A 461,373-nucleotide genomic window follows, 5' to 3' on the forward strand; every position below is an offset into this window, starting at 1 on the left:
GTCAAAGCTTGATGACCATAGCAAGTTGGTCCCACCCCTTCCCATCCCGAACAGGACCGTGAAACAACTCTGCGCCGATGATAGTGCTGCAACCAGTGTGAAAGTAGGTTATCGTCAAGCTAGTTATACTAAAAAGCCCCATTTGTCTGAGTACCACAGCGTATTCTGCACAGATGGGGCTTTTTTCCGTCTGTAGTCAGGCTTTGTGCTTTAGAATAACTTGCATAGTGTAGGAGCAATTCCATGGCAGGTTATGTAGCACGCCTTCTTTTACTATTTAGCCTGTTCTGGACGTGTGCCTCGCTCGCATATGCTGCACCTCTGAGTCTGCGTTTCGAACATCTGGGCGTGGAGCAGGGCTTAACGCAGGAAACTGTCACTGCCATACTGCAGGATAAACAGGGCTATCTCTGGCTCGGTACACAGGCCGGTCTGAACCGCTACGACGGCTACCGCATTACTGCATTCAAAAATAATCCCAGCGATAACACCAGCCTGCAGGATAACTATATCCAGGCCGTCTATGAGGACACACAGGGCGCTATCTGGGTGGGCAGCCGCGGCGGACTGGATCGCTATGATCCTGCCACTCAGACTTTTACCCATTTGCTGGGCCGCGAACGCAGCGTTTCCGTGAATGCCATCATTAGCGATGGCAGGCAGGGACTATGGCTGGCGACGGCGAATGGTCTGCTGCATTTCGATATGGACAGCAGCAAGGTGCAGAGCTATCGTCATGTTGAACATGATGCCGCCAGCATTATCGATGACCGCGTGAATGTACTGGCCTTGGACCGGCAGGGGCACCTGTGGGTGGGCACCGATGCCGGTCTGGATTTGCTGCGGGCCGGTAGCAAGCAGTTCGAGCACATCAGCAGTGGTGACGGTAGGGCGCTGGCGACAGTGATACAGGCTCTGACGCTGGCAGCTGATGGTGTGCTGTGGGTGGGCAGCCGTGATGGTCTGCAGGCCTGGCGGCTGCAAGGTAGCCGCGCCGAGCGTATTGCTCTCGGCGCGCAGGACGATCTGCATGGCGAGCGGGTGGAAGCGCTGCTGTTTGATCGCGATGGCGTGCTGTGGGCAGGTACTTATACCAATGGGCTGAAGCGATACAACAAGCTTAGCGGCGGATTCTATACTTATCGCCATGTAGGGCAGGATCGTCATAGCCTGGGCGATAATCAGGTGAATTCCTTGTATCAGGACCGCACTGGCACGCTATGGATAGGCAACTGGTATAACGGACTGGATAGGGTGGATTTGCGCAGTGGCGGATTCGAACACTATTCCGAACAGTCGGGCGTACTGCCTGCTATCAGTAACAACAAGGTGCGAGCGATTGCGGGGGCGGGGCCAAATCAGGTCTGGATGGCGACGGCCAAGGGGCTGACGCTGGTGGATCAGGCTCATGGCACCAGCAAGACCTACCGGCACGACGAGCATGATCCGGCCAGCCTGCCCAGTGACGAAGTTCTGACGCTCGATACCGACGCGCGCGGACGGCTGTGGGTAGGGACGGTCAACGGTCTGGCCTGGCGTGATCCGAAAACCGGACGTTTCACCCGGGTGGAACTTGATACGCTACCCGACGCACGCATACTGCAGCGCGTACTGGCCGGAAGGGATGGCACTGTGTGGGTGGCTACGCGCGCCGGCCTGCACCGCATCGCTGCCGGCAATGGTGCGGTGACCAGCTGGCACCATCAGGCCAGCGATCCGGATGTACTCGATGGCCGCATCTATACGCTACTGGAAGACCGCAACGGCAAGCTGTGGATAGGCACGCAGAATGGCCTCGACTGTTTTGATCCGGTGACGGGCAGCTTCCGCAATTATCGCCACGTGGCCGGTGCCAGTGATAGCCTGATACATTCGCGCGTCCATTATCTGTACGAGGATGAACAGGCGCGCCTGTGGATAGGTACGGCGGCTGGCCTGTCGGTGGCGGAGCGCCGCGCTGACGGTACGCTGCATTTTCGTACGGTGCCCATGACGGCGGCGCGTGCTGCCGATCCGATAGGCGGAATTGCGGGCGATGAACAGGGCCGTTTATGGATCAGCACAACGGCCGGACTGACCATGCTCGATCCCGGCACTGGCGCGTTCCGCGAGTACACGGCGCGCGACGGACTGATTAACGGATCCTACTTTATCGGCTCGGTGTATAAAGGGCCGAACAATATGCTGTACTTCGGTGGCTTGAGCGGGGTGACGGCATTTAATCCCACTGACATCCATGGCAATCCCGATGCGCCGGTGGTGGTGGTGACTGACTTTCTGCTGTTTAACCGTTCCGTGCTCAGTGCCGGTACTGACCGGGCCAGGCTGATGCCCGGTGCGCTCGCGCATGGCAAATCGCTGACGCTAGACTACCTCGACACGGTATTCTCCATCGAATTCGCGGCTCTGCATTTTGCCGATCCGGGGCGTAACCAGTATGCCTACAAGCTGGAAGGCTTCGATCCTGAATGGCTGACGGTGGATGCGGCAAAACGCTATGTTACTTATACCAATCTCGACCCGGGGCGCTATGTATTCCGCGTCAAGGCGGCCAACAAGGATGGCGTCTGGAGCAAGGAGGCGACTACGCTGGAAGTGATCATCGCGCCGCCCTACTGGAAGACCTGGTGGTTCCGGCTAGGTCTGCTGGGTATTTTGCTGGGCGCCGTGTATCTGCTATTCCGCTTCCGCATGCGCATGCTGATCCAGCAGAAGCATGTGCTGGAAGAGACGGTAGGTAGCCGCACGCGCGAGCTGGTGCAGCAGAAGGAATCGGTCGAGCGGCAGAAGCGCGAAGTGGAGCACCAGAAGGAAAGCGTGGAGGTCGCGCACAGGAATATCTCGCTGCTGTCCGAAATTGGCCGCGCCATTACTGCCAACCTCGATAGCGAAGCCATCATGCAGATGCTGTACAAGCATGTGCATGCGCTGATGGATGCCAGTGTATTCGGTATCGGCATCTATCGCCCCGAGCAGGAGCTGATCGAATATCCGTTTGCGATGGAAAAAGGGAAGCGCTATGCACCTTATGTGCGCAGCATGCGTGAGCCTAACCAGCTGGCAGTATGGTGCATCCAGCATGGCAAGGAAGTGTTCATCAACGATCTGGAGCTTGAGTATGGCCTGTATATTGCCCACCTCGAGCATGTTACCAGCGCCGAGGATATGGGCACGCTGGAGGATGGCTCGCTGCCGACCGCGCCCCGTTCGCTGATCTATGTACCGATCAGCGTCAGCGGGCAGGTAAGGGGAACCATCACCGTGCATAGCTATCGTCCGCATGCCTATCAGCGCATCGATGTGGACATGCTGACTACCTTGGCTTCATACGTGGGCGTGGCGTTCGCCAATGCGGACTCCTACCGCAAGCTGCTGGATACCCAGCAGCAGCTGGTGGAACAGGAGAAGCTGGCAGCGCTGGGCGCGCTGGTGGCCGGGGTGGCACACGAGCTGAATACGCCGATCGGCAATAGCCTGGTGGTGGCCAGTACGCTGGAAGACAAGACGGAAGAAATCCACCAGCGGCAGCAGAGCAATACCCTGCGCCGTTCCGACCTGACCAGCTTTATCGATGCGGCGCGCGAAGCATCGACGCTGCTGATGCGCAGCCTGCAGGGCGCGGCGGAATTGGTGAACAGTTTCAAGCAGGTAGCGGTGGATCAGGCCAGTGCCAAGCGGCGCCCCTTCAATCTGCTACAGGCCAGTCAGGAAATCGTCACGACGATGCGCAACCAGATCCGCAAGGCCGGCCATTCCATCGTGCTGGAAATGCCGGAAGATATACAGATGGATAGCTTCCCCGGCCCGTATGGACAGGTGATTATCAACCTGATTAACAACACCCTGCTGCACGCTTTTGAAGGGCGCAGCGGCGGCGAAATCCGGCTGTGGGCCGTGCGGCTCGGAACGGAGCGGGTACGCATCGTGTTTCAGGATGATGGCAAGGGCATCGCGCCCGAGCACCAGCTGCGCATCTTCGATCCCTTCTTCACTACCAAGCTGGGGCAGGGCGGCAATGGTCTGGGCCTGAGCATCACCTACAACATCGTCACCTCGCTGCTCGATGGCAGCATACGGGTTGATAGCGCGCTCGATATCGGTACCCGCTTCACCATGGACCTGCCGCTCAAGGCTAGCAAGTCCGGCGAGTAGTCCCGGGCACGACGGGGCGCGCTGCGCACCCGCGCAGCGTCAGTTCAGTTTGAACGAGGACAGGTAGGTGTCGATCTGTTCGGCGGCCAGGTTCTGTGCCCGGCCCAGTATGATGACCTGATAGATGCGCTGGTCGCGCGCGACCAGCTTGCCGATCAGGCGCGCGGGCTGGCCCTGCTGGCTGCCGTCCGCTTCGAACTCCAGCATGGCTTGCAGGCCGGTGCTGCTGTCCTTGTTGCTGCGCAGGGTGGCGCCGATGTTCTTCAGCAGTGCCGACTGCATGGCCTGTAGCGCATGCATGGCGTCGGCACCGTCGGGCAGGCGCGCACTGCCTACGGCAAATACCACGCCATCGATTTCCACCGCCGTCATGGTCATCTCCAGCGGCAGCGTCGCCAGTGTGACACTGCGCGTCTGGCTGGCCGGCTTACCGGGGAACAGGATGCTGTAAGGCGCATCTTTGCTGCGGTAATCGCGCCAATCGTATTTTGGGCTGCATCCTGTCAGCGCAGCTACCAGCATTAGCGCCAGTGCGGAACGGTAGATCATCGCTTAACCTTTTTTCTTGGACTGATTCTGTTCGGCTTTCCACGCGTCGATGTGGGGTGCATGGCGCAGCACGCGCGAGGCCGGGTCGATGGTTACGCGCGCATGGGGCGGTAGTTGCAGCGTGCCCTGACCATTACTCATGGACAGGCGCTCGATACGGTCGTTGACGCGCACTTCGATGGGCATGGGGAAGCTGCCGCCATCCTTGAGCTTCCACGTCAGGGTCAGCTGGTCGCCATGGCGCTGCTCTACCAGTTCCGGCAGCGCTGCATGGTATAGATAGGCGTCGAAGAACCAGCCTAGATCCTGGCCGCTGATCTCGTTGCACAGCGCGATGAATTCTTTGGTGCTGCCATAACGCGGCACGAACTTGCCCGGCAGGGGCTGATCGGTGCCGTACACCATGCGGCGCGTAGCGGCAAAGAAGGCATCGTCGCCGATCAGGTTGCGCAGCGTGTGCAGGATTAGCGAGCCTTTGGTATAGATGTCATTGCCCGGGCCACCACGGCTATCGTTGTACACGTCTTCGATGCGCTGGGTCTTGCCGCTGACGATAGGCGCCTTGTTGAGCAGCGATTTGCGGTGGTTGAACAGTTCGGACTGGAACTCGCGTTCGCCGCGCAGCTGCTGTAGATACAGCGGCTGCATATAACTGCCGAAGCCTTCGTGTAGCCACATATCGTCCCAGTCGGCATTGGTCATCTGGTTGCCGAACCATTCGTGCGACAGTTCGTGATGCAGCAGCCAGTCATAGCCCAGCGGCGATTTGACGTAGCCATTGCCGTAGGCGTTGATGGTCTGGTGTTCCATGCCCAGATGGGGCGTCTCTACCACGCCCATTTTCTCGTCGCCGAATGGATAGGGGCCGATGGTGCTTTCGAAGAAGTCCAGCATGGGGGCAAATTCCGCAAACAGGCCCTTGGCCTTTTCCTCATGGCCCTTCAGATACCACATGCGCAGCGGAATACGATTGCCGTAGCGGCTGGCGTATTCGCCGGACAGCATTTCGTACGGACCGATATTCAGTGCCACGCCGTAGGTGCTGGGGTGTCTGGCGCGCCAGTGGTAGGTACGCCAGCCGTCCGCTTCATCCATGCCCATGGCCACACCATTGCCGGCTACGACCAGCGGCGCCGGTACGCTGATGTGCAGATCTATCCGTTCCGGTTTGCCCTGCGGATGATCGATGCAGGGCCAGAACAGATCGCAGCCTTCGCCTTCGACGGTGGTGCTGATCCATGGCTGGCCATCGGCCGTTTTACTCCACATGAAACCGCCGTCCCACGGGGCACGCTTGGCCACGTGCGGCACGCCATGGTAGCGCAGGCGCACGGTGGCGCGGGCACCGGCGGCCAGCGGCGCGGGCAGGGTCAGCGTCAGTCTGCCTTTGGGATTGCTGATGGCCGAAGGTGGCAGCGCTACGCCGTCGGCCAGTGCGGCGTCGATCGTCAGGTTGCGGTCCAGTTCCAGCACGATGCGGCTGAGCGCTGCGCTTGCCGTGAAGGTCAGCGTGGCATCGCCCTGTATGCTGCGGCTGGCGGGATCGACGCGCAGCGCCAGATCCGCATGCTCGAAACGCATGGCGAGCTGCTCGGCACTACGGGGGCTGCCGGAATTGGCGGTGAAGTCGGTCAGCGGGGCGGGCGCTGTGGCGCAGCCGGCCAGCAGGGCGCCGGCGGCCAGAATCAGGGGAAGACGGTTCATTGTGGAGTAGCAGGTTGATATGGGCTGCGCACAATATAGCAGCAAGGCCGGCGTAGGAGTGACGCTTAGGCAGCCCTTAGGCAGAATTTAGCATGGCAGATCGCGTTCGCGCAGCGCACGCTGGTACTGGATGGCTTCGCGGACATGGCTTTCCTGTATGCGCGCGCTGGCGGCCAGATCGGCGATGGTACGGGCGATGCGCAGGATGCGGTGGTAGGCGCGGCCGCTCCACTGGAAGCGCGCCATGCTGCGTTGTAGCACGGTGTGGCCGTAGCCATCGAGCTTGCAGTGCTGTTCCAGTTCGCATGGCGCGAGTGCCTGATTGCGCTTGCCCTGGCGCTGCTGCTGGCGGTCTGCTGCCTGCTGGACGCGGGCGGCGATGCTGCAGCTGGTTTCGCCGCCTGTGCTATCGGCCAGCGTCAGCGGATCGACCGCTGCCACTTCCAGCTGGATGTCGATGCGGTCCAGCAGGGGGCCGGAGATGCGGCGCTGATAGCGCGCTATCTGTTCGGCGCTGCAGTGGCAGCGCGCACTGCTATGGCCCGCATAGCCGCATGGGCAGGGGTTCATGGCAGCGATCAGCTGGAAGCGGGCTGGAAAGTCGGCCTGATGGGCGGCGCGCGAAATGGTGATATGGCCGGATTCGAGCGGCTCGCGCAGCACATCGAGTACGCGCTGTTCGAATTCGGGCAGCTCGTCGATAGTTATAGCTGGCGCAACCATAGATGAGTCTCCCAATTCAAATTAAATCAATAGCTTATAGCTCATCTAAGTGTTTCAAGGTTAGATGAGGATGCAAAGAGTGGCAGCCTCATCTAAGGATGGTCGTCGCAGCGGTGGACAAATAGTCAGCCAAGACTGTTGACTAATGTTAACGAAAATGCCAATATTGCAACCTATACGTATGCACGCAGTTTTACCTTAGCTATTGATTTGAACCAATGACGCCCGACGAATTCAAGAAAGCTTGTGATGACCACTTATTCTGGTGCTATGGCACAAGTGCGATTTTTCAGCGTCGAGAGCAAAAGTTAAAAAAACGCCGGGAATGGATTACATATTTAGGCATCATCGGCCCACTTGTAATCGGCAGTGTGGTCGGGGCCTTTGGCAAGGACTGGAAGGTTGGTGGAATTGAAGTGCTTCCGATACTTGTGCTTGTAGCCAGTTTAGTTGGTATAGCTCAGATTGTACTTTCCTGCTGGGCATTGGTCGCTCGTTGGGATGAGGCTTATGCTTCCGCCCAAGATTCCGTCAGAGCAAATACCACACTCTACAACCGCTTTAAGTCAGTGCGTGACTTTACCACTAGCAATTATCAAGATGCGTTGAAAGAACCTCGTGAAGAGAATGCTCGGCAGGAGGTCCTTGACCGTGCTCAGTCCATCACCCCGGCTGAAGAAAGATATGCTTATAACGCTTCGATGAAGTACCTAGGGCTGCCATGTCGCACATGTCAGATTGTGCCAACAGGGAAAAGTAGCAAATGCACTAGCTGTGGTAACTGGTAAATCTTTTAAAGGAATTAATAAATGTCCCCCAAAATTGCTCAATTCGTGAAGGCACTCGATACGCTCACACCTCAAGAGCGCTCTGAACTTTTTACGTTTATCAACAATCGAGAGAAGGCGACACCTAACGGTCGCATCATTCTTAATGAAGAACTGCGGAAAGCACAAACCATCAATTTTGCTCCCGGCCCCGGCGCTTGCCCAACGTGCGGCCGATGACCCCAAAAAGCACGCTCGCCGCTGGGCAAGGGGGGCAGCAATAAGACCCTGCTGCCCCCCTTACCCCTAGCTTAATTTGCTACGAACAGTGTAAAGGGTCCGCTTCGCCAGGTGCTCCCCCGTTCGGTGCTCGCCTTGCTCCGCTCCGCATGCGGCGTCCGCGCCTGCCCTTGACACCGTTCTTCGCTAAGAGGAGGGGAGAGCGGGTAGAGTAAAGCCCGTCAACCTGGCATTAAGACGGGATACAGCGCTTTTCAAGCTTGCTTGGTCGCCGACAAGGAGAACGAGTTCTCTAGCGCGTGTAATCGCTGTGTAAAGCCATTCTCTAGTAACAAGTACCGAAGTCTCTAAGAGAACCACTACGATTTCAGAAGAGCTACCTTGTGCCTTATGACAAGTAATGGCATAGGCGAGTTCGATATCGCCTTCTGCTTCTGCGGGCAGTTCCCTGGGGACCTTTTCACCATCCCACAACACTTCAATGTGGTCACCTTCAATCGACGTTACAACACCTAGCAGCCCGTTAAAGAGACCGTGCTGATACCTGTTCGCCGTCATAACGACAGGGTCATTCACAGCTACAGTAGCAAGTGGGCCGAGGCGGCGAGTGGCCGTGGTGGAGTCTCTCCGAACATTTGATTCCGTCTCATTGATATCCGCGACAGAGGCTTTTTTGGCGGCAATCACCATCAACTCTGCTTTATTTCTCCACCAGCGCTGGACCTTAGCTAAATCCACCGTAGGAACCAGATATACACCGCTGGTTTCGCCCTCCCAATCATCGAGCGCAGGGGTTTCGCCTGCCCGGATACCTTGTGAGAGAACGGGAATATTGCTTCCCTCCGCTTGGCGAAGAACTTTGGTCAGCTTTGCGACCCGGGACCCTTCATGCACCAAATCATGGAACACTTTTCCGATACCAACTGGCGGAAGTTGGCCTTCGTCACCGGCAATCAATATCCGAGCCCCGGCAGGAAGCAAACTAAGAAGCTTGTGCAGGCTCGGGGTATCCATCATTCCCGCTTCGTCAATGATGAGTAATGTGCGGTTGGTAAACTGAATGTTATCGGCATTGGCAATCGCACTGTCAGTTTTATCCGCAGCTTTTCTCTCCAAGAAACCAATCAGTCTTGCAATTGTGTAGGCTATCCTTGGCTTGCCAGGGGAAGACGCGCCGCGTGAAAGAGTTAATGCTGCTTTACCCGCAAGCGCCCCCATCACCACGTTCCCGCCAAGTGATTCCCATGCTGTCGCCAAGACCTTCATCACAGTCGTCTTTCCTACGCCAGCACCTCCCTGCAAAACACCAACGCCGAGACGCAAAAGCTTGGCCACAGCTACGCGTTGCTCTACCGTCAAAGTCAAACCAACTTCAGCTTCGGCAAGAAGTATCAAGCCTTCGAGGGCATCAGCCTCAAGCAGTGTTTCCTTTGCGCTGGTTTCTTCAATTGCCAAGAGCATTCTAGATACCTCGTCCTCAAGCCAAGCCGCGCCAGGAGCACGAAGTAATGTTCCTGTTGTTCTGAGCAGCCCCGCTTGTCTCGCGACGTTGAGGGCCAAGTCGGGAGGAACGGCCTTACCGGCTAGCATAGCCATAAAGCTATCCTCGGTAGCCGCTGTGTCGCCATTTGCAAGGACATCTCGCCAAACACTATTAACGGCACCTATTAGGCGATGTGGGTGGTTAATCAGGTCAATACCTGGGTCAGCATGTCTTAACAGGCGTTGTCCGATGCGGTCAGCGATTTTCCAATCCATCAAACTCGCAGCTAAATACGGATTACGCGCTAATCGTTCCATTGCATCAGGGCCGCCCAAGAACTGCCACAGCTTGTTTGCAGTCCTGAGTTCTCGGACTCCGAGTTTTTCCAAGAAAGTCAAAAATTCGACTTCCTGAGCTTTTGTACGTAGAGAAGCGGAATTGCTTGCCATCCCGGCGTAAACTTGCGCAGCAATCCTCATTGCCAAAGCTGGCTTATCTGGCTGAATTACCTGTGCCACGTCATTGATACGTAAGATATTTGTCAGTACTCCGGGAAGCTCTTGACCAAACGCGCCGATTAACCGGCCAGCACGCGTCGGCCCAATGTTGGGAAGTCTCGACAACCACGGGCCGAGCAGGGCCCCCTGGTGCACAGTTCGTTGAATTACTTTGCTATTGACTTGCGCGACATGTCTTCCAAATCTATCCCGATATGTAGACAGTTGTCCTTCAACCAAAAATGCATCATCGGGTAGAGGCTGGAGCTCTCGGCCATGGTATTTCACACGAATCGATGTGCCATCAGGGCGAAGACCAGAAAAAATGCAGCCGCCCTCCAGTTGCGAGATTACGCGTTCAACGACAACGATGTCTTTAAAATTCTCGCTCAAGGCTCGACCCTCAGCAGCACACCGTTGAAAACAGCGTCAAGCTGCGCACGCAAGCGTAGATTTTCCGCATTTAAAACTTCGATTGCATGGGACGCTTCCTGCAATTTTTGCAGCAATTCCGCTTGCACAGCTAAGGCCTCTGTAGCGGACTGCGAAGCCTCTCGAGCGTCTTGGGCCTGTCGCACCATTCGCTCTTTAATGGCGCTATCTCCGGCAGATTGCAGTAAGCGTGCGCCGATAGGTAGCAGGCCCTGACCCTCGGCTACAAGATTGACCAGTTGACTCAGCTCAACCCGCTCGTACAGGTACTTCTCCTGCGTCGTCTTCAAGTCAATCGCTTGGGCAACAGCACGTACATTAATCTTGCCATCGGGCGTAGATGGCAGAGTTGGCTGTCGCATACCTTCGGGCTGTTGAAGATACGCGGCCTCGCACTCATTGAGGTAGGTTTCAAGGCGCTCTTTTACTTGAGGGATGACGCTAGGTCTTGGCATGTTTAGGTTTTCTTTGGACGAAGTACGGCAATTTTTTCGGCACCAGATTTTTCGAGAAGAGCCCGCAGATTCGCGTTCTCTTCTCTCAGCAACTGAATGGTCTTCAGACTCTCGGCTAGGTCTGCCTGTGTCTGCTGAAGGTCAAGCTCGGTATCACGATACGACTGTTTGAGATTCTCAAACAGCTGCTTCCAATCAGCGATACGAGTGACCAATTTCTTTTTTGCTGCTCCGCGACCTATTGGCTCTGTTGCCTTTAAACGTTTCAACCAATTTCCAACCTCTATGCCAAGCTCTCGCTGTTTTTTACTGTAGAGTGTCGTTGGGTGAATGTCCGCTCTGCGGGCAACTTCCGCCCCTGAAACCGCGCCTTCATTATGCGGATAAACGCCTTCGTTCTCGGCTATTTCTGCCTCGATGGATTTCATCACCGCCCTGACGCGTGCTTGCACCTCATCAGAACGCTGACTACCTTGCGCAAGCGCCTTTTGTTGGATGAGCGCACGAGTGGCATCCGAACGTTTTGCTTTGGTTTTCATGTCATTGGTCATGCCGCGCTCTCCAGAATTCCGCTTAACCGGCGTACAGTCGGGTCCATGGACCATTTTTCGCGTATGTCGGCGAATCGGTTGAGATGACTTCGAATCTGTCCGGCCCAGAATTCCAGAACCAACTCTTCATTGTTCGCCTCTGCAATTAAGTACTCCCGAATGCAATCTCGAATTGCGCCGTCCACGTCCTCCCTCAAAAAAGGCTCTTCCAGTCTATGGTTGCAATGAGATTGGCATCTCGCAGGTTCTGGATGGCCTTTACTCTTATTGCAGGGGCCGGATTCCGTGCCCGGGAATTTAGTGCAAATGATTCCAGGCCGGACGTACTGCCACGCTTTGCCTTGCAAAGTCAGGATTTCGGCCAATTCGGCCACACTGGAGGCCCCCCAGTCTTCGCCTAACTGGTGGGTCCGTTGCTTGTGCGAGGTGATTGCGGTCTTAAGAACCTGTGCGGCAGGGCCGCCGTATCCGTTTACCGCATCTTCTTCCTCAACCATTTCGCCAATGGTCTTGGTCGCTCGTAAAATTCTTAACTCGCGGCTGACTTTTTCAATTTCTGCACGCAAGTCTTTGTCCGCCAAAATGTAATACAGCGTCATTTCGATAGACTTGTGCCCAAAGACATCCATCAGGACTTTAGGCGCTTGTGTGATAGCTAAAGCGACCAAACGTGCCACAGTTTTACGGAAGCGGTGAGACCGGAAGTTCTGTCCACCCGGCGCTGTGTCCATGCAAAGCGATTTTGCATAAGCAGTTAAAGCTTGGCCAAGCCCAATGAGGGGTTTTTTACGGTCGCTTTTTCCGACCCCGTACTGAGCCCACAAATGTTGAGGCTCTTCGCTTGGCAGAGCGCGGTTTCTGTCGGGCGTCATCGTTCCGATACGTTCCATACAGCGAACTAATCGAACTTGTTGTTCAATCGCTAGGGCTGCCATATCAGGGAGAACCCAATCACGAAATTCACCATCATGGCGCTCAACGAGTTTAAAAGTCCGACCACGGGCGTACGGCATCTCGTTGCGCTCATATCGAACACAGTTCCGCGTCAAGTCAATGGACTCCGACTTTCGACCTGCTGTTGACATATTGACGACAAATAAATGGGCCAGTTGAAGATTGCCCATTAAAGACATGAGCTCACCAAATGAACGAGGCGGCCAGTTCAAGTCTTGAACTTTGATGTCATCTGAATTCTCATCGCCAGCATCCGCCAACTTAGCGCGTCGTTTCGCCAAATTTCTATCGTGATGTGAGCGTTTTCCGTGCTGGGTAAGTCTGATTTTGAAGGGGGGCTCACGGAAAGCGACTCCGGAGGCATCGCGCCACACGTGGTTTTCCAACAGAGCATTGACGAGCGCCTTCCGACGTCCGCTCACCGCACTTTCGCTGAGATGTGGGTCTTCTGTGTTCTCCCAAATCTCAATAATTTGCCCGCCCAAATCTAGCAAATTCGGACCTAAGTGATTGATGAGCCACAGGCTCTTCACACCCATCTCGGAGACATAGTCATCAGGGAGTGGAAGATGGACATCAATTTTGCGTTCGGGAGGCTTTTTTACGGCATCTCCACGAACTCGGGTAATGACGTCCACTTTGCTGCCAAAAGAAGGGACATCGTCCCAGTAGCCATATTGAGAAAGCCGATGGATGCGCGCAACTTCCCCAAACGTGGAAGCCTTCGCCGCATTGGACATGCTTTCGAAGTCTGACTGCTCAAGAAGCGAAAGCAGCTTTTGTGATTTGCTATCTTCCTCCGTTAAGAGGAAATGCTCCGCCTTAAGGGCCTTCGCCACGCCAATGGCGAGGATATGTGGCATGTAACTGTAAGCGATGAGTTTAACGGTGGTCGGGTCGAGTGATTTAGCTCGCCCCTTTTTTCCTAGCGCGGCAGGCCCCATACGCAACAGAACAAGATATCGAGTTTCCACGAGCACGGCTAAGTCAACTAAACGGCTTAGTCGGCTATTGCCATCTTGAGGCAGCTGTGTCTGGAGCTCTGCGGGCAAGAAATTGGTGATGCGCTTTCGGATATCGATATTTAGTGTCGCTTCGCCACCCTGAGTTCTATTCCATTTCTGCGGAGTGAGCCAATACCCAAAAGTCTCACCATGTTGCAGAATTTCCTTCAGCGCTGAGACTTCAGCTGCCCCCATTTTATGAACGAGTTCAATCGGCGCGCACAAGAGTGCGCGATTTCGCGACGCCTCAATTTCATCATCTCTCGTGATTTCCAACGCATTGGCGAGGATGAGAGGGTTATTTGCACTAGCTGTAATTTGAGAATTCAATTATGCGCCCTCTAAGTTTATAACCCGATGCCTCCCATCGGAAATTGCCTTTCTCCACGCTTGCAACGCCGTATCCATCGCGATAGGGTCAAAACAGGCTAGGGCTTTGCGAGTGTTGTCTAGCTCCTCCCCGAAGGAGGACTCTAGGAATGCTGCTACCGAGATGGTACTTTGAATATGTTCCAACTCTGCCTGGCGCTTGCACAAGCCATCAAGGCTGTCGGGGAAAATAACTGCATTCTCTTCGCACAAAGTGCAGCGATGCACGTTGCACTGCGAGGCACCGGAAGCCCGGAAATTGGGCGCAATCCGAGAGGGAGGGTTGGCAGGGTCCTTGCACCCCACGCCGATTCTGCTTCGTCTTAAAGCACGGTAGTCCTCTAGCCGTTGACGGTCGCTGGCTGTGGGCTCTCCGTCACGAGACCAGCGCGCCAGAATAGTCGGGTCAACGCGGCCATGAAATTTAACTTCATGCCAGAGCGCATTGCTGAATGTGCGGTAAAGCCCTTGGCTACTCTCGTTCAGCAAAGTATTTTTTAGATAGCGCTGGGTTGTCGAAACACGCCGATGGCCGAGTGCTTTCATCACAAATAGAACCATACCGCCGCTGACTTGGTAGGCATAGGCAGCATAAGCATCTCGAAAATCGGATGCCGTGATAGCAGTTATCTGCCGGTCGGGGGCCTGCGTCTGGTTGATAACTTGGACTACTTGTTGCACGAAAGAGCCCTTATTCTCTCGGTCCAATCGTCGATGATAGGACGCAGCATCTAACGCTGCAATTCCAGTTTGAGCCGTCACGTAGAGCCACGGCGAACGAGCGACGTACTCTAATTTGACGAGCTCTTTTCTGGCGTTATCAAGCACCTCGGAATTGGCGTTTGATTTTTGAAGTAGCCTGAAGGCTTTTGCTTTCTCGGCCAAATTCCGCTTCACTTCGATGCGTAGGACCTCGGTCTGCTTCATCAAGCGTTTCAAAATCATTCCAGCTGAACCCTGGGAGCTCAAGAGTCCCTCAGTAAGCTGCTCTGATTTTCCTCGCGCTTTAAAGCCTCGCAGCAAATATCGGCGTGGGTCTTTGGGGTGCGTTTCGATAAACGGCTTGGTGACATCCAAATCCAGAAGGACTGAAGGGTTCCAGCCTGTGGTAGCCAAACAAAGATGAAAGGCTATACGAATGTCGTAGGCATCCGGGAATCTACCCCGTAGCATGTCCGGGATGCTGAGGCCACGGCCACTGAACTCCCATGGCGCAAGGTCACCCCTTAACTCATCTGAGTTGGGGAGCACTGGTTCCAATTCTGAATACAGCGAGCCAAACCTTTGATAGTTGGCGAGCAGTCTTTGCTCTTCAGTGTTAGCAGGAGCCGAGCCCGACATCAACTCGGTGGCGCGGTCCCACCGGAATAAGGCGGAAAACCACTCGTGCTTTATCTTTAGACGTATGGCCTTGGTCTGCCATTCTGGCGGAAGGTAGCGCTTTTGTTCCTCGCGCTCTGGCGCAAACCAGTGTAGTTGCGGCAGTCCTTCCGAGAGACGAGCGAGATTCACTACGCGGACGAAATTGCTAAACGCGAGCCGGTGCATGCCCTGGTCAACGGCATACTGTCGATGAACCTCAGTCAGGTCAGCTACAGTTTCGACAGGCTTCGTTTTTCCATCTAGGGCGTCAAAGATTCGCCACCATGTCCTAAATGAATGGTAGTACTTATCGACCGTTCTGCGGCTGGCGAACTCAACTAACTCCTTCAGTACAGGAGCAAGCTGCGCAATTAACTTGGGGCGGCCAGACATTGCCCCTGACCATGAGCCGCCAGGGTTTGCTCGCTTATCCTCCCCATCCCTGAAAATAGTCAGGCTGACTTTGACTGGATATTTTGTATGTTGCGTCCAGAAGTTAAGGTCATCGATAGGACTGCTTGAGGTCCAAGCGGCCGATGCTTCCACTGCAACTAAGGGAGGTGCCAGTTCCTTGAGATGGTCCTTCTTATAAGCCCGAATGCTCATTACTGATTCACCTCGATAGTAGGATGAACGGGCAGTTCATTTTCATCTCCACGGTCCAGGTCAATCGACAAATTGACTCCGAACATATTGCAAATCCATTCAAGGTAAATCATGGATGTTGAGGCGTTAGCGTGCCCTAACTGTGGTTGGATTTGCAGCCGAATAATGCTCATGGCTGTGGACTCTAATAAGGCCTGCGCAATCTCGGAACCAGTTTCAAACAGTTTTTTAATTTCTTCATGTCGGGTGACTTCTTTCCAAAGAATGGAGCAGGCCCAGTAGTCGCGCCCTAAATGAGGTGACCACCCGGCATAAGGCAACTCAACAGCCGTCCAGGCGTTATAAAGCGCTTTTCCGGTGATGCGCTCACCGGTATCCTCATCTAAAAATAGATGAACAGCGTCGTCGATGCGGCGGCGCTGTTCAGTTAAAGTTGGTGCGCTTTTTACCCATTTTTTCAGCGCAACGTTACGTGTCTTCTGCCTGTAGGCGTGGATTCGTTCTGCAAGTTCAAGTGGAATCCAGATTTGACGTTTAGGCCCAATCTTGTCGCCGTGGTCATAGCCGTAGTCAGGTCCTTTTGTGCCAAACTTAATTTCGAGACGGACTCGCTGGTTCGCCCGAGGAGCGCTAGGGTCATTCAAATGCCAAGCTGCCCGTTCTTCGGGTAGCGTATCGACGCGGAATCCCGCAGCTTCTGAGCGACGCAGTGCTGAAAGGAGTACTAGTTCACACATCAAACCTTTAGCATAGCCTGCAAGGTGGTAGACCTTTTCGAGCCATTCCTTGACTTCGGCATCTGAGGGTAATCGCAGAGCCCTTTTGTTTTTTCGAGCCTTGCCATCTCTCACCTCCACGGTGATGGCACGATGCCCAATGGAACTGGTCGCCGTTCCAGCGTAAATCGTCGCGGTATGGGTCGGGATGTGAAATGAGGGGCGATGCCCCTTGTCGGACATCCACATCAAGTAATCACAGGCCTGCTGAACGCGAGGATTCACTGTGCCATCCTTTAACGCTCGACCATCTCTCGACCAAGTTCCTTTTTCCATTTCCTTTTGGTAGCGGCCGTGAACGTGGTCTACGTACGTGCAAGTTTTGAGGTCGATGTTTCGCACCTCTGCCCATTCCAAAAAATTGGCAAGCCACTGCGCGTAATTCTTAATGGTTTGGTCTGAAGGGGCTAGGGCAGGAGCTTGACCTCGAGTGCTCGGATTCCAGTAGCCGAGTCCACGGTCAATTAGGTAGGCGCTTGCCAAGCGATGATAGCCAGGACGGCTATCGAAAATGCATGGCAGATTTGCAACTTTTGCAAACCCCGCCTTAGAGGTCACTTCCGGGTCACTGTAGTAAACCGTAAAGCTCATATAATGTTTTTGGTTGTGGCAATAATGTGAGATTGCCACATTGCTACGAGAATTACAACTAAAACTAATGAATTTGTTGTGCGTCTATAACGAGGAAGAGCACACCGTGATGGGCTAGCGAGATTTCGCCGGGGCGCGGCAGGCTGCCGCCACCGACCAGGGCCACGCCGGATGCCGTGTGGTGCGGAGCACGGAAGGGCCGCTGCTTCCACAGGTCGAGGCGGAACTGGCCGGTGAGCGACAGCACGGCTGCCGCTTCCAGCGCTTCGGTATCGCTCATGGCTGGCAGCAGGCCGGGAAAGCGCATGGCCAGCATGGTTTTGCCGGCGCCGGGCGGGCCAACTAATAATACGCTGTGATTTCCGGCGGCCGCCACTTCCAGCCCCCGTTTGACGGTTTGCTGGCCTTTGACATCGGCGAAGTCCGGATAGCGGCGCAACTGGCGCAGCGGCGGCGCGCGATGGCGCGCCAGTTGGAGATCACTGTCATGGGCGGTGAAATGGCGGCACACCTGCAGCAGCGAGCTGGCCGGATAGATGGCGGCATCGCTGACCAGCGCCGCTTCGTCGGCATTATCGATGGGCAGGATCAGCCCGCACAGGCCGCCGTAACGGCGGCTGGCCACGGCCATGGCCAGCGTGCCGCGGATGGGGCGCAAGGCGCCGGACAGTGACAGTTCGCCGGCAAATTCGTATCCGGCCAGCGCGCGTGCGGGGATCTGTTCCGAGGCAGCCAGTATGCCCAGCGCAATCGGCAGATCGAAGCGGCCGGACTCCTTGGGCAGGTCGGCCGGTGCCAGGTTGACGGTGATGCGCTGGGCGGGAAAGCTAAAGCCGCTATTGAGGATGGCGGCGCGCACGCGGTCGCGCGCTTCCTTGACTTCCGTATCGGCCAGACCAACGATGGCAAACGCGGGCAGGCCGTTGGCCAGATGGACTTCGACGCTGACTTCCTGCGCGTCCATCCCATTCAGGGCACGGCTTTGGAGGACGGCTAGGCTCATGGCTGGGCTGGGCGGTGTGAGGGCATGCCGCCAGCGTAGGCTGATAGAGCCTGGCGATGTTGCGCCAGCCCAAAAGGGCGGCGCGGGGAGGACTTGGTTACAGGCTTAGTTGCCGGCCTTGGCTTCCAGTTCGGCCAGACGGGCTTCCAGTGCTTCGAGTTTGGCGCGGGTCTTGGCCAGTACCTGGGCCTGGATCTCGAACTCTTCGCGGGTGACCAGATCGAGCTTGGCGAAGCCCTGGGTCATCATCGATTTGACATTCTTCTCGATGTCCTTGGCCGGCGAATTTTCGATCGCCTGGCTGACCTTGCTTTGTAAATCATTAAAAAAAGTATTCATATCCATCATGGTCCTCGGTGGGTTCTGCCTGTTGCGCACCATTGCGGTGCGAGTACGGCGTTAATCTGGTGCGAATGTTGCATTACGGACATGCGCAAAGCTGAAAATTCTCACGTTTTGCGCAGGCTTCCCAAGTTTGGCGCGTTGCCAGCCACATTTTGAGGCATCTCAAAAGCTGGCACGCAATCTGCTAAAGAAGGGATGAACGCTGTTCATCGCTTCGAACAAACAGGATTTTAAACCGCAACTGCAATCTAAGTTCAATTCAAGAGGAAAACTATTATGAAAAACCCGGGCAAGAACTTCACCCTGATCGCTGCGTTGACCTTAGCATTCGCCTCCATGAGCGCCTCGCTGGCGCATGCCGAGGAAGCGACACCCGCTGCCGAAGCCAAACCGGACAATGAAGTTACGTTTAATGCGGCCATTGTCAGCGACTACCGCTATCGCGGCGTATCGCAAACCCGTCTGAAACCTGCTGTGCAGGGCGGCGCGGACTATACCAATAATCCGACCGGCTTCTACGCCGGTACCTGGCTTTCCACCATCAAGTGGACCAAGGACGCAGGCGGTTCTGGCGATGTTGAATGGGATCTGTACGCTGGTAAGCGCGGCGAGATCGTCAAGGATGTAAGTTATGACGTCGGCGGCCTGTACTACTTCTACCCATCGAATGGTCTGCACCCTAGCGCGAATACCTTCGAACTGTATGGCCAGATCGGCTACGGTCCGTTCACGGTCAAATATTCGCAATCGACGACTAATCTGTTCGGCACTGCCAACAGTAAAAACAGTGGCTATCTGGATGGCAGCGCCAATTTCGAACTGAGCGAAGGCCTGCTGCTGAACCTGCACATCGGCCATCAGAATGTGAAAAACGTTGGCGCAGCCAGCTACACCGACTACAAAGTCGGCGTGACCAAAGATTTCGGTGTGGCTTCGGTGGCTCTGGCGGCGGTCTATGCCGATTCCGATTTCTACACCGCAATGGGTAAGAATCTGTCGAAAAAAGCGCTGGTTCTGACCGTCTCTAAAACCTTCTAAGCGAGGCCCGTATGAAACTGATTACCGCCATCATCAAGCCGTTTAAGCTCGACGAAGTCCGCGAGGCTTTGTCGGCCATTAACGTGCAAGGCATTACCGTGACCGAAGTAAAAGGCTTCGGTCGCCAGAAAGGTCACACCGAGCTGTATCGCGGTGCGGAATATGTGGTCGATTTCCTGCCCAAGACCAAAATCGAAGCTGCCGTCGACGACGCGGTGGTGGAGCAGGCCATCGAAGCGATCGAAGGTGCTGCCCGTACCGGTAAAATTGGCGACGGCAAGATCTTCGTGTACAACCTGGAACAAGTCATCCGTATCCGTACCGGCGAAACCGGTAACGACGCTCTTTAAGGGGAAGCTAGATGAAGAAATTAGTTACGTCCTGGCTGGCTGGCGCCGCCGTTCTTTGCGCGCTATCGGCGCCCGTGCTGGCCGAGGAGGCTAAACCGGCCGCTGCGGCTCCTGTAGCGGCAGCGGCCGCGCCGGCCGATGCTCCGGCGGCTGCCGCACCCGCAGTCGCTGCACCTGCCGCCGCTCCGGCAGCTGCGCCGGCTGCGGCCGCGCCGGCCGAAGCAGCTGCTGCACCGGCACCGGTACCGAACAAGGGCGACACGGCCTGGATGATGGTCTCCACCATCCTCGTCATCATGATGTCGATTCCCGGTCTGGCCCTGTTCTACGGCGGTCTGGTGCGTTCGAAAAACATGCTGTCGATACTGCTGCAGGTGTTCACCATCTTCGCGCTGATCATCGTGCTGTGGTGCGTCTACGGCTATTCGCTGGCCTTTACCGAAGGAAATGCCTTCATCGGTAAATTCGACCGCCTGTTCCTGAACGGTATCTTCGACCCTACCAAGGCAGCGTTCTCGACGGCCGCCACCTTCAGCAAAGGCGTGGTGATTCCTGAGTACGTGTACGTGGTATTCCAGGCTACCTTCGCCGCGATTACCTGCGGCCTGATCGTCGGTTCCTTCGCCGAGCGCGCCAAGTTCAGCGCCGTGCTGGCCTTCGTCGTGCTGTGGTTCACTTTCGCCTACCTGCCAGTGGCCCACATGGTCTGGTTCTGGACCGGCCCTGACGCCATCAAGGATGCCGCCACTGCCGCCACCGAAGGCGCCAAAGCTGGCTTCCTGTTCCAGAAAGGTGCGCTGGACTTCGCCGGCGGTACCGTGGTACACATCAACGCCGCCGTGGCCGGTCTGGTCGGTGCTTACTTGATGGGCAAACGCGTAGGCTACGGCCGTGAATCGATGGCACCGCACTCGCTGACCATGACCATGATAGGCGCTTCGCTGCTGTGGGTGGGCTGGTTCGGTTTCAATGCCGGTTCGGCACTGGAAGCAGGCGATGTGGCGGCTCTGGCCTTCGTCAATACCCTGCTGGCTACTGCTGCCGCTACCATGTCGTGGCTGTTCGGCGAGTGGATCATGAAAGGCAAACCATCCATGCTGGGTGCCGCTTCGGGTGCCGTCGCTGGTCTGGTAGCGATTACTCCGGCTTGCGGCTTCGTCGGTCCTATGGGATCGCTGATCATGGGTCTGCTGGCTGGCGTGGTCTGCCTGTGGGGTGTGAACGGTCTGAAACGTCTGCTGGGCGCGGATGACTCGCTGGACGTGTTCGGTGTGCACGGCGTGGGCGGTATCCTCGGCGCGCTGCTGACCGGTGTGTTCGCTGCTCCATCGCTGGGCGGTCAGGGCATCTTCGATTACGTCACCAACAAAATGTCGGCTGATCCTTACTCCATCATCGGTCAGGTGACCACCCAGGCGACGGCCGTGGGTACCACCATCCTGTGGTCGGGCATCGTTTCGCTGATCGCCTACAAACTGGTGGATATCGTGATCGGTCTGCGCGTACCGGAAGAAGAGGAACGCGAAGGTCTGGACATCACCAGCCATGGCGAGTCGGCCTACCACGCTTAAATAGCGTATCGTCAGTATCTCGTTGTGCCCGCCCGCGTGGCGGGTCTCCCCTAGGCGCCCCTCAGTTCATGATGGGGCGCCTTTTTTTATTTCCCGTCTTTAAATTAAGGTTTTTGCCCCGATATGGGCCATCTGCAAGGTAATATCGATGTTCCCGCATCCTCCTGCATCACTTAAGGACGTAAGTATGGTTCCCCATCTCGTTACGGCGCTCACCGGCCCGCTACTTGACCTCGAAGAAAAAATCCTGGCGGCCACGCCCGCCATTGAACGCTGGTTCCGTCTGGAGTGGCAGGAACATACGCCACCGTTTTATTGCTCTGTGGATATGCGTAATGCCGGCTACAAGCTGGCGCCGGTAGATACCAATCTATTCCCCGGCGGTTTCAACCATCTGGCCACGGAAATGCTGCCCCTGTCCGTGCAGGCGGCCATGGCGGCCATCGATAAATACTGCCCCGATGCACGCAATCTGCTGCTGATTCCTGAAATTAAGCAGCGTCACCCTTCTTATCTGCAAAATGTTGCGCGTCTGATGCAGATTTTCCGCCAGACGGGGCTGCATGTGCGGCTGGGCTCTTTGTCACCAGAAATTACCGAACCGACCCCGCTGGCGTTGCCTGATGGGAATATGCTGGTGATCGAACCGCTGGTGCGCTCGCCCAACGGACGCCGGCTCGGGCTGAAGGATTTCGATCCCTGCACGATCTTGCTCAACAACGATCTGTCCGACGGCATCCCCGAGATTTTGCAGAACATCCACGAGCAGAGCCTGCTGCCGCCGCTGCACGCGGGCTGGGCCCTGCGCCGCAAGAGCAACCACATGAACGCCTATGACGAGGTGGTGAAGAAGTTCGGCAAGCTGATTGGCGTCGATCCGTGGATGCTCAATCCCTTCCACGCCAAATGCGATGCCGTGAACTTCCGCACGGGCGAAGGCTACGACTGTCTGGCCGCCAATGTGGATGCGCTGCTGTCCAAGATCAAGAAGAAGTACAAGGAATACGGCATCAAGGACCAGAAGCCTTTCGTGATTGTAAAACCCGATGCGGGCACCTATGGCACCAGCGTGCTGACCATCAAGGACTCCAGTGAAATCAAGGACTTGAGCCAGGAACAGCGCGACCGCATGATCGTCGTCAAGGATGGCAAGGAAGTTACCGATTTCATCATTCAGGAAGGTGTGCCGACTTTCGAGAGCATCAAGGATGATGTGGCCGAACCCGTGGTCTACATGATAGACCGCTATGTGGTGGGCGGCTTCTATCGCGTGCACGCGGAAAAGGGCAAGGACCAGAATCTGAAAGCGCCGGGTTCGCACTATGTGCCGCTGGCGTTTGCCCAGCAGCATGCGGTGCCCGATCTGAAAGCCAAGCCCGGCACGGCAGCGCCTAACCGCTTCTATGTGTACGGCGTGGTGGCGCGGCTGGCGCTGCTGGCCGCTTCGCTGGAAATGGAACGCACCGACCCGAATCCGGAAGTGTATTAAGCGCACTGCCGAGCGCGCCGCCCCGCGCAGTGCGGGGCGATAAACCGACCACCCAAGAATGGAATTCCCATGAAGATTGCTTTCCTCGCCGACCCGCTGGCCAGCTTCAAGACCTACAAGGATTCGACCTACGCCATGATGGTGGAAGCGGCCCGGCGCGGCCATGCCGTGTATGCCTTCGAGCAGCGCGATATGGCGCTGGAAAACGGCCGCGTGACGGCGCGTGTCAGCGCCATCACGCTGACGGGCGACGCCAGCGACTGGTACCGCGCGGCGCCAGCCGAAGAATGCGATCTGGGCCAGTTCGACGCCATCATCCAGCGCAAGGACCCGCCGTTCGACATGGAATACGTGTACGGCACCTATCTGCTGGAACTGGCCGAGAAGCAGGGCGCGCGCGTGTTCAACAAACCGTCCGCCATCCGTGATCACAACGAAAAGCTGTCGATTGCCCAGTTCAGCGAATTCACTGCGCCCACGCTGGTGAGCAGCGACGAAACGCGCATCCGCGCCTTCCAGCAGCAGCATGGCGACATCATTCTCAAGCCGCTGGACGGTATGGGCGGCTCCGGCATCTTCCGCGTCACGGCCGACGGCATGAATCTGGGCTCCATCATCGAAACCCTGACCCAGCAGGGCAGCCGGACCATCATGGCGCAGCGCTATATCCCCGCCATCGTCAAAGGCGACAAGCGCATCCTCGTGATCGGCGGCAAACCGGTGCCGTTTGCACTGGCTCGCATCCCGCAGAATGGCGAAGTACGCGGTAATCTGGCAGCTGGTGGCGTTGGCGTAGCGCAACCTTTGAGCGAGCGGGATTATGAAATTGCCAATACGCTGGGGCCGAAACTGGCCGCACGGGGGCTGTTGCTGGTAGGATTAGACGTAATCGGCGAGAACCTGACCGAAGTCAATGTCACCAGCCCGACCTGCTTCCAGGAGATCACGGCGCAGACCGGCTTCCATGTGGCCGCCATGTTCGTGGATGCGGTGGAAGCGGCCGTGGCGCAGGAGCTGGCGACGGATACTGGCGACTGAATTTCGCAACCAGTTTTCGCAACCAATAATTAACAATTTTGCCGGATAGTATTAAAAAACTCCGGTACTGACTGGCGGTTTAAGAATATGGTTGGCATACTGCTTATGACACATGCGCCGCTGGGGCAGGCTTTTATGGCTGCCTGTGCGCACGTGTTCCGTAGCCCCACCGAGCAACTGGAAGCGATCGACGTGATTGCCGACCAGGATCTGGGCGAAGTGCAGGCGCTGGCCGCAGCCGCCATCAAGCGGCTCGATACGGGCAGCGGCGTGCTGGTGATGACGGACGTGAAAGGCGGCACCCCCGCCAATTGCTGCAACTGTCTGGCCGATGCCGGACGGGTGGAAGTGATCGCCGGCATCAGCCTGCCCATGCTGCTGCGCGCCATCACCTACCGGCGCGAAGCGCTCGATGTGGTGGTGGAAATGGCGCTGGCGGGCGCCCAGAGCGGGGCGGTGCGGGTGGATAACCGTATCCGCGTCGGCGCCGTCTAGGTGCCTGGGGGCCGGCCGGGGCAGGTTTTTCGTGGCCGTCGCAAGGCGCGCGCAGCGCTGGCGGTGGCTTTTGCAGTGCGCATTTCTGATTGAGATAAAAGAAAAATGATTCAGCAAGAACTCGAGATTATCAACAAGCTTGGTTTACATGCGCGTGCTTCCGCTAAATTCACCCAACTGGCAGCAAAATATCAGAGCGATGTCTGGCTCACCCGTAATGCGCGCCGGGTCAATGCCAAATCCATCATGGGCGTGATGATGCTGGCCGCCGGCAAAGGCGCCAAAGTGCTGCTGGAAGCCGATGGCGCCGACGAAGGCGATTGCATCACGGCGCTGACGGCGCTGGTCAACGATAAATTCGGCGAAGGCGAGTAATGCCGGGGGACCGCAGCCGCCTACGTAGCCCGAGCGGAGCGCCGGTCGCTTCGTTCACTCTGCACGGCATTCCCGTCTCGCGCGGGATCGCCATCGGGCGCGCCCACAAGCTGGCGCCTGCCGCACTCGATGTGCAGCACTATCTGGTGGCCGAGGAGCTGCTGGAAGCGGAAGTGCGGCGCCTGCAGGAAGCGCTGGCGCAGGTGCACGTGGAGCTGCAGACCCTGTGGAACGAATTGCCCAAGGATGCTCCGACCGAGCTGGGCGCCTTCATCGACGTGCATGCGCTGATCCTGTCCGATCCCATGATCTCGGAAGAGCCGCTGGACATCATCCGCACCCGCCACTACAACGCCGAATGGGCGCTGCTGACCCAGATCGATGAGCTGTCGGCCCAGTTCGACGAAATCGAAGACCCCTATCTGCGCGAGCGCAAGGCCGATATCCAGCAGGTGGCCGAGCGCGTGCTGAAAGTTTTGCTGGGCACGGCCCAGACCCTGCCCGCCAGCAGCGGCGAGGATGAGTTCCAGGCCCAGATGATCATCGTGGCGCACGATATCTCGCCGGCCGACATGCTGCAGTTCCGCGATCGCTCCTTCATCGGCTTCGTTACCGACGTGGGCGGGCAGAACTCGCACACGGCCATTGTGGCGCGTAGCCTCGATATTCCGGCCGCAGTGGGCATGGCGGGTGCCTCGACCCTGATCGAGCAGGATGACTGGCTGATCATCGACGGCGATGCCGGCGTGGTGATTGCCAACCCCAGTTCGCTGGTGCTGGAGCAGTACCGCGAGCGTCAGGCGGTGGCGGCGCGTGCGCGCAAAAAGCTCAACAAGCTGAAAAAGACTCCGGCCATCACCAAGGATGGTACCGAGATCACCCTGCTGGCGAATATCGAACTGCCGGACGATTGTGCGGCGGCGATGGAAGCGGGCGCCAACGGCGTGGGCCTGTTCCGTTCCGAATTCCTGTTCATGGGGCGCGATAGCCGGATCCCTTCCGAGGACGAGCAGTTCGAGCAGTACAAGCGCGCCGTGGTGGCCATGAAAGGCCGTCCCGTCACCATCCGCACGCTCGATATCGGCGCCGACAAGCCGCTCGACCAGAGCGAACAGACGGCGCTGAATCCCGCACTGGGCCTGCGCGCGATCCGCTACTGCCTGGCCGAACCGCAGATTTTCCTGACCCAGTTGCGCGCCATTCTGCGCGCCTCGGCCTTCGGCAAGGTGCGCATCCTGATCCCCATGCTGGCCCATGCTTTCGAGATCGACCAGTCGCTGGCCATGGTGGAGCAGGCCAAGGCGGCGCTGCGCGAACGGGGCGAGAAATTCGATGAAGATGTCGATGTGGGCGCCATGATAGAGATACCGGCAGCGGCGCTGGCCCTGCCCATGTTCGTCAAGCGCATGGACTTCCTGTCGATCGGTACCAATGACCTGATCCAGTACACGCTGGCCATCGACCGGGTTGATTATGAGGTCGCACACCTTTACAATCCCCTCCATCCGGCCGTGCTGCAGTTAATCTCGATGACGATCGCAGCAGGGCATAAGGCCGGAATCGACGTGGCGGTGTGCGGCGAAATGGCGGGCGATATCAAGCTTACCCGTCTGCTGCTCGGCATGGGGTTGCGCGAATTCTCGATGCACCCGGCACAGCTGCTGTCGGTCAAGCAGGAAATCCTGAACAGCGACCTTGCGCGCATCATGCCGCAAACCCGCAAGATCATGCGTTCGATGGAACCCAACGTAATTGCAGACGCGGTCGAACAATTGCAGTTGATGTAGCCGAGGGGCTACCCAGACGGCGGAACCCATCCTCGCGGTTCCGCCTTGTTAGATGGCCCGTGGGGCCGCCCCCTAGAAAACACTGAAACAATGTCATCCTTAGGATACGTATCTCCGCAAACCATGCATTTTGCGCAGCCGCTGCAGTTGCAGAGCGGTGCTTCGCTGCGCGACTACATGCTGATGTATGAGACCTACGGCACGCTGAATGCCGACAAATCGAACGCGGTGCTGGTATGCCATGCGCTCAACGCTTCGCACCATGTGGCCGGCGTGTATGAAGGTCAGCCGAAAAGTCAGGGCTGGTGGGACAATATGGTCGGTCCCGGCAAACCGCTCGATACCGATAAATTCTTCGTCATCGGGATTAACAATCTGGGCTCCTGCTTCGGCTCGACGGGCCCTATGCACACCAATCCCGCCACCGGCAAGCCGTATGGCGCGGCCTTCCCCGTGGTCACGGTGGAAGACTGGGTGGCGGCGCAGGCGCGTCTGGCCGATGTGCTGGGCATTACCCAGTTCGCCGCCGTGATGGGCGGCTCGCTGGGTGGCATGCAGGCGCTGGCCTGGTCCATCATGTATCCGGAGCGGTTGCGCCACTGCATCGTAATCGCGTCCACTGCCAAGCTGTCGGCACAGAATATCGCCTTCAACGATGTGGCGCGGCAGGCCATCCTGTCCGATCCAGACTACCATGGCGGCGATTTCTACGAGCACGGCGTGGTGCCCAAGAATGGTCTGCGCGTGGCGCGCATGGTGGGGCATATCACCTATCTGTCGGACGACGACATGGCGGAGAAATTCGGCCGCCGGCTGCGCGATGCCGGCACTGGCGCGGCGGCAGGCAGTTGCGCCGAGGGCGAAGGCGAATATAAATTCGGCTTCGGCGTGGACTTCGAGATCGAATCGTATCTGCGCTACCAGGGCGACAAGTTCAGCGAATACTTCGATGCCAACACCTATCTGCTGATTACCAAGGCGCTTGATTACTTCGATCCGGCGCGTGCCCATGGTGGTGATCTGGCCAAAACGCTGGCCGCGACGCGCGCCAAATTCTTCCTGGCTTCCTTCACTACGGACTGGCGTTTCTCGCCCGAGCGTAGTCAGGAAATCGTGCAGGCCCTGATCAGCAACCGCCGTCAGGTCACCTATGCGGAAATCGATGCGCCGCACGGCCACGATGCTTTCCTGCTCGACGACTCGCGTTACATGAATATGGTGCGGGCCTATTACGGTCAGGTGTGGGACGAGATCGGAGGTGCGCAGTGAATTTCAATGACTTGAGCAAGGCGCGGCCGGATCTGGCCTTTATCGCCCACTGGGTAGCGCCCGGCGCACATGTGCTGGACGTCGGTTGCGGCGATGGTGTGATGATGGAATATCTGCAGAGCGACAAGCAGTGCAGCGGCTACGGCATCGAGATCGCCGATGACAAGGTACTGGAGAGCACCCAGCGCGGCGTGCGCGTGATCCAGCAGGATATGGAGAAGGGGCTGGCGCTGTTCGGCGATAACAGCTTCGATACGGTGCTGTGCCTGTCGTCGCTGCAGATGATGAAGCAGGTGGAAGCACTGCTGCGCGACATCGTCCGTGTCGGCAAGGAAGCCATCGTGTCCTTCCCCAACTTCGCCTACTGGCCGCACCGCGTGGCGCTGCTCAAAGGCCGCATGCCGGTATCGGAATCGCTGCCTTATGAATGGTACGACACGCCCAACGTGCGCTGTGCGACGATTAACGATTTCCGCGATCTGGCCGAGGACTGCGGGCTGGAAGTGATGGAATGCGTGGCACTGGCCGAGGGCGAGCGGGTCAACTTCCTGCCCAATTTGCGCGGCGATCTGGCCGTGTTCCGCTTACGTAGAAAGGCATAGTACTGATGACCACAAGGGACGCCAATCCGGACGCCGCAGCGCAAGCTACACCGGAAGCCGCCGCGGCTGCACGCCACTGGCGTACCTATTTCAACAGCCGCACGGTGGCCATCCTGTTCTTCGGCTTCAGCTCCGGCCTGCCGCTGTACACGCTGATCTATCTGATGCAGGCCTGGCTGGCCAAGTCCGGCCTCGATGTAAAAGCACTGGGCCTGTTCGCGCTGGTGACTTTTCCCTATACCTTCAAGTTTCTGTGGGCGCCGTTCATGGACCGCTACGCCATCGGCCCGCTGGGCCGGCGCCGTGGCTGGATGGCGCTGACCCAGCTGGCGCTGTTCCTGGTGATCGGGGCGCTGGGCATGCTGGACCCGCAGCAGCAATTGCCGCTGATCGCGGGCGGGGTGTTTCTGATCGCCTTCCTGTCTGCCAGCCAGGACGTGGTGATCGATGCCTACCGGCGCGAAATTCTGGCCGAGAACGAGCAGGGGCTGGGGGCCGCCATCATCGTCAATGCCTACAAGGCGGCCAGCCTGATTCCCAGCGCACTGGGGCTGGTGCTGGCCGACAGCATGCCCTGGCAGGCCGTGTTCTGGATCGTTGCGGCCTTCATGCTGCCCGGTCTGGTCTGCACGCTGCTGGCGCACGAGCCGGCCGTGTATGGCGCACCACCGAAAAATCTGCAGGAAGCCGTGGTGCTGCCGTTCCGCGAATTCATCCAGCGCGATGGCTGGCGGCAGGCCATGCTGATCATCGCCTTCGTGCTGCTGTATAAAATCGGTGACAGCATGTCGACTGCACTGTCGACCAAGTTCTTCCTCGATATAGGCTTTACCACCAAGCAGATCGGTCTGGCTGCCAACGCCACGGGCTGGTGGGCCGCACTGGCCGGCGGTGCCGTGGGCGGCATCTGGATGATTAAACTGGGCATTAACCGCGCCCTGTGGGTGTTCGGCGTGCTGCAGGCGCTGGCCATTCTCGGCTTTGCCTGGCTGGCCAAAGTGGGGCCGGACATGTGGCTGCTCAGTGCCGCCTTCGGCTTCGAAGCGTTTGCCAGCCTGGGGCTGGGCGCGGCCGCGCTGGTGGCCTTCATGTCGCGTGCCACCGATCCGCGTTACACTGCCACCCAGTACGCATTATTTTCCAGTCTGGCTGCTGTGCCGCGCACGTTTATCAACTCCTCGGTGGGCTATATCGTGGCGCAGACGGGCTGGTTCTGGTTCTTTATTGTGTGCTTTATCATGGCGTTTCCTGCCATGATGATGCTGCCCAAAATCGCTCCATGGAACACTCGTGATGAAAAAGTCTAAAACCCTGATGGCCGCGCTGGCGCTGGCGCTGGCCAGCCTGTGCGCCAGCCTGCCCGTTGTGGCGCAGGACGATGGTATCCCCGTTACCCGCATGTCGCGCCTGCGCGGGCTGGGTGGCGATGCGCGCCAGTTCGATCAGCAGTCCAAGCTGCAGTATGACCAGATGCTGGCCCAGGCGCACCAGAAGGATGCCGTGGCCACTGACCGCAATCCGCAACTGATCCGTCTGCGCGCCATCGCCCAGCGTCTGATCCCGTTCACGACGCGCTGGAATCCCGATTCCGCCAACTGGAAGTGGGAAGTCAATCTGCTCAATTCGCCCACCGTGAATGCGTTCTGTATGCCCGGTGGCCGCATCGCTTTCTACAACGGCATTCTGGTCAAGCTGAATCTGACGGATGACGAAGTGGCGATGGTGATGGGACATGAAATTGCCCACGCCTTGCGCGAGCATGCGCGCGAACAGGCCGGCAAGAATGCGATTACTTCGGTCGGTGCGCGCATCTTCGGCGCTATCGGCTCGGCCTATTTCGGGGTAGATCCGCGCCTCGGCGATGCCGCTGCCGGCGCGGTGGCGCAAGGTGCGGCGCTGAGCTTCTCGCGCGATGATGAAAGCGAAGCGGATCTGGTCGGCCTCGATCTGGCCGCCCGCGCCGGTTTCGATCCGCGTGCCGGCATCGCCCTGTGGCAGAAGATGGGCGCTGTGAACAAGAGCCAGCCTTTGCCCTTCCTGTCCACTCACCCCAGCGGCAGCAAGCGTATCGAGGACATGGACAAGAATATGTATCTGGTGTTGCCCGTGTACGCCCGTGCGCGTGGCCTTGATCCGGACAACCTGCCGCCTTACCGTTCGCTGGCCCTGCCTAAATCCTGATGGCTGCAGCCCCACTGCCCATGCGCGACGGCGTCGCGCCCAGCTACCTATGGCTGCCGGAGGGGCAGTGGCCGGACCTGCTGAGTTTTCTGCTGGCGCGTTTTCCCGATGTGGCCGAAGCCAGCTGGCGTGACCGCATGGCGCGTGGCGAAGTGCGCGATGGCGAGGGCAGGGTGCTGGCACCGGATAGCGCATTCCGGCGTGGCATGCGCATCTTCTATTACCGCGAGCTGCCCGCAGAAACACCGATACCGTTCAAGGAAGAAGTGCTGTTCATGGACCAGCATCTGCTGGTGGTGGACAAGCCGCATTTCCTGCCCATGATACCGTCCGGCCGATTCCTGCATGAGACCTTGCTGGTACGGCTGAAGAAGCAGTTCAACGAGGAAGAACTGACGCCCATTCACCGGCTCGACCGCGAGACGGCCGGTGTGGTGATCTTCTCGCGCCGGCAGGATAGCCGCGGCGCCTATCAGTCGCTATTCCAGCAGCGCGTGATCGAGAAGGAATACGAAGCGCTGGCACCCCGTCTGCACGGGCGCGATTTTCCGTTCACTTACCGCAGCCGTATGGTGGAAGGCGATAAATTCTTCACCATGAAGGAAGTCGAGGGCGAGCCCAATTCGGAGACGCTGATCGATGTGATCGAGCAGCGTGCCGATTGCACGCTGTATCGGCTGCTGCCGCACACGGGCCGCCAGCATCAGCTGCGCGTGCATCTGGCGGCGCTGGGCATCCCGATTATCAACGATGCGTTCTATCCCGTTGCGCTGCCGTGCAAGCAGGATGATGTGTCGGCGCCCTTGAAACTGCTGGCGCGCCGCATCGCTTTCGATGATCCGCTGACGGGCGAGCGGCGCGAGTTTTTCAGCCGCCGTAACTTGTGAGGCGGCAGGACGGTGATGCCATCAGGCCGGACGATCAGGCGTAGGTAATGGTCAGCGGCGCGTGGTCGGAGAAGCGCTGCTCCTTGTAGATGGCTACCGTGGTGGCGGTAGCGGCGATGCCGGGCGTGGCCACCTGATAGTCGATACGCCAGCCCACGTTCTTGGCCCATGCCTGACCGCGGTTGCTCCACCAGGTGTACTGTTCTTCGCGCGGGTCCAGACCGCGGTGTACGTCGACGAAGCCTACTTCGTCGAAGATGCGCGTCATCCACGCACGCTCTTCCGGCAGGAAGCCGGAATTCTTCTTGTTGCCTTTCCAGTTCTTCAGGTCTATCTCTTTGTGGGCGATGTTCCAGTCACCGCAGATCACCACTTCGCGGCCCTCTGCGTGCAGCGTCTGCAGGTGCGGCAGGAACAGTTCCATGAAGCGGAATTTGGCTTCCTGTCGTTCCGGGCCCGAGGAGCCGGAAGGGCAGTAGACGGAGATCACCGTCAGATTACCGAAATCGCAACGCACATAGCGGCCTTCGGCATCGAATTCCGGTGCGCCGAAGCCTATCACCACGCGGTCCGGTGCCACTTTGCTGTACACGCCCGTGCCGGAATAGCCTTTTTTCTCGGCATAGTGGAAATGGCCGTGGTAGCCCTGTGGGTTGAGGAACTCTGGCTGCATATCAGGCGCTTGCGCCTTGAGTTCCTGCACGCAGACGAAATCGGCGTCCTGTTCGGCCATCCAGGTGAAAAAGCCCTTGGTAGCAGCGGAGCGGATGCCATTCAGGTTGGCAGAGATAATTTTCGGCATAGTCAGTTCAGTGCAGTGAGACGCAAAAAGTGCGTGATTTCTTCGGAATGCGATAGTGTAGCGTTAAAATACGGGCATCATCACAATTAGGCAGAAATGAGGCAGCATGAATAACTTACGTCAGGACTTTATCGCGTTCTCCGTCAAAACCGGCGTTCTGCGCTTCGGCGAATTCACCACCAAGGCCGGCCGCCAGTCGCCTTACTTCTTCAATGCGGGCCTGTTCCATGACGGCGCCACGCTGGCCCAGCTGGCCCAGTTCTATGCCCAGACCCTGCTCGATTCGGGCGTGGAATTCGATATGCTGTTTGGCCCGGCCTACAAAGGCATTACGCTGGCTTCCGCTACCGCCGTGGCGCTGGCTGGTAAAGGCCGCAATACTTCCTTCGCTTTCAACCGCAAGGAAGCCAAGGACCACGGCGAAGGCGGCACCATCGTGGGCGCCAAGCTGCAGGGTAAAGTCGTGATCATCGATGACGTGATTTCGGCCGGTACTTCGGTGCGCGAATCGGTCGACATGATCCGTGCCGCTGGCGCCGAACCATGCGCCGTACTGATCGCGCTGGACCGCATGGAACGCTCGGGCAAGGATGGCGAGCTGTCGCCAAATTCGGCCGTGCAGGAAGTGGCCAATACCTACAATATTCCGGTGATCTCGATCGGTAATCTGGATGACCTGTTCAGCTACCTGAATGGCGCTGGCGCTGATCCGCAACTGTTGCAGTACAAGGATGCTGTTGCGGCCTACCGTACCCGCTACGGCATCGCCTGAGCCGCGCCACATGATGCGTTATTCCGAAGACCGGCTAGCCAGTTTCCGTTGCGCGCAGGGCGAGCGCCGTATCCATATCTGGGAGCCAGAAGGTTCGGCTCCGCGCGCAGTCATCCTCGCCATCCACGGCGGCATGGCGCACGGCGGCGACTATGTCACGCCGGCGCTGTACTTCCGCCAGCACGGTATCGCGACCGTCGCCTATGATCTGTGCGGCCATCAGGATGCGCGCCGCGTGGATATTCCCGGTTTTCATGTCTTCCTCGACGATAGCGTACAGTTCCTGCAATGGGTGAAGCGCAGCTATCCCGATGTGCCTATCTACGTGATGGGCCATTCCATGGGCGCGCTGATCGCTACCCATCTGGGACTGGGTCACTTTGCCGGTGATGCCGCCATCAAGGGCTTTATTCTGTCGTCGCCGTACTACGTCAACGCCATCAAGGTGTCGCCGGTGCTGCTGGCGCTATCCGGTGTGCTGGGCGCGCTGGTGCCACGCATGAAGGTGCCGCTCGCGTCGCTGACCGATATGCTGACGCACGACAGCACCATCACGGCACGCCACCATGCCGATGAACGCGATGGCATCCGTGCGACGGAAATCACGGTGCGCTTTGGGAATGCGCTGACCCATGCCCAGCAAGGGCTGGCGGCACGTATGCCGGCATGGTCGCATCGCCTGTTTGTCGTGGTGGCCGGCGCTGACCAGCTGGCCGATGCCGATGCCGGCGAAGCCATGCTGAAGCTGGTGCCGCCAGCGCTGCTGACTTATCAGCGTCACGCGCAAAACTACCACGAGAATTTCAATGAGCTCAATCGCGAGCAGATCTTCGCCGACATCCTGCAGTGGATGGCGCTGCCTGCCTGATGCCCTACGCCGGGAAAAGCCGGCTCGCCCTCGGGCGGCCGACAGGCAGGGCGGGTATTCTCTTTTTTTAATTTTGTCTAGAATGGTCTAGAACAGTCTAGAACAGTCTAGAACGGTCTAGAAATGCGCGCAGCCTTCGATTTCTAGACTTTTCTAGACTACTCTGGAGCAAGTTCTAGACTTTTTCAGATAGTTTTTATACCTTGTTGCGGCTCACCTTCGAGCCGTGATCGGTATTGATCGGCCCGAATCCAGTATTCCGCAGCGGGCAGGCGTAGCCATACGAAGCGCCACGCATTACGTACGCCAGTGTGCCGATTGGCGAACTGCGATGGAGTCAGCATTGTCCCATCATCAGAGACAATTTGCTCGCCCGTCACGGTGGCAAATTCCACCTTATGCTGATAGCTGGTACGCAGGCGTGTACCATCTGGCAGAAAGACATTCTTCCACTGAAATCCTCGCTGGGTTTGCCCCTGCTTACGAATTGCATGGCGCTGCTTATCCAGAGTCAGCCAGTGCTGTACCAGTTCCTGAATAAATGCATCCGGCCTGATGTCAGGACGCGATTCCAGCAGATGCAATTCGAGATCGAGATAAATCTCATAGGGCAGATGGATAGCCTGCAGCGCTGTATAAGTCATGTCCTTGTGCCTCGGTAAAAGTCTAGAAGTTGGACAGACTCATCAAAAAATAGTTCGTTCTAGACTTTTTGGAGCAACTTCTAGACCGTTCTAGACTCAAATAGACCGTTCTAGACCGTTCTAGACTTTATTTATGTTTGGCACACCCGATACTGGGGCTGGCCTTGTGTTGCATGCGTATCAGGTGCTGATGGCGCTGGTGAACGTGAGGCGGTTGCCGAACGGGTCATGTACCGTCATATCGCGCGTACCCCATGGCGTATCGTGCAGGGCGGGACGGGCGTATTTGTACTGCCTGGCGCTCAGCTCTGCGTGCAGTTCTTCGATATTTTCAACCTGTATGCGCATGGCGGCACCGGGCGAACAATCGCCATGGTGTTCCGATAGATGCAGTGTGCAGCCATCACGCGTCACCTGCAAATAGATAGGCAGGCCGGGCTCGAAGCGGTGCTCCCAGTCCACCGCGAAACCGAGGAAGCCGACATAGAATTCGCGCGCTTTCGCCTCATCGAAAATGCGCAGTATCGGTGTAGTGCTATGGAGTTTCATCGTGTAAGTGGACCGAGTCGCCATTGATAAATTATATGTCCTGGATGAGGATGGTGAAGCGGGCGCCGCCCAGCGGCGAATCGCTGATGGTGATGCTGGCGCCATGCAGCTGCAAGGCTTTGGTGCAGATGGCCAGCCCCAGACCGAAACCGCTGCTGGCGTGGTCCTGCTCGCGGTCCAGCCGGTAGAAGGGTTCGAAGACGCGCTCGCGCGCGCCGGCAGGAATGCCCGGGCCGTCGTCATCGACATGAATAAAAATCTTTTCGCCTGCACGCATAGCGCTCAGCGAAAACTGGGTGTTAGCGTATTTGGCGGCATTCCCCAGCAGATTGTTGATAGCCCTCGTCAGCAGCCGTGCATGGCCCTGGATCTGCCCCAGTTGCGGCGCCAGATGCAGGCTGTAGCTGGCCTTGCCGGGCGGCGCGACGCAGGCTTCCAATAGCGGCGCTAAAGCAAGCGGCTGCGCCGGCAGCGCAGACGGATGATCGAGCTGGGTCAGCGTGAGCAGTTCGTTAACCAGCGTTTTCAGCTCTTCCACATCGCTGCCCATGGCGTTCAGCCGGCGCGGGATGGCAGGATGGTCAGCACCATGCTGCTCGCGCAGCAGTTCCAGACTGAATTCCAGCCGTGCGATGGGCGTACGCAGTTCATGTGACACAGAGCGCAGCAAGTCGCGGCGTGCCTCCAGCAGCTGGCTGATGCGGTCCGCCATCTGGTTGAAGCGTGCTGCCAGCGGCGCAATGCTGGACGGTTGGCGCGGTCCGGCGCGTGCGCTCAGATCACCCTGTCCGAAGGCGTCCGTCATACGCGATAGCGACAGCAGGCCGCGCCAGTGGCGCTGCGTCCACCAGCCTATCGGCAGCAGCAGGAATATGGCGATCAGCGCAAAGCGGATGGCTTCCATGCCCAGCGCCTGCGCGATATTGATGGGCAGATGGCTGGCGTGTATCAGATCTGCCTCGCTGCCGATGTAGCGGTTACCGTCGCGGTCCACGCGCCGGTAGAAACCTTTGCCGCCCACGTCGATGATGATGTCGCCGTCCAGCAGCTGCTGGCGCTGCCGGGCGGACAAGCGGGGCAGCAGTGCAGCAAGCGGCTCCAGTTCGAACGAGGCGGCCGAGACTTCTCGCACCTTGTTCAGACGTGGCAGCCATTCGTCGGCGCCGGCCTGATCGATGTACTGCTCGAGCAGAAAAATCTGGCCGGCTGCCTGACGCCGCGCCATTTCTTCCAGCGGGTCGCCGAACAGCAGGCTGAAGGTGATATAGATGGCGCCCGTGGCCAGCGTAATGGCCAGCAGCACCAGCGCCGCAAAGCGCCAGAACAGGCGGTTCATTCCCATGCGGAAGGGCTGAACAGATAGCCTTCGCCCCAGACGGTCTTGATGCGCTCTGCCGTGCCGTCATCGAACTTGCGGCGCAGGCGCGAGACGCAGTTATCGATGCTGCGATCGAGTCCGTCGAACTCGATGCCGCGCATGCGCACCAGGATGTCGTTACGCGACATCACCTTGCCCGCTGCCTTGGCGAGGATGGCGAACAGTTTGAATTCGGCGCTATTCATGGCCACTTCCTGACCGCGCCAGAAGACCGTGCGGTTCTCGCTCGAGATGCGTAACTGGCCGAACACCAGATCGGTGCCGCTTACCGCATGGCCGCGCCGCTGCAGTGCACGCAGGCGGGCCAGCAGCACGCGCGGCTGCACCGGCTTGTTGACGTAGTCGTCGGCGCCCTGTTCCAGTCCCGAGACTTCGTCGAAACTGTCTTCGCGCGCCGTCAGGATCAGGATGGGGATGGCACTGAGCTGGCGTAGTTCGCGGCAGATCACCAGCCCGTCGACGCCGGGCAAAGTCAGATCGAGGATGACGAGGTCGGGCTGGTTCTGGCGAAAACGTGCCAGCGCCTGATCACCGCGCGTGACCACATCGACCTGATAGTCGTATTCCTCCAGATATTCCTTGATCAGCGCGGCGAGCCGCGCATCGTCTTCCACCAGCATCAGACGCTGCATCGTACCTCCAGTTTGCGGCTATTGTAGTGGAGAGCGGACCGGTGGTGGCGTTTTTGACAATCACGTACACTTCGCTACACTTTTTATACAAATGCAGCCTACAAATTCAGGACAATTTCACGACAGTCCGGAGCGGATCTGGCGCGGCCATTTGCCTACCATGGCAGCTCCTACACCAAACCGGAAACTGAACATGAAAAAATTTGTATGCCTCGCTTTGCCTATGCTTGCCGCCAGCGCGCTGGCCCACGCAGAAGATTTCTATCTGGGCGCGAATCTGAGCAGCGCTACGCGCGGCAACATCCAGATCGTGGATGGCGCCACCAAGGTGGAACAGGGTCAGTCCAAAAAAGGGCTGCCTTACGGACTGTATGCCGGCTACGCACTGTCGAAAGACTGGGCAGTGGAAGCCGGCTATCGTGGCGAAGCAGGTGCTGCCACCTTTAACCTGCCGCAGAATTACCAGATGAAGATGCATACCAGTGCTGCTTATCTGGCGGCGCGCGGCAACTGGGCCTTGAATGAGGACTGGACGCTGTTTGGCAAAATAGGGATAGCGCGCGGTGAAGCGAAGGCCGAGATCAGCGGCAAGAATCCGCCGCCGGCAGAGAAATTCAGCCGCACCGGCGCCTACCTCAGTGTGGGGGCAGCCTATCAGGTCGCAAAAGGCGTGGCGCTGGATGTGCAGCTCGAGCATACGGATAAACTGAAACGCGATGGCCTGGTCGCCAATATGGATCGTATTGCGCTGGGCGTGAAGCTGGACTTTTAAGGAAATTATGAACAAGCTGTCCCTACTAAGTGTTTTGCTACTGGCCTGTGTTACGGCGCAGGCGACGGAGCCGATGATGCCCGACGGGAGCAAGGACATGTATGTGGGGATGGCGCTAGCGACGCGCACTGCGGCAGCCGGCGAGGAGCGCCGTGTGGAACCGCGCCCGCTGTTGCAGGTGCAGTGGAGTAATGGCGTGTTTTTGTCGGCCAGCGGTGTGGCGGGTCTGCACCTGTCTGATGCACCGGGGCTGGAATATGGTCCGCTGCTGGCGGCCAGTAATTCACGCCAGCCCACGGACAGCTGGCGTTTGCGTGGCTCGCGGCCGGTGGACGGTAAAGCCGATGGCGGCGTTTTCTTCAACTACTACCTGAGTGAGCAGACCCGCGTGCTATCGAGCGTGTTTTACGACACCAGTGCACACGGTCTGCGCGGCTATGCGGGCCTGCAGAAGGCCTTGGCCCTGCCGGACCCGCACCACAGCCTGGCCCTGACGGCAGGCGCATACTGGGCCACGGCACCCGTAATGCGCGAACTGTATTCGGTCAGCGCAGCGGCCGGCGGTGCGCGCGACTACCGGCCCGACGCAGGCCTGAGCGCCGTCAGCGTGGGGCTGGACTGGAACTGGGCCCTGAGCCGCCAGTGGCTGCTGCACAGCGGCGTCAGTGGCACCCGGCTGGGCAGGGCTGCGGCCGATAGCCCGGTAGTGGAACGGCGCAGTTTTATCAGCTGGTCTACCGGTCTGGCTTACCGGTTCTGAGCCCATGCGCCGCTACCTGATCTTTATTCTGCTGTGCTGGCCGCTGTGGGCTTCTGCGCAGAAAACGCAGGAAGCCCAGGAAGCGCAGGACTGGATCGCCTATCGTGATGCCTATCGCCAGATGATCTGGTTTGAAAAATACGGCAAGCCCAAGCAGTTCCTGCAGAATCACTTCCGTATCCGTGCGCGTGAAAAGGGCGCCAGCACGGATGGCCTGCGCCTTAGCCTCAACAGCAAGAACATCCATCAAAGCCTGACGCTCGATGTGCTGGGCCGGGCCGTATTCCCGTTCTCCAAAGCGGCGTATGACGACAATGCCGAACTCACCCTGAACCGCAACGCCAGCCAGTTCCGCAGCGGTGCCTGGGTGTCGATCGTGACCCGTGCCGATGGCGTGTATGCGGCGGCGGATCTGCGCACGGCCTGCGAGCAGATGCTGGCCTATCTGCAGTATGCCGGTGCTGCGGCAGGCAAGGCCTGCGTAGGCGTGCAGTTCAGCTATCCGCGCAGCGACGCGGCAGAAGTGGTATTCCAGACGGCGGGCGGGGCCAGTACGGCGCTGGTGGTGCGCGAAGGCCCGGCGTTTCCCGATGATGTGCAGAGCGGCTTTCGCGTGGTGGCTTACCGCTTTGCCGCCTATCCCGAAAACGGCCGCATCGTCAGCAGCAGCGTGCCGCTGGCGATTGCAGCCCTGCTGGAGTAGCGCAGCTGGCCGGACGAAAAAAAGGGACGCCGCAGCGTCCCTTTTTACTTGCCGCCGGCACGGCTGGCCGGCTTAGCCGGCCAGCTTGGCTTTCAGCAGTTCCGTCAGCTGGGCCGGATTGGCCTTGCCGCGCGAAGCTTTCATGGCCTGACCGATCAGCGCATTGATGGCCGCTTCCTTACCGGCGCGGTACTGCTCGACCGATTTGGCGTTGTTGGAAATCACCTCGTTGACGATGGCTTCCAGCGCGCCCGTATCGGAAATCTGTTTCAGGCCTTTCGATTCGATCAGCTCATCGACCAGATTGTCGTTGGCCGACTTGGCCGCCCACATATCGCCGAACAGTTCCTTGGCAGTCTTGTTGTTGATGGTGCCGTCAGCGATACGCTTGATCATCAGGGCCAGCTGGGCTGGCGACACTGGCGCGTCGGCGATGTCCACGCCTTCGCGGTTCAGGGTGGACGACACATCGCCCATCAGCCAGTTGGCAGCAGCCTTGGCGTTGTCCTTGCCGGCGCTTTCCACCACGGCGACGAAGTAGGTCGCCATGGCCTTGGAGGCGGTCAGGATCAGTGCATCGTATTCCGGCAGTGCGTATTCGCTGATGAAGCGCGCACGCATGGCGGCCGGCAGTTCCGGCATCGAGGCTTTAACCTGTGCTATCCACGCATCGGAGATGATCAGTGGTGGCAGATCAGGGTCAGGGAAGTAGCGGTAATCCTGCGCGTCTTCCTTGCTGCGCATTTCGCGGGTTTCCTTGCGGTCCGGATCGTACAGACGGGTAGCCTGCACCACCTTGCCGCCATCTTCGATCAGTTCGATCTGGCGGCGTACTTCCACGTGCACGGCTTCTTCGATGAAGCGGAACGAGTTCAGGTTCTTGATCTCGCAGCGGGTGCCGAATTCCTTCTGGCCTTTAGGGCGTACCGAAACGTTGACGTCGCAGCGGAACGAGCCTTCCTGCATATTGCCGTCGCAAACGCCCAGCCACATCACCAGCGAGTGCAGTGCCTTGGCGTAGGCCACAGCTTCGGCCGCGCTGCGGATTTCCGGTTCCGACACGATTTCCAGCAGCGGCGTACCGGCGCGATTCAGATCGATGCCGCTCATGCCGGCGTAGTCTTCGTGCAGCGATTTGCCAGCGTCTTCTTCGAGGTGGGCGCGCGTCAGGTTGACGGTCTTGGTGACGAATTCGCCATCCTTTTCGTAGCCGAAAGTCAGCGCGCCGCCGATCACCACAGGGTCTTCGAACTGGCTGATCTGATAGCCTTTGGGCAGATCGGGGTAGAAGTAGTTCTTACGGGCGAATACCGATTGCGGCGCCACCTTGGCGCCCACGGCCAGACCGAAGCGGATCGCGCGATCCACCGCCTGCTTGTTCATCACCGGCAGCACGCCGGGCAGAGCCAGATCCACCGGGCTAGCCTGGGTGTTGGCTTCGGCGCCGAACTTGATCGGCGAACCGCTGAAAATTTTAGATTCGGTCGTGAGCTGCACGTGGTTCTCAAGACCGATGACGACTTCCCATTCCATATTCTTCTCGCTGTATTGTGTGTCGCTGTAGTGTATGTCGCAGTATCAGCCGGATCAGATGCCGGCCGGCGCGCGCATGTGCCAGTCGGTCGCCAGCTGGTACTGGTGGGCGACGTTGAGCAGCCTGGCTTCGCCGAAGTGTTTGCCGATGATCTGCAGACCCACGGGACGGCTGGCGTTCTTCTCGCCCTGACCGAAACCGCAAGGGATGGACATGCCGGGCAGGCCGGCCAGGCTGGTCGACAGGGTGAAGATGTCGGCCAGATAGGCGGCCACCGGATCATCCGATTTATCGCCCAGATCCCAGGCCACGGTCGGTGCTACTGGTCCCATGATGACGTCGCACACGGCGTCCGGGCCATTCAGCACGGCTTCGAAATCCTGCGCGATCAGGCGGCGGATTTTCTGCGCCTTCAGGTAGTAGGCATCGTAGTAGCCGTGGCACAGCACATAGGTGCCGACCATGATGCGGCGCTTGACTTCGGCACCGAAACCTTCGGCGCGGGTCTTGCGGTACATATCGGCCAGATCCTTGTAGTCGGCTGCGCGGTGGCCGTAGCGCACACCGTCGAAACGCGACAGATTGGACGAGGCTTCGGCCGGTGCAATCATGTAGTAGGCCGGAATCGACAGCGCCGTATTCGGCAGCGAAATATCGACCAGCGTGGCGCCGAGTTTTTCGTACTGTGCCAGTGCAGCGCGCACGGCCTGCTCGACGTCGGCGGCCAGACCTTCGCCGAAGTATTCTTTCGGTACGCCGATGCGCAGGCCCGTCAGCGGCTGGCCCAGTTCACGGGTAAAGTCTTCATCCACGCCGCCCAGTTCCGGTGCCAGCGAGGTCGAATCGTGCTCGTCGAAGCCGGCCATGGCGTTCAGCAGCAGGGCGCAGTCTTCCGCCGTCTGGGCCATAGGGCCGCCCTGATCGAGCGAGGAAGCAAACGCGATCATGCCGAAGCGCGACACGCGGCCGTAGGTCGGCTTGATGCCGGTGATGCCGCAGAAAGCGGCCGGCTGGCGGATCGAACCACCGGTATCGGTGCCGGTGACGGCCGGTGCCAGACGGGCTGCCACGGCAGCGGCCGAGCCACCCGACGAACCGCCCGGAACGGCGCGCTTGTCCCACGGGTTTTTCACGGCGCCGAAGGCCGAGTTTTCATTGGCCGAGCCCATGGCGAATTCGTCGCAATTGAGCTTGCCCAGCGTGACCATGCCGGCCGCGCGGAATTTCTCTACCACGGTGGCGTCGAACGGGCTCACATAGTTGGCCAGCATTTTCGAGCCGGCCGTGGAGCGCCAGTCGCGCGTGACAAAAATATCCTTGTGGGCGATAGGCACGCCCGTCAGCGGGGTGGCTGTGCCATTGGCGATGCGGGCATCGGCTTCGGCGGCCTGGGCCAGCGTCAGCGCGCGGTCCACGTGCAGGAAGGCGTTCAGATCGCTCTGTTCGATACGGTCCAGGAACTGGGTCGCCAGTTCGGTAGCGGTGATGGCTTTGCTTTGCAGCAGAGCGGATAACTCTTTAACGGTTTTGGTATGCATGACGATTTCTATCTTTGATCGGTGTACGGAACGTAGCGTAGCGGGCAGCCGGCGTGGCCGCAGCGCTTTACTCGATCACTTTCGGTACCAGATACAGGCCATCCTGGGTCTTCGGCGCCACGGCCTGATAGTCGTCGCGGCGATTCGGCTCGCTGGCGATGTCTTCGCGCAGGCGCAGGGCGATGTTATTCATGTGCGCGGCCAGCGGGTGGCTGAGCGGAGCGACGCCTTCGGTGTCGACCGCCTGCATCTGCTCGGCCAGCGCGAAGATGCCATTCAGCTGTTCCAGCGCGGTGGCGGACTGCGCCTCGTTCATCTCAAGCTGGGCCAGTTTGGCAATGCGGGTTACGTCGGATAAGGTCAGAGACATGGCAAATGGCGCGGTCTAGCCGCGCAGGTTGTGTTATTTTAATGATAAAAACCCGGACTGATAGTCCGAAAGTGGATAAATTACGGACAAAAGCACGGAACAGCCGCCCAAACAGCGGCTTTCACCGATACACTTTAGGGTGGATATTCGGCAAATCGCAGTCAAATTATAAGGTAGAATGGCGGGTTGATGCGTTGTCGGCGCTGAATCATTGCTGCCGCCGCTACATGACAGGATTTCTTTCTAACGGATTACGCGCACATTAGGGGCGCCACAGGACACACATGTTTGGTTTTTTACGCAGGTATATTTCTTCCGATCTGGCCATTGACTTGGGCACGGCCAACACCTTGATTTACGTACGTGGCCAGGGCATCGTCCTGGATGAACCTTCGGTCGTCGCGATCCGTCAGGAAGGCGGCCCCAACGGCAAGAAGACGATACAGGCCGTTGGTAAAGAAGCAAAACAGATGCTGGGTAAAGTGCCCGGCAACATCGAGGCCATCCGCCCGATGAAAGACGGCGTGATCGCCGACTTCACCGTCACCGAACAGATGCTCAAGCAGTTCATCCGCATGGTGCACGACTCCAAATTCTTCCGCCCATCGCCACGCATCATCATCTGCGTGCCTTGCGGCTCGACCCAGGTGGAACGCCGTGCGATCCGCGAATCGGCACTCGGTGCCGGTGCCTCGCAGGTTTACCTGATCGAAGAACCGATGGCAGCGGCCATCGGCGCCGGCCTGCCGGTGTCGGATGCGACCGGTTCGATGGTGGTCGACATCGGTGGTGGTACCACCGAAGTGGGCATCATCTCGCTGGGCGGCATGGTCTACAAAGGCTCGGTGCGCGTGGGTGGTGACAAGTTCGACGAAGCCATCGTCAACTACATCCGCCGTAACTACGGCATGCTGATCGGCGAACAGACTGCAGAAGCGATCAAGAAAGCCATCGGTTCCGCCTTCCCTGGCTCCGAAGTCAAGGAAATGGAAGTCAAAGGCCGCAATCTGTCGGAAGGTATTCCCCGTTCGTTCACGATTTCGTCCAACGAAATTCTGGAAGCACTGACCGACCCGCTGAACAACATCGTCTCGGCCGTGAAGAATGCGCTGGAACAGACCCCGCCGGAACTGGGCGCGGACATTGCCGAAAAAGGCATGATGCTGACCGGCGGTGGTGCACTGCTGCGTGATCTGGATCGCTTGCTGATGGAAGAAACGGGCTTGCCGGTGCTGGTGGCGGAAGATCCGCTGACCTGCGTGGTACGCGGCTCCGGCATGGCGCTGGAGCGGATGGACCAACTGGGCTCGATCTTCTCCTACGAATGATCCGATAAGACGGGGCCGCACAGAGCGGCCCCGGTTTTTGGTGCTGAGTTGTTAGTCTCGTAGGCGCGCGAGCGCCGGATTACTGGAAGTCATGGAATACAGTCCTCCGCCACTTTTCAAGCAAGGTGCTCCGGCCCGGGTGAAGATGATGGTGTTTGCGTGCATTTCGATTGCACTGCTGCTGGCCGATTCACGTGTGCGCACCCTGCAAACCGTGCGCAAGGTCGCCGGCACCATTCTGTATCCCCTGCAGATGGCGGCCCTGATGCCGCGCGACGCCTTGTATGGCGTCGGCGATTATTTCTCGTCCCTGTCGGCACTGGAAAAACAGGTGCGCGAGCTGAAACGCCAGCAGATAGCCAGCGCCTTGCTGCTGCAGCAGGCGCAGCAGCGCGTGGCTGAAAACAACCAGCTGCGCCGCCTGATCGATGCGCGCGAACATCTGCCCATCAAATCCATGCTGGCAGAAATCCTGTACGACGCGCGCGACGTCAACAGCCGCAAAATCATCCTCGACCGCGGTAGCCAGCAAGGCCTGGTTCTGGGCCTGCCCGTGATCGACAATCAGGGCGTGGTGGGGCAGGTGACGCGGGTGTTCCCGTTTACTTCCGAAGTGACCCTGCTGACCGACAAGGAGCAGGCGATTCCCGTGCAGTTGCTGCGCAATGGCTTGCGCAGCGTGGCCTATGGCCGGGGCAAGGCCGGCACGCTGGAGCTGCGCTTTACGGCACCGAATGCCGATATCCAGGTAGGCGACATCGTCGTCACCTCCGGCCTGGACGGCGTGTATCCGGCCGGTCTGGCCGTGGCGCGCGTGTCGCAGGTAGAAAACAGCGCGGCCGGTTCCTTCGGCGGCGTGATCTGCCAGCCGCTAGGCGGCATCTCCAACAATGCCCAGCTGCTGGTGCTGCTGTCCGTGCCGGACATGCCACCCCGTCCGCCGGACGAGGAACTGCGCCAGCCGCGCAAGCACAATAACAAGATGGCGCCGATCAAAGACCCGGCCAAGGAAGCCGATGCCGCTGCTACGGCGGCCGCCACAGCTGCGGGCGCAGCCCCTGCGGCCACCGGTACGGCGCCTGCCGCCAACGGCAATGGCGCACCGGGCCTGATGCCGGTAATGCCGGCCACCCGTCCGGCGCCGGCACCTACCGGTGTAACGGAAACGGCCACGCCGGCCACCTCCACCGCCACCCTGACCGGCGCGCCGCCGGGTGCCCGCCCGGCAGCGGCCACGGCGCCTGCCGCCAGGCCGGCCGAAGGGCCTGAGCGCGCCAAAGCCAAGGAGATAGCGCGATGAACCGTCCTTACTACATCCTGCTGCCGGTGAGCCCCATGTTCATCGCCTTCAGCCTGTTCTGCGCATTTTTACTCAACCTGCTCCCGTGGGGTAACTTCATCGGCGTGCCGGACTTCGTCGCGCTGGTGCTGGTGTTCTGGGGCATACACCAGCCGCGCCGGGTCGGCATCGGTACGGCGTTCTGCCTCGGCCTGCTGATGGACGTGCATGATTCCACCCTGCTGGGCGAGAATGCGCTGGCCTACACGCTGTTGTCCTATTTCGCCATCATGCTGCACCGGCGCGTGCTGTGGTTCCCGCTGGTGACTCAGGCCATGCATGTGTTCCCGCTGCTGCTGATGGCCCAGTCCATCCAGCTGCTGGTGCGCTTCATCGTGTCCGGCAAATTCCCCGGCTGGTTCTATTTTGTCGAAAGCGCCGTATCGGTGGTGCTGTGGCCACTGGCGACCTGGATATTGCTGGCGCCTCAGCGGCGGGCAGTGGACCGCGACCACACCCGTCCGATCTGACCCCGCGCTGGCAGTATGACTGAGCTTAAGGATAATCAGCGTGAACTCTACCAGTTCCGCCTGCGCCTGACGGTGCTGGGCGGGCTGGTGTTCATCTGTTTCGGCCTGCTGCTGGCGCGCTTCATCTGGCTGCAGGTCTACAAGCACAGCGACTACGTGGCGCAGGCGGAAGAGAACCGCATCGCCATCGTGCCGATCGAACCTAACCGCGGCCTGATCCTCGACCGCAACGGCGTGGTGCTGGCGCGGAACTACTCCGCCTTCACGCTGGAGATCACGCCATCCAAGCTGAATGCCACGCTGGACGAAACCATCGATGAGCTGTCCAAGCTGATCACCATCGAAACCAAGGATCGCAAGCACTTCAAGAAGCTGCTGGAAGAATCGCGCGGCTTCGAGAGCGTGCCGCTGCGTAACCGCCTGACGGATGAAGAGGTGGCGCGCTTTTCGGCGCAGCGCTTCCGCTTTCCCGGGGTGGAAGTACAGGCGCGCCTGTTCCGCCAGTATCCGCTCGGTGATATCGCTTCCCACGTGATCGGCTTCATCGGCCGCATCAACCAGTCCGAGGCCAAGCTGATCGCGCAGATGGACGATGCGGCCAACTACAACGGCACCGACCATATCGGCAAGGAAGGGCTGGAAAAGAGCTACGAGAAGCAGCTGCACGGGATTACCGGCTACGAAGAAGTGGAAAAATCGGCCGGCGGCCGTGCCATCCGTACCCTGTCGCGCACGCCCGCCACGCCGGGCAGCAATCTGATTCTGTCGATCGACATCGAACTGCAGAAAGTGATCGAGGAAGCTTTCGGCGAATGGCGCGGTGCGCTGGTGGCGATCGAACCGGCCACGGGCGACATTCTGGCCTACGTCTCGCGCCCCGGCTACGACCCCAATCTGTTCGTCGATGGCATCGATAGCCAGAGCTGGAACGAGCTGAATAACTCGCTAGACCGGCCCATGGTCAACCGGCCCCTGTCCGGCGCCTATCCGCCCGGTTCCACCTTCAAGCCCTTCATGGCACTGGCCGCGCTCGAACTGCACAAGCGCACGCCGGGCCAGACCATCTACGATCCCGGTTCGTTCACGCTGGGCGGGCATAAATTCCGCGACGATAAGCCGGGCGGCCACGGCACGGTGGATATGTACAAGGCCATCGTGGAATCCTGCGATACCTATTTCTACATCCTCGGCAACGAGATGGGCATAGACGCCATCCACGATTTCATGAAGCCTTTCGGTTTCGGCCAGATTACCGGCATCGACCTCGAACACGAAAAGCAGGGCGTGCTGCCATCGAAGGAATGGAAGGCCAGCCGCTTCAAGAAGAATCCCGCAGCGCAGAAGTGGCAGGGCGGCGACACGATATCCATCGCCATCGGCAACGGCTATAACAACTACACGCCGCTGCAGCTGGCGCACGCGGTGGCCAATCTGGCCAACAACGGCGTGGTGATGAAGCCCCACCTGGTGAAGATCATCGAAGACAGCGCCACCCGCACGCGCAAGCTGACCGTGCCCAAGGAAAGCTACCGCATACCGCTCAAGCAGGAAAACATCGACATCATCAAGAACGCCATGGTGGGTGTGACCCTGAGCGGCACGGCGGCGCGCGCCTTTGCCGGCGCCGGCTATACCTCGGGCGGCAAGACGGGTACGGCGCAGCTGATCGCAATTAAGAAAAACGAGAAGTACAACGCCAGTCTGATCGCCGAACGGCTGCGCGACAATGCGCTCTATACGGCTTTCGCACCGGCCGATAATCCCCGCATCGCCATCGCCGTGGTGGTGGAGAACGGCGGCTTCGGTGCCGGCGTGGCAGCACCCATCGTGCGCAAGGCGCTCGACTACTACCTGCTGGGCAAACGCCCGCATGAAAAAGAAACCACTGTCGTACCGCGCGAGGACGCCGAACTGCGGTCCGTGCAGGACGTGCAGGCCGAGCAAGGCCTGAGCGACGAAAAACGTCCCGGCGCCGAAACTCCCGGCAACAAGGAATAAGGGAAACCATGCATATCAACGAAAGGCGCTCGCTGTGGCGCCGCCTGCGACCATATTTCACGGTATTCGATGTACCGCTGGCGCTGATCATTACGGCCCTGCTTTCGGTGGGACTGGTCACGCTGTACTCGGCCGGCATCGGCATACCCGGCAAGGTGGAAGACCAGCTGCGGAACATCTTCCTCGCCTTCATGGTGATGTGGGTGGTGGCGAACATTTCGCCGCAGATGATGATGCGCATCGCCGTTCCGGCCTATCTGGTGGCGGTGGCGTTGCTGGTAGGCGTGGCGCTGTTCGGCACCATCAAGCTCGGCGCGCGGCGCTGGCTGCACGTAGGGGTGGATATCCAGCCATCCGAATTCATGAAGATCGCCATGCCGCTGATGCTGGCGTGGTTCTTCCAGCAGCGTGCCGGCCAGCTGCAGTGGGTGCATTACGCGATTGCCGCCGTGCTGCTGGCGATCCCCGTGGGCCTGATCGTGAAACAGCCCGATCTCGGTACTGCGCTGCTGGTGGTAGCCAGCGGTTTCGCCGTGATCTTCCTGGCCGGTCTGGCGTGGAAGGCGCTGATCGCGCTGCTGGTGGCCGGTGCCGCCAGCCTGCCCGTGATCTGGTCGGTGCTGCATGATTACCAGCGCGAGCGCGTGATGACGCTGATCGATCCTACGTCCGACCCGCTGGGCAAGGGCTTCCACATCATCCAGTCCACCATCGCGGTAGGCTCGGGCGGCATCACCGGCAAGGGCTGGACCCACGGCACCCAGGCCCACCTCGAGTTCATCCCCGAGCGCACCACCGACTTCATTTTTGCCGTGTTCTCGGAAGAATTCGGCCTGACCGGCAATCTGGTGCTGATGGTGCTCTACCTGCTGCTGATAGGCCGCGGGCTGGTCATTGCCGGCAATGCGCCCACCTTCTTCACCCGTTTGCTGGCCGGTGCGGTCACCATGATTTACTTCACCTATGCCTTCGTCAACATGGGCATGGTGAGCGGCATCCTGCCGGTAGTGGGCGTGCCGCTGCCGTTCATGAGTTATGGCGGCACCGCGTTGCTGACGCTGGGACTGGGCGCCGGCATCCTGATGAGCATCCAGCGCCACCGCAAGCTGGTGCAGACTTGACGCGCGGCGGGAGCGCACAGCCATGATAGAGATGAAGGACACCGAGCGCGAGCTTGCGCAGTTCCGTGCACGTATCACGGTGCTGGTGGGACTGGTGCTGCTGTGTTTCGGCCTGCTGCTGCTGCGCTTCATCTGGCTGCAGGTGATCAAGCACGACGAATTTGCCACCAAGGCGGATGAAAACCGCATCGCGCTGGTGCCCATCGTGCCTAGCCGCGGCCTGATACTGGACCGTAACGGTGTGGTACTGGCACGGAATTATTCCGCCTTCACGCTGGAGATCACTCCGTCCAAACTGGCCGCACCGCTCGATGAAGTCATCGACCAGCTGTCCAAGCTGGTGCTGGTGGAGCTGAAAGACCGCAAGCGCTTCCGCAAGCTGCTGGAAGAATCCAAGAATTTCGAAAGCGTCCCGCTGCGCAACCGCCTGTCCGACGAAGAAGTGGCGCGCTTTACTGCGCAGCGCTTCCGCTTCCCCGGGGTGGAAGTGCAGGCGCGGCTGTTCCGCCAGTATCCGCTCGGCGAAACGGCATCCCACGTAATCGGCTATATCGGCCGCATTAACCGCGCCGAAGCCAGAGCGCTGGAAGAGGGCGACGACGGCGCCAACTATAACGGCTCCGATTACATCGGCAAGGAAGGGCTGGAAAAGAGCTACGAAAAGCAGCTGCATGGCGTTACCGGCTACGAGGAAGTGGAAGTTACTTCGCGTGGCCGCGCCATCCGCACGCTGTCGCGCAAGGCTGCCGTAGCGGGCAATAACCTGATCCTGTCGATCGACATCGAGCTGCAGAAAGTGGTGGAAGAAGCGTTTGGTGAACGGCGCGGTGCGCTGGTGGCGATCGAACCTTCGACCGGCGATATTCTGGCCTATGTGTCGCGGCCCGGCTATGACCCCAATCTGTTCGTCGATGGCATCGACACGGCCAGCTGGAATGAGCTGAATAATTCGCTGGACCGGCCTATGGTCAACCGTCCCCTGTCCGGCACCTATGCGCCCGGGTCCACCTTCAAGCCCTTCATGGCGCTGGCCGCGCTGGAGCTGGGCAAACGCACGCCAAGCCAGATCACGCCCGATCCCGGCTTCTACTACCTGGGCGGCCACAAGTTCAACGACGACCTGGTGGGTGGCCATGGCGGGGTGGATATGCGCAAGTCCATCATCGTATCGTGCAATACCTACTACTACGCGCTGGGACATGACATGGGCATAGACATGATCCATGATTTCATGAAACCGTTCGGCTTCGGCCAGCTGACCGGCATCGATCTGGAAAACGAAAAGACCGGCGTGCTGCCCTCGCAGGATTGGAAGCGCAAGCGCTTCAAGGGCGCGGCCGGCAAGTGGGTGGGAGGCGATACCATCTCGGTCAGCAATGGTTCTGGCTACAACGCTTACACACCGCTGCAGATTGCCCACGCTGTCGCCAATCTGTCCAACAATGGCGTGGTGATGAAGCCTCATCTGGTGAAAATTCTCGAAGATGGCGGCAGCCGCGCGCGCAAGCTGACGGTGCCCAGGGAGAGCTACCGGATCCCTCTGAAACAGGAGAATATCGATTTCATCAAGAACGCCATGGTGGGCGTGACCAGCGAAGCTGGCGGCACCGGCTTCCGTGCCTTCAGTGGCGCTGCCTACACGGTGGGCGGCAAGACCGGCACTGCGCAGGTGATCACGATTAAATCGGGCGACAAATACAATGCGGCCAAGCTGGCCGAACGTTTGCGCGATAATGCCCTGTTCACCGCCTTCGCACCGGCCGACAAGCCGCGCATTGCGCTGGCGCTGGTGGTGGAAAATGCCGGCAAAGGCGGGGTGGAGGCGGCACCGATTGCGCGCAAGGCCATCGATTACTATTTGCTGGGCAAGCGTCCGGCTGAAAAAGACAGCACCAGGGTTGCGCGCGAAGATGCCGTGGCCGTGGTGCCGGTGGAAGGCGAGCTGCTGGAACAGCAGGCCGCAGCGGCCGAACAGGAACGCCAGAACGCGCAGGCAGTTGCAACGGGTGTTGCACCGGCTGCCGCACCCGCAGCTGCACCTGCAGCCGTACCTGCGCCGGCAACGGCTAGAAAAAAACAGTAAGGAGACAGGCATGCGTTATTACCGGAGTCGTATCCTCACATGGCTAGCCGCACTGGCAATGCTGGCGCTGGCCGGATGTACTACGGCGCCGGTAGTCAGCGACACCGCGCGTACGCCGCGCCCGACGGCGCCAGCGGCGACCGTGCTGCGCGCACCGGCTGCCGGCAAGCCCGCTACCGGCCTGCCGGATCTGCCGCCTGCCAACTCCGGCCGCGGCGGCTATTATCAGGATGATGGCCCCGGCGATGCACCGCCGCCAGATCTGGAAAACGTGCCCGATGCCGAAGTGCGCAACGATCCGCTGCTGCCATTCTCCAACCGGCCCTACACGGTGTTCGGCAAAACCTATACGCCGATTACGGATAACCGGCCCTACACCCAGATCGGCGTGGGCAGCTGGTATGGCAAAAAATTCCACGGCCAGCGTACTTCGTCCGGCGAGCTATACGATATGTACAAGATGACGGCGGCCCACCCTGTCCTGCCGATTCCGTCCTACGCCCGCCTGACCAATATGGTGAGTGGTGCAGTGGTCATCGTGCGGATCAATGACCGTGGCCCGTTCCACGCCAACCGTGCCATCGACGTATCCTACACGGCAGCCTTGAAACTGGGCCTGCTCGGCAAAGGCAGCCATGAACTGCAGATCGAACGCATACTGCCGGACGAAGTGGACCGCATGCTGGCTACCCGCAGCGGCGTATCGGGCACGGTGGCGCCGCGTCTGGCCACGCAATCGGCGCGTAATAGCGCCGGTGCCGGCCTGCTGGGACGCGGCGATGCCGGTCCGCCGCTGCTGCTGACGGCCGCCACGGCGCTGGGCGAATCAGCCCCCGCCAGTGCCAGCGAAATCGAAGCGCTGATGCGCGATGACCGTGCGCCGGGCGAGGCCGAGGCGGCACCTGCCAGGGCGAATTTCTACCTGCAGCTGGGCGCTTACGCCCGCGCGGAAAATGCCGAAGCGGTACGCAGCAAACTCAATGGCAGTGGCCTGAGCGGGCTGGAAGTGGTGAAGAATGGCGCGGTGCACCGCCTGTACACGGGGCCGTTCGCCAGCCGTCAGGACGCATTGCAGGCCGCGCGCGGCCTGCCTGCTACGCTGAATCTGAAACCTATCGTCATCCAGCGCTAGGCCGAGGCCCGGGCATGAGGCCCGGCCCGCATGCGGCCGCTCGTGCGCGCCGGCGGCGCGGCACGCGGCTTATTTGCAGCTGTGGGCTTCGGTGCCGGGGAAGCTGCTACGCAGCTGTTCCAGGCGGATTTTCAGATCGGGATCGACATCGCGGAACTGGAACGACAGCAGTTTGCTGCCGCTCATGCGCGGCGCGATCTTGGCTGTGCGTACGCCCTGTTTCATCAGCGCGGCCAGCTGGTTCTGTGCCGCTGTTTCCGTCTTGAAGACGCCCAGCGAAATGGCCCAGCGCATAGGCGTGTTATCGCTCATGATGAAGTAGTTGTGCACGCCCAGCCCGCGCAATTCGGCAGCCTTTTTCTCTGCGCCTTCCTTGCTGCCCTGCGGCGGCATATACACCACATAGCTGGATATTTCGCTGCCGGGCAGGTTGTGGCGCGACTGGCGATCGCCCAGCTTGAGGGGCGCAAGCACGGTTTCAAAGCGGCGCGCATCGGCCAGCACAAAGCTGGAAATCTCCACACAGGCCAGAACTTCCGGCGCCGGTTTGGCAGCAGCACCAGCACTGGTGGTGCCGGTCGCAGCGGCACTGGCGCCATTCGCGCTGCTGGCGCTACTGGTGTTGCTGGCACTATTGGCTTTTTCTTCCGAGATGATGAGCAGCTTGTCGGCATTGAGCTGGTTGCTAAGCCGCTGCGGCTCGCGTTCGTTGCCGCTGAAGTGGCCCAGATAGCCTTTGCCATAGGCGTACAGCCCAGCATTTACTGCTAACAGCGACCAGAAAATAAATTTCAGCACGACGCTTTCCTTGAGTGTTACCGCCTAGGTGGCGCTGCCGCTGGCAGCGTGCAGGCCGATCAGGACGATGTTGTCTACCATGCGATACGGCACGGTGAGCATGGGCGCGATGAACTGGGCTGCGCCGCCCGACAGCAGGCATACGCTGGCCTGATGGCGCTGGAAGGCATGCTCGATGGCGCCGCTCTGCGCTGCCAGACAGCCGCTCAGAATCGCATCGTCCGTGTTGTCGGCAAATCCATCCGGCAGCTTACCGTCTTGCGCGATCTGCGGCAACTGCGCCGTGTTGCGCGCCAGCGAACTGGCCATCAGGCCCAGACCGGGCATGATCATCCCGCCGAGGAAACGGCCGTCGGCCGTGACGGCATCAATGGTGGTGGCCGTACCGCAGTTGGCCACGATGACATCGTGGCCGCGCGCCAGCACATGGCCGGCAATGGCGGCAGCAAAGCGGTCGCAGCCCAGCTGGGCGGGGTTGCGGTAGCCGTTCTGCAGGCCCGCCAGTTCGGCCACCGAGGCAAACCAGCTGATGGTCTGCTCGGGCAGCAGCATGGCGGGGAAGGTACGCTGCAGCACGTATTCCAGCTGCACGCGCAGCGCGTTGCCGGCCACGTTGGCGATGATGATGCGGTCGACACCGTGTTCGGCCACGGCATCGTGCAGATGCAGTTCCAGTTGCGGCAGGTCGGCATGGCTGACGGCACCATGGGCATACCATGCGCCCAGTGTGGCGCCGTTTTCCACCAGCGCCCATTTGACCCGCGTGTTACCTGCGTCTATCAGTAGAATCATATTAGTCCGGAAGGGTTGGATTGGGCGCTGCCGCGCCGGCTGATGCGGGGTTCAGGCGCAGCGAGACGTCGCCCGATAGCACTTCGACCCGGCCCGCCGGCGTATCGAGCAGCAGCCTGCCGATGGCGTCCACGCCGGCTGCGCGGCCCTGCTGCAGCACCTGATCATGGTCGAGGATGACGACTTCACGCCCGTGCCATGCATGCAGGGCGTTCCAGCGTTCGCTGAACGGAGCGAAGCCGGTGTCGTCGAATTCGGCCAGCACGGCGGCCAGCCGGCTAAGCAGGGCGGCCACCAGCTGCTGGCGCGGCATCTGCGCCAGCCACGGCGCTGCGGCCACGCTGCGGCCTATCTGTGCTTCCAGCTGGTCCGGCATCAGCAGATTCAGGCCCACGCCGATCACGGCCCAGATGGCGCCGTCCGTATCGCGTTTGGCAGTCTGGCTTTCCACCAGTATGCCGGCCAGCTTGGCGCCGTCGCGCAGCAGGTCGTTGGGCCATTTGATCTGGACTGGTACGCCCAGACTGCCCAGGGTTTCGGCCAGCGCCACGCCAACGGCCATGGGCAGGCCGGACATGCGGTGCAGCGGCCCCTTGAAGCGCCAGGCCAGCGAGAACATCAGCGCCGCACCCGGTGCGGACAGCCAGCTACGGCCGGCACGGCCCCGTCCTGCAGTCTGCTGGTGGGCGATCAGCAGGGTAGGGCCGGCCAGCGTGTCGATGCGGGCCAGCAGATCGGCATTGGTGGAGCCGGTCTGCCCGACGATTTCGATGGCGACGTGGCTGGCACTGCTGGCGCAGGCGGCGCTGATGGCTGTGGCGTCCTGCTGTCCGAGTGCGGCGGCCGTCGTTGTTAGCTGCGCTGCCGGTGGAGTATGTGGCTGCGTCATGCCTCACCTTTGCGCGGTTTGTGCGGTGCGTTGCCGAAGGCCAGATCGTACAGCCAGTTGGGCAGCAGGCGCAGCAGCTTGGCGACGATGCCCATCTGCCACGGGATCACCCGGTAGCTGCTGCCGCGCGCGATGGTCTGCACAGCCTTGCGGGCAAACTGCTGCACCGGCATCAGGAAGGGCATGGGGTAGGGATTAATCTGCGTCATCGGCGTATCGATGTAGCCGGGGCAGATGGTGACCACGCGGATGTCGTGCCGCTTGAGTTCCAGCCGCAACGATTCGCAGTAGCTGATCACGGCCGCTTTGGAAGCGCTATACGCTTCTGCACCGGGCAGGCCACGGATGCCGGCCACACTGCCGATACCGACCAGCCGTGCCGCTGTGCCCTGTGCTTTCATGGCCGGAATGAAGGGCGCGAAGGTGGCGGCCGTGGCCACCACATTGGTGGCAATCACGGCTTCGAATACGGGAATGTCTTCGGAAAATTCAGTCAGCGTGCCGACCGAGATGCCGGCATTCGCTACCACCACGTCGATGCCGCCTGCATGGGCCAGGAAGTCCTGCGCAGCCGCTGCAATGGCCGCATGGTCGCGCACATCGACCGCATAGGCGCGGTGCCGTTCGGGGTGGGGCAGGCTGGCGATCAGCTGGTCCAGCACAGCGCTGCGGCGCGCCAGCAGGCCCAAAGTAGCGCCCTGTGCGGCATATTCGGCAGCCAGTGCCGCGCCTATGCCGCTGGAAGCGCCGGTGATGAAAACCCGGTCAGGCGCGGCGCCCCGTATCGACATGCTTATTTCTTTTCCGCTTTGGCCTTGGCGACCAGGATATCCATCACCTGCAGCGCCTGTGCGTGCAGCTGGGCTTCCGAGCTAGCGCTCTTGCTGCCTTCGTTCGCCATGGTGGGGGAGGTGATGTACTTGCCGTCGATGGCGATCAGCGGCCACGAGTCCACCGTGTAGGCATCCATCATGGAGCCGGCACGGCGCACGCTGCCGGCCACGCCGAAGCCGCGATAGGTATCGATGAACTTCTGCTTGTCGATGCCCTGCTTGGCGATGAAGTCGAACACCATCTCGTCGCGGTTCATGCGGTTATGGTTGACGTGCATCTCCTGGAAGATCTTGCTGTGCATGGCGTCGTTCATCAGGCCCATGGCGATCAGGGTGAAGTACATTTTCTGCTGTGGCAGATCGTTGCCCTGACGGGAAATGTGCATGCGCTTGAAGACGATGTTGTCGCCCTGTTTTTTCGCCCATGCCGTCAGGTCTGGATCGAAAGCATGGCAATGCGGGCAGGCGTAATCGAAGAATTCCAGCACTTCGATTTTCTTACCCGCTTCGACTGGCTGCTGCTGCGCCAGTGTGCGGTATTCCACGCCGTTCTTCGGATCGGCCGGCGAGGCACTCGCCATGGCCACCACTCCCAGCATCAAAGCCCCTGCCAGCCATTTCATGAAACGCATAGAACTACTCCTGATACACGATAGGTTGAATTCCGACTGATGGATACGGTCTTATTTCTGGTTGCGCACCACGGCCACATCGATGCCATTTTCCGACAGCTTGCTGCGCACCTTGTTCATGGCTTCCACCTGATTGAAGGGGCCCATGCGTACGCGGTGCAGCACGCCGTTGTCGGTCGCACGGTCCGACACATTGGCTTCGAAGCCCAGCAGGGCCAGCTTGGCGCGCGCGCTCTCGGCATCGCTGACTTCGCGGAAGGCGCCGATCTGCAGATAGTAGATGTATTTTTCATCGCCGCTGTCGGCTGCCACTTTGGCCGCTGGCACGGGGGCGACATTGGTGGCAGCTGGCGTGGTAGCCGGCTTGCTCTTGTCGACCACAGGTGCCTGTGCGGGTGCCGGGGCAGCCGGTGTCACCGCGCCCTGGATCTTGTCGACGACTGACTGCAGCGGATCGGCAGCCGGTGCTTTCGGCGCGTCTTTGGAGAAGTCGCGCGCTGCTTCACGGGCCGCATCCTTGTTGCCATACATAGGCTTGTTCGGATCGGCCGTCTGTCCCGCCGTCGGTTCCGCCGTCTTGCTGCTGCGGCCCTTGTCGGTGAACGGGGTAGCACCCTTGTTGATAACGAGTGCCACCACCACGGCGATCGACAGGCCGATCACCAGCCCGATGACGATGCCGATAATGGTATTGCCGCGCTGACGCGAGAGGGCAGGAAGACGGGAGCGGAAAGTCATGGTGCGGGACATCCTCGGTAATTACATCTTGTTCGGTGCCGAAACACCGATCAGTGCCAGACCATTGCGCAGCACCTGACGGGTGGCCACCATCAGCGCGATACGGGCCGCTTTCAGCGCTTCGTCTTCCACCAGCACGCGCTCGGCGAAGTAGAAGCTGTGCAGATTGGCGGCCAGATCGCGCAGGTAGAAGGCGATCTGGTGCGGACCCAGTTCGGCCTGGGCACGCGCCAGCGTTTCCGGATAGGCGGCCAGAGTCGCCAGCAGGGCGGCTTCGGTCGGTGCCGTCAGCGGCGACAGGTCGACATTGGCCAGCTCCGCTTCGTTGCCGGTCCACTGTTCCAGCATGCGGCAGATACGGGCGTGGGCGTACTGCACGTAATAGACCGGATTTTCGTCCGAAGTTTTCAGCGCCACATCGACGTCGAACACGAACTCGGTATCGGCTTTACGCGAGATCAGGAAGAAGCGCACCGCATCGCGGCCTTTTTCGATATCGCCGCCACCCGACCATTCGATCAGGTCGCGCACGGTGACGTAGGAACCGGCACGTTTGGAAATCTTGACTTCCTCGCCGCCCTTCATCACGGTGACCATCTTGTGCAGCACGTAGTCAGGGAAGCCTTGCGGTATGCCCACGTTGACAGCCTGCAGGCCGGCGCGTACACGGGCGATGGTGCCGTGGTGGTCGGAGCCCTGCACGTTGATGGCCTGGGTAAAGCCGCGCTGGAATTTGACGATGTGGTAGGCCACGTCCGGCACGAAGTAGGTGTAGGTGCCATCCTTCTTGCGCATCACGCGGTTCTTGTCGTCGCCGTAGTCTTCGGTTTTCAGCCACAGCGCGCCTTCTTCTTCGTAGGTCTTGCCGGACTTGTTGAGCATGTCCACGGCGGCATCGACCTTGCCGTCCGAGTACAGCGAGGATTCGAGGTAGTAGTTATCGAACTTCACGCCGAAGGCCTGCAGGTCGATATCCTGCTCGTTACGCAGATAGGTGACGGCGAACTGGCGGATCGATTCGATATCTTCTACGTCACCACTGGCAGTCGCAGGTGCACCATCGGAAGCGGAGACGGTTTTTTTGAGTTTGAAATCTTCGGCGATATCGGCGATGTAGTCGCCGTTGTAGGCCGATTCCGGCCATGCCGCGTCGCCCGGTTTGTAGCCGCGCAGACGTGCCTGTACCGAATTGGCCAGCGTCTGGATCTGTACACCGGCGTCGTTGTAGTAGAACTCGCGGGTGACATCGTAGCCCTGCGACTGGAACAGCGAGGACAGCGCATCGCCCAGCGCGGCCTGACGGCCATGGCCTACGTGCAGCGGGCCGGTCGGGTTGGCCGAAACGAATTCGATGATGACTTTCTTACCGGCGCCGGCGCTGGCGCTGCCGAAAGCGGCGCCCTGTGCCAGCACGGCTTTGACCACGGCCTGCTTGGCTGCCGCGCTGACGCGCAGGTTGATGAAGCCGGGGCCGGCGATATCGGCCGATTCCACCAGACCCCGGGCAGCCGGATTGGCCAGCAGGGCATCCACCACCTTGGTGGCCAGCTCGCGCGGGTTCATTTTCAGCTGTTTGGCCAGCTGCATGGCGATATTGCAGGCGACGTCGCCGTGCGAAGGATCGCGCGGGCGTTCCAGTACGACATTGGCAACCACTTCGGTGCCGGCCAGCAGAGGGGCCAGAGCGGACTGGAACAGGGCGGAGATATCTTGTTTTTGTTGGGCGAGCATGGTCAATGGGGCGGTCTAGCCGCGCAATAGGTCGGGTTGGTCTATCCAGAAGCGAAAACGGCCGGTACGCTGGCACCGGCCAAACAGCGGTAATTATACTGGTTTGCTGTCGGCCGGTCATTGCAGCGGACGCGGCCTGGCGGCACGGCGTCGTGCCCTTCATGCCGTAACAGCATCGCCACGGCAGAGTCACTACTGTATACTGCGCGATTACTTGGCGTTTAGTGTGTGATAGCTGCCCCAGACCCGCAGCCACGCTGGCGCCACCCCACTCTGGAATTAGCATATGAACAAGCGTCCGACGCTCTCTCTGAAGACCTCCGCCAAGGCGCCAGCCAAGGCACCCGCCAAGGCCGTAGCCAAGGCGCCAGCCCGCGGGCCGGCCAGGGAGTCAGCCCGAGGACCTGCCCAAACGCTAGCCCAGGCACCAGCCCAGGCACCAGCCCGGGCCGCCGTACCGGTCCGGGCCCCGGCTCAGGAGCGCGCGCCGCGTCCAGCTCAGGAACGACCTGCTGCGCTGCGTGCCAGCCATGCGCGCGAGTTCAAACCGGCCTTGCAGACCAGCTTCCAGACCTCGTTGAAAGGGGATTCGCTGGCATACAGCCTGCTGGGCGCAGCACAGGCCGTGGCGCTGGTACGCACCGGCACCAATCTGCCGCAGGCGCTGGCCCAGCTGTGGGCCCGTAGCGAGACCAGCCCGCAGGCGCGCGGCGCCATGCAGGATATCGCCTATCGCTGTATGCGCCAGCTCGGCCAGAGCGAAGCCCTGATCGCCCAGCTGGCGCCGAAAGCGCCCGATCCGCTGGTGGCAGCCCTGCTGGCCTGCGCCCTGGCCCTGATGACGGCGCCCGATGCAGTGGCGCCTTACGAAGAATTCACCGTAGTCAACCAGACCGTGACGGCGGCCGAAGCCCATCCCGACACGGCGCGTGCCAAAGCCATGGTCAACGCCGTGCTGCGCCGCTTCCAGCGCGAACGCGCGGCCCTGCTGGAGACTGCGCTGCTGCAGCCGGTAGCGCAGTGGAATTACCCGCAATGGTGGATAGATGCGGCCCGCACGGCCTGGCCGCGCGACTGGCAGGCCATCCTCCAGGCCGGCAATGGCGCGCCGCCGCTGACGCTGCGCATCAATGCCCGTAAAACCAGCATGGAGCAGTATCTACAGCGCCTGCAGCAAGCCGGCATGGCGGCCAGTGCTATCGGCCCGTATGCCGTGCGGCTGGAAAAACCCGTGGGCGTGCACCTGATCCCCGGTTTTGCCGAGGGCGTGGTGTCGGTGCAGGATGCCGGCGCCCAGCTGGCCGCGCCCCTGCTCGATGTGCAGGACGGCATGCGCGTGCTCGACGCCTGCGCGGCGCCGGGCGGCAAAACCTGCCACATACTGGAACTGGCAGATGCCCAAGTGACCGCGCTCGATGCCGATCCCAAGCGGCTGGCGCGGGTGGGCGAGAACCTCGAACGGCTGCAGCTGCAAGCCACTTTGCGCACGGCCGATGCCCAGAGCGCAGCCTGGTGGGATGGCCAGCAGTTCGACCGCATTCTGGCCGACGTGCCGTGCACCGCCTCCGGCATCGTGCGGCGCCACCCCGATATCCGCTGGCTGCGGCGCAAGGGCGACACGCTCCAACTAGCAACACTTTCCGCCAAAATCCTCGACAACCTTTGGCAGATGCTGGCACCGGGTGGTAAATTGCTATTCGTGACCTGTTCGCTCTGGCCACAGGAATCCGAGGCGCAGGCCGCGGCATTCGCAGTACGGCATCAGGCTGTGCGGCTAGCTGCCCCCGGCCAGCTGCTGCCGGGTGGCGTAGCGGGACAGGATCAAGATGGCTTGTTCTACGCCCTGTTCCAGAAAAATGCGTAGTTTTAGCTCCCTTTGCCCGCACCAACCAAGTACCGGCCCTGACGTGACACGACGAGTTTTTCGCCTGCTGATCGCCCAACTCCTGCTGATACTGGCGTGCCTATTGCCGCAGGTGGCGCGCGCCGATGGCGTGGAAATCCGCCGTGCCAGCATCGAGGCGAGCGAAGAAGGCTATCGTCTGAATGCCCGCTATGGTTTCGAACTGAGCAGCGACATGGAAGACACGCTGCAACATGGCGTGTCGCTGTACTTCACCACGGAAGTGGAATTCACCCGTCCGCGCTGGTACTGGTTCGACGAAAAGGCGATTGTTGCGCGCCAGACCATTGTGCTCGGCTATAACGTGCTGACCCGCAAATACAGCGTCAACGTGAATGGCAGCCTGAAGCAGAATTATTCGTCCTCGCTGGAAGATGCGCTGCTGTCGATCCGCAATCCCAACCGCTGGGTGGTGGCGCCCCGTTCGGCCCTCAAAGTGGGCGAGAACTATAACGTCAAGCTGAGCATGGGACTGGACACCAACTACATCTCCAAGCCTCTTAAGGTCAGCGCGCTGAATAACAGCGAATGGCGTTTGACCTCGGACAAGAAAATCTTCCAGTACAAGGCGGAGTAAGTGAATACAGCATTACGGTATGCATCCGTCGTTGGCGGCGTGGTTGTCAGCATACTGCTATTCCTGCTGGCTTCCGCATCCGATAATTCCGGCTTTTTCGACCGCTACTATGGCTGGCTGCTGGGCCTGAACGCGGCCGTAGCCTGCGCCTTGCTGCTGCTGGTGGCGGTCTCGCTGTTCCGTCTGTACGTACGCTTTCGCACGGGGGCTTTCGGCTCGCGCCTGATGACGCGGCTGGTGCTGCTGTTCGCGGCCGTAGGCGTGCTGCCGGGGCTGGTCATCTTCTTCGTTTCCATCCAGTTCGTTTCGCATTCCATCGATTCCTGGTTCAACGTGCCGGTGGAAGAAGCCCTGCAGTCCGGCATCAACCTGGGGCGTGCGGGGCTGGATACCGCCCTCAACGAGCTGCAGGGCACGGCGCGCCGTACCGCCGACCAGTTGTCGGAACAGCCATTCGGCACGGAGCGGGCCACGCTGGCCTATCTGGTCAAGCAGCAGTACGGCATGCAGAACGCCATCATCGTCGATGCGGAAGGGGGGCTGATCATCAGCGCCCGCGCCAACCGGGGCGGCAACCTGAGCGCCGACCTGCCGACCAGCGAAATGATGGCCAAGGCCAAAAGCGACGGCCTGTATGGTGCGCCCGAAGGCGGCAACGAGCTGCGCAGCAATCTGATCAACGCGCCCGGTGCTTCGCGCGATGTGGTGCACCAGCTGCGTCTGCGCGTGGTGCTGCCCATCCCCGAGCGGCCGCAGCCGAACGGCGTGCATCTGGCACCGCGCTATCTGCAGCTGATCCAGCTGGCACCCGAGCAGCTGGCGGCCGACGGCGAAACCATACGCAGTGCCTATTCCGACTACAAGGAACGTTTCGTGGCGCGCGTGGGGCTGCGCAAGATGTACATCGTCACCCTGACGCTGACCCTGCTGCTGGCCGTGTTCGGCGCCATTGCCAGCGCCTTCCTGATCGCCAGCGATCTGGCCCAGCCCCTGCTGCTGCTGGCCGAAGGTACGCGCGCCGTGGCCGAAGGCGACCTGTCGCCGCGCCCCATCATGACCACCTCCGACGAACTCGGCACGCTGACCCAGTCGTTCAACATCATGACGCGCCAGCTGTTCGATGCCCGCACGGCGGTGGAACTGAACCGCACCGCGCTGCAGAACGCCAAGGCCCACCTGGAATCCGTGCTCGCCAATATGTCGGCCGGGGTGATGGTGCTCGATCCCGAATTCCATCTGGTTAGCTGCAATGACTCGGTGGAGCGCATCCTGCAGCAGTCCGGCTCGGCCATGCTGGGCCAGAAGCTGGACCAGATCGACGGCCTGCAGGAATTCGGCGGCGCCATCGTGGCCGCATTTGCTGCCCAGAGCGCCCAGTCGGCCTCGGACCGCACGCTGCAGCGCCTGCACTGGCAGCGCCAGATCGAAGTGCCGCGCCGCACGGCCAGCCTGGATGATAACGACCAGACCCTGCTGGCACGGGGCTCGCGTCTGCCCATCGAAGGAGGCGAGAGCGGCTATCTGGTAGTGTTCGACGATATTTCCGATGTGATTTCGGCGCAGCGCTCGATCGCCTGGGGCGAAGTGGCGCGCCGTCTTGCGCACGAGATCAAGAATCCGCTGACGCCTATCCAGCTGTCGGCCGAGCGCATGCAGATGAAGCTCGATGGCAAGCTGGCGCCGGCCGATAATGAACTGCTCAACAAGGGCACGGCCACCATCGTCAATCAGGTGGCGGCCATGAAGCGTATGGTGGATGATTTCCGCGATTACGCCAAAACCCCGCCCGCCCAGCTGGAACCGCTGGACCTGAATGCCCTGATCGAAGAGATATTGCACCTGTATCTGGCGGGCGAGGATGACGACATCATCTACCCGCAGCTGGCGCCGGGCCTGCCGCGGGTGATGGGCGATGCTACGCAACTACGTCAAGTGATCCACAACCTGCTGCAGAATTCTCAGGACGCCATGGCCGAACGCCCCGAGGGCGCGCCGCCGGCCCACATTGACGTGATCAGCGAAGCGATTCATTATCAGGGCGCGGATGGCAGCACCCGTACGGCCGTACGGCTGGCAATCAGCGATAATGGGCCCGGTTTTGCGCCGAAGATCCTGGCCCGGGCCTTCGAGCCCTATGTCACCTCCAAGGCCAAAGGCACGGGCCTGGGGCTGGCGATGGTGAAAAAGATCATCGAAGAACATGGTGGACGGATCGATATTCAGAACCATGTCGATAGAAGTGGTGCGTCGGTAGTGATTTTGCTGTTAAAGTTAGCGCCGACGACGCACAATACCTAAGTTAGTAGCGCAGTAAGTATCTAAGGTAGTACCTGAGTTGCACGGATTAGAAAAATCATTGCCGGCTACAAGCTGGCGAAATGAGGAAGGCAAGGGAAGATGGCAAATATTCTGGTAGTGGACGATGAAATGGGTATCCGCGAGTTGCTCTCGGAGATACTGAGCGACGAAGGACATGCAATTACACTGGCGGAGAACGCCCAGCAGGCGCGCGAAGCCCGTGCCGCCGGGGCACCGGATCTGGTGCTGCTCGATATCTGGATGCCGGATACGGACGGCGTCACGCTGCTCAAGGAATGGCAGCGCGATGGTCTGCTGACCATGCCGGTGATCATGATGTCGGGCCATGCCACCATCGATACGGCCGTGGAAGCGACGCGCATCGGCGCACTCAACTTCCTCGAGAAACCAATTGCTTTGCAGAAACTTCTGAAGGCTGTGCAGCAGGGCCTGACCCGTGCACAGGAAACCGTGCGCGCGCCAGCGCTGGCCACCCGCCCGGTAGTGGCCAGTCCGGTGGAAGAGAGCAGCGGTAGCGGCTTCGGCCAGGCCAGTCCGGCGGCGGCGATTGCCGTGCGCGGCGGTGCTACCATCGCCGGTGCCGACAACCACATGTTCAATCTGTCGTTCGATCTGCCGCTGCGCGAAGCCCGCGACGCTTTCGAGCGCATGTATTTCGAGCACCATCTGGGCCGCGAAGGGGGCAGCATGACCCGGGTGGCGGAAAAGACGGGGCTGGAACGTACCCACTTGTACCGCAAGCTCAAGCAGCTGGGCGTGGAGCCCGGCAAGCTGGCCAAGAAAGGCGTGTAAGCCGGTGTCCGGCGCTGCAGCACGCGCGCCGGTACCCACCTGGCTCGCTACCGGCGCGGGGCGCGAAACGGCCATCGCCGCCCGCCTCGCCGCTGCATCCCCCGCTGGCGCGGCAGTTTCCAGTGTCATTATTCTCGAAGGCATGCCCAGCGGGCTATCGCCGCTGGCCGATCTGGCCGATACCTCTCCTAGTGTGCAAGTGTTGCGTATTGCCCCCGGTTGCCTGCATTGCAGCGGCAATCTGGTTTTGCGGGTAACATTGAACCGTGTTCTGCGCCATCCGCCCGAACAGCTGTATATCGGGCTGGCCAGTGCCGAGCACCTCGAGCTGTTCCGTGACTTTTTACAGGCGGCCCCATATGCCGCCTTGCTGGACCTGCAAGCTGATCTGGCTGCCTGAACCCTGCTGCCGATCGGCCAGCCGCCGGAGCGCCGGCCGCCGGATCGCCGGATCGCCGGCCGCCGGACCGCCGGACCGCCGGACCGCCGGACTTGTAATTGGGCGTCTCCAGCCCCATTTCGGTGGGGAAGACGCAACCGACCAGTGTTACGTCCCTAGTGAAAGGAAGCAGCATGAACCTCATCTACAACAGCGAACAGTTCAGCGTCCTCGAGTTTGGCGTCGACCGCAGCCATGAAGCTTTGCGCTTCGGCGGCTATGAAATTGTCGACAAGGGGGGCAAGCGCGAAATTTTCATCAACGGCATACTGGCGCAGAATTTCCGCCGCGAGGTCAGCGAACTGATCGCGAGCGAACCGACGATGGCCGAGATCGACGAATTCCTCGGCAGCTATAACGAAGTCATGAGCTATCCCGCTACGTTGCACTGAAAGCCGCGGCATGGCCAGGCACCGGTGCCGGCGCGCTCTGCGCCCGCACCGGTTTTTTATTGCGTCCGTAAATTCGCTGTTTTGCCCGTACTGCCAGTGGGTATAATCGGGTGATGTGCCAATTACTCGCGATGAACTGCAATGTGCCGACCGACATTGTGTTCAGCTTTACCGGCTTTGCCATGCGTGGCGGCCAGACCGATACCCACCACGATGGCTGGGGCATCGCCTTTTTCGAAGGCGCCGGCGTGCGTCATTTCGTCGATCACCAGGCGGCCGTGAATTCGCCTATCGCCGAGCTGATCAAGCGTTATCCCATCAAGTCCAAAAATGTGATTGCCCACATCCGCAAGGCCACGCAAGGCCAGGTGGCGCTGGAGAACTGCCATCCCTTTGTGCGCGAACTGTGGGGTCAGTACTGGGTGTTTGCCCACAATGGCGACCTGAAAGCTTTTGCGCCCGTGCTGGACGGGCCTTACCGTCCCGTCGGCAGTACCGATAGCGAGCTGGCGTTCTGCTACATCATGCAGCAACTGCGCAACCGCTTTGGCACGGAGCGTCCGGCCCGGGCGGCACTGCGCGCGGCGCTGGCCGAGCTGACGCAGGAAATCGCGGCGTACGGCACCTTCAATATGCTGCTGTCCTCGGGCGCCGAGCTGTTTGCCCACTGTTCCACCCATCTGGTGTATCTGGTCCGTCAGTTTCCGTTTGACACGGCGCACTTGTCGGATGAAGATGTGCAGGTGGATTTCTCGCAGGTGACCACCCCCGATGACAGGGTGGCCATCATCGTGACGCAACCTCTGACGAGCAATGAACAATGGACGGCGTTTCAGCCCGGTGAGTTGAAAGTGTTCGTGGACGGCATGCCGGAAGCGCAACTGTGATGCAAATATTTCAAGACATGGTTGCGGTTTGATGTCAAAATAATAGCATGGCGCATTGTCGCCGCTTTTTGTACTGGCAAACGCAATGATCGAACTATCTCCCCGTGGCCCCGAAGCCGACCATCTACGCGTGCGCGAGTTCTATCTGGGACGGCAGCCTATACTGGACCGTAACCAGTCGCTGTTTGCCTACGAATTGTTATTCCGTAATGCGCCGGTCGGTCCGGCCCGCATCAGCAACGAGCTGACGGCTACGGCCGCCGTCATCGCCCACGCTTCCCAGCTGGGCATGGAGCGCACGGTGGGCGATGCGCTGGGCTTCGTCAATGTCGATGCCGACGTCCTCATGACGGATATTTTCTCCTTCCTGCCGCGCGAACGGCTGGTACTGGAAGTGAGCGAACAGACGCCTGTCACGCCGGCGCTGATCAGCCGCATGGCCGAACTGCATGCCCAGGGGTTCCGCTTTGCGCTTGACGACGTGCAGGGTACGGCCCCCGGCCTGCACCGTCTGCTGCCGCTGGTGGACTACGTCAAGCTCGATGTGCAGAAGGTGGATCTGTCCAGCCTGATGAAGCTGGCGCCGCGTTTCCGCGAAAGCCGCAAGACCCTGATCGCGGAGAAAGTGGAAAGCCGCGAAGAATTCAAGAACTGCCTGGATCTGGGCTTCGATTATTTCCAGGGCTATTACTTTGCCAAGCCCGTCATCATGAGCGGCAAGAAGCTGTCGCCGTCGCAGCTGGCCGTGATGGAGCTGATGACGCTGGTCACTTCCGAAGCCGACAATATGGAAGTCGAGCGCGCCATCAAGCGTGATGTGTCGCTGGCGCTGAATCTGCTGCGGCTGGTGAATACGCCGGCCGTGGGCTTGCGCCACCGCGTCGATTCGCTCAGTCAGGCCGTGATGATCCTGGGCCGGCGCCAGCTGCAGCGCTGGCTGCAGATCATGCTGTATGCCGAACCCAGCAAACGGGGCCATAGCATGACCCCGCTGCTAATGCTGGCCACTACCCGTGGCCGCTTGCTGGAACTGCTGGCCGGCAAGCTGCGGCCCGCCCATCGCCAGTCCTCGGAAATTGCTTTCACCGTCGGCATCATGTCGCTGATGGATACGCTGTTCGGCCTGCCCATGGCTGACATCCTGGCGCAGATACCCGTCAGCGCCGAAGTCACCCGCGCGCTACTGGAGCGCGAAGGCTTCTTCGGCGACCTGCTCAAACTGGCCGAATGCATAGAACGCATCGAAGACCTGGACCACCTGATTCTGCCCACGCTGCGCGAACTGGCCGTCTCGACGGACGATCTGCTGGAGCTGGAAATGGCCGCCTTCGAGTGGAGCGACAACGTGGTGCGCTACGCCCTCTGATGCGGCGCTGAACCCTTCAGGTTGCGTGCCCTGCGCCGGGCCAGTGCTTGTGCAGTTCCGGATCGGTGCGCATTTCCCACAGGGCCAGTACCACCACGGCTATGCCGACCAGCAGCGAATTCCACATCAGCTCGCGGTTGTCGGCAATTTTCATCAGCCACGGCGACAGTGCTACCCACAATCCCACTAGCAGGTTGAGCAACACTGCCCAGAAATAGGTTTTGTACAGGTCAAACGCGGCCAGGATCGCCATCACGGCGCCCGATATCATGGCAGTCCCCGCCTGTATCGACGGGATGGGATAGGAAAATACCCACGGTGACACAAAGAACCACAAGCCCAGCAGCAGGATCAGCTGATCCTGCCAGCGCTTGAGGGATGGATGGTTTTCCGGATGAGTTGCCATATACACCTCCTTGTTTGCGCCGCCGGTTGGCGACATTCCCGTTTAGGCTCCTTGTTGCGCAAAAAGTTCATATTTTTGTATTTCCTCTCGGCCATCTTGCCTAATAAGCATGCTGTCGCTATGCTGGCCGCTTATCGAAAATACAAGCGACGGGATGGCTTATGGCAGCGGTTCTACTCAGCGTCAATCAGCTCAGCAAATCCTACGGTGCCCGCAAGGCCGTGGATGGTGTGAGCTTTCAGGTACAGCAGGGCCAGACAGTGGGCCTGATCGGCCCCAACGGTGCCGGCAAGTCGACCACGGTCAGCATGATCTGCGGCCTGCTGCGCAGCGATAGCGGTAGCGTCCTGCTCAACGGCGCGCCCGTGACGCAGGGCGCCAGCGCGGCCAAACGGCTGATCGGCTATGTGCCGCAGGATCTGGCCCTGTACGACGATCTGTCCTCGCTGGAAAACCTCAAGCTGTTCGGCGCCCTGTACGGCCTCAAGGGCGCGCAGCTGAAGCAGCGCTGCGAACAGGTACTGGCGCTGGTCAACCTGAGCGACCGTGCCGGCGATAATCCTTCGACTTTTTCGGGCGGCATGAAACGGCGCCTGAATATTGCGGCCGCCCTGCTGCATGAGCCACAGTTGCTGATCCTCGACGAACCCACCGTGGGGGTCGATCCGCAAAGCCGCAATGCCATCTTCGATACGCTGGAAGCCCTGCAGGCGCAAGGCTGCGCGCTGATCTATACCAGCCACTACATGGAAGAAGTGGAACGGCTGGCCGACCATCTGGTCATCATCGACCACGGCAAGGTGCTGGCCGATGAAACGCCGGCCGCCCTGTACCAGCGCTTGCCGGCACAGGCGGCGCTACAGGTGGAACTGGCCACTGCGGCCGGTGCCGAACTGGTGGCAGCGCTGTCCGCCCTGGACGGCGTGCGCAGCGTGCAGGCCAGCGGCCAGCAACTGAGCATCGCGCTGGCCGATGCGGCGCAGGCGGCCCCTGTGCTGGTCTGGCTGGCCGGGCAGGGCCTGACTTTGCTGCATTTCGCCACGGCGAAAACTTCGCTGGAAAACATCTTCCTCAACCTCACTGGCCGTTCGCTGCGCGACTGATCACCATGACTGCTCTGATAGCTTTGATCCGCAAGGACTTGCAACTGTATCTGCGCGATAAGCGCGCCCTGATGATGCATCTGCTGATGCCGGTGGTACTGGCCGCCTTCTTCGGCTCGCTGTTTGGCGGCGGGCCGGAAGCCAGTACCAGCAAGGTGGAAGTGGGGCTGGTAGTGCTCGACCAGTCGGAAGTGGGCAAGCAGATCGCGGCCGGCCTGCAGGCCGATAGCGCGCTCAAGGTCAGCCTGCTCGATGAAGCGGCGGCGCAGGCGCAGGTGCGCAAAGGCAAGCTGCCGGTGGCGGTGGTGATCCCGGCCGGCTTTGGCCAGAGTGCAGCCGATGCCCTGTTCAGCGGCATCGACAAGCCCAGCCTGACGGTGTATTACGACCCTTCGCAATCGACCATGCTGGCCATGGTGAAAGGTTTGCTGACCCAGCAGGTGATGCAGGCCAGCAGCGCCGCAGCGTTCAGCTTCAAGGATAGCAGCGTCACCAGCAAACAGCTGGCGCAGGTGGCCAGCAGCGATCTGGCGGCCGACGACAAGGCCCAGCTGAGCGACTTCCTCGGCAGCCTGAAAAAATATCAGGACCAGCGTGCCGCCACTGCGCAGAAGCAGCAGGCGGAAGGCAAGGCGGACGCGCAGGCCGACAAAAAACCGGCCGGCATGAGCGTGCCGTTCAGCACCAGGGATGAAGCGCTGAGCAGCGGCCCACGCTACAACGGCTATGCCCACTCGTTTGCCGGCATGGGTGTGCAGTTCATCCTGTTCATGGGCATCGATATGGGCATCAGCATCCTGCTGGCACGCCGCTCCGGCATCTGGAACCGCCTGATGGCGGCGCCCGTGACGCTGACCACCGTGCTGCTGGGACGTGGCCTGTCCGGCGCGCTGATAGCGCTGGGCCTGATGTGCGCACTGTTCGCCTGCGCCATGCTGATCTTCAAGGTCACTATCAGTACGCTGGCCGGTTTCCTGATCCTGGCCATCAGTTTCGCGCTGATGACGGCTGCCTTCGGCCTGCTGATTGCGGCCTTCGGCAAAACCCCGGAAGCGGCGCGCGGCATGGCCGTGTTCGCCACCATGATCATGGTGATGCTGGGCGGCGCCTGGGTGCCATCTTTCATCTTCCCCGAGTGGATGCAGCAGGTCACGCTGGCCATCCCGACCCGCTGGGCAGTGGATGGCTTCGATGCCGTCACCTGGCGCGGCCTGGGGCTGGATGCCGTGCTGCCGCCGGTGGCCGTGCTGCTGGGCTTTGCGCTGGTGTTTGCCGTGCTGGCAATCGGGAAGTTCCGCCGCGAAGCGCAGCAATAGAGCTGCCGTCTGGCCACCCGTAACAGGAGGGAAGTTGAGCTGTCGGGCTAAAGTTTCTCTGAATCAACCCGATACTTAATGAAACATTCTGTTACGTGAGTTAACGATGGCTTTACCCATCCGGACCCTGATCGCCCATTGTGTCAATCAGGTCATACGCCAGTACTACCCCAGACAATACAGCTCGCTGTGTCATGTCTATGCCATTGTCGGCTCCAACCTGATCAGCATCGTGCTCGACCGCGTGTACCGCCCCGTGGCGGGGCTGGCAGCGGTCGATTGCGGCGGCGGCCAGCTGATGACCATGCTCGACAACGCTGCCTTTGCCAATCCGGCCGGCGGGTCCTATCACTGCTGGATAGAATCGGCCGATGATCTGGTGAGCGAGCGCGAAGTGGTCGATCTGACTTTCCGCCATAACCACACCTACGCCGAGCAGAATGGCTTCCGCTGGCAGCGGGCCTTGCCGCCGGATTTCTTGTGGGGTCAGCAGAGCAGCATCGTGGTGCGCGCACCGCTGCATGCGATACCGCGCGCTTTCCCCGATGGCATGGTGTGGCTGCAGGAGACGGACGAGGGCTGGCAGTGGATGATGCGCCAGCTGCAGGAACACCAGAGCGCCTTCGTTACGCTGACGTCGGAAGCGCTCAAACTGTTTCAGGCCCATCTGGCGCCTGATTCTTCGCTGCTGGCCCACCCGCCGGCCACCCAGACGCCCGCTAGCTTGCTGATGGCGGCCGTCTAAGTGGCTGTTTAGGTGGCTGCTTGGGTGGCTGCTTAGGTGGCTGTTTAAGCGGCCGCCGCCCCGCCCTCAGGACAGGTTCGGGGCCAGCCAGCTTTCCAGCTGTGCCTTGTCGACCTGACGGCGCGCTGCCATATCGTCCAGCTGGTCCTGGCCGATTTTGCCGACCACGAAATACTTCGACTCGGGATGGGCGAAGTAGAAGCCGGATACGGCCGCGCCGGGGTGCATGGCGAACGATTCCGTCAGCGTGATGCCGAGCGATTCCGGCTGCATGGTCTTGAACATATCGCGCTTGACGGTGTGCTCGGGGCAGGCCGGATAGCCGGGCGCCGGACGGATGCCGCGGTACTGTTCGGCGATCAGGGCGTTGTTGTCCAGCGCTTCGTCGGCGGCATAGCCCCACAGGTCGGTACGCACGCGCTGGTGCAGATATTCGGCAAACGCTTCGGCCAGACGGTCGGCCAGCGATTTCAGCATGATGGACGAGTAATCGTCATGCGCTGCTTCGAAACGCTGCTCGTGCTTCTCTATGCCCAGACCGGCCGTGACGGCGAACATGCCAATGTAATCCTTCACGCCCGACTCCTTGCTGGCGATGAAGTCGGCCAGACACTGGTTAGGCCGCTGCACGCCATCCACCACCGGCTTGACGCCCTGCTGGCGCAGGCCGTAGTAGGTGAAGTCCACCGTGCTGCGGCTGTCGTCCGTATAGATTTCGATATCGTCATGGTTGACGCTATTGGCCGGCAGCAGGGCGATCACACCGTTGGCGGTGAGCCAGCGGCCATCGATCAGTTTCTTCAGCAGGGCCTGGCCTTCGGCATACACCTTGGTGGCCGCTTCGCCTACCACTTCATCCGTGAGGATGGCAGGGAAGGGGCCGGCCAGATCCCAGGTCTGGAAGAACGGACCCCAGTCGATGTACTGGGCGATGGTGGCCAGATCGACATTCTTGAATTCGCGCCGGCCGATGAACTTCGGCTTGACGGGCGCCTGCGCACCGTCGAACGACAGCACCATCTTGTTGGCGCGTGCCTGTTCCAGCGTCAGCATAGGCAGGGCTTTCTTGCCGGCGTGCTGGACGCGGATACGCTCGTAGTCTTCGGCGATGTCGTCGATGTACTGCTGGCGGCTTTCCGGCGTCAGCAGCGACTGTGCTACCGAGACGGAACGCGACGCATCCGGCACATACACCACCGGGCCTTCGTAGTTATGGGCGATCTTCACGGCCGTGTGAGCGCGGCTGGTGGTGGCGCCGCCGATCAGCAGCGGAATTTTCAGCATGCGGAAGTGTTCGTCGCGCTGCATTTCCTTGGCCACGTGGGCCATCTCTTCCAGCGACGGCGTGATCAGACCGGACAGGCCGATGATGTCGGCGTTCTCCAGTTTGGCACGGGCCAGAATTTCCGAGCACGGCACCATCACGCCCATGTTGACCACTTCGAAGTTATTACATTGCAGGACCACCGAGACGATGTTCTTGCCGATGTCGTGCACGTCGCCCTTGACGGTGGCGATGACGATCTTGCCCTTGGGTTTGGCGACGATGCCGGTGCGTTTTTCTTCCGCCAGTTTTTCTTCTTCGATGAACGGCACCAGATGGGCCACGGCCTGCTTCATCACACGGGCCGATTTGACCACCTGCGGCAGGAACATCTTGCCCTGACCGAACAGGTCGCCGACGATGTTCATACCATCCATCAGCGGGCCTTCGATCACGTGGATAGGCCGGCCATTGGCCGCCATCACCTGCTGGCGCATGGCTTCCGTGTCGTCGTTGATGTACTGGGTAATGCCGTGCACCAGCGCGTGCGCCAGACGTTTTTCTACCGGCAGATTACGCCATTCCAGATTCTGTGCATCCTGCTTGCCGGCGCCGGCTTTGAGCGTGCCGGCGAATTCGATCATGCGTTCGGTGGCGTCTTCGCGCCGGTTCAGCACCACGTCTTCCACCCGTTCGCGCAGTTCGGCCGGCAGTTCGTCGTATACGCCCACCATGCCGGCGTTGACAATGCCCATGGTCATACCGGCCTTGATGGCGTGGTACAGGAATACGGTGTGGATGGCTTCGCGCGCCGGATCATTGCCGCGGAACGAGAACGACACGTTGGACACGCCGCCCGAGACTTTGGCGTGCGGCAGATTCTCGCGTATCCAGCGGGTGGCGTTGATGAAGTCCACCGCGTAGTTGTTGTGCTCTTCGATGCCGGTGGCGATCGCGAAAATGTTCGGGTCGAAGATGATGTCTTCCGGCGGGAAGCCCACGGTTTCCGTCAGCAGCTTGTAGGCACGGGCGCAGATCTCGATCTTGCGTTCGAAAGTGTCAGCCTGGCCTTTTTCATCGAAGGCCATGACGATCACGGCGGCGCCGTAGCTCAGGCACAGCTTGGCCTGACGGATGAATTCTTCCTCGCCTTCCTTCATCGAAATCGAGTTGACTACCGATTTACCCTGCACGCATTTCAGGCCTGCTTCGATCACTGACCATTTGGACGAATCGATCATGATAGGCACGCGCGAGATGTCCGGTTCCGACGCGATCAGATTCAGGAAGCGCGTCATGGCGGCCTGCGAATCGAGCATCGCCTCGTCCATGTTGATGTCGATGATCTGGGCGCCGTTTTCCACCTGCTGGCGTGCCACGCTGAGCGCCTCGTCGTACTGCTCGTTGAGGATCATGCGGGCAAAGGCTTTCGAGCCCGTGACGTTGGTACGCTCGCCCACGTTGACGAACAGCGAGGACTCGTCGATGGTGAACGGCTCCAGTCCGGACAGGCGCTGGGCCACCGGCACCTGCGGCACCTGGCGCGGCGTCGTGGTTGCGAGGATCTCGCCGATGGCGCGGATGTGGTCCGGCGTGGTGCCGCAGCAGCCGCCGGCGATATTGATGAAGCCTGCTTCGGCAAATTCGCGCAGCAGGGCCGAAGTATCGGCCGGCAGTTCGTCGAAGCCGGTATCGCTCATGGGGTTGGGCAGGCCGGCGTTCGGGTAGATGCAGACGAAGGTGTCGGCGATCTGCGACAGTTCTTCCGCATACGGGCGCATCAGGGCGGCACCGAGCGCGCAGTTCAGGCCTATGGTCAGCGGCTTGGCGTGGCGTACCGAGTTCCAGAAAGCGGGCACGGTCTGGCCGGACAGGATGCGGCCCGAGGCATCGGTGACGGTGCCGGAGATCATCAGCGGCAGGCGCGGCTGCTCAGGGTGCTGCTCGTAGTACTGGTCGATGGCGAACAGCGCGGCCTTGCAGTTGAGCGTATCGAAGATGGTTTCCACCAGCAGCAGATCGACGCCACCCGCTACCAGACCTTCTACCTGCTGGTGGTAGGCCGCGACCAGCTGGTCGAAGGTGATGTTGCGCGCGGCCGGATCGTTGACGTCAGGCGAAATCGAAGCTGTCTTCGGGGTCGGGCCCAGTGCGCCGGCGACGAAGCGCGGTTTGTCGGCGCTGCTGTACTTGTCGCAGGCGGCGCGCGCCAGCTTGGCCGCTTGCACGTTCATTTCATAGGCCAGATGGCCCATGTGGTAGTCGTCCTGGGCGATGGTGGTGGCGCCGAAGGTATTGGTTTCGATGATGTCGGCACCGGCGGCCAGATAGCGCTCGTGGATTTCCTGTATCACCTGCGGCTGGGTCAGCGTCAGCAGTTCGTTATTGCCTTTGACGAACAGTTCGCGTGCGCCGGAATCGGCCGGGGCGGCGAAGTCGATAAACGCGCCCTGCGGGCCGCCACGGTAAGCCACTTCATCGAGCTTGTACTGCTGGATGATCGTGCCCATCGCACCGTCGAGGATCATGATGCGGCGCGCCAGAATTGCGCGCAGCTGGGCATCGGTCTTGGACATGACGGGGCGGGACACGTTGTTATTCATTTGTTACTTTCTGAGATCGTGGACGGGCAGGGTCCAGAAGTTGACGGCGGTCTAAGATTATACGGCATCGCAAAATTTGCTTCAGAAAATACCGGCATAACAGCAACAATATGCTTTGCCTTGGCTGGGTTTAACAGATATGTTTCCTTCCTTTGCAGCGACTGGTGGAGCTAGCCGATATACTTTGTGTAATTTCTTCCTCAGGGTCAAAGTATGTATCTCTTTAATAATGGTCGTGGTCTGGTTCTGTCGGTAGCAATTATGTGCTGTTCTTTTCAAGTCAGTGCCGATAGTCTGGCTTCGTCGGCTTCCAGTGCCAGCTCCGCGTCCAGCGGCAGCGTGTCCGATTCCCTCAGCAGTTCCAGCAATAGTTCGGGCGGCAACCAGCGCAAGGTGGCCGATGGCCATTACCGCATCATCGATATCGCCGCCACGCCCGGTCAGGCGGGTCGCACCCGTCTGACGCTGCAGGGCGAACAGGCGCAGCAGCAGGTGGTGCTGGATCTGCCGCAGCCTACCTTTGCTGCCCAGCAGCTGGGGCAGGGCGATAGCATGTATGCGCAGAACCGCGTGTACGGCATCGAGTTCGGCCGCGCCGATACGCACCAGCCCTTCTATCTGGTGCTGGCCGATGCGTGGTATGGCGAACTGGCTAGCCGCCCAGTGACGCTCTGATGTACTGGCGTGCAGCGGCGCTGCTGCTGGCGCTGGCAGTAGCGCCGCCCGCGCACAGCATGGCCCCAGCGCCGCAAGCCGCAGCGGCGGCAATGCCGGAACAGGCCGCTGTAGCAGGGCTGCCCCCTGCGGCCGCTGCCCGCACCGGCTCCGGCTCCGGTTCCAGCTCCAGCTCAGGCCCCAGCTCAGGCCCCAGCTCAGGCCCCAGCTCAGGCCCCAGCTCAGGCCCCAGCTTAGGCGCCGGCTCTGGTTCAGGTTCCGGCTCGGGCCGCTTTTGCGACCGCACGCTAGCCCTGACGGCGGCCCAGCAGGACCGCCTGCTGCGCTTTGCCGCCGTGTTGCGCGAAGAGCTGGCGCTCGAGGATGGCATCGTATTGCTCAGCCGCTCGGGGCTGGACCTGTCGCGCTTCGCGATCCGCTATTCCCATGCGGCGCTGGGCTGGCGCTCGGAGCAGGGCGTGTGGTCGGCACGCCAGCTGTATTACGCCTGCGATGAAGGCCGTCCGCGCATCTTCGATCAGGGACTGGCCGGCTTCGTGCTGGGCACGGACGATGCTGCGCTTGGTTATGTGTCGCTGGTGCGGCTGCCGGCCGAGGCCAGCGCCACGCTGCGCACGGCGCTGCTGGATGGCACGCGCGTGCAGCAATTGCTGGCCGCACGCTATAGCGCCAATGCCTATATCTACAGCCTGCGCTATCAGAACTGCAATCAGTGGGTGATGGAAATGCTGGCCGCAGGCTGGGGCGGGCTGGCTGAAGGCGAGGACTTGCGGGCGCGCGCGCAGGCATGGCTGGCGCAGGCGGCCTATGCGCCGCAGCCGGTAGAAGTGGGCTCGCGCTGGCTGATGCTGGCTTCCTGGTTCGTGCCACTTGTGCATCTGGATGATCATCCGGATGCGGCGCGCGATGCCATGCGTTTGCAGGTCAGCCTGCCGGCGACGGTAGAACAGTTTGTGCAGCAGCGTTTTCCGGGCAGTAGCCGGGTGGAGCTGTGCCACGATGAACACCAGATCGTGGTGCATCGTGGCTGGTCGCCCGTCGCCGCCGGTTGTGTGGCGGGACCGGACGACCGCGTGATACCGCTGGCCGACTAGGGCCGAATGCGGCGGGAGGGGCGCACCGGCAGCCTGGCCGGCATGCCCCTGCCATCAGGCGATTTCGGATACCAGATGTTCGCGCGAGCGGCGGACTTTTTTCAGATTGACCAGCCAGTCGCCGTCGTCGGCGCGGTAGCCCAGCGGCAGGATCACTACCGAGCGCAGGCCGCGCTCTTTCAGGCCCAGAATTTCGTCGACGGCAGCCGGGTCGAAACCTTCCATCGGCGTGGCATCGACCTGCTCTTCGGCAGCCGCTACCAGCGCGACGCCCAGCGCGATGTAGGCCTGACGGGCGGCGGCGTCGAAGTTGGCCTTGTCGCCACGGGCGGCAACGATGCCTTTCAGCTGTTTGCGATAGGCTTCCCAGCCTTCGTTGATGAAGCCGCGCTGCTCGTTGGTCAGATCGAACATCATGTCGATGCGCGCTTCGGTGATGTTATCCCATGCGGCAAAGACCAGCAGGTGGGAAGCTTCCGTCACCTGGGCCTGATTCCAGGCCACGGTCTGGATCTGGGCGCGTTTTTCCGGATTGGTCACGAGCAGTACTTCAAAGGGCTGCAGGCCGCTCGAAGTGGGGGCCAGACGGATGGCTTCGAGGATGCGCTCGACCTTGTCGGCGGCGACCTTTTTGGAAGCGTCGTATTTTTTGGTGGCGTAGCGCCAGTTCAGTTTGTCAATCAGCGTCATGGGTGGTGTTCCTGTGTATATGTTATCAGTCAGAGCAGAACCCGCTCATTAGCGGGCTCTAGCATAAGACGTTAACATAAATTCTCAGGACGCGCTGAGTGCTCCCCGGTTTTGCGCCGGGTCGTGGTTCAGCCCAGCTTCAGGCCTTCCAGCGGGAAGCCCTTGATGAACTCGGCGGCTGGCAAGCGTTTGCCGCCCGGCTTCTGCAGCGAAGTCAGGCGCAGCGTACCCGTGCCGCAGGCCACCACGATGCCGTGCTGGGCATCGGCCGCGAGGATCTGGCCCGGCTCGGCCTTGCTGCTGGCGGGCAGCGCTTCCGCACCCCACAGCTTGATGTGCACGCCATTGACGCTGGCATGGGCGCCGGGGAAGGGATTGAAGGCGCGGATCTTGCGGTCGAGTTCGGTGGCGGACAGGCTGAAGTCCAGCGCCGCTTCTTCCTTGCTGATCTTGGCGGCGTAGTTGACGCCCGCTTCCGGCTGCGGCACGGCTTCCAGCTGGCCATGCTGGAGCTGGCGCAAGGCTTGCACTATCAGCTGGCCGCCCATGGCTGCCAGCTTGTCATGCAGCGTGCCGGTGCTGTCCTGCGCCGTGATGGGCAGGCTTTCGACCAGCAGCATGGGGCCCGTATCGAGGCCTTCTTCCATCTGCATGATGGTGATGCCGGTTTCCTTGTCTCCCGCTTCGATGGCGCGGTGGATAGGTGCAGCGCCGCGCCAGCGCGGCAGCAGCGAACCGTGGATGTTCAGGCAGGGCTTGATGTCCAGCGTGCTGCACGGCAGGATCAGGCCATAGGCCGCTACCACCATCACATCGTAGGGCGTGGACAGCAGGCGCTGGTGCGCTGCTTTGGCCTGTTCGGCGCGCACCGGATCAGGGCTGTCCATGCGCAGCGACAGCGGCTGCAGCACTTCCATGCCGTGTGCCACGGCGTACTGCTTGACGGCAGACGGCTGCAGATGCATGCCGCGCCCGGCCGGGCGGTCGGGCTGGGTCAGCACCAGCGGAATTTCAAAACCGGCCTCGTGCAGAGCTTGCAGGGCCACGGCGGCAAATTCCGGCGTGCCGGCGAAAATCACTTTCATGCGGGATTCCTGATCGGTAGCGTAAGACGGGCAGCCGCTTAGAAGCGGCGGCCTTGCGCGCGCAGCTGGGCCGCACGTTCCATGCCGCGTTCTTCTTTCAGCAGCTTGGTCTTGATGCGGTTGCGCTTGAGTGGCGACAGGTATTCGACAAATACCTTACCTTTCAGGTGATCCATTTCGTGCTGGATGCAGACGGCCAGCAGCCCATCGGCTTCCAGTTCGAAGGCCTGGCCTTTGGCGTCCAGCGCGCGCACCTTGACACGGGCCGGGCGCTCCACGCCGTCGTAAATGCCGGGCACGGACAGACAGCCCTCGTCATACACTTCGCGTTCTTCGCTGGCCCAGAGGATTTCCGGATTGATGAATACTTGCAGTGCATCCTTGGTTTCGGTCGTGTCGATCACCACTACCTGTTCATGCACGTCCACCTGCGACGCAGCCAGACCCACGCCCGGTGCGTCGTACATGGTTTCGGCCATGTCGGCCACGAGTTTTTCCAGCCGCTCGTCGAACACGGTCACAGGCTGGGCCACCTTGTGCAGGCGGGGATCGGGATAACGCAGAATATTCAGGATAGCCATAAGGGGTACGGAACTCTCGATGTAATACGACGGCTGTCGTAGTTGATAACTATGTGGTTGCCTTGATAACGCGGGCTGCAGTGGCTGCACATCGCACTATGTTTATTGACCCGAAATGCAACACAGAGACACAGTGGTTTCGCTTGCTAGTTCAGGGTTTTGTGGGCAGAATTTGATTCAATTTGGCAACTTCAGCGACCTGCATGGTGTAACGGCAGGGTACTGTTTGCGGTGTGTGCCTGAGGCATGATCTGCATGGCTAGCGGGCACACTTACTGGATCCAACTATGAAAAATTTTAGCACAGTCGGCCCCCGCTTAGCACGGACACGCGCGTGGACAGGTCTGGCGGCCGCGCTGGCGCTGGGCAGCATCACCCTGCTGGCGGCCAGCGCTCACGCGGCGCCAGCTGCTTGCAGCTTCCGTGCCGATGCGCCGGACCAGCATAAAGTCGTCAAGGGCGATACCCTGTGGGATATCGCCGGCCGCTTCCTCGACCAGCCGTGGTGCTGGCCTACCGTGTGGGGCATGAACCGCGAGGAAATCGCCAACCCGCACTGGATCTATCCGGGCCAGATCATCTGGTTCGACCGTGCGGCCGGGCGCTTGCGGCTGGGCCAGCCGCTGGCCGTCAGCACGGACGATGGTAGCGGCGTGGTCAGCCAGCGTCTGCAGCCGCAGGCGCGCGTGCTGGGTGTGGGGCAGGATGCCATCAGCAGCATTCCCGCCCATGTGATCGAACCCTTCCTGACCCAGCCGCTGATTATCGAAAACGACGAATTGACGGGCGCACCGCGCATCGTCGCCACGCCGGATAACCATGTGTTCATTGGCAAGGACGACAAGGCCTATGTGCGCGGCACGCTGAACGGTGGCCCGACCTTCCAGGCTTTCCGTCCCGGCAAGCCGCTGAAAGATCCGCAGACGGGGCAGGTGATCGCCTACGAAGCCTTCTATCTGGGCACGCTGAGCCTGCAGGCGGAGGCGCCGCCCGGCAGCGATGTGCATACCTTCATCGTGCAGAACGCCAAGGAAGAAATGGGCAAGGGCGACCAGCTGCGGCCGCTGCCACCCATGCCCATGCAGAACTTCGTGCCCCATGCACCGGCCCAGCCCGTTGCTGCGCGGGTGCTGGCCATTTACGGCGGCGTTTCCCATGCCGGACAGAATCAGGTGGTCAGCATTAATCGCGGCCAGCTTGACGGACTCGATATCGGCGCCGTGCTGCAGCTTTACCATACAGGCAGGACTGTGAACGACGAGACGGCGCCGAAAAGCTGGCTGGGCTTGCGTACGCAGCAGGTCAAGTTGCCGGACGAGAAAGTGGGCAACCTGTTTATTTTCCGCGTGTTCAAGCATGTGTCGTATGGCCTGATCATGCAGGTGTCGGCGCCGGTGGAGGTGGGCGACTACGCCAAATCACCCGAGTGAGGTGTGCCGTGCCAGCCACGGATATCCAGTTTGAAGCTTTACAGCCGGTCAGTGCACAAGCGCTGGCCGGCTGTCTGCGTTTACAGCAGGTGGCCGGCGTGGGCCTGCTGACGGCGCACCGCCTGCTGCAGCGCTACGGCAGTTTTCAAGCGCTGTTCGAAACTGATTACGCTGCGTTGCTGGGCTGTCTGCGGCCGGCCCAGGCCAGCGCCGTGCTGGCACCGCCGGCACCCGCACTGGCCGCGCTGGTCGAGGCGACCTTACGCTGGCAGGAGCAGGGCGGCCACGCGCTGCTGGCGTACGGGGCGCCCGGCTATCCGCCGCTGCTGGCCCGCCTGCCCGCGCCGCCGCTGCTGTTATATGTGCAGGGCCGGCGCGAACTGCTGGCGTGCACGGCGCTGGCCATCGTCGGCTCACGCAATGCCAGTCAGCAGGGCAAGCTGACGGCCCAGCGCATGGCGCACGCGCTGTCCGACGCGGGCCTGACCATCGTTTCCGGGCTGGCGCAGGGCATCGACGGCGCCGCCCATGCCGGCGGGCTGGCGGGGCAGGGCAGCACGGTGGCATTCATCGGCACGGGGCCGGACCGCATCTATCCGGCCGCAAATGCAGCGCTGGCACGCCGTATTGCGGTCGAAGGCTGTGTGGTCAGCGAGTTCGCGCTGGGTACGCCGCCCTTGCGTGACAACTTCCCTTGCCGTAACCGCCTGATCAGCGGGCTGGCGGCCGGCGTGCTGGTGGTGGAAGCGGCGGCCAAGTCCGGCTCGCTGATCACGGCACGGCTGGCCGTGCATCAGGGCAAGGAGCTGTATGCCATGCCCGGCTCCATCCACGCCACGCTGGCCAAGGGGTGTCATCAGCTGATCCGGCGCGATGGCGCCAAGCTGGTCGAGAGTGCTGACGATATTCTGGTCGATCTGGGGTTGCTGGAAAGGGCCGGTGCCGGCTATACCCAGCCCGATGATGCTTTCGTCGATACGCTGCTGCAGGCGCTGGGCCAGCAGTGCGCCACGGCTGACGGGCTGTCCCAGCAGCTGAATCAGCCGGTGGCCGAGCTGCAGGGGCAGCTGCTGGCGCTGGAGCTGGCCGGGCTGGTCGAGCGCCTGCCGGGCGGGCAGTTCCAGCGCGTGTGGCAGTAGCTCCGGCGCGTGCGGGCAGGCAAGCAGGCGAGCAGGCGAGCAGGCAGACAGGCAACGCTGCCTTCGCGCTGCTGTGCAGGACAAAGCCGGGGCGAGACTTGTCGGCGCGCAGCCTTAGCTGATAGAGTAGAGCCATGTTCGATATCCTTGTCTACCTCTACGAAACCTACTACCGTCCGGACGCCTGCCCGGAGCCGGTGGCGCTGGCCAAGAAACTTTCGGCCATAGGCTTTGATGACGTGGAAATTTCCGAAGCACTGGTGTGGCTGGGCGACCTCACGGCCATGGCCGGGGTGGAACAGTCGCTGACGGCGGCCTCGACCGGCACCCGCTTCTACGTGGACGAGGAGCACGATGCGCTGGGCAGCCAGGCCATAGGCTTCATCCAGTTCCTCGAATCGGCCAAAGTACTGTCGCCGCTGCAGCGTGAAATCGTGATCGAACGGGCGTTGTCGCTGGGTGAGACGCCGATTGCGCTGGTCAAACTCAAGGTGATCGTGCTGATGTTGCTCTGGAGTCAAGGTAAAGAGCCAGATGCCCTGATGTTCGACGATCTGTTCGCTTCAGACGAAGATCAAGCCCCGCGCTTGCTGCACTAAACTTGCAGTTTTGAAAATGTTGCGCGCCACACCGGTACGCAAGCCGCTTGCAGTGCTGCCTGCAAGGCGCTTATTATTGGCGCTTTGACTAGTCACTTTGACAATTTTCGTCGTGTCGTTCTTGCCTTCAGGCGCGCAAACGTGCAGACTGCGCGGCGAGCCATGTATGATGCGCATGCTGCACCGACCCCAAAAGTGTTAAAAACGAGATACAGAATATGACAAAAACCCTCATCATCGCCGAGAAGCCATCTGTCGCGAACGACATCGCGAAGACGCTGGGCGGCTTTACCAAGCACGATGAGTACTTTGAATCCGACGAGTTCGTGCTGTCCTCCGCCGTCGGTCACCTGCTGGAAATTGCCGTTCCGGAAGAACATGATGTGAAGCGTGGCAAATGGAGTTTTGCCCACCTGCCCATGATTCCGCCGTATTTCGCGCTCAACCCTATCGCCAAGACGGAAGCACGGCTCAAGGTACTGAACAAGCTGATCAAGCGTAAAGATGTCACCACCCTCATCAACGCATGTGACGCGGGCCGCGAAGGGGAGCTGATTTTCCGCCTGATCGCGCAGAACGCCAAGGCCAAGCAGCCGGTCAAGCGGCTGTGGCTGCAGTCGATGACGCCGGGCGCCATCCGCGAAGGCTTTGCCCATCTGCGCAGCGATGAAGACATGATGCCGCTGGCCGATGCCGCACGCTGCCGCTCGGAAGCGGACTGGCTGATCGGCATTAACGGCACGCGAGCCATGACGGCGTTTAACTCGAAAGAGGGCGGTTTCTACCTGACCACGGTAGGCCGGGTGCAGACCCCGACGCTGTCCATCGTGGTCGAGCGGGAAGAGAAGATCAAGAAATTCGTGCCGCGCGACTTCTGGGAAGTGCGCGCCGAGTTCGTCTGCGCTGCCGGCGTGTACGAAGGCCGCTGGCTGGACACCAAATTCAAGAAGGACGAGAACGATCCGGAAAAACGCGCCGAGCGTCTGTGGAGCAAGACGGCCGCCGATACCATTGCGCTGGCCGTACGCGGCAAGCAGGGCAAGGTCACGGAAGAAGCCAAGCCGACCACCTCGATGGCGCCGGCCCTGTTCGATCTGACCAGCTTGCAGCGCGAAGCCAACTCGCGCTTCGGCTTCTCGGCCAAGAACACGCTGGGTCTGGCACAGGCCCTGTATGAAAAGCACAAAGTGCTGACCTACCCGCGTACTGATTCGCGCCATTTGCCGGAAGACTATATGCCGACGGTGAATCAGGCGCTGGAAGTGGTCAAGGAAAATCCTAACTACCACCAGTTCGCCAAGCAGATACTGGACAAGGGCTGGGTCAAGCCGAACAAGCGGATCTTCGATAACACCAAGATTTCCGATCACTTTGCGATCATCCCGACCACCATCGCGCCGAAGAATCTGTCCGAACCGGAACAGAAGCTGTACGACCTCGTGGTGCGCCGCTTCATGGCCGTGTTCTTCCCTGCGGCCGAGTTTCAGGTCACCACGCGCTACACGGAGGTGGCGGGCCATCAGTTCAAGACTGAAGGCAAGGTGATGACCAATCCGGGCTGGCTGGCCATCTACGGCAAGGAAGCCGATAGCAAGGACGGCGCTGCCGACGGCGAAGCCAAAGGCAATCTGGTGCCGGTCGCCAAAGGCGAATCGGTACTGACGGATCAGGTTCATGCCAACGGTCTGGTGACCAAACCGCCAGCACGCTACACGGAAGCGACGCTGCTGTCGGCCATGGAAGGCGCGGGCAAGCTGGTGGAAGACGACGAACTGCGCGACGCCATGGCCGGTAAAGGTCTGGGCACGCCAGCCACGCGTGCGGCCACCATCGAAGGCCTGCTGACGGAACGCTATCTGCTGCGCGAAGGGCGCGAGCTGATGCCAACCGCCAAAGCGTTCCAGCTGATGACCCTGCTGCGCGGTCTGGGAGTGAACGAACTGACGGCGCCGGAGCTGACGGGCGAGTGGGAATACAAGCTGTCGCAGATGGAGAAGGGCAAAATTTCGCGTGACGAATTCATGCGCGAAATCGCCCAGATGGCGCAAGTCATCGTCAAGCGTGCCAAGGAGTACGACAACGACACCATCCCCGGCGACTACCATACGCTGCACACGCCATGCCCGAATTGCGGCAGCGTGGTGAAGGAAAACTATCGCCGCTTCGCCTGCACCAAGTGCGATTTCTCGATGAGCAAAACGCCGGGCAGCCGCCAGTTCGAAATCGCGGAAGTGGAACAGCTGCTGAAAGACCGTACCATCGGTCCGCTGCAGGGCTTCCGCTCCAAGATGGGCCGTCCGTTTGCGGCCATCCTGCGCATCGTGCGCGACGAAGACATCAGCAACTTCAAGCTGGAGTTCGACTTCGGCCAGAACGATGATGCCGAGGATAGCGAGCCGGTCGACTTCACGGGCCAGACGCCGCTGGGTAGCTGCCCGAAATGCCAGGGCGGCGTGTATGAAATGGGGCTGGCCTATGTGTGCGAAAACACCATGGCCAAACCCAAGACTTGCGACTTCCGTAGTGGCCGCATCATTCTGCAGCAGGAAATCCTGCCCGAGCAGATGGCCAAGCTGCTCAACGATGGCAAGACGGATCTGCTGCCGGGCTTTGTCTCGCAGCGCACCCGCCGTCCGTTCAAGGCTTTCCTGACCCGTGGCAAAGACGGCAAGATCAGCTTCGAGTTCGAAGAGCGCAAAGCCAAGGCGCCGGCCAAAGGCAAGGCTGCTGCTGCGGCGGCCGATCAGGCGGTAGAGGGCACAGACGAGGGCGCAGCGGCACCGGCCAAAAAGCCGGCTGCCAAGAAAGCCGCGCCCGCCAAGACAGCTGCAGCGAAGAAGCCTGCTGCCAAGAAAGCGCCGGCCAAGAAAGCCACAAGCAAGAAAGCCGCTGCCGAGTAAGCCGGCGCGCTAGTGCTGGCAGACGGCAGGCACAAAAAAACGGAACCCGCGGGTTCCGTTTTTTTATGGGCACTGACCGGTGCTAGCCGCGTCAGAGCGGCAGCAGTTCGACGTTGATCATATTGTCGCGCGGCTTGCGGTCGATCAGCTTGTTGTCGGGATCGATGCCGGCCTTGGCCGGACGGCCGTTGACGATCACCGTGTACAGATTATCCTTGTGGGTAATCAGCTTGCGTTCGCGGTACAGGCTGTTGCCGTCCTTGTCGTCTATGCCCACTTCTATCCAGTCGCGCAGCAGCATGTCCATTTCGGCACCCTGTTCGCTGGCGCGCACCTTGGCCGCACTGACGCTGAAGGCCACTTCGTAGCGTCCGTCCGGCAGGCGGCGTGCGCTGGCCGAGATGGCATGGTTCTCGTACAGCACGATATGGTTGAACACATCGTCGATCAGGTAGGCATAGTCGGGCGGGGTGATCTTGCGCAGTGCTTCCACCAGCACCGTCACCGAAGGATAGGGGCCGGCGCGGTGGTGGTATTCGGCCAGCATCTCTTTCAGCGCCGCGTTGATGCGCGTCTCGCCTATGGCCTCCTGCAGCTGGTACATGGCCAGACTGCCTTTGCGGTACTGGATGTAGTTCTGGTTTTCATTATCGGCCAGCGGCAATTCCTTTTTGCGCTCGATGGCACGGCCCATCAGATACTGCTCGAGGTCGTAGCGCAGGAAGCGCCGCATGCGCTCGGGCCCGACGTTTTTCTTCATCACCATCAGGGCCGAATACTCGGCCAGCGTTTCGCTCAGCACGGTAGCGCCACGGGTGTTGCCGCCCACTAGCTGATGGCCCCACCACTGGTGCGCCACTTCGTGCGCGGTGACGTAGAACGGGTAGTCGACGTCTTTGGGGTTGCGGTCATTCACCTTGGCGATGAAGCCTAGCGCTTCCGAATAGGCGATGGTGGTGGGCAGCGATTGCGCATAGCTGGCGTAGCGGGGGAACTCGACGATGCGTACCAGCTTGTTCTGGTAGGGGCCGAAGTTGCGCGTGTAGTAGTCCAGCGCTTCCTTGATGCCCTTGTTCATGCGCTCAAGGTTGTAGCTGTGGCCGGGGTGGTAGTAGAGCTCGATGCTGACATCCTGCCACCAGTCGCGCTTGACCTGATAGCGCGCCGACTGGAAGGCGTACAGATTGAGGATGGGTTGCTCCATCCTGTAGTGGTAGTAGTGGCGCTGCTTGCTGCTCCATTGCTTGAGCAGCGTGCCCGGTGCGATGGCGATCTGGTCGGCGCTGGTGCTGACGGTGGCATCGAAGCTGATCCAGTCGGCATCATTGCTGACGTTGTTGTTGGCGAGGCCGGCGGCATCGTCGCGCGGCGGCAGCTGGTCGCGCGCCGGCAGGCCGTGTTTCTTGCGATCGCCTGCGTCCTGCAATTCCAGCGCGCTCTGGTAGCCGATGTGCGGCAGCACCTGATTGCTGAAGAAGGTGCCGTTGGCGATCACGGGGGTTTCCTCGCCCAGCCCCAGTATGCCTTGCGGCCGGTAGGCCAGATCGAAATCCATGGCCAGCTTGTCGCCCGGTGCCAGCGGCGTGACCAGTTTGTAGCTGTAGAAGCCCAGCACGGTGTCGCGCAGGCCGGGGCGGGTGGCCTGACTGAAGCGCACGGTATAGCTGGTGGCCTTGTGGTCCTGATACACGATCACGTCGGTGACGGGCTGGCTGCCCTTATTCTGCAGCAGGTAGCGGCCTTTGACGGTCAGTGCGCGCTGGGCCGGCTCGATCGCCACGTCCAGTTTGACGTCGGTGATGCGGGCCTGCGGCAGCGCCAGATACTGGCGGTACTGGCGTTCGTAGCTGGCACGGTCGGCATCCTTCTGGTAGGCCGATTCGTAGCGGTTGGCCACGTGGGTGTTGTAGTACAGCAGGCCGCCCGTGCCGCCGAATACCAGCAGGCCCAGTGCGAAGCCGGCCAGTACCGGCGGCGTCAGGCCGTGGCGCGCCAGTTGCAAACGCTGCGCCCAGCTATGCGGTGTGCCGCGCGACCAGAACAGCAGGGACAGCAGCACCAGCACGATTGCGGCGCCGCTCCAGTACAGCAGGAACCAGTTTTCGCGCGCCAGGTAGTGGCCGTAGCCATTCATGGCCGAGTAGATGAAGCTGGGCATATTGCCGAAGATGAGCATGGGATCATCGATGCCCAGCGAGCTGCTGGCAATGCTGATGATGTAGTACACGATCATGGCGAAGTAGGCCACGTAGCGCTGGTTGATCAGCACCTGCAGGGCGATGGCCAGCACGGCATGCAGGGCATAGCCGGGCAGCAGCACGAGGAACAGGTGGTGCGCATACAGGCCCGGTTCGAGCAGGAAATAGCCCTGCGCGATCTGGATGCTCATGCCGCATAACATCACCACCAGCATCAGCAGGGCCTGCAGGCCGATCAGGGCCAGCAGCTTGGAGAACAGGGGTAGCCAGTTGGGGATGGGGAGCGCATCGAACATCTGGCTGACGTGTGCCTCGCGCTCGCGCCAGACCAGCTCACCGGCATAGAACGTGGTGATGATGAACATGAACAGGGCGAAAGTCTCGCTGATCGCTTCCAGCACCAGATAGGTGACGGGGTAGGTGGCGGTGCCGTACAGCGAGCCCAGTTCCAGCGAGTTGGCATACATCATCAGCACGCCGGCCAGCACGATGACGAGGAAGTAGATGTTCTTGGTGCTTTCGCGCAAATTCATCCAGCTCATCTTGGCCAGCAGCAGGGTCAGGCTGCGGCTGGCGAAGTCGGGTGCCTGGCGGGTTTGCTCGGCCGTGCTGCTGAGCGGGCGGGCTTCTTCGCCTTCGCTGCGGGCGCGGCCCGTATCGAGGCTGGCGATGAAGTGGAAGCGCCAGTAGCCGGCCAGCAGGCCGACGATGGCGAAGGATGCCCACATCAGGCGGTTCACCAGATACACGCCTTCCGGCCAGAACATGCGGGTATTGCGTTCGATGATGGGCCAGTATTCCGTCACGCGGCCCACGGCCATAGTGCCGAACGGGTCGATCAGGGCGGCCAGGGTCTTGTAGTCGAGGTCGCGCGCCAGACCGGGCGCCACCAGATAGGCTACCAGCATCACCACGCTGGAAATATACACCGGCAGCATGCGCCGGCTCAGCGCGGCCAGCATGAAAAAGACGGCGCCGAAGATCAGGATATTCGGCAGCACGACCAGCAGATAGGGTATCAGATAGGCCAGCAGGCTGGGCTCGGCCAGCTTGTCGGGATCGATGCCGGGCAGATAGCGGCCCAGCCAGGCACCGAGCATGATGCTGGTGAAAATGATGGCCAGCGTCAGATAGGCGCCGAGGAAGCGGCCGAACATATACTGGGCTTTGCTGATGGGCGCACTGAAGAAGAAGTGCTGCATGTCGTATTCGAAATCCTGCTGCACCGAGCGGCCCATCATGGCGGCAATCACCACCACGCCGAACGAGCCCAGATAGCTGGCTGTCAGCATCAGCGAGCGGGGCGAATCGATCATCACGCCGCCGAAGCTGACATTGGCCTGTTTCAGCGCGCCGCCGGCCGCCGCCATCCACAGCAGGGCAAGGGCGAAGAACCCGGCGAAATACACCCAGGTGGAGAGCAGCTTGAGGCGCTGGCGCGCTTCAAAAGAGGCGATGGCGAACATGATCTATCCTCAGCTGCACTGGCTGTCGGCCTGATGGCGGCCGGAAATGGTGGCGAAATACACGTCTTCCAGATCGCCCAGAGTTTCTTCGAAGCCGTCGCCCGGATCGTTCTCGCTGTACACGTGGATCAGCGTGCGGCCCGACAGCAGGCGCGAGGAAATCACCGGGTGGCGCAGCTGGAAGGAAGGCAGGTCGCGCTTGTCGATGAAGCGGGCCCAGATCTTGTCGCTGACTTCATGGATCAGCTGCTGGGTGGGGCCGCACAGCAGCAGATGGCCTTTGTTGATGATGGCCATGTTGGCGCACAGGTCGGCCACATCGCTGACGATGTGGGTGGACAGGATCACCGTCTTGTCTTCGCCGATATCGGACAGCAGGTTGTGGAAGCGCACCCGTTCCTGCGGGTCGAGGCCGGCCGTCGGTTCATCGACGATGATCAGCTTGGGATCGCCGAGCAGGGCCTGGGCGATGCCGAAGCGCTGGCGCATGCCGCCCGAGAAGCCGCCCAGACGCTGGTGCCGCACTTCGAACAGATTGGTCTGCTGCAGCAGGCCGTCCACCACTTCGCGCCGGCGCGCACGGCCGGACAGGCCTTTCAGCTCGGCCAGATGGTCGAGCAGTTCGTAGGCCGTGACTTTCGGGTACAGGCCGAAGTCCTGCGGCAGATAGCCGAGCAGGCGGCGCACGGCATCTTTTTCATCAAGTACATCAATATCGTCGAGGAAGACGGAGCCGGAATCGCATTCCTGCAGGGTGGCGAGGGTGCGCATCAGCGTCGACTTGCCGGCGCCGTTGGGGCCGAGCAAGCCGAACATCCCGGTCGGGATGGTCAGCGAAATATTGTCCAGAGCCACAACGCCATTGGCATAGGTCTTGGACAGGTTGCTGATACGTAATTCCATACTAACTCCTGTGGCGGGCATGGCCCTATTTCTACGTAGCTATACACTTTACATAGATGGCATTGTATTGAACTTGTGCAGGACATGGGCGCGGATTGCGATAGTCGGCATAAAGATTGCGCCAAGATGCAAAAAAGCCCTACTGGACGGCAAGCGAATATGTGCACTGGGGAAATACCCACACTGTGCTGCAGTTTCGTACGGTTTCATATCCGCACAGCATCGATTATGGGAAAATGGGCAGATGAATCCGGAACTCCAAGAAAAGATACTGGCCGTTACCCGCTGTGGCGTGGACCGGCACGAAGCCACCGGCTTTTTCCGCGTGGCGCTGGGGCTGTATTACCTGTCCGGCCTGATGACCAAGGAAACCCTGGATTTCAAGCGGCTGGACCGTCAGTTCAACCGTTTCATCTACCACACCATAGGCAAGGGCCATAGCATCACCAGCATCCTGCAGTACATGAGCGGGGAGAAAGTGGTGCCTGTGCTGGAGTCCAAGCGCTTTCTGCGCGCATTCGGCGAATACTGCACGGAAGTGCCAGTGGAGAATATACCCTTCCTGCTGGGGCTGAATCTGAGTGTGGCAAAAGATATCTCCAAGATCGATGTGCGCGGCCCCGTGGCCGATTACATCGAACGCCAGCGCCAGTTGCGCGAGGCGGCCGAGCAGGCCGAACAGGCTGCTCAGGCGGCGCCTGATGTAGCGCCGGATGCAGGGGCTGAGCGCGGCTAAGAGTGAAAATCAGCGGCAGCGCCGTATAATATGCGCTCCCATATTCTCGAGTTTGCCATGGCTTACAAGCACACCCCACTGGACCGTTTCATCTCTGGCGCCGACAAGGCTTTGCGTGTGATCACGGGTGTGGCCTCGGCTTCGCGCCCGACGCCGGCCCTGCACATTCCCGACGCGCAAATGAGCGACGCCGAGCGCCGCCATAGTGCCGGGCTGATGCGGGTCAACCATGTGGGCGAAGTGTGCGCGCAGGCGCTATACAACTCGCAGGGCCGCTTTGCCAAGACGGAGGAAATCCGCGCCCAGTTCGAGCAGGCCGGCCGCGAGGAAGAAGATCATCTGGCGTGGACGGCGCAGCGGCTGGAAGAGCTGGGCTCGCATATCAGCGTGCTCAACCCGCTGTTCTATGCCGGTGCCTATGCGCTGGGCACGGTGGCGGCCGTGATCGGCGACGGCGCCAGTCTGGGCTTTGTGGTGGAAACGGAACGTCAGGTGGAAGCCCATCTGGAGAGCCATCTGCAGAAACTGCCCGAGCAGGATGGCCGCTCGCGCGCGATCGTCGACCAGATGCGCATCGATGAAATCGAGCACGGCGCAGCCGCACAGGCGCTGGGCGCGATCAACACGCCAGCACCGGTGCAGGCAGTGATGGCGGTGATGGGCAAGGTGATGACCAGCACCGCTTATTACATCTAAGATTACATCCAGGCGCAGCCGCCTAAAACGGCATCCAGATCAAGCTTCGATAATCTCGAAGGAGTGGGTGATGTTGGCGGTTTTCGCCAGCATGATGGAAGCCGAGCAATATTTTTCGTGCGACAGTTTGACGGCGCGTTCCACTGCTTCCGGTTTCAGGTCTTTGCCCGTCACGGTGAAGTGGAAATGGATGCTGGTGAAGACTTTCGGTTCCGTTTCGGCGCGTTCGGCTTTCAGCGTGCACTCGCAGCCGCGGACATCGGCGCGGCCTTTTTTCAGGATCAGCACGACATCATAGGCCGAGCAGCCGCCCGTGCCGAGCAGCACCATTTCCATGGGGCGAGGGGCCAGATTGTGGCCGCCGCCTTCCGGTGCGCCATCCATGTTGACCAGATGGCCGGAACCCGTCTGTGCCAAAAAACTCATGCCCGTAGGGCCATTCCAGCTAACTTTGCATTCCATCGTGCTCTCCGCGTGTAAAGGTTGGCCGTATTGTAATGGACTGGCGCTAGGCTGGCAGGCGCACGCCCCGTAATCGGGGCGAAACTGCGGGCCAGCGCAGAAAAATGCCGGCCAGCGGGCCGGAAAAGCGCATCCAGCCTTGACTTGCGGTGGATTTGGCGTTTATACTTGTCGGCTTTCCATTCGCTCAGGAAAGTAAATAAGAAGGCCGAGTCCGCTGAAGCTGTGGCGGAACCACCATTTGAGCGTGTTTCAATTAATTAGGAAGTCAACATGAAAACTTTTTCCGCCAAGGGCCATGAAGTCCAGCGCGATTGGTTCGTGATTGACGCGACGGACAAAGTCCTCGGACGTGTTGCCAGCGAAGTGGCACTCCGACTGCGCGGCAAACACAAGCCAGAATTTACTCCTCACGTCGACACCGGTGACTACATCGTCATCGTTAACGCAGGCAAACTGCGCGTGACCGGCACCAAAGCAACCGAGAAGACCTACTACCGTCACTCGGGCTACCCAGGTGGCATCTACGAGACCAACTTCCTGAAAATGCAACAGCGTTTCCCAGGTCGTGCTCTGGAGAAGGCCGTTAAGGGCATGCTGCCAAAAGGCCCACTGGGCTACGCAATGATCAAGAAGCTGAAAGTGTACGCTGAGGGTACTCACCCACACGCTGCTCAGCAACCTAAAGCACTCGAAATCTAAGGAACTGACATGATCGGTAACTACAATTACGGCACCGGCCGTCGCAAGAGTGCAGTAGCTCGTGTGTTCATCAAAGTTGGCACTGGCCAAATCATCGTCAACGGCAAACCAGCTGCTGAATACTTCTCCCGTGAAACCGGCCTGATGGTAATCCGTCAACCGCTGGAACTGACCGGCAACGTTGAACGTTTCGACATCAAAGTCAACGTACACGGCGGCGGTGAGTCGGGTCAAGCAGGTGCAGTTCGTCACGGTATCACCCGCGCTCTGATCGACTACGATTCGGGCCTGAAAGGTGACCTGGCACGCGCTGGCTTCGTAACCCGCGATGCACGTGAAGTTGAACGTAAAAAAGTTGGTCTGCGCAAAGCACGTCGCGCAAAACAATTCTCGAAGCGTTAATCGCTTTTGGTCGACACGGTCTCTGCACCGTGTCTTCCCTGCGGCAGCCGCCACACCCTTGGGTCTGGCGGCTGTTGTGTTTTCTGGGCTTGTTAAAGCTTCAATTAGCTGTCATAATTGAAAGTTTCCACATTCGAAAATACGCATGAAACGCTTCTTGTCTGCTGTTCTGCTGGTCGCCGCCGTTGTGGCCGCGCCCGCCCAGGCCCAATCGTCGGCCTCTGCCGGGATCGACGGCTATACCCAATGGTCGCAAATTCCCTTCAATTCGACCGACCACAACAACTACCCGACCTTCAGTTTCACTTCGCTCCAGAGCGACACGACGGTGCGTTACTTCGCCAATCTGAACGCGGTGCCGGTAGAGTTGAAGGGCAGCAGCGCGGATTCCCTGAGCACTTACTTGCCGGTTGGTAATAGCAATGCGCTGGCAGTTTCGTCCAATGTAACGAACTCGGCCGAATCGTGGGCGGACCAGGGGCTGGTCTACAGCAGCGCCAGCACCAGGATCACTTTTATTGCCAGCAATGGTTACACCGAATTCTCCATGCCACTGTTTGCCAGTGTCATGACGATGAATGGCGGCTGGGGGCACGCCAATGTCTCGGTAACGGGTGCGGTGTTTGTGGGCAGCCAGTTCATTCCGCTGTCCTACAACCTGGAAACCAGCACGGGTAGCCTGCACGAGACCATGCGCGGCTCGTTTGGTACGGCGCCGGGTGCGACGGCCTACGGCTATCTGAATATCGTTTCGCAATCCTGGGCCAACGCCCCGACGCCGGTGCCGGAGCCTGCTACCTACGGCATGCTGCTGGCGGGTCTGGGCCTGCTGGGCCTGGTGCGCCGCGCACGTCGCTAAACTGATGTGAGGCGCGGCGCGTGGCGCCGCTACCTGATAAAATGGCGGGTCATGCGCGCATGACGCGCCATTTTTCTTTTGTAAGGGACAAACAACATGATCAAAGTGGGCATTGTTGGCGGCACCGGTTATACCGGCGTGGAATTGCTGCGACTGCTGGCCGTTCATCCTGATGTAGAGCTGACAGCGATTACGTCGCGCAAGGAAGACGGTTTGCCCGTGGCCGACATGTTCCCGTCGCTGCGCGGCCGCGTGCATCTGGCGTTTTCCTCGCCGGACAAGGCTGATCTGCGCCAGTGCGACGTGGTGTTCTTTGCTACCCCGCATGGCGTGGCCATGGCGCAGGCGCCGGAACTGCTGGCAGCCGGCGTGAAAGTGATCGATCTGGCGGCCGACTTCCGTATCAAGGACCGCGCCGTGTTCGAGCAGTGGTACAAGATCGAGCATACTTGCCCGGAACTGCTGGAAGAGGCGGCCTATGGCCTGGCTGAACTGAACCGCGACGCGATCAGCAAAGCCCGTCTGGTGGCCAATCCGGGCTGCTACCCGACCACCATGCAGCTGGGTTACTACCCGCTGCTCAAAGCCGGCGTGATCGATGCTGCCGGCCTGATTGCCGACTGCAAATCGGGCGTGTCCGGTGCTGGCCGCAAAGCGGAAATCGGCACCCTGTTCTCGGAATCCAGCGACAACTTCAAAGCCTACGGCGTGGCCGGTCACCGCCACACGCCGGAAACCGTGGCGCAGCTGCAGAAATTCACCAGCGCGCCGGTGGAACTGGTGTTCACCCCGCATCTGGTGCCTATGATACGCGGCATGCACTCGACCCTGTACGGCCGCCTGACGCGCGACATCAGCAATGAAGAGCTGCAAGCCCTGTTCGAAGAGCAGTACAAGGATTCGGCGTTTGTCGATGTGATGCCGTTCGGCTCGCATCCGGAAACCCGTTCCACCCGTGGCTCGAATATGCTGCGTCTGGCCCTGCACCGTCCGGGCAATGGCCGCACCGTGATCGTGCTGGTGGTGCAGGACAATCTGGTCAAGGGCGCTTCCGGTCAGGCCGTGCAGTGTATGAATCTGATGTTCGGTCTGGCAGAAAATACCGGCCTGACCCAGATCGCGCTGCTGCCATAAATCAAACGCAGGCTGGCTGCGGCGGGTAGATTAGGTTCTACCTGCCTGCTAGCGGAAAGCCTGCCATGATCGAGATCGACAGCCTGATCGGCGAACAGATGCGCGTAGTCGGGCATCTGATGTTCCGCGGCGGGCTGCGCATCGACGGCGTGGTGATCGGCAATGTGGTGGCTGAAGCAGGCCAGTACGGCTATCTGGTGATAGCCGCAAATGGCCGGGTGGAAGGCGAAGTGTGTTGCGAACACGTCATTCTCGACGGCGAAATAAAAGGTTGCGTGATTTGCGCTAATTTGCTTGAAATGCAGCCACATGCCCGCATCATCGGCGATGTCTGGTATAAGGTGCTGGAAATGCATGGTGGCGCTAGGGTGCTGGGGCATCTGCATCCACTGGAAAGCCGGGGCCGGACTGCGGCAATTATGCGCCCAAGAGCATGATTTTCGCCAAAGGTCTATAATGGATCAAATTGTTCTACCTAGGAGTCTGAAATGAACGCTGTCGCCGACGCACAAGATGTAATGCCTGCACCAATTATCTTCACCGATAGCGCGGCTGAAAAAGTCGCTCAACTGATCGAGGAAGAGGGCAATCCGGATTTGAAACTGCGCGTATTCGTACAGGGTGGCGGCTGTTCCGGCTTCCAGTACGGTTTCACCTTTGATGAAATCGTCAACGAAGACGACACCACCATGGTGAAAAACGGTGTCCAGCTGCTGATCGACTCGATGAGCTACCAGTATCTGGTTGGCGCCGAGATCGATTACAAGGACGATCTGGAAGGTGCGCAATTCGTTATCAAGAACCCAACTGCAAGCTCGACTTGCGGCTGCGGTTCCTCGTTCTCGGTCTAAGGACCGCGCGCCGGTTATCACCGGCAGCTACAGAACGGCGGGCAACTCCGGTTGCGCCGCCGTTTTTTATGCATGGAATTCAGAGTTAAGCATATCATTTCTCAATACTGTTCATGGATGCCTGTTTAGACGAGTTTGATTGGAATTATTGTGTGGATAATGATAGGCGATAGCTATCTAATTTATCAGCGGTGATTGAGTAGTTCGATACTCTGCCGTTTAAGTTTCAAGAGGCTCCAGTCTTGTGACTTTGAAAATTTATTAGTTGGCTTTGGCGCGTAGTTGTATTATCGTTACCATATTAGATTTAATTATTTACTAGGCCAAGTGGTGGATTTGGTTAAAACGCTATTGGGGGAATGAATGAGGCGACTTGTATTATTTACATTTTTTAGTGCTCTAGGAGCCGCGATACATTTTTTGTCATTCCAATTTACAGGACCTATCGCTTATAAATTGGCACCTCCGGAGCCCCCGCCAAGAGTGGTCAGTGATGAGGAAGCAATTAAAAAATTGCAAAGTGGAAGGTATGGATTTGTATATGCATCACCTTCTGAGCAGGATGTCGAAAATAAAAAATCAAATATACAGTCGGAAGAAAGTTATGATTTTTATGTTCTGCATGTCGAACCAATACGCAATAAAATTGAACTGATAATCAATGTTGTTTTTATAGCACTTTATCTTATTGTCAGCTATTTGTTTTTCGTTCACATCTATCGATGGATAAAAAATTCAGATATTGGATCGAGTCTGAGGTTTTTAGGACGTTTTGCAACACGCATAATCGCATTGATTGGTAGGCCATTTTCAGGTGTGATGGGGCTAGTTCAAGCTCGAAGTGTTGAGGCAGAGTTTTCAAGTATTAAGAATCTTTATGAAAATGGTCTAATAAATGAGAATGACTTCAATGAAAAGAAGCGAAAATTGCAAGCTAGAATTAAAAAAAATATTTGATATCTGGTTGGATTTAGATAACTAATCCTTCAAGCTCATCGGGTTTATTTATGTTTATTGCTAAATGATCTGTCCCACTCCACATCGGTCTTTTGATGTTCTTTTTTAATTCTATTGAAATTGGCTTTTCAATTCCTGAAATAGATAATTTTAGTATGGATAGAGGGCGCCGAGGATGCGCTCGCCGCGAGCGCCTGTGACGGCGGGCAGGTTGCCGGCCAGCCGTGCCGTGTAGCGCTGGCCCAGCCAGGCAAACGCCAGCGCCTCCACGTGGTTGGGCGCTACGCCCAGCGCCGCCGTCGATTGCACGCTGGTCTGCGGACCCAGTTCGGCCGCCAGCTGCTGCATCAGCAGGGCGTTGTAGGCACCGCCGCCGCAGACGTACACGGCGCTGGCTCTGGCGCCGTCAGCATCGCTGCGGATGGCTTGCGCCAGCGTGTGCGCTGTCAGTGCCGCCAGCGTGTGCTGGATGTCGGCCGGACTGGCGCTGGCCGCTGCAGGGCAGGCCGACAGTTGCTGCTCTAACCAGGCCATGTGGAACAGGTCGCGCCCCGTGCTCTTCGGTGCGGGCAGGGCGAAGTATGGCTCGCGCAGCAGGCTGGCCAGCAGTGCCGGCACTAGCTGGCCAGTGGCGCCCCAGGCGCCGTCCTGATCATATTCGCGGCCCAGATGGCGCTGTATCCAGCCATCGAGCAGGGCGTTGCCGGGGCCCGTGTCGAAGCCGCGCACGGCGCTGTCTGCGCCCGCACCCGCACCCGCACCCGCACCTGCGTTCTCACCGGACAGGATGCTGATGTTGGCAATGCCGCCGATATTGGCCACCACGCGGGTCTGCCCCGGATGGCTGAACAGGGCGTGGTGGAAGGCTGGCACCAGCGGCGCACCCTGACCACCAGCGGCGACGTCGCGGCTGCGGAAGTCGGCGATTACGTTGATGCCGCACAGTTCGGCCAGCAGGGCCGGGTTGTTGGTCTGGCGTGTAAAGCCCAGCTCGGGACGGTGGCGGATAGTCTGGCCGTGCACGGCGACGGCGCCGATCTCGTCGCGGCGATGCCCGCTCTGTTCCAGCAGCAGGGTCACGCAGTCGGCGTACACGCGGGCCAGTCCGTTGGCGGCCAGCGCTTCCCGTTCGATTTCATTGCTGCCAGCAGCCTGCAAGGCCATCAGCTCTGCGCGCAGCGCGGGCGGGAAAGCCAGGAAGGCGGCGCCCAGCGTGGCGATGCCATCCGCATCGATGCGGGCCAGTGCGGCGTCCACGCCATCCATGCTGGTGCCTGACATCAGGCCGATAAATAAACTCATGTGGCGTCTGCTTTCTGTTGCGAGTGTAGGGGATAGGCGCTGCCGGACCATGCGGCTTTGCATGAGTATAAAAAAAACAGGCCGCCGTGGCGACCTGTGTTTTGCTGTTGCTGCGAATTTGCCTGCGCGGCGGGCTGATTTGGCTGGCTTATTTGGCTGCCACGCGGGTGCCGCGCGAGCCGCCCGGCTGCAGCAGCGCGAAGCGGTGCGCCATGTCGGAGGCGTAGGTCTTGAAGCGGCTCATTTCGGCTGCCGTCAGCGGTGCCTGCTGCTGCACGTTCATGGTGTTCGGGTCGCGTGCATCGCCGCCGACGCGGAATTCGTAGTGCAGGTGGGCGCCGGTGGACCAGCCGGTGGTGCCGACATAACCGATCACGTCGCCCTGGCTGACTTTGCTGCCCTTCTTGATGCCATTGGCGAAGCGGCTCATGTGGGCGTAGGCCGTGGTGTAGTTGGCCCAGTGCTTGACGATGATGAAATTGCCGTAGCCGTTCTGGGTGCCGGCGAAATCGATCACGCCATCACCGGCGGCACGGATAGGGGTGCCCGTTGCGGCCGGGAAGTCTATGCCTTTGTGGGCTTTCCACTGGCCCGAAATCGGGTGCACGCGCATGGCGAAGCCGGAGGAAATCCGCGAGAACTCGACGGGCGATTTGAGGAATGCTTTCTTCAGCGATTTACCGTCGAAGCTGTAATAGCCGCCGCCCTGTTTGCTTTGCGGATCTTCGAACCAGACCGACTGGTAGGTAGTGCCCTTGTTGGTGAATTCGCCGGCCAGTACGCGGCCGGCGCGGACGAATTCGCCGTCCTGCCAGAAGGTTTCATAGACCACGTTGAAATGGTCGCCCTTTTTCAGGTCGCCACGGAAGTCTATGCTGGTGGAGAACATCTCGACGATCTGTTTGACGATGCTGTCGGGCAGCTTGGCGCCGTCTTCGCTGGAGTCGGTCGCTGCGTACAGGGTGGAACTGATGGTACGGGCATGCATTTCCACGCGGCGCTCCAGCTTGGCGGCTTCTTCCTGCGCCACGAAAGCACTGCCTTTGCGGGTGATGCGGATGTTCTTGACGGGGATGTCCTTGCCATCCACCACGACGGCGCGCAGCCATTGCAGGTTGCCGTCTTCGTCGGTCTGCGCCTGCACGCGTTTGCCAGCCTTGAGCTGCATCACGCCTTTGGCGACGCTGTCTTTCTTGATGAAGGTTTCGGCCGCTTCGTCATCCACGCCCAGACGGGTGAGCAGGGTGGCCAGCGTGTCGCCGGCGCGGATTTTTTCTTCGTGGACGAATTGTTCGGTAGCGGACTTCTGTTCGATGGCAGCGATCTGGGCGCCCAGATCAGGTGCGACGACGTCTTCCTGAACCGACTTCACGGGCAGATCCGATGCATCAGGCGCCAGTGGTGCAACGCCGGCAGCACCAAAAGCACATACTGCAAGAAACAATGCAGACGCGCTGACAATGCGCGCTTTGCGCGTCGAACCTAGCAGACTGAACAAGCGTGAGCTTGTGATTTTATGTATTTGGTTCATGCAATCAGTTAAAATTTGCCGCTTGAACTATTCGATAGGGTTTTATTTCTTCTTCTTGTGGTCTAAGTTCGTTTTCGTACGGCAATATTGATCGATCGAGGATTATATCAAATTCTATCCGCTACTCACCCATTTCTGAAAAATACCGCCCTAAAATTATGACTACTACTGCATCGACAGCGCCGTCCTCGAATGAGAACCTGCCCCTGACAGACCGTGTACTGGAGGCGCTCGCCATCACGAAACGGGGCGTTGACGAGTTGCTCATTGAAAGTGAGTTCGCCCAGAAGCTGGCTCGCTCGGAAAAATCCGGTGTGCCGCTGCGCATCAAGCTCGGACTTGATCCAACCGCTCCTGACCTGCATCTGGGCCATACGGTAGTGCTGAACAAGATGCGTCAATTGCAAGATCTGGGGCATCAGGTGATTTTCCTTATCGGCGACTTCACGTCCATGATCGGTGACCCTTCGGGCCGCAACATGACCCGTCCGCCGCTGACGCGCGAGCAGGTCGAGCAGAACGCCATGACTTATTTCAAGCAGGCGTCGCTGGTGCTGGATCCGGCTAAAACAGAAATCCGCTACAACTCCGAGTGGTGCGACCCGCTCGGCGCACGCGGCCTGATCAAGCTGGCCTCGCACTACACGGTGGCACGCATGATGGAGCGTGATGATTTTAGCAAGCGTTTCAAGAATGGGACTCCGATTGCCGTCCACGAGTTCCTGTATCCGCTGATGCAGGGCTACGATTCGGTGGCTTTGAAGGCCGACCTTGAGCTAGGTGGAACGGACCAGAAATTTAACTTGCTGGTTGGCCGCGAGCTGCAGAAGGACTATGGCCAGGAGCCGCAGTGCATCCTGACCATGCCGCTGCTGGAAGGTCTGGACGGCGTCGAGAAGATGTCCAAGTCCAAGAACAACTACATCGGCATTACCGAAGTGCCCAACACCATGTTCGCCAAGATCATGAGTATTTCCGACACCATGATGTGGAAATACTATGAACTGCTGTCGTTCCGCTCGCTGGCCGATCTGGCTGCGCTGAAGGCAGCGGTGGAAGGCGGCGCCAACCCGCGCGATGCCAAAGTGGCACTGGCGCAGGAAATCGTCGCGCGCTTCCACTCGCAGGATGCGGCCGAGCAGGCGCTGAACGATTTCGTCAACCGCTCCAAAGGCGGGATTCCTGACGATATCGCCGAAATCACCGTGCCGGGCGCGCCGTCCGGCATCCAGCAGCTGCTGAAGGCGGCCGGTCTGTGCGCCTCCGTTTCGGAAGCGGGCCGCATGATAGAGCAGGGCGGCGTGCGCATCGATGGCACCGTCATCAGCGACAAGACGCTGAAAGTCGAGGCCGGCACCATGGTGCTGCAGGTCGGCAAGCGCAAGTTCGCCCGCGTCACGCTGACGGCATGATAGGCCTGCTGCAAAGAGTCAGCAGCGCCAGTGTGGTGGTCGATGGCGCCACCATAGGTGCCATCGAAGCCGGTCTGATGGTGCTGGTGTGCGCCGAACGGCACGACAGCGAGCAGGAGGCCGATGCCTTGCTGAACAAGCTGCTGGGCTACCGCGTGTTTGCCGACGAGGCGGGCAAGATGAACCGCAGCGTGACGGATACGGGCGGCGCGCTGCTGCTGGTGCCGCAGTTCACGCTGGCAGCCGACACCAATTCGGGCACCCGCCCTTCGTTCACGCCCGCTGCGGCACCAGCCGATGGCAAGCGTTTGTTCGAGTATTTTCTGGCGCAGGCGCGGCAGCGCCATCCCAAGGTTGCGTGCGGCCAGTTCGGTGCCGACATGAAGGTGTCGCTGACCAATGACGGCCCTGTGACCTTCTGGCTGCAGACCCGTCCCAAAGCGGCGCCCGCGGCGTAAGTAGCACACATAAGAAACGCTGCCAGCACGCGTGCCGTCCGCGGTGACCTGTGCTGGCAGAGCATGCCCGTAGTCCCAGCCACGCCGTAGTGCGTGGCTTTTTTGTGAAGTCACATGAATAACAGCACCATACTTCTGATTCGTCATGGCGAAACGCCGTGGAACGCCGTACGCCGTCTGCAGGGCCATACCGATATTCCTCTCAACGAGGAGGGCGAACGGCAGGCGGCGGCGCTGGCGCGCGCGCTGCTGGAGCAGGGCGTGGATGTGCTGGTGGCCAGCGATCTGCAGCGCGCCATGCAGACGGCGCAGGCGCTGAGCGAGTTGCAACCAGGGCTGGCGCTGCAGACTGATGCGCGGTTGCGCGAGCGCTGCTACGGCGTGTTCGAAGGCATGCTGTATAGCGAGATCGCCGCGCAATATCCCGACGATTACGCCCGCTGGCAGGCGCGCGAAGTGGATGCCGTGATGCCGGACGGTGAGCGGCCGGCCGAGAGTTTCCGCCAGTTCTATCAGCGCTGTCTGGGCGGCATCGCCGACTGGGCCCGGCGCCATCCGGGCCAGACCATCGCCATCGTGGCCCACGGCGGCGTGCTGGAATGCGCCTACCGGGCGGCGCGCGGCATGAGCCTGGACAGCCCGCGTGATTTCCAGGTCAAGAACGCCAGTATCAACCGCTTCGTGTGGGACGGTGCGCAGTTGCAGCTGGAACACTGGGGCGATGTCGACCATCTGGCGCCGACGGCACTGGACGACATCATCTGAGTGCTGCCGGATCTGAGTGGAGCCGGCGCGCGCCGCTACGTGCCGCAACATGCCGCTACATGCCGCAACATTCAATTGCGCTGGTCTGGCGAGCGCAAGTATGAAAAATAGTGCTTATTATTTGAGCAGTCGATAGGTTAAAATAGAGGGTTCCTTCCCTCGCTACAGTTATTTCCAGTGCAAATCGGTCCTTATATCCTGCGCAACAACGTTTTCGTCGCTCCCATGGCGGGTGTGACGGATCGTCCGTTCCGTCAGCTGTGCAAACAGCTGGGCGCCGGCTATGCCGTATCGGAAATGGCAGCTTCGAATCCGCGCCTGTGGGCCACGGAAAAGAGCTCGCGCCGCACCGACCACACGGGCGAGATGGAGCCGAAAGCCGTGCAGATCGCCGGTGCCGATCCGCAGGATCTGGCCGATTGCGCCCGCTTCAACGTCGAGCGCGGCGCCCAGATCATCGATATCAACATGGGCTGCCCGGTGAAGAAAGTCTGCAATGCATGGTGCGGTTCGGCCCTGCTGCAGCACGAAGAACTGGTGCAGACCATCTTGAAAACCGTGGTGGCGGCCGTCGACGTGCCCGTCACGCTGAAATTCCGCACGGGCTGGGACCGTGCCAACAAGAATGCGCTGACCATCGCCAGGATGGCCGAAGACGCTGGTATCGCCATGCTGACGCTGCATGGTCGTACCCGCGCCGACGGTTACAAGGGCGAGGCCGAATATGACACCATTGCGGCAGTCAAGCGCTCGGTTTCTATCCCCGTGGTGGCCAATGGCGATATCACCACGCCGGAGAAAGCCCGCTACGTGCTCGATGTGACGGGCGCCGATGCGGTCATGGTGGGGCGCGCCGCGCAGGGCCGCCCGTGGATCTTCCGCGAGATCGACCACTATCTGCGCACGGGCAGTCATTTGCCGCCGCCGCTGGTGACCGAAGTGAGCCACCTGATGGACGAGCACCTGCGCGCCCACTATGCCTTCTACGGTGAATACCTGGGGGTGCGCACGGCACGCAAGCACATCGGCTGGTATGTGCGCGAACTGCCCGGCGGCGAACCGTTCCGACAGCGTATGAACCTGCTGGAATCGACCGAAGAACAGTTGCAGGCCGTGGCCCAGTTCTTCGAATCGCAGGCGCAGTACGGCGAGCGGTTACAATACTGCCCTTCGCCCCAGCCCGAAGCTGAGCGAGAGGCGGCCTGAACAGGCAGCCGGCACTATAAAAGACGTCAAAAAAGTCGGATAAGAACGGTGAACACCGCGGCCATAAGCCCCTTGTGATTCATCCGCTTTACAGTTAAATAAATACAGCGAACGAAACAAAATGAGCAAAGAAAGTATCCAGGAAGTAGTCCAGAAGAGCCTTGAAGAGTACTTCAACGATCTGGGCGAGCAGCAGGCCTCGAATATCTACGACATGGTAGTGCTGACGGTAGAAAAGCCGATCCTGGAAGTGGTGATGCACCGCGCCGATGGTAACCAGTCGCATGCTGCGCAGATGCTGGGCATTAACCGCAATACCCTGCGCAAGAAATTACAGGAACACGGTCTGCTGTAAACCGCGCTCTTTCCGGCATCAGTGGCTGGGGACGGCCGCTGTGGCCGGCCGCCAGAATATCGAACCGAAGTTCGCATCGAATACCGCTCGAATATTTAACCAACCACCAGTCCAGTTCACGCTGGACGCCACTAGCCCGAAAAGCCATGATTAAACAAGCTCTCATCTCCGTATCCGACAAAACCGGCGTGCTCGACTTCGCGCGCGCCCTGTCCGCCATGGGTGTCAACATCCTGTCGACCGGCGGCACGGCCAAACTGCTGGCCGACAACGGCGTAGCCGTGACCGAAGTAGCCGACTACACGGGCTTCCCGGAGATGCTCGATGGCCGCGTGAAAACCCTGCACCCTATGGTGCACGGCGGTATTTTGGCCCGTCGCGATTTCCCTGAGCACATGGCCAAACTGGCTGAGCACAACATTCCGACCATCGATATGGTGGTGGTCAATCTGTACCCGTTCCAGGCCACTGTGGCCAAGGATGACTGCACGCTGGAAGACGCCATCGAGAACATCGATATCGGCGGCCCGGCCATGCTGCGTTCGTCGGCGAAAAACCACAAGGATGTGGTGGTGATCTGCGACCCGACCGACTACAGCAAGGTGCTGGACGAAATCAAGGCCAACGACGGCGTGGTCAGCTACGACACCCGTTTCGGTCTGGCCACCAAGGTGTACTCGCACACGGCGCAATATGACGGTGCGATCGCCAACTACCTGACCAGTCTGGATGCGAGCCGCAGCCACGCAGCACGCGGCACCTATCCGCAATCGCTGAATGTGGCGTTCGAAAAAGTGCAGGACATGCGCTACGGCGAAAATCCGCACCAGTCGGCCGCGTTCTACCGCGACGTAACGGCGACTGCCGGTGCGCTGGCCAACTACCGCCAGCTGCAGGGCAAGGAACTGTCGTTCAACAACATCGCTGATGCTGATGCAGCGTGGGAATGCGTGAAGAGCATGGGCGGCTTCGATCAGAGCGCAGCCTGCGTGATCGTCAAGCACGCCAATCCATGCGGCGTGGCGCTCGGTGCCAACGCGGTGGAAGCTTACAAGCGTGCGCTGCAGACTGACCCGACTTCGGCCTTCGGCGGCATTATTGCCTTCAACGTGGAAGTGGACGGCGCAGCCGCTACCGAACTGGCCAAGCTGTTCGTCGAAGTGCTGATTGCGCCATCGTTCACGGCCGAAGCCAAACAGATCCTGTCGGCCAAGCAGAACGTGCGTCTGCTGGAAATCCCGCTGGGCACGGGCGTCAACGCCATGGACTTCAAGCGCGTGGGTGGCGGTCTGCTGGTGCAGTCGGCTGACGCGAAAAACGTGCTGATCTCCGACCTGAAAGTGGTGACCAAGCTGCAGCCTACCCAGCAGCAGCTGCAGGATCTGATGTTCGCATGGCGCGTGGCCAAGTACGTCAAATCCAACGCCATCGTGTTCTGCGCTAATAACATGACGCTGGGCGTGGGCGCCGGCCAGATGAGCCGTATCGATTCGGCCCGCATCGCTTCCATCAAGGCCCAGAACGCTGGTCTGAGCCTGGAGAATTCGGTGGTGGCGTCGGATGCCTTCTTCCCGTTCCGCGACGGTCTGGATGTGGTGGTGGATGCGGGCGCACGCTGCGTGATCCAGCCGGGCGGTTCGATGCGCGATCAGGAAGTGATCGATGCGGCCGACGAGCGCGGCGTGGTGATGCTGTACACGGGCACCCGTCACTTCCGTCATTAATCTTTCGGTACGATTAGCACTGCCAGCACTGGCAGTGCCCGGCTAATTTCTACAGTGTGGCGATCTGGTTCAGGTCGCCACACTGTTTTTATATACAGCATTCAAGTTTCGCGGTTACAATCGCGGAATGATAATTCTCGGCATAGACCCCGGCTTGCGCACTACCGGCTTTGGCGTGATCCAGCAGCGCGGTAGCAAGCTGCGCTACATCGCCTCCGGCACCATCAAGAGCGGCGAGGGCGATCTGCCGACCCGTTTGAAAGTCATCCTCGACGGTGTGGCCGAAGTGGCGCGCACCTATCAGCCCGACTACGCGGCTATCGAGCAGGTGTTTGTCAACGTTAATCCCCAATCCACGCTGCTGCTGGGGCAGGCACGCGGCGCGGCCATTTGCGCGCTGGTGTCGGCCGAGCTGACGGTGGCCGAATATTCGCCTACCCAGGTCAAGCAGGCCGTGGTGGGCACGGGCCGGGCCGTCAAGGCGCAGGTGCAGGACATGGTGGCGCGCCTGCTGGCGCTGCCCGGCTTGCCCGGCACCGACGCTGCCGATGCGCTCGGCGTGGCCATCTGCCATGCGCATAACCGCGAAACGCTGACGCTGATCCAGAGTCAGAGTCAGAGCCGGAGCCAGAGCCGGAGCCAGAGCCAGTCCCTCGGCTCGGCCGCTGGTTCAGCGGCCGCCAGGCTGGCCGGCACGGCGGCTGGCACAGCATCTCAAGGCCCGCTGGCCGGCTTGCGCATGCGGCGCGGCCGGCTGGTGGGCTGAACTACTTCTAAAGGCATCACATCATGATCGGTCGTCTCTCCGGTATTCTGCTCGAAAAAAATCCGCCCCAGCTACTGGTTGATTGCGGCGGCGTCGGCTATGAAGTCGATGTGTCCATGACCACCTTCTACAACCTGCCCGGGGTGGGCGAGAAAGTCGTGCTGTTCACCCATCAGGCTATCCGCGAAGATGCCCATCTGCTGTTCGGCTTCGGCAATGCCGAGGAACGCGCCGTGTTCCGCCAGCTGATCAAGATCACGGGTGTGGGCGCGCGCACGGCGCTGTCGATTTTGTCCGGCATGTCGATCGCCGATCTGGCGCAGGCGGTGACGCTGCAGGAATCGGGCCGGCTGGTGAAAGTGCCCGGCATAGGCAAGAAGACGGCCGAGCGCCTGCTGCTGGAACTGAAAGGCAAGCTGGGCGCCGATATCGGTGCGGGCGGCGCCCATGCTGTGCCGGATTCCCAGTCGGACATTCTCAACGCGCTGCTGGCGCTGGGCTACTCGGACAAGGAAGCCATGCTGGCACTGAAGACGGTGCCGGCCGGCGCTTCCGTGTCGGACGGCATCAAGCAGGCACTCAAGGCACTGTCCAAGGGCTGAGCTCTGCGCTGCACTAAGGTCTGAGCTAAAGTCTGAGCTAAGGGACGCAGCGCTGGGCGCGGCACTGCGCTAGGGCTGAAGCGTGGCGCGTAGCGCTTTAACTGCCTGCACCACTACCTCGGGCGCATCTTTTTGCAGATAGTGGCCCGACTCGGCCACCACCTGCAACTGGGGCGCGCCGCTCAGGCGCAGCCAGTCCTTGCGCAACTGGTCCAGCATGGTGCGGAAGGCAGGCGTGGCGCCCGTTTCGCTGATGCCGCTGACCAGCAGGCGTACGGGCATGCCCAGCGGCTGGCGCTGGTCGAGCTGGTCGAGACAGACAGCCTGATCGCGGAACTCGCGCCGGGTGGCACCGTTCAGGCTGATGGCGTTCATGCTGCGCACGACGGCGGCCAGCGCGGGCACCTGTTGCTGCATGCTGGCCCAGTGTTCGGGGTGGGTGGGATCAAGCAGGACCATGCCGGCCACTTCCTGCGGATATAGCCGCGCATAGACGTACTGGTACAGGCCGCCTATCGAGTGGCCCACCAGCAGATAGGGCGGGGCGATGTGCTGTTCTTGTAGCAGGGCGTGCAGTTCGCGTGCGATGGTGCAGGGATCGCGTGCACCTTCGACGCTGGCGGCACTGCCGTAGCCGGGGCGGTCGTAGGCGAACACGGGGCCGTGCTGCTGCAGGGCCGGCAGGACAGGGCGCCAGGCGCTCTGGCCGTCGCCGAGGCCGGCTTGCAGGACCACGGTGGGTGCGGCCTGCGCGGTGCTGGCGCAGAGTAGCAGGGCGGCCAACAAGGCGGCAAACAAAGCGGACAGACGGCGCGGCATAGGGCGGTATCCTTTCATGGCGAAGTGACGTGACGTGAAGTGGCGCGGCCCGCACAGTCTAAACCAGATGAAAAGGCCCGCGCGCAGGCCACCCTTGATAAAATCATTACCTGAACTTTAGACTGGCCCGGCATGACTATCCAAACCGACAATTTCACTGAACAGCGCATCATCGATGCGGCACCGGCCTCGCCCAACGAGGAGGCGATCGAGCGTGCGCTGCGGCCCAAGCTGCTCGATGAGTACGTCGGTCAGAGCAAGATCCGCGATCAGCTGGAAATCTTTATTTCGGCGGCGTGCAAGCGCAATGAAGCGCTCGATCATACGCTGCTGTTCGGGCCACCCGGTCTGGGCAAGACCACGCTGGCCAACATCATTGCACGCGAAATGGGCGTCAACCTGCGTCAGACTTCCGGCCCTGTGCTCGAACGTCCCGGCGATCTGGCGGCGTTGCTGACCAATCTGGAAGCCAACGATGTGCTGTTCATCGATGAGATTCACCGTCTGTCGCCCGTGGTCGAAGAAATCCTGTATCCGGCGCTGGAAGACTACCAGATCGACATCATGATAGGCGAGGGGCCGGCGGCCCGCTCCGTCAAGCTCGATCTGCAGCCGTTCACGCTGGTGGGCGCTACCACCCGTGCCGGCATGCTGACCAATCCGCTGCGCGACCGCTTCGGCATCGTGGCGCGGCTGGAGTTCTACAACACCCAGGAGCTGACGCTGATCGTCAAGCGCAGCGCCATGCTGCTCAAGGCGAATATCGACGAGGAGGGGGCGCATGAAATTGCCCGCCGCGCCCGTGGCACGCCGCGTATCGCCAACCGTCTGCTGCGCCGCGTGCGCGACTATGCGGAAGTCAAAGGCAATGGCGATATCACCAAGGCGATCGCCGATGCGGCGCTGGTGATGCTGGACGTGGATACGGTGGGTTTCGACGTGATGGACCGCAAGCTGCTCGAAGCCGTGCTGTATAAATTCGGTGGCGGGCCGGTGGGCATCGGCAATCTGGCTGCGGCCATAGGCGAAGCGGCCGACACCATCGAGGATGTGCTGGAACCGTATCTGATCCAGCAAGGCTATCTGCAGCGCACGCCGCGCGGCCGCGTGGCCACGGCGGCGGCCTATAAACACTTTGGCGTGAACCCGCCCCGTACCAGTCCCAACGGCGAGCTGTGGGAGCTGTGATGCAGATCTGGGTGGATGCCGACGCCTGCCCCGCCGTCATCAAGGAAATTCTGTACCGCGTGGCCGAGCGCGTGGCCGTGCCGCTCACGCTGGTGGCCAATCAGCTGCTGCGCGTGCCGCCGTCGCGCTACATACGTGCGGTGCAGGTGCCGGCCGGTGCCGACGTGGCCGACAGGGAAATCGTGCGTCTGCTGGCGCCCGGCGATCTGGTGGTGACGGGTGATATCCCGCTGGCAGCGGATGTGCTGAAGCAGGGCGGCTATGCGCTCAATCCGCGCGGCGAGTTTTACACCGAGCACAATATCGAACAGATGCTGACCATGCGGGCTTTTATGGATGAGCTGCGTGGCAGCGGCGTGGATACGGGCGGACCGGCCGCGTTCAGCCAGAGCGACCGGCAGAATTTTGCCAACAGTCTGGATCGCCACATCAGCAAAGTATTGCGCGAGCAGGCGCGCCAGCAGTCTGCCGGATCAGCCTGCGAGCAGACCGACAAGTAAGCCGGCAAGCTGGCCAACAAGCAGGCCGACAAGCAAGCGGACAAGCAAGCTGACAACTAAGGCGCTTATGGCGCCGGTGGCGCGCCGTCCTGCTCTGGCGCTGGCAGGCACATGGTGGGAACGTAGCGGCACAGATACAGCGTGACGCCGCAGCCTATGCAAAACAGCATGATCTGCAAGCCCGTTCGGTGTACCACATAGGCGGAATAGCCCAGCGATAACCACATCAGCAGCAGGATCCAGACTTTGGCGCGCAAGGGGATGCCGTAGCCCAGTTCATAGTTGCGCAGATAGCGCCCGAACATGGGGTTGGTGATGAGCCAGTTGTGCAGCCGCGTCGAGCCGCGCGCGAAGCAGGCCGAGGCCAGCAGCAGGAAGGGTGTGGTGGGCAGCAGGGGCAGGAAGATGCCCAGCACGCCCAGCACCACGGCGATGGCGCCGATCAGATTCAGCAGGATTTTCATGTCCTGCATGGTAACACTGGCCCGCTGGCGGGGCAGCGGGTCCATGGGCTAGTCCTGCTTATTCCTGACGCAGCCAGACTTGCGAACGGCCCAGCATCGGCACGCCGATGTAGCCGCGCACATTGAGTTTCTTGCCGTTGTCGCTCAGGTGCATTTTGCTCTTGTAGACTTTGCCGTTATCCGGATCAAGAATTTCGCCGCCCGTGTAGGCATCGCCATCTTTTTTCAGGCCGGACATGAATACCATGCCGATGATGGGCTGGTTCTTGCGTGCGTCTTCGCACTTTTCGCATTTCGGGTTCTGGTCTTCGGTCGGCGCACGGAACAGCTGCTCGATCTTACCTTGCAGAACGCCATTGTTTTCCGAGATGCGGATCAGGGCTTTAGGTTTGCCCGTCACGTCATCGATATTTTTCCACAGGCCTACTGGCGTGCTGTCATCGGCAAAAGCTGGGGCGATGCTGACGGCGGCGGCGAGGGCGTAAGCAATCCATTTCATTGTGCGTCTCCAGAGTGAATTTTAGTGTCCGGCGAGTGTAGCAAATAAAATGACCGATCGTGCTATTTTTGTGTAACTGTCGTGAAAATGCCAAAAACCGCTATCATTTGCGGCTGCAAACACTGAATGACGGAACACTTTCTACAGGAACAACATGAGCTCGCTCCCACTGCCGACTTACGCCGATGTGCAGGCCGCTGCCGCCCGCATCGATGGTTATGCCCACCGCACGCCCGTGCTGACTTCGCGTACGGCCAATGCCGAACTGGGCGCCGAAGTATTTTTCAAATGCGAAAACCTGCAGCGCATGGGCGCTTTCAAATTCCGTGGCGCCTACAATGCGCTGGCCCGTTTCGATGAGGCCCAGCGCCGCGCCGGGGTGGTGGCTTTTTCTTCCGGCAATCACGCGCAGGCAATCGCCCTGTCGGCCCGTCTGATGGGCATCCCGGCCACCATCGTCATGCCGCTCGATGCGCCGGCTGCCAAGGTCGCTGCCACCCGCGGCTACGGGGCGGAAGTGGTGTTGTATGACCGTTACAAGGAAGACCGCGAAGAAATCGGCCGCAATCTGGCTCAGCAGAAAGGCATGATGCTGATTCCGCCCTATGACCATGCCGACGTGATTGCGGGGCAGGGTACGGCGGCCAAGGAACTGTTGGAAGAAGTGGGCCCGCTCGACAGCCTGTTCGTCTGCCTCGGTGGTGGCGGCTTGCTCAGCGGTTCGGCTTTATCGACGCGCGCGCTGTCGCCGCACACCCGTCTGTACGGGGTGGAGCCGGAAGCGGGCAATGATGGCCAGCAGTCTTTCCGCAGTGGCAGCATCGTGCATATCGATACGCCGCAGACGATAGCCGATGGTGCCCAGACCCAGCATCTGGGCAATCTGACTTTCCCCATCATCCGGCGCGATGTGGACGATATTCTGACCGTCAGCGATGCGGAACTGCGCGCCGCCATGCGCTTCTTTGCCGAGCGCATGAAGATCGTGGTGGAGCCTACCGGCTGCCTCGGTTTTGCCGCAGCCCGTGCGATGAAGGAGCAATTGCAAGGCCAGCGCGTAGGCATCATCCTCAGCGGCGGCAATGTCGATATCGCCCGCTACGCGGCCCTGCTGGCCGAATAAAAAAGAGGGCGGGAAGGGCAAGCATTGCTTACCCTTCCCGCCCCCGTCGCGCTAGCCGCCTAGGCTGAGCTGCTTAGGCTGGCAGCTTGGCGAACTGTTCGCGGATCTTGGCCAGCGTGGCGCTGAAGTTGGCCACACGTTCCTTTTCCTGCGCCACCACTTCGGCTGGCGCACGCGCCACGAAGCTTTCGTTGGACAGCTTGCCGTTGGCCTTGTTGATCTCGCCTTCCAGACGGGTGATCTCCTTGCTCAGGCGCTCACGCTCGGCTTTCACGTCGATTTCCACTTTCAGCATCAGCTTGGTCGTGCCGACGATGGACACGGCTGCCGGCGATTCCGGCAGCACGTCCACGATCTGCACTTCGGCCAGCTTGCCCAGCGACTGGATGTACGGCGCGAACACGCTCATCGCCGCTTTGTCGTCGGCATTGCCCGGTTCCACGATCAGCGGTACGCGCAGCGATGGGGCCAGCTGCATTTCGCCACGCAGGTTACGGGTAGCGTCGGTCAGCGCCTTGAGCTGCTGCATCCACGCTTCGGCCGCTTCGTCGATCTTGGCCGTGTTGGCGATCGGGTAAGGCTGCAGCATGATGGTGTCGCCCGTTTTGCCGGCCAGCGGCGCAACGGCCTGCCACAGTGCTTCCGTGACGAACGGGATGATAGGGTGAGCCAGACGCAACACCACTTCCAGCACGCGCAGCAGTGTGTGGCGGGTAGCGCGCTGCTGGCCTTCCGTGCCGCTCTGTACCTGCACTTTGGCCACTTCCAGATACCAGTCGCAGTACTCGTCCCAGACGAATTTGTAGATGGTGGAAGCGATGTTGTCGAAGCGGTAGTCTTCGAAGCCTTTGGCCACATCGAGTTCGGCTTTCTGCAGCAGCGAGATGATCCACTTGTCAGCCATCGACAGGTCGGCTTCGTTGGCGCTGCAATCCTTGCCTTCCGTATTCATCAGCACGAAGCGGGTGGCGTTCCACATCTTGTTGCAGAAGTTGCGGTAGCCTTCGGCGCGGCCCAGATCGAAGTTGATGTTGCGGCCCAGCGAAGCGTAGGACGCCATGGTGAAGCGCACGGCATCCGTGCCGTAGGCAGCGATACCTTCAGGGAATTCCTTGCGCGTGGCCTTGGCGATCTTCTCGGCTGCTTTCGGGTTCATCAGGCCGGTGGTACGTTTTTCCACCAGCGCTTCCACGCCGATACCGTCGATCAGGTCGATAGGGTCCAGCGTGTTGCCCTTGGACTTGGACATTTTCTGGCCTTGCGAATCGCGTACCAGACCGTGCACGTACACCGTGTTGAACGGTACTTTACCGGTGAAGTGCGCCGTCATCATGACCATGCGCGCCACCCAGAAGAAGATGATGTCGAAGCCCGTCACCAGTACCGACGAAGGCAGGAAGGCCTTCAGGTCCGGCGTTTCATTCGGCCAGCCCAGCGTGGAGAACGGTACCAGCGCGGACGAGAACCAGGTGTCGAGCACGTCGTTGTCACGGTGCAGCGGACCGCTGCTGCCTTTGGCGGCAGCCTGTGCCTGTGCTTCTTCTTCCGTCTTGGCGACGAACACATTGCCGGCATCGTCATACCATGCCGGAATCTGGTGGCCCCACCACAGCTGACGCGAGATGCACCAGTCCTGGATGTTGTTAAGCCACTGGTTGTAGGTGGTGGTCCAGTTTTCCGGCACGAATTTGATTTCGCCCGACGAGACTTTTTCCAGCGCCACTTCGGCGATCGATTTGCCCGGATTGTAAGTGCCTTCCGGTGCCGGCTTGCTCATGGCGACAAACCACTGGTCGGTCAGCATAGGTTCGATCACCACGCCGGTACGGTCGCCACGCGGCACCATCAGCTTGTGCGGCTTGACCTGTTCCAGCAGGCCTTGTGCTTCCAGATCGGCGACGATTTTCTTACGCGCTTCGAAGCGGTCCAGACCGCGATACGCCGCTGGCGCGTCGTCGGTGATCTTGGCTTCCAGTGTCAGGATGGACGGCATGCCCAGATTGTGGCGCTGGCCTACGGCGTAGTCGTTGAAGTCGTGGGCTGGCGTGATCTTCACGCAGCCGGTGCCGAATTCCTTGTCCACATAGCTGTCGGCGATGATAGGAATTTCACGGTCGCACAGGGGCAGCTTGAGCATCTTGCCGACCAGCGGCTGGTAGCGCTCGTCGGTCGGATCGACTGCCACGGCCACGTCGCCCAGCATGGTTTCCGGACGGGTGGTCGCGACCGTCAGCGTGCCGCTGCCATCGGCCAGCGGGTACTTGATGTACCACATCGAGCCATCTTCTTCTTCCGATACCACTTCCAGATCGGACACGGCGGTGCCCAGTACGGGGTCCCAGTTGACCAGACGCTTGCCGCGGTAGATCAGGCCCTGTTCGTGCAGGCGCACAAACACTTCCGTCACCACTTTGGAACGGGCGTCATCCATGGTGAAATATTCGCGTTCCCAGTCCGGCGAGGCGCCCAGACGGCGCATCTGGCCCGTGATGGTGGAACCGGATTTCTCTTTCCACTCCCAGACTTTCTTGATGAAGGCGTCGCGGCCCAGATCATGGCGCGACACTTTCTGCGCGTCCAGCTGGCGTTCCACCACGATCTGGGTGGCGATGCCGGCGTGGTCGGTGCCCGGGATCCAGGCCGTGTTGTGGCCCAGCATACGGTGGTAGCGGGTCAGACCGTCCATGATGGTCTGGTTGAAAGCATGGCCCATGTGCAGGGTGCCGGTCACATTCGGCGGCGGCAGCTGGATGCTGAAAGAAGGTTTACCGGCGTCCAGCGAGGCGCGGTAGTAACCGCGTTGTTCCCACTCGCTGCGCCAGAACTGTTCAATGTCGGCAGGCTCGAAAGACTTGGCTAATTCCATGATTTGACAAATTAAATTGGCGAAAACAGCCATTATAGATGACTGTGCAGGCCAAACGGCAGGCGCGGCAGGCTTTTTGATTGACGTAGCCGGTTTTTTACCGACAAGATAGAAACATAACTGTACTTTGGAGTCTTGCATGTCTGATCAAATCCCTGCTTTTGAAACCCTGTCCGTCACTCTGGAAGACGCTGTCGCCATCGTGCGCCTGAACCGGCCGGACAAGCTGAATGCGATGAATCTTTCCATGTGGAATGATTTGCGCAGTGCCTTCCAGTTCCTCGACGGCCTGCCGGCTGCCCGCGCCATCGTGCTGGAAGGCGAGGGGCGCGGCTTCACGGCCGGCATCGATCTGCAGATGATGATGGGGCTGGGCAGCCAGATCCAGAACGATTGCGATGGCCGTATGCGCGAATCGCTGCGCCGTATCATTCTCGATCTGCAGGACTGCCTGACCAGTCTGGAGCGCTGCCGCAAGCCGGTGCTGGCTGCCGTGCATGGCGCTTGCGTGGGCGGCGGCATCGATCTGATCTGCTGCGCCGATATGCGCTACTGCTCGGCCGATGCATGGTTTAGCATCAAGGAAATCGATATCGGCATGACGGCTGATGTGGGTACGCTGCAACGCCTGCCCAAGCTGATCGGCGATGGCATGGCGCGCGAGCTGGCCTACACGGCGCGCAAGGTCGATGCGGCCGAAGCCAAGGATATCCGGCTGGTGAACCGCGTGTTCGAAACGCCGGAAGCGCTGCGCGAAGGTGTGCGCGCGATTGCTGCCGAGATCGCTACCAAGGCACCGCTGGCGGTGCGTGGCGTGAAGGAGATGATTACCTATGCGCGCGACCACAGCGTAGCGGACGGCCTCAACTACGTCGCCACGTGGAATGCCGCCATGCTGATGTCAGCTGACCTGCAGGCCGCCATGATGGCCGGCATGAGCAAGACCACGCCTAGCTTCAAGGATTAATTCCGCAAGGCAGCGCCATGTACCGGCTGGCGCGGGGTGCTGCCCTCTCCGCGCTTGCGTTATCTGAAACGCTCTATTTTTCTTCCTGCTTCCTCCTATTTTTCCTATTTTTGAACTCTGCGGGCAAACGCGGGTCTAAAAATAGGAAAGCAGGAGGAAATAGAAGAAAAAATAGGAGGGAATAGATAATGGACGGGATGGAAGCCTCGGTCAGTGTCCCGGTCGAGCGCCAGCAGTTGGAGCGCCTGATCGAGCAACTGGCGCGGCGCGGTGGCGCGCCGGATTTACAGCAAGCACTGTCCGCGGCCATAGAGATGTGGCTGGGCGAGCAAGTCAAATTGCAGATGGGCGGTGATCCTGCCTGCGTGCGCGGTTATCAATGGAAAACCGTGTTTCTGCCGGAAGGTACTTTGCTATGCACCTATAGCTATGGCGACGAACAGCACGCCCGCGTCATCGGTAGACAGATTATTTTCTGCGGCAGGGTGGTTTCGCCCAACCAGTTTGCACACTGGGCAGGCCGCAGCACGCGCAATGCGTGGAACGATCTCTACCTACGCCGCCCGCAGGACAAGTTCTATATTCTGGCCAGCCGATTGCGCGCGCAGGTCGCACAAGAGCTAGAACGTGCCACTGCTACCGTCACAGCATCCGCAGCGCCCGAGGACGTACCGGCGCGCACTGCGCTACCGTCGGCCCCCACTAATCTGCTGGCAGAAATTCTGCATGCCGTGGTTGCGGCACTGCAGACTAGCGAGCAGACCAAATCCGCAATTGCCTCGCTATTTCCCCAGCCAGTCCTTGCCCCGCCACGCGACTGCAGCAAAGGCGAAGGCTGGGATTTACCTGAACGACGCAAGTTCCGTTTCCGTCTGGAAGATGTTGCGTTTAGCTAGAGTCCCTGTGTCTAGGCGCGACGCGCGGCATTCACTGCGGCAATCGAATCAGCTATTGTCGCCGTGCTAAGACGCGGCGTATAATCGGCACGCTGCCGCAAGGTGGCAAACGCTAGGGGTCCTGTGCATCACTGTGATGCGCGGGTGAGAAATACCCTCCGAACCTGATCTGGATAATGCCAGCGAAGGGAAGCTAAGGACAGCGCCGTCACACCGCCTTTTACGATCCGGATAGCTCCGGCCACTCCCGTAATCTGGCACGATAGCCGTCCCACCTCCTTTGCTGGCTCCTGTAGCCAACCGAGGAGCCAAATGAACGCCAACGCCAAATTCCTGTCTGCCACCGCCACGGTGGATAGTGCAGCCATCCAGCCTTTACCCAATTCGCGCAAAGTCTATGTACAGGGCAGCCGTCCTGACATTCGCGTGCCCATGCGCGAAATTACGCAGGCCGATACGCCTGCCTCTTTCGGCTTCGAAGCCAATCCGCCCGTGTATGTCTACGACACTTCCGGCCCCTACACCGACCCCGATGCCGTGATCGATATCCGTTCCGGTCTGGCCGCCACGCCGCGCCTGCCGTGGATACTCGAGCGCGACGATACGGAAGAACTGGATGGCCCCACTTCCGATTACGGCAAGGCGCGGCTGGCTGATCCTGCACTGGCCGAACTGCGTTTCAACCTGCACCGCCAGCCGCGCCGCGCCCGCGCCGGCAAGAACGTCAGCCAGATGCACTACGCCCGTCAGGGCATCATTACGCCGGAAATGGAGTTCGTGGCCATCCGCGAAAACCTGCGCCGTAAGGAGTATCTGCAACAGCTCCAGCAATCCGGCCCTAATGGCCAGCGGCTGGCCGATCTGATGGGGCGCCAGCATCGTGGGCAGTCCTTCGGTGCCAGCATCCCGGCCGAGATCACGCCGGAATTCGTGCGTGAAGAAATCGCCCGTGGCCGTGCCATCATCCCCGCCAATATCAACCACCCCGAAGTGGAGCCGATGATTATCGGCCGTAACTTCCTCGTCAAGATCAACGCCAACATCGGCAACTCTGCCGTGACTTCCTCGATAGGCGAAGAAGTGGAGAAAATGACGTGGGCCATACGCTGGGGCGGCGACAACGTGATGGACCTGTCCACCGGCAAGCACATCCACGAAACCCGGGAGTGGATCATCCGTAACAGCCCCGTACCTATCGGCACCGTGCCTATCTATCAGGCGCTGGAAAAGGTCAACGGCAAGGCCGAAGACCTGACCTGGGAAATCTTCCGCGACACCCTGATCGAACAGGCCGAGCAGGGCGTCGACTACTTCACCATCCACGCCGGCGTGCTGCTGCGCTATGTGCCGATGACGGCCAAGCGCCTGACGGGCATCGTCTCGCGCGGTGGCTCCATCATGGCCAAATGGTGTCTGGCCCACCACAAGGAATCCTTCCTGTACGAGCATTTCGAAGAGATCTGCGAAATCATGAAAGCCTACGACGTGGCCTTCTCGCTCGGTGATGGCCTGCGTCCGGGCTCCATCTACGACGCCAATGACGAAGCCCAGCTGGGCGAACTGAAAACGCTGGGCGAACTGACCCAGATCGCCTGGAAGCACGATGTGCAGGTGATGATAGAAGGGCCGGGCCACGTGCCGATGCAGCTGATCAAGGAGAATATGGATCTGCAGCTGGAGCAGTGCCACGAAGCGCCGTTCTACACGCTGGGCCCATTGACCACCGATATCGCCCCGGGCTATGACCACATCACGTCCGGCATAGGCGCCGCGCAGATCGGCTGGTACGGTACGGCCATGCTGTGCTACGTCACGCCGAAAGAGCATCTGGGCCTGCCCGACAAGAACGACGTCAAGGACGGCATCATCACCTACAAGATCGCTGCCCACGCCGCCGATCTGGCCAAGGGCCACCCGGGTGCCCAGATCCGCGACAATGCGCTGTCCAAAGCGCGCTTCGAATTCCGCTGGGACGACCAGTTCAATCTGGGCCTAGATCCCGACAAGGCGCGCGAATTCCACGACGAGACCCTGCCCAAGGATTCGGCCAAGGTGGCGCACTTCTGCTCCATGTGCGGTCCGCATTTCTGCTCGATGAAGATCACGCAGGAAGTGCGCGACTTCGCTGCCGCGAATGGCGTGACGGATGGCGCCGCGCTGCAGCAGGGCATGCAGGTGAAGGCCGTCGAGTTTATGCGTGATGGCGCCCAGCTGTATCACAAGCTGTGAGGCCGGCATGATCGATATCGAACTGAATGGCGAACCATATTGCGTGCCGGCGCAGCACTCGCTGGCCGAACTGATCGAAGCGCTGGCGCTGACGGGACAGGCGCTGGCGCTGGCCGTCAACCGCAGTGTGGTGCCGCGCCAGCAGTGGCCGCAGCGCCAGCTGCAGGCGCAGGACAAGGTCGAGATTGTGCGCGCCATCGGTGGCGGCTAAATACCCATTTAACGGATCAAGGAATTCACATGAACAGCATTAACCGTAACGAAGGCGCGGCCGCCGCAACGGCCGCACAGGACCTGCTGACCATCGCCGGCAAGACCTATCAATCGCGCCTGCTGGTCGGCAGCGGCAAATACCGCGACCTGCAGCAGACGCGCGAAGCGACTGATGCAGCGGAAGCGGAAATCATCACCGTGGCCATCCGCCGCGTCAACATCGGACAGGACCCGAAAGCACCGAGTTTGCTCGACGTGCTGCCACCATCGCAGTACACCATCCTGCCGAATACGGCCGGTTGCTACAACGCCAAGGACGCCATCTACACGCTGCAGATGGCGCGCGAGCTGCTGAATGGCCACAAGCTGGTCAAGCTGGAAGTGCTGGGCGACGAAAAGACCCTGTTCCCGAATATGCCGGAAACCCTGATCGCCGCCGAAGCGCTGGTGAAAGACGGCTTTGATGTGATGGTGTATTGCAGCGACGATCCGATACAGGCGCGCATGCTGGAAGATATAGGCTGCGTTGCCGTGATGCCGCTGGCATCGCTGATCGGTTCCGGCATGGGCATCCTCAATCCGTGGAATCTGTCGCTGATCATCGAACAGGCCAAGGTGCCGGTGCTGGTCGATGCCGGTGTCGGCACGGCTTCCGACGCTGCCATCGCCATGGAACTGGGCTGCGACGGTGTGCTGATGAATACCGCCATCGCCGGTGCGCAGGATCCGGTGCGCATGGCGCGTGCGATGAAGCTGGGCGTACAGGCTGGCCGCGAGGCATATCTGGCGGGCCGCATCGCGCGCAAGTTTGCCGCGTCGCCATCGTCGCCCATGGCGGGCCGGCTGGCATGACAGCGCAGCCGCAGCCGAGGCCCCAGCTCCAGCCGCAGTCGCAGTCGCAGCAGCAGTCCCAGTCGCAGCCGCAGCCGCAGCAGGCGGCAGCAGTCGCCGCCCCGCACAGCACGGAGAGCGTGCCCGAACGTGCCTGCGTGCTGGTGTTTGCCGGACTCGATCCGTCCGGCGGCGCCGGCCTGAGTGCCGACCTGCAAGCCATAGCGGGGCAGGGCGCCCATGCGCTGACGGTGGTGACGGCACTGACGGTGCAGGACAACGACCGCGTGTGGGGCGTGCATCCTGTGGCTGCAGGCCTGATGCGGCAGCAGGCGCTGGCGCTGATCGACAAGTTTGCGATCCGTGCTGTCAAGATCGGCATCACCGGCAGCGCCGAGAACGCGCGCGCCATTGCCGAACTGATTGTCCAGCTGCGGCGCGATCAGCCACAGCTGCCGGTCGTGCTGGACCCCGTGCTGGCCAGCGGCCATGGCGATCTGCTGTCGCGCGATGATGCCGTGCAGGCGCTGGCGCCCTTGCTGCCACTGGCCACCGTGCTCACACCCAACGAACCGGAAGCGCAGGCGCTCACTGGTCTGGCTGCGCCAGCGGCACAGCTGCAGCGGCTGCGTGAACAGGGCTGCCAGCACGTGCTGCTGACGGGCGGGCACGGTATGGGCGAGACCGTGCGCAATCGGTGGTACGGCCCGGAAGCCATTCCGGCGGCCCGGCGCGAGTGGCACTGGCAGCGGCTGGCCGGCGCTTTCCATGGCAGCGGCTGTACTCTGGCCGCCGCCATAGCCGGCCAGCTGGCCATGGCGGTGCCGCTGGCGCTGGCGCTCGATGCTGCGCAAGCGTATTGCCACAGTGCGCTGGAGTTTTCCTATGCCATCGGCAGCGGCCAGCGCATTCCTGCACGCAGCACTTACTACTAGGAAGCTAGCCAAAAAGTCGCCTGTACCCATCGCCCGAACCGATAGCCCGAAGAGGTCGCCCGAAGAGATGGCCGATAAGGCTGTTCAGCGCGCAATTTTTACATCGAAACTTTTACACTGAAAGTCGAGTGCCCACCATGCAAGGACTGTATCTGGTCACCCCTAACTGGGATCATACTGAACGTCTGCTCACCGTCACCGAGCAGGCGCTGCAGGCAGCGCAGGGCTGCCAGCCCGGCATCGCCCTGCTGCAATACCGCCACAAGCACGCCAGCCCCGCGCTGCGGCTGGAACAGGCCACCGCCTTGCGCCGCCTGTGCCGCCTGTACGGCGTGCCCTTCATCGTCAACGATTTTGTCGAACTGGCCCAGCAGGTGGATGCGGATGGCGTGCATCTGGGCGCCAGCGATGCCGCGCTGGCCGCCGTGCGCGCCGAGCTGGGGGCCACTGCCATCATCGGTGCTTCCTGCTATGGCGACATGGCGCTGGCACTGGCCGCGCAGGCCGCCGGTGCCAGCTATGTCGCCTTCGGCGGCTTCTATCCCTCGCGTGTCAAACAGTATGCCGTCACCACGGCGCCGGCCATACTGGATCAAGCGCAGCAGCAGATCCGTCTGCCGCAAGTGGTGATAGGCGGCATGACGCCGGCACTGGCCGCGCCGCTGGTCGCACGCGGCGCCCACATGGTGGCCGCTATCAGCAGCGTGTATCTGGCAGCGGCCAGTGGTGCCGCAGCGGCCGACGATGCCGCGCCTGCTGCGGCTGAGCTGGCTGCTGGCGCGGCTGCCGTGCACGGTGCCGTGGACGGATTCCTGCAGCTGTTCAGGTCTGCGGCTGTTGTTTAAACGCTTAAGAAAGCGGCATAAAAACCTTGGGTGTGGCCTGAAGGCACACGAAAGCCTTACAGTAGGTGAAGTTTTCGGCCTTATAATAGGTCGTTAGTTTTAGCCCAAGGTTGTTGCACATGAATGGTTCCTCCAGCGCCAAACGTCTGATCCTGATCGTCGATGACGACCAGTTATTGCTTGATTTTCTAGGTGAAGTCCTCGGCCATGCCGGTTACGACGTCCTGAAAGCACTATCGGCGGAGCAGGCGTTACAGTTGATCAGCCAGCGCGAGCCCGATCTCGCGCTACTGGATATCCACATGCCCGGCATGACCGGGCTGGAACTGGCCAAGCAGCTGCACGCCAGTTCTTCCGTACCCTTCATGTTCCTGTCCGGCCGCGGCGATGCCGATGCCGGCAAGCAGGCTGCCGCCTACGGCGCCGTGGGTTTCCTCGTCAAACCCGTGGACGAAAAGCATTTGATGCCGGCGTTTGCGGCGGGTCTGGCCCGTGCCGACGAAATCCGCCAGCTGCGCCGTACCGAACTCAATCTGAATGCCGCACTGGCCTCCGGCCGCGAAACCAGTCTGGCCGTGGGCCTGCTGATGTGCAAATTCCAGACTGACCGCAACACGGCTTTCGAAGTGCTGCGCGACCATGCGCGTTCGAATCGCCGCAAAGTCAATGAAGTGGCCGATCAGTTGCTGAGCGCGGAAGAAACCTTGAATGCTTTGCACGCTGCTTTCAATCAGCGTCTGAAAAAGTAAACGTCGGCAGCATTTTTTTCGACGTTTACTTAATTTACAACTAATTTGTCCCGTCCTCTGTTGTAGACTGTTGGTTAGCAGAACGAAATACCTGCAAGCAACATTGTGCGACGGGCTAGTTTAGCCATTCCCAGCTAGTCTCCCCGAACGTGCCGTCACCGCCTCTGCCCTGCGGTGACACGTCCAGCGTCCGGCCCAACTCCGCCGACTTATGCATGGCCGCGTTTGCGCAGTGCTATGCAGTGCCACCCGTATTCTTTGCGGAGACACAGAGATGAGTCGATTCATGACCGATCAACAGGCGGCCGAAATTGAATGGTCGTTACTGGAACAGCCGGAACTCGGTATCGCTGCCGAAGTGCCGCGCGTGCTGCTGATCGATGCCGATGCCGATGCCGTGCTGGTGCTGACCGCCTTGCTGGTGCCGGAAAATCAGGTGTGCGTGGCGGGCACCCGTGCCGCCGCACTGAGCCTGCTGCAACAGGATAGTTTTGCGCTGGTGGTGCTCGATCCCGCCGTGCCGGACCCGGACGCGGACGCCGAGGCCGAAGCGGTGGCCGAAGCGGTGGCAGATGTGCCGCCGCCCGATCTGCTGGCGCTGGTGCGCCAGCATCACGGCGCCGCGCCGCTGCTGCTGTACTCGGCCCGCGCGCCGCACACCATCGCCGGCGCACGCGGCCTGTCCTATCTGGCCAAACCATGGAGCACGCCGCGCCAGTTATGGCATGCCATCAGCGAACTGCTGGGCAGCGGTGCCGTGCTGCGCAGCGCAGCCACGGCCGGCACGGAAAACTCTGCGCTGGTATGATGTCGTACCTGTGCGGCGCCTAGTCGCCGTGCGTACAGCAATCACCAGCCAGAGGACATTCCATGAAAACCAAAGCAGCCGTAGCATGGCAGGCGGGCAAGCCGCTAACGATAGAGGAAGTTGAACTGGGCGGCCCGCGCGAGGGCGAAGTTCTGGTCGAAATCAAAGCCACCGGCATCTGCCACACGGATTACTACACCCTGTCCGGCGCCGATCCGGAAGGTATCTTCCCCGCCATTCTGGGCCACGAAGGGGCCGGTGTGGTGGTCGATGTCGGCCCCGGCGTGAAGTCGCTGAAAAAAGATGACCACGTCATTCCTCTGTACACGCCGGAATGCCGCCAGTGCAAATTCTGCCTGTCGCAGAAGACCAATCTGTGCCAGTCCATCCGCTCCACCCAGGGGCGCGGCCTGATGCCGGATGCCACCAGCCGCTTCTCGCTCGATGGCAAGCCGATCTACCACTACATGGGCACCTCGACTTTCTCCAACTACATCGTGGTGCCGGAAATCGCGCTAGCCAAAATCCGCAGCGATGCCCCATTCGACAAGGTCTGCTACATCGGCTGCGGCGTGACCACGGGCGTGGGCGCCGTGCTGTTCACGGCCAAGGTAGAAGCGGGTGCGAATGTGGTGGTGTTCGGTCTGGGCGGCATAGGCCTGAACGTGATCCAGGCGGCGCGCATGGTCGGTGCCGACAAGATCATCGGGGTGGATATCAATCCGGCCCGTCAGGACATGGCGCGCAAGTTCGGCATGACCCATTTCATCAATCCGAACCAAGTGGAGAACGTGGTTGATGCCATCATCCAGCTGACCGACGGCGGTGCCGACTACAGCTTCGAGTGCATAGGCAATACCACCACCATGCGCCAGTCGCTCGAGTGCTGCCACAAGGGCTGGGGCCAGTCCATCATCATCGGCGTGGCCGCTGCCGGTCAGGAAATCTCCACCCGTCCGTTCCAGCTGGTGACGGGACGCGTGTGGAAAGGCTCCGCGTTTGGCGGCGCCCGCGGCCGTACCGATGTGCCGAAGATCGTCGACTGGTATATGGAAGGCAAGCTCAACATCGACGACCTGATCACCCACCGCCTGCCACTCGAGCGCATCAACGAAGGCTTCGACCTGATGAAGAGCGGCGAATCGATACGCTCCGTCGTACTCTACTAAGCCGCTGCGCGAGCGTGCCTGCTGGCGCGCCCTGTGTACGATGTAGATAAAAAGTTCTAGACATCGCAATCTAGATAATTTATTCTACATCTACATATCGGGAGCGCAGCATGTCTTTACTACGCCAACACAACTTCAAGCCGCAGGCAGGCCGCCATGCATAATCTGCTGGAGGCTCTGGTTACGGCGCTCGGCTGGGCGCTGCTCAACTTTATCTGGCAGGGCGTGCTGATAGGCTGCAGCGTGGCGCTGGCCATGCAGCTGCTGCGCCGTGCCCGCCCGCAGATCCGCTACGCCGTCGCCTGCGGCGCTATGCTGCTATGCCTGATATTGCCGCTGACCAGTGTGATCAGCAGCCTGCAGAACGGCGGCCTCAAGCGCGACCAGAGCAGCAGTGCCAGCGCACAGCTACTGGGCAGCCTGGCTTCCAACTTCTACGCCAGTATTAGCGGCCAGGCAGGCGACGCTGCAGCCAACACGAGCACCGGCACGAGCACTAACAAGAACGCTAATACGCGCAGCAGCGCTGATCCCAGTCCAGCGGTATGGGACACGCTGCAGCGTCTGGTCAGCGCGGTGCAGGACGATAGCGAACGCGTGCTGCGCCAGCAGCTGCCATGGATAGTCGGCCTGTGGCTGGCGGGCGGCGTGCTGATGTCGCTGCGCCTGATGCTGGGCCTGCAGTGGGTGGCAGCGCACACGCGCCGCAGCGCCTACACCATCAACCATTACTGGCAGCGCCGCATGGCCATGCTGGCCAGCCGCTGCGACATGCGGCGCGATGTCCGCCTCGGTGTAGCCGAAGGCATCGACAGCCCCATCACGGCAGGTTGCTGGCGGCCCATCATTCTGGTGCCGGCCAGCCTGATCAGCGGCATGCCGCCCGACCTGCTGGAAGCGCTGCTGGCACACGAACTGGCGCACATCCGCCGTCACGATTATCTGGTGAATCTGCTGCAAAGCGCGATCGAGATACTGCTGTTCTATCACCCTAGTGTTTGGGCCTTGTCACGCAGGATACGTATAGAGCGAGAACAAATCGCCGACGACCTTGCCGTGGACATGCTCGGCCAGCCGCAATAGCTGGCACAAGCTCTGGCGCAACTGGACCAGTTCCAGTTCGACAGTACCCAACTAGCCCACGCGGCTCACGGAGGAAATCTCATGTCTCGTATCCAGCGCCTGGTGCGCCCCCATTCTGAACCTGCCAGCCGCAAACTGGCCTTGCCCCTGCTCGGCCTGTTTGCTGCCGGTGTCATGCTGTATGCCCAGGCCACCGCCGAAACTGGCGCTGCCAGCACGCCTGCCGCGCTGGCCGCCGCGCCGCTCAGCGCGCCCGATGCCGTAGCGCCGCAAGATGCAGCGCCCGCCAAAGAAGCGGCACCCGCCAAGGACGCAGCAGCAGCCAAGGACGCAGCAATAGCCAAGGCCGCAGCCCCCGCCAAAGCCGCAGCAGCCGTCAGGGAAGCGTCGCCCGCAGCGCGCGCGCTGCCGCCATTGCCAGCACTAGCCGAATTGCCCGCACCACCTGCACCACCGGCGCCACCCGCACGGGCTGCACGTGCCGCTCCGCCTGCAGTCCCTGCGCCGCCAGCCAGCGTACCAGCCGTTTCAGCTTTGCCCGCAGCTCCCGCCTTGCCCGCAGTTGCGGCCATGCCGGCATTGCCGGCTCTGCCAGCCGCGCCAGCAGCACAGGCAGCACAGGCAGCTCAGGCAGAAGCAGGCGATAGCAAAGGTGCAGCCTATGTGATGTTCCACGAGCAGAAGCGCACGATGACGGGCCGCGTCAGCAGCCGTGACCGCGCCGAAAGCGACGCTGTCCGTGCCCGCGTGAAAGGCGATTTCATCTGGTTCCGCGATGGCAAGCAGGCCTATGTGATACAGGACGCCGCCACGCTGGCGCAGGCGCAAGCCGCATGGGCGCCAGTGGAAAGCCTGGGTGCCCGTATGGAAGAGCAGGGCAAGAAGATGGAGCAGCATGGGCTGGTGATGGACAATATCGGCAGGCAGATGGACGCCATAGGGCGCGATATGGAGCGCCAGTTTGCTGGCCCATCGGCCGATCATCAGCGCAAGATCGATGCGCTGGCCCGTCAGCAGGAAGCCATAGGCCGCCGTATCGAACAGGCAGCGCGCAAGCTGGGCGATCAGCCCACGGCGGAGCAGTTGCAGCAGTTCCACCAGCGTCAGGCGGAACTGCAACGTGCCATGGAGCCGCTGCGCCAGCAGATCGAGCAACTGGCCCAGCAGCAGGCACGCCAGCACGTGCAGGCGCAGGAACAGGCCTTGCAGCAGTCCATGCAGAGCCTGCACGCGCGCATGGCCGAAGCCAGCAAACCGATGGCAGCGCTGGGCCAGCAGATGGGCGAACTGGGCCGCGAACAGGCCCGCGCCAGCCGAGCTGCCGAGCGCACTGTGCGCGAGCTGATCCGCGAGGCTAAAAAGAACGGTAAAGCGCAGCAGATCGCCACGCCCGATCCAGCCTGAGGTGCCAGTGCCGGTATAATCACGGCATGCAAAATCTTTTACACAACCTCAATGAAGAGCAGCTGGCAGCGGTCACGCTGCCACCGCAAAGTGCCCTGATTCTGGCGGGGGCCGGCTCCGGTAAAACCCGTGTGCTGACCACCCGCATCGCCTGGCTGATCCAGACCGGACAGGTATCGCCGTCCGGCATACTGGCCGTGACCTTTACCAACAAGGCCGCCAAGGAAATGCTCACGCGGCTGTCTGCCATGTTGCCGATCAATACGCGCGGCATGTGGATAGGCACTTTCCACGGCTTGTGTAACCGCTTGCTGCGCACCCATCACCGCGACGCCGCGCTGCCGCAGACCTTCCAGATACTCGATACGCAGGATCAGCTGTCAGCCATCAAGCGCCTGATCAAGGCGCATAACGTGGACGACGAAAAATTCCCGCCGAAAGAAGTCATGTACTTCATTAACGGCGCCAAGGATCAGGGTCTGCGCGCCGACAAGATCGAAGCCTATAACGCGGACGAGCGCAAGAAGGTCGAGCTGTACCAGCTGTACGACGAACAGTGCCAGCGCGAAGGCGTGGTGGATTTTGCCGAACTGCTGCTGCGCAGCTACGAGCTACTGAGCCGTAACCAGCCCCTGCGCGAGCACTACCAGCAGCGCTTCCGTCACATCCTGGTCGACGAGTTCCAGGATACCAATGACCTGCAGTACAAGTGGCTCAAGCTGCTGGCCGGTGTGCCGGGCCAGTACGGCAGCGCGCTGTTTGCCGTGGGCGATGACGACCAGAGCATCTACGCCTTCCGTGGCGCCAATGTGGGCAATATGAGCGCTTTCGAGCGCGAGTTCCAGGTGAAGAACCTGATCAAGCTGGAGCAGAACTACCGCTCGCACGGTCACATCCTCGATGCGGCCAACCAGCTCATCTCGAACAACAGCAAACGGCTGGGCAAGAATCTGCGTACCGATGCGGGGCAGGGCGAGCCGGTGCGCGTGTACGAAGCCAGCTCCGATCTGGCCGAAGCCCAGTGGATCGTGGAAGAGACCAAGAACCTGATCGCTGACGGTGCCGAGCGGCGCGAAATCGCCGTGCTATACCGCTCGAATGCGCAGTCGCGCGTGATCGAACATGCGCTGTTCTCGGCCGGTATCCCGTATCACGTCTACGGCGGCCTGCGCTACTTCCAGCGCGCCGAGGTCAAGCACGCCATCGCCTATCTGCAGCTGATGGACAACCCGCATAACGATTCGGCCTTCCTGCGCGTGGTGAACTTCCCCACCCGCGGCATCGGCCTGCGCAGCATCGAAGCGCTGCAGGCCGCGGCCGACCAGTACGGCATCTCGCTGTATGCGGCCGTACCCCACGTGGCGGGCAAAGCCGGCTCTTCGCTGGCCGGATTCGTGCGCCTGATCGAAGGCGCACGCTTCGAAACCCAGCAGATGGCCTTGCCGGAACTGGTGCGCGTGGTGCTTGAACACAGCGGCCTGCTGACCCACTACCAGACGGAAAAAGAAGGCGCCGACCGCATCGAAAATCTGGAGCAGATGGTCAGCGCTGCTACCCAGTTCGTTTCCGAAGAGGGCTACGGACAGGGCGCACCGGCCCATCTGGGACCGGCCGCGCAGGCGCAGGCCGGTGCCGCCGTGATCAATCAGGATGGCATTGAAATCCTCGACGCCGACGCGCCGCTGCCGGCCGTGATGTCGCCGCTGTCGGCCTTCCTGTCGCATGCTTCGCTGGAAGCGGGCGACAATCAGGCCACCGTGGGGCAGGATGCCGTGCAGATGATGACGGTGCACTCGGCCAAAGGGCTGGAGTTCAACAACGTCTTCATCACGGGGCTGGAAGAAGGGCTGTTCCCGCACGAGAGCAGCTCGCGCGAACACGACGGCGTGGAAGAAGAACGCCGCCTGATGTATGTGGCGATTACGCGTGCCCGTCAGCGCCTGTACATGTGCTTCGCCCAGACCCGCATGCTGCACGGCCAGACGCGCTACAACATGAAGTCGCGCTTCTTCGACGAACTGCCGGAAGAATCGCTGAAGTGGCTGTCGGCCAAAGTGCAGTCGCACTGGTTTGCGTCGCCCAAGTCGGCGTGGGACGCGGCGCCGGTGCTCGGTTCCGATAACGCCATCGCGCAGAAGATCGCGCACAAATCCGCCGGTAGTGGCTGGCGCATAGGCGAATCGGTCCAGCACGCCAAGTTCGGTGAAGGCGTGATCGTGAATATCGAAGGCAGCGGCCCCAGTGCGCGCGCCCAGATCAACTTCGGCAACGTCGGCATGAAGGTGCTCGACCTGAGCATCGCCAAGCTGGAACGGATCTAGCCGCTCGCTGCTTCAGGCGGCGCTGCTGGCACTGGCAGCGCGGCGGCCTGCCAGTTTGGCGCGTACATAGGCCAGCGCTGGCGCTTCCACGCAGTGCCAGCTGAAGACCGACAGCGGCAGCACGATGGCCAGCGTAGCCGCCAGCATGGCCCAGATGCCGACGGGCGGCAGCACGGCTTTCAGCATCAGCATCACGGGCCAGTGATAGATGTAGATGGCGTAGGAATAGTCGTGGCGCTGCAGATGGCGCCAGGGCAGCCAGCGCGAACCGAGCAGGCGCGAACTGCCCACCCACAGTGCCAGCGTCACCGCCACCAGATTTACCCCGAACACGGTCAGCGCCTGATGTTCAAGGTCCAGCCAGCGGGTCGAATTCAGCGCCAGCAGCGCGCAGGCGACGAGGAAAGGACGCACACCGATGCGCACCTGTTCGGCCAGCGTCTGCAGCAGCATCCCGCACAGGAACAGACTCCATAAACGCGCTTCCCAGATATAGCCTGCCAGTACGGTGGGGAACTGGAACGCGGCCAGTGCCAGCAGCAGCGACATCACCATCATCCAGCGCCGCATGGGCAGGATGGCGGCCGCACCGATCAGCGCCACCATCACATACATGCGGCCTTCCCAGTACACCGTCCACAGCGAACCATTGAGCGCGGCGCCACCCAGCACATCCGGTATGGCCAGTTCAGCCGGCGGAATGATGTAGACCAGCCAGTGCAGCATGGCGCCGTTGAAAATGTAGCGCCACGGTGCAGGATCGGCCAGCCCTGCCATGCCCCTGGGCGAGAACGAGATCACGGCAACGCAGGTGGTCAGCGCCAGACAGACCAGCAGGCCCGGTACCAGCCGCGCCACGCGCCGCACGGTGAAGCGCAGCAGATCGGGATCGCGCATCCAGCTTTGCGTAATGAACAGGCCACTCAGGACGAAGAACACATCCACCGCCAGCGCGCCGCTATCGGCCACCGGCAGCATCAAGGCACTGAGCGGGTCCGGCCCCGGCGCTACGGTATTGTGTTCGCCCGCATGGAACAGTACCACCAGCAGCGCCGCAATCAGGCGCACCAGATTGAAGCTGTTATCGTTGGAAGCGATGGCGCTGGCCAGCGTGCGGGTTGCTTGCATGGGCGGGGTCTCGGGCAGGCGATGTGGGCTAGGCGCGGTTCAGCGCAGCGGTACGGACGGCGTGGTGGCGGCCGGCGTGCCGAAATAATGGCGGTAGCAGGCATACAGCGTGCAGTGCAGCAGCACTACCAGCACCAGAAAAATCGCGAACACGGTGGTCAGCTTCAGTTGCGGTGAGCTCAGCAGCAGGACCGGCAGCGCCGTACCCACCTGGAACAGCATGAACAGCAGCAGCGCTGCACCGAAGAAGGCGCGGAAGTCGCGCGCCACGGTCATCACGCTGAAGAACAGCGCTTTGCCCAGCGTCATTTTCTGCCAGTAGATCAGCGGCGCCGTCAGACAGGTCAGCAGCCAGCCCAGCATGTAGATCAGCGAACCGAGAAACAGCGGGCCGCGCGACTGTTCCAGCATGGCCTCGTCCATAGGCACCTCGCCGGCGGCCATGCGGATCAGATTGCCATCGTCGAGCAGCGACAGGATGGCTAGCGCCACCATCATCAGCAGCAGGTAGACCAGCCCCATGCCCAGCAGCGGATGGCGGGCCGGCTGGCGGAAGCCATTGAACAGCACACGCGGCTGGGAACGCTGGCCCTGATCGACATCGGTGCAGGCCTGCAGCAGGGCCACCGTGAACATGGGCGCCAGCAAGGTTGGTGCAATCGAGCCGAGCAGGGGCACGAACAGCGTGAACATGGACAGGAACATGCAGCAGAAGAATAGCGCCATCAGGCCGCCCGGCTGCTTGCGGAACAGCTGCCAGCCCTGTTTCACCCAGCCGAAGCCGGCACGCATGGGCAGCCGGTTCATCCGCGCAACTCCGGTGCCGGCGTGGCGATGCGTTCGCGCAGGATGCGCTCGAAGTGGGTCGGATCGTGCGGCGTCAGCATCTCGGCTTCGCGTGGCTGGTAGTAGTCGTACAGGCGCGACAGCCAGAAGCGCAGTGCGGCGGCGCGCAGCATGGGTTGCCACGCGGTCTGCTCGGCGTCCGTGAATGGCCGCACCGCATGGTAGGCGTCCAGCATGGCACGCACGCGCGCCGTATCGAGCACGCCTGTCGCCAGATCGATACACCAGTCGTTGATGGTGACGGCCACATCGAACAGCCAGGTATCGCAGCCGGCGAAATAGAAATCGAAGAAGCCGGTCAGGCGCTCGCCCACAAACATTACATTGTTGCGGAACAGGTCGGCGTGGACGGGGCCGCGCTGCAGCTGGCGGTAAGTGTCGCAGCCGGCAAAAGCTTCCTGGAAATGCATTTCCGCGCGCAGCAGATGGGCATTCTCGGCCGACAGATAAGGCAGTACTTTCGGCGTGGTCAGGTTCCACCAGTCGAGGCCGCGCAGATTGGGCTGCTCCAGCGGGTAGTCCTGCGCTGCCAGATGCATGCGTGCCAGCATGGTGCCCACGGCCGCACAGTGCGCCGGTTGCGGAGCCATCTGCGAGCTGCCTTCCAGCTTGGAGACGATGGCGGCCGGCTTGCCATGCAGTGGCACGATCAGCTCGCCATCATGGGTGGCCACGGGGGCCGGTACCAGCACGCCCCGCTCGGCCAGATGGTGCATCAGCTCGAGATAGAACGGTAACTGCTCGAAGGAAAGGTTTTCGAAAATGGTGAGGACGTATTCGCCGCTTTCGGTGGTCAGGAAGAAATTACTGTTTTCGATGCCGGACGCGATGCCTTTCAAGGCAACTGCCTGTCCGAGAGGGAATTGTTTGATCCACTGGGTCAGATCGCCCAGCGTGACCGAGGTAAACACTGCCATGGGTATAAATCAGGTTCGGTGAGCGGTGCCGCCGGACGGCGGCAACCGCAGGCGCCCGCAGTTGCGGACGTGCGCGTGGCTAGTCTGGCAAACTACTTCGCGGCAGGTGGTGGCGTGGTCGTTTCGGCTGCGCCTTCATCCTCTGCCGTTTTTTTCTTCTTCTTGCCGAGATCAAATTCCATCACCGTCCACTGCGGGCCGCGGTTGGCGCCGCCCATCGCGTCGCCGGGCAAAGCTGTGCCGGCAGGGTGATTTGGCCGCACCGTGTAAGTGCTGGGGCCGCTCTTGACGGTGGCTTCCACGACTTTACCCGTGTTGTCGCGGCGCTCCGTGATCTTGGTTTCCGGACCCTGCTTGGAGGTCACGGTGATCGGGTCTTCCGTCACTTCCTCGAGCTTTTCCAGTTTTGGTGGCGCCTGGCTAGGAGTGGACTGGGCGAACGCCGAGTGGGCGCTCAGGGTCAGAAGCAGGGCAGGCCAGAGGGTGGAAGTGCGCAGCATGGTGGATCGCCTTAATCGGGTACTAGGGTATCGAGTGGGTAAAAACCGGGGGATAAAAATCCGTCAAAATTTTCTGTATGATCCATTGTAACAAACTGACACGCAAGACTGGCTTAAAAGCGCGGCTTGGCGCGGGATTTTCCCCTGAGGACAGTCTCTACTTGTTTTTTTGAAAAGTTGTCATATGGGTCAGTCGGCCCGTAAAACCTGCGATAATGCACGTTTATGGCGGCGCAAAGCCGCCTCATCCCAGATTTCACGCTATGCAAAATACCCTGCTGTTAGTTGACGGTTCCAGCTACCTCTATCGTGCCTATCACGGCCTGCCCGACCTGCGCAGCGCGGACGGCTACCCGACCGGCGCCATGCACGGCATGGTCAACATGCTGCGCCGCCTGCGCGCCGACTATCCTGCAGCCTATATCGCCTGCGTGTTCGACGCCAAAGGCAAGACCTTCCGCGACGATATGTACCCCGAATACAAGGCTACCCGTGCTTCCATGCCGGACGACCTGCGCCGGCAGATCGAGCCTATCCACGAAGTGGTCAAAGCCATGGGCTGGCCCATCCTGATGGTGGAAGGGGTGGAAGCGGACGACGTGATCGGCACCCTGTCGGTACAGGCCGCGCAGGCCGGCATGAATGTGGTGATCTCGACTGGCGACAAGGATCTGGCCCAGCTGGTCAATCCGCAAGTCATGCTGATCAACACCATGACCAATGAAAAAATGGATGAAGCGGGCGTGCTGGCCAAATTCGGCGTGCCGCCGAATCGCATCATCGATTACCTGACCCTGATCGGCGATACCGTCGACAACGTGCCGGGCGTGCACAAGTGCGGCCCGAAAACGGCGCTCAAGTGGCTGACTGCGTACGACAGTCTGGATGGCGTGATGGCGCATGCGGCCGAAGTGGGCGGCGCCGTAGGCGAGAACCTGCGTACGGCGCTGCCATGGCTGCCCAAGGGGCGTGAACTGATCACCGTGAAGCTGGACTGCGACCTGTCGGCGCACATGGACAGCATCGGCGCCTCGCTGGTGGCACAGCCGGAAGACAAGGACGGGCTGCTGGCCTTCTTCAGCAAATACGGTTTCAAGACCCTGCTGCGCGAATTGAGCAGCGGCGCAGCGGGTACTGGTGCCGGTGCCGGTGCCGGTGCAGCGGCGTACGGTGCAGGCGCAGGTTCAGGCACGGGCACGGGCACGGGCACGGGCGCTGCCGCTGCCGGTCGGCCCGCTGGCACCGCCGGTGCCGCCGGTGCACCCCCCATTGCCGCCGGTGGCGCCGTCTCGGCCAACCTCGACATGTTCGGTACAGCGCCGGAGATCAAGGCCGAATACGAAACCGTGCTGACGCAGGAACAGCTGGCGCGCTGGATCGCCCTGATCGACGCGGCCGCGCTGACGGCGGTGGACACGGAAACCACCTCGCTGGAACCGATGACGGCGCAGCTGGTCGGCATCTCGCTGTCGGTGGAAGCGGGCAAAGCCTGCTACATCCCGCTGGCACACGCCTATCCGGGCGTGCCGCAGCAGCTCGACCGTGCTGCCACGCTGGAGCAGCTGCGTCCATGGCTGGAAGACGCCGGCAAGGCCAAGGTAGGCCAGAACCTCAAATACGACGCGCACATCTTTGCCAATCAGGGCATCACCCTGCGCGGCATCGCGCACGACACGCTGCTCGAATCGTATGTATTCGAATCGCACCGCAGCCACGACATGGACAGTCTGGCGCTGCGCCACCTGAACTACACCACCATCCCGTTTGTGGACGTGTGCGGCAAGGGCGCTAGCCAGATCACCTTCGATCAGGTCGAGATCGAGCGCGCCACAGCCTATGCGGCAGAAGATGCCGACATTACCCTGCGCCTGCATCAGGCCATGATCGGTGAAGTGGAGCCGCATGACAAACTCAATTTCATCTACCGCCAGATCGAACTGCCGACTGCCGTGGTGCTGCAGAAAATAGAACGTAACGGCGTGCAGATCGATGCCGCCCTGCTGCAGCAGCAATCGGCCGAACTGGGCGCGCGCATCGTCGAGCTGGAAGCCAGGGCGCACGAACTGGCCGAGCAGCCTTTCAATCTGGGTTCGCCCAAGCAGATCGGCGAAATCTTCTTCGAGAAGCTGAAACTGCCGGTGGTGAAAAAGACCCCGAGCGGTGCGCCGTCAACCGACGAAGAAGTGCTGCAGAAGCTGGCGGAAGACTATCCGCTGCCGAAAGTGCTGCTGGAATACCGCAGCCTGTCCAAGCTCAAATCGACCTATACCGACAAGCTGCCCAAGGGGATCAACCCGGCCACAGGCCGTGTGCACACCAACTATGCGCAGGCCGTGGCAGTCACGGGCCGGCTGGCTTCGAATGATCCGAATCTGCAGAACATCCCCGTGCGCACCAAGGAAGGTCGCCGCATCCGCGAAGCCTTCGTCGCGCCGGCCGGCAGCCATATCGTCTCGGCCGACTATTCGCAGATCGAACTGCGCATCATGGCGCACATTTCGGAAGATGAAGCCATGCTGCGCGCCTTTGCCGACGGGGTGGACATTCACCGCGCTACGGCAGGCGAAATCTTCGGCGTGGCACCGCAGGACGTGGACAGCGAACAGCGCCGCTACGCCAAGGTGATCAACTTCGGTCTGATCTACGGCATGAGCGCCTTCGGTCTGGCCGCCAATCTGGGCATAGAACGGGGCGCCGCGCAAAACTACATCGAGCGCTATTTCGCCCGCTTCGCCGGCGTCAAACAGTATATGGACGACACCCGCCAGCAGGCCAAGGCACGCGGCTATGTGGAAACCGTGTTCGGGCGCCGCCTGTGGCTGCCCGAGATTAATTCGCCCAACGGCCCGCGCCGTCAGGCCGCCGAACGCGCAGCGATCAACGCGCCGATGCAGGGTACCGCGGCCGATCTGATCAAGCTGGCCATGGTGGCCGTGCAGGACTGGCTCGAAGCACAGCAGCTGCAAACCCGCATGATCATGCAGGTGCACGATGAACTGGTGCTGGAAGTGCCGGACGCCGAACTGTCGCTGGTCAAGGACATGCTGCCCAAGCTGATGGCCGGCGTGGCCGAGCTGAAAGTACCGCTGATCGCCGAAGTCGGCGTCGGCAACAACTGGGAAGAAGCACACTAATTACATACCAAGCGCGCGCCGGGCGCCCGCAGCGGCGCAGCCGGCGCCCATCAATCTGGGAGAGCAATGCATGGATGATCTTCAACAGGACGCCGCAAGCCTGCTGGCAAAAACCAGTCTGTCGGACGGCATAGCAAGGCGCGATTTCATCAAGGTGGCACTGGGCACGGGTTTCGCTGCGGCGGCCATGCCGGTGGTGGCGCAGAACGTCATCAGCACCGATACCAGGGGGCTGGTCGCCGGCACCATCGAGCTCGACGTGGCAGGCCAGCGCGTGCCCGTGTATCGCGCCCAGCCGGAAGGCAAGGCTAACCTGCCCGTGGTGCTGGTCGTGTCGGAAATCTTCGGCGTGCACGAACACATCGCCGACGTGGCGCGCCGCTTCGCCAAACTCGGTTATATGGCGCTGGCGCCCGACCTGTTCGTGCGGCAGGGCGATCCGCAGAAGGTGGCCTCGATCGCCGAACTGCAGCGCGACATCATCGCGCGCACGCCGGACGAGCAGGTGATGGCCGATCTCGACGCCACTGTGGCCTGGGCGGCCGCGCATGGCGGTAATACGGACAAGCTGGGGATTACCGGCTTCTGCTGGGGTGGTCGCATCACCTGGCTGTATGCAGCCCATAATCCCAAAATCAAAGCAGGTGTAGCGTGGTATGGCCGTCTGGTGGGAACCAGCAGTGCCATGACTCCCAGGCAAGCTATCGATATCGCTGGATCTCTGAAAACTCCCGTGCTGGGCCTGTACGGCCTGAAAGATGCGGGCATCCCGCAGGACAGTATCGCCGCCATGCAGAAGGAACTGGCCAAGGGCAGTAGTGGCTCGCAGTTCGTGATCTATCCCGATTCGGGCCACGCCTTCCATGCCGACTACCGCCCCAGCTATGTGGCGGCCGATGCACGCGATGGCTGGCAGCGCCTGCAGAACTGGTTCCAGCAGTATGGCGTGGCGCCCTGAACGTCCCGCCAGGCAGTCGTGCAAGTGCGGAGCGTCGCGGCGGCTGTTAGCGGTTCCGGCGCTGTTTTAGGCAGAAAACCGGGCTGGGCGTTAAAATAATGCCCCCGCTGTCCAGTTTGGCAGCGGTAGTCCCGTAAGAAGAGGCGATAAGATCGATCCCGTACTGATTTCCATCCTGTTAGCCACCACTGTGGCCGGCGTCGTCAGCATTTCTGCTGCCGCGCTGTTTTCGTTCGCGCTGCTATCGAAAATGGTGGAACGGATGGTCAGCCTGTCGGTCGGCATCATGCTCTCGACTTCGCTGCTGCATGCGCTGCCGGAAGCGTTCGAATCGCAGGCCAGCGCGCGCAGCCTGTTCGCCACCCTGCTGGCTGGCCTGCTGGCCTTCTTCCTGCTGGAGAAGCTGGCCATCCTGCGCCACTCGCACCATCACGAAGGTGACGGCCACCATCACCACCACGGCCACGACAAGCATGAAGCGGGTAAAGCAGGCTGGATGATTCTGGTCGGCGACGGCATGCACAATTTCACAGACGGCATCCTGATCGCGGCCGCGTTCCTGGCCAATCCGGAGCTGGGGCTGGTGACGGGCCTTGCCATCGTGGCGCATGAAATTCCGCAGGAAATCGGCGACTTCATCGTGCTGCTCAATGCCGGCTTCTCGCGCACCCGCGCCTACGTCTACAACCTGCTGTGCAGCCTGCTGTCCATCGCCGGCGGCCTGCTCGGCTACTACACGCTGGATCGCGCCAGCGGCCTGATTCCCTATGTGCTGGTGTTTGCCTCATCGGGCTTCATCTACATTGCCGTCAGCGATCTGATGCCACAGATGCAGCGCCGCGCCACCCTGCGCGAAAGCGTGCCGCAAGTGCTGCTGATCGCGGCCGGCGTGTCTATCGTACTGTGGCTGACCCACAGCCACCACTAGCCGGTCCGGACGGACTGCTGCGCCGCTGGCTGGCAGGGCGTTCGCTGGCGCGCGGTCTGCCGCCGCCGCAGCCTGATGGCGGCGCCTATCGGGTCGATACCTTTTCCGCCATCGAACAGCAGCGCTGGGTGTATGCCGGACTGACGCCTGAACTGACCGCACTGGCACAGTCTATCCATGCTCCTGCCTACCTGATCAAAGCCTGCGTCACGCCGCAGCAGCTGCTGGCGGTGCTGCCGGACGGCTGGCAGGTGGAAGCACCCGCCTATTTCATGCTGGGGCCAGCGCATGCTGCCCCTGCCGTGGTGGCGTGTCCGGCACCATATCAGGTGCAGACGATCACCAGCGGTGCGGTGACGCAGGTCAGAGTATTAACTGGCGCGGGCGAGCTGGCTGCCAGCGGCTATGCGGCAGAAACTGCCGACGCTTACGTCTACGACCGTATCCGCACCGAAGCGGCACATCAGCGGCGCGGGTTGGGGCGAGTGGTCATGGCCAGTCTGGGGCGGGTACGGCGCGTCAGCACGGTACCGCAATTACTGGTGGCGACGGAACAGGGCAGGGCGCTGTATCAGGCACTGGGCTGGTCCGTGCTGTCGGTGTACGCCACGGCGGCGCGGCCCGCCTAGCTGGCCGGCATCCGCCGCCTGGCAGTCTAGTTGCCGGTGGCGACAGGGCGGGCCGGATCGGCGCACCATTCGCTCCACGAGCCGGGGTAGAGCACGGCGCCCGGCATGCCGGCCACTTCCAGAGCCAGCAGATTGTGGCAGGCCGTTACACCAGAACCGCACTGCATGATGGCTTGTGCGGCCGTGGCAAACAGCGGCGCGAACTCGCTGCGCAGCTGGGCCGCATCCTTGAACGTGCCGTCGGCCGTCAGGTTGTCCTTGAAGCAGCGGTTGCGCGCATGGGGAATGTGGCCGCCAACGGGATCGATGGTTTCGTTCTCGCCCCGATAGCGGTCCGCTGCGCGCGCATCGACCACGATGCGGTCCTGCGTGGACAGGTTGAACAGCACGTCTTCCACCGTCACCGTCTGCACCAGCGCCGCACGTTCGCTCAGCGTTCCCGCGCTGGCCGGTGCTGGCTCCGCCGTTTCCAGCGGCTGGCCCTGGGCCTGCCACGCGGGCAGACCGCCATCGAGCACGGCCACACTGTCGTGGCCCATCCAGCGCAGCAACCACCACAGGCGGGCCGCAAACATGCCGCCGTGGGCGTCGTACGCCACCACCTGGGAGCCGTCGCTGATGCCCCAGCTACGCAAGGTGGCCAGCAGGGTAGCCCGCTCGGGCAGCGGGTGGCGGCCACGGAACACGCCGTCCGCGCCTGTCTTGGCGCCCGACAGATCGGTATCGATATGGGCAAAACGGGCACCCGGGATATGCCCGCCGGCGTAGGCAGCGCGGCCGGCAGCAGGGTTCATCAGGTCATGGCGGCAATCGAGCACGACCCACTGGCTATCGTGGGCATTGCGCGCCAGTTCGGCGGCGCTGATCAGGGTAGTGTGCATAACAGGGCTCCTCGTTGAGTGACTGGCACCAGTGTCCAGCCCTGATCCTGGCCTGCGGCCCCGGACCGGGCCGCAGGCCAGAACTCAGACTTCGCTGGCAATCGGATCGGTACTGGCGATAGCCTTACCGCGCTCCGTGTTACGGGTATTGTAGAACGTTGCGGCCACGCCCGACAGCAGGATCACGCTGATGCCTGCCCAGCTATGCCAGCTGAAGGCATCATCGAACACCAGCACGCCCCACACGCTGGAGAACACAATGCCGGTGTACTGCAGATTGGCCACCACCAGCGTCTGGCCCAGCCGGTAGGCACGCGTCATGGCGATCTGCGCGCTGGTGGCACAGATGCCTATGCCCAGCAGCAGCAAGCCGCCGTGCCAGCTGGTGATGGGGTGCCAGACGGCCGCGCCATCGGGCGCCAGCGCATAGTTACCGGCAATGCCGGCCACCAGATTCATGGCGGAGAAATACAGCACCACGCGGTTTTCCGGCTCGCCGGCCAGCCCCAGTTTGCGCACCTGCATATACGCCATGGCGGACAGCACGCTGGAGCCCAGCGCGATCAGCGCCGTGCCCAGCTGGTTGGCGTGGAAAGCCGGTTGCAGCAGCAGGGTGACGCCGCCGAAGCTGGCAGCAATGGCGGCCAGCAGCGGCCATTTGACCTGATTCCTGGCATGCCACCAGCCCATGATGAACAGCCACAGGGCGATCCAGATGGGCGCCATGTAGTTGAGCGTGACGGCGGTGGCCAGCGGCAGGTTGGCGATGGCATAGAACCACATCCATAGCGACACCACGCCGACCACGCCGCGCCACAGGTGGGCGCCCGGCATGGTAGTGCGGAAGCTGCCGCCCTGCAGGCGGATGATGAGGGAAAGGACCACGACACCGACGATGCCGCGGTACATCACGATTTCGGACGTGGAGAACTGCTGCGACGCCAGCTTCACGCACACGCCCATGGCGGCGAACATGAAACTGGCAAACAGCATCCACAGAGATTGCATCGTGAGGTGCCTACCGAGTTACTTCGGCATTTCGATACTGGCGCGGTACCATTCGTGGAAGTGCTGCATGCCGTCTTCCATCGGCGACTGGTAAGGGCCGGCATCCGTCATGCCGCGCTTCATCAGCGCCTTGCGGCCCGCGTCCATGCGCTGGCCGATTTCATCGTCCTCGATGCAGGTTTCCATATAGGCGGCCCGCTCGGCTTCGACGAACTCGCGCTCGAACAGCACGATCTCTTCCGGATAGTAGAACTCCACCACGTTCTTGGTGCGCTGCGGACCGTCCGGCCACAGGGTGGAGACGATCAGCACGTGCGGATACCACTCCACCATGATGTTGGGGTAGAGCGTCAGCCAGATGGCGCCATATGGCGGCGCTTCGCCGCCACGGAACTTGAGCACCTGCTCCTGCCAGCGCTTATAGATTTCCGAGCCGGACTTCTGCAGGCCTTTGTGCACGCCCACCGTCTGCACGCTGTAGTCGGCACCGAATTCCCAGCGCAGATCGTCGCAGCTGACAAAGCTGCCCAGACCCGGGTGGAACGGTTCGACGTGGTAATCCTCCAGATAGACTTCGATGAAAGTCTTCCAGTTGTAATCGCAGTGGTGCAATTCCACGTGGTCCAGCATATAGCCGGTGAAATCCAGATCCTTGGTGACGGACAGCTGCGACAGCTTTTCCATCACGTTGTAGCCATTCTGCTCGAACAGCAGACCATTCCAGCTTTGCAGCTTGGTCTGTGGCAGGTGCAGGCAAGGCGTGGCCGGGAAGTGCGGCGCACCGATCAGCTCACCCTTGAGGTCATAGGTCCAGCGGTGCAGCGGGCAGACGATGTTGTCCGCATTGCCACGGCCATTGACCATTACCGCCTGCCGGTGACGGCATACGTTGGACAGTAATTCCAGACCATCGGCGTTGCGCACCAGTACGCGGCCCTCGTTTTCGGATTCGAGCGTGGCAAAGTCGCCCACGTTCGGCACCATCAGCTCGTGGCCGATATAGCGCGGACCGTTCTGGAAAAGTTGCTGCATTTCACGCTGCAGTAGCGCTTCGTCAAAATAGACGTCAACCGGTAGTTGCGCGTTCGAACGCGCCAGCTTAGCGTGGGTACCCAGATCGGACATCCCAACCCCCCTTAATATGTACTTCAAACCAAGAAGAGACAGAATCCGTAAAGACCTGAATTCAAGTTTGTTGAAAATGGTATTTCGGACAGAACCGGCGATTATACCGTGTTTCCGCCCCCTGAGGCGCGCCAGCCAGTGTTTTAGGGCCTGTCAGGCCTCGCTAGGGACGATAAACGGCAGGTTTGCGCTGCCTGCATGCCTAATTGCGATAAAATCCACTGTTTCCACTGCCGCGCGGGCCGCTAGAGTACCACCGGATCAGGTGGTTTGTTCTAAAATAACGGGCTACACTGCGCGGGCATGTGTATTGCCATACAACTTGAGTAACTATGTCTAAGAAATCAACTGCCGCTGGCGCAGGCCCGGATCCGGTCCCGGCCTCGTTCGAAGACGCCATGGCCGAACTGGCGCAACTGGTAGCCCAGATGGAAGGCGGCCAGCTGCCGCTGGAAGGCTCGGTGGCCGCCTACGCACGCGGCTCGACGCTGGTGCAGTTCTGCGCTGCGCAGCTGGAAAAAGTGGAAGCTCAGGTCAAAATTCTGGAAGGCGACATGCTCAAACCATTCGCACCGGGCGGGGAGGCGGAACAATGACGGCCGCTTTCGACGACTGGATGAAAACCGTACAAGCCGGATCGGAACTTGATCTAGCCGGCTTTTTACCTGCCGCCACGGTGGTGCCGACCAAGCTGCACGAAGCCATGCGCTATGCGCTGCTCGGTGGCGGCAAGCGCGTGCGCCCGCTGCTGGTGTACGCGGCCGGCGCCCTGTTCGATGCGGAAGCGCAGGCCCTGAGCCGCGCCGCGGCCGCAGTGGAAATGATCCATGCCTACTCGCTGGTGCATGACGACATGCCCTGCATGGACGACGATGAACTGCGCCGTGGCAAACCGACCGTGCACGTGGCCTATGACGACGCCACCGCGCTGCTGGTGGGCGATGCACTGCAATCGCAGGCCTTCATGGTGCTGGCCGAAGCAACCACGCTGCCGCCGGCACGCCAGATGGCCATGCTGCGCGTGCTGGCCCATGCTTCCGGCTCGGCCGGCATGTGCGGCGGTCAGGCCATCGACCTCGATAGCGTGGGCCTGAGCCTGACCCTGGCCCAGCTGGAACAGATGCACCAGCTGAAAACCGGCGCGCTGCTGCGCGCTTCGGTGGTACTGGGTGCGCTGGCCGGCAAGGAACTGGATGCAGCCGAACTGCAGGCGCTGAACGACTATGCGCGTGCCATCGGTCTGGCCTTCCAGGTGGTAGATGATGTGCTCGACGCGACGGCCGATTCGGCCACGCTGGGCAAAACGGCTGGCAAGGATGCCGCCGACAACAAGCCGACCTATGTCTCGATACTGGGTCTGGAACCGTCACGGGCACTGGCGGAAAAATTGCGGCTCGATGCGCATGCAGCGCTCGCGCCGTTCGGAGATAAAGCTTTGCGGTTACGCGAACTCGCGGATCTGATCGTGCAGCGGAAGGCATAAATGGACTTGCTAGCAACTATAAATTCGCCGGCGGATGTGCGCAAACTGGCGCGCACCCAGCTGACGCCACTGGCGCACGAACTGCGCGCCTACCTGCTCGATTCGGTCTCGAAAACGGGCGGCCACCTGTCGTCCAATCTGGGCACAGTGGAACTGACGGTGGCACTGCATTACGTGTTTAACACGCCCTACGACCGTATCGTGTGGGACGTGGGCCACCAGACCTATTCGCACAAAATCCTCACGGGACGGCGCGAGCGCATGCACACGCTGCGCCAGCTGGGCGGCATTTCCGGCTTCCCCAAGCGCGACGAAAGCGAATACGACACCTTCGGCACGGCCCACTCGTCGACCTCGATTTCGGCCGCACTGGGCATGGCGCAGGCAGCCAAGATCAAGGGCGAAAACCGCCACGCCATCGCCGTGATCGGTGACGGCTCGATGACGGCCGGTATGGCCTTCGAAGCGCTGAATAACGCTGGCGTACAGGAAGACCTGAACCTGCTGGTGATTTTGAACGACAACGATATGTCGATCTCGCCGCCCGTGGGCGCGCTGAACCGCTATCTGGCCCGCCTGATGTCGGGGCAGTTCTACGCGGCCGCCAAGAACGTAGGCAAGTCAGTATTGCCAGCCCCTGTGCTGGAACTGGCCAAGCGGCTGGAAGAACATGCCAAAGGCATGGTGGTACCAGCCACCATGTTCGAAGAATTCGGCTTTAACTACATCGGCCCTATCGACGGCCATGATCTGGAATCGCTGATTCCTACGCTGCAGAATATCCGCCACCTGAAAGGCCCGCAGTTCCTGCACGTGGTGACCAAAAAAGGTCAGGGCTACAAGCTGGCCGAAGCGGAGCCGATTCTGTACCACGGCACGGGCAAGTTCAATCCGGCCGAAGGCATCAAGCCGCCCACCGCGCCTAGCAAACTGACCTACACGGAAGTATTCGGCAACTGGCTGTGCGACATGGCCGCCGCTGACAAGAAGCTGGTCGGCATCACGCCGGCCATGCGCGAAGGCTCGGGCATGGTGCGCTTCGATCAGGAATATCCGGACCGCTATTTCGACGTCGGCATCGCCGAGCAGCACGCGGTAACCTTTGGCGCCGGTCTGGCCTGCGAAGGCCTGAAGCCGGTCGTAGCGATCTACTCCACCTTCCTGCAGCGCGGCTACGACCAGCTGATCCACGACGTGGCTCTGCAGAATCTGGATGTGACCTTTGCGCTGGACCGCGCCGGTCTGGTGGGCGCCGACGGTGCCACCCACGCCGGCAACTACGATCTGGCCTATCTGCGCTGTATCCCTAACATGGTGGTGATGGCGCCATCGGACGAAAACGAATGCCGCCAGATGCTGACCACGGGCTACCACTATGCTGGGCCGGCAGCGATCCGCTATCCGCGCGGTGCCGGCATCGGTGCAGCGGTAGAAAAAGAACTGACGTCACTGGAAATCGGCAAAGGCGAAATCAAGCGCCGTGGCCAGAAGATCGCGATTCTGGCTTTCGGCTCCATGGTGGCGCCAGCGCTGGCTGCGGGCGAAGCACTCGATGCCACGGTCGCGAATATGCGCTTCGTCAAGCCGCTGGATGTGGAACTGGTACGCCAGCTGGCGGCCGAACACGACTATCTGGTAACGGTGGAAGAGGGCTGCATCATGGGTGGTGCCGGTGCGGCCGTGGCCGAAGCGCTGGCTGCCGAAGGCATCGTCAAGCCGCTGCAGATGCTGGGCCTGCCGGACCAGTTCATCGACCACGGCGATCCGGCCAAGCTGCTGGCCAGCGTGGGCCTCGATGGCGCCGGTATCACGGCCTCCATCCGCCAGCGCAGTGCTGCCGTCGAACCACGTCTGGTGGTCAATAACGGCTAAGGTGGAGTTGCTGCACGCTGCTCAGCGTGCAGCGATCAGTACAGCAGCACAATCAACAGGGCAGGAGAACGCGAGTTCTTCCTGCCCTGGTTATTTTCAGGCCTTGCGGCGCCGTTCGTGCTGCCACAGCACATCGCTGCCGCCCGCGTGGCGGTTCAGCACGCGAGCCAGTACGAACAGCAGGTCGGACAGGCGGTTGACGTACTGGCGCGGGTGTTCATGGATGGTTTCGGCCTTGCCCAGCGTGACGATGGCGCGTTCGGCGCGGCGGCATACGGTGCGGCAGACGTGGGCCTGCGAGGCGGCACGCGAACCGGCCGGCAGGATGAATTCCGTCAGTGCGGGCAGGGTGGCGTTGTACTTGGCCAGATGTGCGTCCAGCCGCAGCACATGGTCTTCGGTAATCATCTGGTAGCCGGGGATGCACAGCTCGCCACCGAGATCAAACAGATCATGCTGGATGGTGATCAGCTCTTCGCGCAGCTCGGCCGGCATGTCTTCGCACAGCAGCAGGCCCAGATGGGAATTGAGTTCATCGACTTCGCCTATGGCCTGTATGCGCACGCTGTCCTTGTCGGTGCGGCTGCCGTCGCCCAGACCGGTGGTGCCGCCGTCGCCCGTGCGGGTGGCGATTTTAGAAAGTCGGTTACCCATGTCATTTCCTTGTGTGAGAGGTTAGCGCCCGAAGAATACAACAGTTTGCCCTTGTATTTCACTGGCAGGCCGGATGGACTCCACATTTGTGCTTACAATTCTGTTCTGATCCCGTGCTTTCAGGTGCCCGCTCCATGAACACAGCCACCCCAGTCACCACAGTTACAGCGGCCGCAGCCTCGCCCGCTGCGCTTTCCGCCCGCCGCGTCCAGCTGGCCGCCGCCTTGCTACAGGTGCTGCCGCCCGGTGCCATCCTGTCCGATCCTGAAGATACCCGTCCCTACGAATGCGACGGTCTGGCCGCTTACCGCCAGATGCCGCTGATCGTGGTGCTGCCCGATAGCGAGGCGCAGATCGTGGCCGTGCTCAAGCTGTGCCACGAGCTGCAGGTGCCCATCGTACCGCGTGGCGCCGGCACGGGCCTGTCCGGTGGCGCCATGCCGATCGCGGACGGGGTAGTACTGTCCACGGCGCGCCTCAACCGCATCCTGCGCATGGATGCCTATTCGCGTACGGCCGTAGTGCAGCCCGGCGTGCGCAATCTGGCAATTTCCGATGCAGCGGCCCAGCATGGGCTGTACTACGCGCCCGATCCTTCCTCGCAGATCGCCTGCACCATAGGCGGCAACGTAGCGGAAAACTCGGGCGGGGTGCACTGCCTGAAATACGGCCTGACCGTGCACAACGTGCTGCGCGTACGCATGGTGACGATAGAAGGCGAGGTGGTGGAACTGGGCAGCGAAGCGCTCGATGCGGCAGGGCTGGATCTGCTGTCCGTATTCATAGGCTCGGAAGGCATGCTCGGTATTGTTACCGAAGTGACGGTGAAGCTGGTGCCCAAGCCGGCCTGCGCACGCGTCATCATGGCCTCGTTCAACGAGGTGGTAGCCGGCTGCAATGCGGTCGCCGCGCTGATCGCGGCAGGCATCATTCCGGCCGGTCTGGAAATGATGGATCAGACTTCCTCGCGCATGGTGGAACCCTTCGTCCACGCCGGTTACGACACCGAGGCGGCCGCCATCCTGCTGTGCGAAGCCGATGGCACGGCCGAGGAAGTGGAAGAAGAAATCGCGCGCATGTCGGCCGTGCTGCAGCAGGCAGGTGCCAGTGCGATCGCCGTGTCGCAGTCGGAAGCGGAACGGATGAAGTTCTGGTCCGGCCGCAAGAACGCCTTCCCTGCGGCGGGGCGCATATCGCCCGATTACTACTGCATGGATGGCACCATCCCGCGCAAGCGACTGGGGCAGGTACTGGAGGGCATCGCGCAGATGGAAGCAAAGTATGGCCTGCGCTGCGCCAATGTGTTCCATGCGGGCGATGGCAATCTGCACCCGCTCATCCTGTTCAACGCGAATATCCCTGACGAATTCGAACGGGCCGAAGCGTTTGGTGCCGAGATACTGGCGCTGTGCGTGGAAGTGGGCGGCACCATCACGGGCGAGCACGGGGTGGGCATAGAGAAGATCAATTCCATGTGCGCGCAGTTCGCGCCGGCCGAGCTGGAAGCCTTCTTCGGCGTCAAGCGCGCCTTCGATCCGGCGCGGCTGCTCAATCCTGACAAGGCGATACCGACGCTGAACCGCTGTGCGGAATTCGGCAAGATGCGCGTCAGCGGCGGCAAGCTGCCGTTTGCCTATCTGCCCCGATTCTGAGAAGGCGTAAACAAAATGACGACTGCAAACATGGCTGCCGCAATGGCCTCGGCTACGGCCACGGACACCGGGGCGAGTGGCGCCACGCCGGCGCGCGACTATGCCGCCATCGCTGCCGAATTCGCCGAACGCATACGCTTGGCCAGCGCCACCGCTACCCCGCTTTGCCTGCGCGGCAGCGGTAGCAAGGACTGGTATGGCCAGCTGCCGCAAGGCGAAGTGCTCGATACCCGCGCTTATGCGGGCGTGGTGTCCTACGAACCGACGGAACTGGTGATTACTGTACGTTGCGGTACGCCGCTGGCCGAGATCGAAGCGCTGCTGGCCGAACACCAGCAGATGCTGGCGTTCGAGCCGCCCCGCTTCGGCGCAGGTTCGACCATAGGCGGGGTAGTGGCGAGTGCGCTGTCCGGCCCGCGCCGTGCCAGTGCGGGTGCCGTGCGTGATTTCGTGCTGGGTGCTGTGCTGATGGACGGGCAGGGCACCATGCTGCGCTTCGGCGGACAGGTGATGAAAAACGTGGCCGGTTACGATGTGTCGCGCCTGCTGGCCGGCTCGCTCGGTACGCTGGGCCTGATTCTCGAAGTTTCGCTCAAGGTGCTGCCGCTGCCTCTGTGCGAAACCAGCTTGCGTTTCGAACTGAGCGAGATCGACGCGCTGCGCCGCCTGAATGAATGGGCTGGCCAGCCTTTGCCGATTTCGGCCAGTTGCTGGTATCAGGGCGTGCTGGCAGTGCGCCTGTCCGGTGCGCAGGCCGCCGTGGCGGCAGCGCAGCAGCGCATGGGCGGCGTGCCGCTCGAACACGCCGACGCTTTCTGGACCGCATTGCGTGACCAGACCCACCCGCACTTCAGCGCTGGCTGTTTGTGGCGGCTGTCGCTGCCCTCTGCGGCCAGCGCCGTGATCCTCGGCGGTGAACAGCTGATCGAATGGGGCGGGGCACAGCGCTGGCTGAAAACGGCGGCATGCGATGAAGCGCAGGAGGAAGCGATACGCCGCACGGTGGCCGCTGCCGGCGGCCATGCCACGCTGTACCGTAGCGAGCATAAGCCAGTCAGCGTATTCCATCCGCTCAGCGCGCCGCTGATGCGCATCCATGAACGGCTGAAAGCATCGTTTGATCCGGCCGGTATCTTCAACCCCGGCCGCATGTACTGAGAGCGCCATGCAGACTAATCTCGCTGACTTCATCCGCAACACCCGCGAAGGCGAAGAGGCCGATGCCATCCTGCGCGCCTGCGTGCACTGCGGCTTCTGCACGGCCACCTGTCCGACCTATCAGCTACTCGGTGATGAACTCGATGGCCCGCGTGGCCGCATCTACCTGATCAAGCAGGTGCTGGAAGGCGCGCCGGTCACGGCCAAGACCCAGCAGCATCTGGACCGCTGCCTGACTTGCCGCAATTGCGAAACCACCTGCCCGTCCGGCGTGAAGTACAGCCGTCTGGTCGATATCGGCCGCAAGGTGGTGGAGCAGCGCGTGCAGCGGCCTTTCATGGAGCGCATGCAGCGCTTGCTGGTACGCGAAGGCGTGTCGCGCAAGGCCGTGTTTGGTGCAGCGCTGGCGGCAGGCCGGCTGGTCAAGCCGCTGCTGTCGCCGGCCATGCAGGACAAGCTGCCGGTGCGGCAGCCTGCCGGAGTCTGGCCCGCGCGCAGCCATGCGCGCAAGATGCTGGTGCTGGATGGCTGCGCCCAGCCGGCCATGGCACCGAATATCAACGCTGCCACGGCGCGCGTGCTCGATGCGCTGGGCGTGCAGCTGCTGGTGGCGCCCCGTGCCGGCTGTTGCGGTGCTTTGCGCCATCACCTCAACGAGCATGAGGCAGCGCTCGATGATATGCGGCGCAACGTCGATGCATGGTGGCCCATGCTGCAGGATGGCACGGTAGAAGCCATCGTGATGACGGCGTCCGGCTGCGGTGCCACCGTCAAGGATTACGGCCATCTGCTGGCGCACGATGCAGCCTATGCCGCCAGGGCGCAGCAGGTCGCCGCTGCCACGCGCGACCTGAGCGAGGTGCTGGCGGAATTCGAAGCGGAACTGGCGCTGCGTACGCGTCTGAACGAACGGGTGGCCTACCACCCGCCATGCACGCTGCAGCACGGCCAGCAGATACGCGGCAAGGTGGAAGCGATACTGCGTGCGGTCGGGGTGGATGTGGTGCTGTGTGCCGATAGCCATCTGTGCTGCGGCTCGGCCGGCAGTTATTCGCTGCTGCAGCCGGAACTCTCGCGCCAGCTACGTGACCGCAAGCTGGCCAGTCTGGCCGATACGGGCGCCAGCACCATCGTTTCGGCCAATGTGGGCTGTAGCGCCCACCTGCAGACTGGCACACAGACGCCCGTCATGCACTGGATAGAATTGCTGGACCGGGCGCTGAACTAGCTTTGCTGGAAGGCTGGAATCTGGCTCGTGCCCAGTGCATGTTCGTGGTGCAGATTGACGATGGGCGGTAGTTGCGCAGCGGCCTGCCATACATCGGCGCTGCCGAAGTTGTCCACCCATGGCTGCACTTCGCTGGGCGGCATGGGGCGCGCAATGCCGTAGCCCTGTACCAGATCGCAGCCGAGGCGCATCAGCATGGCGCCGTGTTCTATCGTCTCCACGCCTTCGGCGATCACGCCCAGTCCGAAGGAACGGGCCAGCCCGATCACGGCGCTGACCAGATGCAGGTCGTCGCGGTCCACCAGCATATTGCGCACAAAGCTCTGGTCTATCTTCAGCACATCGGCTGGCAGCCGTTTGAGGTAGGACATGGACGAATAGCCGGTGCCGAAATCATCGAGTGCAAAGCTGATACCCAGCGCCTGACAGTCCAGCATGATGTTGCGTACATGGGCCATATCGCTGAGGGCAGACGACTCCAGTATCTCCAGTTCCAGCATATGGGCCGGCACGTCGGGGTATTCGGCCAGTATGGTTTTCAGCTTGGGCACGAAGTCGGGACGCTGGAAGTGGCGCGCCGCGATGTTCACGCTGACCACCCACTCGGCGTCGTAGCTGCGCCACTGCTGCAGCTGGCGCAGCGCTTCGCGCAGCACCCATTCGCCAATATCGACGATCACATCGCTATGCTCGACGATGGGCAGGAATTCCATCGGTCCGACGATGCCGCGCTCCGGATGGGCCCAGCGCACCAGCGCTTCCATGCCGATGATGCGGCCTTTGCGCATATCGAGCTTGGGCTGGTAGTACAGCCGCAGTTCGCCGGCGCGCACGGCGGCGCGTACTTCGGTGCGGCGGTTGTGGTGGGTACGTACCTGCTCGTCCAGATCGGCATCGAAGAAGTGGGCGCGGTTGCGGCCCGTGATCTTGGCCTGATACAGCGCCTGGTCGGCCTGGCGCAGCAGGCTGTCGGCACTGACTTCGCTGCCGCCATAGATGGTCACGCCGGCACTGGCCGACATGCTGACCTGCTGGCCGTTGCACAGATAGGGGCGCGACAGTTCGGCCAGCAGGCGCTCCAGTGCCTTTTCGGTGGCCAGCCTATCATCGAGCCGGGGCAGCAGCATGACGAATTCGTCGCCGCCCAGACGGGCCACATAATGGCGCGGGCCGGCAAAGTCATGCAGCCGGCTGGCTGCCTGTTTCAGCACTTCGTCGCCAATGTGCTGGCCCAGCGTATCGTTGACCTGCTGGAAGCGGTCCAGATCGAACAAGCAGACGGCCAGCGGATAGTGTTCTTCGCGGGCGTGGAATACTTCCTGCTCGAAGCGGGTAGTCAGGGCCGTGCGGTTGGGCAGGCCGGTCAGCACGTCATGGCTGCTCTGCCACGAAATCTGCTGCATCAGCTGGCGCCGTTCCGTCACATCGCGGAACACCAGTATGGCACCCTGTATTTCGTCCGCGCCCGAGCGGATGGCATTGGCCGTGTATTCCACCGTGTAGAGCTGGCCATTGCGGTTGCGCATGCTCTGGTTGCCCACCTTGATGACGGAGCTGCCAGCGTAGATGGCGGCCATGGATTTGAGCAGGGAATGCTGGCCGAAGTTATTCGCCAGCACAAACACCTGATGCAGCTCCATGCCGCGTGCGTGTTCCTGCTGCCAGCCCGTGAGCTGCTGCGCCATTACGTTGATGCTGGCGATGCGGCCCGACAGATCGGTGGTAATCACCGCATCGCCGATCGAGGCCAGCGTGACTTCGATGCGTTCCTTTTCCGTCTGCAGCGTGGCCTGTACCTGCAGGGTCTGGGTTAGCTGGGCACTGAGCTGGCTCTGGCTTTGCTGCAGCTTGTGCACCAATGACTGCATGCGCTGGGCCATGTTGTTAAAGCTGATGGCCAGGGTGCGGGCTTCCAGCGTGCCGGAGACGGGCAGGCGCACACCGTAGTCGCCATCCTGAAAACGTGCCGTGCCATCGGTTACGCGGCGCAGCATGCGGGTGTTGGCGTAGATGAGCAGGCCAAGCAGGGTGTAGATGATGATGATGTTTCCGGTCGTGATGATGGCCTGCTGGCGCAGCGTGCGCCACACCTGCGTCAGCGGCAGGGTAGGGACAAAGCTCAGTACCAGCCTGGCATTGCCCAGATCGAGCGTGCGCTGCTGCGGGGTGATGCCGCCCAGACGGGCAAACCAGGCCGGATATTCGGCCTGCGTGGGCTGGCTGCGCAGCGCTTCCAGATGGCCGCCCGGATAATCGAGGTGGGCGGCGGCCAGATCGGCCTCCAGCAGCATGGCGCTGGCCAGCGTGTTATCGAGGGCGGTGCGGTCGCGTACTTTTAGCGACGGCTGCAGCGCCTTGTGCATATAGGTGACCAGATCGCTCGCATCGCGCTGGTAGCGCTGGTTGGCATACTCGGTCTCGTTGCCGTACAACATAGAGTAGCGCACGCTGAGCGCAATCACGATGATGATGAAGACGGGGATGAACATGCGCGCGTACATTCCCGTGCGCATCCAGCGCGACTGTATTTTTTCGAACAGCGTCATGGGCGCCGGTTTTCCTCGTGTGGTGGCATGGCGGCTTATTCTGCGAGCAGGGTTTCGATATCGGCGATCAGCTGTTCCGGTGTGGTGCTGGGCGCATAGCGCTTGTAGACACGGCCATCCTTACGCACGAGGAATTTGGTGAAGTTCCATTTGATGGTCTGCGTGCCGAGGATGCCGGGGGCATCCTTCTTGAGCCGCTGGAACAGCGGGTGGGCCTGATCGCCGTTGACGTCGATCTTGGCAAACAGGGGAAAGCTGACGCCGTAATTTTTTTCGCAGAAGGCGCCGATCTCGTCGGCCTGTCCCGGCTCCTGCTGGCCGAACTGGTTGCAGGGGAAACCGAGCACCGTCACGCCGCGCTCCTTGAATTGCTGGTAGACCGCTTCCAGCCCTTTGTACTGGGGCGTAAAGCCGCACTGGCTGGCGGTGTTGACGATCAGCAGAACCTGACCGCGGTATTGCTCCAGACTGGCCGGGGTGCCGGCCAGCGTATCGGCACTGTAGTCGAAAATAGTATTCATCAGATGATGCCCAGATGTTCGGTACCTGCGCTCAGGTCACGGTTACGTGCGGTTTTACTTTCCAGTTTGATGGCGAGGCGCAGATCGTTGACGGAATCGGCATTGCGCAGCGCATCTTCGTAGCTGATCAGTTCCGCTTCGTGCAGATCGAATAGCGACTGGTCGAAAGTCTGCATGCCCAGCTCGCGCGATTTTTTCATCAGCTCCTTGATGTCGTGGATCTGGCCTTTGAAGATCAGGTCCGAAATCAGCGGAGAATTGAGCAGGATTTCGATGGCTACTACGCGGCCCGCGCCTTCCTTGCGCGGAATCAGGCGCTGCGACACCATGCCTTTCAGGTTCAGTGACAGGTCCATCAGCAGCTGCTGGCGGCGTTCTTCGGGGAAGAAGTTGATGATGCGGTCCAGCGCCTGATTGGCACTGTTGGCGTGCAGCGTGGCCAGACACAGGTGGCCCGTTTCGGCAAAGGCGATGGCGTGGTCCATGGTTTCGCGGTCGCGGATTTCGCCGATCTGGATCACGTCCGGCGCCTGCCGCAGCGAATTTTTCAGCGCCACTTCCCAGTCTTCCGTATCGACGCCCACCTCGCGCTGGGTGACGATGCAGTTGCGGTGCGGGTGCACGTATTCGACCGGATCTTCGATGGTGATGATGTGGCCGTAGCTGTTTTCATTGCGGTGGCCCACCATGGCCGCCAGCGTGGTCGATTTGCCGGAACCGGTGGCGCCCACCATGATGACCAGACCGCGCTTGGCCATCACGATATCTTTCAGCACAGGCGGCAGGCCCAGGCTTTCCAGCTGCGGGATTTCCGTGTTAATCGTACGCAGCACCATGGCCACGGAACCCATCTGCACCAGAGCGGAAACGCGGAAGCGCCCCAGATCGCCGGGGCTGATGGCGAAGTTGGCTTCCTTGGTCAGCTCGAACGTCGCGGCCTGCTTGTCGTTCATGATGGAGCGGGCCAGATCAGTGGTGTGGGCGGCCGTCAGCGCCTGCGCCGAGACGGGCGTGAGCTTGCCGTCGATCTTGATGGCAGGCGGGAAGCCGGCCGTGATGAACAGGTCCGAACCCTTTTTGCTGGTCATCAGGCGCAACAGGTCGAACATGAATTTGGAGGCCTGATCGCGTTCCATGGTGCGTCCTGTCCTTGAGTATGGGATTAACCGGGGAAGTTATCGGGCGACTTGGCTGCGCTACGTGCCGCCGCTGCGCTGATCACATTACGCCGCACCAGATCGCTGAGGTTCTGGTCCAGCGTCTGCATGCCCACATTGCTGCCGGTCTGGATGGCCGAATACATCTGCGCTACCTTGGCTTCGCGGATCAGGTTACGGATGGCCGGCGTGGCCACCATGATCTCGTGTGCGGCCACGCGGCCACTGCCATCCTTGGTTTTCAGCAGGGTCTGGGAAATCACTGCCTGCAGCGATTCCGACAGCATGGCACGGACCATTTCTTTTTCGTCGGCCGGGAACACGTCGACGATACGGTCGATAGTCTTGGCGGCCGATGAGGTGTGCAGGGTGCCGAATACGAGGTGGCCCGTCTCGGCAGCCGACAGGGCCAGACGGATGGTTTCCAGATCGCGCATCTCGCCGATCAGAATGGCATCGGGGTCTTCGCGCAGCGCCGAGCGTAGCGCGTTATTGAACGACAGCGTGTGCGGTCCCACTTCGCGCTGATTGATCAGGCATTTTTTCGATTCGTGCACGAATTCGATAGGGTCTTCGATGGTCAGAATATGGCCATACTCGTTTTCGTTGAGATGGTTGACCATGGCGGCCAGCGTGGTGGATTTACCGGAACCGGTCGGTCCCGTTACCAGCACCAGACCGCGCGGCTTGAGCGAGAAGTCGGCGAAGATCTTGGGCGCGTTGAGTTCTTCCAGCGTCAGGATCTTGGACGGGATGGTACGCAGCACGGCAGAAGCGCCGCGCTCCTGATTGTAGGCATTCACCCGGAAACGGGCCAGACCGGGAATCGAGAAGGAGAAATCGCACTCCAGCATTTCCTCGTAAGCCTTGCGCTGGGCATCGTTCATGATGTCATAGATCATGCTGTGCACGTCTTTGTGCTCGAGCGGCGGCAGATTGATGCGGCGCACGTCGCCGTGCACCCGTATCATGGGCGGCAAACCGGCGGAAAGGTGCAGGTCCGAGGCCTTGTTCTTGACGGAGAATGCGAGTAGCTCGGTGATGTCCATTTATAATTCCTGTGCCTGACATGGTGGAGCGTCTTCATGACGCTTGCCGGTTTACAACCTTTATCTACTGATTATGTCTCTGATTCCCCAGAACTTGCAAGCGATCGCCACCACAATTGTTGCCGCAGCACAAGAATCCGGTCGACCTGCCGAATCCGTGCAACTACTGGCCGTGTCCAAGACCTTTGGTGCCGATGCCGTGCTGGAAGCGGTGGCAGCCGGGCAGCGCGCGTTTGGCGAGAATTATCTGCAGGAAGGGGTGGACAAGATCAAGGCTGTGCAGGATGCCGGCGCGCCCAAACTGGAATGGCATTTCATCGGCCCCATCCAGAGCAACAAGACGCGGCCTATCGCCGAGCATTTCGACTGGGTGCACACGGTGGAGCGCGAAAAAATCGCCCAGCGCCTGTCCGAGCAGCGCCCGGCCGGGCTGGCACCGCTGCAGATCTGTTTGCAGGTAAATATCAGCGGGGAGGCCAGCAAAAGCGGCGTGACCCCGCAAGAACTTTCAGCGCTGGCCCACAAGGTTGCCGCGCTACCCAATCTGACCTTGCGTGGCCTGATGGCGATCCCTGAGCCGGTCGAGGACTATGCCCAGCAGCGTGCGGCGTTTGCCGCGCTGCGGGCGCTGTACCAGCAGTTGCGCGCCGAAGGACTGGCGCTCGATACCCTGTCGATGGGCATGTCGGCCGATCTGCGCGCCGCCATCGTGGAGGGTGCCACCATCGTGCGGGTAGGCAGCGCCATTTTCGGATCACGAAATTATCACAAGGCCTGAGTATGTCGAATATGACAAGTATGAAAATAGCATTTATCGGCGGCGGCAATATGGCTTCCGCCCTGATCGCGGGGCTGGCCAACAAGCTGACGGCCGGTGCGCATATCCATGTGGCCGACCCGAGCGCAGAAGCGCTGGCGCGGCTGCAGCAGCAGTTCGGTGTGACGACGGCGGAGCAGGCCGATGCCGTCGCTGCTGCCGCCGACGTCATAGTGCTGGCGGTGAAGCCGCAAGCCATGCGCGCCGTCGCGGCCCAGTTGCTGCCTTTGCTGCAGGCTGTGCCTGGCCGTCAGCCGCTGATCGTATCGATTGCGGCCGGCATCCGTGGCGCCGATCTGTCGCGCTGGCTGGGGGGCTATGGCGCCATCGTGCGCTGCATGCCGAACACGCCCGCGCTGATCGGCATGGGCATCACTGGCATGGTGGCTACGGCCGGTGTGAGCGCTGCGCAGAAGCAGGCGGCCGACCATATTCTGCGTGCCGTCGGCCCTACCGTGTGGCTCGACGATGAAGCCCAGATCGATGCGGTGACGGCGGTTTCCGGCAGTGGCCCGGCCTATGTGTTCTACTTCATCGAAGCCATGCAGCAGGCGGCGCAGGAAATGGGTCTGAGTGCCGAACAGGGCAAGCAGCTGGCCATGGCCACCTTTACGGGCGCAGCGCAACTGGCGCAACAGTCGGACGAGCCGGTAACGCTGCTGCGCGAACGCGTCACGTCCAAAGGCGGCACCACCTATGCCGCGCTGACCAGCATGGAAGCGTCCGGCGTGAAGCCGGCGATTATTCAGGCGATGAAGGCGGCCGCAGCACGCGGCAAGGAAATGGGCGACGAACTGGGCGCCGCCAGCTAGGAAAAATCCCGTGTGCCGCCGCGCGGCAGCGCAGCCGGGCGGCGCGGCACACGGCCTTAGGCTCAGGGCCGGTCGCAGCCCTGTTTCATGGCAGCGATCCACTCCTTGATCAGCGCCACGCCTTCGCGGTGCACCGAGCCGCGCCCCAGTTCCGGCATCATCACGCCCGTCTCGGCGCTGTTCAGGCGATACACCATGATCGAATCATCCGGTTTGCCCGGATAGATGCCGAACGTATGCCCGCCCGTACCGGCGCCTGCTGCCACAGGTGGCTTGCACAGTCCCAGATGCAGATTGGCCGGCGCGCCCATATTCAGATGCAGTGCCGTGGTATTCGCTGCGCCCTTGTCGTTATGGCAGTGGGCGCAGTTGATGTCGAGGTAGGCGCGCGCACGCGCATCGAGCGGCTGGCCGCTGTCGCGCCAGTTGGCGTTGCGCGGCACAGTCTTGGCGGGATCTTGCGGCAAGCCTGTCAGGTAGCCCATCCTGGCCAGATAGCTGAGCTGGTTACTGCTCACACCATCGTAGCTATAGTCGCGGTTCATATGGCGCGCTTTCGGGCCTATGGGCTGGAACTGGCGCGATTTGATGTCGGCCACGTGGCAGGCCGCGCACTGGTTCACATTCGGCACCACATAGGTCAGCGGCTTGCGGGTCTGATCTTCGTGCAGCACTTCGACGGGGATCTGCTCGCCCGTGCGCGCCAGCACGGCATCAGTCTGATCGGCATTCCACACATAGGGCAGGGCAATCCAGCCATCGGCGCGGCGTACCAGCAAGCGGGTTTCCACCAGCCGCACATTGGCCAGGTCTAAGCGGTCGCCGCCATTGCGGCTGCTATCGTAAGTGGCCAGTACGGCTTTGCCGCCGCCCGCTTCTTTCGGATAGTAGAAGGTCTTGCTGATGATGGTGCCGACCGGGAAGTTGAACGTGTTCTCGGCGTCATAGGTCGCGCTCACGCCTTTCGGCATCCAGATGGTGCGCAGCTTCTGGGCGTAGTCGGTGAACAGCGGAGTGTTCAGATCGTAAGGCACTACGCCAGCGTTCAGATTCAGCCGGCCGCTATTGACGGCCATCAGGTGCCAGTCACTGAGCTTGGCCGGATTGCCCTCGGTGATGAAGCTCACTTCAGGCTGGCTGCGCGTGCAGCCGCTCAACACCAGCGCAGCAGCAGCAGCGGCCATGCCCAACAGCGCCGTGGCAACGGCGCCCTGTTTCCACCGCCACCGCATCACGATTGTGCCGCCAGCTGGGTAATCGAGACGGCCGGCAGTTTGGCCAGTTCGCAGCGGAACGGTGCACTATCCTTGCTCGGGTTTTTGTATTTGTTGGGGCCATCGGCGTTGAGCACTTCCGCATCGTTCTGTATGCAGATGCGCTGCTCGGCCGGTAGCTGGCCTTTGACCAGCAGCTTGGTATCCACATAGCCATCCCACAGCACATCTGGCATATGGCCGCTCAGGCCATACATGGCGATCTTCAGGGCCTTCAGGTCCAGCCCGTCAGGCGAATCGCCGCCGCCTTTGAAGCGGTTGCCGTAGACGTAGATGGCTTTCGGATACGGGTCGTAATTGCTGGCCACGCCCTTTTCCGTGAAGTAGCCGGTCGAGTGGTAGCTGGAAATGATCACGTTGGCCGTCTGGTTGTCCGTCACGTCGTTATCGAAAATCTCCACTTTGGAATTGGAGTTGATGACGATGCCGGAACCGGCCGGCACGCTGGCCACAGCCGTACCGCGGGCCGCGAAGTTGCCCAGATTATTCTTGTCCACCTTGTTCTTGAACACGCGCGTGCTATGGCCGGGCTGCGACAGGTTGGGCATGTTGAACACCAGGATGCCACCCGTGTTATTGGTGGCCACGTTGTCGTACACGTCAGCATTTACGGTGTTTTCGATTTCGATGCCGGCCACATTTTGCTCGGCGCGCGAACGGCGTACCACTACGCCGTTCGACTGGCCCACATAGATGCCGGCGTCCGATGCGGCGATGGCCACGCAGTCTTCGATCAGCACATTGCGCGTCTTGACGGGGTAGATGCCGTACGCGCCGTTGGTGACTTTGGAGCCGCCCGTCCACTGCACTTTGACTTTGCGGATGGTGATGTTGTCGCCGTCATTGATTTTCAGGCCATCGCCTTTGGAGTCTTCGATGGTCAGGCCTTCGATGGTGAAGTTGCTGGCGTACACCAGCATGCCTTCGGGACCGGCTACCTGATCCTTGAACGAGAGTATGGTCTTGTCCATGCCTGCGCCCCGTATGGTGACGCCGTTGGCGCGCAAGGTCAGGCCGCTGGTCAGGTGGTAACTGCCGGCCGGAATGTCGATCACGCTGCCGGGCTTGGCATCGAGCAGCTGTTCCTGCAATTTCTTCTGGAACGCCGCATCGGCGCTGACCTTGTCGGCGCTCGGTGGCGCTTCGGATTTGCTGCAAGCGACCAGCGCTGCACTGACGGCGCCACAGATGGCGAGTGCGCGTAAAGCCTTAACCATATCATCCCCTCGTTGTTGGTTTTGTTTGATATTTAAAGCAATGCCAGCCGAGTATAGAGCATGTCTAAGGGTCAACGTTGTATCATTTCACATCACGCTGTGGCGTGGCTACGACAGAATGAAACTAGTGTAAGACCGGGAGGGGAGACATGACGAGCCGACGGATATTCATGCTGGGCAGTTGCGCTGCGGCGCTGGCGGCCCTGGCCACGCGTCGCGCGCTGGCCGAGGATCGCCAGCCTCTGCAGGAGGACGAGCCGCAGGCGCGCGAGTTCAGCTATGTGAACAATGCGAGCAAAGTCGATCCGAAAAAATTCCCCGATTTCAAACCGGGAGACCGCTGCAGCAAATGCCAGATCTATGAAGACGGCCCGGACGAGATGGGTGGTTGCCCGCTGTTCCCCAAGCGTCTGGTAGCGGCGGCGGGCTGGTGCACGTCCTTCGGCTAAGGAATACAGGCGGGCTCTGCCCCCATCCCCGACCTGATCCCGTGCTTTATTTGCGGGCGATCAGCAGGCCGACGATGACGCCCAGTGCAGCACCGAGGCTGACCGACTTCCACGGATTTTCGTGCACATAGGCACCGGCCGAGTGTGCGGCGCTGCGGCCGCGCTCCTGCAGGCTGTGCTGCAACTGCTGCAAGTCCTTGCGTGCCGTGCTCAGAGTTTCGTGAAACTGGGTCTGGGCGGCCGTGGGCGCCTTGCTGGGTTCTTTGTCCTTGTCGTCCTGCAGCCAGCCTTCGGCGGCGCCTATGGCGGTTTTCAGTTCGCTCATCAGGCGATCGCGTGCATCGCTGCTGGCGGCTTTGCTTTCGGCTATGTCTTTACCATTCTGCTGGGTATGTTCCATGCTGTCCTCACTGTAGATGGGCCTGTACCGGGCCGCGAGTTACGAATGTAGCCTGAGCACGCGGGTGCCGGCGCGCGTTTGCCTGTGTGCAAAGAGTCGTGCCAGCGCTGCTGCAGGCTGCCAGCACGGCGGGGTGTGCGGCTAGCGCAGCGCGTAGTCGAGCAGTACGCCGGCAAACACGGCAGCGCCTAGCCAGTTGTTGTGACGGAAGGCGTAGAAGCAGGCGTCGCGCTCGCGCGTGCGGATCAGCGTGTAGTGGTAGGCGGCGATACCGGCCGCCACTACGATGCCGCCCAGATAGAACAGGCCCATGTTCAGCATGCTGCCGCACACTAGCAGCAGGCCCAGATGGGCCGCGTAGCACAGCATGATGGCGGCTACGTCGTACTGGCCGAAGGTGATGGCGGAAGTCTTGATGCCTATCTTCAGATCGTCGTCGCGGTCCACCATGGCATAGGCCGTGTCATAGGCCACGGCCCAGAACACATTGCCCAGCAATAGCAGCCAGGCCACGGGCGGCACACTGTTCTGGATGGCGGCAAACGCCATCGGCATGCCGAAGCCGAAGGCGATGCCCAGATAGGCTTGCGGGATGGCGAAGAAGCGTTTGAAGTAGGGGTAGCTGGCAGCGATGATCACGGCGGCCACGGACAGCTGCTTGGTCAGGGTATTCAGCGGCAGGATCAGGCAGAACGACAGGATGGCCAGCAGGCCGGCGACGGCCAGCGCTTCCTTGCCGCTGATGCGGCCACTGGTGATGGGCCGTTCGGCCGTGCGCTTGACGTATTTGTCGAAATCCTGATCGGCGTAGTCGTTGATGGCGCAGCCGGCCGAGCGCATCAGCAGGGTACCGAGCGAAAAGATCAGCACCAGTACGGGATCGGGGTGGCCGTTCGAAGCCATCCACAGTGCGCACAGGGTAGGCCAGAGCAGCAGCAGTGTGCCTATGGGTTTATCGAGTCGGACCAGACGGTAATAGAGTGCCAGCTTGTTCATCGTGTGCGCTACAGGATGGGAAAGTAGCGATTATCGCAAATCCTGAGCGCTTGCGCTGCCTCAGTCGCTGCCGCTGACAGGGGTAATGCCGGGCAGGTTGCAGCCGGCGACTACTTCGCAGATGGCGTCGATGGCGGCTTTGCGGGTAAAGCTCTTGCGCCAGACGATGACCACGCGACGCGAAGGTACGGGCTGGTCGAACGGGCGGAACTGCAGCATGCCGTCCCTGCTTTCCATGTCAGGCACGGAGGCGCGCGGCAGCACGGTCAGGCCTATGCCGCTGGCCACCATATGGCGTATGGTTTCCAGCGAAGAGCCTTCAAACGTGCGCTGCATGCCATTGCCCGGCGTGGCATAGCGCGCCATCTCCGGGCAGACTTCCAGTACCTGGTCGCGGAAGCAGTGGCCATTCCCCAGCAGCAGCATGTTTTCCGTCTTCAGATCGTCGGCAGGGATGGTGCGGCGTTTGCACCATGCGTGCTGGGCCGGCATGGCCACCACGAAGGGTTCGTCATACAGGGCTTGCACGGCCATGCCGTGTTCGGGCAGGGGCAGCGCCATGATGGCGGCGTCCAGCTCGCCCTGACGCAGCATTTCCAGCAGGCGTACCGTGAAGTTCTCCTGCAGGATCAGCGGCATCTGCGGCACTTTGTCTATCATGCCTTTGACCAGCGGCGGCAGCAGGTAGGGGCCTATGGTGTAGATCACACCCAGACGTAGCGGGCCGGCCAGCGGATCTTTATTCTGTTTGGCCAGCTCTTTGATGGCGGCGGTCTGTTCCAGCACGCGTTCGGCCTGGGCCACGATCTGCGCGCCCAGCGGGGTGACGGAAATTTCCGCGCCGCCCCGTTCGAACAGTACTACGCCCAGTTCATCTTCGAGTTTCTTGATGGCGACCGATAACGTCGGCTGCGCAACGTAACACGCTTCGGCGGCGTGGCCGAAGTGCTTGGCTCGGGCAACTGCTACGATGTATTTCAGTTCGGTCAGAGTCATGCAGGTATTTGAACACAGCCTATGTTGGTATGCAATAAATCTCGACCGATTGTCGCGCCGCCACCGATATAATGTGGGTTGCTCTGAAGCATCGAAAGGCTGATATGACTACCCCGTTTGGTCCGGAAGAGGCGCAAGCCTATCTGCACAAGCTGCTCAAGGTGATGCATCACATGGGCGCTTCCGATCTGTTTATTGCGGCTGATTTTCCGCCCAGCGTGAAAGCGCAGGGGGCGATGAAGCCGCTGAGCCAGCAGAAGCTGACGGGCCATGTGACCCGTGCGCTGGCGCTGTCCATCATGAACGAGAAGCAGCAGCGCGAGTTCGAAACCGAGCTCGAATGTAACTTCGCCATCTCGCTGCCCGAGGTGTGCCGCTTCCGCGTCAACGTCTTCGTGCAGCAGCAGAGCGTGGGCATGGTGATCCGTACCATCGCTTCGGAAATCCCCAACTTCGACAAGCTGGCCCTGCCGGAAGTGCTCAAGGATGTCATCATGAGCAAGCGCGGGCTGGTACTGGTGGTGGGTGGCACGGGCTCGGGCAAGTCCACCACGCTGGCCGCCATGATCGATTACCGCAATGCCCACTCGGCCGGCCACATCATCACGGTGGAAGACCCGGTCGAATACGTGCACAAGAACAAAGGCTGTCTGATTACGCACCGCGAAGTGGGCGTCGATACGCTGTCGTGGCATAACGCGCTGAAGAACACTTTGCGCCAGGCGCCCGATGTGATCCTGATCGGCGAAATCCGCGATACGGAAACCATGGAGCATGCCATCGCGTTTGCCGAGACGGGCCACCTGTGTCTGGGTACCCTGCATGCCAACAATGCCAACCAGACCATGGACCGCATCATCAACTTCTTCCCGGAAGAGCGGCGCAACCAGTTGCTGATGGATCTGTCGTCGAATCTGCGCGCCATCGTGTCGCAGCGCCTGATCCGCACGGAAGACGGTACGGGCCGCAAAGCAGCCATCGAAATCCTGCTCAACACGCCGACCATAGCCGAGATGATCTTCAAAGGTAACTTCCACGGCATCAAGGAGATCATGCACAAGTCGCGCGAACTCGGTATGTGCACGTTCGACCAGGCGCTGTACGAACTTTATAATAACGGTTACATCGCTTACGAAGAAGCGCTGCGCAATGCCGACTCGGTGAACGGTTTACGCCTGCAGATCAAGCTGCACGGCGGCCGCAAGGAGCCGGCAGAAGGCGCCGCGACGCCGGCCGATACGCTCAGCATGCAGCTCGATGACGAGGCGGCAGAAGGCGATCAGCAAGCAGATAGCAAGTAAGTAGCAAACAAGTAGCAAACAAGTAGCAAGTAAGGCAGCACCCGATTCAGTATCACTATAGGAAGTAACCCATGCCACAATTCGAAGAAAAAATCTGCAGCCGCGACCAGCTGGCAGCGCGTGTGGCAGCGCTGCCCAAGCCCGTGGTCATGACCAACGGTGTGTTTGACATACTGCATCGCGGCCATGTCACCTATCTGGCCCAGGCCCGCGCTCTGGGCGCTTCGCTGGTGGTGGCGGCCAATACCGATGCCTCCGTCAAGCGCCTGGGCAAGGGCGATGACCGCCCGCTCAACAACTGCGCCGACCGCATGGCCGTACTGGCTGCGCTGGAATCGGTCGATCTGGTGGTGGAGTTTGATGAAGATACGGCCTTGCAGGCCGTGCTGACGGCGCGTCCGGAAATCTATGCCAAAGGCGGCGATTACCAGATGGACGAAATTCCCGAAGGGCTGGCTGTGCTGGCCTATGGCGGTGAAGCCGTGGCGATCGAATTCGAACACGACCGCTCCACCACCAAATTACTCACCAAAGTGCGCTCGCACAAGCTGCAAGGCTGACACCCTTGCGGTATCAGGCGCCGCCGGCATAGCCGTTCTGGCGCCACGCTTCAAACACCACCACGGCCACCGTGTTCGACAGATTCATGCTGCGGTTATCGGGCCGCATGGGCAGGCGGATGCGCTGGGCCGGAGCGAAACTTTCGCGCAGGGCCGGATCGAGGCCGCGCGTTTCCGAACCGAATACAAAGACATCGCCGGGCTGGAAGTTCGCTTGCGCAAACGGCGAGGAGCCGTGCGTGGTCATGGCGAACATGCGTTCCGGCGCCGGCTGCACGGCGGCCAGAAACGCCTCCCAGTCCGGATGCACTTTCATGCGCGCGTACTCGTGGTAATCGAGCCCCGCGCGCTTGAGTTTCGAGTCTTCCAGCGGAAAGCCCAGCGGTTCTATCAGATGCAACTGCGCGCCCGTGTTGGCGCACAGGCGGATCACATTGCCCGTATTCGGTGGAATTTCCGGTTGAACTAAAACGACATGAAACACGTGCTTCTCCTTAATGCAATTCAATGGGGCGGTGTGCGGGCGAACACCAGATTACTGATACGGCTGGCGCCATAGCGCTGCAGCGTGGCCGCAATTTCCTGCAAGGTACTGCCGCTGGTCATCACATCATCGACGATGCCGATGTGCCGGCCGCGCACCTGCACCGCAGTGCTGACAGCAAACGCAGCGGCCAGATTGTGCTGGCGCGCGCTGGCCGTGACCAGGCTTTGCGGCGCCGTATCGCGCACCCGCAGCAGCAAGCGTGGCGCCAGTGCGATGCCGAGCTGGCGCGCCAGCGGACGGGCGATTTCCAGCGCCTGATTGTAGCCCCGTTCTGCCAGCCGGCGCGGCCCCAGCGGCACGGGGCAGAGCAGTTCGGGCAGGCGGTAGTCCGGCTGGCGCAGCACGGCATCGCGCAACTGCTGCGCCATCAGCCCTGCGTAGGCCAGCCGCTGGTCAAATTTCAGCTGCAGCACCAGCTGGTCTAGCGGCAGCGCATAGCTGCATGCCACCACGGTCTGCGCATAGGCTGGCCGTTGCTGCTGACACTGGCCGCATAGCTGCGGCAGCACCGCTTCTGTCGTGGCCAGCCCGGCAGGCTGGGCCGGCACTGCGTCTGCTACGTGCAGCGCGCTGGCGTCCAGCGTGGCCGGTGGCAGTTGCGGCAGCGGATTGGCACAGCAGGCGCAGCGCAAGCCGTTGGCGGCGGCGCTGAAAAACTGCGCGCAGCAAGCGGGGCAGAGCAGAGCCCCCGCCTCGGCGTCGCCGCACAGGGCGCAGGCAGGCGGCAGCAGGGTATCGAGCAGGCGCTGCGCAGTGCGGCGCCCAAAGTTAGCCAGATTGCGCGGCAGGCGCGCGGATGCAGGCGGTGCAGCGGCAGACATAGCAGCCTCCGGACGCGAGAGTCTCCAACCATGTACACTGCCGACATTATCGCATTACATCGCCCTCATCACCATGCAAGCCCCTGCCCAACCTCCCAAACTTAGTGCTCCTATTGATCTGCAGCGTGTACGCAGCCTGTTCCAGCGCCCGCAGCGCGTGGCCGCAGCGGATTTCCTGCGCCGTGAAATTGCGTCGCGCATGTTCGACCGGCTGGAACTGGTCAAAATTGCCCCCCAGCGCCTGATCGATGCCGGCTGCGGCATGGGCGCCGATCTGCCCCAGTTGCAGAAAACTTATCCCGCGGCCCAGATACTGGGCGTGGACGCGGCCCTGCCGATGTTGCAGGCGGCGCAGAAGCCGGGCAGCCGTGGTTCTTCGCTGAACCAGCTGCTGAGCAAGCTGCTGCCGGCCAAGGCTGGGGTGGACCTGCTATGCGCCGATTTTGCCGAGCTGCCGCTGGGCCATCTGAGTGTCGATCTGCTGTGGTCGAATCTGGCGCTGCACTGGCACCCCCAGCCGGACCGCGTGTTTGCCGAATGGCGCCGCGTGCTGCGGGTGAACGGCTTGCTGATGTTTTCCTGCTTTGGTCCGGACAGCCTGCGCGAGCTGCGCGCTGCCTTTGGCGAGGCGGATCTGGCCGAACATACCTTGCCCTTCGTCGACATGCACGATTTCGGCGACCAGCTGGTGGAAGCCGGCTTTGCCACGCCCGTGCTCGATATGGAAACCATCACTGTCACTTACGACACGGCGCAAGCCCTGCTGGCCGATGTACGTGCGCTCGGTGGCAACCCGCTGGCCACCGTGCCGCGTGGCCTGATGGGCCGCCAGCGCTGGCAGCGCATGCTGGCTGCGCTGGAGCGCGGACGCCGTGCAGATGGCAAGTTAGCGCTCACTTTTGAGGTCATTTATGGACACGCCTTCCGTCCCCAGGCGCGCATGACGTCAAGTGGTGAGGCCATAATCCGCTTTGATTTACCACGAAAAGGGCCAAAATAGGGTTTTTCTATCGGAAGTGTGGTAAGCCTAGCAAGTCGAAATCTTGATATAGATTATTTCTTGAGCGTGGTAGTCTACTTATATATAATCGGCCAACAAATTTTGCCTTCGGACCAAGCTGCCAGCCATAAAAAGGCAGCCTGAACCGGAGGCGGATAGCAGCGAGCACGAACGAGCAGTGGAATTAAGCAGAATCGGGCTTTTTTATTGTCCTTAGGCAGCATCGAGGACGCTAGCTAGGCCCTAAGGCCCCGCCGGGCGCTTGTCGGAGCAGTGTTACCGACGAGTCTGGCATGGGGCCTGAGGTTGTTTAAGGAGCGACGCCGGTTCAGTTCACCGAAATCCGGAGTCGTTAAAAAATATACTAATTTTTAATTTCTTGGGTGGTTGGGGACAACATGAAACATGCGAAACGACTTCCATCGTTGATGCTCGGACTGTCAGTGATGGCAGCCAATATCCCAGCGTGGGCGGCTGAAGCGGCAGGCAGTTATACGTCGGCTACGGGCGGTACCGGCGGACCTGTCGCCGGCGAACTGAATTTGCAACCGCCGGCAACCCAGATTGCATCGGAAATCTACAGTCTGCACACGTGGATGATGATGGTCTGTCTGGTCATCTTCGTCGGCGTGTTCGGCGTGATGTTCTACTCTATCTTCAAACACCGTAAGTCGCTTGGTCACAAACCGGCGACCTTCCATGAATCCACCGCCGTCGAGATCGCCTGGACCGTGGTGCCTTTCCTGATCGTGATCGGAATGGCACTGCCAGCCACGCGCACCGTGGTAGGCATGAAAGACACCTCGAATGCCGACATCACCATCAAGGTCACCGGCATGCAGTGGAAATGGGGCTATGACTACCTGAAAGGCGAGGGCGAAGGCATTTCCTTCCTGTCCAACCTGTCCACCCCGCGTTCGCAAGTGGGCGCACCCGGCTTCGAGCCGACCGAAAAACGTGGCGACAACTACCTGATGGAAGTCGATCAGGAAGTGGTTGTGCCGGTCAACAAGAAAATCCGTCTGGTCACTACGGCCAACGACGTGATCCACTCCTGGTCGATTCCCGCCTTCGGCGTGAAACAGGATGCGATTCCCGGTTTCGTGCGCGATACCTGGTTCAAATCGGAACACACGGGCACCTTCCGCGGTTACTGCTCGGAACTGTGTGGCAAGGAACACGCTTTCATGCCTATCGTGGTGCGCGTGGTCAGCGATGCTGATTACAGCGCCTGGGTCGCTGCCAAGAAAAAAGAAATGGCCGCACTGGCCGATGATCCGAGCAAGACCTGGACTATCGACGAACTGAAAACCAAGGGCGAAAAAGTATATGCCGCCAATTGCGTAGCCTGCCACCAGGCCAACGGCAAGGGCATGCCCGGCACCTTCGCACCACTGGACGGCTCGCCTGTTGTAACGGGCCCGAAAGCGGAACAGATTAACGTGCTGTTGCACGGTAAGAAGAGCGGTAAATATGGCACGGAGATGCCAGCGTGGAAGCAACTGTCGGATACGGATATTGCTGCGGTGATCACCTACACCCGCAATAGCTGGTCGAACAAGGCCGCCGAAAACATCGTCCAACCAGCCGAAGTTGTGGCTGCACGTAAGTAATCAGGAGCGTTACAAATGAGCACTAGCACTTTAGATCACGCGCACGATCACCATGGCGACCACGCGCACGACCATCCACATGGCCTGTCGCGCTGGCTGTTTGCCACCAACCACAAGGACATCGGTACGCTGTACCTGTGGTTCTCGCTGATTATGCTGATGTCGGGCGGCGTACTGGCCCTGATGATCCGCACCGAGCTGTTCAAGCCGGGCCTGCAGTTCTTCCAGCCCGAGTTCTTCAACCAGCTGACCACCATGCACGGTCTGGTGATGGTGTTTGGCGCCATCATGCCAGCCTTCGTAGGCTTCGCTAACTGGATGATCCCGCTGCAGATAGGCGCATCCGATATGGCGTTTGCCCGTATGAACAACTTCTCGTTCTGGCTGCTGCCACCGGCAGCGCTGCTGCTGGCCGGTTCCTTCTTCGTGCCGGGCGGTGCCACGGCGGCCGGCTGGACCCTGTACGCGCCGCTGTCTAGCCAGATGGGCATAGGCATGGACATGGGTATTTTCGCCATGCACCTGATGGGCGCCTCCTCCATCATGGGTTCGATCAACATCATCGTCACCATCCTCAACATGCGCGCGCCCGGCATGACGCTGATGAAGATGCCGATGTTCTGCTGGACCTGGCTGATCACTGCCTACCTGCTGATCGCCGTGATGCCTGTGCTGGCCGGCGCTATCACCATGACCCTGACCGACCGTCACTTCGGTACCTCCTTCTTCAACGCCGCTGGCGGTGGTGATCCGGTGATGTATCAGCACATCTTCTGGTTCTTCGGTCACCCTGAGGTGTACATCATGATTCTGCCGGCCTTCGGCATCGTTTCGCAGATCCTGCCAGCGTTCGCCCGCAAGCAGCTGTTCGGTTACGCTTCCATGGTGTACGCCACCGCGTCGATCGCGATTCTGTCCTTCATCGTGTGGGCCCACCACATGTTCACCACCGGTATGCCCGTGACGTCGCAGCTGTTCTTCATGTACGCCACCATGCTGATCGCCGTACCGACTGGCGTGAAAGTGTTTAACTGGGTCGCTACCATGTGGAAGGGTTCGATGACTTTTGAGACCCCGATGCTGTTCACCGTGGGCTTCATCTTCGTGTTCACCATCGGCGGCTTCACCGGCCTGATACTGGCAGTAACCCCGATCGACATCCAGCTGCAGGACACCTACTATGTGGTGGCGCACTTCCACTACGTGCTGGTGGCCGGCTCGCTGTTTGCCCTGTTCGCCGGCTTCTACTACTGGTCGCCGAAATGGACTGGCCATATGTACAACGAAGGCATGGGCAAGTTCCACTTCTGGGCTTCGCTGATCACCTTCAACATCACCTTCTTCCCTATGCACTTCCTGGGTCTGGCCGGTATGCCACGCCGCTATGCCGACTACTCGGCCCAGTTCACCGACTTCAACTCGATCGCTACCATCGGTGCTTTCGGTTTCGGCCTGTCGCAAGCCTTCTTCCTGTTCTTCGTCGTGCTGCCGACCATCCGTGGCGGCAAAAAAGCCGAAGCCAAGCCATGGGAAGGCGCGGAAGGTCTGGAGTGGACCGTGCCTTCGCCAGCACCGTTCCATACTTTCGAAACCCCGCCACAGGTGAAGTAATCGTGAGCCAGCCTAGCAAAAAGACGAACAACGCTCGTACCGGCTGGCTGCTGGCCGGTCTGGCACTGTTCTTCTTCGTGTCGGTATTCGTTAAACGCATGTGGCTGAGCTAACGTGAGCGACGAACCAGCCAGCCGTGGTCTGAACCGCACTTTACTGGGCAAGCTGATCGTCGTCGCGATTCTGATGTTCGGCTTTGCCTACGCGCTCAATCCGTTCTACCGCCAGATCTGCGAAGCACTGGGCATCAATGTGCTGACACAGAAAGACGGCACGGTGAGCGCGCCGGTAAATACGCAGATCGATACCACGCGTCAGGTGGTGGTGGAGTTCGACGGCAATGCGCAAGGCCCGTGGCGTTTCCGCCCCGTGACGCACAGCATGACCGTGCATCCGGGCGAACTGGTAACGGCCATGTATGAAGTGGTCAATACGCTCAACCGTCCCGTGAGTGCGCAAGCCATACCGAGCTACGCACCACAGAACGCCATGCCGCATTTTAAGAAGGTCGAGTGTTTCTGCTTCAAGCAGCAGACCTTGCAGGCCAACGAAGCAAAGCAGATGCCGGTGGTGTTTTTCATCGATCCGGCCCTGCCCAGGGATGTGAAAACGATTACCCTGTCCTACACTTTCTTTGAAGTGGGTGGACTGGAAAAAACAGCAGCACGCTAAGGCTTAAGGGGTGGCATGGAATCGAACAAGCAGGCCTCGTTCCTGTATTCGCTGAAAGCGGTGATCTGGTCGTTCTTCGGCCTGCGCCGCAAAAGCGATTTCGACAGCGACGAAGCGAAACTCAATCCGCTGCACATCATCATTGCAGCGCTGATCGCCGTGGCCTGCTTTATCGGCACCCTGATCACCATCGTCAAATATGTAGTTTTAAAATAAAACGAAGCACACTCGAAAAAGTGAGGAGATGAAGATGAGTTCACATAACGCTGCGGCACCGTACTATTTTGTGCCAGGTCCATCCAAGTGGCCGCTGATGGCCGGTATGTCCCTGCTGACCACCATGATAGGCGCGTCGGCATGGGTCAATGATGTGTCGTGGGGTCCGGCCGTGAATTACATCGGTCTGGCAGCCACGCTGGCCGTGCTGTTCTGCTGGTTCGGCGATGCGATCCGCGAATCGGAAGGCGGCCAGTACAGCCAGCGTATCGATCATTCCTACCGCTGGTCCATGGGCTGGTTCATTTTCTCCGAAGTGATGTTCTTCGGTGCCTTCTTCGGTGCGCTGTTCTATGCCCGTTCCATCTCCATGCCATGGCTGGGCGATCTCGATCACAAAGCCATCTGGCCTGATTTCGTGCCGCACTGGGGTAACACGGGGCCGGCCGGTACGGTGCAGGAATTCAAGACCATGGGGCCATATCCTATCCCGACCATCAACACGGCGCTGCTGCTGACCTCGGGCCTGACGCTGACTATTTCGCACCACGCTCTGCGTGCGGGCGAGCGCGGTAAAACCGCCTTCTGGCTGTTCGCTACCGTGCTGCTGGGTGCCGTGTTCATGGGCTTCCAGGCATATGAGTACCACCATGCCTACACCGAACTGAATCTGAAGCTGACTTCGGGCATCTACGGTTCCACCTTCTTCATGCTGACCGGCTTCCACGGCTTCCACGTGACCATGGGCGCGATCATGCTGTCGGTGGTGCTGCTGCGTGTACTGAAAGGCCACTTCACGCCGGAAAACCACTTCGCGTTCGAAGGTGCTGCATGGTACTGGCACTTCGTGGACGTGGTCTGGCTCGGTCTGTACGTTGTGGTGTACTGGCTGTAAGCCGAAAGTGTGCTGACCGCAGCGCCTGCGCTGCGGTCGCTGTAGCGACGAAAAAAAGCCGCATGCGGGGAAGCCCGGATGCGGCTGTTTTTTTAGCGCCAGGGGCGCGCTACATGCGGATGCCGGTGGGGTGGATGTAACCGAGTTTGTTGGCCAGCAGCAGGGCGGCAAACAGCGCTATGGACAGTCCGACGCGCACAGCGAGCGCGCGCACGGTATTATTCGTCTTGCCCTTGTCACGCATGAGGAAGAAAAATGCCGAGGCGAGGCTGCCGATGATCAGGATGAAGGCGATGGCGACAACGATTTTCATGTGGGCGGCAGTCGTTAAATGTCTGGAAAGGGAGAACTCATTGTAATGCGTATTCGCTTCCGCTTTAAGCTAATTCCGTTTATCGCGACGGTGCTGGTGGTCACGCTGGGCATACAGCTGGGCAACTGGCAGCAGCGCCGCGCGGCGCAGAAGCTGGTGATGCAGAGCCAGCTGGAGCAGGGCCAGCATGCGGCGCCGCTGCGGCTGGATGGCGCAGCGCTGGCAGCCGAAGCGGTGGAATTCCGCCGCGTGCAACTGGAGGGTGAATTTGTCCGTAACTGGCCGCTGTATCTGGATAACCGGCCGTATCAGGGCCGTGCCGGCTTCTATGTGCTGATGCCGTTCCGCCTGACGGGCAGCGGCATGCACGTGCTGGTGATGCGTGGCTGGGTGCCGCGCGACGCCCGGCAGCGCGACCGTCTGCCGGCGCTGCTCACTCCGGCCGGTCCCGTGACGCTGAGCGGGCTGGCCAGAGTCGGCACCGGTCATGTGATGGAGCTGGGTAGTGCCGCGCCGCTGACGCCAGGTGCCATCGTCTCGAATGTCGATCCGCTGCAGCTGGCCAAGGATAGCGGCCTGACCATGCAGCCTTTCGTGGTCGAGCAGCACGTAGCGGCCCAGCCGGCGGGCGATGATGCCAGTCTGGTGCGCGACTGGCCGGCGCCGGCGCTGGGGGTGGAAAAAAATCAGGGCTATGCACTGCAGTGGTATGCGCTGTCGGCAATGGCCGTTGTCTTCTTTGTTGTGAATGGATTTAGACGTGGAAAAAAAGCAGATTAACCGTTTGAAGCTGCTGGCCGTGCTGGCCGTATGTGCTGCACCTTTGCTGGCTTCCTACTTTACCTATTACGTGATCAAGCCGCAGGGCGGTGCCACCAATTCCGGCAGCCTGATCGATCCGCGCCAGCATCCGATACCGGCCATGGCCAGCACCACGCTGGATGGCCAGCCGCAGACGCTGGAACAGTACAAGGGCAAGTGGATCATGCTGAAAGTAGGACCATCCGATTGCCAGCAAGCCTGTCAGGACCAGCTGTTCGCCATGCGCCAGCTGCGCACCATGCAGGGCAAGGAAATGGAACGCATCGAACGGGTCTGGCTGATTACCGACCAGCAGCCGCTAGCTACCATGCTGCTGCGGGTGAACGATGGCACGCGCATGCTGCGCGCACCGGCCGACGTGGTGGCGCGCTGGCTGCCCACCGAAGCGCAGGGTGATCAGGCGGCCGATCATGTCTACCTGATCGACCCGCTGGGCAATCTGATGATGCGCTTCCCCAAAGGCGCCGTATCGAGCGATATCGAGCAGGTGAAACGCGTACATAAAGATATCGCCAAACTGCTCAAGGCTTCCGCCATAGGTTAAATAGGCTCATCATGCATCTGACTCTGGCCCAGATGGCCGTAACGGCCCTGCTGGTGGCGCTGCTGCCACTGACACTGGTGTGGACTTCGTCCGACGTCAGCAAATACCGCAAGCTGGTGTGGGTGACGGTATTCCTCACCTTCGACCTGATCGTGTTCGGCGCGTTTACCCGCCTGACCGATTCCGGCCTCGGTTGCCCGGACTGGCCCGGCTGCTATGGCGCGGCCAATCCCTTCCTCGCTCATGAGGAAATCGTCGCGGCCGAAGCGCTGATGCCGACCGGCCCCGTCACCGTCTTCAAGGCATGGATAGAAATGATTCACCGCTATCTGGCCATGGCCATCGGCGTGCTGATCGTGGCAATGCTGGCGCAGGCGTGGTATCAATGGCGCCGCCGGGCCGCCACGCCGGCCGGACGCCGGGCCGATTATGCGCCGCTGATCCCTACGCTGCTGTTCTTTGCCGTCTGCCTGCAGGGCGCGTTCGGCGCGTGGACTGTCACGCTCAAGCTGCAGCCCGTAATCGTCAGCACCCATCTGCTGCTGGGTATGGGGCTGCTGGCCTTGCTGGTGTGGTATGGCTGCCGTCAGGACCAGCTGATTACGCCGGCGCGCACGCTGACAGCCTCGCCGCCGGCCATGCGTCGCATCCGCTGGCTGGCCGGCCTGTCGGCGGCGCTGCTGCTGGTGCAGCTGGCGCTGGGCGGCTGGACCAGTACCAATTATGCCACGCTGGCCTGTACCGAATTCCCTCTGTGCGGTGGCGAGCTGGTGCCGCCCATGGACTTCGAACACGGTTTCACCCTGTGGCGCGCGCTGGGCAAAACGGCGGCCGGCCACTACCTGCCGTTTTCTGCGCTGACGGCGATCCACTGGGTACATCGCAATTTTGGCCTGCTGCTGGCCATCGTGGCAGGCTACACGGCCTGGCGCGCGTGGCAGCATACGGCGCTGCAGCGCACGGCGCGCTGGCTGGCCCTGACGCTGCTGCTGCAACTGGCCACGGGCATCGCCACTATTTATCTCAACTTCCCGCTGGCCATCGCCGTGCTGCACAACGCCGGTGCGGCGCTGCTGGTGCTGTGGCTGACCATGTTAAACTATCAGGCAAAATGCCAGTTTGAGCTGGCCCTTGCTACTAATGCCACTGCGGCCGCGCATGCGCAACATGGCCGCAAAGATAACACCCCCTCATGACCACACAGACTGTCTCTTCCAAGCTTCCTAGCCGTGCCGCCCAGTACTGGGCGCTGACCAAGCCGCGCGTGACCCAGCTCGCGGTGTTCTGCGCCGTGATCGGCATGTTTCTGGCGACCGATGGCATGCCCGACTGGCGCTTGCTGATCGCCGCCACGGCCGGCATCTGGCTGCTGTCCGGCGCGGCGTTTGCCGTCAACTGTCTGGCTGAGCGCGAAATCGATGCGCGCATGGCGCGTACCGCGCGCCGCCCTATGGCGCTGGGTGAAATCACTGTGATGCAGACGGTGGTGTTCGCCGCCGTGATCGGTGGCGCCGGCATGTGGATACTTTACACGCTGGTCAATCCGCTCACCATGTGGCTGACCTTTGTTACCTTCGTCGGCTACGCCATCATCTACACCATGATCCTCAAGCCGGCCACGCCGCAGAACATCGTTATTGGCGGCCTGTCCGGTGCCATGCCGCCCGCACTGGGCTGGGCTGCCGTGGCCAACGATGTGCCCATGCAGGCCTGGCTGCTGGTGCTGATCATCTTCGTCTGGACCCCACCGCACTTCTGGGCGCTGGCCATGTACCGCCGCGATGACTATGCGCGTTCCGGCCTGCCCATGCTGCCCGTCACGCACGGCATGCAGTTCACCCGCTTCCACGTCTGGCTGTATTCGATCGCGCTGGCGGCCACCACGCTGATGCCGTATGCAGTGCGCATGTCCGGCCTGATCTATCTGGTCAGCGCCATCGTGCTGAATGCCGTATTCCTGCACCATGCCTGGAAAATCTACCGTCATTACACCGACCTGATTGCACGCAAGGCGTTCACCTGGTCCATTATTTACCTGTCGCTGCTGTTCGCCGCTCTGCTGGTGGACCACTACTTCAAAATATGAAAAAACTGTTTGCTGTGGGTTCTACCGCCCTTGCCCTGGCCCTGACTGTGCTGACTGGCTGCGGTGAAAACAAATCGTCCGCGCCTAAGGTAGCATTCCAGAACACCGACCTGACGGGGCTGGCCTACGCCAAGGACTTCGCCCTGACCGACCACACGGGCAAGCCGCGCACGCTGGGCGACTTCAAAGGCAAGGTGGTGGTGATGTTCTTCGGCTATACCCAGTGCCCCGACGTCTGCCCCACCACGCTGACGGAAATGGCGCAGGTGATGCAGGAGCTGGGGCCGCAGGCCGATCAGGTGCAGGTGCTGTTCGTCACCGTCGATCCCGAGCGTGATACCCAGCCGCTGCTGGCGCAATATGTGCCGACCTTCGACAAGCGCTTCATCGGTCTGTACGGCACGGCCGAGCAGACTGCCGCCGTGGCCAAGGAATTCAAGGTGTTCTACGCCAAAGTGCCGGGCAAGAATCCGGGCAGCTATTCCATGGACCACACGGCCGCCAGCTATGTGTTCGACCGTCAGGGCAAGATCCGCCTGATGGTGCGCAATGGCCAGGGCCCGGCGTCGGTGGTGCATGACGTGAAGCTGTTGCTGGCCCAGTCCTGATCCATGCACGACCGCTATCAGCCCTACACCCGTCTGGCCGCTATCGTCCTGCTGCTGGTGGGCTGTGTGGCGGTGCTGCGGCCGTTTCTGGCAGCGATACTGTTTGCTGCGGCGATCACCATCGCCAGCTGGCCCGTCTATCTGTATGTGCTGGCGCGCTGCCGCCAGCGCCGTTCATTGGCCGCCGCCATCATGAGCGTGGCGCTGACGCTGCTGATCATCGCGCCGCTGACGGCCGTGACGTGGAATGTGGCCGACAACATCAGCGTGTTCTACGACCATATAAAAGCCAGTCTGGATGGCGGCACGCTGGCGCCACCGGCGTGGCTGAAAGACATCCCGCTGCTGGGCGAAGCGGCCGATAACTATCTGCGCAAGCTGCTGGGCAGCCGTGAAGAATTACTCAATCTGGCCAAGAATCTGCTGGAACCGGCGCGCCGTCTGCTGCTCGGTGCCAGCGTGGTGCTGGGCAGCGGTGTGGCCCAGGTCAGTCTGGCCGTGTTTGTCAGCTTCTTCCTGTACCGTGATGGCGCGGCTCTGCACGAAACGTTGCAGCTGGCCATGCAGCGCCTGATCGGTCCGCAGGGCCAGCTGGTAACGGAGACAGTCAGCCGCACCGTGCGCGGCGTGGTGTATGGTTTGCTGGGTACGGCGCTGGCGCAGGCTGGCGTGGCCGCGATCGGCTTCCTGATCGCCGGCGTGCCGGCCGTGGCGCTGCTGTCGGCCGCCACCTTCCTGCTGTCGCTGGTGCCGGTGGGGCCGCCGCTGGTATGGGGTGGTGCTGCCATCTATCTGTTCGATGCGGGCCAGACCGGCTGGGGCATCTTCATGCTGGTGTGGGGCTTCTTCCTGATCAGCAGTGTCGATAACGTGGTCAAGCCCATGCTGATCAGCCGTGGCAGCAGCCTGCCATTCATCCTCGTGCTGCTGGGCGTGACGGGCGGCGTGCTGGCCTTCGGCTTTGTCGGCCTGTTTATCGGCCCGGCACTGCTGGCCGTGGCACTGGGCCTGCTGAATAACTGGAGCGCGCCGGCGTCGCAATAGACGCCGTTTGGGACTTCAAGCGCGCCGCCTGGTTTGCAAGGACTGGCGCAGTAACTGGCCAGGCTTTAATCGTGTTCGGCGTGATCGTCGGTGTCGTCGCGCGGGATGACTTTCACCAGCAGGATGCGCGGGCCGTTCATCTTGCGCGCCACGATATCGAATTCCTTGAAGCTGATGCGCTGGCCCTGTTTGGGGATATCGCCCAGCTTGAGCATCAGCAGGCCGCCCACCGATTCCACGTCTTCGATACCCAGTTCCTCGTTTTCGATATCGATGCCGAGTGCCCGTTCCAGCGAGACGATGGGCAGGCTGGCCTTGCCGACCAGGGTGCCGTCGGGCTGCTTGAGCCAGTCGTTTTCATTCAGGCGGAATTCGTCGTGGATTTCCCCCACCATGGCGCCAAGCAGATTATCCAGCGTGACGAAGCCCAGCGGGCGCTTGCCTTTTTCGCCTATCAGGGCGAAGTGGGGCGCGCCGTCACGGAAGCGGCGGAACTGTTCCAGCGCAGGCGTGCGGGCAGCTATGGTTTCGACCGGACGCAGGAAGGGCACGAGGTCGGTCACCGGCTTGCCGGACTGCTGGGCAAAGAACAGATCCTTCAGGTGGATCACGCCCAGCACCGTCTCGCCATCCTCATCGTAATAGGGATAGCGGCTGAAGCGGTTGCGCAGCATGGTGTCCAGATTTTCCTGCAAGGTGCGGCTGGCATGCAGGGCGATCACTTCGTTAATCGGCCGCATCAGGTCGGACACCGACATATCGCTCAGGTCCAGCGTGTGCGCCAGTATCTTGCGTTCTTCCTGATTGAAGTTTTCGCCGGGCTGGCTGGTGCGCAGTATCAGTTTCAGTTCGTCGATCGAGTAGTGGCTGTCATGGCCACCCTTGCCGGACAGGCCGGCCAGACCCAGTACCATGGCGGCGCTGGCATTGAGCACCCAGATAAACGGATACATGGCCCAGTAGAAGCCGTACAGGGGCAGGGCGCTCCACAGGCTGACGGCTTCCGGCAGGCGGATCGCCAGCGATTTGGGTGCCAGTTCGCCCACCACGATGTGCAGGAAGGAGATCACGCCGAAGGCGAACACGAAGGCGATGCCGTGTACCAGCTCCGGCGAGCTGATGCCGATGAACGACAGCAGCGGCTCCAGCAGGCCGGCGAAAGCCGGTTCGCCGACCCAGCCCAGACCCAGCGAAGCGAGCGTGATGCCCAGCTGGCAGGCGGACAGATAGGCATCCAGTTCGCCGTGTACGGTGGCGAGTATGCGGCCACGCAGGCCCTGGGTTTTGGCGATGGCGCGCACACGGGTTTTGCGCAGGGTGACGATGCCGAATTCGGCGGCCACGAAGAATCCGTTGAGAGCAACCAGGATCAGGGCCAGCACGACAAGCAGTAGGTTTTGCATAGAGAGACGGTAACCGTCAGCAGTGTAAAAACACGTATCTTAGCCGACTGTTGCCGTTCCCGCTAAAAAGGGCGGACTGCAACAATGTGTGTAAATTGGCGCAAGTGCTTGCGGTATAGTGGGGCGATTATAAAAATGCTATCAACTACCGTACATGGAAACCGCCGATTACCAGAGCATAGGGCAGATCATTTATGGCTACGCCCGGGCGCGTAACGAGTTTGCCATGCTGCTGTCATCGCTATGCGAGATTGCACTGCATGCGCCGCTCACGCTCGATGCCGAACTGGCACTGATCGATACGGCGCGCCTGCGCGTACGCGCGGCCGGTCTGGGACGGCAGGTGGTGACGGACTTCGACGCTCTGCTGGACTGCTTCCGCGCGCTGCAGCAGATCGACGCGCTGCTGCGTCCCGTGCCGCCCGGCGGCGAGGGCAGTGCCATGCTGCCTTATCAGCGTCAGTTGCAGACTGCGCGCAAGCTGCTGGAAACCTGCCGCCACGGCCTCACGCCGCTGCTATAAACCCCCTAGCTAGACACTGACGCTGAACGGACCGTCATGCACGGTGTTGAGGATGGCCTCGATGGCGGGGTGGGTGATCTTGCGCGCGTTGGAGATGGCATAGAACTGTTCGCGCAGTTCCGGCGCATGGCCCACCAGTACCACTCCGAACTGGGCCTTGATATCGGCTTCCAGCGCCGCTGGCGCAAAGAACAGCCCCATGCCGTTACGGCCGAAGGTGTTGAGCATGGCGTTGTCCTCGAACTCGCCGGCGATTTCCGGCCTGACTCCGTGCTCGATAAACCAGGCATCGATGCGCCCGCGCAGGGCGTTGTTACGGGTCGGTAGCAGCAGCGGTGCACCATGCAGGCTGGCCGGGAAATTGCGCCGGTAGCGCCGCGCCAGATGCTGTGTGCCATAGAGCTGCATATCGCTTTCGCCCAGCAGATGGCTGAAGACTTTCAGGCTGCCGCCGGCACGCACGGTGCGGTCGGTCAGCACCACGTCGAGCTTGCCGAGTGCCAGATCGGCCAGCAGCGATTCGAATTCATCTTCCATGCACACCAGCCTTACCTGCTGGTCCAGCTGCTGGGTGGCCTGCAGCAGACGGTAGGCCACCAGCTTGGGCAGCGAATCGGAAATGCCCACTGTCAGGCGCATGGTACCGGCGTCGGACGCTTCCAGCGCATCCTGCAACTGGTCGCCCAGCAGAAAAATCTGCTCGCAATAATTGAGCGCCAGCTTGCCTGCTTCGGTCGGCACCAGCCGGCGCCCCTGCGGCTCCAGCAACTGCTTGCCTATGCTCTGTTCCAGCAGGGCCAGCTGCATGCTGATGGTCTGCACGGCCAGCCCCAGCCGCTCGGCAGCGCGCGTGACGCCGCCTTCTTTGGCCACCATGTAGAAGAAATACAGGTGGCGGAAATTCAGTCCCGAAGTTTTCATATCTTCTGTTTTTTCGAAGTAATGCTTCAATTATCTTCTATTTTTTAAATTGCTGTTTTTCTCTACACTGCCTCCCATCGTTAAAACAATATGTGAGTAAAACATGAAGCACTTCAAAGTGTCTTTTCTCGTTACTGCGCTCTGTCTGGCAGCAGCGGGCTGGTGGGGATTCGAATTAAGCGGCTGGGGCGGTGCCCTGTCGGCGGTCGGTATTGCGGCGATTCTGGCAGCGATGGAAGTGTCGCTGTCGTTCGATAACGCGGTGGTGAATGCGTCCGTACTCAAAACCTGGGACGACTACTGGCAGAAGCTGTTCCTCGGCGTGGGCATCATCATCGCCGTGTTCGGTATGCGCTTGCTGTTCCCGCTGGTGATCGTGGCGGTGGCGGCAGATATCGGTATCACGGATGTGTGGCATCTGGCGCTGAATGATCCGAAAACCTATTCCATGCACCTGACTAATCACCACGCGGAAGTGGCAGCCTTCGGCGGCATGTTCCTGCTGCTGGTGTTCCTCAACTTCCTGTTCGACCACGAGAAGGAAGTGCACTGGCTGGGCCACGTCGAGCAGAAGCTGGGTGCGCTGGGCAAGGTGTCGTCGATTGCGGTGATGATCGCCATGGGCGTGCTGCTGGGCTCCATGAGTCTGGTGGCGGAAGCACAGAAGCTGGTGGTGCTGATCTCGGGTCTGTGGGGCATTCTGATCTACGTCGGCGTGGATGCGATCAGCAACCTGCTGGAGAAGGAAGAAGAGGGCAGCAATGTCGGCGAGATGGTCAAGAAGGGTGGTATCGGTGGCTTCCTGTATCTGGAAGTGCTGGATGCTTCGTTCAGCTTCGACGGTGTGATCGGCGCGTTTGCGATTACCACCGACGTGGTGATCATCATGCTGGGCCTGGCCATCGGCGCGATGTTTGTGCGTTCGCTGACGGTGTATCTGGTGAAGAAGGGCACGCTCGACGAATTCGTCTTCCTCGAACACGGCGCCCACTATGCCATCGGTATCCTCGCCGCGATCATGCTGGCCAGTATGAAGTACCACATACCGGAACTGTTCACGGGTCTGATCGGCGTGGCCTTTATTGCTGCCTCGCTGTGGTCCTCGGTACGCCACCGTCGCCAGCAGGAAGCTGCGGCGCTCACGGCTTGAACCGGTGCATGTAAAGAATACGTAAAGAATACGGCGCGCCGTTAAAAACGGACACGGCACGCCGCCGGTAGTAAAAATTAGTCCGCTGTTTCTTTTAGGAGTAACACATCATGGCAATCAGTCTGCAAAAAGGTGGCAACGTCAATCTGAGCAAGGAAGCTCCCGGCCTGAGCAAGGTCGTCATCGGTCTGGGCTGGGACGTGCGCAGCACCGACGGCAAGGACTTTGACCTCGACGGTTCGGCCTTCCTGCTCAAAGTCGATGGCAAGGTGCGCGCCGATAACGACTTCATCTTCTACAACAATCTGAAATCGGCCGACCAGTCGGTGGCGCACTCGGGCGACAACCGCACCGGCGCCGGTGACGGCGACGACGAAACCGTCACCATCGACCTGAGCCGTGTACCGGCCGATGTGGAGCGCATCGCCATCTGCGCCACCATTCACGAAGGCGATGAGCGCCGCCAGAACTTCGGCATGGTGCAGCGTGCTTTCATCCGCTGCGTGAATGCGGCCAATAGCGGCGAGATCGCCCGCTTCGACCTGTCGGAAGACGGTTCGACCGAATCGGCCATGATCTTCGGTGAGGTCTACCGCTATGGCGGCGACTGGAAATTCAAGGCCGTCGGTCAGGGTTACAAGGGCGGTCTGGGCCCACTGGCTGCTTCGTTCGGCGTACGCGTTTAAGCGGAAGGGGACTTTATCATGCCTGTATTTTCGATTACCGGTGACATCGATCCCTTCCTGCATGTGTCGCTGGCGCATGGCGAAAAGATCTATTGCGAATCCGACGCGATGGTGATGATGGAAGCGGGCCTCGATCTGAAAGGCAAGATAACCGGCGGCCTCGGTGCGGCACTGATGCGCCGCTTTGCCAACGGCGAGTCCTTCTTCCAGCAGCATATCGAAGCAGTGCGTGGCGGCGGCGACTGTCTGCTGGCGCCACGCCTGCCCGGTGCCATGCAGGTGCTCGATGTGGGCGCGCGCCAGTATCTGCTGAGCGACGGTGCCTTCGTGGCCGCCAGCGACAAGGTGGAACTGAAGGTGCGCACCCAGAGTCTGGGCAATGCACTGTTTGCCCAGAGCGGCGGCTTCTTCATCACCGAGACGGCTGGTGTGGGGCAGGTGGCAGTGTCGGGCTTCGGCGCGATCTCGCAGCTGGAAGTCACGCCGGGCAACGACATGATCATCGATAACGCCCACGTGGTGGCCTGGGATAGCTCGCTGCGCTACGAGATCTCGGTCACTACCGGCAGCAGTGGCGGCTTCCTCGGCAATCTGGTGAATAGCCAGACCAGCGGCGAAGGCATGGTGCTGCGCTTCTCGGGGCAGGGCAAGATTCTGATCTGTTCGCGCAATCGTGCCGCCTTCCAGTTGTGGGCGCAGCGCGGCGCACAGCAATAAACGTATTCAAGGAGTCAGCAATGACGGTTAATTTAAGCAAGGGCCAGAAGATTTCGCTGGCCAAGGAAAGCGGTGGCGCGGCACTCGGCCGGGTTACCATGGGGCTGGGCTGGGATGCCATCAAGAGCAAGGGTTTCTTCGGCTTTGGCGCCAAGACGGAAGCGGTCGATCTGGATGCTTCCTGCGTGATGTTCGATGAAGGCGGCCGTCCGGTCGATGTGATCTGGTTCCGCCAGCTGCGCAGCCGCGATGGCAGCGTGCAGCATACGGGCGATAACCGCACCGGTGCCGGCGATGGTGATGATGAGCAGATCAATGTCGATCTGAATGCCGTGCCAGCCTCTGTCAAGAGTCTGGTGTTCACGGTCAACAGCTTTACAGGCCAGAGTTTCGCGCAGGTGGAAAATGCCTACTGCCGCCTGCTCGACGCCAGCCAGCACAAGGAAGTGGCACGTTTCAACCTGTCCGTGCAGGGACCACACTCGGCGCAGATCATGGCCAAGCTGTATCGCCATAACGGTGAATGGAAAATGCATGCGATCGGTGAAAACGGCAAAGGCCGCACTTTTGATGAATTGCTGCCGCAGATAGCCGCCCATCTGTAATCCGGTTTTGTAGTCGCCCTTGGCAGCGGGGAAGTCTTCCCGCTGCCTTTTTTGTGTGCACATCGGCCACTCGTGCAGGCAAGTCAAAAATAGCGTTTAGATAATTTTTTTCATCCAAATTTGCTGATTATCTGTGGATAATTTGCCGCAATTGGCAATTTCTGCACATTTTGTAGAGAGTTTCTTCACGGAATAATCCTGGCGCGCTGGCTACAGCTATAATCAAACTATGGAAAAGCTCAAGGATTATGCGGAAGTCGTGAGTCGCGCCGAGCGCGGTGAACTGGTATTCCCTACCAGCGTCAATGCCGCCCTGCGCCTGCAGCTGGCGCTGGCCGATCCTGACTGCGAAATGGAAGACGTGATCCGCAAGGTGCTGGCCGAGCCGCAGCTGGCGGCACGTACGGTGGCGCTGGCAAATGCGGCGGCCTTCAATCGCAGTAACAGCCCCGTGACCAGTGTGCGGGTAGCGGTGCAGCGGCTGGGTTTCCGCCATCTGTATTCCATGGCCGCTTCCATGGTGGTGCGCCAGTTCGGCAACCGCATCAACGATCCCGAGTTGCGCGCCAAGGCCGACCAGCTATGGCAGCACACGGCCCATGTGGCAGCGCTGTCCTACATCATCGGCCGCAAGCTGACCCATACCGACCCCGACACGGCACTGTTTGCCGCCATCGTGCACGAGGCGGGTGGTTTCTATCTGCTGTCCTGCGCCGACGAACTGCCCGGCCTGCTCGAACATCCCGAGCAGTGGCAGGGTGCAGCACAGGAAATCATCACGCGCGAAATGATGAAGAAGATGGCAATACCGGAGCCCGTGAGCCAGGCCATCGTGGCCCTGCGTGGCGCCAGCCTGATGCCGCCGCCGATAGGCTTGCGCGATACGCTGCTGGTAGCGCGCGCGCTGGCGCCCGTGCCATCGCCACTGGCCACCGAGCCGCCCCACGCCAGTCTGGCCGATTTCATCGATGGCAATGTGGCACTGGCCCAGATACTGGAAGAATCGGCCGACGATGCCGCTTCCATGAGCGCTGCCCTGCTGGCCTGATTTTGCCGGCATCCTGCCTGCCTCTTTCTCTGGCCTGGCTTAGCGTGTATGCTAACGGTCATCATACAACCCATCATCGCCATGAATCAGACTTTTGCCCAGCCTAGCAGCCTGCCTACCGCGCCCGTGAAGAAGCATCGCAACCTCGCTCAGGGCGTGGTGGCGGCCATCACCAGCAGCATACAGGCGGGTACGCTCAAGCCCGGCGAAAAGCTGCCGACCGAATCCGTCATCATGGAAATGCATGGCGTCAGCCGCACCGTGGTGCGTGAAGCGATATCCCATCTGCAGGCAGCCGGGCTGGTGCAGACCCGCCACGGCATCGGCACGTTTGTGCTGGAGCCACCGGCCGCCAGTCTGCGCATTTCTTCCGAAACGATACGTACCATTGCCGATGTGCTGGCGATACTCGAGTTGCGTATCAGTCTGGAGACGGAAGCGGCCTGGCTGGCCGCCACCCGCCGTAGCGAGGCGCAGGTCGCGGAAATGGGCGCGGTGCTCAAGCGCATACAGGAATCGCAGAGCCGGCCCGGCTCGGTGGAGTCCGATGTGGCTTTCCATCTGCTGATTGCGCAAGCTACCGGCAACCGCTATTTCGTCGATATCCTCAGCGATCTGGGGCATACCATCATCCCTCGCGCCCGCGTCGATTCGGCCCAGCTGGCGCAGGACGACCCGAATGTGTATCTGGAACGCCTGAACCGCGAACACGAAGACATCTACAACGCCATCGCCCGCAAAGATGCTGAAGCGGCCCGTGCCGCCATGCGCACCCATCTGAGCAATAGCCGTGAACGCCTGCGCCGTGCGCAGGAGGGCATGGCACCCAAGGACGCCTGAAAACCACGAATTTTTGACGCAGCGGGAGATTTTGCTAAATCGCTTGCCTGCGTTTCGATATAGTTGTACGATGTCATACAACAAGGCGCAAATAGAGGGCGCCCACATCCACCCTAAACACTGGAGACTGTATGCAACCGAATGACCTTAAAAAAATTCTCTCTTCCGGACTGCTGTCGTTTCCGGTGACCGACTTCGACGCGGAAGGCAATTTCCGCAAGTCGACCTACATTGAACGTCTCGAGTGGCTGGCGCCGTATGGCGCCAGCGCGCTGTTCGCCGCTGGCGGCACGGGCGAGTTCTTCTCGCTGGAGCCGGCCGAGTACACCGATATCATCAAGACTGCGGTGGATACCTGCGCCGGTAAAGTGCCGATACTGGCCGGCGTGGGCGGCCCGACCCGCGTCGCTGCAGCCTATGCCCGCGAAGCCGAGCGCGTAGGTGCCGACGGTCTGCTGCTGCTGCCGCACTATCTGACGGAAGCCAGCCAGGATGGCCTGATAGCACACGTCGAGCAGGTCTGCAAAGCTACCCGTCTCGGTGTGGTGGTGTACAACCGCGCCAACTGCCGTCTGACGCCGGACTCGCTGGCCAAACTGGCCGACCGCTGCCCGAACCTGATCGGCTTCAAGGATGGCGTGGGCGATATCGAACTGATGGTGTCGATCTGGCGCCGCATGGGCGACCGCTTCAGCTACCTCGGCGGCCTGCCGACGGCCGAAGTCTATGCTGCCGCCTACAAGGCACTGGGCACGCCGGTGTACTCGTCGGCCGTGTTCAACTTCATGCCGAAGCTGGCGATGGACTTCTACCATGCCGTGGCATCGGACAATCACGCCGAGCAGAATCGCATGCTGGACGAGTTCTTCCTGCCGTATCTGGAAATCCGCAACCGCAAAGCCGGTTACGCCGTCAGCATCGTCAAGGCAGGCGCCCGTCTGGTCGGCCATGATGCCGGCCCGGTGCGCGCACCGCTGACCGACCTGACGGCAGAAGAATGCGATATGCTCGATAAACTGATCCGCAAGCAAGGCGCGCAATAAACCTGCGCCGGTTTCAATGTCTTAGCGCACCGCTGCGGCAACTGGCCGCGCGGTGCGGTTTAACTTCGGGTGAAAAATGAGTAAACCATTTAAACGGATACTGCTGACCGGCGCGGCCGGTGGTCTGGGCAAGATACTGCGCGAACGCATCAAGCCCTGGGCCGATGTGGTGCGCCTGTCCGATATCGGCGAGATGGCGCCTGCAGGTGAGGGCGAGGAAGTGGTGCGCTGCGATCTGGCCGACAAGGCGGCCGTGATCAAGCTGCTGGAAGGCGTGGATGTGGTGCTGCACTTCGGCGGCATCTCGACCGAAAACACGTTCGAGAACATCATGGCGGCGAATATCGCCGGTACCTACAATCTGTACGAAGCGGCGCACAAGAACGGCATCAAGCGCATCGTGTTTGCCAGTTCGAACCACACCATAGGCTTCTACAAGACCACCGACTACATCGACGCCGATAGCCCGATGCGTCCGGACAGCCTGTATGGCGTCAGCAAATGCTTCGGCGAATCGCTGTCGCGCTACTACTACGACAGCGTGGGCATCGAAACGGTCTGCCTGCGTATCGGTTCGTCCTTCCCCGAGCCTGTCAATCCGCGCATGCTGGTGACATGGTTCAGCTACGACGATCTGGTGGAGTCGCTGCGCTGCTCGCTGTTCGCACCGCGCGTGGGGCACACCATCCTGTTCGGCGCATCCAACAATCCGGCCAGCTGGTGGGATAACAGCAAGGCCGAACATCTGGGCTTCCGGCCGAAAGACAGCTCGCTGCAGTTTGCCGACAAGTTCCCGCCGACGGGTAACTATCCGGCGGCCGACGATCGTGCCACGCTCTATCAGGGCGGCGGTTTCGTCGTGCCCGGTCCGCAATATCAGCAGCCCTGATCGCCCCAGTTTGCGATAGCGGAGTATACTTGCCGGCGTCAGTTTCGCCTTTGCGGAAACTGGCGCTGGCGTTTTAGTTTGCGGCCTGCGGCCCTTTGGCCGTAGGTACGCAACACAGGCGAGCACATTATGCTGAACACTGCGCAGGTGTTGCAGCAATCAGCACAATTCATGATGAAGCAGGGTGTGGTCTGACTACACCCGGGAACAAATTTACGGAGGCTTTATGCAAATTGCAGGCGAAATGATCATCGGCCGTAGCGCGTTTTTCGGCAAGGAAGGCACGATGAAAGCGGTGGACCCATCGCGTAATACGGAAATCGAACCAGCATTCGGTCTGGCTGGTGCGGCAGATCTGCAACGCGCTTGCGAACTGGCCGAGCAGGCTTTCGATGTGTACCGTGCCACCGGTCTGGAAGCGCGCGCCAAATTCCTCGAAACTATCGCTGACCGCATCATGGATCTGGGTCCGGCGCTGATCGAACGCGCCATGCAGGAATCCGGTCTGCCGCAAGTACGTCTGGAAGGCGAGCGTGGCCGCACCTGCAACCAGCTGCGTCTGTTCGCCAAAGTCGTGCGCGATGGCCGCTGGCAGTCGGCCACGCTGGATTCGGCGCTGCCGGAACGTACGCCGCCACGTCCTGATCTGCGTCTGCGCAAAATCGGTCTGGGTCCTGTCGCCGTATTCGGCGCCAGCAATTTCCCGCTGGCCTTCTCGGTGGCCGGTGGCGACACCGCCTCGGCACTGGCGGCCGGTTGCCCCGTTGTGGTCAAAGCTCACTCGGCCCACCTCGGCACCTCCGAGCTGGTAGGTAAAGCCGTGGCACGCGCAGCAGAAGAATGCGGCATGCCGGAAGGCGTGTTCTCGCTGCTGATCGGCGCGGGCCAGACCATCGGTCAGGAACTGGTGGCCCATCCTGCCATCAAGGCAGTCGGTTTCACCGGTTCGCGCGCCGGCGGTATCGCGCTGATGCGCACCGCGGCAGCACGTAAAGAGCCGATTCCTGTGTATGCTGAGATGAGCTCCATCAATCCCGTGTTCCTGCTGCCGGGTGCACTCGACAATCCTAAACTGCCACAGGCATTTGCCGATTCGCTGACCATGGGCTCGGGCCAGTTCTGCACCAACCCCGGCATGCTGGTTGGCCTGAAGAGCGACAAGCTGGATGCTTTCGTTGCAGCCGTCGGCGGCACCATAGGCGCCAAGCCGGCCACCACCATGCTGACCCCGGGCATCCACAAAGCCTATGTGACGGGCGTTGCAAACCTGGCCGGCATCGCCGGCGTAAGCCAGAAGGCGGCAGGTCAGGGCAGCGATGCGCCGTGCACGGCACAGGCATTCCTGTATCAGGTGCCTGCCAGCGAATTCCTCAGCAACCCTGCACTGGAAGGCGAAATTTTCGGACCGACCTCGCTGCTGGTAGTGTGTGACGATGAAGCGCAGATGCTGGCCGTGGCCGAGCACGTGGAAGGCCAGCTGACTTCGGCCGTCCACGCCACCGCGGACGACCGCGCACTGGCAGCCAAGCTGCTGCCTACGCTGGAACGCAAAGTGGGTCGCATCCTGTTCAACGGCTTTGGTACCGGTGTGGAAGTGGCGCATGCCATGGTCCACGGCGGTCCGTTCCCTTCGACTTCGGACACCCGCACCACTTCGGTGGGCGCTTCCGCCATCGACCGCTTCCTGCGTCCGGTCTGCTATCAGGACGTGCCATCCTATCTGCTGCCGGAATCACTGGCCGACGCCAACCCGCAGAACATTCCGCGCGTGGTGAACGGTGAACTGGTCTGGAACAGCTGAAATGGAAAGGCTGAACGACGTTAGCTGCAAGGTGGGCGAAAGCCCTACCTGGCATGCCGGCGAAGGCGCGTGGTACTGGGTCGATATTCCGCAGCAGCGCGTATGGCGGCTCGATGCCGCCACGGGCGCCACCCGCTACTGGGTGGCGGACGAGATGGTGGCCTGTGTGGCGCCCCGTTCCGACGGCGGCCTGATTGCCGGTATGGAGACGGGCATCTTTGCGCTGGAACTCGATGCCTGTACCGCACTGGCGCAGCGCAAGCTGGCCGCACCGGCCAGTGGTCTGGGCGAGGGGATGCGCTTCAATGACGGTCGCTGCGACCGGCAGGGGCGCTTCTGGAGCGGCACCATGTTCATGGACATGGCGGCGGCGCGCGCTGTCGGCCAGTTATACCGTTATGACACGGCGCGCGGCCTGTCCGCACCGTTCGTATCGGAACTGCTGACCCAGAACGGGCTGGCCTTCTCGCCGGATGGCCGTACCATGTATCTGTCGGACTCGCATCCGGCGCGGCGCATGGTGTGGGCCTTCGACTACGACACCACCGATGGTGTACCGAGTAATCGCCGCGTATTTTCCGACATGACGGCGATGGCCGGCCGCCCTGATGGTGCAGCGATTGATACCGATGGCTGCTACTGGGTGTGCGGTAACGATGATGGTTGCGTGCTGCGCTTCACGCCGGACGGCAAGCTGGATAGACGGCTGGAAGTACCGATGCTCAAACCAGCCATGTGCGCGTTTGGCGGCAAGAACCTCGATACGCTGATGGTCACTTCCATCATCTCCGGCAAGCCTGAAGATGCCGAGTGGGGTGGCGCAGTCGTGCTGCTGCAGCCCGGCGCACAGGGCGTAGCGGAAACGTTGTTCGCTGCCTAAGTCTGGCGCAGGGCGGATATTCAGGCGTATAGCCTCAGGTGTATCAGTGTAAGCAGTGAGTCACAGTGAATTGTGCTCACTGTTTTTTCATTTGCAGGCGGAACTGCGTCGTCCACTGGCCTTTCAGCAGCATTTCGCTGTGGGCTTCGTAGCCATCGGCTGATGAGGGCGTCCAGCGCACGCGATAGCGCAGGGCCTTGCCTGCTGCCACATAGTCCGTCTCGGGGAATTCCAGTCCATCTTTGGTGGCGAGCATGGTACCGCGACTATATCCGCCGCCATTCTCCACATACAGGAAAGCCACCTGCGCGCTGGCACTGTCGAAGTAGTACAGCGTTTCGCCCACATAGTCCGGCCGGCCTGCCGCCCTCACCGTATGCACATCGCGCAGCACGTGACCTTCGTACTGCCACTGGAAGCAGTGTTCGTCCGTGGTCTTACCATCAGCGAAAGTGCCTTTCCAGCAGTGGCCAGCCAGAAAAGCCATAGGCTGCAAGGGCGCGGCCGGTGCAGCCTGCGCGCCCGTCGCTGCCAGCAGTAGTATCGGTAAGAGTTTGCGCATGGCCCAGCTCCCTGTAGAGACAGGGCTAGTATAGGCCAGCTTCAGGATGACGGTGTGGCTTATTCGTCAGGGGTGACAAATCCGATGGGGCGCTTATTCACCGGCATTGGAGGCGCCATCAACTCTCGCAGCGTTTGTAAGATCTTCCCGAAATGCTCCTGATTGTCACGCCGATCAGTTTCGGACTGTAGTGCCATCAGTTCGGCCTTCTTTTCAAGCTCATTCAGCCGTAGTACCAATTCGCGGTTCGAGACTAACAGCTCGCGCAGTTGCACGAATGCTCGTACCACATACACTGAAACCTGCGTGGCTCTGGGCGAATTGAGGATAGTGGCTGCCATGATGGCGCCATGCTCGGTGAAGGCGAATGGTAGGTAGCGCCGGCCGCCCCGTTCCTTGACAGACTGGTTTGAGGTCGCATTTTGCGACCTCAAAATGGTGTTTTCTTCGGCTGTAAGCCGGAACATGAAATCAGCCGGGAAGCGTTCCAGATTGCGTTTGACCTGTTCATTGAAGCGTTTAGTGGTTACGCCGTACAGGTACGCCAGATCAGCATCAAGCAAAACCTTCTGCCCGCGTATTAGCAGAATGCGGGTTTCTATCCCCGCTTGAAAATGAAGGCCTTCAGGCGTTCCTACTTCCATGGCTGCGTGCTCCGGAAATTCAAACTTGGATCAGGCCACGAGTATCCGCTTGAACTGTGCACTACTGGCTCTCCGGGCATTTACTTCCGGAGCAAACATCGCTCCGGAAGTTGGTGAGGTTTCATCAGGCGGAGAGCGTGGTGCTGTGGACCTTGCCGGCTATGGTAACGTTGTTCAGCTTGAGATCCTTGACGTTGAACAGGAACCACGGCTGCGCAGTATTCACCGGCGTGCCGAAATCACAGTCACTGATGCTGACGTTGGTTACGGGTGGCACTGGTGGCACTGGCAGCGGGCCGTTGTAGTCGGAGGCGACAGGGCCCAGTACCACGATGGCCTGATAGCAGGAGGCTGACTTGCCGTCACGCGTACGCACATTGCCAGCCTTGACGTTGGAGATGTGGACGTTATCGACAATGGGCGGGCGGGTACGCACGTTGTCGCTGATGGGGGTGTAGTCGCAGTCGAAAGTGACGATGGCACCGGCTGCCGTGGCCACCGTCTTGGACTGTATCGGTGAGCCGGGCAGGGATGCGTAGAACGAAGGGCTGGTCTGTACGCCGTTAGGAATCGTCACATCGCGGACGAAGAAGTTGCGCAGATAGCCGCCTCGGTTCAGATTGGTCTTCAGGCGGATCGCCGTGTTGAGCGGATTGGTGGCCCAGTTGATGTTCTGGAAGGTCAGCTTCTGTGCATACACATTCTGGATACCGCCCGCCATTTCGCTGCCCAGCGTGACTGCACCATGACCGCTCTGCATGATGCAGTTCTGGATTACGATGTTCTGCGACGGGCCATACTGGGTGTCCAGATCCTTGCCGGCCTTGATGGCGATGCAGTCGTCACCCGTATCGAAGGTGCAGCCTTCGATCAGCACATGGTCGCAGGCTTCCGGGTCGAAGCCGTCGCTATTCGGGCCCAGACTTTCGCAGTGCACATTGCGGATCACGATGTTGCGGCAATGGACAGGGTGATGCTGCCAGAACGGCGTATGGGTCACGTGGTAGCCTTGCAGCAGCACGTTGGTGCAGCCTATCAGTTGTATCATCGGCGGGCGCAGATAATGGCCGATGCCGAATACGCGCCGTGCTATCGGCACACCGGCTTCGGACAGCGCAGGCAGATACTGCGCATCGGCGCGCCAGCGCTGGCCTTCGCCCTGTATCAGCAGGCGCTCGGCTTCCGTCAGTTGCGGCGCTACCTCGGCCAGCGATATGGCGTTGAGCGGATTCTCGGTATTCTCGGACATTTTGCCTTTGCTGAAATTCGGCGTGGAGCCCTGCGCTACCGCGTTCAGGGTTTTCAGCTTGCCTTTCCAGGTCCACCAGCAGTCGCCCTGTTCGTTGAATGGTACGCCGCCCTGACCGTTGAAGGTGCTGCTCCAGTCTTCGCCTGTCAGTGCGATATTGTGCTGGCCGTGGGCGTAGATCATGGACGAGTAGTTCAGGCAATCGTTGCTCTGCCAGCGCGAGATGGATAGCTTGCCGTGCTTGCCGCAATCGATATCGCCGTAGCGCGCATAGTCCTGCGGCTGGTTGCTGAAGTAGATCTGCGCGCCGGATGCCAGATGCACGTGCACATTCGAACGCAGTACGATAGGGCCGGCGCAGTACCAGAGTCCTTTGGGGATTACCACGCGGCCGCCGCCAGCATCATGGCAGGCCTGTATCGCGTCGCGGAAGGCAGGGTAGCAGTCCGGTGCATCCTTGGCCGGTGTGGCTATGGTGTCCTGCTCCTCGAACGAAATCCATGCGCGCACCTTCTCCATAGTGCATGGCCTGGCGCCGTAGGTCGTGACGAGGAAGTCCTGCTTGCGGAACTGCAGCGGTTTCGATACGTGGTCGATGATGGCTTGCGCCTGCAGCCATGGATCGGGCGCCGTGCTGGCGCTGGCCGGCAGTGCAGCGCCCATGCCTGCGGCAGGCAGGGCTTTCAGCAGATTGCGGCGGTGGGTGTTGATGCTCATGTCGTGCGTCCTATTCATCCGAATTATTGAATTCACCGAGGAAGATCATGGCCGGCGCGGGGCGTGCCGTGTAGCCTAGGTCCCGCACAGGATCAATGCCGGCCTGCTGCATATAGTTCCAGTGATCGTCCGAGTTGTACTGGGCTGGCCGGTAGGACAAGGCCCCTTTCTTGTTCCAGTCCGACCATGGCGTGAGCCGGTTGATATGTGTGCCGAAACGCGAATTAAGCACCACCATTTTGCCGACGGCTTCCAGCGAGGTGCGGGCCACCGTGCCTTTCGGCGTCTGATAGCCATTGCTACTGCCATAGCTGCAGGTATAGCCATCCACGGCCACGGGTGCGTAAGGGCTGCAACGGGCACTGTGGAACCACTGGCGTAGCAGGGAGAATTTTCCGGCGCGGGCGTTGGCCGAATTGTCATGCGTGAAGTGGCACTGGTCGAACACGAAGCCGTAGCGGGTGTTGAGGTGGGTGTCTGGTGCGGCGACGTATGAGGTGCCACGGTCGCCCAGTGTGCGGATTTCGCTCTGGTAGAAATAGGCCGTGCTGTCACCGAAGATGAAGTCCACATCGCCTTCTATGTAGGACTTGTTGAAGAAGCTGCGGCTGGTGCTGCCGATCTGCGGTGATTTTAGGTATAGCGTGTCCTGAAAGCCGAGCAGGCGGACATTTTCGAACTGCGCCTTGTCTGCTCCGTCGACCTGCAGCGCTAGCGCCTGATGATGCACGTTGTTGACGTTGGGGAGTTCCTCGGCGCGGGCATTGCCGATATCCTTGTTGTAGGCGTTTTCGAAGGTCAGATTACGCGCCTGAAAACCATTATTCTGTACCCACACCGTTGCAGTGGCCATGGTGCCGATCTGGCTGCGGTCTTTGACGGTGGCATACATGGCCTGTACTTCCGGCGCCGCATCGCTAAATTGCGCGCCATGGCGGGCACTGTACTCGGCGCCAGAATTCGAGGCGTCCAGCTTGGCGGTGATGCGGGTGGCGCTAGCATCCTTGCCTTCACCGTACATGGTCAATGGTGCGGTGACTGCTGGTACATAGACTAGTTCATGGTAGATGCCCGGTCTGATCAGCAGGTAGAGCCGGCGGGCAGGATCGCGCTTGCTGTCGCTGATGGCGCGGTTGACGGCCTGCTGCACGGTGCGGAACAGCTTGACGCCATCGGCCGCTGCGTTCTGGTCGACGATGTAGTCCGGCGTGAAGCTGGCACCGCGTGCCAGCGGGTCATTCAGCGGGTCCCATGGATCGACGCGCTCCTTGCCTGCCATGCCGACGAATTTCAACACTTCGCTGTAGTTGTAAAGCTTGGCCTGTTCCAGACTTAACTGGGGACGGCTGGCGCGCGCCACCATTTCGGGGTAGGGCAGCAGGCGCTGTTCGCAATTGCTGCTGCCGGAATTTTCTGCGCTATCCACAGTGCCGCTGACGTTGGCAAATTCGATGGAGCTGGCGCTGCCCTGCGCCACTGAGACCTGATCGAGCTTCACTTGCAGTGGATGGGCTGCATCATAACCGGCTATGACTACGCGGCCGGGCGTCAGGCTATGCACGGATTCCAGTGCAATGTCGCGGTACAGCGGTATCAGCTTGCCGCTAGCGCGTGGATTGTAGCGGGTGCTGATATCGATCGGCGTCTTGACGTTGCGCTGGCAGACGTCGCGGTAGCGCACCTGTTCGACTATGCCGCCACGCGAAATATCGCTCTTGATGCGCAGACCGGAAGTGGTGCCATCGAGCGCCAGGTCTTCCACCAGCACACGGCGCACGCCGCCATTGGTTTCGCTGCCGATGGACATGCCGTGGCCGCTGTAGAAGTGGTTGTGCAGCACCGAGATATTTTCCGACGGACCGCTGCTGTTAGCCTTGATGGCGATGTTGTCGTCGCCCGTGCGGATATAGCTGTGTGCAATGGTGATATTGCGCGACGAGACAGGATCGATGCCGTCCGTGTTGCGCGCTGTTGCTGGCGTATCGATGCGCACACCCCATGCGGTAAAACCGTCTACGCCGTTGAGCGTAACGTGGAAGTTGGGTGAATTGCGCAAGGCGATACGGTGCAGCGTGAAATTGCGTGAACCAGTTACTTCGATCAGGCGCGGCACGTTCTGGTGCCCGTCCTCTTTCTGGGCGCGGCGCGCCAGCTGCCACCACGATTCGCTCAGGCCCTCCACCACACGGCCGCCCTGACCGTCGATGATGCCTTCGCCGTAGATGCCGCTACCTTCGGTATTCTGGGCGCTGATGAAGGGCTTGCAGCCTTTGCTGGCATCAGTGATCTTGCCGCAGGTGCCTGCGCCACGGTCGTACAGTTTGGGATTGCGGCTGGCGTATAGCGTGACACCCTGATCGATCAGCAGGCTGACGCCGCTGCGCAGGGTGAGCGGGCCGGCGACGAACTCGTTCTGGCCGGCAGCGGCACTCAGGCGCACTGCCTGGCCGGCCGCACAATGGTTGATGGCCTGCTGGATGCGCGCAGTATCGTCGCTCACAGAAGTGGCGGTTGAAGTGGAAGCTGGCGTGGACACGGCTGCCGTCGCCATCAGCGTGCTGCAGGTGGGCGGCGCAAGCGGTTCCTGCACTTTGCGGCTATCCTGCGCCTGTGCCGGTAGCGTGATGGCGCAGAGCAGGCTGGCCGTCAGGGCCAGATCCGGCAAGCCGCGCTTCATTGCTCGCTCTCCGGTTTGAAGTAGCCGGCCGTTTCCGGCAGGGCGCGCTTCATTTCATCCATCACCATACGCGAGAAATAGGCTGCGCCTTTGCTGCCAACGTGGGTGCGGTCAAAAGCGGACTTCGCCGCGCCAGCCACTTCCACTTTGGTGCTGCCGTTGGCAGCGTCATTGAAATTGTCCGGCCGTGGCACCACTGCCAGCGTATCCGCTTCATCCTGCCCCAAGGCCTGCACGGCGGCATAGCTCTCTGCATTCAGATCGAGCAGGGCGACCTGTTGTTCGGCGGCCGTCGCGCGTATCACTTCGGCCCAGGGTTGCAGATTATTCTCGAGCACCTTGTCCTTGAAGGTGCGGCGCGTCAGTGGCGTGAGCAGCACAGGGATGCCGCCCAGTGCGCGTACTTCGCGCACATAGCGCGCCATGTTGACGGGGAATTCGGTTTTCAGGTCGGTCGAGCGACCGGGCTTGCCCGGCTGGTCGTTGTGGCCGAACTGTATCAGTACGTAGGTGCTGCGATAGGCGGCGCTACCGCGCAGCAGGCCTTCTACTTCATCCCAGCGCCCCTCGGCGCGGAAGCTGCCCGAACTGCGGCCACCCTTGGCCAGATTCAGACAGGTGTGGGCGCGGTTGACGCGGGCACAGAAGGCATCGCCATAACCGCTGCTATTCGCCATGGTGGAGTCGCCCACCAGCAGTATGCGGATAGGCTTGGCGGGGGCATCGGCAGCATGGCTGCTGGCTGTGCAGAGCATCAGCGTGCTCGCCAGCGCTCCCGTTAGTGTGCGTACCAGCGCGCGAGCCAGCGGAGCAGTGCAGCGGAATCGGAACATGTTCATGGATGGTTCAGCATATAAAAAAAGCGCCGGCCAAAGAGCAGGCCGGCGCTTCAACTCAGGCGGAGAGAGTTTGATTGATCACCTTGCCGGCGATCCTGACGTTTTTCAGCTTCAGATCTTTAACGTTGTACAGATACAGCGGCTGGTCGGCCTTGACCGGCGTGCCCAGATCACAGTCGCTGATCTCGATATCGGACACGGGCAGAATGGCAGGCTTGCCCGGTCCGTTGTAGTCCGACGCCACCGGCCCCAGTACCACCACGGCCTGATAGCACGAGTAATTGCCAGCCTTGGTCGGTGCATTCGCGCAGGTCACGTTGGAGATGCGCACATGGCTGACGCTAGGCGGACGGATACGCACGTTATCGTTGATCGGATCATAGCCGCAGTCGATGGTGATGATGCCGCCAGCCGAAGTGGCCACCGTCTTGGTCGGGATCAGCGAACCGGGCAGGGTCGAATAGAACGCCGGTGTGGTACGGATGCCGTTAGGGATGTGCACATTGCGTACATGCATATTGCGCAGGTAGCCGCCGCGGCTCATATTCGTTTTGAGCCGGATCGCGATATTCAGCGGATCGGTCTTCCAGTGCGCGTTTTCGAACACCAGATCCTGCGCATAGATATTTTCGATCCCGCCCGACATGATGCTGCCCAGTGTGAGTGCACCGTGGCCGCTCTGCATACGGCAGTTCTGGATCACGATATCCCTGGCTGGTCCGAACTGGATGTCCGGCCCTTTGCCCGAGTCGATCGCGATGCAGTCGTCGCCAGTATTGAAGTGGCAGTCTTCGATCAACACATTGGTGCACGATTCCGGATCGAAGCCGTCGCTGTTCGGCCCCATGCTGTTGGCATACACCTTCTTCACATGCATGTTGTGGCAGTTGACGGGATTGTGCTGCCAGAACGGCGTGTTGGTGGTCTGGTAGCCTTCGAACAGCACATTGGTGCAGCTGATGAACTGCACCATATGCGGGCGCAGATAGTGGCCGATGCCGAAGATGCGCTTCTCCACCGGCACGCGGGCTTCCGCCAGCGAACGCAGGTAGTAGGAATCGGTACGCCATTTGTCGTTCGGTCCCTGGATGAACAGGGCCTCTTCCTCGCTCAGATGCGGCGCTACTTCGCGCAGCGAGACAGGATTGACAGGATTGATGTGCACTTCCGTCTTGCCCTTGGTGTGCTTGACGTAGTTGCCCGTACCGGCCGCAATGTCGCCGGCCCAGTTGGGTTTCTCGCGGCCTTTCCACGACCACCAGCAATCCGTGTCGCCATCGAAGGTGACGCCAGCCTGGCCATCGAGGATGCTGGTCCAGTCCTCGCCCGTGAGGGCGATGTTGTTCTGGCCGTGGGCATACACCATGGACGAGTAGTTGAGCAGGTCGTTGCCTTCCCAGCGCGTGATGGAGAGCTTGCCGTGCTTGCCGCAGTCGTAGGCGCCGTAGCGCGCATAGTCGAGCGGGTTGTTGCTGAAATAGACGTGTGCACCGGCCTTCAGATGCACATGCACATTCGACAGCAGCACGATAGGGCCGGCGCAGTACCAGTTCCCGCCGGGGATGACGACGCGGCCACCGCCCGCCTTGTGGCAGGCAGCGATGGCAGCGGCGATGGCAGGGTAGCAGTCGTGCGAGCCGGCCACTGGCGTCTGCAGCGTGTCCGACTCGGTGAAGGAAGTCCATGCCGTGACGGCACGCACTTCGCACGGAGCGGCGCCGTAGGCCGTGATGAGGAAGTCTTCATCACGGAACTTGACGGGATGGCGTACCCGCTTGACGATCGCTGCGGCAGCCTGCCACGGATCGTCGGCCCGGGCCGCCGCCATCGCTGCTGGCCCGAAGGCGCCGGAGACTCCAGCCGCCGACAGGGTCTGCAGGAAGCGGCGACGGCCCGGGCCTGCCACTGTTGCTGATACTTGCTGTTCCAGTTTAGACATCAAGACTCCGTTAGAACGAGTAGGTGGCACGTACGTTGTAGGCGCGGCCGATAGGGCTGGCGGCGCTGCTCAGATAACCGAAGCTATACAGGCTGCTGTTGGTGACTGGCGGATTCACGTTGAACAGATTGGTAATACCGGCCGTGACCGAAATGTTCTTGAAGCCGTTGTAGGTGGTGGTCATATTCCACACCTTGTAGGAATTGATGTTGCGCCAGTACTGCTGCGCCACCAGATTCTGGTCGGTGTACTTGGAGTTGTAGTTCTGGGTCAGCTGGCTGCTCCAGTTTCCGGCGGCCCAGTTCAGCTTCAGCGTATGCTTCCAGCGGAAGGTGATGATAGGGAAGCTGGACGTGGTGCCATTGCTGGCCAGACCGAACTGACCGATGTTGGAAACGTAAGGACTGCCTTTATCCAGCTGGTTGTCGAACTGGGTCAGGTAGGTACCGTCCAGCGACACCTTGAAAGTACCGTAGGAAGTCTTCGGGAACATATAGGCGGCCGATACGTCGATACCGGCAGCTTTCTGACCACCCAGATTCATGGTGGTGTTCTTGATGTAGTTGATGGTGCCGTCGGCATTGCGCACGAAGTAGGAGGCGTATTTAGCCGGATCGAGGAAGTAGACCTGTTCTGGCAGATTGGCCAGCATGTCGGTCATCTTGATGTTCCAGTAGTCCAGCGAGATCGACGAGCTCGAAGTCGGTTCGAACACAGTACCCAGCGTGAAGCCTTTGGATTTTTCCGGCACCAGTTCCGAGTTGGAGCCGGTCTGTTTAGGCAGGGTGGTGTTGCAGACGGTGGAAGCCACATAGCCCGGCAGTGCTTTACCGGTGCCGGCTACACCCGGCGTACCGCCAGGGCAGAGTACCGGATCGTCCCATTTGGCGGCGGTCAGGCCGGTGGCGCCGGGCAGACGGTAGCCGTAGCGGTCGAACAGGGTCGGTGCGCGGAAGCCGGTGTTGGCCGAGCCGCGGAACATCAGCTGTTTCGAGGGCTCGTAGCGGAAGCTGATTTTCGGATTGATGGTGTTACCGAAGTCGCTGAAATGGTCGTCACGTACGGCGGCATTCAGTTCCAGCGTTTTGGTCAGCGGCATATTCAGTTCGGCGAACAGCGCCGCGACGTTGCGCTGGCCTTCGCCGTGCGAAGGCGAGCTGTTGGCGTACGTGACTTCGCCCGACAACGGCAGCTTGGTATCTTCCGTGGTGTCGCGGTGCAGGTCGGCACCCAGTGCCAGTGCCATGGCGCCGCCTTCCAGATCCATCAGCGTGCGGCTGGCGGTCAGGTCGATGCCGGTGAAGGTGGATTTGGAAGTACGGTTCTTCTGGCCATCGACCTTGATCGATTCCAGATAGGCTTTGCCGTCGGCATCCTGCAGGCCGAAGGGATTGAGCTGGCCACCTTTCAGACCATCGAGCAGACCCTGGCCTTTGACGTAGCCCGAGTAGTAGTAGTTGTCGCGGTTGGAGATACCGACCACCAGACCGGCCTTGTAATCCCATGCGCCGAGCTTGCCTTCATCGCTGATGGCAAAGCGCTGATTCAGCTGCACGTCCTTGGTGGTGGCCAGACCCAGATCGGCTACGGCCCACGTCACCGTCAGCGGTGCGTTGTTCAGGCCCGCGACGGCTGGCACGCCGCCCGCTTTGCCCGGATACCATTTGCTGGTCGAAGGCAGCGTTGCGGCCACACCGTTCACGGCCAGCGCATTGGTCGGGTTCTTGGTGCCGAGGATGAATTCTTCGCCGCGCGAGTAGTCGACGGTGATGACGTGGTCTTCGCTCAGCTTCTTGGCGGCGCGTGCATAGAAGGTCACCTGCTGGTTGGCATACAGGGCCGTGCCGTACTCGTTGGCGTTGAGGATACAGGTGCCCTTCTGGCCACTGATCGAATAAGGTGCCAGACAGCCAGTGGTACCGTAAGGGTTCTGCGCGGTCTTGTTGCTAGCCGTGGTGAAGTTGGCTGGCGTGGCATTGCCGCCCGTGCCCAGCGTAGGCGCGCGGCCTATGCTGGTCAGCAGTTCGTTCGAACTCAGGTCGGCGCGATCGGACGAGGCCAGACGGGTGCGCTGGTGCGCATCGATAGTGCCGTAGAAGCTCCAGCCATCGCGTTCCAGATTGCCTTTACCCCAGGTGATGCTGGCGCGCTGCTCGTCGCCGCCGCCATTGCGTTCTGGCTGTACTGCCTGACCCGTCAGCGACAGACCTTCGACCGAAGTCTTGGTGATGAAGTTGACCACGCCGCCGATGGCGTCCGAGCCGTAGATGGAGGAAGCACCGTCACGCAGTATCTCCACGCGGGCGATGGCGCTCATCGGGATGACGTCCAGATTGGCGTAGCCGTCAGCGATGGCTTCATTGGCCAGACGGCGGCCGTTCAGCAGCACCAGCGTGCGGTTCACGCCCAGACCACGCAGATTGATGTTGGTGCCGGAGCCGGCGTTCGATGGTGCCAGCGAGGCCGATTGCGGCAGTGCCATCATCACATCGGCCAGCGTGGTCATGCCCTGCTTGATGAAGTCTTCAGCCTTGACGGTGCTGACTGGCAGCGAAGCTTCCGTGGCCAGGCGCTTGATGCTGGAACCGGTTACTTCCACGCGGGTGATGGCGGCTTCGCCGCTCTGTTGTGCGGCGGCCTGGTTGGCCAGAGTCAGTACGGCCACCGTGATGGCTGACAGCAGCAGGCGAGGTTGTGCAGAGCATGGCTGTGCGGTCTGTTTCATGCGAGTCTCCTAGATTTTTTTGAATAAAGTTATACGCGCGCTGAAAAGCGCTAGCGTGTGTGGAGCACCTCGCGTACTCCGTGCCGTTGAGACGAGGGTCGCTGCGTGGAACGCGCGCCGAGGTCGCAAGCCGGTCGATAACTTGATTGCTTTTTTATGCGCGGGCCAGCATCTAGGCTGGCCCTGCGGTATTTCCTGCTACTGCTTATTTGCTACTTATCTACTACTGCTGCTTGATCGCCCGGCTTTTAGCCGCGCGAGAAGGTACGGGTCACACGCTCGAGGTGGGAGCGCATGGCTTTACGTGCTGCGGCCGGATCATGGGCGGCAATAGCCTCCAGTATCCGGCGGTGATCTTTCAGGGTTTCCTGACGCAGTTCTTCGGTCTGGAAATGTTCTTTCAGCTTGTGCCACAGGCGGCCGCGCTGGTCCCACAGATAGTTGAGCGAACCTACCAGCGCGCTATTGCCGGTGGCGCGGGCGATCGACAGGTGGAAGTTGCGGTCGGCCTGCTCGTTGCTGGCGTAGTTGTCGTGGTTTTTTTCCATCTCTTCGACGGCGTGCAGGATGGCATCGATGGCACTATCGGTGGCTACGCGTGCAGCGATCGCGGCGATTTCCGATTCGATCAGACGGCGTGCCGACAGCACCTCGAACGGGCCGGGGCCGGCTTCGGCCAGATCGGCCGCACTCGGTTGCGCCGCCTCGCAGACGTACACACCGGAACCGCCGCGCACTTCGATTACGCCGCTCAGTTCCAGTGCAATCAGTGCTTCGCGCAGCGAAGCGCGGCTGACATTGAGTTTGGTGGACAGGTCGCGTTCCGATGGCAGGCGTTCGCCACCGGCGATGTGTTCGTCGCGGATCAGATCCTGGATGCGGTTGGCGACCACGCGGTACAAACGCGGTTCGTGGGCGGAGCTATCGGCAACGGAAGACGGTTTTTTCTGCATGGTCTCGTTATTCTCTTGGTAAGCATCTCAGTGCTTTGTGGTTAGGACAATTCTAAGGTGGTCAGACCAAAGAAGCAATGTGGACTAGCCAAAATAATTTTTAGCTGTCATACTCGAATCGTGTTGTAGCGCTGGATTATCGTGGTTTTCAGAAGTAAATCTTTGAAAAATAAGCGATTTTACACTGTGGCTCAGAGACCACAAAGCGCTAGCGGGGCGGTCCGGCCAAAGTGGCCTGACCACTTTTCGCAACACCTGAGACAGAAAAAAACAACGATATTCGAGACGCCGAACACAGCAAAGGACGCCAGATGAGCACACCCGCCAGCGCCGCTACACCGCGCTACATCCTCATGCATGAAAACGATAACGTTGCGATCGTCGTCAACGATGGTGGTCTGCCTGCCGGTGCCGTGTTCGAGAGCGGCCTGACGCTGCGCGAAGCTATCCCGCAAGGACATAAGGTGGCGCTGCGCGCGCTGGCCAAGGGCGAGCCGGTGCGGCGCTACAACGTGATCATCGGGTATGCGGCCTGCGATCTGCCGGCCGGTAGCTGGGTGGCGGAAGCGCAGGTGGAAATGCCGGATGCGCGCGAACTGGTCAACCTGCCCATATCGACCAATCTGGCGCCGGCTGCGGCACCGCTGGAAGGCTATACCTTCGAGGGCTATCGCAATCCCGATGGCAGCGTAGGTACGCGCAACATTCTGGCGATTACCACCACGGTGCAGTGCGTGTCCGGCGTGGTGGACTTTGCCGTGCAGCGCATCAAGAACGAACTGCTGCCCAGGTATCCCAACGTGGATGATGTGGTGGGACTCGAGCATACCTATGGCTGCGGCGTGGCGATCGATGCGCCCGGCGCCATGGTGCCTATCCAGACGCTGCGCAATATCACCCTCAATCCCAACTTCGGTGGTCAGGCCATGGTGGTCAGCCTCGGTTGCGAGAAGCTGCAGCCGGCGCGCCTGTTCCCTAAAGGCGCCATCCCTATCCAGAACGGCGGCGGTGCCGATCCCGCGCTGGTGTGTCTGCAGGATGCCCAGCATGTGGGCTTCATGTCGATGATAGCATCCATCATGCGGCAGGCCGAAACCAATCTGGCCGTGCTCAATGCGCGCCGGCGCGAGACTGTGCCAGCCTCCGAACTGGTGGTGGGCGTGCAGTGCGGTGGCAGCGACGCCTTCTCCGGCGTAACGGCCAACCCTGCCGTGGGCTTCGCCACCGATCTGCTGGTGCGCGCCGGTGCCAGCGTGATGTTTTCGGAAGTGACGGAAGTGCGCGATGGCATAGACCAGCTGACGGCGCGCGCCGCGACGCCGGAAGTGGCGCAGGCCATGATCCGCGAAATGGAATGGTATGACCAGTATCTGAAGCGGGGCGGAGTAGACCGCAGCGCCAACACTACGCCGGGCAACAAGAAGGGCGGCCTGTCCAACATCGTGGAAAAAGCCATGGGCTCTATCGTCAAGTCGGGCAGCAGCCCGATTTCGGGCGTGCTGTCGCCGGGCGAAAAGCTGCGCCAGAAAGGCCTGATCTACGCCGCCACACCGGCCAGTGATTTCATTTGCGGTACGCTGCAGCTGGCGGCCGGCATGAATCTGCACGTGTTCACCACGGGCCGCGGCACGCCTTACGGTCTGGCCGAAGTGCCGGTGATTAAAGTGGCCACGCGTAACGAGCTGGCCGCACGCTGGCATGATCTGATGGACATTAACGCGGGCCGTATCGCCAGCGGTGAAGCCAGCATTGCCGACGTGGGCTGGGAACTGTTCCACCTGCTGCTCGAGGTGGCCAGCGGCCGCCAGACCTGGGCCGAGAAGTGGAAACTGCATAACTCCCTGGTACTGTTTAATCCGGCCCCCGTGACTTGACTCCCCTTGCACAGGCTAGACTGGAACGCCGCTGCGCCTGAGCACAGCGGCGTTTTTTTTGCACTTAGCCCAGTAGCAGGGCGCTTACGACGGCGGCGTTATACAGCGCATGCACCAGCATGGGGGCCAGCAAAGTCTGGCTGCGCTGGTAGGCCCATGCCGTGCACAGGCCCAGCACGAACACGGGCAGCATGGACAGGGGCGGATGCACCACGGCGAAGATGGCCGCGCTGACCAGTGCCGATAACAATGGCGTCAGGGTGCGGCGCAAACCACCGAAGATCAGGCCACGGAAAATGAATTCCTCGCACAGTGGTGCGGCCAGTACCGTCAGCCCTAGCAGCCAGTATTGCAGCGTAGGGCTGCCATCGACTTTCAGATGCAGCATGGGCGCGTAGTCGCTATGGCGGATTACGCTCTGGGCCAGCAGGCCGGCAGCGATGGCCAGCGCAGCGGCAGGTAGCACGGCTTGGAGCGTGGTGACTAGTTGAGTGCCGCGCAATATGGCCGGTACGCCGGCCGTCCGGGCACGCCAGTAGTACAGCCGCATCAGCACATAGACGAGGATGCCGGCGCTGATGAATCCCAGCGTGGTGGCACGCATATCGACTGTGCCCGGGTCGTCGGCGATGATGAGCACGGCCACGCCTTGCAGGATGAAGAAGGCGGTAGCGCCTATCAGGCCATCGGCCAGCGCCACCCGTGCCGGCGGGGCGGCAGCCGGATCGAGCAGATAGGGCATGGCGTCGCGCGCCTTCTGCCATAGCGCCAGCGCCATCGAGGTAATCAGTACCGTGACGATCAGCTTCTGCCACCAGAAGCTGGCCGTGATGGACCAGATGTAGAAGCTGGCCAGCAGCATGTAGAGATAGACAAAGGTAGGCTTTACCTTGTGGCGGGTATCCACCGCATGGGGATTGCAGGCAAACACGCCCAGCGCCACGGCCAGTATGGAGTAGATGGGGATGCCCACCAGCGCAGTCAGCAGTGGTATCAGCATGGACCATGTGTATGCCGTGCTGTAGTAGGCGCCGATGGCAAACACGGCCAGCGGATACAGCAGGCCCAGCACGGCCCACAGGCGGGCCTTCTGCTTGAGGATATCGTTGAGCGATTGCGGCATGGTGTACAGCAGCCACAATACCTGCCCTTCATTGTTGAGGGTCTGGAAGGCCGACAGCATCAGCACATAGGCGCCTATGCTGAAGGCGATAGCGGCCGTGGCGGCATGGTGCTGGCCCAGTTCGGCCAGACTATCGAGCTTGCCGTTGAAGATCAGCTGGCTGAACACGATCACCAGCGGCAGCACCAGTGTCTGCACGAGGAAGTTGCGGTCACGGCTGAGCAGGCGCAGTTCGCGCCGCTGTATGGGCGAGAGCAGCCGCTCCAGCCAGCCTGCCTGCTGGCTGCCGCTGTGCGGCGCTGCCTGTGCCATAGAGCGGACCGGCGTTTGCGCCGCACCGCCCACGGCGATGCGGCGTGCACTTTCGCGCGCACCGGAGCGCACCACGCCGTGGCGCAGCTGGTAGGACAGCAGGATCACACCGCCCCACAGCAGGACTATGCTTTGCAGGGCGAACAGGCAGAGGCTGGTGATCAGGGCGCTGCTGCCGGGCGCCTGCATGGCCTGCAGCAGCAGGCCGGGCGGCGTCCACATCAGCCACGCCGGACTGGCGCGCGCCCAGTCCATGATGAAGCTGCTCGCTTCCGGCATGCTGGTGGCGATGACCAGATACATCAGCGGTAAGCCCAGCAGGGAGATCAGCGCCTGCAGGTTGCGCAGCTGCGAAGCGGGCAAGGCCATGCGCAAGCCCGTGTCGGCCAGCGTCTGCACGATGGCCGATAGCGGCAGCAGGGCGATAGCAGCCAGCAGGGCCAGTGGCGCACTGGCCCAGCCTTTGCCGCCATACCAGGCGATCATGCCGTAGGCGGCGCCGAGCAGGAAGATGCCGATCAGGTTGGCAGCGCTGCGTTCGACCACGCGGCCCCACAGCAAGCTGGAGCGGCTGGCCGGCAGGGTGACCAGCCATTCCAGATCCCAGTCCGGCTGGGCCAGCTCCTTGCTACCCAGCGACAGCAGTACGCTGACCAGGAATAGTGCGCCCAGTTCCAGCGCGAGCGCGTGCTGCAGGGGCGGGGCGAAGCTGGCGGCTTTTTCCAGTTCGGCCGCAGCGATGCGGTTGCGCGCCGCGCCGCCGAGATCGGGCGAGCTGTGATGGCAGGCGCTGCTGCTGACCATATGGCACTGCAGATTGAGCACGATGTTGCTGGAGATGCTGAGCAGCGAGATGGCCATGGTCACGGCCACTAGCCCGCCCAGTATCCAGCTGGTGCTGCGCTTGCCGCCATTGCCATCGCGCGCGGCCTTGCGGCCGAAGCCGCGCAGCAGTGCATGCAGCAACAGGTTGCGCTGGCGCAGGCAGCGCATTCTGGTCATCAGCCAGATGGTCTGCAGCGCGGACAGGCGCGGCATCATGCGGCGTGGGCGCTGTCAGCGTCGGTGATCTTCAGGAATACTTCTTCCAGCGAGCCGCTGGCGGAAGCCTGGGCACGCACTTCGTCGAGTGTGCCAGTGGCCACCAGCTGGCCGTGGTGGATGATGCCGACGCGATCGCACAGCTTTTCCGCCATGTCCAGCAAATGGGTGGAAACGAAGATGGTCACGCCCCGTGCTGCGGCGGCCAGCAAGCGTTCCTGCACATCGCGCGAGGCGCGCGGATCAAGGCCGTTGATGGGTTCATCGAGTATCAGTACGGCCGGATCGTGGATCAGGGCGCAGGCCAGTCCCAGCCGTTTTTTCATGCCCAGCGAGTAGTTGACGGCATAGTCTTCAGCCGCTTCCTGCAGGCCGAATTCTTCAAGCAGACGGGCGCTGCGTGCGCGCGCTTCGGCGCGGCCATAACCGTGCATTTCGGCGACGAACTGGAGGATTTCGCGCCCGCGCAGATAGTCGTAAAACACCGGCGTATCGGGCAGATAGCCGACCCGCCGTTTGACTTCGGTGGCATCGGCATGGCAATCGAGCTGGTCTATCAGTACCCGTCCGCTGCTGGGCACCAGTATGCCCATCATCATGCGGATGGTGGTGGTCTTGCCGGCCCCGTTGGGACCGAGGAAACCGAACACTTCGCCGCGGCGTACTTGCAGCGAGAGGGGATGGACGGCGTGGAACTCGCCGTAGTTTTTGGCCAGTGCTTCGAATGCAATCATGCTGCCTCGCGCGCCGTACGCTGTTGGCGTATCCGGCAATGTTAAAAAGATGCTACGCATCATAGCATTGCCAGATGACGGCGGCGAGTGCCGGATTGCAGCCTTAATGGCTGGCGTACAAGCTCATGCCGAAGCGTTCCGTACGGGGTAGCCAGTTGCCCCGGATGTCAGCCGAAGCCAGCACCCGTTCGGCCCGGCCTATCAGCAGCGCACGCGGCACCATGCCGATGTAGCGCGAGTCGGCGCTGTTGTCGCGGTTATCGCCCAGCATCAGATACTGGCCGGCCGGCACCACCAGCGCCGCCATGTCGCGCTGGGCCCGCACTTGCGGCAGGAACTGGATGGTGTGCGGACGGCTGCCATCGATTTTCTCTGCCACCTGCAAGGCCTGCAGTGCACCGAGACCTTGAATATGTTCGGCGGCCTGTACCACGCCATCGTAGTCGGCCGCCTGACCGTTGATGATCAGCTGTTCGTTACGCATTTCCACCCGGTCGCCGGGCAGGGCAATCACGCGTTTGATCAATCGGGTGCCATCGGCTGGCGACGAGAACGTGACGATGTCGCCGCGCTGCGGTTCGCCGGTGTGACCCAGCACGATGTCGGTCAGCGGCAGCTTGACGTTGTAGGCCAGGCGGTTGACGAAGACCACATCGCCTTCCAGCAGATTGGGGTGCATGGAGGCGGACGGAATGGGATTCCAGTCGGCTACGGCGGTGCGGAATATCCCGAACAGCATCAGAAACAGTACAAAGCCTTTGTTGGCGCGCATCCAGTTTTTCATGACAACTCCCGAGTGGTGGAGTTGTCAGTGTGTTAGCTTTATCTTAAACGCGGCTTAGTGTGGGCTTTTCTGCACCATGGCGCTGCCGATGCCATGGCGCTTGCCTTCGCTGACGGCCGTCACCGTGCCATCGGGATTGAACACCAGCGCATTGGCCGCGCCGATTTCTTCCGGCTGGCCCCAGCGCTGGCCCAGCTTCTCCAGTGCCTGCGCTTGCGCCGTGCCGGTAAAGCCCGGCTCTACATCGGTGCTCATGCCGTTACGTTCGGACAGGCGCGGCGCATTCAGCGCATCGGCCATGCTCATGCCCAGATCGAGGTAGTTGACCATGGTTTGCAGCACGGTGGTGATGATGGTGGCGCCGCCGGGGCTGCCGATGGTGAAGGCCGGTTTGCCGTTGCGGAAAGCGATGGTGGGCGACATGCTGGAACGGGGACGTTTGCCTGCTTCCGGCACATTCGGTGCGGGACCGGAAAAATCGAAGTCCGTCATTTCGTTATTCAGCAGGAAGCCGTAGCCGGGCACCACGATGCCGCTGCCGCCCCACGACTCGATGGTGTAGGTGTAGGAAACGATGTTGCCTTCCTTGTCGGACACGGTCAGGTGGGTGGTGTGGGCGCCCTCGGCCAGCAGCTTGTTGCTGCGCGGGCGCAGCGGCACGCTGACATCGTTCTGGAACGGATACGGATCGCCGGCATCGGCATGGGGGCTGGCTTGCTGCGGGTTGATCAGCTCGCGGCGGCGTGCCGCGTATTCCTTGCTCAGCAGGCCGGCCACGGGCGCATCGACGTATTCGGGATCGGCCAGATAGGCATTGCGGTCGGCGAAGGCCAGCCGGCTCGCTTCCAGATACAGGTGCTCGGCCTGAGCCCGCGGCAGGGCTTTCAGGTCATAGCCTTCCAGAATATTCAGCGCTTCGGCGATGGCGATGCCGCCGCTGCTGGGCAGGGCCATGCCGTACACATCGTAACCGCGGTAGGTGCTATGGATGGGCTGGCGGATGCGCACTTCGTAATTGGCCAGATCGGCCATGCTCATATTACCGGCACGTACCTGCACACCGGGCGCCACGGGCGGCTGGTTGACGGCGGCCACCACGGCGCGGCCCAGCTTGCCTTCATAAAAAGTCCTGATGCCGCCGCTGGCCAGTTCGCGGTAAGCCTTGGCCAGATCGGGATTACGCAGCAGGGTGCCGGCCGGCAGGGCTTTGCCATCCTTCATGTAGAGCGCGGCCGTGGCAGGGAAGAGCTTGAACTTGTTGAGGTTCTCGTCGATCAGGTGGCTGAAGTTGGCATTCACGGTAAAGCCCTTGCTGGCCACACCGATAGCCGGTGCCAGCACCTGCGCAAACGACATGCTGCCATAGCGCTGCAGCGCTTCATGCCAGCCCCGTACCGTGCCCGGCACACCGACCGCCATGCCGCTGGCGATGGCCGTGTCGTAATCGAGTTCCTTGCCATCGGGCCGGAACACGGTAGGGCTGAAGCTGGCCGGTGCCGTTTCGCGGTGGTCGATGGTGATCACACGCTTATCCTTGGCCAGATAGATCACCATCAGGCCGCCCCCGCCTATGCCGCAGCTGAACGGGTCGGTCACGCCCAGCGTGGCCGCGGCCGCCACGGCAGCATCGATGGCATTGCCGCCCTTGTTGAGGATGGTTATCGCCGCTTGCGACGCCGGCTCGCTGATGGTGGCCACGGCGCCGCCCGTACCGGTTGCGACCGGGCTTTTGGCCCATGCCGCACCGGGTGCGCTAAAGCTGATGGTCAGGGTGGTGAGGAAAGTGGTGGAAACGACGAAGGACAGGGTGGACTGGCGGAGCTGGGTCATGGGCGCTTACTCGGGTTAGGATGAAGGTGCGTTGCTCACCCTTAAGCTTACCCGATAATTCGGCGTGATTTCATCTTTTGCCGGGGCCGCCTGCGGCTCCAGTCCCGTCAGCGTGATGGTCCAGCCCTGCTCCGTGATGCTGGGGCGGGCATTCGGCATATTGTCGGACAGCACAAACTGGCTGGTGCTGCCGTCCGTCCCCGTCAGTACAAAGCTGTAGCTGATATAGCCGGCCCAGACGCACACCATGCCTTTGCGGCAGCGGCTATCGTTGACGCGTTCCAGTTTCAGCTGGACGACCGGAGCGCCCTCGCTGGCGGCGTTGGGGCTGGCCATGCTGCCCAGCGCGATGCTGGCACCCTGGGTGAGCACCACCTCGCGGGTAATAGGCAGGGGCGGGGGCGTGCCAGCGGCACGCCCGAGCTGGCCGCTACAGGCGTACAACAGGGCCATGCAGGCCGTCAGCAGGGGCAGGATGACGAGCTGCCGGAGTATGCTGGATTTCATGGGAATACCTCAAAACCTCGAACGCAAGCCATCATGCGGCGCGACACATGATCAGCTTAACAAAAACACCATAGACGGGGCGCACGCTACGCCTGAGCGTAGCGTGCCACCAAAAAAAACAGCCGCGCGGGGGAACCGGCGGCTGTTCGGTGGTGCGGAACTGGCTTACACGTAATCGGCCAGTGCACCTTTCATTTTCTTCAGCGCCGCTACTTCGATCTGGCGGATCCGCTCGGCGGACACGCCGAACTCGTCGGCCAGCGCATGCAGGGTGGCGCCACTGCCATCATCGTTGGCCAGCCAGCGTGCTTCGACGATGCGGCGCGAGCGGGGATCGAGCTTGGCCAGTGCCTGTTCCAGCCCTTCGGAATGCAAACGGGTGACCTGTTCCGCTTCCAGCACGCGGGTCGGTTCGCTGGCTTCCGAGGACAGGTAGGCGATAGGCGCGAACTTGTCGTCTTCGTCGTCGCTCGGCGATTCCAGCGCGATATCGCGGCCGCTCAGACGGGTTTCCATCTCGATCACTTCTTCGCGCTTCACATCCAGCGTCTGTGCCAGCTGGTCGATCTGGGCCGGGCTCATGGCATCGAGCCCCGTTTTGTGGCTGCGCAGATTGAAGAACAGCTTGCGCTGGGCCTTGGTGGTGGCCACTTTGACCAGACGCCAGTTCTTCAGGATGTACTCATGCATCTCGGCTTTAATCCAGTGCATGGCATATGACACCAGACGCACGCCCTGATCGGGGTCGAAGCGTTTGACGGCCTTCATCAGACCGATATTGCCTTCCTGAATCAGGTCAGCGTGCGGCAGGCCGTAGCCCAGATAGCCGCGGGCGATGGACACCACCAGACGCAGGTGCGACAGCACCAGCTCCTGTGCGGCGGCCAGATCATTGTGTTCTTTCAGACGCTTGGCGAGCGAGGTTTCCTCGTCATGGCTCAGCATCGGCAGACGGTTGACGGCCGAAATGTAGGCATCGATATTGCCTAGATTACCAGTGAATCCCAGTCCCAAGGCGCGATTGGTGACCGGTACCAGAGCAGTCGGTGCGGACATCGTAGTCATATTCATTCCTTAGTGGTGAGTGCGTCTTAGCTATGTATTCGTATTGCTTGGTTGCTGTAGAGAACTCATTTTGCCCTACAGTCGATATATATTAGCACTCTCTGCCGTTGAGTGCCAATCACTGCCAATTTATCGCATTGATAGCAAAAAAGCTATAGTAAAAATCAATGGCAGCCTCTGGTGCAGGGAAGAGAATGCGCGCCGGATCTTAGGCCGGACTTAATACGGGACAGGGTAGGAGCGGAAGGGGAGAGCGTCCGTGCGGGGCCGCACGGACGCGAGCGCAAGCAGCGCCTAGTTCATGCGCGACAGGTGGCGCTGTACGGACAGCATGGCACCCAGCAGGCCCAGGCCGGCCGACAGGGCCAGCAGGCCCGCCATGGCCAGCGGCGGCAGCGGGGTCAGCTGGAATTCCGAAGCATACAGGCGGGCAAATTCGGCGATGGCCTGATTCAGCGGGTGCAGCGCCAGTGCCACGGCGCCCAGCGCCACAGCGCCGGCGCACAGGCCGAGCAGGGCGCCCGTGTAGAAGAAGGGGCGGTGGATGAAATTATCGGTAGCGCCGATCAGCTTGCAGACGAGGATTTCTTCGCGCTGGGTCAGCACCTGCAGGCGTATGGTATTGAAGATCACGGCCACGACGACCGTGCCCAGCGTGGCGGCCAGGATCAGCAGGGCCAGCCGCAGCACATTGATCAGCGCTGCCAGCCGTTTGACCCAGGCCGAATCGACCTGCACGGATTCGACCCCGGGCAGGCTGCGGAGCTGTTCGGCCAGCTGGTCCACATCGCCGCCGGCCTGCGCGTTGCGGAAGGCATCGATCTTGATGACATAGCTATCGGGCAGGGGGTTCTCGCCCAGCGTGGTCAGCACATCGGCCAGACCGTTCTTGTCGCGCAGCTGGTCGAGCGCCTTTTCGCGCGGAGTGAAGATGATCTTGGCCTGCTTGTCCTTGACGGCCTGACGCAGCGAGGAGGCCAGTGCCTGAGCCTGTTCGCGCGGGGTATCCTGACGCAGGAACACGCTCACTTCGGGATCGACCGATAGCTGTTCCGACATGGGGCGTACATTATCGAGCAGGGTGACGCCGGCAAACGGCAGGGCCAGCGCGATCGCGACGACGAGGATGTTGAACAGGAAACCACCGGGCGAACGGCGCAGGTGGACCAGCGCCGCACCCAGCGCATAACGGTGTTGGCGTAACCAGTTGGTCATGCTGCGCCCTCCAGTTGGCCGTGGTTGAGGTGGATGACGCGGGCGGCGGCATCGAGCATCTGCTCGTCGTGGCTGGAAATAATGCAGGTCACGCCGACGGAATTGAAGGCTTTCAGCGCATCAAGCACGCGGTTGGCGCTGGCGCGGTCCAGATTGGCCGTGGGTTCGTCGGCCAGTATCAGCTGGGGACGGTTGACGATGGCGCGCGCGATCGAGACGCGCTGCTGCTCGCCGCCCGACAGCGACAGGGGCTGGGCATCGGCCCGTTCGTCCAGTCCGACTTTTTCCAGCGCGGCGCGGGCGCGGGTTTCTGCTTCCTTGTGCGAGGCGCCGGCCACCAGCAGGGGCAGCATCACATTGGCCAGAATGCTGCGGTCCGTCAGCAGGCGCTGCTGCTGGAAGATCAGGCCCAGATTGCGCCGCAGCGAAGGAATCGCGGCCGGGCGGATGCGTGAAATATCGGTGCCGTTGATCAGCACCTGACCGCTGCTGGGGCGTTCGATGGCGGCGATCATTTTCAGCAGGGTGGACTTGCCGGCGCCGGATGGGCCGGCCAGAAACACCAGCTCGCCCTTGGCCACCGTGAAAGACACGTCGTGCAGGGCGTAAGTATCAGTGGAATATTGTTTGGAAACGTTGCGGAATTCGATCATGGAACGGTTATCCGGTCATTCACCCAGTAAAGCATCGACAAATTCGGCCGCCACGAAGGGCTGCAGATCCTCTATCTTCTCGCCTATGCCGATGAAGTAGACCGGCACAGGACGTACGCGCGCGATCGCCGCCAGCACGCCGCCTTTGGCCGTGCCGTCCAGCTTGGTAATGATCAGCCCCGTCAGATGCAGCGCATCGTCGAAAGCTTTCACTTGCGCTAGCGCATTCTGCCCCGTATTCCCGTCGATCACCAGCAGGGTCTCATGGGGCGCACCTTCCATGCCCTTGCCCAGCACGCGCTGGACTTTCTTCAGTTCTTCCATCAGGTGCAGCTGGGTCGGCAGGCGGCCCGCCGTATCGACCATTACCACATCGTGGCCACGGGCTTTGCCGGACTGCACCGCGTCGAAGGCCACGGCCGCCGGATCGCCGGAAGCTTGCGAAATCACGGTGATGTTGTTGCGCTGGCCCCAGACCATCAGCTGCTCGCGTGCGGCGGCGCGGAAGGTGTCGCCGGCAGCCAGCAGCACCGACTGGTTGTGGGTCTGCATGTGCTTGGCCAGCTTGCCGATGGTGGTGGTCTTGCCGGCGCCGTTGACGCCGGCAATCATCATCACCATGGGCTGGTGGCGTCCCAGTTCGAACGGGCGCTGCAGCGGTAGCAGCAGTTCCACCAGCAGCTGTTTCAGCGCCGCTTTCACGGCGGCCGCATCGAGCAGCTTGTCCTGCTTGACCTTCTGCTTGAGTGCGTCGAGCAGATAGGTGGTCGCTTCCACGCCGGCATCGGACATCAGCAGGGCCGCTTCCAGCTCGTCGTACAGGTCGTCATCGATCTTGGCGCCGACAAACAGGATGGACAGATTGGACGAAGTTTTGGACAGGCCCGCTTTCAGGCGCGCCATCCACGACTGGCGTGGTGCAGGCTCTTCCACCAGCAGCGGTGCGGCTGCGGCCGGGGCGGGAACGGATGGGGCTGGTACAGCAGTAGCTGCAGCAGCGGGAGTAATCGCCTCGGGCGGCGTGACGGGTTTTTTCTTGAAGAAACTAAACATGGGCAGGTGGTTACGGGCGCTTCAAGCGGAGGCTGGCTGGGCCAGCCACTAGGAAACGCCTATTCTACCAGAGCCCCGTAGCGATTCCGCCCGGCGTTTGGGCTAGCGCGGGTGGCGCTGGCGCCAGTCGGCAATGGCGCTCTGCAGTTCATTGAGTGCAAACACGCGCACATAGGGCGGGCGGCGGCGTTTCAGGGCGACATTGCTGCCACCGGCCCACAGCTCGGCATGGCCGCCCAGGCGGGTGTGCAGCTCGGCCAGACCGTCGAGCGCCTGACGGGCGTTCATGGCAACCGAGAATGACAGGGCAATGATGTCGACACGCTGGGCCTGTGCGGCTTCGACGATGTCGATCAGCGGGGTCTGTACGCCCAGCGAGATGCAGTGGGCGCTTTCAGCCACGCACATGGCTTCCGCCATCAGCAGGCCCAGCCCGTGGCGTTCCTGCGGCAGCGTGGTCAGCATGATGCGCGGCGCGCCATGGCTGTTGCCGTTGGCCTGAGGCATGGCAAAGATGGCGCTGCGCATCACTACCGTCAGCGATTCCGTGTACAGATGTTCTTCGAAGGTGGCGAGGATGCCGCTGGCCCAGGCTTCGCCTACCAGCGCGGTGAGCGGGGCAACCAGATCGATCACAAAGCTTTTCAGCCCCATCATCAGCAGCGCCTGCGACAGCTTGCGCCGCAGTGCTTCCATCTGGTGGCTCTTGCACAGATCTATATAACCCTGCAGTTCGGGTGGCGCCACACTGGTGGCTTTGACGCTGGTAGCCTGTCCCGTCAGGGCGCGCAGTTCGTCGGCACTGTGCTGGATGATTTTGCTGGGGCGGTAGCCGAGATCGATCAGCCGCTTCACCAGACGCAGCTTCTGCACCTGATCCTGCGGGTAGATACGTTCGCCATTCGGATCGCGCAGTGGCTGAGGGAAGGCGTAACGGCGTTCCCATACACGCAAAGTCTCCTTGGCAACGCCGGTGTCGCGTTCCACGTCACTAATCGTGCTCAGTGCAAGTGGTGTATTTTCTTTATTAGTCATCAGGCTACAGCGGCCACTTTTTTCGATGGCCGCAAGGGTTGGCACAGGGTCCGGGTGCACAACGCGCAGAGTCACGCCGGATAACGCGACCTGCATTCTACATTCGATTTATGAACGCAAGTATGGCACGCGGCTCACCGCTTGTCTGTTCGCACATACAGAAAACAGCTTGTCCACGACATGCTTGAGACAGTCCTGATGAATCATCTGATTCTGCCAGTTGCGGAAATTTTGTCATAGACAAAATATTTTTCTCAGGAAAGTTTACCTACAGACTGATAACTGTTGTTTTTAGTTCTTACTTTCTTAATGAAACTTACTTATATCTACACATTTTGCTGATTTGCGCAATATTTACGAGTGCTTATGTTGCGCGGATGTGACAAGTAGCAATTACTTACAAATTGCTGATGCGACGCAGCAGTTGGTGGTCCGGGCTGAATTTCATTCAGTGATATAACGGTTTTTCATGAATATAGTTGGTATTGCACCATATTTCTCCGTTGAAATCGCCGAATTTTCTGCGGAGTTGTAAGCTAATTACCAATTAGTTGAGGTCGTTGCCAGCAGACTCCGGTATAAAATGTCATGGTTAATAGCAAATGTAGCTATTTTCACTTGGTCCGACAACGAGGTCCGAACCGCGAGGGGAGGACAGTTTGCAAGGAAGAAATCGGGCGGAGAAACCGGGCTAGTTGGCTCTATGGGCAGGAAATATTGCGATGCGGTAAAATGCTGGCGTTTTGAAATTCTGCCAAGAGTAACAAACGGCAATTTTGCCCTTGTGACTCTTGATAGACAAGCAAAGCATCAGTATAGTGCCGCCTCCGGCGCGCAAGCGCGCTGCGATAAAGCCAGCGGCGACCGTATCGGCCGCATTTAAGTGAACGCGTCACGTACCCCGCGACGCAAAGTGGCAGCTGGGGAGTTTGCCCTCACAAATACACGGCGCCTCATGTGGCGTCGATAAGCACCGAACATGCCGTAATACTAGCTTTACCTATTTACAGCAACACAACTGAAGGAAACACGTTATGAAAAAATCCCTTATCGCCTTGGCCGTTCTGAGCGCAACCAGCGCTGCAGCCTTCGCCCAATCGAACGTCACCATCTACGGTATCGTTGATGCCGGTCTGGTGAGCGAGCGCGGCGGCGTAGCCAACACCACCAAAGTTTCCAGCGGCGTAGGCGCAGCCTCCCGTCTGGGCTTCAAAGGTACGGAAGATCTGGGCGGTGGTCTGAGCGCTGTCTTCGTGCTGGAATCGGGCATCAAAGCTGACACCGGCGAATCCGACGTTGCTGGTTCGATCGCTAACCGTCAATCCTACGTTGGTCTGAAATCGACCACCGCTGGTACCCTGACCCTGGGTCGTCAGTACACCCCTTACTACGAGTCCGTACGTGACGTAGCTGATCCATTCGCAATGGGCTACGCTGGTACCGCTAAAAACCTGTTCGGCGTGGCTGGCAACAACACCCGTAACAGCAACGCCATCGTTTACCAGACCCCAGTGGTTGAAGGTTTCGTCGGCGAAGTGTCGTACAGCGTTGGCGAGCAAGCTGGCGATGCATCGGCTCAGCGTCAAATCGGCGGCTACGTTGGCTACGCTAACGGTCCTCTGAACGTGCGCGTTGCTTACAACGCCCGTAACAACGACCTGCCAGCATCGAAACTGAGCACCGACGTTGGTCACAACACCCTGATCGCTGCTAACTACGACTTCGCCGTGGTAAAAGCTTACGCTGCCTTCAGCAAAGACAAGGGCACCAACAGCTCGGCTCTGGGTAACACCAGCAACCCATTCGGCTACACCGTTGCTCCAGTGGCCTCGAAAGACAGCACCGTTGCTCTGATCGGTCTGACCGCACCAGTCGGCCCAGCAGGCACCGTGATGGCTTCGTACACCCGTAAGAACGACAAAGAAGTAGCGAACCACGACGCTGACCAGTGGGCAGTGGGTTACTCCTACGCTCTGTCGAAACGCACCAGCACCTACGTTTCGTACGCTAAGATCCACAACAAAAACGGCGCTAGCTACACCGTTGGTAACAACGCTGAAGCCGGTACCGGTGACAAAGCCTTCAACGTGGGCGTACGTCACTCGTTCTAATCTGATCTGATCAGGTAGAATCATCAACGGCTGCCTCGTGCAGCCGTTGTTCATTTCTGCGCCCGATTTCGGATCACCTTCATTTTTGTCGAAAGTCCACACCATGCTGCTGTCGCGCCGCGCCCTCATCGCCAGTTCTCTGCTACTGGCGTCGTTTGCCGTACTGGCGGCGCCCAAGCTGGCGCGCAAACCGGCCGCGCAGATATTGCCGCGCTACGGCATGCTGGTGTTTTCCGATCTGTGCATCAGTCCCGAGAACGGCGAATTCGGCGGCCAGCGCATCACCCTGCAGCGCTTCGCCGAAGTCGATACGGTGCTGTACGAATACACGGCCGGTGGCCTGAGCTGGCCTGTGGTGGCCAGTGAAGTGGTGATCGATCCGCGCGGCCGCCAGTTCTATTTCACGGTGCAGCCGCCTGACGAGGAAGAGCGCACCATACGCGGCACGCTCAGTGATGACGGCAAGGCGCTGGTGCTCGATGGTAGTTACTGCAATGACCCCAAAGTGCCCATGAAGCTGGCGCGGGTGACGGATTTCGGCCGTGCGGCGGGCACTTGCCGCGTCTGTCCGGCGCCGAAAAATCCGCCGCCGGCCGAAACGGAACCGGCGCCGCCGCAGCCATCAGTGCAACCGCAGCCCTTGCAGAAAATCGAGGCTGGCCGCACGACCGCCAGCCTCTAGACAGGCTTATTTGGCGGCCCTGGCTTTCAGGGCGTTGCTGCGGATGGTCTCCAGCGTGGCGCCCGGCGTGATCAGGTTGCCGTCGTAGCGCAGTTCGATCACTGCCGGCAGGTTCTGGCTGCGCGCGAAGGCCAGCGAACGTTCCAGCGCGGGCGCAAACGCTGCCGTTGTTTCCACCACTTCACCATGGCCGCCATAGGCCGCAGCCAGTGCGGCAAAGTCGGGATTGTGCAGCTGGGTGCCCGAGACGCGGCCCGGATAGTGCAGCTCCTGATGCATGCGGATGGTGCCGAACATACCGTTGTTGAACACGATGATGACCACGCCGGCGCGGTATTGCACGGCCGTGGCCAGTTCCTGGCCGTTCATCATGTACTCGCCGTCGCCGGCAAACGTAATCACGGTGCGATCTGGATCAATTATTTTGGCGGCCACACCGGCCGGTACGCTATAGCCCATGGCGCCGCTAGTCGGTGCCAGCTGGGTGCGCATGCCGCCATAGCGGTGGAAGCGGTGCGCCCAGGTGGCGTAGTTGCCGGCACCGTTGGTGATGATGGTATCGGCCGGGGTGAGCTGGTCCAGCTGCTGCACCAGCTGCCATAGATCAAGTGGCGCTTTACCATCCTGGAAGATGGGCGGCTGCTGCTGCCATGCTGCCAGATCGGCTTTGGCGGCGGCCACGCTGTCGCGCCATGCGCTGCTGTCGACGGGCGCCATGGCAGCCAGCATGCTGGCCATCTGCGGCATGCCGCTATTGATCATCAACTGGGCCTGATACACGCTGCCCAGTTCTTCTGCGTCGGCGTGCACATGCACCAGCTGCTGGCGCGGTACGGGTGCTTCGATCAGGCTGTAGCCGCCCGTGGTCATTTCACCGAGACGGGGACCGATGGCGATCAGCACATCGGCTTCGCGCACACGCGCCGCCAGTTTCGGGTTGATGCCGATGCCGACATCGCCCACATAATTAGGATGGGCGTTGTCGAGCAGGTCCTGGAAGCGGAAGGCGCAGGCCACCGGCAGCTGGTTGGCTTCGGCGAAGCGCTGCAGATCGGCGCAGGCGGCTGCATTCCAGCCGCCGCCGCCGAGCAGTACCAGCGGTTTCTTGGCGCCGGCCAGCAGGCCGCGCAACTGTTCGATCTGGCTGGCCGCAGGCGCGGCTTGCACCGGCTGGTAGCAGCGCGTGTCGACCACGCTGGCCATGGAGGTCAGCATGTCTTCCGGCAGGGCCAGCACCACCGGGCCGGGCCGGCCGCTGGTGGCGATCTGGAACGCGCGGGCGATGTATTCGGGCACGCGGTCGGCACGGTCGATCTGGGCTACCCATTTGGCCATCTGGCCATACATGCGGCGGTAGTCGATTTCCTGGAAGGCTTCGCGGTCGACGAAGTCATTGCCTACCTGGCCGATGAACAGAATCATCGGGCTGGAATCCTGAAACGCCGTGTGCACGCCTATCGAGGCATTGGTGGCGCCGGGGCCGCGCGTGACGAAACAGATGCCGGGCTTGCCCGTCATCTTGCCGTAGGCGTCGGCCATGAAGGCGGCGCCGCCTTCCTGCCGGTTGATAATGAAGCGGATGCCGGAGTCGTGCAGGGCATCGAGTACGTCCAGATAGCTTTCGCCGGGTACGCCGAAAGCCATGTCTACGCCGTGGATCTTCAGGGCATCGACCAGAATCTGGCCGCCGGTACGGGATGGTAGGGTCATTTCTTGCCTTATTGATCTTGTGAGGTGAAGGGTCTGGTGCGCCAGACGGGTGTCAGGATGTCAGCCATTCTACGGTGCAGCCCGAGGCGCGGCTTTTCTAATGGCGACACCAAATTTCAGATTTCTGGCACGCGCAGGGCGTGGCTGGTGTGGGCTGGCGGGCAACTGGTACAATAGCGCCCGAAGCAAGCCAGACAGCCGCTGGTCAGCGCGTAATGCCTGACGGGAGGAAGGTCCGGACTCCATAGAGCGGGGTGACGGTTAACGGCCGTCCGTTGAAAGCCTGCTGTGCCGTACCGGTACTTGTACTGGTGCGGTGCAGGGGTATAAGGCGAGGAATAGGGCCACAGAGACGAGCGTATTAAGTTACGGTGAAACGCGGTAACCTCCACCTGGTGCAATTCCAAATAGGCACGCGATGATGTGGCTCGCGGAGCGTGCGGGTAGGAAGCTTGAGCGCCGGAGTAATCCGGCGCCTAGAGGAATGGCTGTCATAGCGCAGGTTCGCCTGTGCCGTAACAAAATCCGGCCTATCGGCTTGCTTCAACTAATTTACAGTGCGCGGCTGGAGCGCCGACGGCGTGCAGCACGACGCCTACGGGGACGATGCCGATGAAACACTACATACTGGCCCTCGATCAGGGCACGACCAGCTCGCGCGCGATTCTGTTCGATCGCGCCGGGCAGATCTGCGCCAGCGCCGCGCAGGAATTTCCCCAGCATTTCCCTCAGTCCGGCTGGGTGGAACACGACCCCAACGAAATCTGGAATAGCCAGCTGACGGTAGCGCGCAAAGTGCTGCACGAGCATGGCGTGAGCGGCGCGCAGATCGCTGCCATCGGCATCGCCAACCAGCGCGAGACTACGCTGGTGTGGGACCGCAAGAGCGGCGAACCGATCGCCCCTGCCATCGTCTGGCAGGACCGCCGTACGGCTGACCTGTGCCAGCAACTGCGCGCTGAAGGCAAAGCCAAGCTGATCGCCGATGCGTCGGGGCTGGAACTGGATGCCTATTTTTCCGCCACCAAGCTGAAATGGCTGCTCGACCACGTGCCCGGCGCACGCGAGCGGGCCAGACGCGGTGCACTGGCCTTCGGCACGATCGATAGCTGGCTCACTTATAAGCTGACCGGCCAGCACGTGACGGACGTCAGCAATGCCTCGCGCACCATGCTGTTCAACATACACCTGATGCGCTGGGACAGCGATCTGCTGCACCTGTTCGATATTCCCGAGGAATTGCTGCCGCAAGTGGTGTCGTCCAGCGAGGAAGTGGGGACCACCCATGCCGCCCTGTTTGGCGCCGAGATTCCCGTGGCCGGCATCGCCGGCGACCAGCAGGCCGCCACCTTCGGTCAGGCCTGTATGACCCCCGGCATGGTGAAAAACACTTATGGCACGGGCTGTTTCATGCTGATGCATCTGGGCCGTCATCCGGTGGCTTCGCACAACCGTCTGCTGACCACGGTAGGCTGGCGCGTCGATGGTGCCACCGACTATCTGCTGGAGGGCAGTGTATTCATGGGCGGCGCTACCGTGCAGTGGCTGCGCGACGGGCTGGGCATCATCAGCCAGTCGTCCGAAGTAGAAGCGCTGGCGGCCAGCGTGCCCGATAGTGGCGGTGTGTATATGGTGCCGGCCTTCGTCGGCCTCGGTGCGCCGCACTGGGACCCGTATGCGCGCGGCACGCTGGTGGGCCTGAGCCGCGGCAGCAACCGTGGCCACATCGCGCGCGCCGCGCTGGAAGCGATTGCCTACCAGAGTGCCGAACTGATGGCCGCGATGCAGAAAGATGTGGCGGCCGCGCACCGGCAGATACCGCTGACGGAGGTGCGGGCCGATGGCGGCGCCGCCTGCAACAATATGCTGATGCAGTTCCAGGCCGACCTGCTCGGCGTGCCCGTGATCCGGCCCACCGTAACGGAAACCACGGCGCTCGGTGCCGCCTATCTGGCCGGACTGGCCGTGGGCTACTGGGAGACGCAGGAGGAAATCCGCGCCCAGTGGCGCTGCGAACGGCGCTTCGAGCCGGCCATGCCGGAACAGCGCCGGCTGGAACTGATGGGTCAGTGGCAGCGCGCCGTCGAACGTTCGCGCGGCTGGGAACTGCCCGCCGATTAAGCCGCCATCTCAACTTTCGAGAGCCTAGCGTATGCCGACTCCTAGCCCCTTCGATGTAGCACAGCCTCTGGTAATCGTGGCCGCGAGCGGCACGGGCGGCGATATGTATCCGTTTATCGCGCTGGGCCGGGCCTTGCAGCAGCGCGGCCATCAGGTGCTGATGCTGGCGCCGGCCTTCCACGCCGCGCTGGTGACCGAAGCGGGCCTGCCTTGCCAGAGTTTTTCCACTCCGGCCGCCTTCCAGAGCATGCTGGACGATCCGGCCCTGTGGGACGAGCGGCGCGGCTGGGGCGTGATCTGGAACGGGCTGGTGCCGTATCTGGATGCCATGCGCGAGCTGCTGCGCCAGCTGCCGGCGCAGCAGGAATGCGTGGTGCTCAGCCACCCCATACTGGTGCCGATGGCGGCCATCGCCCGTACCGTGCGGCCCGATCTGCGCATTGTCAGCGCCTATCTGGCGCCGTCCAATCTGTGCAGCAGCCATGACATGCTGTGCGCCGGTTCGCTGCCCGTGCCGCGCTGGGTGCCGCTGGGCTGGCGCCAGGCGCTGTGGCGCATGATCCACCAGCACATGATAGATCCCGTCATGCTGCCCGGCCTGAATGCACGCCGCAGCCAGTACGGCATGGTGCCCGTGCCGCACTTCTTCGAGCATATGTTCAATGCGCCCGACGCTTCGCTAGGCCTGTTCCCCGAATGGTATGCCGCGCCCCAGCCGGACTGGCCGCAGCCCTTCAGCTCTGCCAGTTTCGTACTGGCCGATGCCGCTCCTGCGGCGGCGCTGGCGCCGGAACTGGCACAGTTTCTGGCCGCCGGCGATGCGCCTGTACTATTCACCGCGGGCACGGGCCACCAGCACGCGGCCGAGTATTTCGCCGCGGCTTTGCAGGCCTTGCAGCGGCTGGGCCGGCGCGGCCTGCTGGTGACGCCGCACCGGGCCCAGTTACCGGCCCGGTTGCCGGCCAACGTGATGTGGGTGGCGCAAGCGCCGTTCAGCGCGCTGCTGCCACAGGTGGCGGCCATCGTCCACCATGGCGGCATCGGTACGCTGGCCGAGGCGCTGCGCAGCGCCACGCCGCAGCTGATCGTGCCGTTTGCCTACGACCAGTTCGATAACGGCCTGCGCGCGCGCCAGCTGGGCGTGGCGCAGGTGCTGCTGGCCAAGCGCCTGTCGGCGCGGGGACTGCAGCAGCGCCTGCAAGCTCTGCTGGAAAGTCCGGCAGTGGCCGAAGCTTGCCGCCGCCATGCCCGTGCCCTGAAGTCGGCAGGCGGCATGGCCGTGATTCTGGCGCAGGTGGAAGGCGCGCTGTTTGCCCGCTAGCGCTGGCCGGGCCAGGGGCTGTGTCCTCTGCCTGTTATAATGGCGCCACTGTCACCACTGCCGCACTTGCTGCGATCTTCCTGCTAATCCCCGCCTAAAGTCTCCATCACCCAGCCTCAGTGTTGCCGATTTGGCACCGCGATGTTGTCGCGCTGCAACTATGTGCAATTAATTCAGCATAGCAAATTCGCCAGAAACCCATGTGCATACGTGAAGTAGCACTTTCACTGTCCGGCATAAGTACTTAATTTGGCTGATTATTTTATTTCTATCCGGCTTCAACGAATTGCGCTAAGTCCTTAATTTCATTACTAAAATCGGTGTTTCGATTGCCTGAAACCGCTTGACCACGGATCAGCCATCCTCTAAAGTGGGCACATGTGTGGAAAAGTGTCATTTTGTGGGAAATTTCACCCGACTTAGCGGCGGGGGAGATGGAACCAAAAACAGCACTGACCACGCGCCGCTAACCCAAGTGAGGTATTCCGTGTTTCAAGGTGCGTCTGCAATCAATCTCGATGCGAAAGGCAGGATGGCTATCCCTGCCAAGTATCGTGACGCGCTTGCGATCCAGTGCGAAGGCCGCCTCACGCTCACCCGTCACCCCGATGGCTGCGTCATGTTATTCCCCCGTCCCGTGTGGGAACAGCACCGTCAGCAGATTGCCGCCTGGCCTATGCAGGCCCGCGCATGGCAGCGCATCTTCCTCGGTTATGCCACCGACGTCGAACTCGACACGGCCGGCCGCATTCTGGTTTCGCCGGAACTGCGCGCGGCTGTCGGCATCGACCGCGAAGTGATGATGATGGGTATGGGTTCTCATTTCGAAATCTGGGATGCCGCCAAGATGGCCGAGAAAGAGCAGCAGGCTCTGGAAGCTGGCACCCCGGATGTACTGGCTAATTTCTCTTTCTAAGGCACTGGGATGACGATGACATCGGTGCCTGAATTTCAGCATCGTACGGTGCTGCTTAACGAAGCGGTCGACGCACTCGAACTGGCTGGCGCTCGCGCCGACGGCGTGTATGTGGACGGCACCTTTGGCCGTGGCGGCCACTCGCGCCTGATCCTGTCGCGCCTCGCTGCCAACGGCCGTCTGATCGCTTTCGACAAGGATTTGCAGGCTATCGCCACGGCGGAGCAGGTGCAGGACAGCCGCTTCAGTATCGTGCACGACAGCTTCGCCACCATGCATGACGCGCTGGCCGAACGTGGCGTCAGCGCCGTGGATGGCATTTTGCTCGATCTCGGCATCTCCTCGCCTCAGGTGGACGATGCTTCACGCGGTTTCAGTTTCCGCAATGATGGTCCGCTCGACATGCGCATGGATACCACGCGTGGCCTGTCGGCGGCCGAGTGGCTTGCCACAGAATCCGAACAGACACTGGAAAAGGTGATCAGAGAATATGGGGAAGAACGGTTTGCTTTTCAGATTGCAAAGGCGATTGTTGCTCGCCGGGCAGTCGAGCCAATTTCAAGCACACGACAGCTTGCCGGCATCGTGGCAGGCGCGGTCAAGACTCGGGAAAAGGGCAAGGATCCGGCCACCCGTACTTTTCAAGCTATCCGGATTTTCATCAATAAAGAGCTTGAAGACCTCGAGACCGGGCTGAATCAGGCCTGGGCCAGTCTGGCACCGGGCGGCATCATGGCCATCATCAGCTTCCACTCGCTGGAAGACCGCATGGTCAAGCGTTTCCTCGCCGCCAAGGCGAATGTCGAGCAGCCCGACCGCCGTCTGCCTATCCGCGCTATCGATCTGCCGCAGCCCGAACTCAAGCTGCTGGCCAAGATCAAGCCATCCGACGCCGAAGTGGACGAGAACCCGCGCGCCCGCTCCGCCGTGATGCGCGTAGCACGCCGTCTGCCGGTGGCAGCGAAGGGGGCGGCATGAGCGGCAAGATCAACCTGTTCCTGACGGCGCTGCTGGTGGCCTGCGCGCTGTCGCTGGTGAACGCCCAGTATCAGGCGCGCCACCTGTTCATCGAACTGGAACGCACCCAGTCGCAGGCCCGTCAGCTCGATATCGAATGGGCCCAGCTGCAGCTCGATCAGTCGACGCTGGGCAAGCATGCGCGTATCGAAGAAATCGCCCGCCGCGAAATGAATATGACGCCGCTGACGGCCGCCCGCACGCAGTACCTGACGCCGGAAGGATCGAAATGAGCCGCGGCAGCAGTCTGAACTCGTCCCGCGTGGCCGCCTCTAAAGGCGTGCCATTCTCCAAGAGCCCCGTACTGGCAGTGCGTCTGCCCGTATGGCGTTCGCGCGTGGTGCTGTTCGTACTGTTTGCCGCTTTCGCCGCACTGGCCGGCCGTGCTCTCTGGCTGCAAGGCCTGTCCACCCAGTTCCTGCAGAAGCAGGGCGAAATCCGCTATGCCCGTACCATCGATCTGCCGGCCACGCGCGGCAAGATCACCGACCGTGACGGTCAGGTGCTGGCGTCCTCGCTGCCCGTGAAAGCTATCTGGGCGATTCCCGATGATCTGCAGAATGCGCCCAAGGCCAAGCTGAAAGAACTGGCCCGTCTGCTGGAAATCAGCGATGCCGAACTGCAGAAGAAACTCGATTCGGACCGCAGCTTCGTCTACCTGAAACGTCAGGTGGAGCCGGAAGTGGCCGAGCAGATCGCCAAGCTGGGTCTGGAAGGCATACAGACCCGTAAAGAATACAAGCGCTACTACCCGCAGGGCGAAGTGACTACCCACGTGGTGGGTTTCACCAATGTGGAAGACATCGGCCAGGAATCGATGGAACTGGCGCAGCAGAAGAATCTGGTGGGCCAGCCGGGCAGCCGCCGCGTCATCAAGGACCGTCTGGGCCGCATCGTGGAAGATATCCAGTCGGTGCGCGAACCGCATGACGGCAAGGACCTGACCCTGTCGATCGACAGCAAGATCCAGTACATCGCCTTCACGCAGGTGAAAGACGCGGTGGAGAAATTCCACGCCAAGGCCGGTGCCGCCGTGGTGCTCGACGTGCACACGGGCGAAGTGCTGGCGCTGGCTAACTGGCCGACCTACAACCCGAACGACCGCTCCAAGCTGACCGGCGAACAGCTGCGTAACCGCGTGATGACGGACACCTTCGAGCCCGGCTCGTCGCTGAAACCGTTCACCGTGGGTCTGGCGCTGGATGAAAAACGCATCACCCCGCACACCATGTTCGATACCGGTAACGGCTCGATGGTGATTGCCGACCACGTGATCCACGATACCCACCCGCACTTCGTGATCGATGTGCAGACGATTATCCAGAAGTCTTCGAATATCGGCACGTCCAAGATCGCACTGGGCATGCCGTCGCAGGATATGTGGGAAATGTTCACCAAGGTCGGTTTCGGCCAGCAGCCCAAGTGGGGCTTCCCCGGTGCCGTGGCTGGCCGAGTGCGTCCATATAAATCGTGGCGTCCGGTGGAACAGGCGAATATGAGTTTCGGTCAGGGTATCTCGGTCTCGCTGATCCAGCTGGCCCGTGCCTACATGATCTTCGCGCGTGACGGCGACATCATTCCGCTGTCGTTCCAGAAGGTGCACGAAGCGCCGCACGGCACGCAGGTAATCAGTGCCAAGACGGCCGCACAGATGCGCGAGATGCTGGAAATGGTAACCCAGCCTGGCGGCTCTGCCGTCAAGGCGCAGGTGCCCGGCTACCGCGTCGGCGGCAAAACCGGTACCGCCCAGAAGGTGGTCAACGGCCGCTACTCGCAATCCAAATACATCGGTAACTTCGTCGGCATGGCGCCGATGACGAATCCGCGTTTCATCATCGCCGTGATGATCGACGAACCGGGTGGTCCGGTGCACGTCGGCGGCGACGTGGCAGGCCCCGTGTTTTCGGAGCTGGCCGCCAACGCTCTGCGTGCCAAGAACATCACGCCGGATTCGACCCTCACCCATATCATCATTCCTGATAAAGCAGCACAGGAGAAAATGTGACGACTTATAACTTCGCCCCCATGGCAGACGTACAGGCCATCGCCGCGACCATCCGCAAGCTGGCGCCCGGTGCGCAGCTGGCGTCGGATTCGCGCCGCATCAAGCTGGGCGACGTCTTCTTTGCTTTTGCAGCAGCCAGCGGTGACGCCGCTGATGGCCGCAACTTCATCGAAGGCGCTATCGAACAGGGTGCCGCCCTGATCGTGCTCGACCCCGCAGGCTTCAGCTGGAACGCCAGCTGGAAAATCCCGTATATCACGGTAGAACAGCTGAAACAGCAGGCCGGCGCCATCGTGCACGCCTATTACGAGCAGCCCGATGCGGCCATGTTCACGGTCGGCGTGACCGGCACCAACGGCAAGACTTCCAGCGCTGTGTGGCTCGGTCAGGCGCTTTCGCGCGCTGGCGAGCTGACTGCCGTCGTCGGCACGCTCGGCGTGGGCATGTTCCGCGCCCGTGGCGAAGTGGAATTCGAAGCCACCGGCTACACCACGCCGGACGCCGTGCTGCTGGGCCGCACGCTGGCACAGCTGCGCGAGCAGGGCGCCGGTGCGCTGGCCATCGAAGTCTCCTCGCACGCGCTGGAGCAGGGCCGTGTGGCCGGTATGCACTTCGATGTGGCCCTGTTCACCAACCTGACGCGCGATCACCTCGATTACCACGGCACCATGGAAGCCTACGAGGCTGCCAAGGCCCGCCTGTTCGACTGGCCCGGCCTGAAAACTGCCGTGATCAATCTGGACGATGCGGCCGGTGTGCGCCTGATGCACAGCCTGAAAGCCAAGGCTGCGCTGGCCGGTGCCATGCCGCTGATCGGCTACACCCTGCAGGATGCTGCCGGCCAGCCCGATATCGACGGCGTGCTGATGCTGCGCGCCAGCCAGCTGCGCTCCGGTCGTAGCGGCGGTACCGAATTCCATCTGGAATGCCCACTGGGCGCTGCCATGATCAAAACCCAGCTGGTGGGCCACTTCAACATTAGCAATGCCCTCGGTGTGATGGGGGCGCTGCTGGCCAAAGGTCTGGGCCTGCGCGCTGCCATTGAATCGGTTGAAGCACTGCAGCCGGCACCGGGCCGCATGCAGCAGGTCGGTGGTCAGGATGCGCCGCTGATCGTGATCGATTACGCCCATACGCCTGATGCACTGGAAAAGACCCTGCTGGCGCTGCGCAGCGTCGCCAGCGACCGCGCCGGCCAGCTGTGGTGCGTGTTCGGCTGCGGCGGCGACCGCGACCCGGGCAAGCGTCCGCAGATGGGCAAGATTGCCCAGATTGCCGACCATGTGCTGGTCACCAGCGACAATCCGCGCAGCGAAGATCCGCAGTCCATCATCGCCCAGATCGTGGCCGGTATGGACCTGGCGAATCCGGCATCGAGCGTGCAGCAGCAGGCTGACCGCGCGGCCGCCATCCTGTCCGCCATCAAGCATGCGGCCAAGACGGATGTGATACTGCTGGCGGGCAAAGGCCACGAGCCGTATCAGGAAATCAAGGGTAAGAAACTGCCATTCTCCGACGCTGACCACGCCCAGCTGGCGCTGTCGGCACGTTTAACCATGATGAGGCCGAATTAATGCGCGCTGTACTCGCACAAATTCTGCCTGCACTGACGGGCGCGCAGCTGGTGAATAGCACTGGCGGCGAAGTTGCGTTCAACGGTGTCTCGACCGACAGCCGCAGTGTGGCTGCCGGTTCGCTGTTTGTCGCGCTGCGCGGCGAAGTATTCGATGCGCACCAGTTCCTGGCACAAGTGGCCGAGAAAGGCGCGGCGGCCGTGGTGGTAGAAGAGCTGCCGGAAGGCTGGACGCTGCCAGCGCTGGTGGTGCCGGATACGCTGGTAGCACTGGGCCAGATCGCCAACTACTGGCGCAGCCAGTTCGCCATGCCTGTCATCGCGGTCACGGGCAGCAATGGCAAGACCACGGTCAAGGAAATGATCGCCTCGATACTGGCGGCAGCCCACGGCGAAGAAGGCCGTCTGGCCACGCGCGGCAATCTGAATAACGAGATCGGCGTACCGCTCACACTGTTCCGCATGGAAGCCAGGCAGCAGTCCGCCGTGGTGGAACTGGGCATGAACCATCCGGGTGAAATCGCCCGTCTGAGCGCGATTGCAGCACCGACCATCGCCATGGTCAACAACGCCCAGCGCGAACATCAGGAATTCATGCACACGGTCGAAGCGGTGGCGCATGAAAATGGCGCCGTGCTGGCCAGCCTGCCGCCTGACGGCGTGGCGGTGTTCCCGTTCGGCGACCAGTATTCGCCTATCTGGCAGCAGCTGGCCGGTAGCCGCCGCGTGCTGCGCTTCGGTCTGGATGTGGGCGCCGAAGTGCGCTGCAGCTTCCGCGCTAATGATTTCGGCAGCGAGATGTTCATCACCGTGCAGGAAGGCGAGGGCGAAGCGCAGCAGTTCTTCGTCAACCTGCAGGCGGCCGGCGTGCACAACGTACTCAATGCGCTGGCTGCCGTGGCCTGCACCTATGGGGCAGGCATTGCGCTGGAACAGATCAAGCTGGGTCTCGATACTTTCGCGCCGGTCAGCGGCCGTCTGCAGCGCAAGACCGCCAGCAATGGCGCGCTGGTGATCGACGATACCTATAACGCCAATCCGGATTCCGTGCGCGCTGCCATCGAAGTGCTGGCCAAGGCTGCCGCACCGCGCGTGCTGGTGCTCGGTGATATGGGTGAAGTGGGCAGCCTCGGTCGCGAGTTCCACGAAGAGATTAGCGCTTATGCGCAAATGAAAGGCATCGAACAGGTGCTGGTAACGGGCGAACTGGCCCGCCACATGCATGGCGGGGTAGTGCGTCATTTCGATCAGTTCGGCGATCTGATTGCGGCAGTCGATGCCGCCGTCACGCCACAGGCAACCGTATTAATCAAGGGCTCCCGTTTCATGAAAATGGAGCGGGTCGTGCAGCATTTGATTGGATCGCAACAAGCTAACAAGGAAACACACTAATCATGCTGCTCTGGCTCGCGCAATACTTCCAGCAGGACCTCGGGCCACTCCGGGTCTTCAACTTCATTACCTTCCGCGCCGTGTTCGCCACTGCGACGGCGCTGCTGATCGGCCTGTGCGCCGGTCCGGCCGTGATCCGCAAGCTGACCGCCATGAAGTACGGCCAGGCCGTGCGTACCGATGGCCCGCAGACCCACCTGAAAAAACACGGCACCCCGACCATGGGTGGCGTGCTGGTGCTGATCGCTATCGGTGTATCCACGCTGCTGTGGTGCGACCTGTCCAACCGTCTGATCTGGCCGGTGCTGGTGGTGACGCTGGGCTTCGGCGCGGTGGGCTGGGTAGATGACTACCGCAAGGTGGTGCGTCAGGACCCTGAGGGCATGCGCTCAGCCGAAAAATACTTCTGGCAGTCGCTGGTCGGCATCGCCGCCGCACTGTATCTGGCCTTCTCCGTGTCGGCCCCGAATGCCTCGAAAGTTTTCGAACTGTTCTACGCCTGGGTGCAGTCGGGCTTCTCGATGGATCTGCCGCCCAAGGCTGACCTGATCGTGCCGTTCTTCAAATCGATCAGCTATCCGCTCGGCGTATGGGGCTTTATCGCGCTGACCTACTGCGTGATCGTCGGCACCAGCAATGCGGTGAACTTCACCGACGGTCTGGATGGTCTGGCCATCATGCCGACCATCATGGTGGGTGCGGCACTGGGCCTGTTCGCCTACCTGACCGGTAGCGCCACGTATTCGAAATACCTGTTGATCCCGCACATTCCGGGCGCAGGCGAGCTGATTATCTTCTGCGGTGCGCTGGCTGGCGCCGGTCTGGCCTTCCTGTGGTTTAACACCCACCCTGCGCAAGTGTTCATGGGCGACGTGGGTGCGCTGGCACTGGGCGGCGCGCTGGGTACCATCGCCGTGATCGTGCGTCAGGAAATCGTCCTGTTCATTATGGGCGGCATCTTCGTGGCCGAAACCGTGTCCGTGATTATTCAGGTGGGCTGGTTCAAATACACCAAGAAGCGTTTCGGCGTAGGCCGTCGCGTGTTCCTGATGGCACCGCTGCACCACCACTTCGAACAAAAGGGCTGGAAAGAGACCCAGGTTGTCGTGCGCTTCTGGATTATCACGATGATGCTGGTACTGATAGGTTTGTCGACTCTGAAACTGCGCTAATGATCTACGACGGCAAAAACGCACTGGTACTCGGACTCGGAGAGTCCGGTCTGGCTATGGCACTGTGGCTGGCCCGCAGTGGCGCACGCGTGCGCGTGGCCGATACGCGCGAGTCGCCCGAGCGTTTGCCGGCGCTGCGCCTGTCCGTGCCGGATGCGGAATTTGTCGCCGGCCCGTTCACGGCCGATCTGCTGCAGGGCGTGGACTTCGTTACCGTCAGCCCCGGCCTGGCACCTAACCGCGAACTGGCGCAGATCGCGCCGGCCGCTGCCGCTGCGAATATCCCTGTGTGGGGCGAGATCGAACTGTTCGCGCAGGCGCTGGAAGCGCTGAAGGAACAGCAAGGCTATGCGCCGAAAGTCATCGCCATTACTGGCACCAATGGCAAAACCACGGTCACCACGCTGGTGGGCCAGCTGTGCGAACGCGCCGGCAAGACCGTGCGTGTAGCCGGCAACATCAGCCCTGCCGCGCTGGACGTGCTGCGTCAGGTCAGCGACAGCGGCACGCTGCCGGAAGTCTGGGTGCTGGAACTTTCCAGCTTCCAGCTGCAGACTACCTTTACGCTGGAAGCCGATGCAGCCACCGTGCTGAACGTCACGCAAGACCATCTGGACTGGCACGGCGACATGGCTTCCTATGCCGCTGCCAAACACCGCATCTTCGCAGCCGACACCGTGCGCGTGCTGAACCGTGACGATGCCACCGTGATGCGTATGGCCAGCGCCACCGGCCAGAACGTCACCTTCGGTACGGACGCTCCCGTGCTGCGCGATGATCTGGGCCTGAACACGGAACGCGGCGTACTGTGGCTGGCCACGGCCGTGCCGGTGGAAGAAGAGGGCGAACCGAAGAAACGCCGCAAGAACGATCCGCCGCCACCGCCCGTGGAATGCATGGTGAAGAATTTGATGCCGGCCGATGCGCTGCAGATTCGCGGCGTACACAATGCGGCCAATGCGCTGGCTGCGCTGGCCCTGTGCCGCGCCATCGATCTGCCGCTGGCACCGTTGCTGCATGGCCTGCGCGAATATCGCGGCCAGCCGCACCGTGTGGAACTGGTGTCCTCCATCCACGACGTCGAATACTACGACGACAGCAAAGGCACCAATGTGGGCGCCACCGTGGCTGCACTGATCGGTCTGGGCAAAGCCTTCGCCGGTGCCGAGCAGCGCCTGGTCGTCATCATGGGTGGCGACGGCAAAGGGCAGGATTTCGCGCCGCTGGCCGATCCTGTCAGCCGCTATGTCCGCGCCGTGCTGCTGATCGGCCGCGACGCACCGCAGCTGCGCGCTGCCCTGCAGGATAGCGGCGTAGTGCTGGAAGACTGCGGCACGGATCTGCCGGCCGCCGTCAAACGCGCCGCCGCACTGGCCCACAGTGGCGATGCCGTGCTGCTGTCGCCTGCCTGCGCCAGCATGGACATGTTCAAGAACTACGCGCATCGCGCTCAGGTGTTCATAGCCACCGTGCGCGATATCGCCCTCGACGCCGGACAGGAGCTCTAATGGCCTTCCAGATGCCGTTCCGCTTTGCTGAGAAATCGACGCCGTCGATGGACAGCCGCGCACGGCTGTCGAAAATGATGGAGTACGATCAGCCGCTGGTGTGGGTCACGCTGCTGCTGATGCTGCTCGGTATGGTGATGGTGTATTCGGCTTCCATCTCGCTGCCCGATTCGCCCAAGTTCGCCAACTATGTGCGCTGGCAGAATACCTACTTCCTGCAGCGTCAGGCCATGTTCGTGGCCGTATCGCTGGTGGCTGCGCTGTTCGTATTCCGCATCCGCATCGCCGATCTGCAGAAGGCTGCGCCGTATCTGTTCATCGGCACGCTGGTGCTGCTGGTGGCGGTGCTGATTCCCGGCCTCGGCGTGGTGGTGAACGGTGGCCGCCGCTGGCTGTCGCTGAAAGTGTTCAATGTGCAGCCGTCCGAGCTGATGAAAGTGGTGATCGTGCTGTACGCGGCCGACTACACGGTGCGCAAGCAGGAATACATGCACAAGCTGACCAAGGGCTTCCTGCCCATGGCTGCTGCGGTGGCTTTCGTCGGTGGCCTGCTGCTGCTGGAGCCCGACCTTGGCGCCTTCGGCGTGATCGTCTGCATCGCCATGGGCATCCTGTTCCTGGGCGGGATCAATGTGATCTGGTTCGGCGGCATCGGTGCGCTGCTGGCGCTGATCTTTGCGTCCATCATCGCGCTGTCCAAATTCCGCCGCGAGCGCTATTTCGCCTACCTCAATCCGTGGGAAGAAGACAATGCCCTCAACAAGGCTTACCAGCTGACCCACTCGCTGATTGCCTTCGGCCGCGGCGAAATCTTCGGCGTAGGGCTGGGCGGCAGCGTGGAAAAACTGCACTACCTGCCGGAAGCCCATACCGACTTCCTGCTGGCCGTGATCGGCGAGGAGCTGGGACTGGTGGGCGTGCTGGTGGTGATCGCCATGTTCTACTGGCTGATCAAGCGCGCCTTCGATATCGGCCGTCAGGCCATCGCCATCGACCAGACTTTTGCCGGCCTGACGGCCAAGGGCATAGGCATCTGGATTGGTGTGCAGACCTTTATTAACATGGGTGTGAACCTTGGTCTTCTGCCGACCAAGGGGCTGACCCTGCCGCTGATGAGCTATGGCGGTACGGGTGTTGTAATTAATTGCGTCGGACTCGCGATCCTGCTCCGGATCGATTACGAGAACCGGGTCCTGATGCGAGGTGGCAGATTATGAAACGATTGATGATTATGGCGGCCGGTACGGGCGGTCATATTTTCCCCGGTCTGGCGATTGCGCACACCATGCGCGCGCGCGGCTGGGAAGTCAGCTGGCTCGGTACGCAGGCTGGCATGGAGCAGGAACTGGTGCCCAAGCAGGGCGTGGCCATGGATAGCATTAACTTCACCGGCATGCGCGGCAAAGGCTGGCAGCATACGCTGGGCGGCGCCTTCAAGATGGTGCAGGCCTTCGCCGATTGCTTCCGCTTTATCGGCCGGCGCAAGCCGGATGTGGTGCTGGGCATGGGCGGCTATGTGACGGTGCCGGGCGGCCTGATGGCACGCCTGCGCGGTGTGCCGCTGGTGCTGGTGAATGCCGATGCGGCCCTGCTGCTGTCGAACAAAACGCTGGTGCCGTTTGCCCAGCGCGTGTGCTTCGGCTTCCCTGCCAACTTCGGCAATGCTGCCAGCAAGGCTGTGGTGAGCGGCAATCCGGTGCGCAAGGAAATTCTGGAAATGGCGCTGCCGGTGCAGCGCTTCGCTGGCCGCACAGGGCCGCTGCGCATCCTCGTGGTGGGCGGCAGTCTGGGTGCCAGGGCGCTCAACGACAGCCTGCCGGCAGCGCTGGCGCTGATCCCTGAAGCTCAGCGTCCGCTGGTCACTCACCAGTCGGGCAAGAAGAATATCGATGCGCTGCGCGCCGCCTATGCGCAGGCTGGCGTGAGCGCGAATGTGGTGGATTTCATCGACGATATGGCGGGCGCCTACAGCGTGGCCGATCTGGTAATCTGCCGCGCCGGTGCCATCACCGTGTCGGAACTGACGGCGGCCGGCGTGGCCAGCGTGCTGGTGCCGCTGGTGGCATCGACCACCAGCCATCAGCGCGACAACGCGCAGTGGATGGCGGCACAGAAGGCGGCTATCCATCTGCCGCAGACAGAATTGAGCGCCCGCAGCATGGCTGCGCTGCTGGAATCCCTGACCCGTGGCGCCTGCCTCGAAATGGCAACGGCCGCACTGGGCGCAGGTAAACGCGATGCGAATGACGCGATCGCTCAGGTATTGGAACAACTGACATGAAGCATAAAGTACAGAATATACACTTCGTCGGCATCGGCGGCAGCGGCATGAGCGGCATCGCCGAAGTGCTGCTGACGCTGGGCTATACGGTATCGGGCTCCGATCTGGGCAGCAACGCTGTGACCCAGCGGCTGGCTGATATGGGCGCCACCGTGCATCAGGGCCATGCGGCCGAGAACATCGGCGCGGCCGATGCCGTCGTGACGTCGACCGCCGTACAGCAGGACAATCCGGAAGTCGTGGCTGCGCGCAGCCGCAAGATTCCTATCGTGCCACGCGCCGTCATGCTAGGCGAACTGATGCGCCTCAAGCGCGGCATCGCCATCGCCGGCACCCACGGCAAAACCACCACCACCAGTCTGGTGGCTTCCGTACTGGCACAGGGCGGGCTCGATCCTACCTTCGTCATCGGTGGCCGTCTGACGGCGGCTGGCGCCAACGCCAAACTGGGCACGGGCGACTATCTGGTGGCAGAAGCCGACGAATCGGATGCCTCGTTCCTGAATCTGTCGCCGATGATAGAAGTGATCACCAATATCGACGCCGATCACATGGAAACCTACGAGCACGATTTCGAAAAGCTCAAGCAGGCTTTCGTGCAGTTCACCCACCGTCTGCCGTTCTACGGCCGCGCCATGCTGTGTATCGATGATCCGCACGTACGCGCCATCATCCCGTACGTGACCAAGCCGGTCACCACCTACGGCTTCCATGAGGAAGCCGAAGTGCGTGCCGTGAATGCCCGCGCCGTGGGCGTGGAAATGCACTTCACCGTGATCCAGGAAGGCTACCCTGATCTGGATGTGGTGCTGAATCAGCCCGGCCTGCACAATGTGCAGAATGCCTGCTCGGCTGTGGCAATCGCCCGCGAGATCGGTATCGAAGACCAGCATACGCAAGCCGGTCTGGCCGGTTTTGCCGGTGTAGGCCGCCGCTTCACCCGCTATGGCGACGTCGCCATTCCCGCTGGTGGCAGCTTTGCGCTGGTGGACGATTTCGGCCACCATCCAGTGGAAACCGAAGTCACGCTGGCGGCTGCCCGCGCGGCTTTCCCCGGTCGCCGTCTGGTGCTGGCTTTCCAGCCACACCGCTACACCCGTACGCGCGACCTGTTCGAAGATTTCGTCAAAGTGCTGGGCCATGCCGATGTGCTGGTGCTGGCCGAAGTGTATGCCGCCGGCGAAGCCCCGATTGTGGCTGCCGATGGCCGCTCGCTGGCGCATGCGCTGCGGGCACGCGGTAAAACCGAACCGATTTTTGTTGAGGCGATCGGCGATATGCCGGAAACCATTATGGGCGTGGTGCGCGACGGTGACGTCGTACTCACCATGGGCGCAGGCTCGATCAGCGGCGTCCCAGCCAAACTGACTAACTATCCTAAGGTCTGAACGTGAATCAAGCAATTGCAACCGAGGCTAAAGCATACGGCAAAGTGGGCGTGCTGTTCGGCGGCCGTTCCGCCGAACGCGAAGTGTCCATCATGTCCGGCACCGGTGTGGCCAAAGCGCTGCAGAGCAAAGGTATCGACGCTCACCTGTTCGATACGGGCGAGCGCTCGCTGGCCGAACTGGCCGCCGAAAAATTCGACCGCGTGTTCATCGCGCTGCACGGCCGCTACGGCGAAGACGGCAGCCTGCAGGGCGCGCTGGAACTGCTGGGCATTCCTTACACGGGCAGCGGCGTGATGGCCAGCGCCGTGGGCATGGACAAGATCACTACCAAGATCGTCTGGCTGGCGGCCGGTCTGCCGACCCCGCGCTATGCGGTGCTGAACGCGCAGTCCGATCTGGCTGCAGTGTGCGCCGATCTGGGTCTGCCGCTGATCGTCAAACCGCCGCATGAAGGTTCGACCATCGGCATCACCAAAGTGAATGAAGCGGGCGCACTGAAGGCGGCCTACGATGTGGCGGCAGCGCTGGACGATGCCGTGCTGGCGGAAGAATTCATCACGGGGCGCGAGTTCACCGTGGCCGTGCTGGGCGCCGGTGCTGCTGCGCGTGCACTGCCGGTGGTGGAAATCGTTGCACCGCAAGGCAATTACGATTACCAGAACAAGTACTTCAGCGACGACACCCAGTACTTCTGCCCGGCGCAACTGCCGGCCGAACTGACGGCCGAGATGCAGCGTATCGCGGTGGAAGCCTACCGCGCACTTGGTTGCGAAGGCTGGGGACGGGTGGACGTGCTGCTGCGCGAGCGTGACCAGAAGCCTTATCTGCTGGAGGTGAATACTTCTCCCGGCATGACGGGTCACTCGCTGGTGCCGATGGCGGCACGCGCGCTGGGTATCAGCTATGAAGATCTGTGTGTCGAGATTCTGGCTAGCGCACGTTTGAAGATGAAGGGTTAAGTAGCAGGATGTGGCAAGACGTAAAGGCATTGAATGCAACTTCGAGCACGCTGTTCGTGCTGACGCTGTTGGCGTGCATTGCCTCCGGAGTGTGGTGGGTGTCGCAGCGGCCGATGTTCAATCTGCGCACCATCCGGGTTGAAACGATGGGCGAGGACGAGTTAAGGCATGTGAATAACCTGACCTTGCGGAACAACGTGCTGGGCAAGATCAAGGGGAATTTTTTCACCACCGATCTCGATGCAGTGCGTCAGGCTTTCGAGTCGGTGCCGTGGGTACGCCGTGCCACCATCCGGCGCGAATGGCCTAACCAGCTGATCGTGGCGCTGGAAGAGCATGAAGCGCTGGGCACGTGGGGCGAAGATGGGCGGCTGCTGTCGGTGAAGGGCGATATCTTCACCGCCAATCTGGCCGAAGCGGAAGAGGATCATGTGCTGCCGGAGTTTGAAGGACCGGAAGGCAGCGAGAAGGAAGTACTGTCGCGTTATAGCGAGTTGCGCAAATGGTTCGCGCCGCTCAAGCTGGTACCGGAAGCGCTGTCGTTATCGAGCCGGTATGCGTGGACCGTGCGGCTGAATAACGGCATGAGCGTAGCGCTGGGACGGGAACAGAGCAGCACCACACTGAAGGAAAGGGTAGACCGGCTGACGGGCATTTATCCGCAACTGGTAACGCATCTGCAGAACATCGAGACTATCGATATGCGTTATCAGAACGGACTGGCGCTCAGTGCCAAAGGCCTCAAGATACCGGCCGAAGGCGCGAAACCCAAGCCGGTGACGGTAGTACGCTAGGCAGTACGGAACACGCAGCACAGAACAAACGTTGTTAAGACTAACCACAAAACATAGCAGCATCAGCGGGTAAGAGAGTAGGTTAAAAGACATGACTAAAGACGCGAAAAACCTGATCGTCGGCCTCGATATCGGCACCTCGAAAGTGGTGGCCGTGGTGGCCGAAGTAATGGCCGACGGGCGCCACGAAGTGATCGGGCTGGGTCAGCACGAATCGCGGGGTCTGAAAAAAGGCGTGGTGGTCAACATCGAGGCAACGGTGGAATCGATCCAGCGCGCGCTGGAAGAGGCCGAGCTGATGGCCGACTGCAAGATCCGCAACGTGTATGCCGGTATCGCGGGCAGCCATATCCGCAGCTTCAATTCCAGCGGCATGGTGGCCATCAAGGACAAGGAAGTGACGGCGACCGACGTGGCACGCGTGATCGAAACCGCCAAAGCCGTCAACATCTCGACCGACCAGCAGCTGCTGCATACAGTGCCGCAGGAATTCATCGTCGACAATCAGGAAGATGTGCGCGAGCCTATCGGCATGAGCGGCATCCGTCTGGAAGTCAAAGTGCACATCGTCACCGGCGCCGTGTCGGCTGTGCAGAACATCGTCAAGTGCGTGCGCCGCTGCGGTCTGGAAGTGTCCGACCTGATCCTGCAGCCTATGGCTTCGGCCGATGCCGTGCTGACGGCCGATGAAAAAGAACTGGGCGTGGTGCTGATCGATATCGGCGGCGGTACCACCGACGTGGCGGTGTTCTCCGATGGCGCGATCCGTCACACGGCCGTGCTGCCGATTGCCGGTGACCAGATCACCAGCGATATCGCCATGGCGCTGCGTACGCCGACGGCAGAAGCAGAGGAAATCAAGATTCGCTACGGCGTGGGCAAACAGGTGCTGGCCGATCCGGGCGAGACGCTGGAAGTGCCGGGTCTGGGCGACCGTTCGCCACGCACCCTGTCGCGTCAGGCGCTGGCTGCCGTGATCGAGCCGCGCGTGGAAGAGCTGTTCGCCATGGTGCACACGCTGGTGCGCGAATCGGGTTACGAAGGCGTGCTGTCCTCGGGCATCGTGCTGACGGGCGGCAGCTCCATCATGCCGGGCATGGTGGAAATGGCCGAAGACATTTTCCTCAAACCGGCACGTCTGGGCACGCCCGACTACCGTGGCCAGCTGGCCGATGTGGTGCGCAGCCCGCGCTACGCGACCGTGCTGGGCCTGTTGATGGAAGCGAAAAAGCAGTATCTGCGCGGGCATATCGTCACGCGTCAGGATGGTTCGGTTAAAGCAGTCTGGCAGCGCATGAAGGAATGGTTCCTGGGTAATTTCTGACGTATTTTTTTGCAGTATTTGCAGTACAAAACACACACAACCTTTTTTATATAAAAACCGCAGTTTTCAATCTCCAGTTCTCCTACTAATATGAGGCCTGGCGCTTGAAAACCGCATTCTGATAGGAGCACATCATGGAGTTTGATATGGTCGATAACGCAGCTTTGGGCACCGTCATCAAGGTCGTCGGAGTCGGCGGCGCAGGTGGCAATGCAGTTCAACACATGATTAACAAAGGTATGTCCGGCGTGGAGTTCATCGCCGCCAATACCGACGCCCAGGCGCTGTCGACTTCCAAGGCGAACAACATCATCCAGATCGGCGAGACCGGTCTGGGTGCTGGCATGAAGCCTGACGTCGGCCGTCAGCTGGCGGAAGAATCGCGTCAGCGCATCGAAGATTCGCTGCGTGGCGCACACATGGTCTTCATCGCTGCCGGTATGGGCGGCGGTACCGGTACCGGCGCTGCGCCTATCGTGGCCGAAGTGGCCAAATCGCTGGGCGCGCTGACCGTAGCGGTGGTCTCCAAGCCGTTCTCGCACGAAGGCCAGAAGTGCATGGACATCGCTGACGAAGGTCTGGAACAGCTGTCGGCCAATGTCGACTCGCTGATCGTGATCCTGAACGAGAAGCTGGAAGAGATCTACGAAGACGAATCGCTGATCGAATGGCTGCAGCACGCCGACGACGTGCTGAACAACGCTGTCGCCGGTATCGCCGAGATCATCAACGTGCCTGGCCACATCAACGTCGACTTCAACGACGTGAAGACCATCATGGGCGAGCAGGGCAAAGCCATGATGGGCACCGCGACCGCTTCCGGTATCGACCGTGCACGCATCGCTGCCGAACAGGCTGTGGCTTCGCCACTGCTGGACGGTGTCGATCTGTCGGGTGCCCGTGGCGTGCTGGTCAACGTGACCGCCAGCCGTGGCCTGAAAGGTAAGGAAATCAAGGAAGTCATGGCGGCCGTACGCGCCTTCGCTGCACCGGATGCTTCGATTGCACAGGGTATCGCTTACGACGACAGCATGGGTGACGACATCCGCGTGACTGTGGTTGCTACCGGTCTGGGCAAAGCCAAGAAACATGTACAGCTGGTGCCACAGCAGATGCTGCGTACCGGTACCCACAACGCTCCTATGGTGCCATCGGCCGCCATGGGCGGTGCCGCCGCTACTACCGTTTCGATGGGTGTGGGCAGCAGCATCGACGGCGGTGCCAATGCGGCCATGCGCGGCATGAAAGCACCAGCCGTATGGCGTCGTGATTCGGCCGCCGAGCAAGTGGCTGCACTGGAGAAGAATGGTATGGAGCAGTACGACATTCCAGCCTTCCTGCGCAAGCAAGCTGACTAAAATTTATCCGCGTCCGGCAAGAACCGCAGGCTTCAGGCATACTGCGCGTTCTATGCCGGTTTAGGCCGCGCTAGAGCGCGGCTTTTTTGTTTACATTCATTGCGGAGATTATTATGACCATCAAGATCGGTGACACCCTGCCCGAAGGCACCCTGTCCGAATTCATCGAGACGGAAACCGAAGGTTGCTCGCTGGGCCCGAATACTTTCCAGGTGAAAGATCTGGTGAAAGGCAAGAAGATCGCTATCTTCGGCCTGCCAGGCGCTTATACCCCGACCTGCTCGGCCCAGCACGTGCCGGGCTATGTGCAGCACGCCGATGCGCTGAAAGCCAAGGGCGTGGACGAAATCTGGTGCATTTCCGTCAACGACGCCTTCGTCATGGGCGCCTGGGGCCGCGACCAGAAAGCCACCGGCATCGTCCGTATGATGGCTGACGGTAACGCCGCCTATTCGAAAGCACTGGGCCTGGACGCTGACTTCAGCAAGTTCGGCATGGGCACCCGTTCGCAGCGCTACTCGATGCTGGTGGTCGATGGCGTGGTTACCCAGCTCAACGTGGAGCAGGGCGGCAAGTTCGAAGTGTCGAACGCCGAAACCATGCTGGCACAGGCCTGATCGGCTAACACAGCAAGAAAATGGCGCTGCGGCGCCATTTTTTTTGTCGGATATCTTTCGAGCCGGATGCGGGCAATTGCGCCGCAGCTCGCGCAGTGTCAGCAAATCTCGATGATGCGATTGAGTGTCAGACAGGCGCGTCGATAGGCCTCGGCGGGTACTTGTCCTAGCGGATGTGGCGTGGCCCGGCGGCGTCGCCAATCAAAGGACTTGGGCTGGGCGGCAAGCACATAACTTATCAGTCCATTTTCCCAGATGACTTTAATGGCAAAGGGATTGAGTTCGTTAAAGGTTGCCGTCGTCATGGGCAGCCCTATGACCAGACTGGTTGCATTGCAAAAATTTCGGGGCGTCAGCACAAGCAAGGGATGGAGATCTTTCATTTCCGCACCGACGTGCGGATTAAAATCTATCCAGATGATGTCGCGCCGATCAGGTACCCATGCAGGCGGGCGTTTCATTTTATGATTTCGCTTCCAATGCTGGAGCTGGGGTGAAACTCTCCACCGAATTTGTCCGGATCAAACAAAGCCAGCATCTGCTCTAGTGTCCCGACACTGCTAACAGGCGCTGCGGTGTTAGCTTGTAGGCTAGGAATCGTAACGGTGAGTGACTGCCCTGCAGTCAGCTGATGTATCAGGGCGAGCTCGCGGGGAAGGCATAGTGCGAGATGTTTGCCGATCTGCCGTAACTCCAGCGTTACTTGGGTCTCCATCGTTGCCTCCTGCGTATGGCTGAGCAGCTTGCTATAATCATCAGTCTTGAATCGAAGTTCTTTTATACCCGATTCCGGCTCCCGACGTCGCCACGCTTGACGTCTTCTTCGTTCAAACGAACACCCTGCAAGGAGCTTGCTCTGTCTTCTGCTACCCGTTCCGATAATCTGCGCAGCATCTACGCCATGCTGGTGTCGGTGGCCATGTTCTCGATGATGGACACGGCCATGAAAGTGCTGTCGGCCCACTATCCGGCCACACAGGTGACGGCCATGCGCGCACTCAGTTCGCTGCCGCTGCTGTGCGGCTATATGCTGGCGCGCGGCGCGTTTCGCGGTATTACCCGGATACGCTGGCCGGTCCACGTGCTGCGCAGCGTGCTGGGGGTGATCATGCTGACCTCGTTCGCCTACGGTCTGAAGGAACTCTCGCTGGCGCAGGCTTACACCCTGTTCTTCATCGCGCCTACCCTGATTACTGCCTTGTCGGTGTGGGTGCTGAAAGAGCGCGTGGGACTGGGCCAGTGGGTGGCCATCGTGGTGGGCCTGCTGGGCGTGCTGGTGGTGCTGCGCCCCGAAGGCAGCGGCTTTATTTCGCTGGGCGGGCTGGCCGTGCTGGGCGCAGCCACCTGCTATGCGCTGTCGGCCATCGTCAGCCGCGTGCTGGCGCGCACCGACAGCAATGAAGCCATGATGTTCTGGTATCTGCTGATGATGGCGGCCGGCGGGCTGGCCATGTCGCTGTCGCACTGGGTGGCGCTGCGCGCCGAAGACGGCTGGGTGCTGCTGGCACTGGCGCTGAGCGGCTTCTTCGGCCAGCTGGCGATTACCCGTGCATTCAGTTCGGGGCAGGCCTCGGTGGTGGCGCCGTTCGAGTATTCAGCGCTGGCCTGGGGGGTGGCGATAGACTGGCTGCTGTGGCAGGTGCTGCCGGACGGCTATACGCTGCTGGGCGCCACCATCATCATTGCCAGCGGCATCTATCTGGTGCGGCGCGAAAGCGTGCACGCGGAAGCCGAACATCCGTAAGCAGCCCGGCCGAGAGCTGCGCTACAGTGGGCGTAGCGACCTTGACCATTGGAAACACCGTTGACAGCGGGGATCAGCCAACTTCGCTATAATTTACGGATGTTAAAACAACGCACTATCAAAGAAATGGTCCGCACTACCGGTGTGGGCCTGCATTCCGGCACCAAGGTCGAACTGACCCTGCGGCCGGCCGCGCCGGATACCGGCATCGTGTTCCGCCGTGTCGATCTGACGCCGGTAGTGGAATTCCCTGCCAGTGCCATGGCCGTGGGCGATACCCGCATGGCATCCGTGCTGATCAAGGATGGTGCGCGCGTTTCGACCGTGGAACACCTGATGTCGGCCTGCGCCGGCATGGGCCTCGACAACCTCTACATCGACGTGAGCGCGGAAGAAATTCCCATCATGGACGGTTCGGCATCGTCGTTCGTGTATTTATTGCAACAGGCAGGCGTGCAGGAGCAGGAAGCGGCCAAAAAGTTCATCCGTGTGCTGAAGCCGGTAGAAATCCGCGAAGGCATGGGCGACAGGGAAAAATGGGCCCGTCTGACGCCGTACAACGGCTTCAAGCTGGACTTTTTCATCGAATTCAACCATCCGGCCGTGGATGGCACCCAGCAGCGCGCGGAAGTGGATTTCGGCGATGTGTCCTACGTACACGATGTGGCGCGCGCGCGCACGTTCGGCTTCATGCAGGACGTGGAAATGCTGCGCGGCATAGGTCTGGCCCGCGGCGGTTCGCTGGAAAACGCTATCGTGATGGACGAATACCGCATCCTCAATGCGGATGGCCTGCGCTATGACGATGAATTCGTGCGCCACAAAATCCTCGACGCCATCGGCGACCTGTATCTGGTGGGTCACCCGCTGCTGGCCAGCTATGAAGCCCATAAATCGGGCCATGCGCTCAACAACCAGCTGCTGCTGGAGCTGCTCAAGCATCCTGACGCCTACGAGATCGTTTCGTTCGGTTCGGAACAGGCCGCACCACCGTCGTATCTGCGCCAGATGGCGCGCGAGTGGGCGCTTACCTGATCGCCAGCGGGCAGGGCGCTTAGGCAGTGCCTGCGCCTGCGCCAGATCAGGTCAGGCTGGTTTCAAGGGGCGCGCCGGCGCGCCACCATGGCTTTCAGCGCTGCGATCAGCGGCGCATTCTGGCTGCTCGGTTCCAGCGTGTCGCCCAGCTGGTCGAACGCTTGCACCGCCGCTTCCGACAGCGACAGCGCGCGCATAGGCTCCTTGATTTCGGCCGCTTTCACCATCTGCACGCGTAATTTGACCTGATCGACCTGCCAGCCGCGCCGTGCCAGCGTGTCCTGCAGCTTGGGGATCTGCTGCTTGAGCTTGGCCGCGAGCGCCGCATTGGGCAGGGCCAGCGTCAGCACATTCTGCTCGTAGGCGAGGATTTCGCAGTACTTGAACATGGCCGGCAAAGCCGCGGCGCAGTCTTTCTGCAGCGATGCCATGCGTTCGATGGCCGGTAGCAGGCTGGCCATGCGGTCGTCGCGGCGTAGGAAATCCGTCGCCTCCACGGCGGTGCGGCGTTTGATGGTCAGGTTGGAAGAGTTGAAGCGCATGGGCCGCAACATATCACAGCGGCAAAAAAACGTCACGGCAAAGGAATTCGGCCCGAAATCGGCCGGTTTTATGACTTTGTTCATGCTTGAGCTATTGTTAATCAGGCCAATAACCCAATGTAGGCGCGGTCGCATGATAAAATCATGGTCTTTTGCCATAGTCGAATAGCGAGCGCTAGGGCACGCACTCCCTTCCGGGCTTTTTTAACGGCGTTTTTTCAAGAATTCAAGCATGTCATTACTGACCCAGATTTTCGGTAGCCGCAACCAGCGGCTGCTCAAGCAATACCAAAAAACGGTACGCGAGATCAATGCGCTCGAGCCGGCCATGGAAAAACTGTCCGACGCCGAGCTGCAAGCGAAAACCCCGGCTTTCAAGGAACGTATCGCCCAGGGCGCCAGCCTCGATGCCCTGCTGCCAGAGGCATTTGCCGTCTGCCGCGAAGCCAGCAAGCGCGTGTTCAAGATGCGCCACTTCGATGTGCAGCTGATCGGCGGGATGGTCTTGCATTATGGCAAGATTGCCGAAATGGGCACGGGCGAAGGTAAAACCCTGACCGCGACCCTGCCAGCCTATCTGAATGCGCTGTCCGGCAAGGGCGTGCACATCGTGACCGTCAATGACTATCTGGCCCAGCGTGACGCCGACACCATGGCCAAGCTGTATGGCTGGCTGGGTCTGACGACGGGTATCAACCTGTCGCAGATGGAGCACAGCGCCAAGCAGGCTGCTTACGCTTCCGACATCACCTACGGTACCAACAACGAATTCGGCTTCGACTACCTGCGCGACAACATGGTGTTCGAAGCGCGCGACCGCGTCCAGCGCGCGCTGAACTTCGGCATCGTCGATGAAGTGGACTCGATCCTGATCGACGAAGCCCGTACCCCGCTGATCATTTCCGGTCAGGCCGAGAACCATACCGACCTGTACTACAAGATCAATGAAGTGCCACGTCTGCTGACCCTGCAGATCGGCGAAGAAACCCCGGACGGCAAGGGCAAGGTAGAAGTCCCGGGCGATTACACCAAGGATGAAAAAGCCCATCAGGTGCTGCTGACCGAAGCCGGTCACGAAAAAGCCGAAGCCATCCTGACCCGTATGGGCCTGCTGCCGGAAGGCGCGTCGCTGTACGATTCGGCCAATATCTCGCTGGTGCACCACCTGTACGCGGCGCTGCGCGCCCATGCGCTGTACTTCAAGGATCAGCACTATGTGGTGCAGAACAATGAAGTGGTGATCGTCGATGAATTCACCGGCCGTCTGATGACGGGCCGCCGCTGGTCCGACGGTCTGCATCAGGCCGTGGAAGCCAAGGAAGGCGTGAAGATCCAGAACGAGAACCAGACGCTGGCCTCGATCACCTTCCAGAACTATTTCCGTATGTACGCCAAGCTGGCCGGCATGACCGGTACCGCCGATACGGAAGCTTACGAATTCCAGGAAATCTACGGTCTGGAAACCGTGGTGATTCCGCCTAACCGTCCATCGCAGCGTAAAGACCGTCACGATCAGGTGTACAAGACTTCGGCCGAGAAGTACAACGCCATGATGCTGGAAATCCGCGAATGCTACGACCGCGGCCAGCCGGTGCTGGTGGGTACCACCTCGATCGAAAACTCGGAGCTGCTGTCCGGCATCCTGACCAAGGGCGGCCTGCCGCATAACGTGCTGAATGCTAAGCAGCACGCCCGCGAAGCGGAAATCATAGCCCAGGCCGGTAGCCCGAAAGCCATTACCATCGCCACCAATATGGCCGGCCGTGGTACTGACATCGTACTCGGTGGTAACGTCGAGAAGCAGATCCAGTTCATCGAAGCCAATCCGGCTCTGAGCGATGCCGACAAGGCAGCCCAGGCTAAAGCACTGCGCGATGGCTGGCAGGCGCTGCACGAGCAAGTGGTGGCCGCGGGCGGCCTGCACATCGTCGGTACCGAACGCCATGAATCGCGCCGCGTCGACAACCAGCTGCGTGGCCGTGCTGCCCGTCAGGGTGACCCCGGCATGTCGCGCTTCTTCCTGTCGCTGGACGACCAGCTGCTGCGCATCTTCGCGGGCGACCGCGTGCGCGCTATCATGGACCGTCTGAAGATGCCGGAAGGCGAACCGATCGAAGCAGGCATCGTGTCGCGCTCGATCGAATCGGCCCAGCGCAAGGTGGAAGCGCGCAACTTCGATATCCGTAAGCAGCTGCTGGAATACGACGACGTGGCCAACGACCAGCGTAAAGTCATCTACCAGCAACGTAACGAGCTGCTGGAAGCGGCCGATATTTCCGAGCTGATCGATTCGCTGCGCCATGGCGCCTTCACGGATCTGGTGCGCGAATATGTGCCAGAAGAATCGGTGGAAGAACAGTGGAATCTGGCCGGTCTGGAAAAAGCCCTGGCCGCCGAATGGCAGATCGAACTGCCGCTGCGCGGCCTGCTGGAAACCGAAACCAATCTGAACGACGAAGACATACTGGAACGCGTGCTGGCCGCAGCCGATGCGCTGTACCAGTCGAAAGTGGATATCGTCGGCAAGGAATCGTTCGCCGGTTTCGAGCGCAACGTCATGCTGCAAAGCGTGGACAGCCACTGGCGCGAACACCTGGCCGCACTCGACCATCTGCGTCAGGGTATTCACCTGCGCGGCTATGCGCAGAAGAATCCCAAGCAGGAATACAAGCGCGAAGCCTTCGAACTGTTCGGCCAGATGCTGGACATGATCAAGCAGGAAGTGGTCAAGCTGATCATGACGGTACGCATCCAGTCGCGCGAAGAGATCGATGCGGCCGAAGCCGCTATGCAGCAGTCGCACGTGGAAAACGTCAGCTACCAGCACGCCGATTTCAACCCGAACGCGGCACCGGAAGAACTGCTGGCACCCGCACCGGCCATCGCCGGTCTGCCGGCGGAACTGGCTGGCCTGACGGGCGAACAGCTGATGGAACTGGGCCTGAAAGTCGGCCGTAACGATCCATGCCCTTGCGGCAGCGGCAAGAAATACAAGGCTTGCCACGGCAAGCTGGCCTAAGTGCCAGGTGCTGGCGCGCTGCGCCAGCCCGGGCCTGAAGCTCCCCCGACCCGGTACTGTCTGTCAGTACCGGGTTTTTTTTCGTCTTGCGGGCAGGCCGGCGCGGCAGGGCAGTGATTTGCCTTGGAGAATGAATTAAACTAGTCACACCCTATGCCCTCGTCTGCTCCCATGTCCAGCCTGCCGTCCCTCGCCACGCGCGTCAGCGCCAATTCCATCGTAACGATTACCTGTGTGCTGGCGCTGCTGTACTTCGGCCGCGATGTGCTGCAGCCGGTCGCGCTGGCCGTGATCCTCAGCCTGCTGCTGGCACCCATGCTGCAGGTGCTGGGCCGCTTTGGCCTGCGCCGGCTGCCGGCCATGCTGGTGACGCTGGTGCTGGCCGGTGTGTGCGTGGTGGGCACGGCCATGGTGCTGGCCACCCAGCTGCTGCGCGTGTCGGAAGATTTGCCGCAGTATCGCGCCGCCATCCAGACCAAGATCGAGCAGGTGCGCACGGCCGTCGAGCGCCCGTTCATCCACATGCAGGACAGCTTCGGCCATATCAGCCCGCTGGCGCCCGAGGCGCAGGAGGCAGCACCGGCGGCAGCGCAGAATCTGGCGACGGGGCCGCGCACCGATCTGCTCAGCGACCTGACCAGTAAGGTCTGGGGGCCGCTGGGCGAAACGGGGCTGGTGCTGGTGCTGCTGATTTTCGTCGTGCTCGAGCACGAGTCGCTGCAGGACCGTTTGATCCGGCTGGCCGGCCAGCGCGAGATCGGCCGCACGGCCCGCGCACTGGCCGATGCGGCGCAAGGCGTGGCGCGCTTCTTCTTTTCCCAGTTCGTGGTGAATGCCGCTTTCGGCATCGCCATCGGCCTGTCGCTGTGGGCCATGGGCCTGCCCCATGCCGTGCTGTGGGGCACGCTGAGTGCCGTACTGCGCTTCGTGCCTTATCTGGGCGCGCTGGTGGCCGGTGCCCTGATTGCCGGTTTTGCCGCAGCCGTCGATCCGGGCTGGCAGCTGGCGCTGTCCTGTCTGGTACTGTTCGGCGTGCTGGAACTGACGGTGGCCAATGTGGTGGAGCCGAATGTGTATGGCCATAGCACAGGCTTGTCGCCGCTGGCCGTGATGGTGTCGGCGCTGTTCTGGGGCACGCTGTGGGGGCCGGTGGGCTTGCTGATGTCGACCCCGCTGACGGTGTGTCTGGTGGTGGCGGGGCGCCACGTGGCCGCGCTCGAGTGGCTGGCGATCTTACTGGGACAGGCGCCCGATGTGACGGGGGCGCAGCGCTTCTACCAGCGCGCCCTGAATGGCGACACGGGCGCTATCCTGCGCGATGCGCGGCCTTTCCTGCGCCGTAACAGTCTGGCGCGCTACTGCGATCAGGTGCTGCTGCCGGGATTGGCGCTGGCCGGTGCTGAAATCCGCGCCGAACTGATCGACGCGACCCAGCGTGAACACCTGCGCCACACCGTGGCCGAAGTGGCGGAAGCGCTGGCACCGAGCGGTGTGACGCGCGCCAAGCGCTGTCAGGTGTCGCTGCTCGATGCCAATGTGGGCGCGCATCTGCGCCACCTGCGCGAAGCGCGGCTGGGCCGCTGGCAGGGTTCGCTCGATGTGCCGCAGCGTTCCATCATCCTGTGCGTGAGCCAGGCTGCCGAGCGCGACGAACTGGTCAGCGAACTGCTGGCACGCGCGCTGCGCGAAGCCAGCCATGATGCCCGTTCCGTGGTGGTGCCTATCGCGCCCGAGGAGCAGGATCCCGATAAGGCCGATCTGGTGTCGACGCTGTTCATCCCTTATCCGACCCGCGAAACGCTGGAACCGTGGATGACCGTGGTGGACGAACTGCGCGCCAATCTGCCGCAAGCACTGCTGGCCACTATCCGGCCCACGCTGGAAGAGGATGTGCCGGCGCTCGGCAGCGTCCAGCCCCATGTGGACATGGTGCTGCGCTCGTTCGAAGAAGCGCTGGCCTTTGTGGCGCCGCGCGCACCGGGCCGCAACTAGCTTTAGTGGCCGTTGCTGCTGTTGCGCTGGGGCGCGCAGCGCGGCAGGATGAGGCGCACGCTGGTGCCCGCGCCTGGCGTGGAATCGATGCTGATGCGGCCACCGAGTACGCCCGTCACCACGTTGTAGACGATGTTCATGCCGAGCCCCGTGCCACCCTGTCCCATCTTGGTGGTGAAGAAGGGATCGAATACGCGGCGCAGCACCTCTTCCGGCATGCCGGCACCGTCGTCGGCAAATAGCAGGCCTATGCTGCTGTCATCGATCACTTCGGCGCGGATGGTGATGTGGCCGCCCTTGCGCTGTTCGAAGGCGTGGTTGAGCGCATTGTTGATCAGGTTGTTGAGCACTTGATACAGCGCGCCCGGATAGGAATCCAGCATCAGCCCCTCGTTGATCTGCAGCCGGACTTCACACTCGGCACGGCGCAGGCGTGGCATATAGGTGGCCACCGTGTCATGCACGGCCGAGAGCAGATCGAATTCGCGCCGCTGGTCATTGGTCTGGTCGACGGCGATCTGCTTGAACGAAGAGATCAGCTCGGCCGCCTTGTGCAGCGAGCCGGAGATCAGTTCGCTGGCCATGCGCACTTCTTCCAGATGGGTCACCAGTTCCGAGCGGCGCAGGGCGCCGGCCGCCACTTTGCGGTCGAATTCGATCACGCGGTCGCGCAGCGAGGTCGAGGCCAGCAGGCTGTTGCCGATAGGGGTGTTGAGTTCATGGGCGATGCCGGCCACCAGCGAACCGAGCGAAGCCATTTTTTCTGCTGACAGCAGCTCGCTCTGAGTCATGCGCAGGGTTTCCAGCGTGGCCTGCAATTCCGTATTGGCCCGTTCCAGTGCGGCCGAACGTTCCTTGACGCGCTGCTCCAGCGAGAAGTTGAGGTCTTTCAGTTCGCGCTTGGCGTTGAGTTCTTCGGTCAGATCGAGCAAGGCCCAGATGATGGCCTCTTGTCCGTCCAGCGTCAGCGAGGACGACCAGATGGCCACGCTGCCCACGCTGCCATCGGCCAGCACTACGCCGGCAATATCGCCATGTACGGCGCCATCGTTCTGGTACATATTCCAGATACGCTTGCGCTCCACCGCACTGGCCCAGAAGCGCACTTCCTCCGAGCGCTTGCCTATCAGCTCGGCCACGGGGTGGCCGAAGGTTTCCGTCACGGCGCGGTTGGCTGCGATCATGCGGCCCGCGCGGTCCGATACGGTCAGCGGCAGGGGCGCCATGTCGAACAGGGTTTTGAAGCGCTGTTCCGATTCCAGCAGGCGCTGCTGCGACAGCTCGAGCTGCTTGATGCGTTCGCGTAGCGCCGCACTCAGCGTGTTGAGCGTGCGGGTGAATACGGTGATTTCATCATTGCCCTGTTCCGGCAAGGTGTTGCTGTAATCGCCCAGCACCATGCGGGTGGACTGGCGGCGCAGCACATTGAGGCGGCGCGCGATGCCCTGGGTGACGAGGTAGAACAGCAGCATGCCCAGCATCAGGCCGGCCATGGAAATGACGCCGCCCTGCCACATCACTTCATCGCGCGCCTGTTGCAGGTCGCTGGTAGTGATGCCGAAATTGATCGAGCCGATGTGGTTATCGACCAGCAGCAGCGGGGCACGTGCATGCAGCAGGCTCTCTCCCAGCTCGGTGCGTACGCCTTTGAAGGCAGAGCCCCCGCCCAGACGCAGGGTTTCCGGCAGCCGCGCCGGCGGCTGGCCCACGGACAGGATGGGCTGCTGGTGTTCGTCGAGGATGACCAGATAGCGCAGATAGCTATCGGCCGGATCGGCCAGCATTTCGGCCAGATGGCCGCGCAGTTGCGGCAGGCGGCCGCCGGTGGCGTAGGGACTGAGGGCGAGATTGAGGGCTACCGCATATTCTTGCGCGACCCGTTCGGCATTGGCGCTGACGGCGTGGTTCATCAGCCGCAGGCTGTTCCAGATCAGCAGGCCGACCACCAGGGTGGGGATCAGGGCACTCAGCAGCAGGAATTTCGCACGTAGTGTGAGACTCAAATCAGGCACTCCTCGGGCTAACCGGGAGTGCCGTCCCGCGCAGATGTGCGGCTGCGCGGGCGAAACTACCGGATGTTAAGGCAAGGTCAGAATGACTTTCACCGTATCATCTACTGCCGATTTATCAATATAACCGATTGCTTTCGGATCGGCAGCAACTGCTTTCTTTACCTCGGCACTATTGGCATATTCCTTAGGCGGCGTGGCTTTACCGGTGAACACCAGTTTCGACCACAGCGCTTTGACCTGGGCCGGATCCTTGTCGGCGATCTTCTGGTAGAACTCGGCACGGATGTGCGAGCTCTCCGGCTGGTCGACCGGGGTGAACAGGTTGGATTTACCGAGGAAGAACTGGGAGGCCTGTTCCGAGAACATACGGGTGGCTGGGTTCTTCTGGCTAACGATCACAACGATTTCTGCCGACGCAGGCAGGGCTGCCATGGCCAGTGCCGACAGCAGCAGGGAGGACATCAGTTTATGCATGGTGGGCTCCGGATTAGAAGACGAAGTCGAGCGCAGCGCCGACCACGGTAACGGTGTTGGTGTAGCCTGCAGCCGGGGCGAAGATCAGGGTGCCGGCCTTGGTCTTAGGCTTGACGCGGTCGATCTGCACTTTCAGGGCCATCGATTTGGCGAAGTCCCAGCGCACGCCGATCAGGTCGTTCTTCTGTTCAGCCGCAGCCATCAGGCCGCCCACGGTCGCAGCCAGTGCGCCGGTTTTCGGGAAGGTGGCAGGCGGGGTGACGGAGTGGCCGGCATCGCGCACGGCAGCGTGAGCGAAGTAAGGCAGCACTTTGCCGACGCGGTAGCCGGCCATCAGGTACCACGAGGTGGTGTCCGGAATGTAGACCGGCTCTTTGGCCACGCGCATGGCGACTTCGGCCTGGGCCACGACATTGTTCCAGTCCATGGTACCGCCCAGCGAAGTGAAGGCGATTTTCTTGCCCTGGATCAGACTCAGGTCGCTACCGAGCTGGGCGAAGCCGACCTTGGCCAGGGTGCTGGTCAGGGTATTGACGGGACCCAGATCGTTGCTGGTCATTTTCACGCGGGCATGGGCCAGACGGACGCTGAACGGACCGTATTCGCCGGCCACGCTCAGGCCGACGGACGGTGCGCGATAGGTCGCGACGGTGCCGGCAGCGGGAATGAACAGCTTGCCGCGGCTGACGCCGGCGTAGCCCGAGGTGGTGAAGTTGACATCACCGAAAGCGTGCTGGTAGGTCACGTCGGCGCCATCGACCGCTTCGATCGGTGCCTGGGCGTACATTTCAACTGGCGGACGCATCATGGTGTTGGCATAGCCGACATTCTGGTATTCCGAAATCAGGAAGGCGGGCAGCACAACGCGGCCCACGCGCACATTGGTTTCATCGTTGACGCGGGCTTTCAGGAAGGCCCAGGTCAGGTCGGTGGTGAAGGTCGGGCTGGTGTTCTTGCGGGTCAGAATCTGCGCAGTGCCGGACAGCCAGTCATTGATCTTGTAGGTGGCTTGCAGACCCAGGTTGGTATCCAGACCGATTTTGGCCTGATCGGCCACGCCTTCGGCCTGGTTGTAGCGGGTGAACTGCGCTTGATCGGTATTCGATTTGGCGACGCCCAGAGTACCGAAGCCGCTCAGGCTCAGGTTGCCGTCGTCGAGGGTGCCTGCCTGGGCTTGCATGGCGGCGAACAGGGCTGCGGCTAACAGAGTTTTGTTCATGAGTAGGGTTCCTTGAAATTGTTGTCGTTTGTGTGCAGCTTGGACGATTTTGTCGTCACAATCGTCTCTTGAGATGCGGGGGTACGGCATTCCATTCACTATTTAAGCGCTTTTAAGTGCAATAGGGAAATTTCTTTCGATAAATGTGTACGATCGTGCTAAAAATTTGTCGTTTTTCTGCGAATGATGCCTATTTTTAAAGTCAATTCAATAACTTGTCAGACGTCTTTTGCGTGTTTTATGAAATGCGTCGCCAGGATCGCGCGCCTGCGCCATTTATCCTTACAGGGATTACAATAGCGGCTTCCCTTTTACCCCTACGAGAACACTGAAATGGCCGTTAATTCCCCTCTGCCCGTCGCCGCCGACCTGAAACCCGTCAACGGTATCGAAATCGGCTATGCCGAAGCCGGGATTAAAAAACCGAACCGCAAAGACGTACTGGTGATGAAGCTGGCACCAACGGCCACGGTGGCCGGGGTGTTCACGCTCAACCGTTTCTGCGCAGCCCCGGTGCAGATTTCCAAAGCCCATCTGGCGGCCGCGCAAACCAGCGGCCAGCCCATCGTGGCGCTGCTGGTCAACACGGGCAATGCCAATGCCGGTACGGGTGAACTGGGCCTGGCGCTGGCCAACCAGACCTGTGCCGCGCTGGCGCAGCAGCTCGGTTGCGCCCCGGCCCAGATCCTGCCGTTTTCGACCGGCGTGATTCTGGAACCGCTGCCGGCCGAGAAAGTGATCGCCGGTCTGCCACAGGCGGTGGCCGGCCTGAAGGCCGATAACTGGTACAACGCGGCCGAAGCCATCATGACCACCGATACCCAGCCGAAAGCCGGTTCGCGCAGCGTGACCATCGGCGGCCACAGCGTGACGCTGAGCGGCATCAGCAAGGGCGCCGGCATGATCAAACCGAATATGGCCACCATGCTGGGCTATCTGGCCTTCGACGCCAAAGTGGCGCAGCCGGTGCTGGACGTGCTGGTGAAACAGGTGGCCGACCAGTCGTTCAACTGCATCACCATCGATGGCGATACCTCGACCAACGATTCCTTCATGCTGATCGCCACCGGCGCCGGCACGCTGGAAGTCAGCTCGGTCGATAGCCCCGAATATGCCGAATTGGCGGCCGCCGTGACGGAACTGGCCGTGTTCCTCGCGCAAGCCATCGTGCGCGACGGCGAAGGCGCGACCAAGTTCATCACCGTGACGGTGGAAGAGGGCAACAGCATGGAAGAGTGCCGCAAGATCGCTTACTCGATCGCCCACTCGCCGCTGGTGAAAACCGCCTTCTTCGCTTCCGATCCGAATCTGGGCCGGATTCTGGCTGCGATCGGCTACGCCGGTGTGGATGATCTCGATGTCAGCAAGCTCAATCTCTACCTCGATGATGTGTGGGTGGCCAAGAACGGCGGCCGCAATCCCGACTACAAGGAAGAAGATGGCCAGCGCGTGATGCAGCAGAGCGAAATCACCGTGCGCGTGAAACTGGCCCGCGGCGCGGCCCAGGCTACCGTGTACACCTGCGACCTGTCGCACGACTACGTCAGCATCAACGCCGACTACCGTTCCTGATATGACGACGCCACTCGAGCAGTTCCTGACCCGCGCCGAAGCCTTGCTGGCGCGGGTGGAAGCCGTACTGCCGGCTGCGCCGCGCGAGCCGGACTGGCGGCTGGCCCATGCTTTCCGCTGGCGCAAGCGCAGCGGCGGCGGGGCCGGCTATCTGCAGGCCGTCAGCCATCTGGCCCCGATCGCACTCGATGATCTGCAGCACATCGGGCCGCAGAAAGAGCAGATCGAGCAGAACACGCGCCAGTTCGTGCAGGGCAAACCGGCCAACAATGTGCTGCTGACGGGCGCACGCGGCACCGGCAAGTCCTCGCTGATCAAAGCCTGTTTGAACCAGTTCGGTGCGCAGGGTCTGCGCCTGATCGAAGTGGACAAGGCCGATCTGGCCGATCTGCCCGATATCGTCGATCTGGTGGCGGGCCGGCCCGAGCGCTTTGTGATCTTCTGCGACGACCTGTCGTTCGAGGAAGGCGAAAGCGGCTACAAGGCGCTGAAGGTGGCGCTGGATGGTAGCATCGCGGCCCAGTCGGACAATGTTTTGATCTATGCCACCTCGAACCGGCGTCACCTGATGCCGGAGCGTATGTCGGATAACAGCAGCTACCGCCATGACGAAGATGGCGACCTGCATCCCGGCGAGACGGTGGAAGAGAAGATTTCCCTGTCCGAGCGTTTCGGCCTGTGGCTGAGCTTCTATCCCTTCAAGCAGGATGATTATCTGGCCATCGTGGCGCACTGGCTGGCTACGCTGGGCTGCACGCCCGCACAGATCGAAGCGGCGCGCGCCGATGCCTTGCGCTGGGCGCTACAGCGCGGCTCGCGCTCGGGCCGCGTAGCGTGGCAGTTCGCCAAGGATTACGCAGGGAAGCACGCATGAGCGGTATCGTCGATGTGGCCGTGGGCGTGCTGATCAAGCCGAATGGCGATGTGCTGCTGGGCCAGCGTCCGCAAGGCAAGCCGTATGCCGGTTACTGGGAATTCCCCGGCGGTAAAGTCGATCCCGGCGAAACCATCTTCGCGGCGCTGCAGCGCGAATTCATGGAAGAACTGGGCCTGACCATCCACAGTGCCGAGGAATGGTGCGGGGTGGAATATGTCTATCCGCATGCCCATGTGCGGCTGCATTTCTACCTCAGCCGCGACTGGCAGGGCGAGCCCCAGAGTCTGGAAGGACAGGCGTTTGCATGGCAGGGCACGGTAGGTGTGGAGCCGCTGCTGCCAGCTACCATACCGCTGCTGGGCTGGCTGGACGAACTGCGTTATCCGGCCTGAGGCCTGAGTGTGATCTCTACTTACTCTTGGTCCAGCGGGTCTTTGGGCGGGGCCGCAGGAATCGCGTACTTTTCCTCGGCCCAGGCGCCCAGATCGATTTTCTTGCAGCGCTCCGAGCAGAACGGGCGATAGCGGTTGGCGGGCGTCCATTCAACTTTGGCGCCGCAGGTAGGGCAATCAACTACGGTGGTCATGACTTGCTTCAGAAGTTACACAGGGTGAGTTCGAACGGCACATCGTCTTCCAGCGGCTTGGGTTTCAAGTCGCCATCCTGCGATGTGAAGCGCACCCACAGCATGTATTTATTGGCCGATACCTCGGGGATGGCGCCCATTTCCTCGTCCAGCGTGAGGCGCAGCATCTGGTAGACCTTGCCTTGCAACATTTGCTGGTAGCTGCCGGAGACGGCGATCATTTTCACGGCGCTGCCCGAATCGCGCAGCAGGCGCAGCACCAGGCCCAGTGCGTCGAACAGGGGCGCAAGCGGGGCAAACCAGTTCATGATGTCGTGGTAGCGCTGGTCGGCCGGACGTTTTTGCCATGCGTAGTAGGACGGCAGATCGAATTCGCAGGCGCCGCCCGGAATGATGGTGCGGCCGCGTATGCTCATCAGCCATTCATTGTCGCGCACGTTCTGGCCCGTCTTGCCCTGGGCGTTGACGAGCGCCGTGCTGACGCCATCGAGTTCTTCCAGTATCGCGTCCAGCATGTCGGCCTGCACATTCGGGTTCATGCGGTAGCCCAGCAGGGTCTGGCGCTGGCGCTCGAGTTCCTGCAGCAGATCCGATTTCAGATCGGCGCGGCCGGCCACTTCCAGCATGTCGAAGATCGTCGCCAGCGCCACGTGATGCTGCATGGGATGGTCTTGTTGCACAAAAAATTTAAATTTCTCGTACAGGTCCTCTAATCGCAACAACGTGCGGATGCGCTCGTTGAATGGATATTCGTAGACGATCAAAATAACATCCCTTTAGGTGGACTTGCGTGAATCCTATGATTTTGAAGCAAGCGAAGCAAAATTACAAACATTGTGCAGCGTTTGTGGCGCTTCTTTTCGAAATCGCCAGATATAACTCGTGTAGCCGGGCAATTTGCGGGGCCAGAGCAGCGACCTCGCCACCGTTGTCGATCACATCATCGGCCGCCTCCAGCCTTTGCTGGCGGCTGGCCTGATTGGCCATGATGGCTAAAACTTGCTCTTTTGTTAAATTGTTGCGAGCCATCACGCGGGCCAGTTGCACCTCTTCGGGACAGTCCACCGTGACGATGCGGCTCACGCGCTGGCGCCAGGTGCCCGATTCCACCAGTAGCGGCACGGCAAAGATGACATAGCTGCCATTAGCTGCCTCGCCTGCGGCCAGCGCGGCATCGCGTATGCGCGGGTGCAAGATGGCTTCCAGCCGCGCTTTGGCGCCGGCATCGCTGAACACCAGCTGGCGCATGCGGGCGCGGTCCATGGCGCCGCCGGCATCGGCGAATTCGGCGCCGAATTCGGCCACGATGGCCGGCATGGCACTGCCGCCCGGTGCCGTCAGGCTGTGGGCGATCTGGTCGGTATCGACCACGCTGGCGCCCAGAGCGGCGAACTGGTCGGCCACGGTGGATTTACCGCTGCCGATGCCGCCTGTGAGGCCGATGGCAAAATTCAAACGGGACATGGGCGCTTCCTAGCCGAACAGCTGGCGCATCAGGGCCGACAGCTCGTGGCCATGCATCATGGCCAGCAGGCCGGCCGCGGCCAGATAGGGCCCGAACGGTATGGGCTGGTTGCGGCCATGGCGGCGGAACACGATCAGGCAGATGCCAACCACGGCGCCGACCAGCGAGGACAGCAGGATAATCACGGGCAGCATGGTCCAGCCCATCCACGCGCCTAGCGCCGCCAGCAGCTTGAAGTCACCATAACCCATGCCTTCCTTGCCTGTCGCCAGCTTGAACAGCCAGTAGATGGCCCACAGCGCCAGATAGCCGGCAGCGGCGCCGATCACGGCTTCGTGCAGGGGCACGAATAGCTGGTTAAGGTTGAGCAGCAACCCCAGCCACAGCAGCGGCAGGGTGATGTCGTCGGGCAGCAGCTGGGTATCCAGATCGATGAAGGTGAGGGCGATCAGGGCATACAGGAACACCAGACAGGACAGGCCCGTCCAGCCGCTGCCTAAGCGCCAGATCACGCCGGCCGAGAGCAGGCCCGTCAGCAGTTCGATCAGCGGATAGCGCGCCGAGATAGGCGTCTTGCACTGGCTGCAGCGGCCGCGCAGGAACAGGTAGCTGAGCACGGGGATATTTTCCAGCGCCGTGATCTGGTGGCCGCACTGGGGGCAGGCCGAGCGTGGCAGCATCAGGTTGTAGCGCTCCGTGTGGGGTAGGGGCTGGCCGCTTTCCGAAGCCACATAGTTATCGGATTCGCGCTGCATCATTTTCGGCAGGCGGTGGATCACCACATTGAGGAAGCTGCCGAACAGCAGCCCGAACAGACCGGCCACGAGGCTGATGGACAGCATGCCGGCAGGCGCAAACAAGAGGGACGATTCAGTCATGTATCAGGGCTGGAAATAGTTTGTTGAGTAGGAGATGCGAATTATAGTTAAGCCCGCCGGAAACACTGCGCCGTGCGTTACACCACCGAGCCCAGTTTGAAGATGGGCAGGTACATGGCCACGACCAGACCGCCGATCAGCACGCCGAGGATGACCATGATGGCCGGTTCCATCAGACTGGACAGGGCAGCCACGGCTTCGTCCACTTCATCTTCGTAGAAGTCGGCCACCTTGCCCAGCATGGCATCGAGCGAGCCCGATTCCTCGCCTATGGCCACCATCTGCGTCACCATATTCGGGAATACTTCGGCATTCTGCATGGCCACGGTCAGGCTGGTACCGGTGCTGACTTCGCTCTGGATCTTGCGGGTGGCATCGGAATACACGGCATTGCCGGACGCGCCGCCCACCGAATCGAGCGATTCCACCAGCGGCACGCCGGCAGCGAACATGGTGGCCAGCGTGCGGGTCCAGCGCGCGATGGTGGCTTTGCGTATCACTGCGCCGAATACGGGCAGGCGCAGCAGCAGCCGGTCCATGAAGCGCTGCATCTGCAGCGAACGCTGCCACGCGCGGAAGAAGAAGTAGATGGCGGCAAAGGTGCCGCCGAAGATCACATACCACCACGCCACCACGAATTCCGACATGGCCATCACGAACAGCGTAGGCGCGGGCAGGTTGGCGCCGAAGCTCTTGAACACTTCCTTGAAGGCCGGCACCACCCAGATCATGATCACGGCGGTGACGATGAAGGCCACGGCCAGAATCGAAATCGGATACATCAGCGCCGATTTGATCTTGGCCTTCATGGCCACGGTCTTTTCCTTGTAGATGGCCAGCCGTGTCAGCAGGTCTTCCAGTATGCCGGCCTGTTCGCCCGCCCCCACCAGGTTGCAGAACAGCGGGTCGAAATACAGGGGGAATTTACGGAAAGCCTGATTCAGGCTGGTGCCTGTTTCGATATCGGCGCGCAAATCCATCACCAGCTTGGAGACGGACGGATTGGCATGGCCTTTGCCGACGATGTCGAACGATTGCAGCAGCGGCACGCCGGCCTTCATCATGGTGGCCAGCTGGCGCGTGAACAGGGTGATGTCCTTGTCGGTGATTTTCTTGCCGCTGCGGTAGGCCTTCTTCTTGACCTTGGTGACCATGATGCCCTGACGGCGCAGCGTCACATTGACCACGGCTTCGCCGCCGGCGCGCATTTCGCCGCGCACGGCCTTGCCGCTCTTGTCGCGGCCTTCCCACGCGAAGATTGCTTCCTTGACCTGATGGCCAGCGTTGCTCGATGTCGCCATGACGGGGATCCTATTCGTTGGTGCAGCCGAGCACTTCTTCAAGACTGGTCAGCCCGCTCTTCACTTTGAGCAGACCGGACTGACGCAGCGATTTCACGCCTTCCTGTTCCGACTGGGCGGCGATCTGCATGGCATTGCCATGGGCCAGAATCAGCGCCTCGATGGCGGGCGTGATCGGCATGATCTGGTAGATGCCCACCCGGCCTTTGTAGCCGCCGCCGTTGCAGCGCTCGCAGCCGACCGGGCCGTAAGGCTTCCAGGTGCCGTCCAGATCGTCGTCGCGGAAGCCGGCCTTGCGCAGCAGATCGGGCGAAATATCGACCGGTTGCTTGCAGCTGCATAGCCGGCGCGCCAGCCGCTGGGCCGTAATCAGGATCACCGAGGAAGCGATGTTGAATGGCGCCACGCCCATATTCATCAAGCGGGTCAGGGTGGACGGCGCATCGTTGGTGTGCAGGGTGGAGAACACCATATGGCCCGTCTGCGCCGCCTTGACGGCGATATCGGCCGTTTCCAGATCGCGGATCTCGCCCACCATGATGATGTCGGGATCCTGACGCAGGAAGGATTTCAGCGCAACGGGGAAAGTCAGCCCGGCTTTTTCGTTGACGTTAACCTGATTCACGCCCGGCAGATTGATCTCGGCCGGGTCTTCTGCCGTCGAGATATTGATGCCCGGCTTGTTGATCACGTTCAGGCAGGTGTACAGCGACACCGTCTTGCCCGAGCCGGTAGGGCCCGTCACCAGCACCATGCCGTAAGGGCGCTGGATAGCGTCGAGCAGCAATTCCTTCTGGTCCGGGTCGTAGCCCAGCGCATCGATGCCCATCTGCGCCTGGGTGGCATCGAGAATCCGCATCACGGTCTTTTCGCCGAACAGGGTGGGCAGGGTGGAGACGCGCAAATCGATGGTCTTGGTGGGCGAGACGATCAGGCGCATGCGGCCATCCTGCGGCACGCGCTTTTCCGAGATATCGAGCTTGGCCAGCACCTTGATGCGCGAAACCAGCTTTTCCTTGATGGAGATGGGCGGCTGGGCATGTTCGATCAGCACGCCGTCTACGCGGAAGCGCACCCGGTAGAACTTCTCGAAAGGCTCGAAGTGCAAGTCGGATGCGCCCATGTGCACGGCATCCATCAGCATCTTGTTGAGGAAGCGCACCACGGGCGCATCTTCCACATCGTTGGCGTTGGGATCGGTAGCCGCATTGGCCGAGATGACTTCCTCTTCCTCGGCGAATTCGATGTCGGCATCTTCGCCGGCCAGATCGCTCAGCGCCTGCTCGTTGTCCTTGTTCAGGCGTGCCAGCAGCTGCAGCAGGGCATCGTGGGCAACGATGACGGGTTCTACCGTGGTCTCGGTCTGGAATTTGATCTGGTCCAGCGCCTGCGTATTGGTCGGGTCGGAAATCGCTACCGACATGCGGTTGCCCCGCTTGGCCAGCGCAATCACGCGCTGGGCCTGCATCAGCCGGCTATCGATAATCTTGGCGGGCAGCGCTTCGATATTCAGCGCATGCACATCCATGAGGGGATAGGCAAAGGTTTCGGAACAGAACTGGGCCAGACTGCTGGCATCGATCGCCTGGCTGGCCAGCAGCACGTCGATGAAGGCCTGCTTTTCTGTCATGGCCTTTTTTTGCAGCAGCTCGGCCTGCACGGCAGAGAGCCGTCCGGCCTGCATCAGGGCCCTTGCCAGCCCCGGCATGGGGGCGCCGGGCGCGGTAGTGGGAAGAACTGCTGCCATAGTCAATCAGTCGGAAAGCTTAGCCCGTACAGGCGGCCAAGAGGGGTGGCTGTATCCTGAAATGATGCTCTCAGGAACTATATTTGTAAAGCCGTAAGGCGGCGTTTTTCGCCGCAGATGACCGATTTTACTCTGCAACGTTGCGTTTGGCGCAAGTCTGAGTGCTTCAGTGTGCCCGTTTTTGTGGCAGGCGTATCAGCTTGACCACTTTGATGGCCTGATCGTGGGCCTGGACCACTTCGACGATGCAGGGCTCCAGTTTCAGGCTGATGGGGGCGTCGGGGATTTCCTGCAGCACTTCCAGCAGCAAGCCGTTCAGGGTCTTGGGTCCGTCCAGCGGGAAGTTCAGGCCCAGCCGCTTGTTGATATCGCGTAGCGCGGTGGCACCTTCCAGCAGGCATACACCCTGTTCCGACCAGCCGAAGCTGTCGGCCCGTGCCGCGCCGGGCATGGAGGTGGTGAACTCGCCTATCATTTCCTCGATGATATCGTCGAGCGTAACCAGACCCTGCACCTCGCCGTATTCGTCGACGATGATGCCCAGACGTTCGCGGTTTTCCTGGAAATACTGGAGCTGGGTGAACACGCCCGTATCCTGCGGGATGAAATACGGTGCGCTAAGCAGCTTGCGGAAGTCGTCCACTGTCAGCTCGTCGTCCTGATTGAGCAGGGCCACGGCCTTGCGCACGTGCAGAATGCCGACGATGCGGTTGATTTCGCCTTCGTACACGGGCAGCTTGTTGTGGTAGCAGGTGGTCAGCTCACGCTTGATTTCTTCCACGCTCAGTTCCAGATTCAGCGCTTCGATCTGGGCGCGCGGCGTCATTACATCTTCGACCGAGATGGTCTCCAGATCGAACAGATTGAGCAGGATGCTTTTGTGCTTCTGCGGCATGAAGTTGCCGCCCTCGAGCACGATGGAGCGCAGTTCTTCCGGCGACAGGCGGGCCTCGTGGGCATGGGCGCCGGCCTTGATGCGGAAGAGCTTGAGCACCAGATTGACGAACAGGTTGACGAACCAGATCACCGGTTTGGCCAGCCCCATCAGCGGCTTCAGCAGCATGCTGGTAGGCAGGGCGATGCGCTCGGGGTAGGTAGCACCTATCACTTTCGGGCTGATTTCCGCGAACACGATCAGCAGGAAGGCCACCACGCCGGTGGAAATGGTGATGACGTTGTCGTCATGGCCGAAGGTTTCGATGGCGATGGCCGTGACCAGCGCCGTGGCCATGGCATTGATCAGGGTGTTGGCGATCAGCACCAGCGACAGCAGCTTATCGGTGCGGTCCAGCAGCCATAGCGTGGTGATGGCACGGCGGCTGCCCCGTTTGGCCATGTGGCGCAAGCGGTAGCGGTTGGCCGCCATCAGGGCGGTTTCGGCCATGGCGAAGAAGGCCGAACAAAGTATCAGGAGTGCGAGGGCAAGACATTCTGCCCAAAACGGCACGGTATCCAAGGGTCACCGTCAAGAAAACTGCATGGGAAACTGGTCAGCCGGAGTCGCGCTGGCACAGGCGGCATGGCCAGCAAAATCCGGCCACAGAACTTTTGATTCTAAGGCAAGCTGCCCTTCCATGCAACTTTCGCCCTTGGACTGAGCTGGCGCACCAGTTTGCAGCACACTGCTGCTGGCCTGCAGTGTCAAGCCTTCTGCAGCAACAGGGCCAGCGCCTGGATCGGTGCGCCGTTTTCCTCGCGGGCCGTGAGTGCTTCGCAGGCCAGCACTTGCAGACCGCTGGCGCTGGCCAGGCGCTGCAGATAGGCGTGGCTGTGGGCGTAGCGATTGGACGCTTGCAGCGTGTAGTCGCCGCTGCTGGCCGCTTCGACCGAGAAGCAGAACTGGCCGCCACTGCGCAAGGCGCGGGCGATGGCATGGAATACGGCGCTCAGGTCGCCGATGTAGACGAATACGTCGGCGGCAACGGCAAGGTCCCATGCGTCGGACTGATCGGCCAGATAGGCCAGCAGATCGGCACAGTGCAGTTCATCGTAGAGCTGGCGCTGGGCGGCTTTTTCCAGCATCTGCGGCGACAGGTCGACGCCGCACAGCTTGCGCGCCAGCGGGCGCAGGGCCGGCGCGCATAAACCGGTGCCGCAGCCGAGATCGAGAATGTCGCGCGGCGCTGGCGTGGACGGCGGGTGCTGCTGCAGCAGGCGGGCCAGATGGGCCGGCGTCTGGTAGTCGAGCACCTTGAGCAGATGCTCGTCAAAATGGTTGGCATACTGGTCGAACAGATTGCGCACGTATTCGGCCGGCAGGCTGGCCGGTGCCTCGCCTGCGCCGACGGAAGCCAGCGCATAGGCCACGGTTTCGGCCTGTTCGCCACATTCCAGCGCCGTGCGGTAGGCCTGTGCCGCCTCATCGTGGCGCTGCATGGCGCGCAGGGTGTTGCCACGTGCCGTATGCCATTGGGGATGACGCGGTTGCAGCGCCAGTGCCCGTTCATAGCTGTCCAGCGCTGGCGCCAGCTCGCCCAGCCGGTGCAGGGCGGCACCCTGTGCCGCATAGGCTTCGGCCCAGTCCGGGCGCAGGTGCAGGGCGCGGTCAAAGCTCTCCACTGCTTCCGGCAGCCAGCGCAGACAGTGCAGGGCATGGCCGCGTGCCAGCCAGGCGTCGGCATGGCGGTCGTTCAGATCGAGCGCAGCTTCGGCGGCCCCCAGTGCATCGAGATAGCGGCCCATTTCCTGCAGCACGACGGCGCGGTTGCTGTGCGCTTCTGCATAGCGGGGCTGATAGCGCAGGGCTTGCTGGTAACTGTCCAGCGCAGCTTCCTGCTGGCCGAGGCGGTGCAGGGCGTTGCCGCGGTTGCTCCATGCCATGGCGTAATCGGGCTGCAGGGCCAGTGCCCTGTCGTAGCTGGCCAGCGCTTCGGCCGCGCGGCCCTGATCCATCAGCGCCACACCCAGATTGCAATGGGCTTTGGCCTGCTGGCTGTCGAGCTGGAGGGCTTGCGTGATCAGGTCGATAGCCTGCGCGGCATCGCCCTGCTGGCGGGCGATCACGCCCAGCAGGTGCAGGGCGTCGAACTGTTGCGGCTGCAAAGCCAGCACCTGCCGGTAAAAAGCTTGCGCGGCGCCCAGCTGGCCCTGCTGGTGGTGGGCCAGTGCTTGCTGGAGCAATGAGGCGATCAGCGCCGTATCGTTTGAGGTCATGGACGCCTATGTTAGCGCCTGCGCAGCGTTTCAGCTACCGCGATAGGTGGAATAGGCCCACGGCGACACGACCAGCGGCACATGGTAGTTCTGTTCGGGACTGGCAATACCGAAGGCCAGCGTGACTTCGTCGATAAAACGGGGCTCGGGCAGTTCCACGCCCCGTGCCGCGAAATAGGCGCCGGCCGCAAACACCAGTTCGTATTTGCCGGCCTGCATGCGCTCGCCTTCCAGTAGCGGCGCATCGCAGCGGCCATCGGCATTGGTGACGGCCTGCGCGCGCAGTTCGCGCCCCTGCGGCGTGACGGCATACAGGCTGACCTGCACACCGGCGCCCGGCTTGCCGATGCTGATATCGAGAACGTGGGTACTGAGTTTGCCCATGGCTTGTCCTATATTGGTAGGTGATGAGTGTCTATTATGTAAATCATATACTGGACGGCCGCTAGCCATATATGATTGCAGATATATAACTCATAGACTGGCCGCCCCTGCGACATGAATACTTACGACCACTATCCGCGTGACCTGATAGGCTACGGCCCGAAACCACCCCATGCAAAATGGCCCAATGGCGCCCGCGTGGCGCTGCAGTTCGTGCTCAACTACGAAGAGGGCGGCGAGAATAATGTGCTGCACGGCGATGCCGGCTCCGAAACCTTCCTGTCCGAGATTATCGGCGCGGCTTCGTTCAGCAACCGTCACATGAGCATGGAGTCCCTCTATGAGTATGGCTCGCGCGCCGGTCTGTGGCGTCTGTTGCGCATGTTCGAGGAGCGCAAGCTGCCGCTGACCATCTTCGGCGTAGCCATGGCGCTCAAGCGTCACCCCGAGGCCGTCGCGGCGTTCCGCGAACTGGGCCACGAGATTGCCTGTCATGGTCTGCGCTGGATCAGCTACCAGAATATGGACGAAGCCACCGAGCGCGCCCACATGAAAGAAGCGGTGGAGATCATGCGCGAGCTGACCGGCAGCGCACCGCTGGGCTGGTACACGGGGCGCGATTCGCCGCAGACGCGCAAGCTGGTGGTCGAGCATGGCGGCTTCCGCTACGACGCCGACAATTACGGCGACGATCTGCCGTTCTGGCAGCAGGTGGCTTACACCGACGCTAACGGTCTGGCCGCCGTGGCGCCGCAGCTGATCGTGCCGTATACGCTAGATACCAACGATATGCGCTTCGCGGCAGCGCAGGGCTTCAACTCGGGCACGCAGTTCTTCGATTATCTGAAAGACGCCTTCGACGTGCTGTACCAGGAAGGCGATCCGGCCGGCCTGAACCAGCCCAAGATGCTGTCCATAGGCTTGCACTGCCGTCTGGTGGGCCGGCCTGCACGTGCTGCCGCACTGGCGCGCTTCCTCGATTATGTGCAGCAGCATGACCATGTCTGGGTCACGCGCCGTATCGATATTGCCGAACACTGGCATACCACGCATCCTTATTCCGTGTGAGGCCCTGATGTCCGACACCATCCGTTATTTCTACCGTGGCGAAGTCCGCGAAGTTTCAGGCCTCAAGCCTACCCGCACGGTGCTGCAGCATCTGCGTGAAGACCTGCACTGCACCGGCACCAAGGAAGGCTGTGCCGAGGGCGATTGCGGCGCTTGCACGGTCGTGGTGGGCAGCCTGAATGCAGCCGGTGAACTGGAAATGAAGGCCGTGAATTCCTGCATACAGTTTGCCCCTACGCTCGATGGCAAAGCCCTGTTCACGGTGGAAGACCTGCAGCAGCCAGATGGCGCGCTGCATCCGGTGCAGCAGGCGCTGGTGGAATGTCACGGATCGCAATGCGGCTTCTGCACGCCCGGTTTCGTCATGTCCCTGTGGGGCATGTATCTGGACAAGGAGGGCCAGCCGGCCCAGCGCCACGAGATCGACGACTGCCTGTCCGGTAATCTGTGCCGCTGCACGGGTTACCGGCCCATCATCGATGCGGCCCGGCGCATGACGGAACTACCGAAAGTGGGATTCGACCGTGCCGCATTGACGGCGCAGCTGCAGGCCATGCAGCGCGACGGCGGCAGCCATTACAGCGCGCAGGGCCAGACTTTCCATGCGCCGCGCACGCTGGACGAACTGGTGGCGCTGCGGGCAGCCCATCCGGCTGCCACGCTGCTGGCCGGTTGCACCGATATCGGTCTATGGGTGACCAAGCAGATGCGCGAACTGGGCGACATCATCTATCTTGGCCACGTAACGGCGCTGCAAAGCGTGCACGAGGCGGACGGCATGCTGCACATCGGTGCCGGTGTCAAACTCAATGATGCCTACGCAGCGCTGTGCCGCCACTATCCAGCCCAGCTGGGCGAACTGTGGCAGCGCTTTGCTTCGCTGCCCATCCGTAATGCGGGTACGCTGGGCGGCAATGTGGCTAACGGCTCGCCTATCGGCGACTCGATGCCGTGGATGATAGCGCTGGGTAGCGAAGTGCTGCTGCGTGGTCCGCAAGGGGAGCGCGTGCTGGCGCTGGAAGCCTTCTATCTCGACTATCAGAAGAAGGATATGCACGCCGACGAATTCGTTGCGGCCGTACGCGTACCGCTGCCACGGCCAGATGTGCAGTTCCGTACCTACAAGCTGGCCAAGCGCTTCGATCAGGATATCTCGGCCGTCTGCGCCGCCTTTGCCTTCCGCTTCGATGGCGATGTGATCAGGGATGCGCGTATCGCCTTTGGCGGCATGGCTGCCACGCCGCGCCGTGCCGCGCAGGCGGAAGCCGCGCTACTGGGCCTGCGCTGGAATGAAGCGAATCTGCAGGTGGCGATGGATAAACTGGCGCAGGATTTCCAGCCGCTGTCCGATATGCGCGCTTCCAGTAGTTACCGCATGCAGACGGCGCAGAATCTGCTGCGCCGCTACTGGTTCGAGACGCGCGGCTATGCACCGCTAGCCGCACAGGACGTCAACCCGTTTGCCTGCGGCGGCTGCAAGGAGAAGCCATGAATCAGAACGTAGCCCCCAAGCTGCTGGCAGCGCAGGACTGGAAAGCAGTCGGCATAGGCAGCAAGCATGAATCGGCCACCCTGCATGTGCTGGGGCAGGCCACCTACACGGACGATATCCCCGAACTGCATGGTACGCTGCATGCGGCGCTGGGCCTGTCGTCCAAGGCACACGCCCGTATCACGGCCATGGATCTGGCACCCGTGCTGGCGGCAAGCGGCGTGGTGGCGGTCTACACGGCCAGCGATATTACGGGTACCAATGACTGCGGCCCCATCATCCATGACGACCCTATCCTGAGCACCGGCGAAGTGTTGTACGTCGGCCAGCCGATATTCATCGTGGTAGCCGATAGCCATGACAACGCGCGCCGCGCGGCCCGACTGGCCCGCATCGACTACGAGGAACTGCCGGCCATCTTCACGCCGCAGCAAGCCAAGGCGGCGCAGCAGTACGTGCTACCGCCCATGCAGTTACAGCGTGGTGATTTCAAGGCCGCATTCGACAGCGCGCCCAACGTGGTGCGCGGCCAGCTGTTCGTCGGTGGGCAGGAGCAGTTCTATCTGGAAGGTCAGATCGCTTACGCCACGCCGAAGGAAGATCAGGCCATGCTGGTGCAGTGCTCGACCCAGCACCCGAGTGAAATGCAGCACGTGGTAGCCCATGCGCTGGGCATCCATGCGCACAAGGTACAGGTGGAATGCCGCCGCATGGGCGGCGGCTTCGGCGGCAAGGAATCCCAGTCTGCGCTGTGGGCTGCCTCTGCGGCCATTGCAGCGTCCAGGCTGCGCCGTCCCGTCAAGCTGCGCGCCGATCGCGACGACGATATGCTGGTGACGGGCAAGCGCCACTGCTTCTATTACGAGTACGAAGTGGGCTTTGATGCGGAAGGCCGCATACTGGCAGCCCGCGTGGACATGACGCTGCGTGCCGGCTTCTCGGCCGATCTGTCCGGCCCCGTTGCAACGCGCGCTGTCTGCCACTTCGACAATGCCTACTATCTGTCGGATGTGGACATACGCGCGGCCTGCGGCAAGACCAATACCCAGTCGAATACGGCCTTCCGTGGTTTCGGTGGCCCGCAAGGGGCGATAGCCATCGAATACGTGATCGACGAGATTGCCCGTCAGCTGGGGCGCGATGCGCTCGATATCCGCCGCCTGAATTTCTACGGCAAGACCGAGCGCAATGTCACGCCTTACGGTCAGGAGATCGTCGATAACGTGATCGACGCGCTGACGGCAGAACTGGAACAGAGCAGCGAATACCGCGCGCGCCGCAGCGCCATCGAGGCATACAACCGCACCAGCCCCGTGCTGAAAAAAGGGCTGGCGCTGACGCCGCTGAAATTCGGCATTGCCTTCAATGTTACCCACCTCAATCAGGCCGGCGCGCTGGTGCACGTGTATGTGGATGGTTCCGTGCTGGTCAATCACGGCGGTACGGAAATGGGGCAGGGCATCAACACCAAGGTGATGCAGGTGGTAGCGCATGAACTGGGGCTGGATCTCGAGCATGTGCGCATTACTGCGACCGATACCAGCAAGGTGGCCAATACCTCGGCCACGGCCGCCTCGACAGGCGCAGACCTGAACGGCAAGGCCGCGCAGGATGCAGCACGCCAGATCCGCGAACGGCTGACTGCCTTCGCCATCAAGCTGTATGGCGACGAGGATGGCCTGCCCGTGCAGTTCTTCGATAATGCCGTGCTGGTGAACGGCCACCGCCTAGCGTTTGCGGAACTGGTGCAGAAGGCCTATCTGGCGCGGGTGCAGCTATGGTCGGACGGTTTCTATGCCACGCCGGGCCTGCACTGGGATGCCAAGACCATGAGCGGCCATCCGTTCTCCTACTATGCCTATGGTGCTGCGGTGTCGGAAGTGGTGGTGGATACCCTGACCGGTGAATGGAAGCTGCTGCGCGCCGATGCGCTGTACGACGCCGGCAATTCGCTCAATCCCGCCATCGACAAAGGGCAGGTGGAAGGCGCGTTCATACAGGGTATGGGCTGGCTGACCACGGAGCAGTTATGGTGGAATGCGGCGGGCAAGCTGATGACCCACGCGCCTTCGACCTACAAGATACCGGGCATTTCCGACTGCCCGCAGGATTTCCGGGTGGAGCTGTTCCAGAACCGGAACGTCGAAGACAGCATCCACCGTTCCAAAGCGGTGGGAGAGCCGCCGCTGCTGCTGCCGTTCTCCGTGTTCTTCGCCATCCGCGATGCGATTTCCAGCGTAGGCGGCCATCGCGTGCAGCCGCCGCTGAATGCGCCCGCCACCAGCGAAGAAATCCTGCGTGCTATCTCTGCAGTGCAAATGGCTGCCTGAGGACTGCAATGAATCCATGGCTGAACGCTGCACTTGCCGGACCGGCAGTTCTGGTCACGGTCGCCATCGCCGAGGGCTCGGTCCCGCGCGAGGCCGGTGCACATATGCTGGTGACGGCTGATGCGCAGGCCGATACCATAGGCGGCGGCCATCTGGAACTGTGTGCGCTGGAAGTGGCGCGCGGCATGCTGCGCGATGCGGCAGCGCCAGGATCTGCAGCTGTGCCGCAACTGCAGCGCTATGCACTGGGCCCCACGCTGGGCCAGTGCTGCGGCGGTGTGGTGTATCTGGCTTTCGAGCTGGTGGATGCCGGACTGATACAGACGCTGGCCCTGCTCAAGCAGGATCAGCGCAGCGACTACTGGCGCCTCAGCGCACTCGATGGTGCAGCCGCCAGCATGCTGCTGGATGCCGATGGCCATTTGCTGAACGGGGCAGGCGATGTGCGCACCCTGTTGCCTGCCTTTGATTACGCGCGCAACACGCAAGTGCTGCGCGATGATGGGGGACGCCGCTGGCTGGCCGATGCCGTGCTGACGCCGCGCGCCCATCTTTTACTGTTCGGCGCCGGCCATGTGGGCGCTGCCATCGTGCGCCTGCTGGGCGAACTGCCGTGTACCGTCAGCTGGATAGACGAGCGCGAAGACATGTTCCCGGCCGAGCTGCCCGCCAACGTGCGCATCGAAGCGACCGATGTGCCGGAAGCGCTGGTTGCCGGCGCCCCTGCCGGTGCCAGTTTTCTGGTGCTGACCCACAGCCATGCGCTGGACCAGCGTTTGAGCGAAGCCATCGTGGCGCGCGCCGATGTGGGCTGGTTTGGTCTGATCGGCTCGCAGACCAAGCGCGTACAGTTCGAGCGGCGCATGGCGGCGCGTGGCCTGCCCGCAGAGCGCATCGCCGCCATGGTCTGCCCCATCGGCCTGCCCGGCATCCGCAGCAAGCTGCCCGCCGTGATTGCCACTTCCGTCTGCGCCCAGTTGCTGATGGTGTGGGAAGCACAGTACGCGGCACTGGCCCACTCGCGCTAGAATTCATTACTAATCAGGACTCCGTTATGCCCCCAAATCTGCAAGCCTACCGAGGCAGCTTGCTGCACTTTCTCGCCGATCCGGCCTTCAGCAGCGACGCCCATGTCTACCATGCGGACGGCCTGCTGATCGTGGCCGACGGTAAGGTGCAGGCTGCTGGCGACTACGCCAGCCTGCATGCCACGCTGCCCATCGGCACGCCCGTGCACGACTATCGCGGCAAGCTGCTGATGCCCGGTTTTATCGACACCCACGTGCATTATCCGCAGACCGATATGATTGCCTCGCCCGCCGATGGCCTGTTGCCATGGCTGGAAACCTACACTTTCCCGACTGAGCGCCAGTTCGAAGATCCGGCCCACGCAGGACAGGTGGCCGAGTTCTTCCTCGACGAACTGCTACGCTGCGGCACCACCACCGCCATGGTGTACTGCACCGTACACCCGCAGTCGGTCGATGCCTTCTTCAGCGCCAGCGAGCAGCGTGGCCTGCGCATGGTGGCAGGCAAGGTGCTGATGGACCGTAACTGTCCCGAGTTTTTGCGCGATACGGCCGAAGGCGGCGCACGTGATACAGAGGCGCTGATCCAGCGCTGGCACAAGCGCGGCCGCGCCCTGTATGCGATTACGCCGCGCTTTGCGCCCACTTCGACCGACGCCCAGCTGCATCTGGCGGGCGAGCTGGCACGTGCCTATCCCGATACCTTTATCCAGACCCACGTATCGGAAAACAAGGCCGAATGCGCATGGGTGCACGAGCTATTCCCGCAGGCGCGCAGCTATATCGACGTGTACGACAGCGTCGGCCTGCTGCGCCCCCGTTCCATGTACGGCCATTGCATCTGGCTCGATGAAACCGACCGCGCCCGCATGGCGGCCAGCGGTGCGGCAGCAGCCATCTGCCCCACTTCCAACCTGTTCCTCGGCAGTGGCCTGTTCGATTTTGCCGCGGCCGACCGGGCCGGCATGGCGCTATCGCTGGCCAGCGATGTGGGCGGCGGCAGCTCGTTCTCGATGTTGCAAACGATGAATGAAGCCTATAAAGTAGCGCGACTGAAGGGCAGTTATCTGCCAGCCTTGCGCATGTTCTATCTGGCCACGCTGGGCGCCGCGCGCAGCATGCAGCTGGAAGGCGTGATCGGCAATTTTGCTGCCGGTGCCGAAGCCGATTTCATCGTGCTCGATCCGGCTGCCACGCCATTGCTGGCGCGCCGCAACCGTGCATGGCAGGAAAGCGGTGCCAGTCTGGAAGAGCTGCTGTTTGCGCTGGCACTGCTGGGCGATGACCGCGCCGTAGCCGCCACCTATGCAGCGGGCCAGCCGGTGTATCAGCGGGCAGCGCGCTAGCCCCGCTGGTTTGCGCAGGGCAGGGCATCGCGTTAGCGCACTTCAGACAGATTTCGCTAGTCATCCATTCAACACGGGAAAACTCATGCAAAAAAATATCGTCAGCCTGAAGACCGCCGCACTGGCCGTGCAGGCCGCAGTAACCCTGCTGTGCGCCGTGCCGCAAGCGCAGGCCGCAGCGCCGAGCAACGAGGAAGTCACCAGGCGTCACTTCGCCGCGCTGCTGTCCGGCGGTGAACCCAAGCTGGCCGAGCTGACGATGTTCATGACCATGCTGCCCAAGGGCGGCGACTTGCACCACCACTATTCGGGCGCTATCTACGCCGAGCAGTATCTGGAATGGGTGGACAAGCAGGGCTATTGCGTCAACAAGCAGAATTACATGATCAACACCGTGGCAGCGGAAGTGGCGGCCGAACGTGCCAAGCCGCTGGCCGAGCGCAACTGTCTGTCCGGTGTCGACGTCATGCAGAACAACACGGTGCTGGCGCAGCTGCTGCAGCGCTGGTCCGACAAGGACTTCTACAATCACAGCGCGATCCAGTCGCCGCCGGACCGCCAGTTCTTCGATACCTTTGCCTATTTCGGCCCCGTCTCGTCGACCAATACGGCCGATGGCCTGCAGCGCCTCAAGCAGCGCGCCGTGCAGGAAAACCTGCGCTACATCGAAACCATCTTCGAGATCGCGCCGCTGGCGCAGGACGCCACGTTCGATCAGCTGGCCCAGGCGGGCGCAGTGACGGAAGCGGATATGGCCGCGCTGGCAGCGCGGCTGGAGGACAACCAGCCCTTCCAGCAGTGGATCAACGGCTACAGGGCCAATCTGGATGCCAGCAGCGCCGGTATCGACGATGCCAGTTTCACCATGCGCTACCAGCCATTCGCGCTGCGCTTCCTGTCGCCATCGCAGGTCTTTTCGCAGATCGTCTCGAGCTTCAAGCTGGCCCGTTCGCATCCGAAAATCGTCGGCGCCAACATCGTCGGGCAGGAGAGCACCTATGTCTCCATGCGCGACTACAAGCTGCACATGCGTATGTACCAGTTCCTCAAAGCCCGCTATCCCGATGTGAAACTGGCGTTGCATGCAGGCGAACTGGCGCTGGGCATGGTGCAGCCGGAAGAGCTGAGCTTCCACATCCGCGATGCCCTCGATATCGCTGGCGCCAGCCGTATCGGCCACGGCATGGACATCGCCCATGAAACGGATGCGCTGGCTGTCATGAAAAAAATGCATGACAAGGACATCGCCGTCGAAGTCAATCTGAGCAGCAACCAGTTCATTCTGGGCGTGCAGGGCGAGGCCCATCCCGTGACGCTGTACCGCAAATACGGCGTGCCCTTCGTGCTGGCCACGGACGACGCCGGCGTGTCGCGCAATAATCTGTCGGGCGAGTATGTGTTATACGCAGCCCGCTACAAGCCGGATTACGCGGAAATCAAGAAACTTTCGCTCGACAGCATCCGCTACAGCTTCCTGAAAGACGCGGATAAGCAGCAATTGCTGAAAGATATGCGGGTCAAATTCAGCCAGTTCGAAGCCGCCATCGCGGCAGCAGCGCAGATCAAGCCGCGCTGAGTCAAATGACCGTCGCGGCAAGAAATGTTGCGTTGCCGCGACGCGTACTCTAAAATCGCGCACTTATTTTCCGCTCGACCAGCCTCGGGCGGAGTTACACGTTCTCGGCAGTTGCCGTCAGGAATGTGGTGGTGGTGCGACAGAATTCCGCACTTTGCACCAACATGGTGCAAAGTGTGTGTGAATTCCTTTCAAGGATGGGCTGGTCAACTATAATTTGCCTCTTAATGAGGCTGTGCCGCCCAGCGATGAAAAGGCCGGTACTTTCCGCCTTTATTTATATCGCTTTCATATAAATCCCTAAAGTAAATCGTATTTGTCACACATTTTTGGCTCATGCATAGTTGCCAGAGATGCCTCATTCGGGCGCAGTGTTGTCTGTTTCGAGGATGGTAGAAGCAAGCGTAAAACGTGACAGTTTATCAACGGTAGTGCTGTCATGTTGATGAAATATTTACTGGTTACAATTTTGTGATGTCATGGGCACCTTGTGCCATGCAGGAGCCGCGGTCACAAGCCGTTCTGGTTCGATAGCATCGTAGAACACAATAATTTTTTTCACATAACTGGGAGTTCCCTCAATGCAATCCTCTGTTAAACACAATCCTAAGCTGCGCCTGAGCCTCGTTGCTCTGGCCTGCCAAGTAATGTGCCTGAGCGCTTCGGCAGCTTACGCACAGACTGACGCAGCTCCAGCAAAACCTGCTGAAGTGATCATCACCGGCAAGAAGCTCGGCATGGGCCTGATGGTGACCGAGGATGCACCGAAAGCGCGCAGCACGATTACTGCTGAAGAACTGGAAAAACAGCGTCCAACCGGCAATGCGTATGAAGCTCTGGAAATGCTGCCAGCAGTGAACAGCTTCAATCAGGATGCAACTGGCCTGTTCGGCGGCGGCCTGACCCTGCGTGGCTTCAACTCCGACCAGATCGGCGCCACCATCAATGGCGTGCCAGTGAATGACTCGGGTAACTTCGCTATCTACCCACAGGAATACGTGGACCAGGAAAACACCTGCTCCGAGTTCGTGACCCAGGGTTCGACCGATGCCGACTCGCCACAAGTGGGCGCTACCGGCGGTAACTTCGGTATCACCACCTGCAACCCGGAAGACAAACAGCGCGTCCGCCTGATGCAGACTGTCGGTCAGCTGAGCATGCGGAAAACCTTCGCTCGTTACGATACCGGCCTGCTGTCGGACAATCGTACCAAAGCCTTTATCTCGTTCTCGCACGCTGAAGCCGACAAATGGAAAGGTAAAGGCGGCGCCAAGCGCGACCACATCGACGCTGGCCTGAACTACGACTGGGATCGCTTCAACTACGTACACGCAACCGTGCTGTACAACGAAGCGCTGAACAACAACATCAATAGCCAGAGTCTGGCCGAAATCAACAAGTACGGTTACTACTACGATTTGGCTGATACCTTCAAGGGTCACCTGACCCCGGTAAAGGGTACTGCGCAAACTGAAACCCTGCAGTCGCCCGGTTATTACAAACTGGGTATGAATCCCTTCAAGAACGCGATCGCTTCGGCTACTGCCAAGTTCCGTCTGACCGAGAACCTGGATCTGAAAGTACTGCCATACCTGTGGTACGGCTTTGGTAACGGTGGTACGGGACAACGTGCTCAGGCCGAAAAAGGCTTCTACAATTCGACCACCGGCTTGCGTGATGGCGCTGTCGATCTGAACGGCGACGGCGATACGCTCGATACCGTACTGGTGTCGAACGCCAGTGTAACCAAAACCTACCGTCCAGGCGTGACTTCGTCGCTGCTGTGGACCGTGGATAACCATGAAATTCTGGGTGGCTTCTGGTACGAACGTGCCCGTCACGAGCAAACCGGCCCGATGCTGGCTGTGAGCAATGACGGCGAACGCGCTGACGACTACCTGCAGATCGGCAAGATCCTGCGTCCTGACGGCAAGGCCGCTCAGAGCCGTGATCAGCTGACCATTTCGACTGCTTATCAGTTCTTCCTGCAAGACACTATGAGCTTCATGGAAGATAAGCTGAAAATTAACGTGGGCGTGCGTAACCCGCAAGTCAAACGTGACTTCACCAACTTCGGCGACGAGAACAATAGCTTCAAGCCATACGCTCTGACCAAGAAGTACAACGACGTGCTGCCACAACTGGGTGCCCGTTACCGTCTGACCAATGATGACCAGTTCTTCGCTTCGATGGCGAAAAACGTCAAAGCACCACCTAACTTTGCTTTCGCAAATGCCGGTAACATCAAAGTGGTGAACAATGTGGCGACCTTCGTGGGTGAAGTGAAAGAAGAATCGTCGTGGAATACCGATATTGGCTATCGTCACCAGGACAACAAGTTCATCGCCACCGTGACCGCTTTCTGGGTGGACTTCAAAGATCGTCAGGCAACCGCTTTCGATCCTGTCACCCAGGTCAGCACCTACAACAACGTAGGCCGCGTGAAGAACAATGGTCTGGAATTCGAACTGGGCAACATGCCGATCAACGGCTGGTCGTTCTACGCTTCGCTGGGCTTCAACAACAGCAAGATCCAGGACAATATGCAGCTGGGTAGCAATGTATTCCTGCCTACCGCTGGCAAGGAAATGATCAATACCCCACGTCGCAAAGCTGGCCTGTCGGTTGAGTATCAGGATGGCGCCTTCTGGGCCCGTCTGAAAGCCCGTGCGACCGGTGTTCAGCAATCGTCGATGATGAATGATGAGCAGACCCCAGGCTACACCACCTTCGGTATCGATGGCGGCTACACCTTCGCTAACTTCGGCATGTTCAAGCGTCCTAAGCTGACCTTCAACCTGAGCAACATCACCGACAAGCAGTACCGCAATGCATCGTCGACTACGGTGAAGAACACCGTGGCTCTGCCGGGCGTTACCAGCGTGGATACCCAGAAGTACTACCTGGGCGCGCCACGCTTCGCATCGGTCACTCTGTCGATCGATCTGTAAGCAACGCCTGCTTAAAGTCGTACTACAAAAAAACGGACCTTCGGGTCCGTTTTTTTATCCGGCTGCCGTTAATGGCATGAGGCCTGCAGTAGGGCTGATCTGGCCGCCGCCGCGTTTGTATCACATATGTTTCTCCGTCCCCCGTTGTACCTTGCTTACGGTAAGCTAGCAGTCTTATGAAAAAAACGTCTTCCGCCCTGATCGGGACCGCGCTGATCGCCATGTTGGCTGGCTGTGCGCTGCCCTGGCGCCAACCGACCATTGCTGCTAAAGAAGTGGAGCTGCAGCTGGTAACGATTAACGATTTCCACGGCAATATCGAGGCCAGTAAATATGTCATCGACAGTGCTTACGGGATGGGGCCGCGCACCGTCACGGCCGGCGGCATCGATACCCTGGGCGCGGCCCTGCAGGCATGGCGCAAGGAAGATCCGGAGCTGCTGCTGGTGGGCGCCGGCGACCTGATAGGCGGCAGCCCGGCGATATCGTCGATGTGGGCCGATGAGCCGACTATCGGTGCCATGAATCTGCTGGGCTTGAAAGTCAGCTCGGTGGGTAATCACGAATTCGATGCTGGCCGGATCGAACTGCTGCGCCAGCAGAAGGGCGGCTGCGCTTCGCCACGGCCGGAAAAGGCCTGCCAGTTCAGCGCCACCTATGAAGGCGCCAGGTTCCAGTATCTGGCCGCCAATGTAATCGATATGGTGACGCGCAAGCCGCTGCTGCCGGCCTATAAGATCGAGCAGGCGCGCGGCGTCAAAGTGGCGTTCATCGGCACGGTGCTGCGCGATGCGCCGGAAAAGCTGCTGGCCTCGGGTATCGCCGGGCTGGAATTCATCGACGAAGCAGAAGCCATCAACCGCCAGCTGCCGGAACTGCGCAAGCAGGGCGTGGGCGTGTTCGTGGTGCTGATTCATCAGGGTGGCCGCACCACCGACAAATTCGACCAGCAGGACTGCAGCCACCTGACGGGGCCTGTGGTCGATGTGGTCAAAAAACTTGATCCGGCCATCCGGCTGGTGGTCACGGGCCACTCGCACCGCGGCTATCTGTGCAAGGTGGATGACCGGCTGGTGACGCAATCGGACATGGGCGGCCATGTACTGTCGCGCATTACCATGAAAGTCGATCTGGCCAGCCAGAGCGTGCGCGAGCTGCGCGCCAGCCAGGAAGTGATGACGGCAGGGCGCTGGCCTAGCGATCCGAAGATGGATGCCTATCTGGCGCAGGTGCGCCAGCGCAGCGCCAGTGCGCTGGCCCGTTCTGTGGCGAGGCTGGCCGTGCCCAGCGTGCTGCGCGAAAAACATGATGACGGCGAATCGGCGCTCGGCGATCTGGTGGCCGATGCGATACTCGCGGCCGGCCGTCCTTACGGCGGGCAGATCGCCTTCATGAACAATGGCGCCATGCGGCAGGATCTGGAAACCACCAGCGGCAACCGCGTCACAGCGGGACAGGCGCTGTATGTGCTGCCGTTCGGGAACACCGTGGTGGCGATGAATCTGCGCGGCAGCCAGATCCGCGAGCTGCTGGAGCAGCAGTGGCTGGGCGGGCGTGACATCACCCGTGGCCTGATGCAGGTGTCGGAAGGTTTCAGCTATAGCTGGAACCCGCGCGCCGCCATCGGCAGCAAGATCGTGCCCGATAGCGTGATGCTGCATGGCGTGCCGATCGAGAACGACACCACCTACCGCATCATCGTAACGAATTTTCTGGCCGAAGGCGGGGAAGGCTTTTCCGTATTCCCGCTGGGCCGCAACCGTGCCGAAACAGGCATACGCGATATCGATGCACTGACTGATTATCTGGTCAAGCGGGAACAGGCCGGTAAGCCGGCCGGCCGCAGCGAACCGCTGGGCCGCATCAAGCGCCTGCAATAATTTCTAGGAGTGACCTTATGCGTCGTGTTTTACCCGCCGTTGTACTACCGGCACTGCTGGCACTGGCCAGCCCCGCCCATGCCGAATTCACCATCCCCGGTTTCGAGCTGGTGCAGACTGCCCCCGTCGAGACCACGCTGACGAATAGCGATCTGCGCGATCCGGCCACGGTCTGGAGCGAGCTGTTCGACCACGCCAAACAGGAAATCCTGATCGGCCAGTTCTATGCCGTCAACAAGCCCGGCAGCGTGTTCAGCAAAGTGGTGGAGCGGCTGGCCGCAGCGGGCCAGCGCGGCGTCAAGATCCGCTTCCTGCTGGACCAGAAAGGCGTCGGCCTGTCCGAGCAAAGCACCATAGACCAGCTGAAAGCCATACCGAATCTGGAACTGCGCGTAATCGACTTCAACAAGCTGACCGGCAACGGCATCATCCACGCCAAGTATCTGGTAGTCGATGGTGCAGTGGCCTATGTGGGCAGCCAGAATTTCGACTGGCGCTCGTTCGAGCATATCCACGAAACGGGCTTGCGCATCAGCGAACCCAAGCTGGTGGCGCAGGTGCAGGCCATCTTCAATCAGGACTGGCGTGCGCAGGCGCTGACGGCGCAGGGCATGGTGGTGCCAGCGCTGAACGTGGCGCGCCAGCCGCTCAATCTGCAGCGCGACGCCATGCTGGTGGCCAGCCCGCAGGCCTACAATCCGGCCGGGGTGGACGATAGCGAAGCAGCGCTGCCGGCCTTGCTGGCACAGGCCAAGACTGAAGTGCGGGTGCAGCTGCTCGATTACGCGCCGCTCAGCTATGGCCCCAAAGGTACGCGGCCATACTACGCCGTGATCGATAATGCCGTGCGCGCGGCGGCCAACCGCGGTGTGAAGATCAAGCTGCTGGTATCGAACTGGAATCTGGAAGCACTGCCGCAGGTGTACCTGAAAAGCCTGGCGATTCTGCCTAACGTGGAAATCCGCGTGGCCACACTGCCTGCGGCCAGCAGCGGCTTCATCCCGTTTGCCCGCGTAATCCACAGCAAGACCATGGTGATCGATAATCAGATCGCCTGGGTAGGCACGAGCAACTGGAGTGGCGGCTATTTCGACCTGTCGCGCAATCTGGAAGTGGTGCTGCGCAACGAGAAAATGGCGCAGCGCCTGGCCGCCCTGCAGGAGCAGATCTGGAGCTCCGCGTATAGCCAGCCACTCGACATCAACCGTCAATATCCGAAACCGGCCAAAGGTAGTCCGAATGAATAAATTAGTTGTGAGCGCCGCGCTGTGCGGCGTGTTTGCCAGTTTTAACGCCCACGCATGGGGCAATGATGGCCACCGTGCCGTCGGCGCGATTGCCGACCAGCTGCTGCAGGGCAGTGCGGCCGAACAGCGCGTCAAAGCGCTGCTGCTGCCCGGTGAGTCGCTGGAGAAGATCGCCACCTGGGCGGACTGCGTCAAGGGCAGCTATTGCGGCCCGCAGACCGAGGAGATGCAGAGCTATGTGGCGGCCAATCCCAAACATAGCGAATACCACTACACGGATCTGCCGTTCCAGTACGCTCATTATCACGACCACGATATAGGCAGTGCCGATAACGATATCGTGCAGACGCTCAAGCAGTGCATACAGGTCCTGCAAGGCAAAGATGATGCGGCCAGCAATCCGCACCGCTTCACACCACGTCAGGCCCTGCTGATCCTGACCCATCTGGCCGGCGACATTACCCAGCCACTGCATGTGGGCGCAGCCTATGTCGATCAGCGCGGTACCTTTGTGGTGCCGCAGACGGCGGCACAGGTCGATGCCGTCAACCTGTTCGATGCCCGTGGCGGCAACAATCTGCTGCTGGACGATGTGAAGCTGAGCGCACTCAGTGCCCAGCTGATCGAAGCCGGTCCCGCCGACGACAAGCCGGCTGTGGCCAGCGGCCAGCCAGCGCGCGCGCCGCAGACCACACGGCCATTCCACTCCTACTGGGATACCACGGTGGTCAATTATGTTTTCCGCCGCACGGGCGTGCGTACACCGCAGCAGTTTGCCCAGAAGGTGATTGCAGCGCAGCCGCAGGTCGCCAGCCAGAGTGGCGATCCGGTGCAGTGGCCGTACGCATGGGCCGATCAGTCGCTGGCCGTGTCCAGGCAGGCGCATGATGGTGTGACGGCCGGCGCGCTGACGCGCCAGACCAGCAAGAGCGGCGAGAGCTATGCCGTGTGGGCGCTGACGGTGCCGGATAATTATCCTGTGCCGAGTTCCACTCTGGCCAAAGCCCAGCTGATACAGGGCGGCTACCAGCTGGCGGCCGTGCTCAAAGCGATCTGGCCCTGAGCACAGTGGGCAGCGTCACTGGCCGGTGAGCGGATTGATCCACCATTCGCTACGGGCCAGCGGCGTTTGCGGTGACAGATCGGGATTCGGCAGTTTGATCAGACGGCGCTTGAACAGCGCCGTTTTCTTTATCAGCCGGCCTTTGTGCTGCTGGAACAGGGTCTCCAGGCTGCCATCTTTGAGCATGATTTCCATGCCGGCGGCGATGCGGCGCGCCAGTCTTTTTCCTTCGGCGTCGCGCCGTACGAAGAAGTAGCGCGGCAGCGGATAGTGCAGCAGCAGGGTTGATTCGATGGTGAGTGCCGGATGGCTGGCGCGGCGTTCGTCGAATTCGCGCAGCGCTTCATCGGCCGAGCGCGAATAGAAATCGAAGCGCTGGGCTTCCAGCATGCCGAACAGACCTTCGTAATTGCTGCCTTCCACCACTTCCACCCCGGCCGCCTCGAAGATGTTCACATCGGCCCAGCCTTTGCCCAGCCCTGCGCGCAGGTGGCGCAAGTCGTCCAGCGTGCGTACTCGGGCGAAGCGGGCCTGATCGTCGGCACGGATCAGTAGCAGGCGGTAGCCCAGCAGGCCGCGATCCACCGGCAGACGGATGGGGAGGAAACGCTGCTCGAGTTCGGGCGAGGTGGCACGCACGAAGACATTGATGCGCCCCTGTGGCGCCCCGGCTTCCTGTAGCACCCGCTGGGGCGACATGGCTACGTCGGACTGATGCAGGCGGTAGGAGCCATAGGCGGGCCGGGTCTTTTCCATGGCCGTACGCAGCACGGCCCAGTCGTAGTCGTAGCGGCTATCGACCCCTTCGCTGGTGAGCGGATAAGTGAGCTGGGTCAGGGCCAGACAGTAGTTGGCCGACATGGCCAGTAGCATCGCCACAACGCCTCTGATTCCCAGTGTACGCAACATACAGCACCAGCACTCCCTGAATTGAATACTCTCTAGTGTGCCATGGCGGCGCTCAGCGTGTATATCAATTTGAAAGCGTGCAACGTTGAAGCAACGGATAGGCAGGATTGTTGTCGCTAGCGTTGACTTCAAAACTCCCGCCTGCGTATCCTAGAGATGTTTATGTAAGTCAATATTTTCTCTTCCGGGGGTGGTGCCGTATGAAGTTACTCGTCCGTTTAGCTTTGCTCAGTTCCAGTGCTCTGCTGCTGCCAGCCGCCGTGCAGGCCCAGACCAGCGCCGAGGCCAGTCCGCCAGTTGCGGCAGCCGTGCCGCTCACTGCCAACCTCACACTGACCTCGCAATACATTTCGCGCGGCTTCCGCCAGACCTGGGGCAAGCCGGCGCTGCAGGGCGGTTTCGATTATGCCGATCCTAGCGGCTTCTCGGCCGGCACCTGGCTGTCCACGGTGAGTAACCGCTATATCGAAGACGGCACGCTGGAATGGGATATCTACGGCAATTACAACGGCAGCGTGGGCGAGCTGGGCTACAGCGCCGGCCTGTATGTGTACAAATATCCGGGCGCCGAGTACCGTGCCAGCCACACCACCTATGACTACACCGAACTGGCGCTGGGCCTGAGCTATCAGTTGGCCTACCTCAAATACAACTACACGGTGAGCAAGGAGTTCTTCGGCATCACCAATGCGCGCGGCACGGGCTATCTCGATCTGGGCGCCAACCCCGATCTGGGCGGCGGCTATACGCTGAACCTGCACTACGGCCAGGGCAGGGTGGCCAACAACAGCATGTGGAGCTGGCGTGATTACAAAGTGGGCGTAACGCGCCAGCTGGCACCCGGCTGGGCGCTGTCCGGTGCCTACACGCGTGCTCACGGCAAGACCAATGCTTATGATGCCTACACGCTGGGGATTCCTAATTCGGCCGGCAAGATCGATGTTTCCAATCCCGCCGCTGGCACGCTGGTGCTGGCGCTGACCCGTACTTTCTGACTTTCAGGTGACGCATGAGCATGGAATTTTCTAGTTCGGCTGGCCCTTCGGGGCGTTCGCTGTTTTCCCTTTCACTCAACGGCAAAATCTGCGCGGCAGCGACGGCGCTGGTGGTACTGAGTCTGGCCGTTACGGCTACCGTGATCGGTGTGCGCAGCAGTAGCAGTGCCGAAGCGGCGGCCATGAATCTGGCGCGGACCTCGGCGCGCGAAGTGGCCGGCGCGCTGCAGAGCCGCATCGTCAGCAATCTGTCGGCCGTGATCAATCTGTCCGGTGCCATGCGCCAGACCCGTGGCGCCAATCAGGCACTGGGACGCGACCAGATCAACGAGATGGTGAAAGCCACGCTGCTCGGTTCCGAGGATCTGATAGGTGCGGCCGTCACATGGGAACCGAATGCGCTCGATGGCAAGGATGCCGAGTTTGCCGGCAAGCTGCCGCTGTACGATGCCACGGGCCGCTACATGCCTTACTGGACCCGCGCCAGTGGCGGCGGCACCCATGTGGAGCCTATCGTGTTCGATAGTGCGCCCGGTGCCAACGACTGGTACGACATACCGAAGAAGAGCGGCAAGGTATTTTTCACCGAACCGTATAACTATCCCGTCGATGGCAAGCCGACCCTGATGGCGTCGCTGGTGGCGCCCATCGTCATCGAAGGTAAATTCCAGGGTGTGGCCAGTGCCGACTTCATGCTGACCCGCCTGACGGCCATCCTGAAAGAACTGAAGGTGATCGACGGCGCGCAACTGAGCCTGATTTCGAACGGCGGCCTGTATGCCAGCCATGGCGATGCGGCGCGGCTGGGCAAGAAGGCAGAAGATATTCCGGCCGAAGCACTCGAGCATGTGCGCAAGGGCCAGACCTACGAGTATGAGGATGCTGCCGGCATGGTGCACTTGCTGCAGCCGCTGACTATCCACGCGGATTCGGCACCATGGTCGGTGCAGCTGGTCTTCCCCAAGAGCGTAGCACTGGCACCGGCGCGCGAGCTGCTGTGGTACACGCTGGGGGTTTCCCTGCTGTGCGCGATTGCTACCGCACTGGTGCTGATTACCGTGGTGTTCCGCCTGACGGCGCCCTTGCGCGCGCTGGGTGAGCGCATGACAGCCTTGTCCAGCGGCGATGCCGATCTGGCCGTCAAGCTGGAAGTCCATGGCAACGATGAACTGGCCGTGATCGGCAATGGTTTCAACCAGTTCGTCGGCAAGATCCATGATGTGCTGGTGCAGGTCAGCGCCAGTGCCGAAAATGTGGCACGCGGCAGTTCCGAAATCTCGCAGGGCAATACCGATCTGTCGGCACGCACCGAGCATCAGGCCAGTGCGCTGGAGCAGACGGCTGCCTCGATCGACGAGCTGACGGGTACCGTGAAAGAGAACGCGGAAAACGCCCGTCAGGCCAATCAGCTGGCAGAAGCGGCTTCCGAAGTGGCGCAGCGCAGCGGCTCGGTGGTAGCACAGGTGGTTTCCACCATGGCGTCGATTAATGCTTCGTCCAACAAGATCGTCGACATCATCAGCGTGATCGACGGCATCGCTTTCCAGACCAATATTCTGGCGCTGAATGCGGCGGTGGAAGCGGCGCGGGCGGGCGAGCAAGGACGCGGCTTTGCCGTGGTGGCTACCGAGGTGCGCAATCTGGCACAGCGTAGCGCCGCAGCGGCCAAGGAGATCAAGGAGCTGATCGACGATTCGGTGGACAAGGTCGCTGCCGGCAGCCGGCTGGTGGACGAAGCCGGCAGCACCATGGACGAGGTGGTGAGCAGCGTGCGGCGCGTGACGCAAATCATGAGCGAGATCACTGTCGCGACGGTCGAACAGAGCGACGGTATCGCACAAGTCAATCAGGCCATCGTGCAAATGGATGGCGTGACGCAGCAGAATGCGGCACTGGTGGAGCAGGCTGCCGCCGCAGCGGAGAGCTTGCAGGAACAGGCTCACCATCTGGAGCAGGCCGTCAGCGTATTCCGGCTGCAGCGCTCCAGCAGCGCTGCAAGCCAGACCACGCACCGGCCGGCCTTGCCTCGTGCAGGGCAAGCACCGGCTGCACGCCAGCTGACGGCGCGGGTGCCAGCCGCTGGCAGTGCAGCCAGGCCGGCTGCTGGCTCCTCAGCCGGTAGTGCGGCCGGTAGTGCGACCAATAATGCGTCCAGTAGCGCAGCCAGTGCTGCAGGCAGCAGCGCAAGCAGCAAAGCGGGCAAATCGTCCGCCAGGCCAGCCGCTTCGGCCGACAGCGAATGGGAAGAGTTCTAGCCCGTTCGTGACAGGCAGGCTGTTGCCAGCTCTGGCACAATGATGGTAACGGCGTGGCGCTGTCACGCCGTTTTTCATTTCTGCGCTAGGTTTCTGCCATGTATCCGAATCTTTCATTTCCGCGCGGGCGCGCTGCCGTCCGGTCCAGCGTCGGGCTGGTTATCGGGCGCGGCATCCGGCTTGCCGTCGCTATTGCTGTCAGTTGCGCTGTTAGCGCTAGTGCGCTGGCAGCGCCGGTAGTGGGCAACCCGCAAGCCGGTCAGACCGTGTTCAAGCTGTGCGCGTCCTGCCATCAGGTGGGACCGCGTGCGCGTGCCGGATTCGGCCCGCAGCTGACCGGCATCATAGGCCGCAAAGCGGGCAGCACCAGCGACTATCACTATTCGGACGCCATGCAGAAGTCGGGCATTGTCTGGAGCGAGGCCCAGCTAGCGGCCTTCATCCGTGCGCCGGACCACGTGGTACCGGGCACGCGCATGCGTTTCTGGGGTATTAGCGACGAGCAGAAGATCGCCGATCTGCTGGCCTATCTGAAAGCCAGTGCGCAGTAAGCAGCGCTAGGTCCGAGGCGGGGGAGGGAAGCTGGCGGGGGAAGCCAGGCCGGCCTCCCCGCAGGATGCGTTAAGCGCCTGGTCTTAGCGCGATTTGACGAAGGGCGTGCCCAGTGCCTTAGGCGCCACCGATTTGGCCATCAGACCAGCCAGCACGATCACCGTGACGACGTAAGGAATCATCTGGATCAGCGAGCCGGGGATGCGGCCGATGACAGGCAGCTCCACGCCTTCGATCTGGATCTGTACGGCGCCGAAGAACCCGAACATCAGACAGCCGAGGAAGGTGTGTAGCGGACGCCAGTTACCGAACACCATGGCCGTCAGTGCCAGATAGCCGGCACCGGCCGACATATCGCGCAGGAAGAAGCCGCTCTGCACCACCGACAGGTAGGCACCCGAGAACGAGCACAGTACACCGGCGATCAGCATGGCCATGTAGCGCTGGCGCTCGACGTTGATACCGGCAGCATCGGCTGCGTGCGGGTTCTCGCCGCAGGCGCGCAGGCGCAGACCGAAGCGGCTGTGATACACCACCCAGTGCACCAGCGGTACCAGCGCAAACGCCAGATAGACCAGCACGGAATGGCCGCCGATCAGGTGGGCATACAGCCAGCCGATGAAGGGAATGTTTTCCACCGCAGCAGTGCCGGGCAGTACCACGTCGAACAAGCGGGCCTGACCCAGATCGGGCGTACGGCCGCCTTGCTGGAACAGGTACTGGGCCACTACAAAGGTCAGGCCGCTCATGGCGATGTTGATCGCGATACCGGCCACCAGCTGGTTGCCCTTCTGGGTAATCGCTACATAGCCTTGCAGGGTGGCCAGCAGCAGCGATACCAGCATGCCGGCAGCCACGCCATACCACGGGTTCTGGGTCAGGAAGGCCACCGCAGCGCTGACAAAAGCGCTGGCCAGTATCTTGCCTTCGAGGCCGATATCGATCACGCCCGAACGTTCGGCAAACAGGCCGGCCATGCCGGCAAAAATCAGCACCGGCGCATTGCGCACGGTGGAGACGAGGATACTGCCGATATGGAGATCATCAAAAGTCATATCGTTCTCACTTCTTCAGTTTCAGCATTTTGGCGATGGCCGGACCGTACAGGTTTTCCATGGCACCGCAGAACAGAATGATCAGGCCCTGCACCAGTATCACCATCTCGGGCGGGATGTTCTGCTTTTCCAGCGACAGGTCGAAGCCCCCCTGTGTCAGCGCGCCAAACAGCACGGCCGAAAGGAAGATGCCGACCGGATGCTGACGGCCCATCAGCGCAATCGCGATGCCGATAAAGCCTGCACCGCCAACGAAGTTGAGCGACAGATAGTGGGTCGAACCCATGATGGAGTTGACCGAACCGAGGCCGGCCAGCGCGCCTGAAATCAGCATGACGATGATGATCATTTTGCTGATGCGGATGCCGGCGTAGTGGGCCGCATGCGGATTCAGGCCAGTGGCGCGCAGCTTGAAGCCCCAGGCCGAACGGCTGACCACCACGCCATACACCACCAGTGCGAAGATGGCGAGGAAGAAGCTGATGTTGAGCGGGGTTTCGCCCAGCACGGGGAACCACTGGTTCAGGCGCGGCATTTCCGCAGCGGCTTCAAAGGCGCGGCTGGCGGGATTCTGCTCGCCGACCGGTATCATGTACTTCACGATCAGGAAGTTCATCAGCTGGGAAGCGATGAAGTTGAACATGATGGTGGTGACCACCACGTGGCTGCCGCGCTTGGCCTGCAGATAGCCGGGCAGGAAGGACCACAGTGCGCCGAACAGGGCGGCACCGAGTACACCGAGCGGTATCAGCATCCAGCCCGGCAGCGTGCTGTCGAAGGCCAGCATGGCCCAGGCCAGACCGAGGCCGCCGATATACATCTGGCCTTCGGCACCGATGTTGAACAGGCCGGCCTGCATGGCGATCGACACGGCCAGACCCGTGAAGATGAAGGTGGAAGCGTAGAACAGCGTGTAGCTCAGGCCTTCCGGATTGATCACGGCGCTGTTGATCAGGATCTGCAGCGATTCGACCGGGCTTTCGCCCAGCATATGGATCACCAGTGCCGTCACCAGCAGTGCCGACAGCAGATTCAGTAAGGGCATGACGAAGGCAGTGGCCCAGCGTGGCAAGTCTTTATTCATGATTTGTGCTCGCCCCCCATCAGCAGACCGATGCGGGTGGTATCGAATTCTTCAATTTTCAGTTCGCCCGTGATGCGGCCGCCGCACATGACGAGGATGCGGTCCGCCAGTGCACGCACTTCTTCCAGCTCCACCGACACCAGCAGGATGGCCACGCCTTCATCGCGCAGCTTGAGCAGCTGGGTGTGGATGCTTTCGATGGTGCCGATGTCGACCCCGCGGGTAGGCTGGCCGACCAGCATCAGCCTGGGCTGGGCCAGCACTTCGCGCGCAATCACCACCTTCTGCTGGTTACCGCCCGAGAGCAGGCCGATACGCAGGTCGTGGTTATTCGGGCGCACGTCGAAGTTTTTCATCAGCTCGGCGCAGCGGCTGGCGATGGCCTTGAAGTTGAGCAGGCCCCAGCGGTTCTTGAGCTGGTCCTGATAGCCGAAGATGGTGTTGTGCATGACCGAGAAGGCCTTGATTACGCCGTCGCGCAGGCGGTCTTCCGGTACGTGGGCGATGCCCAGGTCGCGGAAGGTGCGTGGCAGGCCGTCGGCATTGCTGCGGCCAGCGTAGGGCAGGGCCTGACCGAGGAAATCCAGCTGGCCCGAAGTGGGCAGGCGCATGCCGGACAGGATTTCCATCAGTTCGCTCTGGCCATTGCCGGATACGCCGGCGATGGCAACGATCTCGCCGGCGCGCAGCGTAAAGCCGATATCGGCCAGCAGTTTCACGCCCTGATCGTCCAGCAGTTGCAGGTTCTGCACCTGCAGCACGGGCGCACCGGGCTGGTACGGTTTGCGCGGCAGATTGTTCTCGATCGGACGACCGACCATCATATTGGCCAGATCCTCTTTGGTGGTGCCGGCCGTCGGCACGGCGCCGATCACGCGGCCGCCGCGCATCACGGTGACGGTGTCGGTAATGTCGAGGATTTCCTGCAGCTTGTGGGTGATCAGGATGATGGTCTTACCCTGCTCCTTGAACAGGCGCAGAATTTCGAACAGCGAAGCGGTTTCCTGCGCCGTCAGCACGGCCGTCGGTTCATCCAGAATCAGGATGTTGGCGCTGCGGTAGATCTGCTTGAGAATTTCTACCCGCTGCTGCGCGCCCACGGACAGATCGTGGATGGTGGCCAGCGGATCAACGTCGAGCCGGTAGCGCTGGCAGATCTCGCGCAGTTCCTGTTCCACACGGGCGCGGTGCTTATTCAGCTGGAAGCCGCCTTCCGTGCCCAGCATGACGTTGTCGAGCACCGTCATGTTCTCGACCAGCATGAAGTGCTGGTGCACCATGCCGATGCCCAGACTGATGGCCTCCTGGCTGTTGTGGATGCGGCGCACTTGCCCGTCGAGCAGGATGTCGCCACTGTCGGCACGGTAGTAGCCGTACAGGATGCTCATCAGGGTCGATTTGCCGGCGCCGTTCTCGCCTACCAGACCATGGATGGAACCCTTGGCGATGGTGAAGCTGACGTCCGTGTTCGCTTTGACCGCTCCGAAGTGCTTGGAGATGCCGCGAAATTCTACTGCTGGCTGCATAGGATGGTTTTCGGGGGTTATAAAAGAGCAGAGCTCAAACAAAAAGCTAAAACGCTAAACGGTAAAACGCGCCGAACGGAGAACTTCTCCGGCGGCGCGCTTCATGTCAGACGAGGTTTATACCGGGCAGGATGCGCCCGAACGGATATCGATCACTTTGACTTTGCCGTCGATGATGTCCTTGCGTGCGCCCAGCACGCGCTTTTCGATTTCCGGCGTAATCAGCTTGCGGTTGTTTTCGTCCAGCGCCCAGTCCACGCCGCCTTCTTTCAGGCCTTTGGCGTTGACGCCGGCTTTCCACGTGCCGTTCTTCATCTGCATGAAGGCGTCATACACGGCGACGTCCACGTGCTTGACCATGGAGGTCAGCATGGTGCCCGGATACAGGCCATTCTGGTTGGAGTCCACGCCGATTGCCAGCTTGCCTTTTTCCTTGGCCGTCTGCAGGGTGCCCAGACCGGAACCGCCGGCCACGGCAAACACCACGTCCACACCGCGGTCAAACTGCGAGCGGGCCAGTTCGCCGCCTTTGCCCGGATCGTTCCAGGCCTGGGCGCTGGTGCCCACCATGTTCGAGGTCACATCGACCTTGGCGTTGACGGCTTTGGCGCCCTGCGCATAGCCGCAGGCGAAAGTGCGGATCAGCGGAATATCGACGCCGCCGACAAAGCCGATCTTCTTGGATTTGGACGCCATGGCTGCTGCCACGCCGACCAGATACGAACCTTCTTCTTCCTTGAAGGTGATGGATTCCACATTGGCGCCTTGCGCCACGCCGTCGATCAGTACGAAGCGGACTTTAGGGAATTCCTTGGCGACCTTCTGCACGGCTGCCTGCTGGGCAAAACCGATGGAAGCGATCAGGTCGAGGTTTTTGCGGGCCAGACCACGCAGCACCTGTTCGGCCTGGGTATCGCTGGAGGCTTGTACCTCGATGAATTTGATATTGGTTTCCTTCGTAAAGCGCGAAGCGCCTTCGAATGCGGACTGGTTGAACGATTTATCGAACTTGCCGCCGGCGTCATACACGATGCCCAGCTTAGGATCTGCTGCGGACGCGCTGGCAGCAACGAACAGTGCGGCCACGGTCAAACCGAGTTGTGAAAGTTTCATGAATGGGCTCCTGGAAGATCGATATTGTATATTTTTATTTGACGAAACATGTAATTTGGTGCCGGTTTATCGCAGCAAATGGCCGATTTTTCGTCGTTTGCCCCGTAACAGTGCCGTTCTTGCGCTTATCGTCGGCTGACTTCATTGCACGTCCGACAATTTTTCTGCGCCACCGTTTGCACCATCTTCAGTTCTTTCTTGCCTGCAATTGCCTGCGCGTCGCTACCTTTGTCGCATCGCAGCAACAATCAGCGCCGAATTATAATTTTTTAAAACGTTGCTTTTTTGTCCGTTTGGACAAAATCCATGCCATTCGGCTAATTTTTCCGCGCGCTTCAAACTGCATCCCGGCACTATGGAAACGATCTACTTGCTCTGCTAACTGCCTGATTTTATGGCCATCCATAACTATGCATGAGGGGCGATATGTACGACAAATTCGTTTTTTCTTCGTTATTTATATTTTTTTGATATGAATCTGTTTGGGGGGGAAAGTAGATTTATGACATTTTTTTCCGTGCTAGAGTGGCTGGCAACTCGCATATCTATGCCAGTACACACACTTGAAGGAGTCAAACCGATGAACAAAAAAAATAGTGTTTTCGCCGCCCGTACGCTGATCGCGCTGGCTGTGGCGAGTGCTTTCCCGCTGCACGGCGCTTACGCTGCCGAAGGCACGGACGCGGCCGACCAGGCTGCAAGCAGTAGCGCAGACTCGTCCACCAAGGGCCAGCTGGAAACCGTGATCGTGACGGCCCAGCGCCGTGCGGAAAACATCAAAGACGTGCCGATGTCGATCGCCACCCTGAAAGGCGACAAACTCGACGTGCTGACTTCGGGTGCTGCCGATATCCGCTTCCTGGCCGGCCGTTCGCCATCGGTCAACGTGGAATCCGACTACGGCCGTACCTTCCCGCGTTTCTATATCCGCGGTCTGGGTAATACCGACTTCGACCTGAATGCTTCGCAGCCGGTCGGTCTGGTGATGGACGACATCGTGCAGGAAAACGCCATGCTGAAAGGCTTCCCGGTGTTCGACGTCGATCAGGTGGAAGTACTGCGCGGCCCGCAGGGCACGCTGTTCGGCCGTAACTCGCCAGCCGGTGTAATCAAGTTCGATTCGGCCAAGCCAGTGTTCAAGCAGGAAGGCTATCTGACCCTGGGCATCGGTAACTACTCGGCCAAAACGGCTGAAGGCGCGTTCAATATTCCGGTCAGCGATACCGTAGCACTGCGCTTTTCGGGCACCACCCAGCATCGCGACAACCGTGTACATAATACCAACCCGAATCCGAACACCGGCACCAAAGATTTCGAAGGCTATGGCGACAACGCCTTCCGTCTGCAGGCACTGGTACAGCCGAGCAAGGACTTCAGTGCCCTGTTCAACTACCACGAGCGTGCCTACCACGGCAGCGCCACCCTGTTCCGCGCCAATATCATCAAGAAGGGCACCAATGATCTGGTCGACGGTTTCGATTATGGTTCCTACCCTAGCGATGGCGTCAACTACCAGCGCCTGAGCACCAAAGGCGGCAACATCCGTCTGAAATACAATCTGGACGACATTACTCTGCACTCGATCACCGGCTACGAAACGCTGAAGTTCAACAGCCGTGCCGACGTCGATGGCGGCTTCGGTGCGTCCTACGCGCCACCGTATGGCCCGGGTTTCATTCCGTTTGCGGTCGAAACGGCCGACCTGCTGCCTAACCACAAACAGTTCTCGCAAGAGCTGCGCGCCGAGTCCAACTACAAAGGCCCGCTGCAATGGATCGGTGGTCTGTTCTTCTTTAACGAGAACATCCAGATCGATTCGATCAGCTTCAATACTTTTGCGCCGGGTAATCCGCAGAACCCGCAGTACGCCCAGCAGTTCCAGGACGCTAAATCGTGGGCCGCTTTCGGCTCGCTGAACTACACGGTGAGCGACCAGTTCAAACTGCGCGGCGGCGTGCGTTATACCAGCGACAAAAAAGAGTTCAAGGCGATGCGCGTAGAGCCACCGAAGATCGCTGGCCCGTTCAATATCGACAATACCTCGCATAATCTGAGCTGGGATCTGAGCGGTACCTATGAGCTGGATAAGAGTACCAATCTGTTCGGTCGTGTCGCTACCGGTTATCGTGCTCCTTCCATGCAGGGACGTCTGAATGGCCTGGGCGACAAGCCATCGTTCGCCGGTGCCGAGAAAGCCCTGTCGTTTGAAGCCGGTATCAAGCAGGATCTGTTTGAAAAACGCGCCCGTCTGAGCGCATCGGTATTCCAGTACACGGTGAAAGACAAGCAGCTGACGGCAGGTAGCGGCGGTATCAATATGAACCAGCTGATCAACGCTGACAAAGTCACCGGCCAGGGTGTGGAAGTGGACTTCCAGGCCAATCTGGGCAGCGGCTTCAGCGCCACGCTGGGCGGCAGCTACAACGATACCGAAATCAAGGATAAGAACCTGTTCGTCCAGTACTGCGGTAATCTGGGCAACACGGCGCCTAATCCTTATGGCTGCACCCCGACCAATGCAGCAGGTCCGTTCGCCGGCACTTCCAAGATCGATGGCAACCCGCTGCCACGCGCTCCGAAGACCCAGCTGAACTTCACTCTGAAGTACAGCACCGAAATCGGCAATGGCGAGCTGTATGCCTACACCGACTGGACCTACCGCAGCAGCTACAACTTCTTCCTGTACGAAGCGCCTGAATATAAGGCCAAGACGCTGGTGGAAGGTGGCGCACGCGTAGGCTACAAATGGAGCAAGTATGAAGTGGCAGCTTTCGCCCGCAATATCACCGACAAACGCGTGATCATCGGCGCGATCGACTTCGACAACCTGACCGGTATGCTGAACGAACCACGCACCGTGGGCGCGACCTTCAAGGTCAACTTCTAAACGCAGCACGTTGTTGCACTGCGGCTTTAAACCGGCCGCAATCTGGCTTATGCTAGTGATCCCCGTCCACCGCAAGGTGGCGGGGATTTTTTCTATTCGGGGAGTGTTCGTGCAACAAACTGTCGTCAATCTCTGGCCACTGATAGGCGTGGCCGTCATTATTCTGGGCTTTGCCTTGCGCGCCCATCCGGTACTGGTGGTGATCGCCGCCTGCGCGGTCACGGGGCTGGCCGCAGCCATGCCGGTGCACCAGTTGCTGGAATCGCTGGGTAAGGCCTTCGTCAAGACGCGCAACCTGCCGCTGATATTGCTGCTGCCGCTGGCCGCCATCGGCCTGCTGGAGCGCTACGGACTGAAAGAGCATGCACAGGCGTCGATCGCGCGCATCCGCTCCGCCACCACGGGCCGTCTGCTGATCGTGTATCTGGCGATCCGCGAGCTGAGCGCGGCCTTCGGCCTGACCAGCCTCGGTGGCCATCCGAATATGGTGCGCCCGCTGGTGGCGCCGATGGCGCAGGGCGCGGCCGAAGTGCGCTATCCGGCGCTGACGGACGAACTGCGGCACCGCATCCGCGCCATGGCGGCAGCCACCGATAATGTCGGCCTGTTCTTCGGCGAAGACGTGTTCGTCGCCTTCGGCGCCATTGTCCTGATGCAGACCATCCTGCGCGGCGAAGGGCTGGAAGTCGATCCGCTGCACATCGCCATGTGGGGCATACCGACTGCAGTGACAGCCTTCCTGATTCACTCGTGGCGGCTGCACCGGCTCGATGCGGAAATCGCCCGGGCCATGCAGCGCGGGGAGGGCCAGCCATGATCGTCAAACTGGACTGGTTCATAGTCATCGTCGGCCTGCTGCTGTTGTCGGCCGCCGTGATGGCGCTGCTCGACCGCGACAATCCCAAGCGTTACAGCAGTGCTCTGTTCTGGGGACTGTACGCAGTCATCTATCTGGCTGGCGAGCAGATACCACCAGCCGTGACGGGCCTGATGATGGTGCTGATGGCACTGCTGGCCGGTTTCGGCGGTGTGGCGCTGGGGCGCCACAGCGAGCGCACGGCGCAGCAACGCAAGGATAGTGCGCAGCGACTGGGTCACCGCCTGCTGATACCGGCGCTGCTGATACCCGTCACCACCATGATAGGCTCCACGCTGCTGAAAGATGTGCAGATAGGCGGCGCGCTGCTGCTCGATCCGAAAAACCTCACGCTGGTCAGCCTGGGCTGCGGTTCGCTGCTGGCGGTAGCCACAGCCTGCTGGCTGACCCGCGCCACGCCGCTGCAGGCACTGCGCGAATCGCGCCGCCTGATGGACCATCTGGGCTGGGCGCTGGTGCTGCCCCACATGCTGGCTGTACTCGGGTTGCTGTTCACGGAAGTCGGCATGGGCAAGGCGGTTGCCCACATAGTGACCTCCTACATCAACCTCGATATCCGGCTGGTGGCCGTGGCTGTGTACTGCATAGGTATGGCGCTGTTCACCATCATCATGGGGAACGGCTTTGCGGCCTTCCCTGTGATCGCGGGCGGCGTCGGCATTCCTGTGCTGGTGGGCGTGTATCACGCCAATCCGGCCGTGATGGCGGCCATAGGTATGTTCAGTGCCTACTGTGGCACGCTGATGACGCCGATGGCGGCCAACTTCAACATCGTGCCGGCTGCGTTGCTGGAGCTGCCCGACAAGAATGCCGTAATCCGTGCCCAGATAGGTACGGCGCTGCCTCTACTGCTTGCAAATATTGCACTTCTTTATTTTTTAATGAATCTCTGAACGTGGCCAGATTAGAGTAGAGTAGCGCAGCATTGGGCGAGTGCTGCGCAGGTCAGTGCCGCCCCGCATATCGCGGAGTTGAGCAAGATGGAAAAAATAATATTGTTGACGGGCTTCGAGCCGTTCAATCAGGAGAAGATCAATCCCTCGTGGGAAGCCGTGCGGGCTTTGCAGGGCTGGCGTGAAGGCGACTTCGTCGTGCATGCGCGCCAGCTGCCTTGCGTGTTCGGTAGTTCGGCGCGCATGCTGCATCAAGCCATCGAGGAGCTACAGCCCAGTGTGGTGATCGGCGTGGGGCAGGCTGGTGGTCGTGTCGATATGTCGGTGGAGCGCATCGCCATCAACATCGACGATGCACCGATAGCCGATAACAAGAAGCGCCAGATTGTGGACCAGCCCGTCGTCAACGATGGTCCGGCCGCCTACTTCGCTACCCTGCCTATCAAGGCCATCGTGCATGCGATCCGCGAAGCGGGGCTGCCTTCATCCGTGTCGCATACTGCGGGCACCTATGTGTGTAACCACGTGTTCTATAGCCTGATGCATCAGGCGCACGAGTGGGGCACCACCATGCGCGCCGGTTTTATTCACATTCCCTATCTGCCGCAGCAGGCGGCGGCTCATCCCGGTGCTGCCAGCATGAAGCTGGACGATATGATAGAAGGCTTGCGCATTGCCGTGCGCACCACGCTGGCCTACGACGTCGACATGCGCGAAGCGGGCGGCGTGACTCACTAATCCGGCACGCGGTGCCCGCCTTGCGAGCGCGGCGCGCTGCAATCAGGCAGCCGGTGGATTGAGGATGTTGAGGAAAGCCCGCACCACGGGCGCATCGTCCAGTGTGGTGTAGGTGATATACAGATTGGCCGAAGGTGGATTGGTGCGGATAGGTACGAACACCACACCGGGCCAGCCTATGCGGCTGGTGGTCTCCGGCATCAGCGCCACGCCCAGTCCTGCACCCACCATGGCCAGCAGGGTCTGCGGCTCGGAGGCTTCCTGAAAAATCGTCGGCTGGAAACCGGCCTTGACGCAGCACTGGATCAGGTAGCGCGGGAAGGAGGACTTGTCGAGCGCCAGCGTCAGCATGGGTTCTTCGGCGATGTCACTGAGTTCGATCGCCTCTTCCTTGGCCAGCGGGTGGTGCTCGTTGATGGCCACGCACACATCTTCGCGGAAGCACAGTTCCTGACGCAGATTGTCGCGCTTCAGGTCTTCTTCATCGAGGCGCGGCTCGCGCCAGAAGCCCACGTCTACCTGTTTGGCACGCAGCGCTTCGTACTGCAGGGTGGGGCCCAGTTCGTGGATGGTCCACGTCACGCGCGGATACTTGGTCTGGAATTCTTCCAGCAGGCTGGGTATCGGTCCCCACATGGCGGAACCGACGATGCCCACGCGCAGGCGGCCCACTTCGCCCCGGTCGATCTGACGTATGGTATCGACCGTCATGCGCATCTTGGCCAGCAGGTCGGTGGCTTCCTGCATCAGCGCCTTGCCTGCAACCGTCAGTTCGAAGGTGCGGGTGGTGCGGGCAAACAGCTTGACTCCCAGTTCGCTCTCCAGCTTCATGATCTGCTGGCTCAGAGGCGGTTGCGAAATGTGCAGCCGTTCGGCGGCGCGGCTGAAGCTTTTTTCTTCTGCCACGGCGAGGAAATACTTGAGTTGTTTCAGATCGATCGACATAGGGAGCGAGCCTGCTTCAGTTCTGGTGCGCGTGCATGGCCAGTGCCAGTGCGGCGCCGCAGCGCGCATTGTTCTTGACCAGTGCGATGTTGGTGGCGAGGCTGCGGCCATCGGTCAGCTGCTTGATGCGGCTGAGCAGGAAAGGTGTGACCTGTTTGCCCGTAATGCCTTGCGCGTCGGCTTCCTGCAAAGCCTGTTCCGTGATGGCGTCGATCTCCGCTTTTGGCATCGCTTCGGCCGCCGGTACCGGGTTGCTGACCACCACGCCGCCCTTCAGGCCCAGCTGCCATTTGGTGTGGATGAAGGCTGCCTGTTCGGCTGGCGTATCGAGCTGGAAGTCGGCATTGAAGCCGCTCTCGCGCGTGAAGAAGGCAGGGAAGCCGCGCTGGCCCACGCTCACCACCGGCACGCCGTAGGTTTCCAGATATTCCAGCGTGAGGCCGATATCGAGGATGGATTTGACACCCGCGCAGACCACGGCGACCGAAGTGTGGGCCAGTTCCTGCAGGTCGGCCGAGATGTCGAAGCTGGTTTCGGCGCCGCGGTGTACGCCGCCTATGCCGCCCGTGACGAACACGCTGATGCCGGCCAGTTCGGCGCAGATCATGGTGGCGGCGACGGTGGTGGCGCCCAGCTTGCGCTGTGCCAGCACGAAGGGCAGGTCGCGCCGGCTGACTTTCATGGCGTCCGGCGAAGTACCCAGCAGTTCCAGTTGCTGGTCATTGAGGCCGATGCAGATCTTGCCATCGATGATGGCGATGGTGGCCGGTACTGCACCGGCAGCGCGGATGATCTGTTCCACTTCGCGCGCCATCTGCACGTTCTGCGGGTAGGGCATGCCGTGCGAGATGATGGTCGATTCCAGTGCCACGATGGCTTTGCCGGCGGCGCGGGCGGCGGCTACTTCCGGCGAATAGAGCAGAAACTGCTGCATGAGTGTTCCTTACGGTTTGAGACTGCGGTTTAAGACTGATTTGGGAAGAGGGGCGGATGGTAGTCCGCCGACAGATCGAAGTCGTGGATTTCGTCCAGCACGTCCGCGGCCAGCATGGGCGATACCGTGTCCTGCGTCTCCAGCGTCATGGCGGCCACTTTCAGGCCGCGGCGGCAGGCCAGCGTCAGATCCTGGCTGCCCTGATACAGCGACCAGCACACGGCCGCCGAAAAGGCATCGCCGGCGCCGGTAACATCCACCACTTCCACCTGATGGGCCGGCAGCCAGACCAGCTCCGTGCCGCGCGTGTGGTACACGCCATGGCTGCCGCAGGTGACGATCAGGTCTTGCGCACCTTCGGCCTGCACGCTCTGGCAGGCGGCGCGCACGTCGGCTTCCGTGGGCAGGGCGCGGCCCACACGGGTTTCCAGTTCGCCGCGGTTGAGAATCAGCAGGCGCAGACCGCGCAGATCGGCCGGCAGGTGGCTCATCTTGGGCTGCGAGACGGCGATGACGATCAGCGGAACATTGTCGGCGCGCGCACTTTCCAGCAGCAGGGCCACGCTGGCGTGCGGCAGGTTGAGGTCCACCACCGTCATGGCGGCGGAAGCGCGCAGCGGCTGGCGGCTGGTGAGGAATTCCGGGGTGATGCGGTCGTACAGGGCCATATCGGCCAGCGCCAGTACCAGTTCACCGCGTTCGTCGAGGATCGCGGTGTAAGTGCCGCTGGCCGTGTCGGACAGCTTCAGACTGCCGCGCGTATCGATACCGGCGCGCTCGGCCTGATCCTGCAGGGTGCGGCCGGCGGCATCATCGCCAAAGGCGGTGAGCAGGGCGGCCGGCAGGTTGAGGCGGGCCAGATTTTCCGAAATATTGCGTGCCACGCCGCCATGCACTTCTTCCGCCGTGGCCGGATTCGAGGTGCCATGCTGCAGTGGCGCGATGCTGCGCAGCTTGCGGTCCAGATTGGCAGCGCCTATACATAGTACAGGGCGCTTGTCGGGCAGCACATAGGCGCGCCCCAGCAGGCGGCGTTCGCGGATCAGGCTGGCGATATGGCCAGCCACGGCGGAACGCGACAGGCGCAATTCCACCGCCAGATCCTGCTGCGAAATGAAGGGATTGGCGCGGATCAGCTGATATAACTGGTCTTTTTTAGAGGCGTCGGACATGGCGATGCAGTGTAGGGCCGGAAATGCAGCGGCGGATTCCGGCTGATTAAACAATTGTTTGCTAGTTTAAACATTTGTTCATATAGCGTCAATCCCGCTTGCTGGCGTCAATACTGATCCACATAATACTCCTGATTTATATGTAATTCGTATAAATGTGTAAGAAAAATGGTATTTGCCATACATATGGCCGATGATGCATAGTGTCGGCTTCAGTCCCATGCTGTGCCCCGCGCGGGCTTCCCTAAAATTAGAGGATCTTCATGTCGAACAATTCCCCATTCCAGGCTGCTGACATTATTCGTGCCCGTATTAGTGCTGGTCTTCCTGCCGGTTTCAAACCACGTGTTGCCCTGATTCTGGGCTCCGGTCTGGGTGTGTTGGCCGAACAGATGAGCAATCCTGTCACCATCAGCTACGACGAACTGCCGGGCTTCCCGATCAGCACCGTGCACGGCCATGCCGGTGAACTGGTGATCGGCACGCTGGCGGGCGTCGATGTGGTGTGCATGAAGGGCCGCGGCCACGTCTACGAAGGCTATGGTCTGGGCGTGATGACCAGCGCCGTGCGCACCATCAAGCTGCTGGGCTGCGAAATGCTGTTCGTGACCAATGCGGCCGGTTCGCTGCGCACCGAAGTGGACGCCGGTTCGCTGGTGGCGCTGACCGACCATATCAACTTCCTGCCGGGCACCCCGATGATGGGCCCGAACGACGAGCGTTTCGGTCCGCGCTTCTTCAGCATGGCCAATGCCTACGATGCCGACCTGCGCGCACTGCTGCACGCTTCGGCCAAAGAGAAGAGCGTGACGCTGCACGAGGGCGTGTACATCGCCTACGCCGGTCCTAACTTCGAAACTCCGGCCGAAATCCGCGCCTTCAAGACGCTGGGCGCCGATGTCGTCGGTATGTCGGTAGTGCCGGAAGTGGTGTCGGCCCGTCACTGCGGCCTGAAGGTAGTGGGCGTTTCGGCGATTACCAATCTGGCCGAAGGCCTGTCGCCGTTCCCGCTGTCGCATGAACAGACGCTGAAATATGCTGCCGTGGCAGCGACCTCGCTGATCGACGTGATTCTGGCTTTCCTGAGCAACGTCGCCAAAACGCAGCAGGCGTAACAACCCCGAGGGGCGGCTAGTCCGCCCCTTTGCATTTGAGGAGCTGGAAAACATGAAACGCGCATTTATTCTGCTGCTGGATTCCTTCGGTCTGGGCGCTACGCCAGACGCAGCGAAATACAACGACGCGGGTGCCAACACCTTCGGTCATATCGCCGAGCGCATCGCCGCTGGCGGCCAGCCGCTGGCCCTGCCCACACTGGAAAAACTCGGGCTGGCAGCAGCAGCGCAACTGGCCAGCGGCCAGTGGGCGGCAGGCTTTGACCAGCGCGAAGGCTTTACGGCGGCCTATGGCGCGTCGCGCGAACGCTCGACCGGTAAGGATACCCAGTCCGGTCACTGGGAAATCGCCGGCGTGCCGGTGGAATTCGACTGGGGCTATTTCCCCAAAACGGTACCATCCTTCCCGGCTGCGCTGACGGAAAAGCTGCAGGAACTGGGCAAGGTGCCGGGCTTCCTCGGCGACTGCCACGCTTCGGGCACGGAAATCATCAACAAGCATGGTGATGAACACGTCGCTTCCGGCAAACCGATTATCTACACCTCGGCCGACTCGGTGCTGCAGATCGCGGCGCACGAAGAATCGTTCGGTCTGGAGCGCCTCTACGAACTGTGCGAGATCGCCTTCAAACTGGTCGAACCGTATAACATCGGCCGTGTGATTGCCCGTCCATTCCTGGGCGCCAACGGCAACTACACCCGCACCACCAACCGTCACGACTACGCAGTTGCGCCACCGGCGCCGACGCTGCTCGATCACGTCAAGAACGATGGTGGCGAAGTCATCGCGCTGGGCAAGATCAGCGACATCTTCGCAGCGCAGGGCGTTTCGCGCGTGGTGAAGGGCAAGGACAATATGGCGCTGTTCGACGCGCTGCTGAAAGTACAGCAGGAAGCCGGCGACAAGTCGCTGACCTTTGTGAACTTCGTCGATTTCGATCAGGCTTTCGGTCACCGCCGCGACGTGAACGGCTACGCGCAGGCGCTGCGCGAAATGGATGCGCGTCTGCCGGAATTCATGGCTGGTCTGAAGGAGGGCGATCTGGTCGTACTGACCGCCGACCATGGCTGCGACCCGACCTGGCCCGGTTCCGACCACACCCGCGAGCACATTCCGATGATCTTCTTCGGCCCGCAGGTGAAGCCGCAGGCACTGCCGATTTCCGAAACCTTCTCCGACATCGGCCAGACTCTGGCCCACCACCTCGGCGTCAAACCACTTTCCAACGGAAGCAATCTGTTATGACCATCATCTCCGACTTCAAGCGCAACGAAGCGGTCCCCCTCGATCTGGGCTGGATCAATCACATCCACATCAACAAGAGTGCAGCCGACCGTCGCGCTGCCAGTCTGGCCAATCGCCGCACGGTGAAGAAGGAATATCAGGCAGCATGGCTGATCAAGGCCATCGGCCTGATCGACCTGACCACGCTGTCCGGCGACGATACGCCGGGCCGTGTGGAGCGCCTGTGCATGAAGGCCATGCGCCCGCTGCGCAGCGATCTGGTGGAAGCCATGGGCCTGCAGGACTACCCGCTGACCACTGGCGCCGTATGCGTGTATCACGAGATGATCAAACCGGCCGTGCAGGTGCTGCAAGGCCGTCTGCCGATTGCTGCCGTTTCGACCGGTTTCCCGGCTGGCCTCACCAGCATGGAAACCAAGGTGCGCGAGATCGAACTGTCGGTCGCTGCTGGCGCTACCGAGATCGACATCGTCATCACCCGCCAGCACGTGCTGACGGGGAACTGGCAGGCGCTGTACGACGAAATGCTGGCCTACCGCAAAGCCTGCGGCGAAGCCCACGTGAAAGCCATTCTGGCGACCGGTGAACTGGTGACGCTGGAAAACGTCGCGAAAGCGTCGTGGGTGTGCATGATGGCTGGTGCCGATTTCATCAAGACTTCGACCGGCAAGGAACCTGTCAACGCCACCATTCCTGTATCGCTGACTATGGTGCGTGCGATCCGCGACTACCACGAGCAGACCGGCTTCAAGATCGGCTACAAGCCAGCCGGTGGCGTGAGCACGGCCAAGGCTGCGCTGCAATACCTGACGCTGATGAAAGAAGAACTGGGTAATGAGTGGCTGCAGCCGCACCTGTTCCGTATTGGTGCTTCCAGCCTGCTGACCGACATCGAACGTCAGCTCGAGCACTATGTGACCGGCAATTACTCGGCCGCCCATCGTCACGCGCTGCCATAAGCATTCAGCGCGCACCTTAGCCTACAGAATATCGGACACGTCATGCCATCAATTAAAGAGATCCTCAACACCATGGAATACGGCCCTGCACCCGAAAGCACGAAAGAAGCGCAAGCATGGCTGGACCAGCATGGCCGTAGCTTCGGCCTGTTCATCAATAACCAATGGAGCGAAGCAGGTGAGCTGTTCGCCTCCATCAATCCGGCCGACGCCAGCAAGCTGGCCGACCTGACGCAGGCCACCGCCAGCGACGTCGATCGCGCCGTGGCGGCAGCACGCGCTGCGCAGCCGGGCTGGCAGGCACTGGGCGGTCATGGCCGCGCCAAGATCATGTACGCACTGGCCCGTCTGATGCAGAAGCACGCGCGCCTGTTCGCCGTGCTGGAAACGCTGGACAACGGCAAGACCATCCGCGAAACCCGCGATGTCGATCTGCCGCTGGTGGCGCGTCACTTCTACCACCACGCCGGCTGGGCCCAGCTGCAGGCGGAAGAATTTGCCGACTACCGCGCCGTGGGCGTGGTGGGCCAGATCGTGCCGTGGAACTTCCCGCTGCTGATGCTGGCATGGAAAATCGCGCCTGCCATGGCAGCCGGTAATACCATCGTTTTCAAACCAGCCGAATTCACTTCGCTGACTGCCATGCTGTTCGCCGAGATCTGCGTACAGGCTGGCGTACCGGCCGGTGTGGTCAACATCGTTACGGGCGACGGCCGCGTAGGTGAAGCCATCGTCACCCATCCGGGCATCGACAAGCTGGCCTTTACCGGCTCGACCGAAGTCGGTCGCCTGATCCGTCAGGCCAGCGCCGGTAGCGGCAAGAAGCTGTCACTGGAACTGGGCGGCAAGTCGCCATTCATCGTGTTCGACGATGCCGATCTGGATGCTGCGGTCGAAGGTCTGGTCGATTCGATCTGGTTCAATCAGGGGCAGGTATGCTGCGCCGGTTCGCGCCTGCTGGTGCAGGAATCCGTGCAGGATAAATTCCTTGCCAAGCTGCGCGCCCGCATGGACAAGCTGACCCTCGGTTCGCCGCTGGACAAGTCGATGGATATCGGTGCACTGGTCGATCCTATCCAGCAGCAGCGTATTGCCGGTCTGGTAGAGTCGGCGCGCGCCGAAGGCTGCACCGTGTACCAGCCAGCGTGCGAAATCCCTGCCAATGGCGCATGGTATCCGCCTACCCTGATTACCGGCGCATCCACGTCCGCTGCGGTAGCGCAGGCAGAAATCTTCGGCCCGGTGCTGGTGGCGATGAGCTTCCGCACCCCGCCGGAAGCTGTGCAACTGGCCAACAACACTGTGTATGGTCTGGCTGCCTGCGTGTGGACCGAGAACATCTCGCTGGCGCTGGACATGGCACCGCAGATCAAGGCTGGCGTGGTGTGGATTAACACTGCCAACCAGTTCGACGCCGCTTGCGGCTTCGGTGGCTACCGCGAATCGGGCTATGGCCGCGAAGGTGGCCGCGAAGGCATGTACGAATACATGACGGCACTGGCCGAAGATGCCCGTCCTGCCGCACCGGTACAGCCGGAGCAAGGCAAGGCCAAAGCCAAGGCCACGCTGGCGACCGGCGGCGGTTTCGCTATCGACCGTACGGCCAAGCTGTACATCGGCGGCAAACAGGCCCGCCCTGACGGCGCCTACAGCCGCGCCATCAACGGCGTGGATGGCAGTTTCATCGCCGAAGTGGGCGAAGGCAACCGCAAGGACATCCGCAACGCTGTCGAAGCCGCGCACAAAGCTGGCGGCTGGAGCAAGGCCACGGCCCACAATCGCGCGCAAGTGCTGTACTACATCGCCGAAAATCTGGCGGCACGTGCCGACGAATTCGCTGCCCGCATCGCCGCCATGACGGGCGACCGCAATGCCGAAAAAGAAGTGCAGGCATCCATCGAGCGTCTGTTCTACTACGCTGCATGGGCCGACAAATACGACGGTCTGGCACACCAGCCGCCTATGCACGGCATTACCGTGGCACTCAATGAACCGATCGGCGTGATCGGCATCGTCTGCCCGAACGAAGCACCGCTGCTGGGCTTCATCTCGCTGGTAGCACCAGCCATCGCCGTGGGCAACCGCGTGGTGGTAGTGCCGTCGGAAGCCCATCCGCTGTCGGCCACCGATCTGTATCAGGTGTTCGATACTTCCGATCTGCCGGGTGGTGTGGTCAACATCATCACCGGCAGCGCGGACGAGCTGGCGCGCACGCTGGCGACTCACAGCGATATCGATGCCGTGTGGCGCCACGATGGTTCGGCCGCCGGTTGCGCCGAAGTGGAGCGCCTGTCGGCTGGTTCGCTCAAGCGTACCTGGGTAGGTGGCGCCAAAGGCCGCGACTGGTACAGCACGGCGCAAGCCGGTGGCCGTGCCGTGCTGGCCCACGCCACGCAAGTAAAAAATATCTGGATTCCTTACGGCGTTTAAGCCGCCAAGGACTGCCAGCGCCGCATAAAAGCGGCAAAGTAGGGCGGGTCTGCGGACCCGCCTTTGTGCTTTCAATACCTTATACCAGTGGAGTGTTCCATGTTTTTACCTCAAGAGATCATACGCAAGAAGCGTGACGGCGGTGTACTGAGTGCCGCAGAGATCCAGTTCTTTGTAGGCGGGATTACCTCCAACCGCGTGACCGAAGGCCAGATCGCCGCACTGGCGATGGCCGTATTCTTCAACGATATGACGATGGACGAACGCGTGGCCTTCACGCTGGCCATGCGTGATTCGGGCGAAGTGCTGGACTGGCGCTCGCTCGATCTGAACGGCCCCGTCGTCGACAAGCATTCGACCGGCGGCGTGGGCGACGTTGTGTCGCTGCTGCTGGGCCCTATGGTGGCAGCTTGCGGCGGCTATGTGCCGATGATTTCCGGTCGCGGTCTGGGCCACACCGGTGGCACGCTGGATAAATTCGATTCCATCCCCGGCTATACGACGGTGCCGGACAATGCGCTGTTCCGCAAAGTGGTGAAAGAAGTGGGCGTGGCCATCATCGGCCAGACCTCGTCGCTGGCACCTTCGGACAAGATCTTCTACGGCGTGCGCGATGTGACGGCAACGGTGGAATCGGTGGCCATGATTACCGGCTCCATCCTGTCGAAAAAACTTTCGGCCGGTCTGGATGCACTGGCGATGGACGTGAAAGTGGGCAGCGGCGCCTTCATGCCGACCTACGAAAAATCGGTGGAACTGGCCGACAGCATCGTCAAAGTGGGTAATGGTGCCGGCATGATGACCTCGGCCATCCTGACCGATATGAACGAATCGCTGGCACCGTATGCGGGCAACGCCATCGAAGTGCGCGGCGCGCTCGACTACCTGAGCGGCCGTTCGCGTCCGGCCCGTCTGCATGAAGTCACCATGGCGCTGTGCGCCGAAATGCTGGTGCTCGGTAAGCTGGCCGCCAACGAAACGGAGGCCCGTGCCAAGCTGCAGGCCTGCCTCGATAACGGCAGCGCAGCGGAGCGCTTTGCCCGCATGGTGGTGGCACTCGGTGGCCCGGCCGATCTGATGGAAAATCCCGATCGCCATCTGGAACGCGCGCCTATCGTGGTGCCGGCACCTGCCCTGAGCGCAGGCTATGCCAGCAGCACGGATTGCCGTGGTCTGGGTCTGGCCGTGGTCAGCCTTGGTGGTGGCCGTCGCCGTGCCGCCGATCCGATCGACTTCGCGGTGGGTCTGACCGATCTGGTCGGCCTGGGCGACAAGGTGGAAGCGGGCCAGCCGCTGGCCATGGTGCATGCGCGCACACAGGAAGCGGCCGACCAGGCCGTGCGTGAAGTACAGGCGGCCTACCAGATCAGTGCCCTGGCACCGGCTGCCAATCCGGTAATTTATCGTACCATTCGCCCTTAAACGGAAAGACGCTAGATGAATAAACAGGAACTGATTGCTGCTGCTGCCGTGGCGCGGCTCAAGGCGTATGCGCCATATTCCAATTTCAAGGTGGGGGCAGCGCTGCTGACCCGCGATGGCAAGTTATTCCATGGCTGTAATGTGGAGAACGCTTCCTATGGTCTGTGCAATTGCGCCGAGCGTACTGCCTTCTTCAGCGCCATCGCTGAAGGCTACCAGCCCGGTGATTTCGCCCAGCTGGCAGTGATCGGCGAAACGGAAGGCCCGATTGCACCATGCGGCGCCTGCCGTCAGGTGATACTGGAACTGGGCGGTAACGAGCTGCCCGTGCTGCTGACCAATCTGAAAGGCGATGTGTTCGAAACCACGGCGGCGGCGCAATTGCCCAACGCTTTTGGTGGCGCCGATCTGAAGAAGTGATGACGCAGTAAAACGTAGAAGAAATCCGGCATGGCCTACAAGAAAACCATCGATGTGCAAGCTGCCGTGGCGATTGCTGCGGCAGAAGCCATCAGCGCCAAGACTCAGGGTACCTTCGGAGTCGGCGGCCTGATGCTGGACCAGCACGGCAACGTGCTGCAGTCCGTGCACAGCAATGTGATCAAGCAGGGCCTGATTTTCGATCCGACCGCCCATGCCGAACGCCAGCTGATCGACTGGTACTACGCAGAAAAAGCCCGTGGTGCGGTGCTGCCGGCACCGTGCGACGTCACCATCGTGACTTCGCTCGATCCCTGCTGTATGTGTACCGGGGCGATACTGGCGGCCGGTTTCAATGTGCTGGTGGCGGCGCCCGACCTCAGCGCCGGCATCAACTACGACGGCGCGGCCAGCTTCGTTGCACTGCCGGCAGCGTTGCGGACGCAGGCAGCCGCCAGTTTCAGCTATCCGGCGGTGCTGGGCGCTTCGTCCTACCGGCGCAGTGCATCCGGTGCCGCCCCCAAGTCCTTCTTCATCGGTAAGACGATAGCGGAACCGACCCAGGCGCTGTGCTCGCTGGTGTTCGAAGCCACCTCGGAAGCCGTGCTGGCACTGTTCCAGAATGATCTGCCGCGCGAGCAGCTGCGCGATCCTGCCACGCTGCCAGCCGACCATGCCATCGTGCAGGGCCTCAAGCAGCTGTATCCCGATGCGCTCACGCACCGCTGCATGCCGCAGCAGCCCGACGCGGGGCTGGCGCCCTTCCTCCGGCAGGCCATGCAGCGCGACCGCGAACATGGCGGCGCTGGCGATGCGGTGGCGCTGCTGGACGGCTTCGGCAATCTGCTGCTGTGTATGAGCGGGCGTCTGAGCCAGTCCGGTATCCGCAGCGCCTTCATGGAAACCACCCGCGCCTACGCCCAGTTACGCTACAAGCTGATGGCCGGTGCTACGCCGGAACGCCAGCAGGAAGTGCAGCAGTATCTGGGCCACCCGAAAGAAGGCACGTTTGTGTTTGCGCTGGGACCGGATGACAGCGCCCTGAGTTTCATGAATCTGGGCGCTTATGGTTCTACCATGGAAGGGCCGCTACCCATCTACAATCCGGCCCAGTTCCAGTACGTACTGCCGCGCCTGTCGGACGCGGCACTGGAACAGCTGTGCGCAGCCATGCCGCCGCTGTACCGCGACGTGATCCGGATACGCCCTGTGGCCGTGGCCGATCAGCTGCTGGCCAGCGAACTGAGTGCCTGCGCCGGATCGTAAGTTCCTATACTCCAGATGTGGCCCTCGGGGTCACGGCAGGTAAAGCCCCGGCCGCCGTAATCTTCATCCTGAATATCCAGCACTATCTGGCCACCCATTTCACGTACGCGGTCGTACACGGTGTCGGCATCATTGACTACCAGATAGGTACTCTGGGTGACGAACTGGCCGATGTCCTGCGGCTGTTTGAGCAGGCGGCCATATTCCGTATCGACCACCGAAGCGAGCATGATCATGCTGCTGCCAAAGCCTAGCTGGGCGTGGGCGATGCTGCCGTCTTCGTTCGGTACGACCAGCGTGGCCGTGAAGCCGAAGGTAGTACATAGCCAGTCGATGGCGGCAGGTGCGTCGCGGTAGCGCATGCAGGGCACGACATTGCATAGCGTGGTCTTGGGTATGCTGTCCATATTACTCTCCAGTAGGTGGTTAGAATGGATATACTCGACGTAGCGCAAGCAGTATAGCCCGATGCGGGGGCAGGGCTGATTACATTTGCTGGAACAAATGAGTGTTGCCGCGGCTTACTTCCAGCGCTTCGTCTGCACCTTTCACTTTCACCATCTGGCGTCCGCGCAGATCGCGCCCCACCGAATCGATGGCGTCCACCCGTACCAGTGTGGAGCGGTGGATGCGCCAGAATTCATCGGGGTCGAGTTCCTCGGCCAGCTCTTTCAGCGGTTTGCGGATCAGCACTTCGCCCTGCGGTGTGCGTACCCGCGTGTATTTTTCATCGGCCTGGAAATACAGGATTTCGCGGGTGCTGATCATGCGCAGGTTCTGCCCCACCTGTGCCTGTATCCAGCGCAGGTATTCGCGTTTCGGCTGCGCCGTGTGCTGGGCCAGCAGGGCACCGAGCTGGCGCGTGATGTCCTGCGGCTGGCTGCCGACCCGTTCCTGCAGGCGTGCGCAGGTGGTTTTGAGGCGCTCGCCGCCGACGGGCTTGAGCAGGTAATCGAGCGCACCCTGTTCGAACGCTTCGATGGCGTACTGGTCGTAGGCCGTGACGAATACCAGATGGCAGCGGTTGAACAGCAGGCGCGCCGCTTCGATGCCGGACATGCCGGGCATGCGGATATCGAGGAAGACGATGTCCGGCTCGTGTTGCGTGGCCAGTTCCACTGCTTCCACGCCGTTCGCCGCTTCCGCCACGATATCCAGCGCGGGCCAGCTTTCCTGCAGGCGGGCGCGCAACTGGGCGCGCATGGGCGCTTCGTCGTCGGCGATCAGGGCGGTCACGCGCTGGCTGCTGGCGGACTGGTTCATTTGGCTGCTCCGGCAAAGATGTCGGGCGCATAGGGCAGGCGTACGCTGGCACGGGTGCCGCCTGTGAGCGGTGCTTCCAGCACCAGCTGGGCGCGGTTGCCGTACAGGATGCGCAGGCGTTCGCGCACATTGGCCAGACCTATACCGTCGGCTGCATGCAGATTGAAGCCTACGCCATCGTCGAGCACGTCCACCTGCAGCACGCCCTGATCGACGCTGGCGCGGATATCGATGCGGCCACCGGCGATCTTCGGTTCCAGCCCGTGCTTGATGGCGTTCTCGATCAGAATCTGCAGCGTCATGACGGGGAAGGTGGCGCTCAGCATTTCCTGCGGCACGTCGATCGAGACAGCCAGACGGGCACCCATGCGGGCCTGCATGATGGCCAGATAGGCGCGCGACATTTCGATCTGGCGGCCCAGCGTGCCGGCACCGGCAGCGCGCATCTGCGGCAGGGTGGCGCGCAGATAGTCGATCAGGTTCTGGTGGATGCGCGCGGCCTGGGGCGGATCCGTTTCGATCAGCTGGCCGATCAGGGCCAGAGTGTTGAACAGGAAGTGCGGCTCCACCTGTGCCTGCAGGGCGGCCATGCGCGCTTCCACCACGCGCCGCTCCATGCTTTCCTCGTCGGCCTGATGGTGGGCATGCAGAGCTTCCAGTTCGGCCTTGCGTTTGCCGCCGGCCAGCACTTTCAGGCCTAGCGACAGCATGATGAAAGCGACAGCCTGTTTCGACAGGCCGAACGGCGTCAGGCCCAGTAGCAGCAACAGCACCCACACGATGATCAGCTTGCGCCACTCGACCTGGGCCAGCCAGTCGAAGAAGCGCCACCAGATCGCCACGGCGGTTTCGCCGATTTCGCGGATCAGGTCGAGCAGACCTTTGGCGTTGGCGTAGCTGCTCTGTGCCAGACGCGACTTGGCCATTAGTTGATGTCCTTGAAGTGCGGATCACGGCGGCCGTGAATGAAGCTGGCACCGACCATGACCTTGAACACCATGAACACCACGAACAGCACCAGCGCCAGCGGCAGGACAGCGACGATCAGCGACAGCAGCAGGGCAGCAGCCAGGATGGCCTGGGGTGACATGCGGCGCAGCAGACGGCCGCCGAAGCGGGCCACGCGCACGAAAGCTTGCAGCACTTCTTCGAGGAAATTGTAGACAGATTGAGCGGTGATCTTTTTCATGATGCGACTCCTGTTTTGTTTGCGATGGAGTTACTTTAGCAAAGCGGTTTTGCGTCGGGGAGCGCGATACGATCAACGGTTGTTTCTGAGGGATAAGTACGGTAAAAGCGCCGACGAATGGTAAACCGGGCTGGCCCGCTCAGTCTGCAGGGCGCTCGCGCGCGCTGCGCCAGTCGCGCGCCAGCAGGCCGAGGATCAGGCTGTCAGAGATTTCGCCAGCGACGAACCAGCGCTCGCGCAGATGGCCTTCCAGCCGGAAATGCAGGCTCTGCAGCAGACGCACGGAAGCGGCATTGTCGGGATGGATATCGGCTTCGATGCGATGCAGAGCCAGCGGGCCGAAGCCGTAGTCGAACACGGCGGCCAGTGCTTCCTGCATATAGCGCTGGCCCCAGTAGGGACGGGCCAGCATATAGCCCACGTCGCAGCGCGCATTCTGGCGGTCGAAATGATACAGCGTGACCACGCCCACCACGGCATGGTCCTGATTGACGAGGGCCCAGCGCAGGCTGCTGCCGTCGGCATAGCCCTGCAGTGTCTGGGCAACGTAGTCGCTGGCTTGCGTCATGGCCTGCCAGGGCGGACAGCTCCAGTAGCGCACAGCGTCGGCATCGGCAAACAGCTGGAACATGGCGCCGGTATCTTCGGCGCCGATAAAGCGCAGGGTCAGGCGTGGCGTGTGTAACTGGACGGGCAGGAAAGCAGGCATGGTGCAAGCGGGCTGTGGGCAGACATGCCAGCTTAGCCCAGTTTATATGTTGCTGACTAGTCATGGTAGATTTGTAACAGGCGGTGTACAAATGGCAATTATGCTTATAAAATAGCAATTTCGGCTGGCGCACGGGGCGCACGGCCTCTTTGAATGGAGAATTTCATGCTGAAGCCTACCCGTTTTGCCATGGCCATCGCCGCCCTGATTTCCAGCAGCGCTTATGCTGCGCCGCTGACTGCACAGCAGATGCTGCAACAATTTAATGTGGTGGTAACGGGCGACGTGAATTCGACGTCGCACGTCGATGGCCGCAGCTATGTGGGCGGCAATGTGGTGGGCGGCGACTATGTGCAGCATCCCAACGATACGCCGGCCTCGGCTTATGCCGGTCTGACCGTAGGCGGCAAGCTCAGCGGTGGTGCTCACGTGAATGGCCTGGGCATGGTGGTGGGCGGCGACGTGCAGGGCATCACGGTGAATTCGGGTGAAAGCTATATTGGCGGCAACGTCAGCTCGTCTAGCTTGAGCGGCAATGCCTGGGCGGTGGGCAGCGCCGACAACGTCAACTTCGGTAACCTGATCCATGCTGCCAGCTATAACAATATGAATCTGAATGGCAAAGTGCTGGGCGCGCCAACGGCCACCATGAACAGCACGCTGGCCGCGTCCACCTCGACCAATTTTGGCAATGTGATGACGGGCCTGTCCAGCCAGCTGTCGGCGCTGCACGGTAGCAATACTGCCCAGGTGGACTTCAGCAATGGCGACCACACGGTGACCTTCCGCGGTACGGCCGCCAATGGTGTGCTGGTGTTCGATCTGACCACGCTCGATAGCCGCATCTTCTCGTCCACGACGTCCGAGTTCGCGTTCGATCTGCACGGCGCCTCGACGGTGATTTTCAATACCAATGACAAGAATCTCAGCGTCTCGGCCAACTTCCTGGGCGGTTCGGCACAGGCGCTGGGTAGCAAGCTGATCTGGAATTTTGCCGGTGCCGAGAGTGTCACAGTCGGTGCCACCTTTGGCGGCCAGCTGCTGGTAGCCGATGGCACGTTCAACAATCTGAGCAAAGCCAATGTGGAAGGCGGCGTATTTGCCAAGGCACTCAACCAGGCGGCCGAAATTCACCTGCAGAGCTTTGACGGTACGATCCCGACGACCCCGGTACCGGAGCCGGAAACCTATGCCATGCTGCTGGCCGGGCTGGGGCTGGTAGGTGCGCTGGCGCGTCGCCGCAAGCAATAAGAGCAAAAGTACAAAATTCTGAAAATATGCACATTTTAATTTCCGAGTGGAAAATAATTCCACACGGAAATTTTATGTGCTATCCTCGAAGTAAGTTAAATTTCTTTGAGGGAATTTCAGATGAAAGTAGTGTTCAATTCCGCGCTGGCACTTGCCTGCATGACCGTGGCAGCTGCTGGTAGCGCTCAAGCCGGCGTGGTTGATCTGAACCTGCATGGCGCCAATGTTTTTGCGCTGACGGATTTCAAAGCTCCCAGTGCAGACGTGGAAGGTGCAATACTGGCGGGGCGCGATGTCCAGTTAAGCAACTATTCTGTCAACGACAAGAATGTTGATGCTTACGGCGGTTATTCCCTCATCGCTGGCCGCAATTTGAATTTCAGTAGCGGCTCGATTAAGAACGGCAATACCTATGTAGGCGGCACGGCCAATGTGACCCAGTCGGTCGACGTGTATGGCAAAAAAATCCAGACCGGCGCAGCCAACGCACCGGCGAATCTGACGGCCCTCGCGACCCAGCTGAAATCGACTTCGAACTCGCTGTCCACGCTAGCCACCACGGGCAGCGCTACAGTGCAGTGGGGCGGTCTGAACATCACTGGCAGCAAGAGCAAGGTTGAAGTGATCGATATCGATGCCAAAACCCTGTCCAGCGTGACGTACTTTAACTTCAGCGACCTCAGCAGCGGTTCTACCCTGATCTTTAACATCACCGGCACTTCGGGCGCGTTTTATGGCGGCTATCAGGGCTTCGAGAAGTACAATGTGCTGTTCAACTTCTATCAGGCTAAAGACCTGGGCATACATACGGGCCTGACGGCCAACGTGCTGGCGCCACTGGCCACCGTCAACGGCGGTAGTGGTGTCATCAATGGCAATGTGGTGGTGGATAACTGGCTGTCCTCGGTACAGATCAACGCCAATCATTACTTCAAACCTACGACAGTGACCGGCTTTATGACACCCGTGCCGGAACCGGAAACCTATGCCATGCTGCTGGCCGGTCTGGGCGTGGTCGGCTTTATGGCGCGCCGGCGTCAGCGCGCTGCGGCACGCTGATCGCGGCCAGCACCATGTTGACGATGGCTTGCTCGCCATCGTCAAAATCCTTTTTGGTCAGCTGTTTGCGGTTCAGTACCAGTGCCATCTGCGCCGAGAAATCGGCGTAGGACTGGGTCATGGCCCAGATGGCAAACAGCAGATGGGTGGCGTTAATCGGCGCCACCTTGCCCGCCGCGATCCACTTCTCGAATACTTCAATATCCTTGCGCAGCAGCGGAATCACGCGGCGCTGGATCTGGGTGCCATATAACTGCGCGCCGCTGATCACTTCCATTGCATACACGCGTGACGCCCACGGCTGTTCGCGCGAGAACTTCAGCTTGGCCTGTATATAGGTGCGCAGCACTTCGGCCGGTTCCTGATCTTCCGCGGCCAGATGCTCCATCCGCTCCAGCCACTCGTCCAGCACTTCATCGAGCACGCGCTGGTAGAGCGCCTGCTTGGTGGGGAAGTAGTACATCAGATTCTGTTTCGACAGCCCGGCTTTTTCTGCCACGGCAGCAATCGAAGTGCCTTCATAGCCGCATTCGGCAAATACCCTGACTGCGACTGCGGCGATGTCCGCTTCCAGCTTGTCGCGATTGAGTACGCGCCGTTTGATTTTCGGCGCTGCTTCCGTAGTGGGCTTTATGGTCGACATAGTTGTTTCAGGAAGGTCAGCAGTTGAGGGTGGTCGGCATAGGCGACGTTGAAGCGGAACCAGATGGTTTCCGGTGTGCGCAGCAGGAAGAAATCGCACGGCGATAGCAGGATGCCGGATTTGAGCGCCAGATCGGCGATCAGTTTGCCGTTCCATTCCGCGTCCGGTGCGGTAGGCCAGCCGGCGCTGACGAACATGCCGCCGCGCGGCCGCGCGATCGGCGTCACGCCCACGCTGGCCAGACCGTCGATGGTGCGTTCGCGCCCTGCGTCGAGCTGGCCGATCAGCTTATCCACCATGCGCTTGTAGGGCCGCGCCGTGATGGCGTGGTACACGGCGCGCTCGTTGATTTCGGAAGTGGTCAGGCCGGCCAGCATTTTCACGCGCAGCAGTTCCGGCAGCAGCGACGCGGAAGCGCAGATAGAACCGACCCGCAGCACCGGCGACAGGGTCTTGGAAAAACTGCCGACGCGGATCACGCGGCGCAAGCCATCCATGGCCGCCAGCGAAGCTTCGCCGCGCGGTGCCAGTTCGCGGTAGATATCGTCTTCCACCAGCCAGAAGTCGAACTGTTCGGCCATGCCCAGCAGGCGGTGCGCCTGTGCCACGCTGAGCGAGGTGCCGAGCGGATTCTGTAGCACGGTGTTCACGAACATCAGCTTGGGCTGGGTGAGGGCCGCCTGTTTCGCCAGCGCTTCCATATCCAGCCCCTGTTCGCCACGGGGGATGCCGACGGCGATGCAGCCATGGTGGCGGATCAGCGACAGCAGGTTGCTGTAGCCGGGATCTTCCACCAGCACAGTGTCGCCCGGCTTGGTCAGGGTACGCAGGATCAGATCGAAAGCGTGGGTGGCGCCATGGGTCAGCAGTATCTGGTCGGCTTCGATAGGGAACAGTTCATCGCCGAGCGTGGTGGCCAGATGCTGGCGCAGCGAAGGGAAACCGAGCGGATGACCATAGCCGCGCAGGCGGTTGGCGGGAATGCGCATGGCGTGGCGCACCGCATCGAGGATGGTGTCTTCGCCATACCAGTCCGGCGGCAGCCAGCCTGCGCCCACGGGGAGTGCTTCCGATACGCCTGAATACAGATCGGGCGTGAGCGCATCGATGGCATTCGGAATGGCGTGGATGGTGGAGGGTAGCAGGGTGGCCGGCAGGTCCTGTCTGGCCACGAAATAGCCGGAACCGCGGCGCGATGACAACAGCCCCAGTGTCACGAGGCGGTCATAGGATTCCACAACTGTAAAGGTACTGATGCCATTACACTTGGCAAATTGCCGGACTGAAGGCATTTTCGTACCGACGCGCAACTCGCGCGCCGCCACCATCGCACTAATCGCCGCCACGATCTGATCAACCAGGCCCCCTTTGCGCTGGCGCTCTATGGGCACGACGGGCCAGGCGGAAGCACGGGCGGCGCCCGATGCGTTTTCCTGCTGCCCATTCCCAGCTTCCATGCCTGACTCCCTGTGCCGTGCACCCTGACGTAAAACGTAACTGTAATGTTTTTGCTACCTGTACGGTTGGACAGTTTTGATATTTGTGTATCTGTGCCATCATTGTTGCGCTGTCTATTATTGCATCATCATTTTGCCAACTGGTAAATTTTTTTACGGTTTGTCAAAAAGCCCCGTTTCGAACGCGAGCCGTACAACAGGAGATGAGCATGAACGAGTCCAGACCAGCATCGATGGCATCCTTCTGGATGCCATTTACCAATAACCGCGACTTCAAGGCCCACCCGCGGCTGCTGGTGTCGGCGCAAGGCATGTACTACAAGGACGTGGATGGCAACAGCATCCTCGATGGTACGGCCGGTCTGTGGTGCGTACCTTGCGGTCACGCCCAGCCCAAGATCGTCGCCGCCGTGCGCGAAATGGTGGGGCAGCTGGACTTTGCGCCGACCTTCCAGATGGGCCATCCGGCCGCCTTCGATCTGGCCGAACAGCTGATGGAATACACCAACCACCGTTTCGGTCAGGTGTTCTACACCAACTCCGGTTCCGAGTCCGTCGATACGGCGCTGAAGATTGCGCTGGCCTATCACAAGGCCCGTGGTGAAGCCAGCCGCACCCGTCTGATCGGGCGCGAGCGCGGCTATCACGGCGTGGGGTTTGGCGGCATTTCGGTAGGCGGCATCGCCGGCAACCGCAAGCCGTATGGCGTGATGCTGCCCGGCGTCGATCACCTGCCGCATACGCACAATCTGGAGAAGAATGCCTACACGCGCGGCGAACCGGAATACGGCACCGAGCTGGCCGATGAACTGGAACGCATCGTCGCGCTGCATGATGCTTCCACCATCGCTGCCGTGATCGTCGAGCCGGTAGCCGGTTCCACCGGCGTGCTGATTCCGCCTAAAGGCTATCTGAAACGCCTGCGCGAACTGTGCACCAAGCACGGCATCCTGCTGATCTTCGACGAGGTGATTACCGGCTTTGGCCGCCTCACCACGCCATTCGCCTCCGACTACTTCGATGTGGAACCGGACATGATGACCACTGCCAAAGGCCTGACCAATGGCGTGATCCCCATGGGTGCCGTGTTCACCAAAAAGCATATCTACGACGCCTTCATGGAAGCACCGGCCGGCATCGAACTATTCCATGGCTACACCTACTCGGGCCATCCGGTGGCCTGCGCCGCTTCGCTGGCGACGCTGGAAGTGTTCAAGGAACAGAAGATCCTCGAGAACGCTGCCGGTCTGGCCGAATACTGGGCCGACGCCGTGCACTCGCTCAAGGGACTGCCGCATGTGATCGACATCCGCACCATAGGCCTGATTGCCGGCATCGAGCTGGCACCTATTCCCGGCAAGCCCGGTGCGCGCGCTTTCGCCGCCTTCAAGCAGGCCTTTGCGGACGGCATCCTGATTCGTACTACCGGCGACATCATCGCTCTGTCGCCACCTCTGATACTGGAGAAAAAACATATCGATGAACTGTTTGGAAAACTCACGACGGTCCTCAAAAATCTGGCGTAGTCGCTAAGCCAGTCACACAAGGAGAACAGCATGCTGGTAGGTGTCCCAAAAGAGATCAAAAACCAGGAGTCCCGCGTCGGCCTTACCCCGGCCAGCGTGAAGGAACTCGTATTGCGTGGTCATCAGGTTCTGGTGCAGAAGAATGCCGGCGCGGCCATCGGCCTAGCCGATGCCATGTATGAAGGCGCCGGTGCCAGCATCGTCGAGACGGCGGGCGAGATTTTTGCCCGCGCCGAGATGATCGTCAAAGTGAAGGAACCGCAGCCGGAAGAATGCGCCATGCTGCGCAGGGGGCAGATACTGTACACCTATCTGCACCTTGCGCCGGACCCCGAGCAGACCCGCGCGCTGGTGGAATCGGGCGCCGTCTGCATCGCCTACGAGACCATCACGGGACCTAACGGCGGCCTGCCTTTGCTGGCGCCCATGAGCGAAGTGGCGGGGCGCATGTCGATACAGGCTGGCGCTGCCCATCTGGAGAAATCCAAAGGCGGCATGGGCATGTTGCTGGGCGGCGTGCCCGGTGTGGCAGCAGGCCATGTGGTGATTATCGGCGCCGGTGTGGTCGGTACCAATGCCTTGCAGATGGCGGTAGGCATAGGCGCACGCGTGACCATCCTCGATAAAAACGTAGACCGGCTGCGCCAGCTCGATCTGGTGTTTGGCAACCGTATCAGCACGCTGTACTCGAATGCCCACACCATCGAACAGGCCGTGCTCGATGCGGATCTGGTGATAGGCGGCGTGCTGGTGCCCGGCGCGGCAGCCCCCAAGCTGGTGACCAGGGAAATGATCGCCCGCATGAAGTCCGGTGCGGTGGTGGTGGACGTTGCGATCGATCAGGGCGGCTGCTTTGAAACCTCGCATGCTACGACCCACGAGCAGCCGACCTTTGTAGTAGATGGTGTGGTGCATTACTGCGTGGCGAATATGCCGGGCGCAGTGGCGCGCACCTCTACCTTTGCACTGAATAACGCCACCATTTCACACGCGGTGGCACTGGCGGATAAGGGCTGGCAGAAAGCACTCAAAGCCAACCCGCATCTGAAGAATGGTTTGAATGTCTGTCTGGGTCATGTCACCTACGAAGCGGTGGCGCATGGTCTGGGCTATACCTATGTTGACGCGGACAGCCTGCTGGGCTGAACGCATAAAGAGAAATTAGCGAGAGAAACCTATGAGCACTCTGGATACGATTACCCATTACATCAACGGCGTGGCAGTCGATACGCAAAGCGGCCGCTATGCGGACGTGTTCAACCCCGCGCTGGGGCAACCGGTAGCCAGAGTGGCTCTGGGTACGACGGATGAAGTGGATGCTGCCGTGCGTGCAGCGGAAGCTGCCTTCCCTGCATGGTCGTCCACGCCGCCGCTGACACGGGCGCGCGTGCTGTTCAAATACCTGCAACTGTGCCAGCAGCACACCGACGAATTTGCCGCCATGCTGACGCGCGAACATGGCAAGACCTTTGCCGATGCGCAGGGCGAAGTGGCACGCGGTATCGAGATGGTGGAATTCGCCGTCGGCATACCGCAGATGCTGAAAGGTGAATTTACCGACCAGATTTCGCGCGGCATCGACGCATGGTCGATGCGACAGGCGCTGGGCGTGGTGGCCGGCATCACGCCGTTCAACTTCCCCGTGATGGTGCCGATGTGGATGTTCCCCGTTGCCATCGCTTGCGGTAACACCTTTGTGCTCAAGCCTTCCGAGCGCGATCCTTCGCCTTCGCTGCTGCATGCCAGGCTGCTCAAGGAAGCCGGTCTGCCTGACGGCGTATTCAATGTGATACAGGGTGATAAGGTCACGGTCGATGCGCTGCTCGACCATCCGGTGGTGCAGGCTGTGAGCTTTGTCGGCTCGACCCCGATTGCCGAATACATCTATGCACGCGGCAGCGCCAGCGGCAAACGCGTGCAGGCACTGGGCGGCGCCAAGAATCACATGGTGGTGATGCCCGACGCGGATATGGAGATGACGGTCGATGCGCTGATGGGTGCGGCCTATGGTTCGGCTGGCGAGCGCTGCATGGCCATCTCGGTGGTCGTGGCGGTAGGCGATGCTGGCGACAAGATTGTCGATGCACTGGCAAAGCGCACTGCTGCACTGAAAGTGCGCGATGGTATGGCGGCCGATGCCGAAATGGGGCCGGTGGTATCGAGCGCCGCCAAGCAGCGTATCGAGCGCCTGATCAGCGAAGGCGTGGAGCAGGGCGCCAAGCTGGTGGTGGATGGCCGCAACTATGTGGTGCCCGGACGTGAGAACGGCTTCTTCGTGGGCGGCACGCTGTTCGATCATGTCACGCCTGACATGACGATCTACAAAGAAGAGATTTTCGGCCCCGTGCTGTGCATGCTGCGCGCACCGGATGTGGGTACCGCAGTAGCGCTGATTAACCGCAACGAGTACGGCAACGGTGTGGCGATCTACACGCGCGATGGCGGCGTGGCACGCGAATTCGTGCGCCAGATTCAGGTAGGCATGGTGGGCGTGAATGTACCGCTGCCTGTGCCGATGGCATTCAATAGTTTTGGTGGCTGGAAGCGTAGCCTGTTTGGCGATCATCACGCTTACGGCCCTGAAGGTGTGCGCTTCTATACAAGGCATAAAGCTGTGATGCAGCGCTGGCCAAATACGGCTAGCGCTGGCGCAGAATTTGCATTCCCACAGATGAAATAAATCTCACGGAAACCATGATGATCGAATCTCTCAAATACATACCGCATCCCAAGGAAGCCAATGAATCATTGGCTAAACACTTCACCGATCTGGCGCCCGCACTCAACGAACGACAGGCGGCGATAGAAAGTGCTCGCTGTCTGTATTGCTACGATGCGCCTTGCACACGCATCTGTCCTTCGGAGATCGATGTCGCCGCCTTCATCCGCAACATCCATGACGGTAACGTGAATGGTGCTGCGGCCGGCATCCTGCAGCAGAACATACTCGGCGGCAGTTGCGCGCGCGTCTGCCCGACCGAAATCCTGTGCGAGGATAGCTGCGTGCGTAACCATGATGCGGAAGGTCAGCCCGTCAAGATCGGCCTGCTGCAGCGCTACGCTATCGATCACATGTCGTTTGCCGAACATCCGTTCAAACGTGCTGCCAGCACGGGCAAGAAAATCGCCGTGGTGGGCGCCGGTCCGGCAGGGCTGTCGTGCGCACACCGCCTGGCCATGCTGGGCAATGATGTGGTGGTATTCGAAGCCAGGGAAAAATCCGGTGGCCTCAATGAGTACGGCATTGCCAAGTACAAGCTGACCGATAACTTCGCGCAGAAGGAAGTGGAATTCCTGCTGCAGATAGGCGGCATCGAAATCCGTCATGGCCAGATCCTGGGCGGCAATCTGCAATTGAAGGACCTGCATGCGCAGTATGACGCCGTGTTCCTCGGCCTCGGTCTGGGCACCAGCAAGCAGCTGGGCCTGACGGGTGAAGATGCGCCGGGCTTGCTGGCCGCAGTGGAATATATCGCAGCGCTGCGCCAGACGGATGATCTGACCAGCCTGCCCGTACCTTCCTGCGCCATCGTCATTGGTGCTGGCAACACGGCCATCGATATGGCGGTGCAGATCCAGCGCCTCGGTGCGGAAGAAGTCACGCTGGTGTATCGCCGTGGCTTCGAAGCGATGAGCGCGACGGAACACGAGCAGCACATCGCCAAAGAAAATCAGGTACGCATGCGCACGTGGGCCCAGCCGCAACAGGTGCTGCTGGACGATGCCGGCCGTGTGCGCGGTATGCGCTTCGAACGAACTGCCATGAACAACGGCCGTCTGGCTGGCACGGGTGAGACTTTCGAGATTGCGGCAGACGCCATCTTCAAAGCCATCGGTCAGAGTATGGACGAAACGAGCATCAGTGATCCACTGGCGAAGACGCTGAAACGCGACGGTGACAAAATCCACGTCGACGATCAGTTCCGCACAGTGCTGCCACGTATCTACGCTGGCGGCGACTGTGTGGCGCCCGGGCAGGATCTGACCGTGCAGGCGGTACAGCACGGCAAACTGGCGGCCATCGCCATCCACCAAGATATCAACGCACTGAAAGCGGAGGCCCAATAATGGCTGACCTGAGCATAGAATTCTGCGGGATCAAATCCATCAACCCGTTCTGGCTGGCGTCGGCGCCGCCAACGGACAAAGCCTACAACGTGGTACGCGCCTTCGAAGCTGGCTGGGGTGGCGTGGTGTGGAAGACGCTGGGCGAAGACCCGGCGGCTGTTAACGTCTCTTCGCGTTATTCTGCGCACTACGGCAAGAACCGCGAGGTGATAGGCTTTAACAATATCGAACTGATTACCGACCGTCCGCTGGAAGTGAATCTGCAGGAAATCACCCAGGTGAAGAAGGACTGGCCGGATCGCGTCATCATCGTCTCGCTGATGCTGCCGTGCGAAGAAAAACTCTGGGCCGATATTCTGCCGAAAGTGGAAGCGACCGGCGCTGACGGTATCGAACTGAATTTCGGCTGCCCGCACGGTATGCCGGAGCGGGGCATGGGCGCAGCAGTAGGGCAGGTGCCCGAGTACGTGGAGATGGTGACGCGCTGGTGCAAGACGCACAGCAAACTGCCCGTAATCGTCAAGCTTACGCCGAATATCACCGACATCCGTGCACCGGCCCGCGCTGCCAAGGCTGGTGGTGCCGATGCCGTCTCGCTGATCAATACCATCAACTCCATCACCCATCTCGATCTGGATCAGATGGTGGCTTTCCCTGTTGTGGGCGGGGCCAGCACGCACGGCGGCTACTGCGGTTCCGCCGTCAAACCGATCGCGCTGAACATGGTGGCGGAAATCGCGCGCGATCCGGCCACTCGTGGCATCCCTATCTCGGGTATTGGCGGCATCGGCAACTGGCGCGATGCGGCCGAATTCATGGCGCTCGGCGCAGGCTGCGTGCAGGTCTGTACGGCCGCCATGCTGCATGGCTTCCGCATCGTCGAACAGATGAAGGATGGCCTGTCGCGCTGGATGGACGAGAAGGGCTACAGCAGCATCAGTGATTTCGTCGGCAAGGCCGTGCCGAACACCACGGACTGGAAATACCTGAACATGAACTATCAGGTCATCGCCCAGATCAATCAGGATGACTGCATCAAGTGCGGCCGCTGCTATGTGGCTTGCGAGGATACTTCGCACCAGTCGATCAACCAGCTGATCGATGCTGCCGGTGTGCGTACCTACGAAGTCAATAAGGAAGAATGCGTAGGCTGCAATCTGTGCGAGATCACTTGTCCGGTGCAAGGCTGCATCACCATGGTGCCGCAGAACACAGGCAAGCCTTATATGAACTGGACGCAGGATCCGCGTAACCCGCGCGCGGAAGCGGTAAAAGCGGCTGAAACAGCATAGGGGCAAAGACTTCAGGAGGCAGTGAGTTAGGTACGAAACTTGCAGCGTTGGCGTATAGTTCAATTTTCTGGAGAATGCCCCGTGAGCGAAATACAAACTGGTAGTACGCAACTATGGAATGAAGATCTGGCGCCTACGTCAGCAGCGCAACGTACCTGGCGCTGGTATCACTTTTCAGCCCTGTGGGTGGGGATGGTCATGTGTATCCCCGCCTATACGCTGTCGGCCAGTCTGATCGAGAGCGGCATGTCCGGCTATCAGGCTGTGCTCACAGTATTTCTGGCTAACGCTATCGTGCTGCTGCCGATGCTGCTGATCGGCCATGCTGGTACCAAATACGGTATTCCGTATGCGGTGCTGGCGCGCGCTTCGTTCGGCACGGGCGGTGCCAAGCTGCCGGCGCTGATGCGCGCCATCGTGGCCTGCGGCTGGTATGGCATCCAGACCTGGTTCGGCGGCCAGATGATCTACACGCTGCTCGGTGTGATGCTGGGCGGCGAGTTCGGTGGTGCGGCGATTGCGGGTCTCGGCATCAACGGCGGGCAGCTGTTGTGCTTCCTCGTGTTCTGGGCCATCCAGTTCTGGTACATCGTGCACGGCATGGATGCGATCCGTAAACTGGAAACCTACACAGCGCCGCTGAAGATACTGATCTGCTTTGTGCTGCTGGGCTGGGTGTATAACAAGGCGGGCGGCTTCGGCGATCTGCTGTCGGCACCGTCGCAATTCGTTGCTGGCGGCAAGAAGGCCGGCCAGTTCTGGTCCGTGTTCTGGCCTTCGCTGACGGCCATGGTGGGCTTCTGGGCTACGCTGGCGCTCAACATTCCTGACTTTACCCGCTTCGCCAAAACGCAGCGCGATCAGGTGATAGGCCAGTCGGTCGGTCTGCCTGTACCTATGGGCTTGCTGGCCATGATGGCCGTGATCGTGACCTCGGCCACCGTGGTCCTGTACGGCAAAGCCATCTGGGATCCGGTCGATCTGTCCAGCCGCATGACGGGTGTGGCCGTGCTGGTGGCGTTGCTGATACTGCTGATCGATACGGTATCGGTGAATCTGGCGGCAAATCTGGTCGGCCCGGCCTACGATTTTTCCTCGCTGGCGCCTAAGCAGATTTCGTACAAGATCGGCGGCTACATCACGGCCGGCATTGCGATCCTGATGATGCCGTGGAAGATACTGGAATCGACGCAAGGCTATATCTTTACGTGGCTGATCGGCTATTCGGCTTTGCTGGGCCCTATCGCGGGCATCCTGATTATCGATTACTACATGGTGCGCAAGACGGAACTCGATGTGCCGGAACTGTACCGCGAAGACGGCCAGTATTCGTATGGCAGCGGCTGGAATATGACGGCACTGGTGGCTTTCGTGATCGGCGTGCTGCCGAATATTCCGGGCTTCCTGAATGCGGCTTTCCCTGCTGCCTTCCCCGACGTTGCACCGATTTTTAAAACGCTCTACACCTACGCATGGTTTGTCGGTATCGCCATTTCGGCCGTGGTGTATGGCGTCATGATGAAGGGTAAGGCGCTGCCTGCAGCACAGGCGGCCCGCCCGTAAAATAACGGAGACCTCGATGACTATTCTGATACGCGGTGGTACGGTCGTGAATGCCGACCGGGTGTTCCGCGCCGATGTGCTGTGCGATGGCGACAAGATTATCGCCGTGGCTGAAAATCTGGCGGCGCCGGCCGGTGCCACCGTCATCGACGCTGGCGGACAGTACGTGATGCCGGGCGGGATAGACACTCACACTCACATGAATCTGCCCTTTATGGGCACGGTGACGCAGGACGATTTCTATACGGGTACGGCAGCCGGTCTGGCTGGCGGTACTACCACCATTATGGATTTCGTGATTCCGGCGCCGCAGCAGAATCTCATCGAGGCTTATCACCAGTGGCGCGGCTGGGCACAGAAGGCCGCTGCCGACTACACCTTCCACGTTGCCATTACGTGGTGGGACGACAGTGTGCACCGTGATATGGGTACGCTGGTGCGCGAGCATGGGGTGAACAGCTTCAAGCACTTCATGGCCTACAAGAACGCCATCATGGCCGACGATGAAACGCTGGTGAAGAGTTTCCGCCGTTCGCTGGAACTGGGGGCGATACCCACCGTGCACGCGGAGAATGGTGAGCTGGTCTACCAGCTGCAGCAGGATCTGCTCAAGCAGGGATTGACGGGACCCAGTTCGCACCCGCTGTCGCGGCCACCGGCTGTCGAAGCGGAAGCAGCCAACCGTGCCATTGCGATTGCCAATGTGCTCAACACACCCGTCTACATCGTACACGTGTCGTGCGCCGAGTCGCTGGAAGCCATTACGCGCGCTCGTGCCCATGGCCAGCGCGTGTATGGCGAGGCGCTGGCGGGGCATCTGGTGATCGACGATAGTGTGTACCAGAGCCCTGATCTGGAATTCGCGGCCGGCCACGTCATGAGTCCACCGTTCCGTAGCAAGCAGCATCAGACGGCGCTGTGGCAAGGCCTGCAGGGCGGTAATCTGCACACCACGGCGACCGACCACTGCACCTTCTGCGCCGCGCAGAAGGCCGCAGGCAAGGATGACTTTACCAAGATACCGAACGGCTGCGGCGGGGTGGAAGACCGCATGTCGGTGGTGTGGGACGCCGGTGTAAATGCCGGCCTGCTGACGCCATCCGAATTTGTGAAGGTGACTTCGACCAATGCTGCGCAGATTTTCAATATGTATCCGCGCAAGGGCGTGATTGCCGCCGGTGCTGATGCCGATGTGGTGGTGTGGGATCCGGAAGGCAGCCGTACCATCTCGGCCCGGACCCAGCACGCCAGGGGCGGCTTCAATGTATTCGAAGGCCGCACGGTGCGCGGCATTCCCAGCGCCACGGTGGCGGCAGGCAAGGTGGTGTTCCAGAACGGTACGCTGATGGCGGTGGAGGGCGCAGGCCGTCATATCGACCGTCCTGCGTTTAAAGCGGCTTCGGCACGCTGATGGTGAAGGAGTAGAGCGATGAGTGATATGCGGATTAATGGCCAGCGTCTGTGGGACTCGCTGATGGAACTGGCGCAGATAGGCGCCACTGCCAAAGGCGGTGTGAAACGTCTGGCGCTGACGGATCTGGACAAGCAGGGGCGCGACCTCGTGGTGCGCTGGGGCCGCGAGGCAGGCATGTCGGTTACGGTCGACCAGATCGGCAATGTCTTCATGCGCCGCGAAGGCACTAATAATGCGCTGCCGCCTGTGATGACGGGCAGCCATATCGACACCCAGCCGACCGGTGGCAAATTCGATGGCAACTACGGCGTGCTGGCCGGACTCGAAGTGGTGCGTACGCTGAATGATCTGAACATCCGTACGGAAGCGCCTATCGAAGTCGCGTTCTGGACCAATGAAGAAGGTTCGCGCTTTGTGCCGGTGATGATGGGTTCCGGCGTCTTCTGCGGTGCCTTCACGCTGGAGACGGCGTATGCCGCGCGCGATACGGAAGGCAAGAGCGTAGGCGAGGAACTGGCGCGCATAGGCTACAAGGGCGAGCAGGTGCCGGGCGACCATCCTATCGGCGCCTACTTCGAAACCCATATCGAGCAGGGGCCAGTGCTGGAAGATGCCGACAAAGTGATAGGCGTAGTGCCTGCCGTGATGGGCCTGTCGTGGTATGACTGCGTGGTGAAAGGCATGGAAGCGCATGCGGGACCGACGCCCATGGGCTTGCGCAAGGATGCGCTACAGGTGGCGACGCGCATCATGCAGCAGGTGGTGGCGATAGCCGACCGCTATCCGCCGTATGGCCGTGGCACGGTGGGCATGGTGCAGGTGTTCCCCAACAGTCGCAATGTGATTCCGGGCGAGGTGAAGTTCAGCATCGACCTGCGCAATGTGAACGACGAGCTGCTCAACACCATGCACGAGGAAATGCTGGCGTATATCGAGCAGACCCGCAAGGATACGGGGCTGGAGATTTCCATCGAGCGGGTGTCCTACTATCCGCCTTGCCCCTTCCATCCCGACTGCGTGGATGCGGTGCGCAAGGCCACGGCTAAACTGGGCTACTCCACCATGGATGTGGTGTCCGGCGCTGGCCATGATGCGATCTACACGGCGCGACTGGCACCATCGGGCATGATCTTCGTGCCGTGCAAGGACGGCATCAGCCATAACGAGATCGAGGATGCCAAGGCCGAGCATCTGGAAGCGGGCTGCAACGTGCTGCTGCACGCCATGCTGGAACGGGCGCGCGCGGCGTAAATGGCGAGCCGCTGCCCCCGCAGTGATGCGGGTTCAGCGGCGCGGGGTATTACTGATAATTGCGCAGGAAGTCCAGCAGTACCTGCGCCGCCAGTTCGGCATCATCTGCCGTCATGGTTTCCAGCGGGTTGTGGCTGATGCCGCCATTGCCGCAGCGGGTGAACAGCATGGCCACATCGGTGATGGCCGCCATGGCCATGGCATCATGGCCCGCACCGGACAGCAGATCGAAACGCGGCAAGCCCGCGCGTTCCACCGCAGCGCCCAGTTGCTGCATCAGGCGCGGTGCGCAAGGCACGGCTGCCACATCGACGATAGATTCCAGCGTGAATTCGATCTGGCGCTCGGCACAGATGCGCGCTATTCCTTGCTTGATATCGTTGACCGCTGCCATCCGCACGGCGTCATCGGCCGCGCGGATATCCAGCGACAGACGGCAGACACCGGGCACCACATTGACCGAGCCGTTCGGTACTTGTAACTGTCCCACTGTACCCACCAGTGCCAGTGCCTGCGTGCAGCGCTGCTCCACCAGTAGCACGATTTCGGCGGCCGCTGCGGCAGCATCTTTGCGCATATTCATAGGCGTGGTGCCAGCATGGCTGGCCAGCCCCGTCAGCTCGACCAGATAGCGCGAGCTACCGGCTATCGCGCTGACCACGCCCAGCGGCAGGTCATGCTCCAGCAGCACAGGGCCTTGTTCGATATGCACTTCCACAAACGCTAGCAGCTTGGCCGGATCGCGTGCGATGGCAGCGATGGCATGCACGTCGTGGCCAGCCGCGAGGATAGCATCGCGCATGGTTACACCATCGGCATCGGTCTGGTCCAGTAGGGCCGGATCGAAGCGGCCCGTGATGGCATTACTGCCGAGGAAGGTACTGCGGAAGCGTACGCCTTCTTCTTCCGCGAAGCCCACTACTTCAAGGTGGTAGGGCAGGCGTTCGCCGCGCTGGTGCAGATGCTGTACCACGGCGATAGGCAGCAGGATGCCTAGCCGGCCATCGTACTTGCCGCCGTTGCGCACGGTGTCGTAGTGCGAGCCCGTCATCAGTGTTGGCGCATTGGCGTCAGCGGCGTGGTACACGCCTACTACATTGCCGACCGCATCGATGTACGCTTCCATGCCGGCCTGCTGCATCCATGCCAGCAGCTGCGCCGCCGTTTGCTGGTGCGCCGGCGTCAGGTAGGCGCAGGTGAGGTCGAAGTCCTGGTCGCCGCTGTTGTCGGCGTCGCTGATTGCGCCTATCTGTTCGCTCCACTGCATGATCTGCGGGCCAAAGGCCAGCGACACGCCTAGCAGGTCGTTGATGCGTAACTCGGCGATGCGTTTAATCTGGCGCAGGCACTCGGCGATTTCGTCGGCGCGCTGATTTTTCAGGCGGCGGCTAAAGGTCGATATGATCGCCCGCCGCGTCAGGCCCTGTCCGTCCGGCCCTTTGACGGCGAGGATGAAGGGGAAGCCGAAGCGGGCGTTGTAGTCGGCATTGAGCTGGTGCAGGGTAGCGAATTCTTCGGCGCTGCACAGGTGCAGGCCGGATTTGGCCTGTTCATGGGTCGATTCAGCCGTCAGCTGGCCGCTGATGGCCGCCTTGCCCGCCAGTTCGGGGTGGGCGCGGATCAGGCCTAGCTGTTCGTCCAGCGTGGCGCTGCTGACGACGGCCAGCAAGGCCTGTTTGAGTGCCGTGACGCTGGCGAACGGGCGCGCAGCGGCAGCCCGCTCCGGTATCCATGGCGAGTGTTCGTAGATACCGCGCAGGCGGTCGATAAAGCTGGCGGCATCGCAGCTATTCAGTTCGGAGAGTGTGGTCATAGCCTAGTGTAGCCTTTCCATGCTGCGCTGGTATATGTCTACCTGCCTAGCGTTTATAAGCGGGTGCTTACTTCGGCGGCGTCTATTTCACCAATGCCTTGGCCGCTGCCGATACCTGCTCGCGCAGCCACTTGTGTTCTGGCGCCTGATGCACGCGTTCATGCCACAGCTGGTAGAAGCGCATGGCAGGGAATTTGACGGGCACCGTAAAGCTTTTGAGCGGCATGCTGCGTTCGTAGAAGCGTACGAACTGGCGGCCTGTGGTCAGTACCAGATCGGTCTGGGTCAGCATGTAGGGGATCAGGCCGAAATAGGCCGATTCCACCGCGACGTTACGCTGCAGGCCCTGGGTTTCGAGAAAGGCGTCGATGACGCCCTGATAGCCGGGCAGCATCTGGGTTGGCGCCACATGGGGCAGTGCCAGATATTCGTTGAGCGTCATGGCATCGCTGGCCGTGCGTAGCGCATACGGGCAGTCCGCGCGCATGACGCAGATGATGGGGTCCTCGAACAGCTTGGACATGTGCAGGTGGGCCGGCGGTTCTTCCCAGTTGGCGATGACCAGATCCATGTCGCCATCGGACAGCAGGCGTACATAGTCCACGCCGGGACCCAGACTATGGATTTTCACCCGGCTGTTGGGCGAGCCCCGGCGCAGCAGGGCCACCAGATTGGGCAGGAACTGGCTATCCAGATAGTCTGGTGCGGCGATGTGGAAGGTGCGCGCTTCGTCCTGTGGCTGGAAGGGCTGCTTTTTCAGGAACAGGTTTTCCGTTTCGTCGAGGATGCGCTTGGCCGGTGCCAGCAGGCTTTCGCCGTGCTGGGTGGGCACCATGCCGCGTGCGCCGCGCACCAGCAAAGGGTCGCCCGTCAGCTCGCGCAGCTTGCGCAGCGAAGCCGAGATGGAAGGCTGCGGCTGATTGAGTTTGAGAGCGACGCGTGAAACGTTTTTCTCCACCAGCAGCAGGTAAAGTATGCGGATCAGGTGTAGATCCAGATGTTGCGGCAGGGCGGCCATGGGCGTGATTCTTGGACTGAGAACAGATAGTTATACGAAAATGAATATGTTTAATATACTCTAATGTTCATGTGGTCGTCAGCAAATCCGTTTATCTTCTGTAAATTAGCCACAGTGCCGTTTAAAGAAAACCGAAAGCATTCATGGAACTCATCGACTATCTGATCCCGTATGGCCTCGAGTGGCTGAACCTGATCGTGCGCTGGCTGCACGTCATCACCGGCATTGCATGGATAGGCGCGTCGTTCTATTTCGTCTGGCTGGATAATTCCATCCGTCCGCCTGCACCGGGTTCCGAGCTGGCCAGGAAGGGTGTGTCCGGTGAGCTGTGGGCCGTGCATGGTGGTGGCTTCTACAATCCGCAAAAATATCTAGTGGCACCGGCCGAACTGCCCAAGGAACTGCACTGGTTCAAATGGGAGGCTTATACCACCTGGCTGTCCGGTATTGCGCTGCTGACCATCGCCTACTACTTCAATGCGCAGGCCATGCTGGTGGATAAATCCGTGGCGGACCTGAGCAGCCTGCAGGCCATCGGCATAGGTGTGGGTACGCTGGTGCTGGGCTGGACGGTGTACGACCTGCTGTGCCGTTCGCCGCTGGGCAAGCATGATCTGTGGTTCGGCATTGTGATCTTTATCCTGATCGTGGCAGCTGCGTATGGCCTGACCCATGTGCTGAGCGGCCGCGCCGCCTACATCCACGTGGGTGCGCTGATCGGCACCATCATGGTGGGCAATGTGCTGATGCTGATTATTCCCGGTCAGCGCAAGATGGTGGAAGCCATGTCCGCTGGCCGTTTGCCCGATCCTGTGCACGGCCAGAAGGCCAAGCAGCGCAGCGTGCACAATAACTACTTCACGTTGCCCGTGCTGTTCATCATGATCAGCAACCACTACGCCATGACTTACCGCCACGAGCAGGCCTGGCTGGTGCTGGCCTTCATCATGGCAGCCGGTGTCAGCATCCGTCACTTCTTCAATCTGCGCCACAAAGGGCGCGTGGAATGGCGCTATCCGTTGCTCGGTATTGCGCTGTTGCTGGCGGTGGCGGTGGCGATCGCACCGGCCCGTCCGAAAGCCGTGGCGGTAGCGGATCCGGCGGCGCAGACGAACAAGGTAGCGGCCATCGTGGCGCAGCGCTGCGTGTCCTGCCACTCGGCCCATCCGACCCAGCCCGGCTTTGCCACGGCACCCGCCGGGGTAGCGCTGGACCAGCCGGAACAGATACGTCAGAACGCAGAAAAAATCTACAAGCAGGCGGTGCAGCTGAAAGCCATGCCGCTGGCTAATCTGACCAATATGACCGAGGCTGAACGGGCGCAGATTGCGCTGTGGTTCGAGTCCGGTGCCAAGTGAGAACCTGAATATGAGTAACGCGATGAACAACGCGAAACAGCAACTGGCGCAATGGATCGATGCGCATTTCGATGAAGAAGTGGGCGTGCTGCAGCAGTTGCTGCGCGTGCCGACCGATACGCCGCCCGGTAACAATGCGCCGCATGCCGAGATGGTGGCGCAACTGGTCAGCGCCTATGGCTGGAACGCCGAGCAGCATGCTGTGCCTGCCCAGCAGGTGCAGGATTACGGCATGCAGAGCATCACCAACCTGATCGTGCGCCGCCCATACAACGAAGATGGCCCCACGCTGGCGCTGAACGCGCACGGCGATGTGGTGCCGCCCGGTGATAACTGGACCTATCCGCCGTATGGTGGCGTGGTGGAGAATGGCTATATCTATGGCCGCGCTGCTGCCGTGTCTAAATGCGATTTCGCTACCTATATTTTTGCCGCGCGCGCGCTGGAAGCACTGGGCATGCCGCTCAAAGGCAAGCTGGAACTGCACTTCACCTACGATGAAGAATTCGGTGGCCTGCTGGGGCCGGGCTGGCTGCTGGAACAGCAGCTGACCAAGCCTGATTACGTGATCGCTGCGGGCTTCAGCTACAACATCGTCACGGCGCATAACGCCTGTCTGCAACTGGAAATCACCGTGCACGGCAAGTCCGGCCATGGCGCCATGCCGGAAACGGGGCATGACGCGCTGCAGGCGGCCACGCGCATTTTGAATGCGATCTATGACCAGTTGCCCGAGCTGAAGAAGATTAAATCCAAAGTGCCCGGTATCGATAGCCCGACCATGCTGGTGGGCCGCATCGATGGCGGCACCAACACCAATGTGGTGCCTGGCAAAGTCGTGCTGAAGATGGACCGCCGCATGATTCCCGAAGAAGATCCGGTGCAGGTCGAGGCACAGGTGCGTGCCCTGATCGAACAGGCCGTGCAGGGGCTGCCCGGTATCCACATCGAGATCAAGCGCCTGCTGCTGTCGCATGCGCTGCGCGAACTGCCCGGCACGGCCACGCTGGTGAGCAGCCTGCAGCAGAATGCACTGGCGGTGATGGGCGAACAGATTCCGGCGCAGGGCACGCCGCTGTACGCGGATGCGCGCCTGTATGGCGAACACGGGATTCCTGCCGTGCTGTATGGCGCCGGTCCGCGCACGGTGCCGGAATCGAATGCCAAGAAGGCCGATGAACGTTTGCTGCTGGAGGACTTGCGCAAGGCCACCAAGGTGGTGGCGTTCACGCTGCTGGATATGCTGGCACCCTCACTTTAATTCGTAATAGGTCCGGCGCAGCTGCGCCGGTACGCCGCGCGCCTGCATCCGTCGGGCCGTTTCGGCCAGCGGCAGTGCCAGCTCGCCATGGTCTTTGTGGAGATAGATATACAGCGGCAGGTCTTCTATCGAAGCGCTGGCGTAGCCCTTTTTGAGCAAGCGGTGCGCATCGCTGGTGAGGCCGCCCACATCGAATACGCAGGCCTCGCTGCGCTGGGCTAGCACCACTTGCAGGCAGGCGTCTTCGCTTTGCACATCATGCAGCTGCAGCGACGGCACCAGCTGCTCCAGCCTTTGCTGGTAGAGGAAGATGCCGCGCTTGTAGCTGACAGTGCGGGCAAAGTAGGTCAGCGATTGCCAGCTGCTGATGGTGAATGGGGTACGTGTGAAAATGCGGGTCTGGACCACATTGAACGGTTCCTCCACCCTAACATAGTCCGGATGTTTGAGGCCATAGCCTTTGACCCGACCAACTTCGCCATCTAGCTTGCCGATCGCGAGCAATGCTTCGGAGCGGCGCCCCGGCAGGCTGCGCAGCTCGCAGCTTAGCTTGTTTTCAGCGCACAGCTGCTGCAGATAGTCGCGGGCGTAGTGGAACGAGGCCGAATGGGCATCGTGGGTAGTGCCGAAGACCAGTTCCGTCTGCGCATGGGCCAGTGCCGACGTTCCCAGCAGGGTAGTCGCAATCAGCACAGCGGAAAAACGCAGCATGGGCACCTCGTCGATCGGAATTAGCACGACAGTTTCACCGTAAAAGTAAAACTATTCATTTGATGAATTATAGGCTGGGCGGTAAGCTGATGGCTGTTTAGATCTGAAGCCGGAAGCGAAATGGGACAAATTCATCTGGTGCGCCACGGGCAGGCCTCGTTCGGCAGCGCTAATTACGACCAGTTGTCGACGCTGGGTTACGAACAATCGCGCCTGCTGGGCCAGTGGTACGCCAGCCGCAAACAGACTTTTCAGCGCGTGATCGTCGGCGGCATGGAGCGCCACCAGCAGACGGCTGATGCCTGTCTGGCCGAACTGCCCAAGACCCTGCTGCCTAAAGGGGAATGGCAGCATGATCCCGGCTTCGCCGAATTCGACCACCATCAGGTGATGCTGCGTCATTGCCCCGAGTTTGGCGATCTGGCCATGTTCAAGCAGATGCTGGCCCGCCACGAGCAGCCGCAGCGTGCGCTCGAGCACATGTTCCGTGCTGCCGTGCAGCGCTGGATGAGCGGCTGGCATGACGACGATTACAGCGAAACCTGGCCGGCTTTCCGCCGCCGTACCATAGCCGCGCTGGAGCGGCTCGATGGCGAGCATAGCAAACAGAGCACCATCGTTTTCACTTCCGGCGGTGTCATCGCCACGCTGATGCAGCATCTGCTAGGGCTGCAGGATTATCAGGTGATGGAGATGATGTGGACGCTGGTGAACGGCTCCGTCACCAAGCTGCTGCAGCGGCCCGGTGAATTCAGCGTCAGCTATCTGAATAACTATGCCCACCTCGAGTGGCTGGGGCCACCGGGCACCGTCACTTACCGCTGAGGGATAGCTACATCTACGGCGTCAGAGCACGCGCGTTGCGGCTGGCCGTCGGCCCGGATGCAGTGCAGCGCAACCAGATCGCCAGACAGGAACTGGCGCGCTACCAGCCCGGCCTGCACAGTTAAAACGCCCGTGCTGGCTGTATGTGCATACAGTATAATGCCGGCATGACGCAAGCATCTGCACAAGGTTTCATACTGACCCGCCACTGGCGCGATACGGCACAGGGGACGGAGATCGAGTTCTGGCTGGCTACCGACGCCGGCCCGCAGAAAGTTCGCCTGACGGCGCAGACGTCGGTGGCCTTTGCCGAGGCCGGGCAGCGCGCGGCCATTGAAGCGCTGCTGACGCAACAGCAGGGCATAGAGCTGCGCGAACTGGCGCTCAAATCGTTCCGCAATCAGCCCGTGATCGGTCTTTACGCCAGCCGCTACAAGCAGCTGACCGCGTTCGAGCGCACGCTGGGCGAACATGGCATTGCCTTGTACGAGGCCGATATCCGCCCGCCCGAACGCTATCTGATGGAGCGCTTCATCACGGCCGGGGTGCAGATCGAAGGCGGTGAGTGGCAGGGCCATGTGGTACACAACTGCAAACTCAAGCCCGCCCCCGACTACCGGCCTACGCTGAAACTGGTGTCGCTGGATATCGAGACCAGTGCGTTCGAAGACCTGTATTCGGTGGCGCTGGAAGGCTGCGGCCAGCGTCAGGTGTATATGCTGGGCGCTGCGCCGGCGGTAGCACCGGACGCCGCTGCAGCGCCGGACTTCGCGCTGGAATACTGCGCCACGCCGCGCCAGTTACTGGAAAAGCTCAATGCCTGGTTCGCCCTGCACGATCCCGATGTGCTGATAGGCTGGAACGTGGTGCAGTTCGACTTGCGCGTGTTGCAGAAGAACGCCGACAAGCACAAGGTGCCGCTAACGCTGGGGCGCGAGCGCAAGACCATCGAATGGCGCGAGCATCCGGCCAAGCCCGGCTATATGTTTGCCCCCGTGGCCGGGCGGGTGGTGCTGGACGGGATAGACGCGCTGAAAGCAGCATCGTGGAGCTTCCCTTCCTTCAGCCTCGAACATGTGTCGCAGGCCTTGCTGGGTGAGGGCAAGGACATCGGCGACGTGTACGACAAGATGGCCGAAATCGAGCGCCGCTTCCAGCACGATAAACCGGCGCTGGCCTATTACAACCTGAAGGACTGCGAACTGGTCACGCGCATTTTCGCCAAGGCCAATCTGCTCGCCTTCATGATAGAGCGGGCCACGGTGACCGGGCTGCAGGCCGACCATCTGGGCGGTTCGATTGCCGCGTTCTCCCACCACTACCTGCCGCGCATGCATCGTGAAGGCTATGTGGCGCCGAATGTCGGGGATGTGGCGGGCGGCGCCTCGCCGGGCGGCTTCGTGATGGATTCCAAGCCGGGGCTGTACGATTCGGTGGTGGTGCTCGACTATAAAAGCCTGTACCCGTCCATCATCCGCACTTTTCTGGTCGATCCCGTCGGCCTGATCGAAGGCGAGCACGCGAGCGATCCGGCCAGCGTGGTGGCTGGGGTGAACGGCACAGTGTTTTCGCGCCAGCGCCACTGCCTGCCCGAGATTACTACCCAGATCTGGAAGCAGCGCGATGCCGCCAAGCGCGCGAAGAACGAGCCGCTATCGCAGGCGCTCAAGCTGCTGATGAATTCCTTCTGCGGTGTGCTGGGCGCTACCGAATGCCGTTTCTTCAATCCGCGCCTGATCTCTTCGGTCACGCTGCGCGGCCACCAGATGATGAAGCAGACCCGCGAGCTGGTCGAGGCGCAGGGCTATGAAGTGATTTATGGCGATACCGATTCGATCTTTATCTGGCTGAAAAAGGAGTACGCCAATGATGAGGCGCTGGCGATAGGCGAGGCGCTGGTCGGCCAGATCAACGCGTGGTGGAACGATATGCTGCAGCGTGAGCTGGGGCTGGAGAGCCATCTCGAAATCGAATTCGATACGCACTACCGCAAGTTCTTCATGCCCACCATCCGTGGCACGGAGACGGGCAGCAAGAAGCGCTACGCGGGGCTGACGCTGAACAGCCGTGGCGAAGATGAAGTGATCTACCGCGGGCTGGAAGTGGCGCGCAGCGACTGGACGCGGCTGGCGCAGCAGTTCCAGCAGGGGCTGTTCCTGCGCGTCTTCAAAGGCCAGCCTTACGAGCAGTACATCCGCGACTATGTGCGCAGCACACTGGCGGGCGAATACGATGAATTGCTGGTCTACCGCAAGCGCCTGCGCCACCGGCTCGATGAATACAAGGTGAATGTGCCGCCGCAGGTGCGGGCCGCGCGGCTGGCCGACCAGCACAACCAGAGTCTGAAACGGCCCTTGCGCTACCAGCACGGCGGCTGGATCAGCTACGTGATGACGACCAGCGGGCCGGAACCGCTGGAAGTGTTGCGCAGCCGGATCGACTACGAGCACTACCTGAGCAAACAGCTGCAGCCTATCGCTGATTCCATTCTGCTGCCGCTGCACGACAGTTTCGCCCGCCTGACCACGGCGCAGGCCAGCCTGTTCTAGGCCGCGCCGGGCAGTGCTGCTACGCTCAGGCTTTGCGTAGCAGCGGGCGGTCGTTGGCGGCCGTGTGATCGAGTTTGAAGACGGCCATGGCCTGCGCCACGCTGCGGCTTTGCTCGGCCAGCGTGCCGGTGGCCGCTGCCGCTTCTTCGACCAGCGCCGCATTGCGCTGGGTGATGTCGTCGATGTTGACCACAGCCTGATTGACTTCCTTGATGCCCTGTACCTGCTCGCGCGTGGAGGTGGTGATTTCATCCATCACCTGCGTGACCTTCTGTACCGAGTAGATCACATCGCTCATGGTGGAGCCGGCCGAATTGGTCAGCTGGGTGCCGGCGCTGACCTTTGCTATCGACTGGTCGATCAGGGCCTTGATTTCCTTGGCAGCGGTAGCGGAGCGCTGTGCCAGTGCCCGTACTTCGCTGGCCACCACGGCAAAGCCGCGGCCCTGTTCACCAGCACGTGCCGCTTCTACGGCGGCGTTGAGGGCGAGGATATTGGTCTGGAAGGCGATGCCGTCGATGATACCGATAATGTCCAGCACCTTGTTGGACGAGCTGCTGATTTCGTTCATGGTGGAGACGACCTGCGCCACGATATTGCCGCCTTGTTCCGCCACGGCCGAAGCGCGTGCTGCCAGTTCGTTGGCGCTGCTGATGCTGCCCGCGCTGTGCTGCAGGGTGGAATTGAGCTGCTCCATGCTGGCCGCAGTCTGCTGCAGGCTGGAGGCCTGTGATTCCGTGCGGTCCGACAGGTCCAGATTGCCGCTGGCGATTTCGCTGGTGGAGGCGGAGATTTTCTCGAAGCTCAGGCGGACGTCACCGATGATGCTATGCAGGTTGACATTGGTCTGGCGGATGGCGGCCATCAGCTGGCCCATTTCGTCGTTGCGGCGGATTTCGATTTTGCTGGCCAGATCGCCGCCCGCCATTTTGCGGGCGGAAACGGTGGCAAACTGCAGCGGACGCACCACGCTGACATACAGGGCGCGCCAGAAATTCAGCGCAAGCGCGGCGCCCAGCAGGGCGGCACCCGTCATCCACGGGCTGGCGTCGTTGGCAAAGAAGACGGCTGCAAACAGCAGCATGAGCGTCGTCAGAATGAGCGCATTGAGGCGGGTGGTGGTGTGTATGCCCAGTTTGCTGGCTTCCCTGAGCCGCGCATACCAGTGGGTCTCGACGGCCCGGCCATTGACGATGGCCAGACGGTGCGGATTGCCGGCTTTGAATTGCTGGTACAGCTGGTCGGCAGCGCGTACCTGCTCGCGGCTAGGCTTGGTCCGTACCGACATATAGCCGGTGGGCTGGCCCCGCTCGATGACCGGGGTGACGTTCGCCAGCACCCAGTAGTAATCGCCATTCTTGCAGCGGTTTTTCACCATGCCGGTCCACGGCATGCCGGACTGGATGCAGCGCCACATATCGGCGAACGCTTCGGCCGGCATATCGGGGTGGCGCAGGATGTTTTGCGGGGCGCCCAGCAGCTCGCTTTCTGTATAGCCGCTGACTTCGACAAAATAAGGATTGGCAAAAGTGATGTTGCCGCGCAAATCCGTGGTGGAAACGATGGTGCGGCCATCGGTGATCAGATGCTCATTCTGGGTGACAGGTAGATTGGTACGCAATGTATTCCCCCTGAAGCTTATCGTTGGTCTAGGCCGCGGTGGGAACTGTCCTGGGCAGTTCATCGTTGCGGGACGTAGTGCGATATGCACTCGGGGGTGAATTCTACATCAATAGTATCAATTTACGGATTATTTTTGACAAAAACGAATTAAATGCTAAATTTAATTAATTTGATTAATTATTTTCTGGCGGGAAATAAGACATGGACTAGCCCTGTGCACCCTCGCGGTTGGCAAGCTCGGCCAGCGCCGCGTAGAGCTGGTCAGGCGCCACGGGTTTGTGCAGCAGCGGCACGCCCGAGGCGCGCGCTTCGCGCAGCCGTACCGGCGCTGTGTCTCCCGTAACCAGCAGGGCCGGCAGTTCGCGGCCGAGCTGGGAACGCAGAGCGGCGATGGCGTCGGCGCCCGTGCGTTGCGCACGCAGGCGGTAGTCGCTGATGATGATGTCGGGTAGCACTTCTGCGCTGAGTTCGAGCGCGCTGTCCAGATCTTCCGCCACCAGGCACAGGCAGCCCCATTGCGCCAGCAGATGCTGCATGGCGCTGCGGACGGCCTGATCGTCGTCGATCACCAGTACGCGCAAGCCCAGCGCGGGGCGTTCCTGCGGGCGGTTGCGGGTAAGGCGGTGCAGCGGCGCCTGCTGGGCCAGCGGAATGCGCAGGCGGAACACGCTGCCGCGCCCCGGCTGCGAAACCACGCTGAGCGGGTGGTCCAGCAGCTGTGCCAGGCCGCGTGCAATCGACAGGCCCAGCCCCAGACCTTTCTGGCGGTCGCGCTCAGGATTGCCCAACTGGTGAAACTCGAGGAAGATGTTTTCCTGCTGTTCGGCGGCGATGCCTATGCCGGTGTCCCACACTTCCAGCAAGGCGTGATCGCGCCGGCGCCGGCAGGCTACCAGTATGCCGCCGCGCTCCGTGTAGCGCACCGCATTCGAGACCAGATTGCGCAGTATCAGTTCCAGCAGCGCAGGGTCACTATGCAGCGCCACCGTGCTGTCGCGCGTGCGGTACAGCAGCCCTTTGGCATTGGCTTGCGGCGCCAGTTCGCTTTCGATTTTGGTGAGCAGGGTCTGCAGCTGGAATGCTTCCGGCTGGGGATCGACCACGCCGGCTTCGATACGGGAAAAGTCCAGCAGGGTGTGCAGCATTTCTGCCGAAGCCAGACCGGCAGCGCGGGCATTGCCGAGAATCTCGTGTTGCTGGGGCGTGAGGGATGAGCGTGCCAGCACTTCGAGAAACAGCGACTGGGCGTGTATGGGCTGGCGCAAGTCGTGGCTGGCAGCAGCCAGAAAGCGCGACTTGGCATGGTTGGCCTGTTCCGCCGCCACGCGTGCGGCGCTGGCGCGTGCGCTTTCCACTTTCAGCATTTCGATCAGGTCGACATTTTCAAAGCGCAGCTCGATCGCTGCGCGGGTGGCGCGCGTGCTGTTATAGCCCTGGGACAGCAGGCTGCCCAGGTAGGCCAGCGCTGCCACGCTAAGCGCCTGATAGGCCAGTTCGCCCATGGTCCACGCTTTTAGCGCCAGCATGCCCAGCTCGCCTATGCAGAACACCATGAAAACCGGCAGCACAGGTGATAGCAGCGACATGGAATTGCCGACTATGCCGGACAGGACGGCGATAACCAGCACGCTGGCAGGCGCGGCCTGCGGATCCAGCCCCACCCACGCCAGTGCCCCCCAGGCGATGCCATCGATGGCATTCAGCAGCAGCAGGCGGCGTACCAGTGCAGGCGCCTGTGCCGGCAGGATGGGCTGCGCCAGCAGGCGCTGGGCATCCCAGGTGGCAAAGGTCTTGGAGACGATGACGGTGATGGCCCAGCACAGCACGGTGAATTTGCCCTGGGCCGGCTCCAGCGTATAGGCCAGCGCCAGCGCCACCACGATGGCGGGCCAGAGCGAGCTATACATATTGCGCAGCAGGAGCGTGATCTGCTCCGCCTGCATCTGGGGCGCACTGGTGCTCATGCTAGCCGACCAGACCGCGGGTCCGTGCTGCAAACGCTGCTTCGGCCCGGCTGCTGACACCCAGTGCCGCCAGAATGGCCTGTACGTGGCCCCTGACGGTATTTTCCGACAGGTGCAGGCGCTGGCCTATCAGTTTGTTGGAGAGGCCCTGACAGAGCAGTGCCAGTACTTCGCATTGCCGCGCAGTGAGGCGCGAGGCGCTGTCGCCCTGCTCGGCAGGGGCTGCATTGCTGGCGGGGGCAGGACGCTGGCCGGCCAGCGCCGTCCTGACGGTTTCGAGAAATTGCGGCGCCGGCGCGGCTTTGGATAGGAAGCTGTGGGCGCCCCGTTCCATGGCCGAGCGTTCTGTGCTGACGCTGCTATCGGCCGATAGCACGACGACAGGACAGTCTGGCCACTGGCGCGCCAGCAGCGTCATGCCGTCCAGCCCGTTCAGGCCGGGTAGCTGGATGTCGAGCAGTATCAGTTGTGGCGCCACGCTGCGGCGGCCGCCGGCTAGCGCTTCGTCGAGGCTGGCTGCCTCGCGGATTTCGGCATCGCTAAGTGCGTTGGTCAGCATCAGGCGCAGGCCGGCGCGGAATAGGGCATGGTCGTCTATAAGCAGGATGGAGCAATTCATGTGTTTTATTTGTTTAGTCCGCCCCGCCGGCGCCCCGGTCGGGGACATCAAAACGGTCTGAATGGACTATTTATTTCCCAATCATATCAAAATATCATGAGCACCTGACAGATAAACAAGTAATACGTCCAAAAGGAAACGAATATGAAGAAGATTGCTCTAGCGCTGCTATTCAGTATGTCCGCTATCTTTAGCGCCCATGCCGACGTGGTTCATCCTACCGTGGAAATCGCACTGGTGAAGTCGGTCGGTACGACGGACCAGTGGAGTGCTGGTTTCGGTAATACCATTAACAAGGGCTCCGATGCCTGGTTCACGGACACCTATATTTTTACCCCAGAAATGGCTGGCAACTTCAAAGTTAATGGCGGTGTGTTCAATATCTACTCGAGCATGGCCCAGTCGATTGTGTTCGACTCCGTGACGGTGAATGGCGTCAAACTGAAACTGAAAAGCACTTACGACGTAGATCTGGGTCAAGGCACCTATTCGGCCGTGCTGGGTAACACCTGGCTGAGCGGTCCACTAAAAATGGTGGTACACGGGTTTGCCGGTGGTGAAGCGCCATCCTTCTCGGCTTCGTATGTTGGTACTCTGAATGTACGCGGCATTGCCGCGGTACCGGAACCAGAAACCTACGCCATGATGGTGGCCGGTCTGGGTCTGGTAGGCCTGATGGCTCGCCGTCGTAAGCAAAGTGTTTGATTCCCGGCATTAGACTCGCCTGGATTTAGCTGGCCTCCGTGCCAGCGTTCGGCCGGCTGCACATGGTACACATGGGCAGCCGGTGTTTTTTTTTGTGCGTCGCCCTGTGCGGAGCGCTGTCCCTGTTGCTGCATGATTCGGTCAAAAACCTGGCCGGGTGAGCATCAGCGCAAGCTCCCCGAAGTATGTGGGCCTGGTATCGTTTATCTTGCCAATTATTCAGATTGATATAAAATATGGAGCGATAATCGCGACTAGGGGATAAACGTGGACACTGATTTGCCAGTCGGCCGGCCATCGAAAGACTTGGCTATCGAGCTCGCCTATGCCAAGTACATGGCAGCATTGGCAACCCACCATCCTAAACCCGGCTCTCTGGCGGCCGCTGATTCGCGTGCTTATATCGTTGTACCGGCTGACTCTCCCCGGGAAAGCTGCGAAGTAGTTACAGACCAGCCCCACCCGCAATCAGTGTCTGGCTAACACTGTTCCCCGAACTCTATCGTTGGATCCATATGAGGCACTAGCCTTATAGGCCTATTGCACCACAGGGGTAGGTGCGGCTATTTCGTCGCGGCGACGTAATACGTGACAATCCTGCATCGACCTAGTTGAACTATTTATGCGGGCCATGGTACTGTCTTGCATTTTAGAACTAACAGTTTCTGCGCAGTTGCGTCAGTACCATGTGATATGAACAAGCCTACATCGTCGTCAAATTTGAATCTGTATCTGGTGTTGGGGACGATAGCCCTGCATGGAACTATGATGGTGGCGAACGAATTGTTTTTCCGGAAGGCGGAATTTCTACAGGGGATAGGCTGGATTTACCTGCCGGCCGGCACACGGTTGTTGTGTACGCTGTTGTTTGGCCAGGCCGGTGCTATCGGGCTGCTGGTATCGGGCTGGTTTGCTTGCTACTGGTATTACTTTCCCGGTGATGCCGTACGGGCCACTACGGGGACCATCGCCGGGGCCATGGGGCCCTATCTGGTCTATCTGATCGCCCAGCGCGAATATGGTCTGCAGGCGTCCTTGCAGAATCTGACGCCGAAGCGGCTGTTGATCTGTGCCGTTGCATGTGCGATAGCAAGTCCTGTATTGCATCATATTTGGTTTGCCGTACATGGCGACGACAATCTGTTGCCCGGGTTCTTAGTGATGTTCGTTGGCGACCTGGTGGGGGCACTGATTGTGTTGTACACAGCGAAAGGGATACTCGCGATACTGCCCAAGCCGGGGCGATTAAAGTAGTCGTCTGGCGATGTGCTAAAATTTGTAGCATCTTACCGTGTCAGTTAGCCGCCCATTCGCCATAGTTCCATACGACGCCATGATGCCACCCAAACGACCTGCCGACATTTACATGCGCTTTCTTCAACTCGCCGAAGCATTGCGTGGCTTGCCGTCGCTGCCCCCGCTTGACCCGCTGGAAGAGCGGATTCTGGCGATTGTCGCCAAGGCTAGTCAGGAAGAAGAGCGCTTGTCGGTGCGCGACATGATGGGGAAAAAAGAGCTTGGCGCACCTGCGACTGTGCATAGCCGCCTGACCTCGATGCGGGAAAAGGGCTGGCTGATCTTGACGGATACCGAGGACGCGCGCCGCAAGCAGGTAGAACTGACTCAGGATGCCTTGAAGTATTTCGATAAACTGTCGAAGTGCATGGTCAAAGCCACGCAGCAGTAAATTCATCTTCATCTGCCTCCCTTCCGACAGGGATGGAGAGGCTCCCCAATATCCCATTTCAATTCCGCTGGCTGTGCATCTATAGATGACAGCACAAGCTGCCAGTTCTGCTACCTCCCATTCCAACTCTCGTAAAAAATTTGCAATAACCGGAGATCTTGTCTTCGACGTATGTCCGGATATGAAAACGGCGCTGAAAATTGATCTAAAATATATACCAATATGAAATTTAGATCGATAATGCTGGGGCGAGATTTCTTGAATCTCTGATCTATAGCTTGCATTTTTCAGACGTCGTGGGAGGGGCTGAAACTTTACTGGGCGCGCTTCGGGCAGTCCTTCGCAAAACGATGCGCCGGGTGCGCCAATGGCAATCATTTCTGGCGACGCAGAGCCACTAATCAGCCCGCCACCATGCCTGTTGCTCACCATATGAATGCGATGGATGAAAAACGTCTATGTAAGTGCAGAACTTCTTGCGCGGCCATCAAAAAGGATAATCAATGAGCGAAATTCTTGTGACCCCTGCGTTACAAAATTCGATAATGTTTCATGCCATAAAACGAACTGCATTGCAGGAGTTCGGCCATGAGATCAGCACTCTGGTAGTCGGATCGTCGCACGGGGACTGTGGATTTAATCCGGAGTTCTTTCCTGGCTCATTTAATCTCTGCACCTCGTCGCAAGACTTGAAGTTTTCTAGTCTTCTGTATGAGAAAGCAGTGGAGCAGTGTCCTGGTATCAGGAATCTGATTCTCTTTTACTCGGTGTTTTCGCCGGGTAGCGTCTTGGAGAAAAGTCCGAGTGAAAACTATCATGCGCTTTCCTTGAACGAACTGTTTGATCTTGGACTTGACTTCGAAGACATGGATGAAACCTCGACCTGGCTAGGAGCAAATATAAAGGGACGGCTGGATGGTGTATCCAAACAAGCGGGCTACATGGGCTTCGTCGCCAACGAAGGAAAAGGGATTTATAGGTGAAGCCTTTGGGGCTCAGAAACGTGCCAATGACCACCTGCGATTCAGCCGCACCGATGGCGCACACCTGTATTTGATAAGAATGCTGTTGAAAGCCAAGGCGCTGAACCACAAAATGTTCATCGTTCTATCACCAGTGCGCTCTGACTACAAGGCCGCGGTTTTAGCCCGTAATCCACAGGTGTTCGAGCGCCTGTTTGATCTATTGAACCAATTTGAGCTCGGGTATCGCCCTACGGTGATTGATTTCTTTAATGACAATCAGATCGAAGATGCGCACTTTGCCGATTACGATCACTTACTTCCTACCGGCGATGGGGTCGCTTACATATCCAAACGGATCGAACAAATCGTTCGTGAAAGCTAGCTGGTTTGCTGCAAGTGTCGCGCTACAGTGATTTCCCCACCGAGTACCAGGGGATTTTTGGTCGGGGTGAGAGGATTCGAACCTCCGGCCTCTACGTCCCGAACGTAGCGCTCTACCGGGCTAAGCTACACCCCGACGGTGTGGGTTTATTACACCGGATTTTTCGCCAGATCTCAACACCCGGCCTAACAGAGCGTGGTGTTCTGCGCACTCATCGCATGTGCAGCGAGGATCGTCGGGCTGCGGTGCGGAATGAGCTGGGCGTCGGAACGGGGTAAATCAGCGATAATGCGGTTTTTGCAAACCGTATCTGGGCAGACCTATGAGTATCATGATCTATCACAATAATGCCTGCGGCACTTCGCGCAAGACGCTGGAAGCCATCCGTGCCAGCGGCGTGGAACCGCAGATTATCGACTATGTGAAACAGCCGCCTACGCGCGCCGAACTGGAGCAGATGATCGCCAGGGCAGGCATCACGGTGCGTCAGGCCATGCGCAACAAGGGCGAACTGTATGAGCAGCTGGGTCTGGCTGATACCAGCCTGAATGACTCGGCCCTGCTGGATGCCATGATGGCCCACCCCATCCTGATCGAGCGGCCATTCGTGGTCAGCACCAAAGGCGTGCGGCTGTGCCGCCCCAGCGAACTGGTACAGGAGATTCTGTAAAGGCCTTGCGGCACGGCGGTGCCGTACTGCAAGGCCGGTCTGTCTACAACTGGATTTTGATGACGGCACCAGCGCTGCTGATGTAGAGCAGGCCATTGGTGCCAACGGCGATGGCGCTCGGCGCGGCCAGCGATCCGGGCAGGTTGCCGAGGCGCACGCCCATACCACCAGCCTTGCCGGCCACTGTGCTGACGCGGCCATCGGGGCTGATCTGGCGCACCGTATGGTTGTCGGTGTCGGACACGTACAGATTGCCGGCGCTGTCGATGCTGATGCCGCTAGGCGAGTTAAAGCGGGCCGCGCTCCCCACGCCGTCCGCTGAGCCATGCTGGCCGGCGACGCCAGCCAGCGTGCTGACCACGCCTGCCGGTGTGATCTTGCGGATGGTGTGGTTGTCGCGGTCCGCCACATAAATGTTGCCCGCGGCATCCGCTGCCATCCCCTGAGGCTGATTGAAGCGCGCCAGGTTAGCACTACCATCGGCACTGCCGATATAGGCCTGATCGTCAGTCGGCGTCTGGAACGCCGTTGCAATGCCGGCGAGCGTACTGACCTGCAGATCCGGCGTGATCTTGCGGATTGCCGTGCGGGTGCTGACGTACATATTGCCGCGGGCGTCCATGCAGATGCCGTTCATGGTGTTGAAACTGGCGGCGAGGCCTATGCCGTCTTTGTCGGCACTGGTAAAAGGCGTGCCGGCGATGGTGCTGACATTGCCCGTTGGCGTAATCTTGCGCACGACAGTGTCGTCGGTGACGTACAGGTTGCCGCTGGCGTCGATCGCTATCCCGCGCAGGAATACAAAGCGGGCCTCGCTGCCTACGCCGTCGGCATGGGTCATGGCACCATCTTTGCCGGCCAGCGTGCTGACCTCTCCGGCCGGGGTAATCTTCTTGATCGATAAACCCTGCGTGACATACAGATTGCCGGCAGCATCGAGTATGGAACTGGCGTTCATCGCCGATAGCGTCACAGGGTTTTTGCCATCGCCGCTGCTGACTGCGGCGCTACCCGCGAGCGGGCTGATGCTGCCATCCGCTGCGATGCTCTGTATGGTTCCATTGCGGGTCGTTGCATACAGCGTGCCCTTGCTGTTGACGGTCAGGTGGGTGAACGCGGTGGGCCGTTCCGGCGTGCTGGCGATGAAAGTGGATTGCTCGCCTTTGGCGTTGATTTTCAGGATGCTATTGCTGTGGCCATCATTGATCAGATAGGTATTGCCGCTGTTATCGACCGTTACCGAGGGCAGGTAGGGCATGAGGCTGCTCAGGTCGGCAATGGTGGTCACTGTGCCCGCGGGGTCGATTCTGCGTACGGCCCAGTCGTCCACCACTGTCAGGTTGCCTGCGCTGTCCAGCGCCATGCCCAGCGGCTTGCTGAACAGCGTCTGATAGGCGGGGCCGTCCTGCAGTGCGCAGCTGATGCCCTTGATCCCGGTCGTGCATTTGCCGCCGATCTTGCCGGTAAACGTGCTGACCTCGCCATTGCTACCCAGTTTGCGGATGTTGCGCGAAAGCAGTTCGCTGAAATAGACATTGCCGGTGGCATCGCTGGCCAGCGCAAAAGGTGATTCCAGCAAGGCCGTGCTGCGATTGCCGTCCATATAGCCGAACTTGGTCGGACTGCCGGCCAGCGTGCTGACTGTGCCGCTCTGGGTCACGCGGCGTATGGTCGTGCCGTCGGTAACGTACAGATTACCGGCAGCATCGATGCTGATGTCGCTCAGGATGGCGAAGCGGGCTGTCTGACTATCGCCATCCGTGTTGACGAAGTCGCCCGGCTTGCCGGCGATGGTGCTGACCACGCCGGCCGGCGTGATTTGGCGCACGGTAGCGTTGCCGGCATCGGCTACGTAGAGATTGCCGGCCTGATCGACGGTAATGCCTTGCAGTACGCCGAAATGGGCGTCGCTACCGGTGCCGTCGAGGTTGCCCGGTCCACCGGTCTGGCCAGCCAGCAGATACAGTCCCCGTGCAGGGGGCGAAGCTGGCGTTACGCTGGCTTGCGGGCTGCTGCCGCCACCGCAGCCACCTAGTAGCGAGGAAATTGCCAGCGCAATGGCCAGCCCTTGCAGTCGGAGTTTCATGATCGGATGCGGCGCGCGTCGCCGTGAGAGTTTCAATTGCTAAATTATATACAATTAAAAGCAATATTCATGAAAATATCATGTTACCGGTCTGGCTGGCGCCCAAAGCAACAGGGCCAGTGCCGGCGTTGCCGGAACTGGCCCTGTGCTCAGGCTGCCGCGCGCTGCGGCGCCAGGTAGCCGGCGATCAGTGGTTGCGGTGCACCGAGAAGTGCGCCAGCTGTTGCAGCGATTCTTTGTAGATGCTGTCCGGCAGGTCGGCGATGGCGGCGGCGGCCCGTTCGGCAGCGGCCACGGCCTGCTGGCGCGTGTAGTCGAGTGCGCCGCTGCTGGTGATGGCGGCGAGGATGGTGTCGAAATGCTGTTCGTCACCCTGTTCGATGCAGCTGCGCACCAGTGCGCGCTGTTCCGCCGTGCCGTTTTCCATCAGGTAGATCAGCGGCAGGGTAGGCTTGCCTTCACGCAGGTCATCGCCCACGTTCTTGCCGATTTCGCTGGCATCGCCGGCGTAGTCGAGCACGTCGTCGATCAGCTGGAACGCGGTACCGAGCGAGCGGCCATATTCGCCGGCAGCGGCGATCTGGTCATCGTTGCAGCCCGAAATCAGGGCGCCCAGCTCGGCCGCGGCTTCGAACAGCTTGGCCGTTTTCGAGCGTATCACCTGCAGATAGCGTTCCTGGTTTACATCGGGATCGTGCATGTTCAGCAGCTGCAGCACTTCGCCTTCGGCGATCACGTTGGTGGCGTCGGACAGGATCTGCATCACGCGCATATTGTTCAGGCCGACCATCATCTGGAAGGAGCGCGAGTACAGGAAGTCGCCCACCAGCACGGAAGCGGCGTTGCCGAACAGGGCATTGGCGGTGGCGCGGCCGCGGCGCAGCGAGGATTCGTCGACCACGTCATCATGCAGCAGGGTGGCGGTGTGGATGAATTCGACCACGGCGGCCAGTTCGTGATGGGCCGTGCCCCTGTAGCCATAAGCATTGGCCACCAGCAGTACCAGCACGGGACGGATACGCTTGCCCCCGGCGCTGATGATGTATTCTGCAATCTGGTTGACGAGGCTGACCTCGGAATGCAGTTTCTGGCGGATCACCGTGTTGACGGCGTCCATATCGGCAGCAATCGTTTGGGCGATGGTATTTTGTGGGGCGGTTTGGGTAGCGGCAGACAAGACGAACCTGTGCAGTAGACTATGGGTGGTCGTGATTATACGACATGCCCCTGCGCAGAGGGGTATAGCCCAACATGACAGTCAGGATAGTTTGTTAAAAAAACAGCACAATCGGGCCGCTGTGCGCCCTAAGAAGCCAACAAGCATGTCAGACATACCACGCGCCGGAAGTTTTGTGAATAGTTTTTGACGCGAAAACCCATCCCATGTATAATCAGCGGTTCCCCGGTTTTCATGCTGTTGTTTTTGCAGAGGCCGGACGGAATTTTCTTAACATTTGATGAGGTTTCAAATCATGTACGCGGTCATAAAAACCGGTGGCAAACAGTATAAAGTTGTCGCTGGCGAAAAACTCAAAGTAGAACAGATACCTGCAGACATTGGTTCCGAACTCACTATCGACCAAGTCCTCGCCGTTGGCGAAGGCGAGAGCATCAAGTTCGGTGCTCCTCTGGTTGAAGGTGCGAAGGTACTGGTTACTGTTGTGGCACACGGTCGTCACGATAAAGTGAAGATTTTCAAGATGCGTCGTCGTAAGCACTACCAGAAGCATCAAGGCCATCGCCAAAATTACACCGAAATCCAAATCGTATCGATCAACGGCTAATCGCCGCTTGCCCGAGAATTAGTATCCAAGGAGTCTTAAATGGCACACAAAAAAGGCGGCGGCACTACGCGAAATGGTCGTGACTCAGAATCAAAACGTCTGGGCGTTAAAGTGTACGGCGGTCAATCGATCAACGCCGGCGGCATCATTATTCGTCAACGCGGCACCCCAGTGCGCGCTGGCGAAGGCGTAGGTACCGGCAAAGACCACACCCTGTTCGCTCTGGTGGACGGCAAGGTCAAGTTCGTGACCAAGGGCGTAGGCTCGAAGCAGTACGTTACCGTAGTAGCAGCGTAAATCACGCTAGCGGCCCGCTGCGATGACGCGCGGGCTGATTTGTAAGGCGCAAGCCTTCAATCGAAAGGCTCTGCCCCAGGTAGAGCCTTTTTAGTTTTATGGCGGCACATTATGAAGTTTATCGACGAAGCAAAAATTGAAGTGATCGGTGGTGACGGCGGCAATGGTTGCGCCTCGTTTTGCCGTGAGAAATTCCGCCCGTTCGGCGGTCCTGACGGCGGCGATGGCGGCAAAGGCGGCTCGATCTGGGCAGTAGCAGACCGTAACATCAATACGCTGGTCGATTTCCGCTTCTCCAAAGTGCACCGCGCCAAAGATGGCGAATCGGGCCGTGGTGCCGACTGCTACGGCAAAGGCGCGGACGACGTGTTCCTGCGTATGCCGGTAGGCACCCTGATCATTGACGAAGCCAGTGGCGAAATCATGGCCGACCTGACCACCCACGGACAGCAGGAACTGCTGGCCAAAGGCGGCGATGGCGGCTGGGGCAATATCCACTTCAAGACCTCGACCAACCGCGCCCCGCGTCAGAAGACCGAAGGCAAGGAAGGCGAACGCCGCGAACTGCGTCTGGAACTGAAGATTCTGGCTGATGTGGGCCTGCTCGGTATGCCGAATGCCGGCAAATCGACCTTCATCACCTCGGTGTCCAACGCCCGTCCGAAGATCGCCGACTATCCGTTCACCACGCTGCACCCTAACCTCGGTGTGGTGCGTGTGTCGCACGAGAAGAGCTTTGTGATCGCCGACATTCCCGGTCTGATCGAAGGCGCGGCCGAAGGTGCCGGTCTGGGTCACCAGTTCCTGCGCCACCTGCAGCGTACCGGCCTGCTGCTGCACATCGTCGATCTGGCACCGTTCGAAGCCAACGTCGATCCGGTCAAGGAAGCCAAGGCACTGGTCAACGAGCTGAAAAAATACGATGCCACGCTGGTGGACAAGCCACGCTGGCTGGTACTGAACAAACTGGACATCGTGCCAGAGGAAGAGCGTGCCAAGAAGGTCAAGGACTTCATCAAGAAGTTCGGCTGGAAAGGTCCCGTGTTCGAGATTTCCGCACTGGGCCACGAAGGTACCCAGGAGCTGGTCAATGCCATCTATCTGCATCTGGAAGAGAAGAAGCATGGCGAGCAGCGTGCTGAAGAAGTGCACATGACGGAAGAGGCGCGCGGCATCTCGTCGATCGATCCGGACGATCCGCGCTTCAAAATTATCGACTAAGTTTGCCACTTAGTGTTCACTAAGTCTCGACGTACCCTCTGCATCACCGGCATAATCAGTTATCAGCTGATTATGCCTTTCCACTCTGCGCCCGCGCTGCCATCGCAGCACGGGTGACTGCTAGCGGCAAAGCCGGGCAATCCGCCCCACACCATTACAGCGCTGTATGTTTTTGGCCTCGTGCCGAAGTTTTTCGTTCGCTTGTTTTGAGAGTTGCCGCATCATGAAATCCGTAATACAGAACGCCCAACGCATCATCATCAAAGTCGGTTCTTCGCTGGTCACCAACGACGGCCGTGGTCTGGACCATGACGCCATTGCCCGCTGGGCCGCCCAGATTGCCGGCCTGCGCGCGCTCGACAAGCAGGTGGTGCTGGTCAGCTCGGGCGCAATTGCCGAAGGCATGCTGCGGCTCGGCTTCGAACAGCGCCCGACGGATATCCATGAACTGCAGGCCTGTGCTGCCGTGGGCCAGATGGGGCTGGCGCAGATTTACGAAACCAGTTTCCGCGCGCACCAGCTGGGCACGGCGCAAGTGCTGCTGACCCATGCCGATCTGGCCGACCGCGAACGCTATCTGAATGCCCGGTCCACCCTGACTACCTTGCTGCGCCTGGGCGTGGTCCCCATCATCAACGAGAACGATACGGTGGTGACGGACGAAATCAAGTTTGGCGACAACGATACGCTGGGTGCACTGGTGGCCAACCTGATCGAAGCCGATGCGCTGATCATCCTGACCGACCAGCATGGCCTGTACAGCGCCGATCCGCGCAAGGACCCGAATGCGGTGCTGATCCAGCAGGGCGAGGCCGGCGATCCGGCACTGGAAGCCATGGCCGGCGGCGCCGGCAGCAGCATAGGCCGCGGCGGCATGCTGACCAAGATACTGGCGGCCAAGCGGGCCGCCAAATCGGGTGCCCATACCATCATTGCGTGGGGTCGCGACAGCGACGTGCTGGCGCGGCTGGCGCAGGGTGAGGCAATCGGCACCCAGCTGGTGGCACGGACGGGCCACCTGACGGCCCGTAAGCAGTGGATGGCCGACCATCTGCATACGGCAGGGCAGGTCGTGCTCGATGCGGGCGCCGTGCAGAAGCTGAGCAAGGAAGGCAAGTCGCTGCTACCTATCGGCGTGATTGAAGTGAAGGGCGAATTCGGCCGCGGCGCCGTGATTACCTGCGTCAGCGAGCAGGGCGTGGCACTGGCGCGCGGCATCTGCAATTACAGCAGCACCGAAACCCGCCGCATTATGCGCAAGCCTTCCAGCGAAATCGAAGCCCTGCTGGGCTTCGTGGAAGGGCAGGAGCTGATCCACCGCGACAACCTGGTACTGATCTGATCGATGCTGCCCGGGGGCACGCGGTGCCGGGCCAGTGTCAGAAGTACTGCACCGGACGGCTGGCAGGATCGGCGCGGGTGATGATCTCCGCCATATCGGCTTGCGGCGGATAGATCCAGACGGTGTTGATGTTCGCCTTCAGCTCAGCCGCTGCGGGGCCGGACATTTTCACCGTGCGCTGCCAGCCTTCCGTGTAGACCGCATCGTCTGATCCCAGCGACAGGCAGGTAACATAGACCGGCTGGTCATACGGTATGGCTGGCAGTCCCAATACATCCGCCATGGCGTTGTGACCGGCCGAGCGGCCCAGATTCATCGCGTGCTGGCAGGACATGAGGGCGTAATTACCCTGATCATCGGCCGCAGCATGGGCGACATCGCCCGTGGCGTAAATATCGCTGGTGCCGACGCGTAGCGCGGGCGTCACGTGTAATCGGCCGAAGCTGTCGCGCTCGCCGCTGATCTGCGTGGCCAGCGTGCTGGCGCGGGCGCCGGCAGTCCAGATGACGGTGTGGGCTTCGATGCGGCTGCCGTCGGCAGTGGTAATGCCTTGCGCATCGACCGTGGCGACGGCCTGCCCGAGCCGCAGGCTCACGCCCTTGTTGCGCAGCGACTGTTCGATGACCTCACGCGGGCCAGCGCCCAGATCGGGACCGATTTCCGTGGCCCGCTCCACGATGAGCACCTCTACCGCTGCATCCTCACCCAGTATGGCGCGCAGGCGGGCCGGCATTTCGGCCGCCGTTTCGATACCGGTAAAGCCGCCGCCGCACACCACCACCGTATTGCGTGCCCGGCTAGCCGGGCGCTGCGCCAGTGTTTGCAGGTGTGCTGCCAGCTGCTGCGCGTCGCCGAGCTGGTCGACGCTGTAGGCATACTCGTTCAGGCCCGGTAGCGCAGGGCGGAACAGCGTGCTGCCGCTGGCCAGTATCAGTTTGTCGTAGCTGAATAATTGTTCCTTGCCGTCGGCCGTGCGGTAGTGGACTGCATGGTCCTGCGCATGTATCTGCTGCACCGTGCCGGCGATGTAGTGCACACCTGCTGCTTCGAACAGCGCCACCAGCGATGGATTCATGCCCGACAGGTCGGCTTCGTACAGACGCGGGCGCACATGCAGCTCGGGCTGGGGCGAGATGACGGTGATTTCCACTGCGGCCTGCTGGCCTTCCAGATGGCGCAGACGCGCTGCCGCCAGCGCGCTCCACATGCCGGCGAAGCCTGTGCCTATGATCAGTATCTGTTTGCTCATGGTGTTATCCTTTCGTTGAAAACTACGACTATATTGGTCGTAGTTTGTAAACGCAAGCGTTTTAGTGGGTGCATGCTAAAATATGCGACTAATTTTGTCGGAGTTTTAACATGGCGCACATCAGTTCGGGAGTCGAGTACGGCCTGCATTGCCTGCTATTCCTGGTCAGTGAAGCTGGCACAGGGCGTGAGGCGAGCGTGCGCGATCTGGCCGAGTTACAGGGCGTGCCGGCCGATTTTCTGGCCAAGATTTTTACCAAGCTGGCCAAGGCAGGGCTGGTGGCGGCGACCGAAGGCGTGAAGGGCGGCTTTATGCTGGCGCGCCCCGCCAGCAAAATTAGTGTGCTCGATGTGGTGCGCGCCATTGACGGCGAGCGGGCGCTATTCGAATGCCGTGAAATCCGTGCGCGCTGTGCCGTGTTCGATGGTGCGCCGCCGGCCTGGGCAATCTCGGGCACCTGCGGCGTGCATGCGGTGATGCTGGATGCCCAGCAGCGTATGGAACAGGCGCTGGCGGAGCAAAGCCTGCAGGATCTGGTCGAGCGGGTGGGGCGCAAAAGCCCCGCCAGCTTCGAGACCAAAGTCGTCAACTGGCTGGGCGAGCGGGCCGGCAAGCGCACCGCCAAGGCCTAGGTTCAGAGTCTTCTATCCGTCGTTGTCACAGCCACTTGTGATAAATGACGAAGCCCGGCTTTTCCGCGACCTTGTCATAAAGCTGCATGGCAGTATGGTTGGTTTCGCGGGTTTGCCAGTACACGCGGGCGATACCGGCAGCGCGGGCCTGCTCATACACGGCATTGATCAGTGCCCGGCCCACGCCCAGACCTCTGGCTTCCTCAACCGTGTACAGGTCCTGCAGATAGCAGCTGGGCGCAAGCTGGGTGGTACTGCGGTGATAGAGAAAATGCACCATGCCGAGCAGTTTTCCCGAGCGCTCGGCAACCATGGCGTGCATAGGCTCATAGGCATCCAGGAAGCGCGCCCACGTCATGCGGGTAATTTCCGGCGCCAGCGCGGTTTCGCCGCTGCGGCCGTAGAAGGCGTTGTAGCCATCCCAGAGCGGCAGCCAGGCAGCAAGGTCGCTTTTCTGCACAGTGCGAATAATCAGCTGGTCGCTCATGGGTAGGCTTTGCGGCATTCAGGGCTTCAAGGCAGGCTAGAACGAAAACGTGCCGAAGCCGCGCAGCTGGATACCCCGATAGCGGCGGTGGTAGAGCACCATAGCGCCGGCGGCCAGCAGCACGATGCAGATCAGCGTCATGAACTCCTGCGGCGAGCGCACCACGGTGGCGATGGCGTTCGAACGCATGGTCGATGCTTCGAATTTCCTGCCCTGGAACTGGGCGCCGACTACCAGTTCCTGATTGTTGATGCTGTTGACCAGATACAGCCCGTGGCCGCCCGGATGTACCGTCATTTTTCCATCGCGGTAGACAAACGAGCGGCGTTCGTCGCCGATCAGAATGGTACCCACCACATGGCCGGCGCTGTTGATGGCCGTGGCGAAGCTGTCGCCGTAGCCTATCATGTCGCCCAGATCGACCATGTTTTCGCCGTCGTACATAAAGGCGTGCCAGCGTCCACTGGCGGTACTGGCAGCACCGACCACCACGCCGTCGTCGTTGATGGCGCTGGCCGAGCTGGCGCGGCCGCCCGGCAGCGTGCCCAGATTGATCATGCCGCTGCCGGGGCGGTAGAGGAAGGCGCGACGGTAGCCGTCGCTGAGCGCAGCCGTGCCGACGATCTCGCCATGATTATTGATGCCGCTGGCGTAGCTGATATTGCCGCCCAGCGTGCCCAGATCGGTCAGCACGCCATCGCTGTCGGCGACGTATGCGTGGAAGTAGTTGTCGCTGGTGTCGGCAAAGCCGACTACCTGACCGGCGGTGTTGATGGCAGCGCCATAGCTGCTGTTGCCGCCCAGCGTGCCGAGGTCGCGCATGCCGCGTTCTTTGCTGTAGATGAAGGCGCGCCACTGGCGCCGGCTGTTCTGTGCCGTGCCTACTACCATGCCGTTGGCATTGATGCCTTTGGTGTAGCTCTCGCCGCCGCCCAGCGTACCCAGCTCGATCACCTGCTGCCGGTCGTAGAGGATGGCGCGCTGTGTGCCTTCCTCGACGTTCTGGATGATGCCCGCCACCTGCCCGCGCGCGTTGATGTCGACCGCGATGCTGGCTTCTTCGTTTTTGACGGCGATGCCGACCGGGTTAAGTTTCTCTGCCGCCGCGATGCCGGTATAGCCAAACAAGACAGCAGCCAATAGCACTGAACTGGTGGTTCGCAGCATCACGCATCTCCTTGACAGGTATTAGATATGCAACAGAAGAGCGTTGAATATATAACATCTAAAATCGAAACACAGCGAATTTTTAGCTACTTGATCCAGTGTTTTAAATAGCGGGAATCTATTGCTGCTGCGTGCGTAATCGCGCTGCCTGCTGCGCTTCAGGCATGCGCCGGGGCGGGCGTTTTGCTGCGGTAATCGCACAGGTCCTGCTGCATGCAGTTCCAGCATTCGGGTTTGCGTGCCTTGCAGGTATAGCGGCCGTGCAGGATCAGCCAGTGGTGGGCATCGTGCAGGAATTCACGCGGGACGAATTTGAGCAGCTTCTGTTCGACGATGTCGACATTCTTGCCGGGAGCTAGCCCGGTGCGGTTGGCCACGCGGAAGATGTGGGTATCCACTGCCATGGTGGGTTCGCCGAAAGCCGTGTTGAGCACCACGTTGGCCGTCTTGCGGCCCACGCCGGGCAGGGCTTCCAGTGCTTCGCGCTGGCGCGGCACTTCGCCGCCATGCAGTTCCAGCAGCATGCGGCAGGTGGCGATCACATTCTTGGCCTTGGTCTTGTACAGGCCTATGGTCTGGATATAGCTCTTTAATTCTTCTTCGCCCAGCGCGAGCATGGCGGCCGGGGTATTCGCCACCGGATACAGCTTGCGCGTGGCCTTGTTGACGCCGACGTCGGTAGCCTGGGCCGACAGCAGCACGGCGATCAGCAGTTCGAACGGGGTGGTGTATTCCAGTTCCGTGACGGGTTTCGGGTTGGCGGCGCGGAAGCGCTCGAACATGGTCTGGCGGGTTTGCTTGTTCATGCGTGGTGGTGATTTCTGCTTGGCTGGCGGATGGTGGCTGATCGTGGCAGATAGTGGCGAATACTGGCGCTGTTAGGCTTTGCCTTCGGCTTCCTTGCGCAGGCGCGCTCTTTCCATGGCGGCGGCGATGATGGCGCGCTTGCGCTCTTTCTCGGCGGCGTCGGCATCGGTGGCCGGATCAAGCGCTTCCACCGCCTTCATTTTGGCCACGGCTTTGGCGGCCAGACGGGCATCGTTTTCATCTTTATCGCGTTGCAGGCGCAGGGCACGGAAATCGTGGCGTTCGCGCGCAGCGTCAGCCTGTGCGGCCGTCCACGCCTGCCAGCCAGTCTGCTCTGTGACGGGGTACATGACGATGCAGTCGACCGGGCAGGGTGCCACGCACAGATCGCAACCGGTGCACAGCTCGGGCACGATGGTGTGCATCAGTTTGGCCGCGCCGACGATGGCATCCACCGGGCAGGCCTGTATGCACAGCGTGCAGCCTATGCACAGGGCCGGATCGATATAGGCCACGGCACGCGGACGTTCCAGACCGTTGACGGGATTGAGCGGAATGACCGGATAGCCGGTCAGGGCCGACAGCCGCTGTATGCCTTCCGCGCCACCGGGCGGACACTGGTTGATCGCGGCGCTGCCGTCGGCGATGGCTTGCGCATACGGGCGGCAGCCCTGGTAGCCACATTTGGTGCACTGGGTTTGCGGCAGCAGGTCTTCGATACGGTCAGCGAGAGTGGGCTTGGTAGACACGGCAGAGTGACGTCTTAAATCGTAAAAGCGTCATTATCCGCCAAATCGGCCAGCGAGAGAAAAACGGGGCCGGATCCGCTGCCTGCGCAGCGTGATCCGGCCCCGTGTGGCGGCCTAGCGGCCGCTCAGGCCTGCCTTGCAGGCGCAGGCTTAACCGTGATTCTTGATGAACTCGGTGATTTTCGGGCACACCTGCTCGCGCCAGCGGCGGCCGGAGAAGATGCCGTAGTGGCCGGCCTGCGGTGCCACGAAGTCCTGCTGCATATTAGCCGGGATGTTGCAGCACAGGTCGTGCGCAGCCTGGGTCTGGCCGGCACCGGAAATGTCATCGAGCTCGCCTTCCACGGTGAACAGGGCGACGGTGGTGATGTCCTGCGGACGTACCGGTTTGCCGCCCACTTTCCACGTACCCTTGGGCAGCGCATGTTCCTGGAACACGGTGCGGATGGTGTCGAGGTAGTATTCGGCCGGCATGTCCAGCACGGCGTTGTACTCGTCGTAGAACTTGCGGTGGCTTTCTGCCGTTTCCTGATCGCCTTCGACCAGATGCATGTAGAACTCGCGGTGGCTCTGCGCATGGCGGCCCGGATTCATGGCGATAAAGCCGGCGTGCTGCAGGAAGCCCGGATAGACCTTGCGGCCAAAGCCCGGATAGTTAGGCGGCACCGAGTAGATCACGGTGTTTTCGAACCACGAGAATTTCTTCTCGACGGCCAGATTGTTCACGGCCGTGGGCGAACGGCGCGGATCGATAGGGCCGCCCATCATGGTCATGGTCTTCGGCAGCTTCGGATCCTTGTCGGTGGCCATCAGCGAAATGGCGGCCAGCACCGGCACGGTAGGCTGGCAGACGGAAATCACGTGCAGGTCCGGGCCCAGCAGGCGGATGAATTCCTGCACGTAGTAGATGTAGTCGTCCAGATGGAAGGCGCCGGCCGACATCGGTACCATGCGCGCATCGGTCCAGTCGGTGATGTAGACGTCGTGATCGAGCAGCAGACCGCGCACGGTATCGCGCAGCAGCGTGGAGTGGTGTCCCGACAACGGCGCCACCAGCAGCACGGTAGGCTGCTTGAGCGCCTTGATCTGCTTGTCGCTGAGCGCTTTCTTGAAGTGCAGCAGGCGGCAGAACGGCTTGTTAACGGTAACTTCTTCAACGATGCCTACCGTGCCATCCTGTAGTTCGACGTAGTTGATATCGAAAGCCGGCTTTTCGTAGTCTTTGCCGAGCCGGTACATGAGCTCGTAACCGGCGGCGATACGCTGCGAGAAAGGCGTGTGCGCCAGTGGCGACACGGGATTGGTGAACATTTTGGAGGACGCGTCGGCCCACTGCATCAGCGGGGTCAGGAACGAGCGTTGCATTTCGTGAAGATGGTAGAGCATAGTGTATCCCTGAGGCTAGCGTTTGGTGCGGTGCACCAATTCCGTACATCATAAACCAATTATAGGACAGTTTGCCGTAATCGATTGCATTCCCAGATGCTGCTGAGCAAGTCTACGTGTTTTCCACAATGGTTTTTGTGGCTCCAGTATTAGACTGATAAGGATGAAAAAAAAGCAGCGCGAACGCTGCTTTTCTGTAGGACTAGCGCGCTGCGCTTAGTCGAATACCGGAGTTTCCACGCCCAGCACCTTGTGCAGTTTCGGCGAGGTGGTGGTGTACTGCATGTGGATCTTCTTGTCCGGGAAGATATATGGTGCGGCGCCGAAGGCAGCCAGAGCTGCTTCGTGGAAGCCCGACAGAATCAGCTTCTTCTTGCCCGGATAGGTGTTGATGTCGCCCACCGCGAAGATGCCCGGCACATTGGTCTCAAACTTCTCGGTGTTCATCACTTTCAGCTGGCGACGCTCGATGTCCAGACCCCATTCGGCGATCGGACCCAGTTTCGGCGACAGGCCGAAGAATACCAGCAGCATGTCCAGCGGTACGCGGCGGGTTACGCCGTCAGCGCCCGTCACTTTCAGTTCGCTGAGTTTGCCGTCTTTGGCTTCGAAGCCGGTGGCCTGACCGATGATCAGCTGCATTTCGTATTCGTCGCACAGGGCTTTCATCTTGGCCACGGAAGCTGGCGCAGCGCGGAATTCTTCGCGACGGTGCAGCAGCACGACGGATTCGGCTTTGCCGACGAAGTTCAGGGCCCAGTCCAGCGCCGAATCGCCACCGCCGCAGATCACCAGATTCTTGCCTTCGAAGATGGCAGGATCTTTGACCTTGTAGTGCAGCTGGCTGCCTTCGAATTCTTCGATGCCGTCGACCTTGATGGTACGGGCCTGGAAGGAACCCACGCCGGCCGCGATGAAGATGGTTTTGGTGATGAAGCGGGTGCCGATGCTGGTCTCGACATCGAAACGGCCATCGGCGCGGCGCTCGACCTTGGTCACTTCCTGACCGAGGTGGAAGGTCGGATCGAACGGTTCGATCTGTTTCAGCAGATTGTCGGTCAGTTCCTGGCCGGTGCACGAAGGCACGGCAGGGATGTCGTAGATAGGCTTGTCCGGATACAGTTCCACGCACTGACCGCCCACCGCGCCCAGCGAATCGATCACGTGGGCTTTGATTTCCAGCAGGCCCAGTTCGAAGACCTGGAACAGGCCGACGGGGCCGGCGCCGATGATAACGGCATCGGCTTCGATGACGTCAGGGGTAGTGACAGTGCTATTCATACGTGGTTTCCTGTTATTTCAATAATGGTTGGGCAACACCGAGCTGCGCGGCCGCTGGCTACAGCTGTCGCGTGGGGCGCTGCCTGGTGCTACCTATCCAGACGAAAGTCTTAGCGGACCAGCAGGTGCAGTTTTTCTTTAACGTCTTTGAACTGCTCGGCTTCGTCCAGTGCCGGAATGGTTTTGGTGATCGAAGGCCAGCCGCGTGCCAGTTCGACGTTCAGCTTGATGAATTTCTGCTGGTCGGACGGCACATCTTCTTCTGCGAAGATCGCATTGACCGGGCACTCGGCCACGCAGACGGCGCAATCGATGCACTCATCCGGATCGATGGCGAGGAAATTCGGGCCCTGGCGGAAGCAATCTACCGGGCAAACATCGACGCAATCCGTGTAACGGCAAGCGATGCAAGATTCGGTAACAACGTGAGTCATAACAGTCCTATCAATGTAGTGGTGCAGCGGCGTCGGCGGCGTGGCATAGCCCGGCTAACCTCGGCAAAGCACTGTATTTTAAGGTAATTCGCTATTTCTCACAAATTGCGCTTATATACAATACAAATAAGCAAATTCGTTTCTGGCGCGCGACAGGGGCCGGATCCGGCCTCTGGCAGGGTCATTTTGGCGTGCGCTCAGGCACTGGCGGCGCAGCGGCGCAACTGGCATGATGGCAGCTTTTTCAAGCAGAAGGAGTGGGCGATGGCTGACATTAACATCGTGCAGGCGCATCAGCTGGCACCCGAGCAGGCGCGTGCCGCGGCACAGGAAGTGGTCGATAAACTGGCCGAACAGTTCGAACTGAGCTGCCGCTGGGAGGGCGATGAACTGCATTTCGACCGCACGGGCGTGAACGGCAAACTGACGCTGGCACCGAACGAAGCACGGGTGCAGATGACGCTGGGACTGTTCTACGGGGCGTTTGCCGGCGTGGTGGAAGCCAAGCTGAAAGACAAAATGGCGCGGGTGTTCGCGGGCTGAACGGGGCAGGTGGACAGGTTGCAGCACTGCCCGCAGGCGGGCGCTGCAACCGTAATGCAGACTTGATTTACTTCAGATCTTCGATCAGATCGATGTACTGCTGCTTGGCTTCGTCCTGCGAAGTGCCGGTCAGGGCAGCCCAGGCATCGAACTTGGCACGGCCGACCATGTCGGTAAAGCCGGGACGGTCGCCGCTGGCATCGCCGCTCGAAGCCTGCTTGAACAGGGCGTAGATTTTCAGCAGCGTCATATTGTCCGGACGCTCAGGCAGGTTTTTCGAATCGAGCTGGGCCTGGGCAAATTGTGCATCTAAACTCATGGTGTCTCCTCAAGGGGCTGAATGATGGCGCCATCATAACCCCAGCCACGCCGATTTCTGCTAGAGGGACTCCTCAAAAACAGAGCGGCGGCCGCTGTCAGGAACAGGGACCGCCGCTGCCGGTGCCCTGGCGGGCACTATGTTACGGACGACTTATTTTTTCTTGGTCGGATTAACAGCCGACTTCAGGGTCGCGCCAGCCGAGAACTTAGGCGTTTTCGACGCAGCGATCTTGATCGCTTCGCCGGTGGCTGGGTTGCGGCCTTTGCGGGCAGCGCGTTTTGCGACGGAGAAGGTGCCGAAGCCGGTGATGCCTACCGTGTCGCCTTTTTTCAGACGCTCGGTGATGATGGCGATCAGGGTGTTGACCGCGTTGTTGGCGGCAGCAGCGGACACGTCAGTGCGTTTCGCAAATTCTGCAATCAATTCGCCTTTTTTCATTACTACCTCCTTGGTTATTGGAGCGCGCAGATTAGCATAAATATTGTCAAATGTAATGGTTTCTCTTCGAAGTAAGCCATGCAGTAGCTAGCGCGCCACGCTGCGACGCAAAAAAACGCCCGCCGTTACAGGCCGCAGCAGGTGTACAAAAAGGTTTATGATGGCTGCACCATGGACCGAACCACGCGCTTTTCCGATCAGATACTGCAAGCCTATGCCGACGGCATACTTGATGCAGCGACCAGCCGCGCGCTGGAATTGGCCATTCAGCACGATAGCGCGCTGGCGCTGCGGGTTGCGCAGTTGCGGCGCAAGGCGATCGGTGCAGCCGGCGCCAAGGCGGCAGCCAAGGCGGGAGCCAAAGTAGTGCAGCTGGCCGGGGTGCGGGCGGAGCGGGCTGCGGCAGCGCGCAAGGCCGGCCAGCGCCGCTGGGGTGCGCTGGAATGGAGCGTGCTGGCGCTGGTGGTAGCAGTGGTGGCGGGCTTGATCGCGCTGGGGCTATACGGCAGCCGGCTAGGCTGGTCGCGCTGGTGGCCCGGTTCTGCTGCCACTACGGGCGCCGCGACGGCGCCACTGGTGTCTGCCAGTTCCGGCATTGCCGCCATCGCCGCGCACGACGGCAGCCTGCTGGCGCAAGGCAGCCTGCTGGTGGCACTGAACCAGCAGCCGGGCGGACGCACCACGCCGGACGGCGAAATCCGTCTGGGCCAGAGTTTTATGACACAGGATGGCAATTACTGCCGCAGTTTCAGTCTGCTGGGCATGCAGCAGGATCTGACAGGGCTGGCCTGTCGCGAGGAGGGCGTGTGGCAGGTGCCGCTGCTGGTGCAGAACCGGCGCCATGTGCCGGCGCTGGGCACCCATCGTAACGCCATGGGAGATATGCCGCCGCTGCTGCAGGAAGCCATACGGCAGCGCAGGGCTGGCGCCGCGCTCGATGCGCAGGCCGAGGAACTGGCGCTGCAGCGTCGCTGGCAGCACCAGTAAGGACGGGCGGCGGCTAGCCTGCCGCGCCCGCAGTCATCAAACAGCCAGCAGTTCGACGTCGAAGATCAGGGTGGCGTTCGGTGGAATCACGCCGCCCGCGCCGCGCGAGCCGTAGCCCAGATCGGAAGGGATGATCAGCTGGCGGGTGCCGCCCACTTTCATGCCCTGTACGCCTTCGTCCCAGCCACGGATCACCATGCCGGCACCCAGGGCGAATTCGAACGGGTCGTTGCGGTCTTTGCTGGAGTCGAATTTCGGACCTTTGCTGCCGTCGTCGTTCTGCAGCCAGCCGGTGTAGTGCACGGTGACGTTCTGGCCGGCTTTGGCTTCGGCGCCTTCGCCCACGGTCAGTTCGATGTATTGCAGGCCGGAGCCGGTGGTAATGGTGCTCATGTTATTCCTTCAGAAGTACGTTAAAGACAGGCCCGCATTGTAGCAGGGCGTGAGAGCGGGCGATTAATTGCGGCTTCCTTCTTGCTGCCTGCCCGTTTGCACGTAAAATAAGCGTTTTGCTCCTACAAGCGACTTATCCATGCTCCGCAGTTTTCGCCGTATCGCCCTTTCCTGTGTCTGCGCCCTGACTGCCGCCGGCAGTGTGCAGGCCAATGTCGTTGTCGTGCTCAATTCGCGCGACGCCACTGTGCAGTTGCTCGATCAGGACACGTATAAAGACCTCGCCACTTTCCCGGTCGGCAAAGAGCCGCACCACCTGATGTCCACGCCCGATAACAAATCGCTGATCGTGGCCAGCTCTGTCGGTAACGAGCTGATCTTCCTCGACCCGAAAAGCGGCCAGATCCAGCGTACCATCAAGGACATCCTCGATCCCTACCAGATCGGTTTTTCGCCGGACCAGAAATGGCTGGTCTCGAATTCGCTGCGGCTGGACCGCGTCGATCTGTACCGCTACGACGGCAGCAGCCTGACTCTGAGCAAGCGTTTGCCGCTGCCCAAACTGCCTAGCCACATGGCCTTCAATGCAGCCAGCGATATGGTGTTCATTACCCAGCAGGGCAGCGATGAAGTCAGTGCCATCGATCTGAAAACCCAGGCCATCAAATGGACTATGCCGGTCGGTAAGCTGCCGGCCGGGATCTCGATGACGCCGGACGACAAGTATCTGCTGGTCGGCATCATGAGCAGCGACTATGTGGAAGTGATCGACTGGCGCACCCAGAAGATCGTGAAACGCATCAAAACGGGGCAGGGCACCCACAATTTCCGCGCGGCCGGCGATGGCCGTCACATTTTCGTTTCCAATCGCGTGTCGAATTCGATTAATATCATTGACCAGAAGACGCTGGAAAATGTGGGCCAGATTAATGTGCCCGGTGGTCCGGACTGTATGGAGGTGACGGCAGATGGTAAAACCATGTGGGCAACGCTGCGCTGGATTAAAAAAGTGGCCGTAATCGATATCCCCAGCCGCAAAGTCATCAAAATGATTCCTGTGGGGCGCTCGCCGCACGGGGTGTTCTTCTTTAATTCCGCTCCCCGCATCTGATGGCACGCGCCGCCGCCCTGACACTGTGCATGCTGGCGCTGGCGCCGGCACTGTCCCAGGCTGAATCGGGCGTGGCGAAGCGCGCCGCCGTAGCACGTGCTGCCGGCATCGCAGCCGCCTATGGCTACCGTCCGGTCCTCGGCAGCGGCACCATCACGGCCAGCACGACCAGTGCGGGCGGCAGCAAGGCCGCTATGGCCCCCGCCGTAGCGGCAATCACCAGTAAGCCGGCCGCGCCCAGCGCCGCCACGGCCATGCTGGCCGTGGTGCCGGCAGCCGCAGCGGCCTCGGTGCCGGCCGCCAGCAGCGCTGCCAAAGCAGCCCAGGCTGCACCCCAGTGCAAGGGCAATATCTATCTGACTTTCGATACGGGCAGTCAGGCGCAGGCGGCGCTGATCGCCGAGACGCTGCAGAAGCACCATATCAAGGCCAGCTTCTTCCTCGCCAACGAGAAAACCGTCAACGGCGATTATTCGCTCGATCCGGCCTGGGCGCCGTACTGGAAGGCGCGGCTGGCCGAAGGCCATGTGATCGGTTCGCATACTTTCGATCACGATGTGCTGGTACGCGATGCGGCCGACGGCAAGCTGGAAACCAAGCCCGGTTTCGGCAGCAGCGCCGGCAAGGTGCGTACGCTGAGTCCCGACCAGTACTGCGAGCAGATACGTCGTGTCGACCAGCGCTTCGTCGAACTGACGGGCAGCCACCTCGATCCCGTCTGGCGTGCCCCGGCCGGCCGCACTTCGCCGCGCGCACTGGCCGCAGCGCGCAGCTGCGGCTATACCCATGTGGGCTGGTCGCCGGCCGGTTTTTCCGGCGACGAACTGCCCAGCGAGAAGTACTCCAACGCCTCGCTGCTGGCCAAATCGCTGCGCGAACTGCGCGCCGGCGATGTGGTGCTGATCCACATGGGCATCTGGTCGCGCAAGGATGCGTGGGCACCGGCCAACCTCGAACCACTGATCAAGGGACTGTCGCAGAAGGGCTATTGCTTTGCCACCCTGCGCGACCATCCAGACTACTCTTCTTCCTTTAAACATCCATGATGCAGGTATTTTCCGACTGGCTGGGCGTGGCCCAGGGCTGGTTGTTTGAAACAGTTATACAGCCGCTGGTGTTCCAGCTGGGCCTGGGCGAATTTGTCGAAGAATCGTTCGAAGGCACGGAATGGCTGCTGATAGGCGCGCTGGAACTGCTGCTGCTGTTCCTCGTGCTGCGTCCGCTCGAAGCGCTGCTGCCGGTGCACCGGATCAGCGACCCGCGCGCGCGCTGGAACGATTTCCTCTACACGGTGCTGCACCGTATCGGCCTGTTTTCGCTGCTGATCTTCTTTACCCTCGACCCGCTGATGGATGCGCTGGCCGCCCAGCTGCGCTTCGAAAGCCTGCATCCGCTCAATCTCGAGAGCCTGCTGCCCGGTATCAGCCCGCTGGCCAGCTTCCTCGTGTATCTGGTGGTGCTGGACTTTTTCGATTACTGGTACCACCGCGCCGAGCACCATTTCAACTGGTGGTGGGGGCTGCACGGCCTGCACCACAGCCAGCAGAACATGAATTTGTGGAGCGACAACCGCAACCATCTGCTGGACGATCTGCTGCGCGACATCTACATGGCGCTGATCGCCCTGTTCATCGGCGTGGAGCCGGCCCAGTATGTGGTGCTGGTATCTGTGTCGCGCATCCTGCAAAGCCTGCAGCATGCCAATGTACGCATCCATTTCGGCTGGCTGGGCGAGCGCCTGCTGGTGTCGCCACGCTACCACCGCCACCACCATGCCATCGGCCATGGCCACGAAAGCCATGGCGTGGGCACGCTGGGCGGCTGCAATTTTGCCGTGCTGCTGCCGGTGTGGGACATGGTATTCGGCACGGCCCGTTTCACCACAGAGTTTGCCGCCACCGGCATCCGCGACCAGCTGCCGCAGACCGATGCGCACGGCGCGGTCCTGCCCGGCCGTGATTACGGGCGCGGCTTCTGGGCGCAGCAGTGGCTGGGCCTGAAGCGTATGGTGGAATACGCCGGCAAGGATGTGGTCTGATGGGCGCCGTACTGCGCAGCTGGGGCCAGGCCTTCGGTACGCAGTGGCATCCGCGTCTGCTGGCCATGAGCGTGCTGCCTTTCCTGCTGGCGCTGGCCGTGTGGGCGGTGCTGCTGTATTTCGGCCTGCAGCCGCTAATCGATTATCTGCATGCGCTGTTCACCGAGTACGATGGTTTTGCCCGTAGCGGCAGCATCCTGACGGCGCTGGGACTGGCCACGCTGAAAACCGTGGTAGTGCCGCTGATCGCCATGCTGGCGCTACTGCCCCTGATGATACTGACGGCGCTAGTGTTCATCGGCGTGGTGGCCATGCCGCTGATCGGCCGCCACGTGGGACGGCGCCGCTATCCGGAACTGGAACAGCGCAAAGGCGGCAGCCTGCTGGGCAGCATAGGCACGGCGCTGGGCGCCATGCTGGTGTTCATGGGCTTGTGGCTGCTGACGCTGCCGCTGTATGCCTTCCCGCCGCTGGCCGTGATTACCCAGGCGCTGCTGTGGGGCTGGCTGACCATGCGCGTGATGGTGTACGACGCGCTGGCCGACTACGCCAGTGCCGAAGAGCGCCACCAGATACTGCAGCAGCACCGTGGCCGCTTGCTGCTGATAGGCGTGATTTCCGGCGCCGCCGGCGCCTTGCCCGGTGCACTGTGGCTGGGCGGGGTGATGGCCGTGGTGCTGTTCCCGTTTCTGGCGGCTGCTTCGATCTGGCTGTATGTCCTGATTTTTATCTTCACCGGCCTGTGGTTTGCGTATTATTGTCTGGAAGCGCTGGTGCAATTGCGTGCCGCTGCCACCAGCGAGAACGCCGGCTAGGCCAGCGCTTACAGGGAGAAGCATAGTTATGGCGATAGGTTTGATCATCATCGGCGACGAAATCCTGTCAGGCCGGCGGCACGACCAGCACTTTCCCAAAGTGCTGCAGATACTGGCTGCACGCGGCCTGCAACTGGGCTGGGCGGAAATCCTGCCGGACGATCCGGTGCGCATCACGGCTGCGCTGAAGCGAACCTTTGCCAGCAGCGACATCGTGTTCTGCTGCGGTGGCATAGGCGCGACGCCGGATGACCATACGCGTCAGGCTGCGGCCGATGCACTGGGCCTGCCGCTGGTGCTGCATGAAGAAGGCAAGCGCAATATCCAGCAGCGCATACTGCAGATGGGTTACGAGGCAGGGCAGGCGGCCGATCTGGAATCGGCAGAGAATCTGCACCGGCTGAAGATGGCGGAATTTGCCCAAGGGGCCGAGCTGATTCCCAACCCGTACAACAATATCGCCGGATTCTCGCTGCGACAGCACTATTTTGTGCCGGGCTTCCCCGTCATGGCCTGGCCCATGATCGAATGGGTGCTGGATCAGCACTACTCTCATCTGTACAACCGCGCGCCGCGCATCGAACAGTCGGTGCTGGTGTACGAGGCGGCCGAATCGGCGCTGACGCCGCTGATGCAGATGCTGGAAGCCGATTATCCGGGGGTGAAGATATTCAGCCTGCCCAGCGTGGGCGACGCGCAGACGCGGCGCCATATCGAGCTTGGCGTCAAAGGCGAACCGGTACAGACAGCGGCCGCCTTCCGTCAACTGTGCGCGGAACTGACGAAACTCCATGTAGAGTTCAGCAACATCTAGTGTTGCGGTGATAAGAAGTGGCCAGAAACGGCGTTCTTTCGGAGGAAAGAGCGCCGTTGTTTTTTTGCGAAAATTTCGTGCTTATATCAAAATATTGCCAAGTAGCGCCGGTGTGCGTCGCCCTGATGTGGTGCAATGGAAGTGCGCAACAGCGCCGAGGTGCTGCGCGTCTTTGAGTGTTTTACTGAGTTAGCTGACCGGTCTGAATCATATGTTAAGCAATCGTCGTATCCGCCGGCCTCGTTTAGTTGTCCGGGCAGCGCGCAAATCCCGCGCCAGCGCTGCTGTTATCGCCAAGCGGCGCGCCCGCTATCTGCGCGTGGTGCCATCCCTGAGCGAGGCCGATGTCGCAGCGGCCGCCGCGCTCACCGGCTCTGCTGCCGCCTCTGCTGCAGTGGCAGCGCCGCATGAATCTCCCGTCACGCTGGTGGCTTCTGCCCCCGCTACCGAACTGCCAGAACCGGTGCTGGAAGACGCTGAAGAAGAAGCTGCAGACAACGGCGCGGAAGGGGAAGCCCAGTCTGGCGATGGGCCGCCACCGCCGCGTCGCAGTGCACGCGGCAAATGGCTGCTGGCGCTGGGTGCCGCCGTTGCCGCCGTGTGTGCGCTGGGCGCATACGAGACGCGCAGCTCGATGCTGCAATCTCGCCTGTTCAGCGATGTGGTGGGCAAGCTTAGTTACAAGGTCGAAGCAGGGCCTAGCCCGTCCATTCGCTTCCCGCACGACAGCCCGTATGACGAGCGGCTCGGGTATGCCGGCCTGCCCGATTATCTGGGCAAGCTGAGTACCCGCGATTATCACGTCAGTGCACAGGCCCGTATCTCGCCCAAGATGGCGCAGCTGGCCGACATGGGCGTGTTCGCCACCTATCACGAGAAGACCCGCACCGGCCTGACCATTGCCGACTGCCGCGAGCAGACGTTGTTTGCGGCCAGCTATCCCGAGCGCGTCTACGGCAAGTTCGAACAGGCCCCGGCCGCGCTGGTGAGCAGCCTGCTGTTCATCGAAAACCGCGAGCTGCTCGATAGCCGCTACCCGACCCGCAATCCGGCCGTGGAATGGGACCGGCTGGGCAAGGCGGTGATTGAAAAAGGTGTGAGCACCGTGGCCGGCGGCCACCGCGCTGCCGGCGGCAGTACGCTGGCCACCCAGATCGAGAAATACCGCCATTCGCCGGAAGGCCGCACCAGTTCCATGAAGGACAAGCTGCAGCAGATGGTCTCGGCCAGTCTGCGTGCCTATCAGGATGGCCCCGATACCACCCAGGCACGGCGCCGCATCGTGATGGAATACCTGAACACGGTGCCGCTGTCGGCCAAGCCCGGTTATGGCGAAGTGAATGGCATAGGCGACGGCATGTGGGTCTGGTACGGCCGCGATTTCGCCGACCTGAATCGCCGCCTGAGCGGTGATCTGTCCCAGCCCGATGCCGAAACGGCGCTGGTCTACAAGGAAGCACTGAGCCTGATGATAGCGCAGCGCCGCCCCAGCTACTATCTGGCCGACGGTGCGGCGGATCTGGAAACGCTGACCGATTCCCACCTGCGCCTGCTGGCACAGGAAGGTGCGATTACGCCGGCCCTGCGCGACCGTGCGCTGGCCCAGCGTCTGCATCCGGCCACCGGAAATGGTCTGCAGTCGGCACCGGCCATGACCTTTGTCTCGCGCAAGGCCTCGAACGCGATCCGCAACCATCTGGCCAATCTGCTGGGCGATAACCGCATGTACAACCTGGACCGGCTCGACCTGAGCGTGGTCAGCACGCTCGATGCGCAGGCCCAGACGGCGGTGACGCAGGTGCTGCGCGATCTGCGCGATCCGGAAAAAGCCAAAGCTGCCGGGCTGACGGGCAAGGGCATGCTGGGCAATGGCGACCCGGCCAATGTGGTGTACAGCTTCACTCTGCTGGAGAAGGGGCCGCAATACAATCTGCTGCGCCTGCAGACGGATAATTTCGACCAGCCGCTGGACATCAATGAAGGCGCCAAGCTTGATCTGGGTTCGACTGCCAAGCTGCGCACGCTGGTGAGCTATCTCGACATCGTCGATCAGCTGCACCGTAAATATGCGGGCATGGATGGCGCCGCACTGGCCAAGGTGAAGATCGATCCGCAGGACCGTTTGTCGCTATGGGCACTGGACTATTTCAAGGCGCTGCCGCAGGACCCTGCCGCGCGCGCGCTGACGCCCATGCTGAATGCCGCCATGGAGCGCCAGTATTCGGGCAATCCGGGCGAAGGCTTCTTCACTGGCGGCGGGCTGCACCACTTCGGCAACTTCTCCAAGGAAGACAACAACAAGATCATGACGGTGACGGAAGCGCTGCGCCATTCCACCAATCTGGTCTTCGTACGGCTGATGCGCGATGTGGCCAAGTACTACATGTTCCAGACGCCCGGCTCCTCGGCCTCGCTACTGGCCGATGCCGATGATCCGCGCCGTGCCGGCTATCTGGCCCGCTTTGCGGACAAGGAAGGCAAGGAGTTCCTCGGCCGCTTCTACATGAAGTACAAGGGCAAGCCGACCGAAGAACTGGACAAGATCCTGCTGGCGAATATCCGCAGCACGCCGGTGCGGCTGGCGGTGATCTTCCGTACCATCTATCCGCAGGCGACGGTGGAGCAGTTTGCCGCCTTCCTGCATGCCAACCTGCCATCGCAGAACGAAGTGCCGGACGACCGCGTAGAGAAGCTGTACGAACAGTATGGCATCGACAAATGGTCGCTGGCCGACCGTGGTTATCTGGCCAGTGTCCATCCGCTGGAACTGTGGATGGCGGCGTATATGCGCCAGCATCCGGGCGCCACGCTGGCGCAGATGACGGCGGCCAGCGAACAGCAGCGGCAGGAAGTCTACCAGTGGCTGTTCAAGACGCATCACAAGCATGCGCAGGACAAGCGCATCGCCGGCCTGATCGAAATGGAAGGCTTCATGGAAATCCACAAGCAGTGGAAGAAAATGGGCTATCCGTTCGAATCGCTGGTGCCATCCTATGCCACCACGCTGGGCGCCTCGGCTGACCGCCCTGCGGCGCTGGCCGAGATGATGGGCATTATTGTGAACGGCGGCGTGCGCAAGGCGACCCAGCGTATCAGTTCGCTGCACTTCGCCAAAGGCACGCCTTACGAAACCGTGGTCACCAAGGGCAAGCCGACCGAAGACGAACGCGTGCTGTCGCCCGAAGTGGCGGCCGTGGTGGCGCAGGCCATCCGTGGCGTGGTATCGGATGGTACGGCCAAACGGGCACGCAAGGCCTTTGTGCTGGCTGACGGCACGGATATGCCGGTAGGCGGCAAGACCGGTACGGGCGACCAGCGCTTCGATGTCTATGGCGCCGGTGGCCGGCTGATCGAATCGCGCTATGTGAACCGCTCGGCCACCTTTGTGTTCAACATCGGCGAGCGTTTCTTCGGTAGTATGACAGCCTATGTGCACGGGCCGGAATCGAAGAACTACGATTTCACCAGTGCTTTGCCGGTGCAGCTGCTGGTGGTGCTAGCACCGACCCTGATGCCGCTGATCGATCCTGCTGCGGCAGGCAAGGCGCCGCTGCCGGCGGCTGTCAGCCTGAATAGGGCTGCTGGTGCTGGCGCTCCTGCCCCTGCTGCTGGCGCTGGCGTTGCACCGGCGGCTGCCGTGCTGCCGCTTGCCGCTACCACGGGCAAGGCGGCGCAGGCTTCGGTGCTGCGCGCCTGCGGTGGCTAGCCTGGCCGTATTTACTGTGTAATCTCTGATGAAAAAAATTCTGCGCTTTTCCCGTTTCTCTCTGCGTGACCTGCTGGTGGCAGCGGCACCGACCATCGTACTGATCGTGGGCGTGTGTCTGCTGGCCTACTGGCTGGTCGATCCGGCGCCGCCGCGCACGGTGCGGCTGGCAACAGGGCAGGACAACAGCGCCTACGCAGAATTCGGCAAGAAGTATGCAGCGGCGCTGGCGGCGCATGGCGTCAAGGTCACGCTGGTGCCCTCGGCCGGTTCGGGCGAGAACCTGCGCCTGCTGAAAGAAGGGCAGGCCGATATCGCTTTCATGCAGAGCGGTACCACCAACGAGGAAGTGGCCGAGCAGGAAGGTCTGAGTTCGCTGGGCAGCCTGTTCGTCGAGCCGTTATGGCTGTTCCTGCGCGAGCGCAAAGACCATCCTCCGATTACCCGTCTGAGCCAGCTGAAAGGCCTGAAGATCAACTTCGGGCCGGAAGGTGCGGGCGCGCCACGGCTGTTCCGCCAGGTGCTGGAGCTGAACGGCATCGAGAAGCAGCAGGTGCGGCGCTATTCGCTGGCCAATACGCCGGCCACGGTGGAGCTGCTGGCCGGCCGTATCGACGGGCTGGTGTTCACTTCGGCACCGGAAGCGCCGCTGATCCAGATGCTGCTGCAGACGCCCGGCATCAAGCTGTTCAATTTCCATCAGGCGGAAGCCTATGGCCGCAAGCTGCCCTTCCTGACCCATGTGATGCTGCCACGCGGGATCGTCGATCTGGGGCGCGATCTGCCGGCCAGTAATTTCGATCTGATCGCACCCACGGCCACGCTGGTGGCGCGCGAAAATCTGCATCCGGCACTGGTCGATCTGTTCGTGCAGGCGGCGGCCAGTATTCACGGTGGTTCCGGCTGGTTTGCCCAGCAGGGCCAGTTCCCTTCGGCGAAGTATTCGGAGATTCCCGTGCATCCGGAGGCGGCCAAATTCTACAAGAGCGGCCCGCCGCTGCTGCAGCGCTATATGACCTTCTGGCTGGCCAATTTCCTCGACCGCATGTGGGTAGTGGTGGTGGCGCTGGGCGCCTTGCTGCTGCCGTTGTCGAAAGTGGTACCGCCACTGTATGTGTGGCGCATCCGTTCGCGCGTGTATCGCTGGTATGGTCAGTTGCGCGCGGTTGAGCAGGCGGTGGAAGCGGCGACGCCGGAAGACCGGCTGCCAGTGTATGCGGCGCAGTTACAGCGCCTGAACGAGATCGAGGAACTGGTGAATCAGGTATCGATTCCGCTCTCGTTTGCCGATGGTTTGTACGGCTTGCGCAGCCATATACAGTTCGTGCGCAAGCGTATCGAATTCCTGCTGGGTGAGGCGGGCGGCGGCGCAGCGGCGGCTGAGGTAGCGCCGGCCGTCAGTGCAGCTTAAGCGCCTATCCAAGGCAGGCCATCCTTGCACCAGCCGTTGATGTTGCGACGGTGGCCTACTTCATCCTTGTCGCCTTCAAAGCCTTCCAGAATATCGTAGCAGTGCTGGTAGCCATGTTCGGTGGCTGATTTGGCGGCGGCGCGCGAGCGTACGCCGGAGCGGCACAGGAACAGCAGGATCTGATCCTTGCGGGCCACCGTGTTGAGCTGCTCGATGAAGTCGGGATTGGCCAGACCGCCCGGATACAGCATCCACTGCACATTGCTGTACTGCGCGTCGGGGATGGCGACCTTGCCCACCCAGTCGCGCTCGGCATGAGTGCGCACATCGACCAGCTTGATGGCCGGTTCGGCACTGACTAGATCAAATGCTTCCTGCGGCGTGACAGCCCCCGCGTACGGCCAGTCCTTGCTACGGCTACGGGCCAGGGCGAGGATCTCTTCAATTTTGCTCATGACGTGTTCCAGTAGTGGGTTTGCGTTTATTATAGGCTGCCTGCACCCGCTACACGCAAGGCTGCACCAAGGCTGTGCATTTTTGGTGGTTTTTCGGAAAATGCATGATTTTGGTGCGAAAAATCGAATTTGCACTTATTTGGTGCGGTGTTGATGTGCCTCAAATCAGGGCGTGGTTCCGTACTGGTGAATTTTTAAGGGAATTTACCTGCACGATGCCTGCGACTTGAACTATGCACCAAAATGTTTGGAGCTGGCACGAATACTGCTTACCAATGACGCACGAGCCCCACATTCCTTTAGGAGATACGCATGGCAATGACAGCCGCAGAAGTACTGAAAATGGTCCAGGAAAACGAAGTCAAATTCGTTGATTTCCGTTTCGCTGATACCCGTGGTAAAGAACAGCACGTGACCGTGCCAGTGTCGCACTTCGATATCGACAAATTCGAATCGGGCCACGCGTTTGACGGCTCCTCGATCGCCGGCTGGAAAGGTATTGAAGCATCGGATATGATCCTGATGCCAGATCCAGCAACCGCCCGCATCGACCCGTTCATGGAAGAAACCACCCTGTTCATGCAGTGCGACGTGATCGAACCTGCAGACGGCAAGGGCTATGACCGTGACCCACGCTCCATCGCCAAACGCGCTGAAGCCTATCTGAAATCGTCGGGCATGGGCGACACCGCCTACTTCGGCCCAGAGCCAGAATTCTTCATCTTCGACAGCGTACGCTGGAAGATCGATATGTCCGGCTGCTTCGTTAAAGTGGATTCGGACGAAGCATCGTGGAGCACCGACAAGGAAATCGAAGGCGGCAACAGCGGCCACCGTCCTACCGTCAAAGGCGGCTACTTCCCAGTGCCACCAGTCGACAGCTTCCAGGACATGCGTTCGGAAATGTGCCTGATCCTCGAATCGCTGGGCATCCCTGTTGAAGTACACCACCACGAAGTGGCTGGCGCTGGCCAGAACGAAATCGGCACCAAGTTCTCGACTCTGGTCGAGCGTGCTGACTGGACCCAGAACCTGAAATACGTGGTCTGGAACGTGGCCCACAGCTACGGCAAAACCGCTACCTTCATGCCGAAACCTATCGTTGGCGACAACGGTTCGGGCATGCACGTGCACCAGTCGATCTGGAAAGACGGCGTCAACCTGTTCGCTGGCGACGGCTATGCCGGTCTGTCGGACACCGCGCTGTACTACATCGGCGGTATCATCAAGCACGCTAAAGCACTGAACGCGATCACCAACCCAGGTACCAACTCGTACAAACGTCTGGTGCCAGGCTTCGAAGCACCAGTGAAACTGGCTTACTCGGCGAAAAACCGTTCGGCTTCGATCCGTATTCCACACGTGGCCAATCCTAAAGGCCGCCGTATCGAAACCCGCTTCCCAGACCCACTGGCCAACGTCTACCTGTGCTTCGCCGCACTGCTGATGGCTGGTCTGGACGGTATCGCCAACAAGATCCATCCGGGCGAAGCAGCATCGAAAGATCTGTACCACCTGCCACCAGAAGAAGACGCACTGATCCCAACCGTGTGCTCGTCGCTGGAAGAGGCTCTGGACAACCTGAACAAAGACCGCGAGTTCCTGACCCGTGGTGGCGTGTTCAGCGATTCCATGATCGATGCCTACATCGAACTGAAGATGCAGGACGTTCAGCGTATGCGTATGACCACGCACCCAGCTGAATTCGATATGTACTACTCGCTGTAATGGCGGAGCACCGGCTAGCCGGTGCCTGTCAGGTAGCACAGAACGCGGGGCGAGCAGCGCTTTCCCCGCGTTTTTATTTGGATGTTGTATAGTCGGGCTCCATGGTGAGACACGGAAGACTGATGATGAAACACGCGTTCTGTCGCACGCTGGCCAGCCTGCTGATACTGGCGGGCAGTGGCGCTGCGCACGGGCAGATATACAAATGTACTTCGCCCACGGGCAGTGTGGAATATACCGACGTGAATCGGGGCAAGCAGTGCAAGGCGATGGACTTGCCCGGCGTCGTCGTGGCAGCCCCGCCCAAGCATGGCGCACCTGCTGCGCCGGCGGGGCGACTCGGTGCGCCGCCAGCGCTGGTGCCCGGTGAATTCCCCCGTGTCGATGCAGCCCAGCAGCGCGCACGCGATAACGACCGGCGCGGCATACTGGAAGAAGAGCTGCGCGCCGAACAGCAGAAACTGGCCGAGCAGCGCAAGGCTTTCAATAACGGCGAGCCGGAACGCCAGGGCGATGAACGCAACTACGCCAAGTATCTGGAACGGGTGGCTGGCATGCGAGACAGCATCAGTCGCACGGAAAAAAATATCGACGCTTTAAAACGTGAGATCGCGAATATCCGATGAGCAGTTTAGCGAATAGTCTGAATCAGGTAATGGCAACCGGCGGCCAGCGTCCGGCCGCACTGGCGGGGCTGGAATTGCTGGCTTCGGCCGTGCTGCTGCTCGATGCCGATGGCCGCATCGTGTACGCCAATGCGGCAGCGGAAAACCTGCTGGAGAGTTCGCTCAAGGCGCTGTCGCGCCAGACGCTGAGCGCGCAATTTCTCAATCCGGCCGAACTCGATAACATCTGCGCCCAGGCGCGCGAACACCGCTACGCCGACATGCGGCAGGACCTGATGCTGGAACGGCCCGGGCGCGAAGCGCTGCATGTGCACAGCATCGTCACGGCGCTGGACGAGCCGGCCGGCCATCTGCTGATAGAACTGCGCGAGCATCTGCAGCATCTGAAGCTGGACCGCGAGGAGCGCATCCTCGACCAGAGCCAGGTCAACAAGGAGCTGATCCGCAATCTGGCGCACGAGATCAAGAATCCGCTGGGTGGCATACGCGGCGCCGCGCAGTTGCTGGAGATGGAGCTGCCGGCGTTGAATGCGGGCGAGCTGCGCGAATACACCCAGGTGATCATCAAGGAAGCGGACCGCCTGCAGACGCTGGTGGACCGCTTGCTGGCGCCACACCGCCGTCCGCACATCGTCGGCGATGTGAATATCCACGAAGTGCTGGAGCGGGTGCGCAGCCTGATGCTGGCCGAGTTCCCCAGCGGCCTGACCATACGGCGCGATTACGATGCATCGATCCCCGAATTCCGCGGCGATAAAGAGCAGCTGATCCAGACGGTGCTCAACATCGCGCACAACGCCGCGCAGGCACTGGCGGCACGCATCGAAGCCGGTGATGCAGAGATCATTTTCAAGACGCGGGTAGCGCGTCAGGTGACGCTGGCCAAAGTGCGCTACGGGCTGGCATTAGACTTGCATATCATTGATAACGGACCGGGCATCGCGCCGCAGATCCGCGACCGGATTTTCTACCCGCTGGTGTCGGGCAGGGAAGGCGGGAGCGGACTGGGGCTGACTCTGGCACAGACCTTCGTGCAGCAGCACATGGGTGTGATCGAGTGCGATAGCCGGCCTGGATGTACGGACTTCCGCATCCTGCTGCCATTGCCATAAGCGAGTGCGGGCGGAAGCGAAGACTGCGTCCTTGATAGAAGATCCAATGCGGGAACACACAACACACATGAAGCCAATCTGGATAGTAGACGACGACGAATCGATCCGCTGGGTACTGGAAAAAGCACTCGCACGGGAAAATCTGGCGACCAAGAGTTTTGCCAATGCCCGCGATGCGATCGCCGCGCTGGAATTTGAAACACCGCAGGTACTGGTGTCCGACATCCGCATGCCGGGCGACTCCGGGCTCGATCTGCTGCAGCGGGTCAAAGCCCGCTACCCCGGCCTGCCGGTGATTATCATCACGGCCTTCTCCGATCTGGATTCCGCCGTGGCGGCCTTCCAGGGCGGGGCCTTTGAATATCTGGCCAAACCCTTCGATATCGACAAGGCAGTAGAGCTGATCCGGCGTGCGCTGGACGAGAGCCTGCGCGAGACCAGCGTCGAATCGGGCCCGGCGGAAACCCCGGAAATACTGGGGCAGGCGCCGGCCATGCAGGAAGTTTTCCGTGCCATCGGCCGGCTGTCGCAATCGAATGTGACGGTGCTGATCACGGGCGAATCGGGTTCCGGCAAGGAGCTGGTGGCGCGCGCACTGCACAAGCACAGCCCCCGCGCGGCCCAGCCTTTCATCGCGCTCAACACGGCGGCGATTCCGAAAGACCTGCTGGAATCGGAACTGTTCGGCCACGAGCGCGGCGCCTTTACGGGCGCCCAGACTTCGCGGCGCGGCCGCTTCGAACAGGCCGAAGGCGGCACCCTGTTCCTCGACGAAATCGGCGACATGCCGTTCGATCTGCAGACCCGTTTGCTGCGCGTGCTGTCGGACGGCCACTTCTATCGCGTCGGCGGCCACCAGCCGCTGAAAGCCAATGTGCGCGTGATTACGGCGACGCACCAGAATCTGGAGCAGCGCGTGCGCGAAGGCCTGTTCCGCGAAGACTTGTACCATCGTCTGAACGTGATCCGGCTGCGTCTGCCCAGTTTGAGGGAGCGGCGTGAGGATATCCCCATACTGGTGCGCCACTTCCTGGTGCAGAGCGCCAAACAATTGGGCGTGGAAGCCAAGCGCATGAGCGACGCCACGCTGCAGTTCCTGTGCGGGCTGGACCTGCCCGGTAATGTGCGTCAGCTGGAAAACCTGTGCAACTGGATTACCGTGATGGCGCCGGGGCAGACGGTGGAGATCAAGGATCTGCCGCTGGAACTGACGCAGGAGCAGCAGGGCGGTAATGCTGCGCTGGCAGCTGCCAGCACGACCAGCAGCGAGCCTTACACCATGCCCGCTTCGCACGGCACCGTGCATGTGCTGGCCGGGAGCGACGCCGCGCAGGCCAGCGGTCCCGATGCGTGGCTGGCCCTGCTGGAAGCGCAGGCTGCCAGCATGCTGAGCGCCGGTCAGCAGGAAGTCATGGCGGTGCTGGGTCGCCAGTTCGAATCCTCGCTGATCCGTACGGCGCTCAAGCATACGCACGGCCGCAAGAACGATGCAGCGGTGCGGCTGGGCATAGGCCGCAATACCATCACCCGTAAAATCGCGGAACTCGGCATCGACGGTGCCAAGGACGACTAGGCGCAGGCATTCCACTCCCGCTCAAGCGGTCGCGCCCGAGGCGGCCGCTTTCAGGTAAGCTCTTGGCTGCAAAGTCAGGAGCTTTTTTTTCGCGGCTGGCAGGCCGCATTTCAGGTAGTGGACAGGTAGCGTATGTTGATCAATTGTGTGGCGTATCAGGATGGCCAGAAGCTGGCCGACATTCCGGTGGAAGATATCAGCGAGTATGTGCGCCAGCCGGAAACCTTTGTCTGGGTGGCGCTGCGCGACGCCCAGCCGGAAGAACTGCAGGTGATGCAGGAAGAGTTTGGCCTGCACGAACTGGCCGTCGAGGATGCGCGGCGCGGTCACCAGCGTCCCAAGATCGAGGAATACGGCGACTCGCTGTTCGTGGTGGTGAAGACCATCGATTGCCGCGATGGTGAAGTGGTGGTGGGCGAAGTCGATATCTTCGTCGGGGATAACTACGTGCTGTCCTCGCGCGATAGCCACAGCCTGCAGAATTTCCTCGGTGTGCGGGCGCGTGCCGAACGCGAACCGCACATGCTGCGGCAAGGCCCGGCCTTCGTGCTGTATGCCTTGATGGATGCGGTAGTGGACCGTTATTTCCCCGTGCTGGATATGCTGGAATCGGAACTGGAGCAGATAGAAGAGCTGATCTTCTCCAAGGGCAAACAGCGCGACAACATCCAGCATCTGTATGCGCTCAAGCGCAAGGTGACGGAAGTGCGCCATGCCGTGGCGCCGCTGATGGAAGCTGTAGGGCGGCTGCATGGCGGGCGCGTGCCGTCCATCTGCCGCGACACGGGCGAGTACTTCCGCGATGTGCACGACCATCTGCACCGTATCAGCGCAGCGCTGGACAATATCCGCGACACCATCGCCACGGCGATACAGGTCAACCTGTCCATGGTGGCTATCGAGGAAAACGAAGTGAACAAACGGCTGGCCGCGTGGGCCGCGATTTTCGCTATCTGCACGGCGTTTGCCGGGGTGTGGGGCATGAACTTCAAGGTCATGCCCGAGCTGGAATGGCAGTACGGTTATCCGATGGCGCTGACCGTGATGGTGGGCGTGTGCCTGTATCTGTACCGGCGCTTCCGCCGCGCCGGCTGGCTGTAGCGCTGCGCGTGACGCCAGCAGGCGTCAGCGTAGCGCTGACCGAGTATATGGCGCTTACCTGACGGCGCCGGCCAGGATCGACTGGGCCACGGCCTCCGCCACCTTGATGCCGTCCACGCCGGCCGACAGAATCCCGCCTGCATAGCCGGCGCCTTCACCGGCCGGGAACAGGCCGCGCGTGTTCAGGCTTTGCAGCGTATCGTCGCGGCGCTTGATGCGCACCGGCGAGGAAGTCCGGGTTTCGAGCCCCGTCAGCACCGCATCCTGCTTGAAGTAGCCCTTGATCTGCTTGTCGAAAGCGGGGAAGGCTTCGCGCAGCGCCGTCACGGCAAACTCCGGCAGAATCTCGGCCAGATCGGTCAGGTGGACGCCCGGTTTGAAGGAGGGCACCACGGAGCCGAAAGCGGTGGATGGACGGCCTGCCACGAAGTCGCCCATCAGCTGGCCCGGCGCGTTGTAGTTGGCACCGCCCAGCTGGAAGGCTTTGGCTTCCAGTTCGCGCTGGAAGGCGATGCCGGCCAGCGGGTGACCAGGATAATCGACTTCCGGCGAAATGTTCACCACGATGGCGCTATTTGCATTGCGCTCATTGCGCGAATACTGGCTCATGCCGTTGGTGACCACGCGACCCGGTTCCGATGCGGCGGCGACTACCGTACCGCCCGGGCACATGCAGAAGCTGTAAACGGCGCGGCCATTGCTGGCATGGTGTACCAGCTTGTAGTCGGCTGCGCCCAGTATCGGGTGGCCGGCGTTGGGGCCGAAACGGCACTGGTCGATCAGCGATTGCGGGTGCTCGACGCGGAAGCCGATCGAGAACGGCTTGGCTTCGATATAGACGCCACGGTTGTAGAGCATTTCGAAAGTGTCGCGCGCGCTGTGGCCTACGGCCAGTACCAGATGGTTGGTGGCGATGCGCTGGCCGTTTTCCAGCACCACGCCGCGGATCTGGCCGCCGTCGGCCTGCTGTTCGATCTCCAGATCCACCACTTTGCTCTCGAAGTGGTATTCGCCGCCCATGGCTTCGATATTCGCGCGCATCTGTTCCACCATCTTGACCAGACGGAAAGTGCCGATGTGGGGTTTGCTGACGTAGATGATCTCTTCCGGTGCGCCCGCCTGCACGAACTCGGTCAGCACTTTGCGGCCATAGTGTTTCGGATCCTTGATCTGGCTATACAGCTTGCCATCCGAGAAGGTGCCGGCGCCGCCTTCGCCGAACTGCACGTTCGATTCCGGATTGAGTTTGCGCTTGCGCCAGAAGCCGAAGGTGTCGACCGTACGGTCACGTACCTGTTTGCCCCGTTCCAGAATGATGGGACGCAAGCCCATCTGGGCCAGTACCAGTGCCGCGAACAGGCCGCAAGGACCAGTGCCTATCACCACCGGGCGCGGCTGGCCCGCATGGGCGGCCGCCAGTTGCTCGGGCGTGGCGACAAACTGGTAGCGCGTATCGGGTGACGGCATCAGATGGGTGTCATGGTGCAGGCGCTGCAACACAGCGGCTTCATCGCGCACATCCACGTCAAGTGCGTAGATGAGCACGATGGCGGTCTTTTTGCGGGCGTCATAACTGCGTTTGTACACGCTGTAAGCGAGCAGATCGTCGCTGCTGATGGCCAGGCGCGCCAATATGGCGGCACGCAAGGCCTCGTCCGTGTGGTCCAGGGGGAGTTTTACTTCGTTCAATCTGAGCATGGTTTTTCCTCAAGCGGTGCGGCCGGGCCTACGCCGGCAGGCATCAACCCGCTATTTTACCTGCAACATCGGCATTGTTCCGCTGCGCTTAAAGTGAACGGAGGAAACAATGACAGGAAAACTATTTTTTGCAACCGAATAATTCATTTTTAAATTATTTGTTTGATAGTGTTGTTTCTTTGTCGAATATGGCTCGAGCTTTGTTGACAATAATCAGCCTGAAATGATCTCATTCGTCAGGTCAGAAAGATTCTGCAATGTACTCATAAGGTTGTTGCGGCAGGTTGTTTGACGCGTCCTATGACAAATAAAGTTACCCCGTGCCTGAATTTGAGCAGCAGGCAATGAATTTAAGTTCCCAATCGGAGAAATTCATCCATGTATAAGAAAAGTAAAATCGCAGTTGCCGTAGCCTTGGCGTTGAACGCCATGTCGGCGTTTGCACAAGCCGATACCCCAACGTCCCGCGTTGAAGTTACCGGCTCCCGTATCCGCACCGTGGATCTGGAAACTGCACAGCCGGTCTTGAAAATGACCTCTGAGCAAATTCAGAAAAGTGGTCTGATCACCGTTGGTGATATTCTGAATCAGCTGACTTCGGCAGGTCCTCCGGACTTTTCCAAGGGCGCTACGCTGACTTCGAATCGCGAACAAGGTGGCCAGTACATCAACTTCCGTAACCTGGGCGCAGAGCGTCTGCTGGTTCTGGTTGATGGTAAGCGCTGGACCCAGAGTGTGGCAGGTTACACCGACATGTCGACCGTTCCATCGTCGATGATCGATCGCATCGAAATTCTGAAGGACGGTGCATCCTCGATCTACGGCTCGGACGCTATCGCCGGCGTAGTCAACATCATTCTGAAGAAGAAACTGACCGGTGGCACTGCTACCGCGTACAAAGGCCAGAACCAAAAGGGTGATGGCAAAACCGAAGACTACGCTCTGTCGTATGGTGCTTACGGTGAGAATGGTTCGCTGATGTTCGGCGTAACCCACAACAAACAAGATACCGTCTGGGCGCGTGACCGCTTCATCACGTCGACCAGCTATGGTCCAGACCACCAGACCGACGGTCTGGGCGTTGGTCAGTTCGGCCGCATCCGTCAGGTTGCTTCGAACGGTTCCGCGACCGGTTTCAACTATTACCTGAACAGCAACGGTACCTGGCAGGCACCTGGCGTGGGCGCTGATGCGCGCAACCCAGCCAACTACCATACCTACACTGGTGACGCGAACGACAAGTTCAACTCGACCAACCAGATGATGTTCCAGTCGCCATCGGAACTGACTTCGATCTTCACCAAAGGTACTTACGATCTGCCAGCTGGCATGCACTTCACGTCGACCGCGATGTTTGCTGAGCGTACCGCCAGCACCCAGAACGCCGGCTACCCGCTGAACAGCCTGACCAAGTCCAACTTCCCTGTGTATGTCGACAAGGATAGTTACTACAATCCGTACGGTAACTCGGTTGCTGGTGCAGGCAAAGGCCAGGATCTGTTCTTCTACCGTCGTACTATTGAAGTACCGCGCGTAACGGAAAACAAAAACCAGACCGTGCACATCGATGCTGCAATCGACGGCGAATTCAGCGTTGCTGGCAAGACCTTCAACTGGGACGTAGGTTACAACCATAGCGCCGTGACCGGCGTTGTGAACGGCACCGGTAACATCAACCTGATCAACCTGAAAACGGCACTGGGCCCATCGTTCATGAACGCCAACGGCGTAGTTCAGTGCGGTACCTCGGCATCGCCGATCCCGTTGAACCTGTGCACCCCGTTCAACATTCTGGGTGGCCCGAACGCTTCGACGCCTGAGGCGCTGAAGTACATCATGTCGAACGGTCAAGGTACCTACGGCAGCACCATCAACAGCGCAACGGCCAACATCACTGGCGAAGTGCTGACCTTGCCTGCCGGCGCGCTGGCAATGGCAGGCGGTGTGGAACGTCGTGAAGTACGTGGTTACGATCGTCCGGGCCAGTTCGAGCAATCGGGCTACTCGACCGATCTGGGTGCAAATACCACCCAAGGTAGCTACACGGTGAAAGAAGCCTACCTGGAAGCGAACATTCCAGTTCTGAAAAACCAGCCGTTTGCTCAACTGCTGTCCTTCGACCTGGCTACCCGCCACTCCGACTACAGCAACTTTGGTACGACCAACAACAGCAAAGTTAGCTTCATGTGGAAACCGCATGCTGACCTGCTGACCCGTGGTACCTGGGCTGAAGGCTTCCGTGCTCCAGCACTGGGTGATACCTTCGGTGGTGGTTCGCAATCGTACGATACCTATCTGGACGTTTGCGACAGCCGTTACGGTGCAGCCGCCAGCAACCCTGTGGTTGCCGCTAACTGCGCGAAAGCTGGCGTACCTGCCAACTTCCGTCAGCTGAATGCAACCGGTACCGCAGTCACCGGCGGTGGCGCACAAACGCCATTCCCGTTCTCGACCGGCTTGGGTAATGCTTCGCTGCAGCCAGAAACCGCAAAAACCAAGACTGTGGGCTTCGTATACAACCCATACTATGTCCCTGGTCTGTCGGTAGGTGCTGACTGGTTCAAGATCAATGTCGAGAACCGTATCACCGGTATCACTGCTTCGTACACTCTGAACCAGTGCTACATCACCGGCGTGCAGGACTTCTGCAAAAACGTGACTCGTGGTTCGACCGGTCAGATCACCAATCTGGTGCGCGGCAACGCCAACCTGGGTTCGGTGAGCACCGAAGGTCTGGATCTGAGCCTGAACTACCGCTTGCCACGTAACCAGTACGGTCAGTTCGCTCTGCGTTCGGAATCGACCTACCTGAAATCGTACAAAACCAAGAGCACGGCAACTGCTGATCCAGTTGAGTACGCAGGTGAGTATGGCTATGCACGTTTCAAAACCAATGCGTCGCTGGACTGGTCGCTGGGTAACTGGAACGCGACTTACACCATGCGCTTCACCAGCCACCAGAAAGATCAGTGCTGGGATGCAGGCGAGAAGATCGAGTGCACCAACCCAGATGGCAATGCCAGCTTCGGTGCATACAATGTGCTGGGCGGCGTTACGCTGCATGACCTGAGCGTAGGCTACACCACTTCCTGGAAAGGTAAGGTTCTGGTCGGTGTCAACAACCTGTTCGAGAAAAAGCCACGTATCGTCTACGAAAGCAGCTCGTCGGGTACCAAAGTTGATCCAGATCAACCAGTGGATCGCTTCTTCTACGTACGTTACACCCAAGCCTTCTAATACGGTCCGGCCCGTAAGGGCCTGATCAGATGGCAGTACTTGCTGGCCGGAGTGATCCGGTCAGCAGCGTAGATGAAGAAAAACACCCCATAAGCCTTGGTGCTTATGGGGTGTTTTCATTTTGGGCGATGCTCGCCCTGAGTTTGGCGGGAATTACATACCACCCCAGGCAGCGCTGAGGATGGTCACGGCGGCCAGCCCGGCTGTTTCCGTGCGCAGTATGCGTGGTCCCATGGCCAGCGGCAGGGCGCCGTGGCGGATGGCCTGTTCTTCTTCCGCTTCGCTGAGGCCGCCTTCAGGGCCGATCACCAGCGTAACGGCTTGCGGGCTCTGGTGGCGCGCCCAGTCGGCCAGTGATTGCTCGGCGCGGGGAGACAGGATGATGCGGCGATGCATATCCTGCTGACTGATCCATTGTTTATATTCTTGCAGCTCGCCCAGCCTGGCCAGATGGTTGCGGCCGCACTGTTCCGAGGCCGAAGCGATGATGGCCTGCCAGTGCGCCATCTTTTTCTCGGCACGTTCGGCGGACAGGCGCACCACGCAGCGTTGTGCTGCCAGTGGCTGGATGGTGGTGACACCGAGTTCGATGGCTTTTTCGACGATCCAGTCCATTTTGCTCGCTTCCGGCAACGCCTGCGCCAGCGTAATGCCAAACGGGAGTTCGGTCGCGCGCAGGGTGTGTGTCTTGATGCTGATGCTGACGCGGCGTTTTTCCACCAGCTCCACTACAGCACTGTATTCGCCGCCTTCGCCGTTAAAGACTGTGATCAGGGTGCCGGGTGCCAGCCGCAGCACGCTGATGTGGTGGGCCACGGCGTCGGGTAACTGGATGAGCTGGCCGATAGCCAGTGGCTGGGGCAGGTAGAAGCGTGGCATGCAGAATTCCGTTTGTTTGGGGTTATGTGTGTATGCGCAATTTTAAAGCGTGGCCGCCTCGGTCTGGTAAAATAATGGGTTCAGCAAGTAGGTAGTACCGTAGCCGTATTCCTTGCCCCCAGTTTCCATACTTTCGTGATAGATCGACGATGACCTCTACGCTCCCAACCACTCAAATGGCTAACGCGATTCGCGCGCTGGCAATGGACGCCGTCCAGAAGGCCAATTCCGGCCACCCAGGTATGCCTATGGGCATGGCCGAAATCGCGGTAGCGCTGTGGAGTGGCCATTACAGCCACAACCCGGCCAACCCGAAATGGGTCAACCGCGACCGTTTCCTGCTGTCCAACGGCCACGGCTCCATGCTGCACTACGCGCTGCTGCACCTGAGCGGCTACGCCGTGAGCATGGATGACATCAAGGCTTTCCGCCAGATGCATTCGAAAACCCCGGGTCACCCGGAAGTGGACATCACCCCGGGCGTGGAAACCACCACCGGCCCGCTGGGTCAGGGTATTGCCAACGCGGTCGGTATGGCACTGGCCGAGTACCTGCTGGCGAGCGAATTCAACAAGCCTGGTTACGACGTGGTCGACCACTACACCTACGCATTCCTCGGCGATGGCTGCCTGATGGAAGGTATTTCGCACGAAGTGTGCGCGCTGGCCGGCACGCTGGGCCTGAAAAAACTGATCGCCCTGTACGACGACAACGGCATTTCCATCGACGGTAAAGTGGAAGGCTGGTTCACCGACGATACCCCGGCCCGTTTCGAAGCCTATGGCTGGAACGTGATCCGCGCCGTCGACGGCCACGATGTGGCAGCCGTATCGGCCGCCATCGCTGCCGCCAAGAAGGCCGACAAGCCGACCCTGATCTGCTGCAAGACCGTGATCGGCAAAGGTTCGCCGAATCTGCAAGGCGGCGACAAAGTGCACGGTGCGGCACTGGGCGACAAGGAAGTGGCTGCCGTACGCGAATACATAGGCTGGAGCGCTGCACCGTTCGAAATCCCTGCCGACGTGTACGGCGCATGGGATGCCAAAGCGGCCGGCGCTGCGCGCGAAGCGGCATGGACCGAACTGTTCAACAAGTACGCTGCCCAGTTCCCGGCTGAAGCTGCGGAACTGAGCCGCCGTATGGCCGGCGACCTGCCAGCCGGCTTCGACGCTGCACTGGCAGCCGGTATCGCTAGCTGCATCGAGAAGAAAGAAAACATCGCCACCCGTAAAGCCAGCCAGAACGCGATTCAGGCACTGGCCCCTGTGCTGCCGGAATTCCTCGGCGGTTCGGCCGACCTGACCGGTTCCAACCTGACCAACTGGAAAGAGTGCGTGGCCGTACGTTCCGGCCAGCCGGGCAACCACATCAACTACGGCGTGCGCGAATTCGGTATGTCGGCCATCATGAATGGCGTGGCCCTGCATGGCGGCTACATCCCGTTCGGCGCCACCTTCCTGACCTTCTCCGACTACAGCCGCAACGCGCTGCGTATGGCTGCGCTGATGAAACAGCGTTCGCTGTTCGTGTTCACCCACGACTCCATCGGTCTGGGCGAAGACGGCCCGACCCACCAGTCGGTCGAACACATTTCGTCGATGCGTCTGATTCCTCAGCTGGACAACTGGCGTCCATGCGACACCGTCGAGTCGATGGTGGCATGGGGCGAGGCGGTCAAGCGCAAGCATGGTCCGTCGACCCTGATCTTCTCGCGTCAGAACCTGCCATACCAGGAGCGCAGCAGCCAGCAAGTGGCCGACATCGCCCGTGGTGGCTATGTGCTGAGCGACGCGGCCGATGCCAAAGTGGTGCTGATCGCCACCGGCTCGGAAGTGGAACTGGCTGTTGCTGCCGCCGCAGCACTGGCCGCTGAAGGCATCGCTACCCGTGTAGTGTCGATGCCTTCGACCGATGTATTTGACCGTCAGGATGCCGCTTACAAGGCCGGCGTACTGGGTAAAGGCCTGCCACGCGTGGCGATCGAAGCCGGCGTGACCGATTTCTGGTACAAGTACGTCGGTCTGGAAGGCGCGGTAGTCGGCATCGATACCTTCGGTGAATCGGCTCCGGCAGGCGTGCTGTTCAAGCACTTCGGCTTCACGGTGGAAAACGTCGTGGCCAAAGCCAAATCTGTCATTGCATAAGTATTGCGTTAAGGTTCAACCTCTAGCAGTTGCATCACCTATTTTTCTACTCAGGAGCATAGTATGACGATTAAAGTTGCAATTAACGGCTACGGCCGCATCGGCCGCAATGTGCTGCGCGCTTTCTACGAAGGCGGCAAAAAACAGGACATCCAGATCGTGGCAATTAACGATCTGGGCGACGCCAAGTCGAATGCCCACCTGACCCGCTACGACACGGCCCACGGCAAGTTCCCTGGCACCGTGACCGTTGACGGCGACAACATGATTGTGAACGGCGACGTGATCCGCGTCTTCGCACAGCGTAACCCTGCTGAAATTCCATGGGGCGATCTGGGCGTGGACGTAGTGCTGGAATGCACCGGCTTCTTCACCACCAAGGAAAAAGCTTCGGCTCACCTGAAAGGCGGCGCCAAGAAAGTCATCATCTCGGCACCAGGCGGTAAAGACGTGGACGCGACCATCGTGTACGGCGTGAATCAGCACGTGCTGAAAGCTAGCGATACCGTAATCTCGAACGCTTCGTGCACCACCAACTGCCTGGCACCGCTGGTCAAGCCACTGAACGACGCAATCGGCGTGGAAACCGGTCTGATGACCACCGTACACGCTTACACCAACGATCAGGTGCTGTCCGACGTGATGCACGAAGACCTGCGTCGCGCCCGTTCGGCTACCCAGAGCATGATCCCGACCAAAACCGGCGCTGCAGCTGCCGTAGGTCTGGTACTGCCTGAACTGAACGGCAAGCTGGACGGCTTCGCCATCCGCGTTCCGACCATCAACGTATCGCTGGTCGACCTGTCCTTCATCGCCAAGCGCGACACCACCGTGGAAGAAGTTAACGCGCTGATGAAAGCCGCTGCCGAAGGCGCGCTGAAAGAAGTGCTGACCTACCAGACCGAACCACTGGTTTCGATCGACTTCAACCACAACCCGGCATCGTCGAACTTCGACGCGACCCTGACCAAAGTGTCGGGCCGTCTGGTCAAAGTATCGTCGTGGTACGACAACGAGTGGGGCTTCTCCAACCGTATGCTGGACACCACCGTGGCACTGATGAACGCCAAGTAATCCGCCAGCGCTGCGCCTCGCTCGCAGCATGGCTGACGCCAGGGCAGACCGCGAGGTCTGCCCTTTTTTTTGCCGGTGCTGTCTGGACGGCACTTCAGTCTATATCTTCGAGCAGGTCGACACTGCGGCGGTTTTTGGGCAGGCGTCGTTCCAGCACTGTAGTGGATTGGTAATCGACGTGTTCGATCAGGATGATGGCAGCTTTTAATGCCTGATTCATAGCCTGCGCTGCAGCGCTGAGCGCAGCCGTCGGGCCACAGGGCTGATTCTGTTCCTGCCCAGTTTGCAGCCTGCGCAGACGGGCAGCATTGATCCAGTTACCTTCCTGTGGCAGGTGTAGCCACAGATCGCGCCAGGTATTACGGCCTTCGCCAGCAATTGATAGCACCATGGCGCGCGGAGAGACAGCATGCCGGTCGTAGATAAGTTGATCGCCATGAACCCGCGCATAATAGTGGCGCCCCTTATGGCTCATGCGAAGTTCAGTACCGGAAGGTAGAAATAGTTGCTTCCATTGATAACCGCAGTGGGGCTGGTCGACTGCTGGCTGGCGTGCTTTCCACTCCGTGATAGCAGTGCCTATAGCATCGGCTAGGGGCAGCGGTGAGCCTGTGCGGCTGAGAAAGTGCCTAAGCTCGCGTAGGGCGTCCGCAGGCAAAATTCCGGAAAATGGATACTGTCTCGTTTCCATGTCTCGTCTTGTCTCTGTTAGACCAGCGCGGATCCGACGAGTTCAAACGAGACAGAATGAGACAAAACGAGACATCCAAAAGCGACAGGATGCCTTACGCATGTTTGTCGTGCGCCGCCACCTTGCGAAGCCGGCATCTAGAGCGTGACACGCAGGCCCAGATAGTAGCGCCGGCCGATGGCATCATAGGTCGAGCTATCGGTTTCCGTGCCGGGCTGGCTGCCGGGCAGGCCGGTGATGATGGGCGGCGCCTTGGTGTTGAAAATATTGTCCATGCCCAGATACAGCTGCACGGCTTTGCGCAGATCGTAGGTCAGCTGCACATCGTGGTAGGTACGCGAACCCACGCCCACCGTGCCGGGGGCGATGTTCAGGCTTTTCAGGAACTGGTCGTCGAGCGAGACGGGGCCGTTGTAGGTGGTGACCCAGTTGATGCCCAGCTGCTTCCATTTATAGGCCAGATTCAGGCCCGCGCGGTTGCGCGGCGCATTGACGTTGCTGGCCGTGACCTCGCCTACGTCGGAGTTCTCCGGCGCTTCCGGCGTAGCCTTCTGCCACAGCTGGCGCAACCAGGTCCAGCTCAGGCGCGCACTGAGGTCGCCCGGGCCCACCTTGTCAGCCCACGAGGCGCTGACATCCACCCCTTCCGTACCGAGCCCGCCGCTATTGGTGACGCTCAGATTGCTGTACTGGATGGAGCCGGAGCTGAGGTTGCCCACCGGCGCAGGACGGCGCACGATGAAGCTGCAGAACACCGGGTTGTTGTGGTTGTAGCACTGGTCGAGCGCATACTGGCGGTCGGTAGCGACGATGGCATCGGCAATCTTGATGAGGAAGTAGTCGGCCGTGAAGGTGAACTTGCGCAGCATGGGGATGCCGCGTGGCGTGACGACCAGCCCTACGGTGGTGGAGCGGCCTTTTTCTGCCTTCAGATCGGGATTGCCGCTGTTGTAGCCGCTAATGCCTTGCTTGTCGGCCTGATTCAGCGTGAACACGCCGCCGTGCGCGGCCATATTCGCTGCCACGCCCGGCGCGTTGCGGCAGTTCAGCCCCAGCGCGCTGGTGTTGCTGATATTGATGCCGTCACAGGGATCGACCAGACCATTGGGGAAGTCCTGGCTGGGTGCCGTGTACAGCTCGTTGATATTCGGTGCACGGGTGGACTGGGCGCGCGTGCCGCGCAGTTTGAAGTCGGGCGTAATCTGCCATTCCAGACCGGCATTCCAGCTATTCGCGCTGCCCACGGTGGAGTAGTCGCCATGGCGGAAAGTGCCGAGGAAGCTCAGCTCGCGCGTCCATGGTTTATCTTTGAGCAGGGGCACGCGCGTTTCGATAAAGGCTTCGCGCACGCTGAAGTTGCCATAGGTGGGCGGCAAGGCATTGCCGGCGTTCTGGCCTGTCTGGGTGAGAGGATCGGGCACGGCGCTGGAGTCTTCGTCGCGCCATTCCAGCCCGGCCGCGATGCCGATGGCGCCGGCCGGCAGACCGCGCACTTCGCCCGTCACGGTGGCGCCGGCCAGTTTCTGGGTGATGGCGGTTTGTAGCGAACCCGGTGCCGTGACATATTTGAGCGCGGCCGGGGTGATGCTGTTGTAGCCGAACAGGCTGATGGGCACGCAGCCTTCGGCCACGGCCGAGCTGTTGGCGCAGACCGGTGTGCCGTCCGGGCCCGGGATGGCTTCCAGTGCATTGCGCAAGCTGGCCACATTCACCTGTCCCGTCGAGTTCTGCGCTTCCTTGGTTTTGCCGTAGGCGAGGTAGGCATCGTAATTCCACTGGCCGAAGCTGCCCTTCATGCCGGTGGCCAGGCGGAAGGTGTCGCGCTCGACCACGGAATGGCGCGGGCCGAATTCGCTCAGGCGGCGGGTGAAGAAGTAATCGGGCACGCCATCGTCATCGGTATCGCTGATGCGGTCATACAGATACTGGGGGATCAGCGGATTGCGCACCAGTTTGCCGTTGATCATGGAGCCGGCCGGCACCTTTCCGGATGGCTTGTAGACCTGATCCGAGCCCAGCGGGAAGGGTTCGATATTGGTGGCCACTTTGGATGAGGCATAGGTGCCTTCGAAGAAAGCACTGTGCTGGTCATTAAAGGTCCAGTTGCCATTGGTGGCGAACAGATAGCGCTCGACCGGCACGGCGATCAGGCGGTAGGCCGAGCGGTTGTAGCCGGTGGCACCCGTGCCGGCAGCATCGTTGCCGTTCTGGTTCCACGGAATGATCTGGTTATTGGCGTTGTAGGTGAAATCGTCCGTGTCGCCGAAGAAATGCCCTTGCGGCGCGTAGCCGGAAAGATTGGGGCGGAGCGCCACAAAAGCCAGTTCAGGGTGGCCCTGGGTGATGGCGGAAGTCTGGTCGATGGCTGTGGCGGCACGGTCGCGGCTGTAGACGGCGCCCTGTTTGGAATAGCCGAAGTGGCCCATCAGATTGCTGGCGCCATCGCTGCTGGTAATGCCGAAAGTGAGCGCGAGTTTTTTCTTGAAGTCGTCATGCTGGTCGCTGCGTCCCGTCTGCGCATCGAGCAGCACGCCGTTGAAGTTCTTCTTGAGGATGATGTTGATTACGCCGGCCACGGCATCCGACCCATAGGTGGCGGAGGCTCCGCCCGTCAGCAACTCCACCCGCTCGATAAAATCGGTGGGGATGGTGTTGAGGTCGACGGCGCTATCGCCGGGTACGCCCGAAACAAAGCGGCGCCCGTTGACCAGCACCAGGGTGCGGCTGTCGCCCATATTGCGCAGATTGACGGTGGTGACGCCGCCGCCCGAAGTGAGGAAGTTGGAATTGCCGCGGCTCAGCGTCGGGGTGCCCATGGTGGGATTTTTCTGCAGCAAATCCTGCAGATTGGTGGCGCCGGAGGCAGCGATATCGGCCGAGCTGAGGATCTGCAAAGGCGAGGGCGAGGCAGCGGCCGGCGAAGCAATGCGCGAGCCGGTGATTACCACTTTCTGCATGCTCTCGCTGTCCGGCACGGTGGCCGCTTGGGGCGCCTGAGCGAGGGCGGGGGCGGAAGTGCTGGCGAGGCCGAGACTGCCCAGACAGAGCAGATACAGCGGACGATAGCGGAGGGTAGGCTGGTTCATACGCGGACTCCTGTAAGTGGCGAGGTAAGGGCTGTAGCGCTTGATCGCTAATAGACCGGACCGTAAGCCGTGGAGTTCCGTAAGAACTTGAATTTTTTGCAGCAGCGGCTGCTCAGTGTAGCGGCGACAAAAAACCGGGAGCTGGTCCCGGTTTTTTGTCAGGGCGGGCAGGGCTTATTTGTAGATGCCCGAACCGACCAGCACATCGTCGACTTTTTCGATATAGCCGGATTTGCTTTCGACCGATTTGGTGACCGGGTTAGGCCATTTGAAATCGACCCAGCCTTTGCCTTTGGATTTGGCCAGATCGACCATTTCCTTGATCATCAGTTTGCCTTCGTTATCCTTCATGCCGATCAGCGGCTTGCCGACCATCTTGGGATTGTTGCCATGCGCCACAGCCACACCATTCATGTCGTACACGTAGATGTACAGGTCACGGTCGTGGAAAGTGGTGTTGGCCGGATCGGAGAAGGCAGCAAAAGCTTTTTCCTTGCCTTCAGACTTGATCAAGGACACGGCTTTTTTTACCATGGCCACGGCTTCGTCGGGGCTAGCTTTGTCGCCAGCATAGCTGGATACGGATGTTGCTAGCAGGCTGATACCAAGTGCGGTGGCGCGTAATAATGCTTTCATGTGGTTGCTCCTCATTTTATGGTTGTGCAGAGGCGAGCGGCAGCGCTGCTGTCTCACGCCTGCAGTGCGAACCAGTGTAGACCAACTATCGTCATTGTGCTAAGGAGAAAGTTGGGCGCTAGCAACATTTCTACATAAATATTTCTTGCCACAAGGCGGTGACCTGTGCCGCATGGTGCGCTACCAGTGCCGGTTCCACCCGTGCCAGATCCTGACCCTGCAGGCGTAGCTGGTGTTGCAGTTTTCGTAACTGGCGGTAAGCATCGCCCACCTGGCTGGCTCTTTCGGCCGAGATCAGCCCCAGTTCACCGAACATGCGCAGCAGGGCGATATTGCCGGCGTTGGCGGTCAGCTGCGGATAGCGCGCCGCATGCTGCAGCACCATGAACTGGACGATGAATTCGATGTCTATCATGCCGCCCGGGTCCTGTTTCAGATCGAACAGGGCGCTGTGATTGGGCTTGGCATCCATCATGCGCTTGCGCATGGCGATGACTTCCTGCTTGAGCGGGCCGTCGGCCGGGCGTTCCTTGCGCAGCACGGCTTCGCGGATGGCATCGAAGCGCTGGCCTATGGCAGTATCGCCGGCGCAGAAGCGGGCCCGCGTCAGGGCCTGGTGTTCCCAGGCCCAGGCCGAACTGCTCTGGTATTTCTCGAAGGCCGAGACACTGGACACCAGCATGCCGCTGGCGCCGTCCGGGCGCAGCGCCGTATCGATATCGAACAGGATGCCGGCCGAAGTGTGGGTGGTCATCCAGGTAATGAAGCGCTGTGCCAGCTTGGCATACTGGGCCGGTGCTTCCTGATCGCTATCGTCGTACAGGAAAATCACATCGAGGTCGGATACATAACCGAGTTCCTTGCCGCCCAGCTTGCCGTAAGCGATCACCGCGAACTGCGGCACTTCGCGGTGGCGCGTGGCGATGGTCTGCCAGATCGCGTTGATGGCCGCGGCGACGATGGTGTCGGCCAGTGCCGACAGGTGGTCGGCCAGTTTTTCCACGGTCAGGTCGCCGGCCAGATCCTGCGCCAGCAGGTGGAACAGCTGGGCGTGATGGGTTTCGCGCAGGATGTCCATCTGGCGCTCGGTATCGCTCGGGTCGGCGGCCAGCTGGCGCTGCAGGTCGGCCGCCACCTCGGCGGCATCGAATTCGGTGGTGCGCAGGCGGCCGTCCAGCAGTTCGTCCAGCAGTATCGGGTGCTGGCTGAGGAATTTGGCGGCCCAGCCACTTGCATGCATCATGCCGATTACGCGCGCCAGCGTATGCGGGTATTCCGTCAGCAGCGACAGATAGGCCGAGCGGCGTGCGATGGTTTCGAGGAAATCCAGCAGCCGGCCCAGCGTGGCCTGCTGGCTTCCGCCGCTGGTCTCGCACGAGCACTGGATAATCAGCGGCAGGGCCAGATTGACCAGTCCCAGCAGGCGGTCGCGGCTGGCTTCCGGCAGCGATTGCAAACGCGGCGCCTGCCACGTGCCGATCAGGCGCTGGGCGGCGCCGGCCGCATCGTCGAAGCCCAGTGCGGCAAAGCGCGCCACCATGGCTACACGGTTATCGGGATCGGCGCAGGCGTCGGACACTTGCGGGTTGATCGCATGTTCGGCTTCGCCGCCACCGCTGCTGCTCGGGCTGTTGCTCTTGTCGGAGAACATTTCGTCGAACTGGCCGGCGACGAACTGGCGGTGCGCTTCCAGTTGCGCCAGCAGGGTGGCCGTGTCGTCCAGCCCCATCATCTGCGCTACCAGCAGGCGGTCCGCTTCATTGGCGGGCAGGGTGTGGGTCTGGGCATCGTCCAGATACTGCAGGCGGTGCTCGAGATTACGCAGGAAGGTATAGGAGGCCAGCAGCTGGTAGACGATGGCGTGGCTGAGCAGCCCTTTCTCCGCAATGATGCGCAGGGTGGTGCGGGTGGAGCGGTCGCGCAGGGCAGCATCGCGGCCGCCGCGTATCAGCTGGAATACCTGGGCCAGAAACTCGATTTCGCGGATGCCGCCGCGCCCCAGCTTGACGTTGTTGCTGCGGTCCGGATGCAGCCGCTCCTGGCGGTTCACTTCGGCGCGGATCTGGGCGTGCATATTGCGGATCGCATCGATTACGCCGAAGTCCAGATAGCGGCGGAACACGAAGGGCCGCACGATGGCTTCCAGTGCGGCGATATCTTCCGGCGTACCCGTCACGGCACGCGCCTTGACCCAGGCATAGCGCTCCCATTCGCGCCCCTGCACGATCAGATACTGCTCCACCATGTTCAGACTGCAGGCCAGCGGGCCGGAATTGCCGTTGGGGCGCAGCGCCATGTCGACCCGGAAGGTAAAGCCGTCTTCGGTAATTTCGGCCAGCGCGGCGATCAGGCGCTTGCCCAGACGGATAAAGAATTCATGGTTGGACAGGCTGCGCTGGCCCGCTGCGCTGGTGACGGTGTCGCCATCTTCGGGATAGACGAAAATCAGATCGATATCGGACGAAACATTGAGCTCGCCGCCACCCTGTTTGCCCATGCCGAGTACCATCAGCTGCTGGGCGCGGCCGGAATCGCGCCCGGTCGGCATGCCGTGTGCGGCCACCAGTTCGGCCATCAGCTCGTCCACATGGCGGGCAATGGCGAAATCGGCAAAGCGCGTCATGGCTGTCACCACTTCGTTCAGATTGGCCAGCCCGGCCAGATCGCGCCGGATCAGGCCATTCACCAGCAGGTTGCGCAGGCGGCGCATGGCGCGTGCCAGCGGCAGGGGCGGCGCGCCAGTGCTGGCGCCGGCGCTGGCTTCGCGCTGAAGATATTCGGCCAGATCGATCTGGTCCAGTGCGACTTCGGCGGCAGCGTCGGACTGGGCAGCCCGTTCGGGGGCGGCGGCCAGCCAGCGCTGGTAGAAACGGGAGACGGTGGGTTCGATCTTGCTTGCGCTCATGTAGGGTTCTATCCTGTGGACGGACTGCCGTTTAGCAGTGGTAACGACTTGTAAAACTACCCCGCGCCGGGGCAGTCGAACACTGCGCCGAGCCGGGCATAGGGTAGAATGGCCGCGCTGGCGCGACCATCCGCCTTCGAGTGTAGCGATTTATTGGACGCATGGCCTGAATTATTAGCTGAATTTTTAGCGGATTGATGCAAAAACAAGATGACCAGACAGTGAACGCGACCCAGCCCGGCCAGCCGTCCGGCGAGGGCTATATCGCTACGCGCTGGCACCGGCTGACGGCGTTCTACCGCTTCTGCAATCAGGCTAGCCACCATGTGCTGGGCTTCGCCGTGAAGCTGGCGCTGCTGCTGTATTTCGCCTTTGCCATCCTGTTCCTCACGCTGCGCTATGCGGTGCTGCCGAATATCGACCATTACAAGGGCGATATCGAGCGCCTGGCCAGCCGCGCCGTGGGCAATGCCGTGACCATAGACCGGGTGTACGCTTCGTGGCACGGGCTGCGCCCCAATCTGTTCCTGGGCGACGTGGTGCTGCACGATAGCGCCGGCCGTCCGGCCCTCAGCCTGCCCAGTGTTTCGGCCACGCTGTCGTGGTGGAGCGTGGTATCGGCCAGCGTGCGTTTCGAATCGCTGGAACTGGTGCGGCCCGATCTGAGTGTGTTGCGCGACGCGCAGGGCCGGCTGTATGTGGCCGGCATGCTGCTTGATCTGGACCAGCCTAGCGACGGCAAAGGCGCCGACTGGCTGCTGGCGCAGCGCGAAATCGTCATCCGCGAAGGACGCGTGCAGTGGCTGGACCAGCAGCGTCAGGCGCCGCTGCTGGCGCTGGACAGCGTGCATGTGGTGCTGCGCAACCAGTGGCTGCGTCACCAGCTGGCCGTGCGCGCCACGCCGCCCGCTGCGCTGGCCGCTCCGCTCGATGTGCGCGCCGATTTCAGCCACCCGGCGTTTGGTGCGCGGGTATCGAATCTGTCCATGTGGAAGGGCGAGCTGTATGCCGATATCCGCAACACCGATCTGCTGACGTGGAAGCCGTGGCTGGACTTCCCGTTCGAGCTGCATAGCGGCGGCGGCTCGCTGCGCGCCTGGCTGGGCGTCGACCAGTCGCGCCTGACGGGCTTCACAGCCGATCTGGGGCTGCAGAATGTATCGGCCGTGCTGGGCAAGGAACTGCCCGTGCTGGACTTGCGCCAGCTTAGTGGCCGCATCGCTGCCAAAGAGGAATTGCCGAATGTGCTGCCGCTGGTGGTCAAAGGGGGCAAGGGCGCGGGCAGCGTGCCGTTCGGCGCGCTCGGCCACTCGGTGGAACTGAGCCAGCTGACTCTGACCACCAGCGACGGCTTTGTGATGGCCCCCACCTCGCTGTCGGAACGCTATGTGGCGGCCAGCGGGCCGAAGGCGGAGCAGACCACGGTCAGCGCGGCCCAGCTGGATTTGCAGAGCATGGCCGGTCTGGCCGAGCGCCTGCCCCTGAGCGAACACCAGCGCCAGTTGCTGGCCGATTTCGCACCGCGCGGCCTGCTGAAGAATTTTTCCGCCGAATGGCGTGGCGCCTATCCGGCCCTGCAGTCCTACCGCATCAAGGGCGATCTGGTGGGACTGGGCCTGAAGCCGCAACCACCCCGGCCCGGCCAGGCCAGGACGGCACGTACGCCGGCGATAGCGGCCATGCCGGCCATCCCCGGCTTCGAGAATCTGAGTGGCGCGATCGACGCCACCGAACAGGGCGGCAGCTTCAGCCTGAGTTCGCAGCAGCTGGTGCTGCACATGCCCGATTATTTCAGCAGCCCGTCGATGCCGTTCGAGCACCTGAATCTGAAAGCGCGCTGGAGTTTCGAACGCGACGATATGCTGCTGTTCCAGATCGACAGCATGGACTTTCTGCAGCAGGGTATGAGCGGCACGCTGCAGGGCAGCCACCGCATGCCGCTGACCGGCAAGGGCCTGGGCACGGTGGACTTTAGCGGCACGCTGAATAATTTCCAGATCAATCGCATCGACAGCTATCTGCCCATCCAGACCCCGCATGATCTGCGCGCCTGGCTGACGGGCGCGCTGGAAGATGGTGTGGCCAGCGACGTGACCCTGCGTCTGCGCGGCGATCTGGCCCATTTCCCCTTCCATGGCGAGAATGGCGCCGAGCGTAATCGCGGCGAATTCCGCGTGGCCGGCAAGCTCACGGAAGGCAAACTCAATTACGCGCCGGGCCAGCATCTGCATGATGGCAAGGAGCTGGGCAAAGATGGCAAGCCGCTGCCATTGTGGCCGCAGGCCGAGCATATCAAGGGCAGCTTCGTGTTCGACCGCGCGCGCATGGAAATCCGCGGCGACACCGCCACCACGGGCGGGGTGGCGCTGAGCGCAGTGAAAGCCGTGGTGGCGAATCTGGATGCCCATAACGCACTGCTGGAAATCGATGGCAATGCGGCCGGCCCCATGCAGGAATTCCTCAAGTATGTGGCCAGCAGCCCTGTGCTGGAATGGATCTCCAACTTTACCGACGAGACCCAGGCCAGCGGCAATGCCAGACTGGCGCTCAAGCTGCAACTGCCCCTGTCGCATCTGATCGATGCCAAAGTGCAGGGCACGCTGCAGTTGCAGAACAATGAGATCACCCTGATGAACGACTTGCCGCCCGTGCAGGCAGCGCAGGGCAAGATCGAATTCAACGAGCATGGCGTCAACCTGAACCAGCTGTCCGGTAACTTCCTCGGCGGCCCGGTCAGCATCACGGGCGGCAGCCAGCGCGACAACGCCATCGTTGTCAAACTGGGCGGCACGCTGACGGCGGACGGCTTCCGCAAACAATATGCTTCGCCCGCCATGCAGCGGCTGGCCAGCCATTTTGCCGGCGCTACCCGCTACACGGGCACGGTGACGGCGCGCGACCATCAGGTCACGGTGGCCGTCGATTCCAGCCTGAACGGACTGACGGTGGACTTGCCCGCGCCGCTGCGCAAAGTGGCCAGCGAAACCATGCCGCTGCGCTTTGTGCTCAACAGCGCGCTGACGCCCGATAGCAGCGGCAGCCTGCACGACGATATCCGCATCAGTCTGGGCGGGAATATGGCGGCGCGCTACCAGCGCGCCAAGACCTCCAAGCAGCCGTGGAAGCTGGTGCGCGGCGGCATAGGTATCGCCACGCCGGCGCCGGAGCCGGAGAGCGGGCTGGCTTATCACGTCAATCTGCGCGCGCTGAATGTCGATGCCTGGCTGGACTTCGCCAGTTCCATAGGCGGCAAGGATGGCGGCGCCAGTACGGCCAGCGATAGCGCCGATCTGCTGCAGTACGTGATGCCCGATACCATCGCCGCACGCAGCAACGAGCTGATTATCGGCGACCGCAAACTGGAAAACGTGGTGCTCGGGGTAGGTCGGCAGAAAACCGTGTGGCAGGCGAATATCGATTCCACCCAGGCCAATGGCTACCTGACCTGGAGCGAGCCGTCTACGGGGCAGGGGCTGGGCAAGGTGACGGCGCGTCTGTCCTCGCTGGTGATTCCGGAATCGGCTTCCAAGGATGTGCAGGAACTGCTCGATAGCCAGGCCACCAGTACCACCATACCGGCGCTTGATATCGTGGTGGAGCGCTTCGAGCTGTTCAACAAGGCGCTGGGCCGGCTGGAACTGCAGGCCAACAATGCCCAGCTGGCGGCGCAGCGCGAATGGCGCGTCAGCAAGCTGCTGCTGTCCAATCCCGACGGCGAATTCAAAGGCAGCGGCAAATGGGTCAGCAAGGACGGCGTGCATGACTCGACGCTGAATTTCGATCTGGCCATCAGCAATGCGGGCAAGCTGCTGGACCGCTTCGGTTTTGCCGGCACGCTCAAGGGCGGTAAGGGTAATCTGTCCGGCGATATCGCGTGGAAGGGCTTGCCATATGCGCTGGACTGGCCCACGCTGGCGGGCCAGATCAAGCTGAATGTGGAAAAAGGCCAGTTCCTCAAACAGGACCCCGGTGCAGCCAAGCTGCTCGGTGTGCTCAGCCTGCAGGCCTTGCCGCGCCTGCTCAAGCTGGATTTCCACGATGTGTTCTCGGAAGGGCTGGCGTTCGACGGCATCACGGCCAGTGCCGGCATCAGCCACGGCATCGTGCGCACCGATAACCTGAAAATGCATGGCGTGGCCGCCACCGTGCTGATGGACGGTAGCGCCGATCTGGCCAACGAAACCACCAATCTGCATGTGGTGGTGATCCCCGAAGTCAATCTCGGCACGGCACCGCTGGTGTATGCGCTGGCCGTCAATCCTGTGATCGGGCTGGGCAGCTTCCTGGCCCAGCTGTTCCTCAGTGCGCCCGTGATGAAGGCGCTGACTTATCATATGCAGGTGACGGGCCCGTGGAAAGCGCCGGTGGTGACCAAGATCGAAACGGCCAAGACGGAAGTGCCGCCGCCGCCCAAGGGCGCGCCCTGATTTTTTTGCGAGTGTAGACATGAGCCATACCGTAGCTGCTATCCAGATGATTTCCTCGCCCAGTGTGGCGGACAATATCGCTACCGCGCGCCGTCTCGTGACGGAAGCGGCAGCGGGCGGCGCGCAGCTGGTGCTGCTGCCCGAGTACTGGGCCATCATGGGCCACAGCGATAGCGACAAGGTGGCCGTGGCCGAACCACTGGGGCAGGGGACTATACAGGATTTCATGGCCGGCCTTGCGCGCGAGCTGGGCATCTGGCTGATAGGCGGCACGCTGCCGCTGGCTTCGCACGATGCCGCCAAAGTCATCAACACCACGCTGGTGTACAACCCGCAGGGCGAGCAGGTCAGCCGCTACGACAAGATCCACCTGTTCGGTTTCAGCAAAGGCAGCGAAAGCTACGATGAATCGCGCACCATCGTGCCCGGCACGGCACCGGGCGTGTTCGAGGCGCCGTTCGGCAAGGTCGGCATGTCGGTCTGCTACGACCTGCGCTTCCCCGAACTGTACCGCGCCATGGGCCCGCTGGCCCTGATCGTGGTGCCGGCCGCCTTCACCTACACCACCGGTCAGGCCCACTGGGAAATCCTGCTGCGCGCGCGTGCCATCGAAAACCAGTGCTATGTGCTGGCCGCTGCACAGGGCGGCCTGCATCCTAACGGCCGCCGCACCTGGGGCCACAGTATGCTGATCGATCCCTGGGGCGTGGTGAAAGCCGTGCAGGCCGAAGGCGAGGGCGTGGTGCAGGGCCAGATTGACGCTGCCTATATGGACAGCGTGCGCAGCAGCCTGCCGGCGCTGAAACACCGCACCATGTGAAACGGGCGGCACTGGGCTACAATCGCAGCTATTCGCCGTAATATGCCGCACCGTGCCGCATCATGCCGCACCCCGCAGTACTCTGCCGTACCACCTAGATAGAAGCTACCATGAAGCCATTTGAACCGAATCTGTCCACCCTTGCCGTTGCGCGCGATATTCTGCTGACGCCGTTCGGGCTGGACGAAGCCAAGCTGCTCAAGACGCTGGGCTCGATGTTTACCCACAAGGTCGATTACGCCGACCTGTACTTCCAGTTCACCAAGAACGAAGGCTGGAGTCTGGAAGAGGGCATCGTCAAGACGGGCAGCTTCTCGATCGATCAGGGCGTGGGCGTGCGCGCCGTGTCGGGCGACCGCACGGCCTTTGCCTATTCCGACGATATTTCCGAAGCGGCCCTGCTGTCGGCGGCCAGCGCTACCCGCACCATCGCCCGTGCCGGTGCCGGCAAGGTGAAAGTGGCCAGCGCCATGACGCCGACCGGCGGCCGTGCGCTGTATTTGCCGAATGATCCGCTGGCTTCGCTCGATGCCACCGCCAAGGTCAAACTGCTGGAACGCCTCGAGCAGATGGCGCGCAGCAAAGACCCGCGCATCGTGCAGGTCATGGCCAGTCTGGCGGCCGAATACGATGTGGTGCTGGTGGTGCGCAGCGACGGCGTGCTGGCGGCCGATATCCGCCCGCTGGTGCGCGTTTCGCTGACCGTGATCGCGGAGCAGAACGGCCGGCGCGAAATGGGTTCTTCCGGTGGCGGCGGGCGTTACGACTATGGCTATTTCACCGATGCCCTGCTCGAGCAGTACGCTGCCGATGCGGTCAGTTCGGCGCTGGTCAATCTCGATGCGCGTCCGGCGCCGGCCGGCCCGATGACGGTGGTACTGGGACCGGGCTGGCCCGGCATCCTGCTGCACGAAGCCATCGGCCACGGCCTCGAGGGCGATTTCAACCGCAAGGGCTCGTCCACCTTCTCCGGCCGCATCGGCGAGCGGGTAGCGGCCAAGGGCGTCACCGTGGTGGATGACGGCACGCTGCCGGACCGTCGCGGTTCGCTCAACATCGACGACGAAGGCAATCCTACCCAGTGCACCACGCTGATCGAAGACGGCATCCTGAAAGGCTATATTCAGGACACCATGAATGCCCGTCTGATGAAGATGCCGGTGACGGGCAATGCACGGCGCGAATCGTTTGCCCACCTGCCCATGCCGCGCATGACCAACACCTATATGCTGGGCGGCGACAAGGACCCCGGTGAAATTCTGGCCTCGGTCAAGAACGGCCTGTATGCGGTCAACTTCGGCGGCGGCCAGGTCGACATCACCAACGGTAAATTCGTGTTCTCGGCCAGCGAAGCCTATATGATCGAAAACGGCAAGATCACCTATCCCGTAAAAGGTGCTACCCTGATCGGTAACGGTCCGGAAGTGCTGAACCGCGTGTCCATGATAGGCAACGATATGCGCCTCGATCCGGGCGTGGGCGTATGCGGCAAGGAAGGCCAGAGCGTGCCCGTGGGCGTGGGCCAGCCTACCTTGCGGCTGGATGGCGTGACGGTGGGCGGCACCGTGTAAAAGTTGCTTTGCGGCAGTGGAACCGATGAAAATTCTGTCGAAGGCCCCTGCCGTGTAGAAAAAAAGCGCTTGCCAAGTGTCGAGCTATGGGTTTATAGTCGTTGCAACTGATGTCCAGTGTGGCATCGAAACCGAAACGGAAGCTTGTACATGACCCGCTTTTTCTTTACCGGCTATTTTTACTTTAGCAATTCCAACCCAGAGGCGGTGGAGTAGCGGCCGGTGCACGTAGAAGCAAAAACGAGTTCCAGCAAATTCCGAAAAAACCGCCTCCGAGGCGGTTTTTTTTTACCCTGACATTTAGTAACCGGCTTTGAAATACCCTTTTAAATCTTTTTGAATATTCTGGAGAACAGCATGCCACGTACCGATGATTTACGAATCCGCGAAATGAAGGAATTGACGCCACCGTCCCACCTGATTCGCGAGTTTGCGTGCTCGGAAGCGGCGGAACACACGGCGGCCAGCGCCCGCGTTGCGCTGCACCGCATCCTGCACGGTCAGGACGACCGCCTGATGGTGGTGATCGGCCCATGCTCTATCCACGATCCTAAAGCGGCAATGGAATATGCACGCCGGCTGGCGCCGCTGCGTCAGGAACTGGGCGCCGATCTGGAAATCGTCATGCGCGTGTACTTCGAAAAACCCCGCACCACGGTGGGCTGGAAGGGCATGATCAATGACCCGTACATGGACAGCAGCTTCCGCATCAACGATGGCCTGCGCATGGCACGCGAACTGCTGCGCGACATCAACGAACTGGGCCTGCCGGCCGGTACCGAATATCTGGACGTGATCAGCCCGCAGTACATCGCTGACCTGATCAGCTGGGGTGCCATCGGTGCCCGTACCACGGAATCGCAGGTACACCGCGAACTGGCGTCCGGCCTGTCCTGCCCGGTGGGCTTCAAGAACGGTACGGACGGCAACGTCAAGATCGCCGTGGAAGCCATCAAGGCTGCCTCGCAGCCGCACCACTTCCTGTCCGTCACCAAGGGCGGCCACTCGGCCATCGTGTCGACCAACGGCAATGAGGATTGCCACATCATTCTGCGCGGTGGCAAAACCCCGAACTACGATGCGGCCAGTGTGGACGAAGCCTGCAAGGCCATCGCAGCGCAAGGTCTGGCAGCGCGCCTGATGATCGATGCTTCCCATGCCAACAGCTCGAAGAAGCCGGAAAACCAGATTCCCGTGTGTGCCGATATCGCCCGTCAGGTGGCCGGCGGCGACCAGCGCATCATCGGTGTGATGGTGGAATCGCATCTGGTGGCCGGCCGTCAGGATCTGGTGCCGGGCAAGGAGCTGGTGTACGGCCAGTCCGTTACCGATGGCTGCATAGACTGGGACAGTAGTGTGCAGGTGCTGCAGGATCTGGCTGCCGCCGTGCGCGCGCGCCGTCTGGCTACCATGGCTGCCGAAGCCGCCGCCAAATAAGCTGCCATATAAGCGGCCAAACAAGCCGCTAGCATCAGCAAATAATAAGGCCGCCACGCAGCTGACTGCGTGGCGGCCTTGTCCGTTTACTGCGCTTAGAACTTGTAGTTGGCGGTCAGATAGAAGCTGCGGCCCAGCGGGTCGGAGTAGCGACCATCGTAGCCCACCTGATTACCACCACCCGAGTTACGCACCGAGAAAGGCGGATCCTGATTCAGCAGGTTTTTGATACCGGCCGTCAGGGTCAGGTTCTTCACATAGTTGGCTTTCAGCTGATAGTCCAGCGTGGTGTAGGAGCGCACATCGCGTTCCATCGCCACCACCCCGCCGATGCTGCCGTCGGCACCCACTTCGCGTACGGCGGCATCATCTTCCGTCAGCGGCTTGTCGTGGTAGCCGCTGCGGTAGTTGACCGTCAGCGAGTTGCTCAGCTTGTCCGACGATTTGAGCGTGAAGACTACTTTGGAAATCACGCGGAATACCACATCGTCATACGAGTTGAAGCGGCCTATGCTTTTCTCTACGCCCACGCCCGGGGTTTCCTGTTCCGCTTTCAGCATATAGGTACCGGTCCAGTTGATGCTGGCGCGGCCTACCGGCGTATCGCTGCGGAAGGTGGTATCCCAGTCCAGACCCTGGAAGTGCGAGGAAGCCAGGTTCAGCGGTTTGCGGATGGCTACCAGCACATTGCTCTTCTGGATAGGGTCGGCGTACACGGTGATGTACTGGTTGGCCAGTACCGGGTTGGTGTACAGCTGGTCCTGCGAGAAGGTGCGGATCTGGTTCTTCAGTTTTACGTCCCACAGGTCCAGACCGAAGGACAGCATGCTGCTCGGCTCCAGACGGAAGCCCAGTGTGGCCTGCTTGGATTCTTCCGCTTTCAGGGCGCCGGCGCCAGTGGCCGGGTTACCCACGTCGAGCAGACCGTATTCCGACGAGCCGGGACGGCAGTACACGGCGCGCGGATCCGGTGCCTTCACAGGGCAAGGGAATGGGTTGGACGAACCGGCGTTTTTCAGCGGGTCGGCGATATTGTTCATGGTCGGCGCCTTGAAGCCCGTGCCATAGGAACCGCGCAGCAGCAGTTGCTGGGTCGGCGTGTAGCGGGCCGACAGCTTGTAGGTGGCTTTGGCCACATCTTCGCCCACCTTGCCGGACGGTGCCAGCTTGCCATTGGAGTCGTAGCTGTTGTTATGCTTGTTGACGGCCGCATAGCTGTCGTAGCGCACCGCCGTGGTGGCTTCGAAATTGCTGGCGATAGGCATCAGCAGTTCGGCGAAAGCACCCCAGTTATTGCGGGTAGCATCGAGTGCCTGAGCGCCCGTGCCGCCGCCGATTTCCACGTCAGTCCAGCCGGGGTTGCCGGGGCCGGGGCCTTGCGCGATCTTGGCTGGCGTATCGGTGTAGCTCTGCTTGGTGAAGTCCGCACCCATACCCAGTGAAGCGGGGCCGCCCGGCAGCGCGAACACTTCGCGCGAAGCGTGGGCACCGATCACGTCGATTTTCGACTTGGTCACGTCGAGCTGCTGGCGCAGCACGGCCGGGGCCAGAATCGCAGCCGCGCCATCAGTGGAGACGAAGGGATTGTAGGCGCCGGTGCGCACCAGTTCTTCGAACTTGTCGCCGCTCATATAGCCGGCCAGCGCTTCGTCGGTCTGCTTGTTCTGCGAGTGGGTGTAAGCCACGCCCACATCCCAGCCGGCGATATTGCTGTCGGCACCCAGCACGAAGTGGGCCGCGTCGGTACGGTATTCATCGGTACGGCCACCGGCATCGGCGCCGCGGTAGTTGAACAGCGCATCCGTCACATCGGCCGGATTGACCTTCAGGCCAGCCAGCAGCGGCACGATGGATTTGTTGTAGGCGCCGATGTAGTTCGGGTTGATGGTTTTGACGCCCGATACGGGATCGGTGCTGAACACCGTCAGTGGCTGGGCGGCCGGGGCATAGCGCGCGGTGTTGGTGAACTTGGACAGTACCAGTTCGCCGAACAGGGTGGTCTCGCTACCCAGTTTCATTTTGCCGGAAGCGAACACGCTATCGCGCTTGAGTTCAGGCAGCAGCTGCACGGTGGCCGGATAGTCGAAGCGGCAGGCGCCATTGCGCGAGAACGTGTTGGGCTGGGTGCAGGAACCCTTGTTGAGCAGGTCGGTGTTCAGCACCACGTCGTCATTGGCCGTCACCACTTCCACGTTGGCCGGGGTGGAGTTGATACTGGTCTGCCAGGTCACATACTTCTTGCCGTTGTGGGTGAACGGATGGGCGCCCGTTTTGGCAAAGTCGCGCTGCTTGGCGTTCAGCTCTTTCTGCTGGTCGTGGCTGTAAGCCAGCAGCACGTTGTAGCCATCATTTTCCAGATCGCCCCAGCCTTTGGTGATGGAGATGTTGCTGCTGCGGCCGCCGGACTTCTGCGGCGTGTCGAAAGTGCCTTCAATAGCCAGATCCTGATTGTTCTTTTTCAGGATGAAGTTGACCACACCGGCAATCGCATCCGAGCCGTACAGAGTGGAGGCGCCATCGGTCAGAATTTCTACGCGGTCGACGGCGGACAAGGGAATGCTGGCCAGATTGACGGCGCTGCCCGTGCCATATGGCGCCATGCGGCGGCCGTTCAGCAGGACCAGGGTGTACTGGGTGCCGATGGCGTGGATGGAGGCGGTCTGCACGCCGTTGCCGCCGCCATTGACGGAAGTCGAGGAGGTAATAAAGCCTTGCATGGACGGCAGCTGGGCCACCAGATCGGCAACGTTGTTGGCACCGCTTTGCTCGATATCGGCGCGCGTCAGCGTCTGCACGGGCAGCGAGCCTTCTTTGGCGATACGCTTAATCGATGAACCGGTAATTTCTACACGTGCAATGTGTTCCGGTTCGGCGCTGGTCTGCGCCCAGGCGGCGTGCATGCCCAGCGCCAGACCGCCAGCGCAGATCAGACGCACGGAGCGCGCCATTACAGTTTCAACCATCATTGTGAATCTCCCAGATTTAATTATGAAAGTCATGCCTTACGAGAAGAAATACGAGTTCTTCTCTTTTTCATCAGAGCATCTGCGACGGAGCACTGTCAATATGAAAACATTTCTGAAACAAATGGATGGTGTGGTACTGCGCTTAGACAAGCAGGGCGGCTTTACAGGCCAGAAAACGCACAAATTTGGCGCAGATCGCGCTTTTCTTTGTATAACATTGTTTTTTTAGTAAAAAGAATGCAATCTTTGGCGTCGCTGTGGTTTTTTTTACAGTAGGAATGGCGCTGCGCGCCTAAAGCTGCACAGACCGGCGTCACATCTACGCCACACTTGCTCCCGCCCGGGGATGCCGTGCAGGCATAAAAAAAGCCCGCCGGCATGTGCGGGCGGGCTAGGCAGGAACCTGAGCGAACTCAGGTTCAAGCAGGCATTAGAACTTGTAGCTACCAACCAGGTAGATCTGACGACCCAGTGGATCGGCATAACGACCGTCGTAACCGGACTGGTTACCACCACCGGCGTTGCGGATGGTGAATGGCGGATCGATGTCGAACAGGTTCTTGACACCGGCAGTCAGCGTGAACTTCTTGCTGAAGGCCATTTTGGTCTGCCAGTCGATGGTGGTGTAGGACGATACGCGGCGTTTGAAGGCCACGGTGTCACCCTGGGTACCATCGGAGTTCAGCACGTTCACGACGCTGTCGTCTTCCGTGTACACCTGGTCGGTGTAGCCGGAGTGGTAGTTAGCCGTGATAGCGTGGGTGAACTTGTCGCTGGTTTTCAGCGAAGCGGTCAGCTTCGAAACCCAGCGGAAGGTAACATCCGAGTAGGAGTTGAAGCGGCCGATGTTTTTCTCCAGACCGGTGCCCGGGGTTTCCTGCTCGGCTTTGGACATGAAGGTACCAGTCCATTGCACGTTCAGCTTACCGAAGACGGTCGAAGTTTTATAGGTGTGATCCCAGTCGATACCTTGATAGTGCGAGCTGGCCAGATTGAACGGAGTCAGCGCAGCGGCCAGTACGTTCTGTTTCTGGATAGGGTCGTAGTAGCTGCGCAGCAGGCTGTCGTAGACCTTAGGATTGTTGAACACCACATCTTCCGACAGGGTCTGGATCTGGTTGGTCAGTTTCACATCCCACAGATCGAAGCCGATCGACAGGGCAGGAATAGGTTCCAGACGGAAGCCCAGAGTGAACTGTTTCGACTCTTCCGGCTTCAGTGCGCCAGCGCCGATGGCGGCATTACCACCAGTCAGCAGGTTGTATTCCGACGAACCCGGATTGCACAGTGGGAAGCGTGGGTCGCTGGTCGAAGTGATCGGGCAGGCGTGGAACTGCGACGAACCGCCGTTCACCAGTGGCTTGACGATGTTGGTCAGGGTTGGAGCCTTGAAGCCGGTGCCGTAGGAGCCGCGTACCAGCAGCGAGTCCAGCGGATTCCAGCGCAGCGCCAGTTTGTAGGTGGCTTTGCTGGCCGATTCACCCTGTTTGCCCGGAGCGATCAGGTTGCCGGCGGTGTCGAAGTTCTTGTCGTTGGTCACGGCGCTGAAATCGTCGTAACGGGTCGACATGGTCAGGTCCATGCGCTTGGCCAGTGGCAGCAGCAACTCGGCATAGGTACCCCAGTTGGTACGGTGAGCATCGATCGGCAGAGCACCGGCACCACCACCAACGATGGCGTCGGTGAAGTTAGGCTGCTGCACGTTCTGGCCCTGCGAGTAGGCATCCGGTGCTTCCGAGTATTTCTGCTTGGTGTAGTCAGCACCCACAGCCAGCTGGGCTACGCCGGCCGGCATGTTGAACAGCTCGGTCGAACCGCTAACCTGGAACATGTCGATTTTCGACTTGGTTTCGCTGAACTGGTTGTGCAGCACTGCTGGTGCCAGCACTTCTTTCGAGTTGCCCGGTGCCGTGAACGGATCGAACTTGCCGGAAGCAACCAGCGCGTCGAAGGCATTCAGGCTCATGTAGCCGCCTGCTGCCGTATCGGTCTGGGTGTTTTCCGAGTGGGTGTAGGCTGCGCGGTAGTCGATGCCTTTGAAGGAACCGTCGACGCCGAAGGCCAGGTGGCGTGCTTCGGTTTTGTATTCGTCAGCACGGCCGCCTGCATCTGCCAGACGCAGGTTCATGGTTACGCTGGTGACCGAGTTCGGGTCGATGCCCAGACGCGACAGGTATGGCAGGATGGATTTCTTGTACAGTGCGCTGCCGACCGGAATACCCAGCGGCTGGGCTGGTGGGGCGTACTGTGCGGTGTTGCTGAACGAGGAGGCCAGCGCTTCGGCGAAGAAGTTGGTGTCCTTGTTGATTTTCAGGTTCAGCGAGCCGAAGCCGGAATTACGTTTCAGGCCAGGTACGTCTTCCACCGTAGCGGCGTAGTCGAACAGGCAGCGGTTACCTACGTTGAACAGGTTAGGGCCGTTGCACTTGCCACTGGCGAGGAAGTCAGGACCGAACGATTTGCTAGAGGCAACGCCAGAAGCATTTTTATATTTAACCGTGGCATTGCCAGGAATCGAGTTCGAGCTCAGCTGGTACAGATTGTAATGCTTGCCGTTGTCCCAGAAAGGAATCACGCCGCTCTTGGAGAAGTCGCGTTCGCTGGCATACATGGCCTTGTTTTCGTCGTGCGAAGCGGACAGCAGAATGTTGTAGCCGTCAGTTTCCAGATCGCCCCAGCCTTTGGAGATGGCGATGTTGTTGCTCGAACCAGAGCTGCTTTTCTGCGGGGTGTTGTAGGTGCCTTCAATGATGGCGTCGGTCTGGTTTTTCTTCAGGATGAAGTTGACCACGCCGGCAATCGCGTCCGAACCGTACAGGGTGTTAGCACCGTCGGTCAGAATTTCAACGCGCTCTACGGCCGCCAGCGGAATGCTGGCCAGATTGACAGTCGAACCGGAAGTTGCCGGTGCCAGACGACGGCCGTTCAGCAGCACCAGGGTGTAGCCTTCGCCGATGGCGTGGATCGAGGCCGTTTGCAGACCGCCGCCGCCGCCGTTCACCGACATCGACGAGGTGGTGAAACCCTGCATCGAAGGCAGCGAAGCTACCAGATCGGCCACGTTGGTGGCGCCGCTCTGTTCGATCTGCAGTTTCGACAGGGTCTGCACTGGCAGTGCACCTTCAGCGTTGATGCGCTTGATGCTCGAGCCGGTAATTTCGACGCGCTGGATAGGTGAGTCCGCGCTGGTCTGTGCAACTGCCGCGTGCATGCCGAAGGCCAGACCACTGGCGCAAATCAGACGTACAGAGCGGGACAATACAGTTTCAACCATCATTATTTATGCTCCCAATTTAAAACGTACTACACGGGTGTGAATGTTTTTTGTTTCGGTGCGGCTTGCACCTGTCGGCGAAAAACAATCTGCTTTTTTCGTCAATAATTGATCTGAACAGTTACCTAGAGGACTGTCAATGCAACTACTTGCATTATGATATAAATAAGACATTCTTAATTCTCGGGCAATAATATGCGCAAAAATGGTGAGAAATCGCTCTAATTTGGTGCGAGACGGCTAGTTGCCTCGTGAAAGATTGAGTCGGAGTCAAATTGGCAGGGAAAATATGGTGGTCGATGTCAAAAGCGCACCACGCTGGTGCATTCTTGAATCCGTGGCAAAAATACAATGCTTTTGTATGTGTGACTTTTACGCGACAGTCAAAATTCCCACCAGAAATATTTAACCGGCCCTGTTTGATGCCTTGGCCATGCGCTGGAGACAGGCTTTCGCTGTAAGGTTATGGGGCCTGGTCCTGGGGGCGTACTAATAGATGCTGTCTGGCGGTGGCAAAGTAAGGTATCGTTCCAGCACCTGTTCGAGTTGTCCGAGGAGAAATATGCTGGGTACCCGCCCGCTGGCCCGAATTGCAGCTATCGTTTTGGCTTGCTGCGGGGGCGGTGCCGCTGTAGCGGCAGCGCCTGTTAAGACTTTGCGCTACATCCTTCCAGCCGCCGAAGCCAGCCTGGATCCGGCCCAGGGGCGTGACCTGTACACCGGGCATATCACCGAAGCCATCTTCGAGACGCTGTACACCTATGACTATCTGGCCCGGCCCGTGCGCCTGGCGGCGCAGACGGCGGCGGCATTGCCGCAAGTTTCGGCTGATGGGCTCAGTGTGCTGATCCGGCTCAAGACCGGCATCTATTTCACGCCCGATCCGGCTTTCGGCGGCCAGCGACGCGAACTCACGGTGGCCGACTACCTGTATTCGTGGAAACGCCTGTTCGATCCGCAACTGGCTTCGCCGAATAGCTGGTTGCTGGAAGGGCGCATCGTCGGGCTCGACGCGCTGGCGGCCGAAGCAAAACAGCGCGGGCGCATGGATTACGACGCTGCTGTGGCCGGTTTCGAACAGCTGGACCGTTACACTTTGCGATTGCACCTGACCCGGCCCGATCCCAGTCTGGGCATGATACTGGCCTACGAACCGCTGGCTGCCGTGGCGCGCGAAGTGGTGCAACGCTATGGCGATTCCAAAGGCGAGGTAGCCAGCCATCCGGTGGGCACCGGTGCCTACCAGCTGGGCAAGTGGGTGCGCGGCAGCCGTATCGTGCTCGACGCCAACCCGGGTTTTCGCGACGAGCGCTGGGATTTTGCCGCCAGCGCCGACGGCAGCGCGGCCGATGCCCGCATCGTGCGCCAGATGCAGGGCAAGAAAATTCCCCAGATAGGGCGCATCGACATCAGCGTGCAGCTGGAAGACCAGTCGCGCTGGCTATCCTTTACCAGCGGCGCGGCCGATCTGTTCTGGCTGGACGGGCCGCTGGCCCCGCGCGCCATCGTCGATGGCAAGCTGCGTCCCGAGCTGGCGGCGCAGGGCATACAGCTGCAGCGCATCGTCGATCCCGTGCTGACCTATTACTACTGGAATATGCAGGACCCCGTGGTGGGTGGGCTCAGCAAAGAGAAGATCGCCTTGCGCCGTGCCATCGCCATGGCGCATGACGTGGACGAAGAAATCCGTCTGCTGCTGAACGGCGAGGCCGAGCGGCTGGCCATGCCGGTGCCGCCCGGCGTGGCCGGCCATGATCCGGCCTACCGCAGCCTGCTGCAATACGATCCTGTGCTGGCCAACCAGCTGCTGGACCGCTACGGCTACCGTAAGGGCGCCGATGGCTGGCGCACCTTGCCTGATGGCAAACCGCTGGTGCTGCGCTACACCTCGCGCAGCGAAGCGGCCGGCCTGCAGATGGCCGAACTGTGGCGCAAGACCTATACCCGGCTGGGCATACGGATGGATAGCCAGCGCATGATCTTCAGCGATATCCAGCAAGCCGAGCAGCTATGCCAGCTGCAGAGCCGTACCTATCAGTGGATGGCTGATTATCCGGACGGCGATAATTTCATGCAGCTGTTCTACGGCAAGAATATCCATCAGAATAATAGTGGCTGCTATCAGGACGAGCAGTATGACCGCTGGTTCGAAGCCAGCCGGGCACTGCCGCCGGGGCCGCAGCGTGATGCTCTGTACCGCCAGATGGCGCGCCAGCTGGAAGTGCAGGCGGCAGCCATGCCGGCCTACACGCGCTACCGCAGCATGCTGGCGCAGCCGGCCGTGCTCGGGTATAAACGGCACCCCATCCTGCATCAGGAATGGAAATATCTGGATATCGAGCGCAAGGATAGAAATGAGGATGGCGCAATGAAGGTGGCGAAATAATGGTGGGACTATGCTGGCCTATATAGTTAGGCGCCTGGGGCAGATGCTGCCCACCATGCTGGGCGTGGTACTGCTGCTGTTCATACTGTTTAACTGGGTGGGCGGCGATCCCGCGTACTTGTTGGCAGGAAAGATGGCGAATGCGGAAAGCATCGCCAACATCCGCCGCCAGCTGGGCGTGGACCAGCCTTACTGGGTGCAGCTGGGCATCTTCCTGCGCCAGATCGCCACGCTGGACTTCGGCCTGAGCTGGGCCACAGGCGAACCCGTGGGGCAAATCATCGCAACCCGGCTGGGGCCATCGCTGACAGTGCTGGTGCCCCTGACGCTGCTGGAAACGGCGCTGGGCATTGCGCTGGCGCTGGCCATCGCTTTCGTGCGCGGCTCGCTGACGGACCGGCTGGTGATGGTTGCCTGCACGGTCGGCATGTCGGTCAGCATCCTGGTCTACATCATCGTGTTCCAGTACCAGCTGGCCTACAAGCTGGGGCTGTTCCCCGTGCAGGGCTGGGGCGAGCATCTGGGTGAAAACCTGCTGCGCTATGCCAGCCTGCCGATACTGATAGGGCTGGCCGTATCGATCGCGCCCACGCTGCGCCTGTACCGCAGCTTCGTGCTCGATGAAGTGGGGCAGGACTATGTGCGCACGGCGCGCGCCAAAGGGCTGGGCGAAGGCCGCGTGATGTGGCTGCATGTGCTGCGCAATGCGGCCATCCCCATCCTCACCCATGTGATGGCCAGCCTGCCATCGCTGCTGATCGGTGCCTTCCTGCTGGAGCGCTTTTTCGGCATACCGGGTATAGGGCGCGAAGTGATACTCGCAGTGGAACGCAGCGATTTCCCCGTCATCAAAGCCATTACCGTGTATGTGGCGCTGGCCACCATGCTGGTGAATTTGCTGACTGATTTGCTGTATCAGGCGCTGGACCCACGGGTGCGGCTGTCATGATGGCGTCCCCCGTGCATACCCCCGGCCTGTGGCAGCTGGCATGGCGCCGCTTGCGCGCCGACCGCTGGGCCATGGGCGCGCTGGCCGTGGTGCTGGCGTTTCTGCTGGCATTGCTGCTGTCGGCTTCTGGCCTGATCGTGGCAGACTGGGAGCAGGAAGTGGCTATCAGCTATGCTCCGCCCAGCTGGGCCAGCGGCGCCAAGGCGCCCGTAGCGACGGCTGGCGCAGTTGCTGGTGGCGCGGCTGCTGATACGGCAGCTGGTGCTGCCGGCGCTGCACTGCGCGACAACCCTTTCGATCCGCTGGCACCGGATATCCGTGCTTTGCGCGCCACGGAGTTGCCCATGTATGGCGTGGTCGATCCGCTGGCCGACGATCTGGCCCGGTTGCGCGCCGGGACAGACGCCGGCGCTGGTACTGGCACGGCGCGGCTGGCGACACTGCCTTTCGGCGCCGATAAATGGGGCCATGATGTGCTGAAGAAAACTGTCAAAGGTGGCGAAACCTCGGTGGTGGTGGGGCTGGTGGCGGCTCTGCTGGCGGTGGCGCTGGGCACGCTGCTGGGCGCACTGGCCGGCTACTGGGGCGGGCTGGTGGATGCGCTGCTGAATGGCCTGTACAACATTTTCACCGCCATCCCTTCCGTGCTGATGATACTGGCCGTGGCCGCCGTGCTGCAGCAGAAAGGCGTGCTGACCATCGTGCTGATTCTGGGCCTGACTGGCTGGACCGGCCCCTATCGCCTGATCCGCGCCGAATACCTCAAGCACAAAGGGCGCGAGTACGTGCTGGCAGCGGACGCCATCGGTGCCAGCCACTGGCGCCGCATGTTCGTGCATATCTTCCCCAACGTGAGCCATGTGGCGCTGGTGCAGCTGTCGATACTGGTGGTGGGCTTCATCAAGGCGGAAGTGGTACTGAGCTTCCTCGGTTTCGGCGTGCCGGTGGGCGTGGTGTCGTGGGGCAGCATGCTGAACGAAGCGCAGAATGAACTGATCCTCGGCCGCTGGTGGCAGCTGACAGCGGCGGCACTGGCCATGGCTTTGCTGGTCACGGCGTTCTCGCTGCTGACCGATGCTTTGCGTGATGCACTCGACCCCAAGGTGAAATTTTGAGCGTGCCGCTATCTATGTCGCCATTGCCGGCAGCGGTGCCGTTACTGGAAATCCGTAATCTGCACGTGAGCTTCCGCACGCATGGCCGGCACATGACGGAAGTGGTGCACGGGCTATCGTTCAGCGTGGCGCCGCGCAGCACGGTGGCGCTGGTGGGTGAATCGGGCAGCGGTAAATCCGTCAGCGCGCTTGCCGTGATGGGATTGCTGCCGGAAGAGAGCAGTGCGGTCGATGCTGCCAGCAGCATACGCTACGACGGGCGCGAGCTGCTGGCGCTGGATCGCGCCGAACGCCGCGCGCTGTGCGGGCACGAGATCGCGATGATTTTTCAGGACCCCATGTCCTCGCTCAATCCCGTGCTGACGGTGGGCACCCAGATCGGCGAGGTGCTGCGTCTGCATCTGGGCATGAGCCGTGCGCAGGCACGCCAGCGCACGCTGGAGTTACTGGAGGAGGTGGGCATCGCCGACGCTGCGCACAAGATCGATAGCTATCCGGGCCAGATGTCGGGCGGCCAGCAGCAGCGCGTGATGATCGCCATGGCGATTGCATGCGAGCCACGCCTGCTGATCGCCGACGAACCGACCACCGCGCTGGACGTGACGATACAGCAGCAGATCATCGAACTGCTGGCGCGCCTGCAGCAGCGGCGCGAGATGGCGGTGCTGTTCATCACCCATGATCTGGGGCTGGTGGCGCAGATTGCCGACACGGTGGTGGTGATGCGCCATGGTCATGTGCGCGAAACGGGGCCGGCGATGGCGGTGCTGCAGCAGCCGCAGGATGAGTACACCCGTGCCCTGCTGCGCTGCCGCCCCGTGCTGGGTCAGCGTCCCGCGCGCCTGCCCGTGATCGGCGACCAGTTGCTGCAGTCAGACCTGATCGTCGTACCGGACCTGCCGGCTGCTGTGACGGACGCGCCGCCGCTGCTGGTGGTGCATCATCTGAGCAAGCATTACCAGCTGCGCGACGGCTGGTGGCGCCAGCGCGAGTTCCGTGCCGTGGATGATGTGTCGTTCACGCTGGCGCGTGGCCAGACGCTGGGCGTGGTGGGCGAATCGGGCAGCGGCAAAACCACGGTCGGGCTGATGCTGCTACGTTTGCTACAGGCGAGCAGCGGTAGTGTGCTGTTCGACGGACGTGATCTGCTGGCTTTAACGGCGCGCGAATTCCAGCCGTATAAGCGCCGTATCCATATCGTGTTCCAGAATCCCTATGCCTCGCTCAATCCCCGCTTCACGGTAGGCCAGATTCTGCTGGAACCGCTACGCATCCATGGCATCGGCGATAGCGAAGCGGCGCGGCTGGCCATGGCGGCCAGCCTGCTGGACAAGGTAGGTTTGCCGGCCAGCGCGCTGCAGCGCTATCCGCACGAATTCTCCGGTGGCCAGCGGCAGCGCATAGCCATTGCGCGCTGCCTGACGCTGCAGCCGGAAATCCTGGTCTGCGACGAATCCGTTTCGGCGCTCGACGTATCGGTGCAGGCGCAGGTGCTCAACTTGCTCAAGGATCTGCAGCAGGAGCTGGGCCTGTCCTATCTGTTTATCTCGCACGATCTGGCGGTGGTGCAGTACATGTCCGATCAGGTGATGGTGATGCAGCAGGGCAGGGTGGTGGAACTGGCGCCAGCGGACCAGTTGTACCGTCAGCCGCAGCACCCTTACACGCGTGCGCTGCTGGCTGCCATCCCGGGCCACGCCAGCCGCTAGCGGTCAGCTACCGGACGCCTGCGGCTCGTGCGTGCGACCACGCGGGCACGAAACGGCGAGCGGCAAATTAAGATAAGATAGCCGGATGGCCAATCTCATACTCTTATTGCAGGAATACGGCGTGCTGATCGTGTTCGGCGTGGTACTCGTCGAGCAGATCGGCCTGCCCATCCCCGCTTTTCCCATCCTCATCGTGGCGGGCGCTTTTGCCGTGGACGGCGGCATCAGCTGGCCGGCGGCACTGGCCGTCAGTCTGCTGGCCTGTCTGATCAGCGACTATTTCTGGTTCCGTGCTGGCCGCTATTTCGGCAAGCGTATCCTGCGCCTGCTGTGCCAGATTTCGCTGTCGCCCGATTACTGTGTGAGCCAGACGGAAGACAATTTCAACCGCTGGGGCCCCAAGGCGCTGGTGGTGGCCAAGTTCATCCCCGGTTTTAACACCATCGCGCCACCGCTGGCCGGCGCGCTCGGTACCTCGAACGCCACTTTCCTCGGCTTCAGTGTGGCCGGTGCGCTGCTGTGGAGCGGTAGCGGGATCGCGCTGGGCGCGGCCTTCCATACCCAGATCGATCAGGTGCTGGATATCCTCAACACCATGGGCTCGACGGCACTGATGGTGCTGGGCGGCCTGCTGGTGCTGTTCATCGTCTATAAATATGTGGAGCGGCGGCGCTTCCGTCAGGCGGTCGATATCGAACGGCTCACGGTGGAGGAACTGAAACGCCTGCTGGCGCAGGGCCACCAGCCCGTGCTGGTGGATGCCCGTAGCGTGACAGCCCAGCTGCTCGATCCGGCCGTGCCCGGTGCGCTGGCTTACAACGGCGGCGACCCCATCCCCGAACTGGCTGCGCTGGACAAGGATCACCCCATCATCGTGTACTGCAGCTGCCCCAATGATGTAACGGCAGCGCAGGTGGCCAAGCATCTGGTCAGCCATGGTTTCCACCGCGCCCGTCCGCTGCTGGGCGGTCTCGATGCATGGAAGGCGGAATTCGGTGCTGCCCAGGCCGCTGCCGGCAGCACCGGCAACAGCGCCGCGGCACATTAGGCCGGGCCCGCACGTCGCGTTCTGTTCGTAGTACCCATGCACTTGCCGCGTCAGTGGCAGCCCCCCCGTTTCCGTTTGCCCGACTCTACCCGCGCTTTTGTCGCGGGTATTTTTTTTGCTGCACCCTCTTTCTGTGGGGAACTCCCGTTCAGGCTGAAGTAGTAGTCATACTACGTAAAAAATATCTCGGATCGTGGTTTTATGTGGCAAGACAGAGTTATGTGTACTAAAACTACAAAGAATTCTTGCGTCGTACTAGTAAAATACTTTAAGCTTAGGGATCAACTCATTTCGATCTATCATGACAGCTCAGTCCCTACAAACGCCTCCCATTCAGACCACTGCGATTGCCAGTGGCCCGCGTCTGCTGGCGGACATCGGTGGTACCAATGCGCGCTTTGCACTGGAAACTGCTGCGGGCAAGATAGAAGCGATCGAAGTGCTGGCGTGCGCTGCATACCCGACCCTGGCCGCCGCCCTGGTCGCGTATCTGGCGATGCCCGCCGTGGCGGCGACCGGCATGACCGGTATCCGTCACGGCGCCATCGCCATCGCCAACCCCGTCACGGGTGACATGGTGCGCATGACCAACCACCACTGGGAATTCTCGATCGAAGCGTTGCGCCGCGAAGTGAATTTCGAAACGCTGGTGGTGGTGAATGACTTCACCGCGCTGGCCCGTTCGCTGCCGCAGCTGTCGGCTAGCCAGAAGCATCAGGTGGGTGGCGGTGTAGCGGTCGAAGGCGCGCCGCTGGGGCTAGTGGGCGCCGGTACGGGCCTCGGCGTCTCCGGTCTGATTCCCGGCAAGGATGGCTGGACCGCCTTGCTCAGCGAAGGTGGCCATGTGACTTTTGCACCGGCCAATGCGCTGGAAGTGGCCATCCTGCAGTACGCATGGAAGGAATTCGAACACGTCTCCGCCGAACGCCTGATTTCCGGCGTGGGCATAGAACTGATCTACCGCGCACTGGCGCACCATACGGATATGCCGGCCGAGCCGCTGGCGGCCGCCGAAATTTCGCGCCGCGCACTGGCAGGCGAATGCACGCTGTGCGATGAAACCATCGAAGCCTTCTGCTGCATGCTGGGCACCGTAGCCAGCAATCTGGCCATTACGCTGGGGGCGCAGGGCGGTATTTATATAGGCGGTGGCATCGTGCCCAAGCTGGGCGCGCGTTTCGACCGCTCCGGCTTCCGTGCCCGCTTCGAAGCCAAGGGCCGTTTCGGCAACTATCTGGCGCAGGTACCGACCTGGGTGATTACCGCCGAATATCCGGCATTTGTTGGTGTTTCGGCAATTCTGGCGGAAAAACTGGCAGTCGCCTGAGGCGCAGCGAGCGTCTTTCGGCCGATATTTCGCTGGCGCGACATGCGCGTAGTGGCGTTTTATCAGGTACAATTCATCAATCTGTCAGAAATACTGCTTCTGGTATCCACTGGCATGTCCCTCTGTCCCACCCGGCGCCCGGCGCGGGTGTCGGAAAAAAATAGCTTCAGCGAGTATTCCAGCCGGCAGCGTTGCGCTGCCCCGCCTCACTGAATGTGATTGATTTCTTTCTTGCATGAAAATGCAACCACAAGATAGCTATGGATACAGCTGAGGCTAAACGAGTCCTCGAAACGGCTTTGCTATGCGCCCAGGAGCCTTTGTCGATCCACAGTTTGAAAAAACTGTATGTCGAAGTCGATGATCAGGGGCGGCCACGTGGTCCCGGTATCGGGGCGGACACAATCAAGGAAATGCTGGAAGAATTAAGGCAGGACTGGACCGGCCGCGGTATCGAGGTGGTCAGTCTGGCGACGGGATGGCGCTTCCAGAGCCGTCCGGAAATGCGTTTGTATCTGGATAGATTAAATCCGGAAAAACCGCCTAAATACACGCGGGCAACGCTGGAAACGCTGGCGATTATCGCTTACCGCCAGCCGGTAACGCGCGGCGACATCGAGGAAATCCGCGGTGTGGCCGTCAACTCGCAGACCATCAAGATGCTGGAAGACCGTGGCTGGGTGGATGTGGTGGGCTACCGCGATGTAGTGGGCCGGCCAGCGTTGCTGGGCACGACCAAGCAGTTTCTTGATGACCTGGGACTCAATTCGCTGTCCCAGCTGCCACCGTTGCAGCAAATTAGCGAACAGCAGGGTAATGGTCCGGATCTGGAAGCACTGGAAGCGGCCCTGCAGGATAACTTTGATAAAGCGGCGCAGAGCGCCGTCGCTGCCGATGTAACGGTTGACGCTGAGCACAACCCAGAAACGAATAATGAACAAACCTAATTCCCCAGAGACAGTCCAAGACGTCGCGCCGGCAGCAGCCGTCGCCAAGCCTAAGCGCCGCACCAAGGCGCAGATCGAAGCCGATGCTGCCGCAGCAGCGGATGGTGCAGCGCCTGCTGCCAAGCCGCGCCGTACCGCCAAGGCCAAGGCCGAAGGTGGTACCGACAGCGCAGTGGTAGCCAGTGCTGGTGCCGCAGCGGCGTCCGAAGCGGCTGCTCCGGTGAAGAAAACCCGTGCCAAGGCAGCGCCAGTAGCCGCAGAAGGCGGCGAAGCCGCACCGGCCAAGGCGCCGCGTGCACGCAAGCCTGCTGCCAAAGCTGCTGCGCCTGTCGCCGGCGATACATCGGCACCGGCCGCCGTGGCTGCGGCTGCGCCAACTGCTTCGGCTGCTGCAGCGAGCGAAGCGCCGGCGAGTGCCGCTGGTGCACAAGCGGATGCCGCGCCGGCCGGCCGTGGTCCGCGTGCACCGCGCGGCCCGCGCCAGATGCGTGAACAGCGCGCCGTACGTCAGGCCCAGCAGGCGCAGGCACAGGCAGAAAAAGTACAGGCCGCTGGTGGCGAAGCCGTGGCGGAAGTGGTTGCAGTCGAGGCGCCTGCCGCCCAGTCTGCCAAGGAAGGCGGCAAGCCACGTCACGAGCGCGGCGAGCAGCGTAACAACAACCGTAACGGTCGCAAGGGCAAGCACGGCAAGCAGCGCGGTCAGCAAGGTGCCGGCGCCAAGGCCAATGATGCCGACGCAGCTTTCTCCTACGTGACTTCGGATGCCTTCGATAGCGACGAGCCAGTCAAGGGCCGTCAGCAGCAGAAGGCCGTGCGCCGCGATCTGACGGCGGACGACGATGCGCCCAAGCTGCACAAGGTGCTGGCCGAAGCGGGTCTGGGTTCGCGCCGCGACATGGAAGAACTGATCGTAGCGGGCCGCGTGTCCGTCAACGGCGAGCCGGCCCATATCGGCCAGCGCATTTTGCCGACCGACGCGGTGCGTCTGAACGGCAAGCTGATCCAGCGCCGCGTCAGCAAGAAGCCGCCACGCGTGCTGATCTACCATAAACCGGCCGGCGAAATCGTCTCGATGGACGATCCGGAAGGTCGTCCATCCGTATTCGACCGCCTGCCGACCATGAAGGCCGGTAAGTGGCTGGCCGTAGGCCGCCTGGACTTTAATACCGAAGGTCTGCTGCTGTTCACGACTTCCGGTGATCTGGCTAACCGCCTGATGCACCCGCGCTACTCGATCGACCGCGAATACGCCGTGCGTACGCTGGGCGTGCTGGAAGAGGGCATGCGCCAGAAACTGCTGGCCGGCGTCGAACTGGAAGACGGTCTGGCGCAGTTCTCCAAAATCGCTGATGGCGGCGGCGAAGGCATCAACAAATGGTACCGCGTAATTATCGGCGAAGGCCGTAACCGCGAGGTGCGCCGTATGTTCGAAGCCATCGGCCTGACCGTGTCGCGCCTGATCCGTACCCGCTACGGCGCCATGACGCTGCCGAGCAGCCTGAAACGCGGCCGCTGGGAAGAGCTGGAAGAAAACGCCGTGCGCGCCATGATGTCGGCCTACGGCGTCGAGAAAAAAGCCGCTGACGGCGCTGCTGCGCCGGCAGGCCAGCGTGGTGGCAAAGGCCCGCAGCAGGCCAAGCCAGCCCAGAACAAGGGTCCGGAAAAGCGTCCGCAGCGCGGCCGTGGCGCCGAGCGCGACGATCTGGACGACGATTATGACGACGAAGACGAGCATAACTTCAACCGTGCCGATCTGAGCAACGCCAATGCGCTGCCATTCGCCAAACCGGCCCGTTCCGGCGGCCGTGGCGGTAATGGTGGTGGCAACGGCAATGGCCGTGGCGGCCAGAGCTCGGGCCGTCCGGGTGGTCGTCCGCAGGGCATCGGCGCCTACGCCGGTGGCCGTCCGCTGGGCGAAGCACCGGCTCCGCGTGCGCAAGGTCAAGGCCGTGGCCAGGGGCAGGGCGGCGGCAAAGGTGGTAAAGGCGGCAATAAAGGCCCGCGTCAGCCCGATCCGCTGCAAACCACCTTCGGTTTTGCCAGCGCGGGTGCGCCGCGCCGTGGTCAGGAGTCGCGCGGCGGCGCCAGCGGCCATGGCATGCCGCGCCGTCGCAAAGGCTGATACTGAGTCTGCCGGAACGGTGTCAAAACCCGCTCCGGCACGGCTAGATGCCGCTTGTAACGCACATTTAGCCTGATTTTGCACGGAAGCCGTTATTGCGGTGCAGTGCGGATCAGGTTATAATGAGCAGCCTAATAAAAGTTCGTTGCAGTGCATCCTGTAACAGCGCTTTCATCTGGCTAGGTAGTACAAGAAGATGGGCAGATGCCCATTTTTTTTTTGGTGAACCGTTTTGAATGGTCTATTTTTAGCAAGTTGTAAATAGACTTTAATCTGGAGAATTTCTTGCAGCTGCCGGAATTAATTGAAAAGACCGTTGCTGGTCTGGGCTATGAGCTGGTTGATGTCGAGCGGGGCGAGCGCGGGATTTTGCGCGTCTTTATCGATTTCAGCGCTGCCGACGCTGAAGAAAAAGGTCCGATTACCGTCGAGGATTGCGCGACGGTGAGTCACCAGTTGTCGCACGTGCTGACGGTCGAGAACGTGAATTACGAGCGTCTCGAAATCTCGTCGCCGGGGCTGGATCGCCCGCTGCGCAAGCTGGCTGATTTTACGCGTTTTGCGGGTAGCGAAGCTATCATCAAGCTGCGCGTAGCCATGCCGGGTACGAACAACCGGAAATCGTTCCAGGGGATCCTGCAGGAACCTCAGGGCGAGAATTTGTCGTTGGAATTTGAGAGTAATGAAGGTCCGGCGCTGTTGGAGTTTACGCTCGCCGATATGGATAAGGCACGCCTGGTGCCGCAGGTGGTTTTTAAGGGACGCAAAGCATGAGTCGCGAAGTTTTGTTATTGGTAGACGCGCTGGCGCGTGAGAAGAACGTCGATAAAGATGTAGTGTTCGGCGCGCTGGAATTCGCGTTGGCACAAGCCACGAAGAAACGCTATGAGGGTGAAGTGGACATCCGCGTTTCGATCGACCGCGAGTCGGGTGAGTTCGAATCCTTCCGCCGCTGGCACGTCGTGCCTGACGAGGCAGGTCTGCAACTGCCGGATCAGGAAATTCTGCACTTCGAAGCCAAGGAACAGATTCCTGACATCGAAGTGGACGACCACATCGAAGAACCGATCGAATCCGTGGAATTCGGCCGCCGCTTCGCACAGGACACCAAACAGGTCGTCCTGCAGCGCGTGCGTGACGCCGAGCGCGAACAGATTCTGGTCGACTTCCTCGAGCGCGGCGATTCGCTGGTTACCGGCACCATCAAACGTATGGAACGCGGCGATGCGATCGTCGAATCGGGCAAGATCGAAGCCCGTCTGCCACGCGACCAGATGATCCCGAAAGAAAACCTGCGTATCGGCGACCGCGTACGTGCTTACATCCTGCGTATCGACCGCAATATGCGCGGCCCGCAAGTGATCCTGTCGCGTACCGCACCGGAATTCATTTCCAAGCTGTTCGAGCTGGAAGTGCCGGAAATCGAACAGGGCATGCTGGAAATTAAATCGGCTGCACGCGACGCTGGCGTACGCGCCAAGATCGCTGTCTACACGGCTGACAAGCGTATCGATCCTATCGGTACCTGCGTCGGTATGCGCGGTTCGCGCGTACAGGCTGTGACCGGCGAACTCGGTGGCGAGCGCGTCGACATCGTGCTGTGGTCGGAAGATCCGGCCCAGTTCGTGATCGGTGCACTGGCTCCGGCCAATGTCTCGTCCATCATGGTGGACGAAGAGAAGCACGCCATGGACGTGGTGGTGGACGAAGAAAATCTGGCCATCGCCATCGGCCGTTCGGGTCAGAACGTGCGTCTGGCTTCCGACCTGACGGGCTGGAAGATCAACATCATGACGGCCGAAGAATCGGCCGACAAGGCAGCCCAGGAAACCGCCGCGATCCGCGCGCTGTTCATGGAAAAACTCGATGTCGATCAGGAAGTGGCCGACATTCTGGTAGAAGAAGGCTTTGCCAGCCTGGAAGAAATCGCTTACGTGCCGATCTCCGAAATGCTGGAAATCGAATCGTTTGACGAAGAAACCGTCAACGAACTGCGTACCCGCGCCCGTGACGCTCTGGTCACCGAAGCCATCGCTTCGGAAGAAGGCCTGGAAGGCATGGACGAAGCACTGGTCGGTCTGGAAGGTATGGACCGCATCACCGCCGGCAAGCTGGGTCTGGCCGGTATCAAGACGGTGGCAGCATTTGCAGGCCTGGCCTACGACGAATTCGGCGCCATTCTGGCCCTGTCGTCCGACCGCGCCCGTGCATTGATTAAGAATGAATTTGAAGATGTGACCGACGATGAGATGAAGTTGGTTGACTCGAAGTACGACGATCGTGCCAAAGGCCTGCAAGCCAAGGCATGGGGTCTAGTCGAATCTGCAAAGGCTTAATTTGAGTATCTTTATCATCTCCGCGACACATAGAAAAGAGGACTGAATGGCGAGTAACAACGTAGCCCAATTTGCCACCGAACTGAAGATGCCTGCAGATTTGCTGCTGACGCAGCTGCGTTCTGCCGGCGTCGAGAAAAGTTCGACGTCAGATCCATTGTCGAAAGATGATAAGGATAAGCTGCTGGAACACCTGCGCCGTACCCACGGCGCCTCGGGTGAAACCGAGAAGAAGAAGATTACGCTGACGCGCAAAGAGACCACCGAAATCAAGCAGGCCGATGCCAATGGCAAGGCCCGCACGATTCAGGTCGCCGTCAAGAAAGTGCGTACCTTCGTACAGCGCGACGAACCTGTCACCACCACCGCCGCAGCGCCTGCTGCGCCGGTGATCGACGCGGCGGAAGTCGCCCGTCGCGAAGAAGAAGCGCGCAAACAGGCGGAGCTGATCGCGCGTCAGGAAGCGGAACTGCGCGAGAAGCAGGAACGTCTGGCCAAGCTGGAATCGGAAAAAGCAGCACAGGCGAAAGCCACTGCCGAAGCCGAAGCCAAGGCCAAGAAAGATGCTGAAGCCGAAGCCAAGAAAGCTGCGGCCCAGGCTGCTGCTGCCCCAGCCGTGAACGATGCGGCCGAGCAGGAGAAGAAAAAAGCGGCCGCTGAAGAAGCCCGCAAGAAAGCCGAACTGGCTGCCAAGGAAGCGGCTGAAAAAGCTGATGCGACCGAACGCGCCCGTAAGGCCGTAGCGGACGAAGTGGCCCAGATTAAAGCCATGATGAACGCGCCACGCCGCGCCATCAAAGCGCCTGAGCCTGCACCGGCTGCGGTCAAGCCGAAAGCAGCGGAAGGTACGCTGCACAAGCCGGCGACCACGCCAGCGGCTGCGGCCAAGCCGGGCGACAAGCCAGCCGACAAGAAAGCCGGCGGCAACGACAAGAAATCCATCAAGTCGGCCAATGTGGCTTCGACCTGGAATGACGACGCGCGCAAGCGTGGCGCACCAGGTGGTAGCAAAGGCCGTGGCGCCGGTGCCGGCGCAGCCAGCACGGGCCGCGACAGCTGGCGCGGTGGCAAGGGCGGCGGTCGCCGTAATGCCCATGCGGAAGAGCGCGAAAGCAACTTCCAGGCACCGACCGAAGCTGTCGTCAAAGACGTCTACGTTCCGGAAACCATCACTGTGGCCGAGCTGGCTCACAAGATGTCCGTGAAAGCGTCGGAAGTGATTAAACAGCTGATGAAGCTGGGTCAGATGTGCACCATCAATCAGGTGCTGGACCAGGAAACGGCCATGATTCTGGTCGAAGAAATGGGCCACAAAGCCTTCGCAGCCGAGATCGACGATCCGGAAGCACTGCTGGCAGATCAGGGTGAGCACGCTCACTTCGAATCCGTGCCGCGTGCACCAGTGGTTACCGTGATGGGTCACGTTGACCACGGTAAGACCTCGCTGCTGGACTACATCCGTCGCGCCAAAGTGGCCTCGGGTGAAGCGGGCGGCATTACCCAGCACATCGGTGCCTACCACGTGGAAACCCCGCGCGGCATCATCACCTTCCTCGATACCCCGGGTCACGAAGCGTTTACCGCCATGCGTGCCCGTGGTGCCAAGGCCACCGACATCGTGATTCTGGTGGTAGCAGCCGACGACGGCGTGATGCCGCAGACCAAGGAAGCGATTTCGCACGCCAAGGCTGCCGGTGTACCGCTGGTGGTAGCGATCAATAAGATCGATAAACCGGGCGGCAACGTGGATCGCGTGACGCAGGAACTGGTGGCCGAACAGGTTGTGCCGGAAGAATACGGTGGCGATTCGCCATTCGTGCCAGTGTCGGCGAAAACCGGTGCCGGTATCGATGCGCTGCTGGAACAGGTACTGCTGCAAGCTGAAGTGCTGGAACTGAAAGCACCGGTGGAAGCACCGGCCCGCGGTCTGGTGGTTGAAGGCCGTCTGGATAAAGGTAAGGGTCCGGTTGCCACCATACTGGTGCAGTCGGGTACGCTGAAGCGCGGCGACGTGATTCTGGCTGGCTCCTCGTATGGCCGTGTACGTGCCATGCTGGACGAAAACGGCAAGCCTATCGGCGAAGCCGGTCCTTCGATCCCGGTTGAAATTCAAGGTCTGACCGAAGTGCCGCAAGCCGGTGAAGAAGTCATGGTCATGGCTGACGAGCGTAAAGCCCGTGAGATCGGTCTGTTCCGTCAAGGTAAGTTCCGCGACGTGAAACTGGCCAAGCAGCAAGCTGCGAAACTGGAAAACATGTTCGACCAGATGGCCGAAGGCGAAGTGAAGAACCTGCCGATGATCATCAAGACCGACGTGCAGGGTTCGCAGGAAGCGCTGGTTGGCTCGCTGCAGAAACTGTCGACCTCGGAAGTGCGCGTACAAGTGGTGCACGCTGCAGTCGGCGGCATTACCGAATCGGACGTCAATCTGGCCGTGGCATCGAAAGCCATCATCATCGGCTTCAACGCCCGTGCCGATGCACAGGCACGCAAGCTGGCCGAGTCGAACGGCGTGGATATTCGCTACTACAACATCATCTACGATGCGATTGAAGAAGTGAAAGCCGCCATGTCGGGCATGCTGGCACCGGAAAAACGCGAAACCGTTACCGGTCAGGTGGAAGTACGTCAGGTCATCATGGTGTCCAAAGTGGGCGCGATTGCCGGCTGTCTGGTTACCGATGGTGTCGTCAAGCGTACCTCGTCGGTCCGTCTGCTGCGCAACAACATCGTGGTGTGGAGCGGCGAGATCGACTCGCTCAAACGCTTCAAGGACGATGCGAAAGAAGTTCGCGCCGGTCTGGAGTGCGGCCTGTCGCTGAAGAACTACAACGACATTCAAGTGGGTGACTCGCTGGAAGTGTTCGAAGTTCAGGAAATCGCTCGTACGCTGTAATCCGCGCACCGGGCAGTACTGGTAAAGTGGACGGGGGCAAACGCTCCCGTCCACTTGCCGTTTATGGAATCATCATGGCAAAACATAGCAAAACCATCCCACAGCGCGGTCAGCGCGTGGCCGACCAGATCCAGCGCGATCTGTCGGAAATCATCGCTTTCGAACTGAAGGACCCGCGCATCGGCATGGTCACGCTGACCGAAGTGCAGCTGACGCCTGATTACGCGCACGCCAAAATTTTCTTCACCCTGCTGAAAGACAGCAAAGAGCAGGTGAAACAGACGCTGGACGGTCTGACTGCTGCGGCCGGTTTCATGCGCAACCTGCTGGGCAAGCGTCTGCACATCCATACGCTGCCGGCGCTGCACTTCGTGCACGATATGTCCACCTCGCGCGGCATGGAACTGTCGGCTCTGATCGATCAGGCCAACAGCACCCGTTCGCTCGATGATGAAGGCGATGCTGCTGCCAAGGGCGATCAAGCCGCTAGCGAATAAGCCGTCGTTGCAATGAAACCTACGTCTCCGAAAAAAGTCCGCGATCTGGTGGACGGCGTGCTGCTGCTCGATAAACCGGTGGGTTTTTCCAGCAACGATGCGCTGATCAAAGCCAAGCGCATCCTCAACGCCAAGAAGGCCGGCCATACCGGCACGCTCGATCCGTTTGCCACCGGCCTGCTACCGCTGTGCTTCGGCGAAGCCACCAAGTTCTCGCAGGACTTGCTGGAAGCCGACAAGACTTATGAAACCACCGTCCATCTGGGCGTGACCACCGATACCGGTGATACGGAAGGTGCGGTGATCGACACCCGTCCCGTGGCGGTAACGCTGGAGCAGATCGAAGCCGTGCTGGCGCAGTTCCGTGGCCCTATCGCGCAGGTGCCGCCCATGCATTCGGCGCTCAAGCGCGACGGCAAGCCGCTGTACGAGTACGCGCGTGCCGGCATTACGCTGGAACGCGAAGCGCGCAATGTGGTGATCCATGAACTGAAGCTGGTGTCGTATGAAGCACCGTTCCTGAAACTGGTGGTCACCTGCAGCAAGGGCACGTATATCCGCGTGCTGGGGCAGGACATCGGTGAGGCACTGGGTACGGGCGCACACCTGCAGGCCTTGCGCCGCACGCAGGTGGGTGCACTGACCACGGCCGGCATGCTGACGCTGGAAACGCTGGCCGAACATGCGGCGCCGCTGTCGCTGCTGGCACCCGTCGATGCGCTGCTGTCCAGCTTCCCCGCCGTGCAGCTGACGGCGGAACTGGCCAGGCGCTTCCTCAACGGCCAGCGCCTCGCACTGGGCAAGGAGCAGATAGCGCTGCCGGCCGAACAGGGCAGGGTACGCGTCTACCTCGATGCCAAGCTGCTGGGCACGGCCCAGCTCGGTGAATACCAGATTCTTGCGCCGGAGCGTCTGATCGCTTTTACGCAATAAATACCGGGTTAGCCTGTGCCGGCGTGCCGGTCTAGCCCTGTGCAACACAGCCAATTCGGCAACTCTTTGAAAATATTCAGGATTCGGCAAAGAGTTGCACCGCACCATGCTATACTACGCGGTTCCAGAAATTGGCACCTCCCGTACATCCTGTACGAACTCGCAGTTTTTCAGCAAATATAAAAGACCATGTCCAATACTAAACGCGCAATTCGCAATATCGCCATCATCGCTCACGTTGACCACGGCAAGACCACTCTTGTTGACCAACTGCTGCGTCAGTCTGGCACCTTCCGTGAAAACCAGGCAGTTGATACCCGAGTCATGGACTCGAACGACCTCGAAAAAGAGCGTGGCATTACGATTCTGTCGAAGAACTGCGCGGTAGAGTACGAAGGCACCCACATTAACATCGTTGACACCCCGGGCCACGCCGACTTCGGCGGCGAAGTAGAGCGCGTGCTGTCGATGGTGGACTCCGTGCTGCTGCTGGTGGACGCACAGGAAGGCCCGATGCCACAGACCCGTTTCGTGACCCGCAAAGCGCTGGCACTGGGCCTGAAACCTATCGTGGTAGTGAACAAGATCGACCGTCCGGGCGCACGCGCTGACTGGGCGATCAACCAGACTTTCGAACTGTTCGACAAGCTGGGCGCTACCGACGAGCAGCTGGACTTCCCTATCGTCTACGCATCGGGTCTGAACGGCTATGCCGGTCTGGACGAATCCGTACGCGACGGCGACATGAAGCCACTGTTCGAAGCGATCCTGAAATATGTGCCAGTACGTGACGACAACCCAGATGGCCCGCTGCAGATGCAGATCACCTCGCTGGACTACTCGTCTTACGTGGGTAAAATCGGTATCGGCCGTATCAACCGTGGTCGCGTCAAGCCAGGCATGGACGTAGTATTCCTGAACGGCCCAGATGACACCCCGACCAAAGGCCGTATCAATCAGGTACTGAACTTCAAAGGTCTGGAACGCGTGCTGGTAGACGAAGCCATGGCCGGCGACATCGTGCTGATCAACGGTATCGAAGAAATCGGCATCGGTTCGACCGTATGCGCAGTGGATACTCCTGAAGCGCTGCCTATGCTGACCGTGGACGAGCCTACCCTGACCATGAACTTCATGGTCAACACCTCGCCACTGGCCGGCCGCGAAGGTAAATTCGTTACCTCGCGCCAGCTGCGTGACCGTCTGGACAAAGAACTGAAATCCAACGTGGCACTGCGCGTACTGCCAACCGACGACGACACCGTGTTCGAAGTATCGGGCCGCGGCGAGCTGCACCTGACCATTCTGCTGGAAAACATGCGTCGTGAAGGCTTCGAGCTGGCCGTTTCGCGTCCACGCGTGGTGTTCAAGATGGTTGATGGCGTACGTGAAGAACCGTACGAAATGCTGTCGGTGGACGTGGAAGAAGCCAACCAGGGCGGCGTGATGGAAGAACTGGGCCGTCGTCGTGGCGACCTGCAGAACATGGAATCGGACGGCAAAGGCCGCGTGCGTCTGGAATACCGTATTCCAGCCCGTGGTCTGATCGGCTTCCAGGGCGAGTTCATGACTCTGACCCGCGGTACCGGTCTGATGAGCCACGTGTTCGACGCCTACGCTCCGGTTGACACCAGCAAAGGTGAACTGGCTGGCCGTCGTAACGGCGTGCTGATCTCGCAAGACGACGGCACCGCTGTGGCCTACGCTCTGTGGAAACTGCAGGATCGCGGCCGTATGTTCGTCGAGCACAACACCCCTGTGTACGAAGGTATGATCATCGGTATCCACTCGCGTGACAACGATCTGGTTGTGAACCCGATCAAAGGCAAACAGCTGACCAACGTGCGTGCCTCGGGCACCGACGAAGCTGTGCGTCTGGTTCCACCTATCCAGATGTCGCTGGAATACGCCGTTGAATTCATCGAAGACGACGAACTGGTAGAAATCACGCCTAAGTCCATCCGTCTGCGTAAGCGTTACCTGAAAGAGCACGAGCGTAAAAAAGCCTCGCGCGAAGGTCAGTAATAATAAAAAAGCCGCCTCCGGGCGGCTTTTTTTATTCCCGCCCGGCACATAATAAGAGCAGGGGAGTTGAGCTATAATGTCGACCCCTGTTTGCTTTCATCCAGTTTGCCATGACCGCCTCCACGCCTCAGACTTCCGCATCCGCCCCTGTGCAGGCCAGCCGCCGTCTGTCCGTGGCACCCATGATGGACTGGACCGATCGTCACTGCCGCGTGTTCCATCGCGAGATCAGCCAGCATACCTGGCTGTACACGGAGATGGTGACCACGGGCGCGCTGGTCTACGGCGATGTGGAGCGCCACCTGCGCTTCAACGAAGCCGAGCATCCGGTGGCGCTGCAACTGGGCGGCAGCGATCCGGCCGATCTGGCCATCAGTGCCAAGCTGGGCCAGCAGTGGGGTTATGACGAAATCAACCTGAATTGTGGCTGCCCGTCCGAACGTGTGCAGAAGGGCGCTTTTGGCGCCTGTCTGATGCTGGAGCCGCAGCTGGTGGCCGATTGTGTGAAAGCCATGCGCGATGCCGTCACCATCGATGTAACAGTCAAACACCGCATCGGTATCGACAAGGAAGAGGGCTACGGCTTTGTGCGTGATTTCGTTGGCACCATCGCCGAAGCGGGCTGCCAAACCTTCGTCGTGCATGCCCGTAACGCCGTGCTGAAAGGCCTGTCGCCCAAAGAAAACCGCGAGATTCCACCGCTGCGCTACGAGGTGGCCTACCAGCTCAAGCGCGATTTCCCCCAGCTGGAAATCCTGATCAACGGCGGCATCAAAACGGAAGCGGAAATCGATCTGCATCTGCAGCATGTGGACGGCGTGATGCTGGGCCGCGAGGCGTATCACAATCCCTTTGTGATGGCCAATTTCGACCAGCGTTATTACGGCGATACGCGCGCGCCGAAAACCCGCGAGCAGGTAATCGAGGCGATGATTCCCTATATCCAGTCGCAGCTCGATCTGTATGGCCCGCACGGCCTGAAACTCAATTCATTGACGCGCCATATGCTGGGTCTGATGCAGGGCCTGCCCGGCGCGCGCGGCTTCCGCCAGACCCTGTCCGACTCCAAAAAACTGGCACTGGGCGACCCTGCGCTGCTGCGTGAAGCGGCCGCCTGCCTGCGTCTGCCAGCCTGATTTTTCCTCAAAAAAGCGAACTTTCCACGGGACTGTTGGTATTTCCTCGCAGAAAGTTCGTTTGCGCATTTTCGCGGCAGGTTTTGCTTGCTTTGAGGAAAAATTTGCATCTATAATTCCCAAATATTCACACATATCCACGCTGCGTGCTTGTGTGGGATGCGGTTCAAAAGCGACAAGCCAGACCAGTTCGGATCGCATTTTTTGCATTCGCAGTCATTGTTTGCTACTGTCATAGATATTACTTAGCAGCAAGGGCCAGCGAGATCGTTTCGTCTACAAAACGGGACCATCTCCGGCACTCATATCAACTTTGTCACTTACGAAGAAGACGAAATGAATTTAGCAAAAATGAAAGTCGGAACGCGCCTGGGTCTTGGTTTTGCGCTGGTCCTATTATTCCTCGTGGCGGTGACTGCCGTCGGCATTCTGCGTATGAGCCAGATCCAGCAGCGTCTGGATCACGTTATTTCGGTGAACAACGTGGTGTCGCGTCTGGTGGTTGATATGCGTAACAACGTTGGCGACCGTATCACTTCGCTGCGTATCCTGACCCTGATGACCGATGCTGGCGATATGGAGCCAGAAATGAATCGCATCAAGGAACTGGCGTCGAAATACGCGGATGCGCAGACCAAGCTGAGCTCGCAATTTGCGCTGGAAGCCACGGCCGAAGAGAAAGCCCTGCTGGCCACCGTGAAAGAACAGGAAGCCATCGCCATGCCGGCGATCGCTAAAGCGTCGGAAATGTGGCTGGCCAATAAAGCCGAAGACGCGACCAAAGTACTGATCAAAGAAATCCGTCCAGCCCAGAAAAAATGGATGGCTGCGCTGGAACAACTGGCTGCGCTGGAAGACAAGATGAACGAGCAGGTGAAGGATGATGCCGCTGCAGGCTTCTCCAGTGCCCGTAACTTCATGATCATCATGGGTCTGTTAGCGGTAGCAATTTCGATGGTGGCTGCTTACATGATTACCCGTGGTCTGCTGAAACAGCTGGGCGGCGAACCGGATTACACCGCATCGATTGCTGGCGCTATCGCCAACGGCGACCTGTCGATCAGCATCAACACGGAAGGTCAGGATCAGGACAGCCTGCTGGCCGAAATGAAAGAAATGCGCAACAGCCTGGTCGACATCGTAGGCCAGGTACGTTCGGGTACGGAAACTATCGGTACCGCATCGCGTGAAATCGCTGCCGGTAACATCGACCTGTCGTCGCGTACTGAAATGCAGGCCAGCTCGCTGGAAAAAACCGCTTCGGCCATGGAAGAGCTGACCTCGACGGTGAAACAGAATGCAGACAATGCCCGTGAAGCTAACCAGCTGGCTTCGGCCGCTTCGGATGTGGCACTGCGCGGCGGTAAAGTGGTGTCGGAAGTGGTTGACACGATGAGCTCGATCGACGCTTCGGCCAAGAAGATTGTGGACATTATCGGCGTTATCGATGGCATCGCCTTCCAGACCAATATTCTGGCGCTGAACGCTGCAGTGGAAGCCGCCCGTGCCGGCGAACAGGGTCGCGGCTTCGCGGTGGTGGCATCGGAAGTGCGTAATCTGGCCCAGCGTTCCGCTGGCGCCGCCAAAGAAATCAAGATGCTGATCGACGACTCGGTAGAGAAAGTCGGCGCAGGTACCAAGCTGGTAGGCCAGGCTGGTGTGACGATGGAAGAAGTGGTGTCCTCGGTACGCCGCGTCACCGACATCATGAGCGAAATCGCCAACGCCAGCCAGGAACAGAGCGCAGGTATCGAACAGGTTAACCACTCGATTATCGAGATGGATGCCATGACCCAGCAGAATGCTGCACTGGTAGAAGAAGCTGCCGCTGCTGCCCAGAGTCTGCAGGATCAGGCCAATGAACTGGCACGCGTGGTCAGCATCTTCAAACTGACTGAAGGTGATGAGCGCAGCGTAGCGGCTTACCAGCCAGCAGCTGCCGCCAAGGTAGTTGCCAAGCCGGTAGCGCCGCGTGCACCTGTGAAGAAGCTGGCTGCTGCACCAGCACCAGCCGCTGCACCGGCTGCCAAAGCCAAGAAAGCTGCGCCTGCACCTAGCGCCGCTGGTAGTGATGAGTGGGAAGAGTTTTAATTTGTAGCAAACCTTTGCCGCAGTCTGCCGCCACGCTTTTGTGTGGCACGTAGGTCCGCTGTGGGATTCGATTAATCAGTTGTTAATAATAATTAGCTTGGAACGCATGATGAATAAGTTTTCGACCAGTGTTATTACCGCCGTCATTCTGTCGGCTGCTTCGACCGCCTTTGCTGCTGATGTTCCTGCATCGCTTGATGCCAAGAACTGCAAAGCTGAATACCCAAAAGCTTCGCTGTTGAACGAAGAGCAGGGCGATGTAACGATGTCCTTCCTGGTGGCCGCTGACGGCACCGTGGTGGAATCGAAAGTAGATAAGTCGAGCGGCTATAAAAACCTCGACAAGGCCGCAGTGAAAGCCCTGAGTGCATGCAAGTTCAAGCCTGGCACCAAGGATGGCGCAGTCGCCCAAACCTGGACCAAGGTTGACTATAGCTGGAAGCTGTAAGACTGCCTCGCCGGCCATGATGCCATGGCCGGTGTGCCGGATACTAAATACTGGGGGGAAATCAGATGTTGACGAATAAGCGTTGGTTGAGTGTGGTTGCAGCAGTGCTCGTTTCGAGCGCACCAGCAGCATTTGCTGCCGAGGTTCCAGCATCGTTCGATGCCAAGACCTGCAAAGCGGAATACCCGAAAGCGTCGCTGATGAACGAGGAGCAGGGCACGGTTTCCATGTCCTTCCTGGTCAAGGCTGATGGCACCGTTGCCGACTCCAAGGTCGACAAGAGCAGCGGCTTCAAAAATCTGGACAAGGCCGCCATCAAGTCGCTGAGCGCCTGCAAGTTCAAACCGGGCACCAAGGACGGCGCACCTGCCGAGACCTGGACCAAGGTGGACTATGCGTGGAAGCTGGACTGATCTTCCCGTCCTATAAGAAAAGGAACCGCTAGCGGTTCCTTTTTTTTTCATCTGTAACAACGGGTGTAACAAGCTGTAATGCCTGTGCCGGCGTGGGCTGCTTCGATTTATAGTGGCTCCATTAGAGGAGAAGCGCCATGAACAAAACCCTGATCGTTGCCGTGCTGGCGGTGGCTGGCCTGAGTGGCTGCGCGACCCAGCAGCCGGCCTATTATTCGGCTGCGCCCCGCGTGCAGGACCCTTACCAGTGGCATACGGTGTCGGTGATGCCGTCCGACCGTGTAGTTGCCAGTGGTCCGGCCACCGTCTATACGACGGAAGAAGTGCCGGTCGCCAGCCGCCGTGTGACTTACACCAGCGAACCTGCCTACACCACGACTTACGTGACCCAGGCGCCCGTGTATTACGCTCCAGCGCCGGTGTACTATGCCCCGGCACCGGCGTATTACTACCCGCCAGTCAGCATCGGACTGGACTTCTCGTTCGGCCGCTGGTGCTGCGGCGGCCATTATCATGGCCGTGGCTGGGGTGGTCGCCGCCGCTGATGGCAGCACAGCCGGATGCAGCAGGATGAAATTCCTGCTGCATCATCCTAGCGTAGCTGGTAGAGGGCTGTGTTCTGCTGATCCAGCATGCTGCCGGAACAGAGTTCATAGGTGGCTGCGCATGCCAGACTTAGCAACAGCGCGCCCGTAGCAATATGTAAGGTGCGTACCATAGCAAACTCCCGCGTATGTTTGAACTTGTTGTGAGTTCAGCATAACGCGGGAGTTGTCATTTGGGCGTCGGACTATGCTCCGACACGTTGTAGGACTATGCCTCGTGGCTTAGAAGCGGCTCTTCGATTTAGGCCAGACCACGATAGGACCGGCGGGTGCCGTGTCGACTGCGCCGGACAGCTCCAGCCACTGCTGCAGCAGTTCCGGATGCTTGAGCTGTATGCCCTGGCCGTCAATGAAGCCGACGTAGTCGAGCATCTTCGGATCGAGCTTGGCCTTGTTCACGGTAGGGGCATTCATGACCATGCGGTCATAGGCCTTGCGGACCTTGTTTTCCCATTTATGCAGGCTGCTGTCATCGAAGCGGTTGTTTTCGAAATACACCGTCAGCGAGCCATCGGGGTTGCCGAAACCGGCGATGCCCGAACCTTTGCGGATAGTCGTCGAGCCTGCTACGTCGAACTTATCGGTGGGAACGAAAACACCGGCGCGGCCGTCCAGATCGGGGCGGCTGGTCGGGGTGTCCTTACTGTAGGTGGCGACTTCGTGCAGAGTTTTTTCTTCAGACATGGCAGAGCTGGAATTCAGAGAGTGACGTATGCGGCGCAAACGCGCAGCAGATCTTATTGTAGCGCCATCTAGTGCTTTTCGGAAACAGGTGCGAAGAAATTTTTGTGAAGGGAAGTCGTGTCCGAACGACGCCGCGGGGCAGAGTAATCACACTGTGCGGAATCTTACTCTGCCCATGACTCATGCGGTGTTACGCAGCGGCCAGTAGATGCGGCGGGGTACCTCCTCCACGCCGGTGTGGCGGAGTGCGGAAGGCAAGCACCTCATGGCGGCCCTGCTGGTCACGTAGCTGGAAGACGCTCATGGTTTGCACCAGATTGGCGGCCTGTCCATTCAAGGCTTCGGCCGCGGCGGCAGCCTGCTCGACTAGCGAAGCATTCTGCTGCGTCACATCGTCCATTTCGGCGATGGCCTGGTTGATCTGCTGGATTCCATGAGATTGCTCGCTGCTGGCGCCGCTGATCGCGGCAATCACTGTACTCACGCGCGCAACACTTTCGACCACGGCCGCCATCGTTGCACCGGCATTGGCGGCCAGCTCGGTACCTTCGCCGACGCGCGCCGAGGTGTTGTTGATCAGCTCCTTGATTTCCTTGGCCGCGGCCGCACTGCGATGGGCCAGGCTGCGCACCTCGGTCGCTACCACGGCAAAGCCGCGTCCCTGATCGCCTGCGCGTGCTGCTTCAACGGCGGCATTCAAGGCCAGGATATTGGTCTGGAAGGCTATCCCTTCGATGACGCTGATGATGCTTTCGATCTGTACCGAAGCTTCGTTGATGGAAGCCATCGTTTCGATCACGCGGCTTACCGCCTTGCCACCGTTGCGCGCTACGTCGGACGCCTCGATCGCCAAAGCATGCGCTTCGGCGGAGTTTCGTGCGTTCTGGTGTACGGTCGATGTCAATTCCTCCATCGAAGACGCCGTCTCTTCCAGCGAACCTGCCTGACGCTCCGTGCGGCTGGACAGATCGCTATTGCCTTGCGAGATTTCCGATGCCGCCAGCGCCACGGACTGGGCGTCGACACGCACGGTCGCCACGACCTGGATCAGCGATGCCTGCATGCGTTCGACTGCCGCCAGGATGCTATGTTGATCATGTGGGCGCACTTGGCACTGCTGGGTGAAATCCCCTGCGGCGACCCGCTCCACCACTTGGCACAGCTCGGCTGGTTCGGCACCCAGTGCTTTGAGCAAACGGGACAGGATGATCCAGCCCGCGATCGCTGCCAGCAGAACGGCAGAAATACTGGAGATCAGCATGGTGTTACGGGCTGCACGGTAGTTGTCTCCCACCTCGTCAATCAGCTTGTTCGAACGCCCGGTAGTCAGTGTGGCGTAGGCATTCGACGCTGCCACCAGCTCGGCCAGCAAGGGGCGGCATTCCTCGTTCATTTTGCGAACCGCTTCATCATTTTGCCCTTGGTAGGCCAGATCCACGATGGCAAGCGCCACGGGAGCATAGCGGCGCTCGATAGCGTCGATCCGGTCGATCAGCTGATGCACTTCCTGGGTCACGTCCGGCTGTTCCGCCAGTCGCTTGAGCGTCGCCAGATTTGTCTGGACATCACGGTGAGCCTGCACGGCGATCAGTTTTTCTTTTTCTTTTTCGGCAGCAGAAGTTACCAGCAGCAGATTACGTGCCGCCACGGCGCGCAAGTCTATGGCTTCGCGCACCTGATGAGCCGCCTCGGAGCGCGCCCGTGTGCCATTCACATAGTGTTCAAACAGCTCGAACTGACCATGGAAGTTCTTGAATGAGAGGATGGAGACTGTCACCAGGAGTAAAGTCAACCCACCAAAGGCGAGCGTTAGCTGCGCACGTATTCCTATGCTTTTCATCATCTTTTCCGCTTGTAAGAGTGATTTGCGCAGGCTGGGCGATGTGCTGAAAGTTCAACAAACCAGACTGGCTTAAGAGGGGCACAGGTTTGGAGGTGCCGGTGACATCCGCCAACCGAGACTGGGGTAGCGAATAATTCTCATGATACACGAATATTTGCCCAAATCAATCAAATATCGCAAATTGACGTATTTCTGTCATCGCTATTGTTGAATTTTGCAAATTTATGATGTGTAATTTATGCGTTGATTTCGGACGAAAAAAAAGCTGCTCGAGGCAGCTGTTTTTTACATCGTCGGAAATCAGATTTCCTGACTTTAGAAGTAACTCATAGTATTTAAAATACTAAAAAGTTTTGGGGTGGCTGATGGGGCTCGAACCCACGACAACAGGAATCACAATCCTGGACTCTACCAACTGAGCTACAGCCACCGCTGATTTACTTCTAACTACACACCGTTTCGTGTGCAGGTGCCGCATTATACAGGCCGATTCCCAAACGTGCAAATGTAAATGCAAGTTTTCTGGAAAGCAGCTTCAGATGCCTGCCAGAACAGCTTAAACGGCCACCTGTTCCACTTGTGGGTGCCATCCTAACAAGTGCTCGAAAGCTGCTGCCATTGCTGCTACGGGCGCGCTGGTGTAGGCGCGCAGCGTTGCCGGCGCTGACACCGTATCAGCCGCGCTTGGGCGCAAGAGGCTGGCGGCCGTCAGCAGACGCACCAGCTGGCGCGCCACGGCATCACCCGTATCGATCAGCTGCACGTCGCTGCGTCCGTGATTATCGAGCACGCGCTGTATGCCATCGCGCACGAAAGGGTAGTGGGTGCAACCCAGCACCAGCGTATCGGCGCCTTGCTCCAGCAGGGGCGCGATGTAATGCTCCAGCATGGCTGCGATGGCCGGATTGTGCAGATCACCGAGTTCGATCTGGTCCACCAGCCCCACGGCTGGCTGCAGCAGGAACTCGGCACCGGTAGCGCTGCTGATCTGCTCGCGCAGCTGCAGGAATTTTTCGCCCTGCAGCGTGCGCGCCGTGGCCAGCACACCCACCTTGCCGTTGTGGCTAGCCGCTGCCGCCGGTTTCAGGCCGGGTTCGACACCGACTACGGGCAGCTCGGGATAGCGCGCCCGTACCGCCTTGATGGCGGCCACAGTGGCCGTATTGCAGGCCACCACCAGCGCCTTGGCGCCCAGCGACAGCAGAAACTCCGCGATCGCCAGCGAGCGCTCCACCACATAGGCTTCGCTCTTTTCGCCATACGGAGCATGGGCGGAATCGGCGAAGTACAGCAGATCTTCCTGCGGGCACTGGGCACGGATGTGCCGCAGTACCGATAAGCCGCCCACACCGGAATCAAAGACGCCGATGGGGGCATGCGCGCTACGGCTCAAGGACATCAGGCTTTAACGATAGGTACGTTGAGTTGTTCGATCTTGGCTGCCCATTCTTTCGGGCCGGTGTTGTGCACCGACGTACCAGCGGCATCAACGGCGACCGTCACTGGCATATCGACCACGTCGAACTCGTAGATGGCTTCCATGCCCATGTCTTCGAAGCCCAGTACCTTGGCGCTCTTGATGGCTTTCGACACCAGATACGCGGCGCCGCCAACGGCCATCAGGTAAGCCGATTTGTGCTTCTGGATCGATTCGATGGCAGCAGGGCCGCGCTCGGCTTTACCGATCATGGCGATCAGGCCGGTTTTTTCCAGCATCATGTCGGTGAACTTGTCCATGCGCGTCGCGGTCGTCGGGCCGGCTGGGCCTACGGCTTCGTCGCGTACCGGATCGACTGGACCGACGTAGTAGATCACGCGGTTTTTGAAGTCCACTGGCAGCGGCTCGCCTTTGGCCAGCATGTCCTGAATACGCTTGTGCGCAGCGTCGCGGCCGGTCAGCATTTTGCCGTTCAGCAGCAGGGTCTGGCCCGGTTTCCACGAAGCGACTTCTTCTTTGGTCAGCGTGTTCAGATCGACGCGTTTCGACAGTTCCGTGTCCGGTGCCCAGCTTACGTTCGGCCAGGTCGACAGCGGTGGCGGGGTCATGTAGGAAGGACCCGATCCATCCAGCACGAAGTGGCCGTGACGGGTCGCCGCGCAGTTAGGAATCATCGCCACGGGTTTCGAAGCCGCGTGGGTAGGGTGCATCATTATCTTCACGTCCAGCACGGTGGTCAGGCCGCCCAGGCCTTGTGCGCCTATGCCGAGCGCATTGATCTTGTCGCACAGTTCGATACGCAGTTCTTCCAGCTTGTTCTGCGGGCCGCGCTGTTTGAGTTCGTACATATCGATGTCTTCCATCAGCACTTCCTTGGCCATCAGCATGGCTTTCTCGGCAGTGCCGCCGATACCGATACCCAGCATGCCCGGCGGGCACCAGCCAGCGCCCATGGTCGGCACGGTTTTCAGTACCCAGTCGATCAGCGAATCGGATGGATTCATCATGATCATCTTCGATTTGTTTTCCGAGCCGCCGCCTTTGGCTGCGACCTTCACGTCGACCGTGTTGCCTTCGACCAGTTCCATGTGCACCACGGCCGGGGTGTTGTCCTTGGTGTTCTTGCGGTCGAACTGCGGGTCGGCCACGATGGACGCGCGCAGCTTGTTGTCATCGTAGTTGTAGGCGCGGCGCACACCTTCATTGACGGCATCGGTGACGGTGCCGGTGAAACCTTCGAAGCGCACGCCCATACCGATTTTCAGGAACACGTTGACGATGCCGGTGTCCTGGCAGATCGGACGTTTGCCTTCCGCGCACATGCGCGAGTTGGTCAGGATCTGGGCGATAGCGTCTTTGGCAGCAGGGCTTTGTTCCGACTCGTAAGCGCGCGCCAGATGCTCGATGTAGTCAGCCGGATGGTAGTAGCTGATGTACTGCAGAGCAGCGGCAACGGAATCGATCAGGTCTTCTTGCTTGATGATGGTCATGATGGTCTCGCGGGTTAGTGTGACTTGGATTCTTGATGCGTAACGCTGGTGATGCGGTCAGTGTAGGCAATCGCCAGCGCGGACAGCAGGAACACAACGTGGATAACGGTTTGCGCCACCAGCACCTTGATTTCGTAGGCGTTGGCGTTGATAAAAGTCTTGAGCAGATGGATGGACGAAATGCCGACGATGGCCATGGCCAGCTTGGTCTTCAGCACGGAAGCATTCACGTGCGACAGCCACTCGGGCTGGTCGGGATGGCCATCCAGATCAAGCCGCGACACAAAGGTTTCGTAGCCACCGATGATGACCATGATGAGCAGATTCGAAATCATCACCACGTCGATCAGGCCCAGCACCACCAGCATGATGGTGGTTTCGTTGAGTTTGTCCGGCACCGGTGCGCCCGGCACAGCCACGGCCGCGAAGATGTGCTGCAGCGCTGCTTCGTTGCCGAGCGCCGCGCCGATCAGGTCTTTCAGTTCGACCCAGAAGTGGAACACGTAGACGCACTGCGCCAGTATCAGACCCAGATACAGCGGCAGTTGCAGCCAGCGTGACATGAAAATAAACGCAGGCAGGGGACGCAGCGGGCGCGGATTCGGGCTGGGTTGGGTCATGCAGGGGAACTCCGGAAATAGCGCCGTAGCGCGGGTTGCCGATATTTTACACGCGCAAACGCTGAATCGCAGTGCAATGTCGCGTCTGCTGTGGTGCGTGCTACAGCGGGCGGAAATCTTGGTAAAATGACATAATGCTAATATAGTCTGTTCGCCACCACGGCCTGTAAGGGCTCAGTAAGCGACGGCGATTATGGTTATCTCAAAGATTACAAACTCAGGAGACGAGCATGACCAGCACCACGACTCAACAAGGTCCACAAGAATCCCGCATCTTCCCATCGCCAGCAGCGTTCGCCGCGCAGGCTACCGTATCGGGCATGGATGCTTACAACGCCCTGTGCGCTGAAGCAGCTGCCGACTACGAAGGCTTCTGGGGCCGTCTGGCCAAGGAAAACCTGGTATGGCAGAAACCGTTCACTAAAGTGCTGAACGAAGACAATGCCCCGTTCTACAAATGGTTCGAAGACGGCCACCTGAACGTATCGTACAACTGCCTGGATCGCAATCTGCAGAACGGCAATGCCGACAAGACCGCCATCATCTTTGAAGCGGACGATGGCAAATCGGTGCACGTGACCTACAAGGAACTGCACGAAAAAGTCTGCAAATTCGCCAACGGCCTGAAATCGCGCGGCATCAAGAAAGGTGATCGCGTCATCATCTACATGTCGATGTCGGTTGAAGGCGTGGCCGCCATGCAGGCTTGCGCCCGTATCGGCGCGACCCACTCGGTAGTGTTCGGCGGCTTCTCCGCCAAATCGCTGCAGGAACGTATCATCGACGCCGGCGCCGTGGCCGTGATCACCGCCGACGAACAGATGCGCGGCGGCAAACAGCTGCCACTGAAAGCCATCGTCGACGAAGCACTGGCACTGGGCGGCTGCGACACCATCAAGGACGTGATCGTCTACAAACGCACGGGCGGCAACATCAACTTCGTGGCAGGCCGCGACCTGTGGCTGCACGATCTGGTGGACAAGCAGTCGGCCGAATGCGAGCCAGAATGGGTCGATGCCGAGCACCCGCTGTTCATTCTCTACACCTCCGGTTCGACCGGTACCCCGAAAGGTGTGCAGCACTCGAGCGGCGGCTACCTGCTGTGGGCCGCCCTGACCATGAAATGGTCGTTCGACATCAAGCCTAACGATGTGTACTGGTGTACCGCCGACATCGGCTGGGTGACGGGCCACAGCTACATCGCCTACGGTCCGACCGCAGTGGGCGCCACCCAGGTGGTATTCGAAGGCATTCCGACCTTCCCGAACGCCGGCCGCTTCTGGGACACCATTGCCAAGCACAAAGTCAGCATCTTCTACACGGCGCCGACCGCGATCCGTTCGCTGATCAAAGCTTCCGATCTGGACGCCAGTGTGCATCCGAAGAACTACGACCTGTCCAGCGTACGTCTGCTGGGCACCGTGGGTGAGCCGATCAATCCGGAAGCATGGATGTGGTACTACACCCAGGTTGGCCGCGAAGTGTGCCCGATTGTGGACACCTTCTGGCAGACCGAAACGGGCGGTCACATGATCACCCCGCTGCCGGGTGCAACCCCGATGGTACCGGGCTCGTGCACGCTGCCGCTGCCGGGCATCATGGCAGCCATCGTGGACGAATCGGGCGCCGACGTGCCGAATGGTCAGGGCGGTATTCTGGTCGTGAAACGTCCATGGCCATCGATGATCCGTACCATCTGGAACAACCCGGACCGCTTCAAATCGAGCTACTTCCCGGAAGAGCTGGGCGGCAAGATGTATCTGGCAGGTGACGGCGCGATCCGCAACAAGGATACCGGCTACTTCACCATCACCGGTCGTATCGACGACGTGCTGAACGTTTCCGGTCACCGTATGGGCACGATGGAAATCGAATCGGCGCTGGTCGCCAATCCGCTGGTAGCGGAAGCTGCGGTGGTCGGCAAGCCGGACGAAACCACGGGCGAATCGATCTGCGCCTTCGTCGTGCTGAAGCAGGCACGTCCGACTGGCGAAGATGCCAAGAAACTGGCGCTGGAGCTGCGCAACTGGGTAGCGAAAGAGATTGGTCCTATCGCCAAACCGAAAGAAATCCGCTTTGGTGACAACCTGCCGAAGACCCGTTCGGGCAAGATCATGCGTCGTTTGTTGCGCGTGCTGGCCAAGGGCGAGACGATTACGCAGGACGTCTCCACGCTGGAAAATCCAGCGATTCTGGAGCAGCTGAAAGAAGCGTCCTAAGCAATAAGTTAGGCGCGGCAAATAAACTTTGTAGTCTTGGGAATATTTGCTATAATTTGCGGCTTCTCCGGAAGGGGAAGCAAGCAGGAGAGGTGGATGAGTGGTTGAAGTCGCACGCCTGGAAAGCGTGTATAGGTTTATAGCCTATCGGGGGTTCGAATCCCCCTCTCTCCGCCAGGAATACAAATGTTAAAAAGGCCACCCTCGGGTGGCCTTTTTAACATTTGTATTCCTGGCGGAGAGAAGCAGAGCGCCTGCGCGCTCTGCGAGGGGGATTCGAAGGCATCGCCCCTGCGGGGGCGAGCCGCTCCGAATCGCCACTTTGCTGCCGCGTAGCGGCAGCGCGCCGGAGGCGCTAGCGCGTAGCGCAAATTTCTTTCTAGTATGCAAATTCCGGGAAATTTCGGAATTCAAGGAATAAGTCCTCCCGAGATGATGCAACGTCAGCCAACTATCACTGCACGGATGGGAGACCAGAGAACTTGACTAGGATGTACTTGTTACAGTCCGCCTCGTTTGGTCCAGCATCAGCAAATCGAGCCAGCGATGCTCTTACCTGTTTTCAAGTCCAGACCAAAGTGGCAAGTGTAAGGATTCTTCTTGTCTGGTTTGTAATGAGTGCAACTTAAGTCGCCACGCGACCGGATGCGCAAGTCGGTGGATGCGCCGCAGGCGTCTTTTTGATCCGGACCGATGGACTCAAACAAAGTCTTGGCGATTGCGCCTTGAACGGCGAAAGAGGCGCGTCGGTCTGCTTTAGTCGGCGGTGCCTTTTCAGCCAGATCGTTCGAGTAGAGAAGGAAGTAGCCAGAAAACGCGCTGTACGTGCCATCCCATGTGTTTTGGGGTGCTGCAAAGGCGAATCCGAAAATGAGCGCTCCGGCTAAAAAGCCCTTAGTGATGTGTCTCATCATCGCAGTTTGAGTTGCACGTGAAAGTGGTCATCATGTCGGGGCCATGGCCGCACCCCTGCAATTTTCGAATCATTAAACAGAATAAGCAGCGGTACTGGGGCAAGCGCTTTGAAAAGATTGATGAGTCTTTCTGTTGCGGATCGGTCGTAATCTTTATCCTGATATACACAGGCGACATGTTTCCCGTTCTTGCGCAATGGCCATATATCGACATCAAGACCGGTTCGATGGGATTCATGGTCATTGACGGCAGTGCCACCAGCGGAACTGATATCACCGACGCCGAAACGACGGGAATCCATTGTTTGCCATTCACGTTCGACTGCAAATACTAATGTCAGCATTCTAGGGTGAACATACTGATTAACACCGGAGCCCGGGTTGCCGTAAGTGTAATATCCGACCCCTTCTGGCATCTGGGGAATCATCAGGAAGCCGCGATTGTCGCGTGGCTGAACGATCATGGTCATGTTGACTCCAATTATGCGATGCGATTGGAGGCGAGATCCCAGCCGCCGGAAGTGTTGCCGCCGGCGCCGCCCAGCACTCTTTGCTGCGTGTACTTCCAGCGCACTTTCGAGAATTTCAAACTCACGGAGTCCTGAAGAATATCGCCTTCGTGAACCGACTGATTGACCGAACCTATCAGGACGTTTTCGAGTTCGACTTCGTAATATCTGATGCGTTCGCCCTGACCGTCGGCCCGCATGAACTCGATGCCGGCTTTAGGCAAGGTCCGACCAGATGCACAGTTTTGCATCAGGATTGGTGAAGCCAGATCAGCAAGCTTAGTGATCGAGATGCTGCGCAGGTCACAACGTTCTGCCGTATGACCACCCGCTGTAGATGCCGTGGCGCTCTTGGGTTGCATGACTCCCCACTGTGCCGAAGTGCACTCAATCCAGCCTGAGTGTACTGCATCAGTCGATTCACCCTTGATGCCTTCGATCTGCAGGTATACGTCGATCGCCATTAGTTCCTCCTTGAGCTGGTTTGATAAGTTTGATGCTGTCCAGACTTGCCATGTTTACGTAAATGCTCAATTGAAATACCGGAGGCGATTGTCTCGAACAAGGAGAGTGCTCATCTTGAGCAAGGTCACGGGACAGAACAGTTTCAATTCCATGAGCCTCTTGGTGACCTGGGAAAGTTAAGCTTCCGTCATCGCCTTGGCACAGTGCGTTGTTACATTCACAGCTTTTAAACCAAGCTGGATGTACAACATGAAACGCAAAGCTCTCTTGATGACGGCGCTGAGCATCGCTGCCGCGACCTTGTGAACGCCGATCTGAGTCCGGCGCATTTGCTTTTTCCGATACATGCGTGGAAAATCAGTTTGTTGTGATATCAATCGCCAGCAACAAAGTACGACATACGCCAACCCTCAGCAGTCTTAGTAAATCCCGCTCGATAGTAGATGCCTGAGTTGGCAGGGCACTGGATCGTTTTCGTATCAGCTTTGAACAAGCAACGTAGCCGAGTGACACGTGATAGCTCGCGTAGCGCTTCTTGATCGTGCTTCCATGCTTCGATAGCCTGATCCGCATCGCTATCACCGCCAAAGCTCCACTTGAATTCGGGCACCATCAACGCCTTCAAAGCTCGGTAATCTTTGGCCTGTGCAGCGACATGAACGGAGCGGATAACTGACTTAGCATCTTGTGGAATAGGACGCTTTACCACGCGTGCCTGCGGGCTGGCGCTGGCCACCAGCATAAGAAAAACAGCAAGCATCGGTGCCCCTTTATCTGACTACCTGATTGAATTGGAAGTGGAAATGGTTATCGTGTTTGAAGCGAGGTCGCACACCGGCGATCTTCGTGTCATTAAAGAAAATAAAAATCGAGCCAACAGCATGCGCCCTAAACAGTTCGATCAGTTTTGCCGTGCCGTCCCGATCGTAGTTGGGCTCGGTGTAGGTCACTGGAAGACGCTTTCCGTCCTTACGCAGAGGCCTGACATCGACCTCCAGACCGCTTGTATGTGACGCGTGGTCGAATTTTTGGCCGTTTGAAATACTGATATTGCCAATCCCAAATTTTCGATCATCGAAGGATTGCCATTCGCGCTCGACCGCGAAGATAAGACTCAACAACTTGGGTGCAGTGAATTGCGCTGCGCCGTCGCCCGGTGTGCCATATACATAATAGCCAGCATCTGCGGGTGCCTGCGGTAGCATGAAATATCCACGCGGATCTTTGGGTTGGACGATGACTCCCATGATTGCCTTGTTATGCGATGCGATTGGAGGCGAGATCCCAGCCGCCGGAAGTGTTGCCGCCGGCACCACCCAGCACTCTCTGCTGCGTGTACTTCCAGCGCACTTTCGAGAATTTCAAACTCACGGAGTCCTGAAGAATATCGCCTTCGTGAACCGACTGATTGACCGAACCTATCAGGACGTTTTCGAGTTCGACTTCGTAATATCTGATGCGTTCGCCCTGACCGTCGGCCCGCATGAACTCGATGCGGGCTTTGGCTAAGGTCCGGCCGGATGCACAGTTCTGCATCAGAACCGGTGACGCCAGGTCTGCTAGTTTAGTGATCGAGATGCTGCGCAAGTCGCAGCGTTCAGCCGTATGACCACCCGCTGTGGAGGCCGTGGCGCTCTTGGGTTGCATCACGCCCCACTGTGCCGAAGTGCATTCAATCCAGCCTGAGTGTTCTGCATCAGTCGATTCACCCTTGATGCCTTCGATCTGCAGGTATACGTCGATCGCCATTAGTTCCTCCCTGAGCCGGTTTGATAAGTTCGATCCTGTCGAGGCGTGCCGTGCTTACGCAAGTGCTCAATTGAAATACCGGAGGCGATTGTCTCGAAGAAGGAGAGTGCTCATCTTGAGCAGGATCACGGGGCAGAGCACTTTCAATTTCATGAGTCTCTTTGGAACCTGGGAAAGCTAAGCTTCCGTCATCGCCTTGTCACAGTGCGTTGTTACATTCACAGCTTTTCAACCAAGCTGGATGTACAACATGAAACGCAAAGCTTTCTTGATGACGGCGCTGAGCATCGCTGCCGCGACCTTGATCACCGGCTGCGGCAATAGCAGCACGTCGTCCAACCAAGGCGACACAACGCCACCGACCCCAACCCCGACCAATGTAATCTTCTTCCTCGGTGACGGCATGGGCATGACCACCATGACTGCCGCCCGCATCTACTCCGTCGGCGAGGATGGCGAGCTGACCATGGACACCCTGCCGGAAACCGCTTTCGTGAAAACCTTCTCCAACGACGCGCAGGTGACCGATAGCGCCCCGTCGATGTCGGCCTACATGACCGGCGTGAAGATGAATAACGAAGTCATCTCGATGAGTACCGACACCGTTGCCAACAGCCCGATCGCCGATGCCAACGGCAACCTGCTGGGCAATAGCTGCGGCAGCAGCAACGGCAAATCCGTGCCGACCCTGCTGGAGCAGGCCAAGGCCAAAGGTCTATCGACTGGCGTCGTGACCACCACCCGCGTGACCCATGCGACGCCAGCTGCAACCTACTCGCACATCTGCCACCGCGATCTGGAAAACGACATCGCTGCGCAGGCTGTGCCGGGCGGCGCTGGCTACAACAGCGCGCTGGGCACCAATGGTCTGGACGTCCTGCTGGGCGGCGGCCGTCAATTCTTCATGACCTCCAAAGACGGCGGCAAGCGCGCCGACGGCCGTGACCTGATCGCCGAAATGAAGGCCAAGAACTACGCCTATGCCAGCAATGCGAGCGAGTTCAGCGCCATCGACGCCAGCAAGACTGACCGTCTGCTGGGCCTGTTCACCTCCAGCCACATGAGCTATGACCTCGACCGCGATCCGGCCAAGGAACCCAGCCTGGCCGAGATGACCACCAAAGCCATGGACGTGCTGGCCAAGAACAACAAGGGTTACTTCCTGATGGTGGAAGGTGGCCGTATCGACCATGCGCTGCACGAAACCACCGCCAAGAAAGCCTTGCAGGATACCGTCGCTTTCGATAACGCCATCAAGGCCGCCATCGCCAAGGCGCGCGTGAGCGATCCGGATCTGAAGAACACCCTGATCGTTGTCACCGCTGACCACGACCACACGCTGGTACTGAACGGCTACGCCAAGCGTACCGGCAAGACCACTGCCAGCAACGCCGGCGTACTCGGTGTCGTGAAGGATTACGTTACCGGTCTGGTGACCAAGGATAACGATGGCGCACCATACTCGATCATCGGTTTCGGCAATGGTGAGAACCGTACCCAGAGCAGCCGCTCCGCGATGGCTAGCCTAGACGACAGCGTAACCAGCGCTAACCTCTACCATCAGGAAGCCGTGGTACGCGTCACGGCAGGCAATGAGACCCATGGCGGCACCGACGTGTTCCTCGGCGCGATAGGCAAGGGCGCCGACACCTTCAATGGCACCATCGACAACACCAAGGTCAACGCCCTGGTGAAGGCGGCCGCCGGCCTCTGATCACATCTAAAGACTGGAACTGAACATGAAGCAAACTATCATTGCAGCCGCTCTGGCACTGGGTTTTGCCAGTGCCGCCAACGCAGCGGGCGAAGCCAAGAACATCATCTTCTTCCTCGGCGACGGCATGGGCCCATCCACCATTACTGCCTCGCGTATCTACAAGTATGGCGAAGACGGTAGCCTGAACATGGATAAGCTGGAGCGCACTGCGCGCATCAAGACCTATTCCTACGACGCCCAGACCACCGACTCGGCACCATCGATGGCCGCCTATATGACGGGCGTGAAGATGGCCAACGAAGTGATTTCGATGTCGCCCGAAACGGTCGCTACGCCGCCTAGCAAGGATGCCAACGGCAACCTGACCGTCGATAACTGCGCCAGCACCAATGGCAAGTCGGTGCCCACCATCCTGGAACTGGCCAAGGCCAAGGGCAAGGCCGTCGGTTCGATCACCACCACTGAGCTGACCCACGCCACGCCTGCGGCTACCTTCTCGCACATCTGCAACCGCAACGCCCAATACGCGATTGCTGCGCAGGCCGTGCCGGGTGGCGCCGGCTATAACAGCGCGCTCGGTGACGGCGTCGACGTTCTGATGGGCGGCGGCCGCAACCACTTTACGCCTTACGACGCTGCGACCAACAAGACCGGTCGCGCTGATGGCCGCAACCTGCTGACCGAACTGGCAGCCAAAGGTTACACCGTGGCCGCTACTAAAGCTGAAATGAATGCTGCCGCCAATGGCAAGAAGTTCATTGGTCTGTACAGCAGCCGCAGCCACCTCGAATATGAGCTGGACCGTACCGCCACACCACCGGTAGGCGAGGGCGCCAATCAGCCTAGCCTGGCCGAGATGACCGTCAAGGCCATGGACCTGCTGTCGCAAAACAGCAATGGCTACTTCCTGATGGTGGAAGGCGGCCGTATCGACCACGCGCTGCACGGCACCAATGCCAAGCGCGCACTGACCGATACCATTGCTTTCGATGACGCCATCAAGGCTGCGCTGGACAAGGCCAAGCTGACCGACCCGACGCTGGCCAACACCCTGATCGTGGTCACCGCTGACCACGACCACACGCTGGCCTTCAACGGTTACGGCAAGCGCGGCAATCCTATTCTGGACATCAACCGCGACTACAAGACTGGCCAGCCGAGCAAAGATGCCGACGGCAATACCTACACCACGCTGGTGTTCGGTAATGGCCCGAATCGTCCCAACACTCGTAGCAGTGTCGATAGCGCCACCGCACTCGGTAGCGACTACTTGCAAGAGACGGGCGTGAAGCTGTCGAGCGAAACCCACGGTGGTGGCGACGTCAAGCTGTTCGCCACCGGTGCCGGCGCCAAGACCTTCAAAGGTACGATAGACAATACCAAGGTATTCACTCTGCTGAAATCCGCCTTCGGTTTCTGATGATGTGCGGTGTCCGGCCATGCAGGCCGGGCACCTTTTTTTGTTTTCAGTTTCTTTTCTAAGCAAGCATGTTCCGTACACTCGCCCTGATTCTGTTGCTGGCTGGCGGCTATTCCCAAGCTGCCAGCGTGGCTGCACCTCCGCTCGACTTGAATATCCAGTACTACAGCAAAGCCGTGACGGCCGAAGGCGTCACGCGCGAAGTGCGCTATCAGGAAACCATGCTGCGCCGTCCCGGCCATGTCTGGGTGGCGCGCGTGCTGCCGCCGCAGGCCGCTGCGGCGGCACATGCCGGCGATCATGAGCGCAGCGTGCACAAGCACTTCAATCCGGCACAACTGCCGCGTCACGTACAGCTGGATGGCGACAAGCCCCGCCTCGAGTATGTCGATCTGGCGCACAAGGAAGTCATCGCGGTACCGCCCGGCGAATACGGCAACGTCGATTTCGACGGTTCGTGGGCGAACGCCTATTATCTGTTCGACCCCAAGCTGGTGATGGCGATGCCCTTATCGTCGCGTGCTTCGACGGTGCCTGGTGCGCGCTGGCGTGAGCAGGTGCGCAATGGTTCCTTCCGCCGTGTGTTGTGGGACGAGCAGCGCCAGATACCTTTGCTGATCGAGAGCGGCGATCAGGCTGCCACCCTGTTTAACCGCATCGAAGTGCAGCCGCAGGCTAGCGTTACGGCTGCTCTGCCATGGCAAAACCTGAAGGGCTTTGCCCAGCGCGAGTACGGCGACTTCCTCGACTGAACCGGTGCCGCATTTCCGGGGCTAGCTCGGCGCGGTGCGGGCCTTCGCGCTCAAGGGCCACCGTTGCCGCCCACTGCGCCATACACTTGTCCCGTCGCATAACTAGCCTCATTCGAGGCTAGCCGTACGTACACGCCAGCCAGTTCGGCAGGCTGGCCGCCTGTCACATGTAACTGCGTCCAGAAAAGTGCGGCCGCTACGGCGATCAGCTTTTTGCAGAAATCCTCATTCCGTATAGCGTCGGGCGAGGCGATGCTCTTGCGGCCTTGCTGAACCGCGATAGCTGGTTTCACCGTGATCGGGGCGGGGGGACATCTTGCAGGCCAGACCCGGCCAGGGCTGCTGCCGGTGCGGGAAGGGCGGCGCGGGATGGCTAGGCGGTGGGTTGCTGCTGCTGTCTGGATGACTCATGAAGAGTGCTCCCTTGAAGATGTAGCACCATCTTTTGCCCTTTCAGTGATCCTCTCCGTGCGGTATGTCGCATATCCGGGGCGCCCGCTGCGGTATTTTGGCAGCTTGGCTAAAGGAGGTGGAAATGCCCAAAGGAGCAAGTCCCAAACGCGAGCGCGAATATCGTATGCTGGAGCGCAAATTCAAACAGGAAGGCCGCTATCCGGGCCGGGAAGAGGAAGTAGCCGCGCGCATCGTCAATAAGCAGCGCGCGGTTACGGGAGAAACGAAGTATCAGCACACTGCGCCCAAGCGGTCTGCGTCGCGGCGCAAGAGCCGATCGGCGCGCAACAGCGCAAGGGCGTGAATCACACGGCGCGCTAGTTAGGCTGGCGTCGTGGATTCAGTCGTTGCGCGCGTACGCGGCGCACGCGGTGGCGGTGCGCTGTCCAGATACGGGCTGTAACCGGGGAAGCTCATGCGCAGTATGCGCAGCACCGTGGTACCAAACTGGCGCGTCAGCGAACCTGTGTGATACGGCAGGCGATATTGCTCGCACAGCGCGCGCACACGCGGCGCCACTTCGCCATAACGGTTACTCGGCATATCAGGGAACAGGTGATGTTCGATCTGGTGGCTCAGATTGCCGCTCATGATGTGGAACAGCTTACCGCCGCTGATATTGCAGGAACCCAGCAACTGCCGCACATACCAGTGCGCCCGCGTCTCATTCTCCACCTCGGCCTTGGTGAACACATGCACGTCCATCGGGAAGTGGCCGCAGAAGATGATCAGATAGGTCCACAGATTGCGCACGATGTTGGCTACCGCATTCGCACCGGCCACATAGAAGAAGAACGGGCCAGCCAGCAGCGGGTACAGCAGATAATCCTTGCGCATCTGGCGCCAGATCTTGGCACGCGTACGCAGCAGCATCGGCCGCAGCACCGACCACTTCATGCGGCCCTTGATCACGCGGCCCAGCTCCAGCTCCTGAATCGCGATACCCCATTCGAAGAAGATCGCCAGCAGCAGCGCCCACAGCGGATTACCCAGATTGAACGGCTTCCAGCGCTGGCCCGAGAACATGCGCAGCAGACCATAGCCCGCCACGTCGGCATCCTTGCCCAGCACGTTGGTCCACGTATGGTGCTTGACGTTGTGCGCGTGCTTCCACTGGTCGGACGGGCAGACGTGATCCCACTCCCAGCGACCCGACTGGATTTCCGGATCGCGCAGCCAGTCCCACTGGGCGTGCAGCACGTTGTGGCCGATCTCCATATTTTCCAGAATCTTGGCAGCGCCCAGCGTCAGCACGCCCAGCACCATCACGGGCCAGAACAGCGCCCAGCTGGCCAGCGCGTGGCCCCATTGCGGCAACAGCGCCAGACTGGCGTAGATGCCGAGGCGGCCGCCGATTTCGAGGCAGCGGTGGATGGTCAGCAGGCGGCGGATATAGCGCGCATCGCGCTCGCCGCGGTCGGCCATGACTTCATTGCGGATCGCTTCGACCTGCGCCCCAAAGGCGTCGATGTCGGCGGGAGTAAGGTGAGATGGGATAGGCATGAAATTCTCGATGATTAGTTACAGCGCCAGTTCGACGTCGCCCACGGCGGCGCAGACGCACACTTGCACGGTGTCGCCCGGTTCGGCGATGAGGGTGCCGTTACGCAGGTCGCGCACGCTGCCGCTCACCAGCTTGGTGTCGCAGCCGTGGCAGATGCCCATGCGGCAGCCGTGCTTGGGATTGAGGCCGGCATCTTCGGCGATGCGCAGCAGATTACTCACACCATCCGAAGCCGCTTCGGTCGCGCTGGCGGCAAACCGCACGCGGCCCGCGGTAGCAGCCTCCGTGCTGATGGCGATGGGCGCGTGGAAGCGCTCCACATGCAGCTGATGGTCCAGCCCTGCAGCATGCCAGTGGGCTTCCACCGCTTCCAGCAGGCTGGCCGGCCCGCAGGCCCAGACTTCGCGTGCGCGCCAGTCGGGGCAGACGGCTTCCAGCTGGGCCGCGTTGAAGTGGGCGCCGCCTTCACGCGTGTAAATGTGCTGCAGCTTGTAATGCGGCTGGCTGGCAGCCAGCGCTGCCAGTTCGCTGCCGAAGATCGCCTCGCGCGGATGCGGCGCGTAGTGCAGGTGCACGCTGTCCGGGATCACTTCGAGTTCCTGCACATAGTTGCGCAGCATGCTCATGATGGGCGTGATGCCGCTGCCGGCGGTGATGAATAGCGGGCGCACGGGCATGGATTCCGGCAGCACGAATTCGCCCTGCGGTTCGCCCAGCGGCAGGTATTCGCCCACCTGCACCTGCTGTACCAGATGCTGTGATACGCGGCCGCCCGGCACCGCCTTGACGGTGACCGTAATGCAGCCATCCTCGCGGTTAGGCGCGGATGAAATCGAATAGGTGCGGGTATGGCGCTGGCCGTCGATAGGCACGCCTAGGCGCACGAACTGGCCGGGACGGTGGCTGCGCCAGCCCGTACCGGGGCGCAGGGTCAGGGTGCGGCTGTCGTCGGTTTCCTGCTGCACGGAGATAACCCGTGCCATCAGTTTATGGGTAGTCCAGAGCGGGTTGACCAGCTCTACGTAGTGGGAATGGCGCAGCGGATAGGCAAACATGTCCGCCAGACGCGCCAGTGATGCTTGGATCGTCATGGTATAGCAAATAAATAGAATCGACGTAATTGTGGACACTTGTACACATCAAGTCAAGCGTGTTGTGCTTAATAAATCAGCAAGTATGCTCTTTCGGCCTCGCATCTCCCCGCATTGAGCGGGTAAAATAGTGGTACATCTGTACACACGACGACCATGAGCGAACACGATACCGAGGAAAGTACGGCACGCCCCGAGCGCAAGACGGGCACCCGCAGAGCTTTGCTGCAAGCGGCGCTGACGCTGGTAGGGGAAGGGCGCAGCTTCACCAGTCTGGGCCTGCGCGAGATTGCGCGGCAGGCCGGCGTGGTGCCGAATGCCTTTTATCGCCACTTCCGCAATACGGACGAACTGGGGCTGGAACTGGTGGACGAGATGGGCATTACGCTGCGCCGTCTGCTGCGCGAGGCGCGCCAGATCGATGTATCGCGCGGTTCCATCCTGCGCCGTTCGGTGCGCGTCTACCTCGACTATGTCAAGGCCAACCGGCTGCAGTTCCAGTTCATTGCCACCGAGCGCTCGGGCGGCAGCCGGATTCTGCGGCTGGCGATCCGCACGGATGTGACGCACTTCACCAACGAAATGGCGCAGGATTTGCGGACGCTGGGGCGCTATCGTGAATTATCCACGCCGCGGCTGCAGATGGTGTGCGGGCTGGTCGTCATGACCATGCTGGCGGCGGCGACCGACATTCTTGATCTGCCGCCCGGCCAGCCGCTGCTGGAAGGGGAGATGGAAGAGAACTTCGTGCAGCAATTGCACGTGATCCTGCTGGGGGCTTCCAAGTGGCAGGAAAAAGACCCCCATTAGGGTGCAACGCCTGCCGGGTAGCGATTAGCACTCCAGCTAAGAGCATATTGATCTTGTCGAAATTTCTTGCGAGATTGCGGAACTGAACACAAGTAAGTCGGTCAGAACCATTAACTGCCATTCAATTGAATGGCACATGCCCGCTAACGCTTAACAGCCGGAGATGCCATGAAAATTTCCGTAACCGTTGATGATCAGTTGTGGAACGCGGCAATGTCTCTGGTTGATCCCACAGCTGATGCAGGTGAACTGATAGATCAGGCACTCAGAATGCTGGTGCGGATACGCGCCGGCATGCAATTGGCCACGCTTGGTGGCACCATGCCTGATATGGCTGAAGTTCCCCGCTTTCGAGATGCAATAGCTAAATGAGCGTGCTAGTCGATACCTCTGTCTGGATCGATCATTTTCGGTATAAAAATACTTCGCTCTCGGACCTGCTGACGCGTGGCCTTGTGTTGATCCACCCCATGATAATTGGGGAGATCGCATCGGGAACACCGCCATCGCCGCGTGTACAGACCATGCGGACACTTGACCTATTGCCTTTGAGTCAGTGGATAGAGGTGAAAGCGAGTGTCGCTTTTATCGAACGAGAATCGTTGTTCGGCTTGGGTTGTGGTCTGATTGATTTGATGCTGCTGCTATCAACCCTGATGACGCCGTCGGCGCGACTGTGGACGCTGGACAGGAATCTGGGCTTGCTCGCCCGGCGTTATAGCGTCGCTTACTAAAGCGTTCGATGAGCCTATATTGGGGCTGAACTAATGCGTACTTCGTAATAGGAATGCAGATGTGCCGCTGTTCCGCAGACAGCAGCGGCACACCTGGTCAGTCCTCGGTTACCACATGATGACGCGCTGCTCGGGCGGCAGATACATAGGGTCGCCCGGTTTGATGCCGAAGGCTTCGTAGAAGCCCGGCTGGTTCATCACCGTGCCTTTGGCGCGGAACTCGCCCGGCGAGTGCGGATCGCTCTTGATCTGGGCGATGGCCGCCTCAGGACGCAGCTTGGCGCGCCACTTGGTGGCGAAGCCGATGTACAGGCGCTGCTCGCCCGTCAGACCATCCAGCACCGGCGAAGGCTTGCCGCCCAGCGAACGCTGGTAGGCTTTGTAGGTGATCGACAGGCCGGAGTTGTCGCCGATGTTTTCACCCAGCGTCAGTTCGCCGTTGATGTAGTAGCCCGGTACGGGGCTGTAGGCACCGTACTGCTTGACCAGACCTGCTGCGCGCTCCTTGAAGGCGCGGCGGTCTTCCGGCGTCCACCAGTTGCGCAGACGGCCTTTGGCATCGTACTGGCTGCCCGAATCGTCGAAGGCGTGGCTGATTTCGTGGCCGAAGGTAATCCCCAGCAGGCCGTAGTTGACGGCGTCTTCCGCTTTCACGTTGAAGAACGGCGGCTGCAGAATCGCGGCCGGAATGGTGATCGAGTTGAGCGCAGGGCTGTAGCTGGCGTTGACGGTTTGCGGCGTCATCGACCATTCGTCGCGGTCCACTTCCTTGCCCAGCTTGTCGAAGTTCTGCTGGCGCGACCAGCTACGCACGGCGCGCACGTTGGCGATCAGGTCGTGCGGCTGGGTTTTCAGCGCGCTGTAATCGCGCCATTTTTCCGGATAGGCGATCTTCGGTTTCAGCGCGGCCAGCTTGGCCTGGGCTTCTTTCTTGGTCTCAGGGCCCATCCAGTCCAGCTGCTCGATACCGTCGCGGAAGGAGGCGACGAAGTTGTCGAACATGGCCATCACGCGCGGCTTGGTTTCAGGCGGCAGGAACATCTTCACGTACAGCTTGCCCACGGCGTCGCCCATGGCGCCATCAGTGTAGCGCAGCGCCAGTTGCCACAGCGGTTCGCTTTGCGGCACGCCGCGCAGCACCGTGCCTTCGAAGGCGAAGCGCTCCTTGACGGTGTCGGTGTTCAGGTAGGACGCATAGCTCTCGACGATGCGCCAGTTGAAGTAGCTTTTCCACGCGGCTAGCGGCACGGCGCTAATCGTTTCGGACAGGCCGGTCAGGTAGCTAGGCTGGCGCACCACGGCGGAACTGGCTTTGCTGGCCAGACCCATGGCGCTGAAGTAGGCCTGCCAGTCGAACGCTGGTGCCAGTGCGCCGAACTGGTCGAACTGCACGCGGTTGTAGGATTTGACGGGGTCGCGCATCTGCACGCGGGTCCATTGAGCCGACGCCAGACGGGTTTCGATATCGAGCACCTGTGCGGCATGTTCGGCGGCGGCCTTGTCGCCACTCATGGCCAGCAGGGTTGCTACGTGCTGCAGATATTTTTCGCGCACGCTGCTCAGTTTGGCGTCGTCGGCTTTCAGGTAGTAGTCGCGGTCCGGCAGGCCCAGACCGGACTGGCTGACGTTGACGGTGTAGTGTTCGGGGTCCTGCGCATCTGGTGCTACGCCAGTGCCGATAGGCGTCTGGATGCCTTGCAGCTGCAGGTAGGCGAACAGGGCCGGCAGATCTTTCTTGTCCTTCAGGCTGGCCACACGTGCCAGATCGGCATGCAGCGGTTTGAAGGCGGCCGCATCACGCGCCTTGGTGTTCATGTAGCTGCTGTACAGATCAGCGATCTTGTGGCTTTCGCTGCCCGCTTTGCCGGGGTTTTTCAGCGTCGCTTCCATCATGGTGCGCAACTGGCCCTGCGCAATCTCGCGCAGTTCGATGTAGGTGCCCCAGGTGGATTTGTCGGCCGGGATCTCGGTGTTGCGGGTCCAGACGCCGTTGACGTAACCGTAGAAATCATCCTGCGGGCGGATGTTCTGGTCCAGCGACTTCGGGTCGATGCCGGAGACGAGGGCGGTGCTGCCGTTGGCTTGCTGGGCATGCAGCACGGGAGCGGAGAAGGCGAGTAGGGCGCAGCAGGCGGCGCTGATAAGCGTGCGTTTCACAGGATTCCTTTTATGTAGACACCGGGACCAGCGGGGGTAATACTGGTCCGCGTGGGCGGATTATACCGAGGGAAGCGGGGGAATTCTGGCTGGGTTTGTATCGCAATATTTCGAGTTGCCCGAGCTAAGGAATGCTGATCTGACCTATAGGATAGGCAGGCGGGCGTGGAGGGGAATTGTCTGGCGTTATTTTGTCTTTCTTTTTGTTGTGGCGGTCCTGCGGATGTCGCCCTCGGCATAGTATAGGTGGGACTTGCTTGCGTTAAGGTCTAACAAAAATGCTCCCCGAAAATTCTGGAATGTACCGCTATGTCCAATGCCATCAAAATTGAAGCTCACGCAGATATAGCTTTGTTGAGCAGTAGTTATCTTGCTCCATGCGGCGAGTGCTGGACTGAACTCGGTGGCTATTTGCAGGGGAGACGAGGTGGAGATTGCATCGACTAGCCGGTAGACCTTTCCTGAATACAGCAAGGCATTGGTTTGTGCCTTTTGGGCGTAGCCGATCTCCTTGTCCCTATAGAAGAAATAGTAGCTTGCGTCGTAGCCATCTGCATAGTTTTCCTGTTCATAGAAGATCTCGGTTGCAAAACGATGCAAGTGAATATTGGGTGAAGTGGTGTGATCTAGTACACAGCTTTCCCTCACTGATTTGGGTAGCGAGGTAGCGTGGGATGCGATGGAGGGCGCCAGCAATATGACCAGTGTCAGGTGCAGAATTCTTTTTTTGTTTGGCGGTATGTTGTTCTGACACGGGTTTGGTTTTGATAGATCGTCATAATTGAAATCGCAAAACTCATCCTCTACGGCGATGGCTTTTTCTCCCAAACTTGCTGATTTTTTTTGGGGGGCTACACAGACCATCTTTCCCTCCTATCTACAAATGGGGCAGATGATCAAGTCGTCCTCGTCGGCAACCATGCAACCTGAGATGGTGCCGTTGGCACTGGCCGTCGCGACTTTGTCCCCTGCGCTTGTCGTTGCCCCTAGCATGATGATGTGGCGTTACGTACCTGTGCTTTGCCTACTTTAAGAATTGAAAAGCAAGGTTAGCTGAGGCCACCATTTTCGGATTGAGTTAGATCATTGAGGGGAATCTATGTGCCTGAGCGTCGGCGCAAAGGCATATGTTAAGCAATCGAATCGCCTACTGCACTGGGGAGTTGGTCGATCTGGCGCTGCAGCCTGCTCGCGGTGTACAGGTTAATCAGCACCACGATCACCAGCACGGCTGCTATCGCCAGATTGGCAACCAGCCCCCGTGCAAATGGTGCGCTGGCATCGAGCTGGGTTTCCACGCCCCAGCGGAACACCACCATGCCGGGCACCAGCGGGCCGATATACCAGGCCCAGACGGAGCGCAAGGCGTCGCGCTGGCGTTCCAGTTGCTGGCGGTGGTAGACCAGCCCCGGCAGGCCGGGCGAAGCCGGCGCGTCCGATGCGCGGCGGTGGATCTGCCATGCCACGTACAGCGTGCCGAGGATGACCAGTACGCTACCGAGGCGCAGCAGCGGTTGAGGGAACTCGCGCAGATAACCCCAGAAGCCCGCGATGACCAGCAGGCAGGCCAGATATTCGAGCGCGTTGCGCGCGCTGACGCGCCAGTGCAGCGTACGGGACTTCTTGCTCAGCTCCTGCTGCGTGAACTGGACGGGAACTACTTCCTGGGTTTGCCACAGCGATTTCAGCGGATCGTCGCTCATGCTGTTTTCCTTTCCGTGCCTAGTTGGTTGGCCAATATGGCTTTGATGCGGTGTACTTTGGTGGCGACATTGCGTGCCGACAGGCCAGTAATGTCGGCGATGCCTGCCGCATCCATGTCTTCCAGATACAGCAGCATCACTTGCCGGTCCAGCGGCGCCAGCCTATGTATCAGCGCCATGACTTTCTGCAGATCGAGGCGGCGCTCGGTCTGGGCGATTTCGGCGGCTTCGCTGGGCATGCTGTCGATTTCATCCAGCGTTACGCTGTGACGTTCGGCATTGCGCAGGCTGCGCTGGATATGGCTCACGCCGACGTTATGGGCGACGCGATAGACCCAGGTGCGCAGCGAGCAGTCGGCCTTGTACTGGGCCAGGCTTTGCCACAGCGCCAGATGGACTTCCTGCAGCAGCTCGCGCCGCCGCGCCGGATCGCGCTCATAGCCCGCCGTAAAGCGGGCTAGGTCGGAGCCATAGTCCTGCACGGCCTGCTGGTAGAGGGGGTAGTGGTTTGTGCTGTTCATAACAAGGTAGTCACACAGCAGCGGAATTTCTTACATGGCAGTCGATAATATGGTTTTGCGCATGAAAACGCTGTTCGGATCATCGAGGTAGTCGCCGAACGGACCGCACAGCGCATAGCCGCAGCGCTGGTAGAGTTTGATGGCGTCGGTCTGCAGATAGCCTGTTTCCAGTGCAAAGGCGCGGCAGCCGCGTCGCTGCGCCTGCGCCTCGAGGAAGTCCAGCAGACGCCGCGCAATGCCCTGACCGCGCTGCTCGGGACGGGTGTACATGCGCTTCAATTCGCCGTACTCTGTTTCCAGCACCACGGCGCCGCAAGCCACTGCCGCGCCATCATCGCTGCGTGCCACGGCAAATAGTACGTTGGGCTGCTCCAGCACGGAGAGGTCCACGCCGTGGTGGCTTTCGGCGGGATAGAGCGGCACCTGATAGGCGTCGAGGTCTTCGATCAGCTGGCGTACGTCGGGCTGGTTGGGCGATTCGAGTGCAATAATCATGGCGACAGATTGCGTGAGCGTGAAAAATAGTGAGCGGGCTAGCCTGCCACTTTAGCATGAAGCGCAGACTGGGTTATGCTGTGGGTTGTGCACGATACCACTGACTCTGGAGAAAATTTTGCTGAAGATAAAAGCCCTGTTTCTGAGCCTGCTGCTGGCAGGTTGCGCGACGCAGGCGCCGGTGCAGAAAGATGCGCTGTCGCCGCAGCAGGCCATCATGATGGCGGCCGATGTGGCGCCCCAGCCGGTGTATATCACGCTCGATCTGCAGGTGCGCGGCATCGGTGCGCAGAATGGCTTCACCTACCTGAACTCGGAAAAGGATTACCGTGACCAGCGCAATGTGTCGCTGGAGATTACGCCGGAAGCACTGGCCCGGGTGGAAGCCAAGTTCGGTGGCCAGCTGGCCGCCTATGCGCGCGGCAAGCACATACTGGTGAAAGGGCCGGTACGCCGCGTCACGATCTGGTTCTTCGACGATGCGGGACGGCGTAGCGACAAGTTCTATTACCAGACCCATTTGCGGGTTTCCGATCCGGCACAGATACAGCTGCTGTGATGCACAGGCCCGCCGGCAGGCGGGCCGACAGACATAAAGGTTTTCGATGATGAAATCAGGTCGCTGGGCAGCGTGTGCCTTTGCGCTGGGGATGCTGCAGGCATTCCTGCTGCCGTCTGTATGCGCGGCGGACGATGTGGAGTTCTATCACGACCGCGACAGCACCCTGATCGGCCAGCCAGCGCCAAAATTGCCAGCCCATCTGGCGGGCAGCTGGGGCACCAATGAGTCGCTGTTTGCCGGTACAGCATCGCAGGCGCAGTTGTATCTGGCGCCTGACGGTTTGGGTGTGCTGGCCGCTTCCAGTTCGGCTCCTGTTCCGGCAGGCAGCGCACCAGCGACGAGCGGGCCGGCGCCACGCGCCATCATCGGTTTTCCCGTGCAGGCGGAACTGGATAAGGGTGGCCTGAGGCTGCAGGTGCTGATGCCGCAGAAGACGCAGTTGCAGGAGGCGCCCGGCATGGTCTTCGTGTGTAGCTATGATGCTGCGGCACCGATGCTGACCTGCACCGGGCCTAATAAGGATGTGCTGCGCCTGGCGCGGCTGAGCGAGAAGCTGAGTGACGAAGCGCAGACGCAACTGGAGCAGTTGCGCACACTGCAGTCGCACTGAGGTCTGGCATGAACGGGCATGCGGAGTTGTTTTAACTTTGAACGGGATAGGCGATGCTGAAGATACTGGGTAAGACGAGTTCTATCAACGTGCGCAAGGTGCTGTGGACCTGTGCCGAGCTGGGGCTGGCCTACGAGCAGGAAGACTGGGGTGCGGGTTTTCGTGCGACCGACACACCGGAATTTCTGGCGCTGAATCCGAATGCCATGGTGCCGGTGATTGTCGACGGACCCACTACGCTGTGGGAGTCGAACACCATCTGCCGCTATCTGGCCAGCAAGCATGGCCGCAGCGATCTGCTGCCGCAGGAGCCTGCGGCACACGCGCTGGTGGAGCAGTGGATGGACTGGCAGGCGGGCGAGCTGAATAATTCGTGGCGCTACGCCTTCATGGCGCTGGTGCGCCAGAGCGCACAGCATACGGATGCGGTGGCAATTGCCGCCAGCATCGCCAGCTGGAACCGCCACATGGGCATACTCGAGCGCCAGCTGCAGCGTACCGGCATGTACGTGACAGGCGCGCAGTTCACGCTGGCCGATGTGGTGCTGGGCCTGTCGGCCAATCGCTGGAACAGTACGCCGATGGAGCGGCCCGACTATCCGGCCGTTGCGGCCTATCTGGAACGGCTGGCGCAGCGCTCCGGTGACGGCTTTGCGCGCCATTGCCGCAACGGTGTGGCCTAGCCATGGGTAACTCTGTGCTGCTGGATGGTCTGCGCATCCGGCCGGTCGGTGCGCAGGAATTCGATGATTTTCTGCGCTACCTGAATGACCATCTGAGCGACAACGGCGCCAGCGGCCAGCCGTATTTCCAGCCTATGTCACGCAGCCAGTCGCGCATTCCGGCGGAACTGGCGCAGGCGTTCCGGCAAGGGCTGGAACTGCCGCTGGGAGCGCCGGGCTGGCGCCGCCTGTGGGTGGCGCAGGCGGCCGATGGAAGGCCGCTGGGGCATATCGATCTGCGCGCCCGCCCCGAGCCGCCTGCTGCCCATCGCTGCCTGCTCGGTATGGGCGTTGACCGGAAAGCCCGCCGGATGGGGCTGGGGCAGCTCCTGATCAACCATGCGCGCCAGTGGGCCCGTAGCGAGGCGGGGCTTGAATGGATAGATCTGCAGGTGCTGTCGGTGAACCTGCCCGCGATACAGCTGTATCAGCGCTGCGGCTTCGTCATGACAGGTGAATTACACGATATGTTCCGCATCGACGGGCTCAGTCTGGCCTTTACCAGCATGAGCCTGAAGCTGGCGGATGAAGGAATGGAAGCAGTATGAAGCAGCATGGCTGGCTGGCGGCGCTAGCGGCAATAATGGCCGGCCAGCCGCGCGCTTAGCCGGCCGTGATTTCGGCGTCGCTGAGGAAGCTGATGATGGCGGGATTGACCACTGCCGCATGGGTGATAGGCCCCATGTGGCCGCCGCGCGTCTGCAGTGCGGTGGCGTTAGGCAGGGCTTGCGCCAGCTGTTCCGCCAGCAGGCGGGTGGAGGCAGGGCTGCTCAGGCCCGACATCACCAGTGCCGGCATGGTCAGCGCGGCCAGATCTTCCAGCGTGGCCG

406 protein-coding genes, 3 tRNA genes, 1 rRNA gene, 1 other RNA gene, 2 pseudogenes and 1 riboswitch (1 of these 414 only partly in view) are annotated in these 461,373 nt (G+C 60.8%); of the genes and pseudogenes, 250 read left to right on the plus strand and 163 right to left on the minus strand.

The features are described from left to right. Positions 1-7 precede the first annotated feature (7 nt). Both rrf and GTP23_RS17070 read left to right on the plus strand, forming a co-directional pair. A 5S ribosomal RNA gene (gene rrf / locus GTP23_RS17065) occupies positions 8-120 on the plus strand. A 123-nt stretch (positions 121-243) separates the two neighbouring features. Continuing rightward, on the plus strand, positions 244-4,152 hold the full coding sequence (locus GTP23_RS17070) for a two-component regulator propeller domain-containing protein (RefSeq protein ID WP_161036255.1): 3,909 nt from the start codon (positions 244-246) through the stop codon (positions 4,150-4,152). A 39-nt stretch (positions 4,153-4,191) separates the two neighbouring features. Here the strand turns inward: GTP23_RS17070 and GTP23_RS17075 are convergent, their stop codons facing one another. The 3 genes from GTP23_RS17075 to GTP23_RS17085 all read right to left on the minus strand — a co-directional run bounded on the left by GTP23_RS17075 (position 4,192) and on the right by GTP23_RS17085 (position 7,128). Beyond that, the gene (locus GTP23_RS17075) at positions 4,192-4,701 is read right to left on the minus strand and encodes a hypothetical protein (protein ID WP_202412249.1); all 510 of its coding nucleotides are present in this window, start codon (positions 4,699-4,701) and stop codon (positions 4,192-4,194) included. 3 nt (positions 4,702-4,704) lie between these two features. Next, a complete protein-coding gene (locus GTP23_RS17080) occupies positions 4,705-6,405 on the minus strand; it encodes a M1 family metallopeptidase (RefSeq protein WP_161036256.1) in 1,701 nt (566 codons plus the stop codon). 87 nt (positions 6,406-6,492) lie between these two features. Continuing rightward, the gene (locus tag GTP23_RS17085) at positions 6,493-7,128 is read right to left on the minus strand and encodes an ATP-binding protein (protein ID WP_161036257.1); all 636 of its coding nucleotides are present in this window, start codon (positions 7,126-7,128) and stop codon (positions 6,493-6,495) included. Positions 7,129-7,346: 218 nt separating this feature from the next. Between GTP23_RS17085 and GTP23_RS17090 the strand changes: the two genes are divergently transcribed. Both GTP23_RS17090 and GTP23_RS17095 read left to right on the plus strand, forming a co-directional pair. Next, complete coding sequence (locus GTP23_RS17090; protein ID WP_161036258.1) at positions 7,347-7,916, plus strand: mobilome CxxCx(11)CxxC protein; 570 nt, start codon at positions 7,347-7,349, stop codon at positions 7,914-7,916. Between the two features lie 21 nt (positions 7,917-7,937). Further along, positions 7,938-8,135: a hypothetical protein gene (locus GTP23_RS17095; protein WP_161036259.1), complete on the plus strand. Its 198-nt coding sequence runs from the start codon at positions 7,938-7,940 to the stop codon at positions 8,133-8,135. A gap of 186 nt (positions 8,136-8,321) precedes the next feature. Here the strand turns inward: GTP23_RS17095 and GTP23_RS17100 are convergent, their stop codons facing one another. From GTP23_RS17100 to GTP23_RS17135, 8 genes and pseudogenes are all read right to left on the minus strand, one after another. Further along, on the minus strand, positions 8,322-10,508 hold the full coding sequence (locus GTP23_RS17100; protein ID WP_161036260.1) for an AAA family ATPase: 2,187 nt from the start codon (positions 10,506-10,508) through the stop codon (positions 8,322-8,324). Continuing rightward, entirely contained in the window at positions 10,505-11,002 is a 498-nt protein-coding gene (locus GTP23_RS17105) for a hypothetical protein (RefSeq protein WP_161036261.1), read from the minus strand. Before GTP23_RS17105 ends, GTP23_RS17100 begins: the two co-directional genes overlap by 4 nt. A 2-nt stretch (positions 11,003-11,004) precedes the next feature. Continuing rightward, entirely contained in the window at positions 11,005-11,553 is a 549-nt protein-coding gene (locus GTP23_RS17110; protein WP_161036262.1) for a hypothetical protein, read from the minus strand. Further along, positions 11,550-13,841 carry a site-specific integrase gene (locus GTP23_RS17115; protein WP_161036263.1) on the minus strand — a complete coding sequence of 764 codons (2,292 nt, stop codon included), beginning with the start codon at positions 13,839-13,841 and terminating at the stop codon, positions 11,550-11,552. Before GTP23_RS17115 ends, GTP23_RS17110 begins: the two co-directional genes overlap by 4 nt. Then, on the minus strand, positions 13,842-15,848 hold the full coding sequence (locus GTP23_RS17120) for a site-specific integrase (RefSeq protein ID WP_161036264.1): 2,007 nt from the start codon (positions 15,846-15,848) through the stop codon (positions 13,842-13,844). After that, positions 15,848-17,215 carry a site-specific integrase gene (locus GTP23_RS17125; RefSeq protein WP_161036265.1) on the minus strand — a complete coding sequence of 456 codons (1,368 nt, stop codon included), beginning with the start codon at positions 17,213-17,215 and terminating at the stop codon, positions 15,848-15,850. Before GTP23_RS17125 ends, GTP23_RS17120 begins: the two co-directional genes overlap by 1 nt. A 91-nt stretch (positions 17,216-17,306) precedes the next feature. Further along, positions 17,307-18,218: pseudogene (locus GTP23_RS17130) on the minus strand (YifB family Mg chelatase-like AAA ATPase); the annotation flags it as partial. A 105-nt stretch (positions 18,219-18,323) separates the two neighbouring features. Further along, entirely contained in the window at positions 18,324-18,563 is a 240-nt protein-coding gene (locus GTP23_RS17135; protein ID WP_155436807.1) for an accessory factor UbiK family protein, read from the minus strand. Positions 18,564-18,839: 276 nt separating this feature from the next. Here GTP23_RS17135 and GTP23_RS17140 point away from each other — a divergent pair, with 276 nt between their 5' ends. From GTP23_RS17140 to GTP23_RS17200, 13 genes are all read left to right on the plus strand, one after another. Continuing rightward, a complete protein-coding gene (locus GTP23_RS17140; RefSeq protein ID WP_161036267.1) occupies positions 18,840-19,601 on the plus strand; it encodes a TorF family putative porin in 762 nt (253 codons plus the stop codon). 11 nt (positions 19,602-19,612) lie between these two features. Further along, entirely contained in the window at positions 19,613-19,951 is a 339-nt protein-coding gene (locus GTP23_RS17145; protein ID WP_107878151.1) for a P-II family nitrogen regulator, read from the plus strand. A gap of 11 nt (positions 19,952-19,962) precedes the next feature. Further along, on the plus strand, positions 19,963-21,522 hold the full coding sequence (locus GTP23_RS17150; RefSeq protein ID WP_161036268.1) for an ammonium transporter: 1,560 nt from the start codon (positions 19,963-19,965) through the stop codon (positions 21,520-21,522). A gap of 187 nt (positions 21,523-21,709) precedes the next feature. After that, positions 21,710-23,011, plus strand: a complete 1,302-nt coding sequence (gene gshA, locus GTP23_RS17155; protein ID WP_155436799.1) for a glutamate--cysteine ligase — start codon at positions 21,710-21,712, stop codon at positions 23,009-23,011. A 69-nt stretch (positions 23,012-23,080) separates the two neighbouring features. After that, positions 23,081-24,049, plus strand: coding sequence for a glutathione synthase (gshB, locus tag GTP23_RS17160; protein WP_161036269.1), 969 nt, complete (start codon positions 23,081-23,083; stop codon positions 24,047-24,049). 87 nt (positions 24,050-24,136) lie between these two features. Beyond that, positions 24,137-24,544, plus strand: a complete 408-nt coding sequence (locus GTP23_RS17165; RefSeq protein ID WP_155436797.1) for a PTS sugar transporter subunit IIA — start codon at positions 24,137-24,139, stop codon at positions 24,542-24,544. A 105-nt stretch (positions 24,545-24,649) separates the two neighbouring features. Then, positions 24,650-24,919, plus strand: coding sequence for an HPr family phosphocarrier protein (locus tag GTP23_RS17170; RefSeq protein ID WP_155436796.1), 270 nt, complete (start codon positions 24,650-24,652; stop codon positions 24,917-24,919). Then, positions 24,919-26,706 carry a phosphoenolpyruvate--protein phosphotransferase gene (gene ptsP / locus GTP23_RS17175; protein WP_161036270.1) on the plus strand — a complete coding sequence of 596 codons (1,788 nt, stop codon included), beginning with the start codon at positions 24,919-24,921 and terminating at the stop codon, positions 26,704-26,706. Before GTP23_RS17170 ends, ptsP begins: the two co-directional genes overlap by 1 nt. Positions 26,707-26,796: 90 nt before the next feature. Then, on the plus strand, positions 26,797-27,975 hold the full coding sequence (metX, locus tag GTP23_RS17180) for a homoserine O-succinyltransferase MetX (RefSeq protein WP_161036271.1): 1,179 nt from the start codon (positions 26,797-26,799) through the stop codon (positions 27,973-27,975). Beyond that, positions 27,972-28,577, plus strand: coding sequence for a methionine biosynthesis protein MetW (gene metW / locus GTP23_RS17185; RefSeq protein ID WP_161036272.1), 606 nt, complete (start codon positions 27,972-27,974; stop codon positions 28,575-28,577). Before metX ends, metW begins: the two co-directional genes overlap by 4 nt. 5 nt (positions 28,578-28,582) lie before the next feature. Then, entirely contained in the window at positions 28,583-29,884 is a 1,302-nt protein-coding gene (locus tag GTP23_RS17190) for an AmpG family muropeptide MFS transporter (RefSeq protein ID WP_161036273.1), read from the plus strand. Beyond that, entirely contained in the window at positions 29,871-30,758 is an 888-nt protein-coding gene (locus GTP23_RS17195) for a M48 family metallopeptidase (RefSeq protein WP_161036274.1), read from the plus strand. The genes GTP23_RS17190 and GTP23_RS17195 overlap by 14 nt, the downstream gene beginning before the upstream one ends. After that, entirely contained in the window at positions 30,758-31,645 is an 888-nt protein-coding gene (locus GTP23_RS17200; protein WP_161036275.1) for a pseudouridine synthase, read from the plus strand. The genes GTP23_RS17195 and GTP23_RS17200 overlap by 1 nt, the downstream gene beginning before the upstream one ends. A 34-nt stretch (positions 31,646-31,679) precedes the next feature. Here GTP23_RS17200 and GTP23_RS17205 read toward each other — a convergent pair whose 3' ends face one another. Continuing rightward, positions 31,680-32,447 (minus strand): exodeoxyribonuclease III, encoded by a 768-nt coding sequence (locus GTP23_RS17205; RefSeq protein ID WP_155436789.1) that lies wholly within the window; start codon positions 32,445-32,447, stop codon positions 31,680-31,682. Positions 32,448-32,553: 106 nt separating this feature from the next. On the opposite strand from GTP23_RS17205, the gene pyrE reads away from it, so the two are divergent. Then, complete coding sequence (gene pyrE / locus GTP23_RS17210; protein WP_155436788.1) at positions 32,554-33,219, plus strand: orotate phosphoribosyltransferase; 666 nt, start codon at positions 32,554-32,556, stop codon at positions 33,217-33,219. Between the two features lie 10 nt (positions 33,220-33,229). Next, on the plus strand, positions 33,230-34,087 hold the full coding sequence (locus GTP23_RS17215; RefSeq protein WP_229256149.1) for an alpha/beta fold hydrolase: 858 nt from the start codon (positions 33,230-33,232) through the stop codon (positions 34,085-34,087). Between the two features lie 185 nt (positions 34,088-34,272). Here the strand turns inward: GTP23_RS17215 and GTP23_RS17220 are convergent, their stop codons facing one another. From GTP23_RS17220 to GTP23_RS17235, 4 genes are all read right to left on the minus strand, one after another. After that, positions 34,273-34,731 (minus strand): hypothetical protein, encoded by a 459-nt coding sequence (locus GTP23_RS17220; protein ID WP_161036276.1) that lies wholly within the window; start codon positions 34,729-34,731, stop codon positions 34,273-34,275. 180 nt (positions 34,732-34,911) lie between these two features. Then, entirely contained in the window at positions 34,912-35,280 is a 369-nt protein-coding gene (locus GTP23_RS17225; protein ID WP_161036277.1) for a glyoxalase superfamily protein, read from the minus strand. Between the two features lie 31 nt (positions 35,281-35,311). Beyond that, positions 35,312-36,616, minus strand: coding sequence for an ATP-binding protein (locus tag GTP23_RS17230; protein WP_161036278.1), 1,305 nt, complete (start codon positions 36,614-36,616; stop codon positions 35,312-35,314). Next, entirely contained in the window at positions 36,613-37,290 is a 678-nt protein-coding gene (locus GTP23_RS17235; RefSeq protein WP_161036279.1) for a response regulator, read from the minus strand. The genes GTP23_RS17230 and GTP23_RS17235 overlap by 4 nt, the downstream gene beginning before the upstream one ends. Positions 37,291-37,483: 193 nt before the next feature. On the opposite strand from GTP23_RS17235, the gene GTP23_RS17240 reads away from it, so the two are divergent. From GTP23_RS17240 to GTP23_RS17250, 3 genes are read left to right on the plus strand one after another with little or no spacing between them, the layout of a single operon-like run. Beyond that, entirely contained in the window at positions 37,484-38,062 is a 579-nt protein-coding gene (locus tag GTP23_RS17240; RefSeq protein WP_161036280.1) for a porin family protein, read from the plus strand. A 7-nt stretch (positions 38,063-38,069) separates the two neighbouring features. Continuing rightward, a complete protein-coding gene (locus GTP23_RS17245) occupies positions 38,070-38,822 on the plus strand; it encodes a MipA/OmpV family protein (protein ID WP_161036281.1) in 753 nt (250 codons plus the stop codon). Positions 38,823-38,826: 4 nt separating this feature from the next. Then, positions 38,827-39,525: a hypothetical protein gene (locus GTP23_RS17250; RefSeq protein WP_161036282.1), complete on the plus strand. Its 699-nt coding sequence runs from the start codon at positions 38,827-38,829 to the stop codon at positions 39,523-39,525. A gap of 72 nt (positions 39,526-39,597) precedes the next feature. Here GTP23_RS17250 and gatB read toward each other — a convergent pair whose 3' ends face one another. The 3 genes from gatB to gatC all read right to left on the minus strand — a co-directional run bounded on the left by gatB (position 39,598) and on the right by gatC (position 42,967). Further along, positions 39,598-41,058: an Asp-tRNA(Asn)/Glu-tRNA(Gln) amidotransferase subunit GatB gene (gene gatB / locus GTP23_RS17255; RefSeq protein WP_161036283.1), complete on the minus strand. Its 1,461-nt coding sequence runs from the start codon at positions 41,056-41,058 to the stop codon at positions 39,598-39,600. A gap of 54 nt (positions 41,059-41,112) precedes the next feature. After that, entirely contained in the window at positions 41,113-42,597 is a 1,485-nt protein-coding gene (gene gatA / locus GTP23_RS17260; RefSeq protein ID WP_161036284.1) for an Asp-tRNA(Asn)/Glu-tRNA(Gln) amidotransferase subunit GatA, read from the minus strand. A gap of 67 nt (positions 42,598-42,664) precedes the next feature. Beyond that, the gene (gene gatC / locus GTP23_RS17265; RefSeq protein ID WP_155436776.1) at positions 42,665-42,967 is read right to left on the minus strand and encodes an Asp-tRNA(Asn)/Glu-tRNA(Gln) amidotransferase subunit GatC; all 303 of its coding nucleotides are present in this window, start codon (positions 42,965-42,967) and stop codon (positions 42,665-42,667) included. 284 nt (positions 42,968-43,251) lie between these two features. Here gatC and GTP23_RS17270 point away from each other — a divergent pair, with 284 nt between their 5' ends. The 7 genes from GTP23_RS17270 (at position 43,252) to GTP23_RS17300 (ending at position 52,438) form a co-directional block, all read left to right on the plus strand. After that, a complete protein-coding gene (locus GTP23_RS17270; RefSeq protein ID WP_072789105.1) occupies positions 43,252-44,295 on the plus strand; it encodes a rod shape-determining protein in 1,044 nt (347 codons plus the stop codon). Between the two features lie 91 nt (positions 44,296-44,386). Then, positions 44,387-45,595 (plus strand): rod shape-determining protein MreC, encoded by a 1,209-nt coding sequence (mreC, locus tag GTP23_RS17275; protein WP_161036285.1) that lies wholly within the window; start codon positions 44,387-44,389, stop codon positions 45,593-45,595. Beyond that, complete coding sequence (gene mreD, locus GTP23_RS17280; RefSeq protein WP_155434210.1) at positions 45,592-46,104, plus strand: rod shape-determining protein MreD; 513 nt, start codon at positions 45,592-45,594, stop codon at positions 46,102-46,104. The genes mreC and mreD overlap by 4 nt, the downstream gene beginning before the upstream one ends. 15 nt (positions 46,105-46,119) lie before the next feature. Then, positions 46,120-48,102 (plus strand): penicillin-binding protein 2, encoded by a 1,983-nt coding sequence (mrdA, locus tag GTP23_RS17285; protein WP_161036286.1) that lies wholly within the window; start codon positions 46,120-46,122, stop codon positions 48,100-48,102. An 8-nt stretch (positions 48,103-48,110) separates the two neighbouring features. After that, positions 48,111-49,223 carry a rod shape-determining protein RodA gene (rodA, locus tag GTP23_RS17290; protein ID WP_161036287.1) on the plus strand — a complete coding sequence of 371 codons (1,113 nt, stop codon included), beginning with the start codon at positions 48,111-48,113 and terminating at the stop codon, positions 49,221-49,223. 22 nt (positions 49,224-49,245) lie between these two features. After that, positions 49,246-51,306 carry a penicillin-binding protein 2 gene (gene mrdA / locus GTP23_RS17295; protein ID WP_161036288.1) on the plus strand — a complete coding sequence of 687 codons (2,061 nt, stop codon included), beginning with the start codon at positions 49,246-49,248 and terminating at the stop codon, positions 51,304-51,306. Positions 51,307-51,316: 10 nt separating this feature from the next. After that, complete coding sequence (locus GTP23_RS17300; protein ID WP_161036289.1) at positions 51,317-52,438, plus strand: septal ring lytic transglycosylase RlpA family protein; 1,122 nt, start codon at positions 51,317-51,319, stop codon at positions 52,436-52,438. 69 nt (positions 52,439-52,507) lie between these two features. Here GTP23_RS17300 and GTP23_RS17305 read toward each other — a convergent pair whose 3' ends face one another. Genes GTP23_RS17305 through argS form a run of 7 tightly spaced genes read right to left on the minus strand, consistent with a single transcriptional unit; the run spans position 52,508 to position 58,851 of the window. Then, positions 52,508-53,236 carry an SPOR domain-containing protein gene (locus GTP23_RS17305; RefSeq protein ID WP_161036290.1) on the minus strand — a complete coding sequence of 243 codons (729 nt, stop codon included), beginning with the start codon at positions 53,234-53,236 and terminating at the stop codon, positions 52,508-52,510. Positions 53,237-53,260: 24 nt separating this feature from the next. Further along, positions 53,261-54,028 (minus strand): type III pantothenate kinase, encoded by a 768-nt coding sequence (locus GTP23_RS17310; protein ID WP_161036291.1) that lies wholly within the window; start codon positions 54,026-54,028, stop codon positions 53,261-53,263. Between the two features lies 1 nt (position 54,029). Continuing rightward, entirely contained in the window at positions 54,030-54,917 is an 888-nt protein-coding gene (locus tag GTP23_RS17315; protein WP_161036292.1) for a biotin--[acetyl-CoA-carboxylase] ligase, read from the minus strand. Beyond that, a complete protein-coding gene (locus GTP23_RS17320) occupies positions 54,914-55,708 on the minus strand; it encodes an SDR family oxidoreductase (RefSeq protein WP_161036293.1) in 795 nt (264 codons plus the stop codon). The genes GTP23_RS17315 and GTP23_RS17320 overlap by 4 nt, the downstream gene beginning before the upstream one ends. Before the next feature lie 2 nt (positions 55,709-55,710). Continuing rightward, the gene (locus GTP23_RS17325) at positions 55,711-56,382 is read right to left on the minus strand and encodes a thiol:disulfide interchange protein DsbA/DsbL (protein WP_161036294.1); all 672 of its coding nucleotides are present in this window, start codon (positions 56,380-56,382) and stop codon (positions 55,711-55,713) included. 51 nt (positions 56,383-56,433) lie between these two features. Continuing rightward, complete coding sequence (locus GTP23_RS17330; RefSeq protein WP_161036295.1) at positions 56,434-57,120, minus strand: SPOR domain-containing protein; 687 nt, start codon at positions 57,118-57,120, stop codon at positions 56,434-56,436. A 21-nt stretch (positions 57,121-57,141) separates the two neighbouring features. Further along, positions 57,142-58,851 (minus strand): arginine--tRNA ligase, encoded by a 1,710-nt coding sequence (gene argS / locus GTP23_RS17335; protein ID WP_161036296.1) that lies wholly within the window; start codon positions 58,849-58,851, stop codon positions 57,142-57,144. A gap of 286 nt (positions 58,852-59,137) precedes the next feature. Here argS and rsmB point away from each other — a divergent pair, with 286 nt between their 5' ends. From rsmB to GTP23_RS17375, 8 genes are all read left to right on the plus strand, one after another. Beyond that, positions 59,138-60,715, plus strand: coding sequence for a 16S rRNA (cytosine(967)-C(5))-methyltransferase RsmB (rsmB, locus tag GTP23_RS17340; protein ID WP_229256150.1), 1,578 nt, complete (start codon positions 59,138-59,140; stop codon positions 60,713-60,715). 43 nt (positions 60,716-60,758) lie between these two features. Continuing rightward, positions 60,759-61,331 (plus strand): DUF4390 domain-containing protein, encoded by a 573-nt coding sequence (locus tag GTP23_RS17345; RefSeq protein WP_371866941.1) that lies wholly within the window; start codon positions 60,759-60,761, stop codon positions 61,329-61,331. Continuing rightward, a complete protein-coding gene (locus GTP23_RS17350; protein ID WP_161036298.1) occupies positions 61,332-63,629 on the plus strand; it encodes a sensor histidine kinase in 2,298 nt (765 codons plus the stop codon). It abuts the gene before it with no gap. A 99-nt stretch (positions 63,630-63,728) separates the two neighbouring features. Then, positions 63,729-64,442: a response regulator gene (locus GTP23_RS17355; RefSeq protein WP_155434222.1), complete on the plus strand. Its 714-nt coding sequence runs from the start codon at positions 63,729-63,731 to the stop codon at positions 64,440-64,442. Positions 64,443-64,446: 4 nt separating this feature from the next. Beyond that, positions 64,447-64,842, plus strand: coding sequence for a GTPase (locus GTP23_RS17360; protein WP_161036299.1), 396 nt, complete (start codon positions 64,447-64,449; stop codon positions 64,840-64,842). Between the two features lie 173 nt (positions 64,843-65,015). Next, positions 65,016-65,273 carry a BTH_I0359 family protein gene (locus GTP23_RS17365; protein ID WP_161036300.1) on the plus strand — a complete coding sequence of 86 codons (258 nt, stop codon included), beginning with the start codon at positions 65,016-65,018 and terminating at the stop codon, positions 65,271-65,273. A 113-nt stretch (positions 65,274-65,386) separates the two neighbouring features. Continuing rightward, positions 65,387-66,160: a class II glutamine amidotransferase gene (locus tag GTP23_RS17370; RefSeq protein ID WP_161036301.1), complete on the plus strand. Its 774-nt coding sequence runs from the start codon at positions 65,387-65,389 to the stop codon at positions 66,158-66,160. Positions 66,161-66,245: 85 nt separating this feature from the next. Then, positions 66,246-67,526 (plus strand): EAL and HDOD domain-containing protein, encoded by a 1,281-nt coding sequence (locus GTP23_RS17375; protein WP_161036302.1) that lies wholly within the window; start codon positions 66,246-66,248, stop codon positions 67,524-67,526. Between the two features lie 16 nt (positions 67,527-67,542). On the opposite strand, the gene GTP23_RS17380 is transcribed toward GTP23_RS17375, so the two are convergent. Continuing rightward, positions 67,543-67,932 (minus strand): SPW repeat protein, encoded by a 390-nt coding sequence (locus GTP23_RS17380; RefSeq protein ID WP_161036303.1) that lies wholly within the window; start codon positions 67,930-67,932, stop codon positions 67,543-67,545. A 161-nt stretch (positions 67,933-68,093) separates the two neighbouring features. Here GTP23_RS17380 and GTP23_RS17385 point away from each other — a divergent pair, with 161 nt between their 5' ends. The 3 genes from GTP23_RS17385 (at position 68,094) to GTP23_RS17395 (ending at position 71,096) form a co-directional block, all read left to right on the plus strand. Then, the gene (locus tag GTP23_RS17385) at positions 68,094-69,035 is read left to right on the plus strand and encodes an ABC transporter ATP-binding protein (RefSeq protein ID WP_161036304.1); all 942 of its coding nucleotides are present in this window, start codon (positions 68,094-68,096) and stop codon (positions 69,033-69,035) included. Positions 69,036-69,040: 5 nt separating this feature from the next. Beyond that, positions 69,041-70,351 carry an ABC transporter permease gene (locus GTP23_RS17390; RefSeq protein WP_161036305.1) on the plus strand — a complete coding sequence of 437 codons (1,311 nt, stop codon included), beginning with the start codon at positions 69,041-69,043 and terminating at the stop codon, positions 70,349-70,351. A gap of 106 nt (positions 70,352-70,457) precedes the next feature. Then, positions 70,458-71,096, plus strand: a complete 639-nt coding sequence (locus tag GTP23_RS17395; protein ID WP_161036306.1) for a hypothetical protein — start codon at positions 70,458-70,460, stop codon at positions 71,094-71,096. Between the two features lie 66 nt (positions 71,097-71,162). On the opposite strand, the gene metH is transcribed toward GTP23_RS17395, so the two are convergent. Next, positions 71,163-74,936 carry a methionine synthase gene (metH, locus tag GTP23_RS17400; protein ID WP_161036790.1) on the minus strand — a complete coding sequence of 1,258 codons (3,774 nt, stop codon included), beginning with the start codon at positions 74,934-74,936 and terminating at the stop codon, positions 71,163-71,165. A gap of 240 nt (positions 74,937-75,176) precedes the next feature. Here metH and GTP23_RS17405 point away from each other — a divergent pair, with 240 nt between their 5' ends. Next, positions 75,177-75,638, plus strand: a complete 462-nt coding sequence (locus GTP23_RS17405; protein WP_371866942.1) for a hypothetical protein — start codon at positions 75,177-75,179, stop codon at positions 75,636-75,638. Further along, positions 75,638-76,732 (plus strand): DUF2145 domain-containing protein, encoded by a 1,095-nt coding sequence (locus GTP23_RS17410; RefSeq protein ID WP_229256152.1) that lies wholly within the window; start codon positions 75,638-75,640, stop codon positions 76,730-76,732. Before GTP23_RS17405 ends, GTP23_RS17410 begins: the two co-directional genes overlap by 1 nt. A 54-nt stretch (positions 76,733-76,786) precedes the next feature. Here GTP23_RS17410 and GTP23_RS17415 read toward each other — a convergent pair whose 3' ends face one another. The 3 genes from GTP23_RS17415 to def form a co-directional block, all read right to left on the minus strand. Then, positions 76,787-77,422, minus strand: coding sequence for an NAD(P)H-dependent oxidoreductase (locus tag GTP23_RS17415; protein WP_161036307.1), 636 nt, complete (start codon positions 77,420-77,422; stop codon positions 76,787-76,789). A gap of 128 nt (positions 77,423-77,550) precedes the next feature. Then, a complete protein-coding gene (fmt, locus tag GTP23_RS17420) occupies positions 77,551-78,507 on the minus strand; it encodes a methionyl-tRNA formyltransferase (RefSeq protein WP_161036308.1) in 957 nt (318 codons plus the stop codon). Between the two features lie 38 nt (positions 78,508-78,545). Continuing rightward, the gene (gene def, locus GTP23_RS17425) at positions 78,546-79,088 is read right to left on the minus strand and encodes a peptide deformylase (protein ID WP_161036309.1); all 543 of its coding nucleotides are present in this window, start codon (positions 79,086-79,088) and stop codon (positions 78,546-78,548) included. Positions 79,089-79,375: 287 nt separating this feature from the next. On the opposite strand from def, the gene GTP23_RS17430 reads away from it, so the two are divergent. From GTP23_RS17430 to GTP23_RS17445, 4 genes are all read left to right on the plus strand, one after another. Beyond that, positions 79,376-80,518, plus strand: a complete 1,143-nt coding sequence (locus GTP23_RS17430; RefSeq protein WP_161036310.1) for a LysM peptidoglycan-binding domain-containing protein — start codon at positions 79,376-79,378, stop codon at positions 80,516-80,518. A gap of 8 nt (positions 80,519-80,526) precedes the next feature. Beyond that, a complete protein-coding gene (gene dprA, locus GTP23_RS17435) occupies positions 80,527-81,657 on the plus strand; it encodes a DNA-processing protein DprA (RefSeq protein WP_371866943.1) in 1,131 nt (376 codons plus the stop codon). Positions 81,658-81,791: 134 nt separating this feature from the next. Then, positions 81,792-82,256: a Smg family protein gene (locus GTP23_RS17440; RefSeq protein WP_161036311.1), complete on the plus strand. Its 465-nt coding sequence runs from the start codon at positions 81,792-81,794 to the stop codon at positions 82,254-82,256. Between the two features lie 218 nt (positions 82,257-82,474). Next, positions 82,475-85,156 (plus strand): DNA topoisomerase III, encoded by a 2,682-nt coding sequence (locus GTP23_RS17445; RefSeq protein WP_161036312.1) that lies wholly within the window; start codon positions 82,475-82,477, stop codon positions 85,154-85,156. Positions 85,157-85,247: 91 nt separating this feature from the next. On the opposite strand, the gene GTP23_RS17450 is transcribed toward GTP23_RS17445, so the two are convergent. Together GTP23_RS17450 and GTP23_RS17455 are read right to left on the minus strand one after the other, a co-directional pair. Beyond that, the gene (locus GTP23_RS17450; protein WP_161036313.1) at positions 85,248-88,820 is read right to left on the minus strand and encodes an ABC transporter permease/M1 family aminopeptidase; all 3,573 of its coding nucleotides are present in this window, start codon (positions 88,818-88,820) and stop codon (positions 85,248-85,250) included. 9 nt (positions 88,821-88,829) lie between these two features. Next, positions 88,830-89,723 (minus strand): ABC transporter ATP-binding protein, encoded by an 894-nt coding sequence (locus tag GTP23_RS17455; protein WP_161036314.1) that lies wholly within the window; start codon positions 89,721-89,723, stop codon positions 88,830-88,832. A gap of 244 nt (positions 89,724-89,967) precedes the next feature. Between GTP23_RS17455 and GTP23_RS17460 the strand changes: the two genes are divergently transcribed. Together GTP23_RS17460 and coq7 are read left to right on the plus strand one after the other, a co-directional pair. Further along, a complete protein-coding gene (locus GTP23_RS17460) occupies positions 89,968-90,459 on the plus strand; it encodes a hypothetical protein (RefSeq protein WP_229256153.1) in 492 nt (163 codons plus the stop codon). A 57-nt stretch (positions 90,460-90,516) separates the two neighbouring features. Continuing rightward, entirely contained in the window at positions 90,517-91,155 is a 639-nt protein-coding gene (gene coq7 / locus GTP23_RS17465; protein ID WP_155434242.1) for a 2-polyprenyl-3-methyl-6-methoxy-1,4-benzoquinone monooxygenase, read from the plus strand. 39 nt (positions 91,156-91,194) lie between these two features. Here the strand turns inward: coq7 and GTP23_RS17470 are convergent, their stop codons facing one another. Further along, positions 91,195-91,617 (minus strand): OsmC family protein, encoded by a 423-nt coding sequence (locus GTP23_RS17470; protein ID WP_161036315.1) that lies wholly within the window; start codon positions 91,615-91,617, stop codon positions 91,195-91,197. A gap of 273 nt (positions 91,618-91,890) precedes the next feature. Between GTP23_RS17470 and rplM the strand changes: the two genes are divergently transcribed. The 7 genes from rplM to GTP23_RS17505 all read left to right on the plus strand — a co-directional run bounded on the left by rplM (position 91,891) and on the right by GTP23_RS17505 (position 96,522). After that, positions 91,891-92,319, plus strand: coding sequence for a 50S ribosomal protein L13 (rplM, locus tag GTP23_RS17475; RefSeq protein ID WP_155434244.1), 429 nt, complete (start codon positions 91,891-91,893; stop codon positions 92,317-92,319). A 9-nt stretch (positions 92,320-92,328) separates the two neighbouring features. Then, positions 92,329-92,721 (plus strand): 30S ribosomal protein S9, encoded by a 393-nt coding sequence (gene rpsI, locus GTP23_RS17480; protein WP_154382826.1) that lies wholly within the window; start codon positions 92,329-92,331, stop codon positions 92,719-92,721. 145 nt (positions 92,722-92,866) lie between these two features. Continuing rightward, positions 92,867-93,580, plus strand: a complete 714-nt coding sequence (locus GTP23_RS22620; protein WP_202412250.1) for a PEP-CTERM sorting domain-containing protein — start codon at positions 92,867-92,869, stop codon at positions 93,578-93,580. 96 nt (positions 93,581-93,676) lie between these two features. Then, positions 93,677-94,714, plus strand: a complete 1,038-nt coding sequence (gene argC, locus GTP23_RS17490) for an N-acetyl-gamma-glutamyl-phosphate reductase (RefSeq protein WP_161036316.1) — start codon at positions 93,677-93,679, stop codon at positions 94,712-94,714. Between the two features lie 65 nt (positions 94,715-94,779). Next, on the plus strand, positions 94,780-95,151 hold the full coding sequence (locus tag GTP23_RS17495; RefSeq protein WP_161036317.1) for a bactofilin family protein: 372 nt from the start codon (positions 94,780-94,782) through the stop codon (positions 95,149-95,151). 51 nt (positions 95,152-95,202) lie between these two features. Further along, positions 95,203-95,565: an iron-sulfur cluster insertion protein ErpA gene (erpA, locus tag GTP23_RS17500; RefSeq protein ID WP_155434246.1), complete on the plus strand. Its 363-nt coding sequence runs from the start codon at positions 95,203-95,205 to the stop codon at positions 95,563-95,565. A gap of 363 nt (positions 95,566-95,928) precedes the next feature. Continuing rightward, positions 95,929-96,522, plus strand: coding sequence for a hypothetical protein (locus GTP23_RS17505; protein WP_161036318.1), 594 nt, complete (start codon positions 95,929-95,931; stop codon positions 96,520-96,522). Positions 96,523-96,672: 150 nt separating this feature from the next. Here GTP23_RS17505 and GTP23_RS17510 read toward each other — a convergent pair whose 3' ends face one another. After that, positions 96,673-97,824 carry an anhydro-N-acetylmuramic acid kinase gene (locus tag GTP23_RS17510; protein ID WP_161036319.1) on the minus strand — a complete coding sequence of 384 codons (1,152 nt, stop codon included), beginning with the start codon at positions 97,822-97,824 and terminating at the stop codon, positions 96,673-96,675. 148 nt (positions 97,825-97,972) lie between these two features. Beyond that, the gene (locus GTP23_RS17515) at positions 97,973-99,355 is read right to left on the minus strand and encodes a M23 family metallopeptidase (protein WP_161036320.1); all 1,383 of its coding nucleotides are present in this window, start codon (positions 99,353-99,355) and stop codon (positions 97,973-97,975) included. A 158-nt stretch (positions 99,356-99,513) separates the two neighbouring features. Here GTP23_RS17515 and tyrS point away from each other — a divergent pair, with 158 nt between their 5' ends. From tyrS to ruvA, 8 genes are all read left to right on the plus strand, one after another. After that, entirely contained in the window at positions 99,514-100,767 is a 1,254-nt protein-coding gene (gene tyrS / locus GTP23_RS17520) for a tyrosine--tRNA ligase (RefSeq protein WP_161036321.1), read from the plus strand. Further along, a complete protein-coding gene (gene dtd / locus GTP23_RS17525) occupies positions 100,764-101,225 on the plus strand; it encodes a D-aminoacyl-tRNA deacylase (protein ID WP_161036322.1) in 462 nt (153 codons plus the stop codon). Before tyrS ends, dtd begins: the two co-directional genes overlap by 4 nt. Positions 101,226-101,339: 114 nt before the next feature. Next, on the plus strand, positions 101,340-101,990 hold the full coding sequence (locus tag GTP23_RS17530) for a histidine phosphatase family protein (protein WP_161036323.1): 651 nt from the start codon (positions 101,340-101,342) through the stop codon (positions 101,988-101,990). A 177-nt stretch (positions 101,991-102,167) separates the two neighbouring features. Then, on the plus strand, positions 102,168-103,196 hold the full coding sequence (gene dusB / locus GTP23_RS17535) for a tRNA dihydrouridine synthase DusB (RefSeq protein WP_161036324.1): 1,029 nt from the start codon (positions 102,168-102,170) through the stop codon (positions 103,194-103,196). A 121-nt stretch (positions 103,197-103,317) separates the two neighbouring features. Then, positions 103,318-103,551: a helix-turn-helix domain-containing protein gene (locus tag GTP23_RS17540; protein ID WP_155434252.1), complete on the plus strand. Its 234-nt coding sequence runs from the start codon at positions 103,318-103,320 to the stop codon at positions 103,549-103,551. Positions 103,552-103,697: 146 nt separating this feature from the next. Further along, a complete protein-coding gene (gene purH / locus GTP23_RS17545; protein ID WP_155434253.1) occupies positions 103,698-105,275 on the plus strand; it encodes a bifunctional phosphoribosylaminoimidazolecarboxamide formyltransferase/IMP cyclohydrolase in 1,578 nt (525 codons plus the stop codon). A 127-nt stretch (positions 105,276-105,402) separates the two neighbouring features. Then, entirely contained in the window at positions 105,403-106,041 is a 639-nt protein-coding gene (gene ruvC, locus GTP23_RS17550; RefSeq protein ID WP_161036325.1) for a crossover junction endodeoxyribonuclease RuvC, read from the plus strand. A 23-nt stretch (positions 106,042-106,064) separates the two neighbouring features. Continuing rightward, complete coding sequence (gene ruvA, locus GTP23_RS17555; protein ID WP_161036326.1) at positions 106,065-106,643, plus strand: Holliday junction branch migration protein RuvA; 579 nt, start codon at positions 106,065-106,067, stop codon at positions 106,641-106,643. A 69-nt stretch (positions 106,644-106,712) separates the two neighbouring features. On the opposite strand, the gene GTP23_RS17560 is transcribed toward ruvA, so the two are convergent. Beyond that, complete coding sequence (locus tag GTP23_RS17560) at positions 106,713-107,462, minus strand: alpha/beta fold hydrolase (RefSeq protein ID WP_161036327.1); 750 nt, start codon at positions 107,460-107,462, stop codon at positions 106,713-106,715. Between the two features lie 132 nt (positions 107,463-107,594). Here GTP23_RS17560 and ruvB point away from each other — a divergent pair, with 132 nt between their 5' ends. Together ruvB and GTP23_RS17570 are read left to right on the plus strand one after the other, a co-directional pair. Beyond that, complete coding sequence (gene ruvB, locus GTP23_RS17565) at positions 107,595-108,650, plus strand: Holliday junction branch migration DNA helicase RuvB (protein WP_161036328.1); 1,056 nt, start codon at positions 107,595-107,597, stop codon at positions 108,648-108,650. Further along, positions 108,650-109,150: a YaiI/YqxD family protein gene (locus GTP23_RS17570; RefSeq protein ID WP_161036329.1), complete on the plus strand. Its 501-nt coding sequence runs from the start codon at positions 108,650-108,652 to the stop codon at positions 109,148-109,150. The genes ruvB and GTP23_RS17570 overlap by 1 nt, the downstream gene beginning before the upstream one ends. Positions 109,151-109,215: 65 nt before the next feature. On the opposite strand, the gene GTP23_RS17575 is transcribed toward GTP23_RS17570, so the two are convergent. Together GTP23_RS17575 and GTP23_RS17580 are read right to left on the minus strand one after the other, a co-directional pair. Continuing rightward, positions 109,216-109,659, minus strand: a complete 444-nt coding sequence (locus tag GTP23_RS17575; protein WP_308494809.1) for a YbaN family protein — start codon at positions 109,657-109,659, stop codon at positions 109,216-109,218. A gap of 13 nt (positions 109,660-109,672) precedes the next feature. Then, positions 109,673-110,113, minus strand: coding sequence for a DUF2147 domain-containing protein (locus GTP23_RS17580; protein WP_161036330.1), 441 nt, complete (start codon positions 110,111-110,113; stop codon positions 109,673-109,675). Positions 110,114-110,267: 154 nt separating this feature from the next. Here GTP23_RS17580 and GTP23_RS17585 point away from each other — a divergent pair, with 154 nt between their 5' ends. Continuing rightward, a complete protein-coding gene (locus GTP23_RS17585; RefSeq protein WP_161036331.1) occupies positions 110,268-111,236 on the plus strand; it encodes a threo-3-hydroxy-L-aspartate ammonia-lyase in 969 nt (322 codons plus the stop codon). Between the two features lie 73 nt (positions 111,237-111,309). Here the strand turns inward: GTP23_RS17585 and GTP23_RS17590 are convergent, their stop codons facing one another. Further along, positions 111,310-114,102: a valine--tRNA ligase gene (locus GTP23_RS17590; RefSeq protein WP_161036332.1), complete on the minus strand. Its 2,793-nt coding sequence runs from the start codon at positions 114,100-114,102 to the stop codon at positions 111,310-111,312. Positions 114,103-114,241: 139 nt separating this feature from the next. Here GTP23_RS17590 and GTP23_RS17595 point away from each other — a divergent pair, with 139 nt between their 5' ends. The 13 genes from GTP23_RS17595 (at position 114,242) to GTP23_RS17650 (ending at position 128,552) form a co-directional block, all read left to right on the plus strand. Next, a complete protein-coding gene (locus GTP23_RS17595) occupies positions 114,242-115,069 on the plus strand; it encodes a crotonase/enoyl-CoA hydratase family protein (RefSeq protein ID WP_202412251.1) in 828 nt (275 codons plus the stop codon). Between the two features lie 188 nt (positions 115,070-115,257). Next, a complete protein-coding gene (locus GTP23_RS17600; protein ID WP_229256154.1) occupies positions 115,258-115,965 on the plus strand; it encodes a hypothetical protein in 708 nt (235 codons plus the stop codon). Positions 115,966-116,069: 104 nt separating this feature from the next. Next, positions 116,070-116,173, plus strand: a riboswitch (TPP riboswitch). Positions 116,174-116,277: 104 nt separating this feature from the next. Next, complete coding sequence (thiC, locus tag GTP23_RS17605) at positions 116,278-118,194, plus strand: phosphomethylpyrimidine synthase ThiC (protein ID WP_161036333.1); 1,917 nt, start codon at positions 116,278-116,280, stop codon at positions 118,192-118,194. Between the two features lie 7 nt (positions 118,195-118,201). Further along, on the plus strand, positions 118,202-118,405 hold the full coding sequence (gene thiS / locus GTP23_RS17610) for a sulfur carrier protein ThiS (protein ID WP_161036334.1): 204 nt from the start codon (positions 118,202-118,204) through the stop codon (positions 118,403-118,405). 29 nt (positions 118,406-118,434) lie between these two features. Continuing rightward, complete coding sequence (locus tag GTP23_RS17615) at positions 118,435-119,259, plus strand: thiazole synthase (RefSeq protein WP_161036335.1); 825 nt, start codon at positions 118,435-118,437, stop codon at positions 119,257-119,259. Next, the gene (gene thiD, locus GTP23_RS17620; protein WP_161036336.1) at positions 119,256-120,173 is read left to right on the plus strand and encodes a bifunctional hydroxymethylpyrimidine kinase/phosphomethylpyrimidine kinase; all 918 of its coding nucleotides are present in this window, start codon (positions 119,256-119,258) and stop codon (positions 120,171-120,173) included. Before GTP23_RS17615 ends, thiD begins: the two co-directional genes overlap by 4 nt. A 137-nt stretch (positions 120,174-120,310) precedes the next feature. Further along, positions 120,311-121,018 (plus strand): thiamine phosphate synthase, encoded by a 708-nt coding sequence (thiE, locus tag GTP23_RS17625; RefSeq protein ID WP_161036337.1) that lies wholly within the window; start codon positions 120,311-120,313, stop codon positions 121,016-121,018. A gap of 119 nt (positions 121,019-121,137) precedes the next feature. Next, a complete protein-coding gene (locus tag GTP23_RS17630) occupies positions 121,138-121,767 on the plus strand; it encodes an ANTAR domain-containing response regulator (protein WP_161036338.1) in 630 nt (209 codons plus the stop codon). Between the two features lie 286 nt (positions 121,768-122,053). After that, positions 122,054-122,575, plus strand: coding sequence for a DNA-binding transcriptional response regulator (locus GTP23_RS17635; RefSeq protein WP_161036339.1), 522 nt, complete (start codon positions 122,054-122,056; stop codon positions 122,573-122,575). A 62-nt stretch (positions 122,576-122,637) separates the two neighbouring features. Next, positions 122,638-123,744: an S-(hydroxymethyl)glutathione dehydrogenase/class III alcohol dehydrogenase gene (locus tag GTP23_RS17640; RefSeq protein ID WP_155434269.1), complete on the plus strand. Its 1,107-nt coding sequence runs from the start codon at positions 122,638-122,640 to the stop codon at positions 123,742-123,744. Between the two features lie 156 nt (positions 123,745-123,900). After that, complete coding sequence (locus GTP23_RS22820; protein WP_229256155.1) at positions 123,901-124,827, plus strand: M56 family metallopeptidase; 927 nt, start codon at positions 123,901-123,903, stop codon at positions 124,825-124,827. Positions 124,828-124,908: 81 nt separating this feature from the next. Next, entirely contained in the window at positions 124,909-126,231 is a 1,323-nt protein-coding gene (locus GTP23_RS22825) for a hypothetical protein (protein WP_229256156.1), read from the plus strand. Positions 126,232-126,257: 26 nt separating this feature from the next. Continuing rightward, complete coding sequence (locus GTP23_RS17650) at positions 126,258-128,552, plus strand: UvrD-helicase domain-containing protein (RefSeq protein WP_161036340.1); 2,295 nt, start codon at positions 126,258-126,260, stop codon at positions 128,550-128,552. A 12-nt stretch (positions 128,553-128,564) separates the two neighbouring features. Here the strand turns inward: GTP23_RS17650 and GTP23_RS17655 are convergent, their stop codons facing one another. From GTP23_RS17655 to GTP23_RS17670, 4 genes are all read right to left on the minus strand, one after another. Continuing rightward, positions 128,565-129,680 carry an acyltransferase family protein gene (locus tag GTP23_RS17655; protein ID WP_161036341.1) on the minus strand — a complete coding sequence of 372 codons (1,116 nt, stop codon included), beginning with the start codon at positions 129,678-129,680 and terminating at the stop codon, positions 128,565-128,567. Positions 129,681-129,719: 39 nt separating this feature from the next. Continuing rightward, positions 129,720-130,487, minus strand: a complete 768-nt coding sequence (locus GTP23_RS17660; protein WP_161036342.1) for a BPSS1780 family membrane protein — start codon at positions 130,485-130,487, stop codon at positions 129,720-129,722. After that, positions 130,484-131,443, minus strand: coding sequence for a homoserine kinase (locus GTP23_RS17665; RefSeq protein ID WP_161036343.1), 960 nt, complete (start codon positions 131,441-131,443; stop codon positions 130,484-130,486). Before GTP23_RS17665 ends, GTP23_RS17660 begins: the two co-directional genes overlap by 4 nt. A 92-nt stretch (positions 131,444-131,535) precedes the next feature. Further along, positions 131,536-131,943 carry a hypothetical protein gene (locus GTP23_RS17670; RefSeq protein WP_161036344.1) on the minus strand — a complete coding sequence of 136 codons (408 nt, stop codon included), beginning with the start codon at positions 131,941-131,943 and terminating at the stop codon, positions 131,536-131,538. A 263-nt stretch (positions 131,944-132,206) separates the two neighbouring features. On the opposite strand from GTP23_RS17670, the gene polA reads away from it, so the two are divergent. From polA to GTP23_RS17690, 4 genes are all read left to right on the plus strand, one after another. Continuing rightward, a complete protein-coding gene (gene polA / locus GTP23_RS17675) occupies positions 132,207-135,077 on the plus strand; it encodes a DNA polymerase I (protein ID WP_161036345.1) in 2,871 nt (956 codons plus the stop codon). 70 nt (positions 135,078-135,147) lie between these two features. Further along, on the plus strand, positions 135,148-136,035 hold the full coding sequence (locus GTP23_RS17680) for a dienelactone hydrolase family protein (RefSeq protein WP_161036346.1): 888 nt from the start codon (positions 135,148-135,150) through the stop codon (positions 136,033-136,035). A gap of 223 nt (positions 136,036-136,258) precedes the next feature. After that, positions 136,259-136,963: a ZIP family metal transporter gene (locus GTP23_RS17685; RefSeq protein ID WP_155434794.1), complete on the plus strand. Its 705-nt coding sequence runs from the start codon at positions 136,259-136,261 to the stop codon at positions 136,961-136,963. Next, entirely contained in the window at positions 136,939-137,592 is a 654-nt protein-coding gene (locus GTP23_RS17690; RefSeq protein ID WP_161036347.1) for a GNAT family N-acetyltransferase, read from the plus strand. Before GTP23_RS17685 ends, GTP23_RS17690 begins: the two co-directional genes overlap by 25 nt. Positions 137,593-137,618: 26 nt before the next feature. Here GTP23_RS17690 and GTP23_RS17695 read toward each other — a convergent pair whose 3' ends face one another. The 3 genes from GTP23_RS17695 to GTP23_RS17705 all read right to left on the minus strand — a co-directional run bounded on the left by GTP23_RS17695 (position 137,619) and on the right by GTP23_RS17705 (position 140,606). Further along, a complete protein-coding gene (locus GTP23_RS17695) occupies positions 137,619-138,473 on the minus strand; it encodes a sulfurtransferase (RefSeq protein WP_161036348.1) in 855 nt (284 codons plus the stop codon). Positions 138,474-138,557: 84 nt separating this feature from the next. Next, positions 138,558-139,481 (minus strand): DMT family transporter, encoded by a 924-nt coding sequence (locus GTP23_RS17700; RefSeq protein ID WP_161036349.1) that lies wholly within the window; start codon positions 139,479-139,481, stop codon positions 138,558-138,560. A gap of 18 nt (positions 139,482-139,499) precedes the next feature. Next, positions 139,500-140,606: an aromatic ring-hydroxylating oxygenase subunit alpha gene (locus tag GTP23_RS17705; protein ID WP_161036350.1), complete on the minus strand. Its 1,107-nt coding sequence runs from the start codon at positions 140,604-140,606 to the stop codon at positions 139,500-139,502. Between the two features lie 332 nt (positions 140,607-140,938). On the opposite strand from GTP23_RS17705, the gene GTP23_RS17710 reads away from it, so the two are divergent. From GTP23_RS17710 to dxs, 3 genes are read left to right on the plus strand one after another with little or no spacing between them, the layout of a single operon-like run. Beyond that, complete coding sequence (locus GTP23_RS17710) at positions 140,939-141,202, plus strand: exodeoxyribonuclease VII small subunit (protein WP_155434283.1); 264 nt, start codon at positions 140,939-140,941, stop codon at positions 141,200-141,202. After that, positions 141,199-142,089 carry a polyprenyl synthetase family protein gene (locus tag GTP23_RS17715; RefSeq protein ID WP_155434284.1) on the plus strand — a complete coding sequence of 297 codons (891 nt, stop codon included), beginning with the start codon at positions 141,199-141,201 and terminating at the stop codon, positions 142,087-142,089. The genes GTP23_RS17710 and GTP23_RS17715 overlap by 4 nt, the downstream gene beginning before the upstream one ends. Beyond that, a complete protein-coding gene (gene dxs / locus GTP23_RS17720; protein ID WP_161036351.1) occupies positions 142,090-143,961 on the plus strand; it encodes a 1-deoxy-D-xylulose-5-phosphate synthase in 1,872 nt (623 codons plus the stop codon). 96 nt (positions 143,962-144,057) lie between these two features. On the opposite strand, the gene GTP23_RS17725 is transcribed toward dxs, so the two are convergent. Then, positions 144,058-144,615, minus strand: a complete 558-nt coding sequence (locus GTP23_RS17725; protein ID WP_161036352.1) for a cob(I)yrinic acid a,c-diamide adenosyltransferase — start codon at positions 144,613-144,615, stop codon at positions 144,058-144,060. 134 nt (positions 144,616-144,749) lie between these two features. On the opposite strand from GTP23_RS17725, the gene GTP23_RS17730 reads away from it, so the two are divergent. Genes GTP23_RS17730 through glcF form a run of 3 tightly spaced genes read left to right on the plus strand, consistent with a single transcriptional unit; the run spans position 144,750 to position 148,653 of the window. Further along, complete coding sequence (locus GTP23_RS17730) at positions 144,750-146,267, plus strand: FAD-linked oxidase C-terminal domain-containing protein (protein ID WP_229256157.1); 1,518 nt, start codon at positions 144,750-144,752, stop codon at positions 146,265-146,267. A 15-nt stretch (positions 146,268-146,282) separates the two neighbouring features. Further along, positions 146,283-147,425 (plus strand): glycolate oxidase subunit GlcE, encoded by a 1,143-nt coding sequence (gene glcE / locus GTP23_RS17735; RefSeq protein WP_229256158.1) that lies wholly within the window; start codon positions 146,283-146,285, stop codon positions 147,423-147,425. 7 nt (positions 147,426-147,432) lie between these two features. Further along, positions 147,433-148,653 carry a glycolate oxidase subunit GlcF gene (gene glcF, locus GTP23_RS17740; protein ID WP_161036353.1) on the plus strand — a complete coding sequence of 407 codons (1,221 nt, stop codon included), beginning with the start codon at positions 147,433-147,435 and terminating at the stop codon, positions 148,651-148,653. Here glcF and GTP23_RS17745 read toward each other — a convergent pair. Genes GTP23_RS17745 through GTP23_RS17760 form a run of 4 tightly spaced genes read right to left on the minus strand, consistent with a single transcriptional unit; the run spans position 148,650 to position 153,926 of the window. Next, a complete protein-coding gene (locus GTP23_RS17745) occupies positions 148,650-151,199 on the minus strand; it encodes an EAL domain-containing protein (RefSeq protein WP_229256159.1) in 2,550 nt (849 codons plus the stop codon). The genes glcF and GTP23_RS17745 overlap by 4 nt on opposite strands. Before the next feature lie 35 nt (positions 151,200-151,234). Further along, positions 151,235-151,720 carry a glutathione peroxidase gene (locus GTP23_RS17750; RefSeq protein WP_161036354.1) on the minus strand — a complete coding sequence of 162 codons (486 nt, stop codon included), beginning with the start codon at positions 151,718-151,720 and terminating at the stop codon, positions 151,235-151,237. Further along, a complete protein-coding gene (locus GTP23_RS17755) occupies positions 151,720-152,856 on the minus strand; it encodes a PilT/PilU family type 4a pilus ATPase (RefSeq protein ID WP_155434290.1) in 1,137 nt (378 codons plus the stop codon). Before GTP23_RS17755 ends, GTP23_RS17750 begins: the two co-directional genes overlap by 1 nt. A gap of 26 nt (positions 152,857-152,882) precedes the next feature. Further along, on the minus strand, positions 152,883-153,926 hold the full coding sequence (locus tag GTP23_RS17760) for a type IV pilus twitching motility protein PilT (RefSeq protein WP_155434291.1): 1,044 nt from the start codon (positions 153,924-153,926) through the stop codon (positions 152,883-152,885). 73 nt (positions 153,927-153,999) lie between these two features. On the opposite strand from GTP23_RS17760, the gene GTP23_RS17765 reads away from it, so the two are divergent. Both GTP23_RS17765 and proC read left to right on the plus strand, forming a co-directional pair. Continuing rightward, the gene (locus GTP23_RS17765) at positions 154,000-154,704 is read left to right on the plus strand and encodes a YggS family pyridoxal phosphate-dependent enzyme (protein ID WP_161036355.1); all 705 of its coding nucleotides are present in this window, start codon (positions 154,000-154,002) and stop codon (positions 154,702-154,704) included. A gap of 20 nt (positions 154,705-154,724) precedes the next feature. Beyond that, the gene (proC, locus tag GTP23_RS17770; protein ID WP_161036356.1) at positions 154,725-155,555 is read left to right on the plus strand and encodes a pyrroline-5-carboxylate reductase; all 831 of its coding nucleotides are present in this window, start codon (positions 154,725-154,727) and stop codon (positions 155,553-155,555) included. A gap of 62 nt (positions 155,556-155,617) precedes the next feature. Here proC and GTP23_RS17775 read toward each other — a convergent pair whose 3' ends face one another. Together GTP23_RS17775 and GTP23_RS17780 are read right to left on the minus strand one after the other, a co-directional pair. Beyond that, positions 155,618-156,787, minus strand: a complete 1,170-nt coding sequence (locus GTP23_RS17775; RefSeq protein WP_161036800.1) for an SO2930 family diheme c-type cytochrome — start codon at positions 156,785-156,787, stop codon at positions 155,618-155,620. Beyond that, a complete protein-coding gene (locus GTP23_RS17780) occupies positions 156,787-158,046 on the minus strand; it encodes a parallel beta-helix domain-containing protein (RefSeq protein WP_161036357.1) in 1,260 nt (419 codons plus the stop codon). Before GTP23_RS17780 ends, GTP23_RS17775 begins: the two co-directional genes overlap by 1 nt. 149 nt (positions 158,047-158,195) lie before the next feature. Here GTP23_RS17780 and GTP23_RS17785 point away from each other — a divergent pair, with 149 nt between their 5' ends. After that, positions 158,196-158,495, plus strand: coding sequence for a high-potential iron-sulfur protein (locus GTP23_RS17785; RefSeq protein WP_161036358.1), 300 nt, complete (start codon positions 158,196-158,198; stop codon positions 158,493-158,495). A 46-nt stretch (positions 158,496-158,541) separates the two neighbouring features. Here GTP23_RS17785 and GTP23_RS17790 read toward each other — a convergent pair whose 3' ends face one another. The 3 genes from GTP23_RS17790 to GTP23_RS17800 form a co-directional block, all read right to left on the minus strand. Next, entirely contained in the window at positions 158,542-158,895 is a 354-nt protein-coding gene (locus GTP23_RS17790; RefSeq protein ID WP_161036359.1) for an ElaB/YgaM/YqjD family protein, read from the minus strand. A 141-nt stretch (positions 158,896-159,036) separates the two neighbouring features. After that, positions 159,037-159,891 (minus strand): 4-hydroxybenzoate octaprenyltransferase, encoded by an 855-nt coding sequence (gene ubiA / locus GTP23_RS17795; protein WP_161036360.1) that lies wholly within the window; start codon positions 159,889-159,891, stop codon positions 159,037-159,039. Between the two features lie 60 nt (positions 159,892-159,951). Next, on the minus strand, positions 159,952-160,887 hold the full coding sequence (locus GTP23_RS17800) for a hydrogen peroxide-inducible genes activator (RefSeq protein WP_161036361.1): 936 nt from the start codon (positions 160,885-160,887) through the stop codon (positions 159,952-159,954). Between the two features lie 104 nt (positions 160,888-160,991). Here GTP23_RS17800 and GTP23_RS17805 point away from each other — a divergent pair, with 104 nt between their 5' ends. Both GTP23_RS17805 and rfaE2 read left to right on the plus strand, forming a co-directional pair. Beyond that, entirely contained in the window at positions 160,992-162,188 is a 1,197-nt protein-coding gene (locus GTP23_RS17805; protein ID WP_161036362.1) for a PilT/PilU family type 4a pilus ATPase, read from the plus strand. 71 nt (positions 162,189-162,259) lie between these two features. Continuing rightward, the gene (rfaE2, locus tag GTP23_RS17810) at positions 162,260-162,748 is read left to right on the plus strand and encodes a D-glycero-beta-D-manno-heptose 1-phosphate adenylyltransferase (protein ID WP_161036363.1); all 489 of its coding nucleotides are present in this window, start codon (positions 162,260-162,262) and stop codon (positions 162,746-162,748) included. A gap of 13 nt (positions 162,749-162,761) precedes the next feature. Here the strand turns inward: rfaE2 and trmL are convergent, their stop codons facing one another. Together trmL and GTP23_RS17820 are read right to left on the minus strand one after the other, a co-directional pair. Next, complete coding sequence (gene trmL / locus GTP23_RS17815; protein WP_161036364.1) at positions 162,762-163,232, minus strand: tRNA (uridine(34)/cytosine(34)/5-carboxymethylaminomethyluridine(34)-2'-O)-methyltransferase TrmL; 471 nt, start codon at positions 163,230-163,232, stop codon at positions 162,762-162,764. Between the two features lie 20 nt (positions 163,233-163,252). Beyond that, on the minus strand, positions 163,253-164,116 hold the full coding sequence (locus tag GTP23_RS17820; RefSeq protein WP_161036365.1) for a ComF family protein: 864 nt from the start codon (positions 164,114-164,116) through the stop codon (positions 163,253-163,255). 73 nt (positions 164,117-164,189) lie between these two features. On the opposite strand from GTP23_RS17820, the gene GTP23_RS17825 reads away from it, so the two are divergent. From GTP23_RS17825 to GTP23_RS17850, 7 genes are all read left to right on the plus strand, one after another. Beyond that, positions 164,190-165,116 carry a methyltransferase domain-containing protein gene (locus GTP23_RS17825; RefSeq protein ID WP_161036366.1) on the plus strand — a complete coding sequence of 309 codons (927 nt, stop codon included), beginning with the start codon at positions 164,190-164,192 and terminating at the stop codon, positions 165,114-165,116. Positions 165,117-165,514: 398 nt separating this feature from the next. Further along, positions 165,515-166,729: a cytochrome c oxidase subunit II gene (coxB, locus tag GTP23_RS17830; protein ID WP_161036367.1), complete on the plus strand. Its 1,215-nt coding sequence runs from the start codon at positions 165,515-165,517 to the stop codon at positions 166,727-166,729. Between the two features lie 15 nt (positions 166,730-166,744). Then, positions 166,745-168,340, plus strand: a complete 1,596-nt coding sequence (ctaD, locus tag GTP23_RS17835; protein WP_155434305.1) for a cytochrome c oxidase subunit I — start codon at positions 166,745-166,747, stop codon at positions 168,338-168,340. 2 nt (positions 168,341-168,342) lie between these two features. After that, the gene (locus tag GTP23_RS22830; RefSeq protein ID WP_308494810.1) at positions 168,343-168,453 is read left to right on the plus strand and encodes a cytochrome oxidase small assembly protein; all 111 of its coding nucleotides are present in this window, start codon (positions 168,343-168,345) and stop codon (positions 168,451-168,453) included. A gap of 1 nt (position 168,454) precedes the next feature. After that, positions 168,455-169,012: a cytochrome c oxidase assembly protein gene (locus tag GTP23_RS17840; RefSeq protein WP_161036368.1), complete on the plus strand. Its 558-nt coding sequence runs from the start codon at positions 168,455-168,457 to the stop codon at positions 169,010-169,012. Positions 169,013-169,027: 15 nt separating this feature from the next. Further along, complete coding sequence (locus GTP23_RS17845; protein WP_155434306.1) at positions 169,028-169,228, plus strand: DUF2970 domain-containing protein; 201 nt, start codon at positions 169,028-169,030, stop codon at positions 169,226-169,228. A gap of 34 nt (positions 169,229-169,262) precedes the next feature. Further along, entirely contained in the window at positions 169,263-170,123 is an 861-nt protein-coding gene (locus tag GTP23_RS17850) for a cytochrome c oxidase subunit 3 (protein ID WP_161036369.1), read from the plus strand. Between the two features lie 109 nt (positions 170,124-170,232). On the opposite strand, the gene GTP23_RS17855 is transcribed toward GTP23_RS17850, so the two are convergent. Further along, positions 170,233-170,436, minus strand: coding sequence for a twin transmembrane helix small protein (locus GTP23_RS17855; protein WP_161036370.1), 204 nt, complete (start codon positions 170,434-170,436; stop codon positions 170,233-170,235). A 45-nt stretch (positions 170,437-170,481) separates the two neighbouring features. On the opposite strand from GTP23_RS17855, the gene GTP23_RS17860 reads away from it, so the two are divergent. Genes GTP23_RS17860 through GTP23_RS17885 form a run of 6 tightly spaced genes read left to right on the plus strand, consistent with a single transcriptional unit; the run spans position 170,482 to position 175,540 of the window. Next, positions 170,482-171,216 (plus strand): SURF1 family protein, encoded by a 735-nt coding sequence (locus GTP23_RS17860; protein ID WP_161036371.1) that lies wholly within the window; start codon positions 170,482-170,484, stop codon positions 171,214-171,216. After that, complete coding sequence (locus GTP23_RS17865) at positions 171,185-171,802, plus strand: SCO family protein (RefSeq protein WP_161036372.1); 618 nt, start codon at positions 171,185-171,187, stop codon at positions 171,800-171,802. The genes GTP23_RS17860 and GTP23_RS17865 overlap by 32 nt, the downstream gene beginning before the upstream one ends. A gap of 11 nt (positions 171,803-171,813) precedes the next feature. Further along, a complete protein-coding gene (locus GTP23_RS17870; protein WP_229256160.1) occupies positions 171,814-172,998 on the plus strand; it encodes a COX15/CtaA family protein in 1,185 nt (394 codons plus the stop codon). Further along, entirely contained in the window at positions 172,995-173,888 is an 894-nt protein-coding gene (gene cyoE, locus GTP23_RS17875; protein ID WP_161036373.1) for a heme o synthase, read from the plus strand. Before GTP23_RS17870 ends, cyoE begins: the two co-directional genes overlap by 4 nt. After that, positions 173,885-174,496 carry an SCO family protein gene (locus tag GTP23_RS17880; protein ID WP_161036374.1) on the plus strand — a complete coding sequence of 204 codons (612 nt, stop codon included), beginning with the start codon at positions 173,885-173,887 and terminating at the stop codon, positions 174,494-174,496. The genes cyoE and GTP23_RS17880 overlap by 4 nt, the downstream gene beginning before the upstream one ends. Positions 174,497-174,499: 3 nt before the next feature. Further along, positions 174,500-175,540, plus strand: a complete 1,041-nt coding sequence (locus GTP23_RS17885; RefSeq protein ID WP_161036375.1) for an AI-2E family transporter — start codon at positions 174,500-174,502, stop codon at positions 175,538-175,540. Positions 175,541-175,605: 65 nt separating this feature from the next. Here GTP23_RS17885 and GTP23_RS17890 read toward each other — a convergent pair whose 3' ends face one another. Continuing rightward, positions 175,606-176,943: a hemolysin family protein gene (locus tag GTP23_RS17890; protein ID WP_161036376.1), complete on the minus strand. Its 1,338-nt coding sequence runs from the start codon at positions 176,941-176,943 to the stop codon at positions 175,606-175,608. Positions 176,944-177,097: 154 nt separating this feature from the next. On the opposite strand from GTP23_RS17890, the gene GTP23_RS17895 reads away from it, so the two are divergent. Beyond that, the gene (locus GTP23_RS17895) at positions 177,098-177,466 is read left to right on the plus strand and encodes a hypothetical protein (RefSeq protein WP_161036377.1); all 369 of its coding nucleotides are present in this window, start codon (positions 177,098-177,100) and stop codon (positions 177,464-177,466) included. 9 nt (positions 177,467-177,475) lie between these two features. Here GTP23_RS17895 and nhaR read toward each other — a convergent pair whose 3' ends face one another. Beyond that, the gene (gene nhaR, locus GTP23_RS17900) at positions 177,476-178,387 is read right to left on the minus strand and encodes a transcriptional activator NhaR (protein WP_161036378.1); all 912 of its coding nucleotides are present in this window, start codon (positions 178,385-178,387) and stop codon (positions 177,476-177,478) included. A 103-nt stretch (positions 178,388-178,490) separates the two neighbouring features. Between nhaR and GTP23_RS17905 the strand changes: the two genes are divergently transcribed. The 10 genes from GTP23_RS17905 (at position 178,491) to GTP23_RS17950 (ending at position 188,046) form a co-directional block, all read left to right on the plus strand. Then, complete coding sequence (locus GTP23_RS17905; RefSeq protein ID WP_161036379.1) at positions 178,491-179,537, plus strand: DUF475 domain-containing protein; 1,047 nt, start codon at positions 178,491-178,493, stop codon at positions 179,535-179,537. A gap of 110 nt (positions 179,538-179,647) precedes the next feature. Then, positions 179,648-180,223: a TerD family protein gene (locus GTP23_RS17910; RefSeq protein ID WP_161036380.1), complete on the plus strand. Its 576-nt coding sequence runs from the start codon at positions 179,648-179,650 to the stop codon at positions 180,221-180,223. 18 nt (positions 180,224-180,241) lie between these two features. Then, positions 180,242-180,940 (plus strand): TIGR00266 family protein, encoded by a 699-nt coding sequence (locus GTP23_RS17915; RefSeq protein WP_161036381.1) that lies wholly within the window; start codon positions 180,242-180,244, stop codon positions 180,938-180,940. A 20-nt stretch (positions 180,941-180,960) separates the two neighbouring features. After that, positions 180,961-181,545: a TerD family protein gene (locus GTP23_RS17920; protein WP_155434320.1), complete on the plus strand. Its 585-nt coding sequence runs from the start codon at positions 180,961-180,963 to the stop codon at positions 181,543-181,545. A 229-nt stretch (positions 181,546-181,774) separates the two neighbouring features. Then, positions 181,775-182,593 (plus strand): HDOD domain-containing protein, encoded by an 819-nt coding sequence (locus GTP23_RS17925; RefSeq protein WP_161036382.1) that lies wholly within the window; start codon positions 181,775-181,777, stop codon positions 182,591-182,593. An 81-nt stretch (positions 182,594-182,674) separates the two neighbouring features. Then, positions 182,675-183,433 carry a FadR/GntR family transcriptional regulator gene (locus GTP23_RS17930; protein WP_161036383.1) on the plus strand — a complete coding sequence of 253 codons (759 nt, stop codon included), beginning with the start codon at positions 182,675-182,677 and terminating at the stop codon, positions 183,431-183,433. 131 nt (positions 183,434-183,564) lie between these two features. Beyond that, complete coding sequence (gene kdgD / locus GTP23_RS17935) at positions 183,565-184,476, plus strand: 5-dehydro-4-deoxyglucarate dehydratase (protein WP_161036384.1); 912 nt, start codon at positions 183,565-183,567, stop codon at positions 184,474-184,476. 76 nt (positions 184,477-184,552) lie between these two features. Continuing rightward, complete coding sequence (locus GTP23_RS17940) at positions 184,553-185,365, plus strand: NAD-dependent epimerase/dehydratase family protein (RefSeq protein WP_155434325.1); 813 nt, start codon at positions 184,553-184,555, stop codon at positions 185,363-185,365. A gap of 226 nt (positions 185,366-185,591) precedes the next feature. Beyond that, complete coding sequence (locus tag GTP23_RS17945; protein WP_161036385.1) at positions 185,592-187,166, plus strand: aldehyde dehydrogenase (NADP(+)); 1,575 nt, start codon at positions 185,592-185,594, stop codon at positions 187,164-187,166. Between the two features lies 1 nt (position 187,167). Further along, positions 187,168-188,046, plus strand: coding sequence for an SMP-30/gluconolactonase/LRE family protein (locus tag GTP23_RS17950; RefSeq protein WP_161036386.1), 879 nt, complete (start codon positions 187,168-187,170; stop codon positions 188,044-188,046). A gap of 76 nt (positions 188,047-188,122) precedes the next feature. Here the strand turns inward: GTP23_RS17950 and GTP23_RS17955 are convergent, their stop codons facing one another. The 8 genes from GTP23_RS17955 to GTP23_RS17990 all read right to left on the minus strand — a co-directional run bounded on the left by GTP23_RS17955 (position 188,123) and on the right by GTP23_RS17990 (position 200,351). Continuing rightward, positions 188,123-188,608 (minus strand): hypothetical protein, encoded by a 486-nt coding sequence (locus GTP23_RS17955; protein ID WP_161036387.1) that lies wholly within the window; start codon positions 188,606-188,608, stop codon positions 188,123-188,125. Between the two features lie 59 nt (positions 188,609-188,667). Next, positions 188,668-189,252, minus strand: coding sequence for an ORF6N domain-containing protein (locus tag GTP23_RS17960; RefSeq protein WP_161036388.1), 585 nt, complete (start codon positions 189,250-189,252; stop codon positions 188,668-188,670). Positions 189,253-189,376: 124 nt separating this feature from the next. Then, positions 189,377-191,218 (minus strand): glycoside hydrolase family 28 protein, encoded by a 1,842-nt coding sequence (locus GTP23_RS17965; RefSeq protein WP_161036389.1) that lies wholly within the window; start codon positions 191,216-191,218, stop codon positions 189,377-189,379. A gap of 10 nt (positions 191,219-191,228) precedes the next feature. After that, complete coding sequence (locus GTP23_RS17970; protein ID WP_161036390.1) at positions 191,229-193,895, minus strand: pectinesterase family protein; 2,667 nt, start codon at positions 193,893-193,895, stop codon at positions 191,229-191,231. After that, a complete protein-coding gene (locus tag GTP23_RS17975) occupies positions 193,892-194,734 on the minus strand; it encodes a rhamnogalacturonan acetylesterase (protein WP_229256161.1) in 843 nt (280 codons plus the stop codon). The genes GTP23_RS17970 and GTP23_RS17975 overlap by 4 nt, the downstream gene beginning before the upstream one ends. Before the next feature lie 55 nt (positions 194,735-194,789). After that, positions 194,790-196,673 carry a glycoside hydrolase family 28 protein gene (locus GTP23_RS17980; RefSeq protein WP_161036391.1) on the minus strand — a complete coding sequence of 628 codons (1,884 nt, stop codon included), beginning with the start codon at positions 196,671-196,673 and terminating at the stop codon, positions 194,790-194,792. Between the two features lie 10 nt (positions 196,674-196,683). Further along, positions 196,684-199,398: a TonB-dependent receptor plug domain-containing protein gene (locus tag GTP23_RS17985; RefSeq protein WP_161036392.1), complete on the minus strand. Its 2,715-nt coding sequence runs from the start codon at positions 199,396-199,398 to the stop codon at positions 196,684-196,686. Positions 199,399-199,646: 248 nt separating this feature from the next. After that, positions 199,647-200,351: a FadR/GntR family transcriptional regulator gene (locus GTP23_RS17990; RefSeq protein ID WP_161036393.1), complete on the minus strand. Its 705-nt coding sequence runs from the start codon at positions 200,349-200,351 to the stop codon at positions 199,647-199,649. Between the two features lie 311 nt (positions 200,352-200,662). On the opposite strand from GTP23_RS17990, the gene garD reads away from it, so the two are divergent. Then, on the plus strand, positions 200,663-202,225 hold the full coding sequence (gene garD / locus GTP23_RS17995) for a galactarate dehydratase (protein ID WP_161036394.1): 1,563 nt from the start codon (positions 200,663-200,665) through the stop codon (positions 202,223-202,225). Positions 202,226-202,289: 64 nt separating this feature from the next. Here garD and GTP23_RS18000 read toward each other — a convergent pair whose 3' ends face one another. From GTP23_RS18000 to GTP23_RS18045, 10 genes are all read right to left on the minus strand, one after another. Then, entirely contained in the window at positions 202,290-204,701 is a 2,412-nt protein-coding gene (locus GTP23_RS18000) for a CPBP family intramembrane glutamic endopeptidase (protein WP_161036395.1), read from the minus strand. Beyond that, positions 204,698-205,435 (minus strand): ABC transporter ATP-binding protein, encoded by a 738-nt coding sequence (locus GTP23_RS18005; RefSeq protein WP_161036396.1) that lies wholly within the window; start codon positions 205,433-205,435, stop codon positions 204,698-204,700. The genes GTP23_RS18000 and GTP23_RS18005 overlap by 4 nt, the downstream gene beginning before the upstream one ends. Positions 205,436-205,538: 103 nt before the next feature. Then, positions 205,539-206,219 (minus strand): signal peptidase I, encoded by a 681-nt coding sequence (gene lepB / locus GTP23_RS18010; protein WP_161036397.1) that lies wholly within the window; start codon positions 206,217-206,219, stop codon positions 205,539-205,541. 54 nt (positions 206,220-206,273) lie between these two features. After that, positions 206,274-208,049 (minus strand): gamma-glutamyltransferase, encoded by a 1,776-nt coding sequence (ggt, locus tag GTP23_RS18015; protein WP_161036398.1) that lies wholly within the window; start codon positions 208,047-208,049, stop codon positions 206,274-206,276. 15 nt (positions 208,050-208,064) lie between these two features. Beyond that, positions 208,065-208,556, minus strand: a complete 492-nt coding sequence (locus GTP23_RS18020) for a hypothetical protein (RefSeq protein WP_161036399.1) — start codon at positions 208,554-208,556, stop codon at positions 208,065-208,067. Between the two features lie 165 nt (positions 208,557-208,721). Then, on the minus strand, positions 208,722-209,621 hold the full coding sequence (gene rpoH / locus GTP23_RS18025) for an RNA polymerase sigma factor RpoH (protein WP_161036400.1): 900 nt from the start codon (positions 209,619-209,621) through the stop codon (positions 208,722-208,724). 294 nt (positions 209,622-209,915) lie between these two features. Continuing rightward, on the minus strand, positions 209,916-210,836 hold the full coding sequence (gene ftsX, locus GTP23_RS18030; protein WP_161036401.1) for a permease-like cell division protein FtsX: 921 nt from the start codon (positions 210,834-210,836) through the stop codon (positions 209,916-209,918). Continuing rightward, positions 210,833-211,489, minus strand: coding sequence for a cell division ATP-binding protein FtsE (gene ftsE, locus GTP23_RS18035; RefSeq protein ID WP_155434344.1), 657 nt, complete (start codon positions 211,487-211,489; stop codon positions 210,833-210,835). Before ftsE ends, ftsX begins: the two co-directional genes overlap by 4 nt. A gap of 15 nt (positions 211,490-211,504) precedes the next feature. Next, on the minus strand, positions 211,505-212,542 hold the full coding sequence (gene ftsY, locus GTP23_RS18040) for a signal recognition particle-docking protein FtsY (protein WP_161036402.1): 1,038 nt from the start codon (positions 212,540-212,542) through the stop codon (positions 211,505-211,507). Between the two features lie 102 nt (positions 212,543-212,644). Further along, positions 212,645-213,577 carry a MerR family transcriptional regulator gene (locus GTP23_RS18045; RefSeq protein ID WP_161036403.1) on the minus strand — a complete coding sequence of 311 codons (933 nt, stop codon included), beginning with the start codon at positions 213,575-213,577 and terminating at the stop codon, positions 212,645-212,647. A 1,034-nt stretch (positions 213,578-214,611) separates the two neighbouring features. Here GTP23_RS18045 and GTP23_RS18050 point away from each other — a divergent pair. Both GTP23_RS18050 and GTP23_RS18055 read left to right on the plus strand, forming a co-directional pair. Further along, positions 214,612-215,688 (plus strand): porin, encoded by a 1,077-nt coding sequence (locus GTP23_RS18050; RefSeq protein ID WP_161036404.1) that lies wholly within the window; start codon positions 214,612-214,614, stop codon positions 215,686-215,688. A gap of 85 nt (positions 215,689-215,773) precedes the next feature. Beyond that, positions 215,774-216,370: a hypothetical protein gene (locus GTP23_RS18055; RefSeq protein WP_229256162.1), complete on the plus strand. Its 597-nt coding sequence runs from the start codon at positions 215,774-215,776 to the stop codon at positions 216,368-216,370. 6 nt (positions 216,371-216,376) lie between these two features. Here GTP23_RS18055 and GTP23_RS18060 read toward each other — a convergent pair whose 3' ends face one another. Next, positions 216,377-218,080: a thiamine pyrophosphate-binding protein gene (locus GTP23_RS18060; protein WP_161036405.1), complete on the minus strand. Its 1,704-nt coding sequence runs from the start codon at positions 218,078-218,080 to the stop codon at positions 216,377-216,379. A gap of 182 nt (positions 218,081-218,262) precedes the next feature. On the opposite strand from GTP23_RS18060, the gene rnpB reads away from it, so the two are divergent. The 19 genes from rnpB (at position 218,263) to GTP23_RS18155 (ending at position 239,829) form a co-directional block, all read left to right on the plus strand. Beyond that, positions 218,263-218,629, plus strand: an RNA gene (rnpB, locus tag GTP23_RS18065) — RNase P RNA component class A. Between the two features lie 63 nt (positions 218,630-218,692). After that, positions 218,693-220,201 (plus strand): glycerol kinase GlpK, encoded by a 1,509-nt coding sequence (gene glpK / locus GTP23_RS18070; RefSeq protein ID WP_161036406.1) that lies wholly within the window; start codon positions 218,693-218,695, stop codon positions 220,199-220,201. A 31-nt stretch (positions 220,202-220,232) separates the two neighbouring features. Next, positions 220,233-221,522: a glycosyltransferase gene (locus GTP23_RS18075; protein WP_161036407.1), complete on the plus strand. Its 1,290-nt coding sequence runs from the start codon at positions 220,233-220,235 to the stop codon at positions 221,520-221,522. Positions 221,523-222,009: 487 nt separating this feature from the next. Beyond that, complete coding sequence (gene mraZ / locus GTP23_RS18080) at positions 222,010-222,438, plus strand: division/cell wall cluster transcriptional repressor MraZ (protein ID WP_161036408.1); 429 nt, start codon at positions 222,010-222,012, stop codon at positions 222,436-222,438. Between the two features lie 9 nt (positions 222,439-222,447). Continuing rightward, positions 222,448-223,416 (plus strand): 16S rRNA (cytosine(1402)-N(4))-methyltransferase RsmH, encoded by a 969-nt coding sequence (gene rsmH / locus GTP23_RS18085; protein ID WP_161036409.1) that lies wholly within the window; start codon positions 222,448-222,450, stop codon positions 223,414-223,416. Further along, a complete protein-coding gene (gene ftsL, locus GTP23_RS18090) occupies positions 223,413-223,688 on the plus strand; it encodes a cell division protein FtsL (protein ID WP_161036410.1) in 276 nt (91 codons plus the stop codon). The genes rsmH and ftsL overlap by 4 nt, the downstream gene beginning before the upstream one ends. Then, entirely contained in the window at positions 223,685-225,460 is a 1,776-nt protein-coding gene (locus GTP23_RS18095) for a peptidoglycan D,D-transpeptidase FtsI family protein (RefSeq protein WP_161036411.1), read from the plus strand. The genes ftsL and GTP23_RS18095 overlap by 4 nt, the downstream gene beginning before the upstream one ends. Before the next feature lie 20 nt (positions 225,461-225,480). Next, positions 225,481-227,034: a UDP-N-acetylmuramoyl-L-alanyl-D-glutamate--2,6-diaminopimelate ligase gene (locus GTP23_RS18100; protein ID WP_161036804.1), complete on the plus strand. Its 1,554-nt coding sequence runs from the start codon at positions 225,481-225,483 to the stop codon at positions 227,032-227,034. Continuing rightward, positions 227,034-228,425 carry a UDP-N-acetylmuramoyl-tripeptide--D-alanyl-D-alanine ligase gene (locus tag GTP23_RS18105; RefSeq protein ID WP_161036412.1) on the plus strand — a complete coding sequence of 464 codons (1,392 nt, stop codon included), beginning with the start codon at positions 227,034-227,036 and terminating at the stop codon, positions 228,423-228,425. The genes GTP23_RS18100 and GTP23_RS18105 overlap by 1 nt, the downstream gene beginning before the upstream one ends. 2 nt (positions 228,426-228,427) lie before the next feature. Beyond that, positions 228,428-229,597 carry a phospho-N-acetylmuramoyl-pentapeptide-transferase gene (gene mraY / locus GTP23_RS18110; protein WP_155434364.1) on the plus strand — a complete coding sequence of 390 codons (1,170 nt, stop codon included), beginning with the start codon at positions 228,428-228,430 and terminating at the stop codon, positions 229,595-229,597. After that, positions 229,597-231,105: a UDP-N-acetylmuramoyl-L-alanine--D-glutamate ligase gene (gene murD, locus GTP23_RS18115; RefSeq protein WP_161036413.1), complete on the plus strand. Its 1,509-nt coding sequence runs from the start codon at positions 229,597-229,599 to the stop codon at positions 231,103-231,105. The genes mraY and murD overlap by 1 nt, the downstream gene beginning before the upstream one ends. Further along, on the plus strand, positions 231,105-232,322 hold the full coding sequence (gene ftsW, locus GTP23_RS18120) for a putative lipid II flippase FtsW (RefSeq protein ID WP_161036414.1): 1,218 nt from the start codon (positions 231,105-231,107) through the stop codon (positions 232,320-232,322). The genes murD and ftsW overlap by 1 nt, the downstream gene beginning before the upstream one ends. Continuing rightward, complete coding sequence (gene murG / locus GTP23_RS18125; protein ID WP_229256163.1) at positions 232,319-233,386, plus strand: undecaprenyldiphospho-muramoylpentapeptide beta-N-acetylglucosaminyltransferase; 1,068 nt, start codon at positions 232,319-232,321, stop codon at positions 233,384-233,386. The genes ftsW and murG overlap by 4 nt, the downstream gene beginning before the upstream one ends. Beyond that, positions 233,383-234,774 (plus strand): UDP-N-acetylmuramate--L-alanine ligase, encoded by a 1,392-nt coding sequence (gene murC, locus GTP23_RS18130; RefSeq protein ID WP_161036415.1) that lies wholly within the window; start codon positions 233,383-233,385, stop codon positions 234,772-234,774. The genes murG and murC overlap by 4 nt, the downstream gene beginning before the upstream one ends. Positions 234,775-234,776: 2 nt before the next feature. Then, positions 234,777-235,736: a D-alanine--D-alanine ligase gene (locus GTP23_RS18135; protein WP_371866944.1), complete on the plus strand. Its 960-nt coding sequence runs from the start codon at positions 234,777-234,779 to the stop codon at positions 235,734-235,736. Between the two features lie 8 nt (positions 235,737-235,744). After that, positions 235,745-236,530: a cell division protein FtsQ/DivIB gene (locus GTP23_RS18140; protein ID WP_161036416.1), complete on the plus strand. Its 786-nt coding sequence runs from the start codon at positions 235,745-235,747 to the stop codon at positions 236,528-236,530. A gap of 91 nt (positions 236,531-236,621) precedes the next feature. Continuing rightward, positions 236,622-237,854 carry a cell division protein FtsA gene (ftsA, locus tag GTP23_RS18145; protein WP_155434370.1) on the plus strand — a complete coding sequence of 411 codons (1,233 nt, stop codon included), beginning with the start codon at positions 236,622-236,624 and terminating at the stop codon, positions 237,852-237,854. A 134-nt stretch (positions 237,855-237,988) separates the two neighbouring features. Next, positions 237,989-239,212 (plus strand): cell division protein FtsZ, encoded by a 1,224-nt coding sequence (gene ftsZ / locus GTP23_RS18150; protein WP_161036417.1) that lies wholly within the window; start codon positions 237,989-237,991, stop codon positions 239,210-239,212. A gap of 113 nt (positions 239,213-239,325) precedes the next feature. After that, on the plus strand, positions 239,326-239,829 hold the full coding sequence (locus tag GTP23_RS18155; RefSeq protein WP_155434372.1) for a peroxiredoxin: 504 nt from the start codon (positions 239,326-239,328) through the stop codon (positions 239,827-239,829). A gap of 98 nt (positions 239,830-239,927) precedes the next feature. On the opposite strand, the gene GTP23_RS18160 is transcribed toward GTP23_RS18155, so the two are convergent. Both GTP23_RS18160 and GTP23_RS18165 read right to left on the minus strand, forming a co-directional pair. Continuing rightward, a complete protein-coding gene (locus GTP23_RS18160) occupies positions 239,928-240,290 on the minus strand; it encodes a type II toxin-antitoxin system PemK/MazF family toxin (RefSeq protein WP_161036418.1) in 363 nt (120 codons plus the stop codon). Then, positions 240,287-240,544, minus strand: coding sequence for an AbrB/MazE/SpoVT family DNA-binding domain-containing protein (locus tag GTP23_RS18165; protein WP_161036419.1), 258 nt, complete (start codon positions 240,542-240,544; stop codon positions 240,287-240,289). The genes GTP23_RS18160 and GTP23_RS18165 overlap by 4 nt, the downstream gene beginning before the upstream one ends. Positions 240,545-240,730: 186 nt before the next feature. Between GTP23_RS18165 and GTP23_RS18170 the strand changes: the two genes are divergently transcribed. Then, positions 240,731-241,573, plus strand: coding sequence for a DMT family transporter (locus GTP23_RS18170; RefSeq protein WP_161036807.1), 843 nt, complete (start codon positions 240,731-240,733; stop codon positions 241,571-241,573). A gap of 99 nt (positions 241,574-241,672) precedes the next feature. Next, positions 241,673-242,608 (plus strand): UDP-3-O-acyl-N-acetylglucosamine deacetylase, encoded by a 936-nt coding sequence (gene lpxC, locus GTP23_RS18175; protein WP_161036420.1) that lies wholly within the window; start codon positions 241,673-241,675, stop codon positions 242,606-242,608. Positions 242,609-242,670: 62 nt separating this feature from the next. Here lpxC and GTP23_RS18180 read toward each other — a convergent pair whose 3' ends face one another. After that, a complete protein-coding gene (locus GTP23_RS18180; RefSeq protein ID WP_229256164.1) occupies positions 242,671-243,150 on the minus strand; it encodes a DciA family protein in 480 nt (159 codons plus the stop codon). Positions 243,151-243,382: 232 nt separating this feature from the next. Between GTP23_RS18180 and secA the strand changes: the two genes are divergently transcribed. Together secA and GTP23_RS18190 are read left to right on the plus strand one after the other, a co-directional pair. Further along, the gene (secA, locus tag GTP23_RS18185) at positions 243,383-246,169 is read left to right on the plus strand and encodes a preprotein translocase subunit SecA (RefSeq protein WP_161036421.1); all 2,787 of its coding nucleotides are present in this window, start codon (positions 243,383-243,385) and stop codon (positions 246,167-246,169) included. A gap of 153 nt (positions 246,170-246,322) precedes the next feature. Continuing rightward, positions 246,323-248,161, plus strand: coding sequence for an AI-2E family transporter (locus GTP23_RS18190; RefSeq protein ID WP_229256165.1), 1,839 nt, complete (start codon positions 246,323-246,325; stop codon positions 248,159-248,161). Positions 248,162-248,163: 2 nt separating this feature from the next. Here the strand turns inward: GTP23_RS18190 and GTP23_RS18195 are convergent, their stop codons facing one another. From GTP23_RS18195 to GTP23_RS18205, 3 genes are all read right to left on the minus strand, one after another. Continuing rightward, entirely contained in the window at positions 248,164-250,164 is a 2,001-nt protein-coding gene (locus GTP23_RS18195) for a sensor histidine kinase (protein ID WP_161036422.1), read from the minus strand. 75 nt (positions 250,165-250,239) lie between these two features. Then, positions 250,240-250,647 (minus strand): type 2 periplasmic-binding domain-containing protein, encoded by a 408-nt coding sequence (locus tag GTP23_RS18200; RefSeq protein WP_155434380.1) that lies wholly within the window; start codon positions 250,645-250,647, stop codon positions 250,240-250,242. 13 nt (positions 250,648-250,660) lie between these two features. Beyond that, entirely contained in the window at positions 250,661-251,866 is a 1,206-nt protein-coding gene (locus tag GTP23_RS18205) for a porin (RefSeq protein WP_161036423.1), read from the minus strand. Between the two features lie 333 nt (positions 251,867-252,199). On the opposite strand from GTP23_RS18205, the gene argJ reads away from it, so the two are divergent. The 3 genes from argJ to GTP23_RS18220 are packed head-to-tail and all read left to right on the plus strand — an operon-like array spanning position 252,200 to position 254,707. Then, the gene (argJ, locus tag GTP23_RS18210; protein WP_161036424.1) at positions 252,200-253,438 is read left to right on the plus strand and encodes a bifunctional glutamate N-acetyltransferase/amino-acid acetyltransferase ArgJ; all 1,239 of its coding nucleotides are present in this window, start codon (positions 252,200-252,202) and stop codon (positions 253,436-253,438) included. Position 253,439: 1 nt separating this feature from the next. Continuing rightward, complete coding sequence (locus GTP23_RS18215; RefSeq protein ID WP_161036425.1) at positions 253,440-254,312, plus strand: ATP-binding protein; 873 nt, start codon at positions 253,440-253,442, stop codon at positions 254,310-254,312. Further along, the gene (locus tag GTP23_RS18220) at positions 254,309-254,707 is read left to right on the plus strand and encodes an NUDIX domain-containing protein (protein ID WP_155434384.1); all 399 of its coding nucleotides are present in this window, start codon (positions 254,309-254,311) and stop codon (positions 254,705-254,707) included. Before GTP23_RS18215 ends, GTP23_RS18220 begins: the two co-directional genes overlap by 4 nt. A gap of 20 nt (positions 254,708-254,727) precedes the next feature. On the opposite strand, the gene yacG is transcribed toward GTP23_RS18220, so the two are convergent. From yacG to uraH, 9 genes are all read right to left on the minus strand, one after another. After that, positions 254,728-254,901 (minus strand): DNA gyrase inhibitor YacG, encoded by a 174-nt coding sequence (gene yacG / locus GTP23_RS18225; RefSeq protein WP_155434385.1) that lies wholly within the window; start codon positions 254,899-254,901, stop codon positions 254,728-254,730. A gap of 8 nt (positions 254,902-254,909) precedes the next feature. Further along, positions 254,910-255,665 carry a cell division protein ZapD gene (gene zapD, locus GTP23_RS18230; RefSeq protein ID WP_161036426.1) on the minus strand — a complete coding sequence of 252 codons (756 nt, stop codon included), beginning with the start codon at positions 255,663-255,665 and terminating at the stop codon, positions 254,910-254,912. A gap of 61 nt (positions 255,666-255,726) precedes the next feature. Continuing rightward, on the minus strand, positions 255,727-256,365 hold the full coding sequence (gene coaE, locus GTP23_RS18235) for a dephospho-CoA kinase (RefSeq protein WP_161036427.1): 639 nt from the start codon (positions 256,363-256,365) through the stop codon (positions 255,727-255,729). A gap of 9 nt (positions 256,366-256,374) precedes the next feature. Further along, entirely contained in the window at positions 256,375-257,244 is an 870-nt protein-coding gene (locus GTP23_RS18240; RefSeq protein ID WP_161036428.1) for a prepilin peptidase, read from the minus strand. 77 nt (positions 257,245-257,321) lie between these two features. Then, positions 257,322-258,545, minus strand: coding sequence for a type II secretion system F family protein (locus GTP23_RS18245; RefSeq protein WP_161036429.1), 1,224 nt, complete (start codon positions 258,543-258,545; stop codon positions 257,322-257,324). 10 nt (positions 258,546-258,555) lie between these two features. Then, a complete protein-coding gene (gene pilB, locus GTP23_RS18250) occupies positions 258,556-260,292 on the minus strand; it encodes a type IV-A pilus assembly ATPase PilB (RefSeq protein ID WP_161036430.1) in 1,737 nt (578 codons plus the stop codon). Positions 260,293-260,458: 166 nt separating this feature from the next. Next, positions 260,459-261,748 carry an HlyC/CorC family transporter gene (locus GTP23_RS18255; RefSeq protein WP_161036431.1) on the minus strand — a complete coding sequence of 430 codons (1,290 nt, stop codon included), beginning with the start codon at positions 261,746-261,748 and terminating at the stop codon, positions 260,459-260,461. 185 nt (positions 261,749-261,933) lie between these two features. After that, a complete protein-coding gene (locus GTP23_RS18260; protein WP_161036432.1) occupies positions 261,934-263,445 on the minus strand; it encodes a tetratricopeptide repeat protein in 1,512 nt (503 codons plus the stop codon). 30 nt (positions 263,446-263,475) lie between these two features. Then, entirely contained in the window at positions 263,476-263,829 is a 354-nt protein-coding gene (gene uraH, locus GTP23_RS18265; protein WP_161036433.1) for a hydroxyisourate hydrolase, read from the minus strand. Between the two features lie 114 nt (positions 263,830-263,943). On the opposite strand from uraH, the gene puuE reads away from it, so the two are divergent. The 10 genes from puuE (at position 263,944) to GTP23_RS18315 (ending at position 279,810) form a co-directional block, all read left to right on the plus strand. Continuing rightward, complete coding sequence (gene puuE / locus GTP23_RS18270) at positions 263,944-264,897, plus strand: allantoinase PuuE (protein WP_155434394.1); 954 nt, start codon at positions 263,944-263,946, stop codon at positions 264,895-264,897. Positions 264,898-264,904: 7 nt separating this feature from the next. Next, a complete protein-coding gene (gene xdhA, locus GTP23_RS18275) occupies positions 264,905-266,389 on the plus strand; it encodes a xanthine dehydrogenase small subunit (protein ID WP_161036434.1) in 1,485 nt (494 codons plus the stop codon). Then, positions 266,386-268,719 (plus strand): xanthine dehydrogenase molybdopterin binding subunit, encoded by a 2,334-nt coding sequence (gene xdhB, locus GTP23_RS18280; RefSeq protein WP_161036435.1) that lies wholly within the window; start codon positions 266,386-266,388, stop codon positions 268,717-268,719. The genes xdhA and xdhB overlap by 4 nt, the downstream gene beginning before the upstream one ends. A gap of 8 nt (positions 268,720-268,727) precedes the next feature. Further along, positions 268,728-269,747: a xanthine dehydrogenase accessory protein XdhC gene (gene xdhC, locus GTP23_RS18285; RefSeq protein WP_161036436.1), complete on the plus strand. Its 1,020-nt coding sequence runs from the start codon at positions 268,728-268,730 to the stop codon at positions 269,745-269,747. Between the two features lie 26 nt (positions 269,748-269,773). Continuing rightward, positions 269,774-271,093, plus strand: a complete 1,320-nt coding sequence (guaD, locus tag GTP23_RS18290; protein ID WP_161036437.1) for a guanine deaminase — start codon at positions 269,774-269,776, stop codon at positions 271,091-271,093. A gap of 85 nt (positions 271,094-271,178) precedes the next feature. Further along, entirely contained in the window at positions 271,179-272,669 is a 1,491-nt protein-coding gene (locus GTP23_RS18295; protein WP_161036438.1) for an amidohydrolase family protein, read from the plus strand. Positions 272,670-273,250: 581 nt separating this feature from the next. Next, positions 273,251-275,620, plus strand: a complete 2,370-nt coding sequence (locus GTP23_RS18300; RefSeq protein WP_161036439.1) for a TonB-dependent receptor — start codon at positions 273,251-273,253, stop codon at positions 275,618-275,620. 221 nt (positions 275,621-275,841) lie between these two features. Further along, positions 275,842-277,500: a bifunctional metallophosphatase/5'-nucleotidase gene (locus tag GTP23_RS18305; protein WP_161036810.1), complete on the plus strand. Its 1,659-nt coding sequence runs from the start codon at positions 275,842-275,844 to the stop codon at positions 277,498-277,500. A gap of 17 nt (positions 277,501-277,517) precedes the next feature. Then, positions 277,518-278,747, plus strand: a complete 1,230-nt coding sequence (locus GTP23_RS18310) for a phospholipase D-like domain-containing protein (protein ID WP_161036440.1) — start codon at positions 277,518-277,520, stop codon at positions 278,745-278,747. After that, positions 278,740-279,810, plus strand: a complete 1,071-nt coding sequence (locus GTP23_RS18315; protein WP_161036441.1) for a S1/P1 nuclease — start codon at positions 278,740-278,742, stop codon at positions 279,808-279,810. Before GTP23_RS18310 ends, GTP23_RS18315 begins: the two co-directional genes overlap by 8 nt. A gap of 15 nt (positions 279,811-279,825) precedes the next feature. Here GTP23_RS18315 and GTP23_RS18320 read toward each other — a convergent pair whose 3' ends face one another. After that, entirely contained in the window at positions 279,826-280,683 is an 858-nt protein-coding gene (locus GTP23_RS18320; RefSeq protein WP_229256204.1) for a transporter substrate-binding domain-containing protein, read from the minus strand. 236 nt (positions 280,684-280,919) lie between these two features. On the opposite strand from GTP23_RS18320, the gene GTP23_RS18325 reads away from it, so the two are divergent. The 3 genes from GTP23_RS18325 (at position 280,920) to GTP23_RS18335 (ending at position 284,520) form a co-directional block, all read left to right on the plus strand. After that, positions 280,920-281,714, plus strand: coding sequence for a TorF family putative porin (locus GTP23_RS18325; protein WP_161036442.1), 795 nt, complete (start codon positions 280,920-280,922; stop codon positions 281,712-281,714). 14 nt (positions 281,715-281,728) lie between these two features. Beyond that, positions 281,729-283,969, plus strand: coding sequence for a methyl-accepting chemotaxis protein (locus GTP23_RS18330; RefSeq protein ID WP_161036443.1), 2,241 nt, complete (start codon positions 281,729-281,731; stop codon positions 283,967-283,969). A gap of 98 nt (positions 283,970-284,067) precedes the next feature. Then, a complete protein-coding gene (locus GTP23_RS18335; RefSeq protein ID WP_161036444.1) occupies positions 284,068-284,520 on the plus strand; it encodes a c-type cytochrome in 453 nt (150 codons plus the stop codon). An 84-nt stretch (positions 284,521-284,604) separates the two neighbouring features. Here GTP23_RS18335 and GTP23_RS18340 read toward each other — a convergent pair whose 3' ends face one another. From GTP23_RS18340 to GTP23_RS18355, 4 genes are all read right to left on the minus strand, one after another. Further along, complete coding sequence (locus GTP23_RS18340) at positions 284,605-285,576, minus strand: ABC transporter permease (RefSeq protein ID WP_161036445.1); 972 nt, start codon at positions 285,574-285,576, stop codon at positions 284,605-284,607. Between the two features lie 7 nt (positions 285,577-285,583). Beyond that, positions 285,584-286,660: an ABC transporter permease gene (locus GTP23_RS18345; RefSeq protein WP_229256167.1), complete on the minus strand. Its 1,077-nt coding sequence runs from the start codon at positions 286,658-286,660 to the stop codon at positions 285,584-285,586. Further along, positions 286,657-288,186, minus strand: coding sequence for an ABC transporter ATP-binding protein (locus GTP23_RS18350; protein WP_161036446.1), 1,530 nt, complete (start codon positions 288,184-288,186; stop codon positions 286,657-286,659). The genes GTP23_RS18345 and GTP23_RS18350 overlap by 4 nt, the downstream gene beginning before the upstream one ends. A 117-nt stretch (positions 288,187-288,303) precedes the next feature. Then, positions 288,304-289,299, minus strand: a complete 996-nt coding sequence (locus GTP23_RS18355; RefSeq protein WP_161036447.1) for a BMP family lipoprotein — start codon at positions 289,297-289,299, stop codon at positions 288,304-288,306. 580 nt (positions 289,300-289,879) lie between these two features. On the opposite strand from GTP23_RS18355, the gene GTP23_RS18360 reads away from it, so the two are divergent. The 4 genes from GTP23_RS18360 (at position 289,880) to pcp (ending at position 294,694) form a co-directional block, all read left to right on the plus strand. Beyond that, positions 289,880-292,186, plus strand: coding sequence for a TonB-dependent receptor (locus tag GTP23_RS18360; protein WP_161036448.1), 2,307 nt, complete (start codon positions 289,880-289,882; stop codon positions 292,184-292,186). A 109-nt stretch (positions 292,187-292,295) separates the two neighbouring features. Next, positions 292,296-293,003 carry a DUF969 domain-containing protein gene (locus tag GTP23_RS18365; protein WP_371866945.1) on the plus strand — a complete coding sequence of 236 codons (708 nt, stop codon included), beginning with the start codon at positions 292,296-292,298 and terminating at the stop codon, positions 293,001-293,003. Further along, positions 293,000-293,956: a DUF979 domain-containing protein gene (locus GTP23_RS18370; RefSeq protein WP_161036450.1), complete on the plus strand. Its 957-nt coding sequence runs from the start codon at positions 293,000-293,002 to the stop codon at positions 293,954-293,956. The genes GTP23_RS18365 and GTP23_RS18370 overlap by 4 nt, the downstream gene beginning before the upstream one ends. Positions 293,957-294,043: 87 nt before the next feature. Further along, positions 294,044-294,694 carry a pyroglutamyl-peptidase I gene (pcp, locus tag GTP23_RS18375; protein WP_161036451.1) on the plus strand — a complete coding sequence of 217 codons (651 nt, stop codon included), beginning with the start codon at positions 294,044-294,046 and terminating at the stop codon, positions 294,692-294,694. Between the two features lie 42 nt (positions 294,695-294,736). Here the strand turns inward: pcp and GTP23_RS18380 are convergent, their stop codons facing one another. From GTP23_RS18380 to GTP23_RS18390, 3 genes are read right to left on the minus strand one after another with little or no spacing between them, the layout of a single operon-like run. Then, positions 294,737-295,639 (minus strand): LysR family transcriptional regulator, encoded by a 903-nt coding sequence (locus GTP23_RS18380; RefSeq protein WP_161036452.1) that lies wholly within the window; start codon positions 295,637-295,639, stop codon positions 294,737-294,739. 16 nt (positions 295,640-295,655) lie between these two features. Beyond that, positions 295,656-296,573 (minus strand): pseudouridine-5'-phosphate glycosidase, encoded by a 918-nt coding sequence (locus tag GTP23_RS18385; protein ID WP_161036453.1) that lies wholly within the window; start codon positions 296,571-296,573, stop codon positions 295,656-295,658. A 29-nt stretch (positions 296,574-296,602) separates the two neighbouring features. Beyond that, positions 296,603-297,745, minus strand: coding sequence for a carbohydrate kinase (locus GTP23_RS18390; protein WP_161036454.1), 1,143 nt, complete (start codon positions 297,743-297,745; stop codon positions 296,603-296,605). Positions 297,746-298,008: 263 nt separating this feature from the next. Here GTP23_RS18390 and xapA point away from each other — a divergent pair, with 263 nt between their 5' ends. The 7 genes from xapA (at position 298,009) to GTP23_RS18425 (ending at position 306,603) form a co-directional block, all read left to right on the plus strand. Then, positions 298,009-298,860: a xanthosine phosphorylase gene (gene xapA / locus GTP23_RS18395; protein ID WP_161036455.1), complete on the plus strand. Its 852-nt coding sequence runs from the start codon at positions 298,009-298,011 to the stop codon at positions 298,858-298,860. 52 nt (positions 298,861-298,912) lie between these two features. Further along, positions 298,913-300,106, plus strand: a complete 1,194-nt coding sequence (locus GTP23_RS18400; RefSeq protein WP_161036456.1) for a phosphopentomutase — start codon at positions 298,913-298,915, stop codon at positions 300,104-300,106. After that, the gene (gene deoC / locus GTP23_RS18405) at positions 300,103-301,065 is read left to right on the plus strand and encodes a deoxyribose-phosphate aldolase (RefSeq protein ID WP_155434418.1); all 963 of its coding nucleotides are present in this window, start codon (positions 300,103-300,105) and stop codon (positions 301,063-301,065) included. The genes GTP23_RS18400 and deoC overlap by 4 nt, the downstream gene beginning before the upstream one ends. Positions 301,066-301,107: 42 nt before the next feature. Beyond that, positions 301,108-303,495 carry an aldehyde dehydrogenase family protein gene (locus tag GTP23_RS18410; protein ID WP_371866946.1) on the plus strand — a complete coding sequence of 796 codons (2,388 nt, stop codon included), beginning with the start codon at positions 301,108-301,110 and terminating at the stop codon, positions 303,493-303,495. Between the two features lie 99 nt (positions 303,496-303,594). Next, a complete protein-coding gene (gene deoA / locus GTP23_RS18415; protein WP_161036457.1) occupies positions 303,595-304,917 on the plus strand; it encodes a thymidine phosphorylase in 1,323 nt (440 codons plus the stop codon). 15 nt (positions 304,918-304,932) lie between these two features. Beyond that, positions 304,933-305,337, plus strand: a complete 405-nt coding sequence (locus GTP23_RS18420; RefSeq protein ID WP_161036458.1) for a cytidine deaminase — start codon at positions 304,933-304,935, stop codon at positions 305,335-305,337. A gap of 30 nt (positions 305,338-305,367) precedes the next feature. Continuing rightward, positions 305,368-306,603, plus strand: a complete 1,236-nt coding sequence (locus GTP23_RS18425) for a cytidine/deoxycytidylate deaminase family protein (protein ID WP_161036459.1) — start codon at positions 305,368-305,370, stop codon at positions 306,601-306,603. Here GTP23_RS18425 and GTP23_RS18430 read toward each other — a convergent pair. The 5 genes from GTP23_RS18430 to GTP23_RS18450 form a co-directional block, all read right to left on the minus strand. Further along, on the minus strand, positions 306,561-307,010 hold the full coding sequence (locus tag GTP23_RS18430; RefSeq protein WP_161036460.1) for a VOC family protein: 450 nt from the start codon (positions 307,008-307,010) through the stop codon (positions 306,561-306,563). The two genes, GTP23_RS18425 and GTP23_RS18430, sit on opposite strands and share 43 nt — an antisense overlap. A 79-nt stretch (positions 307,011-307,089) precedes the next feature. After that, complete coding sequence (locus tag GTP23_RS18435) at positions 307,090-307,866, minus strand: LytR/AlgR family response regulator transcription factor (protein ID WP_161036461.1); 777 nt, start codon at positions 307,864-307,866, stop codon at positions 307,090-307,092. Next, positions 307,863-308,792 carry a sensor histidine kinase gene (locus tag GTP23_RS18440; protein ID WP_161036462.1) on the minus strand — a complete coding sequence of 310 codons (930 nt, stop codon included), beginning with the start codon at positions 308,790-308,792 and terminating at the stop codon, positions 307,863-307,865. Before GTP23_RS18440 ends, GTP23_RS18435 begins: the two co-directional genes overlap by 4 nt. Then, entirely contained in the window at positions 308,792-309,055 is a 264-nt protein-coding gene (locus GTP23_RS18445; RefSeq protein WP_161036463.1) for a hypothetical protein, read from the minus strand. Before GTP23_RS18445 ends, GTP23_RS18440 begins: the two co-directional genes overlap by 1 nt. A gap of 139 nt (positions 309,056-309,194) precedes the next feature. Continuing rightward, the gene (locus GTP23_RS18450) at positions 309,195-309,764 is read right to left on the minus strand and encodes a GNAT family N-acetyltransferase (RefSeq protein ID WP_161036464.1); all 570 of its coding nucleotides are present in this window, start codon (positions 309,762-309,764) and stop codon (positions 309,195-309,197) included. Positions 309,765-309,929: 165 nt separating this feature from the next. On the opposite strand from GTP23_RS18450, the gene GTP23_RS18455 reads away from it, so the two are divergent. Together GTP23_RS18455 and GTP23_RS18460 are read left to right on the plus strand one after the other, a co-directional pair. Then, positions 309,930-311,015 carry an FxDxF family PEP-CTERM protein gene (locus GTP23_RS18455; RefSeq protein ID WP_229256168.1) on the plus strand — a complete coding sequence of 362 codons (1,086 nt, stop codon included), beginning with the start codon at positions 309,930-309,932 and terminating at the stop codon, positions 311,013-311,015. 120 nt (positions 311,016-311,135) lie between these two features. Next, a complete protein-coding gene (locus tag GTP23_RS18460; RefSeq protein WP_202412253.1) occupies positions 311,136-312,074 on the plus strand; it encodes a choice-of-anchor A family protein in 939 nt (312 codons plus the stop codon). Here GTP23_RS18460 and GTP23_RS18465 read toward each other — a convergent pair. Further along, positions 312,037-312,717 carry a TetR/AcrR family transcriptional regulator gene (locus GTP23_RS18465; RefSeq protein WP_161036465.1) on the minus strand — a complete coding sequence of 227 codons (681 nt, stop codon included), beginning with the start codon at positions 312,715-312,717 and terminating at the stop codon, positions 312,037-312,039. The genes GTP23_RS18460 and GTP23_RS18465 overlap by 38 nt on opposite strands. Further along, positions 312,705-314,174, minus strand: a complete 1,470-nt coding sequence (locus GTP23_RS18470; protein WP_161036466.1) for an aminotransferase-like domain-containing protein — start codon at positions 314,172-314,174, stop codon at positions 312,705-312,707. Before GTP23_RS18470 ends, GTP23_RS18465 begins: the two co-directional genes overlap by 13 nt. Positions 314,175-314,383: 209 nt before the next feature. Here GTP23_RS18470 and aptA point away from each other — a divergent pair, with 209 nt between their 5' ends. The 8 genes from aptA to GTP23_RS18510 all read left to right on the plus strand — a co-directional run bounded on the left by aptA (position 314,384) and on the right by GTP23_RS18510 (position 325,288). Beyond that, positions 314,384-315,700: an omega-aminotransferase AptA gene (gene aptA, locus GTP23_RS18475; RefSeq protein WP_155434429.1), complete on the plus strand. Its 1,317-nt coding sequence runs from the start codon at positions 314,384-314,386 to the stop codon at positions 315,698-315,700. A gap of 30 nt (positions 315,701-315,730) precedes the next feature. Continuing rightward, on the plus strand, positions 315,731-316,846 hold the full coding sequence (ald, locus tag GTP23_RS18480) for an alanine dehydrogenase (RefSeq protein WP_161036467.1): 1,116 nt from the start codon (positions 315,731-315,733) through the stop codon (positions 316,844-316,846). A gap of 31 nt (positions 316,847-316,877) precedes the next feature. Beyond that, positions 316,878-318,380, plus strand: coding sequence for a CoA-acylating methylmalonate-semialdehyde dehydrogenase (locus GTP23_RS18485; protein WP_161036468.1), 1,503 nt, complete (start codon positions 316,878-316,880; stop codon positions 318,378-318,380). A gap of 14 nt (positions 318,381-318,394) precedes the next feature. Then, positions 318,395-319,768, plus strand: a complete 1,374-nt coding sequence (locus GTP23_RS18490; RefSeq protein ID WP_161036469.1) for an NAD(P)-dependent oxidoreductase — start codon at positions 318,395-318,397, stop codon at positions 319,766-319,768. Next, positions 319,768-321,060 (plus strand): NAD-dependent dihydropyrimidine dehydrogenase subunit PreA, encoded by a 1,293-nt coding sequence (gene preA / locus GTP23_RS18495; protein ID WP_161036470.1) that lies wholly within the window; start codon positions 319,768-319,770, stop codon positions 321,058-321,060. Before GTP23_RS18490 ends, preA begins: the two co-directional genes overlap by 1 nt. A gap of 81 nt (positions 321,061-321,141) precedes the next feature. Further along, positions 321,142-322,623 (plus strand): NCS1 family nucleobase:cation symporter-1, encoded by a 1,482-nt coding sequence (locus tag GTP23_RS18500; protein ID WP_161036471.1) that lies wholly within the window; start codon positions 321,142-321,144, stop codon positions 322,621-322,623. A 16-nt stretch (positions 322,624-322,639) separates the two neighbouring features. Next, positions 322,640-324,034 (plus strand): dihydropyrimidinase, encoded by a 1,395-nt coding sequence (gene hydA / locus GTP23_RS18505; protein WP_161036472.1) that lies wholly within the window; start codon positions 322,640-322,642, stop codon positions 324,032-324,034. An 18-nt stretch (positions 324,035-324,052) separates the two neighbouring features. After that, positions 324,053-325,288, plus strand: a complete 1,236-nt coding sequence (locus tag GTP23_RS18510; protein WP_161036473.1) for a Zn-dependent hydrolase — start codon at positions 324,053-324,055, stop codon at positions 325,286-325,288. Between the two features lie 49 nt (positions 325,289-325,337). Here GTP23_RS18510 and GTP23_RS18515 read toward each other — a convergent pair whose 3' ends face one another. Both GTP23_RS18515 and GTP23_RS18520 read right to left on the minus strand, forming a co-directional pair. Then, the gene (locus GTP23_RS18515) at positions 325,338-327,101 is read right to left on the minus strand and encodes an allantoate amidohydrolase (RefSeq protein WP_161036474.1); all 1,764 of its coding nucleotides are present in this window, start codon (positions 327,099-327,101) and stop codon (positions 325,338-325,340) included. Between the two features lie 82 nt (positions 327,102-327,183). Then, complete coding sequence (locus GTP23_RS18520) at positions 327,184-328,119, minus strand: LysR substrate-binding domain-containing protein (protein ID WP_161036475.1); 936 nt, start codon at positions 328,117-328,119, stop codon at positions 327,184-327,186. Positions 328,120-328,262: 143 nt separating this feature from the next. Between GTP23_RS18520 and GTP23_RS18525 the strand changes: the two genes are divergently transcribed. Continuing rightward, positions 328,263-329,477 (plus strand): urate hydroxylase PuuD, encoded by a 1,215-nt coding sequence (locus GTP23_RS18525; RefSeq protein WP_161036476.1) that lies wholly within the window; start codon positions 328,263-328,265, stop codon positions 329,475-329,477. 22 nt (positions 329,478-329,499) lie between these two features. Continuing rightward, positions 329,500-330,738, plus strand: coding sequence for an ArgE/DapE family deacylase (locus GTP23_RS18530; RefSeq protein WP_161036477.1), 1,239 nt, complete (start codon positions 329,500-329,502; stop codon positions 330,736-330,738). Here the strand turns inward: GTP23_RS18530 and GTP23_RS18535 are convergent. Then, positions 330,730-331,449 carry a transporter substrate-binding domain-containing protein gene (locus tag GTP23_RS18535; RefSeq protein WP_161036478.1) on the minus strand — a complete coding sequence of 240 codons (720 nt, stop codon included), beginning with the start codon at positions 331,447-331,449 and terminating at the stop codon, positions 330,730-330,732. The two genes, GTP23_RS18530 and GTP23_RS18535, sit on opposite strands and share 9 nt — an antisense overlap. Before the next feature lie 120 nt (positions 331,450-331,569). Here GTP23_RS18535 and GTP23_RS18540 point away from each other — a divergent pair, with 120 nt between their 5' ends. Together GTP23_RS18540 and GTP23_RS18545 are read left to right on the plus strand one after the other, a co-directional pair. Further along, positions 331,570-332,274, plus strand: coding sequence for a histidine phosphatase family protein (locus GTP23_RS18540; RefSeq protein ID WP_161036479.1), 705 nt, complete (start codon positions 331,570-331,572; stop codon positions 332,272-332,274). Positions 332,275-332,441: 167 nt separating this feature from the next. Next, positions 332,442-334,823 (plus strand): DNA polymerase II, encoded by a 2,382-nt coding sequence (locus GTP23_RS18545; protein ID WP_229256169.1) that lies wholly within the window; start codon positions 332,442-332,444, stop codon positions 334,821-334,823. Positions 334,824-334,848: 25 nt separating this feature from the next. Here the strand turns inward: GTP23_RS18545 and GTP23_RS18550 are convergent, their stop codons facing one another. The 3 genes from GTP23_RS18550 to GTP23_RS18560 all read right to left on the minus strand — a co-directional run bounded on the left by GTP23_RS18550 (position 334,849) and on the right by GTP23_RS18560 (position 339,029). Continuing rightward, complete coding sequence (locus tag GTP23_RS18550) at positions 334,849-336,444, minus strand: methyl-accepting chemotaxis protein (RefSeq protein ID WP_161036481.1); 1,596 nt, start codon at positions 336,442-336,444, stop codon at positions 334,849-334,851. Between the two features lie 208 nt (positions 336,445-336,652). After that, a complete protein-coding gene (locus GTP23_RS18555) occupies positions 336,653-338,410 on the minus strand; it encodes an ATP-binding response regulator (RefSeq protein WP_161036482.1) in 1,758 nt (585 codons plus the stop codon). A 1-nt stretch (position 338,411) separates the two neighbouring features. Then, positions 338,412-339,029, minus strand: coding sequence for a response regulator transcription factor (locus GTP23_RS18560; RefSeq protein WP_161036483.1), 618 nt, complete (start codon positions 339,027-339,029; stop codon positions 338,412-338,414). Between the two features lie 177 nt (positions 339,030-339,206). Here GTP23_RS18560 and GTP23_RS22625 point away from each other — a divergent pair, with 177 nt between their 5' ends. From GTP23_RS22625 to GTP23_RS18585, 5 genes are all read left to right on the plus strand, one after another. Further along, complete coding sequence (locus tag GTP23_RS22625; protein WP_371866954.1) at positions 339,207-339,734, plus strand: FxDxF family PEP-CTERM protein; 528 nt, start codon at positions 339,207-339,209, stop codon at positions 339,732-339,734. A 693-nt stretch (positions 339,735-340,427) separates the two neighbouring features. Then, positions 340,428-340,988 carry a hypothetical protein gene (locus tag GTP23_RS18570; RefSeq protein ID WP_229256170.1) on the plus strand — a complete coding sequence of 187 codons (561 nt, stop codon included), beginning with the start codon at positions 340,428-340,430 and terminating at the stop codon, positions 340,986-340,988. 79 nt (positions 340,989-341,067) lie between these two features. Further along, positions 341,068-341,421 carry a winged helix-turn-helix domain-containing protein gene (locus GTP23_RS18575; protein ID WP_161036484.1) on the plus strand — a complete coding sequence of 118 codons (354 nt, stop codon included), beginning with the start codon at positions 341,068-341,070 and terminating at the stop codon, positions 341,419-341,421. A 503-nt stretch (positions 341,422-341,924) separates the two neighbouring features. After that, on the plus strand, positions 341,925-342,404 hold the full coding sequence (locus GTP23_RS18580) for a hypothetical protein (protein WP_161036485.1): 480 nt from the start codon (positions 341,925-341,927) through the stop codon (positions 342,402-342,404). Positions 342,405-342,483: 79 nt separating this feature from the next. Continuing rightward, on the plus strand, positions 342,484-342,768 hold the full coding sequence (locus tag GTP23_RS18585; protein WP_161036486.1) for a hypothetical protein: 285 nt from the start codon (positions 342,484-342,486) through the stop codon (positions 342,766-342,768). Positions 342,769-342,826: 58 nt separating this feature from the next. On the opposite strand, the gene GTP23_RS18590 is transcribed toward GTP23_RS18585, so the two are convergent. After that, positions 342,827-342,903 (minus strand) — tRNA-Pro (locus GTP23_RS18590). A gap of 187 nt (positions 342,904-343,090) precedes the next feature. Here GTP23_RS18590 and arsC point away from each other — a divergent pair. Further along, a complete protein-coding gene (arsC, locus tag GTP23_RS18595; RefSeq protein ID WP_161036487.1) occupies positions 343,091-343,438 on the plus strand; it encodes an arsenate reductase (glutaredoxin) in 348 nt (115 codons plus the stop codon). Between the two features lie 43 nt (positions 343,439-343,481). On the opposite strand, the gene GTP23_RS18600 is transcribed toward arsC, so the two are convergent. Together GTP23_RS18600 and ispB are read right to left on the minus strand one after the other, a co-directional pair. Next, positions 343,482-345,524, minus strand: a complete 2,043-nt coding sequence (locus GTP23_RS18600) for an NHL domain-containing protein (protein ID WP_161036488.1) — start codon at positions 345,522-345,524, stop codon at positions 343,482-343,484. Positions 345,525-345,711: 187 nt separating this feature from the next. Beyond that, on the minus strand, positions 345,712-346,701 hold the full coding sequence (gene ispB, locus GTP23_RS18605; RefSeq protein WP_161036489.1) for an octaprenyl diphosphate synthase: 990 nt from the start codon (positions 346,699-346,701) through the stop codon (positions 345,712-345,714). A 295-nt stretch (positions 346,702-346,996) separates the two neighbouring features. On the opposite strand from ispB, the gene rplU reads away from it, so the two are divergent. The 4 genes from rplU to proB all read left to right on the plus strand — a co-directional run bounded on the left by rplU (position 346,997) and on the right by proB (position 350,168). Then, positions 346,997-347,308, plus strand: coding sequence for a 50S ribosomal protein L21 (rplU, locus tag GTP23_RS18610; protein ID WP_008445658.1), 312 nt, complete (start codon positions 346,997-346,999; stop codon positions 347,306-347,308). A 39-nt stretch (positions 347,309-347,347) separates the two neighbouring features. Next, positions 347,348-347,605 (plus strand): 50S ribosomal protein L27, encoded by a 258-nt coding sequence (rpmA, locus tag GTP23_RS18615; RefSeq protein ID WP_155434452.1) that lies wholly within the window; start codon positions 347,348-347,350, stop codon positions 347,603-347,605. A 111-nt stretch (positions 347,606-347,716) separates the two neighbouring features. Further along, complete coding sequence (obgE, locus tag GTP23_RS18620) at positions 347,717-348,826, plus strand: GTPase ObgE (RefSeq protein ID WP_155434453.1); 1,110 nt, start codon at positions 347,717-347,719, stop codon at positions 348,824-348,826. 223 nt (positions 348,827-349,049) lie between these two features. After that, positions 349,050-350,168, plus strand: a complete 1,119-nt coding sequence (gene proB, locus GTP23_RS18625) for a glutamate 5-kinase (protein WP_161036490.1) — start codon at positions 349,050-349,052, stop codon at positions 350,166-350,168. A gap of 37 nt (positions 350,169-350,205) precedes the next feature. Here proB and GTP23_RS18630 read toward each other — a convergent pair whose 3' ends face one another. Beyond that, positions 350,206-351,417, minus strand: coding sequence for an NAD(P)/FAD-dependent oxidoreductase (locus GTP23_RS18630; protein ID WP_161036491.1), 1,212 nt, complete (start codon positions 351,415-351,417; stop codon positions 350,206-350,208). 110 nt (positions 351,418-351,527) lie between these two features. Here GTP23_RS18630 and GTP23_RS18635 point away from each other — a divergent pair, with 110 nt between their 5' ends. Beyond that, positions 351,528-352,049 carry an RrF2 family transcriptional regulator gene (locus tag GTP23_RS18635; RefSeq protein ID WP_161036492.1) on the plus strand — a complete coding sequence of 174 codons (522 nt, stop codon included), beginning with the start codon at positions 351,528-351,530 and terminating at the stop codon, positions 352,047-352,049. 25 nt (positions 352,050-352,074) lie between these two features. On the opposite strand, the gene GTP23_RS18640 is transcribed toward GTP23_RS18635, so the two are convergent. The 7 genes from GTP23_RS18640 to fdxA all read right to left on the minus strand — a co-directional run bounded on the left by GTP23_RS18640 (position 352,075) and on the right by fdxA (position 358,360). Then, positions 352,075-352,536: a GNAT family N-acetyltransferase gene (locus GTP23_RS18640; protein WP_161036817.1), complete on the minus strand. Its 462-nt coding sequence runs from the start codon at positions 352,534-352,536 to the stop codon at positions 352,075-352,077. A gap of 36 nt (positions 352,537-352,572) precedes the next feature. Then, on the minus strand, positions 352,573-353,703 hold the full coding sequence (locus tag GTP23_RS18645) for a DUF3466 family protein (RefSeq protein WP_161036493.1): 1,131 nt from the start codon (positions 353,701-353,703) through the stop codon (positions 352,573-352,575). Positions 353,704-353,861: 158 nt separating this feature from the next. Further along, entirely contained in the window at positions 353,862-354,509 is a 648-nt protein-coding gene (gene nth, locus GTP23_RS18650; protein WP_161036494.1) for an endonuclease III, read from the minus strand. Positions 354,510-354,581: 72 nt separating this feature from the next. After that, complete coding sequence (gene rsxB, locus GTP23_RS18655; RefSeq protein WP_161036495.1) at positions 354,582-355,259, minus strand: electron transport complex subunit RsxB; 678 nt, start codon at positions 355,257-355,259, stop codon at positions 354,582-354,584. A 150-nt stretch (positions 355,260-355,409) separates the two neighbouring features. Further along, positions 355,410-356,645: a polyhydroxyalkanoate depolymerase gene (locus GTP23_RS18660; protein ID WP_161036496.1), complete on the minus strand. Its 1,236-nt coding sequence runs from the start codon at positions 356,643-356,645 to the stop codon at positions 355,410-355,412. 216 nt (positions 356,646-356,861) lie between these two features. Next, a complete protein-coding gene (locus GTP23_RS18665; RefSeq protein WP_161036497.1) occupies positions 356,862-357,926 on the minus strand; it encodes an NAD(P)/FAD-dependent oxidoreductase in 1,065 nt (354 codons plus the stop codon). Between the two features lie 110 nt (positions 357,927-358,036). After that, the gene (fdxA, locus tag GTP23_RS18670) at positions 358,037-358,360 is read right to left on the minus strand and encodes a ferredoxin FdxA (protein WP_155434461.1); all 324 of its coding nucleotides are present in this window, start codon (positions 358,358-358,360) and stop codon (positions 358,037-358,039) included. 264 nt (positions 358,361-358,624) lie between these two features. Here fdxA and GTP23_RS18675 point away from each other — a divergent pair, with 264 nt between their 5' ends. Continuing rightward, positions 358,625-358,903, plus strand: coding sequence for a polyhydroxyalkanoic acid system family protein (locus tag GTP23_RS18675; protein ID WP_161036498.1), 279 nt, complete (start codon positions 358,625-358,627; stop codon positions 358,901-358,903). A gap of 67 nt (positions 358,904-358,970) precedes the next feature. On the opposite strand, the gene GTP23_RS18680 is transcribed toward GTP23_RS18675, so the two are convergent. Continuing rightward, entirely contained in the window at positions 358,971-359,222 is a 252-nt protein-coding gene (locus GTP23_RS18680; RefSeq protein ID WP_155434463.1) for an acyl-CoA-binding protein, read from the minus strand. Between the two features lie 153 nt (positions 359,223-359,375). Then, positions 359,376-359,663 (minus strand): HU family DNA-binding protein, encoded by a 288-nt coding sequence (locus GTP23_RS18685; RefSeq protein ID WP_155434464.1) that lies wholly within the window; start codon positions 359,661-359,663, stop codon positions 359,376-359,378. Positions 359,664-359,834: 171 nt separating this feature from the next. Here GTP23_RS18685 and GTP23_RS18690 point away from each other — a divergent pair, with 171 nt between their 5' ends. After that, positions 359,835-360,650, plus strand: coding sequence for an anti-sigma factor (locus tag GTP23_RS18690; RefSeq protein WP_161036499.1), 816 nt, complete (start codon positions 359,835-359,837; stop codon positions 360,648-360,650). Positions 360,651-360,686: 36 nt separating this feature from the next. On the opposite strand, the gene GTP23_RS18695 is transcribed toward GTP23_RS18690, so the two are convergent. Next, on the minus strand, positions 360,687-361,043 hold the full coding sequence (locus GTP23_RS18695; RefSeq protein WP_155434466.1) for an FKBP-type peptidyl-prolyl cis-trans isomerase: 357 nt from the start codon (positions 361,041-361,043) through the stop codon (positions 360,687-360,689). Positions 361,044-361,182: 139 nt separating this feature from the next. Between GTP23_RS18695 and GTP23_RS18700 the strand changes: the two genes are divergently transcribed. The 7 genes from GTP23_RS18700 to GTP23_RS18730 all read left to right on the plus strand — a co-directional run bounded on the left by GTP23_RS18700 (position 361,183) and on the right by GTP23_RS18730 (position 370,938). Continuing rightward, positions 361,183-362,154 (plus strand): YVTN family beta-propeller repeat protein, encoded by a 972-nt coding sequence (locus tag GTP23_RS18700; protein WP_161036500.1) that lies wholly within the window; start codon positions 361,183-361,185, stop codon positions 362,152-362,154. A 254-nt stretch (positions 362,155-362,408) separates the two neighbouring features. Then, positions 362,409-363,200: a polysaccharide deacetylase family protein gene (locus tag GTP23_RS18705; RefSeq protein WP_229256207.1), complete on the plus strand. Its 792-nt coding sequence runs from the start codon at positions 362,409-362,411 to the stop codon at positions 363,198-363,200. Beyond that, positions 363,197-364,192, plus strand: coding sequence for a sterol desaturase family protein (locus tag GTP23_RS18710; protein ID WP_161036502.1), 996 nt, complete (start codon positions 363,197-363,199; stop codon positions 364,190-364,192). Before GTP23_RS18705 ends, GTP23_RS18710 begins: the two co-directional genes overlap by 4 nt. Further along, complete coding sequence (locus GTP23_RS18715; protein WP_161036503.1) at positions 364,192-365,007, plus strand: EI24 domain-containing protein; 816 nt, start codon at positions 364,192-364,194, stop codon at positions 365,005-365,007. The genes GTP23_RS18710 and GTP23_RS18715 overlap by 1 nt, the downstream gene beginning before the upstream one ends. A 28-nt stretch (positions 365,008-365,035) precedes the next feature. Continuing rightward, positions 365,036-365,821 (plus strand): competence/damage-inducible protein A, encoded by a 786-nt coding sequence (locus tag GTP23_RS18720; RefSeq protein WP_161036504.1) that lies wholly within the window; start codon positions 365,036-365,038, stop codon positions 365,819-365,821. 211 nt (positions 365,822-366,032) lie between these two features. Further along, a complete protein-coding gene (locus tag GTP23_RS18725) occupies positions 366,033-369,527 on the plus strand; it encodes a transglycosylase domain-containing protein (RefSeq protein WP_229256172.1) in 3,495 nt (1,164 codons plus the stop codon). A 28-nt stretch (positions 369,528-369,555) separates the two neighbouring features. Continuing rightward, the gene (locus tag GTP23_RS18730; protein WP_161036505.1) at positions 369,556-370,938 is read left to right on the plus strand and encodes a TAXI family TRAP transporter solute-binding subunit; all 1,383 of its coding nucleotides are present in this window, start codon (positions 369,556-369,558) and stop codon (positions 370,936-370,938) included. On the opposite strand, the gene GTP23_RS18735 is transcribed toward GTP23_RS18730, so the two are convergent. Continuing rightward, positions 370,935-371,393, minus strand: a complete 459-nt coding sequence (locus GTP23_RS18735; protein WP_155434473.1) for a rhodanese-like domain-containing protein — start codon at positions 371,391-371,393, stop codon at positions 370,935-370,937. The genes GTP23_RS18730 and GTP23_RS18735 overlap by 4 nt on opposite strands. A 312-nt stretch (positions 371,394-371,705) precedes the next feature. Here GTP23_RS18735 and glnA point away from each other — a divergent pair, with 312 nt between their 5' ends. The 5 genes from glnA (at position 371,706) to corA (ending at position 377,533) form a co-directional block, all read left to right on the plus strand. Then, positions 371,706-373,121, plus strand: coding sequence for a type I glutamate--ammonia ligase (glnA, locus tag GTP23_RS18740; protein ID WP_155434474.1), 1,416 nt, complete (start codon positions 371,706-371,708; stop codon positions 373,119-373,121). Positions 373,122-373,243: 122 nt separating this feature from the next. Then, complete coding sequence (locus GTP23_RS18745; protein ID WP_161036506.1) at positions 373,244-373,747, plus strand: DUF4124 domain-containing protein; 504 nt, start codon at positions 373,244-373,246, stop codon at positions 373,745-373,747. Between the two features lie 29 nt (positions 373,748-373,776). Further along, positions 373,777-374,859 carry a nitrogen regulation protein NR(II) gene (gene glnL, locus GTP23_RS18750; protein ID WP_161036819.1) on the plus strand — a complete coding sequence of 361 codons (1,083 nt, stop codon included), beginning with the start codon at positions 373,777-373,779 and terminating at the stop codon, positions 374,857-374,859. A gap of 67 nt (positions 374,860-374,926) precedes the next feature. Continuing rightward, complete coding sequence (gene ntrC, locus GTP23_RS18755; RefSeq protein WP_161036507.1) at positions 374,927-376,432, plus strand: nitrogen regulation protein NR(I); 1,506 nt, start codon at positions 374,927-374,929, stop codon at positions 376,430-376,432. A 132-nt stretch (positions 376,433-376,564) separates the two neighbouring features. After that, entirely contained in the window at positions 376,565-377,533 is a 969-nt protein-coding gene (gene corA / locus GTP23_RS18760; RefSeq protein ID WP_161036508.1) for a magnesium/cobalt transporter CorA, read from the plus strand. Between the two features lie 54 nt (positions 377,534-377,587). On the opposite strand, the gene GTP23_RS18765 is transcribed toward corA, so the two are convergent. Further along, positions 377,588-379,231, minus strand: coding sequence for an NAD(P)/FAD-dependent oxidoreductase (locus GTP23_RS18765; RefSeq protein WP_161036509.1), 1,644 nt, complete (start codon positions 379,229-379,231; stop codon positions 377,588-377,590). Between the two features lie 429 nt (positions 379,232-379,660). On the opposite strand from GTP23_RS18765, the gene GTP23_RS18770 reads away from it, so the two are divergent. After that, positions 379,661-382,468: a TonB-dependent receptor domain-containing protein gene (locus GTP23_RS18770; protein ID WP_267874512.1), complete on the plus strand. Its 2,808-nt coding sequence runs from the start codon at positions 379,661-379,663 to the stop codon at positions 382,466-382,468. Between the two features lie 153 nt (positions 382,469-382,621). Here GTP23_RS18770 and GTP23_RS18775 read toward each other — a convergent pair whose 3' ends face one another. Continuing rightward, positions 382,622-383,347 (minus strand): 16S rRNA (uracil(1498)-N(3))-methyltransferase, encoded by a 726-nt coding sequence (locus GTP23_RS18775; RefSeq protein WP_161036511.1) that lies wholly within the window; start codon positions 383,345-383,347, stop codon positions 382,622-382,624. Between the two features lie 149 nt (positions 383,348-383,496). Between GTP23_RS18775 and tkt the strand changes: the two genes are divergently transcribed. Together tkt and gap are read left to right on the plus strand one after the other, a co-directional pair. Continuing rightward, on the plus strand, positions 383,497-385,491 hold the full coding sequence (gene tkt / locus GTP23_RS18780; protein ID WP_161036512.1) for a transketolase: 1,995 nt from the start codon (positions 383,497-383,499) through the stop codon (positions 385,489-385,491). A 63-nt stretch (positions 385,492-385,554) separates the two neighbouring features. Then, positions 385,555-386,565, plus strand: coding sequence for a type I glyceraldehyde-3-phosphate dehydrogenase (gene gap / locus GTP23_RS18785; RefSeq protein WP_155434484.1), 1,011 nt, complete (start codon positions 385,555-385,557; stop codon positions 386,563-386,565). Between the two features lie 94 nt (positions 386,566-386,659). Here gap and GTP23_RS18790 read toward each other — a convergent pair whose 3' ends face one another. The 4 genes from GTP23_RS18790 to glnE all read right to left on the minus strand — a co-directional run bounded on the left by GTP23_RS18790 (position 386,660) and on the right by glnE (position 393,883). After that, the gene (locus GTP23_RS18790) at positions 386,660-387,256 is read right to left on the minus strand and encodes a hypothetical protein (RefSeq protein WP_161036513.1); all 597 of its coding nucleotides are present in this window, start codon (positions 387,254-387,256) and stop codon (positions 386,660-386,662) included. Positions 387,257-387,393: 137 nt separating this feature from the next. Then, a complete protein-coding gene (locus GTP23_RS18795; protein ID WP_161036514.1) occupies positions 387,394-390,342 on the minus strand; it encodes a TonB-dependent receptor domain-containing protein in 2,949 nt (982 codons plus the stop codon). 174 nt (positions 390,343-390,516) lie between these two features. Beyond that, the gene (locus GTP23_RS18800) at positions 390,517-390,978 is read right to left on the minus strand and encodes a cache domain-containing protein (protein WP_161036515.1); all 462 of its coding nucleotides are present in this window, start codon (positions 390,976-390,978) and stop codon (positions 390,517-390,519) included. Between the two features lie 130 nt (positions 390,979-391,108). Further along, positions 391,109-393,883: a bifunctional [glutamate--ammonia ligase]-adenylyl-L-tyrosine phosphorylase/[glutamate--ammonia-ligase] adenylyltransferase gene (gene glnE / locus GTP23_RS18805; protein ID WP_161036516.1), complete on the minus strand. Its 2,775-nt coding sequence runs from the start codon at positions 393,881-393,883 to the stop codon at positions 391,109-391,111. Positions 393,884-394,080: 197 nt separating this feature from the next. Between glnE and GTP23_RS18810 the strand changes: the two genes are divergently transcribed. From GTP23_RS18810 to aroG, 4 genes are all read left to right on the plus strand, one after another. Then, on the plus strand, positions 394,081-398,310 hold the full coding sequence (locus tag GTP23_RS18810; RefSeq protein WP_161036517.1) for a YhdP family protein: 4,230 nt from the start codon (positions 394,081-394,083) through the stop codon (positions 398,308-398,310). 19 nt (positions 398,311-398,329) lie between these two features. Then, positions 398,330-399,130: a carbon-nitrogen hydrolase family protein gene (locus GTP23_RS18815; protein ID WP_161036518.1), complete on the plus strand. Its 801-nt coding sequence runs from the start codon at positions 398,330-398,332 to the stop codon at positions 399,128-399,130. Between the two features lie 110 nt (positions 399,131-399,240). Next, complete coding sequence (gene tldD, locus GTP23_RS18820; RefSeq protein ID WP_161036519.1) at positions 399,241-400,701, plus strand: metalloprotease TldD; 1,461 nt, start codon at positions 399,241-399,243, stop codon at positions 400,699-400,701. Between the two features lie 357 nt (positions 400,702-401,058). Further along, a complete protein-coding gene (gene aroG, locus GTP23_RS18825; RefSeq protein ID WP_155434492.1) occupies positions 401,059-402,138 on the plus strand; it encodes a 3-deoxy-7-phosphoheptulonate synthase AroG in 1,080 nt (359 codons plus the stop codon). A gap of 95 nt (positions 402,139-402,233) precedes the next feature. Here aroG and GTP23_RS18830 read toward each other — a convergent pair whose 3' ends face one another. Beyond that, positions 402,234-405,104 (minus strand): TonB-dependent receptor domain-containing protein, encoded by a 2,871-nt coding sequence (locus GTP23_RS18830; RefSeq protein ID WP_161036520.1) that lies wholly within the window; start codon positions 405,102-405,104, stop codon positions 402,234-402,236. 22 nt (positions 405,105-405,126) lie between these two features. Between GTP23_RS18830 and GTP23_RS18835 the strand changes: the two genes are divergently transcribed. After that, complete coding sequence (locus GTP23_RS18835) at positions 405,127-405,333, plus strand: hypothetical protein (RefSeq protein ID WP_161036521.1); 207 nt, start codon at positions 405,127-405,129, stop codon at positions 405,331-405,333. A 201-nt stretch (positions 405,334-405,534) separates the two neighbouring features. Here GTP23_RS18835 and GTP23_RS18840 read toward each other — a convergent pair whose 3' ends face one another. Continuing rightward, entirely contained in the window at positions 405,535-408,363 is a 2,829-nt protein-coding gene (locus GTP23_RS18840) for a TonB-dependent receptor domain-containing protein (protein WP_229256174.1), read from the minus strand. Between the two features lie 577 nt (positions 408,364-408,940). Here GTP23_RS18840 and GTP23_RS18845 point away from each other — a divergent pair. From GTP23_RS18845 to GTP23_RS18935, 19 genes are all read left to right on the plus strand, one after another. Then, positions 408,941-410,764: an ABC transporter substrate-binding protein gene (locus tag GTP23_RS18845; RefSeq protein ID WP_161036523.1), complete on the plus strand. Its 1,824-nt coding sequence runs from the start codon at positions 408,941-408,943 to the stop codon at positions 410,762-410,764. Positions 410,765-410,774: 10 nt separating this feature from the next. Beyond that, positions 410,775-411,713 carry an ABC transporter permease gene (locus GTP23_RS18850; protein WP_161036524.1) on the plus strand — a complete coding sequence of 313 codons (939 nt, stop codon included), beginning with the start codon at positions 410,775-410,777 and terminating at the stop codon, positions 411,711-411,713. After that, positions 411,710-412,828, plus strand: a complete 1,119-nt coding sequence (locus GTP23_RS18855) for an ABC transporter permease (protein ID WP_371866947.1) — start codon at positions 411,710-411,712, stop codon at positions 412,826-412,828. Before GTP23_RS18850 ends, GTP23_RS18855 begins: the two co-directional genes overlap by 4 nt. Positions 412,829-412,842: 14 nt before the next feature. Beyond that, positions 412,843-414,537, plus strand: a complete 1,695-nt coding sequence (locus GTP23_RS18860) for an ABC transporter ATP-binding protein (protein ID WP_161036525.1) — start codon at positions 412,843-412,845, stop codon at positions 414,535-414,537. An 85-nt stretch (positions 414,538-414,622) separates the two neighbouring features. Then, a complete protein-coding gene (locus tag GTP23_RS18865; protein WP_161036526.1) occupies positions 414,623-415,585 on the plus strand; it encodes a VTT domain-containing protein in 963 nt (320 codons plus the stop codon). Positions 415,586-415,886: 301 nt separating this feature from the next. Continuing rightward, a complete protein-coding gene (locus GTP23_RS18870) occupies positions 415,887-416,912 on the plus strand; it encodes a glucokinase (protein WP_161036527.1) in 1,026 nt (341 codons plus the stop codon). A gap of 260 nt (positions 416,913-417,172) precedes the next feature. Then, a complete protein-coding gene (gene scpB / locus GTP23_RS18875) occupies positions 417,173-417,859 on the plus strand; it encodes an SMC-Scp complex subunit ScpB (RefSeq protein ID WP_161036528.1) in 687 nt (228 codons plus the stop codon). Next, positions 417,846-419,981, plus strand: coding sequence for a pseudouridine synthase (locus tag GTP23_RS18880; protein WP_161036529.1), 2,136 nt, complete (start codon positions 417,846-417,848; stop codon positions 419,979-419,981). Before scpB ends, GTP23_RS18880 begins: the two co-directional genes overlap by 14 nt. A gap of 285 nt (positions 419,982-420,266) precedes the next feature. Next, positions 420,267-420,755, plus strand: a complete 489-nt coding sequence (gene rimP / locus GTP23_RS18885) for a ribosome maturation factor RimP (protein WP_155434816.1) — start codon at positions 420,267-420,269, stop codon at positions 420,753-420,755. Further along, entirely contained in the window at positions 420,752-422,317 is a 1,566-nt protein-coding gene (nusA, locus tag GTP23_RS18890; protein WP_155434503.1) for a transcription termination factor NusA, read from the plus strand. The genes rimP and nusA overlap by 4 nt, the downstream gene beginning before the upstream one ends. Positions 422,318-422,363: 46 nt before the next feature. Further along, on the plus strand, positions 422,364-425,213 hold the full coding sequence (gene infB, locus GTP23_RS18895; RefSeq protein ID WP_161036530.1) for a translation initiation factor IF-2: 2,850 nt from the start codon (positions 422,364-422,366) through the stop codon (positions 425,211-425,213). 74 nt (positions 425,214-425,287) lie between these two features. Next, the gene (rbfA, locus tag GTP23_RS18900; RefSeq protein WP_161036531.1) at positions 425,288-425,710 is read left to right on the plus strand and encodes a 30S ribosome-binding factor RbfA; all 423 of its coding nucleotides are present in this window, start codon (positions 425,288-425,290) and stop codon (positions 425,708-425,710) included. Positions 425,711-425,722: 12 nt separating this feature from the next. Next, positions 425,723-426,643, plus strand: coding sequence for a tRNA pseudouridine(55) synthase TruB (gene truB, locus GTP23_RS18905; protein WP_161036532.1), 921 nt, complete (start codon positions 425,723-425,725; stop codon positions 426,641-426,643). A gap of 189 nt (positions 426,644-426,832) precedes the next feature. Then, a complete protein-coding gene (gene typA / locus GTP23_RS18910) occupies positions 426,833-428,668 on the plus strand; it encodes a translational GTPase TypA (protein WP_161036533.1) in 1,836 nt (611 codons plus the stop codon). Between the two features lie 110 nt (positions 428,669-428,778). After that, on the plus strand, positions 428,779-429,804 hold the full coding sequence (dusA, locus tag GTP23_RS18915) for a tRNA dihydrouridine(20/20a) synthase DusA (RefSeq protein WP_161036534.1): 1,026 nt from the start codon (positions 428,779-428,781) through the stop codon (positions 429,802-429,804). A gap of 336 nt (positions 429,805-430,140) precedes the next feature. Beyond that, positions 430,141-431,895 (plus strand): methyl-accepting chemotaxis protein, encoded by a 1,755-nt coding sequence (locus GTP23_RS18920; protein WP_229256176.1) that lies wholly within the window; start codon positions 430,141-430,143, stop codon positions 431,893-431,895. Positions 431,896-432,004: 109 nt separating this feature from the next. Beyond that, a complete protein-coding gene (locus tag GTP23_RS18925) occupies positions 432,005-432,343 on the plus strand; it encodes an energy transducer TonB (RefSeq protein WP_161036535.1) in 339 nt (112 codons plus the stop codon). Between the two features lie 65 nt (positions 432,344-432,408). Then, positions 432,409-432,756: an energy transducer TonB gene (locus tag GTP23_RS18930; protein WP_161036536.1), complete on the plus strand. Its 348-nt coding sequence runs from the start codon at positions 432,409-432,411 to the stop codon at positions 432,754-432,756. 137 nt (positions 432,757-432,893) lie between these two features. After that, entirely contained in the window at positions 432,894-433,301 is a 408-nt protein-coding gene (locus GTP23_RS18935; protein ID WP_161036537.1) for a putative periplasmic lipoprotein, read from the plus strand. A gap of 282 nt (positions 433,302-433,583) precedes the next feature. Here GTP23_RS18935 and GTP23_RS18940 read toward each other — a convergent pair whose 3' ends face one another. The 6 genes from GTP23_RS18940 to GTP23_RS18965 form a co-directional block, all read right to left on the minus strand. Continuing rightward, positions 433,584-434,045 carry a hypothetical protein gene (locus tag GTP23_RS18940; RefSeq protein ID WP_161036538.1) on the minus strand — a complete coding sequence of 154 codons (462 nt, stop codon included), beginning with the start codon at positions 434,043-434,045 and terminating at the stop codon, positions 433,584-433,586. A gap of 190 nt (positions 434,046-434,235) precedes the next feature. Then, positions 434,236-435,837: a methyl-accepting chemotaxis protein gene (locus tag GTP23_RS18945; protein ID WP_161036539.1), complete on the minus strand. Its 1,602-nt coding sequence runs from the start codon at positions 435,835-435,837 to the stop codon at positions 434,236-434,238. A gap of 405 nt (positions 435,838-436,242) precedes the next feature. Continuing rightward, positions 436,243-436,318, minus strand: a tRNA-His gene (locus GTP23_RS18950). Positions 436,319-436,444: 126 nt separating this feature from the next. After that, complete coding sequence (gene murI / locus GTP23_RS18955; RefSeq protein WP_161036540.1) at positions 436,445-437,287, minus strand: glutamate racemase; 843 nt, start codon at positions 437,285-437,287, stop codon at positions 436,445-436,447. Further along, positions 437,287-438,816, minus strand: coding sequence for a fumarate hydratase (locus GTP23_RS18960; RefSeq protein ID WP_155434522.1), 1,530 nt, complete (start codon positions 438,814-438,816; stop codon positions 437,287-437,289). The genes murI and GTP23_RS18960 overlap by 1 nt, the downstream gene beginning before the upstream one ends. Before the next feature lie 14 nt (positions 438,817-438,830). Next, positions 438,831-439,436, minus strand: a complete 606-nt coding sequence (locus GTP23_RS18965) for a TIGR00645 family protein (RefSeq protein ID WP_155434523.1) — start codon at positions 439,434-439,436, stop codon at positions 438,831-438,833. A gap of 230 nt (positions 439,437-439,666) precedes the next feature. On the opposite strand from GTP23_RS18965, the gene acs reads away from it, so the two are divergent. Both acs and GTP23_RS18975 read left to right on the plus strand, forming a co-directional pair. Next, a complete protein-coding gene (gene acs / locus GTP23_RS18970; RefSeq protein ID WP_161036541.1) occupies positions 439,667-441,655 on the plus strand; it encodes an acetate--CoA ligase in 1,989 nt (662 codons plus the stop codon). 86 nt (positions 441,656-441,741) lie between these two features. Continuing rightward, a tRNA-Ser gene (locus GTP23_RS18975) sits at positions 441,742-441,832 on the plus strand. Between the two features lie 350 nt (positions 441,833-442,182). Here GTP23_RS18975 and GTP23_RS18980 read toward each other — a convergent pair. The 7 genes from GTP23_RS18980 to GTP23_RS19010 all read right to left on the minus strand — a co-directional run bounded on the left by GTP23_RS18980 (position 442,183) and on the right by GTP23_RS19010 (position 445,292). Next, on the minus strand, positions 442,183-442,569 hold the full coding sequence (locus GTP23_RS18980) for a hypothetical protein (RefSeq protein WP_229256177.1): 387 nt from the start codon (positions 442,567-442,569) through the stop codon (positions 442,183-442,185). After that, complete coding sequence (locus GTP23_RS18985; protein ID WP_161036542.1) at positions 442,566-443,039, minus strand: penicillin-insensitive murein endopeptidase; 474 nt, start codon at positions 443,037-443,039, stop codon at positions 442,566-442,568. Before GTP23_RS18985 ends, GTP23_RS18980 begins: the two co-directional genes overlap by 4 nt. Positions 443,040-443,050: 11 nt before the next feature. Continuing rightward, on the minus strand, positions 443,051-443,542 hold the full coding sequence (locus tag GTP23_RS18990; protein ID WP_161036543.1) for an Hcp family type VI secretion system effector: 492 nt from the start codon (positions 443,540-443,542) through the stop codon (positions 443,051-443,053). 177 nt (positions 443,543-443,719) lie between these two features. After that, positions 443,720-443,872, minus strand: a complete 153-nt coding sequence (locus tag GTP23_RS18995) for a hypothetical protein (RefSeq protein ID WP_161036544.1) — start codon at positions 443,870-443,872, stop codon at positions 443,720-443,722. Between the two features lie 44 nt (positions 443,873-443,916). Next, on the minus strand, positions 443,917-444,303 hold the full coding sequence (locus tag GTP23_RS19000) for a hypothetical protein (protein WP_161036545.1): 387 nt from the start codon (positions 444,301-444,303) through the stop codon (positions 443,917-443,919). 10 nt (positions 444,304-444,313) lie between these two features. After that, positions 444,314-444,790: a hypothetical protein gene (locus tag GTP23_RS19005; RefSeq protein ID WP_161036546.1), complete on the minus strand. Its 477-nt coding sequence runs from the start codon at positions 444,788-444,790 to the stop codon at positions 444,314-444,316. A 10-nt stretch (positions 444,791-444,800) separates the two neighbouring features. Continuing rightward, positions 444,801-445,292 carry an Hcp family type VI secretion system effector gene (locus GTP23_RS19010; protein ID WP_161036547.1) on the minus strand — a complete coding sequence of 164 codons (492 nt, stop codon included), beginning with the start codon at positions 445,290-445,292 and terminating at the stop codon, positions 444,801-444,803. A 241-nt stretch (positions 445,293-445,533) separates the two neighbouring features. On the opposite strand from GTP23_RS19010, the gene GTP23_RS19015 reads away from it, so the two are divergent. The 3 genes from GTP23_RS19015 (at position 445,534) to GTP23_RS19025 (ending at position 449,181) form a co-directional block, all read left to right on the plus strand. Beyond that, positions 445,534-447,006, plus strand: coding sequence for an alkaline phosphatase (locus tag GTP23_RS19015; protein WP_161036548.1), 1,473 nt, complete (start codon positions 445,534-445,536; stop codon positions 447,004-447,006). Between the two features lie 25 nt (positions 447,007-447,031). Further along, positions 447,032-448,429, plus strand: coding sequence for an alkaline phosphatase (locus tag GTP23_RS19020; protein ID WP_161036549.1), 1,398 nt, complete (start codon positions 447,032-447,034; stop codon positions 448,427-448,429). Between the two features lie 68 nt (positions 448,430-448,497). Then, positions 448,498-449,181: a hypothetical protein gene (locus GTP23_RS19025; RefSeq protein WP_161036550.1), complete on the plus strand. Its 684-nt coding sequence runs from the start codon at positions 448,498-448,500 to the stop codon at positions 449,179-449,181. Positions 449,182-449,231: 50 nt separating this feature from the next. Here GTP23_RS19025 and GTP23_RS23095 read toward each other — a convergent pair whose 3' ends face one another. Continuing rightward, positions 449,232-449,474 carry a hypothetical protein gene (locus tag GTP23_RS23095; RefSeq protein ID WP_202412255.1) on the minus strand — a complete coding sequence of 81 codons (243 nt, stop codon included), beginning with the start codon at positions 449,472-449,474 and terminating at the stop codon, positions 449,232-449,234. Beyond that, positions 449,446-449,550 (minus strand): annotated as a pseudogene (locus GTP23_RS22840) (SDR family oxidoreductase); the annotation flags it as partial. The gene GTP23_RS23095 and the pseudogene GTP23_RS22840, both read right to left, overlap by 29 nt. Positions 449,551-449,716: 166 nt before the next feature. Here GTP23_RS22840 and GTP23_RS19035 point away from each other — a divergent pair. Further along, positions 449,717-449,938 (plus strand): hypothetical protein, encoded by a 222-nt coding sequence (locus tag GTP23_RS19035; RefSeq protein WP_161036551.1) that lies wholly within the window; start codon positions 449,717-449,719, stop codon positions 449,936-449,938. Between the two features lie 17 nt (positions 449,939-449,955). Here GTP23_RS19035 and GTP23_RS19040 read toward each other — a convergent pair whose 3' ends face one another. Continuing rightward, the gene (locus tag GTP23_RS19040) at positions 449,956-451,137 is read right to left on the minus strand and encodes a fatty acid desaturase family protein (RefSeq protein WP_161036552.1); all 1,182 of its coding nucleotides are present in this window, start codon (positions 451,135-451,137) and stop codon (positions 449,956-449,958) included. Positions 451,138-451,155: 18 nt separating this feature from the next. Next, complete coding sequence (locus GTP23_RS19045; RefSeq protein WP_161036553.1) at positions 451,156-452,229, minus strand: ferredoxin reductase; 1,074 nt, start codon at positions 452,227-452,229, stop codon at positions 451,156-451,158. A gap of 156 nt (positions 452,230-452,385) precedes the next feature. Here GTP23_RS19045 and fabR point away from each other — a divergent pair, with 156 nt between their 5' ends. The 3 genes from fabR to GTP23_RS19060 all read left to right on the plus strand — a co-directional run bounded on the left by fabR (position 452,386) and on the right by GTP23_RS19060 (position 453,773). Then, the gene (fabR, locus tag GTP23_RS19050) at positions 452,386-453,039 is read left to right on the plus strand and encodes an HTH-type transcriptional repressor FabR (protein WP_161036554.1); all 654 of its coding nucleotides are present in this window, start codon (positions 452,386-452,388) and stop codon (positions 453,037-453,039) included. Between the two features lie 168 nt (positions 453,040-453,207). Continuing rightward, positions 453,208-453,411 (plus strand): type II toxin-antitoxin system VapB family antitoxin, encoded by a 204-nt coding sequence (locus tag GTP23_RS19055; protein ID WP_161036555.1) that lies wholly within the window; start codon positions 453,208-453,210, stop codon positions 453,409-453,411. Beyond that, positions 453,408-453,773, plus strand: coding sequence for a PIN domain-containing protein (locus GTP23_RS19060; protein ID WP_161036556.1), 366 nt, complete (start codon positions 453,408-453,410; stop codon positions 453,771-453,773). The genes GTP23_RS19055 and GTP23_RS19060 overlap by 4 nt, the downstream gene beginning before the upstream one ends. Before the next feature lie 108 nt (positions 453,774-453,881). On the opposite strand, the gene GTP23_RS19065 is transcribed toward GTP23_RS19060, so the two are convergent. The 5 genes from GTP23_RS19065 to GTP23_RS19085 all read right to left on the minus strand — a co-directional run bounded on the left by GTP23_RS19065 (position 453,882) and on the right by GTP23_RS19085 (position 458,649). Continuing rightward, on the minus strand, positions 453,882-455,930 hold the full coding sequence (locus GTP23_RS19065) for a M13 family metallopeptidase (protein WP_161036557.1): 2,049 nt from the start codon (positions 455,928-455,930) through the stop codon (positions 453,882-453,884). A gap of 186 nt (positions 455,931-456,116) precedes the next feature. Beyond that, entirely contained in the window at positions 456,117-456,794 is a 678-nt protein-coding gene (locus tag GTP23_RS19070; RefSeq protein ID WP_161036558.1) for a hypothetical protein, read from the minus strand. Positions 456,795-457,060: 266 nt separating this feature from the next. Next, the gene (locus GTP23_RS19075) at positions 457,061-457,633 is read right to left on the minus strand and encodes a hypothetical protein (protein WP_161036559.1); all 573 of its coding nucleotides are present in this window, start codon (positions 457,631-457,633) and stop codon (positions 457,061-457,063) included. Beyond that, on the minus strand, positions 457,630-458,154 hold the full coding sequence (locus GTP23_RS19080) for an RNA polymerase sigma factor (RefSeq protein ID WP_161036560.1): 525 nt from the start codon (positions 458,152-458,154) through the stop codon (positions 457,630-457,632). The genes GTP23_RS19075 and GTP23_RS19080 overlap by 4 nt, the downstream gene beginning before the upstream one ends. A gap of 30 nt (positions 458,155-458,184) precedes the next feature. Further along, complete coding sequence (locus tag GTP23_RS19085; protein ID WP_161036561.1) at positions 458,185-458,649, minus strand: GNAT family N-acetyltransferase; 465 nt, start codon at positions 458,647-458,649, stop codon at positions 458,185-458,187. Positions 458,650-458,767: 118 nt separating this feature from the next. Between GTP23_RS19085 and GTP23_RS19090 the strand changes: the two genes are divergently transcribed. The 4 genes from GTP23_RS19090 to GTP23_RS19105 are packed head-to-tail and all read left to right on the plus strand — an operon-like array spanning position 458,768 to position 461,091. Beyond that, positions 458,768-459,208 (plus strand): hypothetical protein, encoded by a 441-nt coding sequence (locus GTP23_RS19090; RefSeq protein WP_202412256.1) that lies wholly within the window; start codon positions 458,768-458,770, stop codon positions 459,206-459,208. 46 nt (positions 459,209-459,254) lie between these two features. Further along, the gene (locus tag GTP23_RS19095) at positions 459,255-459,821 is read left to right on the plus strand and encodes a hypothetical protein (protein ID WP_161036562.1); all 567 of its coding nucleotides are present in this window, start codon (positions 459,255-459,257) and stop codon (positions 459,819-459,821) included. A gap of 53 nt (positions 459,822-459,874) precedes the next feature. Further along, a complete protein-coding gene (locus tag GTP23_RS19100; protein ID WP_161036563.1) occupies positions 459,875-460,504 on the plus strand; it encodes a glutathione S-transferase family protein in 630 nt (209 codons plus the stop codon). A 2-nt stretch (positions 460,505-460,506) separates the two neighbouring features. Continuing rightward, positions 460,507-461,091 carry a GNAT family N-acetyltransferase gene (locus GTP23_RS19105; protein WP_161036564.1) on the plus strand — a complete coding sequence of 195 codons (585 nt, stop codon included), beginning with the start codon at positions 460,507-460,509 and terminating at the stop codon, positions 461,089-461,091. 55 nt (positions 461,092-461,146) lie between these two features. Here GTP23_RS19105 and GTP23_RS19110 read toward each other — a convergent pair whose 3' ends face one another. Continuing rightward, on the minus strand, positions 461,147-461,373 hold the 3' portion of the coding sequence (locus GTP23_RS19110) for an alpha/beta fold hydrolase (protein ID WP_267874511.1). 577 nt of this gene lie beyond the right edge of the window; 227 of the gene's 804 nt are visible here — the last part of the coding sequence; its start codon lies beyond the right edge, outside the window; its stop codon occupies positions 461,147-461,149.

Origin of the sequence: Duganella fentianensis (assembly GCF_009857835.1) — a bacterium.
GTDB lineage: Bacteria > Pseudomonadota > Gammaproteobacteria > Burkholderiales > Burkholderiaceae_D > Rugamonas > Rugamonas fentianensis.

Coding starts and splice junctions, on each gene's coding strand:
- GTP23_RS17225 (WP_161036277.1), bottom strand. CDS start 35,280: ATGAAACTCCATAGCACTACACCGATACTGCGCATTTTCGATGAGGCG.
- murD (WP_161036413.1), top strand. CDS start 229,597: ATGATCTACGACGGCAAAAACGCACTGGTACTCGGACTCGGAGAGTCC.
- mrdA (WP_161036288.1), top strand. CDS start 49,246: ATGATAGAGATGAAGGACACCGAGCGCGAGCTTGCGCAGTTCCGTGCA.
- xdhB (WP_161036435.1), top strand. CDS start 266,386: ATGAATCAGAACGTAGCCCCCAAGCTGCTGGCAGCGCAGGACTGGAAA.
- GTP23_RS17310 (WP_161036291.1), bottom strand. CDS start 54,028: ATGATTCTACTGATAGACGCAGGTAACACGCGGGTCAAATGGGCGCTG.
- rpoH (WP_161036400.1), bottom strand. CDS start 209,621: ATGACTACGATGTCCGCACCGACTGCTCTGGTACCGGTCACCAATCGC.
- GTP23_RS18510 (WP_161036473.1), top strand. CDS start 324,053: ATGAGTGATATGCGGATTAATGGCCAGCGTCTGTGGGACTCGCTGATG.
- GTP23_RS18570 (WP_229256170.1), top strand. CDS start 340,428: ATGAACAAGCCTACATCGTCGTCAAATTTGAATCTGTATCTGGTGTTG.
- GTP23_RS18700 (WP_161036500.1), top strand. CDS start 361,183: ATGCTCCGCAGTTTTCGCCGTATCGCCCTTTCCTGTGTCTGCGCCCTG.
- GTP23_RS18880 (WP_161036529.1), top strand. CDS start 417,846: ATGAACAAACCTAATTCCCCAGAGACAGTCCAAGACGTCGCGCCGGCA.
- GTP23_RS17710 (WP_155434283.1), top strand. CDS start 140,939: ATGTCTAAGAAATCAACTGCCGCTGGCGCAGGCCCGGATCCGGTCCCG.
- glcF (WP_161036353.1), top strand. CDS start 147,433: ATGCAGACTAATCTCGCTGACTTCATCCGCAACACCCGCGAAGGCGAA.
- GTP23_RS17820 (WP_161036365.1), bottom strand. CDS start 164,116: ATGTCTGCCGCTGCACCGCCTGCATCCGCGCGCCTGCCGCGCAATCTG.
- gshA (WP_155436799.1), top strand. CDS start 21,710: ATGGTTCCCCATCTCGTTACGGCGCTCACCGGCCCGCTACTTGACCTC.
- GTP23_RS19005 (WP_161036546.1), bottom strand. CDS start 444,790: ATGGGAGTCATCGTCCAACCCAAAGATCCGCGTGGATATTTCATGCTA.
- GTP23_RS17430 (WP_161036310.1), top strand. CDS start 79,376: ATGAAAAATTTTAGCACAGTCGGCCCCCGCTTAGCACGGACACGCGCG.
- GTP23_RS17315 (WP_161036292.1), bottom strand. CDS start 54,917: ATGACGCAGCCACATACTCCACCGGCAGCGCAGCTAACAACGACGGCC.
- GTP23_RS18815 (WP_161036518.1), top strand. CDS start 398,330: ATGAGCCATACCGTAGCTGCTATCCAGATGATTTCCTCGCCCAGTGTG.
- ftsW (WP_161036414.1), top strand. CDS start 231,105: ATGGCCTTCCAGATGCCGTTCCGCTTTGCTGAGAAATCGACGCCGTCG.
- GTP23_RS17455 (WP_161036314.1), bottom strand. CDS start 89,723: ATGGAATTACGTATCAGCAACCTGTCCAAGACCTATGCCAATGGCGTT.
- GTP23_RS18675 (WP_161036498.1), top strand. CDS start 358,625: ATGGCTGACATTAACATCGTGCAGGCGCATCAGCTGGCACCCGAGCAG.
- GTP23_RS17215 (WP_229256149.1), top strand. CDS start 33,230: ATGATGCGTTATTCCGAAGACCGGCTAGCCAGTTTCCGTTGCGCGCAG.
- GTP23_RS17915 (WP_161036381.1), top strand. CDS start 180,242: ATGCCTGTATTTTCGATTACCGGTGACATCGATCCCTTCCTGCATGTG.
- GTP23_RS18360 (WP_161036448.1), top strand. CDS start 289,880: ATGAACAAAAAAAATAGTGTTTTCGCCGCCCGTACGCTGATCGCGCTG.
- GTP23_RS17125 (WP_161036265.1), bottom strand. CDS start 17,215: ATGAGCTTTACGGTTTACTACAGTGACCCGGAAGTGACCTCTAAGGCG.
- deoC (WP_155434418.1), top strand. CDS start 300,103: ATGACCATCATCTCCGACTTCAAGCGCAACGAAGCGGTCCCCCTCGAT.
- GTP23_RS18555 (WP_161036482.1), bottom strand. CDS start 338,410: ATGAGCACCAGTGCGCCCCAGATGCAGGCGGAGCAGATCACGCTCCTG.
- GTP23_RS18340 (WP_161036445.1), bottom strand. CDS start 285,576: ATGACTTTTGATGATCTCCATATCGGCAGTATCCTCGTCTCCACCGTG.
- GTP23_RS17505 (WP_161036318.1), top strand. CDS start 95,929: ATGAGGCGACTTGTATTATTTACATTTTTTAGTGCTCTAGGAGCCGCG.
- GTP23_RS17105 (WP_161036261.1), bottom strand. CDS start 11,002: ATGCCAAGACCTAGCGTCATCCCTCAAGTAAAAGAGCGCCTTGAAACC.
- GTP23_RS18830 (WP_161036520.1), bottom strand. CDS start 405,104: ATGATGGTTGAAACTGTAATGGCGCGCTCCGTGCGTCTGATCTGCGCT.
- argJ (WP_161036424.1), top strand. CDS start 252,200: ATGGCCGTTAATTCCCCTCTGCCCGTCGCCGCCGACCTGAAACCCGTC.
- purH (WP_155434253.1), top strand. CDS start 103,698: ATGATTAAACAAGCTCTCATCTCCGTATCCGACAAAACCGGCGTGCTC.
- GTP23_RS17515 (WP_161036320.1), bottom strand. CDS start 99,355: ATGAACCAAATACATAAAATCACAAGCTCACGCTTGTTCAGTCTGCTA.
- truB (WP_161036532.1), top strand. CDS start 425,723: ATGAAACCTACGTCTCCGAAAAAAGTCCGCGATCTGGTGGACGGCGTG.
- GTP23_RS19085 (WP_161036561.1), bottom strand. CDS start 458,649: ATGATTATTGCACTCGAATCGCCCAACCAGCCCGACGTACGCCAGCTG.
- GTP23_RS19095 (WP_161036562.1), top strand. CDS start 459,255: ATGATGAAATCAGGTCGCTGGGCAGCGTGTGCCTTTGCGCTGGGGATG.
- GTP23_RS17510 (WP_161036319.1), bottom strand. CDS start 97,824: ATGAGTTTATTTATCGGCCTGATGTCAGGCACCAGCATGGATGGCGTG.
- GTP23_RS18260 (WP_161036432.1), bottom strand. CDS start 263,445: ATGACCTCAAACGATACGGCGCTGATCGCCTCATTGCTCCAGCAAGCA.
- GTP23_RS17415 (WP_161036307.1), bottom strand. CDS start 77,422: ATGACGCTGATTGACAAACTGAACTGGCGCTACGCCACCAAAAAATAC.
- GTP23_RS18665 (WP_161036497.1), bottom strand. CDS start 357,926: ATGAATAGCACTGTCACTACCCCTGACGTCATCGAAGCCGATGCCGTT.
- glnL (WP_161036819.1), top strand. CDS start 373,777: ATGGCAACCGGCGGCCAGCGTCCGGCCGCACTGGCGGGGCTGGAATTG.
- GTP23_RS18385 (WP_161036453.1), bottom strand. CDS start 296,573: ATGCAGCAGTTTCTGCTCTATTCGCCGGAAGTAGCCGCCGCCCGCGCC.
- dtd (WP_161036322.1), top strand. CDS start 100,764: ATGATAGGCCTGCTGCAAAGAGTCAGCAGCGCCAGTGTGGTGGTCGAT.
- preA (WP_161036470.1), top strand. CDS start 319,768: ATGGCTGACCTGAGCATAGAATTCTGCGGGATCAAATCCATCAACCCG.
- GTP23_RS17910 (WP_161036380.1), top strand. CDS start 179,648: ATGGCAATCAGTCTGCAAAAAGGTGGCAACGTCAATCTGAGCAAGGAA.
- GTP23_RS17790 (WP_161036359.1), bottom strand. CDS start 158,895: ATGGAACATACCCAGCAGAATGGTAAAGACATAGCCGAAAGCAAAGCC.
- GTP23_RS22825 (WP_229256156.1), top strand. CDS start 124,909: ATGTCTCGTATCCAGCGCCTGGTGCGCCCCCATTCTGAACCTGCCAGC.
- glnA (WP_155434474.1), top strand. CDS start 371,706: ATGGCAATGACAGCCGCAGAAGTACTGAAAATGGTCCAGGAAAACGAA.
- uraH (WP_161036433.1), bottom strand. CDS start 263,829: ATGGGCAAACTCAGTACCCACGTTCTCGATATCAGCATCGGCAAGCCG.
- GTP23_RS17370 (WP_161036301.1), top strand. CDS start 65,387: ATGTGCCAATTACTCGCGATGAACTGCAATGTGCCGACCGACATTGTG.
- GTP23_RS22620 (WP_202412250.1), top strand. CDS start 92,867: ATGAAACGCTTCTTGTCTGCTGTTCTGCTGGTCGCCGCCGTTGTGGCC.
- GTP23_RS22820 (WP_229256155.1), top strand. CDS start 123,901: ATGCATAATCTGCTGGAGGCTCTGGTTACGGCGCTCGGCTGGGCGCTG.
- GTP23_RS17580 (WP_161036330.1), bottom strand. CDS start 110,113: ATGAAATGGATTGCTTACGCCCTCGCCGCCGCCGTCAGCATCGCCCCA.
- GTP23_RS18580 (WP_161036485.1), top strand. CDS start 341,925: ATGAGCGAAATTCTTGTGACCCCTGCGTTACAAAATTCGATAATGTTT.
- GTP23_RS17980 (WP_161036391.1), bottom strand. CDS start 196,673: ATGTCTAAACTGGAACAGCAAGTATCAGCAACAGTGGCAGGCCCGGGC.
- GTP23_RS17085 (WP_161036257.1), bottom strand. CDS start 7,128: ATGGTTGCGCCAGCTATAACTATCGACGAGCTGCCCGAATTCGAACAG.
- GTP23_RS18315 (WP_161036441.1), top strand. CDS start 278,740: ATGAATAAATTAGTTGTGAGCGCCGCGCTGTGCGGCGTGTTTGCCAGT.
- GTP23_RS19020 (WP_161036549.1), top strand. CDS start 447,032: ATGAAGCAAACTATCATTGCAGCCGCTCTGGCACTGGGTTTTGCCAGT.
- obgE (WP_155434453.1), top strand. CDS start 347,717: ATGAAGTTTATCGACGAAGCAAAAATTGAAGTGATCGGTGGTGACGGC.
- GTP23_RS18720 (WP_161036504.1), top strand. CDS start 365,036: ATGGCGATAGGTTTGATCATCATCGGCGACGAAATCCTGTCAGGCCGG.
- ftsA (WP_155434370.1), top strand. CDS start 236,622: ATGACTAAAGACGCGAAAAACCTGATCGTCGGCCTCGATATCGGCACC.
- GTP23_RS17775 (WP_161036800.1), bottom strand. CDS start 156,787: ATGCGGTGGCGGTGGAAACAGGGCGCCGTTGCCACGGCGCTGTTGGGC.
- gatB (WP_161036283.1), bottom strand. CDS start 41,058: ATGGAATGGGAAGTCGTCATCGGTCTTGAGAACCACGTGCAGCTCACG.
- GTP23_RS17205 (WP_155436789.1), bottom strand. CDS start 32,447: ATGCCGAAAATTATCTCTGCCAACCTGAATGGCATCCGCTCCGCTGCT.
- rpmA (WP_155434452.1), top strand. CDS start 347,348: ATGGCACACAAAAAAGGCGGCGGCACTACGCGAAATGGTCGTGACTCA.
- pyrE (WP_155436788.1), top strand. CDS start 32,554: ATGAATAACTTACGTCAGGACTTTATCGCGTTCTCCGTCAAAACCGGC.
- GTP23_RS17990 (WP_161036393.1), bottom strand. CDS start 200,351: ATGCAGAAAAAACCGTCTTCCGTTGCCGATAGCTCCGCCCACGAACCG.
- GTP23_RS17785 (WP_161036358.1), top strand. CDS start 158,196: ATGACGAGCCGACGGATATTCATGCTGGGCAGTTGCGCTGCGGCGCTG.
- GTP23_RS17240 (WP_161036280.1), top strand. CDS start 37,484: ATGAAAAAATTTGTATGCCTCGCTTTGCCTATGCTTGCCGCCAGCGCG.
- xdhC (WP_161036436.1), top strand. CDS start 268,728: ATGAATCCATGGCTGAACGCTGCACTTGCCGGACCGGCAGTTCTGGTC.
- thiD (WP_161036336.1), top strand. CDS start 119,256: ATGACAGCGCAGCCGCAGCCGAGGCCCCAGCTCCAGCCGCAGTCGCAG.
- GTP23_RS18335 (WP_161036444.1), top strand. CDS start 284,068: ATGTATCCGAATCTTTCATTTCCGCGCGGGCGCGCTGCCGTCCGGTCC.
- mreC (WP_161036285.1), top strand. CDS start 44,387: ATGGAATACAGTCCTCCGCCACTTTTCAAGCAAGGTGCTCCGGCCCGG.
- GTP23_RS17195 (WP_161036274.1), top strand. CDS start 29,871: ATGAAAAAGTCTAAAACCCTGATGGCCGCGCTGGCGCTGGCGCTGGCC.
- GTP23_RS18300 (WP_161036439.1), top strand. CDS start 273,251: ATGCAATCCTCTGTTAAACACAATCCTAAGCTGCGCCTGAGCCTCGTT.
- GTP23_RS18635 (WP_161036492.1), top strand. CDS start 351,528: ATGGCGCACATCAGTTCGGGAGTCGAGTACGGCCTGCATTGCCTGCTA.
- nusA (WP_155434503.1), top strand. CDS start 420,752: ATGAGTCGCGAAGTTTTGTTATTGGTAGACGCGCTGGCGCGTGAGAAG.
- GTP23_RS18520 (WP_161036475.1), bottom strand. CDS start 328,119: ATGGCCGCCCTGCCGCAACATCTGGATCTACACCTGATCCGCATACTT.
- GTP23_RS18530 (WP_161036477.1), top strand. CDS start 329,500: ATGAACAACGCGAAACAGCAACTGGCGCAATGGATCGATGCGCATTTC.
- GTP23_RS17070 (WP_161036255.1), top strand. CDS start 244: ATGGCAGGTTATGTAGCACGCCTTCTTTTACTATTTAGCCTGTTCTGG.
- GTP23_RS19045 (WP_161036553.1), bottom strand. CDS start 452,229: ATGACGATCCAAGCATCACTGGCGCGTCTGGCGGACATGTTTGCCTAT.
- glpK (WP_161036406.1), top strand. CDS start 218,693: ATGAAACACTACATACTGGCCCTCGATCAGGGCACGACCAGCTCGCGC.
- GTP23_RS18445 (WP_161036463.1), bottom strand. CDS start 309,055: ATGAAAAAGATCACCGCTCAATCTGTCTACAATTTCCTCGAAGAAGTG.
- GTP23_RS17190 (WP_161036273.1), top strand. CDS start 28,583: ATGACCACAAGGGACGCCAATCCGGACGCCGCAGCGCAAGCTACACCG.
- GTP23_RS17890 (WP_161036376.1), bottom strand. CDS start 176,943: ATGCAAAACCTACTGCTTGTCGTGCTGGCCCTGATCCTGGTTGCTCTC.
- ctaD (WP_155434305.1), top strand. CDS start 166,745: ATGAGCACTAGCACTTTAGATCACGCGCACGATCACCATGGCGACCAC.
- GTP23_RS18180 (WP_229256164.1), bottom strand. CDS start 243,150: ATGCGCTTCAACTCTTCCAACCTGACCATCAAACGCCGCACCGCCGTG.
- GTP23_RS17870 (WP_229256160.1), top strand. CDS start 171,814: ATGCATCTGACTCTGGCCCAGATGGCCGTAACGGCCCTGCTGGTGGCG.
- GTP23_RS19060 (WP_161036556.1), top strand. CDS start 453,408: ATGAGCGTGCTAGTCGATACCTCTGTCTGGATCGATCATTTTCGGTAT.
- GTP23_RS18850 (WP_161036524.1), top strand. CDS start 410,775: ATGCTGGCCTATATAGTTAGGCGCCTGGGGCAGATGCTGCCCACCATG.
- GTP23_RS18715 (WP_161036503.1), top strand. CDS start 364,192: ATGGGCGCCGTACTGCGCAGCTGGGGCCAGGCCTTCGGTACGCAGTGG.
- GTP23_RS18325 (WP_161036442.1), top strand. CDS start 280,920: ATGAAGTTACTCGTCCGTTTAGCTTTGCTCAGTTCCAGTGCTCTGCTG.
- GTP23_RS18645 (WP_161036493.1), bottom strand. CDS start 353,703: ATGCTGCGAACCACCAGTTCAGTGCTATTGGCTGCTGTCTTGTTTGGC.
- GTP23_RS19080 (WP_161036560.1), bottom strand. CDS start 458,154: ATGAACAGCACAAACCACTACCCCCTCTACCAGCAGGCCGTGCAGGAC.
- GTP23_RS17960 (WP_161036388.1), bottom strand. CDS start 189,252: ATGGAAGTAGGAACGCCTGAAGGCCTTCATTTTCAAGCGGGGATAGAA.
- GTP23_RS18845 (WP_161036523.1), top strand. CDS start 408,941: ATGCTGGGTACCCGCCCGCTGGCCCGAATTGCAGCTATCGTTTTGGCT.
- GTP23_RS18425 (WP_161036459.1), top strand. CDS start 305,368: ATGGCCTACAAGAAAACCATCGATGTGCAAGCTGCCGTGGCGATTGCT.
- GTP23_RS18100 (WP_161036804.1), top strand. CDS start 225,481: ATGGCAGACGTACAGGCCATCGCCGCGACCATCCGCAAGCTGGCGCCC.
- GTP23_RS18765 (WP_161036509.1), bottom strand. CDS start 379,231: ATGCTCAGATTGAACGAAGTAAAACTCCCCCTGGACCACACGGACGAG.
- GTP23_RS19000 (WP_161036545.1), bottom strand. CDS start 444,303: ATGCTTGCTGTTTTTCTTATGCTGGTGGCCAGCGCCAGCCCGCAGGCA.
- aroG (WP_155434492.1), top strand. CDS start 401,059: ATGCCACGTACCGATGATTTACGAATCCGCGAAATGAAGGAATTGACG.
- ggt (WP_161036398.1), bottom strand. CDS start 208,049: ATGACCCAGCTCCGCCAGTCCACCCTGTCCTTCGTCGTTTCCACCACT.
- GTP23_RS17825 (WP_161036366.1), top strand. CDS start 164,190: ATGCAAGCCCCTGCCCAACCTCCCAAACTTAGTGCTCCTATTGATCTG.
- GTP23_RS18240 (WP_161036428.1), bottom strand. CDS start 257,244: ATGACTGAATCGTCCCTCTTGTTTGCGCCTGCCGGCATGCTGTCCATC.
- rsmB (WP_229256150.1), top strand. CDS start 59,138: ATGAACAAGCGTCCGACGCTCTCTCTGAAGACCTCCGCCAAGGCGCCA.
- GTP23_RS17715 (WP_155434284.1), top strand. CDS start 141,199: ATGACGGCCGCTTTCGACGACTGGATGAAAACCGTACAAGCCGGATCG.
- GTP23_RS18640 (WP_161036817.1), bottom strand. CDS start 352,536: ATGAGCGACCAGCTGATTATTCGCACTGTGCAGAAAAGCGACCTTGCT.
- rodA (WP_161036287.1), top strand. CDS start 48,111: ATGCATATCAACGAAAGGCGCTCGCTGTGGCGCCGCCTGCGACCATAT.
- GTP23_RS18535 (WP_161036478.1), bottom strand. CDS start 331,449: ATGCTGCGTTTTTCCGCTGTGCTGATTGCGACTACCCTGCTGGGAACG.
- GTP23_RS17705 (WP_161036350.1), bottom strand. CDS start 140,606: ATGTCCGATCTGGGTACCCACGCTAAGCTGGCGCGTTCGAACGCGCAA.
- GTP23_RS17095 (WP_161036259.1), top strand. CDS start 7,938: ATGTCCCCCAAAATTGCTCAATTCGTGAAGGCACTCGATACGCTCACA.
- GTP23_RS18140 (WP_161036416.1), top strand. CDS start 235,745: ATGTGGCAAGACGTAAAGGCATTGAATGCAACTTCGAGCACGCTGTTC.
- thiE (WP_161036337.1), top strand. CDS start 120,311: ATGCAAGGACTGTATCTGGTCACCCCTAACTGGGATCATACTGAACGT.
- GTP23_RS17975 (WP_229256161.1), bottom strand. CDS start 194,734: ATGAACATGTTCCGATTCCGCTGCACTGCTCCGCTGGCTCGCGCGCTG.
- GTP23_RS18410 (WP_371866946.1), top strand. CDS start 301,108: ATGCCATCAATTAAAGAGATCCTCAACACCATGGAATACGGCCCTGCA.
- pilB (WP_161036430.1), bottom strand. CDS start 260,292: ATGGCAGCAGTTCTTCCCACTACCGCGCCCGGCGCCCCCATGCCGGGG.
- secA (WP_161036421.1), top strand. CDS start 243,383: ATGTCATTACTGACCCAGATTTTCGGTAGCCGCAACCAGCGGCTGCTC.
- GTP23_RS22625 (WP_371866954.1), top strand. CDS start 339,207: ATGTCCGCTATCTTTAGCGCCCATGCCGACGTGGTTCATCCTACCGTG.
- GTP23_RS18935 (WP_161036537.1), top strand. CDS start 432,894: ATGAACAAAACCCTGATCGTTGCCGTGCTGGCGGTGGCTGGCCTGAGT.
- GTP23_RS17755 (WP_155434290.1), bottom strand. CDS start 152,856: ATGGAACGCGATCAGGCCTCCAAATTCATGTTCGACCTGTTGCGCCTG.
- GTP23_RS17395 (WP_161036306.1), top strand. CDS start 70,458: ATGGCTTTACCCATCCGGACCCTGATCGCCCATTGTGTCAATCAGGTC.
- GTP23_RS17495 (WP_161036317.1), top strand. CDS start 94,780: ATGATCGAGATCGACAGCCTGATCGGCGAACAGATGCGCGTAGTCGGG.
- GTP23_RS18995 (WP_161036544.1), bottom strand. CDS start 443,872: ATGCGCCGGACTCAGATCGGCGTTCACAAGGTCGCGGCAGCGATGCTC.
- GTP23_RS18215 (WP_161036425.1), top strand. CDS start 253,440: ATGACGACGCCACTCGAGCAGTTCCTGACCCGCGCCGAAGCCTTGCTG.
- GTP23_RS18345 (WP_229256167.1), bottom strand. CDS start 286,660: ATGAATAAAGACTTGCCACGCTGGGCCACTGCCTTCGTCATGCCCTTA.
- pcp (WP_161036451.1), top strand. CDS start 294,044: ATGGAAAAAATAATATTGTTGACGGGCTTCGAGCCGTTCAATCAGGAG.
- thiS (WP_161036334.1), top strand. CDS start 118,202: ATGATCGATATCGAACTGAATGGCGAACCATATTGCGTGCCGGCGCAG.
- lepB (WP_161036397.1), bottom strand. CDS start 206,219: ATGAAAAACTGGATGCGCGCCAACAAAGGCTTTGTACTGTTTCTGATG.
- GTP23_RS18190 (WP_229256165.1), top strand. CDS start 246,323: ATGCCCTCGTCTGCTCCCATGTCCAGCCTGCCGTCCCTCGCCACGCGC.
- GTP23_RS19075 (WP_161036559.1), bottom strand. CDS start 457,633: ATGAGCGACGATCCGCTGAAATCGCTGTGGCAAACCCAGGAAGTAGTT.
- GTP23_RS17375 (WP_161036302.1), top strand. CDS start 66,246: ATGATCGAACTATCTCCCCGTGGCCCCGAAGCCGACCATCTACGCGTG.
- GTP23_RS17970 (WP_161036390.1), bottom strand. CDS start 193,895: ATGAAGCGCGGCTTGCCGGATCTGGCCCTGACGGCCAGCCTGCTCTGC.
- GTP23_RS18695 (WP_155434466.1), bottom strand. CDS start 361,043: ATGAGCACCATTACCACCGGCTCCGGCCTGCAATACATCGAACTGACC.
- GTP23_RS17650 (WP_161036340.1), top strand. CDS start 126,258: ATGCAAAATCTTTTACACAACCTCAATGAAGAGCAGCTGGCAGCGGTC.
- GTP23_RS18920 (WP_229256176.1), top strand. CDS start 430,141: ATGAATTTAGCAAAAATGAAAGTCGGAACGCGCCTGGGTCTTGGTTTT.
- GTP23_RS17320 (WP_161036293.1), bottom strand. CDS start 55,708: ATGTCGATACGGGGCGCCGCGCCTGACCGGGTTTTCATCACCGGCGCT.
- murG (WP_229256163.1), top strand. CDS start 232,319: ATGAAACGATTGATGATTATGGCGGCCGGTACGGGCGGTCATATTTTC.
- GTP23_RS18965 (WP_155434523.1), bottom strand. CDS start 439,436: ATGACCCAACCCAGCCCGAATCCGCGCCCGCTGCGTCCCCTGCCTGCG.
- infB (WP_161036530.1), top strand. CDS start 422,364: ATGGCGAGTAACAACGTAGCCCAATTTGCCACCGAACTGAAGATGCCT.
- GTP23_RS17885 (WP_161036375.1), top strand. CDS start 174,500: ATGCACGACCGCTATCAGCCCTACACCCGTCTGGCCGCTATCGTCCTG.
- ald (WP_161036467.1), top strand. CDS start 315,731: ATGCTGGTAGGTGTCCCAAAAGAGATCAAAAACCAGGAGTCCCGCGTC.
- GTP23_RS17635 (WP_161036339.1), top strand. CDS start 122,054: ATGACCGATCAACAGGCGGCCGAAATTGAATGGTCGTTACTGGAACAG.
- GTP23_RS17760 (WP_155434291.1), bottom strand. CDS start 153,926: ATGGACATCACCGAGCTACTCGCATTCTCCGTCAAGAACAAGGCCTCG.
- GTP23_RS18330 (WP_161036443.1), top strand. CDS start 281,729: ATGAGCATGGAATTTTCTAGTTCGGCTGGCCCTTCGGGGCGTTCGCTG.
- GTP23_RS18855 (WP_371866947.1), top strand. CDS start 411,710: ATGATGGCGTCCCCCGTGCATACCCCCGGCCTGTGGCAGCTGGCATGG.
- GTP23_RS18435 (WP_161036461.1), bottom strand. CDS start 307,866: ATGAACCAGTCCGCCAGCAGCCAGCGCGTGACCGCCCTGATCGCCGAC.
- ftsZ (WP_161036417.1), top strand. CDS start 237,989: ATGGAGTTTGATATGGTCGATAACGCAGCTTTGGGCACCGTCATCAAG.
- GTP23_RS17560 (WP_161036327.1), bottom strand. CDS start 107,462: ATGCCGCGCCGTCTGTCCGCTTTGTTTGCCGCCTTGTTGGCCGCCCTG.
- GTP23_RS17850 (WP_161036369.1), top strand. CDS start 169,263: ATGAGTTCACATAACGCTGCGGCACCGTACTATTTTGTGCCAGGTCCA.
- proC (WP_161036356.1), top strand. CDS start 154,725: ATGAAAATAGCATTTATCGGCGGCGGCAATATGGCTTCCGCCCTGATC.
- GTP23_RS18705 (WP_229256207.1), top strand. CDS start 362,409: ATGCTGGCCGTGGTGCCGGCAGCCGCAGCGGCCTCGGTGCCGGCCGCC.
- GTP23_RS17470 (WP_161036315.1), bottom strand. CDS start 91,617: ATGGAATGCAAAGTTAGCTGGAATGGCCCTACGGGCATGAGTTTTTTG.
- GTP23_RS17300 (WP_161036289.1), top strand. CDS start 51,317: ATGCGTTATTACCGGAGTCGTATCCTCACATGGCTAGCCGCACTGGCA.
- GTP23_RS17540 (WP_155434252.1), top strand. CDS start 103,318: ATGAGCAAAGAAAGTATCCAGGAAGTAGTCCAGAAGAGCCTTGAAGAG.
- GTP23_RS18440 (WP_161036462.1), bottom strand. CDS start 308,792: ATGGCCAAGTCGCGTCTGGCACAGAGCAGCTACGCCAACGCCAAAGGT.
- ntrC (WP_161036507.1), top strand. CDS start 374,927: ATGAAGCCAATCTGGATAGTAGACGACGACGAATCGATCCGCTGGGTA.
- GTP23_RS18060 (WP_161036405.1), bottom strand. CDS start 218,080: ATGACCCTACCATCCCGTACCGGCGGCCAGATTCTGGTCGATGCCCTG.
- GTP23_RS18515 (WP_161036474.1), bottom strand. CDS start 327,101: ATGACCACACTCTCCGAACTGAATAGCTGCGATGCCGCCAGCTTTATC.
- argC (WP_161036316.1), top strand. CDS start 93,677: ATGATCAAAGTGGGCATTGTTGGCGGCACCGGTTATACCGGCGTGGAA.
- thiC (WP_161036333.1), top strand. CDS start 116,278: ATGAACGCCAACGCCAAATTCCTGTCTGCCACCGCCACGGTGGATAGT.
- GTP23_RS18925 (WP_161036535.1), top strand. CDS start 432,005: ATGAATAAGTTTTCGACCAGTGTTATTACCGCCGTCATTCTGTCGGCT.
- GTP23_RS17640 (WP_155434269.1), top strand. CDS start 122,638: ATGAAAACCAAAGCAGCCGTAGCATGGCAGGCGGGCAAGCCGCTAACG.
- GTP23_RS18455 (WP_229256168.1), top strand. CDS start 309,930: ATGCTGAAGCCTACCCGTTTTGCCATGGCCATCGCCGCCCTGATTTCC.
- GTP23_RS18005 (WP_161036396.1), bottom strand. CDS start 205,435: ATGATTGCATTCGAAGCACTGGCCAAAAACTACGGCGAGTTCCACGCC.
- GTP23_RS18810 (WP_161036517.1), top strand. CDS start 394,081: ATGCAAAAACAAGATGACCAGACAGTGAACGCGACCCAGCCCGGCCAG.
- murI (WP_161036540.1), bottom strand. CDS start 437,287: ATGTCCTTGAGCCGTAGCGCGCATGCCCCCATCGGCGTCTTTGATTCC.
- gap (WP_155434484.1), top strand. CDS start 385,555: ATGACGATTAAAGTTGCAATTAACGGCTACGGCCGCATCGGCCGCAAT.
- GTP23_RS17250 (WP_161036282.1), top strand. CDS start 38,827: ATGCGCCGCTACCTGATCTTTATTCTGCTGTGCTGGCCGCTGTGGGCT.
- erpA (WP_155434246.1), top strand. CDS start 95,203: ATGAACGCTGTCGCCGACGCACAAGATGTAATGCCTGCACCAATTATC.
- GTP23_RS19070 (WP_161036558.1), bottom strand. CDS start 456,794: ATGGTCTGTGTAGCCCCCCAAAAAAAATCAGCAAGTTTGGGAGAAAAA.
- typA (WP_161036533.1), top strand. CDS start 426,833: ATGTCCAATACTAAACGCGCAATTCGCAATATCGCCATCATCGCTCAC.
- GTP23_RS18940 (WP_161036538.1), bottom strand. CDS start 434,045: ATGTCTGAAGAAAAAACTCTGCACGAAGTCGCCACCTACAGTAAGGAC.
- GTP23_RS18200 (WP_155434380.1), bottom strand. CDS start 250,647: ATGCATAAACTGATGTCCTCCCTGCTGCTGTCGGCACTGGCCATGGCA.
- GTP23_RS17390 (WP_161036305.1), top strand. CDS start 69,041: ATGACTGCTCTGATAGCTTTGATCCGCAAGGACTTGCAACTGTATCTG.
- garD (WP_161036394.1), top strand. CDS start 200,663: ATGAGCACACCCGCCAGCGCCGCTACACCGCGCTACATCCTCATGCAT.
- GTP23_RS19105 (WP_161036564.1), top strand. CDS start 460,507: ATGGGTAACTCTGTGCTGCTGGATGGTCTGCGCATCCGGCCGGTCGGT.
- GTP23_RS17365 (WP_161036300.1), top strand. CDS start 65,016: ATGAACCTCATCTACAACAGCGAACAGTTCAGCGTCCTCGAGTTTGGC.
- GTP23_RS18560 (WP_161036483.1), bottom strand. CDS start 339,029: ATGAATTGCTCCATCCTGCTTATAGACGACCATGCCCTATTCCGCGCC.
- GTP23_RS17655 (WP_161036341.1), bottom strand. CDS start 129,680: ATGCAAGCAACCCGCACGCTGGCCAGCGCCATCGCTTCCAACGATAAC.
- GTP23_RS19025 (WP_161036550.1), top strand. CDS start 448,498: ATGTTCCGTACACTCGCCCTGATTCTGTTGCTGGCTGGCGGCTATTCC.
- gatA (WP_161036284.1), bottom strand. CDS start 42,597: ATGCATACCAAAACCGTTAAAGAGTTATCCGCTCTGCTGCAAAGCAAA.
- GTP23_RS17895 (WP_161036377.1), top strand. CDS start 177,098: ATGGAAACCGCCGATTACCAGAGCATAGGGCAGATCATTTATGGCTAC.
- dxs (WP_161036351.1), top strand. CDS start 142,090: ATGGACTTGCTAGCAACTATAAATTCGCCGGCGGATGTGCGCAAACTG.
- ubiA (WP_161036360.1), bottom strand. CDS start 159,891: ATGAACAAGCTGGCACTCTATTACCGTCTGGTCCGACTCGATAAACCC.
- GTP23_RS17405 (WP_371866942.1), top strand. CDS start 75,177: ATGTATCTCTTTAATAATGGTCGTGGTCTGGTTCTGTCGGTAGCAATT.
- GTP23_RS17660 (WP_161036342.1), bottom strand. CDS start 130,487: ATGAACCGGCTGCCCATGCGTGCCGGCTTCGGCTGGGTGAAACAGGGC.
- GTP23_RS18165 (WP_161036419.1), bottom strand. CDS start 240,544: ATGGAGACCCAAGTAACGCTGGAGTTACGGCAGATCGGCAAACATCTC.
- GTP23_RS17385 (WP_161036304.1), top strand. CDS start 68,094: ATGGCAGCGGTTCTACTCAGCGTCAATCAGCTCAGCAAATCCTACGGT.
- GTP23_RS18630 (WP_161036491.1), bottom strand. CDS start 351,417: ATGAGCAAACAGATACTGATCATAGGCACAGGCTTCGCCGGCATGTGG.
- GTP23_RS18490 (WP_161036469.1), top strand. CDS start 318,395: ATGATGATCGAATCTCTCAAATACATACCGCATCCCAAGGAAGCCAAT.
- GTP23_RS17805 (WP_161036362.1), top strand. CDS start 160,992: ATGACTACCCCGTTTGGTCCGGAAGAGGCGCAAGCCTATCTGCACAAG.
- GTP23_RS18170 (WP_161036807.1), top strand. CDS start 240,731: ATGCTGGTGTCGGTGGCCATGTTCTCGATGATGGACACGGCCATGAAA.
- GTP23_RS18105 (WP_161036412.1), top strand. CDS start 227,034: ATGCGCGCTGTACTCGCACAAATTCTGCCTGCACTGACGGGCGCGCAG.
- GTP23_RS18860 (WP_161036525.1), top strand. CDS start 412,843: ATGTCGCCATTGCCGGCAGCGGTGCCGTTACTGGAAATCCGTAATCTG.
- GTP23_RS17380 (WP_161036303.1), bottom strand. CDS start 67,932: ATGGCAACTCATCCGGAAAACCATCCATCCCTCAAGCGCTGGCAGGAT.
- GTP23_RS17110 (WP_161036262.1), bottom strand. CDS start 11,553: ATGACCAATGACATGAAAACCAAAGCAAAACGTTCGGATGCCACTCGT.
- GTP23_RS17745 (WP_229256159.1), bottom strand. CDS start 151,199: ATGACGCTGTTCGAAAAAATACAGTCGCGCTGGATGCGCACGGGAATG.
- rfaE2 (WP_161036363.1), top strand. CDS start 162,260: ATGCCACAATTCGAAGAAAAAATCTGCAGCCGCGACCAGCTGGCAGCG.
- GTP23_RS18795 (WP_161036514.1), bottom strand. CDS start 390,342: ATGAACCAGCCTACCCTCCGCTATCGTCCGCTGTATCTGCTCTGTCTG.
- GTP23_RS17985 (WP_161036392.1), bottom strand. CDS start 199,398: ATGAAACAGACCGCACAGCCATGCTCTGCACAACCTCGCCTGCTGCTG.
- fmt (WP_161036308.1), bottom strand. CDS start 78,507: ATGAAAGTGATTTTCGCCGGCACGCCGGAATTTGCCGCCGTGGCCCTG.
- GTP23_RS17920 (WP_155434320.1), top strand. CDS start 180,961: ATGACGGTTAATTTAAGCAAGGGCCAGAAGATTTCGCTGGCCAAGGAA.
- GTP23_RS18460 (WP_202412253.1), top strand. CDS start 311,136: ATGAAAGTAGTGTTCAATTCCGCGCTGGCACTTGCCTGCATGACCGTG.
- GTP23_RS19035 (WP_161036551.1), top strand. CDS start 449,717: ATGCCCAAAGGAGCAAGTCCCAAACGCGAGCGCGAATATCGTATGCTG.
- GTP23_RS17090 (WP_161036258.1), top strand. CDS start 7,347: ATGACGCCCGACGAATTCAAGAAAGCTTGTGATGACCACTTATTCTGG.
- GTP23_RS18540 (WP_161036479.1), top strand. CDS start 331,570: ATGGGACAAATTCATCTGGTGCGCCACGGGCAGGCCTCGTTCGGCAGC.
- puuE (WP_155434394.1), top strand. CDS start 263,944: ATGAATACTTACGACCACTATCCGCGTGACCTGATAGGCTACGGCCCG.
- GTP23_RS17880 (WP_161036374.1), top strand. CDS start 173,885: ATGAAAAAACTGTTTGCTGTGGGTTCTACCGCCCTTGCCCTGGCCCTG.
- rbfA (WP_161036531.1), top strand. CDS start 425,288: ATGGCAAAACATAGCAAAACCATCCCACAGCGCGGTCAGCGCGTGGCC.
- GTP23_RS17905 (WP_161036379.1), top strand. CDS start 178,491: ATGAAGCACTTCAAAGTGTCTTTTCTCGTTACTGCGCTCTGTCTGGCA.
- nhaR (WP_161036378.1), bottom strand. CDS start 178,387: ATGAAAACTTCGGGACTGAATTTCCGCCACCTGTATTTCTTCTACATG.
- GTP23_RS17855 (WP_161036370.1), bottom strand. CDS start 170,436: ATGAAAATCGTTGTCGCCATCGCCTTCATCCTGATCATCGGCAGCCTC.
- GTP23_RS18585 (WP_161036486.1), top strand. CDS start 342,484: ATGCTGTTGAAAGCCAAGGCGCTGAACCACAAAATGTTCATCGTTCTA.
- GTP23_RS18770 (WP_267874512.1), top strand. CDS start 379,661: ATGTCGGCGTTTGCACAAGCCGATACCCCAACGTCCCGCGTTGAAGTT.
- GTP23_RS17765 (WP_161036355.1), top strand. CDS start 154,000: ATGTCTCTGATTCCCCAGAACTTGCAAGCGATCGCCACCACAATTGTT.
- GTP23_RS18990 (WP_161036543.1), bottom strand. CDS start 443,542: ATGGCGATCGACGTATACCTGCAGATCGAAGGCATCAAGGGTGAATCG.
- GTP23_RS18735 (WP_155434473.1), bottom strand. CDS start 371,393: ATGAGCAAAATTGAAGAGATCCTCGCCCTGGCCCGTAGCCGTAGCAAG.
- mrdA (WP_161036286.1), top strand. CDS start 46,120: ATGACTGAGCTTAAGGATAATCAGCGTGAACTCTACCAGTTCCGCCTG.
- GTP23_RS18305 (WP_161036810.1), top strand. CDS start 275,842: ATGTTGGCTGGCTGTGCGCTGCCCTGGCGCCAACCGACCATTGCTGCT.
- glcE (WP_229256158.1), top strand. CDS start 146,283: ATGACGACTGCAAACATGGCTGCCGCAATGGCCTCGGCTACGGCCACG.
- GTP23_RS18160 (WP_161036418.1), bottom strand. CDS start 240,290: ATGAAACGCCCGCCTGCATGGGTACCTGATCGGCGCGACATCATCTGG.
- GTP23_RS18400 (WP_161036456.1), top strand. CDS start 298,913: ATGAAACGCGCATTTATTCTGCTGCTGGATTCCTTCGGTCTGGGCGCT.
- gshB (WP_161036269.1), top strand. CDS start 23,081: ATGAAGATTGCTTTCCTCGCCGACCCGCTGGCCAGCTTCAAGACCTAC.
- metX (WP_161036271.1), top strand. CDS start 26,797: ATGTCATCCTTAGGATACGTATCTCCGCAAACCATGCATTTTGCGCAG.
- GTP23_RS17140 (WP_161036267.1), top strand. CDS start 18,840: ATGAAAAACCCGGGCAAGAACTTCACCCTGATCGCTGCGTTGACCTTA.
- GTP23_RS18045 (WP_161036403.1), bottom strand. CDS start 213,577: ATGACTAATAAAGAAAATACACCACTTGCACTGAGCACGATTAGTGAC.
- GTP23_RS17950 (WP_161036386.1), top strand. CDS start 187,168: ATGGAAAGGCTGAACGACGTTAGCTGCAAGGTGGGCGAAAGCCCTACC.
- rsmH (WP_161036409.1), top strand. CDS start 222,448: ATGACGATGACATCGGTGCCTGAATTTCAGCATCGTACGGTGCTGCTT.
- GTP23_RS17750 (WP_161036354.1), bottom strand. CDS start 151,720: ATGAATACTATTTTCGACTACAGTGCCGATACGCTGGCCGGCACCCCG.
- GTP23_RS17235 (WP_161036279.1), bottom strand. CDS start 37,290: ATGCAGCGTCTGATGCTGGTGGAAGACGATGCGCGGCTCGCCGCGCTG.
- metH (WP_161036790.1), bottom strand. CDS start 74,936: ATGTCCAAGACCGATGCCCAGCTGCGCGCAATTCTGGCGCGCCGCATC.
- rpsI (WP_154382826.1), top strand. CDS start 92,329: ATGATCGGTAACTACAATTACGGCACCGGCCGTCGCAAGAGTGCAGTA.
- nth (WP_161036494.1), bottom strand. CDS start 354,509: ATGAACAAGCAAACCCGCCAGACCATGTTCGAGCGCTTCCGCGCCGCC.
- GTP23_RS18575 (WP_161036484.1), top strand. CDS start 341,068: ATGATGCCACCCAAACGACCTGCCGACATTTACATGCGCTTTCTTCAA.
- GTP23_RS17575 (WP_308494809.1), bottom strand. CDS start 109,659: ATGGACCCGCTGCCCCGCCAGCGGGCCAGTGTTACCATGCAGGACATG.
- GTP23_RS17145 (WP_107878151.1), top strand. CDS start 19,613: ATGAAACTGATTACCGCCATCATCAAGCCGTTTAAGCTCGACGAAGTC.
- GTP23_RS18685 (WP_155434464.1), bottom strand. CDS start 359,663: ATGAAAAAAGGCGAATTGATTGCAGAATTTGCGAAACGCACTGACGTG.
- GTP23_RS17615 (WP_161036335.1), top strand. CDS start 118,435: ATGAACAGCATTAACCGTAACGAAGGCGCGGCCGCCGCAACGGCCGCA.
- GTP23_RS17330 (WP_161036295.1), bottom strand. CDS start 57,120: ATGACTTTCCGCTCCCGTCTTCCTGCCCTCTCGCGTCAGCGCGGCAAT.
- fabR (WP_161036554.1), top strand. CDS start 452,386: ATGAGCGAACACGATACCGAGGAAAGTACGGCACGCCCCGAGCGCAAG.
- ftsX (WP_161036401.1), bottom strand. CDS start 210,836: ATGACCAACTGGTTACGCCAACACCGTTATGCGCTGGGTGCGGCGCTG.
- GTP23_RS17165 (WP_155436797.1), top strand. CDS start 24,137: ATGGTTGGCATACTGCTTATGACACATGCGCCGCTGGGGCAGGCTTTT.
- GTP23_RS18790 (WP_161036513.1), bottom strand. CDS start 387,256: ATGGAAACGAGACAGTATCCATTTTCCGGAATTTTGCCTGCGGACGCC.
- GTP23_RS18660 (WP_161036496.1), bottom strand. CDS start 356,645: ATGCTCTACCATCTTCACGAAATGCAACGCTCGTTCCTGACCCCGCTG.
- GTP23_RS18985 (WP_161036542.1), bottom strand. CDS start 443,039: ATGACCATGATCGTTCAGCCACGCGACAATCGCGGCTTCCTGATGATT.
- GTP23_RS17725 (WP_161036352.1), bottom strand. CDS start 144,615: ATGGGTAACCGACTTTCTAAAATCGCCACCCGCACGGGCGACGGCGGC.
- GTP23_RS18245 (WP_161036429.1), bottom strand. CDS start 258,545: ATGGCGACATCGAGCAACGCTGGCCATCAGGTCAAGGAAGCAATCTTC.
- GTP23_RS17200 (WP_161036275.1), top strand. CDS start 30,758: ATGGCTGCAGCCCCACTGCCCATGCGCGACGGCGTCGCGCCCAGCTAC.
- murC (WP_161036415.1), top strand. CDS start 233,383: ATGAAGCATAAAGTACAGAATATACACTTCGTCGGCATCGGCGGCAGC.
- GTP23_RS19040 (WP_161036552.1), bottom strand. CDS start 451,137: ATGCCTATCCCATCTCACCTTACTCCCGCCGACATCGACGCCTTTGGG.
- GTP23_RS19100 (WP_161036563.1), top strand. CDS start 459,875: ATGCTGAAGATACTGGGTAAGACGAGTTCTATCAACGTGCGCAAGGTG.
- ruvC (WP_161036325.1), top strand. CDS start 105,403: ATGATAATTCTCGGCATAGACCCCGGCTTGCGCACTACCGGCTTTGGC.
- GTP23_RS18380 (WP_161036452.1), bottom strand. CDS start 295,639: ATGTCGATCGATCTGAAACAACTCAAGTATTTCCTCGCCGTGGCAGAA.
- tkt (WP_161036512.1), top strand. CDS start 383,497: ATGACCTCTACGCTCCCAACCACTCAAATGGCTAACGCGATTCGCGCG.
- GTP23_RS18525 (WP_161036476.1), top strand. CDS start 328,263: ATGGAACTCATCGACTATCTGATCCCGTATGGCCTCGAGTGGCTGAAC.
- mreD (WP_155434210.1), top strand. CDS start 45,592: ATGAACCGTCCTTACTACATCCTGCTGCCGGTGAGCCCCATGTTCATC.
- GTP23_RS18485 (WP_161036468.1), top strand. CDS start 316,878: ATGAGCACTCTGGATACGATTACCCATTACATCAACGGCGTGGCAGTC.
- GTP23_RS18775 (WP_161036511.1), bottom strand. CDS start 383,347: ATGCCACGCTTCTACCTGCCCCAGCCACTGGCTATCGGCCAGCTCATC.
- gatC (WP_155436776.1), bottom strand. CDS start 42,967: ATGTCTCTGACCTTATCCGACGTAACCCGCATTGCCAAACTGGCCCAG.
- GTP23_RS17925 (WP_161036382.1), top strand. CDS start 181,775: ATGGAAAAGCTCAAGGATTATGCGGAAGTCGTGAGTCGCGCCGAGCGC.
- GTP23_RS17930 (WP_161036383.1), top strand. CDS start 182,675: ATGAATCAGACTTTTGCCCAGCCTAGCAGCCTGCCTACCGCGCCCGTG.
- GTP23_RS17940 (WP_155434325.1), top strand. CDS start 184,553: ATGAGTAAACCATTTAAACGGATACTGCTGACCGGCGCGGCCGGTGGT.
- coxB (WP_161036367.1), top strand. CDS start 165,515: ATGAAACATGCGAAACGACTTCCATCGTTGATGCTCGGACTGTCAGTG.
- ptsP (WP_161036270.1), top strand. CDS start 24,919: ATGCCGGGGGACCGCAGCCGCCTACGTAGCCCGAGCGGAGCGCCGGTC.
- GTP23_RS17965 (WP_161036389.1), bottom strand. CDS start 191,218: ATGAGCATCAACACCCACCGCCGCAATCTGCTGAAAGCCCTGCCTGCC.
- ruvB (WP_161036328.1), top strand. CDS start 107,595: ATGACTATCCAAACCGACAATTTCACTGAACAGCGCATCATCGATGCG.
- GTP23_RS18450 (WP_161036464.1), bottom strand. CDS start 309,764: ATGCCTGCTTTCCTGCCCGTCCAGTTACACACGCCACGCCTGACCCTG.
- GTP23_RS18355 (WP_161036447.1), bottom strand. CDS start 289,299: ATGAAACTTTCACAACTCGGTTTGACCGTGGCCGCACTGTTCGTTGCT.
- rplM (WP_155434244.1), top strand. CDS start 91,891: ATGAAAACTTTTTCCGCCAAGGGCCATGAAGTCCAGCGCGATTGGTTC.
- ftsE (WP_155434344.1), bottom strand. CDS start 211,489: ATGATCGAATTCCGCAACGTTTCCAAACAATATTCCACTGATACTTAC.
- GTP23_RS17120 (WP_161036264.1), bottom strand. CDS start 15,848: ATGAGCATTCGGGCTTATAAGAAGGACCATCTCAAGGAACTGGCACCT.
- GTP23_RS17955 (WP_161036387.1), bottom strand. CDS start 188,608: ATGCGCAAACTCTTACCGATACTACTGCTGGCAGCGACGGGCGCGCAG.
- GTP23_RS17220 (WP_161036276.1), bottom strand. CDS start 34,731: ATGACTTATACAGCGCTGCAGGCTATCCATCTGCCCTATGAGATTTAT.
- tyrS (WP_161036321.1), top strand. CDS start 99,514: ATGACTACTACTGCATCGACAGCGCCGTCCTCGAATGAGAACCTGCCC.
- GTP23_RS17700 (WP_161036349.1), bottom strand. CDS start 139,481: ATGCAATCTCTGTGGATGCTGTTTGCCAGTTTCATGTTCGCCGCCATG.
- GTP23_RS18050 (WP_161036404.1), top strand. CDS start 214,612: ATGAAAAAATCCCTTATCGCCTTGGCCGTTCTGAGCGCAACCAGCGCT.
- mraY (WP_155434364.1), top strand. CDS start 228,428: ATGCTGCTCTGGCTCGCGCAATACTTCCAGCAGGACCTCGGGCCACTC.
- GTP23_RS18095 (WP_161036411.1), top strand. CDS start 223,685: ATGAGCCGCGGCAGCAGTCTGAACTCGTCCCGCGTGGCCGCCTCTAAA.
- GTP23_RS18390 (WP_161036454.1), bottom strand. CDS start 297,745: ATGTCCGACGCCTCTAAAAAAGACCAGTTATATCAGCTGATCCGCGCC.
- GTP23_RS17135 (WP_155436807.1), bottom strand. CDS start 18,563: ATGGATATGAATACTTTTTTTAATGATTTACAAAGCAAGGTCAGCCAG.
- GTP23_RS18870 (WP_161036527.1), top strand. CDS start 415,887: ATGACAGCTCAGTCCCTACAAACGCCTCCCATTCAGACCACTGCGATT.
- GTP23_RS19055 (WP_161036555.1), top strand. CDS start 453,208: ATGAAAATTTCCGTAACCGTTGATGATCAGTTGTGGAACGCGGCAATG.
- GTP23_RS17800 (WP_161036361.1), bottom strand. CDS start 160,887: ATGACTCTGACCGAACTGAAATACATCGTAGCAGTTGCCCGAGCCAAG.
- arsC (WP_161036487.1), top strand. CDS start 343,091: ATGAGTATCATGATCTATCACAATAATGCCTGCGGCACTTCGCGCAAG.
- GTP23_RS17845 (WP_155434306.1), top strand. CDS start 169,028: ATGGAATCGAACAAGCAGGCCTCGTTCCTGTATTCGCTGAAAGCGGTG.
- GTP23_RS17730 (WP_229256157.1), top strand. CDS start 144,750: ATGAACACAGCCACCCCAGTCACCACAGTTACAGCGGCCGCAGCCTCG.
- GTP23_RS17325 (WP_161036294.1), bottom strand. CDS start 56,382: ATGCGTTTCATGAAATGGCTGGCAGGGGCTTTGATGCTGGGAGTGGTG.
- GTP23_RS18310 (WP_161036440.1), top strand. CDS start 277,518: ATGCGTCGTGTTTTACCCGCCGTTGTACTACCGGCACTGCTGGCACTG.
- GTP23_RS17590 (WP_161036332.1), bottom strand. CDS start 114,102: ATGGAATTAGCCAAGTCTTTCGAGCCTGCCGACATTGAACAGTTCTGG.
- GTP23_RS18295 (WP_161036438.1), top strand. CDS start 271,179: ATGCAAAAAAATATCGTCAGCCTGAAGACCGCCGCACTGGCCGTGCAG.
- cyoE (WP_161036373.1), top strand. CDS start 172,995: ATGACCACACAGACTGTCTCTTCCAAGCTTCCTAGCCGTGCCGCCCAG.
- GTP23_RS17630 (WP_161036338.1), top strand. CDS start 121,138: ATGAATGGTTCCTCCAGCGCCAAACGTCTGATCCTGATCGTCGATGAC.
- GTP23_RS18430 (WP_161036460.1), bottom strand. CDS start 307,010: ATGGACAGCATACCCAAGACCACGCTATGCAATGTCGTGCCCTGCATG.
- GTP23_RS17670 (WP_161036344.1), bottom strand. CDS start 131,943: ATGCTGCGCACTTCCACCCTCTGGCCTGCCCTGCTTCTGACCCTGAGC.
- xapA (WP_161036455.1), top strand. CDS start 298,009: ATGTCGAACAATTCCCCATTCCAGGCTGCTGACATTATTCGTGCCCGT.
- GTP23_RS17355 (WP_155434222.1), top strand. CDS start 63,729: ATGGCAAATATTCTGGTAGTGGACGATGAAATGGGTATCCGCGAGTTG.
- GTP23_RS18725 (WP_229256172.1), top strand. CDS start 366,033: ATGTTAAGCAATCGTCGTATCCGCCGGCCTCGTTTAGTTGTCCGGGCA.
- GTP23_RS18320 (WP_229256204.1), bottom strand. CDS start 280,683: ATGCTACTGGCCATGTCGGCCAACTACTGTCTGGCCCTGACCCAGCTC.
- GTP23_RS17080 (WP_161036256.1), bottom strand. CDS start 6,405: ATGAACCGTCTTCCCCTGATTCTGGCCGCCGGCGCCCTGCTGGCCGGC.
- GTP23_RS17460 (WP_229256153.1), top strand. CDS start 89,968: ATGAATCCGGAACTCCAAGAAAAGATACTGGCCGTTACCCGCTGTGGC.
- GTP23_RS18465 (WP_161036465.1), bottom strand. CDS start 312,717: ATGTCGACCATAAAGCCCACTACGGAAGCAGCGCCGAAAATCAAACGG.
- aptA (WP_155434429.1), top strand. CDS start 314,384: ATGAACGAGTCCAGACCAGCATCGATGGCATCCTTCTGGATGCCATTT.
- GTP23_RS17150 (WP_161036268.1), top strand. CDS start 19,963: ATGAAGAAATTAGTTACGTCCTGGCTGGCTGGCGCCGCCGTTCTTTGC.
- GTP23_RS17595 (WP_202412251.1), top strand. CDS start 114,242: ATGTCTGATCAAATCCCTGCTTTTGAAACCCTGTCCGTCACTCTGGAA.
- GTP23_RS18690 (WP_161036499.1), top strand. CDS start 359,835: ATGGACCGAACCACGCGCTTTTCCGATCAGATACTGCAAGCCTATGCC.
- GTP23_RS18835 (WP_161036521.1), top strand. CDS start 405,127: ATGAAAGTCATGCCTTACGAGAAGAAATACGAGTTCTTCTCTTTTTCA.
- ftsL (WP_161036410.1), top strand. CDS start 223,413: ATGAGCGGCAAGATCAACCTGTTCCTGACGGCGCTGCTGGTGGCCTGC.
- guaD (WP_161036437.1), top strand. CDS start 269,774: ATGCCCCCAAATCTGCAAGCCTACCGAGGCAGCTTGCTGCACTTTCTC.
- GTP23_RS17780 (WP_161036357.1), bottom strand. CDS start 158,046: ATGGTTAAGGCTTTACGCGCACTCGCCATCTGTGGCGCCGTCAGTGCA.
- GTP23_RS18220 (WP_155434384.1), top strand. CDS start 254,309: ATGAGCGGTATCGTCGATGTGGCCGTGGGCGTGCTGATCAAGCCGAAT.
- GTP23_RS18000 (WP_161036395.1), bottom strand. CDS start 204,701: ATGATGCCGCGCCTGTCCGCGCTGCAGACCATCTGGCTGATGACCAGA.
- GTP23_RS17695 (WP_161036348.1), bottom strand. CDS start 138,473: ATGCACACTACCCTGATCAGCGCCGCCGAACTGGCGCGCAATGCCCAC.
- GTP23_RS17245 (WP_161036281.1), top strand. CDS start 38,070: ATGAACAAGCTGTCCCTACTAAGTGTTTTGCTACTGGCCTGTGTTACG.
- GTP23_RS18930 (WP_161036536.1), top strand. CDS start 432,409: ATGTTGACGAATAAGCGTTGGTTGAGTGTGGTTGCAGCAGTGCTCGTT.
- GTP23_RS18155 (WP_155434372.1), top strand. CDS start 239,326: ATGACCATCAAGATCGGTGACACCCTGCCCGAAGGCACCCTGTCCGAA.
- GTP23_RS18370 (WP_161036450.1), top strand. CDS start 293,000: ATGATCGTCAAACTGGACTGGTTCATAGTCATCGTCGGCCTGCTGCTG.
- GTP23_RS18745 (WP_161036506.1), top strand. CDS start 373,244: ATGATGAAACACGCGTTCTGTCGCACGCTGGCCAGCCTGCTGATACTG.
- GTP23_RS18350 (WP_161036446.1), bottom strand. CDS start 288,186: ATGCAGCCAGCAGTAGAATTTCGCGGCATCTCCAAGCACTTCGGAGCG.
- coaE (WP_161036427.1), bottom strand. CDS start 256,365: ATGTCCCGTTTGAATTTTGCCATCGGCCTCACAGGCGGCATCGGCAGC.
- GTP23_RS18205 (WP_161036423.1), bottom strand. CDS start 251,866: ATGAACAAAACTCTGTTAGCCGCAGCCCTGTTCGCCGCCATGCAAGCC.
- GTP23_RS17410 (WP_229256152.1), top strand. CDS start 75,638: ATGTACTGGCGTGCAGCGGCGCTGCTGCTGGCGCTGGCAGTAGCGCCG.
- GTP23_RS17440 (WP_161036311.1), top strand. CDS start 81,792: ATGTTCGATATCCTTGTCTACCTCTACGAAACCTACTACCGTCCGGAC.
- GTP23_RS18545 (WP_229256169.1), top strand. CDS start 332,442: ATGACGCAAGCATCTGCACAAGGTTTCATACTGACCCGCCACTGGCGC.
- GTP23_RS19010 (WP_161036547.1), bottom strand. CDS start 445,292: ATGGCGATCGACGTATACCTGCAGATCGAAGGCATCAAGGGTGAATCG.
- tldD (WP_161036519.1), top strand. CDS start 399,241: ATGAAGCCATTTGAACCGAATCTGTCCACCCTTGCCGTTGCGCGCGAT.
- yacG (WP_155434385.1), bottom strand. CDS start 254,901: ATGACCACCGTAGTTGATTGCCCTACCTGCGGCGCCAAAGTTGAATGG.
- GTP23_RS18600 (WP_161036488.1), bottom strand. CDS start 345,524: ATGAAACTCCGACTGCAAGGGCTGGCCATTGCGCTGGCAATTTCCTCG.
- hydA (WP_161036472.1), top strand. CDS start 322,640: ATGACTATTCTGATACGCGGTGGTACGGTCGTGAATGCCGACCGGGTG.
- GTP23_RS17680 (WP_161036346.1), top strand. CDS start 135,148: ATGGATGATCTTCAACAGGACGCCGCAAGCCTGCTGGCAAAAACCAGT.
- polA (WP_161036345.1), top strand. CDS start 132,207: ATGCAAAATACCCTGCTGTTAGTTGACGGTTCCAGCTACCTCTATCGT.
- def (WP_161036309.1), bottom strand. CDS start 79,088: ATGGCTATCCTGAATATTCTGCGTTATCCCGATCCCCGCCTGCACAAG.
- GTP23_RS17230 (WP_161036278.1), bottom strand. CDS start 36,616: ATGAACCGCCTGTTCTGGCGCTTTGCGGCGCTGGTGCTGCTGGCCATT.
- GTP23_RS18075 (WP_161036407.1), top strand. CDS start 220,233: ATGCCGACTCCTAGCCCCTTCGATGTAGCACAGCCTCTGGTAATCGTG.
- GTP23_RS17860 (WP_161036371.1), top strand. CDS start 170,482: ATGCGTATTCGCTTCCGCTTTAAGCTAATTCCGTTTATCGCGACGGTG.
- GTP23_RS17530 (WP_161036323.1), top strand. CDS start 101,340: ATGAATAACAGCACCATACTTCTGATTCGTCATGGCGAAACGCCGTGG.
- kdgD (WP_161036384.1), top strand. CDS start 183,565: ATGCAACCGAATGACCTTAAAAAAATTCTCTCTTCCGGACTGCTGTCG.
- GTP23_RS18865 (WP_161036526.1), top strand. CDS start 414,623: ATGGCCAATCTCATACTCTTATTGCAGGAATACGGCGTGCTGATCGTG.
- coq7 (WP_155434242.1), top strand. CDS start 90,517: ATGGCTTACAAGCACACCCCACTGGACCGTTTCATCTCTGGCGCCGAC.
- GTP23_RS17170 (WP_155436796.1), top strand. CDS start 24,650: ATGATTCAGCAAGAACTCGAGATTATCAACAAGCTTGGTTTACATGCG.
- rplU (WP_008445658.1), top strand. CDS start 346,997: ATGTACGCGGTCATAAAAACCGGTGGCAAACAGTATAAAGTTGTCGCT.
- xdhA (WP_161036434.1), top strand. CDS start 264,905: ATGTCCGACACCATCCGTTATTTCTACCGTGGCGAAGTCCGCGAAGTT.
- argS (WP_161036296.1), bottom strand. CDS start 58,851: ATGCTCGCCCAACAAAAACAAGATATCTCCGCCCTGTTCCAGTCCGCT.
- GTP23_RS17865 (WP_161036372.1), top strand. CDS start 171,185: ATGGATTTAGACGTGGAAAAAAAGCAGATTAACCGTTTGAAGCTGCTG.
- GTP23_RS17445 (WP_161036312.1), top strand. CDS start 82,475: ATGACAAAAACCCTCATCATCGCCGAGAAGCCATCTGTCGCGAACGAC.
- deoA (WP_161036457.1), top strand. CDS start 303,595: ATGTTTTTACCTCAAGAGATCATACGCAAGAAGCGTGACGGCGGTGTA.
- GTP23_RS17270 (WP_072789105.1), top strand. CDS start 43,252: ATGTTTGGTTTTTTACGCAGGTATATTTCTTCCGATCTGGCCATTGAC.
- proB (WP_161036490.1), top strand. CDS start 349,050: ATGAAATCCGTAATACAGAACGCCCAACGCATCATCATCAAAGTCGGT.
- GTP23_RS17450 (WP_161036313.1), bottom strand. CDS start 88,820: ATGTTCGCCATCGCCTCTTTTGAAGCGCGCCAGCGCCTCAAGCTGCTC.
- GTP23_RS17600 (WP_229256154.1), top strand. CDS start 115,258: ATGGACGGGATGGAAGCCTCGGTCAGTGTCCCGGTCGAGCGCCAGCAG.
- GTP23_RS18420 (WP_161036458.1), top strand. CDS start 304,933: ATGAATAAACAGGAACTGATTGCTGCTGCTGCCGTGGCGCGGCTCAAG.
- glnE (WP_161036516.1), bottom strand. CDS start 393,883: ATGAGCGCAAGCAAGATCGAACCCACCGTCTCCCGTTTCTACCAGCGC.
- GTP23_RS17570 (WP_161036329.1), top strand. CDS start 108,650: ATGCAGATCTGGGTGGATGCCGACGCCTGCCCCGCCGTCATCAAGGAA.
- GTP23_RS18960 (WP_155434522.1), bottom strand. CDS start 438,816: ATGACCATCATCAAGCAAGAAGACCTGATCGATTCCGTTGCCGCTGCT.
- GTP23_RS17075 (WP_202412249.1), bottom strand. CDS start 4,701: ATGATCTACCGTTCCGCACTGGCGCTAATGCTGGTAGCTGCGCTGACA.
- GTP23_RS19015 (WP_161036548.1), top strand. CDS start 445,534: ATGTACAACATGAAACGCAAAGCTTTCTTGATGACGGCGCTGAGCATC.
- GTP23_RS18710 (WP_161036502.1), top strand. CDS start 363,197: ATGATGCAGGTATTTTCCGACTGGCTGGGCGTGGCCCAGGGCTGGTTG.
- GTP23_RS18800 (WP_161036515.1), bottom strand. CDS start 390,978: ATGAAAGCATTATTACGCGCCACCGCACTTGGTATCAGCCTGCTAGCA.
- GTP23_RS18020 (WP_161036399.1), bottom strand. CDS start 208,556: ATGAAATCCAGCATACTCCGGCAGCTCGTCATCCTGCCCCTGCTGACG.
- GTP23_RS17665 (WP_161036343.1), bottom strand. CDS start 131,443: ATGGCAGTGTTTACCTCGGTCACGCTGGGCGATCTGACCCAGTGGATC.
- GTP23_RS18680 (WP_155434463.1), bottom strand. CDS start 359,222: ATGAGTTTAGATGCACAATTTGCCCAGGCCCAGCTCGATTCGAAAAAC.
- GTP23_RS17585 (WP_161036331.1), top strand. CDS start 110,268: ATGAGCTCGCTCCCACTGCCGACTTACGCCGATGTGCAGGCCGCTGCC.
- GTP23_RS18730 (WP_161036505.1), top strand. CDS start 369,556: ATGAAAAAAATTCTGCGCTTTTCCCGTTTCTCTCTGCGTGACCTGCTG.
- acs (WP_161036541.1), top strand. CDS start 439,667: ATGACCAGCACCACGACTCAACAAGGTCCACAAGAATCCCGCATCTTC.
- GTP23_RS17945 (WP_161036385.1), top strand. CDS start 185,592: ATGCAAATTGCAGGCGAAATGATCATCGGCCGTAGCGCGTTTTTCGGC.
- fdxA (WP_155434461.1), bottom strand. CDS start 358,360: ATGACTCACGTTGTTACCGAATCTTGCATCGCTTGCCGTTACACGGAT.
- ruvA (WP_161036326.1), top strand. CDS start 106,065: ATGATCGGTCGTCTCTCCGGTATTCTGCTCGAAAAAAATCCGCCCCAG.
- scpB (WP_161036528.1), top strand. CDS start 417,173: ATGGATACAGCTGAGGCTAAACGAGTCCTCGAAACGGCTTTGCTATGC.
- lpxC (WP_161036420.1), top strand. CDS start 241,673: ATGTTAAAACAACGCACTATCAAAGAAATGGTCCGCACTACCGGTGTG.
- dusA (WP_161036534.1), top strand. CDS start 428,779: ATGACCGCCTCCACGCCTCAGACTTCCGCATCCGCCCCTGTGCAGGCC.
- ftsY (WP_161036402.1), bottom strand. CDS start 212,542: ATGTTTAGTTTCTTCAAGAAAAAACCCGTCACGCCGCCCGAGGCGATT.
- corA (WP_161036508.1), top strand. CDS start 376,565: ATGTTGATCAATTGTGTGGCGTATCAGGATGGCCAGAAGCTGGCCGAC.
- GTP23_RS18470 (WP_161036466.1), bottom strand. CDS start 314,174: ATGGAAGCTGGGAATGGGCAGCAGGAAAACGCATCGGGCGCCGCCCGT.
- GTP23_RS18980 (WP_229256177.1), bottom strand. CDS start 442,569: ATGATGAGACACATCACTAAGGGCTTTTTAGCCGGAGCGCTCATTTTC.